Below are 416,329 nucleotides of genomic sequence, written 5' to 3' on the forward strand. Positions count from 1 at the left end.
GCTCTCCGGCGGGGTGCAGGCCTGTATCGGCGCCCGGCGTACCACCCCGCCCCCCCCCGCCCGCGGACTTACCGGAGACGGGGCCCCCCCCCACCCCGGGGGGGCGCCCCTTCTCCGTTATGCGGAGGACGGCGCTAGCGCATCTTGCCGCCGCGCGGCATCCGCATGCCCTTGGGCATCGGGCCCTTCGGCAGCGGCATGTTGCTCATGAGGTCGCCCATGGCGCGCAGCCGGTCGTTGGCGGCGGTCACCTGGGGGCCGGAGAGCACCCGCGGCAGCTTGAGCATGGTGGTGCGCACCTTCTTCAGCGGCACCTGGCCCTCGCCGTTGCCGACGATGATGTCGTGCACCGGGACGTCCACGACGATGCGGGCCATCCGCTTCTTCTCGGCCGCCAGCAGCGTCTTGAGCCGGTTCGGGTTGCCCTCGGCGACCAGCACGATGCCGGCCTTGCCGACCGCGCGGTGCACCACGTCCTGGTTGCGGTTCATCGCGACCGCCGGGGTGGTCGTCCAGCCGCGGCCCACGTTCTGCAGGACGGCGGCCGCCGCGCCGGGCTGGCCCTCCATCTGCCCGAAGGCCGCCCGCTCGGCGCGGCGCCCGAAGACGATCGCCATCGCGAGGAAGGCCAGCAGGAAGCCCAGGATGCCCAGGTAAACGGGATGCCCGATCAGGAAGCCGATCGCGAGGAGGACGCCGAAGACGACGAGTCCCACGCCCGCGACGACGAGACCGACCTTGGGATCGGCCTTTCGGGTCATCTTGTACGTCAGAGCGATCTGCTTCAGTCGCCCGGGGTTCGCAGCGGCGTCACCGCTGTCTGATGTTGCCTTCCTCGCCATGCTCTGAAGTTTACGTGGCCCGGGAAGTGTGGCCCGCCACGGCCTCCAGTACGTGCTGCGCCTCGACCCGGTCCTTGGCGCGGCGCCGGTCCTCCAGGACCGACGTCCAGGCGTTGCGCCGGGCGGTGCGCTGGCCGCCGCCCAGCAGCAGCGACTCGACGGCGCGCAGGGCGCCGGTGACCGACGGGAAGGGCTGGGCCCGGACCTCGGAGACATCGCGTGCGGAGCGCGCCGGGCGCGCCTGGTCTGCCGTGCGTACCTGCTGGGTCGCGGCCTGCATGTTCGGGGTCCTCCCTGGGAGCGGGTTCTGCGGGAGTGGGGGTCGTACGCGGCGTCCGCGCGCGGCGGTGTGCGCGGGGCGTACAAGCATCGTCACTGATTGGTGTTACCAGGACGTGACCGACGGGTCAAACGCCGGTGAAACCCGCGCGCCCCGCCCCGGGACGCGACACGGCCCGCGCACGCCCCTCACCTGCGGGGTGTGCACGGGCCGGGTCGTCAGGGCCGCCGGACCTGTGCGGCGATTCACACGGCGGTCTGGCTCCGCCGCTCCATCGCCTGCTGGAAGAGCCGGCCCGCGCGGTACGAGGAGCGGACCAGCGGGCCCGACATCACACCGGAGAAGCCGATCTCGTCGGCCTCCTCCTTCAGCTCCACGAACTCCTGCGGCTTGACCCACCGCTCCACCGGGTGGTGGCGCACCGAGGGCCGGAGGTACTGGGTGATGGTGATGAGCTCGCAGCCGGCGTCGTGCAGGTGCTGGAGCGCCTCGCTGACCTCCTCGCGGGTCTCGCCCATGCCGAGGATCAGGTTCGACTTGGTCACCAGACCGGCCTCACGGGCCTTGGTGATGACCTCCAGCGAACGCTCGTAACGGAAACCGGGGCGGATGCGCTTGAAGATCCGCGGCACGGTCTCGACGTTGTGCGCCAGCACCTCGGGGCGGGCGGAGAAGACCTCGGCCAGATGCTCGGGCACCGCGTTGAAGTCGGGGATCAGCAGCTCGACCTTGGTGTGGCCGCCCTCGCGCTCCGCGGTCATCCCGTGGATCTGCCGCACGGTCTCCGCGTACAGCCAGGCGCCGCCGTCCTCCAGGTCGTCGCGGGCGACGCCGGTGATGGTGGCGTAGTTCAGGTCCATCGCGACGACCGACTCGCCCACGCGGCGCGGCTCGTCCCGGTCCAGCGCCTGCGGCTTGCCGGTGTCGATCTGGCAGAAGTCGCAGCGCCGGGTGCACTGGTCACCGCCGATGAGGAAGGTCGCCTCGCGGTCCTCCCAGCACTCGAAGATGTTCGGACAGCCCGCCTCCTGGCAGACCGTGTGCAGTCCCTCGCTCTTGACGAGTTTCTGGAGCTGGTTGTACTCGGGGCCCATCTTCGCCCGGGTCTTGATCCACTCGGGCTTGCGCTCGATGGGGGTCTGGCTGTTCCGGACCTCCAGGCGCAGCATCTTGCGTCCGTCGGGTGCGACTGCGGACACGGCTGGCTCCTACGGCTTCGATTCCTCGGCGAACACCAGGGTACGCCCGATAAAAGTGTGACCTTCTCGGCGATGGTCGTGACGCCTGGCCAACCTCTGGCCCAAGGGTTGCATTCCCGCGCGTACGGACCGCCCTGGACCGCCCTAGGCGGTCGCCACCGGCTCCGCGTCCCGCTCGATCTCCCGGGGCCTGAGCTCCGCGTTCTCCAGCACGTCCCGCAGGTGGCGTTCCACCACCGGCAGCACCTCGGCGATGGTCACCTCCCGGCCGACCTCCTCCGACAGCGACGTCACCCCGGCGTCCCGGATCCCGCACGGGACGATCCGGTCGAACCAGGTGTTGTCCGGGTTCACGTTCAGCGAGAAGCCGTGCATCGTGACGCCCTTGGCCACCCGGATGCCGATGGCCGCCAGCTTGCGGTCCTCGCGGCGCTGGCCGGCGTTGGACGGGGCGTACTCGGGGCCGTTCAGCCGCGCGTCGAACTCGTCGTCGTGCAGGCGCGGGTCGAAGTCCAGCGACAGGCCGCCCAGCGAGGGGCGCTCCTCCACCGGGTCGCCCAGCACCCAGACGCCGCTGCGGCCCTCGATCCGGGTGGTCTCCAGGCCGAAGTCCGCCGCCGTGCGGATCAGCGCCTCCTCGAGGCGCCGTACGTGCGCGACCACGTCCACCGGACGCGGCAGCTTCATGATCGGGTAGCCGACGAGCTGGCCGGGACCGTGCCACGTGATCTTGCCGCCGCGGTCCACGTCGATCACCGGCGTGCCGTCCAGGGGGCGCTCGCTGTCCTCGGTGCGCCGCCCGGCCGTGTACACCGGCGGGTGCTCCAGCAGCAGACAGGTGTCCGGGACCTCGTCCGCGAAGCGGGCGGCGTGGACCTCGCGCTGCATGTCCCAGGCCCGCTGGTACTCGACGGCGTCCGCGCCGAAGCCCACCCGGACGAATCGCAGCTCACTCACGGCAACGCCTCCCTAGAACCATGCGCCAGAACCTTGCAGCGTGCACTCATCGCGCCCCACGGCCACTGTACGGCGGCGCGGACGATCACCGACCGGCAGGTGCGGCCTGGCACACACCCGGCACCGGCCGTCAGCGCCGCCCCCAATCCTCACACGATCGGATGAATGTGGGGCGAAGACGGCGGTACGGACGTCCGGGGCAGTTAAATTCGCGCCGTTCCAAGGGGGTCTGCACCCCGGCCCAGAAGGCAAGGCAGGAGACCGCACAGCTGATGACGGATCGCCCCCCGCAGCGCACCCCCAACCGCCAGCTCGCCGCCCTCATCGCCGAAGCCGGGTTCTCCAACGCCGGCCTCGCCAGACGCGTCGACCAGCTCGGCCTCGAACACGGCCTCGACCTGCGGTACGACAAAACGTCCGTGACCCGCTGGCTGCGCGGCCAGCAACCGCGCGGCACCACTCCGGCACTGATCGCCGAGGTCTTCACCCGACGCCTGGGCAGACGGCTGTCCGCCCAGGACCTCGGCCTGGACGCCTGCGCCCCGGTCTACGCCGGACTCGAATTCGCCGCCACGCCCGAGGAGGCCGTCGACATCGTCAGCGGGCTCTGGCGCAAGGACTCCGGCAGCCACGCCGAACTCCGCAAGATCGCCTTCACCCCGGCCGGACTCGTCGTCCCCAGCCGCGACTGGCTGATCGGCCGCGCCGACGAACGCGTGGGCCGGGGCGACCCCCACCACCCGGCCGAGCCCCGCGTCCCCGCCCAGGGCCGCGCCCCCGCCGCCCCGCCCGTCTCCGTACCCCGGCAGCGCACCACCGACCGCGGCCCCGGCCAGCGCGTCACCGGCGGCGACATCGCCGCCCTCCGCTCCGTGGGCGAACTGTTCCGCACCCTCGACCACGCCTACGGCGGCGGGCACGCCCGGCAGGCCCTCGTCCGGTACCTGGAACACGAGGCCGAGCCGATGCTGCGCGGTGTGTACGGCGAGACCGTCGGCCGCCGGCTCTTCGGCGCGGCCGCCGACCTGACCCGGCTGGCCGGCTGGACCTCGTACGACATCGCGGCCCACGGCCTCGCCCAGCGGTACTTCGTCCAGGCCCTGCGGCTCGCCCAGGCCGCCGGCGACCGCGCCTACGGCGCCTACGTCCTCATCACCATGAGCCGCCAGGCCGTCTACCTCGGCCACGGCCGCGAGGCCGTCCAACTCGCCCGGGTCGCCCAGCAGGGCGTCGGCTCCTCCGCGCCGCCCGTCGTCCAGGCGATGCTCCACTCCGTCGAGGCCCGCGGGCACGCCGTCCTCGGCGAGGTCCGGGCCGCGACCTCCTCCCTCGTCCGGGCCGAGCGGGCGCTGGACGCCGCCCGGCCCGGCGACGACGTGCCCCACTGGGCGCGGTTCTTCGACGAGGCCCAGCTCGCGGACGACTTCGGCCACTGCCACCGGGACCTCCAGCAGTACCGGGCCGCCGCCCAGCACGCGGAACGCTCACTCCAACTGCGCGCGCCCGGCTTCGCGCGCAGCCGCCTCTTCTGCCGGGTCGTCCTCGCCACCGCCCGCCTCGGCCTCGGCGAACTCGACCAGGCGTGCGCCCTCGGCGCGGAGGCCGCCCAGCAGGCGTCCGAGATGCGCTCGGCCCGCGCCGCGGAGTACGTCCGCGAGTTCGAACGTCGACTGGAGCCCTACCGGGACGCGACCGCGGTGCGGAACTATCGGGACCGGGTCGGCGCCATCGGCTAGCCGGCCCCCGGAGACACGGCGGACACGGCGGACGCGTGCCCCGGGGCCCGCGAGCCCGGCGGCATCCGAAGGGAGACGTCCTAGGCCGCCACCCGCAGCGGAGGCGCCTCGTAGGAGGACGGGACGCCCAGGTCCCGGAGGACCGCGTCGGCGGCGCGGCGGCCCGACCGGTAGGCGCCCTGCACGGTGCTCGTGTCCCGGTGGTCACCGCACACGTACAGCCCGCCCAGCAGCCGCACCGGCCGCCGCGGGTCGTGCGGGGGCAGCATCGCCGGGACGGCCTCCGGATCGTGGTGCACGGCCAGCAGCTCCCAGTCGTCGGTGCCCGTCCCGTACAGCGCCGCCAGATGCCTCCGGACCCGCTGGTCGAGCCGGTCCGGCGGGCTGCCCAGCACCGTCGAGCTGACCAGGACGCGGCCGTACGGCGCCCGCGACGGGTCGACCTCGCTCATCACCGCCGAGTGCGACACCGGACCCGCGCGGTCGGCGTCCAGCACCAGGGCCGCGTCCGGCAGCGGGGCCGCCGGCGCGGTGTGGTGCACCACGGTCACCTGGTGGAAGTCCGGCACGCGCAGCCCCGGCAGCAGCTCGCCCGCCGCCCGGGCGCCGGTGGCCACCACCAGGCAGCGGCAACTCAGCTCGCCGTGCTCCGCGGTGACGACCCGGCTGATGGACGCGTCCTTCACATGGACGCCGGTCTTCACCGTGCCGGGCGGCAGCGTCGCCGCCAGCAGCTCGGGCAGCGCGGCGGCGCCCCCCGCCGGAACGCACAGCCGGCCGCGCGCGAAGTCCCGCAGTGCCAGGTCGGCGCAGCGGCTGGAGGTGGTCAGGTCCGGGTCGCTCAGCAGCGCCGACAGCAGCGGGCGGACGAATCCGCTGACGGTACGGGCCGGCAGGCCGCGGCCCGCGAGCCCGTCCAGCGCCGGGCGCTCGGGGCGGGCCAGCAGCCGGGCGTCCTCCGTCGCGGCCAGCCGGGCCAGCGCGGCCCCCAGCCGGGCCTGGTCCAGCGGGCGCGGCGCGCTCGCCAGCGCCCGCGCCCGGGCCCACCGGGCACTCCTGCCGACCTCGCCGGTGCGGTGCAGCCGGCCCTCGCTGTGCACCAGGACGCCCGGCTGGAAGAGCCGCAGGTCAGCACCGCCCAGACCGGGGTACGAGGTGCTGAACAACTGCCCGGTCCGGTCGAGCCGGAACCCGTCGATGTGCTCGGTGGCCATGCGGCCGCCGATGCGGGAAGCGGCTTCCAGGACGCTGACGGTCACTCCCGCACTGGTCAGTTGATGAGCCGCGGCGAGTCCCGCGATTCCGGCTCCTACGATGATGACGTCCGCGTGGCGTGCGCGCTCAAACACGTGTCCCTCCCCGGGGTGGCGGTTCGGTGCGTGGGGGGCTCATGCCCTTAACAGGGCCGTGGAATACCCGAGTTCGGGCTCCGAGCGTATGAGCGGGCCGAGACCCCGGTCACACGCGCGCGCGGGGGGTCACCGAAGCAACGGGGGTCGCACGCGGCCGGAATCCTCCGGGCGGCCGAGCCCGGAACCACGGGAGCGGTGGGCGGGCTCTTGGACCACCGGTCGGGCTCGCGCCGCTGGGTGGGGTCGGGTGCCTGGGCCGGCGCGCGTCCCCAGGGCGGCCGAGCCCGGACGGACAACCCCTGCGCCGACCCCACGGCAACCACGTCCGGGCGGGCGACCCGCGGGGCAGGCCGCGGGGCCGGGCCGCCGCCGCGGACCTACGCGGCGGCGATCGCCGTGTCGATCGTCGGGAAGGCGAAGCGGAAGCCCGACTCCAGCAGCCGGGCCGGGAGGACGCGCTGGCTGCCGAGCACGTCGGACGCGAAGTCGCCCAGCGCGACCCGCAGCGCCGGGGCCGGCACGTGCAGGAACGCGGGACGGCGCAGTACGCGGCCCATCGCGGCGGTGACCTCCCGGTTCGTGACCGGGTCCGGGGCGGTGAGGTTCACCGGGCCGGACAGGGACTCGGTGTCCAGGATGTGCCGCAGCGCGGCCACCTCGTCGTGCAGGGAGATGAAGCTCCAGTACTGCTCGCCCCTGCCCAGGCGGCCGCCCAGCCCCGCCCGGAACAGCGGGAACAGCCGCCCCCACGCGCCGCCCTCGCGCGCCACCACCAGCCCGGTGCGGGCGTACGCGACACGGACGCCCGCCTCCTCCGCGGCGGCCGCGGCGCCCTCCCACTCCACGCACACGGACGGCAGGAAACCGTCCCCCGGGGGAGCCGTCTCGTCCACCGCCCGGGACCCGGTGTCGCCGTAGTAGCCGAGAGCCGTGCCGCACAGCAGGACCTTCGGCGGGGTGTCGAGCGAGGCGAGGGCCTCCGCGACGGCCGCGGTGCCGAGCACCCGGCTGTCGCGGATCTCCTTCTTGTACGCCTCGCTCCAGCGGCGCTCGCCGACGCCCGCGCCCGCGAGGTGCACGACGGCGTCGCAGCCGACGAGCCCGGCCGCGTCCACGTACTGCCGCCGGGGGTCCCACTCGACCTCGTCACCGGCCCGCGCGGGGCGCCGCACCAGTCTGACCACGTCGTACCCGTCGGTCCGCAGCGAGCGGACGAGGGCCGACCCGATGAGACCGGTGGAGCCGGTGACCGCGATACGAGCGATACCGATACGTTTCATGCGCCCATCCTGCCGCGTGGCACAGTGTCGGGCATGAGCACCCCGCACATACGCCTGGCACGGCCCGGGGACGACGACGCCCTCGGGCGGCTCGACCGTGAGACCTGGTCGCCGCTGCACGCGGTACAGCCGCCGCCGCAGCCGCCGTACGACCCGTTCTTCGACTCCTCGCACCGGCCGGAGGACTTCCTGGTCGCCGAGGCCGAGGACGGCCGCCCCGCCGGATACATCCGGCTCGTGCCGCCCACGCGGCTGGCCTGCAACCGGCACGTGCGCCAGATCCAGGGCCTCGCCGTCGCCGAGTGGGCGCGCGGCCGTGGGGTGGCACGCGCCCTGCTGCGTGCCGCGTGCGACGAGGCCGTCCGCCAGGGCGCCACCCGCATCACCCTGCGCGTCCTCGGCCACAACAAGCCCGCCCGCACGCTGTACGCCTCGGAGGGGTTCGTCGTGGAGGGTGTCCTGCCGGGCGAGTTCTTCCTGGACGGGCGGTACGTCGACGACGTCCTGATGGGCCGCAGCCTCTGAAGCACCCGCGGCACCCGGGCCGCCCCGGGCACCCGGGTGCCCGGGTCACACGCCGAACCGGTCCCAGAGCCGGGGAAAGCGCTCCTCCAGCGCCGCGTCGTCGTCGAAGTCGAACGGCGTGCCCTCAGGCTCCGGGGCCTGCGGCGGGATGCCCAGGTCCGGCGCGACCGCGCCCGTGAGCTGCTCGTACGCCTCGTCCGCCGCGTACCCCAGCTCCTCGCCGTCCCCGTCGATCTCCTCGTCGAAGTCCTCCAGCAGCTCCGCCAGCGTGTCGGGCTCGTGCACCGCCCCCTCGAACACCTCGCGGCCCTGGCCGATCAGCCAGCAGCGGAAGTAGTCGAACGCGTCGTCGCTCGCCCCGCCCAGCAGGACGGCCGCCGCGCCCCACAGGTCCCAGGTGTACGCGCGGTTGTAGCGCGCCTCGAAGTGCCGGGCGAAGTCCAGCACGGAGTCGGGATCGAGCTGGAGCAACCGCTCGACGAGCAGCTCCGCGTGGTCCTCGGGGTCGCCCTCGGCGGCCTGGCGGGTGGTGTCGATGATCTCCCAGAACTCCGTCTCGTCCATCACGGGACAAGCATCCTGGGTCGGAGGACGCAGTGCACGCGGAGCGGCCGAAAAGAAACCGGACAGAGGATGTCGCGTATCACCGGCAGGATGGTCGTATGACGAACGACAACACTTCTGCCGCGCCCCTCGCCGGCACCACCGCCCTCGTCGCCGGCGCCACCCGGGGCGCCGGCCGCGCCATCGCCGTCGAGCTCGGCGCCGCCGGAGCCACCGTGTACGTCACCGGCCGCACCACCCGGACCGGCGTCAGCGAGGTGGGCCGGCCGGCCGAGACCATCGAGCAGACCGCCGAGCTCGTCACCGCGGCGGGCGGGGAGGGCATCGCCGTACCGGTCGACCACCTCGAGCCGGCGCAGGTCCGGGAACTCGTCGACCGGATCGACCGGGAACGCGGACGGCTCGACGTCCTGGTCAACAGCCTCTGGGGCGGCGACCACCTGATCCCCTGGGGCAAGAAGATGTGGGAGACCGACCTCGACCAGGGCCTGCGGATGCTGGAGCTGGGCGTCCGCAGCCACGTCATCACCAGTAGCTGCGCCCTCCCGCTGCTCGTGCGGAACCCGGGCGGACTGGTGGTGGAGATGACGGACGGGACGGCCGAGTACAACACCCGCTTCCGGGAGAACTTCTACTTCGACCTCGCGAAGAACGCCCCGCTGCGCATGGCCTTCTGCCTCGGCGAGGACCTGAAGGCGGTGGGCGGCACGGCGGTCGCCCTCACCCCCGGCTACCTCCGCTCCGAGATCATGCTCGACATCTACGGCGTGACGGAGGAGAACTGGCGGGACGCGACGGAGAAGGAGCCGCACTTCGCCGTCGCCGAATCACCCGCGTACGTCGGCCGGGCCGTCGCCGCGCTCGCCACCGACCCCGACCGGCACCGGTGGAACGGCCGGTCGCTCTCCAGCGGGCAGCTCGCCCGGGAGTACGGCTTCACCGACACCGACGGATCGCGCCCGGACGCCTGGGGGTACTTCATCGACGTGGTGCACGGCGGGAAGGACGCCTCCGCGGAGGACTACCGGTAGAGGGCCGCCATCCGGTCCGCCGCCCCGGCGAACAGCGCCCGCAGCGAGGCGGGCTCCAGCACCTCCGCCTCCGGCCCCAGCCGCAGTAGCTGGCCGTACGCTACCTCCTCCGACTCCACCGGCAGGGTCACCGTCACCCGGCCCTCCGCGTCCGGCGGGCCGGCCGCCTCCAGCGCCTCGCGGGCGGCGGCCCGGTCCGCCACGTACGGCAGGCCCCGCACCCCGGCCTCCGTCAGCCGCACCACCGCCTCCGTCCGCAGGATCGAGCGGGCGAACTGGGCGGCCCGCTCCTCCCAGAACCCCGGCAGGTCGAAGTCCTCGTCCCGGGTGAACCGCTCGTCCCCCGGCGTCACCGCCGTGAAACGGTCCACCCGGTAGACCCGGAAGGACGCCCCGGCGCGGGCGCAGAGGTACCAGACGCCCGCCTTGAGCACGAGCCCGTACGGCGCCAGCTCCCGCTCCACCTCGCCGTCGTCCCGGCGCCGGTAGCGCACCGAGACCGTACGGTCGTCCCACACGGCCTCCGCCAGCACCGGCAGCAGCTCCGGCGTCTCCGGCTCCTGGTACCAGCCCGGCGCGTCCAGGTGGAACCGCTGCGCCGCCGAGGAGGGCGCGTCCCGCAGCGACGGCAGCAGCGCGGCCGACACCTTCAGCCGGGCCGCCGACGCCGCGTCCTCCAGCCCCATCCCGCGCAGCGCGCCCGGCACCCCGGACAGGAACAGCGCCTCCGCCTCGCTGCGCGCCAGCCCCGTCAGCCGCGTCCGGTAGCCGCCGATCAGCCGGTAGCCGCCAGCCCTGCCCCGGTCGGCGTACACCGGCACACCGGCCTCCGACAGGGCGAGCGCGTCCCGGGTGATCGTGCGCTCGGAGACCTCCAGCTCCCGCGCCAGCTCGGCGGCCGTCATCGAGGGGCGGGACTGGAGCAGGAGCACCATCTTGATCAGGCGGGCAGCGCGCATGGCCCCATCATGCAAGAGGCCCCCGCCGTAGCGGGGGCCCCTGGAAGCACGGCTCCTACAGGCCGTAGCGCTCGCGGGCGTCCTTCACCTGGGAGACCGGGACCTCCCCGCGCTTGGCGAGCTGCGCCAGCGCGGCCACCACGATCGACTCGGCGTCCACGCCGAAGTGGCGGCGGGCCGCCTCCCGGGTGTCCGACAGGCCGAAGCCGTCCGCGCCGAGCGAGCTGTAGTCCTGCTCGACCCACTGCGCGATCTGGTCCGGCACCTGGCGCATGTAGTCGCTGACCGCCAGCACCGGGCCCTGGGCGTCGGCCAGCGCCTGGCGTACGTACGGCACCCGCTCCTCGCCGCGCAGCAGCGCCGCGTCGGCCTCCAGCGCGTCGCGCCGCAGCTCGGTCCACGAGGTCGCCGACCATACGTCGGCGGTCACGCCCCAGTCGGCGGCCAGCATCTCCTGGGCCTTCAGCGCCCAGTGGATCGCCGTGCCGGAGGACAGCAGCTGGAGGCGCGGGGCGTCGGCCGTGACCGGCGTGCCCTCCTTGAAGCGGTACAAGCCCTTGAGGATGCCCTCGTCCACGCCCTCGGGCTTGGCCGGCTGCGGCATCGGCTCGTTGTAGACGGTCAGGTAGTAGAAGACGTTCGGGTCCTCGCCGGGGGCCGTCTCGCCGTACATCCGGCGCAGGCCGTCCTTGACGATCACCGCGACCTCGTACGCGAACGCCGGGTCGTACGTCAGCGCCGCCGGGTTGGTCGCCGCGATGACGGGGGAGTGACCGTCGGCGTGCTGGAGGCCCTCACCGGTCAGCGTGGTGCGGCCGGCGGTGGCGCCGACGAGGAAGCCGCGGCCGAGCTGGTCGCCGAGCTGCCACATCTGGTCGGCCGTGCGCTGCCAGCCGAACATCGAGTAGAAGATGTAGAACGGGATCATCTGCTCGCCGTGCGTGGAGTACGCGGTGGCGGCGGCGATGAAGTCGGCCATCGAGCCGGCCTCGGTGATGCCCTCGTTGAGGATCTGGCCGTCCTTGGCCTCGCGGTAGTACATGAGCTGGTCGCGGTCGACCGGCTCGTAGGTCTGGCCCTTCGGCGAGTAGATGCCGAGCGACGGGAACAGCGACTCCATGCCGAAGGTGCGGGCCTCGTCCGGGACGATCGGCACCCAGCGCCTACCGGTCTGCTTGTCGCGGATCAGGTCCTTCATCAGGCGGACGAAGGCCATGGTCGTGGCGACCGACTGCTGGCCGGAGCCCTTGTCGAAGGCGGTGAAGGTCTTGTCGGCCGGCGCCGGCAGCGGCTCCAGGGCGTGCATGCGGCGCGCCGGGGCGGGGCCGCCGAGGGCGGCGCGGCGCTCCTGGAGGTAGCGCACCTCGGGGGAGCCGGCGCCGGGGTGGCCGTAGGGCACCTGGCCGTCGGCGAAGGCGGAGTCCGGGATCGGCAGGCCCAGCAGGTCCCGCATGTCCTTGAACTCGTCCACCGAGAGCTTCTTCATCTGGTGGTTGGCGTTCTTGGACTCGAAGCCCTTGCCGAGGGTGAAGCCCTTCACCGTCTGGGCGAGGATCACCGTCGGGGCGCCCTTGTGCTCCAGGGCGGCCTTGTACGCTGCGAAGACCTTGCGGGGCTCGTGGCCGCCGCGGGAGTACTGGAAGCACTCGATGATCTTGTCGTCGGACAGCAGCTTCGCCATCTCGACGAGGGCGGGGTCCTTGCCGAAGAAGTCCTCGCGGATGTAGGCGGCGTCGCGGGTCTGGTACGTCTGGATCTGCGCGTCCGGCACCTCGCGCAGCCGGCGGACCAGCGCGCCCGTGGTGTCGAGCTGGAACAGCTCGTCCCAGGCGTTGCCCCACAGCGACTTCACGACGTTCCAGCCGGCGCCGCGGAACTGGGCCTCCAGCTCCTGCACGATCTTGAAGTTGGCGCGGACCGGGCCGTCCAGCCGCTGGAGGTTGCAGTTGATGACGAAGGTGAGGTTGTCGAGCTCCTCACGGGCGGCGAGCGCGAGGGCCGCCGTCGACTCGGGCTCGTCCATCTCGCCGTCGCCGAGGAACGCCCAGACGTGGGAGTTCGAGACGTCCTTGATGTTGCGGTTGGTCAGGTAGCGGTTGAACCGCGCCTGGTAGATCGCCGACAGCGGGCCGAGGCCCATGGACACCGTCGGGAACTCCCACAGCCAGGGCAGGCGCCGCGGGTGCGGGTAGGAGGGCAGGCCGTTGCCGCCGGACTCCTGGCGGAAGTTGTCCAGGTGCTGGGCGTTCAGGCGTCCGTCGAGGAAGGCGCGGGCGTAGATGCCGGGCGAGGCGTGGCCCTGGATGTAGAGCTGGTCGCCGGAGCCGTCCTGCTCCTTGCCCCGGAAGAAGTGGTTGAAGCCCGTCTCGTAGAGCCAGGCGGCGGAGGCGAAGGTGGCGATGTGGCCGCCGACGCCGTACTTGGAACCCCGGGAGACCATGGCGGCCGCGTTCCAGCGGTTCCAGGCCGTGATCCGCGCCTCCATCGCCTCGTCGCCGTCGAAGCCGTAGCCGGCCTCGGCGGCGGTGGGGATGGTGTTGACGTAGTCGGTTTCGAGCAGCTTGGGCAGCGCGAGACCGGCGCCCTCGGCGCGCTCCAGGGTGCGCCGCATCAGGTACGCGGCGCGGTGCGGCCCGGCAGCCTGGGCGACGGCGTCGAGGGACGCCTGCCACTCGGCGGTCTCCTCGGGGTCGCGGTCCGGCAGCTGGTCGAGCTCGCTCGGCTGGATGCGGGTGGGGTCGGTCATAGTCGCCGCCTTCCGGAGTCGAAGGGGTGGGGAGCCCTTGGTCTTGGCAGGACAGGGCGAGGGGACCTCTGTTGAAGTCCGCGGACGACTGTACGACCGTGATCGATGATCGATCAAAGCGTTCGGGGAAAAATGTTCGCCCCAGGCCCAAAGTCGGCATTCGGTGCCACGAAAATGGGCACCCGGTGCCTTGTTTTCGCAGGTTTTCGCAGGTGGGAGCAGCGGATGAGCGCGCGTTCCGACCGATGAGCGGGGGGCCTGCTCAGGCGCGCGGGGCGCAGCCGAGGACGTGCTCCTTCACCAGGACGCCGATCGCGGGGTCCCGGCGGCGGAAGGCCTGGACGAGCTCCTCGTGCTCCTCCGCGTACGACTTCTGTACGGTGCCGAGCCAGCGGATCGACAGGGCCGTGAAGACCTCGATGCCCAGCCCCTCCCAGGTGTGCAGCAGCACCCCGTTGTGGGCGGCCCGCACCAGCTCCCGGTGGAAGCCCACCGTGTGGCGCACCTGGGCCGTGCCGTCGGCCCGCGCGTCCGCCTCGTAGAGGGCCGCCACATGGGGCTCCAGGGCCGAGCAGTCCTCGCCCAGCCGGTCGGCCGCCAGTTCCGCGGCGATCTGCTCCAGACCGGCCCGCACCGGGTAGCTCTCCTCCAGGTCGGCCGCGGTGAGGTTGCGCACCCGCACGCCCTTGTTGGGCGCCGACTCGATGAGCCGGAGGCTCTCCAGCTCGCGCAGGGCCTCCCGCACGGGCGTCTGGCTGACCGCCAGCTCGGTCGCGATCCGCCGCTCCACGATCCGCTCGCCCGGCTTCCAGCGGCCGCTGACGATGCCCTCCACGATGTGCTCGCGGATCTGCTCGCGCAGCGAGTGGACGACGGGCGGGGTCATGGGTGCTCCTTCGCTGCTGCGGCGGTCGCTGGCCATTATTCCGCCCGGTCAGCCCGTACGGCGGCCCCGGGCGGGAGACACCGGTCACGCCCCGGTGCCGTGGACACGACAGCGGCGCCCCCGGCCCGAAGGAACTCCGGACCGGGGGCGCCGCCGTCGTACGCCCTGCTGCTGGGGACTACAGGCCGAGGTCGACCTCGAACTCGCCCGCCTCCAGGATCGCCTTGACGGCCGTCAGGTAACGGGCCGCGTCGGCGCCGTCCACCAGACGGTGGTCGTAGGAGAGCGACAGGTACGTCATGTCGCGGACCGCGATGGTCTCGCCCAGGTCCGGGTGGTTGATGACCACCGGGCGCTTGACGGTGGCACCGATGCCCAGGATGGCGACCTGGTTCGGCGGCACGATGACCGTGTCGAACAGCGCGCCGCGCGAGCCGGTGTTGCTGATCGTGAAGGTGGCGCCGGACATGTCGTCCGGGGTGAGGCCGCCGCCACGGGCCTTGCCGGCCAGCTCCGCGGTCTTCTTGGCGATGCCGGCGATGTTCAGGTCGCCCGCGCCCTTGATGACCGGGGTCATCAGGCCCTTCTCGGCGTCCACGGCGATGCCGATGTTCTCCGAGTCGAAGTACGTGATCGTGCCCTCGTCCTCGTTGATCCGGGCGTTGATGACCGGGTGGGCCTTCAGCGCCTGGGCCGCCGCCTTCACGAAGAACGGCATCGGGGACAGCTTGACGCCCTCACGGGCGGCGAACGCGTCCTTCGCGCGGTTGCGCAGCTTCATCAGCTTGGTGATGTCGACCTCGAGGACCGAGGTCAGCTGGGCCTGCGAGTGCAGCGCCTTCATCATGTTCTCGCCGATGACCTTGCGCATCCGGGTCATCTTGACCGTCTGGCCGCGCAGCGGGGACGTCTCCAGGGCCGGGGCCTTGGCGGCGGCCGGGGCGGCCGCGGCGGGAGCCGGGGCAGCGGCGGCGGCCTTCGCGGCCTCGGCGGCGGCGACGACGTCCTGCTTGCGGATACGGCCGCCGACGCCGGTGCCCTTGACGGACGCCAGGTCGACACCGTTCTCGGCCGCGAGCTTGCGGACCAGCGGCGTCACGTACGCGCCGTCCTCCGCCGGCTGTGCGGCGGCGGGGGCGGGGGTGACGGGAGCGGCCGGAGCGGCGGCCGGAGCCGGGGCGGCCGGAGCCGGGGCCTGGGCGGCGGGCGCGGGCTGCGCCGGAGCCGGGGCGGGCGCCGGAGCGGCGGGGGCGGCCGGAGCCGGAGCCGCGGCCGGAGCCGGGGCCTCGGCTGGAGCCGGGGCCTGGGCGGCGGGAGCCGGGGCGGCCGGGGCCTGGGCGGCGGCCGGAGCCGCACCCGGAGCGCCGATGACGGCCAGCTTGGCGCCGACCTCGGCGGTCTCGTCCTCGCCGACCACGATCTCCAGCAGCACTCCGGAAGCCGGGGCCGGGATCTCGGTGTCGACCTTGTCCGTGGAGACCTCGAGCAGCGGCTCGTCCTCCGTGACCTCCTCGCCGACCTCCTTCAGCCAGCGGGTGACGGTGCCCTCGGTGACCGACTCGCCCAGCGCGGGCAGCACGACGTCGGTGCCCTCGGCCGAACCACCGCCGGCGGCGGCCTCGGCGGTCGGGGCGGGGGCGGGAGCCTCGGCCTCGGTGGACGGGGCGGCCTGCGGGGCCGGGGCCTCCTGCGCCGGAGCCTCCTGCGCCGGGGCCGGAGCGGCCTCGGCGGCGGGGGCGGCCTCGGCGGCCGGGGCACCCGAGCCGTCGTCGATGACGGCCAGCTCGGCGCCGACCTCGACGGTCTCGTCCTCGGCCACCTTGATGGAGGCCAGGACACCGGAGGCCGGAGCGGGGATCTCGGTGTCGACCTTGTCGGTCGACACCTCCAGCAGCGGCTCGTCGGCCTCGACGCGCTCGCCCTCGGCCTTCAGCCAGCGGGTGACAGTGCCCTCGGTGACGCTCTCGCCGAGCGCCGGCAGGGTTACGGAAACCGACATGGTTTCGGTTGCTCCTAACGAATTGCGGAAAGTGGTCGTCGCGCCCGGACTGAAGGCGTCAGTCGTGGGAGTGGAGGGGCTTGCCGGCCAGCGCCAGGTGGGCCTCGCCGAGCGCCTCGTTCTGCGTCGGGTGGGCGTGGATGAGCTGCGCGACCTCGGCCGGCAGCGCCTCCCAGTTGTAGATCAGCTGCGCTTCGCCGACCTGCTCGCCCATGCGGTCACCGACCATGTGGACGCCGACCACGGCACCGTCCTTGACCTGCACCAGCTTGATCTCGCCGGCGGTCTTGAGGATCTTGCTCTTGCCGTTGCCCGCGAGGTTGTACTTCAGGGCGACGACCTTGTCCGCGCCGTAGATCTCCTTGGCCTTCGCCTCGGTGATGCCCACGGAGGCGACCTCGGGGTGGCAGTACGTCACCCGCGGCACGCCGTCGTAGTCGATCGGAACGGTCTTCAGACCGGCCAGACGCTCCGCCACCAGGATGCCCTCGGCGAAGCCGACGTGCGCGAGCTGGAGCGTCGGGACCAGGTCGCCCACGGCCGAGACGGTCGGCACGTTGGTGCGCATGTACTCGTCGACCAGGACGTAGCCGCGGTCCATCGCGACGCCCTGCTCCTCGTACCCCAGACCGGCCGAGACCGGGCCGCGGCCGATGGCGACGAGCAGCACCTCGGCCTCGAAGGTCTTGCCGTCCGCCAGGGTGACCTTGACGCCGTTGTCGGTGTACTCGGCGCTCTGGAAGAACGTACCGAGGTTGAACTTGATGCCGCGCTTGCGGAAGGCACGCTCGAGGAGCTTCGAGCTGTTCTCGTCCTCGACCGGCACGAGGTGCTTCAGGCCCTCGATGATCGTGACGTCGGTGCCGAAGGACTTCCACGCCGAGGCGAACTCGACGCCGATGACGCCGCCGCCCAGGATGATCGCGGACTCCGGGACCCGGTCCAGCGTCAGCGCGTGGTCCGAGGAGATGATGCGGTTGCCGTCGATCTCCAGACCCGGGAGCGACTTCGGCACGGAACCGGTGGCGAGGAGGACGTGCCGGCCCTCGACCCGCCGGCCGTTCACGTCGACGGAGGTCGGGGAGGACAGCCGGCCCTCACCCTCGATGTACGTCACCTTGCGGGAGGCGACGAGACCCTGGAGGCCCTTGTACAGGCCGGCGATCACGTCGTCCTTGTACTTGTGGACGGCCTTGATGTCGATGCCCTCGAAGGAGGCCAGGACACCGAACTGGTCCGCCTCACGGGCCTGGTCCGCGATCTCACCGGCGTGGAGCAGCGCCTTGGTGGGAATGCAGCCGTTGTGCAGGCAGGTGCCGCCGAGCTTGTTCTTCTCGATCAGTGCGACGTCCAGGCCCAGCTGCGCACCCCGCAGGGCCGCGGCGTACCCGCCACTGCCACCGCCGAGGATCACTAGGTCGAAAACGGTGCTGGCGTCGTTCGCCACGTCACGTCCTCCATGCATGTGCGCCGGTCGCCGGTCGTCCACGACCGGGCGGCGGCTGGTGTTCGGCCGCTGTTTCTTCGGCCCTGTGGTGGGGGCCCTGTCCTGCCGAGAACCCATCTTCGCACTTGTTGCCGGAGACCGGGACGCGGGGCTGTTCTTTCCGGGGCTCGGTTCGGCTCCGGGGCGCTCCAGCGTGTGCCGACGGTCGATCGTGCTCGACCCCTCGTTCCTCGGGGCCTCCGCGCGTTCTCCCTTTCGGCACCCGCCGCGCCCCTTCGCCTCACTCGCCCCCTCATCCGGCTCGGTACGGCTCCGGGGCGCTCAAGCGTGCGCCGACGGTCGATCGTGCTCGACCCCTCGTTCCTCGGGGCCTCCGCGCGTTCTCCCTCTCGGCACCCGCCGCGCCCCTTCGCCTCACTCGCCGGGGGGCGGCGGCCCCGGGCGGGGGTCCGCCCGGGGCCGCTGGTCACGCGGGTGTCAGCCGAGGTCGCCCGCGGCGGTGCGCTCCGCGAGCTTCACCAGGGTGCGGACCGCCGAGCCCGTACCGCCCTTCGGGGTGTAGCCGAAGGGGCCGCCCTCGTTGAAGGCGGGGCCGGCGATGTCCAGGTGGGCCCAGGTGATGCCCTCGCCGACGAACTCCTTGAGGAACAGGCCGGCCACCAGGCCGCCGCCCATCCGCTCGCCCATGTTGGCGATGTCGGCGGTGGGGGAGTCCATGCCCTTGCGCAGGTCGGCCGGGAGCGGCATCGGCCAGGACGCCTCGCCGACCTCCTCCGCGATCTCGTGGATCGCGGTACGGAAGGCGTCGTCGTTCGCCATGATGCCGAACGTGCGGTTGCCCAGCGCCAGCACCATCGCGCCGGTCAGGGTCGCCACGTCGACGATCGCGTCCGGGTTCTCCTCCGAGGCGCGGGTCAGGGCGTCCGCCAGGACCAGGCGGCCCTCGGCGTCGGTGTTCAGGACCTCGACGGTCTTGCCGCTGTACATGCGCAGCACGTCACCGGGCCGGACCGCGGAACCGGACGGCATGTTCTCGGCGAGCGCCAGCCAGCCGGTGACGTTCACCTCCAGGCCCAGACGGGCAGCGGTGACGACGGCGGCGAACACCGCGGCCGCGCCGCTCATGTCGCACTTCATCGTCTCGTTGTGGCCGGCCGGCTTCAGCGAGATGCCGCCCGAGTCGTAGGTGATCCCCTTGCCGACCAGGGCGAGCGTCTTGTCCGCCTTGGGGTGCGTGTACGCCAGCTTCACCAGGCGCGGGCCGTTCTCCGAGCCCTGGCCGACGCCCAGGATGCCGCCGTACCCGCCCTTGACGAGAGCCTTCTCGTCCAGGACCTGCACCTTGATGCCGTGCTCCTTGCCGGCCGCGGTGGCGATGGCGGCGAAGGACTCGGGGTACAGATCGTTCGGCGGGGTGTTGACCAGGTCACGGGCGCGGTTGATCTCCTCGGCCAGCGCGACGGCGCGCTCGACCCCGGCCTTGTACGCCTTGTCGCGCGGCTTGGCGCCCAGCAGGACCACCTCGGCGAGCGGGCCCTTGGCGTCCTTGCCCCGCTCCTGGTAGGCCGTGAACGCGTACGCGCCCAGCAGCGCGCCCTCCGCGATCGCCTCCGCGTCCTCGACGGCCTCGACCGGCAGGGCGAACGCGGCCTTCTTCGTGCCGGCCAGCGCGCGGGCGGCGGAACCGGCGGCACGGCGCAGCGCCTCGGCGTCGTACGTCTCGTCCTTCTCCGGAGCCGCGCCGAGCCCCACCACCAGGACGACCGGGGCCTTCAGCCCGGACGGCGAGGGGAGCTTGGTCACCTCGCCCTCGGAGCCCGAGGCGCCGAGGGTCTCCAGGACGGTGGCGAGCTTCCCGTCGAACGCCTTGTCCACGGCCTCGGCGCCCGGAGCGGCAACGAGCCCCTTGCCGCCCTTCGGGCTCTTGGCGACGCCGACGACGAGAACATCGGCGCGCAGGGTCGCCGCGCCGGCGGTGCTGAGAGTGAGAGCAGTCACGGTGGTGAAATCTCGCTTCCGTTGAGTTCTGAGGCGGTCGAGGGATGGGACGACCGGGTCCTGCCGCATCGTAAGTCCCGCCCGGAGAGACCGTGAACGAGCCTACGCGTGCTGTCCGGTTTCCCTCACGGCGACGGCAATTCACTCATCCGTGGCGTCTCTCCGACGTTTGCCGCGTCAACCGCTGAGAGCTGCGTCACACTCCCTGCAATCGTGCAAGGGAGCAACGTACCCCTTTGCATCATCTCCACAGATCCTCCCGGCGCCCGCGCGCCCGGAGGACCTCACGAGGGGGGAACACATATGCATACTTTCCGACGCCGTGGCGCGAGAGCGGCGGGCTCGCTGCCGGCCGCGACGCTGCTGGTCACCGCGCTGCTCGCGACGGCCGTCCCGGCCGGGACCGCGTCCGCGGCCGAACCGGCGCCGCGCATCGACCTGACGGTGCTCGTGGTGGACGACGGCGGCGGCGCCGTGGGGGCGATCACTTCCGAACTCAAGGGTTCCGGGGTCCCGTACCGCACCGTCCGCCTCTCCGACTCCGCCCGCCCCGTCATCGACGCGGCGTTCCTGGCCGACACGGTCGACGGCCGGCCCCGCGCCAAGTACCAGGGCGTCGTCCTGCCCGACGAGGCGCCGACCGGCCTGTCGGAGGCCGAACGGACCGCCCTCGGCGCGTACGAGCAGAAGTTCGACGTGCCCCAGGTCGACGCCTACACCTGGTCCCACCCCGGCGTCGGCCTCGACTACACCAGCGAGGGCGGCCGCTCCGGCGTCCTCGACGGCGTCCGCACCGACGTGACCGCCGCCGGCAAGGCCGGCCCGTTCCGGTACCTCGACGGACCGCTCGCCTTCGAGGACAACGCCCCGGACGTCGCCGAGAGTTACGGGTACGCCGGCCGGCCCCGCGAGGGCTACACCAGCTACCTCGACGTCCCCACCGACGACGGCGGGCGGGCCAGCCTCATCGGCCAGTACGCCCACGACGGCCGGCGCGAACTGGTCGTCACCTTCGCCTACAACCAGCACCAGCGGCAGTTCCGCGCCCTGGCCCGCGGCATCGTGGAGTGGCTGACCGGAGGCGTCCACCTCGGCCGGAACCGCAACTACCTGTCCGTCCACATCGACGACGTCTTCGCCCCCGACGCCCGCTGGGACACCGCCCGCAACTGCACCCCCGGCGACTTCGACTGCGTCGGCGGCGACGGCGAGGGCACCACGCCCATCCGGATGACCGCGGCCGACGCCCAGTACGCCGCCCAGTGGCAGCGCTCCTCCGGCTTCACCCTCGACATGGTCTTCAACGCCGGAGCCGGCGAGGAGTGGAAGACCGAGAACGGCGGCACCGACCCGCTCGCCGCCCAGCTCGTCGCCGACCGCGCCCAGTACCGCTGGGTCAACCACACCTACACGCACCCCTTCCTCGGCTGCGTCCAGGACACCTCCACCGTCCCCTGGACCTGCGCCAAGGACGCGTACGGCAACACCCGGTACATGAGCCGGGCCGAGATCGCCGCCCAGATCCGCGACAACCACACCTGGGCCGTCAACCGCGGCATCGCCCTCGACCGCACCGAACTCGTCACCGGCGAGCACTCCGGCCTCAAGACGCTGCCGCAGCAGCCCGCCGACAACCCCAACCTGGCCGGCGCCCTCGCCGACACCGGCGTCAAGTGGATCGCCAGCGACAACTCCCGCGAGCCCCAGCAGCGTCCCGTCGGCGCCGCGAAGACCGTCCCGCGCCACCCGATGAACGTGTACTACAACGTCGGCACCGCCGCCGAGATGGCCGACGAGTACAACTGGATCTACGCCTCCAGGGAGGACGGCGGCAGCGGCGTCTGCGAGACCAACCCCGCCTCCACCTGCCTCGACGAGCCGCTCGACGTGACCACCGGGTACGCCTCGTACATCGTCCCGCAGGAGGCCCGCATCGCGCTGGGCCACGTCATCGCCAACGACCCCCGCCCGCACTACGTGCACCAGTCCAACCTCGCCGAGGACCGCATCCTCTACCCGGTCCTGGACCGGATCCTCACCGACTACCGCGCCCTGTTCGCCGACAACACCCCGATCGTCAACCCCCGCCACCGCGACGCCGGTACGGAACTCTCCCGCCGCGCGGCCTGGGACCAGGCCCTCGCGGCCGGGAAGGTCACCGCGTACCGCATCGGGAACACCGTCACCGTCAAGGCCCCGGCCGGAGTGACCGCCCCCGTCACCGCCCCCGAGGGAACCCGCAAGAACCTGTTCCTCGGCACGGCGGCGTTCGGCACCCCCTACGCCGGCGCCCGGTCGGCCTGGACCGCGCCCGAGGCGCTCCAGTCCGCGGTCACCCTCACGCTGCCGACCGCCTGACGCCCGACGCCAGTACCACTTCACATCCGGGGGGATCACCGATGCCGCGCAGCGGCCGCCATGTCACCATGCTCACCGAAGGCACCTACCCGCACGTCCACGGGGGCGTCAGCACCTGGTGCGACCAGCTCGTCCGGGGCATGCCCGAGGTCGACTTCCACGTCCTGGCCCTGACCGGCAGCGGCCGCGAGCCGGTCACCTGGGAGCTGCCGGCCAACCTCTACCGCCACACCTCGTTCCCGCTGTGGGGCCCGGCCCAGGGGCGCGGCCGGCCCCTGATCGGCCGGGACCGGCGCCGCTTCACCGACACCTGGGAACGCTTCCTGCTGTCGGTGCTCGACCCGTCGGCCGGCTGCGACTTCGCCGAAGGCCTGTACGCCCTGGCCGCGCTGGCCCGGCGCGGCAGGCTCTCGGCGGCCCTCCGGTCCGAGTCCGTCCTCCGCTCGCTGATGTGGATCTGGACGATGCCGCACCTCAAGACCGCGGCCGCCCGCCCCACCGTCCACGACGCCCTGACCGCCACCGACCTCCTCGAACACGCGCTGCGCCCGCTCGCCGCCCGCGTCCCCGACGACAGCGTCGCCCACGCCGTCTCCAGCGGCCTGGCCACCCTCCCCGCGCTCGCCGCCCAGCACTTCGACGGCGTGCCCTTCCTCCTCACCGAGCACGGCATCTACCTGCGCGAGCGCTACCTCGGCTACCGCAGTGCCGCCCAGCGCTGGCCCGTCAAGGCGCTGATGCTCGGCTTCTACCGGGAACTCAACACCCTCGGCTACCGCAAGGCCGACCTCATCACCCCCTGCAACCAGTACAACCGCCGCTGGGAGGAGCGGGGCGGCGCCCCCAGCGACCGCATCCGCACCGTCTACAACGGCGTCGACCCGCACGCCTTCCCCCTCGCCGGACCCGAACCGGACGTCCCCACCCTGAGCTGGTGCGGCCGTGTCGACCCCATCAAGGACCTGGAGACGCTCATCAGGGCGTACGCCATCGCCCGCGCCGAACTCCCGGAGCTGCGGCTGCGGTTGTTCGGCCCCGTCCCGGCCGGCAACGAGGACTACCGGACGCGGCTGGAGAAGCTCGCCGCCGAACGGGGCGTCACCGACGGCATCACCTACGAGGGCCGCGTCGACGACGTGGCGAGCGCCTACGCGGCGGGCAGCCTGGTGATGCTCTCCTCCATCAGCGAGGGGTTCCCCTTCTCGCTCATCGAAGCCATGTCCTGCGGCCGGGCCACCGTCTCCACCGACGTGGGCGGGGTACGGGAAGCGGTCGGCGACACCGGGCTGGTCGTCCCGCCCCGCGAGCCCGCGGTGATGGCCGAGGCCGTCCTCACCCTGCTGCGCGACGACGCGCGCCGCGCGGAACTGGGGCGGCGGGCCCGGCAGCGGGTCGTCGACCAGTTCACCCTCCGCCGCTCCGTCGACGGCTTCCGCCGCATCTACCGGGAACTGGCCGGGCACCCCGAGCCACGGCCGGCGGCCGACGACACCCGCGACTGGACCCTCCAGCTCCGCATCACCGACCCCTGGCGCGACCTCGGCGCCGAGGACGACCTCCTGACCGAGGAGGCGGCCTGATGAGCGGTTCCCTGTGGCTGAAGCCGGAGTCCGCCGGACTGGACACCCTGCCCGCCGTGCCCCGGCCCCGGCCCCGGCCGAGCTGGGCGGCCGCCGACCCCGTCGACGAGCTCACCACCCGGCTGGAGGACGTGATAGCGGCCGCCGTCCACCCCGACGAGATAGCGGCCGTTCTCGAATCCGACGGGATGTCCGACGACCACATACGCCTCACCTACGGCCGGGAGGACTCCTTCGCCCTCGCCGAGGACCTCTACGCGCGCGTGGAGCGGCGGTACCCCGAGCCGGAAGGACCACCCGCCGACCCCTGGCACACCGGCCTCGGCGGCTGCCTCCTGCGCGGCCTGGTCTTCGCCCTCCCCGGCCTGGCCTATGTGCTCGGCGCCCCGCTCCTGGCCGGCCCCACCGGGGTCCACGGCCTGCCCACCGGCACCGTCCCGCTGCTCGCCGGGGCGGTCACCGGCTGGGTGTGGAACCAGGCCCTGTCCCACCGCGCCCACTCCTGGCTCGGCCTCGGCGACCGCCGGGCCGCCATGCGCACCCTGCTCCTCGGCGCCCCGGCCGGCGCCCTCCTCGGGGCCCTGGTGGCCTTCGCGGCGGCGGCCGGACCGGGGGAGTGGGGCGGCGCCGCCTTCGCCGCCGGCCAGGCGGTGTACCTGGCCGCCGCGACCGTCCTGCTGGTGCTGGACGGGGAGAAGGCCCTGCTGGGCGCGCTGGCCCCGCTGATCGCCGGCACGCCCGCCGCCTACTGGCTCGGCCTCCCGGGCCCGGCCCGGGCGGCCCTGCTCGGCACCTCCCTGGCCCTGGCGGTCGCCCTCGCCGGACGTGCCCTGCTCCCAGGGCCGGCGCCCACGGGGGAGCGGGGCCCGCGGTCGCCGGAGCGGGAGCCGGGGCCGGCCCGGGACCCGGGGCGGGAGCGGCGCGGGGTGGCCGGGCCGCGGCTCGCCGCCTCCGTGCCGTACGGCCTGTTCGGGCTGGGCACCGGCGGGCTCGTCCTGTACGCCGCGATCGGTGACGTGCTGGGCGGGGGCGCGGCGGCGGGCGTGGCCGCGCCCACCGCCGTGGCGCTCACCCTGTCCATGGGGCCCGCCGAATGGCTGCTGCACCGGTTCCGCAGCGAGAGCCTCGCCGGGCTGCGGGCCTCCACCAGCACCGGCGCCTTCCGCCGGGCCACGGCCACCACGCTGGCGCTGTGCCTCACCGTCTACCTGGCGGTGCTGCTGGCCCTCGCCGTGACCGGCTCCCTGCTGTGGCCGGGCGCCCCCGACATCGGCGGCATCCGGCTCGCCTCGCTGCTGCTGATCGGTACGGTGCTGTGGGCCGCCCTGCTGCTCCAGTCGTTCGGGGCGGTGCTCAGCGCCTCGGTGGTCTGCGGGGCGGCGACCGCCGCGCAGACGGTGGCACTGGCGACCGGCACGGGGGACCCGGACCTGATCGGCGCGGGAGTCGCCGGGGTGGCCGCCGTGGTACTGGCCGTCCTGGGGGCCGTCCTGCTGGGGCGGGCGACCGCACACCGCACGTAGAAACAGAAGGAAACGCACGTGGACCTGCTGGTGCCCTACTACGAGCATCCCGCCGTACGCCCCGCGGAGTGGGACGCCCTGATCGCCGCCGCCCCGCTGCTGTACGGCGTGGTGCTCAACCCGGCGAGCGGCGCCGGCACGGCGCCCGACCCGGCGTTCGTCACGGTCGCGGACCGGCTGAGGGCGGCCGGCGTGTGCGTCCTCGGCTACACCGACACCGACTACGGCCGCCGGCCGCACGCCGACGTCCTCACCGACCTGGTCCGCCACCGCGACTGGTACGGCGCCGACGGCGCCTTCCTCGACCAGGTGCCCACCGACCCCGGGGCCGTCCCGCACTACCGGCGCCTGGGCGTGGCCGCCCGCGCGGCGGGCGCCGCCACCGTCGTCCTCAACCACGGCGCCCAGCCCCACCCCTCGTACGCCGAACTGGCCGACCTGCTCGTCACGTTCGAGGGCCCGTGGGACACCTACCGGGAGCTGGACCTGCCGGTGGCGGAGCACTTCTGCCACCTGGTGTACGCGGCCCCGGCGAGTGCACGCCTCTCCACCCGGGTGAAGTGCGCGGTCCCCGGCTCCGGGGCACATCCGTGGGGAACGCTCCCCCACGCCCTGGAGTGCCCGTGAAACGCCGCGTACCGCTCCTCATCGCCGCCCTGCTGCTGACGGCCGGCTGCACCTCCACCTCCGACGACGAGCCCGGCCCGCCGCGCGCCGGGCGCTGGCGGCCCACGCCCGGCCAGCCCTGGCAGTGGCAGCTCAGCGGACGCCTGGACATGTCGGTGGACGTGCCGGTGTACGACATCGACGGCTTCGACCACCCGGAGTCCACCGTCGCCGACCTGCACCGGCGCGGCCGCAAGGTGATCTGCTACCTGTCGACCGGCGCGTGGGAGGACTGGCGTCCCGACGCCGGGAAGTTCCCCCGGGCGGTGCTCGGGAAGGGCAACGGCTGGGAGGGCGAGAGATGGCTCGACATCCGCGCCACCGACGTCCTCGAACCGCTGATGGCCGACCGCCTGGACATGTGCCGGGACAAGGGCTTCGACGCGGTCGAGCCCGACAACATGGACGGCTACGCCAACCGCACCGGCTTCCCCCTCACGGCCGCCGACCAGCTCCGCTACAACCGCCTCGTCGCCCGCCTCGCGCACGACCGCGGCCTCGCGGTGGGCCTGAAGAACGACCTGGACCAGATCCCCCAGCTCCTGGACGACTTCGACTTCGCGGTCAACGAGCAGTGCGCCGAGCACGACGAGTGCCCGGCGCTCAGCCCGTTCATCGAGGCGGACAAGGCCGTGTTCCACGTGGAGTACGAGCTTCCGACGCACGCGTTCTGCCCGGAGGCCGAGCGGCTGCGGCTGAGCTCGATGCTGAAACGGTACGACCTGGGCGCCTGGCGGAAACCCTGCTGACGGCCCTAGGCCGTGTCCCTAGGCGGGGCTGACGTTCTCCGCCTGCGGACCCTTGGGCCCCTGGGTCACGTCGAACTGGACCTTCTGGCCCTCCTGGAGCTCACGGTACCCGGAGGCGTTGATCGCCGAGTAGTGGACGAACACATCGGGTCCGCCGCCGTCCTGCTCGATGAAACCGAAGCCCTTCTCGGGGTTGAACCACTTCACGGTGCCGGTAGACATGCTGATCGATCTCCTTCGTTCCTTCTTCCGCCGTCTACCGGGCTTCGAGGTACTTCAAACGCCGGTTCAGCCGAATGCGCCGAAGGTCAGGACGACCAGCGTCGCCGTGGCCGCGGTTTCCTCCACCGCGCCGAAGACATCACCGGTCACCCCGCCGAAGCGGCGCACGCAGCGGCCCAGCAGCCATTGGGCCGCCGCCAGGGCCCCCGCCGCCGCCACGACATGACGCAGCGCCCCGTACGGGCCGTCCAGCGCCGCGCCCGCCCCGGCCGCCGCGGCCAGGACCAGCAGGGCCACGGCCAGTGCGGCGCGCGCCGGGACGGTGCCCGCCACGACCGCGCCCAGCCCCTCGGGCCGGGCCGCCGGGACGCCGGCGCGGGAGGCGAGGGTGAGCGCCAGGCGGGCGACCGTGCCGGCGACGACCGCGCCCGCCGTGCCCTGCGCCCAGCCCCGGTCCGCGTACAGCTCGTGGAGCGCGGCGACCTGGGCGAGGAGCACGAACAGCAGGGTGATGACCCCGAACGGCCCGATGTCCGACTGCTTCATGATCCGCAGCGCGTCCTCGGCTGGCTTGCCGCTGCCCAGCCCGTCCGCGGTGTCGGCCAGCCCGTCCAGGTGCAGGCCCCGGGTCAGGACGGCGGGCACGGCGGCACACGCCACCGCGGCGAGCAGCGGCCCCCCGCCGGCCAGCCCGGTCAGGCCCCCGGCCGCCGCTGCCGCGGCGCCCACCACCAGTCCGGCGAACGGGGCCCACAGCATCCCGGCGCGGGCGGCCTCCCGGTCCCAGCGGGTCACCCGGACGGGCAGCACGGTGAGGGTGCCGAAGGCGAAACGTATGCCGTCGACGCTCGTACGGCCGCGGCTACGGGTGCGGGAAGTGGTCACCGCGCGCAGGGTAGTCGGTAGGACGCCGGAATCTGGAGCGGGTGGCATGGGGCACTGGTTCTACCGCAACATCGTCGAGCCGGGGAAGCTCCCGCTGCTGGTCGCCCTGGCGTCCTTCGTGCTGACCTTCCTGATCACCCGGACCGTCACCCGGCTGATCCGGGCGGGGAAGGGCCCCTTCCGCAACGTCCGGCCCGGCGGGCTGCACATCCACCACGTGGTGCCCGGCATCGTGCTCACCCTGATCGGTGGTTTCGGCGTGGTCGCGGTGGGGCGGCACGAGGCCGGGGCCATCGTCTTCGCGGTGCTCCTGGGGATGGGCGCGGGACTCGTCCTCGACGAGTTCGCGCTGATCCTCCACCTCGACGACGTCTACTGGACCGAGCAGGGCCGCCAGAGCGTGGAGGTCGTGGTCCTCACCACGGCGCTGCTCCTGCTGGTCCTCGCCGGCTTCTCGCCGTTCGGCGTCGACGAGGTCAGCCCGCAGGAGCGGCAGGGCCGGGGCAGTTTCATCCTCACCCTCGTCCTGAACTTCCTGTTCGTGCTCATCGCCCTGTTCAAGGGCAAGTTCAGGATGGCGATCCTCGGCCTGTTCCTGTCGCCGGTCGCCGTCTTCGGGGCACTGCGCCTGGCCCGGCCCGGCTCCCTGTGGGCCCGCCGTTTCTACCGCAACCGGCCCAGGGCCCGGGCGAAGGCGGGGCTGCGGGCCTTCCACCACGACCGGCGCTGGGACAGCGCCAGGCGCCGGTTCCAGGACCTGATCGCGGGCGCCCCCGACCGCGTACTGCCCTCGCGCCGCCAGCCGGACGCCGTCCCCCCGCCGTCCGGCGCCTCGGTGGACGTCCCCCCGTCGTCCGGCGCATCGGTGAAGGACCCTCCGCCGGACGGCCACCGGTCCGGCGACCGCCCGGCGGCCGGCGGTCCACCGGCCGACGACCCGCCGCCGGAACCCCCCGCCGGGGGCCCGCCCCCGCCCGGCCGGCGCTGACGCCACGACCCCACCGCGCAGACCACCAGCACCGCCGCGATCGCCGCCAGGTGCTCCTTGCCCGCCAGGTTGCACTTGACCAGCACCTCGACCACCATCGCCGCGATCACCGCACCGCCCGTCACCCAGGCCCGGTGACGCCAGCACAGGAACACCGCGAGCCCCACGACCGCCGCCGAGGGACCGGTGTCCACGACCCGTGCGTCCTCGGCGGGCAGCCCCAGCGGGCTGTCCGGGCCGAGCGCGATGCCCAGCCGGGCGTACATGGTCCCGGCCAGTGTCGCCGCGTACGCGATCAGCAGCGTCCGCCGCCGGCCCAGACACGTCTCGGCCAGCCCGAACACCACCAGCACCTGCGCCAGCGCGCCCCACACCGGCAGGTCGAGCGCCGGGACGAACAGCGACAGGGGGGTGCGCAGCAGCGCCGGCAGCAGCGGGTCCTCGGCCCGTACGGAACCTATTCGCTGGACGAACCCGTACCCCCAGGACTGGTTCTGCACGATCTGGAAGACGGCCGTCAGGCACACCGCCCCCAGCGTCATGGCGACCGCCCGCCACGACCGGGTCACCAGGGCCGTGCGCACGGCCGCGTACAGCGGCCCCCACTCGCGGCGGGCGAACCGTCTCAACGCCGTCGGCCTTCCAGGTGCCGGTGCATCCACTTGGGCAGGCCGGGAGCCTCCAGGAACCCCTCCGCGCGGCCTGCGGCCAGCCCGATGCGCAGCAGGTCGGAACTCTTCTCGAAGAGCATGAATCGCGGCTCCCAGATCGGTCGGTACTTGGCGTTGGCGCGGTACAGCGACTCGATCTGCCACCAGCGGGAGAAGAAGCTCAGCAGGGAGCGCCACAGTCGCAGCACGGGGCCCGCCCCGAGCTTCGCACCACGTTCGAAGACCGACCTGAACATCGCGAAGTTGAGCGAGACCTGCGTGATCCCGATCTCTCCGGCGCGCTGGAGGAGTTCGATGACCATGAACTCCACCAGGCCGTTCTCGGCGTTCCGGTCCCGCCGCATGAGGTCCAGCGACAGGCCCCGGGGCCCCCACGGCACGAAGGACAGCAGGGCGCGGGCCACGCCGTCGGCGTCGGAGCACTCCAGCATCACGCAGCGCCCGTCGGCCGGGTCGCCCAGCCGCCCCAGCGCCATCGAGAAGCCCCGCTCGGTGGCGCCGTCGCGCCAGTCGTCGGCCAGCTCCAGCAGGGCGGCCATCTCCGCGGGCGGGATGTCCTCGTGGCGGCGGATCCGCACCTGGTACCCGGCCCGCCGTACCCGGTTGTACGCCTGCCGGACGGTCCGCATCGCCCGCCCGTCCAGGGTGAACTCGGCCGTCTCCACGATCGCCTCGTCGCCCAGTTCCAGGGCGTCCAGGCCGTGCCGGGCGTAGACGGTGCCCGCCTCCTCGCCGGCACCCATCACGGCCGGGATCCAGCCGTGCTCCCGCGCCTCGGCCAGCCACGGTCCGATCGCCCCCGGCCAGGCCTCCGGGTCGCCGATGGGGTCGCCGGAGGCGAGCGAGACGCCGCTGACGACGCGGTAGGCGACGGCCGCCTTGCGGCTGGGCGACCACATCACGCTCTTCTCGCGGCGGAGCGCGAAGTAGCCGAGGGAGTCGCGCTCCCCGTGCCGTTCCAGCAGCGCCCGCAGGTCCGCCTCGTCCCCTTCGTCCAGCGGGTCGACGGCCCGGCGGGAGCGGAAGGCGGCGTACAGCACCGAGACCAGCAGCAGCGTGGACAGGATGTTGATGACGATGTCGACCCAGCCGGGCGTCACGATGTCGGGGGCGGTGTCGGTGGCGAGGGTGACCGAGCGCAGGACGCCGTAGCGCCACCGTTCGAGGAAGGTCGAGGCGGTGGTGTCGGTCGTGGTGACGAGCAGGGCGGCGAGCAGCGAGGTGACGAGCAGTCCGCCCACGGCCACCACCGTGGCCAGCCACGGATTGGAGCGGTCGCCCTTGGCGTAGAACTCGCGGCGGCCCAGCACCAGCGCCAGCACGAACGCGGCGGTCAGGACCAGGGAGACCCAGTTCTGCCCGTGCCCGCGGATCTCGGGGAACGCCATGGCGACGGCGAAGAGCAGCAGGAACAGGCCGCTGAGGACCAGGTTGAGGATCCACGCGGCGCGCTTGCGCCGGCGCATGGTGATCGCCAGGAAGAGCGTGAAGGCGCCGGAGGCGAAGCCGGCGGTCAGCAGGTACGGGGTGAAGTAGTCGTCCGAGTTGTGGCGCCGCAGGTCCTGGCCGAAGGAGACCCAGACGGCGCCGAGGAGGTTGACGAACGTGACGGCCCGCAGGTACCAGACGGCGAAGGCTGCGGAGCGCCGTGAGCGGGCGGTGCCGCCGGGTGCCGCGGCGGGGTGATCGGTGGACGCGGACAACCGGACCTCTCCCATGAAACGCGATCATATGGGGCATCGCATGACATGGCGGGCCACCGGTGCGGCCGCCCCCGCCGGGCCGGTGGGGGCGGCCGCACCGGGGTGCGCCTCAGTTCTCGCGCGGCAGATCCCGCTCCGGCAGATCCGCCGCGCCCTCCGCGCCCGCCGCGCCCGCCGCGTCCTCCGCGTCCTCCGCGTGGTCCTTTTCCGCCCGGTCCTTCTCGGGCAGCTCGGCCGCGAAGGCCGCCGCCGCCCGTACGAGGGGAAGTGCCAGCAATGCCCCGGTTCCTTCCCCTACGGTGACGCCATGGTCGAGCAGCGGGTTGAGCGCCATCCGGTCCAGCGCCTTCGACTGAGCCGGCTCCCCGCTCACCTGGCCCGCCAGCCACCAGTCCGGCGCCCGGAACGCCGCACGCTGCGCCACCAGCGCGCACGCCGCCGACACCACACCGTCCAGGATCACCGGCATCCGCCGCACCGCGCTCTGCAACAGGAACCCGGTCGTCGCCGCCAGGTCCGCCCCGCCGACCGCCGCCAGCAGCTCCAACTGGTCGCCCAGCACCGGCCGGGCGCGGCGCAGCGCGTCACGGATCGCCGCGCACTTGCGCATCCACGCCAGGTCGTCGATCCCCGCACCGCCCCGCCCCGTCACCACCGAGGCGTCCGTGCCGCACAGGGCGGCGATCAGCGTGGAGGCGGGGGTCGTGCCGCCCACGCTGAGGTCGCCGAGCACGACCAGATCGGTGCCCGAGTCGGCCTCCTCGTCGGCGATCGCCATCCCGAGCCGTACGGCCCGCTCGGCCTCCTCGGGGGTCAGGGCGTCCTCGACGTCGATGCGGCCGCTGCCGCGCCGCACCCGGTGCCGCACCACATCGGCGGGCAGCAGCTCCGGGTCGCAGTCCAGCCCGGCGTCCACGACGCGCACCGGCACGCCCGTGCACCGTGCCAGCACGGCCACCGGGCTCGCCCCGTCCAGCACGGCGCGCACCAGCTCGTACGTGCTTCCCGCGGGCCGGCCGGACACGTCCAGCCCGGCCACCCCGTGGTCACCGGCGAACAGCACCACGCGCGGCCGCTCCACGGGCCGCACCGGCACCGCCCCCTGCGCGGCCGACAGCCACTCGCCCAGCTCGTCGAGACGCCCGAGCGCCCCGGGCGGTACGACGAGACGCTCCCGGCGTTCCTCGGCGTCACGCCGCGTACCGCTGTCGGGGCGCTCGATCAGATCGGAGAAGTCGTCGAGATTCAGCCTGCTCATTCGCTGAACAGTACCGGTCACCCCCGCAGCACGAGGGCCTGCCCGGAGACCACCAGCAGCACGTGCTCGCACTCGTCGGCGAACGCCGCGTTCAGCCGCCCCAGCTCGTCCCGGAACCGCCTGCTGCCCGCGTCGGCGGGCACGATGCCGGCGCCCACTTCGTTCGTCACCGCGACCACCGTGCGGGGCGTGCCGCGCACCGCCGCGACCAGCTCCGCCACCCGCTCGCGCACCTCCCGCTCCCCGGTCGCGGCCCAGACGCCGTCGTCCCACGCCCCGGCCCGGTCCATCGCGTCGGTCAGCCACAGCGCCAGGCAGTCGATCAGCAGCGGCGGTCCGTCCTCGCGCAGCAGCGGGGCCAGTTCGCACGTCTCCTCCGTACGCCACGACCCCGGCCGCCGGTCCCGGTGGGCGGTCACCCGGGCCGCCCACTCGGTGTCGCCCTCCCGCTTGCCGCTCGTCGCCACGTACACCACGTCGGGAAACGCCTCCAGGCGCCGCTCGGCCTCCAGCGACTTGCCCGACCGGGCCCCGCCCGTGACCAGCGTGCGCCGGGGGACGTCGGGCACCTCGTGGTACTCGCCCACGACCAGCGTCGTCCCGTCCGGCACCGCCCGTGCCCCGGCCGCGGCCAGGCGCCGGTCCAGCTCGCCGCCGGACGGCACGTCGTGGTCCAGATGCGCCGCCACCACGTCGGTCGCCGGCCCCACGCCCCCGGCGGCCCGCAGCCGGGCCGGCCCGTCCGGCCGGGCGACCACGTCGGCGACCACCAGGTCGTACGGCCGCGCCGCCTCGGCGAACCCGGCCGGGGCGCCCCCGGGCGGCAGGTACAGCAGCCGCAGCCCCTCGGGCGACGTCACCTCGTACCCCGTACCGGGGGAGTCCATCGGCACGGCCCGCACCCGGTGCCCGCTGATCAGCGTCAGCTCCCGCCCGTCCGGCACCCGCCCCGCCGCGGGCAGCCCGGGCGGCAGCTCCAGCGCGGGCCCGTCGTGCGGGTGGGTGAGCAGCACCTGGCGTACGGCGGTCAGCGAATGCCCCGCCCGGGCGGCGGCCAGCGCCGCACCGGGCGTCAGGTCGAGCAGCAGCGCCCCGTCCACGAGCAGCGCCGTGGCGGCACGCGCCCGGCTGCCGCGGGCGGTGGCGCAGGCCGCGCAGGGGCAGTCGGGGCGGGGCAGGCCGTCGGGGGCGCCGGTACCGAGCAGTGTCACTTCCACGGGACGATCCTCCCGCGTCCCCGCGCGGGGTGCGCGCCCGGCTACGCTGCGGGCAGGAAACCGATCATCTGGAGGTCCACATGGCATGGACGTGGCGGTTCGAGGGGCCCGACGGCGCGGAGGTCCGGCCGGCGGTCGAGCCGGAGGAGTTTACCACGCAGGGCGACGCGGAGTCCTGGATCGGCGAGACCTGGAAGGACCTCCTGGACGGCGGCGCCGAACAGGTCACGCTCTTCGAGGACGGCACGGAGATCTACCGCATGAGCCTCCGCGCCGCGGCCGAGTCCTGACCACTGCCTGAAAGGGCGGGCCGCCCTCCGGGGCGCCCGCCCCCGGGCCCGCGCGGCGGCCCGGCGCCGCACCCGACGCGCCGGGCCCGCGCCGGGTGTCAGATCTCGCCCAGGGTGACCCGGGCCGTGGCCGGGCGGCCGCCGCGGGTGTAGGTCACCGTCACCTCGTCGCCCGGTTCCGCCGAGGCCAGGGCCTCCAGCAGGGACGTCATCGTGGTGATGGGAGTGCTGTTCAGCCGGGTGATGATGTCGCCCGCCCGGAGGCCCGCGTCCGCCGCCGCCCCGCCCCGCGACACCTCGACGATCGCGACGCCGCCCGGCCGGTAGTCGTCGGTCAGGACGGTACGGCCGGTGATGTTCAGGGCCGCCCGGCCCGAGTCCGTGACCCGCCCGGTCTTCACGATCTGGTCGACGACCGTCCGCACCATGGACGCGGGGATCGCGAACCCGATACCCGGCGCCGCGCTGCCACCGAGCTGCGGGTCGGCCGCTGCGAGCGTCGGGATGCCGATCACTTCGCTGTCCAGGTTGACCAGCGCGCCACCGCTGTTGCCCGGATTGATCGCGGCGGACGTCTGCACCATGTTGCCGATCGTCGCGCCCGTACCGCCGGCCGACCGGCTCTCGCTGACGGTCCGTCCGGTGGCCGAGACGATGCCCTGGGTGACGCTGCCGGACAGGCCCAGCGGCGAGCCCATGGCCAGGACGATCTGGCCGACCTCCACCTTCGACGAGTCGCCGAACGCCGCCGGCTTCAGCCCCGCGGGGCGCCGGGCCAGTTTGATGACGGCCAGGTCCTGCTCCGGGTAGCTGGACACCAGCTCGGCGGTCATGGGCTCCTCACCCGTCGCCACGGTGACCTTGAACGTCCGCTCCCCGCCGACGACGTGGGCGTTGGTGACGATGTGGCCCTGCTCGTCGTAGACGACGCCGGAGCCGAGGCTGTCCCGCGCCTCGATCTGCACGACCGACGGGAGGACGTTCCTGATCGCGTCGCGGTAGTCGTCCTCCAGCTCGGCCGCCCTGCCGGCCGTCCTCCCGGCGGCCCGCCCCGCCGCCGGCACCGCGGGTGCCGCCGCACGGGCCGTCGCCCCCGCGCCCGGCGACGACGGGCCGGCCGAGCAACCGCCCACCAGGGCGGCCGCGCACACCGCGGACGTCAGGGGCGCGAGCACACGAAGGGCATCCATGTCCGGAATATCCCTTTCGCCCCGGCGGCACGGCGCCCGCTGCGCACCCGTCCAGGGGGTCCCTCGGGTCACCCCCCGGCGGTCGCCCCCGGCACCCGGTCCGTCAGCCCCGCACCCCGCACAGGTGCAGCAGCGCCGCCACCCGGCGGTACGGATCGGTGCGGCCCGCGCGGTCCTCGGCGGCCAGCAGCCGCTCCAGCTCCTCCGCGGCGGGGAGCCCCTCCTCGTTGGGCACGTTGTCGGTGAAGACCCGCACCCCGTACCAGGCCTGGAGCGGCGCCGCGATCCCGGCGAGCGTCGCCGTCAGCGTCTCCAGCCGGTCGGCCCGCACCGGCAGCCCGAGCCGGTTGACGTAGGCGTCCGACTCGAACGCCGCCAGCGTGCCCGGCCAGTCCCCGGCCAGCCCCGGCCGCATGGCCAGCGCGTCCGCGTTCCGTACGAGCAGCGACAGCAGACCGCCGGGCGCCAGCATCCGGGCGAGCCCCGCCAGCATGGCGTCGGGCTCCTCCACGTACATCAGCACACCGTGGCACAGCACCACGTCGAAGCTGCCCGGCAGGAAGTGCACACCGGTCTCCCGGCCGTCCCCCTCGATCAGCCGGACCCGCTCCCGGATGCCCGCCGGCTCCGACGCCAGCGCCTCCCGGGCGGCCTTCAGCATCTCCGGGTCGGACTCCAGGCCGGTGAGGGTGTGCCCGGCCCGGGCCAGGCGCAGCGCCTGGGTGCCCTGGCCCATGCCGACGTCGAGTATCCGCAGCCGCTGCCCCACCGGGTAGCGGGCGGCTATCTGCTCGTCGAGCTGGCGTGCGACGAGCTCCTGGCGGACCGTGTTGCGCAGTCCGCCGAGCCCGCCCAGCCACTCCGCCCCCGCGCCTCCGAAGCCGGAGACCAGGCTGGTCAGGGCCGCTCTCCGCGCTTGACCTGCGGCTTGGGCAGCCGCAGCCGGCGCAGTTGGAGCGTACGCATCAGGCCGTACGCCACGGCGCCGCGCTTGGGCTCGTCCGGGTAGCGCGCGTTGAGCTGCTTCTTCAGCCGGATGGAGATGCCGATCGAGTCGACCACGATCAGGGCGATCACGGCGAGCCACAGCAGCAGGGCGGTGTTCTTCACCTGCGTGTTCGGCAGGCTGGACAGCACCAGGATCACGACCGCCAGCGGCAGGAAGAACTCGGCGACACAGAAGCGCGAGTCCACGAAGTCGCGGACGAAGCGGCGGACCGGACCCTTGTCCCGGGCCGGCAGATATCGCTCGTCGCCGCTTGCCAGTGCCTGGCGCTGCTTGGCGAGGTCCGCGCGGCGCGCCTCGCGCTGCCGGCGCATGGCCTCCTTGCGGTCGGTCGGCACGGTCTGTGCACGGCGGCGCTGCGTCTGGGCCTCACTCCGCTTCGGGGTCGGGCGGCCCTTGGGGGCCTGGGGATCGCGGGGCTGCTTGGAGAGGTCCGCCGTCACCTGGTCGGTGGGGGCCTTCTCATCCTTCGAACGGCTACGGAACACAAAGCCCAAGGGTACGGGGTGCGCCGCATGGACCCCAGCCCGGCGGGGAACGATCCGGCAACGGCCTGCGTCCCCCGGAGAGGGATCCCTACTCCTTGCGCCGGAGCGAAGCCGCCCGCAGTCGTCCTTGGGGAGGAGCGCATCGGCGCCCGAACAGTGCGGTAATGGATGTGGGGCCCGTACTGTGGGTTCTGTTGGGTGCTGGAGCCGAAGTCCGTCAGAAGGGGGCGCGCGAAGCCCATGAGCGGTGTCATGAAGCGTATGGGGATGATCTTCCGCGCGAAGGCAAACAAGGCCCTTGACCGGGCCGAGGATCCGCGCGAGACCCTCGATTACTCGTACCAGAAGCAGCTCGAGCTGCTTCAGAAGGTACGCCGCGGCGTCGCCGACGTGGCGACCTCGCGCAAGCGCCTGGAGCTTCAGCTCAACCAGCTCCAGGGGCAGTCCGCCAAGCTGGAGGACCAGGGCCGCAAGGCGCTGGCGCTCGGCCGTGAGGACCTGGCGCGCGAGGCGCTGTCCCGCCGGGCCGCGCTCCAGCAGCAGGTCACGGACCTGGAGACGCAGCACCAGACCCTCCAGGGCGAGGAGGAGAAGCTGACGCTCGCCGCCCAGCGCCTCCAGGCCAAGGTCGACGCCTTCCGTACGAAGAAGGAGACCATCAAGGCCACGTACACCGCCGCCCAGGCGCAGACCCGGATCGCCGAGTCGTTCTCCGGCATCTCGGAGGAGATGAGCGACGTCGGCGTCGCCATCCAGCGCGCCGAGGACAAGACCGCGCAGCTCCAGGCGCGGGCCGGCGCGATCGACGAACTGCTCGCCTCGGGCGCGCTGGACGACCAGTCCGGCCTCCAGAAGGACGACCTCCAGGCCGAGCTGGACCGCCTGTCGGGCGGTACGGACGTCGAGCTGGAGCTCCAGCGCATGAAGGCCGAGCTGGCCGGCGGCACCACCCCGCAGCAGGCCATCGAGGGCGGTGCCGGCACCCCGCAGGACCAGGCCCGGCAGCAGTCGCAGTCCCCGACCCGGTTCGACAAGAGTTAAGGACGGCGCGTCATGATCGTCAGGATCATGGGGGAGGGCCAGGTGAGGCTGGCGGACAGCCACTTCGCCGAGCTCAACAAGCTGGACGACGAACTGCTCGGGGAGATGGAGGGCGGCGACGGCGAGGGCTTCCGCCGCACCCTCCACGCCCTGCTGGACACGGTGCGCCAACTCGGCGAGCCCTTGCCGGACGACGCGCTCGAACCCTCCGAACTGATCCTGCCGGCCCCGGACGCGACGCTCGAAGAGGTCCGCGCCATGCTCTCCGACGACGGCCTGATCCCCGGCTGACCCTCCGGCCCCCACCTGTGCCCCTCCCCGCCCGGCCGGGGAGGGGCACACGTGCGTCCCCCCCCTCGGGGCCCGCCCCCGCCGGGGGGTCATCACGGTCCCCGGCAGGACGTACCGTCTTCTTCCGTGACCACCCTCGAGAACCGGATCGTGCGCGGCCGGGCCTGGATGCGCGAGCACCCGCTGGCGTTCGACGGCGTCCTGGCGCTCGGCGCGCTGCTGTGCATGGTCGCCGGATCGTTCGTCGACCGGCACGGCGGGCCGCACGGCGGGCCCGACTTCGGCGGCCGTACGCCCGGCGCGGTCAGCGTGCTGCTGATGGTGACGGGCGCGGCGGCGCTGGTCCTCCGGCGCCGCAATCCGCTGGGCGTCCTGGTGTTCACCGGCGTGGTCACGCTCGTCGAGCACATCGCCCAGGACCCGCCCGCCCCCGTCGCCATGAGCGCCGTGGTCGCCCTCTACACCGTCGCGTCGCGCACCGACCGCCCCACCACCTGGCGCGTCGGGCTGCTGACGATGACCCTCCTGACGGGCGCCGCGATGCTGTTCGGCTCCGCGCCCTGGTACACCCAGGAGAACCTGGGCGTCTTCGCCTGGACCGGCATGGCCGCCGCCGCCGGTGACGCCGTCCGCAGCCGCCGCGCCTTCGTGGACGCCATCCGCGAGCGCGCCGACCGCGCCGAGCGCACCCGCGAGGAGGAGGCCCGCCGCCGGGTCGCCGAGGAACGCCTCCGCATCGCGCGGGACCTGCACGACGTCGTGGCCCACCACATCGCGCTGGTCAACGTGCAGGCGGGCGTCGCCGCCCACGTCATGGACAAGCGCCCCGACCAGGCCAAGGAGGCCCTCGCGCACGTGCGCGAGGCCAGCCGCTCCGCCCTCAACGAACTGCGCGCCACCGTCGGCCTGCTCCGCCAGAGCGGCGACCCCGAGGCGCCCACCGAACCCGCCCCCGGCCTCGGCGTCCTGGACGAGCTGCTGGACACCTTCCGCCACGCCGGCCTCCCGGTGGAGCTGGCCCGCACCGACCAGGGCCTCCCGCTCCCGGCGGCCGTCGACCTGGCCGCGTACCGCATCATCCAGGAGGCGCTGACCAACGTGCGCAAGCACGCCGGCCCGGGCGCCAGGGCCGAGGTGAGCGTCGTACGGGTCGGCCGGACCGTCGAGGTGACGGTCCTCGACGACGGCGCGCCCGGCGGGGCCCTACCCGGCGACGGCACCCCCGCCGACGGCGGCGGCCACGGCCTCCTCGGCATGCGCGAACGCGTCACCGCCCTCGGTGGCGCCCTCACCGCCGCCCCCCGCTACGGAGGCGGGTTCCGGGTCCAGGCGATACTGCCCGTCACGGCAGGGACAGGGGAGGCCACATGACCATCAGGGTGCTGCTCGCCGACGACCAGGCACTGCTCCGCAGCGCGTTCAAGGTCCTCGTGGACTCCGAGCCCGACATGGAGGTCGTGGGGGAGGCGGCGGACGGCGCGGAGGCCGTCGCGCTCGCCCGCTCGCGGCGGGCCGACGTCGTGCTGATGGACATCCGCATGCCCGGCACGGACGGTCTCGCCGCCACCCGCCTGATCAGCGCCGACCCGGACCTGGCCGGCGTCCGTGTGGTCATGCTGACCACCTTCGAGGTGGACGAGTACGTGGTGCAGTCGCTGCGCGCCGGGGCGTCCGGCTTCCTCGGCAAGGGCGCCGAGCCGGAGGAACTGCTGAACGCCATCCGCATCGCCGCCGCCGGGGAGGCGCTCCTGTCGCCCGTCGCCACCAAGGGCCTGATCGCCACGTTCCTGGCGCAGAGCGGCCACGCGGACGGCGCCGCGGGGGACGGACGGGCCTACTCCGAGCGGCTGGCCGCGCTGACCGTCCGCGAGCGGGAGGTCCTCGTCCTGGTCGCGGGCGGCCTGTCCAACGACGAGATCGCCGAGCGGCTGGAGGTCAGCCCGCTGACGATCAAGACGCACGTCAACCGGGCGATGGCCAAGCTCGGAGCCCGCGACCGCGCCCAGCTCGTCGTCACCGCCTACGAGTCAGGGTTGGTCCGCCCCAGGGTGGAGTGACCGCGTACCGCCGTGTACTCCGTTCGGTGTATGCGGGGCATAAGCAAACGGGACCTGGGGGCGACGGAACCCTCCCCTCCGTGGCTGATCGTATGAATACCCGCCGATCCGCCACAGAAGAGAGACCCCATGTCCTGGCTGTCCAGATTCAGCCTCGCGCAACGGGCCCTGATAGGGCTGATGTCGATCGTGGCGATCGTCTTCGGAGCGATCGCCATCCCCCAGCTCAAGCAACAGCTCCTGCCCTCCATCGAACTGCCGATGGTGTCGGTCCTCGCCCCCTATCAGGGCGCGTCCCCCGACGTGGTCGAGAAGCAGGTCGTCGAGCCGCTCGAAAGCTCCATCAAGGCGGTCGACGGCATCAAGGGCGTCACCTCCACCGCCAGCGAGGGCAACGCCCTCATCATGGCCACCTTCGACTACGGCGACGAGGGCACCAAGCAGCTCGTCGCCGACGTCCAGCAGGCCGTCAACCGGGCCGGCGCCCAGCTCCCCGACACCGTGGACCCGCAGGTGATCGCCGGCTCGACCGACGACATCCCGACCGTCGTCCTCGCCGTCACCTCGGGCAAGGACCAGCAGGCCCTGGCCGACCAGCTCGAGCGGACCGTCGTCCCGGCGCTGGAGGACATCGAAGGCGTCGGCCAGGTGTCGATCGAAGGCGTCCAGGACCTCCAGGTCTCCGTCACCCCGGACGACCGGAAGCTCGCGGCGGCCGGTCTGAACGCCATGACGCTGTCCGAGGCCCTCCAGGCGGGCGGCGCCACGGTACCGGCGGGCTCCTTCTCCGAAGCGGGCAAGAGCCGCACGGTCCAGGTCGGCGGCGGCTTCACCTCGCTGAAGCAGATCGAGAACCTGAGGATCAAGCCGGAGAAGGGCGACCCGGTACGCCTCGGCGACGTCGCCACCGTGAAGCAGGAGGAGTCCCGGCGGGTCTCCCTCACCCGGACCAACGGCAAGCCGAGCCTCGCGGTCATGGCCACCATGGACAAGGACGGCAGCGCCGTCGCCATCTCCGAGGCGGTCAAGGCCGAGCTGCCCGAGCTGCGCGAGGACCTGGGCGCCGGCGCCGAACTCACCGTCGTCTCCGACCAGGGCCCGGCGGTCTCCAAGTCGATCTCCGGCCTGACCACCGAGGGCGCGCTCGGCCTCCTCTTCGCCGTGATCGTCATCCTGGTCTTCCTCGCCTCCCTCCGCTCCACCCTGGTCACCGCGGTCTCCATCCCGCTGTCCGTGGTCCTCGCCCTGATCGTCCTGTGGACCCGTGACCTGTCGCTCAACATGCTCACCCTGGGCGCGCTGACCATCGCGATCGGCCGGGTCGTCGACGACTCGATCGTGGTCCTGGAGAACATCAAGCGGCACCTCGGCTACGGCGAGGAGCGGCAGACCGCCATCCTCACCGCGGTGCGCGAAGTGGCCGGCGCGGTCACCTCCTCCACCCTCACCACCGTCGCCGTCTTCCTCCCGATCGGCCTGGTCGGCGGCATGGTGGGCGAGCTGTTCGGCTCGTTCTCCCTCACCGTCACCGCGGCCCTGCTCGCCTCGCTGCTCGTCTCGCTGACCGTTGTGCCGGTCCTGTCGTACTGGTTCCTGCGCGCCCCCAAGGGGACGTCCACGGACCCGGACCGGGCGCGCCGCGAGGCCGAGGAGAAGGAGAACCGCAGCGTCCTCCAGCGCGTGTACGTCCCGGTGCTCCGCTTCGCCACCCGCCGCCGGGTCACCAGCGTGGTCCTCGCGCTCGTCATCCTCGTGGGCACCTTCGGCATGGCCCCGCTGCTGAAGACCAACTTCTTCGACCAGGGCGAGCAGGAGGTCCTGTCCATCAAGCAGGAGCTGCCCGCCGGCACCAGCCTGGAGGCGGCCGACGCGGCCGCGAAGAAGGTGGAGAAGGTTCTCGCGTCGACCGACGAGGTCAAGGACTACCAGGTCACCGTCGGCTCGTCCGGCTTCATGGCGGCCTTCGGCGGCGGTACGGGTGCCAACCAGGCCTCGTACCAGGTCACGCTCACGGACTCCGGCGCCTACGAGAAGGCCCGGGACCACATCGACGCCGAGCTGGGCAAGCTCGACGGCATCGGCGACACCACCATCGCGGCGGGCGACGGCTTCGGCAACCAGGACCTCAGCGTCGTGGTGAAGGCGGCGGACGAGGCCACCCTCAAGCGGGCCTCCGAGCAGGTCCGCGCGGAGGTCGCCGAGCTCAAGGACGTCACCGACGTCCAGAGCGACCTGTCGCAGTCCGTCCCGCGCATCTCGGTCAAGGCCAACGCCAAGGCCGCCCCGGCGGGCTTCACCGACGCCACCCTCGGCATGGCGGTCGCCCAGGCCGTACGCGGCACCCCGGCGGGCAAGGCGATCCTGAACGACACCGAGCGGGACGTCGTCGTCACCTCCGCCGCGCCCGCGACAACGCTGGCCCAGCTCCAGCGGCTGCCCCTCGGCCCGGTGAAGCTCGGCGACGTCGCCGACGTGAAGCTGGTGCCCGGCCCGGTCTCGATGACCCGCATCGACGGCGCCCGCGCCGCGACCATCACGGCCAAGCCCACCGGTGACAACACGGGCGCGGTCAGCGCCGACCTCCAGTCGAAGATCAACGCGCTCGACCTCCCGGAGGGGGCCACCGCCTCCATCGGCGGCGTCTCCGAGGACCAGGAAGAGGCCTTCGCCAACCTGGGCCTGGCGATGCTCGCGGCGATCGCGATCGTCTTCATGCTCCTGGTCGCGACCTTCAAGTCCCTGGTCCAGCCGCTGATCCTGCTGGTCTCCATCCCGTTCGCGGCCACCGGCGCGGTCGGCCTGCTGATCGCCACGGGCACGCCGATGGGCGTCCCGGCGATGATCGGCATGCTGATGCTCATCGGCATCGTGGTCACCAACGCGATCGTGCTGATCGACCTGATCAACCAGTACCGGGCCCAGGGGCTCGGGGTCGTCGAATCGGTCATCGAGGGCGGCCGCCACCGCCTCCGCCCGATCCTGATGACCGCCCTGGCGACGATCTTCGCCCTGCTCCCGATGGCGCTCGGCGTCACCGGCGAGGGCGGCTTCATCGCCAAGCCGCTGGCGGTCGTGGTGATCGGCGGTCTGGTGACCTCCACGCTGCTCACCCTGGTGCTGGTCCCGACGCTGTACGCGATGGTGGAGCTCCGCAAGGAACGCCGCCGCGCCAAGCGGGCCGCCAAGCGCGCGGCGAAGTCGGCCCCCTCCGAGGAGAGGACCCCGACCCCGGCCAACGCCTAAAAGGCCCGCCTTACAGGGCCGTCACGCGCCGAAGGGGCGCCCCCGCGACGACGCGGGGGCGCCCCTTCGGCACAGTGACGGCGACGGCCTACGGCAGCGCGAGCATCCGCTCCAGCGCCAGCTTGGCGAAGCTCTCCGTCTCCCGGTCGACCGTGATCCGGTTGACCAGGTTCCCCTCGGCCAGCGACTCCAGCGCCCACACCAGGTGCGGCAGGTCGATCCGGTTCATGGTCGAGCAGAAGCAGACCGTCTTGTCGAGGAAGACGATCTCCTTGCCCTCGTCGGCGAAACGGTTCGCCAGTCGCCGGACCAGGTTCAGTTCGGTGCCGATCGCCCACTTCGAGCCGGCCGGCGCCGCCTCCAGGGTGTTGATGATGTACTCGGTCGAGCCGACGTAGTCCGCCGCCGCCACGACCTCGTGCCGGCACTCGGGGTGCACGAGCACGTTCACCCCGGGGATCCGCTCCCGCACGTCGTTCACCGAGTCGAGCGAGAAGCGGCCGTGCACGGAGCAGTGGCCCCGCCACAGGATCATCCTGGCGTTCCGCAGTTCCTCCGCCGTCAGCCCGCCGTTCGGCTTGTGCGGGTTGTAGAGGACGCAGTCCTCCAGGGACATGCCCATGTCCCGGACGGCGGTGTTGCGCCCCAGGTGCTGGTCCGGCAGGAAGAGGACCTTCTCGCCCTGCTCGAAGGCCCAGTCCAGCGCCTTCTTGGCGTTGGAGGAGGTGCAGATCGTCCCGCCGTGCTTCCCGGTGAAGGCCTTGATGTCCGCCGAGGAGTTCATGTACGACACCGGGACGGTCACGTCCGCGACGCCCGCCTCCGTCAGCACGTCCCAGCACTCGGCGACCTGCTCGGCCGTCGCCATGTCGGCCATGGAACACCCGGCCGCCAGGTCGGGCAGCACGACCTTCTGGTCGTCCGTGGTGAGGATGTCGGCCGACTCGGCCATGAAGTGCACACCGCAGAAGACGATGTACTCCGCCTCCGGCCGCGCCGCCGCGTCGCGCGCGAGCTTGAAGGAGTCACCGGTGACGTCCGCGAACTGGATGACCTCGTCGCGCTGGTAGTGGTGCCCCAGGACGAAGACCTTGTCGCCCAGCTTCTCCTTGGCCGCGCGGGCGCGCTCGACCAGGTCGGGGTCGGAGGGGGAGGGGAGGTCACCGGGGCACTCGACTCCCCGCTCGCTCTTCGGGTCGGCCTCGCGGCCGAGCAGCAGCAGGGCGAGGGGCGACGGCTGGACGTCCAGGGGCTGGGCGGTGGTCACGTCACGCACCCTTTCTTTTCTGCGGAGAGCCTTTTCGTCTAAATGACGCTATCTATCATAACCGCTTCACGTCACTTTGACGATGGCCATAGTGTCGATGTGACACATCCCCCCTCCACAGGTCGGTGCTTGCCCGGAGCCCGGTGTGCGAGCATGAAGGGGAAAGACAAGCGCTGTGCCCGGAATGAATCCGCGGCCCCACCGGTTGCTACCGGTCGGCAAGCAGTCTCCGTACAACCCGGGAGAGAAGCAGATGTCCGTATCGGACGAGAAGACCACTGTCAGCGACGGCATCCTCCTGTCGGACGCCGCCGCGGCCAAGGTCAAGGCCCTGCTCGACCAGGAAGGCCGCGACGACCTGGCACTGCGCGTCGCCGTTCAGCCCGGTGGCTGCTCGGGCCTGCGTTACCAGCTCTTCTTCGACGAGCGCTCGCTCGACGGTGACGTCGTCAAGGACTTCAACGGCGTCAAGGTCGTCACCGACCGCATGAGCGCCCCCTACCTGGGCGGCGCCTCCATCGACTTCGTCGACACGATCGAGAAGCAGGGCTTCACCATCGACAACCCCAACGCCACCGGCTCCTGCGCCTGCGGCGACTCCTTCAGCTAAGAATTCCCGGCGCGAGCGCGAGGCGGGGGGGCCCCCCCCCCCCCCCGGCCCCCCCCCCCCCCCCGCCCCGCGCCCCCCCCCCCCCCCCCCCCCCCCCCCCCCCCCCCCCCCCCCACCCCCCCCCCCCCCGGCACCGGCCCCGCCGGCGACTCTTACAGCTAATATTGCCCGCCGCGCGCGCGCGGGGGCGCCCCCGCACCACCCCGGGGCCCCCCGCCTCCTGCCGTACGCCGGCTACCGCCGCGGCACCCGCTCGCCGCTCGCCGCGTCGACCACCTGCCGCTCACCCAGCGGCTGGTCGAGCGTCACCGTTCCGGTCAGCTCCTTGGCGATCAGGATGCAGACCCGCCCCGGCTCGACCGGCTTCTCGACCACCTTCAGCTTCACCTGGCTGCCGTTCTGCTCGGCCTTCACGGTGTACGTGCTGCACACCCCGCCCCAGAAGCGCGCGGTCAGGATCCGGCCGTCCATGCTGTACGACTCCACCTGCCGGGGCGCCTTCCCCGGCCCCGGGGTCCCGGGTGCCGCGGAGGGCTCCGGACGGGGCGTGAGCGGCGCCGGGGCGGGCGTGAGGTACTCGGGCGCCACGGCCGGGTAGGTGATCGTGAACGGCCGGGCCCCGCCCTTGGGCGCCACCTCGAACAGCCAGGACGGCACGAGCGCCGGGCGCCCCGCCGCGTAGTGCGCCGCGAGCCCGAAGACCGCCCGGGAGACCGTCACCGTGTCCTTCGCCGGCGGCACCCGGTCCGGGCCGCACGGGACGGCCGGCGCGGCCGGGTCCGCGCCCTTGGCCGCCGGGTCCGAGTCTTTCGCGGCCGGCCCGGACGGCGAGCCCGGGCCCTCCAGCGGCGCCGGGGTGGCGCACCCGCCGATGTCCCCGCCGGTGCCCACCCGGCCGTCACCGGCTCCGGAGTTCAGCCGCTCCAGCGCCGCCGCCGCGCCGATCACCGGGTACTCGTGGCTGCGGGCCGGCGCCTTCAGCCGCCCGCCGGCGCCGCTGACCGTGCCGTCCGGGGCGACCTGGACACCGGTGGACCAGCCGTACGTCGGAAGCCCGCCCACGACCGGGTCGGCGTTCACCACCCGCACCGAGCCCATCAGCTGCGTGGCGTCCAGCTCGGCGTCCCGCTGGCCCAGCGCCTCCAGCACCGGGCCGGCCGCCGCCTTGGCGGCCGCCTCGCTCACGGGCCGCCCGCCGGTGCCGCCCGGGGGCGTGCCCGTGGAACCGTCCGGGGTCGTGGCGCTCGTGGAGGGGCACTCCTTGCCCTTGACGCAGTCGTCCCCGGCCGGCGAGGTCCCGAACGTCCAGGTCCCCGGCGCCTGCCGGTCCACGTGCAGCACGGCACCCGAGCCGTCCTTGTCCGGGCCCACCTTCCACGCCGAACCGGCCGCCACGGGCGTCCCGGTCACCCCGAGGGCCTTGGCCAGCCGCGCCACCTCGTCGGCCCCGACGGTGCCCTCCGGCCGGTACACGTGGGCCGAACCGGGCCCCTTGGGCAGCGGGCCGGCGGCCCGGTAGACGACCCCGCTCGGGTCCGGCTCGCCCGGCGCGATCCCCGGCCCCGTGCCCGGTGGCGTCCCCGGCCCGGGACCGCTCTCGGTGTGACCGTCCAGGGCCAGCGGCGGCGGCCGCGTGCCCTCCGCCGCGGGGACGCCGTCGCTGCGGGCGTCACCCTCCGACGCGACCGTGGCGAAGTACGCGCCGCCGCCGCCGGCGATCAGCACGGCCGCCGCCACCGAGGCGACGGCCAGCGGCGAACGCCTCCGGCGAGGGGTGTCCTGTGTCGGCTCCGCGGCCGGCTCCGGCTCCGTACTGCTCACCGCAATGCTCCTTCGTACGCCCTGGCCCGTTGACGGGAGACACCCCTGGGACGGAACGGAGCGGCGGGCGGTTCCCTCGGTGCGCCCGGGCGGGGGAGCGCCCGGGCGGGCCCGCGGGTGCCGGGGGACGGCCGTGCCTCAGGCGCCGTACTCCGGAGTGGCGGCGATCAGCCGCGCCGAGGCGGGCGGGACGACCACCCCGTGGATGAGCGACGGCGACACGGGGGCGGGCGCCGGCACGGCCTCCGCCGGGTCCACCCAGTGCGGCACCATGCGCGCGCTGTCCCCGCGCAGCTCGGCGAGGCTCACATCGGACTCGTACTGCTCTCGCGGAACGCTGAAGTTGGACATGTACGCACCGTACGCACGCGAGAGCCGACCGAAAAAGACCTACTATCGGGTAGTTTCCGCGTGTGGGGGGTGCCGGCGACCCGGTAGCGTGAACCGTCAACTCCACCTTCCCGCAGGAGCGCCCAGCCGTGCGTATCGCAGTCACCGGCTCCATCGCCACCGACCACCTCATGACCTTCCCCGGCCGATTCGCCGACCAGCTGGTCGCCGACCAGCTCCACACGGTCTCCCTCTCCTTCCTGGTCGACAACCTCGACGTGCGCAGGGGAGGGGTGGCGGCCAACATCTGCTTCGGCATGGGGCAGCTCGGCACCCGCCCCATCCTGGTCGGGGCGGCGGGTTCCGACTTCGACGAGTACCGCGCCTGGCTCGACCGGCACGGCGTGGACACCGGCTCCGTGCGGATCTCCGAGGTGCTGCACACCGCGCGCTTCGTGTGCACCACGGACGCCGACCACAATCAGATCGGCTCCTTCTACACCGGCGCCATGAGCGAGGCCCGGCTGATCGAGCTGAAGGCCGTCGCCGACCGCGTCGGCGGCCTGGACCTGGTGTCGATCGGCGCGGACGACCCCGAGGCGATGCTCCGCCACACCGAGGAGTGCCGGACGCGGAACATCCCGTTCGCCGCCGACTTCTCGCAGCAGATCGCCCGCATGGACGGCGACGAGATCCGCACCCTCCTGGAGGGCGCGACCTACCTCTTCTCCAACGAGTACGAGAAGGGGCTGATCGAGTCCAAGACCGGCTGGACCGACGAGGAGATCCTCGCCCGGGTCGGCCACCGCGTCACCACCCTCGGCTCGCGGGGCGTCCGGATCGAGAGGACCGGCGAGCCGGTCATCGAGGTCGGCTGCCCCGACGAGGAGGCCAAGGTCGACCCGACCGGTGTCGGCGACGCCTTCCGGGCCGGCTTCCTGTCCGGCCTGTCCTGGGGCGTGGGCCTTCAGCGCGCCGCCCAGGTCGGCTGCATGCTGGCCACCCTGGTCATCGAGACGCTCGGCACCCAGGAGTACACCCTGAGCCGCGCCCACTTCATGGACCGCTTCACCAAGGCATACGGCCACGAGGCCGCCACCGAGGTCCAGGCCCACCTCCCGTAACCACGGCGGGACGCCCCCGCGCGGTGTCTCAGGACGTCCGGCGGACCACGTACGCCGTTCCGTGGTCCGCCGGCCGCTCGCCCACGTACTCCTGGCCGCGCATCCCGCACCACGCCGGGATGTCCAGACGGGCCGCCTCGTCGTCGGAGAGAACCGTCACGGTGCCGCCCACCGGGACGTCACCGAACACCTTGGCCAGCTCGATCACCGGGATCGGGCACCGCCGGCCGAGGGCGTCCACCACCAGGGACTCCTCGCCCCCGGCGGCGGACCGCGGGACGGGCGCGCCGAACCGTTCCCGGATCCCCGCCACCACGCCCGGCAGCACCTCCAGGAACCGCTCCACGTCCGCCTCCGCCGTACCGGACGGCAGGGACACCCGGACATTGCCCTCCGACAGCACGCCCATCGCCCGCAGGACGTGGCTGGGCGTCAGCGTCGAACTCGTGCACGACGAACCGGAGGAAACGGAGAAACCGGCCAGGTCCAGCTCGTGCAGCAGGGCCTCCCCGTCGACGTAGAGGCACGAGAAGGTCACGAGGTGGGGCAGGCGCCGCACCGGGTCGCCGACCACCTCCACGTCCGGCACCGACTCCGCCACCCGGGCCCGGATCCGGTCCACCAGCGCCCGCAGCCGCCCGGCCTCCGTGCCGGCCTCCGCGCGCACCGCCCGCAGCGAGGCCGCCGCCGCCACGATCCCGGGGATGTTCTCGAAGCCGGCCGACCGCCCCGACTCCCGCTCGTCGGCCGGGCCTTGGGGCGCGAACCGGACACCCTTGCGGACCACCAGCAGCCCCACCCCCGCCGGTCCGCCCCATTTGTGGGCACTCGCCGTGAGCAGGGACCAGTCGCCCGGCACCGGACCCCACGCCAGCGACTGGGCGGCGTCCACCAGCAGCGGGACCCCCGCCTCCCGGCACGCCGCCGCGACCTCGGCCACCGGCTGCTCGGTGCCGACCTCGTGGTTGGCCGACTGGAGGCAGGCGAGCGCCGTGTCGTCCCGCAGCGCGGCGGCGTACGCCTCCGGTGCCACCCGCCCGGCCCGGTCGACCGGCACCTCGGTCACGGTCCCGCCGTCCGCCTCGTGCGCGGCGGCCGCGTGCAGCACCGACGAGTGCTCCACCGCCGACACGGCCAGGTGCCGGCCCACCCGCCGGCGCCCCGCGAGCGCCCCGGCAACCCCGGAGTGCACCGCGCGCGTCCCCGAAGGGGTGAACACGAGCTCGTCGGGACGGCACCCCACCGCCTCGGCGGCCGCCTCCCGCGCCGCGTCCAGCAGCAGCCGGGCACGCCGTCCCTCCCGGTACAGCCGTGCGGGGTCGGCCCACCCCTCGTCCAGCGCGGCCTGGAGGGCCTGGCGGGCCACCGGGTGGAGGGGGGCGGAGGAAGCGGAATCGAAGTAGGACACACCGACACGCTAACTCCGGTGGGCCCGTACCCGGGTGCCGCCGGGGCCCGGCCCGCTCGCGACCTCAGGAAATGCCGCTCCGGACACCCCTTCGGGGTGCCCTGCGGCGCGTTGGGCACCCTCCCCGCGCGACCCCAAATAGCGTCCAGTAGGGTTTGGTCCGCATAAACATCCAAACCCCTGCCCGCGTCAGGGCCGGCGACCGACCAGCGTGACGGCCGCAGCCGACCGCGCGGGCGAGACTCTCGGGAAGGCGCTACGTGAGTCCCAACGGCTCCGACCGCTCGTCGCGGCGCCCGATGCGGCGGAAGCTGCCGCAGGTGCTGACTGCGGGCCTGATCCTGGCTACCGCCTCCGGTTGCTCGTACAACTGGGAGGACTTCCCCCGCCTTGGTATGCCCACCCCGGTGACGGAGGAGGCCCCGCGGATCCTCTCCCTCTGGCAGGGCTCGTGGGCGGCTGCGCTCGCCACGGGCGTGCTGGTCTGGGGCCTGATCCTGTGGAGCGTCATCTTCCACCGGCGCAGCCGCACCAAGGTCGAGGTTCCTCCGCAGACCCGGTACAACATGCCCATCGAGGCGCTGTACACGGTGACCCCGCTCATCATCGTCTCGGTGCTCTTCTACTTCACCGCGCGCGATGAGTCGAAGCTCCTGGCCCTCTCCAACAAGCCGGCCCACACCATCAGCGTGGTGGGCTACCAGTGGAGCTGGGGCTTCAACTACATCGAGAACGTCGACGGCAAGGCGGACACGGGAAGCAAGCCCGCCTCGCAACTCGCCGTCGTTCCTGACAAGTACCAGAAGCAGTTCCCCCAGGGGGCCGAAGGCGTCTACGACTACGGCATCCCCGGCACGCGGAACCCGCAGACCGGCAACCCGGGCCCGACCCTGTGGCTGCCGAAGGGTGAGAAGGTCCGGTTCATCCTGACCTCCCGTGATGTCATCCACTCGTTCTGGGTCGTCCCCTTCCTGTTCAAGCAGGACGTCTTCCCCGGCCACAACGTGAACGTGTTCGAGGTGACCGCGACGCAGGAGGGCACCTTCAAGGGCAAGTGTGCCGAGCTCTGCGGCGTCGACCACTCCCGGATGCTCTTCAACGTCAAGGTGGTCTCCCCGGAGCGCTACCAGCAGCACCTGAAGGAGCTGGCCGAGAAGGGGCAGACGGGTTACATCCCGGCGGGCATGGCGATCACCGACTCGGCCAGGAACTCGGAGAGCAACCAACTGTGAGCATCCTCAACGAACCTCAGGGTGCCGCCGAGGCAGCCGACGGCTCGCGTGAGCCGTACGAGAACGAGCTGCCCGTACGGCGCCGTCAGCCCGGTGGTGTGGTCGTGAAGTGGCTGACCACCACCGACCACAAGACGATCGGCACGCTGTATCTGGTCACGTCGTTCGCCTTCTTCTGCATCGGCGGTCTGCTGGCGCTCTTCATGCGCGCCGAGCTGGCCCGTCCGGGCACGCAGATCATGTCGAACGAGCAGTTCAACCAGGCGTTCACGATGCACGGCACGATCATGCTGCTGATGTTCGCGACGCCGCTGTTCGCCGGATTCGCGAACTGGATCATGCCGCTCCAGATCGGTGCGCCCGACGTGGCGTTCCCGCGGCTGAACATGTTCGCCTACTGGCTGTACCTCTTCGGCTCGCTGATCGCGGTGGCCGGCTTCCTCACCCCCCAGGGTGCGGCCGACTTCGGCTGGTTCGCCTACGCCCCGCTGTCGGACGCGGTCCGCTCGCCGGGTGTCGGCGCCGACATGTGGATCATGGGTCTGGCCTTCTCCGGCTTCGGCACGATCCTCGGCTCGGTCAACTTCATCACCACGATCATCTGCATGCGCGCGCCCGGCATGACGATGTTCCGCATGCCGATCTTCACCTGGAACGTGCTGCTGACCGGTGTCCTGGTCCTGCTCGCCTTCCCGGTGCTGGCCGCCGCGCTCTTCGCGCTGGAGGCCGACCGCAAGTTCGGCGCGCACGTCTTCGACGCGGCCAACGGTGGAGCGCTGCTGTGGCAGCACCTCTTCTGGTTCTTCGGCCACCCCGAGGTGTACATCATCGCGCTGCCGTTCTTCGGTATCGTGTCGGAGATCATCCCGGTCTTCAGCCGCAAGCCGATGTTCGGTTACATCGGCCTGGTGGCCGCGACGATCGCGATCGCCGGCCTGTCCGTGACGGTGTGGGCGCACCACATGTACGTCACCGGCGGTGTGCTGCTGCCGTTCTTCTCCTTCATGACCTTCCTGATCGCGGTACCGACCGGTGTGAAGTTCTTCAACTGGATCGGCACCATGTGGAAGGGCTCGTTGTCCTTCGAGACCCCGATGCTCTGGACGATCGGCTTCCTGGTCACCTTCACCTTCGGTGGTCTGACCGGTGTCATCCTGGCCTCGCCCCCGATGGACTTCCACGTCTCCGACTCGTACTTCGTCGTCGCGCACTTCCACTACGTCGTCTTCGGCACCGTGGTCTTCGCGATGTTCGCCGGCTTCCACTTCTGGTGGCCGAAGTTCACCGGAAAGATGCTGGACGAGCGCCTCGGCAAGATCACGTTCTGGACGCTGTTCATCGGCTTCCACGGCACCTTCCTGGTGCAGCACTGGCTCGGTGCCGAGGGCATGCCGCGTCGTTACGCGGACTACCTCGCCGCCGACGGCTTCACCCTGCTGAACACGATCTCCACGATCGCCTCGTTCCTGCTGGGCCTGTCGATCCTGCCGTTCCTCTACAACGTCTGGAAGACGGCCAAGTACGGCAAGAAGATCGAGGTCGACGACCCCTGGGGCTACGGCCGTTCGCTGGAGTGGGCGACCTCCTGTCCGCCGCCGCGGCACAACTTCCTCACGCTGCCGCGCATCCGTTCGGAATCCCCGGCGTTCGACCTGCACCACCCTGAGATCGCGGCCGTCGGCCAGCTCGAGAACCACGGGCAGAAGGACACCGCGCTGTTCGGTGGCAAGGAGGTCGGCAAGTGAAGATCCAGGGCAAGATGTTCATCTGGCTGAGCATCTTCATCCTCGCCATGGCGATCCTCTATGGCGTGTGGTCGAAGGAGCCGGCCGGTACGACGGCGCTCTTCCTGGCCTTCGGCCTGTCGATCATGATCGGCTACTACCTGGCCTTCACGGCCCGGCGAGTGGACGCCATGGCGCAGGACGACAAGGAGGCCGACGTCGCGGACGAGGCCGGTGAGGTCGGCTTCTTCTCGCCGCACAGCTGGCAGCCGCTCTCGCTGGCGATCGGTGGCGCCTTCGCCTTCCTGAGCATCGCTCTGGGCTGGTGGCTCCTGTACTTCGCCTTCCCGCTGATCCTGATCGGCCTGTGGGGCTGGGTCTTCGAGTACTACCGGGGCGAGAACCAGAACCAGTAGCGTTCCGCGCTTCGACAAGGGGCCCGGCCACCTCCGTACGGAGGTGGCCGGGCCCCTCGTTTGGAGTCATCCGGCGTGCCGCTGCGGGCATACCTTCCTACGGTGTGCTCATGAGCAACACGCCCCGCATGCGCATCGCCATAAGCTGCACCCTGCTGGTCGCCGTCACGGGCGCGAGCGCGACCGCGTGCGGCGGCCCGGACGGCCATCCCCTCTCGGCGAAGCCGTACGACGCGGCCCGCCAGGTCGCGTTCAACGCCCCGTCCGGCACCGCCAAGGCGTCCCTCGACAAGCCCCTCGAAGTCACCGCCAAGGGCAAGGACGGCCGCATCACCGACGTCACGGCCGTCGACGCCGCCGGCCACTACCTGGCCGGTGAGCTCTCCGCCGACGGCAGCCGCTGGCGCTCCACGGCCCCCCTGGTGGCCGGGACGCGGTACACCGTCCGGGTGGCCACGGAGGACACCAAGGGGGCTCCCGGCGCCCGTACGATGACGTTCGAGACCGCACCCGCCAAGAAGGTCCTCAACGTCGCATTCGGCCCGGAGACGGGCAAGTACGGCGTCGGCCAGCCCATCACGGCCGAGCTCAGCACCCCCGTCACCACCAAGGAGGGCCGGGCCGCCGTCGAGCGCTCCCTCAAGGTCCGCTCCACCCCCGCCGTCACGGGCGCCTGGCACTGGGTCGACGACAAGAAGCTGCACTACCGCCCGAAGGAGTACTGGCCCGTCGGCGCGTCCGTCACCGTCACGGGCAACCTCGCGGGCGTCCGGGTCACGCGCGACCTCTACGGCGGCTCCGCCAAGCCCCTGAACCTCAGCATCGGCGACCGCGTCGAGGCCATCACCGACGCGGCCAGCCACCACATGACGGTCAAGCGCAACGGAAAGGTGATCAACACCATTCCGGTGACCACCGGCAAGCCGGGCTTCTCCACCCGCAACGGCATCAAGGTCGTGCTCGGCAAGGAGTACTTCGTCCGCATGCGCAGCACCACCGTCGGCATCGCCGCGGGCAGCAGCGAGTCCTACGACCTGCCGGTCTACTACGCCACCCGGGTGACCTGGAGCGGCGAGTACGTCCACGCCGCCCCCTGGTCCGTCGGCTCACAGGGGTCCGCCAACGTCAGCCACGGCTGCACCGGCATGTCCATGAGCAACGCGGCTTGGTTCTACGAGAACGTCCGCCCCGGGGACCTCGTCCACGTCATCAACAGCGAGGGCAAGGAGATGGACCACTTCGGCAACGGCTTCGGCGACTGGAACCTGCCCTGGGACAAGTGGCAGGCCGGCAGCGCCGCCCAAGCCGAAGCCCCCCGCACGGAACGGATGCGCCTCCGGCCCACTTTTTAGGGCTCGGTTCGCCTCCGGGGCGCTCCGGCGTGCGCCGACGGTCGATCGTGCTCGGCTGCTCGTTCCTCGCAGCCTCCGCGCGTTCTCCCTTTCGGCACCCGCCGCGCCCCTTCGCCTCACTCGGCCCCTTTTCCGGGCTCGGTTCGCCTCCGGGGCGCTCAAGCGTGTGCCGACGGTCGATCGTGCTCGGCTGCTCGTTCCTCGCAGCCTCCGCGCGTTCTCCCTTTCGGCACCCGCCGCGCCCCTTCGCCTCACTCGCCCCGGAGGGGGGCCTTACGCCTCCACGGCGAGGCGGGTGCGGAGCAGGGCGGCCAGGGCGTCCGCGAACTCGACCGGGTCGACCGGGAGGGTCACCGCGGCGTCCGCGCGGCTCCAGGTGGCCAGCCAGGCGTCCTGGGGGCGGCCGATGAGCAGCAGGACGGGCGGGCACCGGAAGACCTCGTCCTTGATCTGGCGGCACACCCCCATGCCGCCCGCCGGCACCGCCTCGCCGTCCAGCACGCAGACGTCGACGCCGCCCCGGTCCAGCCGGTCCAGCACCGCCGGGAGTGTCGCGCACTCGATGAACTCCACCGGCGGAACGTCGGCCGCGGGCCGGCGCCCGGCCGCCAGCCGCACCTGCGCGCGGGTGTTGGCGTCGTCGCTGTAGACCAGGACGGTGGCGCTCGACTGCATGGTTCCTCCGAGTACGTCGGCGGCATGGGCGGGTACGGCAGGTACCGATGGGCCGGATGCTACTCCTCCCGCACCCCCCTCAACACCGGTTCGGACACCCCTTCGACGGCCCTTCCGCTGGGCCGTTCGGGCTGGACAGAGCGCATCAACACACCGAACGGCACCCCCCGGAGTGAGGGCGGGATAAGCGACCGACATAATGTCGGTCGTGGCGACAGCAACGACAGTAGAAACCGGGCACGCGCACCCGTCGGTCAATCGGCCGAACCTCACCAGCGTCGGAACCATCATCTGGCTGAGTTCCGAGCTGATGTTCTTCGCGGCCCTCTTCGCGATGTACTTCACCCTGCGATCGGTGACGGGTGCCGAGTTCTGGGCAGAGAAAGCCGATGCGCTGAACTTCCCGTTCTCGGCGACCAACACCACGATCCTGGTGCTCTCCTCGCTCACCTGCCAGCTCGGCGTCTTCGCCGCCGAGCGCGGTGACGTGAAGAAGCTCCGGGCGTGGTTCGTGATCACGTTCGTGATGGGTGCCATCTTCATCGGAGGCCAGGTCTTCGAGTACACCGAGCTGGTGAAGCACGAGGGCCTCTCGCTCTCGTCGGACCCGTACGGCTCCGTGTTCTACCTGACGACCGGCTTCCACGGCCTGCACGTGACGGGCGGTCTCATCGCCTTCCTGCTGGTCCTCGGCCGTACGTACGCGGCCAAGAGATTCACTCACGAGCAGGCAACCGCCGCCATCGTCGTGTCCTACTACTGGCACTTCGTCGATGTCGTCTGGATCGGCCTCTTCGCCACGATCTACATGATCAAGTAGTCGGGTCCGTACCGACCGGTACGCCCGACACATCCAGCAAGCATCGACGCAGAAGATCCTGACACCGGGGTAATCCGTGAAAAAGCTCTCCGCACGACGACGCCATCCGCTGGCGGCGGTCGTCGTCCTACTCCTCGCGCTGGCGGCCACTGGGGGGCTGTACGCCGCGTTCGCGCCCGCGGGCAAGGCGCAGGCAGACGAAACCGCCCAGTCCCTCGCCATCGAGGAGGGCAAGAAGCTCTACACCGTCGGCTGCGCCAGCTGCCACGGAACCGGCGGTCAGGGCACCACTGACGGCCCGAGCCTGGTGGGCGTCGGCTCCGCCGCCGTGGACTTCCAGGTCGGCACCGGCCGCATGCCGGCGCAGCAGCCCGGCGCCCAGGTGCCGAAGAAGAAGGTCATCTACTCGCAGGCCGAGATCGACCAGCTGGCCGCGTACGTCGCGTCCCTCGGCGCCGGTCCGATCAAGCCGACCGAGAAGCAGTACAGCCCGGAAGGCGCGAACATCGCCAAGGGTGGCGACCTGTTCCGCACCAACTGCGCCCAGTGCCACAACTTCACCGGCGAGGGCGGTGCCCTGACGCACGGCAAGTACGCCCCCAGCCTCGAAGGCGTGAGCGAGAAGCACATCTACGAGGCCATGCAGACCGGCCCGCAGAACATGCCGTCCTTCCCCGACACCACGATGCCGGAGAAGGAGAAGAAGGACATCATCGCGTACATCAAGACCGTGAACGGTGAGGAGACGCCGACCCCCGGCGGCTTCGCGCTGGGCGGTCTCGGCCCGGTCAGTGAGGGCCTGTTCGGATGGATCTTCGGTCTGGGTTCCCTGATCGCTGTCGCCGTCTGGGTCGCGGCCCACACCGCTAAGGCCAAGAAGTCATGAGTAGCCAAGAGATTTCAGAAGCAGAGAGCCTGCCGAACGCGCAGGACACCACGCACGGCACGGCGCTGGCGGAGAACCCGTTCGCCGACCCGGGGCTGCCGCCCCACAAGCCGCGCATCCAGGACATCGACGAGCGGGCCGCCAAGCGCTCCGAGCGCACGGTCGCCCTGCTGTTCACGCTGTCGATGCTGGCCACGATCGGCTTCATCGCCTCCTTCGTGATCTTCCCGGTCGACAAGATCGTCTACGTCTGGCCGCTGGGTCACGTCAGCGCGACGAACCTGTCGCTGGGTCTGACGCTGGGCCTCGCGCTCTTCTGCATCGGCGCGGGCGCGGTCCACTGGGCCCGCACCCTGATGTCCGACGAGGAGATGGCCGACGACCGGCACGCCATCGAGGCGACGCCGGAGGTCAAGGCCAAGGTCATGGCGGACTTCGCGGACGGTGCGCGGGAGTCCGCGATCGGCCGCCGCCCGCTGATCCGCAACACGATGCTCGGCGCGCTGGCCATGGTGCCGCTCTCCGGCGTGGTGCTGCTGCGCGAGCTGGGCCCGCTGCCCGAGAAGAAGCTCTTCCACACCGGGTGGTCCAAGGGCAAGCAGCTCATCAACATGAACACGAATGAGCCGCTGCGTCCCGAGGACGTCGCGGTGGGCTCGCTCACCTTCGCCAAGCCCGAGGGCCTGGAGGAGAGCGACCACGAGTTCAACAACAAGATCGCCAAGGATGCCCTGATGATCGTCCGGATCCAGCCGGAGGACATCAAGGACAAGCGCGAGCTGGAGTGGTCGCACGAGGGCATCGTCGCCTTCTCGAAGATCTGCACCCACGTGGGCTGCCCGATCTCCCTGTACGAGCAGCAGACCCACCACGTCCTCTGCCCGTGCCACCAGTCCACCTTCGACCTCTCCGACGGCGCCCGCGTCATCTTCGGCCCGGCCGGTCACCCGCTGCCGCAGCTGCGGATCGGCGTGAACGACGAGGGCTTCCTCGAAGCTCTCGGCGACTTCTCCGAGCCCGTCGGCCCTGCATTCTGGGAGCGCGGATGAGCACCACGACCGCAAGCGACGCCAAGCGCAAGGCGCCCGCCGGCGAGCGGGTCGCCGACTGGGCCGACGGCCGGCTGGGCATCTACGGCCTGGCCAAGGCCAACATGCGCAAGATCTTCCCGGACCACTGGTCCTTCATGCTGGGTGAGATCTGCCTCTACAGCTTCCTGATCATCATCCTCACGGGTGTGTATCTGACGCTGTTCTTCCACCCGAGCATGAACGAGATCGAGTACCACGGCTCGTACGTGCCGATGCAGGGCATCCGCATGACCGAGGCGTACGCCTCGACCCTGGACATCAGCTTCGACGTCCGCGGTGGTCTGCTCATCCGGCAGATTCACCACTGGGCCGCGGTGGTCTTCCTCGCGGGCATGTTCGTGCACATGATGCGCGTCTTCTTCACCGGCGCGTTCCGCAAGCCGCGTGAGATCAACTGGCTGTTCGGCTTCCTGCTGTTCGTCCTGGGCATGTTCACCGGTTTCACCGGCTACTCGCTCCCGGACGACCTGCTCTCCGGCACCGGTGTCCGCTTCACGCAGGGCGCGATCCTGTCCATGCCGATCGTCGGCACGTACATCTCGATGTTCCTGTTCGGCGGCGAGTTCCCCGGCCACGACATGGTGGCCCGGTTCTACTCGATCCACATCCTGCTGCTGCCGGGCATCATGCTCGGCCTCGTGGTGGCCCACCTGATCCTGGTCTTCTACCACAAGCACACGCAGTTCCCCGGCCCCGGCCGGACGAACAAGAACGTCGTCGGCATGCCGCTGCTGCCGGTGTACATGGCCAAGGCCGGAGGCTTCTTCTTCCTGGTCTTCGGCGTCATCGCGATGATCGCCGCCATGTTCACGATCAACCCGATCTGGGCCATGGGCCCGTACCGTCCGGACCAGGTGTCCACCGGCGCCCAGCCCGACTGGTACATGGGCTTCGCCGAGGGTCTGATCCGTGTCATGCCGGGCTGGGAGATCAACCTCTGGGGCCACACCCTGGTCCTGGGCGTGTTCATCCCGCTGATGCTCTTCGGCGTGATGCTCGCGGCGATCGCGGTCTACCCGTTCATCGAGTCGTGGATCACCGGCGACAAGCGGGAGCACCACCTGCTGGACCGGCCGCGCAACGCGCCCACCCGGACCGCTCTGGGTGTCGCCTGGGTCACCGGCTACATGGTCATGCTGCTGGGTGGTGGCAACGACATCTTCGCCACCCACTTCCACATGTCGCTGAACGCCATCACGTGGTTCGTCCGGATCGCCTTCTTCGTCGGCCCGGTCATCGCGTTCCTCGTCACCAAGCGGATCTGCCTCGGCCTCCAGCGCCGCGACAAGGACAAGGTGCTGCACGGACGCGAGTCCGGCATCATCAAGCGCCTGCCGCACGGTGAGTTCGTGGAGATCCACGAGCCGCTCAGCCAGGCCCAGCTCCACGCGCTCACCGCGCACGAGCAGTACACGCCCGCCGAGATCGGCCCCGAGGTCGACGAGAACGGCGTGGAGCGCAAGCTGTCCCGCGGGCAGAAGCTCCGCGCGAAGCTCAGCAAGGGCTACTACGGCGAGGGGAACCAGATCCCCAAGGCCACCGCCGAGGAGTACAAGGAGATCACCAGCGGCCACGGCCACCACTGATCACCCGACGTCCGTCGCCCGACCCTGAGGTCGCCACGCATCGAGCCCCGTCCAATCGCCGGACGGGGCTCTTTGCCGTCCCCCGGGATGGATAGGGTGGTGGTCGAGCCCCTACTCCCCGTACGGACGACACCAGGAGCGACCATGAGCGCTGTGAACCCCGCTGGAGGCACGAGCACGGCGGGTCGTTCCTGGCCCCAGGTGCTGGACTCCCTGCTGGAGGGCCACGACCAGAGCGCCGACGCCACGGCGTGGGCGATGGACCGCATCATGCGCGGCGAGGCCACCGACGCTCAGATCGCCGGCTTCGTGGTCGCGCTGCGGGCGAAGGGGGAGACCGTCGAGGAGATCTCCGGCCTCGTCCGCACCATGTACGCGCACGCCAACCTCATCGAGGTGCCCGGCCCGTCCGTCGACATCGTCGGCACCGGCGGCGACGGGGCGAAGACCGTCAACATCTCCACCATGTCCGCGATCGTCGTCGCCGGTACCGGTGCCAAGGTCGTCAAGCACGGCAACCGGGCCGCGTCCTCCGCCTCGGGCGCCTCCGACGTCCTGGAGAAGCTGGGCGTCAACCTGGACCTCTCACCCCGGCGGGTCGTCGAGGTCGCGGAGGAGGCCGGCATCACCTTCTGCTTCGCGGTGAAGTTCCACCCCGCCCTGCGGCACGTGGCGGCGGCCCGCAAGGAGCTGGGCATCCGCACCACCTTCAACTTCCTCGGCCCGCTCACCAACCCCGCCCGCGTCAAGGCCCAGGCCACCGGGGTCGCCGACGCCCGGATGGCCCCCATCATGGCCGGGGTGCTCGCCGCGCGCGGCTCCTCCGCCCTGGTCTTCCGCGGCGACGACGGTCTGGACGAGCTCACCACCACGGCCACCTCCAAGGTCTGGGTGGTGCGCAACGGCGCGGTGCGCGAGGAGGCCTTCGACCCGCGGGACGTGGGCATCGAGCTGGTGCCCGTGGCGGCCCTGCGCGGCGCGGATGCCTCGTACAACGCCGATGTGGCGCGCCGGCTGCTGGCCGGCGAGACCGGCCCGGTGCGGGACGCGGTGCTGCTCAACTCGGCGGCGGCCCTGGCCGCCCTGGAGCCGTCCGACGCCCCGCTGACCGAGCGGATCCGGGACGGCATCGCCCGGGCGGCCGAGGCCATCGACTCCGGCGCGGCCCGCGCGGCGCTCGACCGGTGGGTAGCGGCGACCAACGCGTAGCCCGCCTCCGCCGCGTGACACTGCCCAGGGCGGCGCCCGGTGGGCGCCGCCCGTCGTCGTCGGCGGGCCGGTGTCCCGGGATCCGGACACGGGTTGCGCGCGGGCGATCACGTTGTTTAACTTCTCGGCAGGTCATGAGTGACAGCGACTACGGCCCCGGCCCGCTGTCCGGCAACCCTCCGTCCGTGGCGGGGTGCCCCGGGTGAAGACCAGGCCGCAGGCGGCGAAGTCTGTGGCAAGCGCGGACCCCTGCACACCCTGGGGTCCTGGTCCTCAAGGGAGCAGTCTCGTGAGCAAGCGAATGCGATAGGGCGTCTCCGCCCCTTCTTCGGCATCCCCTTTCCCTCCGCCGCGCCGCACCCTCGTGCGTCGACGCGGTGGATTCGCCTGCCCCGTACGGGAGTTCGTCATGTCTGTCACCGCCGTTGCCGCCGACCGTTCGCTTTGTGCCCCGCTGCCCGTTCTGGGACGGGACGTCACCGTGCCGCTCGTCACCGGCGGCGAGGTCACCTACGCCGCGCTCGACTACGCCGCCAGCGCGCCGGCCCTCCAGCGGGTGTGGGACGACGTCGCCGCGTACGCCCCGTACTACGGCAGCGTGCACCGGGGCGCCGGTTACCTGTCGCAGCTCTCCACGGACCTCTTCGAGAACAGCCGTACCGCGGTGGCCGCGTTCCTCGACTGCCGCGCGGACGACCAGGTCGTCTTCACCCGGTCCACCACCGACTCGCTGAACCTGCTGGCCGCCGCGCTGCCCGCCGGCTGCGAGGTCTTCGTCTTCGAGACCGAGCACCACGCCTCCCTGCTGCCCTGGAGGGACGCCCGGGTCACCTTCCTCGACGCGCCCCGCACGCCCGGGCAGGCCGTCGAGACCCTGGAGCGGGCGCTCGCCGGCCGGGACCCGTACGGCCCCGCCCTGGTCTGCGTCACCGGTGCCTCCAACGTGACCGGCGAACTGTGGCCGGTACGCGAACTGGCCGCCGCCGCCCACGCCCACGGCGCCCGCATCGTCCTGGACGCCGCCCAGCTCGCCCCCCACCACCCGGTCTCGGTGCGGGACCTGGACGTCGACTGGGTGGCGTTCTCGGGGCACAAGCTGTACGCCCCGTTCGGGTCCGGCGTCCTCGCCGGGCGGGCCGACTGGCTGCGCGACGCCGAGCCGTACCTGGCCGGCGGCGGCGCGTCCCGCACGGTGTCACGGCGCGCCGACGGCGGGGTGGACGTCGAATGGCACACCACCGCCGCCCGCCACGAGGCCGGCTCGCCCAACGTCATCGGCGTGTACGCCATCGCCTCCGCATGCAAGGCGCTCACCGAGGCCGGGTTCGACGACCTGGTCGCCCGGGAGCGGTACCTGATCGGCAAGGTGCGCGCCGGGCTCGCCGAGGTGCCCGAGGTGAAGGTGCTGTCGCTGTTCGGCGACGAGGCCCCGCGGGTCGGCGTCATCTCGTTCGTCGTCGACGGCTGGAACAGTTCGCACTTCGCCGCCGCCCTGTCCGCCGAGTACGGCATCGGCGTCCGCGACGGCCTGTTCTGCGCCCACCCGCTGGTGCGCACCCTGCTGGGCGGCGACCCGCGGACCGTCGGCGAGTGCGGCGCGCCCGACGGCGGGGCCACCTCCCTCAACGCCATCCGGGTCAGCTTCGGGGCGGGGACGCCGGACGAGCACGTCGACCGTTTCGTCCGGGCGGTCAAGGAACTCGTCCGGGACGGGGCGCGCTGGAACTACCGCACGGAGGACGGCCGTTGCGTTCCCGCTCGCGGCCAGGGCGCCTGACACGGCCGCCCCGCGTCCCCGGCGCCCGCGCCCAGCGCGCCCGCCGGAGCGAGGACCGGCACGCCCGCCCCCCGGGCGCGGCGCGTCACCTCGCCCGGGACCCCGCCCCGCGCGGTCCGGGCGTCCAGGGGGCCCTCCCCGGTGGTTCCGGCCACCGGGCGGCCCGCTCGCGCGCCGGGCGTACGCCCGCGCGCCCCGCGGTGTCATCCGTACGGGTGATGGGCGGGCCGGCGCGGCCGACCCTCGGCGTGGCCGGGAGGGGACGCGATCTAGGTGTCCAGGCCGATCGCGAAGGCGGCCTCCAGGTCGTGCTGGGAGTACGTGCGGAACGCCACGTGCGTGTCCGTCGCCTCGACGCCCGGGATCTTGCTGATCCGGCCGGGGATGACGTCCGCCAGGTCGTCGTGCCGGGCCACGCGGACCATCGCGATCAGGTCGTACGTACCCGTGACGGAGAAGACCTCGCTGACGCTGTCCAGCGCCGCGATCGACTCGGCGATCTCGGGGATGCGGTCCACGCTGGTCTTGATGAGCACGATCGCGGTGATCACGTCTGTCCTTCTTCCTCGGTGGCCGCTGGGTGGGCCTTCACTCTAGCCCCCCGCCCGAAACGCACCCACGCGTACAGGAAGCCCAGGCAGAAGCCGACCACATGGGCCAGGTACGCCACCCCGGGGCCGCTGTCGGCGCCGTGGGCGGCCAGCCACTGGAGGACGAACCAGAAGATCAGCACGATCCAGGCGGGGAACCGCAGCGGCAGGAAGAAGAGGAACGGGAAGAGGCTGGTCACCCGCGCCCTGGGGAACAGGTGCAGGAACGCGCCGAGCACCCCGGAGATCGCCCCCGACGCCCCCACCAGCGTCTGGTCCGAGTCCGCGTGCGCCGCCGCGTACGCGAGGAGGGCGAGGCAGCCGGACCCGGCGTAGAAGAGGGCGAACTCCAGGTGACCCAGCCGTTCCTCGGTCATCGCCCCGAAGACGTAGAGGAAGAGCATGTTGCCCAGCAGGTGCAGCCAGCTTCCGCTGACGAACAGGGCCGTCAGCGGTGTGAGCAGCGCGTGCGCCGAGCCGTCGAGCAGCTCGGCCGGCACGATGCCCCACCTGCGGAAGTAGGAGCTCTGGGCGGCCAGCAGGGCGTCGCCCGTGCCGTACGAGGGGTTCAGTCCGGACACCGGGCTGACCAGGAAGACCAGGAAGCAGGCGCCGATCACGGCGTGCGTCACGAGTGGTCCGCGCCAAGCGATCATGGACAGATCATGACGTAAACGGAGGGAGCGGGACAGGGTGCCTCGCCGCACCACGGGGGTACCCGCAAGGCCGTAGGGTTACGGGACGCACACCCGCAGTTCGACGGCGCACCGCGGTTCCCGTACCCCGGCACCATGGAAGAGGACGGAACGATGACGACGGTTCCCCTGCCGACCGCGACGACCCGCTGGCGCTGCACGCTCTGCGGCAACCTGACGCGCTTCGACGTCACCCGGTCGTCCAAGGTCGTGGAGTACGTCCATCTGGACCTCGCGGGCGAGCCCACGGTGGAGGAGCGCGAGGTGGTCAGTGAGACCATCGAGTCGGTCCGCTGCCGTTGGTGCAACGCGGTGGACCGGATCGAGCTGGTGGACAGGCCCGGCGCGGCTTCCTGAGGACCGGGAGCGGCCGGAGGGCCACGACGGACGGGTAGTGGGGTGACGGATCGTGGAGCAGCCCGACAGCGGTGCTGAGCCGGCCGGTGCGGCCGGTGACGCCGCCGAGGCGCTCGACCGCCCGCTGCCCGAAGGGGTGCGGCGCCGGGTCGTCGCGCTCGTCTCGGACGCCTTCGGTGGCCTGACGGTCGCGGAACTGCCCGCGCAGCTACGCCAGTACGCCCGCTTCACCCCGTCCCGGCGGGCCAAGTTCGCGGGCAACGCCATGGCCGCGGCCCTGGAGGGCGACCCGCTGTTCCGGCAGCGGATCGGCGAGCGCCTCAAGGACGGGCAGCCCGAGCTGGCCCGCGCGGTCGAGTCCGGGGCGCCCCCGGCGGCCGCCGACCCGGTGGACGTCGCCGCCGCGGCGTACGTGCTGCGCCCCGCCGGCTGGGTCAAGCTGGTCGCCGCCGCCGGCGAGGAGGCCCAGCGGGCCGACGCCGAACGCGCCGACGAGGCGGGCCGGCGGGAGCTGGAACGGCTGCGCGCCGAACTGGCCGAGGCCCGCGCCCAGACCAGGACCGAGACCGAGCGGCTGCGCGCCGAGCTGGACGCGGCCCGCAAGGAAGCGGAATCGCTTCAGCGCAAGCTGCGCAGCGCCCAGAGCGACGTCAAGCGCGGCGAGGCCGCCCTGCGCCGGGGCCAGGCGGACATCGACGCCGTGCGCGCCGAGGCGGCCGCCCAGGTCTCCGCCGCCGAGAGCGAGACGCGCCGGCTCAAGGCCCGCCTGAGCGAGGCGGAGGCGGCCCTGGAGGCCAGCCGCCGGGCCGCCCGCGAAGGGCGCTCGGTGGAGGACATGCGGCTGCGGCTGCTGCTGGACACCGTCCTGGAGTCGGCCCAGGGGCTGCGCCGTGAACTGGCCCTGCCGCCCGTCTCGGTGCACCCGGCCGACACCGTCGACGCCGTGGAGCCCGGCCGGATGTCGCCCAAGGACATCGCGGCCCGCGCCCTGTCGGAAACCGACCCGGCGCTGCTGGACCAATTGCTGGCACTGCCGCAGGCGCACCTGGTCGTGGACGGCTACAACGTCACCAAGACCGGCTATCCGACCATGCCCCTGGAGAAGCAGCGGCTGCGGCTGCTCGGCGGCCTGTCGGCGCTGGCCGCCCGCACCGGCGCCGAGGTCACCTGTGTCTTCGACGGCGCGGAGCTGGCCGCTCCGGTGCTGCTGGCGCCGCCGCGCGGCGTGCGGGTGCTGTTCTCCAAGCCGGGCGTGACGGCGGACGAGCTGATCCGCCAGTTGGTGCGGGCGGAACCGCCCGGCCGGCCGGTCGTCGTGGTCTCCACCGACCGGGAGGTCGCCGACGGCGTCGCCAAGTCCGGTGCGCGCCCGGTGGCGTCCGCCCTGTTGCTGAAGCGGCTTTCGCGGCTTTCCTGACGACAGCGCCCCTTGTCGGGCATCGGAGCAATGCCCGGTTCCGGGAAACGTACCGTCAAGTCCCCATGACGCACCGTGGGTCGTGTGTAAAGAATGTGGCCCCCGGGCGAGATTTTTCGCATGAGGATTTGAACTGATCACAAGATGGTCACTAGGGTCTGGCCTCAAGCCTTCGCGCAGTTGATCACTCATCGGGAGTGGCAGCGGAGGAACCGCCTATTTCCGTGCGGTCCGGCCTGTTTCGCGGGGGACCGGACAGCACGCACGGAGCCGGGGCCCGACCCAGAAGCCCGGCAGGCGGCGCAGAGGAAGAAGGAGCTCGCCTCCGTGGCGTCCCACCGTCGTCCCAAGCAGCCGAGCCGCGCCCGGGTGACCGTGCTCACCGCGACCGCCGCCGCTGCCGTCGCCCTGTCCTCCCAAGCCGCTCAGGCAGACCCCAAGCCGAGCAAGAGCGAGGTCAAGGCACAGGTCGACAAGCTCCACCACGAGGCCGAGCAGGCCACCGAGCAGTACAACCTCGCCGACGAGCAGCGCGGCAAGCTCCAGAAGGAGGTCGACGCCCTCCAGGACAAGGTCGCGCGCGGCCAGCAGGAGCTCAACGAACTGCGCGACAGCCTCGGTTCGGTGGCCACCGCCCAGTACCGCTCCGGCGGGATGGACCCCTCCCTCCAGCTCCTGCTCTCCTCCGACCCGGACAGCTACCTGGAGAAGGCGTCCGCCGTCGACGCCATCAGCGCCAAGCAGGCCGAGACGCTGGAGACCATCCAGGCCAAGCAGCGCACCCTGGCGCAGGAGCGGGCCGAGGCGACCGCCAAGCTCGCCGGCCTGGAGGACGTCCGCAAGACCCTCGCCGAGAAGAAGAAGTCCTACCAGGGCAAGCTCGCCGAGGCGCAGAAACTCCTCAACACCCTGACCGCCGAAGAGCGGGAGAAGATGCAGGAGGAGGAGCAGCGCGCCAGCCGCGAGGCCGGCGACCGGGTGGAACTCGGCAACGAGGTCCCCGCCTCCCAGCGCGGCGCCGCCGCGCTCGCCGCCGCCGACACCCAGGTCGGCAAGCCCTACGTCTCCGGCGCCGAGGGCCCCAACTCGTACGACTGCTCGGGCCTGACGCAGTGGGCCTACCGCCAGGCCGGCGTAAGCATCTCGCGCACCACCTACACCCAGCACAACGACGGCGTGAAGATCGGCCGCAGCCAGCTCAAGCCGGGCGACCTCGTCTTCTTCAGCAACCTGTCGCACGTGGGCCTGTACGCGGGCAACGGCCAGGTGCTGCACGCCCCCTACCCGGGCGCCTTCGTCCGCTACGAAGCCATCGGGTACCTGGGCGACTTCCAGTTCGGCGTACGCATCTGACGCGCCCGGATCCCGCGCCCGATCGGGTGGTTCGCCGCCCGTCGCGCTGACGCTCCGCCCCGCCGGTGACCTTGTGGTCTCGGGCGGGGCGCCGTTGTTCGACGCCCGTACGGTCGCTGGCCGCCGGGTGACCACCCGGCTACTGTCTGGCGCGCAACAGCGTGCACGGCACCGCACGGCACGCGCACACCCCCACGTCAGCGGAAGGGAGCGCGGTACGTGGCGTCCCATCGCCGGTCCCCGTCATCCACGTCCCCGGGGTTCTCCCGGAGCGCGAAGGTCACCGTCCTGTCCGCCGCGGCGGCCACCGCCGCCGCGGCCTTCGGCGCCGCCCCCGCGAGCGCCGAACCGGGCACCGTGGAGGCCACCCGCGCCAGGGTCGACCGCCTCTATGAGCAGGCGGAACAGGCCACCGAGGGCTACAACAAGGCGGACGAGCGGGCCGACGCGCTCCGCGAGCAGGTCTCCCGGGTGCAGGACAGCGTCGCCCGCGGCCAGGAGCGGATCAACCGGATGCGCGGCGCGCTCGGCGCCGTGGCGGGCGCCCAGTACCGGTCGGGCGGCATGGACCCCGCGCTCGCCCTGCTGCTCTCCGAGGACCCCGACAGCTACCTCGACCGGGCCGCCGCCCTCGACCGGATCAGCGAACGGCAGGCGAGCGCCCTGACCGAACTCCGGCGCGCCCAGCGCCAACTGGCCCAGCGGCGTGCCGAGGCCGGCCGGATGCTCACCGAACTGGAACGCAGCCGCGCGGCCGTCGCCTTCCACAAGCGCACCGTCGAACGCAAACTCGCCGAGGCGCGGGCACTGCTCAACTCCCTGCCGTCCGAGGAGCGCGAGTCCCTCGACCGGGTCTCCCGTTCCGGCCGCGACGACCTTCCGCTCCCGGGCGGCGAGGCCGCGTCCGGCCGGGCTGCCGCCGCGGTCGCCGCCGCCCGCTCCGCCGTGGGCAAGCCGTACGTGTGGGGCGCCAACGGCCCCTCCGGCTTCGACTGCTCGGGCCTGATGCAGTGGTCGTACGCCCAGGCCGGCGTCGGCCTCCCCCGTACCTCCCAGGCCCAGCGCGACGCCGGCCGGCACGTCCCGCTCTCCGAGGCGCGCCCCGGCGACCTGGTGACCTACCGGGACGACGCCAGCCACGTCGGGATGTACATGGGCGACGGACAGGTGGTGCACGCCCCCTACCCGGGCGCGCCCGTGCGCTACGACCCGGTGGGCATGATGCCCGTCTCCGCCGTCACCCGGGTCTGACGACGGACCCGCGAGGAGCGGCCGCACCCCGTACGATCGGGCGGATGCGGGTCCGGAGACGAACGGCGGGAGCGGCGCTCGGCCTCTGCCTGCTCGCCGGCGGCTGCGCCGCCCCGGCGCCGGCGCCGCCCGACACACGGGTCTTCCAGTCGGCCGCCGACCGTCGGGCCGCCGCCGTCCGGGCCGGTCGGCTGGCCGGCGTGCCGCTGGCGTCCTGGACGTACCGGGTGACCGACGTGCGGCGCGACGGCGACGACCGGGCCACCGCCCGGGCCGAGCTGAGCTACCGCGTCGCCGGGTACGACAGCGGCCCGGTGACCGGCGAGCGGACCCTCGCCCTCGTCCGGCGGGACGGGCGCTGGGACGTGACGTCCGACCGGCCCGCCGAGGACGGCGGCCAGCAGCTCTGGGAGCAGGGCGACATCGACGTCGTCCGGGGACGGACGAGCCTGGTCCTCGGTGTCGGCCAGGACGCGGCGCGGCTGCGTTCCGTCGCGGCGGCCGCCGACCGGGCGGTGCCCGCCGTGTCGGACGCCTGGCCCGAGGGCTGGGCGCGGCGCGTGGTGGTGCTGGTGCCGGGCTCGCTGAAGGACATGGGCGCGCTGCTGGGCGAGCCGGCCGCCGGGTACCGGGGCATCGCCGCGGTGACCACCGGCCGGGCCGGCGGCGGGCCGGGCGCCCCGGCGGACCGGGTGATCGTCAACCCGGAGGCGTACCCAACGCTCGGCGAGTTCGGGCAGCGCTTCGTGCTCGCCCACGAGACCACCCACGTGGCCACCCGGACGCGGACCTCCGCGGCCACGCCGCTGTGGCTGTCCGAGGGGTTCGCCGACTGGGTGGCCTACCGCGGCACCTCCCGCGCCCCCGACCAGGCCGCCCCCGAGCTGCGCGACGCCGTCCGGGCGGGCTCCACCCCGGCCGCCCTGCCCACGGACGGCGACTTCTCCTTCGCCGCCGACAAGGCCGCCCTGGCGCGCGCGTACGAGGGCGGCTGGCTGGCCTGTGAGCTGATCGCCGAGCGGTGGGGCGAGGACAAGCTCCGCGCCTTCTACCGGGAGGCGGGCGCGCGGGGCCCGGAACACGCCCTGCACGAGGTGCTGGCGACCACCCCGCGGGAGTTCACCGCCCGCTGGCGGGGCTACCTGCGGGAGCGGCTGGGGTAGGCCACCGGGCCCGGGGCGCGCAGGCGGCCGCTCAGGGGCCGGGGGCTCAGGAGGCTCGGGTGGCTCAAGGAGCTCAGGGAGCTCAGGGGGCCCAGGGGCTCAGCGGGTGAGCATCCGCTGGGGGGCCCGGGCCGTCTGCGCGGGCACCGGGACGCGCTCCTCGCGCAGCCGCGGCTCCGTGACGGTCTGGCGCCACAGCTCACGGCACGCGATGAGGGTGGCGGCGACGAGGAGGCCGTTGCGCACTCCCAGCAGCACGATGCCCCACAGGTCGCTGTGCACCACGTGCGTGAACCAGATCGGGAACTCCAGCATCGTCACACCCGTCGCCACCAGCACCAGTTTCGCGGGACGGACCATCCGGCTGCCCCGGAAGACCAGGCACACCGCCGCCAGACCCACCAGCCAGATCATGTACTGGGGGCTGATCACCCGGCTCGTGGTGGTGAACAGCAGCACCGCCGCGAACGCCGCGTCGGCCGGCGTCGTCGTACCGAACGCGCGGGCCCGCACCCGCCACACCAGCAGCCAGCCGAACGCCGCCACGGTCAGCGCCAGCGCGGCGCTCGAGACCACCGGCACGTACGGGCCGAGGAACTCCACCGACCCGTAGTTCAGCAGCACCTGCCCCTCCCAGCCGAAATTCCGCGCCACGTGGAAGACCAGCGACCCCAGCGACTCCACCTCCGTGCCACGGTCCCGCTGGAAGGTGAGGAACGCCAGCGCGCCCGGCATCGCCGCGACGCACGCCAGCAGCACCACGGCCCCCGTGACCGCGGCCGCCGTCCAGGACCGCACGGTGGCGCGGCCGCGCCGGGTGCCCGCCAGCAGCAGCGCCGGCCACACCTTCAGCAGCGCGCCGAACCCGGCCAGCGCGCCCAGCAGGCGCGGGTGCCGGCCCCCCGCCAGCAGCGCGGCGACCGCGACGGCGGTGACCATCAGGTCGTAGCGCGCGTACGCGGTCGGGCCCAGCAGCGGTACGCCCGCGACCCACACCCAGGCGCCCGACACGCTCTTGCCCGGGCGCCGTCCCGCGTACAGCAGCAGGCCGAAGACCAGCGCGTCGCACGCGAAGGCGAGGAGGAAGAAGGCGGAGGCGTAGTCCAGGAACGGCAGCAGACCGGGGGAGAGGATCGCCAGCGCCGCGGCCGGGGGGTACTGCCAGGTGACGTCGTCGAGCGGGTACGTGCCGGTGCGCAGCACCTCGAACCAGCCCTGGTAGATCACCGAGACGTCACTGGTGACGTCCGGACCGGGCAGCACGAACACCTTGAAGACGCAGAGCAGCAGGAGAACCCTGGTCAAGAGCCATATGCCGATGACTGCGATCGGGAGCCTGGTGCCGCTGGGGCCCTTCATGCGAACCTCGTCCGGGTGGGTGGGCGGTCTGGGGATCGTGGTGCCGGGCGGGACTGTGCGGGAGCGGTGGAGCGGCGCCGTTCGGTACTGTCGGCATGCGATGCACAAGACCTTGATCGTAACCAACGACTTTCCGCCCAGACCCGGCGGGATTCAGGCGTTTCTGCACAACATGGCGCTCAGACTCGATCCGGAACGGATCGTGGTCTACGCCTCCACGTGGAAGCGCGGCCGGGAAGGCGCCGAGGCGACCGCCTTGTTCGACGCGGAACAGCCCTTCCGGGTTGTCCGGGACCGCACGACGATGCTGTTGCCCACACCCCGTGTGACCGCCCGGGCGACCGCGCTGCTGCGCGAGCACGGCTGCGAGTCGGTGTGGTTCGGGGCGGCCGCGCCCCTCGGGCTCATGGCACCCGCGCTGCGCCGGGCCGGCGCGCGGCGGATCGTGGCCACCACGCACGGGCACGAGGCCGGATGGGCCCAGCTTCCGGGTTCACGCCAACTGCTGCGGCGCATCGGCGAGGGCACGGACACGATCACGTACCTCGGCGAATACACCCGCTCCCGCATCGCGGCCGCGCTGACCCCGGAGGCGGCCGGGCGGATGGTCCAGCTCCCGCCGGGCGTCGACGAGAAGACGTTCCACCCGGGGTCGGGCGGTGACGCGGTACGGGAACGGCTGGGACTGGCCGGCCGGCCGGTCGTCGTCTGCGTCTCGCGACTGGTCCCCCGCAAGGGCCAGGACACGCTGATCAGGGCCATGCCCGCGGTGCTCACCCGGGTCCCGGACGCCGTCCTGCTGATCGTGGGGGGCGGCCCGTACGAGAACGACCTGCGGCGCCTCGCCGCGGGGACCGGCGTGGCCGGATCCGTGCGTTTCACCGGCGCGGTGCCGTGGGAGGAGCTCCCGGCGCACTACGGGGCCGGTGACGTGTTCGCCATGCCGTGCCGTACGCGGCGGGGCGGACTGGACGTCGAGGGCCTCGGCATCGTGTACCTGGAGGCCTCGGCGACGGGCCTGCCGGTCGTCGCGGGCGACTCCGGCGGCGCGCCGGACGCCGTCCTGGACGGCGAGACGGGCTGGGTCGTGCGCGGCTCGTCCCCGGCCGAGTCGGCCGACCGGATCGTGACGCTCCTCCAGGACCCGGAACTGCGCCGCCGCATGGGCGAGCGGGGGCGGGCGTGGGTCGAGGAGAAGTGGCGCTGGGACCTCCTCGCGGAACACCTGAAGCGCCTCCTCTGACCCCCGGAGCCCCGCCCTTACCCGTCGTGGGCACGCGCCGGGGCGGTGCGTTCACCGGTGCGCCCAGGGCGTGGAGGCACCGGCCCGGCTCAGGGCCCGTGATGCGGGCACCCCGCGGCTCCCGCGGGTCCAGGGACCGGGCCGGTGCCGTCGCCGACGCTCAGGCGCGGTAGATCGCCTCGATCTCGTCCGCGAAGTCCTTGGCCACCACATTGCGCTTCAGCTTCAGCGACGGCGTGATGTGACCGGCCTCCTCCGTGAACTGGGAGGTGAGGATGCGGAATTTCCGCACCGATTCCGCCTTGGAGACCGCCGCGTTCCCGTCGTCCACCGCCCGCTGCACCTCCGCCAGCAGCTCCGGGTCCTCGCGCAGCGACGCCGCCGTGGAACCGGCCGGCTTGCCGTGCTCGGCGGCCCAGCGGCCCAGGAACTCCTCGTCGATGGTGACCAGCGCGCCCACGAACGGGCGGCCGTCGCCCACCACCATGCACTCCGCGACCAGCGCGTTGGCGCGGATGCGGTCCTCGATCACCGCCGGGGCGACGTTCTTGCCGCCCGCGGTGACCAGGATCTCCTTCTTCCGGCCCGTGATGGCCAGGTAGCCGTCCTCGTCCAGGGTGCCGATGTCGCCGGTGTGGAACCAGCCGTCGGCCAGCGCCTCGGCGGACGCAGACTCGTTCCCCCAGTAGCCCGAGAAGACGTGCTCGCCGTGGACCAGGACCTCGCCGTCGTCGGCGATCCGCAGCACCGAGCCCGGCAGCGGCTGCCCCACGGTGCCGATCTTCGGACGGTCGTACGGGTTGAACGCGGTCGCCGCGCACGTCTCCGTCAGGCCGTAGCCCTCCAGGACGGTCAGCCCGATGCCCCGGTAGAAGTGGCCCAGGCGCTCGCCCAGCGGGGCACCGCCCGAGATGGCCGCCTCGCAGCGCCCGCCCAGGACCGCGCGCAGCTTGCCGTACACCAGCTTGTCGAAGACGAAGTGCTTGACCTTCAGGCCCAGCGAGGGTCCCTCGGGGGTGGCGGTGGCGCGGCTGTAGTCGATGGCCGTCTGCGCCGCCTTGTCGAAGATCTTGCCCTTGCCCTCCGCCTGGGCCTTGGCCCGCGCGGAGTTGTAGACCTTCTCGAAGACGCGCGGCACACCCAGGATCAGGGTCGGCTTGAAGGCGGCGAGCTCGGCGGTGAGTTCCTTGATGTCCGGTACGCAGCCCAGGCGGATCGGCGCCAGGACGGACCCGACCTCGACCAGCCGCCCGAAGACGTGCGCGGCGGGCAGGAACAGCAGCGCCGAGCACTCCCCGGTGCGGAACAGCGGCTTGAGTCGCTCGACGACGTTGCCGCACTCGGCGAAGAAGTTCCGGTGCGTCAGCACACAGCCCTTGGGGCGGCCCGTGGTGCCCGAGGTGTAGACGATCGTCGCGATGTCGTCGGCCTTGGCGGTCGAGGTCGCCTCGTCGACGGCCTCGTCCGTCACACCGGCCCCGGCGGCGGTCAGTTCGTCGATCGCGCCCTCGTCCAGGCGCCACACGTGCCGCAGCTCCGGCAGGGCGTCGCGTACGGACTCCACCGCCGCGGCGTGCGCAGCGGTCTCCACGACCACCGCGACCGCGCCGGAGTCGCCCAGGATCCACTGCACCTGCTCGGCGGAGCTGGTCTCGTACACCGGCACCGTCACCGCGCCGGCGCTCCAGATCGCGAAGTCCATCTGCACCCACTCGTAGCGGGTGCGGGAGATCAGGGCGACCCGGTCACCGGGGCGCACGCCCCGGGCGATCAGACCCTTGGCGGCGGCCCGGACCTCGGCCAGGAACTGGGTGGCGGTGACGTCCGTCCACGCACCGGCGACCTTGCGGCCCATCACGGCGACATCTGGGTGCTGAGCGGCATTGCGGCGGATGAGATCCGTCAGGTTGCCGTCCGTGGGGACCTCGTACAGGGCCGGAAGGCTGAACTCGCGCAAGACTGCTGCTCCTCATCGGGCGCCGGCGCCACGGCTCTGTGTGATGCACCGGTTGCGGTCCAAGATCGGGCACGTGCTCAGTGGGGGTGAGCACGACTGGACTGCCCGGACGTTACCCACCAGTACTCGGTTGGGGATAGGGGCGCTGGCCAGATGTTCGCTGCGTCACACGTATGTGGCGGTGCTTCGGGCACAGTAGTCCAGACCAGCGACGACGTGGAAACAACCGCAGGTCCGACGGCGCCTAGGGTGGGTGGTCATGCGAGGCATGAGGGTCAACGTGATCAGCGACGTGCACGGGAACGCCGAGGCCCTGGCCGCGGCCGGGGAGGGCGCCGACGCCCTGATATGCCTCGGTGACCTGGTGCTCTTCCTCGACTACCACGACCACTCACGGGGCATCTTCCCCGAGCTCTTCGGCGCGGAGAACGCCGGCCGCCTGGTGGAGCTGCGCACCGCCCGGCGCTTCGAGGAGGCCCGGGACTTCGGCCGCCGGCTGTGGGCGGACCTCGACGTGGACCGCGAGACCGCCATCGAGGCGGCGGTCCGCCGCCAGTACGCCGCGATGTTCGCCGCCTTCCCCACCCCCACCTACGCCACCTACGGCAACGTGGACGTCCCCACCCTGTGGCCCGAGTACGCGCGCCCCGGCACCACCGTGCTGGACGGACAGCGCCTGGAGCTGGGCGGGCTCGTCTTCGGCTTCGTGGGCGGCGGCCTGCGCACCCCGATGCGCACCCCGTACGAGATCTCCGACGAGGAGTACGCCGCCAAGGTCGAGGCCCTCGGCGAGGTCGACGTGCTGTGCACGCACATCCCGCCGGACGTGCCGGAGCTCACCTACGACACGGTCGCCCGCCGCTTCGAACGCGGCAGCCGCGCCCTGCTGGCCGCGATCCGGCGGACGAGGCCCCGCTACGCCCTGTTCGGCCACGTCCACCAGCCGCTGGCGCGGCGGATGCGGGTCGGGGCGACCGAGTGCGTGAACGTGGGACATTTCGCGGCGACCGGGAGGCCCTGGGCCCTGGAATGGTGAGTCACACCCACGCGATAGCCTTCACCCCACAGGGAATCGGTACCGCACTGGAGGAGCCACGGCGATGGCGGAACACACCAGCTCGAGCATTGAGATCGAGGCGGCACCGGCCGACGTCATGGGAGTGATCGCCGACTTCGCCCGCTACCCGGAGTGGACGGGCGAGGTGAAGGAGGCGGAGGTCCTGGAGAAGGACGCCGCCGGCCGCGCCGAGAAGGTCCGCCTGCTGCTGGACGCCGGCGCGATCAAGGACGACCACACCCTGGCGTACACCTGGACCGGCGACCACGAGGTGGGCTGGACGCTGGTCAAGTCCCAGATGCTCCGCGCCCTGGACGGCTCCTACCGCCTCCGGCCGCTGGAGGGCGGGGCCCGCACCGAGGTGACGTACCAGCTCACCGTGGACGTCAAGATCCCCATGCTGGGCATGATCAAGCGCAAGGCCGAGAAGGTCATCATCGACCGGGCGCTCGCGGGCCTGAAGAAGCGCGTCGAGTCCACCGTCTGACGGCACCCCCGGGCCCGGGGGACGGACGGCCCGCCTCCGGGCAGTAGCGTGTCCGGGCATGCGCACCATCCTGGTCACCGGCCCCGGCGGCGCCGGGCGTACGACCGTCGCCGCCGCGACCGCCCTCGGCGCCGCCCGGCGCGGGCGGCGGGTCCTGCTCCTCACCACCGACCGGGCGCTGCCCGGTACCTGGTTCACCGGCGACGACCGCCCGGTCGTGCGCCACGTCGACTCCGGCGCCCACTTCCGCGCCGAGGTGCTCGCCTTCCAGGAGCGGGCCGCCCCCGCCCTCGCGCTGCTGGGCGCCGCGCCGCTCGCCGGCGAGGAGCTCACCGAGCTGCCCGGCAGCGACCGGTTCGCCCTGCTGCGGGCCCTCGGGGACGCCGCCGCCGGGGACTGGGACCTCGTGGTGGCCGACCTGCCGCCCCTCCCCGACGCCGTCGCCGTACTCGCCCTGCCCGAGCAACTGCGCCGCTACCTGCGCCGCCTCCTGCCGCGCGAACGCCAGGCGGCCCGCGCGCTGCGGCCCGTGCTCGCCCAGCTCGCGGGCGTCCCCATGCCGGCGGAGTGGCTGTACGAGACCGCCGCCCGCTGGGACACGGAACTGGCCGCCGTCCAGGCCATGACCGAGGCCCCGTCGACCACCGTCCGGCTGGTCGCCGAACCGGGCCCGGCCACCGCCGCCGCCCTCCGCACCGCCCGCGCCGGGCTGGCCCTGCACCGCCTCGCCGTGGAACCCGTGATCGCCAACCGGCTGCTGCCCACCACGTCCCCCGACCCCTGGCTCTCCGGCCTCGCCGCCCAGCAGCAGGCGCACCTCAAGGCGCTGGTCGAGGCCCTGGAAGAGGCCCCCGACGGGGCGCCGGACGGCACACCGGACCGGCCGCGCGAGCTGCCGCACCTCGGGCGCGACCCCCGCACCGACGACGACCTGGCCCTCCTGGAGCCGCCCACGGCGCCGACAGCCCCCGCGCCGGAATGGACCGTGGAGGACCGCCGCACGCCCGACGGCGTCCTGGTCTGGCGCATCCCGCTGCCAGGCGCCGCCAAACCCGACCTCGGCCTGGTGCGCCGCGGCGACGAACTGGTACTGACGGCCGGGCCGTTCCGCCGCGTCGTGCCCCTGCCGTCCGCGCTGCGCCGCTGCACCGTCTCCGGGGCCGCCCTCGACGGCGGCGTGCTGAGCGTCCGCTTCGCACCCGACCCGGATTTGTGGCCCCGTACGCGGTAACGTCGGGAGTACCACCCACGCTGCCGCAGGAGAACGCCATGAGCGATGCCACCCAGCATCCCGACGCCGACGCCTGGGCGAAGGCCTGCGCCGAGGACCTGGCGGCCGAGAAGGCCCGCCGTCGCGGCACCGAGGACCCGCCGCCCGGCAGCGCCGCCGAGGAGCTGCGCAAGCTCGTCGACGCGGTCGCCGACAAGGTCGCCTCGCTGCGCACCCCGCTGCTCGGCATGGGCGCCCAGGGCGCCGTGCAGCAGCTCGTCAGCCAGGCCAAGGCCGCCGTCGAGCCGGTCATCGAGCGCAACCCGCAGGTCTTCGACCATCTCGCGGCCGCCGGCAACGAACTGCTCGCCGCCTACCGCTCGGCCGTCGAGGGCCAGGAGCGCCGCTGGACCCGCGGACCGGACACCCCCGGGCCGCCCACCCCCGGGCCGCCCACCCGCGGGTCCGACACCCCTTCCGCGGACGGGAGGAAGGACGACGGCGGTCCTGATCCCACCGAGCACATCGACCTCGACTGACACCGGGTACGGTGGGCCGTAGCGGGGCTCGACCGAAAACTGAGGGACACATGGGACTCACCATCGGCGTCGACATCGGCGGCACGAAGATCGCGGCCGGAGTGGTCGACGAAGAGGGCACGATCCTCGACACCCACAAGGTGCCCACCCCGCCGACCGCCGAAGGCATCGTCGACGCGATCTGCGCGGCAGTCTCCGAGGCCGGCAGGGGCCACGACATCGAGGCGGTCGGCATCGGCGCCGCCGGGTACGTCGACGACAAGCGCGCCACGGTCCTCTTCGCGCCGAACATCCAGTGGCGGCACGAGCCGCTGAAGGACAAGGTCGAACAGCGCGTCGGCCTCCCGGTGGTCGTGGAGAACGACGCCAACGCCGCGGCCTGGGGCGAGTACAAGTTCGGTGCGGGCAAGGGCCACGAGGACGTCATCTGCATCACGCTGGGCACCGGCCTCGGCGGCGGCATCATCATCGGCAACAAGCTGCGGCGCGGCCGCTTCGGCGTGGCCGCCGAGTTCGGCCACATCCGGGTCGTCCCCGACGGCCTGCTGTGCGGGTGCGGCAGCCAGGGCTGCTGGGAGCAGTACGCCTCCGGGCGCGCCCTCGTGCGGTACGCCAGGCAGCGCGCCAACGCCACCCCGGAGAACGCCACGATCCTGCTGGGCCTCGGGGACGGCACCCCCGCCGGCATCGAGGGCAAGCACATCTCCGAGGCCGCCCGCCAGGGCTGCCCCGTCGCCGTCGACTCCTTCCGCGAGCTGGCCCGCTGGGCCGGGGCGGGCCTCGCCGACCTGGCCTCCCTGTTCGACCCGTCGGCGTTCATCGTCGGCGGCGGCGTCTCGGACGAGGGCGAGCTGGTCCTCGGCCCGATCCGCAAGTCGTTCCGGCGCTGGCTGATCGGCGGCCAGTGGCGGCCGCACGCCCAGGTCCTCGCCGCCCAGCTCGGCGGCAAGGCCGGTCTCGTCGGCGCCGCCGACCTGGCCCGCCAGGGCTGAGCCGCCCCGCCCGTCCGCCGGTGCCCGCCGCGTCCTCGCCCGGATGCGGCGGGCACCGTCATATCGTGCTCGTATGCCGATCACCGAGCTGCCCAACTCGCGCACCGAGCCGGACGGTTCCGCCGTGGTGCGGGTGCTCAGCTACAACGTCCGCTCGCTGCGCGACGACGAGGACGCGCTCGCGCGCGTGATCCGGGCCTGTGCGCCGGACCTGGTCTTCGTCCAGGAGGCGCCCCGCTTCTTCCGCTGGCGCAAGCACGCCGCCCGGCTGGCAGCGAAGAGCGAGCTGCTGGTGCTGAGCGGCGGCGGCACCGCGGCCGGACCGCTGCTGCTGTGCTCGCTGCGGGCCACCGTGGAGCGCACCGAGGACGTCCTGCTGCCGCTCACCCCCGGGCTCCACCGGCGGGGCCTGGCGACCGCGGTCGTACGCGTCGGGGGCGCCAGGCTCGGCGTGCTGAGCTGCCACCTGAGCCTGGAGGCCGGGGAGCGGTACGACCAGGCCGGGATGCTCCTGGACCGGCTGGCCGCCCTCGACGTCCCGCACGCCGTCGCGGCCGGCGACATCAACGACGAGCCCGACGGGCGTGCCTTCCGGCGGCTGGCGGCCGAGCTCCAGGACTGCCGGACCGTCCGGCCCTGGGGCGGCGAGCACACCTGGAACCCCGCCGATCCGCACAAGCGGATCGACGCGGTCTTCGCCACCAAGGGCATCGAGGTGCTGGGCTGCGGCGTGCCGCGCCCCGAGGACCTGCCGGGCCTGGACGCCGCCGACCTCGGGGCCGCCACCGACCACCTGCCGGTCCTCGCCGCCCTCCGCGTCCCCGCCGGACCCTAGGGGTGTCCCGCCGAGCGGTCAGACCACCGCCCCGCGGCCCGGGTCGTCGCCCTCCTCGTCGTCGCCGGTGCGCATCCGGGCCACCAGGGTGGCGAAACCGCCCAGGAAGCCGCCGATGCACAGTGTGGTGAGCCACCAGGTCATGTCCCAGCCGAGTATCACCGCCAGCAGCATCAGCACCGGGCCGCCGATGACCCCGAGCCAGGCGAACTTGGCGGTGGCGTCGGCCTCCGGCAGCGGGGGCGGCTCCGGGGGCACGAAGTGGCCCTCGTCGGAGTCGTCGAGGTCACCGGCCCTGGCCTCGGCCACCTCGTAGTCGCGCGGCCCGCCCGGCCCGACGCCCGGGGCGAACACGACGGAGCTGCCGAGCGGCTTGTCCGGCTTGCCGGACTCCGCCGACGGCCCCTCCGGGAGCTCGTTGACGTCGTCCTCCGGCAGCGCCAGGTCCTCGATCGGCTTGAACGGCTTGGCGCCGGGCGGGTCCGCCGGCTCCTCGCCGTACCCGGCGACGATCGCCGCCCAGGCGGCCTCCTCGTCGAACGGCTGCTCGTCCCGCTTGTCGGAGTCGTGCTGCTCAGCCACCGGTCGTGCTCCCTCCCCGGGCCTCCGGCATGGGGGACCCCGTCGTACCCGCTGTCGGAGCGAGCCGGCCGACGAACGCGTGACTCTCCTCGAAGATCCGCTCCGCGTCGTGGTCCAACGTCGCGACGTGGTAGCTCTGTTCCAGCAGGATCTCCGTGACGTCCGTGGAGGAGATCCGGCCGAGGATCCGCGCCGAGTCGGCGGGCGGTACGACATGGTCCTGGGGGCTGTGCAGCAGCAGCACCGGCTGGGTGACCTGCGGGAGCTCCCGGTCCACCAGCCGGAAGAACCGGCGCACCGAATGCGCGGCGTGCAGCGGCACCCGGTCGTAGCCCAGCTCCTTGACGCCCTCCTTGGCGATGTCACTGGCGATGCCGGGCTGCGACGGCACCAGGTGGCGCACGACCGGCAGCGCGTGGGCCGCCAGCCCGTGCACCTTGTTCGCCGGGTTCACCAGCACGATGCCCGCCACCGCGTCGCCGTGCTTGGCGGCGAGCCGCAGCGTCAGCGCGCCGCCCATGGACAGGCCGAAGACGAAGACGCGCCGGCACCGCTCCAGCAGGGCGCGCAGCTCTCGGTCCACCTCCGCGTACCAGTCCTGCCAGCCGGTGACCTGCATGTCCTGCCAGCGCGTGCCGTGCCCGGGCAGCAGCGGGAGCGACACGGTCAGGCCGCGCTCGGCCAGGTATTCGGCCCAGGGGCGCAGCGACTGCGGCGAACCGGTGAAGCCGTGACAGAGCAGCACGCCGACCTCTCCGCCTTCGTGGCGGTACGGCTCGGCTCCAGGGAGGACCGGCACCGGGGTCTCCTGTTCGGGGGTTCGATGGGTCTCGGGAAGGTGTACTTCACCGTACGCGACCGGGCTGACACCGACCAGATCCGTCGCCGTCCCCGCGTGACCGCGGGCGGGAGCGGGGGCGCCACTCGGGTTAAGGTCTGACCGACGGAACACAGGAGGCATTCGAGTTGATCTACGGCGCAATGAAGTTCTCCATCGGAGGGTCGCTGAAGCTCGCCTTCCGGCCCTGGGTGGAGGGCCTGGAGAACATTCCCGCCGAGGGGCCGGCGATCCTCGCGAGCAACCACCTCTCCTTCTCCGACTCCTTCTTCCTGCCGGCGGTCCTGGACCGCAAGGTGACCTTCATCGCCAAGGCCGAGTACTTCACCTCGCCCGGCCTGAAGGGCAAGCTCACCGCCGCGTTCTTCAAGGGCGTGGGCCAGCTCCCGGTGGACCGCTCGGGCGCGCGCGGCGCGGGAGAGGCCGCGATCAGGAGCGGGATCGAGGTCATCGAGCGCGGTGAGCTCTTCGGCATCTACCCGGAGGGCACCCGGTCGCCGGACGGCCGGCTCTACCGGGGCAAGCCGGGCGGCCTCGCGCGCGTGGCGCTGGCCACCGGCGCGCCGGTGATCCCCGTCGCCATGATCGACACCGAGAAGATCCAGCCGCCCGGGAAGGTCGTCCCCAAGCTGATGCGCCCGGGGATCCGGATCGGCAAGCCCCTGGACTTCAGCCGCTACCAGGGCATGGACGGCGACCGCTTCATCCTCCGCTCGGTCACCGACGAGGTGATGTACGAGATCATGAAGCTCTCCGGCCAGGAGTACGTCGACATCTACGCCACGGCGGCCAAGCGCCGGATCGCCGACGCGGAGAAGGCCGCCAAGGAAGCGGCCAGGGAGGCCGCCAAGGAGGCCTCCAAGGAAGCGGCGAAGGCCGGGGAACAGCCGGACGCGCGGGCGTAGCCGGCACGTACGGCGTCGTCCGTCCGGGGGTGGGGGAGTTGGCCAAGCGCGAGCGCGTCGTCCGTATGTCCGTGGAGCAGCCGCTGTGGCGGGCGCTGACCGCGTACCGCGTCCTCACCATGGGGTACGCGGTGCTCCTGTTCGTCTTCACCCGCGACACGTTCGAGCGGCCCTGGGTCGCCGTCGCGTTCCTCGCCGTGATGTCCGTCTGGACCCTCGCCACCCTGCCCAAGGTGGCCGGGGCCGCCGGCTGCACCAAGCGCTTCCTGGTCGCCGACCTCACCGTGGCGCTCACCGGCATCCTGCTGACCCCGCTCGCCGACGCGGACGCCCAGTCGTTCGACGGGCCGACGCTGCCGAGCATCTGGACGGCGGGTTCCGTCCTCGCGTACGCCATCAAGGGCGGCTGGCGCTGGGCCGCGTTCGCCTCGTCCCTGGTCGCGGTCGCCAACATCGTCGAGCGGGGCGACCCCAGCCGGGACACCCTGCACAACGTGCTGCTGGTGTGGGTCGCCTCCATAGCGATCGGTTACGTGGTCGAGGTGGCCCGTGCCTCCGAACGCACCCTCGCGCGGGCCCTGGAGATCGAGGCCGCCACCCGCGAGCGCGAGCGGCTGGCCCGCGACATCCACGACTCCGTCCTCCAGGTGCTGGCCATGGTCCAGCGCCGGGGCACCGCCCTGGGCGGCGAGGCCGCCGAACTGGGCCGGATGGCGGGGGAGCAGGAGGTCGCGCTGCGCACCCTGGTCGCGGGCGGGCTGACCCGCACCTCCCACGTCTCGGAGGACGAGTCGCTGGGCGCCGTGGTCCGCGAGGTCGACGAACCGGACGACGGCCCGGCCGACCTGCGCGGGCTGCTCGCCCCGCACGCGTGCGGCCGGATCACGTTCTCCGAACCGGGCGCTCCGGTGCTGCTGGCGCCCGCGGCGGCGAAGGAGCTGGCCGCCGCCGTCGGTGCCGCCCTGGACAACGTCCGGAGGCACGCGGGCGAGGACGCCAGGGCCTGGATCCTGGTGGAGGACTGGCCGGACGAGGTCGTCGTGACGGTCCGGGACGACGGGCCGGGTATCCCGGAGGGGCGTCTCGCGCAGGCGGAGGGCGAGGGCCGGCTCGGGGTCGCCCAGTCCATCCGGGGCAGGCTCCGGGACCTGGGCGGCACGGCGGAGCTGGTATCGGTGCCCGGACAGGGCACGGAAGTCGAACTGAAGGTCCCGAGGGTTCCACGGGGGAAGGCGGACACATGAGCGAGCGGCAGATCAAGGTGATGGTGGTCGACGACCACCCGATGTGGCGGGACGCGGTCGCCCGCGACCTGGCGGAGGCCGGGTTCGACGTGGTCGCCACCGCCGGCGACGGCGAGCAGGCCGTACGCCGGGCCCGGGCCACCGGCCCCGACGTGCTCGTCCTCGACCTGAACCTGCCGGCCAAGCCCGGCGTGCAGGTCTGCAAGGAGCTGGTCGGCGCCGACCCGGCCCTGCGGGTGCTGGTGCTGTCCGCGAGCGGCGAGCACGCCGACGTCCTGGAAGCGGTGAAGTCCGGCGCGACCGGGTACCTCCTGAAGTCGGCCAGTACGGAGGAACTGCTCGACGCGGTGCGCCGGACGGCGGCCGGCGACCCGGTCTTCACGCCCGGCCTGGCCGGCCTGGTCCTCGGCGAGTACCGCCGCCTGGCCTCCGAGCCGCTGCCCACCGCCGGCCCGGACGACCCCAAGGCCCCGCGGCTCACCGACCGCGAGACGGAGGTGCTCCGGCTGGTCGCCAAGGGCCTGAGCTACAAGCAGATCGCCGAGCGCCTGGTGATCTCGCACCGCACCGTCCAGAACCACGTGCAGAACACCCTCGGCAAGCTCCAGCTCCACAACCGCGTCGAGCTGGTGCGCTACGCCATAGAACGCGGCCTGGACGACGCCTAGGGCGTGTGTCGAAAGTCCCGTCTGGCCGGGAACGCCCGGCACGCCCGCTCGCCGCGTTGTCGGTCGTCGGCGCAGCCCGCTGCGCTCTCTCCCCCTGCGCCTGGCGGCGCGGGAGGTGCCCCCACCCTCCGCCTTGCGATCGCACGCACCGGACGCCCCCGGCCCCGCCCTCCGGGCGGACGACGCTACTTTCGAAACACGTCCTAGCGGCCGCCGTTGCACGGCCCGCGGGCCTTCCGGCTCCGGCCCCGGGGAAGCCCCCGGGACCGGGGCCTGCCGTAGGGCCGGGACCCGCCGCCGGGCCGGGACGGCCGCCGGGACGGGACGGGCGGCTCGCGGTACCGCGAGGCCGGGCCGGCCGGGGTCCCGGCGGGCCGGTGGGCGCGGCGCGCCGGGGGAGGGGGCCGGGGCGGGGGTAGGGTCGCGCTCGTCCCCCAGCCGTCTCCCTTGGAGAACCCGTGGACATCCTCGCCTTCGGCGTCCAGGCCGACGAGAAGCCGCTCCTCGAAGAGGCCGCCGCCGGACGCCACCGCGTCCGCTGCCTGGACGTGTTCCTCACCGGGGACACCGCCCCCCTCGCCGCCGGCCACGAGGCGATCTCCACCAGTGTGAACGCGGACCTCGACGCCCGCGTGCTGCGCACCCTCGCCGCTGGCGGGACCAGGATGATCGCCCAGCGTTCCACCGGCTTCAACAACATCGACCTGCCCGTCGCCCGGGAGCTCGGCCTCACCGTGGCCCGGGTGTCCTCGTACTCGCCCTACTCCGTCGCGGAGTTCGCGTGGACGCTGGCGATGGCCGTCAACCGCCGGGTCGTCCGGGCCTCGAACCGGACCCGGGACTTCGACTTCCGCCTCGACGGGCTGCTCGGCCGGGACATGCGGGGCCGTACGGCCGGTGTCCTGGGCACCGGCAGGATCGGCGAGGCCTTCACCCGGATCGCCCACGGCTTCGGCATGCGCCTGCTGGGCTGGGACATCGCCCGCAACCCCGCCTGCGAGGAACTGGGCATGACGTACGTCGAGAAGGAGGAGCTGTTCGCCCGGGCCGACCTCGTCAGCCTGCACGTCCCGCTCCTCCCCGCGACACGGCACCTCGTCGACGCCGCCGCGCTGGCGTCCATGAAGGACGACGCCGTCCTGGTGAACTCCAGCCGCGGTGGCCTGGTCGACACCCAGGCCCTCGTCGGCGAACTGCGCGCGGGCCGCTTCACCGGCGTCGGCCTGGACGTGTACGAGGCGGAGGCCGGCCTGTTCTACCTCGACAAGTCCCTCGGGGTGGTCGACGACGACACGCTCGCCCGGCTGATGACCTTCCCCAACGTCCTGGTCACCTCCCACCAGGCGTACTACACCCTGGAGGCGGTGACCCAGATCATCGAGACCACGCTGCGCAACGTCACCGACTACGAGGAGGGCCGCCACAGCGAGAATGTCCTCGTGCCGGGGCCCGACGACCTCACCCGGGGCTGACCGCCAGGGCCCGCACCAGGTCCCGGACGATCGACGCCCCGCGCAGCGTCAGCACCGACTCGGGATGGAACTGCACCCCCGCGAAGCCCGGCCCGCGCAGCGCGTGCACCTCGCCGGTCGCCGCGTCACGGCTCACCTCGACGCCCCGCGCGGCCAGCCGGCCAGCCGCCCCGTCGTCGCACCGGGCGGTGAAGCTGTTGTAGAACCCGACCGTCTCCTCCGTACCGAACAGGTCGATCCGCACCTGCGCGCCCTGGAGGGGCACCGCCTTGCGCACGATCGGCAGGCCCAGCTCGGCGGCGATCAGCTCGTGCCCGAGGCACACGCCCAGCAGCCCGTGGCGGTGGCCGCGCACCAGCTCGGCGGTCAGTGCCCGCAGCGCACGCATCTTCGGATCGGCCGCGTCACCGGGGTCACCGGGGCCGGGCCCCAGCACCACCGGCCCCTCGTGGGAGAGCACCGCTTCGCGCAGCCCCGGCTCGTCGAAGCGGCGGACCGTGACCGCCAGGCCCGAGGAGCGGAGCAGATGGGCGAGCATCGCGGTGAAGGTGTCCTCGCCGTCGACCACCAGGGCGTGGCCGGCCCGCTGCGCCACCGGCTCGCCCATCCGCAGCCAGAACGGCGCCAGATCCGCCCGGCGGGCGTCCAGGGCGGCCCGTACCCGGGGGTCGCCGGCGAGCCTGGGCCGTACGGACTCCTCGCGCGGCCGCCCGGGGCGTACCCCCAGCGCCGCCAGCACGCCCGCCGCCTTGGCGTGCGTCTCGGCGACCTCCCCCGCCGGGTCCGAGTGCCGCACCAGCGTCGCGCCGACCGGGACGCGCAGCTCGCCGTCGGCCGCGATGTCGGCGGTACGGATCAGGATCGGCGAGTCCAGGGTCTGGGCCCCGCCCGGGTCCGTGCCCAGGAGCGCCAGCGCGCCCGCGTAGTAGCCGCGGCCGCCGGTCTCGTGCCGCTCGATGACCCGGCAGGCGTTCTGCACCGGCGAACCGGTGACGGTCGCGGCGAACATCGTCTCGCGCAGCACCTCGCGGACGTCGAGCGAGGAGCGGCCCCGCAGCTCGTACTCGGTGTGCGCCAGGTGCGCCATCTCCCTCAGCCGGGGCCCGACCACCACCCCGCCCATGTCGCCGACCGTGCACATCATCTTCAGTTCCTCGTCCACGACCATGGAGAGCTCGTCGGTCTCCTTGCGGTCGGCGAGGAAGTCCAGCAGGCCCTCGGGCGTCGGTCCGCCGGCCGGGTAGCGGTAGGTGCCGCTGATCGGGTTCATCACGACCGTGCCGCCCGACATCCGGACGTGCACCTCCGGGCTCGCGCCCACCAGGGTGCGCTCCCCGGTGTGGACGACGAAGGTCCAGTACGCCCCGCGCTCACCCGCCAGCAGCCGCCGGAACAGCGCCAGCGCGTCCCGCCGCCCGAACCCCGGGATCCGCCCCCGGTAGGTGCGGCGGACGACGAAGTTCGCCCCCTCGCCGCGCCCGATCTCCTCGTCGACGACCCGGCGCACGACCTCGGCGTACTCCTCGTCGGACACGTCGAAGGCGCCCTCCCCGACGGTCACGTCGTGTGCCGGGAGCCGGGCGAGCGCCGTGGCGAGCGGCAGTTCGTACGCCTCGTCGGCGACCAGCACCGACAGCGGCGTGCCGTCGTCGCGGACGTCGAAGCCCCGCTCCCGCAGTTGCCGGAACGGCACGAGGGCCAGGGCCGGGCGGTCCCCGACGGGGAGGTCGGCCAGGCGGTCGGCCTCGTGCACGGCGCCGATCAGCACCTCGACGGTGTCGTGGTCGCGGCCGGGGGTGCGGCGGCGCAGCAGGGCGAAGGGCGGGCAGGAGTCGTCGAGCAGCCGGGAGAGGTCCAGGGGGTCCACGGGGGGTTCCTTCCGGTCGGACGGATCGGGAGAGGATCCGGATGGGGAGGAACGGCCCGTGAAACGGGAGAAGGCCGCCCCTCGGGCGGCCTTCGCGTGTGTTTCGGTGTACGCGCAGTCAGTGGGCCGCCGGATGAGCGGTCCACCACCAGGTGCGGGTCGAGTGCGCGAACATGGGCGGCACCCTACCCCACGGAACGGTGAAAACCTCAAGATTGATTGTCTCATCAGGTGAGCGACCAGATGGACGTAGGGGAAGACCCCGTAAGGTTGGGCAGGTGACCGTGAACGCTAAGCCCACCGCGACCGGTGGCAACACCTGGCGAGACCTTCCCGCGGCGCAGCAGCCCGAGTACCCCGATGCCGAGGCTCTGCGCGATGTGATCGCGGACCTCGAGTCGTATCCGCCGCTCGTCTTCGCGGGCGAGTGCGACCAGCTGCGCGCCCGGATGGGAGCCGTCGCCAGGGGCGAGGCGTTCCTGCTCCAGGGCGGCGACTGCGCCGAGGCCTTCGACGGCGTGTCGGCCGACCACATCCGCAACAAGCTCAAGACCCTGCTCCAGATGGGCGCCGTGCTGACGTACGCCGCGTCCGTCCCCGTCGTGAAGGTGGGGCGGATCGCGGGCCAGTACTCCAAGCCGCGCTCCAAGCCGACCGAGACCCGCGACGGGGTGACGCTGCCGACGTACCGCGGCGACTCGGTGAACGGCTTCGCCTTCACCGAGGAGGCGCGGATCCCGGACCCGGAGCGGCTCAAGCGCATGTACCAGGCGTCGGCCTCGACGCTGAACCTGGTGCGCGCCTTCACCACCGGCGGTTACGCCGACCTGCGCCAGGTGCACGCCTGGAACCAGGACTTTGTGAAGTCGTCGCCGTCGGGGCAGCGCTACGAGCAGCTGGCGCGGGAGATCGACAACGCGCTGAACTTCATGAAGGCCTGTGGCACCGACCCGGCGGAGTTCCGCACGGTCGAGTTCTTCGCCTCGCACGAGGCGCTGCTGCTGGACTACGAGTCGGCCCTGACCCGGGTCGACTCCCGGACCGGGCAGCTGTACGACACCTCGGGCCACATGGTGTGGATCGGTGAGCGCACCCGCCAGCTTGACGGGGCGCACATCGAGTTCGCGTCGAAGATCCGCAACCCGATCGGGATCAAGCTCGGCCCGACCACCTCGGTCGACGAGGCGCTGACGTACATCGACCGCCTGGACCCCGACCGCGAGCCGGGCCGGCTGACCTTCATCGTCCGCATGGGCGCCGACAAGGTGCGCGACAAGCTGCCCGAGCTGGTCGAGAAGGTCACCGCGTCCGGTGCCACCGTGGCCTGGGTGACCGACCCGATGCACGGCAACACCTTCGAGGCGGCCTCCGGCCACAAGACGCGCCGTTTCGACGACGTGCTCGACGAGGTCAAGGGCTTCTTCGAGGTCCACAAGGAGCTGGGGACGCACCCGGGCGGCATCCACGTGGAGCTGACCGGTGACGACGTCACCGAGTGCGTGGGCGGCGGCGACGAGATCTTCGTCGACGACCTGCACCAGCGCTACGAGACGGCCTGCGACCCGCGGCTCAACCGCAGCCAGTCGCTGGACCTGGCGTTCCTGGTGGCGGAGATGTACCGCGACCAGTGACCGGGGCCGGCGGCCGTACCGGTCGTTGATCTTGGCTTGAAAGTGCCTTGACGTGCCAGGGGCGCGGATCCATGTGATCCGCGCCCCATCGGCGTTTCCCGGGCTTTTGCGCGCCGGGGGCGACGGGTAAGGTTAGGTTAGCCTCACCGATCAAGGCGGGGTCCCCCGTTTGTCGATCCCGTCGATCCCCGCAGGGAGGTGAACCGCGTGTACGTCTGCTCGTGCTTCGGTGTCACCGAGAAGCAGGTCAAGGAACACGCGGACGCCGGCGCCTGCACGCCCCGCCAGATAGCGTCGGCCTGCAAGGCCGGCACCGACTGCGGATCATGTGTACGCCGCATCCAGGCCATTCTTGGCCGCGGGAACTGCCCCCGGCGCGAGCTGGTCGACCAGGGCGAACCGGCCCTGCTGGCCGCCGAGGCCGTCGCCGCCGCGGGGGCCGCGGACGGCGTGCCGCTTCGCGAAGCCGCCTGAGACGTACCGCGGCTCAGCTGTCCGGCTGCTCGATGAGCTGGGCGATGTAGAGCGCCTCACCGAGCTTGTCGACCAGTTCGAGCTGCGTGTCGAGGTAGTCGATGTGGTGCTCCTCGTCCGCCAGGATCGACTCGAAGATGTTCGCGGACGTGATGTCCCCCTTGTTGCGCATGACCTCGATGCCGCGCCGCAGCCGGTCGATCGCCTCGACCTCGACCTGCCGGTCCGCCTGGAACATCTCCGTGACCGTCTGGCCGATGCGGACGTGGAAGAGCCGCTGGTAGTTCGGCAGGCCGTCGAGGAAGAGGATCCGGTCGGTCAGGACCTCGGCGTGCTTCATCTCGTCGAACGACTCCGCACGGGTGTATTTCGCGAGCTTCGTCCACCCGAAGTTCTCCTGCATCTTCGCGTGCAGGAAGTACTGGTTGATCGCCGTCAGCTCGGCGGTGAGCTGCTCGTTGAGGAACTCGATGACCTCGGGGTCGCCCTGCATCGCAGAGGCTCCTTCCGCGCGTGTGTACGGGGCAGATGCCGCGCATCCTCGCACCGCTGGAGAGGGGCGTCCAGTAAGTGCACGCTTAGTAGGAGTTGCCCGAATGTGCCTCGTCCCTGGTCATGACCACCCCTCCCGGTCTGTCACCATTGAGGCATGGGTCAGCCAGGGAGCGGGGAAAACCGGGCAGCGGAGGGGTCCGAGCTTCCGCCGGGACAGCGGCTCCAGCGCGGTTGGCCGGTCACCCACTACGGGCCGGTCCCCAAGTTCAGGCCCGAACGCTGGGAGTTCAGGGTCTTCGGCGCCACGGAGGGCGGCGACAAGCACTGCTGGACCCACGAGGAGTTCTCGGCGCTGCCGTTCTCGACCGTCGTCGCGGACCTGCACTGCGTGACGAAGTACAGCATGCTCGGGGCCGAATGGGGTGGGGTCCCCGCCCGTACGGTCCTGGAGCTGGCCCCGCCGGCCGCCGGCGTCACCCATGTGATGGTGTGGGCGGAGTACGGGTTCAGCGCCAATATGCGGCTCTCCGACTTCGCGTCGGACCGCACGATCTTCGCCACGCACAAGGACGGTGAGCTGCTCACCGCCGAGCACGGCTTCCCGCTGAGGCTCGTCGTGCCGCACCTCTACGCGTGGAAGGGGCCCAAGTGGGTCCGGGGCGTGGAGTACATGACCGCCGACCGCCGCGGCTTCTGGGAGGAGCGCGGCTACCACAACATCGGCGACCCGTGGCGGGAGCAGCGGTACTCCTACCAGGAGGAGCCGGGGGACGGCCCGGAGCTCTGACGCCCGCCGGATACCCCTCAGTGGTATTGGTGCACCACGGCGTGGCCCTTGCCGCGGCCGATCATCCACCGGTTGACGGGTGTGGTGACGACGAACGCGGCGAGGAGGGAGACGGCCAGGGCGCCCCAGAAGAACGCGTCCGTGAGGTGCGTGTCCATGGCGCCGGGCCACAGGACGAGGACGCTGTTGTCGATCAGCTCCATGACGGCGATGGACAGCGTGTCGGCCGCCAGGGCCACCCGGAAGGCGGTCCGGAAGTCGACGCCGGCCCGGAGGATGCCGCGCAGGGTGAGGGCGTAGCCGAAGAAGAACGCCAGGGCGATGGCGAGCACCATCGTCGGCAGGGAGCCCCAGCCCAGGGCCGTGCCGATCACCATGCCCAGGACCTCGCCGATGGCGCAGCCGGTGAGGCAGTGGAGGGTCGCCTGGGCGGCCGTGGACCAGCTGACCTTGCCGGTGGCGCCGTGGTGCTCATGATGCCCGTGGTGGTTCTGGTGTCCGCGGTGTTCCTGGTGTTCCTGGTGTTCCTGGTGTTCGTGCTGTGGTGCGTGGTGCTGTGGGGTGTCGTGCCGGTGGTGCCGGCCGTGCTCGTCGTGCTGTGCCTGTTCGCCGTGCGGGGTGTGACGTTCGTGCCGCATGAGAGCCCCCAAGGTCAGGTGGCGGTGACGGTTCCTGCCGATAGCAGAAACCGTATACCCCCCAGGGGTATTCCTCAACTATTCCGGAGCTTCTTCAGCCGCTCGATGTCGGCCGCGTGTCCTTCCTTGCCGCCGGGGGTCTCGATCACCAGCGGGACGCCGTCGGTCGCCGGGTGACGCATCAGCTCACGGAACGGGTCCTCGCCGATGTGACCGGCGCCGATGTTGACGTGCCGGTCCTTGTGGGCGCCCACGACGTCCTTGGAGTCGTTGGCGTGGATCAGCTTCAGCCGCCCCTCGCCGACCGTGTCGACCAGCAGGTCCAGGGTCTGCCGGACGCCGTGCTCGCCGGTCAGGTCGTGGCCGGCCGCGAAGACGTGGCAGGTGTCCAGGCAGACGCCCAGCATGGGGTGGGCGTCGAGCGCCTCGAAGTACGGGCCGAAGTCCCAGGTGCGGGAGCAGAGCGAGGCACCCTGCCCGGCCGTCGACTCCAGCAGCAGGAACGGGTCGTCGTCGTGTGTCAGCTCGTCCAGCAGCGGCAGCAGGTGCGTCCGCACCTGGGCCAGCGCCTCCTCCCGGGGGCGGCCGCCGGTCGCCGAACCGGTGTGGACGACCACGCCGAGGGCGCCGATGTCCCGGGCGCGCCGCAGCGAGTGCCGCAGGGACGCCACGGAGAACTCGACGGTCGCCTCGGTGTGGGAGCCGAAGTTGATCAGGTAGGGCGCGTGGACGTACGCGGGGATGCCGGTGAGGGCGCACTCCTCGCGGAACAGTTCGTCCTGGGCCGGGTTCCCGGTGGGCGTGGCCCAGCCGCGCGGATTGGCCACGAAGACCTGCACCGCCTCCGCGCCGATCTCGCGCGCGTACCCGAGGCCGGTCTTCGCGAGGCCGCCGGCCACGGGGACGTGACTGCCGACCGGATTGCGGGTGCCCTCCGGCCGGACGGGGCCGGGGCCTTGGCCGATCATGTGTTTCTAGATTCCCTTGGTCGTGATGGTGATGGTGCTGCCCTCGGGCGCCCGGTCGCCGCCGGCCACGGACTGGCTGTCCACGGTGTCGCCGAGGAACGGGAAGCTCTTCTCGACCTTCACCTCGAAGCCGGCGCGCTCCAGTTCCCGGGTGGCGTCGTCGACGTTCTTGCCGGTGACGTCGGGCACGTCGGCCAGGCGGGGGCCCTTGGAGACGGTGAGCACGACCGTGTCGCCCTTGGCGGCCTCGCTGCCGCCCGAGAGGGACTGGGCGGCCACGCTCCCCGCCTCCTGCCTGGAGTGCACGCGCGCCGCGGCGACCTTCACGGTGAGCCCGGCCTCCTCCAGCGTACGGGTGGCGTCGCCGACGGTGTCGCCCGTGACGTCCGGTACGTCGACGGGGGCGCCCTTGCTGACGACCAGGGCGACCGCGGAGTCGGGGTTGCGCCCGGTGCCCGCCTTCGGGTCGGTGCGGATCACGCTGCCCTGCTCGAACTCCTCGCTGAACGCCCGGGTGACCTTGCCCGGGGCGAGCCCCGCCCTGGTCAGCTCCCGCTTGGCCTCGGCCAGCGGCAGCCCCTTGAGGTTCGGGACCTTCACGATCTCCGGGCCGCGCGAGACGGTGAGGGTCACCGAGCCGTTGCCCCGGACGCGCTCGCCGGGGGCGGGGTCGGCGGCCATCACGGTGCCCCGCTCGTAGGCGCTGCTGTAGTCCCGCTCGACGGCCTCGACCTCCAGCCCGGCGTCGGCGAGCCGCTTCTCCGCCTCGGCCTGGCTCTGGCCGAGCAGGGTGGGGACGCGGGTGAACTGGCCGGAGTTGATGTACCAGACGCCTCCGCCGACGGCGAGGACGAGCAGGACGGCGACGAGGGCGGCGACCAGTCCGCGGCGGGTGTCGAGGACGGTGCCCCGGACGCCGCGCCGGGGAACCGGCTCCGGCGCGGGGCCCGGCCGCGGCGGCATGGTGAGCCGGCTGGTGCGCCGGACGCCGTCGTCGTCGCCGGGCGTGGGGCGGGCGATCACGCTGGTGGGGTCCTCGGAGCCGCCGCCGGCGCGCTCGGCGCCCTCCGCGGCCGGGCCCGCCTGGGGCGGTACGAGGTCGAGCTGCTCGTCGCCGAGCGCCGCCCGCGCCTCGCGGGCCAGGGCCAGGAGCGCCACCGCGTCGTGCGGGCGGACGTCGGGGTTGCGGGCGGTGGCGCTCGCCACCAGGTCGTCCAGGTCGGCCGCGAGGCCGGGGACGGCGGCGGAGGGCGGCGGGACGTCCGCGTTGAGGTGCTGGTAGAGGATCTGGGCGGGTGTGTCGCCCGCGTGCGGCTTGGCGCCGGTCAGCATCTCGTAGAGGACGACCCCGCAGGCGTACACGTCGGCGCGGGTGTCGGCGGTGCCGTGCTCGATCTGCTCGGGCGCCAGGTAGGACACGGTGCCCAGCACGGACCCGGTGGTGCTGGTGGCCGCGCCGACCGCCCGGACGAGCCCGAAGTCGGCGACCTTGACCCGGCCGTCGTCCCCTATCAGGACGTTCTCCGGCTTCATGTCCCGGTGGACGAACCCGGCCAGGTGCGCGGCCCCCAGCGCGGCGAGCACCGGCTCCAGGATGTCGAGCGCCGCCCGGGGCTGGAGCGCCCCGCGCTCGCGCAGCAGGTCGCGGAGGGTGCACCCGGCGACGTACTCCATGGCCAGGTAGACGTACGCCCCTTCGGCGCCCTGGTCGAACACCCCGACCACATTGGGGTGCGACAGCCGTGCCACGGACTTGGCCTCGCGGATGAACCGCTCCACGAACGTCGCGTCGGTGGCGAGGGCGGGGTGCATCACCTTCAGGGCGAGCACCCGGTCGAGCCGGGTGTCCAGGGCCCGGTAGACGGTGGCCATGCCACCGACGGCGATGCGCGCGTCGACCCGGTAGCGGCCGTCGAGCAGCTGGCCGACGAGGGGGTCGTGCAGGGTCGTATCCACCCGCCCGAGTCTACGAGCCCGTACCGACACCCCGGCCGCCCCGTACCCGCCCCGGCCTGGACTGCAGCCGAGCTGTGACACCGGCGGCCCCCGGCGCCCGCCCCCCCCGGAGCGGGCGCCCGCGGTGACGGCCCCGCGCCGGGGCGGGGCCGTCAGAACGCGGGCCGCTCCGGGTCCAGGGCGGCGCGGCCCTCCACCGGGGAGGAGGCCTCCGCGAAGTGCCGGCGCGGGATCCGCCCCGCCCGATACGCGAGCCGGCCCGCCTCCACCGCGTGCCGCATGGCCTCCGCCATCAGGACCGGCTCCTGGGCACGGGTCACGGCGGACGCCAGCATCACGGCCGCGCAGCCCAGTTCCATCGCCAGCGCCGCGTCGGACGCCGTACCGGCCCCCGCGTCCAGGATCACCGGCACGCGCGCGTGCTCCACGATGAGCTGGAAGTTGTGCGGGTTGCGGATGCCCAGCCCCGAGCCGATGGGCGAGCCCAGCGGCATGACGGCCGCGCAGCCGACGTCCTCCAGCTTGCGGGCGAGCACGGGGTCGTCGTTGGTGTACGGCAGGACGGTGAAGCCGTCGTCGACCAGCGTCTCCGCGGCGTCGAGCAACTCGACCGGGTCGGGCAGCAGCGTCCGCTCGTCCGCGACCACCTCCAGCTTGATCCACTCGGTGCCGAGGGCCTCCCGCGCGAGGCGGGCCGTGAGCACGGCCTCGCCCGCGGTGAAGCAGCCCGCCGTGTTGGGCAGGACGCGGATCCCGAGGCGGCCGAGGACCGACAGCACGGAGCCATGCACGGTCGGGTCGAGGCGGCGCATGGCCACGGTGGTCAGCTCCGTGCCGCTGGCGGCCAGGGAGCGTTCCAGCACGTCGAGGCTGGGCGCCCCGCCCGTACCCATGATCAGCCGGGAGTCGAACGTGGTCCCGGCGATGGTCAGACGGTCGTCGGCCATGGCTCAGCCCCCCTGGACCGCGGTGAGGACCTCGACCCGGTCGCCCTCGCCGAGCAGCGTCCCGGTCCACTGGCTGCGCGGGACCACCATCTCGTTGACGGCGGCCGCGACCCCGGAGGGCGCCGAGGTGAGGGTGGCGACCAGGGCGTCGAGGGTGGTGGGGCCGGCGAGCCGTCGGGCCTCGCCGTTGACGGAGACGTTCATGACACTCCTGCTGGAGAGAGGGACGGGGACGGGGCGGGGGAGGCGGACCGGAAGCGCGCGGGGGTGAACGCCCGGGCCTCCTCCGGGAGCTCCCCGGTGGTCAGCGCGGCGGCCATCACGTCCCCGGTGACGGGGGTCAGCAGCACCCCGTTGCGGTAGTGCCCGGTCGCCAGATGCAGCCCGGGCAGGGCGGTGGGGCCGAGCAGGGGCGCGTTGTCGGGAGAACCGGGGCGCAGCCCCGCGCGGGTCTCGGTCAGGGGCAGCTCGGTGATGCCGGGCACCAGCTCGTGGGCGTCGCGCAGCAGCTCGTACACCCCGCCCGCGGTGACCGTGGTGTCCCAGCCGAGCTCCTCGCTGGTGGCGCCGACGACCAGTTCGCCGTTCTCGCGCGGCACCAGGTACACCTGGCTGCCGCGTACGACCGCACGGACCGTGCGGCTCAGGAAGGGCGCGTAGGCGCGGGGCACGGACAGCCGCAGCACCTGCCCCTTGACCGGCCGTACCGGCGGCAGCACCTCCTCCGGTACGCCGCCGAACCGGCCGCTCAGGCTCCCGGCCGCCAGCACCACCTGCCCGGCGGCCAGTTCCGTGCCGTCCTCCAGGAGAACGCCGGCCGCCCGCTCCCGGGTCACCACGAGGCGCTCCGCCCGGGCGCGGTGGACCGCCACCCCGGACCGCTCGCAGGCGGCGACCAGGGCGGCCGCCAGCCGCCGGGGGTCCACCTGGTGGTCGCCGTCCACCCGCAGTCCGCCGCGCACGCCGGGCGCCAGCATGGGCTCCAGGCGCCGGCACTCGCGGCCTGTCAGCCACTCCGAGTCCAGGCCCGAGCGCTGCTGCAAGGCGTGCAGTTCCTTCAGGTGGGCGCGGTCGTCGGCGTCCAGGGCGACGGCGAGCGTGCCGCAGGAGCGGTAGCCCACGTCCGTCCCGCCGGCCGCCTCCTGGAGCTCGGCGACGAAGTCCGGGTAGCGGCGCGCCGACTCCAGGTTGAGCCCGAGGAGGGTCTCCTCCCCGTAGTGCAGTTCGGTGACCGCGGCGAGCATGCCGGCCGCGACCTGCGCCGCCCCGCCGCCCGGCGCGGGGTCGACGACGGTGACGCGCGGACCCCGCTGCGCGGTCCGCCAGGCCGTGACCAGGCCGATGATGCCGCCCCCGACGACGAGGACGTCCGAGGTCGTACGTGGACCCGTGGTACGTGGATGCATGGGCGTCCAGCCCCTCCCTTCGCCGGCATGACCCGGATCAGGTTCGTACGGTCGGAGGCCGTCCCAGCCTCCCTCTCAGCCCGGTGCGTCCGGGCTCCCGCGAGTGCTCTACGGTGGCCAGACTAACCCCAGCCGGCAACCCGCAGTAAGGGAGCTTCACCGTGGCGCGGTCGCTCGACGGACTCGTCCTCTCACCGGTGGCGGACCAGGCTCCCGGTCAGGTCGGCACGGCGACCCGGTTCACGTACCACGAGGAGGACGGCCGCGTCTGGGCCGAGTACGCGGGCGGTGACGTGGTGCGCGGGCACCTGGTGGGAACCCGGACGGGAGATCGTCTCGACTTTCGGTACGTCCAGCTGAAGCGCGACGGGCGGACGGCGTCGGGGCACTGCCTGTCCACGGTCGTGGAACTGGCGGACGGGCGCGTTCGGCTGGAGGAGACCTGGGCATGGGAGTCCCAGGAGGGCGCCGGCACCAGTGTGGTGGAGGAGCTCCCTTCCTGACGAATCGTCAGATGCATAAGGTGGGCGGGTGAACGAGCGGATGCGAGCAGAGCGGCGCGTGGTCGTCGTGGGTGCCGGAATGGCGGGGGTGCAGACGGCCGTGGCGCTGCGCGAGCAGGGCTTCACCGGCCCCGTGCAGCTGATCGGGGCCGAACCGCACCAGCCGTACGACCGGCCCCCGTTGTCCAAGGCGGTCCTCCTGGGCACGGCGGAGGGCTCCGCTTTCGACGTGGACTTCGAGGCGCTCGGCATCGGGCTGCGCCTGGGCGTCGAGGTGACCGCCCTGCGCCCCGGCGCCCATGAGGTCGACACCGCCTCCGGACCCGTCCCGTACGACGTCCTGGTCATCGCCACCGGCGCCGTGCCCCTCGCCCTGCCCGGCGCCGAGGGCGTGCGCGGGGTCCACCTGCTGCGCACCCTGGACGACGCCGAGCGGCTGCGTCCGGTCCTGGCGGAGAAGCACGACGTGGTGGTCGTCGGCGCCGGCTGGATCGGCGCCGAGTTCACCACGGCCGCCCGGGAGGCCGGCTGCGCGGTCACCGTCGTCGAGGCCGCCGACCGGCCGCTCGCCGGGACGCTGCCCGCCGAGGTCGCCGCACCGATGGCCGCCTGGTACGAGGAGAGCGGCGCCGCGCTCCTGACGCACGCGCGCGTGGGGCACGTCGAACCCGGCGAGGTCGCCCTGGAGGACGGCCGGCTGCTGCCCGCCGGGGCGGTGGTCGTCGGCATCGGAGCCCGGCCCGCCACCGGCTGGCTGGCCGGCTCCGGCGTCGCCCTCGGCCCGGAGGGCGCGATCGTCGCGGACGACCACCTCCGGACGTCCGCTCCCGACGTGTACGCCGTGGGCGACTGCGCCTCCTTCCCGTCCGCCCGCTACGGCGAGCGGCTGGTGGTGCACCACTGGGACAACGCCCTCCAGGGCCCGCGCGCGGTGGCCGCCGCCATCGTCGGGGACGCGCCGCGGCCGTACGACCCGGTGCCGTACTTCTGGTCCGAGCAGTTCGGGCGGTTCGTCCAGTACGCGGGCCACCACGGGACCGCCGACACGATGGTGTGGCGGGGCGACCCGGCCGGCGCCGCCTGGTCGGTGGTGTGGCTGCGCGAGGGCGCCCTGGTGGCGCTGCTGGCCGTCGGCCGGCCCCGGGACCTGGCGCAGGGGCGCAAGCTCATCGAGGCGGGCACCGTGCTGGACCCCGCGCTCGCCGCGGACCCGGCCGTCCCGCTGAAGTCGGCCGCCCGGGGGTAGCGCGGGCCGGTCCGGCGTAGCCCGGCTACCGGCTGTCAGCGCGGGATGGCACGCTAGTCCCGTGACCGAGATTGACGCAAAGATCGATGCTCTCGTCCCCGCCTGGCTCCACCTGCCCGACATCGCGGAACTCCTCGACGTCGAGGTGACGCGCGTGCGGCAGCTGGTCAAGGAGGGCCAGCTGATCGCCGTGCGCCGGGGTGAGAACCGGACGCTCCAGGTGCCTGCCGCCTTCATCAAGGACGGCAAGGTCGTGAAGGGTCTCGCCGGGACCCTGACCCTCCTGAAGGACGACGGCTTCACCGACGAAGAGATGCTGGAGTGGCTCTTCACTCCCGACCCGACCCTGCCGGGCACGCCCGCGCAGGCGCTCAGCGAGAATCGCGGCACGGAGGTGAAGCGCCGCGCCCAGGCGCTCGCCGTCTGACGTCCAGGCAGGGCCCGGCGGGCAGGCCGGGCGGAACACCGACACCAGGCGGTGTCCGGGCCGGGGGAGCCCTCCCGGCCCGGACACCGCCGCACCCACGGGGGGAACACCTCATGTCCACCGCACGCGCCGCACTGGCCGACGCCCGGCTCTACCTCTGCACGGACGCCCGCAAGCGGCAGGGCGACCTGCCCGAGTTCCTGGACGCGGTGCTCGCCTCCGGCGTGGACGTCGTGCAGCTGCGCGACAAGGGCATGGAGGCCGGTGAGGAGCTGGAGCACCTCGCGCTGTTCGCCGACGCCTGCCGCCGGCACGGCACCCTGCTCGCGGTGAACGACCGGGCCGACGTGGCCCACGCCGCCGGCTCAGCCGTGCTGCACCTGGGTCAGGGCGACCTGCCCGTCCCGGCCGCCCGCGCCATCCTGGGCGAGGACGTCCTGATCGGCCGTTCCACGCACGCGGAGGCCGAGGTGGACGCGGCGGTCGCCGAGCCGGGCGTGGACTACTTCTGCACCGGCCCCTGCTGGCCCACCCCCACCAAGCCGGGGCGGTACGCGCCCGGGCTGGACCTCGTGCGGTACGCCGCGTCGCTGGACCAGGACCGCCCCTGGTTCGCCATCGGCGGCATCGACGCGGACAACCTGGACCAGGTGCTGGACGCCGGAGCCCGCCGGATCGTCGTCGTCCGGGCGATCACCGAGGCGGACGACCCCGCCACGGCCACCGCGGCCCTGGCGAAGCGGATCCGGGAACGCTCCGCCTAGGAACCGCCGTCGCCGGCCCAGGGTGTCCACGACTGTCCAAGGGGTGGACAACAGCCCGGCAAAAGCAGACAAATCCCCCTGCTCCGGTTGGGTGACGCCCGACCCGTGGCTAACCTGCCCGTATGGCCCTTGGCACACCTTCCACCAGGACGGACCGCGCACGGACGGTGCGCGATCTGCTCGCGACCGGCACGACGTACTCCTTCGAGTTCTGGGCGCCCAAAACCGAGAAGGGCGAGCGGAACCTCTGGAACGCGCTGCGCCGGGTCGAAGCGGTGGCCCCCAGCTTCGTCTCCGTCACCTACGGGGCCGGCGGGTCCACGAGGGCCGGGACGGTCAAGGCCACACAGGAGATCGCCGCCGACACCACGCTCACCCCGGTCGCGCACCTCACCGCCGTCAACCACACGATCGCCGAACTGCGGAACATGATCGGCCAGTACGCCGACGCCGACATCCGCAACATCCTCGCCGTCCGGGGCGACCCGCCCGGCGACCCGATGGGCGAGTGGGTCCCCAACCCCCGGGGCGTGCGGTACGCCGCCGATCTGGTCCGGCTGATCAAGGAGTCCGGCGACTTCTGCGTCGGCGTCGCCGCCTTCCCCGAGATGCACCCCCGCTCCACCGACTGGGAGACCGACATCCGGCACTTCGTGGACAAGTGCCGGGCGGGCGCGGACTACGCGATCACCCAGATGTTCTTCCAGCCGGAGGACTACCTGCGGCTGCGCGACCGGGTCACGGCCAGGGGCTGCGAGACGCCGATCATCCCCGAGATCATGCCCGTCACCAGCGTCAAGCAGATCGAACGGTTCGCCCAGCTCAGCAACGCCCACTTCCCGGCCGACCTGAAAGAGCGGATCCTCGCCGTCAAGGACGATCCGGCCGCTGTACGCTCCATTGGCATCGAGTACGCGACGGAGTTCTGCGCGCGGCTGCTCTCCGAGGGCGTCCCCGGATTGCACTTCATCACGCTGAACAACTCCACGGCGACGCTCGAGATCTACGAGAATCTCGGACTGCACGAGCAGTCCTGACCGGCCGTACCCGCCACCTCCCGGGGCGGGAGGCCGCATGAGAGGGGCGGGCATGGGCTGGACGGTCCTCTACATCGCGTTCGGCATCGTCGCGTTGTGGCTGCTCGGTGAGGTGCTCCTGCAGTACAAGGCCCGGCTGCGCTGGCGGCTGCTCGCCTTCGCGGGCTTCCTGGGCGTGGTCCTCGGCGTGCTGCTGCCGTCCGTCCCCGTGATCGCGGCGGGCGCGATCGCCTTCGCGATCGGCCAGACCTGCGTCACGCTCTCCTTCCGGCGCGGCTTCTCCACCGGCTGGGCGATCGGCGGCCGCCCCGGCGCCAGCCGCCGTCGCAAGGCCGGGGCCGCCGCCCCCGCCGGGCCGACCCTGGAGGTCTCCGGCCTCGCCTACGACGACGAGCGGGAGCCGGCGGCCGCCGAGTCCACGGCCGTCTACGCCCCCGAGCCGCTGCCCGACGAGACCGGGCAGTACGGCGTCTACAGCGAGCCCTACGGCGAGCCCGCCCCCGCCCCCCAGCCCGCCCAGGCGGCCGCCTACGACGGCGGTTTCGGCGGCTACGCCCCCACCGGCTACGACCAGCAGGGCACCTACGCCACGACCGCCACGTACGACTACGGCACCGGCGAGCAGAGCTACGCCGCCTACTCCGACCCGTACGTCGGCACCGCGCCCTACGACATCGGCTACGGCGCACAGCCGCAGTACACCGCCGACCCCTACACGAGCCAGTACGGCAGGGAGACCCCGCCCGGCGGTGTGTGGGTGCCGCAGCAGCGCGACGGGGAGGACCAGCCCCCGCAGCAGTCGCCGTACGGCTACGACCCCGGCCAGGGCGACCCCTACCGCTACTGACCGGCGCTCGCCTCCGGCCGGCCCGGCGCACGGCCGGGGCCGCGGTGGCCCCGGGCCGCCGCTACCGGGAGCCGCGGAAGTCCGCGCCCTCGACGACCAGCCCCGCCACCAGCGCGCCCGACATCCCGGCGTGCGCCAGCCCGCCGCCCGGATGCGCCCAGCCTCCCGCGAAGTACAGCCCGCCGACGGGCCCCGGGTTCGCGGCGGGCAGCAGCGCGCCCCGCGCACCCGCCAGCGCCGGCCCCGGCACCTGGTACACGCCCGTCTCCCGGAACGTGTCCGCCGGGGTGCGCACCACCCGCCACAGCAGCCGCTCCCGCAGGCCGGGCACGGCAGCGGCGGCGGCCTCGACCATCCGGTCGGCGAACGCCTCCACGGCGGCCGCCACCGCGGGCTCCCCGCCCGCCGCCCCGCCCGTGCCCCACAAGTTGTCCGACGCCCACGCCCCGCCCGCCGCGACCGTCGCGGTCACGGTCACCGCCTCGTGGTCCGCGTCCGGGCGCAGCAGCTCGTCGTCCGGGCGCAGCACCGTCACGGTCGGGCGCTCGCACAGCCGCCCCCGCGCGAGCGCGTCCAGCTCGTCCTCCCGGTCCGCCGAGTGCACCACGGTCCGGTGGACGGCGTCCGCCTCCCGCGCCCCCCGCAGCGCCAGGCACACCGTGACCCGGCCGGTCGGCACACCCCGCTGGTGGCGCGGCCACTCGTCGGTGCTCTCCCACTCCAGGACCTGGTCGCGGTACAGCCCGGGCAGCGGGGCGCCCGCCACGACGTGGTCCGCCCGGACCGGCTCCCGGCCGGCCGGGAGCACGCCGACGGCCCGGCCGTCCTCCACCAGGACCCCGGTCACCTCGGTGCCGAGGACGAACTCCACCCCGCGCTGCCGGCACCGCTCGTACACCGCGTCCGCCAGCGCGCGCATGCCGCCCGCCACGTACCAGGTCCCGAAGGTCTGCTCCATGTAGGGCAGCACGGCGGCGGCGGCCGGAGCGGTCACCGGGTCGAAGCCGTACGCCAGGGCGTGGCTCTCCAGCAGGGCGGCCAGCCGCGCGTCGCGCAGCTCCCGCCGGCCCACCTCGGCCAGGGTGGCCGCGGAACGGCGCAGCAGACCGGTCCTGACCGCCGGGTACGGGTCGCGGCCGAACGGTGCCACGTCGGCCGGCAAGGGCTCCTCCAGCAGCGGCCTCCGGGACCGGTCCCAGGCGTCGCGCGCCCGGTTCAGGAACTCGCCCCAGCGCGCCCCCGCCCCCGCGCCGAGCGCCGCGTCCAGCGCCGAGACGATTCCGGCCCGGGAGGCGTTCGGCAGCGACACGGCCGTACCGTCGGCGAAGACGTGCCGGCTCGCCGGGTCGACCTGCGCCATGCGGACGCACCGCTCCAGCGGCTCCTTGCCGGTCTTGACGAACAGGTCCCGGTACACGGCGGGCAGGTGCAGCAGCCCGGGGCCGGTGTCGAAGGCGAAACCCTCGCGCTCCAGCCGGCCGACCGCCCCGCCGTACGTCGCCGACCGCTCGTACACCGCCACCCGGTGGCCCGCGACCGCCAGCCGGGCCGCCGCCGCCATGGCGCCCATCCCCGCGCCGATCACCACAATCCGTGCCATGGGACGGACCCTATCCGGCCCCCCGTCCGGCCCCGCCGACAGCCCGGCCGGCCGGGCCCACGCGCGCGTGGGCAGGAACACGGGCCTCTGAGTACCCGTACCTAGCCGTCGAGATGAGTAGGTACGCGGATGGGGCCGGCCCCGCCCGGACGGAAGAGTGGGGACCACGGAAGGGGCGCGGGGCCGGCACCGCCGACACGGGGCGGCGGAAACGGCACCGCGCACCTGCCGGAACGGGGGTGCGTGACGGAGAGCCCGGAGACCGACGGGGGGACACGGGGGTCGGGGCTCTCCCCGGGGGAACGCACGGGGGACACGGGGGATGACGCCGGTCCGGTGAGGCTCGGGGGGATCGAGCCTCACCGGACCGGCTTCTTCCGTTCCCCGTGCGGGCCCGCGAGCCGCACCGTCCCGCGCGCGCCTCTCGCGGTTCATAAGGGCCTCAGCGGCCGCTGACGCGCCCGTGCAGGAGCCGGGACAGGGCCGAGTGGACGTCGTCGATGGAGCGCTCCCGCTGGAACGCCTGCCAGTCGAGCGCCGCCACCAGCACCATCCCGACCAGCGCGGCCGCCGTCAGCGGGATGTCGATCTCGTCGCTCAGCTCGCCGCCCTCGACCCCCTCCCGCAGCACCGTCTCGACCACGGCGACCGCCTCCTGACGCACCACCAGCAGCGTCGACTGCCAGGCGCGGTTGGTGCGCCACAACTCGGCCACGTACAGCTGGGTGAAGGCCGGGTAGCGGTCGATGAAGACCAGACCCGCGCGGATCATGGCGTCCAGCGCCTCCACCCGGGTGCCGCCCCGCGCCGCCGTCTCGTCGGCGGCGTCCCGCAGGGAGGCGGTCAGCAGCCCGACGCCGTGCCGCAGCAGTTCCTCGAAGAGCTCGGTCTTGCTCTTGAAGTTGTAGTAGACCGTGCCCTTGGCCACCCCGGCGCGCTCCGCGATCTCGTCCACCGTCGTCGCCGAGAAGCCCTGCTCGGCGATGAGGGTCACAGCGGCCTCGTAGAGCTTGGTGCGGGTGGCCTGCCGTCTGCTGCTCTGGGTGTCCATGGCGTCGATTCTCACAGGCTCAGCTCCGGGTGCAGGCGATCGAGGGTCCACACCTGCTTGCGGCGCGCGGAGAGGGCCGTCAGGGCGACCGCTCCGAGGGTGAACGCGGCCAGGACCGCGCACGCCTGCCAGACCGGCCCGAGCCCGCCACCGGTGATGAGCCGGCGCAGCGCCTCGACGACGTACGTCATCGGCAGGAAGGGGTGGATCGTGTTGAAGAAACCGGGGCTGGTCTGCACGGGGTACGTGCCGCCCGCCGAGGTCAGCTGGAGCATCAGCAGGGCCAGGACGAGGATCCGCCCGGCGGCGCCGAAGCGGGCGTTCAGCCACTGGATGATCGCGGCGAAGCAGCAGGTGACCAACAGCAGGAACCCGACCGTGCCGGCCGGCCGCGCCATCTGGAGGCCCAGCCCCGGCGCCCAGTGCAGGACGGACATCAGGGCGCCCACCTGGAGCACGCCGAGGGCGGCCACCGGCAGCCAGCCGGCCAGCGCGATGCGCCACGCGGAGGCCCCCGCGGCGAGGGCGCGGCGGTTGAGCGGCTGGATCAGCATGTACGCCACCATGGCGCCCACCCAGAGGGAGAGCGGGATGAAGTACGGGGCGAACCCGGTGCCGTAGTTGGGCGCCTTGTGCAGCGACTTGGAGGCGAGCTGGACCGGGTCGGCCATCACCTCGGTGCGGCGGTCGCGGGCCTGCTTGTCGTAGTCCGGGATCTTCCCGACGCCGTCGTTGAGGCCGGTGGCCAGCTCGGAGGAGCCGTCGGCGAGCTTGTACAGACCGCTGTTGAGGTCGCCGGCGCCCTTCTTGAGCCTGCCGACCCCGGTGTCGAGCTCGGCGATGCCGCCCTTGGCGCCGGTCAGGCCGGTGTGCAGGGTGTCCGCTCCGGTGGCGACCCGGTGGGCGCCGGCGTTCAGCTCGTTGATCTTGCGGACGGCGTCGGCGAGGTCCTCGTCGAGGTGCGGTGCCCGCTCGGCGAGGGCGTCGGCCCTGGCCTGGAGGTCCTTGAGCTGTGTGTCCAGCTTCTTCAGGTTGCCGTTGCCGTCCTTGGCCAGCTCATGGAGGTCGTCGGCGATGACGGCCACGTCGGCGGACGCGACCTTCGCCTTCTCCACCTTCGGGCAGAGCTTGGGGTCGGGCAGCGGGTTGTCCTCGCACTCCTCCTTGTGGAAGGCGGCGAGCCCGTCGGCGGCCGCATGGGCGCCCGTCCGCAGCCCGGGGCCCTTCTTCACGATGAGGTCCAGGCTGTTGCGCATGCCCTGGGAGAGGTCCGAGACCAGCCGCGCGGAGTCGCCGATCTTCTTGCCGTTGTCCCTGAGGTACGGGCGTACGTCGGCGGCCACGCCGTTGACCTTGTCGGCGAGCGTCTGGGTGCCGTTCGCGACCTGCCGGGCGCCCGTCTCCAGGTCGGCCGCGCCGCCGTCCAGCTTCTTCAGGCCGCCGGCCAGCTTGCCGCTGCCCTTCTTGGCGTCGGTGAGGCCGTCGGAGAGGTCCTTGGACCCCTTCTTGGCCCGCGCCGCCCCGCTCTTGAGCTCGTCGGCCCCCTTGGCCGCCTTCTCGGTGGCGTCGTGGAGGTCGGAGAAGTTGATGAAGATCTTGTCCAGGAAGGACCGGGACGACTTCGTCGACGCGGCGGTGCGGACCTCGGCGAACACCGTCTTCGAGATCTGCCCGACGATGTAGTTGTTGGCGTCGTTCGTCCGCACCTGGAGGGCGCCCGTCTCGGGCGCGTCCCCGGAGCTCGACGCGATGCGCCGGCTGAGGTCCCGCGGCATGGTCAGGGACAGGTAGTACGTCCCGTTCTCCACGCCTTCGCGGGCCTCGGCGTCGCTCACCTCGTGCCACTCGAAGACCTTGCTCTCCCGCAGGTTCTTCGCGAGGTCGTCGCCCGCGTTCAGCTTCTTGCCGTCCGCGGTGGCGCCCCGGTCCTCGTTGACGAGCGCCACGGGCAGCTTCTCCAGCCTGCCGTACGGGTCCCAGAACGACCACAGGTACAGCGCGCCGTACAGCAGCGGCAGCAGCAGGATCGCGACGAGCGCGGCCCGCGGCAGCTTCCCCCTGCCGAACCGCTTCAGCTCAAGCGCGGCCAGTTTCGGCGAGCGCATCGGCCGCCCCCTCCTCGGTGGTGCGGATGGTGATCGTGTTCCCGGGTGCCTCGCTGCACACGGCCAGCACCGTCGTACCGGCGCCGGCTATGGACCGCAGCAGGGACCAGGCCTCGGCCCGGTCGGCGTCGGAGAGTTTCAGATCGGCGTCGTCCACGGCCAGCAGCCGGGGTTCGCCGATCAGCGCCAGGGCGATGGACAGGCGAAGGACCTCCAGCCGGTCCAGGTCCCGCACGGAGGTGCGTCCCCCCTTCGGCAGCGAGGCCGGGTCCAGTCTGGCGGCCTCCAGGGCCTTCTGGACGCGCGCCCGGGAGGCGGCGGCGCGTTCGGCGCGCGGCCGCAGCAGGGCGAGCGGCGAGCCGTCGAACCGGCGCTGCAACAGGGCGCGCTCGCGCAGGTGCTCGTCGACGGTCAGGGCCGGGTCGAGATCGCTGACGCCGGCCACCGGGCCGAGCGCGCTGATCCGCCGGACGGCCGCCATCTTCCGCGGCAGGGGGTGCCCGCCGACCTCCGCGTGCCCCTCGGTGGCGCGCATCCGCCCGGTGAGGGCCAGCAGCAGGCAGGTCCGGCCGGAGCCGGACGGCCCCTCGATCGTCACCAGCGAGCCGGGCGCGGCGTCCACGCCCACACCGCGGAACGTCCAGCCGCGCGGGCCCTTGAGCCCGAACCCCTTCGCCACCACGGCGGCGCCCGCGGCGACCGGGCCGCCGGTGCGGTCGCCCTCGCCGGTGTGCGGCGGATCCGTGTCCCCGCCCGTGTCCGTACCGGCGGCGGCATCGGTGGTCACGTCGGTGGCCACGTCCTCGTCGCTGTCCGCGTCGGTGTCGGTGTCCGCGTCCTCGGCGCCGTCCTCGGCGCCGTCCTCGGCTGCGGCGGCCGGCCGGGCGGAGGCGGTGCCGCTCTCGTCCCGGGCGTCCCGCTCGTCCGCCCCGTCCCGCGTGTTCGCCCCGTCCCGTGCGTCCGCCCCGTCCCGGGTGTCCGTTCCGCCGTCCCGCTCGTCCGGGGTTTCCAGGTCGTCGTCCTGGCTGTCCACGAGCCCCCATTTCTTTGAACTGACCGGTCAGTGCAAAAACCTACTCCGAACCTTCGATCGAAGCAAAGTGCCTGGTCGGGGCCGACTGTCAGTGCCGCCCCGCACGATGGGCACATACGGCCACCGCGCCGTCACACGACGACTGGAGGTTCGTCATGGCCGGTACCCACACGGCGGCGAGCGACATCCACCCCGTGCAGCGTCGCGCCGCCGCGCCGCCCGCCGCTCTCGACCTGCTCGGCCAGGCCCGCGCGGGCCTGGAGGAGGCGCGTACCCTCGAAACCCCCAACGAGCGGTACGCCCTCGCCCACCTCGCCGCCCTCCGCACGGCGGCGGCCGTGCTCGCCGTTCACGGCCGCCCCGAGGCCACCCCGCGCAAGCGCCGCCAGATCCGCAGCGCCTGGGAGGTGCTCCCTGAAGTGGCGCCCGAGCTGACCGAGTGGAGCGCCCTGTTCGCCGCCGGCGCCGCCCGCCGGGCCCGCGCCGAGGCCGGCATACGGGGCGCGGCGAGCAACCGCGACGCCGACGACCTCGTCCGGGACGTGACCATGTTCCTGGGCCTGGTGGAGCGGCTGCTGGTGCCCCGGCCGCCGCTGCCGCGGCCCCGGTCCCGGCGGTCGGGCACGGACCGTACGAACTGAGTGCCGGGGCACCGCTCGTGAGGCCATAGGGTGGGAAGCGTTCGTAACCGTCACCGAGGAGTCAACTGCCGTGTCGGACCCGCAGCGCCCCCGCGCCTCCCTTCGTACCGCCGTGGTGTGGGACGTTCTCGAGGACGCCCTCGACCGCCGGGTCAAGGCGGCCGGCAAGGACAGCCTGGACGTCCTCGACACCGGCGGCGGCAGCGGGAACTTCGCCGTCCCCGTCGCGCTGCTGGGCCACCGGGTCACCGTCGTCGACCCCAGCCCCAACGCGCTCTTCGCGCTGGAGCGCCGCGCCGCCGAGGCGGGCGTCGCCGACCGGGTGCGGGGCGTCCAGGGCGACATCCACGGCCTGTTCGACGTCGTCGAGCGCGGCGGTTACGACGCGGTGCTCTGCCACGGCGTCCTGGAGTACGTGGACGACCCCGCCGAGGGCGTGCGCAACGCCGCCGAGGCCCTGCGGCCCTCCGGCGCGCTCAGCCTGCTCGCGGCCGGACTGGGCGGCGCCGTCCTCGCCAGGGCGCTCGCCGGGCACTTCACCGAAGCCCGCCGCGCCCTGACCGACCCGGCGGGCCGCTGGGGCGAGGGCGACCCCGTCCCGCGGCGCTTCACCGCCGAGCAACTGACCGAGGCCGTCGAGGCGGCCGGTGTGGAGGTCGGCGCCGTGCACGGCGTGCGGGTCTTCGCCGACCTCGTCCCCGGCGTCCTGGTCGACACCGAGCCCGGCGCCCTCGACGCGCTGCTCAAGCTGGAGGCCGCCGCCGCCGAGCTCCCCGCGTTCCGGTCGGTCGCCACCCAACTGCACGTGCTGGGCGAAAAGCGGGGCTGATCCGACCAGCGGGCTGATCAGCGGCGCAGCCGCAGATGGAGTACGCCACAGGCCGCCCGCTCGCAGCCGGATCCCCGTATGATCGAGGGACACCATCCGGCATGACGGATCGGAGGACGGGGAATCAACGCCTCACCACCCGAACCGGCATGGCGGTCCGATCGGTGAAAGGCACAGGGCGGGTTTCACGGGGGCGAATCCCTGCCTATCCTGAAAGGGCCGCATACCGGTCGCCCCCAGCGACCGACGACGAGGAGGACTCCGTGCCGCTCTCGGAGCACGAGCAGCGAATGCTCGAGCAGATGGAGCGAGCGCTGTACGCCGAAGATCCCAAGTTCGCGACAGCGCTCGAGGGAAGCGGGCTGCGTACGCACACCCGGCGACGGGTGTACCAGGCGGTCGCAGGCTTCCTGGTGGGTATCGCGCTCCTCATGGCCGGAATGGTCGCCCAGCAGATCTGGATCAGCGTGGTGGGGTTCCTCGTCATGCTCGGCTGTGCGGTCCTCGCGGTCACCGGTTGGCGCAAGGCGCCGAAACCGGGTGAGCAGCAGCAGACCGACGGAGGCACGGCCCACGGCCGGCACCCCCGGCAGCGCCGCTCGATGATGAACAAGATCGAGGAGCGGTGGCAGCGCCGCCGCGACGAGCAGGGCCACTGAGCGCCACGGCATGAGACATGGTGAGGGGCGACCGCCGACGGCGGTCGCCCCTCACCCATGTCCACCCACCCGCCGCCCAGTGATACGAGCGGGTACCCCCGTCCCTGCCGGGGCGCGCGCCGCTCGGCCGTCGGATGCGGCTGGTCCGCCCCGGCACATCCTGGACGCGGCCCCGTTCGATCCGCCCCGGCGCTCAGGCCCGCCCGCGTGACGAGGCCCCGGCCGGGTGGCCGGGGCCTCGTCACGCGGTGGGGCGCCGGGAGGGGCACCCCGGCCGCCGGGTCAGCCGCCCTGGCGGGAGGGGCGGCGGAGCAGGGAGGCGACGCGGGCCACCAGGCGGTGGCGCCGGCCGGCCCACCGGCCGGTGAGCGCCGCCCAGCGGTCCGACACCGCCCACACCACCCGGACGGTCGAGCGGGGGAGCAGCAGCGCGCGCAGCCGGCCGACCCGGCCGGATCCGGCGGCCAGACCCGCACGGATCCGGGCCGCGTCCTCGGCCAGTCCCGCCACGTGGCCCGGCCGGGGGGCGTAGAGCACCTGCTCCACCGCGCCGGCCACCCGGTGGACCGCCTCGGCCGGGGGACCGTCCAGCTCGCCCAGCAGGACGATCCGCTCGGCCGTCTTGCGCGGCGTCCGGGAGTCGTCCGGCGCAATGCCGTGGTCCCACGCCGTGTCCAGGACCTCCTCCCAGGCCGCCAGGGTCCGGGCGGCCACGTCCTCCGGGCCGCGCCCGGCCCGGCCGAGGCGCCGGGCCCGTACCCGCGACCGCCACAGCATCGGCAGCAGGGGCAGCAGTACGACCGCCACCACTCCCGCGGCGACCAGCAGGATCGTGCCCAGCGGCGGCCCCGAGTCGGCCGCGGCGACGGCGCCGGGGTCCTGCACGTCCCCGCACTCGCCCAGGCGCCGCGCCTGCGGCGGGCAGCTCTCCTGGGCGGACGGCTGCGTCGACGGCACCGCGGCGGCGCTCTCCTCCGGCTGCGCCGGTGTGCTCGGCCGTCCCGTCGGCGCCTCCGGCCGCGTGTACTCGGGCGTCGTGCCGCGCGTCGGGGTGGGCTCGAAACGGGTCCAGCCCACGCCCTCGAAGTACAGCTCGGGCCATGCGTGCGCGTCACGGATGCCGACCGACATGTAGCCGCCCGACTGCGGCGCACCGGGGGTGAAGCCGACCGCGACCCGCGCCGGAATGCCCAGCGTCCGGGCCATCGCCGCCATCGAGAAGGAGAAGTGGATGCAGAACCCCTCCTTGTTCTTGAGGAACTGCGAGATCGCGGCCGCTCCCGTGCCCGACGACACCGTGGTGTCGTAACGGAAGCCGCCCTCCACCGCGAACCAGTCCTGGAGCTTGACGGCCCGCTCGTAGTCGGTCGCCGCGCCCCTGGTCACCCGGGCCGCGGTCGACCGCACGTCCGGCGGCAGCGACCCGGGCACCTCGGTGTACTCGCGTTCGAGGTCGGCCGACGGCTGCGGGGCGTTGGCCAACTGCTCCCGGGTCGGCTCCACGACCAGGCTGCGCACCGTGTACTGCGCGCCCTTCGTGGTCTGGTCGCCGTCGCCGACGAGCGTGCGTCCCACCGGCTCGAAGCGCCAGCGCCCGTCGACCTCGACCCGGGACGCGGGGAACGGCATGGGCAGCCACCGCTGTTCGTAGGTGCCGGCGGCCGACACACTGGTCGTGATCTCCGCCGCGTTGACACTGCCGCTCAGCCCGGCCGGCTGCGGCAGCCGCTCGGGGACGTCGACGATCGGGCGCTCGGAGAGCTTCCAGGACGCGCCGTCGAAGTCGTCCAGCGACGTCAGACGCAGATACAGCCCGGACGTGTCCTCGGCGTTGGTGCGGTAGCGCAGCACCTCGCGGTCCTCGGGCTGCGTCAGGTTGTCCTGGAGCGCCACCAGCGGGTTGACCGCGTTGATCACCCCGCCGCCCTTGCCGCCCGCCGCGCCGGTGCCGTCCAGCAGTCCGCCGCCGAGGGCCGGCAGCGCGGCCGGCACGGCCAGCGCGATGCCCAGGGCGACCACGCCGATGCGCCGCCCGGTCCGCACCGGGGCCAGCGGCCCGCCCGCCCGCCCGGCCGGGCCACGTCCGCCCGGGGCCGCGCCGCCGAAGACCCGGCCCCACTGGGAGAGCCGGTCGCGGCCCTCGGCCAGCAGGAGCAGCAGGTAGCCGGAGGCGGCCAGCAGGAACCACAGCCAGCTCGCGCCGCCACCGGACAGGCCGGCCGCGACCGAGTACAGCGCGAGCAGCGGCAGCCCCGCCGGAGCGGCGCTGCGGAATGTCACCGCCAGGGCGTCGACGGCCAGCCCGATCACCAGCACGCCGCCGACCAGCATCAGCCGGATGCCGTCGGTGGCGGGCGCCGGGGTGGCGTACTGCCCGACGTCCTCCGCGCCCGAGGTCAGCAGCAACCCGAACCGCTGGATCGCGTCCGGTCCGGGCAGGAACCAGGCCAGTGCCTGGTCCCGGGCGAAGAGGACGGTCAGCGCCACCAGGCCCACCAGGGCCTGGACCGCGACCGTGAGCGCGCGTGCCGACGACCAGCGCCGCACCAGCGCGCCCGCCCCGCTCTGGAGCGCCACCAGCACCGCGGCCTGGATGATCCACGTGGCCGGATCGACCAGCGGCAGCAGCGCCCCGGCCGCCATCAGCGTGGCGGCGAAGGCGCACAGCGCCAGCCTCCCGCGACCGCTCATGACCAACCCCCCGATACCCCGGACATTCCGCTCGTTCCCCTGCTCGCCGCGCCCGGTCCGGAGGGCGCCCCGCCCGTCCGCCGCCACAACTCGGCCAGCGACGCCCCGGGCGGTACGGCCACCGCCGTCCAGCCCGCGTCCCGCAGCCGCCGCACACTGTCCTCCACCGCGCCGGCCACCGCGCCGCCGGTCAGCCACGTACCGCTGTCCAGGACGAAGGCGACCGCCGCGCCGCTGCGCTGCCGCATCCGGGCGGCCACCGCCGCCTGCTCCTCGTCGAGGTCGCCGATGAACGCGACCAGCAGTCCCTCGTTCCCGGAGCGCAGCAGGTCCAGGGCGCGCGAGAGCCCGGCCCCGTCGGAGTGGTCGACGACCGCGAGGGTGTCCAGCATCAGGCCCGCCGCGTCCGCCGAGTCCTGTGCCGCACCGGTGAACCCGTCACCGTCGCCGGGCAGCGGACTGCCCTCGTCGGTCAGCAGCCGGACGGAGTAGCCCTGCTCCAGCATGTGCACCAGCACCGAGGCCGCGCCGGACACCGCCCACTCGAAGGCGGAGTCCGGCCCGAAGCCCTGGTAGGCCACCTCGCGGGTGTCCAGCAGCACCGTGCACCGGGCGCGCTGCGGCTGCTCCTCGCGGCGCACCATCAGTTCGCCGTACCGAGCGGTGGACCGCCAGTGCACCCGCCGCAGGTCGTCGCCGTAGCGGTACTCGCGCGGGATCACGTCGTCCTCGCCGGCCAGGGCCAGCGAACGCGGCCGCCCCTCGCCGTATCCCGAGGCCTCGCCCGGCAGCCGGCCGGGCGGCAGCGGCTCGGTGCGCGGTATGACCGTGAGCATGTCGTAGGCGCTGAACGAGCGGGTCAGCTCGCACATCCCGAACGGGTCGCTCAGCCGTAGCTGGAGCGGCCCGAGCGGATAGCGGCCGCGCAGGTCCGAGCGGACCCGGTAGGACACCTCGCGGCGCCCGCCCGCCTCCACCCGGTCCAGCACGAACCGGGGCCGCGGCCCCAGCACGTACGGCACGTGGTCCTGGAGCATCAGCAGGCCCGTGGGCAGCCGCGAGATGTTCTCCATCCGCAGGTGGACGCGCGCCTCGGCGCCGGCCGGTACCCGCTGCGGCGCCAGCCGCCGGCTGCCGGCCACCTGGTAGCGGGTGCGGTAGAGCACCAGCACGCAGACCAGCGGCAGGACGGCCAGCAGCAACCCGACGCGCAGCAGGTCCCCCTGTCCCAGTACGTAGGCGCACACCGCCGCCGCGACGCCGGCCGCCAGGAAGGACCGGCCGCGGGTCGTCAGCCCCCCGAGGGCGGCCCGCACCCCGCCCCTGTTCTCGCCGTCCCGGCCGGCGGGCCCCCCGGCCGCCATCACAGCCGCCGTACGCCGGGCTGCTGCTGGCCGTAGAGCGGGGCGCCGGCCGCCGGGCCGCCGGGCATCTGACCGCCCTGCATCGGGCCGCCGGGCACCCGGCCACCGGACAGCGGCGAGCCGTGCGGCGCGGCCGCCGGCGGAGCCGCCGTGGGTACCGGCGTGCGCTGGATGATGTCCCGCACGACCTGCTCGGAGGTACGCCGGTTCAGCTGCGCCTGGGCCGTGGGCAGCAGCCGGTGGGCCAGCACGGGGACGGCCAGTGCCTGGACGTCGTCGGGCAGGGCGTAGTCGCGGCCGCTCAGCGCGGCGGACGCCTTCGCGGCCCGCAGCAGGTGCAGCGTGGCGCGCGGCGAGGCGCCGAGCCGCAGGTCCGGGTGGGTGCGGGTGGCCGCGACGAGCTCCACCGCGTACCGCCGGACCGCCTCGGCCACGTGGACCGTGCGCACCGCGTCGATCAGCTTCACGATGTCGTGGGCGTGCGCCACCGGCTGGAGGTCGTCCAGCGGCGACACCCCGCCGTGCACGTCCAGCATCTGGAGCTCGGCCTCGGCGCTGGGGTAGCCGATCGAGACGCGGGCCATGAAGCGGTCCCGCTGGGCCTCGGGGAGCGGGTAGGTGCCCTCCATCTCGACCGGGTTCTGCGTGGCGACCACCATGAAGGGGCTGGGCAGCTCGTAGCTGTGCCCGTCCATGGTGACCTGGCGCTCCTCCATCGACTCCAGCAGCGCCGACTGGGTCTTGGGCGAGGCGCGGTTGATCTCGTCGCCGATCACGATCTGCGCGAAGATCGCGCCCGGCTTGAACTCGAACTCACGCCGCTGCTGGTCGTAGACCGACACACCGGTGATGTCCGACGGCAGCAGGTCGGGCGTGAACTGGATGCGCCGCACGGAGCAGTCGATCGACCGTGCCAGCGCCTTGGCCAGCATGGTCTTGCCGACGCCGGGGACATCCTCGATCAGGAGGTGTCCCTCGGCGAGCAGCACGGTCAGCGAAAGCCGTACGACCTCAGGCTTGCCCTCGATCACACCCTCCACCGACCTGCGGACGCGTTCCGCCGTGGTGGTCAGATCTGTGAGGCTCGCTCGATCGTCATAGGTCGTCACACGGCCCTCCTCGGCCCGTTCCATGGGCCGTGCGCGACTGACGGCACGGTCCACCCTTGAAACACGGACACCGTCTCCGAACCATTCAGGAGCGGTGTCACCCCCGCATTCTTGTTGCCGTTACCCGTACGTGTCACTCGGCTGTGGACAACCGCGCGCGATATGTCGGAGATGGCGTGTTCCGGGAGGGTGTCCCGTGCCGGGAAACCTCAGGAAGAGGGGTCGATCTCGCGCAGGAGACCCGTCTTCACGTCGAAGACGAAGCCCCGCACGTCGTCGGTGTGCACCAGGAACGGCGACGTCCGCACACGCTGCATGGACTGCCGTACGTCCTGGTCGACGTCGCGGAAGGCCTCCACCGCCCAGGCCGGCCGCTGGCCGACCTCCTGCTCCAGCTCGTGGCGGAATTCCTCCGTGAGCGACTCCAGGCCGCAGCCCGTGTGGTGCACCAGCACGACACTGCGGGTGCCCAGCGCGCGCTGGCTGATGGTGAGCGAGCGGATCACGTCGTCGGTGACGACACCGCCGGCGTTGCGGATCGTGTGGCAGTCACCCAGTTCCAGACCGAGCGCCGCGTGCAGGTCGAGCCGGGCGTCCATGCAGGCGACGACCGCGACGTGCAGCACGGGGCGGGCGTCCATGCCCGGGTCGGTGAAGCCGGCGGCGTACTGCCGGTTGGCCTCGACGAGACGGTCCGTGACCGTGCCGCCGTCGGTTATGGGGCTCGGCGAGGGGTGCGCGGATGCTGAAGTCGTCATGGCTCAAACGTTAATGGTCACGCCCCGCCGCGGCTCGCTGTGAGAGGGGACAAAGAACTCCAACGTGCCTTGTTGTGAGGTAACCCACAGGGGTGAGGGCGGGCCACTGTCCGGGTGAGTCGTCCGTGATCGCGCCCCGTGCGCCGCCGCCCCGCGCGACGCGCTGCCCGGTTGATTGACCGCGCGGGGCAGTGGACTAAAGTGACGCGAAGTTCACGGAGACATTGAGCGAATCCCAGCGAATCCGCAGTTTCTCCCCCCGCGTGTGCGGCGGCAGGTACGGCTCGGCCCTCTCCCGCTCGCCGGTCGGCCGACGCTTTTCCGGCGCCGGCGGGCCTCCCCGGACGGGAGGGATCCGGCAGTACGTCCACCGCGCCGAATCTGAGAGGGCGCATGAGCGAGACCCGACACGTCCCGGTGATGCTCCAGCGGTGCCTGGACATGCTGGCACCCGCACTGGGGCAGCCGGGTGCGGTGGTCGTCGACTGCACCCTGGGCCTCGGAGGCCACAGCGAGGCGCTGCTGACCCGCTTCCCCGAGGCGCGGCTGATCGCCCTCGACCGGGACAAAGAGGCCCTGCGGCTCTCCGGTGAGCGGCTCGCCCGCTTCGGCGACCGCGCCACCCTGGTCCACGCCGTCTACGACGAGCTCCCCGAGGTCCTGGACCGGCTGGGCGTCCCGGAGGTCCAGGGCGTCCTGTTCGACCTCGGCGTCTCGTCCATGCAGCTCGACGAGGCCGACCGGGGCTTCGCCTACGCGCAGGACGCTCCGCTCGACATGCGCATGGACCAGACGACCGGCATCAGCGCGGCGGAGGTCCTCAACACCTACCCGCCCGGCGAGCTGGTCCGCATCCTGCGCCAGTACGGCGAGGAGAAGCAGGCCAAGCGGATCGTGGCGGCGATCGTACGGGAGCGGGAGAAGGAACCCTTCTCCAACAGCGCCCGGCTCGTCGAGCTGATCCGCGACGCCCTCCCGCAGGCCGCCAAGCGGACCGGCGGCAACCCGGCCAAGCGGACCTTCCAGGCCCTGCGCATCGAGGTCAACGGCGAGCTGACCGTCCTGGAGCGGGCCGTCCCGGCCGCGGTGAAGGCCCTCGCGGTGGGCGGCCGGATCGCCGTCCTGTCGTACCACTCGCTGGAGGACCGGCTGGTGAAGCAGGTCTTCGCGGCCGGCGCCACCAGCACCGCCCCGCCGGGGCTGCCCGTCGTGCCGGAGCGCTACCAGCCGAAGCTCAAGCTCCTGACCCGCGGTGCCGAACTCCCCACCGAGGAGGAAGTCGCCGAGAACCGCCGCGCCGCCCCCGCCAGGCTCCGGGGCGCCGAGCGGATCAGGCGGGACGAGCTGTGAGCGGCCGGCCCGGCCGGAAGGACGGGCGCGGGCACGGCGGCGGCGTGGACCACGGACGGGACAGCGGGGCGAACCGGGAGGACAGGTGACCAAGGCGGGACCGCTGAAGGGACGGGCGGCGCGGCTCGCGCGGCTCATGCCGTCCGGGCCCAGCACCGCGGCCCGCACCCCCTTCGTCCTGCTGGTCGTCCTGCTCCTCGGCGGCGGCCTGATCACCCTCCTGCTCCTCAACTCCTCCCTCAACGAGGGATCCTTCCGGCTCAGCGAGCTGAAGAAGAGGACCACCGAACTCACCGACGAGGAGCAGGAGCTCCAGCGGGACGTGGACGGCCGGTCCGCCCCCGACGCGCTGGAGCGCCGGGCCCGTGAACTCGGCATGGTGCCCGGCGGCAGCCCCGCCTTCCTGGGCCCCGACGGCACGGTCCGCGGCGTACCCGGCGAGGCGACGGCCGAGCCCGCCCCGCCCACCGCACCGACGACGTCCGGCAGGTGACGCAGTGCCCCCCACCCAGCCCCCCCGCCGCCGCGTGCCCGCCCCGGCCCGCCCGGAACGCTCCGCCCGCCCGGACCGGCCCGCCCGCCCGGCCGTCCGCCGGCCGCGACCCTCGCCACGCCCGCCCGCCCGGGCCCGCACCATCCGGCTCGGCAGCCCCCGGCCCCGGCTGAGGCTGGTCAGCCTGGGCCTGACGCTGGTCATGCTGGCGTTCGTCGTGCGCCTCCTCCAGGTCCAGGCCGTCGACGCCAGCGCGTACGCCGCCAAGGCCGAGAAGAACCGGTACCAGGAGTTCACGCTGTCCGCCGAGCGCGGCGAGATCACCGACCGCGCCGGGATCGCTCTGGCCACCAGCGTCGACGCGTACGACATCACCGCCGACCCGAAGATGTTCACGCCCGAGGAGAGCAAGGCCCCCGACGCCCCGGAGCAGGCCGCCGCCCTCCTCGCGCCGATCCTCGGCAAGGACCCCGCCGAACTGGTCGCCAAGCTCAAGGCGCCCAAGTCCCGCTACGCCCTGCTGGCCCGCCGCCAGACCCCCCAGGTCTGGAAGCAGATCAAGGACCTGAAGAACGTCTTCGCCGAGAAGGCCCGCGCCGGCAAGGCGGGCGGCGGCACCGGCGTCAGCATCCTGGCCGGCATCTTCAACGAGCCCAGCACCAAACGCGTGTACCCCAACGGCACCCTCGCCGCCGGGATACTGGGGTACGTCAACGCCGACGGGCGCGGCGGCGGCGGCCTGGAGTCCATGCTCGACGAGGAACTGGCCGGCAAGGACGGCAAGATCAAGTACGCCCAGTCCGGCGGCCGCCGGGTGCCCACCGTCGGCGCCCGCGAGACCCCCGCCGTCCCCGGCTCCGACATCGAGCTCACCATCGACCGGGACATCCAGTGGGCCGCCCAGCAGGCCATCACCCGGCAGGTCGAGGAGTCCAAGGCGGACCGCGGCTACGTGATGGTGCAGGACGCCCGGACCGGCGAGGTGCTCGCCATGGCCAACGCCCCCGGCTTCGACCCCAACGACCTGAGCCAGGCCAACTCCGCCGCCATGGGCAACGCCGCCCTCCAGGACGCCTACGAACCCGGCTCCACCGCCAAGGTCATCTCCATGGCCGCCGTCCTGGAGGAGGGCGCCGCCACGCCCTCCACCCACGTGGTCGTCCCCAACCGCCTCCACCGCGGCGACCGGCTGTTCAAGGACGACATCGACCACCCCACCTGGTACCTGACGCTCAACGGCGTCCTGGCCAAGTCCAGCAACATCGGCACCATCCTGGCCACCGGCCAGCTCGGCCCCACCCAGGCCCAGGCCAACCGGGTCCTGCACTCCTACCTGCGCAAGTTCGGCCTCGGCAGCCCCACCGGCCTCGGCTACCCGGGCGAGACCTCCGGCATCCTCGCCAAGCCCCAGGACTGGTCCACCTCGCAGCAGTACACGATCCCCTTCGGCCAGGGCCTGTCCCTCAACGCCATGCAGGCGACGTCCGTCTACTCCACGATCGCCAACGGCGGCGTACGCGTCGAGCCCACCCTCGTACGCGGCACCAAGGGGCCGGACGGCCGCTTCACCCCCGCCCCCGCCCCCCGGCAGACCCGGGTCGTCAGCGAGAAGACCGCCAAGACCCTCGCCGCCATGCTGGAGTCGGTCGTCGACGACGAGGAGGGCACCGGGACCAAGGCCGCCATCCCCGGCTACCGGGTCGCCGGCAAGACGGGTACCGCCAACCGCGTCGACCCCCAACTCGGCCGCTACAAGGGCTACACCGCCTCCTTCGCGGGGTTCGCCCCCGCCGACGACCCCCGGATCACCGTCTACTGCGCCATCCAGAACCCCACCAGCGGCAGCTACTTCGGCGGCCAGATCTGCGGACCCATCTACAAGAAGGTCATGGAGTTCGCCCTCAAGACCCTGCAAGTCGCACCCACCGGCAAACAACCACCCCGGATGCCGGTCACGTTCAAACCCGGCGAGTGAGCCGGCGGGAGCAACCAGTGACAACCACCACCCCCGACCCCGGGAACCGTTCCGGCGGCCACGCGCCCCAGGCGCCCTCATTTAGCCCGATCACGGGTGCGCCCGGTACGCTCACCGCCGTGCCACACGCTGATCAGTCCCGAACCACCCCGACGGACGCCCCCGCGAACCGCCCCGGGGCGCCCCGGCCGGTCCAGGTCCGCCCCACACCCCTGGGCGAACTCGCGGCCCGGCTGGACACGCCCGTGCAGGGCGACGCGGAGGTGACCGGCATCACCCACGACTCCCGGGCCGTACGCCCCGGCGACGTGTACGCGGCCCTGCCCGGCTCCCGCCTCCACGGCGCCGACTTCGCCGGCCAGGCCGCCGACCTCGGAGCCGTCGCGATCCTCACCGACCCGACGGGCGCCGACCGCGCCGCCGCGACCGGCCTGCCGGTCCTGGTCACCGAGGACCCGCGCGGCCGGATGGGCGAGCTCGCCGCCGAGATCTACGGCCGCCCCGGCGGCGACCTGCTCCAGATCGGCATCACCGGCACCTCCGGCAAGACCACCACGGCCTACCTCGTCGAAGGCGGCCTCAAGGCGGCCGGCCGCAGCACCGGACTCATCGGCACCGTGGAGATGCGCATCGGCGGCGAACGCATCAAGTCCGAACGGACCACCCCGGAGGCCACCGACCTCCAGGCGCTGTTCGCGGTGATGCGCGAGCGCGGCGTCGAAGCCGTCGCCATGGAGGTCTCCAGCCACGCGCTGGTGCTCGGCCGGGTCGACGGCTGCGTCTTCGACGTCGCCGTCTTCAACAACCTCAGCCCGGAGCACATGGAGTTCCACTCCGGCATGGAGGACTACTTCCAGGCCAAGGCGCAGCTCTTCACCCCGCGCCGCAGCCGCCTGGGCGTGGTCAACTACGACGACGAGTACGGACGCAGGCTGGTCAAGGAGGCCTCCGTCCCGGTCGTCACCTTCTCCGCCGAGGGCCACCCCGACGCCGACTGGCACGCCGAGGACGTCGAGATCGGCGCCATTGGGAGCACGTTCACCATCGTCGGCCCCGAGGGCGAGCGCATCAGCGCCGAGGCCCCGCTGGCCGGCCCCTTCAACGTCGCCAACGCCCTCGCCGCCGTGGTCACCCTCGCCGCGGCCGGGATCGACCCCCAGACCGCCGCCGACGGCGTCGCCGCCGTCCCCGGCGTCCCCGGCCGCCTGGAGCGCGTCGACGCGGGCCAGCCCTACCTCGCCGTCGTCGACTACGCCCACAAGACGGACGCCGTGGAATCGGTCCTGCGCTCGCTGCGCAAGGTCACCGAGGGCAAGCTGCACGTCGTCCTCGGCTGCGGCGGCGACCGGGACGTCACCAAGCGCGGCCCCATGGGCGCCGCCGTGGCACGCCTCGCCGACACCGCCGTCCTCACCTCCGACAACCCCCGCTCCGAGGACCCCCTCGCGATCCTCGCCGCCATGCTCGCCGGCGCCGCGTCGGTGCCCGTCCACGAACGCGGCGAGGTCGCCGTCTTCGAGGACCGGGCCGCCGCGATCGCCGCCGCCGTGGCACGCGCCCGGCCCGGCGACACCGTGCTGGTCGCCGGCAAGGGCCACGAGCAGGGCCAGGACATCGCCGGAGTGGTCCGCCCCTTCGACGACCGCTTGGTCCTCCGCGAAGCAATCCAGAACAGTCAGGGATGAAGTAGTGATCGCCCTCTCCCTCGCCGAGATCGCCGAAATCGTCGGCGGGCAGTCGTCCGACATACCGGATCCGGCCGTGCGGGTCACCGGCCCCGTCGTCATCGACTCCCGCCAGGTCGAGCCCGGCTCGCTCTTCGCCGCCTTCGCCGGTGAGAACGTCGACGGCCACGACTACGCACTGCGCGCCATGGACGCGGGCGCGGCGGCCGTACTGGCCACCCGCCCCGTCGGGGTGCCCGCCATCGTCGTGGACGACGTGCGCACGGCCCTCGGAGCCCTCGCCCGCCACGTCGTCGGGCGCCTCGGCACCCGCGTCGTCGCGCTCACCGGCTCCGCCGGCAAGACCAGCACCAAGGACCTGATCGCCCAGGTGCTCCAGCGCAAGGGCCCCACCGTCTGGACGCCCGGCTCCCTCAACAACGAGATCGGCCTGCCCCTCACCGCGCTGCGCGCGGAGAAGGACACCGAGCACCTCGTCCTGGAGATGGGAGCGCGCGGAATCGGCCACATCCGCTACCTCACCGAGCTGACCCCGCCGTCCATCGGCCTCGTCCTGAACGTGGGCAGCGCCCACATCGGCGAGTTCGGCGGCCGCGAGCAGATCGCCCAGGCCAAGGGCGAGCTGGTGGAGGCGCTGCCCTCCGCCGAGGACGGCGGCATCGCCGTGCTGAACGCCGACGACCCCCTCGTCCGGGCCATGGAAAGCCGCACCCACGCGCGCGTGACGCTGTTCGGCGAGGCCGACGACGCGACCGTACGGGCCGAGAACGTCCGGCTCACAGAGACCGGACAGCCCGCATTCAGGCTTCACACACCCACCGGGTGCAGTGACGTGACCTTGCGCCTGTACGGTGAGCACCACGTGTCGAACGCGCTCGCCGCGGCCGCCGTCGCCCATGAGCTGGGCATGTCCGTCGACGAGATCGCCACCGCGCTCTCCGAGGCGGGCACCCTCTCCCGCTGGCGCATGGAGGTCACCGAGCGTCCGGACGGTGTGACGATCGTCAACGACGCCTACAACGCGAACCCGGAGTCCATGCGAGCCGCCCTGCGCGCGCTCGCGGCCATGGGCAAGGCAGCACAGGCCAAGGGGGGCCGTACGTGGGCGGTGCTCGGTCAGATGGCCGAGCTGGGGGACGAGGCGCTCGCCGAGCACGACGCGGTCGGACGGCTCGCCGTCCGGCTCAACGTCAGCAAGCTCGTCGCAGTCGGGGGCAGGGAAGCGTCCTGGCTGCAACTGGGCGCATATAACGAGGGTTCGTGGGGTGAGGAGTCGGTGCACGTGTCCGACGCACGGGCGGCGATCGACCTGTTGCGCAGTGAGCTGCGCCCGGGAGACGTCGTGCTGGTGAAGGCATCAAGGTCGGTCGGGCTCGAGCGGATCGCCCAGGCACTGCTCGAGAACACCACCGAGGGCGAGGTCACCGGCCGATGAGGCAGATCCTCTTCGCGGGAGCCATCGGGCTCTTCCTGACCCTGATCGGTACGCCGCTGCTGATCAAGCTCCTGGCCCGCAAGGGATACGGGCAGTTCATCCGGGACGACGGCCCGCGCACGCACGGCAGCAAGAAGGGCACGCCCACCATGGGCGGCATCTCCTTCATCCTGGCCACGCTCATCGCGTACGCGCTCGCCAAGGTCATCACGGGGGAGGACCCGACCTACTCGGGCGTCCTGGTGCTGTTCCTGATGGCGGGCATGGGCCTCGTCGGCTTCCTCGACGACTACATCAAGATCGTCAAGCAGCGGTCGCTCGGTCTGCGGGCCAAGGCGAAGATGGCCGGCCAGCTGATCGTCGGCATCGCCTTCGCCGTCCTGGCGCTCCAGTTCGCCGACAGCCGCGGCCAGACGCCGGCCTCCACCAAGCTCTCCTTCATCACGGACTTCGGCTGGGCCATCGGCCCGGTGCTGTTCGTGGTCTGGGCGCTGTTCATGATCCTGGCCATGTCCAACGGCGTGAACCTGACGGACGGCCTGGACGGCCTCGCGACCGGCGCCTCGGTGATGGTCTTCGGCGCGTACACCTTCATCGGGCTGTGGCAGTTCCAGGAGTCGTGCGCCAACGCCGAGACCCTGACCAACCCCAACGCCTGCTTCGAGGTGCGTGACCCGCTCGACCTCGCCGTCGTCGCCTCCGCCCTCATGGGCGCCTGCTTCGGCTTCCTGTGGTGGAACACCTCTCCCGCCAAGATCTTCATGGGTGACACCGGTTCGCTCGCCCTCGGCGGCGCGCTCGCGGGCCTGGCGATCTGCTCCCGCACGGAGCTGCTGCTGGCCCTCCTGGGCGGCCTGTTCGTCCTCATCACCATGTCCGTCGTCATCCAGGTCGGCTCCTTCAAGATGACCGGCAAGCGGGTCTTCCGGATGGCGCCGCTCCAGCACCACTTCGAACTCAAGGGCTGGTCCGAAGTCCTGGTGGTGGTCCGTTTCTGGATCATCCAGGGCATGTGCGTCATCGTGGGACTGGGCCTCTTCTACGCGGGATGGGCAGCCGACAAGTGAGTACCTCCTGGCAGGGCAAGAACGTCACCGTCGCCGGCATGGGCGTGAGCGGCATCCCCGCCGCCCGTGTCCTCGCCGGCCTGGGAGCGCGCGTCACGGTCGTCAACGACGGCGACGACGAGCGTTCCCGCACGCAGGCGGCGGAGCTGGAGGCGGAGGGCATCACCGTCCGCCTCGGCGACGGGGCCACCCTGCCGGAGGGCACCGAACTGGTCGTCACCACGCCCGGCTGGCAGCCGGACAAGCCGCTGTTCGCCGCGGCCGCCGAGGCGGGCGTGGAGGTCTGGGGCGACGTCGAGCTGGCGTGGCGGCTGCGGGGCCCCGGCGCCGCCCCCTGGCTCGCGGTCACCGGTACCAACGGCAAGACCACGACCGTGCGGATGCTCGCCGCCATCCTGGAGGCGGCGGGCCTCAGGACCGCCGCCGTCGGCAACATCGGCGTCTCCCTGCTGGACGCGGTGCTCGGCGAGGAGGAGTACGACGTTCTCGCCGTCGAGCTGTCCAGCTACCAGCTCCACTGGGCGCCCTCCGTCCGCGCCCACTCGGCCGCCGTCCTGAACCTGGCCCCCGACCACCTCGACTGGCACGGCTCCATGCAGGCGTACGCCGCCGACAAGGGCCGCGTCTACGGGGGCAACCAGGTGGCGTGCGTCTACAACGTCGCCGACAAGGCCACCGAGGACCTGGTGCGCGAGGCCGACGTGGAGGAGGGCTGCCGCGCCATCGGCTTCACCCTCGGCACGCCCGGCCCCTCCCAGGTCGGCGTCGTCGACGACCTCCTGGTGGACCGGGCCTTCGTCGAGAACCGGCAGAAGCAGGCCCAGGAGCTCGCCCAGGTCTCCGACATCGACCCGCCGGCCCCGCACAACATCGCCAACGCGCTCGCCGCCGCCGCGCTCGCGCGGGCCTTCGGCGTCCCGGCCACCGCCGTACGCGACGGACTGCGGGCCTTCCGGCCCGACCCGCACCGTATCGAGCTGGTCGAGGAGATCGAGGGCGTCCGGTACGTCGACGACTCCAAGGCCACCAACACGCACGCCGCGGAGGCGTCGCTGGCCGCCTACGACCCGATCGTCTGGATCGCCGGGGGCCTCGCCAAGGGCGCGACCTTCGACGAGCTGGTGGCCACGGCGGCGAAGCGGCTGCGCGGCGTCGTGCTCATGGGCGCCGACCGGGCCCTGATCCGGGAAGCCCTCGCGCGACACGCCCCGGAGGTACCGGTCGTCGACCTCGACCGGACCGACACTGGGGCGATGCCGGCGGCGGTCCGGGAGGCGGCACGGCTCGCCCGGCCCGGGGACACGGTCCTGCTCGCCCCGGCCTGCGCCTCGATGGACATGTTCGTCAACTACAACAAGCGGGGCGAGGCGTTCGCGGACGCGGTCCGCGCACTCGCCGCCGAGCGCGCCTGACAGCCACCAGGTCCGGCCGCGCCGGGCACGACTGGAGGGGACAGCGACCATGCCGGCCGACCACGCCGCCGCGTACGCACCGCACCGCGCCGGTCTCGCCCTGCGCGGCCGGACCGCCGGACTGCGACGGCCCCCCGCCGCCCGCAAGGCGGCCGGGCGCGTCCGCAGGGGCCCCGTACCCCGCCCGCCGCGGGGGAGCGGGGCGCGCGGGCTCTACGAACGGGCACGGAGGGCCTGGGACCGCCCTCTGACCGCGTACTACGTGATCCTGGGCGCCAGCCTGCTGATCACCGTCCTGGGCCTCGTGATGGTCTACTCCGCGTCCCAGATCAAGGCGCTGGAGCTGTCGCTCTCCGACACCTACTTCTTCCGCAAGCAGTTCCTGGCCGCCGCCATCGGCACCGGGCTGCTGCTGTTCGCCTCCAGGGTCCCGGCCAAACTGCACCGGGCCCTCGCCTACCCGCTGCTCGTCGGGACCGTCTTCCTGATGGTGCTGGTCCAGATCCCCGGCATAGGGCACGCGGTCAACGGCAACCAGAACTGGATCTACCTGGGCGGCCCCTTCCAGCTCCAGCCCAGCGAGTTCGGCAAGCTGGCGCTCATCCTGTGGGGCGCGGACCTGCTCGCCCGCAAGCAGGACAAACGGCTGCTGACCCAGTGGAAGCACCTGCTGGTGCCGCTCGTCCCGGTCGCCTTCCTGCTGCTCGGCCTGATCATGCTGGGCGGGGACATGGGGACGGCGATCATCCTCACCGCGATCCTCTTCGGCCTGCTGTGGCTGGCCGGCGCCCCCACCCGGTTGTTCGCCGGGGTCCTGGCGGTCGCCGCCGCGATCGGCGTGATGCTGATCCGGACCAGTGAGAACCGGATGGCGCGGCTCGCCTGCATCGGCGCCACCGAACCCGGCCCGGGGGACTCGTGCTGGCAGGCCGTGCACGGGATCTATGCTCTGGCGTCGGGCGGATGGTTCGGTTCCGGGCTGGGGGCGAGTGTGGAAAAATGGGGCCAACTCCCCGAACCTCACACCGACTTCATCTTCGCCATCACCGGGGAGGAACTGGGGCTGGCGGGGACGCTGTCGGTGCTCGCCCTGTTCGCGGCTCTAGGCTATGCGGGTATCCGCGTGGCCGGACGCACGGAGGACCCCTTCGTGAGGTATGCCGCGGGAGGCGTGACCACCTGGATCACGGCGCAGGCCGTGGTCAACATCGGTGCGGTGCTCGGCCTGCTGCCGATCGCCGGTGTCCCGCTCCCGCTGTTCTCCTACGGGGGTTCCGCCCTGCTGCCGACCATGTTCGCCGTCGGTCTGCTCATCGCCTTCGCGCGAGAGGAGCCCGCGGCGAAGGCGGCCCTGGCCATGCGACAGCCTGGCCCGGGCACATGGGCCGGGGTGAGTTGGAAGTCGATGCGACGGCGCGTCAAGAAGCGTCCGTCCGGAGAGCGGTGAATTTCGGTGCATGTCGTACTCGCCGGTGGGGGGACCGCCGGCCACATCGAGCCCGCGCTCGCCCTCGCGGACGCCCTGCGCAGGCAGGACCCGACCGTGGGGATCACGGCCCTCGGTACGGAACGGGGACTCGAGACCCGTCTCGTACCCGAGCGGGGCTACGAGCTGGCGCTCATCCCCGCCGTCCCGCTGCCGCGCAAGCCCACTCCCGAGCTGATCACCGTCCCGGGGCGGCTGCGCGGCACCATCAAGGCCGCCGAGCAGATCCTGGAGCGCACCAAGGCCGACTGCGTCGTCGGCTTCGGCGGTTACGTGGCCCTGCCCGGCTACCTGGCCGCCAAGCGGCTCGGCGTGCCGATCGTGGTCCACGAGGCCAACGCCCGGCCCGGCCTGGCCAACAAGATCGGGTCCCGGTACGCGGCCGGGGTCGCCGTCGCCACGCCCGACAGCAAGCTCCGCAACGCCCGCTACATCGGCATCCCGCTGCGGCACACCATCGCCACCCTGGACCGCGCCCGGGTCCGCCCGGAGGCGCGCGCCGCGTTCGGTCTGGACCCCAACCTGCCGACGCTGCTGGTCTCCGGCGGCTCGCAGGGCGCCCGCCGCCTCAACGAGGTCGTCCAGCAGGTCGCCCCGGTCCTCCAGCGCTCCGGCATCCAGATCCTGCACGCGGTGGGCCCGAAGAACGAACTGCCGCACGTGGACAACATGCCCGGGATGCCGCCCTACATCCCGGTACCGTACGTGGACCGGATGGACCTCGCGTACGCCGCGGCCGACATGATGCTGTGCCGCGCGGGCGCGATGACCGTCGCCGAGCTCTCCGCCGTCGGGCTGCCCGCCGCGTACGTACCGCTGCCGATCGGCAACGGCGAACAGCGGCTCAACGCCCAGCCGGTGGTCAAGGCGGGCGGCGGTCTGCTGGTCGACGACGCCGAGCTGACGCCCGAGTGGGTCCAGGGCAACGTGCTCCCGGTGCTCTCCGACCCGCACCGGCTGTACGAGATGTCCCGCGCCGCCGCCGAGTTCGGCCGCCGGGACGCCGACGACCTGCTCGTCGGCATGGTCTACGAGGCGATCGCGGCACGCCACCGGGCGTGAGAAGGCAGGGAGCATGGCCGGGCCGACGACGACCACCGAGCGCGGCGCTCCGGGCCCCCGGGGGACCGGGGGCGGGAAGCCCAGGGGCGCGAAGCCCAAGGGGTCGTCCCCGGCCCGGCCGTCGCTCCGGTGGCGGCGAGGGCCGGGCGGCGGCCGGACGCCGTCGTCCGGCCGCCGGGCCCTGCTCCTGCTCCTGGCCGCCGTGGCCCTGCTGGTGGGCGGGCTGTGGCTCTTCTACGGCTCCGCGTGGCTGCGGGTCGGGGAGGTCACCACGTCCGGGACGCGGGTGCTGACGCCCGCCCAGGTCGAGGCGGCCGCCGCGGTCCCGGTCGGGGCGCCGCTGGTGTCGGTCGACACGGACGCGATCGAGCACCGGCTGCGGCGCGCCCTGCCCCGTATCGACTCGGTGGACGCGGTGCGTTCCTGGCCGCACGGCATCGTCCTGAACGTCGTCGAGCGCACCCCCGTACTCCTGGTGGAAAAGGGCGGAAAGTTCACGGAAGTGGACGCCAAGGGTGTGCGTTTCGCCACGGTCGACGCGGCGAGGGCCCCCAAGGGCGTGCCCCTGCTGGAGCTGGTGGTGGCCCGGTCCCCGAGCCTGCGCCGTTTCGACGCGGGCCGGCTGACCGTCGAGGCGGTCGGCGTGGCGGGCGACCTGCCGGCACCGGTGGCCCGGGACGCCAAGGTCCTCCGGGTCCGTTCGTACGACTCGATCACCCTGGAGTTGAGGGGCGGCCGGACCGTGGTGTGGGGCAGCGGTGAGGACGGCGAGGCGAAAGCGCGTGCGCTCGTCGCACTGATGAAGGCGGCTCCCAAAGCGGGGCACTTCGACGTGAGTGCCCCGACCGCCCCGGCGGCGTCGCGGAGTTGACGCACATACGCCCTGGCCAGCACCCTGGTTGGTCAGCGCTATGGGTGATCACATAGGGTGAAAAGAAAAACGGGAGGTTCGGCGTGTTCGTTGAACGTGCGCCACTTGTCGACTTAGTGTCCTGTTCGGAAGAGTCCAGCGAACAGAGACACTGGTAACCCTAAACTTCAACGTTAGGGTTTGGGTCGGCGTTTCGGACCGTCCCATCGGCATCCGTCGTCACGGCGCGGGACCACCGCGAAGTGGCGACACGTAACTCGAGGCGAGAGGCCTTCGACGTGGCAGCACCGCAGAACTACCTCGCAGTCATCAAGGTCATCGGTGTCGGCGGCGGTGGTGTCAATGCCATCAACCGAATGATCGAGGTCGGTCTCAAGGGCGTCGAGTTCATCGCCATCAACACGGACGCGCAAGCACTGTTGATGAGCGACGCCGACGTCAAGCTCGACGTCGGCCGGGAACTCACCCGCGGCCTCGGGGCCGGAGCCAACCCGGCAGTCGGTCGCAAGGCGGCAGAGGACCACCGCGAGGAGATCGAGGAGGTCCTCAAGGGGGCCGACATGGTCTTCGTCACCGCCGGCGAAGGTGGCGGCACCGGCACCGGCGGCGCACCCGTCGTCGCCAACATCGCGCGCTCGCTCGGCGCCCTGACGATCGGTGTGGTCACCCGCCCGTTCACCTTCGAGGGCCGGCGCCGCGCCAACCAGGCGGAGGACGGCATCGCCGAGCTCCGCGAAGAGGTCGACACCCTCATCGTCATCCCGAACGACCGGCTGCTGTCCATCTCGGACCGCCAGGTCAGCGTGCTGGACGCGTTCAAGTCCGCCGACCAGGTGCTGCTCTCCGGTGTCCAGGGCATCACCGACCTCATCACCACCCCGGGTCTCATCAACCTCGACTTCGCCGACGTCAAGTCGGTCATGTCCGAGGCGGGTTCGGCCCTGATGGGCATCGGCTCGGCCCGCGGCGACGACCGCGCGGTGGCCGCGGCCGAGATGGCCATCTCCTCGCCGCTGCTGGAGGCGTCCATCGACGGCGCCCGGGGCGTGCTGCTCTCCATCTCCGGCGGATCGGACCTCGGTCTCTTCGAGATCAACGAGGCCGCCCAGCTGGTGAGCGAGGCCGCCCACCCGGAGGCGAACATCATCTTCGGCGCGGTCATCGACGACGCGCTCGGCGACGAGGTGCGGGTCACGGTCATCGCGGCCGGCTTCGACGGCGGCCAGCCGCCGGCCCGGCGCGACAACATCCTCAGCGCGGGGTCGAGCAAGCGCGAGGAGCCCGCGCCGCCGGCCCGGACCACCGAGGCCCCGCGTCCGGTCGGCGGACTCGGCACCGTCCCGGTCCGCGAGGAGTCCCCGGCTCCGGCCGCCGAGCCCGCCCCGGCCGTGAACGACAGCTCCCTGTCGGTCACGCCTCCGGCGGTCCCGCCGGCCCGCCCGTACCCGGACACCTCGGCCGAAGAGCTGGACGTCCCGGACTTCCTGAAGTGACCGTGTGACGTGATAGGGCAGCACGACTCAGTGAGCGGCGCGCACTTCGCCTTCACCGACCGGTGGGGCGGGGTGAGCGCCGTTCCGTACGAAGAGCTCAACCTCGGCGGAGCGGTCGGCGACGACCCCGGTTCCGTCACCGCCAACCGGCGGCTCGCCGCCGAGTCGCTGGGACTCGATCCCCGGCGGGTCGTGTGGATGAACCAGGTGCACGGCCGGGAGGTCGCCGTGGTCGACGGGCCGTGGGCGCCGGGCGAGACAGTACCGGCGGTGGACGGCGTCGTCACCGCCCGGCGCGGTCTCGCGCTCGCCGTGCTGACCGCCGACTGCACGCCGGTCCTGCTGGCCGACCCGGTCGCGGGCGTGGTGGGCGCGGCGCACGCCGGCCGTCCCGGCATGGTCGCCGGCGTCGTGCCGGCCACCGTCCGGGCCATGATCGCGCTCGGTGCCGAGGCGTCCCGGATCACCGCCCGTACCGGCCCGGCCGTGTGCGGGCGCTGCTACGAAGTCCCCGCGGCCATGCGGGACGAGGTGGCCGCCGCCGTACCCCAGGCGCACGCGGAGACGAGTTGGGGCACTCCGGCCGTGGACGTGACCGCCGGGGTGCACGCCCAGCTCGACGCGCTGGGGGTGCGCGACCGGCGCGCGTCGGACGTCTGCACGCGGGAGTCGCGCGACCACTTCTCGTACCGCCGCGACCGCACGACCGGGCGGCTCGCCGGATATGTCTGGTTGGACGGATAGCAGATGACGGACCGCAAGGCTCAGCTCGCCGGGAACCTGGCACGGGTGGAGGAACGGATCTCCGCCGCGTGCGCCGCCGCCGGGCGACAGCGCGAGGAGGTGACCCTGATCGTGGTCACCAAGACCTACCCCGCGAGCGACGTCCGGCTGCTCCACGAGCTGGGGGTCCGTCATGTCGCCGAGAACCGGGACCAGGACGCGGCGCCCAAGGCCGCCGACTGTGCCGACCTCGATCTGACGTGGCACTTCGTCGGCCAGCTCCAGACCAATAAGGTCCGTTCTGTGGCGAGTTATGCACATGAGGTGCAGTCGGTCGACCGTCCGAAGCTCGTCACCGCGCTCTCGGTCGCCGCGGAGCGCGCCGGGCGCGAGCTGGGGTGCATGATCCAGGTCGCCCTCGACGCCGGGTCCGGCGAGCGGGGCGACCGCGGAGGCGTCGGGCCGGAGGGCGTCGAGGAGTTGGCCGCCGCCGTGGCCGGGGCGCCGGGGCTGCGGCTGGACGGCCTCATGACCGTCGCGCCGCTGGCCGGGCCGTACGCGGGACGCCAACGGGCCGCGTTCGACCGGCTGATGGAATTGGCATCCCGTGTGCGCGCGTCCCATCCTGCTGCGAACATGGTGTCAGCAGGGATGAGTGCGGACCTCGAGGACGCGGTGGCGGCCGGAGCGACACATGTGCGCATCGGTACGGCGGTACTCGGAGACCGACCCCGGCTCGGGTAACGTCGCGAAGCAAGTCGGACCACAGCAGAAAATATGGTCATTTCCGCCGAACAGCGGACAGGCCTCGTGGATCGCGGGCACTTGGTGACGCTGTGCCCACTAATGGTGAGGGCGATCCACCACAGAGCGGAGGACTCAGAGAATGGCCGGCGCGATGCGCAAGATGGCGGTCTACCTCGGCCTCGTGGAGGACGATGGGTACGACGGCCGGGGTTTCGACCCCGATGACGACTTCGAACCCGAACTGGAGCCGGAGCCCGAGCGCGACCGACGGCGCCACCAGCCCCCGCACCAGCCCCCGCACCAGGCGGAGCGCGAGGAGCCGGTGCGCGTCGTCCCCCAGCCGCCCGTGCAGCGCGACCCCGTTCCGCTTCCCGCTGAAAGTGGACGACCGGCGCGAATCGCCCCCGTGGCATCCATCACACCTGAACGCCCGAGCCTGGAGAAGAACGCACCGGTGATCATGCCCAAGGTCGTGTCCGAGCGGGAGCCCTACCGCATCACCACGCTGCACCCGCGGACGTACAACGAGGCCCGTACCATCGGGGAACACTTCCGCGAGGGCACGCCTGTGATCATGAACCTCACCGAGATGGACGACACGGACGCGAAGCGACTTGTCGACTTTGCCGCCGGTCTCGTCTTCGGGCTGCATGGCAGCATTGAGCGAGTGACGCAGAAGGTGTTCCTGTTGTCGCCTGCTAACGTCGATGTCACGGCGGAGGACAAGGCCCGCATCGCAGAGGGCGGATTCTTCAACCAGAGCTGAGAGCACGACACCGGGAACGGCCGGCCGGGAGGCCGGTGGACATGGGATCAGGGGAGAGGGAAGCGCGGGATGGGCGTCGCACTACAAGTGATCTACATCGCTCTGATGTGCTTCCTTGTCGTCCTGATCTTCCGGCTGGTCATGGACTACGTCTTCCAGTTCGCTCGTTCATGGCAACCCGGGAAGGCGATGGTGGTCGTACTGGAGGCCACCTACACTGTCACCGATCCACCACTGAAGCTTCTGCGGCGGTTCATCCCGCCGCTGCGTCTCGGGGGCGTGGCACTCGACCTGTCCTTCTTCGTTCTGATGATCATCGTCTACATCCTGATCTCCATCGTGAACAGCTTCATGATGAGGGTGTAGCGATAACGGTCCTGCCGACTGCCGACGACTACGTAGAGGTGAAGGAAAGATGCCGCTGACCCCCGAGGACGTGCGGAACAAGCAGTTCACGACCGTCCGCCTCCGAGAAGGCTATGACGAGGACGAGGTCGATGCCTTCCTCGACGAGGTCGAAGCCGAACTGACGCGTCTGCTCCGCGAGAACGAGGACCTGCGCGCCAAGCTCGCCGCCGCCACCCGCGCGGCCGCGCAGAACCAGCAGCAGCAGGGCATGCGCAAGCCTCCGGAGCAGCAGGACCAGCGCCCCGTGGGTCCCGGCGCTCCCGTGCCCGCCGGGATATCGGGTCCGCCGGTCCAGCAGCAGCCCCCGCAGATGGGTCCCCCCCAGCTGCCCGGTGGTGCTCCTCAGCTGCCGGCCGGTCCCAGCCACGGCGGCCCGCAGGGCCAGCACGGCCCGGGCCCCATGCAGGGCGGCCCCATGGGTGGCCCGATGGGCGGTCCCATGGGTGGCCCCATGGGCGGTCACGGTCCGCAGATGCCCCAGCCCGGCCAGGGCCCCGGCGGCGACAGCGCGGCCCGGGTGCTCTCCCTCGCCCAGCAGACGGCCGACCAGGCGATCGCGGAGGCCCGCTCCGAGGCCAACAAGATCGTCGGTGAGGCCCGCTCGCGCGCCGAGGGCCTGGAGCGCGACGCCCGCGCCAAGGCGGACGCCCTGGAGCGGGACGCCCAGGAGAAGCACCGCGTCGCCATGGGCTCGCTGGAGTCGGCCCGCGCCACGCTGGAGCGCAAGGTCGAGGACCTGCGGGGCTTCGAGCGCGAGTACCGCACGCGGCTGAAGTCGTACCTGGAGAGCCAGCTCCGTCAGCTGGAGACCCAGGCCGACGACTCGCTGGCCCCGCCGCGGACGCCGTCCGCCCCGTCGCTGCCGCCGTCCCCGTCGATGGCGTCCGCCGGTGCGAGCGCCCCGTCGTACGGCGGCAACCAGACCATGGGCGGCGGCCCGTCGATGGGCGGTGGCCCGTCCTACGGCGGCCAGCAGCAGATGTCGCCCGCGATGACGCAGCCGATGGCACCGGTGCGGCCGCAGGCGCCGCAGCCGATGCAGCAGGCTCCATCGCCGATGCGTGGCTTCCTCATCGACGAGGACGACAACTGACGGGCGGGCGCCGCGCGCCGCGCGCGTAGCCGTCGGTAGGCAGGAGGGCCGGGGCCCGGGACGTACACCGTCCTGGGCCCCGGCCCTTTGCGCTGTCCGGTCGCGCCCCCGCGCCCCGGGCGCCCCGGTGCGGCGCACCGCCCCGGGGGAACGGGAAAGGGCGCCGCCCTGGTTCCGTTGTGCCCACCCGTTCCGCCCCGGCGGAACGACTGCCCACAACGGGGCGGGGCGGGAGCGAGGGAGGAAGGGCCCGGCCGGGGCCGGGCCCTTCGGGTGGTCAGGCCTTGCGGAGGCGGAACGTGAGGGACAGACCCTCGTCGGTGAACGGTTCGCCGTACGTCGCGTCCGCGTCGGTGGACGCGAAGTCCGTGGCCAGGACCTCGTCCGCGATCAGCTCGGCGTGGTCCGCGAGGGCCGAGACGACCTCGGGGTCGGTCGACTCCCAGCGCAGGGCGATACGGTCCGCGACGTCCAGGCCGCTGTTCTTGCGGGCCTCCTGGATCAGGCGGATCGCGTCCCGGGCCAGGCCCGCCCGGCGCAGCTCCGGGGTGATCTCCAGGTCCAGGGCGACCGTCGCGCCCGCGTCGGAGGCGACCGACCAGCCTTCCCGGGGCGTCTCCGTGATGATCACCTCGTCGGGGGCCAGGGTGATCGTCTCCCCGTTGACCTCCAGCGTCGCCTCGCCGTTGCGGAGGGCGAGGGAGAGCGCGGCGGCGTCGGCGGCGGCGACCGCCTTGGCCACGTCCTGGACACCCTTGCCGAAGCGCTTGCCGAGGGCACGGAAGTTCGCCTTGGCGGTGGTGTCGACGAGCGAGCCGCCCACCTCCGAGAGGGAGGCCAGCGAGCTGACGTTCAGCTCCTCCGTGATCTGGGCGTGCAGCTCCGGCGACAGGGCCTCGAAGCCCGTCGCGGCGACCAGGGCGCGGGAGAGGGGCTGACGGGTCTTGACGCCCGACTCCGCGCGCGTGGCGCGGCCCAGCTCGACCAGACGCCGCACCAGGGCCATCTGGGCGGAGAGGGCCGGGTCGATGGCGGAGAGGTCCGCCTCCGGCCAGGTGGAGAGATGGACGGACTCGGGCGCGTCCGGGGTCACCGGGACGACCAGGTCCTGCCAGACACGCTCGGTGATGAACGGGGTGAGCGGGGCCATGAGGCGGGTGACCGTCTCGATGACCTCGTGCAGCGTCCGGAGGGCCGCCTTGTCGCCCTGCCAGAAGCGGCGCCGGGACCGGCGCACGTACCAGTTGGAGAGGTCGTCGACGAACGCGGACAGCAGCTTGCCGGCCCGCTGGGTGTCGTACGCCTCCAGGGCCTGGGTGACCTGGTCGGTCAGGGCGTGCAGCTCGGAGAGCAGCCAGCGGTCCAGGACCGGGCGGTCGGCGGGGGCGGGGTCGGCGGCGGAGGGCGCCCAGTTCGAGGTGCGGGCGTACAGCGCCTGGAAGGCCACCGTGTTCCAGTAGGTGAGAAGCGTCTTGCGGACGACCTCCTGGATGGTGCCGTGGCCCACGCGCCGCGCCGCCCACGGGGAGCCGCCGGCCGCCATGAACCAGCGCACCGCGTCGGCGCCGTGCTGGTCCATGAGCGGGATGGGCTGGAGGATGTTGCCCAGGTGCTTGGACATCTTCCGGCCGTCCTCGGCGAGGATGTGCCCGAGGCAGACGACGTTCTCGTACGAGGACTTGTCGAAGACCAGGGTGCCGACGGCCATCAGCGTGTAGAACCAGCCGCGCGTCTGGTCGATGGCCTCGGAGATGAACTGCGCCGGGTAGCGCTTCTCGAAGAGGTCCTTGTTCTTGTACGGGTAGCCGTACTGCGCGAACGGCATCGAGCCCGAGTCGTACCAGGCGTCGATGACCTCGGGGACACGGGTGGCCGTCTCCCGGCAGGTGGGGCACGGGAAGGTGACGTCGTCGATGTACGGGCGGTGCGGGTCCAGGGACGACTGGTCGGTGCCGGTGAGCCCGGACAGCTCGTCGAGCGAGCCGACGCAGGTGAGGTGGTTCTCCTCGCAGCGCCAGATCGGCAGCGGGGTGCCCCAGTAGCGGTTGCGGGAGAGCGCCCAGTCGATGTTGTTGTTGAGCCAGTCGCCGAAGCGGCCGTGCTTGACGGAGTCCGGGAACCAGTTGGTGTTCTCGTTCTCCTCCAGGAGCCGGTCCTTCACGGCGGTCGTACGGATGTACCAGGACGGCTGCGCGTAGTACAGCAGCGCCGTGTGGCAGCGCCAGCAGTGCGGGTAGCTGTGCTCGTACGCGATGTGCTTGAAGAGCCGTCCCCGGGCCTGGAGGTCGGCCGTGAGGGCCTCGTCGGCCTTCTTGAAGAACTGGCCGCCGACCAGCGGAACGTCCTCCTCGAAGGTGCCGTCGGCCCGGACGGGGTTCACCACGGGCAGGCCGTACGAGCGGCAGACCTTGAGGTCGTCCTCACCGAAGGCGGGGGACTGGTGGACCAGACCGGTGCCGTCCTCGGTGGTGACGTAGTCCGCGTTGACGACGTAGTGGGCGGGCGCCGGGAACTCGATCAGCTCGAAGGGGCGCTCGTAGGTCCAGCGCTCCATCTCGGCACCCGTGAAGGTCCGGCCGGTGGCCTCCCAGCCCTCGCCGAGGGCCTTGGCGAGGAGCGGCTCGGCGACGACCAGCTTCTCGGTGCCGTTCGTGGCCACGACGTAGGTGACCTCGGGGTGGGCGGCGACGGCCGTGTTGGACACCAGGGTCCAGGGGGTCGTCGTCCAGACGAGGAGGGCGGCCTCCCCGGCGAGGGGGCCGGAGGTCAGCGGGAAGCGGACGAACACGGAGGGGTCGACGACCGTCTCGTAGCCCTGGGCCAGCTCGTGGTCGGACAGGCCGGTGCCGCAGCGGGGGCACCAGGGGGCGACGCGGTGGTCCTGGACCAGCAGGCCCTTGTCGAAGATCTCCTTGAGGGACCACCACACCGACTGGACGTACTCCGGGTCCATGGTGCGGTACGCGTCGTCCAGGTCGACCCAGTAGCCCATGCGGGTCGTCAGCTCGGCGAACGCGTCGGTGTGGCGGGTCACGGACTCGCGGCACTTGGCGTTGAACTCGGCGATGCCGTACGCCTCGATGTCCTTCTTGCCGGAGAAGCCGAGCTCCTTCTCCACGGCCAGCTCGACCGGCAGGCCGTGGCAGTCCCAGCCGGCCTTGCGGGCGACGTGGTAGCCGCGCATGGTGCGGAAGCGGGGGAAGACGTCCTTGAAGACGCGGGCCTCGATGTGGTGGGCGCCCGGCATGCCGTTGGCGGTGGGCGGGCCCTCGTAGAAGACCCACTCGGGGCGGCCCTCGGACTGCTCAAGGGACTTCTGGAAGACCTTGGCCTCGCGCCAGAAATCGAGCACGGCGTGCTCGAGCGCGGGCAGGTCGACCTGGGCGGGTACCTGGCGGTACTGCGACATCGAATCCTCCGGCGGACTGTTCCTCGTTCCGTCGGAGGGACGAGAGCGCCTGCGCTGCGCGGCTCCCGCGGTACCACCCTCCTTGGCCCCGGGCGCCTCGTGGGCGCCCTGAGCCCCCTCATTGGGGTCGCGATGCCGGGTCTACTGACCGCGCGGTCTCCCGCGGGCGTTCTTCCGGCGGCTCCGGGGTGATGCTTCACATCGGGCTCGCCCCCGGGCTCTCACCGTCCCCGGGTCGCTCATGGCTGCGTACGACGCTACTCGTCCCCATCCAAGCCTTTCGCTGCGCCCAGTGTAAGGGCCCGACCGGCGAGCGGCCGACCCCTTTCCCGGCGGGTGGGCTAGTGACCCGAATGGCCACACGCGGTGCGACCGGCTCGGGGGCGGGTGCGGAGGCGGATTACCGGGCGGGGAGCTGGGCACAACGGATGCAGGCCGTCCTGGCCGCGGGTACGGGGCGTCCGTACCGGCGGCGTGCCCCGTTGCCGCGGCGCTCCGGTCGATTTATCGTCCCAGCACGATTCGCGAGCAAGATCACAATATGTGAAGGGGCCGCGAGATGGTGGCGAAGAAGACCGCCGAGAAGAAGACGGCGTCCGGCAGATCCGCCGCCACGGGCGCGGCGGCCAAGGACACGACGGGGAAGAAGAGCACGGCGTCGGCGACGGCCGCGGGGCGGGCCGCGCCCGCCCGGGCCCGCAAGACGGTCACGAAGAAGGCCGTGGGCGGTGCGGCAACGAGCAGCACCGCGCGGGGCGGCACCGCTGCCGCTGCCGCGAAGCGGGCGGACCGGTCCGCGAAGCGCGCCGAGACGGCGGAGGCCGCGGCGCCGACCCCGCCGGGGCGCACCGCCTCCGACCGGGCCGCGCCGGCGGCCAGGAAGACCGCCGCCCGGGCCACGGCCCAGAAGGCCGCCTCCAGGGCGGGCCGTGCCGCTCCCGGGACCCCCGCCCCGGACGGCGGCACCCCGGAGGCGCCCGCCCGGAGGGCCGCTGCCGCTGCCCGGAGCACCTCCGCGCCCACCCGTAAGGCGACCGGGGAGGCCGGCAAGGAGCCAGCCGGCAAGAAGGAGGCGTCTGGCCGCGGCCGCGCGGGGAAGAAGACCGCTGCCGACGAGGCGGGCGGCGCCGGTACGCCCGCCGGAACGGCGACGGGCGGGGCGACCGCCGGCGGGGCGACCGCCAAGGGAGCGACCACCGCCAAGAAGACGGCCGGCAGGGCGCCCGCCAAGGAAACGACCGCCAAGGAGGCGACCGTCAAGCAGGCCACCGCCGGTAGGGCGTCCGCCAGGACAGCGACCCCAGGCAAGGCGACCGCCAAGGATGCGGCTGCCGACAGGGCGAGCGCCGGAGCAGCGACCTCCGGCGAGACCACCGCCAAGAAGACGGCCGCCAAGAAGTCGACCACCACCAGGAAGACGACCGCCAGTAAGGCAGCCGCCAAGGCAGCCGCCCACGAAGCGACCTCCGAAGCAGCGACCGCCGGCACGACGACCGCCAGGAACACCACCACCAAGAAGACGGCCGCCGACAACACCATCGCCAAGGACACCACCGGCAAGAGCACCACCGCCAGGAAGACCACCGGCAAGAACACGACCGCCAGGAGCACCACCGCCGGCAAGACCGCCAAGAAGGCCACCGCCCGGGAGGCGGGCTCCGCGGAGGTGGCGGAGGGTGGGGCGGGGGCCCTCGGCGGGGTCCGGGCGGGGAACGAACGCGTGGCCGGCAAGGCCGCGGGAAAGGCCGCAGCCGCGGCCGAGGGGGCGGCCGAGGCCGCGGAGAAGACAGGAGCCAGGAAAGTGGCAGCGAAGAAGACCGCGGATGTGACCACGGCGCCGGCCGCCTCGGCCGTACCGACCGCCAGGGGCGTCGCCGAGACGGCGCCCGAGGACCTCGCCGTACGGCCGGGGGAGGAGCCCTGGAGCCCCGAGGAGGTCGCGGAGGCGCGGGCCGAGCTGGAGAGCGAGGCGGTCCGCCTCCAGGCGGAGATCACCGCCTCCGAGGAGGCCCTGTCCGGGCTGATGCGGGACTCCGGGGACGGCGCCGGGCACGACGAGGCCGACACCGGGACCAAGAACATCACGCGCGAGCACGAGATGGCGCTCGCCGCGAACGCCCGGGCCACGCTGGAGCAGACCCAGCACGCCCTCCAGCGGCTCGACACGGGGACGTACGGCCTGTGCGAGGTGTGCGGCAAGCCCATCGGCAAGGCGCGGATGCAGGCCTTCCCGCGCGCCACCCTGTGCGTGGAGGACAAGCAGAAGCAGGAACGGAGGGGCTGAGGGAGCCGCGTCCGCACGTGTGTGCCGTACCCTCGTGCTCAGTCAGGCACCTAGGTTGAGGGACTCACGTGGCAGAGGCGGAGCGCACCATCGGTACGCCGGATCTTGACGACGAGGCTGCGGCGCCCGCCGAGCAGCCCAGGGGCAGGCGCCGCGTCATGGCGCTGTTCGGCGTGGCCCTGGTGGCCTACCTGCTGGACCTCGGCAGCAAGATGCTCGTCGTGGCCAAGCTGGAGCACCACGAGCCGATCCAGGTCGTGGGAGACCTGCTGAAGTTCGTGGCGGTGCGCAACCCTGGCGCGGCGTTCGGCATGGGCGAGGCGTTCACCGTGATCTTCACCTGCATCGCGGCGACGGTCATCGTGGTGATCATCCGCCTGGCGCGCAAGCTCTACAGCCTGCCCTGGGCGATCGCGCTGGGGCTGCTGCTCGGCGGTGCGCTCGGCAACCTCACCGACCGGATCTTCCGGTCGCCCGGCGTCTTCGAGGGCGCGGTCGTCGACTTCATCGCGCCCGCGCACTTCGCCGTGTTCAACCTGGCGGACTCGGCGATCGTGTGTGGCGGGTTCCTCATTGTGATCCTGTCGTTCCGGGGGCTGGACCCGGACGGGACCGTCCACAAGGACTGACAAGGCATACTCGACGGGTGAGCACGATTCCCGAGATCCGTACGCTGCCCGTTCCCGATGGCCTCGAAGGCGAGCGCGTCGACGCCGCCATCGCCCGTATGTTCGGGTTCTCCCGGACCAAGGCGGCCGAGCTGGCCGCGGCCGGGAAGGTGCTCGTCGACGGCGCCGCCGTCGGCAAGTCCGAGCGGGTGACCGGCGGCGCGTGGCTGGAGGTCGAGATGCCGGGGGCCCCGGCCCCGGTGCAGATCGTCGCCGAGCCCGTCGAGGGCATGGAGATCGTGCACGACGACGACGACATCGTCGTGATCGCGAAGCCGGTCGGCGTGGCCGCGCACCCGAGCCCGGGCTGGACCGGGACGACCGTGATCGGCGGTCTGGCGGCGGCCGGGTACCGGATCTCCACGTCCGGCGCGGCCGAGCGGCAGGGCATCGTGCACCGCCTGGACGTCGGTACGTCCGGGCTCATGGTGGTGGCCAAGTCGGAGCGCGCGTACACGCTGCTCAAGGCGCAGTTCCGCGACCGTACGGTCGACAAGCGGTACCACGCGCTCGTGCAGGGGCACCCCGACCCGCTGAGCGGGACGATCGACGCGCCGATCGGGCGCCACCCGAACCACGACTACAAGTGGGCGGTCACCGCCGAGGGCAAGCCCTCGGTGACCCACTACGACCTGATCGAGGCGTACCGCGCGGCCTCCCTGCTGGACATCAAGCTGGAGACCGGCCGCACCCACCAGATCCGCGTGCACATGTCGGCCCACCGCCACCCGTGCGTCGGCGACCTGACCTACGGCGCCGACCCGACGATGGCCAAGCGCCTCGGCCTGACCCGCCAGTGGCTGCACGCGGTGCGCCTGGGCTTCGAGCACCCGTCCGACGGCCGCTGGGTCGAGTTCGCGAGCACCTACCCCGACGACCTCCAGCACGCCCTGGACCGGATCGCCGCGGAGAGCGCGTGAGCGGATTCGTCGTCCGGGAGGCCGTGAGCGCGGCCGACCGGGAGGCCGGTTTCGCGGTGCGCCGCGCGGTCTTCGTCGTCGAGCAGGGCGTTCCCGAGGACATCGAGTACGACGCGTACGACGCGACCGCCGTCCACGTACTGGCCGTCCGCCGCGCCGACGGGGCGGCCCTGGGGACCGGCCGGCTGCTGCACGGGGCGGATGCGGCCGGCAAGACCGGCGGCGCCGAGGGCGTGGGCTCGCTGGGCCGGCTCGCGGTGGCCGCGGCCGCGCGGGGCCTGGGGGTCGGCGTGGCCCTGGTGCGGGCCGTCGAGGAGGCGGCACGCGCGCGTGGGCTGACGGCGGTGGACCTCCACGCCCAGACGCACGCGCTCGGCTTCTACGAGCGCCTCGGGTACGAGGCGTACGGCGAGGAGTTCCAGGACGCCGGGATACCGCACCTCGCGATGCGACGGGTCCTGTGACGCCCGTGGCAGGGTTGAACTCCTGATCATCGTGGAGTGAACGGCCGGAGGGCGCACCATGGACCAACTGGCGCTGCTGCTCGTGCTGCTGCTGGGGGCGGTGCTGTCCGTACCCCTCGGCGAGCGGCTGGGGCTGCCCGCCCCGGTGCTGATGACGCTGGCGGGCATCGTGCTGGCGCTGCTGCCCTTCGTGCCGAACGTGGAGGTCCCGCCGGAGTTCATCCTCCCGCTGGTGCTCCCGCCCCTGCTGTACGCGACCGTGCAGCGGACGTCGTGGCGCCAGTTCGCCGCGAACCGGCGGCCCATCTTCCTGCTCGCGGTGGCGCTGGTGTTCGTCACCACGGCCGCCGTCGCCGCCGTGGCGAGCGCCGTCGTCCCGGGGCTGCCGCTGGCGGCCGCGGTCGCGCTGGGCGCGCTCGTCGCACCGCCCGATCCGGTCGCCGCGACCGCCGTGGCCGGCTCCCTGGGGCTGCCGCGGCGGCTCGTGTCCATCCTGGAGGGCGAGGGACTGTTCAACGACGTCACGGCGATCGTGCTCTACCACGTGGCGATCGGCGCCGCCGTCGGCGGAACGTTCTCCTGGGGGGAGGCCGCGGGCGAGCTGGTGCTGTCCGCCGTCGTCGCCGTACTGGTCGGGCTGGCGCTGGGCTGGCTCTCCAACAAGCTGATGGGCCTGCTCGGCGACGCCACCCTCCAGACGGGGCTCACCCTGCTGGTGCCCTTCGTCTCCTACGTGCTCGCCGAGGAACTGCACGGCTCCGGTGTCCTCGCCGTCCTCGTCACCGCCCTCTTCCTGGCCGAGCACGCCACGGACGCCGACGACGTGATGGGCCGGATCGCGGGCCGCACCTTCTGGGAGATCGTCGACACCCTCGTCACCGGCGTCGCCTTCGGGCTGATCGGCCTGGAGCTGCACAACGTCTTCGGCACGGCCGACGGGCGGGAGCTGCGGATGCTGGGCTGGGGCGCCGCCGTCGTCGTGTGCGTCGTCGGCGTACGGCTGCTGTGGCTGCTGCCGGCGACCTGGCTGGCCAAGCGGCTGCACACCCGCCGGGACTACGACGAGGAGATCCCCATGAGCTGGCGGGAGACCGTCGTCATGTGGTGGTCGGGCATGCGGGGCGTGGCGTCGGTCGCGCTGGCGCTCGCCATCCCGTTGCACACCGAGGACGGGGCGCCGTTCCCCGGCCGGGACGAGATCGTCTTCATCGCCTTCTGCGTCATCATGGCGACCCTGGTCTTCCAGGGACTCACCCTGCCGTGGCTGGTCAGGAAGCTGGGCGTACGCGCCGACACGGACGCGGAACGGGACCTGGAGCGCAGGCTCGCCGTGCGGGCCGCGGGGGCGGCGAAACGGCGCCTCAAGGAGATCGAGGAGGTCGAGGACCTGCCGGAGGACCTCCAGGAGCGGCTCCAGCGCATCGCGTTCGACGTGGGGGCGCGGATCAGCCCCGACCTGGTCGATGAGGAGCGGCGGTCCGCGTCCGCCCGCCGGGTGGAGCGGTTCCGGGCGATGCAGCGCATCCAGCGGGAGCTGATGTCGGCCGCGCGCCACGAGGTGCTGGCCGCCCGCAGCGAGCCCGGCGCCGACCCGGAGGTCGTGGACCGGGTGCTGCGCCACCTGGACGTCCGCAGCCTGCGCTGACCCCGCGCGCCGAGCGACGAGGGCTCAGCCGCGGCCGATGCGGGGGGCGCCCGCCGGGGCGTCGCCGTTCGGGACGTACTCGTCCGCGTTGTTGCTGTGCACCTCCGCCTGGCGGGGCGGGCGGTCCGCCGCCTTGCCGAGCGCGGGCCACTGGCCGTCCGGCGGCAGTGTCGCGGGGGCGGTGGTGATGCGCGGGAGCGCGTACCGGTGCTCGTCGAGCAGCCAGGCGATCATCTGCTCCCGTACGACACAGCGCACGGTCCAGACGTCGTCCGCGTCCTTCGCCGTGACCACGGCCCGCACCTGGATGGTGCTCGGTGTGGTGTCGGTCACGGCCAGGGACCAGTCGCGGCCGTCCCAGGCGGGGCAGTCCGCGAGGATGCTCTTCAGCTTGTCGCGCATCAGGGCCACCGGGGCCGCGTGGTCCAGGTGGAAGAAGACCGTGCCGGTCATCTGGGCCCCGCCGCGCGACCAGTTCTCGAACGGCTTGCTGGTGAAGTACGACACCGGCATCGTGATCCGCCGCTCGTCCCAGGTGCGTACGGCCAGGAACGTCAGCGTGACCTCCTCCACCACGCCCCACTCGCCGTCCACCACGACGGTGTCGCCGATCCGCACCATGTCGCCGAAGGCGATCTGGAAGCCGGCGAAGAGGTTGCCGAGCGTGGACTGCGCGGCGACACCGGCGACGATGCCGATGATGCCCGCCGAGGCCAGCATCGAGGTGCCGATGGTCCGGAAGTCGGGGAACGTCAGCAGCATCGCGGCGGCGGCGACCACACCGACGACCGCCGTGACGATCCGCATGATCAGCGTGACCTGCGTACGGACCCGGCGGACCCGGGCCGCGTCACGGGTGGAGGAGGCGTAGCGGGCGTAGCTGGACTCCACTATGGCCGCGGCGATCCGGATCACCAGCCAGGCGCTCGCCCCGATCAGCACCAGGCTCAGTACCTGCCCTATCCCGGCCTCGTGGTCCTCGATGAGCCGCCAGCGGGTCTGGGCGTACGCACCGCGCAGCAGCGCGGTGAGCAGGACGACCTGCAAAGGCAGCCGGCAGCGGCGCAGCAGCCCCCACAGCGGGGTCTCGTGGTGCCGGGCATCGGCTCGGCGCAGCGTGATGTCGACGAGGTAGCCGACCACCAGCGTGAGCGCGACCGAGCCACCGACGACGGTCAACGGGCGCAGTGCGTTCTCCATGGGCTCCGAATCCAACTGGCAGGATGGCCGGATGAACATCATGCTCTTCCACTCGGCCTACGGTCCGCGCCCGGCCGTGCACGCCGCAGCCGACCGGCTGCGTGCCGCCGGGCACCACGTGCACGTGCCCGACCTCTATGACGGTCAAACGGCCGCCACCCTGGAGGACGGCATCGCGCTGAAGGACGGGATCGGCAAGGAAGAGCTGCTCAGGCGGGCCGTCATGGCCGCGGCTCCGTACTCGGAGCAAGGGCTCGTGTACGCCGGGTTCTCGCTGGGGGCGTCCGTCGCCCAGACCCTGGCGCTCGGCGACGAGAGGGCGCGGGGGCTGCTGCTCCTGCACGGCACGTCCGACATCGCGCCGAACGCCTCGGTGGACGAGCTGCCCGTGCAACTGCACGTGGCCGATCCGGATCCGTTCGAGCCGCACGACTGGCTGAACGCCTGGTACCTGGGGATGCGGCGGGCCGGTGCGGACGTCGAGGTCCACCGTCACCCGGGCGCCGGACACCTGTACACCGACCCGGACCTGCCGGACTACGACGAGGAGGCCGCCGAGCGGACCTGGGCCGTCGCGCTGTCCTTCCTGGAGGGCCTGTAGGCGCCGGTCCCGGCCCGGTGCTCCGTACGCGCACGGGCATGGGCATGGGCACGGGCAGGGGCACGGGCATAGGCACGCGCACGCACACGGGCGCGGGCACGGTGCCGCGCGTACGCCGCACCGTGCCCGTGCCACTCCTGCCGGGTCGTCAGCCGGCGCGGTACGCGGTCCAGTGCTCCTTCATGCGCTGCACCTGGCCGCCGGTGAACTGGTACATGCAGGCGTCGTAGGTGTAGTCCATGAAGTTGTGGATCGGGTCGGTGCCCGCCTTGCTGGCGCAGGTGTCGCGCCCGGTCGGGCACTGGTAGGCCGCGCTCTTCTCGGCGGGGGTGTCGGTGACGTAGTCGCCGTTGCCGTTACAGCCGCCCTGGAAGGTGTGGTAGAGCCCCATCCAGTGGCCGACCTCGTGCGTGCCGGTGTCGCCCTCGGCGTAGTTGGCCGCCGTGCCGCCCGGGAGGGAGGCGTCGAGCACGACCACGCCGTCCATGCTGGGGTTCGACCGGTACGAGGACGGGAAGGTCGCCCAGCCGAGAAGGCCGCCGCCGAGGTTGGCCGTGTAGAAGTTGAGCGCACCGGCACCGCCCTTGCGGAGGGCGGACTTCATGGCCTTCTCCTCGGCCGAGCCGGAGCTGAGGTTGTACCAGGCGGCGTTGTCGGTGTAGTCGGTGCCGGCCAGCGAGAACTGGAAGCCCGAGTCGGTGTTGCCGGTGCCCTGGCCGCCGTAGGCGGCGTTGAGGACGGCGAGCTGCCCGCTGATGTCGGCGGCGTCGAGCTTGCCGGTCTCGCCGTCGTGGATGACGTGGAAGTAGACCGGGATGGTCGTGGCGGCCGCGACGCTCATGCGGCTGCCGTTCGCCCGCGCCGCCTCCAGTCTCTTCCGCAGGTCCGCGTCCATGGCCTTGGCCTTGGCGTCGGTCACCTCGTTGGGCTCGTGCGCGTGGGCGGCGCTCCCGGGCTTGATCTCGCGCGCGGCCGCTCCCGCGCCGGCCTTGCCGTCGGCGCACTCGTCGGTGACGGCGGCGGTGGGCGACGAGGCGGCGGCGACGCCCGTCGGGGCGGAGAGCGGGAACAGCGCCAGGGATCCGGCCATGGCCGCCGTGGCCAAAGCACGACGGTGCAGACGCGGAGATATCCGGGCAAGAGCACGCATGGTGACTCCTCGGGGGGGTTGTGGAGAGGGACTTCCTCGCCACCGCCGGGGAGATTACGTGGCCATGTCAGATCTTGATGAGCATTGAACAAGCCCAATCAATCGTTGAGTAATTGACGACATCCGGGAGAAATCCTTCGGCCCGTTCCAGGCTGTGAGACGCGCATGTAACGGAACACGACATCAAGGCGGGCGGTGTGTCCGGATTCGATCTACCGGAACACGCCGCCCGCCATGGCTGGGTGATCTTCTGTTAACAGGAGCAGGATTGGCTGAAAATCGCCCCTGAGGGAGCGTCAGCGCACCGGGGCGTACACCCGCTCGACCTTCTGCGTTCCACTGGCCGTCCGGTAGGAGCGGATCCAGGCCGACGAGGCGTCCGGCCTCCTCTTGTCGGACACGGTGTAGTAGTCCATCTGCGAGCGCTCCGCGGTCACGTCCAGGACGCCGTACCCGTGGTTGTCCATGTCGACCCACTTCACATGCCGGTTGGCCCCCCGGATCGCCGTCGCGGCGACCAGCGAGACGGTGCCGGGGGCGACGTGGAGGAGGTCGTCCAGGTTGTCGGACGTCACCGACGTCACGACGAACTCGGTCGCCGCCGACCGGGACGCCGGGTAGGTGGCCGCCGTCACCGGGACGTCATTGGCCCACGCCATGTGGATGTCGCCGGTCAGGAACACGGTGTTGGTGATGGACCGGTCCGTCAGGTGCGCGAGCAGCTCCCGGCGGTCGTCCGTGTAGCCGTCCCACTGGTCCACGTTGATGGCCAGGCCGCCCTTGGGCAGGCCCAGCAGCTCCGTGACCGGCCCCAGCAGGTGGGACGGCAGGGAGCCGAAGGCGACCGGCGAGATCATCACCGAGGTGCCGACCAGCTTCCAGGCCGCGTCGGAGGACGCCAGCCCCGCCTTGAGCCAGTCCAGTTGGGCGCGCCCGGTGATGGTGCGGTCCGGGTCGTCGACCCGGCCGCTGCCCGTCGACGCCTGCTGGGACCGGAACGAGCGGAGGTCCAGCAGGTGCAGGTCGGCCAGCCTGCCGAAGCGCAGCCGGCGGTAGACCGTGCCCTCGGTGGAGGCCCGGACCGGCATCCACTCGAAGTACGCCTGCTTCGCGGCCGCCGCCCGGGCGGCCCAGTCGCCCTCCGCGCCCGGCGTGTGGTTGTCCGCGCCGCCGGACCAGGTGTCGTCGGCGAACTCGTGGTCGTCCCAGATGGCGATCACCGGGTGCGCGGCGTGCAGCGCCTGGAGGTCGCCGTCCGTCTTGTAGGTGGCGTGCCGGAGGCGGTAGTCGGCGAGGGTGACGATCTCGTGCCTCGGCTCGTGCTGCCGCACCACGTAGTCGGGCTTGGGATAGCCGCCCGTCTCGTACTCGTATATGTAGTCACCCAGGTGCAGGACCGCGTCCAGGTCGGTCCGGGCCGCGAGGTGGCGGTACGCGGAGAAGTGGCCGGCCTCCCAGTTGGCGCAGGAGACCACGCCGAAGCGGACCCCGGCCGTCGGGGCGTCGGCGGCCGGGGTGGTGCGGGTGCGGCCCACCGGGGAGACGGCCGTCGAGGCGTCCGTACCGGCGCTGAAGCGGAAGTGGTAAACGGTCTCCTGGCGCAGGCCCCGCACGTCCACCTTCACGGTGTGGTCGGACGCGGCCGTCGCCGTGACGGCGCCCCGCGCCACGATCCGGGTGAAGGCCCTGTCCTCGGCGACCTCCCATCTCACCTCGGTGTCCGGGCCCTTGCCGGACCCCGGCACGGCCTCCGGGGACGGGGTCACCCGCGTCCACAGCAGGACACCGTCGGGCAGCGGGTCACCGGAGGCGACGCCGTGGAGGAAGGCGGGGATCCTGGCCTCCGCCGCGGCGGACGTGGCGGCGCCCAGGACGGGAGCGGCGACAGCGGTGGCGGCAGCGGCCTTGACGACCGTGCGGCGGCTGGGGGCAGAAAGGTTTCGACTGGTCACGGCCGATCAGATTACTGATCGGTAGAGCACTCGGGCGGGTGAACTGCCCTCTGTTCACCCGCCCTTGGCCGAAAGCCACGCCCCGCTCACCGCGTGGCCTCCTCCGCTACCCCTTGAGGGCCTTGTCGACCGCGGTGGTGAACTCGGCGGCGGTCATCGGGGCGTTCTCGCCGCCCGCTTCCGTGACCGGCTTGCCGTCCATCTTCAGCGTGGGCGTGGCCGACACGCCGCTCTTGTCGAAGGCCTCGGACATCTTCATCGCCCAGGCGTCGAAGGTGCCCTCCTCGACGTTCTTCCGGAAGGCGGCGTTGCCCTTCAGGGCCGGGACCGTGTCGGCGACCTCCAGCAGGTAGGAGTCCTTGGCGAACGCGTCCTTGCTCTCCTCGGGGTGGTACTTCGCCGAGTAGAGCGCCGCCTTGTAGTCGAGGAACGCCTCCGGGCCGACGTCGAGGGCGGCGCCCAGCGCGGACAGGGCGTTCTTGGAGCCCTCGCCCCGGTCGCTGTTGTCGATGAACGTCGCACCGACGTACCTGAGCTTGTACTTCCCGGCGGCGACGTCCTTCTCGACCGTCTCGCCGACCTGCTGCTCGAACGTGGCGCAGACCGGGCAGCGGGAGTCCTCGTAGAGCTCCAGCGTCTTCCTGGCGGCGGGCTTGCCGATCACGACGGTGGTGCCGTCGGCGCCCGAGGTGTTCTTCGGCGCGGTGACGCCCTTGGCGTCCTTCGCCGCGTCCCAGTGCGAGGGCTCGTTCGCCCGCATCACGGCGTAGCCGATGCCGCCGGCGACCGCGAGGACGGCGACGACCGAGACGGCGACGGTGATCTGCCGGCGGACCTTGTCCTTCTTGGCCTGGCGCTCGCGCTCCTGGCGGAGCCGTTCGCGGGCCGCCGCCTTGTTGGCCTGGCTGTTGCGTGCACTCATGGTGGTCTTCTCCGTGGATCCGTACGAAAGGGGGGACTGCCGTGCCCGGGCGGCGGACAGCCGCCCCGGTGGTCACGCGGCCAGGGCCGCCCGGCACGGCGGTCCGCGCCGTCCCACGGAGTGCACGAGGAGACGGGTGCGCGACCGGCGCGGCCGGCTCGCGGGCCGCGGACCCCGCCGTACGGTCCGGCCGGCCGCGGCGACCACGGCGACCGCGAGCAGCAGGGGCCGGAAGGCGAACGCCGCCACCGACCGCACCAGCCCGGCCAGCGCGTCCTCGCCGCGCCGCAGCCACGCCGAGGCGATCAGCCCGACCGTGACGTGCGCGGCCAGCAGCAGCCACGGCAGCGCCGGGTCGGGGGAGCGGAGCAGCGCCATCGCGCCGCTCTCCGGGCCGGCGACCCCCGGCAGCGGCATGCCCACCGGGCCCCCGCACAGCACGTCGACGCCCACCGACCGCAGGGACCCCGCCACGGGGCCGCCGGCCGGGCCGTAACAGACGTGCTGACCGGTGGTGAAGATCGTGTCCGCGGCCAGCTCCAGCGGCACCAGGAGCCCGGCGATGCTCCAGAACCCCCGCTGCGCGCCCGCCAGCGCATACGCGACGCCGAAGACCCCGGCCGCCACGCCGGCGACGGTCGCCACCGGCAGCGCGACGCCGGACAGCAGCACGTGGGAAGCCACGGACAGCGTCACGACCAGTGCCGTGAAGAACGCCGCCCGCAGCCACCTGAGCCGGGTCCCGGATATGCCGTCCATCGTCCGAGAGTCTGCCACGCCCGCCCGTAAGCGGTCCCTAAAGGATCCGGCCTGCGCCCGTGCCCTGGAGGCCGGGGATCCGGCCGTTGCGGAACAGGTCGACGAAGATCTGGTGGTCGGCGCGGGCCCGGGCGCCGTAGCCGTGCGCGAAGTCCACCAGCAGCTCCCCGAAGCCTTCCTCGTCCGCCGCGATCGCCGCGTCGATGGCCCGCTCGGTGGAGAACGGCACCAGGGAGTGCCCGCTCTCGTCGTCCGCCGCCGCGTGCATGGTGGCCGTCGCCCGGCCGAGGTCGGCGACCGTCGCGGCGATCTCCTCCGGGTCGTCGATGTCCGACCAGTCCAGGTCCACCGCGTACGGCGAGACCTCCGCCACGAGCTGTCCGGAGCCGTCCAGCTCCGTCCAGCCCAGCCACGGGTCGGCGTGGTCCTGGAGGGCGCGCTGCGAGATCACCGTGCGGTGCCCCTCGTGCTGGAAGTAGCCGCGCACCGCCGGGTCGGTCACATGACGGGAGACCGCCGGGGTCTGCGCCTGCTTCATGTAGATCACGACGTCGTTCTCCAGGGCGTCGCTGTTGCCCTCCAGGAGGATGTTGTACGACGGCAGCCCGGCCGACCCGATGCCGATGCCGCGCCGCCCCACCACGTCCTTCACGCGGTACGAGTCGGGGCGGGCCAGGCTCGCCTCCGGAAGCGTCTCCAGGTACCCGTCGAACGCGGCCAGGACCTTGTAGCGGGTCGCGGCGTCCAGTTCGATCGCCCCGCCGCCGGCCGAGAAGCGGCGCTCGAAGTCCCGGATCTCCGTCATGGAGTCCAGCAGCCCGAAGCGGGTCAGCGAGCGGGCGACGCGCAGCGCGTCCAGCAGCGGTCCCTCGGCGCTGTCAAGGGTGAAGGGCGGGACGTCGTCGTCCTTGGCGCCCGTGGCCAGGGAGCGGATCCGCTCCCGGTAGGCGGCGGCGAAGATCCGCACCAGCTCGGTGATCTGCTCGTCGCTGAGCGCCTTGGCGTAGCCGATCAGCGCCAGGGAGGCCGACAGCCGCTTGAGGTCCCAGGTGAAGGGCCCGACGTACGCCTCGTCGAAGTCGTTGACGTTGAAGACCAGCCGGCCGTGGGCGTCCATGTACGTGCCGAAGTTCTCCGCGTGCAGGTCGCCGTGGATCCACACGCGGGCGGTCCGCTCGTCCAGATAGGGCCCGCCGTGCCGCTCCTCGCCGAGGTCGGCGTAGAAGAGGCAGGCCGTGCCCCGGTAGAAGGCGAAGGCCGACCCCGCCATCTTCCGGAACTTGACCCGGAAGGCGGCCGGGTCGGCGGCCAGGAGCTCGCCGAAGGCGGTACCGAAGACGGAGAGGATCTGCTCACCGCGCTCCTCGGCGGTGGGCTGGGGGACCGACATCGCGGGGTGCCTCCTGGTGCTCACGTGCGGATGCGCGCGTGACCGCGCGCATGACAAAGGGGACAGGCCCTCCGTCCCCTCCAACGCGTGACCGTACTCCCGAGTGCCCGGTCGGTGTCAGTGGGGCGACGTAGACTTCCGAGCTGTCCCCATCCCCCGCCCCCCGGAGGCAGCAACCGTGTCGAAGCCGCCGTTCACGCACCTTCACGTGCACACCCAGTACTCGCTGCTGGACGGTGCCGCGCGGCTCAAGGACATGTTCAACGCCTGCAACGAGATGGGCATGACGCACATCGCCATGTCCGACCACGGCAACCTCCACGGGGCGTACGACTTCTTCCACACGGCGAAGAAGTCCGGGGTCACCCCGATCATCGGCATCGAGGCGTACGTCGCCCCCGAGTCGCGCCGCAACAAGCGCAAGATCCAGTGGGGCCAGCCGCACCAGAAGCGGGACGACGTCTCCGGTTCGGGTGGTTACACCCACAAGACGATCTGGGCGGCGAGCGCCACCGGCCTGCACAACCTGTTCCGGCTTTCCTCCGACGCGTACAAGGAGGGCTGGCTCCAGAAGTGGCCGCGCATGGACAAGGAGACCATCGCCCAGTGGTCCGAGGGGCTCATCGCCTCCACCGGCTGCCCCTCCGGCGAGCTCCAGACCAGGCTGCGCCTCGGCCAGTTCGACGAGGCCCTGAAGTCGGCCTCCGAGTACCAGGACATCTTCGGCAAGGACCGCTACTTCCTGGAGCTGATGGACCACGGCATCGAGATCGAGCGCCGGGTCCGCGACGGCCTGCTGGAGATCGGCAAGAAGCTCGGCATCCCGCCCCTGGTCACCAACGACTCGCACTACACCTACGCGCACGAGGCCTCCGCCCATGACGCGCTGCTGTGCATCCAGACCGGCAAGAACCTCTCCGACCCCGACCGCTTCAAGTTCGACGGCACCGGCTACTACCTCAAGTCCACGGACGAGATGTACGCCATCGACTCCTCGGACGCCTGGCAGCAGGGCTGCGCCAACACGCTCCTGGTGGCCGAGCAGATCGACACCGCCGGCATGTTCGAGAAGCGCGACCTCATGCCGAAGTTCGACATCCCCGAGGGGCACACCGAGGTCAGCTGGTTCAAGGAGGAGGTCCAGCGCGGCATGCACCGCCGCTTCCCCGGCGGCATCCCCGAGGACCGGCAGCAGCAGGTCGAGTACGAGATGGACGTCATCATCCAGATGGGGTTCCCGGGGTACTTCCTCGTCGTCGCCGACTTCATCATGTGGGCCAAGAACCAGGGCATCGCGGTCGGCCCCGGCCGTGGCTCCGCGGCCGGCTCGATCGTGGCGTACGCGCTGGGCATCACCGACCTCGACCCCATCCCGCACGGTCTGATCTTCGAGCGCTTCCTCAACCCCGAGCGTGTCTCCATGCCCGACGTCGACATCGACTTCGACGAGCGCAGGCGCGTCGAGGTGATCAGGTACGTGACCGAGAAGTACGGCGAGGACAAGGTCGCCATGATCGGTACGTACGGCACCATCAAGGCCAAGAACGCGATCAAGGACTCCGCGCGCGTGCTGGGCTACCCGTACGCGATGGGCGACCGCATCACCAAGGCGATGCCCGCCGACGTCCTCGGCAAGGGCATCCCGCTCTCCGGCATCACCGACCCCTCCCACCCCCGGTACTCCGAGGCCGGCGAGGTCCGCGGGATGTACGAGAACGAACCGGACGTGAAGAAGGTCATCGACACCGCGCGCGGTGTGGAGGGCCTGGTCCGGCAGATGGGCGTGCACGCCGCCGGCGTGATCATGTCCAGCGAGCCGATCGTCGACCACGTCCCCGTCTGGGTCAGGCACACCGACGGCGTGACCATCACGCAGTGGGACTACCCGAGCTGCGAGTCGCTCGGCCTGCTGAAGATGGACTTCCTGGGCCTCCGCAACCTGACGATCATGGACGACGCCGTCAAGATGGTGAAGGCCAACAAGGGGATCGACATCGATCTCCTGAGCCTGCCGCTCGACGACCCGACGACCTTCGAGCTCCTCCAGCGCGGCGACACCCTCGGCGTCTTCCAGTTCGACGGCGGCCCCATGCGGTCCCTGCTGCGGCTGATGAAGCCCGACAACTTCGAGGACATCTCCGCCGTCTCGGCCCTGTACCGGCCGGGCCCGATGGGCATGAACTCGCACACGAACTACGCGCTGCGCAAGAACGGCCAGCAGGAGATCACCCCGATCCACCCGGAGCTGGAGGAGCCCCTCAGGGAGGTCCTCGGCGTCACCTACGGCCTGATCGTCTACCAGGAGCAGGTGCAGAAGGCCGCCCAGATCATCGCCGGGTACTCGCTCGGCGAGGCCGACATCCTCCGCCGCGTCATGGGCAAGAAGAAGCCCGAGGAGCTGGCCAAGAACTTCGTCCTCTTCCAGGAGGGCGCGAAGAAGAAGGGCTACAGCGACGAGGCGATCCAGGCGCTGTGGGACGTGCTGGTGCCCTTCGCCGGCTACGCCTTCAACAAGGCGCACTCCGCCGCGTACGGACTGGTCTCCTACTGGACGGCGTACCTCAAGGCCAACCACCCCGCCGAGTACATGGCGGCGCTGCTGACCTCGGTCAAGGACGACAAGGACAAGTCGGCCGTCTACCTGAACGAGTGCCGCCGCATGGGCATCAAGGTGCTCCCGCCCAACGTCAACGAGTCGGAGTCGAACTTCGCCGCCCAGGGCGACGACGTCATCCTCTTCGGCCTGTCCGCCGTGCGGAACGTCGGCACGAACGTCGTCGAGTCGATCATCCGGTGCCGCAAGGCCAAGGGGAAGTACAGCTCCTTCCCCGACTTCCTGGACAAGGTCGAGGCGGTCGTCTGCAACAAGCGCACCATCGAGTCGCTCATCAAGGCCGGTGCCTTCGACGAGATGGGCCACACCCGCAAGGGCCTGGTCGCCCACCACGAGCCGATGATCGACAACGTGGTCGCGGTCAAGCGCAAGGAGGCCGAGGGGCAGTTCGACCTCTTCGGCGGCATGGGCGAGGAGACCAGCGACGAGCCCGGCTTCGGGCTGGACGTGGAGTTCTCCGACATCGAGTGGGAGAAGTCCTACCTCCTCGCGCAGGAACGCGAGATGCTCGGCCTGTACGTCTCCGACCACCCGCTCTTCGGCATCGAGCACGTCCTGTCGGACAAGACCGACGCGGCGATCTCCCAGCTCACCGGTGGCGAGCACGCGGACGGCGCGGTCGTCACCATCGGCGGCATCATCTCCGGCCTCCAGCGCAAGATGACCAAGCAGGGCAACGCCTGGGCCATCGCGACCGTCGAGGACCTCGCCGGCTCCATCGAGTGCATGTTCTTCCCGGCGACCTATCAGCTCGTGTCCACCCAGCTCGTCGAGGACACCGTCGTCTTCGTCAAGGGCCGTCTCGACAAGCGCGAGGACGTGCCCCGGCTGGTCGCCATGGAGCTGATGGTCCCCGACCTCTCCTCGGCCGGCACCAACGCCCCCGTCGTGCTCACCATCCCCACGGTGAAGGTCACCCCGCCGATGGTCAGCCGCCTCGGGGAGATCCTCAGCCACCACAAGGGCAACACCGAGGTGCGGATCAAGCTCCAGGGCCCGCGCTCGACCACCGTCCTCCGGCTCGACCGGCACCGCGTCCAGCCCGACCCCGCCCTGTTCGGCGACCTGAAGGTGCTGCTCGGCCCGTCCTGCCTGGCCGGCTGACCGCCGCCCGGCCCTGCCCGGCCGGCCGCCGCCCGGTCCTGCCCGGCCGGCCGAGCGCCGCGGCCCGTCCGCGCGGAAGGGGCGCGCCCGTCGTCACGGGTGCGCCCCTTCCGGCGTGCGCGGCTCGGTCGCGGCCTCAGTTGTGGCCGAACCTCTTCTGCCGGCCCTTGCCGGCCACGTCCGCCGGCGTGACCTGGGCGAGCCGGTGCTCCGCCTGGGCCTCCATCGACGAGCTCTTCGCCTGCTGCGTGCCACGCTCCGCGGGCGACGCCTTCTGACTGCGGTCCGACTTCTTGTTCTTGGCCATGGTGGTGCCTCCGTGGGGTGTAGGGGCCAGGGCCGCTGCCAGACTCACATATGCACATAAAAGGCGCATTTTGGATCATTGCGGACGGTAGTCGGCCGCCGTCGCCGGGGCTCGGCGCGATCCGCCACGCCGATGATCCAGTTCCGGCCGTTAACCCCCCGGCAGTCGGGCAGACTCGAAGGAAACCCGAAGCAACTCCCGATCCCGAGGTTCCCGAAAGAGGGTGGAACACGTGGACCGCTGCGTCGTTCTGGTGGACGCCGGCTACCTGCTGGGAGCCGCCGCCAGCCTTCTCGCCGGAGAACCGGCCCGCTCCCGGATCACCGTCGACCACGCCGCCCTCATCCAGGGCCTGCGCGAACGCGCGGAGGCCGACACGCAGCAGCCCCTGCTCCGGATCTACTGGTTCGACGGTGCCCCCGACCGCGTACCCCAGCCGGAACACCGCCGGCTGCGCGTCATGCCCCGCGTCACCGTCCGCCTGGGCGCCCTGACCCGCAGCGACGGCCGCTGGGCGCAGAAGGGCGTCGACGCCGCCATGCACGCCGAACTCACCGAGCTGGCACGCAACCGCGCCTGCTCCGACATCGTGCTGGTCACCGGCGACGGCGACCTGCTGCCCGGCCTGATGTCCGCCAAGGAACACGGCGTCGCCGTCCACCTCTGGGCCGTCCAGGCCGCCGACGGCGACTACAACCAGTCCGAGGACCTGGTCGCCGAGGCCGACGAACGCCGGGTGCTCGACCGCGAATGGATCATCCGGGCCGTACGGGCCAAGGAGCTCACCGGCCCCTGCTCGCCGCCCCCCGTCCCGCGCCCCGAGATCGCCGCGATCCTCTCCGCCCCGCTGCCCGAGTCGGCGCTCGCCGCCTCCGCCGAACGCGCCGCCGAAGCCGCGGCCGCCGCCGGGGTCAACGGCTCCGCCCCGTCCGTCAACGGCACGCCCGCCGGCAACGGCACGTCCGTCAACGGCCGGACCGTCCACGGCGCGCCGCACCCCGACGGGCGGACCGGCGCCGACCGGACCGGCGCGCCCGGCGCGCCCGGAGCGGGCGGCGCCACCAAGGGCGGCGTCCCCACCCCCAAGGACCTGGCCGCCCTGCACGCCCCCGGGAACCAGACCCCGGGGACCGCCGGCGCGGCCGCACCGCCCGCGAACGCCACCCTCCGCTGGTCCTCCGACCGGGGCTGGGTCGACCGCCCGGGCGGCCCGGTCGGCGAACCGCCCGAGACCGCCTCGCTGCCCACCCTCGCCCAGCTCACCAGCGCCGAGCAGCGGTGGGCCGACCGCGAGGAGGACATCACCACGGTCGGCGGCGACCCCTTCGAGGTGGGCCAGGTCTTCGCCCGGCGCTGGATGGAACGGCTCCCCGACCCGGCCCATGTGCAGAAGCTGTCCACCATGTACCCGCGCATCCCGCACCGCATCGACGGCGAACTGCTGCGGTACGCGGCACGCTTCGGCCTGCTCGCCCACAAGGACGACCAGATCGACGAGCACGACCGGTACGCGATCCGGGCCGGGTTCTGGCGCGAGATCGACGTACGGGCGGCGGCCGAGCACGCCCCCGTGGGCGAATAGGGCAGGGCGACCCTTTAGGCTCATCCCTCGTGAGTACGGTGTGCGTGGTGCGGGAGCTGGTCAAGACGTACCCCGCCACGCGCGGCGGGCGCGGACGGCCCGCGACCCCCGAGGTGCGCGCCACCGACGGGGTGTCCCTGGACGTGCGCGGCGGTGAGGTCTTCGGCCTGCTCGGACCCAACGGCGCCGGCAAGTCCACCCTCGTCCGCCAGCTCACCGGCCTGATGCGCCCCGACTCGGGCACTGTCGAGATGCTCGGCCACGACCTCGTGCGCCACCCCGACCGCGCCGCGCGCCTGATCGGCTACCTCGGGCAGGAGTCCACCGCGCTCGACGAGCTGACCGTCGCGCTCGCCGCCGAGACCACCGGGCGGCTGCGCGGCCTTACCGCCCGGGCCGCCCGGGCCGAGCGGGACGCCGTCCTGGACGAGCTGGGCCTGACCGGGCTGGCCGGGCGGCCGCTGAAGAAGCTGTCCGGCGGGCAGCGCCGGCTCGCCTGTTTCGCGACCGCCCTGGTCGGGGAGCGGCCGGTTCTCGTCCTCGACGAGCCGACCACCGGCATGGACCCCGTCGCACGGCGCGCCGTGTGGGCCGCGGTCGACCGGCGGCGCGAGCGGCACGGCACCACCGTGCTGCTGGTCACCCACAACGTCATCGAGGCCGAGACCGTACTGGACCGGGTGGCCGTGCTGGAGCGTGGCCGGGTCATCGCCTGCGACACCCCGGCCGGCCTCAAGGAACGGGTGGCCGGCGAGGTACGGGTGGAGCTGGTGTGGCGCGAGCGTGCCCCGCTGGAGGTGCCCGAGGTGGCGGCGCTGCGCGGCTCGGCCCAGGAGTCGGGGCGCACCTGGGTGCTGCGGCTGGCGCCGGACGAGGCCCGGGCGGCGGTCGCGGCCGTGACGGGCGGCGCGGCGTTCGCGGCACTGGACGACTTCACGCTGGCGACGCCGAGCCTGGAGGACGTGTACCTCGCGCTGGGCGGCGAGACGAAGGGCCTGGTCAAGGCGTGAAGGGGTCGAGGCGTGAAGGGGTCACGGCATGAACGGCCGGGGCCACGGCAGGAAGGGCCCGGTCACGGCCGGCACGGCCGGAGCGAAGCCCGCGGGCCCGCTCACGGCGTGGCCGGCCGGGAGGCAGGCATGCGGGTCCGGTATCGGCGTGGAAGGCCCGGTCAAGGCGTGAACAGGAGCATCCGTTGAGCATCATGCCCGCACAGGCCGTGCCGTCCGGCGCGGTGGCCGCCGCACCGGCCGGCGCATCCGCCCCGGGCGACGCGGCGCCGCTCGCGCCCCGGGCGCGGCTGCTGCCGGCGCTCGCCGCCGTGTACGGGGCCCAGCTCTCGCGGGCCCGGGTGGCCCGTATCCCGCTGCTGTTCGTGGCGACCTTCCAGTCCGTCGGGATCATGGTGCTGATGCGCGGGGTCGTGGACGGGGGAGCGGAGGCGCGGGCGGTCGTCGCCGGGTCGTCCGTCCTGGTCGTCGCCTTCGTGGCGCTGAACCTGCTCGCCCAGTACTTCGGCCAGCTACGGGCGAGCGGCGGCCTCGACCACTACGCCACGCTGCCCGTGCCGCCCGCGGCGGTGGTGCTGGGCGCGGCCGGTGCGTACGCCTCCTTCACGGTCCCCGGCACGGTGGTGACGGCCGTCACCGGTTCGGTGCTGTTCCAGCTTCCGCTGACCCACCTGTGGATCCTGGCGGCGGTCGTCCCGCTCTCGGGGGCCGCCCTCGCCGGGCTCGGCGCGGCGCTCGGGCTGCTCGCGCCGCGCCAGGAACTGGCCACCCTGCTCGGCCAGCTCGGCATGTCGGCCGCCCTGCTGCTGGGGGTGCTCCCGGCCGGGCGGCTGCCCGAGCCCATCGCGTGGGCGCGCGACCTGCTGCCGTCGACGTACGGGGTGGAGGCGCTCGCGCGGACGTTCGACGCCCGGCCGGACTGGGCGGTCGTCGGGCTGGACCTGGCGGTGTGCGCGGGGGTCGGCGTCGTGTCGCTGGCCGTCGCGACGTGGGCGTACCGGCGGGCGGCGGTCCGGTGAGGCACCGCACCGGGCGGCCTGGCACGATGGCAGGGTGACCGCACCGCTGACTCCGCCCCACCGGCCGTCCCCGCAGGACCCCTCCTGGCCGCCGCCGTACCCCGCCGCCCCCAAGGACACGGACGACGTGCCGGACGCGGCCACGGAGGTGCGCCAGGGCCTGGTCGTCCTGCTGGTGGTCACCCTCGCCGGGATCGCCCTGGGGCTGCTGTGGCTGTGGCTGGCGCCGCGGATCCCGCTGATCTCGGACGGCAAGGCCGTGTTCCTCCGGGAGACCGAGGGCGAGGGCGCGGTCGGCGCGGACGGGACGTTCACCCTGCTGGCGCTCGGTCTCGGGGCGCTCAGCGCGGCGGTCGTCTTCTGGTTCCACCGGCACGGCGGCATCGCGGTGGTGGTCGGGCTCGCCGTGGGCGGGCTGCTGGCGTCGCTGCTCGGCTGGGGCCTCGGCACCCTGCTCGGCCCGGCGCACGACGTGGCGGAGCACGCCCGGGCGGTCGGCGCGGGCGTCACGTTCGACGCGCCGCTGGAGCTCAAGGCGCACGGGGCGGTGCTGGCGTGGCCGGTGGCCGCGATGCTCGTGCACCTCGCGCTGACGGCCCTCTTCGGCCCCCGCGACCCGGAGCCCGACTGGGACCTGCCCCCGCAGCCCTGACACCGCGGCCCCGCCTTCTGATCCGGAAGGTCCGGCGGACACCCGGTCCGGCGGACACCGCATCCGGGACACCCGGTCCGGCGGACGCCGCGTCCGGGACACCGAGCCCCGGGCGCGAGGGGCGTTACGCGCGGCCGATCGGTGCCACCACCGCGCCGGTGAGCGCGGCCAGGTCGGCGGGCGCCAGCTCGACCTCCAGGCCGCGGCGCCCCGCCGAGACGCAGATCGTGGCGTGCTCCGACGCCGACGCGTCCAGCACGGTACGCAGGCGCTTGCGCTGGCCCAGCGGGGAGATGCCGCCCCGGACGTACCCCGTGGTGCGCTCCGCCGCCGCCGGGTCGGCCATGGTGGCGCGCTTGCCGCCCACCGCGGCCGCCAGGGCCTTCAGATCGAGCTGGCCGGCGACCGGGACGACCGCCACGGTCAGCTCGCCGTCCACGTCCGCGACCAGGGTCTTGAACACCCGGTCCGGGGAGACGCCGAGGGCCTCGGCCGCCTCCTCGCCGTACGAGGGCGCGGCGGGGTCGTGGTCGTAGGCGTGGGTCGTGAAGGGCGTGCCCGCGGCCGTGAGGGCCACCGTCGCCGGGGTGCCGCCGGACTGCTTCTTTGACTTCTTCGCCACGTCGGTCGTCGTCTCCCGGTTCAGTTGGGGCTCGTCGGTGCCCGGGTCAGCTCCACCGCCGGCAGCGACGGCAGGTGCCGCAGCACCGCCGTCTCCGCACGCAGCAGGTGCAGTTCCTCCCGCAGCCGCGTCGCCGTGTCCGGCGCCTGGAGGAGCCGCTGCTTGGCCGGGGTGTCGAGCACCGCGGCCGCGGCCACCAGATACGAGACGACCGACGGCTCATCCGGCAGTTCCTGACCGGTCGCCACCGACCGCTCCCGGGCTCCGGCCAGCCGCTTCTGGTAGGCGCGGAACGCCCGCAGGACGCCCTCGGCGAGCGCGCCCGCCCCGTCGCCCTGCTCCTCCTCCAGCTCTTCGAGCTCGGCGGTCAGGTACGGCCCGGTCGCGTCGACCGACAGCAGCTTCACCCGGGTCGTGCCGGTCGCCAGCACTTCGAAGCTGCCGTTCTCCCGTTCCCGGATCGTCGCCGCGTCGGCGATGCAGCCGACCCGGTGGAACGCCTGGATCGGGTCGGGTCCGAAGCCCGCGGCGGGGCCCTTCTCCGGCAGCGCGGTCTGGTCGGGCATCCCGGGCGCGCTGGGCGCGACCTCACGCCCGTCGCGGATCGCCACGACGGCGAAGCGGCGCGGCTCCGACTCGTCGGTCTTCAGCAGCTCGCGCATCATGGCGCGATAACGCTCCTCGAAAACGTTCAGGGGCAGCACGAGGCCCGGGAACAGCACCGCGTTCAGCGGAAAGAGTGGCAGGCGAGCGGTGGTCACAGCGGTCAAGCGTAATGGCCGCCCGAAAGGCCGCGTCCGGCCCGTCCCCGCGAGGGCGCGGCCGGGACCGTCGCGCGGCGCGCCTCGTCGCGCGTCTCGAGGAACCGGCCCAGCGGATCGTCGCTCACCGACGACCACGGGAAGGACGTCGCGTACGGGCCGATCAGCCGGAACTGCTCCAGCGCCGCCGCCCACCGACCCCGCCCCGCCAGCACGTAGACCAGCACGTTGCGCACCTCGGCCGGCCACGGGTCGCCCGGCGCGTACCGCCCGGACAGCTCGACCGCCAGGTCCGCCGCCCGGTCGATCCGCTCCGCCGGCACGCCGCCGTCGTCCCCGGCGACCAGTTGCGCGAACGCCGCCCGCACCGGCAACGCCCGGGTCAGCGAGCCCGGCAGCGCGTCGGCCGCGGCCTGCTCGGCGAAGTCCAGGCACTCGCGGTGCGCGCCACGCCGCTGGGCGGACAGGTACTTCAGCGCGGCCACATGGCACCCGTAGTGGTGCGAGGCCCGGCGCACGGCCTGCTCCCACAGGGACTCGAAGGCGGCGTGCCCGGCCCGGGTCCCGCGCGCGTGGTCCAGCGCCAGGCGCCACGGCACCGGGTCGCGCGGCGCCGCCCCGGCCGCCGCGTCGATCAGCGGTCCGAGCTCACCCAGCCGCTCGGCGCGCGCCGGGGACGCCCACGCCCGGCGCACCGCCACCTCCGCCTCGACCAGCAGCGCGTCCGGGTCGCCGGGTGTGCTCGCCAGCCACCCCGTCAGCCACTCGTCCCGGCAGTGCGCGAAGGCGGCCAGCCGGGTGACGTACCGGTCCCGGCTCTCCCACTCGGCGGCGCCGCGCGTGGTGGCCAGCAGCTTCGCGGCCGGTTCGTGATCCCCCAGCGCGGCGGCGACCAGCGCCGGGGCGAGCCGGTCGTCCGGCGCGTCCAGCAGCACCGCGTGGTCCGGCGGCAGTCCGTCCGGGAGCAGCGCGGTGTGCCCCGCGGCGGTCCGGGAGTGTTCCCCGGGAGGGCACAGCGCGCGGGCGGTGCTGAACAGGGCACGGAGCAAGGACATGGTGCGGACCATTGAAAACCGCAGGTCGGGGCCGCGCCAGAGGGGCTGCTGTGAAGCTTTGGTAGGGGCGGAATGGTTGCACGGACGAATGGCAAGAGAACGTAAAGAAAGCGGTGTACGGGTGTGTCAACTGCGCCTGAGGAGACGGGAAGCACCGGCCGCGACGGTCGTGGCGAGGATCCAGCCGAGCAGGATCAGCACGGCCGACGCCCACTGCCACATGCCGTCCAGCCGCCAGTACCCGTCCTGGCCGAGATCGATCACCGGCAGCAGCAGGTCCAGGGCGTACAGGGCCGCGTTCCAGTTCGGGTGCTCACCCGGTTTGAGGGCCGGCGGATCGGACCGGGAGAAGGCGAACGTCCCCGCGGCCCACAGCACCGCCATCCACAGCGCCGCCCGGCCCGGCCGGTAGCCGTAGGCCACCGTCCAGTCCTGGAGGAAGCCCCACATCTTGGCGGCCAGCGGCAGGGTCTCGCGCCGCCGCCGCTGCTTGGCCAGCAGCACCTCCCGGGCGTCGGCGTCCTCGCCGCTGTTGCGCAGCACCGTCGCCAGCCGCTCGTACGGCTCCGGGGCGAACTCGGGGGTCGCCGCCGCCACCCACTCCAGGCGGCGGGCGAGCGGGAAGTGCCCGTACGGCACCAGGTTCTCGTACACGAACCCGCCCATCGCCAGGCCCCCGGGGCCGGGCCAGCTCGTGGACAGGTCGATCAGCGTCACCACCTTCGCGCCGTTCAGCACCACCCGGCCCTCCTCCGGGCGCTCCCCGTTGAAACGCAGCTCCGGGGTGACGATCCGGCGCAGCGACAGCTCCTCCCGCCGCTCCGACGACAGCAGGAACCGCGCGTGGTGGAAGTCGACCGCGTCCCCGAACCGGCCGTCGTCCAGCCGCACCCCGCCCCGGCACTCGAACGGCTGGATGCGGGTGCCGCGCATCGGCGTGTTGAAGTTGGCCAGCCCCCCGGGCGGTGTGGCGCCCGCCGCGTTCCCCGTCCGGTCGCTGACCCAGGCGTACGTCATGTACAGCGTCCGCTCCACGGTGAGCTGCGGGGCGTTCAGCGCCCGCCGGCCCTCGGCGCCCCGCAGCCGGCTGCCGCGCAGGCTCAGCGACACGCCGACCTTGGCCCCGCGCAGCGAGAACTCGCCGTGCGTCTCGATCAGCTCCGCCGTCAGGTCCTGCGCCACCGACATCCCGTCGGCCACGATCGCCCGGCCGCGCCGGTCCGGGCCCACGTCGATCTGGCTGATCAGCAGATCCGTGCCGATCTGGGCGTCGGTGAGCCGCATCCCCCGGTCCACCCGGCAGCGGGGGAGGTGCAGGTCCCCCTCGGTGTGCAGCCGCGCCGCCTCCAGCCGCGGTATCGCGCACTTGACCATGCGCAGCGTGGTGAACCGCGACTCGGGCAGCACCACCTCGTTCTCGAACCGGCAGCCGTGCAGCTCCACGTACGGAGCGATGGTGCCGCCGGCCAGATCGAGCGTGCCGGTGATCTGCACCCCGCGCAGCTTCAGCGCCGACACCCGCCCGGCCAGCGCCGGCGGCCCGTCCAGCAGCAGCAGCGCCACCTTGTCCGCCCGCACGCTCCGCTCGGGCGGCCAGACGCGCGGCGCGAACGGGTCGTCCAGCAAGCCGTTGCCGGTGCTCAGGTCATAGGTGGCGCCGATCCGGAACGCCTGCCACATCCCCACCTCGGACGGGGTGAGATCGGCCGGCACATCGTCGTCGTGCGGCTCGGTCACTGCCGCCCCCTCCGCTTCCCCTGTTTCGTACGGTTGTTCTTCCCGCTGTGTGACGGACCGAACGCTAACGGTCAGGTGTGACAACAAGACGCCACTGCGACGTGTATCAGCCAGTGATACGGACGCTCGGCCGCGCGATGCCGTCTGCGAGAATTGACCTGTGATCTCACGAATCGATCTGCGCGGCGACGCCCTCCCGAAGGGCGGCGCGCTGCGCGACCTGCTGCCCCGTGCCGAGTTCGACGTGGAAGCCGCCCTGGAGAAGGTGCGGCCCATCTGCGAGGCCGTGCACCATCGCGGGGACGCGGCGCTGATCGACTACGCGGAGAAGTTCGACGGGGTCGTCCTCGACCGGGTGCGGGTTCCGGCCGCCGCGCTCACGCGCGCGCTGGAGGAGCTCGACCCGAAGGTCCGCGCCGCCCTGGAGGAGTCGATCCGGCGGGCCAGGATCGTCCACCGCGAGCAGCGCCGCACCGCGCACACCACCCAGGTGGTGCCCGGCGGCACGGTGACCGAGAAGTGGGTCCCCGTCGAGCGGGTCGGGCTGTACGCGCCCGGCGGCCGCTCCGTCTACCCGTCGTCCGTGATCATGAACGCCGTACCGGCGCAGGAGGCGGGCGTCGAGTCGATCGCCCTCGCCTCCCCGCCGCAGAAGGAGCACGGCGGCCTCCCGCACCCCACCATCCTCGCCGCCTGCGCCCTCCTCGGCGTCGACGAGGTGTACGCGGCCGGAGGCGCCCAGGCCGTCGCCATGTTCGCGTACGGCACCGAGTCCTGCGCCCCCGCCAACATGGTCACCGGCCCCGGCAACATCTGGGTCGCCGCCGCCAAGCGGTACTTCACCGGCCGGATCGGCATCGACACCGAGGCCGGCCCCACGGAGATCGCCGTCCTCGCCGACGACACCGCCGACCCCGCGCACATCGCGGCCGACCTGATCAGCCAGGCCGAGCACGACCCGCTCGCGGCCGCCGTCCTGGTCACCGACTCGCCCGACCTCGCCCGGGCCGTCGAGAAGGAACTGGAGCCGCAGGTCGCCGCCACCCGGCACGTCGAGGACCGGATCGTGCCCGCCCTGCGCGGCAAGCAGTCCGCGATCGTGCTGGTCGACGGCCTGGAGGAGGGCCTGCGGGTCGTCGACGCCTACGGCGCCGAACACCTGGAGATCCAGACCGCCGACGCCGCTGCCGTGGCCCAGCGGGTGCGGAACGCGGGCGCCGTCTTCGTCGGGCCCTGGGCGCCGGTCTCGCTCGGCGACTACTGCGCCGGCTCCAACCACGTCCTGCCGACCGGCGGCTGCGCCTGCCACTCCTCCGGCCTGTCCGTGCAGTCGTTCCTGCGCGGCATCCACATCGTGGACTACACCCGCGACGCGCTCGCCGAGGTGGCCCACCACGTGGTGACCCTCGCCGAGGCGGAGGACCTGCCGGCGCACGGCGCGGCGATCAAGGCCCGGTTCGGGTGGAAGGTGCCGCAGCGGTGACCGGCGGGACCCTCGGCATCGACGACCTGCCCATCCGCGACGAGCTGCGCGGCAAGTCCCCCTACGGCGCGCCGCAGCTCGACGTGCCCGTACGCCTCAACACCAACGAGAACCCGTACCCGCTGCCGGAGCCGCTCGTCGAGCGGATCGCCGAGCGCGTCCGGGAGGCGGCCCGCGGCCTCAACCGCTACCCCGACCGGGACGCCGTCGAACTCCGCACCCGGCTGGCCGCCTACCTCACCCGGACCACCGGGTACGAGGTAGGTCTCGCCCACGTGTGGGCCGCCAACGGCTCCAACGAGGTCCTCCAGCAGCTCCTCCAGACCTTCGCCGGACCCGGCCGCCTCGCGATCGGCTTCGAGCCCTCGTACTCGATGCACGGCCTGATCTCGCGCGGCACCGGCACCGGCTGGATCTCCGGGCCGCGCAACGACGACTTCACCATCGACGTCGACGCGGCGAAGGACGCCATCGCCAGGCACCGGCCCGACGTCGTCTTCATCACCTCCCCCAACAACCCCACCGGCACCGCCGTCGACGCGGAGACCGTGCTGGCGCTGTACGAGGCGGCCCAGGCGGCCAAGCCGTCCGTGGTGGTCGTGGACGAGGCGTACGTGGAGTTCAGCCACCGCCCCTCGCTGCTGTCCCTGATCGAGGGCCGCCCTCACCTCGTGGTCTCCCGCACCATGTCCAAGGCCTTCGGCGCCGCCGGACTGCGTCTGGGCTACCTGGCGGCGCACCCCGCGGTGGTCGACGCCGTCCAGCTCGTACGCCTGCCCTACCACCTGTCGGCCGTCACCCAGGCCACCGCGCTCGCCGCCCTGGAGCACACCGATACGCTGCTGGGGTACGTCGAGCAGCTCAAGACCGAGCGGGACCGGCTGGTCGCCGAGCTGCGCGCCACCGGCTACGAGGTGACCGAGTCCGACGCCAACTTCGTGCAGTTCGGACGCTTCACCGGCGAGGGCGGCGCCCACGCCGTGTGGCAGCGGATCCTCGACCACGGCGTCCTGGTCCGCGACAACGGCGTACCGGGCTGGCTGCGGGTGACCGCCGGCACCCCCGAAGAGAACGACGCGTTCCTGGATGCGGTTCGCGCACTGAAGAAGGAGCAGAGCTCATGAGCCGCGTAGGACGGGTCGAGCGCACCACCAAGGAGACGTCCGTCGTCGTCGAGATAGACCTCGACGGCACCGGCAAGGTCGACGTGTCGACCGGCGTCGGCTTCTACGACCACATGCTGGACCAGCTCGGCCGCCACGGCCTGTTCGACCTCACGGTCAAGACCGACGGCGACCTGCACATCGACTCCCACCACACCATCGAGGACACCGCCCTCGCGCTCGGCGCCGCCTTCAAGCAGGCGCTCGGCGACAAGGTGGGCATCTACCGGTTCGGCAACTGCACCGTGCCGCTGGACGAGTCCCTCGCCCAGGTCACCGTCGACCTCTCCGGCCGCCCCTACCTGGTGCACACCGAGCCGGAGAACATGGCGCCGATGATCGGCTCCTACGACACGACGATGACCCGGCACATCCTGGAGTCGTTCGTCGCCCAGGCCCAGATCGCGCTGCACGTCCACGTCCCGTACGGGCGCAACGCCCACCACATCGTGGAGTGCCAGTTCAAGGCGCTCGCCCGCGCCCTCCGGTACGCCTCGGAGCGCGACCCGCGCGCGGCCGGCATCCTGCCCTCCACGAAGGGCGCGCTGTGACGGGTCTGTCGACCATCCTGATCGTCGTGGGCCTCTTCCTGGCGGGAGGCGTGTACTCCTTCAGCAAGCAGAAGATGCCCCGGGGCGTCATCGTCCTGCTGGCCGTCGCCTCGCTGATGTGCCTGGTGGCGGGCGTCCTGCGGCTCCAGGGAATCTGGGAATGAGTGGCATGAGCACTGCGAAGAAGGTCGTCGTCCTCGACTACGGGTTCGGCAACGTCCGCTCCGCCGAGCGGGCCCTCGCCCACGTCGGCGCCGACGTCGAGATCACCCGCGACTACGACCGGGCCATGAACGCCGACGGGCTCCTCGTCCCCGGCGTCGGCGCGTTCGCCGCCTGCATGGCCGGGCTCAAGGAGGCCCGCGGCGACTGGATCGTCGAGCGCCGCCTGTCCGGCGGCCGCCCCGTCATGGGCATCTGCGTCGGCATGCAGATCCTCTTCGAGCGCGGCATCGAGCACGGCGTGGAGACCGAGGGCCTGGACGAGTGGCCCGGCACGGTCGGCCCGCTGAAGGCCCCCGTCGTCCCCCACATGGGCTGGAACACCGTCGACGCCCCGGAGGACAGCGAGCTGTTCGCCGGCCTCGGCACCGACGCCCGGTTCTACTTCGTGCACTCCTACGCGGTGCACGACTGGAGCCTGGAGGTCACCAACCCCGCCATGCGCGCGCCCAAGGTCACCTGGTCCACGCACGGGGAGCGGTTCGTGGCCGCGGTCGAGAACGGGGCGCTGTGGGCGACCCAGTTCCACCCCGAGAAGTCCGGCGACGCCGGCGCCCAGCTACTGACCAACTGGCTCAACACCTTCTGACCCGCCCAAAGGATCTAGGAACCGAGGACCCGCTGAGATGAGCAAGCTCGAACTCCTCCCCGCCGTCGACGTCCGGGACGGCCAGGCCGTACGGCTCGTCCACGGCGAGTCCGGCACGGAGACCTCCTACGGCTCCCCGCTGGAGGCCGCCCTCGCCTGGCAGCGCGCGGGCGCCGAGTGGCTGCATCTCGTCGACCTCGACGCCGCTTTCGGCACCGGTGACAACCGCGAGCTGATCGCCGAGGTCGCGAAGGCCATGGACATCAAGGTCGAGCTGTCCGGCGGCATCCGGGACGACGCGTCCCTCGCCGCCGCGCTGGCCACCGGCTGCACCCGCGTCAACCTGGGCACGGCCGCCCTGGAGACCCCCGAGTGGGTCGCCAAGGTCATCGCCGAGCACGGCGACAAGATCGCCGTCGGCCTGGACGTCCGCGGCACCACGCTGCGCGGCCGCGGCTGGACCCGCGACGGCGGCGACCTGTACGAGACGCTGGCCCGCCTCGACTCCGAGGGCTGCGCCCGCTACGTGGTCACCGACATCGCCAAGGACGGCACGCTCCAGGGCCCCAACCTGGAGCTGCTGCGCAACGTCTGCGCCGCCACCGACAAGCCGGTCGTCGCCTCCGGCGGCGTCTCGTCGCTGGACGACCTGCGCGCCCTGGCGGAGCTGGTCCCGCTCGGCGTCGAGGGCGCCATCGTCGGCAAGGCGCTGTACGCCGAGGCGTTCACCCTGGAGGAAGCGCTCGCGGCGGTGGCCGGATGACCGACTCCGTACGCCGGGTGGTGACCGGCGCCCCCTGGGAGGAGCAGTTCGGCTATGCGCGGGCCGTGGAGCTGCCCAGCGGCCTGGTCCTGGTCTCCGGCTGCACCTCCGTCATCGACGGCCAGATCGCCGGCGGCGGCCCCTACGAGCAGGCGGTCAACTCCTTCAAGGTCGCCTTCGCCGCGCTGGAGCGACTGGGCCTCGGCCCCACCGACGTCGTCCGCACCCGGATGTACCTCACCCACGCCCGGGACGTGGAGGAGGTCGGCCGCGCCCACAAGGAGCTGTTCGACGCCGTCCGACCCGCCGCGTCGATGATCATCGTCTCCGGCTTCGTCGACCCCAGCCTGGTCGTCGAGGTCGAGGTCGAGGCGTACCGGACCGGCACCACCCAGGGAGGCACTCCCTCATGACCCTCGCGGTACGCGTCATCCCCTGCCTCGACGTGGACAACGGCCGGGTCGTCAAGGGCGTCAACTTCCAGAACCTCCGCGACGCGGGCGACCCCGTCGAGATGGCCAAGCTGTACGACGCCGAGGGCGCCGACGAGCTGACCTTCCTCGACATCACCGCCTCGTCCGGGAACCGGGAGACCACCTACGACGTGGTGCGCCGCACCGCCGAGCAGGTCTTCATCCCGCTGACCGTCGGCGGCGGCGTGCGCAGCGCCGAGGACGTCGACCGGCTGCTGCGCGCCGGCGCGGACAAGGTCGGCGTCAACACGGCGGCGATCGCCCGCCCGGACCTGATCAAGGAGATCGCCGAGCGGTTCGGCCGCCAGGTGCTCGTGCTGTCCGTCGACGCCCGCCGCACCCCGGAGGGCACCTTCGAGGTCACCACCCACGGCGGCCGCCGCGGCACCGGCCTCGACGCCGTCGAATGGGCCCACCGGGCCGCCGAGCTGGGCGCCGGCGAGATCCTGCTCAACTCGATGGACGCGGACGGCACCAAGGACGGCTACGACACCGAGATGATCGCCGCCGTGCGCGAGCACGTCTCGGTTCCGGTGATCGCCTCCGGCGGCGCCGGCGCGCTCGCCCACTTCCCGCCCGCCATCGACGCGGGCGCGGACGCGGTGCTGGCCGCGTCGGTCTTCCACTTCGGCGACCTGCGGATCTCCGAGGTGAAGGCCACCCTGCGCGACGCGGGCCACCCGGTCCGCTGACGCCCGCGGGGCAGGGGCTCAGCCGAGCGGCTGGGTGAGCTGCACGAGGTTGCCGACGGTGTCGTCCAGCACGGCCGTCAGCACCGGCCCCTGCTCCGTGGGCGGCTGGGTGAACCGCACGCCCAGCCCGCTCAGCCGCTCGTACTCGGCCGCCAGGTCGTCCACCCCGAGGACGATGCACGGCAGCCCGGCGTCCCGCAGCCCCCGGCGGTACCGCTCCGCCAGCGGGCTGTCCCCGGGCTCCAGCAGCAGCTCCACGTCCTGACCGGGCGCGGACACCGTGATGAAGCGCGCCCCGCCCAGATCGAGATCCGTACGGGTCGCGAAACCGAGGACGTCCCGGTAGAAGACATGGGCCCGGTCCTCGTCGTCGACGTACACGCTGGTCATGGCGATCCGGATCATCGTGAACCTCCTGCCCGCCCGCGCGGGGCCGCTTACGGGCGCCACCGCGCACGAGCCGCGTACGTCCGATGATGCACGCCCCCGCGGGCGCCCGCCGCCGCACGCCGCCGACGACGACCCGGGGCCGGCCCGCCCGGGGAGCGCCCACCGCGCGGCGGGCGCCCCGTACCGGACCGGCCGGGCCCTAGATGCCCAGCTGCTTCGTCCCGTGCAGCCGCTCCACGGCGTCCTTCTCGCCGGCCACCTCGACGTCCGCCGCGTCCTGGCGGCCGAACACGAACATCGTCAGCTCGCCCGGCTCACCCGTCACCGTCACCACCGGGGTGCCCCGGTGGCCCACCACCGTCCGGCCGTCCGGCCGGCGCAGGACCAGCCCCACCGGCACCTTCCGGCACAGCATCCGCGCGGCCTTCTCCAGCCGCACCCACAGGGCCTCCGCGAAGACCGGGTCCAGGGCGCGCGGCGTCCAGTCCCGCTGCGCCCGCCGCACGTCCTCGGCGTGCACGTAGAACTCCACCGTGTTGGCACCCTCGTCCACCTGCTTGATCGCGTACGGCGACAACCGCGGCGGCCCCGTACGGATCAGGTGGACCAGCTCCTCGTACGGCTTGGCGGCGTACTCCGCCTGCACCTGCTCCAGGCGCCCCCGCAGCGGACCGAGCAGTATCCCCGCCGCCGCGTCCGGGCGGCGCTCGCGCACCACCACATGGGCCGCCAGGTCACGGGTCTTCCACCCCTCGCACAGGGTCAGGGCATCGGGGCCCGCCGCCTCCAAGAGGTCGGCGAGCAGGAGTCGTTCACGCTTGGCATGGGTCGACATAGGGGCCAGGGTACGACCGCGCGGGGCGGTCCGCCCAGTGGACGCACCACCGGGAACCCCTCTCCGTCACGGCACAATGGCGGCATGACCAGCAACCTTGACCCGGCCATCGCCGCCCGTCTCAAGCGCAGCCCCGACGGGCTGGTCCCGGCCATCGCCCAGCAGTACGACACCGGAGAGGTGCTCATGCTCGGCTGGATGGACGACGAGGCCCTGCACCGCACCCTCACCACCGGCCGCTGCACCTACTGGTCCCGCAGCCGCCACGAGTACTGGGTCAAGGGCGACACCTCCGGCCACGTCCAGCACGTCAAGTCCGTCGCCCTCGACTGCGACGCCGACACCGTCCTGGTCAAGGTCGACCAGGTCGGGGCCGCCTGCCACACCGGCGCCCGCACCTGCTTCGACGCCGACGTGCTGCCCCTGGGACAGGCAATTCCCACCGAGTAGGGTCAGACGCCATGGATCTCGAGACCTTCCGCAAGCTCGCGGCGGACCGCCGCGTCATCCCCGTCAGCCGCCGCCTCCTGGTGGACGGCGAGACCCCGGTCGGCCTCTACCGCAAGCTCGCCGCCGAGCGGCCCGGCACCTTCCTCCTGGAGTCCGCCGAGAACGGCCGCTCGTGGTCCCGCTACTCCTTCATCGGCGTCCGCAGCGCCGCCACCCTCACCGCCCGCGACGGACAGGCCCACTGGCTGGGCGTCCCGCCCGTCGGCGTCCCGGTGGACGGCGACCCCCTGAAGGCGCTGCGCGCCACCGTGGAGGCCCTCCACACCCCGCGCGACCTGGCCTCCGGGATGCCGCCCTTCACCGGCGGCATGGTCGGGTACCTCGGCTACGACATCGTGCGCCGCCTGGAGCGCATCGGCGACCACGGCCGCGACGACCTCGACCTGCCCGAGCTGACCATGCTGCTCACCTCGGACCTGGCCGTGCTGGACCACTGGGACGGCACGGTGGTGCTCATCGCCAACGCCATCAACCACAACGACCTCGACACCGGGGTCGAGGAGGCCTACGCCGACGCCGTCGCCCGGCTCGACGCCATGGAGGCCGACCTGGCCGAACCGGTCCGCACCCGGCCCGTCGCCCTGCCCCCCTCCGAGCTCCCGCCGCACACCGCGCTGTGGGGCGGCAAGGCCTACCAGGACGCCGTCGAGGACATCAAGGAACGCATCAGGGCCGGCGAGGCCTTCCAGGTGGTGCCCTCCCAGCGCTTCGAGACGCCCTGCACGGCCGGCGCCCTGGACGTCTACCGGGTCCTGCGGGCCACCAACCCGTCCCCGTACATGTACCTCTTCCGTTTCGACGGCTTCGACGTCGTCGGCTCCAGCCCCGAGGCCCTGGTCAAGGTGGAGGACGGGCACGCGATGGTCCACCCCATCGCCGGCACCCGGCCGCGCGGCGCCACGCCCCAGGAGGACCAGGCGTACGCCGACGAGCTGATCGCCGACCCCAAGGAGCGGGCCGAGCACCTGATGCTGGTCGACCTGGGCCGCAACGACCTGGGCCGCGTCTGCGAACCCGGCTCCGTCGAGGTCGTCGACTTCATGTCCATCGAGCGGTACTCGCACGTGATGCACATCGTCTCGACCGTCACCGGCCGCGTCGCCGAGGGCCGCACCGCCTTCGACGTGCTCACCGCCTGCTTCCCCGCCGGGACCCTGTCCGGCGCGCCCAAGCCGCGCGCCATGCAGATCATCGACGAACTCGAACCCACCCGGCGCGGGCTGTACGGCGGCTGCGTCGGCTACCTCGACTTCGCGGGCGACTCCGACACCGCCATCGCCATCCGCACCGCGCTGCTGCGCGACGGCACGGCGTACGTCCAGGCCGGCGCCGGGGTCGTGGCCGACTCCGACCCGGTCGCCGAGGACACCGAGTGCCGCAACAAGGCCGCCGCCGTGCTCCGCGCCGTACACACCGCCAACCGGATGAACGGCGCATGACGGCATGAGGGATAGTGGACGGGTGAGTGCCGCATCCGTACCCCAGCCCCGTGCCACCCGCGCGGACGGGACGGCGGCCGCTTCGGGCGGCCGCCGCAGTCTCGCCGCCGCCCTGTCCCTCGGCGCCGCGGGCGCGGCCGTCGTGCTGCTCGCGTCCGGCCAGACCTGGGCCGAGGGCACGGTCACGGTCGGCGGCGGCTCCGTGCCGCTCGACGCGACGGGCGGAGACGTCACCGGCGTCCCGACCGCGCTCGCCATAGTGGGCCTGGCCGCCCTCGTCGCCGTCTTCGCGGTACGCCGCGCCGGCCGGTCCCTCGTGTCGCTGCTGCTCACCCTCAGCGGCGCCGGGGCCGCCACCGCCGCCTACCTGGGCGCCTCCGACGGGGCGGCGCTGGACGAGAAGGCCGCCTCGACGACCGGGGACGCCGCGGCCCGGGTCGAGGCCCTCACCCACACCCCCTGGCCCTGGGTCACCGTCGTGGGGGCGCTGCTGATCCTCGCCGCCGGGCTCCTCGCCCTCCGCCACGGGCGGGGCTGGCCCGCGATGTCCGGCCGGTACGAGCGCGACGGCGGCCCCCGCCCGGGGAGGACCGCCGGCGCGGCCCGCCCCGGCGACCCCGACCGGCCCGAGGACCTGTGGAAGGCCCTCGACCGCGGCGAGGACCCGACCGACCCGCGAGGGTGACCCCGGATCACCTCGTACGCGCGCGTGCGGGACAATGTCGCTGAGCGTCCGCACCCCGGCGGGGCCTTAAGAGAGCAACATCAACGAGGAGCAATTCATGGCCAGCGACCATGGACACACCCCGGCCGCCTGGACCGGTGTCATCATCTCCTTCATCGGCTTCTGCGTCGCCGGTGTCTTCATGGTGGCGGCCAACCCGTTCGGCTTCTGGGCGGGCATCGGCCTCATCCTGCTCGGCGGTGTCGTCGGCGGTGCGATGAAGCTGGCCGGTCTCGGCCAGAAGGAGTCGCCCGACCTCGTCCGGGCGCGCGAGGCGGCCGCCCGCAAGGACCGCACCCCGGAGACGGCCCGCGCGGACGTCACCGCCTGACCCGTCCGGGCGCGACACGAGAAGGCGCGGTCCGGCACCAGCCGGGCTGCGCCTTTCCGCATGACCGGCGACAATCACCCGGTGGACCCCGATCCGACCCGCAGCCCCGCCCCGCCGTCCGCGCTCCCGCACCCCGGGGCGCCCCCGCTCGCCGGGCCCGCGCTCCCCGGGCCCGCGCGTCCCGGGCTCCGGAGCGGCCCGCCGCGTTCCGGCCCGTACCCGCCGCCCCCTCCGCGCCCGCTCGCGCGGCGGCTCGCGGCACCCCTGGGCACCCTCGCGGCGGCCGCCGCGGCGTTCGCGTACGTCGGCGCGGTGGACCCCAACGAGCCCGGGCACTACCCCGTCTGCCCGCTGTTCCGCTTCACCGGGCTGCTCTGCGCCGGCTGCGGCGGCCTGCGCAGCGCGCACGCCTTCGTCCACGGGGACCTGGTCACCGCCCTGGGCGCCAACGCGTTCGCCGTGGCCGGCTACCTGCTCTTCGCGGTGGCGATGGCGTACTGGCTGGCCAGGGCCGCCAGGGGGCTGCCCGTACGCCTCACCCTGGCCCCCGTGTGGTGGTGGTCCGCCGGGGCTCTGCTCGTGGTGTTCTCGGTCGTCCGGAACCTTCCGTTCGGATCGGCTCTCGCCCCCTGAAACAGCAGGTCACAGCGGAGCGGTCGGCCGGATGAGGACTCTGGGCCCCGGTGCGGATACCATCAAGGTGACTGATCCTGATCCAACACCGCCGCCGTGGAAGGGGGCCTCTCGCGTGAGTGTGCTCGACGAGATCATCGAAGGCGTGCGCGCCGACCTCGCAGAGCGACAGGCGCGGGTCTCTCTCGACGAGCTCAAGGAGCGGGCGGCCAAGGCGCCCGCCGCCAAGGACGGCGCCGCCGCCCTGCGCGGCGACGGCGTGAAGGTCATCTGCGAGGTGAAGCGCTCCAGCCCGTCCAAGGGCGCGCTCGCCGCGATCGCGGACCCCGCCGGGCTCGCCGCCGACTACGAGGCGGGCGGTGCCTCCGTCATCTCCGTGCTCACCGAGCAGCGGCGCTTCGGCGGCTCCCTGGCCGACCTCGAAGCGGTGCGCGCCAAGGTCGACATCCCGGTCCTGCGCAAGGACTTCATCGTCACGGCCTACCAGCTCTGGGAGGCCAGGGCGTACGGGGCCGACCTCGCCCTGCTGATCGTCGCCGCCCTGGAGCAGCCCGCCCTGGAGTCGCTGATCGAGCGGGCCGAGTCCATCGGTCTCACCCCGCTGGTCGAGGTGCACGACGAGGACGAGGTCGAGCGGGCCGTCGACGCGGGCGCCCGGGTCATCGGCGTCAACGCGCGCAACCTGAAGACCCTCAAGGTCGACCGCTCCACCTTCGAGCGCGTCGGCCCCGAGATCCCCTCCCGCATCGTCAAGGTCGCCGAGTCCGGCATCCGCGGACCGCACGACCTGATCGCCTACGCCAACGCGGGCGCGGACGCCGTCCTGGTGGGCGAGTCCCTGGTCACCGGACGCGACCCCAAGTCCGCGGTCGCCGACCTGGTCGCCGCCGGCGCCCACCCGGCCCTCCGGCACGGACGGGGCTGAACCTCCCCATGACCGCCGCCGCCCGCACCGTCGCCGCCGCGACGCCGCACCGGACGCCCTCGCGCCCGGTGCGGACGTCCCGCGCGTGCGCGGACGCCGGCGCGGCACCCGGCGCGGCGCCGGGGCGGATCCCGGCCCGCACCCCGTCCTCCATGACCCTCGCCCGTCCCGGTACGGGCGCCACGCGCGCGTACCTGGCCGTCCCGGCGGCGGACGCCACGGCGGCCCGCGACCCGTACGCCCGGCTCGCCCGGGGCTGCCGCCCGCGCGGCTGCCGGGCCCCCGCGCGGCGCGTGCACGGACGCCGCGTCCGCTACGTCATCGGCGACGAACCCGGCCAGGTCAACGGCATGCGATGGCGCGCGCGCACCGCGCGCCCCCACCACCGCTGACCCACCGCCCGCTCCGGCGCACGGACGGGCGGGCAGTGGTCGTTCGGTAGCGCCGGCGCACACCGTGACCACCGTCAAGCCAGACGTCCGGGGACGACGCCGTCCCCGCAGAGGAGCATGTCGCATGCCCAGCGAGTTCTTCATTCCCGACCCCGAGGGCCAGGTCCCGAGCGCCGAGGGCTACTTCGGCGCCTACGGCGGCAAGTTCATCCCCGAGGCCCTCGTCGCCGCCGTCGACGAGGTCGCCGTCGAGTACGACAAGGCCAAGAACGACCCCGCGTTCGCGGCCGAACTCGACGACCTGCTGGTCAACTACACCGGCCGTCCGAGCGCCCTCACCGAGGTGCCGCGGTTCGCCGAGCACGCCGGCGGCGCGCGGGTCTTCCTCAAGCGCGAGGACCTGAACCACACCGGCTCGCACAAGATCAACAACGTGCTGGGCCAGGCGCTGCTCACCAAGCGCATGGGCAAGACCCGGGTCATCGCCGAGACCGGCGCCGGCCAGCACGGGGTGGCCACCGCCACCGCCTGCGCCCTGTTCGGCCTCGAATGCACCATCTACATGGGCGAGATCGACACCCAGCGCCAGGCGCTGAACGTCGCCCGGATGCGCATGCTCGGCGCCGAGGTCATCCCGGTCAAGTCCGGCAGCCGCACCCTGAAGGACGCCATCAACGAGGCGTTCCGCGACTGGGTCGCCAACGTCGACCGCACGCACTACCTCTTCGGCACGGTCGCCGGCCCCCACCCCTTCCCCGCCATGGTCCGCGACTTCCACCGCGTCATCGGCGTCGAGGCCCGCCGCCAGATCCTGGAGCGGGCCGGCCGGCTGCCCGACGCCGCCGTCGCCTGCGTGGGGGGCGGCTCCAACGCCATCGGCCTTTTCCACGCGTTCATCCACGACACCGGCGTCCGCCTGGTGGGCTGCGAGCCCGCCGGGCACGGCGTCGAGACCGGCGAGCACGCGGCCACGCTCACCGCCGGTGAGCCCGGCATCCTGCACGGCTCCCGCTCGTACGTCCTCCAGGACGACGAGGGCCAGATCACCGAGCCCTACTCGATCTCCGCCGGCCTCGACTACCCCGGCATCGGCCCGGAGCACTCGTACCTCAAGGACAGCGGACGCGGCGAGTACCGCGCGGTGACCGACGACGCGGCCATGCGGGCCCTGCGCCTGCTGTCCCGCACGGAGGGCATCATCCCGGCCATCGAGTCGGCCCACGCCCTGGCCGGCGCCCTGGAACTGGGCCGGGAGCTCGGCGAGGACGGCCTCATCGTGGTCAACCTCTCCGGCCGCGGCGACAAGGACATGGACACCGCCGCGCGCTACTTCGGGCTGTACGGCACCGACGCCGCCCCGGTCGAGGCCGACGCCTCCGCCGACGACGGCGCCGCCGAGATCCAGACGGACACCGAGATCCAGGGGGGCACCAAGTGAGCGGGAACATCCGGCTTCTCCAGGACACCCTGGAGCGGACCGCGGCCGAGGACCGGGCCGCGCTGATCGCCTACCTCCCGGCCGGCTTCCCCACCGTCGACGGCGGCATCGAGGCCGTGAAGGCCGCCCTCGACGGCGGCGCCGACGTCGTCGAGGTGGGGCTGCCGCACAGCGACCCGGTCCTCGACGGCCCGGTCATCCAGACCGCCGACGACATCGCGCTGCGCGGCGGGGTCAGGATCGCCGACGTCATGCGCACGGTCCGCGAGGCCCACGAGGCCACCGGCAAGCCGGTCCTCGTCATGACGTACTGGAACCCCATCGACCGGTACGGCGTCGAGCGCTTCACCGCCGAACTCGCCGAGGCGGGCGGCGCCGGCTGCATCCTGCCGGACCTGCCGGTCCAGGAGTCCGCCGTCTGGCGCGAGCACGCCGACAAGCACGGCCTCGCCACCGTCTTCGTCGTCGCGCCGAGCAGCCAGGACGCGCGCCTGGCCACCATCACCGCCGCCGGCTCCGGCTTCGTGTACGCCGCGTCCCTCATGGGCGTCACCGGCACCCGGGAGTCCGTCGGCGAGCAGGCGGCCGACCTGGTGCGCCGCACCCGCGCCACCTGTGACCTGCCGGTCTGCGTCGGCCTCGGCGTCTCCGACGCCGCCCAGGCCGCCGAGGTCGCCTCCTTCGCCGACGGCGTCATCGTGGGCTCCGCCTTCGTCAAGCGCATGCTCGACGCCGACGACCACGCGGCCGGCATCGCCGCCGTAAAGGAACTGGCGGGCGAACTGGCCCGGGGCGTGCGGCGCTCCCGGCCCGCCTCGTAACTCGTACGGGTGGAAGTGGACCGGGGAGGCGCGCGGGCGCCTCCCCGGTTCGTTGCTGTGGGCGTGAGCGAGAAGAACAGTGCAGGGAAGCGGAGCGCCCGAGAACGGCTCCAGGAGGAACGCGACCGGCAGAAGGCGCGCGACCGGCGCAGGCGCACGCTGATCGTCTCGGCCGCCGTCGTCGGCGTGCTCGGGCTGGCCGCCGTCGCCGGGCTCATCGCCGCCAACACCGGCGACAAGAGCGACAGCTCCGGCTCCGGCACCGTCGCCGCCCCGACCGGCGCGGCCGGCGAGGACCGGCTGGCGATCCCGGCCGGCGCCACCGACGCCCCCTCCACGCTCACGATCTGGGAGGACTTCCGCTGCCCGGCCTGCGCCCAGTTCGAGAACGCCGTCCGGGACACCATGCACGAGCTGACCGACTCCGGTCAGATCAAGGTCGAGTACCACCTCGCCACGATCATCGACGGCAACATGGGCGGCAGCGGCTCGCTCAACGCGGCCAACGCCGCGGCCTGCGCCCAGGACGCCGGCGCCTTCGTGCCGTACCACGACGCGCTCTACCAGAACCAGCCCCCGGAGCAGGACGACGCCTTCGCCAAGGACGCCAAGCTCTTCGAACTGGCGGCCAAGGTGCCCGGTCTGGACACCCCCGCCTTCCGCTCCTGCGTCACCGAGGGCACCCACGACAGCTGGGTGACCAAGTCCAACGAGGCCTTCCGCGACGGGGACTTCCGCGGTACGCCGACCGTCCTGCTCAACGGAGAATCGATCTTCCCCACCAAGGGCAAGGAGCAGATCTCCATCGAGAACCTGAAGAAGTGGGTCGCCGAGGCGAACAAGGGCAAGAAGCCGGGCACGGCCTTCCCGTCCCCGGCCGGTTCCGCGCCCGCCCCCGCCTCGCCCCCGGAGCCCACGTCCCCCTCGGCGGGCTGAACGGCCGCGGCACCCGCCGCCATCACGCACCGCGGTCGCCCGCCGCCGTCACGCACCGCGGTCGCCCGCCACTGTCACGCACTGCGGTCGCCCGCCACTGTCACGCACCGCGGTCGCGCGCTGCCGTCACGCACCGCTGTTATGCACTCTTTGCCGGGCGGGTTGCCCCCGCTCCCGCCCGGCAAGGTAGCGTCGGTCCTGCCATGGACCTTGCCTACATTCCCAGCCCGTCGACCGGTGTGCTCCATCTCGGACCGGTCCCGCTGCGCGGCTACGCCTTCTGCATCATCATCGGTGTCTTCGTCGCCGTCTGGTACGGCAACAAGCGCTGGCTCGCCCGGGGCGGCAAAGCCGGCACCGTGGCCGACATCGCCGTGTGGGCGGTGCCCTTCGGTCTGGTCGGCGGCCGGCTGTACCACGTCATCACCGACTACCAGCTGTACTTCAGCGAGGGTGAGGACTGGGTCGACGCCTTCAAGATCTGGGAGGGCGGCCTGGGCATCTGGGGCGCGATCGCCCTCGGCGCGGTGGGCGCCTGGATCGGCTGCCGGCGCCGTGGCATCCCGCTGCCGGCGTACGCGGACGCCATCGCCCCCGGCATCGCACTCGCCCAGGCGATCGGGCGCTGGGGCAACTGGTTCAACCAGGAGCTGTACGGCCGGTCCACCGACCTGCCGTGGGCGCTGCGGATCAGCGAGGGCGCCAACCGCGAGGCCGGGCTCTACCACCCGACCTTCCTGTACGAGTCGCTCTGGTGCGTCGGCGTCGCCCTGCTGGTGGTCTGGGCGGACCGCCGGTTCACCCTCGGCCACGGCCGGGCGTTCGCGCTGTACGTGGCCGCCTACTGCGCGGGACGCGGCTGGATCGAGTACATGCGCGTCGACGAGGCGCACCACGTGCTGGGCCTCCGGCTGAACGTGTGGACCGCGATCGTGGTCTTCCTGCTGGCCGTGACGTACATCGTCGTCTCGTCGCGGACGCGGCCGGGGCGCGAGGAGGTCGTGGAGCCGGCGGCGCTCGCGGACGTGGCGAAGGCGGACGCCGCCGAGGCGGCCAGGGCGGACGCGAAGGGGACGGACGCGAAGAGGACGGGCCCGGCCGGGACCGGTCCGGCGACGGCGGACGCGGCGGGGACGGACACCGCCGCGGCGCCCGGGAAGACCGGCCGTGGCGCCGGCGCGAAGCCGGAGTCGGCGGACAAGGGCTGACACGAGCGTGGCGCGAAGCGGCCGCCGGGACCAGGGTCCCGGCGGCCGCTTCGTCATGCGCGGTGGGCCGAGGCCAGGGACAGGGTGCGGCGGGCGGCCGCGACGACCGCCGCGTCGACGAACCGGCCGTCCGGCAGCGCCAGCGCGCCCGCGCCGGTGGCGGCCGCCTCGACGATCTCCTCCGCCGCCGTGACCTCCTCGGGCGTCGGCAGGTAGGCCCGCTCGATGACCGGGAGCTGGCGGGGGTGGATCGCCGCGCGGCCCAGGAACCCCAGGGCCCGGCCGTGCGCGCAGGACGCGGCGAGGCCGTCGAGGTCCAGGACGTCCGGGTGGACGGACTGCACGGGCGGAGGGAGCCCCGCGGCGCGGGCGGCCACCACCACCCGGCTGCGTGACCAGTCCAGGCCGCCGTCCTCGCGCAGGCCGAGGTCGGCGCGGAGGTCCGCCTCGCCGAGGGCGATGCCGCGGACGGCCGGATGGGCGGTGGCGAGGGCGTGGGCGTGCTCGACGGCCAGGGCGGATTCGAGCAGCGCGTGCAGCGGGACGCCGGGGGCGAGGGCGGCGACCCGGTGGATGTCAGTGCCGTGTGTCACCTTGGGAACACGCAGAGCGGCGAGGCCGGGCAGCGGGGCCAGGGTCGTGATCGCCGTGGTGTCGTGCGCGCTGGGGAGGCGGACGTGGACCGGTACGGGGTGGGGCGAGGAGAGCAGTTCGGCGGTGGCCGCGAGGGCGTGGGCCTTGCGGTCGGGGGGCACCGCGTCCTCCAGGTCGACGATCACGACGTCGGCGCCGGAGGCGAGCGCCTTGCGCACCACGTCGGGACGGTCGCCGGGGGCGTACAGCCAGGTGAGGGGCTGGGACCGGAGCGGTGGCGCGGGCCGGGGCGGGGGAGCGGTGGGCGGTGGCGTCACAGCGCGCCCTCGGAGCGCAGGGCGGTGATCTCACCGGCGTCGAGCCCGAGTTCGGTGAGCACCGCTTCCGTGTCGGCGCCGTGCGGGCGGCCGGCCCAGCGGATGGCGCCGGGGGTCTCGGAGAGGCGGAAGAGGACGTTCTGCATACGGAGGGGGCCGAGTTCGGGGTCGGGCACCGTGGTGACCGTGTCCAGCGCCCGGTACTGGGGGTCGGCCATGACGTCACGGATGTCGTGGACGGGGGCGATCGCCGCCTCCGCCTTCTCGAACGCGGCCATGGCCTCGTCCCGGGTGTGCCGGGCGATCCAGCCGCCGACCGCCTCGTCGAGGACGTCCGCGTGCTGGGCGCGGGTGGTGCCCTCGGCGAACCAGGGCTCGGCGACCAGGTCGGGCCGGCCCACCAGCCGCATCACGCGCTCGGCGACGGACTGGGCGGAGGTGGAGACGGCCAGCCAGGCCCCGTCGGCGGTGCGGTAGGTGTTGCGGGGGGCGTTGTTGCGGGAGCGGTTGCCGGTGCGGGGCTGGACGTAGCCGAGCTGGTCGTACCAGAGGGGTTGCGGGCCGAGGACCATGAGGATCGGCTCGATGATCGCCATGTCGACGACCTGGCCGCGTCCGGTGGCGGCCCGGGCGTGGAGGGCGGTCGTCACGGCGTAGGCGGTGGCGAGGGCGGCGATGGAGTCGGCGAGGCCGAAGGGAGGGAGCGTGGGCGGGCCGTCGGGTTCGCCGGTGACGGCGGCGAAGCCGCTCATGGCCTCGGCGAGCGTGCCGAACCCGGGGCGGCGGGCGTAGGGGCCGTACTGGCCGAAGCCGGTGACGCGGGCGAGGACCAGCCGGTCGTTGGCGGCGGAGAGTTCGGGCCAGCCCAGGCCCCACTTCTCCAGGGTGCCGGGGCGGAAGTTCTCGATCACGACGTCGGCGGTGGCGGCGAGCCGGAGCAGGGTGTCGCGGCCGCCGGGGGTGGACAGGTCGAGGGTGATGGCCCGCTTGTTGCGGCCGAGCACCTTCCACCACAGCCCCACGCCGTTCTTGGCCGGGCCGTGGCCGCGGGACGGGTCGGGCTTGCGGGGGTGCTCGACCTTGATGACCTCGGCGCCGAAGTCGCCGAGCAGGGTCGCCGCCAGCGGCCCGGCGAAGAGGGTGGCGAGGTCGAGGACACGCAGTCCCTGGAGGGCGGGGGTCGTGGAAGCGGTGGTGGTCATACGGCGTCGATCTCCGTGCGGTACGGCATCGAGGACGAGGCGCCCGGGCGCTGGACGGACAGGGCGGCGGCCGAGGACGCCCAGGCCAGGGCGTCCGGTACGGGTTTGCCCTCGGCGAGTGCGACGGCCAGCGTGCCGACGAAGGTGTCACCGGCGGCGGTGGTGTCGACGGCCCGGACCCGGGGGGCGGGGACGGTGACAGGGGCGGTGCCGCGGGCCGCGTGGAGGCTGCCGGCCGAGCCGAGGGTGATGACCACCTCGGGGACGTGCCGCAGCAGGTCCTCGGCGGCGGCGCGCGGGTCGGCCAGGCCGGTGAGGGCCGCCGCCTCGTGCTCGTTGGGGACCAGCAGGTCCGTGGCGGCGAGCAGGGCGGGGGGCAGCGGCTGGGCGGGAGCGGGGGTGAGGATCGTACGGACGCCGTGGCGGCGGGCGGCCTCGGCGCCGGCGACGACGGCGGAGAGGGGGAGTTCCAGTTGGAGGAGCAGGGCCTGGGCGGTGGCGATGAGGGTGTCGTCGCCGGGCGAGAGGGAGGTGACGGTGCCGTTGGCGCCGGGGATGACGACGATGGCGTTGCCACCCTCGTCGTCCACGACGATGTGGGCGGTGCCGGAGGGGCCCTCGACCGTGCGGAGCAGGTCGGTGTCCACCCCGGAGCTCTCCAGCCCGGCCCGGAGACGGGTGCCGAACTCGTCGGAGCCGACGGCGCCGATCATCGACACCTCGGCTCCGGCGCGGGCGGCGGCGACGGCCTGGTTGGCGCCCTTGCCGCCGGGGATCGTGCGGAACTCCCGGCCGGTGACGGTCTCGCCGAGCTTGGGGGCGCGGCTCACATAGGCGACGAGGTCCATGTTGGTGCTGCCGAGCACCGCGATGTGGGTCATGAGTGGTGTGCCTCCTGGTGCGTGAGTCGGGCCAGTGTGTCGAAGCCGATGCCGTCGAAGGGGTGGACGGAGGTGGCGAGCCGGTTCTTGAGGGGGGAGGTCCAGCGGTCGGGGATCCGGTCGGGGGCGCCGGCCAGGAGACCGGCGACGGAGCCTGCGGTGGCACCGTTGGAGTCGGTGTCCCAGCCGCCTGAGACGGCACGGCAGACGGAGCGGGTGAAGTCGCCGTCGGCGTGGGTGAGCGCGGCGGCGAGGAGGGCGGCGTTCGGAACGGCGTGTACCCAGTGGTAGGAGCCGTAGGCGGCGTGCAGCCGGTCGACGACGGCGTCGAAGTCACCGTGGGCGCGGGCCGTCCCGATGCCGAAGCGGACCGCGCGGGCCAGCCGTGAGTCGGGCGGGACGACGGTCAGCCCGGTGGCGAGCGCCCGGTGGACGTCGGCGGTGCCGGAGGCGGCGGTGGCGATGACGGCCGCGGTGAACATGGCCCCGTACACCCCGTTCGCGGTGTGGGTGAGGGTGGCGTCCCGGTGGGCCTGTTCGGCTGCGGCCGCGGGGTCGCCCGGGTGGGTCCAGCCGTGGACGTCCGCGCGGATCCAGGCGCCGATCCACTCGCGGAAGGGGTTGCGGTGGACGGCGGTGAGCGGGGGTTCGAGGCCGGAGAGGAGGTTGCGGTAGGCGACGCGTTCGGCGGTGAAGGTCCGGCCGGCGGGCAGTTCGTCCAGCCAGAGGCGGGCGACGTCGGCGGTGCTGAAGGTGGGGCCGTACCGCTGGAGGAGCAGCAGGTTGAGCAAGGCGTAGTTGAGGTCGTCGTCCTCGGGCATCCCGTCGATGTTCTCGGCGAGCGAGGTGGCGGCGGAGCGGCGGTTCCACGGGTGGGCGGCGGCGAGCGCCGGGGGCAGCCCCCTGGCGGTGAACCACGAGGTGATCGGCCAGTTCCCGGTGGCCCGGGCCAGGGCCCGGATCGCGGGGAGCGGCAGCTTCTCCACGGGCTTGCCGAGCAGGCACCCGGCGGCCCGCCCCAGCCACGCGGCGTGCAGCCGGGCGCCCAGCCCCGGCGCCACGGCGAGGGGTGCGGGCGGACGGGCGGTTGCCTGTGGGGCGTCCGGGGCGGCGGGGGGCGGGCCGGGTGGTGGGGTGCCCGGGGCGGCGGGGGGCGGCGGCCAGTGGGGGCAGAGCCGCCGGATGTGGGGGAGGGGGGTCGGCTCGGCGGCGGCCAAGGGGGCCGGGAGGGCGGCCAGTTCGTCCAGCAGGTGCTCGGCCAGGGCCCGCAGGTGCGGGGGCGCCGGGCCGGCGGAGGCACCCGCCGCCACCGGGGCGGGGGCGCCCCCGGCGGCACGCCAGCGGGCCCCGACGGCCGAGGCGTCCCGGCCGTCCTCGCCGGCCTGGCGCAGCTCGTGACCGATCAGGTCCTCGGGCTGCACCCAGGTGAGGCGCACGTTCACCGGGGTGCCCCGGCGGCGGGCGACAGGGCGGCGAAGGCACGCTCGTGGGCGCGGCGGCGGGCCGTGTCGCGCGCGAACACCTCGTGGGCGACGTCCGCCAGCACCGCCGCCGGGGCGTGGAGGTCGAGGCGGCTGGCCTCGGCGACCTGCTTCGCCCAGACCGCGGGGACCGCAGCCTCCCCGTGCAGGGCGCCCGCGACGGCGCCCGCCATGGTGGCGATCGAGTCGCAGTCACGGCCGTAGTTGACGGCGCCCAGCACCGTACGGCGGTAGTCGCCCTCGCCGACCAGCAGCATGCCGAGGGCGATCGGCAGCTCCTCGATGGAGTGCAGCCGCGACGGGCGGCGCGCGCCGAGGGAGGGGGCGCGGTAGTCGGGGCCGACGGTGTCGAAGGGGGCGACCGCCGCACGGAGGGGGCGGAGCGCGGACTCGAAGTCGGTGTGCCGGCCGGCCACGTCGGCCACCGCCTCGATCGCCGAGCGGGTGCCGTCCTTGGCGAGCTCCAGCGCCGTGCCGACCACGGAGGACGGGGTCGCGCCGGGGAGGCAGGCCGCGGCGACCGCCGCCGCGAACACGCCCGCCGCCTCACGCCCGTACGAGGACTGGTGGGCGCCGGCGACGTCGAGGGCCTCGGCGTACGCGGCGGCCGGGTTGGCCGCGTTGACCAGGCCGACCGGAGCCATGTACATGGCCGCGCCGCAGTTGACGATGTTTCCGGTGCCCGCCTCGCGCGGGTCGACGTGGCCGTAGTGGATGCGGGCCACCAGCCACTTCTCGGCGAGGAAGACCCGCTGGAGGGGCAGGGCCTCGGCTTCCAGCTCGGGGATCCAGCGGGGCGTGGCGATGAGGTCCGGGACGAGGTGGTCCGCCACGGCGTACGCGTCCAGATGGTCGCGGACCGCGTCGTACACCCGGACCAGCGCGTGGGTCATGAGGGTGTCGTCGGTGACGTGCCCGTCACCCTTGTGGTACGGGGCGATGGGGCGGGCGGTGCGCCAGTCGTCACCGTCCCAGGGACCGACGATGCCGGTGACGCGGCCGCCGTGGCGTTCGGCGATGCGGTCCGGGGGGTAGCCCTCGACCGCGCCGCCGAGGGCGTCACCGACGGCTGCTCCGACGAGGCTGCCGGTGATCCGGTCCTCCAGTGTGGGTTTCGGCGTCATGTCGGAATTGTCCACCCGGGGTGGCGAGTTCCGTGTGCGCGAGCTGTTCGGCGAGTTCCACCAGATCGGTACCCCTCAGCCGGGGCAGCGCGCAGCCCGCGAGGGTCCGGCAGGCGTCGCGCCAGGTGGCGGGCACGCCGGCGCCGCCGCTGAGCGCGCCGGTCAGGGCCCCGGCGAGGGCGGGGGCGGAGTCGGCGACCCGCGACAGGCAGGCGGCGGCCGGTACCGCCTCGGTCACCCTGCCCCGGGCGGCGACGGCCAGGGCAAGGGCGACCGGGACGGTCTCGGCGGCGGCGATGCCGTAGCTGTAGACATGGTCGACGATCTGGTGCTCCAGGAGCGGGACCAGTGCGAAGGCGCTGTCGGCGGCGCGCGCGAGCCGGGTGGCGTGCCGGGCGTTGCGGCCGATCTCGGTGCCGGGCGGGAGCTGGTCGAGCGCGGCGTCCACGGCGTCGCCGGCGGGGGCGCCGCCGAGGGCCGCGGCGACGGCGGCGGCCATGGCCCGGGCGCCGTGGACGCCGTCGCCGTCCTGGGTGTAGCGGGCGTCGAACTCGGCGAGTTCGGCGGCGGCGCGGGGCTCGCCGGGGTGGGCGACGGCGAGGACGGCGGCGCGGACGCAGGCGGCGTCGTCGAAGTAGTGCGGGTTGTCGTGGCCGGTCGCGGGCGGCCGAAGGCCGGTGGCCAGGTTGCCCAGTCCGGCGCGTACGGAGATCCGGGCGCGCAGCGGCAGGACGGCGGACTCCACCTCGGGGGCGCGGTCGGCGGCGGCGGCGATCTCGGCGGCGAGGGAGTTCCAGGCGAGGTCCACGGCGGCGCACAGGCGGCGGGCGGGCGGGAGGGAGCGGAAGAGTCCCCCGGCGGCGGTCAGCAGGGTCTCGGCGGTGAAGACCGCCCATTCGGCGTCGTCCGAGGGGCCGAGGCGCAGCGGCTCGGGGGGCTGGTTGAGGGCGATCGGGACCGGGAGGGTGGTGGTGGCGTTCTGCTCGGCGAACGTGTCGAGCTCACGGGTGAGGCGGCGGGTCCACTCCGGCATGCGGGCGGCGCGGTGCCGGGCGGCGGGCCACCCCGCGGCATCCCCGGAGGCGAGGCCGAGCAGGAGGCCCTCGACGCGACGCGGCCCGTCCGCCGGGGAGATGCGGGCCGCGCCCCTCGTACCGGCGAGGTCGGTACGCCGTCCCTTACGGGCGGCGGGGTCGTGGTGCGGGGCGCCGGGGGTGGCACCTGGTGTGGCGCCCGGGGCGGTGGTGACGGGTGCGGTCGCCGGCGGCGGGGCGGGCGCGGGGGCGGGGGCGGGGGCCTCCGGGTCCGCCGGCCCCGGCCCGGGGGGCGCGGCCCGCCCGGCCGGAGGGGCGTGCGGGGGCGTGGGCGGCATCAGGGGGCCTCCGTCTCGTCGTACGGGGTGAGCAGCTCCGCGACGTCCAGCACGTGGTAGCCGCGCATCGAGGGCAGGCAACTGCCGCGTACGGGACCGATGGCGGCCGCCCAGTCCGGCGGGATCGCCGTCGCGCCGGACATCGCGCCCGCCAGGGCGCCCGCCACGGCGGCGGTGGTGTCGGCGTCGCGGCCCATGTTGACGGCCGTGAGGACCGAGGTGCGGAAGTCGCCGCGCGCCGCCGCGAACGCCCCGAAGGCGAGGCCGACCGCCTCCGGCGCGAGGTCCGTCCACGGGTAGCCGCCGATGACCACCGCCGAGCGGACGGCCCGTTCCCGTACGAGCGGGTCGGGCTGGACGCGCTGGGCCGCGACCACCGCGCGGCGCATCGAGCGGGCCGTCCACGAGTCCATCGGCACCACCGACAGGGCGGCGGCGATGACCGAGGCCGGCCCGGCGCCCGACATCGCCGCCGCCACGCCCGCCGCGACGGCCTGGCCCCCGTAGATGCCCTCGCCGTCGTGGCTCACCGTGCCGTCGATCGCCACCAGCCGCGCCGCCTCCGCCGGGCGCCCCGCCGCGAAGACCCCGAAGGGAGCCGCGCGCATGGCCAGACCGTCGCTCCAGGCGTGCCGGTGCTGGGCCGAGATGGGGGCTGCCAGGCCGCGCCGGAGGTTCTCCAGCGTGCCGCGCTCGCTGAAGCCGGCACCCCGGAACGGGCCCTCGTCGAGGTCGGCGATCCAGCGGTGCCAGGCCTGCTCGACGTGGTGGACGGTCAGCGCGGAGCCGTGCCGGGCGAGCAGGAGCCCGGAGAAGATCGCGTACTCGGTGTCGTCCGTGCCGGCCGGGTCGTCGCTGACGAACCCCTCGATCCGGCCCCAGCGGCGCCGGATCTCGGAGGGGCGCATGTTCTCGGCGGGAGCGCCGAGCGCGTCCCCGACCGCCAGCCCCAGCAGGGCGCCCCGCGCGCGGTCGAGCAGCGCCTCCACGGCGGTGGGGGAGGCGGGATCGCGGATGACCGGCTCCATCGGCGTGGCCCTTCCGTGCGCACCGATCCGAATCCTGGATACGTGCCACGGGCGGGGGGCGGGCTGTCGGCCCGGGACGTGCTGTCACCCGCGTGCCGCAGCCGCCCACCGGACCTGCCCGCCGGACCCGGCCGTCGGCCGCCGCGCGCGTGTCCCACCGGCCGCCGCGCGCGTGTCCCACCGGCCACCGCGCGCGGGCCCGCCGCTTGCCGTGCGCGCCGCCCCCGCGACCGGCCGTGCGCGCGCCCCCGCGACCGCCGCGCGCGTGCCCCGGCGACCGGGCCGCGCGCGTGCCCCCCGCGACCGGGCCGCATGCCGTGGTAAGTAAAGCCTGCCTTGCTGGCGGGCCCCTTACATCGCGCGTATTTTCGAGAGTGTTGGGGGAGCGGGGTCACCCGGACCCGCTGCTGTACGCAAGGCGTAAGGGGAGAGCTGTGTCCATCATCGAGACCGAGGCGACGCTTCACGAGGCGCACCGCGACAACCACACCCACCGCGATGTGAACGGTGGCTGGCTCCGTCCCGCCGTCTTCGGGGCGATGGACGGTCTCGTGTCGAACCTGGCGCTGATGACCGGTGTGGCGGGTGGCGCGGTGTCCCAGCAGACCCTCGTCATCACGGGTCTGGCGGGCCTCGCGGCCGGCGCGTTCTCCATGGCCGCCGGCGAGTACACCTCCGTGGCCTCGCAGCGCGAGCTCGTCCAGGCCGAACTGGACGTCGAGCGCGCCCAGTTGCGCAAGCACCCGGTGGACGAGATGGAGGAGCTGGCGGCGCTGTACGTGGCGCGCGGCGTCGAGCCGGCGCTCGCCCGCGAGGTGGCCATGCAGCTCTCCAGGGACCCGGAGCAGGCGCTGGAGATCCACGCCCGCGAGGAGCTGGGCATCGACCCGGACGACCTGCCCTCGCCGGCCGTCGCCGCCGTCTCGTCCTTCGGTTCGTTCGCGCTCGGCGCGCTGCTGCCCGTCCTGCCGTACCTGCTCGGCGCCACCGCGCTGTGGCCGGCGGTCCTGCTGGCGCTGCTCGGCCTGTTCGCGTGCGGCGCTCTGGTGGCCCGGGTCACCGCCCGTAGCTGGTGGTACAGCGGTCTGCGTCAGCTCGCCCTCGGTGGTGCGGCGGCGGCCGTCACGTACGGCCTGGGCGCCTTGTTCGGCGCGGCGGTCTGACCCGGGGCCGGCCCCGGCCGGCGCCGCTGCCCCCGGCCCCCGGTCGCTGCCCCCGGTCCCGTGCCGCCCCCGGCCGGCGCCCCGACCCGCGCCCCGCCGCCCGCCCCGGGGCGTTCCGGCAGGTCAGCCCCCTCGACAGGCGAGCGAGGGGGCTTCGCCGTACCGTTGCCGTACGTTGGCGAGAACGCCATGAGCGCTGTGACGAACGTCCAATAGCCCGATCCACCCCTCTGATGAGACACTATGCAACGCGGCACATAAGTAGCCGTAACACGGCGGTTTCGAGTCCCCCGACACGGGGCATGAGCCGTTAACCCGTGGGCAACGAAGCCCGCGCACCCCCCAGGACGCCGGAAGTCGATCTCTCGACGGTCCGTCCGCTCATCAGGCTTGTAAGACCTCCACCGCCATCAGCGGTGTCCGCATGCTGGAACGAGCTTTCCGCTTTCCGAGAAGCACTCCATCATGTAACCTGCACGAAATTTTGCGGAGGGCCAACGTCGTCCCTCTGGCGCTCATATGCCACGACGACGACGGGAGAGCCGATGCGTTCCGACGCCTGGTCGCCCATGGACGGTCGCCCCGCCCCGCAGGGTATGTACGACCCCCGCAACGAGCACGACGCCTGCGGTGTCGGCTTCGTTGCCACCCTCACCGGTGTCGCCAGCCACGCGCTGGTGGAGCAGGCGCTGACCGTTCTGCGCAACCTGGAGCACCGGGGCGCCACCGGCTCCGAGCCCGACTCCGGCGACGGCGCGGGCATCCTGTTCCAGGTGCCGGACGCGTTCCTCCGCGAGGTCACCGACTTCGCACTCCCGGCGGCCGGCGAGTACGCCGTCGGCATCGCCTTCCTCCCCGCGGACGACTCCGCACAGGCCGTCTCGCGCATCGAGACGATCGCCGCCGAGGAGGACCTCACCGTCCTCGGCTGGCGCGAGGTCCCCGTCGCCCCCGAGCTGCTGGGCGCCACCGCCCGCTCCACCATGCCCGCCTTCCGGCAGCTCTTCGTGAGCGACGGCGGTACGAGCACGGGCATCGACCTGGACCGCAAGGCGTTCGTGCTGCGCAAGCGCGCCGAGCGCGAGGCCGGGGTCTACTTCCCCTCGCTCTCCGCCCGCACCATCGTCTACAAGGGCATGCTCACCACCGGGCAGCTCGAGCCGTTCTTCCCGGACCTGTCGGACCGCCGCTGCGCCACCGCCGTGGCGCTCGTCCACTCCCGGTTCTCCACCAACACCTTCCCGAGCTGGCCGCTGGCCCACCCGTACCGCTTCGTCGCCCACAACGGCGAGATCAACACGGTCAAGGGCAACCGCAACTGGATGCGGGCCCGCGAGTCGCAGCTCGTCTCCGACCTCTTCGGGGCCGAGAAGCTGGACCGGATCTTCCCGGTCTGCACGCCGGACGCGTCCGACTCCGCCTCCTTCGACGAGGTGCTGGAGCTGCTCCACCTCGGCGGCCGTTCGCTGCCGCACAGCGTTCTGATGATGGTCCCCGAGGCGTGGGAAAACCACGACTCCATGGACCCGGCCCGGCGCGCCTTCTACCAGTACCACTCCACGATGATGGAGCCCTGGGACGGCCCGGCCTGTGTCACCTTCACCGACGGCGTCCAGGTCGGCGCCGTTCTCGACCGCAACGGCCTGCGCCCCGGCCGCTACTGGGTCACCGACGAGGGCCTCGTCGTGCTGTCCTCCGAGGTCGGCGTCCTGGACATCGACCCCGCCAAGGTCGTCCGCAAGGGCCGCCTCCAGCCCGGCAAGATGTTCCTCGTCGACACCGCCGAGCACCGCATCATCGAGGACGACGAGATCAAGGCCGCCCTCGCCGCCGAGCACCCGTACCAGGAGTGGCTGGAGAGCGGGATCATCGAGCTCGAGGACCTCCCCGAGCGCGAGCACATCGTCCACACCCACGCCTCGGTCACCCGCCGCCAGCAGACCTTCGGCTACACCGAGGAAGAACTCCGCGTCATCCTCGCGCCGATGGCCCGCACCGGCGGCGAGCCCCTCGGCTCCATGGGTACGGACTCGCCGATCGCCGCGCTCTCCGAGCGCCCGCGCCTGCTGTTCGACTACTTCACCCAGCTCTTCGCGCAGGTCACCAACCCGCCGCTGGACGCCATCCGCGAGGAGCTCGTCACCTCGCTGCACTCCTCGCTCGGTCCCCAGGGCAACCTGCTGGAGCCGACCGCCGCGTCCTGCCGCAGCGTCACCCTGCCGTTCCCGGTGATCGACAACGACGAGCTGGCCAAGCTCATCCACATCAACGCCGACGGCGACATGCCCGGCATGACGGCCGCCACGCTCTCCGGCCTCTACCGGGTCTCCGGCGGCGGCGACGCCCTGGCCGCCCGCATCGAGGAGATCTGCGCCGAGGCCGACGCCGCCATCGAGGGCGGCGCCCGGCTGATCGTGCTCTCCGACCGGCACTCCGACGCCGAGCACGCGCCGATCCCGTCGCTGCTGCTCACCTCGGCCGTCCACCACCACCTCATCCGCACCAAGCAGCGCACCCAGGTGGGCCTGCTGGTCGAGGCCGGTGACGTCCGCGAGGTCCACCACGTCGCGCTGCTGATCGGCTACGGCGCTGCCGCCGTCAACCCGTACCTCGCCATGGAGTCCGTCGAGGACCTGGTCCGCGCCGGCACCTTCGTCGAGGGCCTGGAGCCCGAGCAGGCCATCCGCAACCTGATCTACGCCCTCGGCAAGGGCGTCCTGAAGGTCATGTCCAAGATGGGCATCTCGACCGTCGCCTCCTACCGGGGCGCGCAGGTCTTCGAGGCCGTCGGCCTCGACGAGGCCTTCGTCGAGAAGTACTTCCACGGCACCGCCACCAAGATCGGCGGCGCCGGCCTGGACGTCGTCGCCAAGGAGGTCGCCGCCCGCCACGCCAAGGCGTACCCCGCCTCCGGCGTCCCCTCCGCGCACCGCGCGCTGGAGATCGGCGGCGAGTACCAGTGGCGCCGCGAGGGCGAACCGCACCTGTTCGACCCGGAGACGGTCTTCCGCCTCCAGCACGCCACCCGCTCCGGCCGGTACGACATCTTCAAGAAGTACACGGACCGGGTGAACGAGCAGTCCGAGCGGCTGATGACGCTCCGCGGCCTGTTCGGCTTCACGTCCGACCGCCCCTCGATCCCCATCGACGAGGTCGAGCCGGTGTCCGAGATCGTCAAGCGCTTCTCCACCGGCGCCATGTCGTACGGCTCCATCTCCCAGGAGGCGCACGAGACCCTCGCCATCGCCATGAACCAGCTCGGCGGTAAGTCCAACACCGGTGAGGGCGGCGAGGACCCGGACCGCCTGTACGACCCGGCGCGGCGCTCGTCCATCAAGCAGGTCGCCTCCGGCCGCTTCGGCGTGACGAGCGAGTACCTGGTCAACGCGGACGACATCCAGATCAAGATGGCCCAGGGCGCCAAGCCCGGCGAGGGCGGCCAGCTCCCCGGCCACAAGGTCTACCCGTGGGTCGCCAGGACCCGGCACTCCACCCCGGGCGTCGGCCTGATCTCCCCGCCGCCGCACCACGACATCTACTCCATCGAGGACCTCGCCCAGCTCATCCACGACCTGAAGAACGCCAACCCGGCCGCCCGCATCCACGTGAAGCTGGTCTCCGAGGTCGGCGTCGGGACCGTGGCCGCGGGTGTGTCCAAGGCCCACGCGGACGTCGTGCTCATCTCCGGCCACGACGGCGGTACGGGCGCCTCCCCGCTCACCTCGCTCAAGCACGCGGGCGGCCCCTGGGAGCTCGGCCTCGCCGAGACCCAGCAGACCCTGCTGCTCAACGGCCTGCGCGACCGGATCGTCGTCCAGACCGACGGCCAGCTCAAGACCGGCCGCGACGTCGTCATCGCCGCGCTGCTCGGCGCCGAGGAGTTCGGTTTCGCGACCGCGCCGCTCGTCGTCTCCGGCTGCGTCATGATGCGCGTCTGCCACCTCGACACCTGCCCGGTCGGCATCGCCACCCAGAACCCGGTGCTGCGCGACCGGTTCTCCGGCAAGGCCGAGTACATCGTCAACTTCTTCCGGTTCATCGCGGAGGAGGTCCGCGAGCTCCTCGCCGAGCTGGGCTTCCGCACGCTGGAGGAGGCCGTCGGCCACGCCGAGCTGCTCGACACCAGCCGCGCCGTCCGGCACTGGAAGGCCCAGGGCCTCGACCTGGAGCCGCTGTTCTACGTGCCCGAGCTGCCCGAGGGCGCGGTGCGCCACGCGCTGATCGAGCAGGACCACGGCCTGGAGAAGGCGCTCGACAACCAGCTCATCGAGCTGGCCGCCGAAGCGCTCGGCGCCGCCTCCGCAGAGGAGGCCCGGCCGGTCCGCGCCCAGGTCGCGATCCGCAACATCAACCGCACCGTCGGCACCATGCTCGGCCACGAGGTGACGAAGAAGTTCGGCGGCGCGGGCCTGCCCGACGACACCATCGACATCACCTTCACCGGCTCGGCCGGCCAGTCCTTCGGCGCCTTCGTGCCGCGCGGCATCACGCTGCGCCTGGAGGGCGACGCCAACGACTACGTCGGCAAGGGTCTGTCCGGCGGCCGGGTGATCGTCCGCCCCGACCGGGGCGCCGACCACCTCGCCGAGTACTCCACCATCGCGGGCAACACCATCGCGTACGGCGCGACCGGCGGCGAGGTCTTCCTCCGCGGCCGCACCGGCGAGCGCTTCTGCGTCCGCAACTCCGGCGCGCTGGTGGTCTCCGAGGGCGTGGGCGACCACGGCTGCGAGTACATGACCGGCGGTCACGCGGTGGTGCTCGGCGAGACGGGCCGCAACTTCGCGGCCGGCATGTCGGGCGGTGTCGCGTACGTCATCGACCTCGACCGGGACAACGTCAACTCCGGCAACCTCGGCGCGATCGAGGCCCTGGACGAGACGGACCAGGCGTGGCTGCACGACGTCGTGCGCCGCCACCACGAGGAGACGGGCTCGACCGTAGCCGAGAAGCTCCTTGCCGACTGGTCCGCGGCCGTGGACCGCTTCAGCAAGATCATCCCGACCACGTACAAGGCAGTGCTCGCCGCCAAGGACGCCGCTGAGCTCGCCGGTCTCTCCGAGCAGGAGACCACCGAGAAGATGATGGAGGCGGCGACCCATGGCTGACCCCAAGGGCTTCCTGACCACCGGGCGCGAGGTCGCCAAGACCCGCCCCGTGGCCGAGCGCGTCAAGGACTGGAACGAGGTCTACGTCCCCGGCTCCCTGCTGCCGATCATCAGCAAGCAGGCCGGCCGGTGCATGGACTGCGGCATCCCGTTCTGCCACAACGGCTGTCCGCTGGGGAACCTGATCCCCGAGTGGAACGACTACGCCTACCGCGAGGACTGGTCCGCCGCCTCCGAGCGGCTGCACGCCACCAACAACTTCCCGGAGTTCACCGGGCGGCTGTGCCCGGCGCCCTGCGAGGCGGCGTGCGTGCTGGGCATCAACCAGCCCGCCGTCACCATCAAGAACGTCGAGGTCTCGATCATCGACAAGGCGTGGGACTCCGGTGACGTCACCCCGCAGCCGCCCGAGCGGCTGTCCGGCAAGACCGTCGCCGTCATCGGCTCCGGCCCGGCCGGCCTCGCCGCCGCGCAGCAGCTCACCCGGGCCGGCCACACGGTCGCCGTGTACGAGCGGGCCGACCGCATCGGCGGTCTGCTCCGGTACGGCATCCCCGAGTTCAAGATGGAGAAGGTGCACATCAACCGGCGCATCGAGCAGATGCGCGCGGAGGGCACCAAGTTCCGCACCGAGGTCGAGATCGGTGTCGACATCGACGCCGCGAAGCTGCGGCGCCGGTACGACGCGGTCGTCATCGCCGCGGGTGCCACCGTTTCGCGCGACCTGCCGGTCCCGGGCCGGGAGCTCAAGGGCATCCACTTCGCGATGGAGTACCTGCCGCTCGCCAACAAGGTGCAGGAGGGCGACTTCGTGGCGCCCCCCATCACCGCCGAGGGCAAGCACGTGGTGGTCATCGGCGGCGGCGACACCGGCGCGGACTGCGTGGGCACCGCCCACCGCCAGGGCGCGGCCTCCGTCACGCAGCTCGAGATCATGCCGCGGCCGGGCGAGGAGCGGAACGCGAACCAGCCGTGGCCGACCTTCCCGATGCTCTACAAGGTCACCTCGGCGCACGAGGAGGGCGGCGAGCGGGTCTACTCCGTCTCCACCACCCACTTCGAGGGCGACGAGGACGGCAACGTCCAGTTCCTCCACCTGATCGAGGTCGAGTTCAAGGACGGCAAGCTGGAGCAGAAGCCCGGCACCGAGCGGCGGATCCCGGCCCAGCTCGTCACCCTCGCCATGGGCTTCACCGGCACCGACCGGTCCAACGGCCTGGTCCAGCAGTTCGGCCTGGAGCTCGACGAGCGCGGCAACATCGCCCGCGACGCCGACTTCGCCACCAACGTCGACGGCGTCTTCGTCGCCGGTGACGCCGGCCGCGGCCAGTCGCTCATCGTCTGGGCCATCGCCGAGGGCCGCTCCGCGGCACGCGGCGTGGACCGCTACCTGACCGGCGCGAGCGAGCTCCCCGCCCCGATCCGCCCCACGGACCGCGCGCTCACCGTCTGACGCTCACCGTCCGACGCCCACCGGCCGGGGGGGCCCCCCCCCCGCGGGGGGGGCGCCCCCCCCCCCGCCCCGGGCGGCGGGCGGGGGGGGGGGAGTGGGGGGGTCGCGCGCGCGCCCCCCCCCCCGACCCCCCCCCGGCCCCGCGCGCCCCCCCCGGCCCGCCCCCCGCCCCCCCCCCCCCGCCCGGCCCCCCCCCCCGCGGGGGGGCGGCACGCCCCCGGCCCGGCACGGGACGGCGGCCGGAGGGGGTAGAGTCGGCGTATCACCGGCCGCGCCCCCCTCACCGGGCGCGGGCCCCCAGAGACGTCCCGTACAACGGCGTGCGGAACACAGCAGCGCCTGCCGTGTCCCCGACCGGACCGTGGCAGGCGCTGCGCCCTTGTGCGCCGCGTGCGCCCTGTCGGGCGGCGCCCCGCGTCTCCTACGATCGCCTACGGATCGGGGGAGGGGGAGCGCCCACGTACGCGCTCGGCGCGGGCGAGTTCCCCACCACCGTGGTGACACCCGGCCGGACCGCCGCCACCCTCGTCCTCGGACGGTCCCTGCCCGGCGGCCGGGACCCGTCCCCCGGCCCGCTCGACGGGCCACCCCGCCGCACCGTCCGCCGGACGTACGGCACCGAGGCGACCATGCGGGCCGTACGCACGGCCCTGGGGAGGACCCATGCGGAACGCCGCGCCTGACACCGGCCGACGCCCCCCGTTCGCCGCCGAACGCCGGGTGGCCGTCGCCGCGGCCGAGGCGACCGGACGCCTGCTGCGCGGCCACTTCGCCGACGCCCGGACGCTACGGACCAAAGGCACGCACGGCGACGTGGTGACCGACCTGGACCTGGCCGCCGAGGAGCTGATCCTCACCCGGCTGCGGCACCACTTCCCGCACGACCGGATCCTCTCCGAGGAAGCGGGGCTCCTCGACAACGGCAACGGCCGCACCTGGCTGGTCGACCCGCTGGACGGCCGCAACAACGTGGCGATCGGCCTCCCGGCGTACGTCGTCGGCATCGGGCTGTGCGTCGGGGACATCCCCGTCGTGGGCGTCGTCCACGAACCCGTCACCAACCGGACCTGGCACGCCGTCACCGGCCAGGGCGCCCACGACGACGACGGGCTCCGGCTGCGGGGGCCGCGCAGCACCCTCCCGGGACCGGGACCCGTGCTCGCCTGGACCCAGGGCCACGCCGTGGACCGCGCCGACCGCACGGCGACCGCGCTGCGCGGCGGCCTGGAACGGCGCTGCCGGCGCGTCCTGCAACTGTGGGCGCCGCTGCTGGGCTGGAGCCTGCTGGCCCGCGGCACCATCGACGGGTTCGTCGGCTACCGCGCCGAGGGCGTCGACCTGCCCCCGGGCGCGCTGCTCGCCGCCGAGGCCGGCGCGGAACTGCGCACCCTGCGGGGCGCCCCCTTCCGGCCCCGGTTCAACGGCCCCGACAGCGGGCGCAGCTTCGTCGCCGCCCGCGCGGAGACCCTGACGTACGTCCTCGAAACGGTCGCCGCCGCGCTGCGGGGCACCCCGCCGTCATGACGTCGCCGCCAGCGCCACCGTCGCCGCCACCGTCGCCGGCGAGTTCTGGCACGTGGTGGGCATGTGCCGGTTCCCGCCGGGGGAGTTGGACGCGTTCCTCCCGGGGGTGCGCCGGCTCCCGCTGGGCGAGGAGCTGTGACGCGGTCGCATAGTCTCCTCGTATGCCGGTCAGCTTGCACAAGGTCCAGGAGACCGCCCCCGCCCTGGTCAGCCTCTACCGAAGCGCGGGCGTCTCGCTGCGCAAGCACGGACTGGACGGTGAGCGGGCGGCGGTGTACCTGGTCGTCGACTACTCCGGATCGATGAAGCCGTACTACGCGGACGGCAGTGTCCAGGCCCTGGCCGACCGGGTGCTGGGCCTGTCGGCGAACCTCGACGACGACGGGCGCGTCCCGGTGGTCTTCTTCTCCACCGACGTCGACGCCGAGACCGAGATCGCGCTCGACGACCACCGGGGCCGGATCGACCGGATCGTGGCGGGTCTCGGCCACATGGGGAAGACCAGCTACCACCTGGCCATGGACGCGGTCATCGACCACTACCTGGACAGCGGCGCCACCGCCCCGGCGCTGGTCGTCTTCCAGACGGACGGCGGCCCGATCAACAAGCTCGCCGCCGAGCGCTACCTCTGCAAGGCCGCCGAGCTGCCGCTCTTCTGGCAGTTCATCGGCTTCGGCGACCCGGGCAGCCGCCAGTTCGAGTTCCTCCGCAAGCTCGACGAGCTGGCCGTGCCCGCCAGGCGCCGGGTCGACAACGCGGGCTTCTTCCACGCGGGCACCGACCCGCGCCGCGTCCCGGACGCCGAGCTGTACGACCGGCTGGTCGCCGAGTTCCCCGCCTGGCTCGCCGCCGCCCGCGCCCAGGGCATCGTGCGGTGACGGGCGTACGGGTGCTGCGGGCGGCCGGCCGGACGGCCGTGCCGTGGAAGAACGGGGGCGGCGTCACCCGGGAGGTCGCCGCCCTCCCGGAGAACGCCGGGACCGAGGGCTTCACGTGGCGGGTCAGCCTCGCGGACGTCGCCGCCGACGGGTCGTTCTCGACCTTTCCCGGTACGGACCGGATCCTCACGGTCGTGGCCGGTGCCGGCATGGACCTCGACGCCGGCGGCCGGCCCCTGCGCGCGGAGCGGTACCGTCCGGTGCCCTTCCCCGGTGACGTCCCGACCGGCGGGCGGCTCCTGGCGGGGCCCGTGGTCAACCTGAACGTGATGCACCGGCGCGGGGCGGTCGCGGCGGCCGTCGCGGTGGTACGGGGCGCTCTGCCCGTCGCGGTCCCGCCGGACACCACGGTGCTCGTGGTGGCCCTGGACGGTCCGGCGGAGGTGGCGGGCGTCCGGCTGGGACGGTACGACGCGGCGCGGCTGGACGCGCCCGCTCCCCTCCTGCGTACGCAGGGGTACGCGGCGGTCGTCACGCTCGGCCGGACGGGCTGAGCCGGCCGTGTGATTGTGCCCGGCCCCTCGTGAACGGCCGGGCCCGGCGGGTAGGGCTGCCCTCGGGGCCGGCCCACCGCACAGGAGACACGCACATGTACCGTCCGATCTTCGTCGCCGCCACCACGACCGCGCTCACGCTCGCGGCCGCCGGACCGGGCTGGGCGTCCACGTCCAGTGGCGACATCACCACGAGCTGGGGAGACCGCACCCGGATCCAGGTGACGTGGCTGGACCGCGACTCGTTCCGGGACGCCACCCTCGCGGTCGCCGACCAGACGTGCGACGACCGCTCCCTCTACGCCACCCTCACCATCCGCACCGGCTCCGGCACCACCCTCGCCTCGGACGCCCGGCACAACACCCGCGGCTGCGGCACGACCGCCGACTTCCGCGGCATCCGGGCGACGGACCCCAGCGGCATCAAGAGCGTCACCCTCACCGTGTGCCGTGAGCACCCCGGGACCGCCGACCAGTGCGAGACCCGGTACACCGGCTTCAACCCGTACAACCCGTCCACCCTCTGACCTCACCCCGCCCCGCCGTGCCCCGCACCGGCACGGCGGGGAAGGGCTGTGACGGGGACGGCGGTCCATGGCGCGCCCTGTTGCGGACGGGTCCCCGGGATGGTGTGCTACGGTTGTTCACGTTGCAGTTTTGGTACCCATGAACTTTATGTGCGCCTGACGGGAATGTTCCTCAGGCGCATTATTGTTTTACCGGCTTTCTCCGGATGGGGCCCCGACACCATCAGGAGATAATTATGGCCACCGGTACCGTGAAGTGGTTCAACTCGGAAAAGGGCTTCGGCTTCATCGAGCAGGACGGCGGCGGCGCCGACGTCTTCGCCCACTACTCCAACATCGCCACCTCGGGCTTCCGTGAGCTCCAGGAAGGCCAGAAGGTGACCTTCGACGTCACGCAGGGCCAGAAGGGCCCCCAGGCGGAGAACATCCTCCCCGCCTGATCACCGGATACGCAGCACCGGTATCTCGCAGCCGGGACCCGCACCGAGCAGTCGCAGGTGCGGGTCCCGGCTTGTGCTGTGCTCAGGCCCAAGGAAGGCAATGTATGACGACGACTCGACCCGAACGCCCCGCCCGTAAGCGTCCCGCGCGGTCCGCGAACGTGAATGCCGCCCGCTCCGGCAACGGCAAGGCACCCGCCCGCGGCGCCGGCAACCGCGCCCCCGTCGCGCCCCCGCGCGAATTCACCCTGCCGGAGACGGCCACCCCCGCGCTGCCCCCGGCCGCGGCCTTCGACGACCTCGACATGCCGGCCGCCCTCCTGAAGACGCTCACCGCCCAGGGCGTCACCGAGCCGTTCCCGATCCAGGCCGCGACCCTGCCGAACTCCCTCGCCGGCCGCGACATCCTGGGCCGCGGCCGCACCGGCTCCGGCAAGACCCTCGCCTTCGGCCTCGCTCTGCTCGCCCGCACCGCCGGCCGCCGCGCCGAGCCCAAGGCCCCGCTCGGCATGGTCCTGGTCCCCACGCGTGAGCTGGCGCAGCAGGTGACCGACGCCCTCACCCCGTACGCGACCTCCGTGCAGCTCCGGATCGCCACTGTCGTCGGCGGCATGTCGATCAGCCGGCAGTCGGGCGCGCTGCGCCGCGGCGCCGAGATCCTGGTCGCCACCCCCGGCCGCCTCAAGGACCTGATCGAGCGCGGCGACTGCCGCCTCGACCAGGTGTCGGTCACCGTCCTCGACGAGGCCGACCAGATGGCCGACATGGGCTTCCTGCCGCAGGTCACCGCCCTGCTGAAGCAGGTCGAGCCGGACGGCCAGCGGATGCTGTTCTCGGCCACCCTGGACAAGAACATCGACCGGCTGGTGCGGATGTTCCTCACCGACCCCGTCGTCCACTCGGTCGACCCCTCGGCGGGCGCGGTCTCCACCATGGAGCACCACCTGCTGTACGTCGCCGACGAGACCGACAAGAAGGCCGTCACCACCCGCATCGCGGCCCGGGACGGCCGGGTGATCCTCTTCCTGGACACCAAGCGTGCGGTGGACCGGCTGGTCAAGCGGCTCCTCGCCAGCGGTGTGCGCGCGGCGGGCCTGCACGGCGGCCGTTCGCAGCCGCAGCGCAACCGGACCCTGGACCAGTTCAAGAACGGCCAGGTCACCGCGCTCGTGGCGACCAATGTGGCGGCCCGTGGCATCCACGTCGACGACCTCGACCTCGTCGTGAACGTCGACCCGCCCACCGACCACAAGGACTACCTGCACCGCGGTGGCCGTACCGCCCGCGCGGGCGAGTCCGGCAGCGTCGTCACCCTCGTCCTGCCCGAGCAGAAGCGCGACATGAGCCGGCTGATGTCCCACGCGGGCATCACGCCGCGGGCCGCCCGCGTGAAGTCGTCGGACGAGGAACTGGCCCGCCTCACCGGTGCCCGGGAGCCGTCCGGAATACCGGTCACCATCGAGGTCCCGCAGCCGGCCCGGCCCGCCGCGCAGCCCTCCGACAAGCCCGGCCGACGCCGCCGCCCCCGCCGCAGCGGCCAGGGCACCGGCACCGGCACGGCGACCGCCGGTGCGGCGAGCACGCAGGCGGGGGCCTCCCGCCGGCGCCGCACCGCCTCGGGCTCCGGCACGGGCGCCGGCACCGGTCGCCCCGCCGCGCGCGGCGGTCGCCGCAGCGCCGCCTGACGGACAGCCCTCCACACTCCGGCCCGCCCCCGCCGGCCCCGCCCCGCCCCTCCCGGTCCGCCGGGACGGGCCCGGGCACCGGCCGGGGGCGGGCCGGAGTCGTACCACCGGACGGGAGAGCGGGAGGGCTGAGGGAGGGGGGAAACGTTCACCATCTCGCCCCCTACGTGTCCAAGGCGTCAACGTCCGGGGAATTCCCGCCACTTGGCGTTGACGTGCACACATCTACACGCGTCATCATCGGCGTATGCGAATCCCCCCACGCCTCACCCTGCTCGGCGGCGCCGCGGCGCTGCTGTCCTCCCTCGTCGCCGGACCGGCCACGGCCGCTCCCGCACCGGCCACCGCCCCCGCCTCCGCGCCCGTCGCCACGGCCGTGGGCGACATCTGCTACTCCGCGCTGCCCTCCCAGGCGCACGACACCCTTCGCCTCATCGAGGGCGGCGGCCCCTACCCGTACCCCCAGGACGGCACCGTCTTCCAGAACCGCGAACGCGTCCTGCCCAGCCGGACCAGCGGCTACTACCACGAGTACACCGTCGTCACCCCCGGCTCCGACACGCGGGGCGCGCGCCGCATCGTCACCGGCGACGCCGGGCGGGAGGACTACTACACCGCCGACCACTACGAGTCCTTCGACCTCGTCGACCACGGTTGCTGACCGGGCCGTTCCCATGGCGACCGTGTACGTGATCGAGGGCCGCCGGATCACCGGACCGGCCGGCTTCTGGCGGGCCGTCGGCGAAGCGGTCAACGGCCCCGGCGGCTACTTCGGCCGCAACCTCGACGCGTTCGCGGACTGTCTGAGCGGCGGCTTCGGCACCCCCGAGGACGGCGACTTCGTCTTCGAGTGGCGCGACCACGAGGCCGCCCGCCGCACGCTCGGGCGGGCCCTCTTCGCCGAGCTGGTGGAGATCATGGAGGAGAGGGCCCCGGGGGCGCTCCGGCTCCGCTGAGACCGGGCACGGCGGGAGCCGCGCGGTCGTCAGGTGTCGCACTCCAGCACGGTCCGGCACAGCCCGCAGCGCGCCCGCACCCTTCCCCGCACGGGGATCCGGATGCGCTGCTGACAGGTGGGGCACGGGAACGACACCCGCAGCCCGGTGCCCCGCCCGTCGCTGTCGCCGTCGCCGCTGCCGCTGCCGCCACCGTCGAAGGCGTACGAGACGCCGGTGACCGCCCCCGGGTGGTCCTGGGCGTGACGCCGGTCCCTGGCGTAGCGGCGGCGGCCCGCGCGGCCCGCCGCCGTCAGCGGAGGCCGGCGCCCGTCGTCCAGCGCCACCGCGCGGCCGCCGGTGTACGCGACGTACGCCTGCGGGCTGGTGAACCACGGCGACGGGTCCTCCCCGAAGGCCAGGGCCCGCTTGGCCAGCACGTACCCGAACTCCTCCGGGGTGAGGTAGCCCAGCTTCTGGCTCGACACCCCGTCCTCGCGGTACGCGTCCAGCAGCAGCCAGCCGGCGCCCAGGTACGTGGTGGCGGTGTCGGTCAGGATCTCGTTGTCCCGCGTGCCGGGGAAACTCAGGCCGAGCCGGTGCAGCAGCACATGGGTGATCTCATGGGCGAGGGCCGCGCCGATGTCCCGGCGGTGTGTGCGGAACCGGTCGTTGAGCTCGATGAAGTACTCGGGTCCCGACGCCAGTTCGACGCTCGCCGCGTGCGTCATCTCCCGGAAGCTGACGATCACCCGGGCGTCCGGCAGCCGCAGTTGCTGCACCAGCGCGTGGGCCACCCGCTGGGCGCCCAGGTGGAGGTCGTCGTCGTCGGCGAAGCACACGTCGGCGGGGGCGACGCTGCCGGCGTACGCGTACAGCCCCTCCTGGGTGAGCCGCCGGTACAGGGCGGTGATCGCCGCCCGCACGGTGTCGAGGTGCGGGTAGCCGTGCACGACCTCGCTGCCGTTCGCCACGTCCCTACCCCCATGTGCGACGTCGACCCTCCTCCACTGTAAGCGCCCGTCCGGGCCGGGTGCCCGCCCCGGACGGGTGGTCCGGCGACCGTCGGCGGGGCCGGCCGCGGGCCGCCGGGAGGGCGGGTGATGGCCGAAAACGCGGCCTTGTGGTCCCTCCGGCAGGCTCCGGATAATCCGGATCACGCCTTGACGGGCCCATGTCATAGAGCTGCCCGGGACATGGTCCCCGTCGTGCGCGCACGTTCTCAACCCCCCACGAAAGGCAGACAGTTGAACATCCTTCGCACCCTCAAGAGATGCGCCGCCGCCGGCGCCGTCGTCCTCGCCGCCGTCAGCCTCCAGCCCTCCTCCGCCTCCGCCGCCCCCCAGCCGGTCGTCGGCGGGACACAGGCCGCGCAGGGCGAATTCCCGTGGATGGTCAGGCTCTCCATGGGCTGCGGCGGCTCCCTGCTCACCCCGCAGATCGTGCTGACCGCCGCCCACTGCGTCAGCGGCTCCGGCAACAACACCGGCATCACCGCCACCGCCGGTGTCGTCGACCTCCAGAGCTCCAGCGCCATCAAGGTCCGCTCCACCAAGGTCCTCCAGGCGCCCGGCTACAACGGCAAGGGCAAGGACTGGGCCCTCATCAAGCTCGCCCAGCCGATCAACCAGCCCACCCTCAACATCGCCACCACCACCACGTACAACACCGGCACCTTCACCGTCGCCGGCTGGGGCGCCACCCGCGAGGGCGGCGCCCAGCAGCGCTACCTGCGCAAGGCCACCGTGCCGTTCGTCTCGGACGCCACCTGCAAGCAGTCGTACGGCACCGACCTCGTCCCCAGCGAGGAGATATGCGCCGGATACCCGCAGGGCGGCGTCGACACCTGCCAGGGCGACTCCGGCGGCCCCATGTTCCGGCGTGACAGCGCCGGAGCCTGGATCCAGGTCGGCATCGTGAGCTGGGGCCAGGGCTGCGCCCGCCCCGACTACCCCGGCGTGTACACCGAGGTGTCCACCTTCGCCTCCGCCATCAAGTCCGCGGCGGCGACACTCTAGGACCGGCCCCGGGGGGCGGGCCCGGCGGGGCCCGCCCCCTCCAGCGCGCGCAGGCCCGCCCGGAGCCGCCCGCGCCCGTGCGCCCACCGGCACCCCGTCCGCTACACCAGCCGTACGGACGTCCCGGCGCCCTCCAGCTCCAGCACCCACACCTCGTTCGCCCCCTCCCGCACCACGGGACCCGGCACGAACAGCGACTCCTGCGGCCCCACCGCCCAGTAACGCCCCAGGCAGAACCCGTTCAGCCACACGAACCCCCGCGTCCAGCCGGGCAGTTCCAGCGCCGCGTCCCCCGCGCCGGCCACCTCCACCACCCCCCGGTACAGTCCCGGCGCGCCCGGCCCCGCACCGCCCCCCGCCACCGGCGTGAACGGCACCTTCGCCACCCCGCCCGCCGTGAAGGCGTCCACCCGCAGCCCCCGCGCCCACACCCCGTGCAGGTACTGGCGCTCGTGCAGCACCCCGCCCGTGACGCCCTTGGCCTCCCCGAGCCGCGGCCCGTAACCGACCCGCCCCAGCGACTCCACCCACAGGTCCACCACCGCCGGCCCCGCCACCGGCTCCGGCAGCACCGCGTCCTCCGCCGCCAGGACCCCCGCCCGCACACCGTCCACGTACACCACCGCCCGGTCCCGCAGCCCCGACACCGACAACGGGTACGGCCGCCTCGGCCCCGGCACCTCCACCCGGTAGCGGACCACGCCCCGGTCCACCCCCAGCTCCTCGAAGGACGGCGGCACCGGCCCGTACCGCTCCTCGTCGCCCAGCACCTCCAGCACCGTCTCCGGCGGCGCCCACTCGCCCAGCACCGCCCCCACCGGCCCCGCCAGCCGCACCGGCGGTGCCGGAACCGGCGGCAGCGGGCCCTCCGCGTACCGCTCCAGCACCGCCCGGAACGCCCAGAACTTCGCCGTCGGCAACCCCGCCTCGTCGACCGGCGCCCCGTAGTCGTACGACGTCACCGTCGCCCGCAGCGCCCCGTCGTGCAGGGGCCCGGCCCGGTTCGCCCCCGCCCACCCGCCGAAGCTGGTGCCCCCGTGCGCCATGTAGACATTGACCGACGCCCCGCTCTCCAGCACCTCCGCCAGCGCCGCGGCCGCCTCCTCCGCCTCCCGCCCGGCGCCCTCCGCACCCCAGTGGTCGAACCAGCCGCACCAGAACTCCATGCACATCAACGGCCCGCGCGGCCGGTGCCGGCGCAGCACCCCGAACGCCTCCCGCGCCCCCGAACCGAAGTTCACCGCGGCCGTCACGCCCGGCAGGGACCCGCCCGTCAGCATGTGGTCCTCCGGCCCGTCCGACGTGCACAACGGCACGGCCACCCCGCACGCCTCCAGCAGGTCCGCCAGACGGCGCAGATGGCCCCGGTCCGAGCCGTAACTCCCGTACTCGTTCTCCACCTGCACCATGACCACCGGACCGCCCCGGTCCACCTGGCGCGCCACCACCTGCGGCAGCAGGGTGCGGAACCAGCGGCCGACGTGCCGCAGGTACTCGGCGTCCCCCGTCCGCACCCGCCGCCCCACCCGCCCGGTCAGCCAGTGCGGCAGCCCCCCGTTGTCCCACTCGGCGCACACGTACGGGCCCGGCCGCACGATCACCCACAACCCCGCCTCCCGCGCCGCGTCCAGGAACCGCCCCGGCGCGCCCACGTCCCGGTACCGGCCCGGCTCCGGCTCGTGCAGATTCCAGGGGACGTACGTCTCCACGCAGTTCAGGCCCATCGCCCGCAGCATCGCCAGCCGGTGGCCCCACTGCTCCTCGTGCACCCGGAAGTAGTGCATCGCCCCCGACAGCAGCCGCACCGGCCTGCCGTCCAGCAGGAAGTCCCGCTCACCCACCGTGAACACCGCCATGTTCCCCCGCCTCCCGGTCGGCCACCGCGCCCCACTGTCGCCCCCTGGCGGCCGGCCGGTCCATGGACAAAGATCAGCACTGGTTGGACGCGACGACCTCCGGGAGGACGCGGGATGTACCACACCTGGATGCGCTTCTTCACCCCCGGCCCGCTCCACCGGCGGCTCGGACTCGTCTGCCTCGGCGTCGGCCTCCAGCACGGCACCCTGCCCACCGTCGGCCCCCGCACCCTCGACCACCACGTCGCCGTCGTCATCGGCGCGGGCGCCGGCTGGTACCGGCACCCCGACGGCCGGCGCACCACCGTCACCGCACCGGCCCTGCTCTGGCTCACCCCCGGCGTACCCCACCACTACGCCCCCGACCCCGCCACCGGCTGGGACGAGGGCTTCGTCGACTTCACCGGACCGGTCACCTCCACCTACACCGAACTCGGCTACATAGAACCCGGCCGCCCGGTCGTCCCCCTCACCGACGCCGGCCCCGCCCGCTCCGTCATCCGCCGGGTCGCCCGCGCCGCCCGGCGCGGCAACCCGCTCCTGGAGGTCGAGACCTCCGCCGCCGTCCACGAACTGCTCGTCACCCTGCGCCGGGCCCGCGCCGACACCAACGCCGACGGCGACCCCGTCCTGGAGGCCCTCGCCCGCGACGCCTTCCAGCCCCTGTCGGTCGCCGAACACGCCGCCCGGCACGGCATGACCCCCGCCGAACTGCGCACCGCGGTGCGCCGGAGCGCCGGGTGCAGCCCCAAGGACTTCCTGCTCGGCATCCGGCTCGGACGGGCCAAGGAGCTCCTCACCGGCACCGAGCTGCCCGTCGCCGCCGTCGCGCGCCGCGTCGGCTACGACGACCCCGCGTACTTCTCCCGCCTCTTCACCCGCCGTGTCGGCACCGCCCCCGTCCGCTTCCGGGAGCAGCAGGGGCGCACCGTACCGGGCGGCTGGAGCACCCGGATCCCGGATGCCGAACACCCTCCGACGATCGTCACCGGACACGTCTAAGCTCGCTGCCCATGAGCACCAGCGAGACCGACGACTCCGTACGCGCCGAGCTGAACCGGCTGCGCGAAAGCATCGACAACATCGACGCGGCGGTCGTCCACATGCTGGCCGAGCGCTTCAAGTGCACCCAGCAGGTCGGCCACCTCAAGGCCCGCCACCACCTGCCCCCGGCCGACCCGGCCCGCGAGGCCCGCCAGATCGCCCGGCTGCGGCAGCTCGCGGAGAGCGCCAACCTCGACCCGGCGTTCGCCGAGAAGCTGCTGAACTTCATCATCGCCGAGGTCATCCGCCACCACGAGACGATCGCGGGCGGCTCACGGACCGCCTGAGAAGGCCCTCCGCTCAGCCCTGAGATGAACACCCGTGCCCCGCCCCCACCCCATCGGGCAGCATGGCCCCATGCCCGTACTGACGCGCGACGAAGCGCAGACCCGAGCCCAGCTCCTCGACGTCCACCGGTACACGGTCGACCTCGACCTGACCACCGGTGCGGGGACCCCCGCGGCGGAGCGCGGGGAAGAGACCTTCGACTCCACCACCGTCATCCACTTCACCGCCCGCACCGCCGGGACCACCTTCGTCGAGCTCAAGCCGGCCACCCTCCGCTCCGTCACCCTCGACGGCGACCCCCTCGACCCCGAGAGCCTCACCGACAACCGGCTCCCCCTCACCCTCACCGAGGGCGAGCACACCCTCCGCATCGACGCCGCCATGCGCTACTCCCGCACCGGCGAGGGCATGCACCGCTTCACCGACCCCAGCGACGGCGAGACGTACGTCTACACCCAGATGTTCATGGAGGACGTCCAGCGCGTCTTCGCCGCCTTCGACCAGCCCGACCTCAAGGCCGTCTTCGAGGTCGCCGTCACCGCCCCCCACGGCTGGACCGTCCTCGCCAACGGCATCACCACCCACCAGGGCGACGGCCGCTGGCAGGCCGCCCCCACCCCGCCGATCTCCACCTACCTCGTCGCCGTCGCCGCCGGCCCCTGGCACTCCGTCCGCACCCGGCACGCCGGACTGCCCTTCGGCATCCACTGCCGCCGCTCCCTCGCCCCCCACCTCGACGCCGACGCCGACGAGATCCTCGAGGTCACCCGGCAGTGCTTCGACCGGTACCACGAGAAGTTCGACGAGCCGTACCCCTTCGACTCGTACGACCAGGCCTTCGTCCCCGAGTTCAACTCCGGCGCCATGGAGAACCCCGGCCTCGTCACCTTCCGCGACGAGTTCGTCTACCGCTCCGCCGTCACCGTCACCGAACGCCAGACCCGCGCCATGGTCATCGCCCACGAGATGGCCCACATGTGGTTCGGCGACCTCGTCACCCTCAAGTGGTGGGACGACATCTGGCTGAACGAGTCCTTCGCCGAGTACATGGGCTACCAGATCATCAACGAGGCCACCAGCCGCTACCCCGACACCTGGATCGACTTCGGGATCGCCCGCAAGGCCTGGGGGTACGACGCCGACCAGCGCCCCTCCACCCACCCCGTCGCCCCGGACCCCGACGCCGTCCCCGACACCGCCTCCGCGATGCTCAACTTCGACGGCATCTCCTACGCCAAGGGCGCCTCCGCGCTGCGCCAGCTCGTCGCCTGGATGGGGGAGAAGGAGTTCCTCGCCGGCATCAACGCCCACTTCGCCCGGCACCGGTTCGGCAACGCCACCCTCGCCGACTTCATCGACAACCTCGCCTCCGCGACCGAGCGCGACGTCCGCGGATGGGCCGGGCAGTGGCTGCGCACCACCGGCGTCGACACCCTCACCCCGCGGTACGACCAGGGCGCCGGCACCCTCACGGTCACCCGCACCGGCAGCCGCCCCCACCGCGTCGCCGCCGGCGTCTACGACCGGGACTTCGCCGACGGCAGGCGCCTCGTCCTCCGCGACCGCCTGGAACTCGACGTCCCCCAGGACACCCCGGCGAACCTCCCCGGCCCCCGCCCGGCACTGATCGTCCTCAACCACGGCGACCACACCTACGCCAAGATCCGCCTCGACGAGCACTCCCTGGAATGCGCCCTGCGCGCCCTCTCCGGCATCCCCGACCCCCTCACCCGGGCCGTCGTGTGGAACTCCCTGCGCGACATGGTCCGCGACGGCGAGCTCGAACCCCTCGCCTACCTGGAGACCGCCCGCGCCCACCTGCCGGAGGAGAAGGACCTCGCGATCGTCCAGGGCGTCCTCGGCTTCGCCGCCGCCCACATCGCCGACCGGTACCTCCCCGCCGACGCCCGCCCCGGCGCGCTCGCCCTGCTCACCGACCTCACCCGCGACCTCATCCGCCGCACCGAGGACGGCAAGGACCCGGGCCTGCGCCTCACCGCCGTACGCCACTACATCGACGCCACCGACCGGCACGGCACCCTCCACGGCTGGCTCGACGAGGGCGGCGTCCCCGGCGGCCCCGAACTCGACCCCGAGCTGCGCTGGCGCATCCTGGGCCGGCTCGCCGTCCTCGGCGCCACCGACGAGGCCGCCATCGCCGCCGAACTCGACCGCGACGCCAGCGCCACCGGCGAGGAGGGCGCCGCGCGCTGCCGTGCCGCCCTGCCCACCCCCGAGGCGAAGGCGGCCGCCTGGGAGCGGATGTTCACCTCCGACACCCTGTCCAACTACCTGTTCACCGCGACCGCCCAGGGCTTCTGGCAGCCGGAGCAGGCCGACCTCGTGCGCGAGTACGTGCCCCGCTTCTACCCGGACGCCACCGCGCTCGCCGACCGCCGGGGCCCCGCGATCGCCGACGCGGCCGGCCGGTACGCCTTCCCCGCCCACGCCGTCGACGCCGCGCACCTCCGCCTCGCCGAACAGCACCTGGCGTCCGACGCCCTCCTCCCGGCGCTCCGCCGCAAGCTCGTCGACCAGATCGACGACCTCCGCCGCGCCCTCGCGGTGCGCAAGGCCTGACCCGGCCCCCCGCCCGGGCCACCCGGCCCGGGCGGGCCACCCCGCCCGCCCCGGAACCGCCCCGGCCCGCCCCCGGCGCCCACTCCGGGCGGCCACCCGCGGGCACCGGAGGCCCCGGAAACACCCGGCCGTGGCTCATAGCACGTCCCGCCTGTCCACAACCCCCGTGTCCCCCTTTCGGGTTGAGATCGCCCCGCAGCGCAACCACGTCCCACCGGGCCGCGTCACGCTGGCAGCATGAGCAGCAGTCCGTGGAGCACCCCGTCGAGCACCCCGTGCGGCACGCCACCCCTCGCCGGAGGCCCCGGTGGCGCCGACGCGCTCCGGCCACTCCTGCGCACCGTGCTCGACGCCCTCCGGGACGGCGCCGCCACCCGTGACGGGCCGCTCCCCGCCGGCGGACCGGAGGCCGTCACCGCCCACCTCCGCACCCTGCTCGGGGACGTTCTGCCCGCCACCGGCACCGGCGCCGAGGAAGCCCTCCGCACCCTGGTCACCGCCCTCGCCCACGGCGCCGCGGACCCCGCCCACCCGCTCTGCGCCGCCCACCTCCACACCCCGCCCCTCGCCCTGGCGGCCGCCGCCGACCTCGCCGCCTCCGCGCTCAACCCCTCCCTCGACTCCTGGGACCAGGCCCCCGCCGCCGCCACGCTCGAACGACTCGTCACCCGCACCCTCGCCGCCCAGACCCACCCCGCCGGACCCGCCCCCGACGCCCTCGTCACCACCGGCGGCACCGAGTCCAACCACCTCGCGCTCCTCCTCGCCCGCGAACACCACGGCCCCACCCTGCAAACGGTCTGCGGCGCCAACGCCCACCACTCCGTCCACCGCGCCGCCTGGCTCCTCGGCCTCCCCGAACCCGTCACCGTCCCGGCCCCCGGCGGCACCATCGACCTCACCGCCCTCGGCGCCGTCCTCACCGGCCTCCGCGGCCCCCTCCTCGTCACCGCCACCGCCGGTACCACCGACACCGGGGCCATCGACCCCCTCCCCGAGATCGCCGACCTCTGCGACACCCACGGCGCCACCCTCCACATCGACGCCGCCTACGGCGGGCCCCTGCTGTTCAGCACGACCCACCGCCACCTCCTCACCGGCCTCGACCGCGCCCGCACCGTCACCCTCGACCTGCACAAACTGGGCTGGCAACCGGTCGCCGCCGGCCTCCTCGCCGTACCCGACACCGCACACCTCGCCCCCCTCGGCCACACCGCCCCCTACCTCAACGCCGAAGACGACACCGACGCCGGCCTGCCCGACCTCCTCGGCCGCTCCCCGCGCACCAGCCGCCGCCCCGACATCCTCAAGATCGCCGTCACCTTCCGCGCCCTCGGCCGCACCGGCCTCGGCCGGCTCGTCGACCGCGTCCACACCGCCGCCCAGCACCTCGCCGACCTCGTCGACAAGAGCCCCCACCTCGACCTCTACGAACGCCCCACCCTCACCACCGTGCTCTTCCGCCCCACCGGAGCGACCGACCACGCCGTCGCCACCGCCCGCCGCGACCTCCTCACCCACGGCCACGCCGTCCTCGGCCGCGCCCACGCCGACGGCCGCCTCTGGCTCAAAGCCACCCTCCTCAACCCCCACACCACCCCCGAAGACCTCGACACACTCCTCGCACTCGTGGAAGGCAGCACCACCCGATGACCGGCAGCACACCCCAGCACGACCACGACCAGCCCCACGACCTGGTGGGCATCGGCATCGGCCCGTTCAACCTCTCCCTCGCCGCCCTCGCCCACGGCGTACCCGGCGGCCTCGCCACCGCCTTCTACGAACAGCGCCCCGCCTTCCACTGGCACCCCGGCCAGCTCATCGAAGGCACCACCCTCCAAGTCCCCTTCCTCGCCGACCTCGTCACCCTCGCCGACCCCACCAGCCCCTGGACCTTCCTCAACTACCTCCGCACCCGCGACCGCCTCTACCCGTTCTACTTCGCCGAGCGGTTCCACACCCACCGCACCGAGTACGACGCCTACTGCCGCTGGGTCAGCGACAACCTCCCCGGCCTCCACTTCGCCCACCAGGTCGACGCCGTCCGCTGGAACGCCGAACGCGACGTCTACGAGATCGACCACACCCGGCTCGGCCCCGACGGCGAAGCCCTCGCCCTCGGCCGCACCCACGCCCGCCACATCGCCCTCGGCGTCGGCACCGAACCGTACGTCCCCGACCCGCTGCGCCCCCTCGCCGAACAGGCCTCCGTCCCCGTCATCCACTCCGCCGACTACCTCCACCACCGCGAACGACTGCTCGCCGCCGAGCACATCACCGTCATCGGCTCCGGCCAGTCCGGCGCCGAGATCTTCCTCGACCTCCTCCGCACCCGCCCCACCGGAGCCGAGAAGATCCACTGGCTCACCCGCACCGAGGCCTTCGCCCCCATGGAGTACTCCAAACTCGGCCTCGAACACTTCACCCCGGACTACACCCGCTACTTCCACGCCCTCCCCGAACAGGTACGCGGCGACCTCGTCCCCCGCCAATGGCAACTCCACAAGGCCATCGACGCCGAGACCATCGCCGCCATCCACGACGAGCTCTACCGCCGCAGCCTCCACTGCGACTGGCCCGACGCCGTCCTCACCCCCGGCGTCCGCGTCCGCACCGCCGGCCGCCTCGCCACCACCAAGGTGGAACTCCACCTCGAACACCTCCAGCAGGGCACCCGCTCCCGCCTCACCACCGACGCCGTCGTCCTCGCCACCGGCTACCGCGAACGCCCCCTCAGCCGCATCCTCGCCGCCCTCGACCCCTACCTGCGCCGCGACTCCCAGGACCGCCCCCGCGTCGACGCCCACCACCGGCTCGTCCTCGACCCCTCCGTCACCGGGTCCCTCTACGTCCAGAACGCCGAGACCCACACGCACGGCGTCGGCGCCCCCGACCTCGGCCTCGCCGCCTGGCGCAGCGCCACCATCCTCAACCACCTCACCGGCAAGGAGCCCTACCCCCTCCCGCGCCGCACCGCCTTCACCACCTTCGGCCTCGAACGCCAGGAGGCGCCCGGCATTCCCCGCCAGACGCCTCCGCTCAACAGCCGCCAGACCCCCCAGGGCCTGCGCTCCTAGGTCGTGTCCGCAAAGTCTCGCCTGGCCCACGGTGTCCTGCACGCGCGCTCGCGGCGTTGTCGTCGGTCGCCATGACTCCGCCATGACCCCCCCTCCGCCTTGCGATCGCACGCACCGGACACCGCGGCCCCCGCCCTCCGGGCGGACGCCGATACTTTCCGGACACTCCCTAGAACACCGGCACACCGTCCCGGGTCAGCTTCCAGTCCACCGACGCGAACCGGCCCGGGTCGACCGTCCCCTGCGCCTTCACCCACTGGATGATGGTGTTCCGGATCTCCTCCGAGTTCGCCCACACCTGCTTCGCCCCCGCGACATGCGGGAACGCCCCACCACCCGAAGCCCGGTAGTTGTTCACCGCCAGCACGAACCGCGCCGCGGGATCCAGCGGCTTCCCCTCGAACGACAGGTTCACGATCCGCGACCCCGCCGGCTTCGCCACATCGATCTCGTACGACAGCCCGTACACCGCGTCATAGTTGTAATCCGGCGTCCCGCCCGCGTTCGTCAGCTTCGCCGTGTCCACCGGAGCGCCCGCCGGCGTCTGCACGTAGTACCGCGCCGAGAACTCCAGGTAGTCCTTGAGCTGCGCCCCCGTCAGCAGCCGCGCCTCCAGCGTGTTCTCGAACGGGTACAACCCCGCCGCGTCCTTGATCGTCACCTCCCCGGCCGGGATCCGCGCCGTACGGGAGAAGCACGACGCCTGCGACAGCACCGGCAGCGACGCGTACTCGCCACCCGCCAGCGCCCCCCGCACCGTCTCCGCCTGCACATGGTTGATCAGATCGATGATCGGCTCGTCCTTCCACGGCGCGTCCGCCGTGGACATCGCCGCCGTCGACGTACCGATCACCTGGTTGACGTACGCCACCACCTTCTCGTGCTCGTCGCCCAGCAGCTTGACGATCTCCGGGTCCTCCTCGACCGTGTTCGAGTTCAGCACCTGCGCGCCGACCCGCTCCACCGTCCAGCGCCCCTTCGACCACACCAGGTCGAAGTCGAACAGCGTCAGCCGCTGCCCCCACTTCAGCGGCTCGGACAGCACGACGTCCTTGCCGGTCTCCTTGTTGGTCACCCGGTACTCGGGGATCTCCGTGTGCGCGTGACCCACCAGGATCGCGTCGATCCCCGGCACCTGCTCCGCCACCAGCGCCGCCGCGTTCTCGACGTACGGGAGCTGGTCCCCGTACGACGACGTCCCGCTCGACCCCGAATGCGCCGACACGACCACCACGTCCGCGCCCATCGACCGGAGCTTCGGCACCCACTTCGCCGCCTGCTCCTCCAGCCCCGGGAACACCATCTTCCCGCTCACATTGGCCTTGTCCCAGATCGCGATCCCCGGGTTCGTCAGCCCCAGCACCGCCACCCGCACATCCCGCCCGCACGGCGTGCGCAGCCGGTGCATGCTGTACGCCGGGAACGCCGGCCGCAACGTCTTCGCGTCCAGCGCGTTCGCACCCAGCAGCGGGAAGTCGCACTGCTCCTGGAACTTCCGCAGCACCGGTATGCCGTAGTTGAACTCGTGGTTCCCGAGCGCCGCCGCGTCGTACCCGATCGCGTTCATCGCCTGCGCCATCGGGTGCACCGGGCCGCGCCGGGCCGTGATCGGGTCGACCTTGGCGTAGTAGTACGAGAGCTGCGTGCCCTGGATCGTGTCACCCGCGTCGATCAGCAGCGTGTTCCGGCGTCCCTTCTCCTTCCGGACCCGCTCCACCAGCGTCGAGATCTTCGCCAGGCCGACGTCGTTGTGCGCCTTGTCGTCGAACTCCTTGTCCGTGAAGTAGTCCCAGTTGAAGACGTTGCCGTGCAGGTCCGTCGTCCCCATGACCGTGAAGGAGTACCGCTTCGCCCGGGGCGCCGCCGCCGCCGGTGCCGCCCCCACCGCCCCGGTGATCGCCGCACCGGCACCCGCCACGGCCGAAGTGCCCAGGAAAGTCCTACGATTCAGCGGCATGTGATCTCCTTCGTTCTGTGCATGACGCGCGCATGACGCGCGTAGATTCTGGCGCAGACCCGCCCCCCGCAACACCCCCCACAGGTTTCGATCCGATGACCGGCTACGGAAGAGTGGAACCCCCGAGCGAAGGAGCCGACCGGCGATGACCCCGACCACCGACCAGCCCGCCGACCTCCCCTACGGCACCCCCCGAACCCCCCGTGTCGCCGTCCGCGGCGAAGCCCACCTCGAAGTCGACCCCGAGATCGCCCGCATCGGCATCACCGTCACCGCCCGGGGCACCGACCGCCGCACCGCCCTCGACGACCTCACCCGCCGCAACACCACCGTCCTGGACCTCATCAAGACCTACGGCGACACCGTCGAGAACCTCCAGACCGGAACGTTCTCCATCACCCCCCAACTCACCCGCCACGGCCGCACCGAACGCGTCCGCGCCTACCACGGCACCGTCCACATCACCGCCGAACTCACCGACTTCACCGCCCTCGGCGAACTCACCACCCGCCTCGCCGACCTCGAACTCACCCAGGTCGACGGCCCCTGGTGGGCCCTGCGCCCCGACTCACCCGCCCACACCCTGGCCCGCCGCCAAGCCGTCCGCGAAGCCGTCCAGCGCGCCCGCGAATACGCCGACGCCCTCGGCACCCACCTCGCCGCCCTCGTCGAACTCGCCGACATCGGCACCGACGACACCACCCCCTTCTTCCCGCCCGCCCCCCGCGGAGCCGTCCGCTCCTTCGCCGGCACCGCCGCCCCCGAACAGGACGCCGCGCCCCTCGACCTCGAACCCCAGCGCCAGACCGTCACGGCACGGGTCGACGCCCGCTTCACCATGCACCCGCCCCAGCTCTGACACCCCCGGCTCCGCTCATCGGAGCAGCGCCCCGCACACATTCAACACTTGTCAAGAGGGCTTCATCGAAAGGTCGTTGAGTAGTCACGCAGGACCAAATCCCTACCGACCGGTAAGCCGTAGGGTCGACCCATGCGCCGAGCCAAAATCGTCTGCACCCTGGGCCCAGCCACCGACACATACGACCAGATCAAGACCCTGGTCGAAGCCGGAATGGACGTCGCCCGCTTCAACCTCAGCCACGGCGGCTACGCCGACCACGAGGAGCGCTACCAGCACGTACGCAAAGCCTCCGACGAAACCGGCCGCAGCGTCGGCATCCTCGCCGACCTTCAAGGCCCGAAGATCCGCCTCGGACGCTTCCGCGAAGGCCCCGTACTCCTTGAACGCGGCGACCACTTCACCATCACCGTCGAACCCGGCGTCCAGGGCGACCGCCACACCTGCGGCACCACCTACGCAGGCCTCGCCGCCGACGTCACCCCCGGCGAACGCATCCTCGTCGACGACGGCCGCGTCACCCTCGAAGTCACCTCGGTCGACGGCCCCCGCGTCCACACCACCGTCGTCGAGGGCGGCATGGTCTCCGACAACAAGGGCCTCAACCTCCCCGGCGTCGCCGTCTCCGTCCCCGCCCTCTCCGACAAGGACGTCGAAGACCTCCGCTGGGCACTGCGCACCGGCGCCGACATCATCGCCCTCTCCTTCGTACGCAGCGGACGCGACATCGAGGACGTCCACCGCGTCATGGACGAGGAAGGCCGCCGCGTACCCGTCATCGCCAAGATCGAGAAGCCGCAGGCCGTCGACAACATCGACGACATCGTCGCCGCCTTCGACGGCATCATGGTCGCCCGCGGCGACCTCGGCGTCGAAATGCCCCTCGAACAGGTCCCCATCGTCCAGAAGCGGGCCATCAAACTCGCCAAGCGCAACGCCAAGCCGGTCATCGTCGCCACCCAGATGCTCGACTCGATGATCGACAACTCCCGCCCCACCCGCGCCGAGGCCAGCGACGTCGCCAACGCCGTCATCGACGGCACCGACGCCGTCATGCTCTCCGGCGAGACCAGCGTCGGCCGCTACCCCGTGGAGACCGTGCGCACCATGAGCCGCATCGTCGAAGCGGCCGAGGAGGACGTCCTCGCCAAGGGCCTGCCACCCCTCACCGAACGCAACAAGCCCCGCACCCAGGGCGGCGCCGTCGCCCGCGCCGCCGCCGAAATGGGCGACTTCCTCGGCGCCAAGTACCTCGTCGCCTTCACCCAGTCCGGCGACACCGTCCGCCGCCTCTCCCGCTACCGCTCCCCGATCCCGCTCCTGGCCTTCACCCCCGACCCGGCCACCCGCTCCCAGCTCAACCTCACCTGGGGCGTCGAGACCTTCCTCGGGCCGCATGTCGAGTCCACGGACGCCATGGTCGCCCAGGTGGACGAACACCTCCTGGAGATCGGCCGCTGCCGCAAGGGCGACGTCGTGATCATCACCGCCGGCTCCCCGCCGGGCGTCTCCGGCTCCACCAACCTCGTGCGCGTCCACCACATCGGCGAACCCCTGGCGTGACCGCGTAACCCCCTCAGTACTTCGGCCCGACGTGCGCGTCCATCAACCCCACGGACGCGCGTCGGGCGACCGAGATGTTGTACGGGTCCCCGCCCCGCGCGCAGAGCGTCCACCGGACCCCGAGCATGTCCAGGGTGTCGGTGTACAGCCGCCGGATGTCGTCCGACACGTTGGTGAAGAAGTACCGCGGATACTCGTACCGCTTCCGCTCCCCGCCCACGAGGCGGGTGGTCCAGTTGGCGATCCGGCACCCGTCGGAATGGATGAGCCCCCGGACGAACTCCCAGGGGTGCTCGTCGACGATCTCCTGCTGCCACTCTTCGAGGACGATGCGGCGCTCGTGCTTCTTGCCGGGGCCGTGCTGGGGGAAGAGGCACTCGAGGTGTTTCGAGTAGACCTTGACGTTGCGACATCCGGTGCGGCGCACTCGGCACACCGCATTGCCGGGGAACACGGCGCGCATGGCCTCCTCGCAGGCGTCCATCACCCCGGGCCAGCCTTCTGTGCAGGTGATCATGAGGTTCGGCACGCGGTGCGCGGAGTAGTGGCTGATGTGCCCGTCCCCGAGATACAGGCCCAGAAGATACGAGTAGGCGGCTCGGTCGAGGTTCCGGCCGTCGCACCGGGGGCATTCCGGATCGTGCCTACCTGGGCACTCCCCGCGCTTGGACCGGTCGACGTGGAGCCAGTACGCGACCGTCCCGGGGGGCACGTCGAGGAGCCGGGCAACGTCCGCGTTCCGCGCGCCGCCACGAAGGAGAGTGAGGGCCTTCTGTCGCACAGCTGTGCCGTGGAAGTTCATACGGCAACTGTGAGTGAGTGATCGCTACGGCGAGCAGCAAAAAGCGGATGTTCACGAGAAGGTGAGCATCCGCTTCATGGGTGGTGCCGGGTATGGGATTCGAACCCACACGTCCTTACGGACAGAGGTGTTTGAGACCTCCGCGTCAGCCAGTTGCGCCAACCCGGCCACAAGACTGTGAGCAGCATACCGTGTGCGTGTCCCCTCCCCTCAATAGGTAGGCTCATGGGGAGCTGTACCTGCCTTGGAACGAGGAGCCAAAGTGACCGCCCCCGAGTCGCCCCAGCCCGACGCCACCGACGACGACACGTCGCACGTCCCGCCGATGACGACCCGTGTCGTCATCGCCGAGGACGAGGCCCTCATCCGCCTCGACCTCAAAGAGATGCTCGAGGAAGAGGGCTACTCGGTGGTCGGCGAGGCCGGTGACGGTGAGCGTGCCGTCGAGCTGGCCCGGGAGCACCGGCCCGACCTGGTGATCCTGGACGTGAAGATGCCCGTCCTGGACGGGATCTCGGCCGCCGAGAGGATCGCGGGCGAGTCCATCGCGCCCGTGCTGATGCTGACCGCGTTCTCGCAGCGGGACCTGGTCGAGCGGGCGCGGGACGCCGGGGCCATGGCGTATCTGGTGAAGCCGTTCAGCAAGAGCGACGTGGTGCCGGCCATCGAGATGGCGGTGTCGCGGTTCGCGGAGCTGAAGGCGCTGGAGAAGGAGGTCGCGGACCTCTCGCAGCGGCTGGAGACGCGGAAGCTGGTGGACCGGGCGAAGAGCATCCTCCAGACGCAGTACGGGCTGTCGGAGCCGGCGGCGTTCCGGTGGATCCAGAAGACGTCGATGGACCGGCGGATGTCGATGCAGCAGGTGGCGGAGGCGGTCATCGAGGACGCCGAGGAGAAGAAGGCCGCGAAGGGGCAGTAGCGCATAGACGCGTATGCACGAGGAGGGCCCACCCGTCACCGGGTGGGCCCTCTTCGTGTGCGTCCGTCGGTCCGGTCAGTCCTCGCCGAGGTAGGCCTTGCGGACGGACTCGTCGTGCAGGAGGTCCCGTCCGGAGCCGGAGAGGACGATCTTGCCGATCTCCATCACGTGGGCCTGGTCGGCGAGCGAGAGCGCGGCCTGGGCGTTCTGCTCGACGAGCAGGATGGTGGTGCCCTGGGCCTTGAGCTCGGCGATGGTGGCCATGATCTTCTGCATCATGATCGGGGAGAGGCCCATGGAGGGCTCGTCGAGCATGAGCAGCTTGGGCTGGGACATCAGGGCGCGTCCCATGGCGAGCATCTGCTGCTCACCGCCCGAGAGGGTGCCGGCGGCCTGCTTGCGGCGTTCCCCGAGGATGGGGAAGAGGTCGTAGGCGCGCTGGATGTCCTTCTCGATGCCCGTCCGGTCGCTGCGGAGGAAGGCGCCGAGGCGGAGGTTGTCCTCGATCGTCATGCGGGGGAAGATGTGCCGCCCCTCGGGGGAGTGGGCCAGCCCGAAGGAGACGATCTTGTGGGCGGGGTACTTCCGCAGCGGCTTGCCGTCGAACTTGACCTGGCCACCGACCGGCTTGAGCAGCCCGGAGAGGGTGCGCAGGGTGGTGGTCTTGCCGGCGCCGTTGGTGCCGATGAGGGTGACGACTTCGCCTGCGTCGACGGTGAAGGAGATGCCCTTGACGGCTTCGATCTTGCCGTAGGCGACGCGCAGGTCCTCGACTTCGAGCAGGGCGGTCATGAGTCGTTCTCCTTGCCGGAACCCGAGGCGCCCGAGGCTTCGGCGGCGGTGGTCGGGGCGGTGGTGCGGTCGGTGTCGCCGTCGCCGTCGGTGTCGCCGGGGGTGGCGGTGGCGTCCGGGGCGTCGGCGTCCGGGGCGGTGTCCGAGGCGTCGGTCTCGGCGTCGGCCTCGTCGGCGTCGGTCTCGGCGTCCGTCTCGGCGTCGGCCTCGGCCTCTTCGGCGTCGGCGTCGGCGTCCGAAGCGGCTTCCGGTTCGGCTGCCGGTTCGGCTGCCGGTTCGGCGTCCTCGTCGGCGTCCGTCCCGTCGTCGGCGGCCTGCTCGGCGGCCTGCTCGGCGGCGGCGACCTCGGCCGCCTCCGCTTCGCCGGGTTCGCCCTCGAAGGGCTCGCCGAGGTAGGCGGCGATGACGCGCTCGTCGCGCTGGACGGTGGGGCCGTCGCCCTCGATGAGCTTCTCGCCCTGGACGAGCACGGCGACGCGGTCGCAGAGGTTCATGATGAACCGCATGTCGTGCTCGATGACGAGGACGGCGATGCCCATGTCCCGGATGGCGAAGACCAGTTCCTCGGTGGCGCGGGTCTCCTGCGGGTTCATGCCGGCGGTGGGCTCGTCGAGGAGCAGCAGGCCGGGCTCGCTGGCGAGTGCGCGGGCGATTTCGAGCTTGCGCTGCTCGCCGTAGGGGAGGTTGCGTGCGAGGTGGTCGGCCTTGGCGCCGAGGCCGACGAACTCGAGGAGTTCGGTGGCGCGGGCGCGGGAGGCGGCTTCGGCCTTGTGGAAGCCGGGGCCGCGGAGGAGGGCGGACCAGAGGCCTTCCTTGGTGCGGGTGTGACGGCCGACGAGGACGTTCTCCAGCACGGTCATGTTGCTGAAGAGCCGGATGTTCTGGAACGTCCGGGCGATGCCGGCCGCGGTCACCTTGAAGGACTTCGGGGGCAGGACCTGGCCCTTGTACCGGACTTCTCCCTCGGTGGGGATGTAGAGGCCGGTGAGGCAGTTGAAGAAGGTGGTCTTGCCGGCACCGTTGGGGCCGATGAGGCCGACGATCTCACCGCTCTTGACGGTGAGGTCGACCGAGCGGACGGCGGTGAGGCCGCCGAAGCGCATGGTGACACCGCGGGCGTCGAGGACGGTCTCGCCGGCTGCCGGGGCCTTGGCCGTGGTGGCCGTCGTGGTGGTGGTCATGTTCAGGCACCTGCCTTGGTGAGGGTGGCGGGCGCTTCCTCGTTCTCGTGGAATTCGAGCTGACGGCGGCGGTTGGGGATCATTCCCTCGGGGCGGAAGCGCATCAGCAGGACGAGCGCGACGCCGAAGGCGAAGAGCTGGTAGTCGCCGAGGAACTGCAGCTTGTTGGGGATGAGGAAGAGCAGCGCGCCGCCGACGAGCGGTCCGCTGATGGTGCCCATGCCGCCGAGGACGACGGCGGCCAGCAGGAAGGCCGAGTTGGGCGGGACCACGTGGGCGAACTGGTACTGCTCGGGGGTGACGGTGTAGGTGACGTGGGCCTGGACGGCGCCGGCGAGGCCGGCCAGGGTGGCGCCGAGGGCGAAGGCGACGAGCTTGACGCGGAAGCCGTTGATGCCCATGGCGAGCGCGGCGGTCTCGTCCTCGCGGATGGCGATCCAGGCGCGGCCGATGCGCGATTCGGAGCTGCGGCGGAAGACCACGACCACGATCAGCGTGACCAGCAGCATCAGGAAGAAGTAGTTCGCGAACCGGCCGATGGTGAAGCCGCCGATGCTGTGCACGGCACCGAAGTCGAAGCCGAACATGTTGAGGTTCGGGATCGAGGAGATGCCGTTGGAGCCGTTGGTGACGTCGGGGCCGGAGGTGCCGTCGAGGTTGAGGACGGTGATGCGGAAGATCTCACCGAAGCCGAGGGTGACGATGGCGAGGTAGTCGCCGCGCAGCCGGAGCGTCGGGGCGCCGATGAGGACGCCGAAGATCATGGAGACCGTCGCGCCGACGAGGATGGCCGCCCAGAAGGGGAGGTGCACGTCGTAGGGCGAGGAGGGGGAGCCGGAGACCATGGCCGCGGCGTAGGCGCCGACGCCGAGGAAGGCGACGTAACCGAGGTCGAGGAGGCCGGCGAGGCCGACGACGATGTTCAGGCCGAGGGCGACGGTGGCGAAGATGAGGATGTTGACGCCGATGGTGGCGTACTGGTCGTCGCTCTGGGTGAAGGGGAAGGCCGCGGCGGCGACGAAGGCGCCGATCATGGCCACGTTGCGGTGCCGTGCGGTGAGCGCGGAGACGCGGGCGATCAGGCCGGCCTTGTTGAGGGCGGCGAAGCCGAAGGCGGCGGTGATCAGGAAGCCGAGGAAGAGTTCGTCGTACTCGGTGCCGATGCCGTAGGTGAAGACGGTGAGGCCGAGGGCGAGTACGGCGGTGATGATCAGGATCTCGACGTAGCCGGGGAGCTTGCGGGCCGGGGTGACCGGCCCGGTGGCGAGGGCGGCCTTGATGGTGGCCCACTGGTTGCCGGCGCGGTGCTTGAGCTGGTCCCAGCCGGTGTCCTCCGGGTCGGCGGGCAGTAGCTGCGGCCGGTCGAAGGGGAGGGCCAGGGCGCCGACGAGGGCGGCGAGCGTGGCGAGGGCCGCGACGAAGCCGCCGGGTTCGAGGTTGATCAGGCCGCCGAGCTGGACGCTGATGGCGATGACCGTGTACCAGGCGGTGGCGAAGGCGGCCAGGGCGGCCAGCTTGATGGCCGAGTCGGCGCCGGCGGGGACGAGCCAGCGGGTGCCCTTGATCCCGTAGGAGGCGAGTCCGAAGAGGGCGGTCAGGGCGCCGCCGATGAGGACGAGCCACTGGAGGCCGCCGGGGTAGCCGTAGACCGTGAGGTCTCCGGGGAAGGCGGGGGTCCAGGTCCAGGCCAGGAACGCGGAGACGACGGTGAGCGCGCCGCCTGCGGTGGCGGTGGCCCGCGCGATGTGCGGGGGCAGGGCGATGAGCCCGGTGCGCTCGGCGGTCGTGGTGGTGTGCGGGGTGTCCGCGGTGGTGGTCTGTGTGGTCATGGTGGTGTCACGCCCTGTCCGCGACGCGCTCGCCCAGGAGGCCCTGGGGCCGGAAGAGGAGCACGAGGATGAGGAGTACGAACGCCCAGACGTCGGCCCAGGACTGGCCGCCGAGCTGCTGCATGCCGGGGATGTCGGCGATGAAGGCGGTGGCGAGGGTCTCGGCGAGGCCGAGGGCGAGGCCACCGATCATGGCGCCGTAGATGTTGCCGATGCCGCCGAGGACGGCCGCGGTGAACGCCTTGAGGCCGAGGATGAAGCCCATGCGGAAGTTGACCTCGCCGTACTTGAGGCCGTAGGCGACGGCTCCGATGGCGGCGAAGGCGGCTCCGAGGGCGAACGCGACCACGATGATGCGGTCGGTGTTGATGCCCATGAGCTTGGCGGTGTCGGGGTCCTGGGCGGTGGCCTGCATGCCGCGTCCGGTCCGGGTCTTCATGACGAAGTAGCCGAGGACCGCCATGGAGAGGGGGGCGGCCGTCAGGAGGAAGACGTCACCGGTCTGGATGGTGATGCTGCCGAGGTGGAAGGGGCCGCCGGGTATCTCCGGGAAGGTGAGGGAGGAGGTGGCTCCGGGGTACCAGGCCCACACGGCCTGCTGGAGGGCCAGCGAGATGCCGATGGCGGTGATGAGGGGGGCCAGGCGTGGCCCCCCGCGGAGGGGCCGGTAGGCGAATCGTTCGGTTCCGACCGCGATGGTGACGGCGACGATGATCGCGCCGATGATCATGAGTGGCAGGGCGAGCCACATGGTGGTGCCGCCGGGGAGTATCAGCCAGACCGTGAGTGCGCCGAAGCCACCGGTCATGAAGATCTCGCCGTGGGCGAAGTTGATGAGCTGGACGATGCCGTAGACCATCGTGTAGCCAATGGCGACCAGCCCGTACATCGATCCGAGTAGCAGGCCGTTGACCAGCTGTTGCGGCAGTTCGTTCACCGCAGGTCCTCCGAAGTCTTTCGCCGGATGTGACACCGCGCGGGGCGCTTTGTGCAGCGTCCCGCGCGGCCAGGGATGTGATGCGGAGTCGTGATCAGCCGGTGTAGGTGCCGGACTTCACGGGCTTCCAGGCGCCGCCCTCGTAGCGGTAGACGGTGAGCTGCTTGTTGGTCGCGTCACCGAACTCGTCGAAGGAGACCTTGCCGGTGACACCCTCGAAGGAGACGCCCTTCATGGCCTCGAGGACCTTGGTGCGGGCGTCGGAGGGCAGCTTGCCGCCGTTGTCGTCGACGACCTTCTTGACGGCCTCGATGATCGACCAGGCGGAGTCGTAGGAGTAGCCGCCGTAGGCCTCGAAGGCCTCCTTGTAGCCGGCCTTCTTGTAGTTGTCGACGAACTCCTTGGCCGAGGGGAGGGTCTCGACCGGCGCGCCGACGGAGGTGGCGAGGTCGCCCGCGCCCTCCTTGCCGGACAGCTTGATGAACTCGGCGCTGTAGATGCCGTCGCCGCCGACGAGCGGGATCTTGGCGCCGGAGGCCTTGATCTGCTTGCTCAGCGGGCCGGCGGCCGGGTACTCGCCGCCGTAGTAGACGACGTCGGCCCCCGAGTTCTTGATCTTGGTGACGACCGCGGAGAAGTCCTTGGTGTCGGGGTTGACGTGGTCCTCGCCGGCGACGGTGCCGCCCAGCTTGGTGAACTCGGCCTTGAAGGTGGCGGCCAGACCGGCGCCGTAGGTCTTCTTGTCGTCGACCAGGAAGACCTTCTTCTTCTTGGCGTCCTTGAAGAGGTACTGCGCCGCGAAGGGGCCCTGGATGGCGTCCGTGGTCGCGGTGCGGAAGTAGGAGGCGTAGGGCCGCTTCTTCGTGCCGCCGTTCCAGTCCTGGCCCTGGGTGAGGGCCGGGTTGGTGTTGGCGGGGGAGACCTGGACGAGCTTGGCGTCGTCGAAGACCTTCTGCATGGACTCGGCCACGGAGGAGTTCAGCGGGCCGACCACGCCGAGGACGTTCTTGTCGGCGACCAGCTTGGTGGCGTTCTGCTGGCCCGAGGAGGGCTGTGCCTGGTCGTCGAGCGCCTCGATCTTGAAGGTGACGCCGTCGACGTACTTCTTCTCGTTCGCCTGCTTGGCGGCGAGGTCCACCGAGTTCTTGATACCGAGGCCCAGGGCGGAGAGGTCGCCGGTCAGCGGCGCGTCCACGCCGATGACGACGGTGGTGCCGCCACCTCCGGCGGAGTCCCCACCCTTGTCGTCGCGCGAGCCACAGGCGGTGAGGGACAGTGCTCCGGTCGTGAGCACTGCGGTGAGTATGAGCAACGAACGCTGTCGCACGAAGGGGTCCTTTCCCTGGCGCGGTCTCCTCGGGTCGAGGAGCCGTGTCGAGCGCCGGGCCGTACATGGAGTGGTACAGCCGTGCAGTTGACGCGCCCGGCGGCGCGGTGACTGGCCGTGACTCTAGGCGCAGCCGGGGCGGCTCGGGGAGCGCCATCGGCAGGATGTGACTCTCTTGTTATGCCGTGGCCAAACGTTTGTATGCGTGGCGCCTACACGCGTCGGCGATGATCCGGCGTTCCTCTCACATGTCGAGAACGCCCAGTTCCGCTAAGGGGCTTGGGTCGATCTTGGTGCTTACGGGCGGCTCGGTCGCCGACGCTCCGCGAGGGGGGTGGGCACGCCCTCCGGGGCGCCCGGAGCCCCTCCCGAAGCATGATCATCCACCCTGCCGTATGTTACGCAGAGTGACGAACGGCCCGGGGGTCTCCGGGTCACTGCCAGGGGTGGCCGGTGGGTCCGCCGCTCCGGTAGCGCTCCTCGCACCGCCGCTCCGTCGCCTCGCGCACGACCCTCTCGGCGCCCGCCGCGCCGGTGCGTCCGAGCTCCTCGCGGGCCTCCGCGACGACCGCCTTGAGGATCTCGTTCTGACCGCCGGAGAGACCCTTCTGCATGAAGTCCCCCTTCGCGCGCCCGGCCAGCTCTTCACGTGCCCAGTGTCCGATGAGGGAGACACAGAGTCCGATAGGTGAAGTGGTGTACGGCGCGGGTGAGTTGGGGCGGGCGTCGGTTCGCGGCCCCGAGGCGCAGCCGGCGAGCAGGGCGGCGCACAAGAGCAGCGTGAGCGGCCGTGCGTGGCGTCGGTCGCGGCGTGGTGCACCGGGCGTCATGGGGAAGACGGTACGGCTCGGCCGGGCCTCCGGCCAGGGGTGGGAAAGGTCAACTGTGCGTGAGCATCGGGGGGTTGGGCGGTTCCGGTGGGAGGGGTGGGTGGAGCGTGGAGTATGTGTGCGGTTCCGGTGGCCGCCGCGCGGGTCCCTGATGCCGGTGGCGGTCGGTTTGTCGCGATCGGCCGGATTGCTCGGGCCGGCCGCGGTGGCGTCTCCGGTGTGCGGGGCGGCGGTGCCGGACCGGTTCCGGTGGGGGTGATGGAGGCGGTCGCCGTGGGCGGGCCACCGGTCCGGTGGCCGGGCGCCGGGGCGGCGGCGGCCGCGCGGCGGGGCTTCCGGCGGGTGCCGGCCGACGGCGGGCGGGCCGGGGAACGGCGACGGACAGCGACGGAGGCGGCGGGCGCCGCAGTGGGCCGCCGCGGGTCCCGCGGCCTGCGGAAACCCCCCTCCGGGGAGGTCGGCGAGGGGCCGGTCCGGGGGTCCTCGCGGGCCCTCCGCACGTGAGGTCGGGCAGCCGGCGAAGGGGCTGGGAGGTAAGGGGCTCCGGGGGCCTGCGGGTCTGTTCCCCCGGGTGGGATCAATGCCCGGTGCGGCCCGATCCGCCTGATGACGCCGATTTGAAGAGTGTCCAAGGGGTGGACACTTTCCGGCGTCCGCGCGGCGGATCGGCGACGTTCACGCCGGCCGATGACGCCCGCGCGGAGTCCGGACCCGCGGGTGGGCGCACCTGCCGGAGGGGACCGGGCGGGGTGGACGGGCGCGCGGGCGGCACGCCGAGGGCCGACCGGGGGTGCTCCGCCGGTCGGCCCTGGGTGCGAGTGGCGCGGGGGTCAGCCCGTGGTGCCGGGGGCGGCCGCCCCCGGGACGTTGTCCGCGTCCTTGGGGGAGACGTCGCGCAGCAGGCAGGTCAGGCGGGCGGTGCAGACCCGCTTGTCCTGCTCGTCGGTGATGACGATCTCGTACGTGGCGGTGGAGCGCCCGCGGTGGACGGGGGTGGCCACGCCGGTCACCAGCCCGCTGCGGACACCGCGGTGGTGCGTGCAGTTCAGGTCGACGCCCACGGCGATCTTGGAGACGCCGCCGTGCAGCATGGAGCCGATCGAGCCGAGGGTCTCGGCCAGCACGGCGGAGGCGCCGCCGTGCAGCAGCCCGTACGGCTGGGTGTTGCCCTCGACCGGCATGGTGCCGACGACCCGGTCGGCGGACGCCTCGCGGATCTGGACGCCCATGCGGTTGCCGAGGTGCCCCGCGGAGAAGAGGGCGGGCAGGTCGACACCGAGCGAGGCGTACTCGTCGATGACCTCCTGCGGGAACTTCACCTGTGTCTGCTCGCCCATGGGGCCCGGCTCCGATCGTCGTGCGGTCATGTCCCTGGTCCGTTGCCGCCTAAGCAAACGCTCAGGCGGAGGGTGATTGTTCCAGACGGACGACGACGGACTTGCTGGCGGGGGTGTTGCTGACGTCGGCGGTCGAGTCCAGCGGTACGAGGACGTTGGTCTCCGGGTAGTAGGCCGCCGCGCAGCCGCGGGCCGTGGGGTAGTGGACGACCCGGAATCCGGGCGCCCGGCGCTCCACCCCGTCCCGCCACTCGCTGACCAGGTCGGCGTACGCCCCGTCGGCCAGGCCCAGCGCGAGGGCGTCCTCGGGGTGGACCAGGACGACCCGGCGGCCGCCCTTGATGCCCCGGTAGCGGTCGTCCAGGCCGTAGATCGTGGTGTTGTACTGGTCGTGCGAGCGCAGCGTCTGGAGCAGCAGCCGGCCCTCGGGGACCCGGGGGTACTCCACGGGCGCGGCCGTGAAGTTCGCCTTGCCGGTCTTCGTGGGGAAGCGGCGCTCGTCGCGCGGGGCGTGCGGCAGGGCGAAGCCGCCGGGGTTCGCCGCGAGCCTGGCGTTGAAGTCCTCGAAGCCGGGCACCACGCGCGCGATGCGGTCCCGGATCGTGGCGTAGTCCCGTTCGAACTCCTCCCACGGCGTGGCCGACGCCGCTCCCAGCACCGCCCGCGCCATGCGCGCCACGATCGCCGGCTCGGACAGCAGGTGCGGGCTCGCCGGGGGCAGGTTGCCCCGGGAGGCGTGCACCAGGCCCATCGAGTCCTCGACGGTGACGAACTGCCTGCCGCTCTTCTGTACGTCCTTGTCGGTGCGCCCCAGGGTGGGCAGGATCAGCGCGCGCGTGCCGGTGACCGCGTGCGACCGGTTCAGCTTGGTCGACACGTGCACCGTGAGCCGGGCGCGCCGCATGGCGGCCTCGGTGACCTCGGTGTCGGGCGTCGCGCCGACGAAGTTGCCGCCCATGGCGAAGAAGACCTTCGCCTCGCCGTCGCGCAGCGCCTGGATGGCGCGGACGACGTCGAAGCCGTGGTGCCGGGGGGAGGTGATGCCGAATTCCTTGTCGAGCGCGTCCAGGAAGCCGGCCGAAGGGCGCTCGAAGATGCCCATCGTGCGGTCGCCCTGCACGTTGGAGTGGCCGCGCACCGGGCAGACCCCGGCACCGGGGCGGCCGATGTTGCCGCGCAGCAGCAGGAAGTTGACCACCTCGCGGATGGTGGGCACGGAGTGCTTGTGCTGGGTGAGGCCCATCGCCCAGCAGACGATGGTGCGCCGCGAGGCCAGCACCATGCGCAGGGCGGTCTCGATCTCGGCGCGCTCCAGTCCCGTGGCGGCGAGGGTCTCGTCCCAGTCGGCGGCCCGGGCCGCGGCGGCGAACTCCTCGTACCCATGGGTGTGCTCGTGGACGAACTCCTCGTCGACCGCGCCGTCCGTCTCCAGGACCAGCTTGTTGAGGAGCCGGAAGAGCGCCTGGTCGCCGCCGATGCGGATCTGGAGGAACAGGTCGGTGAGCGCGGCGCCCTTGATCATGCCCTGCGGGGTCTGCGGGTTCTTGAACCGCTCCAGACCGGCCTCGGGCAGCGGGTTCACCGAGATGATCCGGGCGCCGGAGGCCTTGGCCTTCTCCAGGGCGGACAGCATCCGGGGGTGGTTGGTGCCCGGGTTCTGCCCGGCCACGATGATCAGGTCCGCGCGGTGCAGGTCCTCCAGCGAGACGCTGCCCTTGCCGATGCCGATCGTCTCCGTGAGCGCCGAGCCGGACGACTCGTGGCACATGTTGGAGCAGTCGGGAAGGTTGTTGGTGCCGAACTCGCGGGCGAAGAGCTGGAGCAGGAACGCGGCCTCGTTGCTGGTGCGGCCCGAGGTGTAGAAGAGGGCCTCGTCGGGGGAGGCGAGCGCCGTCAGCTCCTCGGCGATGATCTCGAAGGCCCGCTCCCAGCTCACCGGCTCGTACCGGTCGGCGCCCTCGGCGGCGTACACGGGGTGGGTGATGCGGCCCTGCTGGCCGAGCCAGTACCCGCTGCGGGTGGCGAGGTCCGCGAGGGGGTGGGCGGCGAAGAAGTCCGGTGTGACGCGGCGCAGCGTCGCCTCCTCGGCGACGGCCTTCGCCCCGTTCTCGCAGAATTCCGCGACGTGCCGCTTGTCGCCCTCGGGCCAGGCGCAGCCGGGGCAGTCGAAGCCGTCCTTCTGGTTGACCTTGAGGAGCGTCCGCGCGGTGCGGGCCACGCCCATCTGCGCCTGGGACATGCGGAGCGTGTGCCCGATCGCCGGGAGGCCCGCGGCGGCGTGCTGCGGCGGCGTGACCCGCGGCGCGTCCTGGACCGGGTCCCCTGCGGGCGGCTTGCTGGCCATCGCGCTCTCCCTCGAGCGGTCGTGTCCGACGGACGTCTTCGGTGTACGTCTCCGATCCTGTCACGTGGCACCGACAGCGGCGGACTCAAGGCTCGCTCGGTCGGGATTGTCAGTGCGCCGTGGCAGGATCGTCCCCGTGGTAGAGACAGCATCGAAGAAGACCGACGACAACCGTCCGCGCCTGCTCCTCATGGACGGGCACTCCCTGGCGTACCGGGCGTTCTTCGCGCTGCCCGCGGAGAACTTCACCACCGCGAGCGGCCAGACGACCAACGCCATCTACGGCTTCGCGTCGATGCTGGCGAACACGCTGCGTGACGAGTCGCCCACGCACTTCGCCGTGGCGTTCGACGTGTCCCGCAAGACCTGGCGCTCGGCGGACTTCCCCGAGTACAAGGCGAACCGCTCCAAGACCCCCGACGAGTTCAAGGGGCAGGTGGAGCTGATCGGCGAGCTGCTGGACACGATGAACGCGGACCGGTTCGCGGTCGACGGCTTCGAGGCGGACGACGTCATCGCCACCCTGGCCACCCAGGCCGAGGCGGCGGGCTTCGAGGTGCTGATCGTCACCGGCGACCGTGACTCCTTCCAGCTCGTGTCCGACCACATCACGGTGCTGTACCCCACCAAGGGCGTCTCCGAGCTGACCCGCTTCACCCCGGAGAAGGTGCAGGAGAAGTACGGGCTGACCCCGTCGCAGTACCCGGACTTCGCCGCCCTGCGCGGCGACCCGTCGGACAACCTGCCGGGCATCCCCGGTGTGGGCGAGAAGACGGCCACGAAGTGGATCAATCAGTTCGGTTCGTTCGCCGAGCTCGTGGAGCGCGCCGACGAGGTCAAGGGCAAGGTCGGACAGGCGCTGCGCGACCACCTGGAGTCGGTCAAGCTGAACCGGCACCTGACGGAGCTGGTCCGTGACGTGGAGCTGCCCAAGGGGGTCGCGGACCTGGAGCGCCGGCCGTACGACAGGACGGCGCTGAAGGGCTTCCTGGAGGTCCTGGAGATCCGCAACCCGAGCCTCCGGGACCGGCTCCTGGCGGTCGACCCGGGCGCGGCGGAGGAAGAGGCCCCCGCCCCGGCCGCCGGTGTCGAGCTGGACGGCTCGGTGCTGGGCGCCGGCGAGGTGGCGGCCTGGCTGGAGGAGCACGGCCGGCAGCCCCTCGGTGTGGCCACCGTCGCCACCTGGGCGCTGGGCGTGGGCAATGTCGCCGAGGTGGCGCTGGCCGCCGCCGACGGCAAGGCGGCCTGGTTCGACACCACCCAGCTCGACGAGTCCGACGAGAAGGCGTTCGCCGGCTGGCTCGCCGACCCGGCCCGGCCGAAGGTCGTGCACAGCGCCAAGGAGGCGCTGCGGGTCCTCCCCGAGCACGGCTGGCACCTCGAGGGCATCACCATGGACACCGCCCTCGCCGCCTACCTGGTCAAGCCGGGCCGCCGGTCCTTCGCGCTGGACGCCCTGTCCGTCGAGTACCTGCACCGCGAGCTCGCCCCGGCGGCCGCGGACGGCCAGCTCGCCTTCGGCGCCGACGAACAAGCCGAGGCCGACGCCCTGATGGCCCAGGCCCGCGCGGTCCTGGACCTGGGGGAGGCGTTCGGCGAGAAGCTGGCGGAGGTCGGTGCGACCGGCCTGCTCCACGACGTGGAGCTGCCCACCTCCCTGCTGCTCGCCCGCATGGAGCGGCACGGCATCTCCGCCGACCGCGCCCATCTGGAGGCCATGGAGCAGCAGTTCGCGGGCGCCGTCCAGCAGGCGGTCAAGGAGGCGCACGCCTCCGTCGGGCACGAGTTCAACCTCGGCTCGCCCAAGCAGCTCCAGGAAGTCCTCTTCGGCGAGCTGAACCTGCCCAAGACGAAGAAGACGAAGACCGGTTACACCACGGACGCCGACGCGCTGGCGTGGCTGGCCGCCCAGACCGAGCACGAACTGCCGGTCATCATGCTGCGCCACCGTGAGCAGGCCCGGCTGCGCTCCACGGTCGAAGGCCTGATCAAGACGATCGCGGCGGACGGCCGCATCCACACCACCTTCAGCCAGACGGTCGCCGCGACGGGCCGCCTGTCGTCCACGGACCCCAACCTCCAGAACGTCCCGGTCCGCACCGACGAGGGCCGCGCCATCCGGCACGGCTTCGTCGTCGGCGAGGGCTTCGAGTCCCTGATGACGGCCGACTACAGCCAGATCGAGCTGCGGGTCATGGCCCACCTGTCGGAGGACGAGGGCCTGATCGAGGCGTTCACCTCCGGCGAGGACCTGCACACCACCGTCGCTTCGCAGGTCTTCGGGGTGGAGCGGTCCGCCGTCGACGCCGAGATGCGCCGCAAGATCAAGGCCATGTCGTACGGCCTGGCCTACGGCCTGTCCGCCTTCGGCCTGTCCCAGCAGCTCAACATCGAGGCGGGCGAGGCGCGCGCCCTGATGGACACGTACTTCGAGCGGTTCGGCGGTGTGCGGGACTACCTGCGCCGGGTCGTCGACGAGGCGCGCGCCACCGGGTACACGGAGACGATGCTCGGCCGCCGCCGGTACCTGCCGGACCTCAACAGCGACAACCGCCAGCGCCGTGAGTCGGCCGAGCGGATGGCGCTCAACGCCCCGATCCAGGGCACGGCCGCCGACATCGTGAAGGTCGCGATGCTCAACGTCGACCGGGCGCTGCGGGAGGCGGGCCTCACCACCCGGATGCTGCTCCAGGTGCACGACGAAATCGTGCTGGAGGTGGCCCCCGGCGAGCGTGAGCGGGTCGAGGAGCTCGTCCGCCGCGAGATGTCCTCGGCGGTCGAACTGCGGGCGCCGCTGGACGTCTCGGTGGGCGTGGGCCCGGACTGGGACTCCGCCGCGCACTGAGCGGACGCGCGCCCGCCGGTGGCCCCGGTCGCACCCGGGGCCACCGGCGGCGCGCCATGCCGCTGCCGAGGGGCCGGTGCCCAGGGGCACGCGACCGAACGACGCGGCGGACGGGCGCCCGGCCCGCGGGGGGCTCACCCCTCGCGACGCAGCCGCATCCCCGCGCCGTACAGCAGCAGGCCTCCCGCCAGCCCCGCGCCCGCGCCGAAGCAGGCCGTGGGGATGATGTCGAGCGGGGTGTCGATCCGGCCCCAGTACGCGTACCACCGGGCGCACCGGTGCACGATCCCCGCCGTCACGCACGCCCCCAGCAGCACCCCCGCCAGCAGCCGCCCCCGCCGGTCCAGCACCGGCACCGACGCCGGAGCCCGCACCGCCGCCTCCGGCGGGACCCGCCGCAGCGCCCCGGCCACGAACCACACCAGCACCACCAGGGCGACGGCCGAACCGCCGTACTGCGCGTACAGGTACAGCGGGAAACCGGCCACCACCTCGCCGAGCGCCGGCAGCACCCTCGTCCCCCAGCGGTCGGCGTGCGTGAACAGGTCCCACACCACGTGCGTCGCCGCCCCGATGACGGCCGACGCGTAGAAGCGGGCCGCCAGCCCCAGCGGCGGCCGCCCGCGCCAGGACTCGCCCCGCACCAGCGCGTGCACCCTGCCCTGCCACCGCGCCGGCACCAGCGCCAGCAGCGGCTCACGCACCATCAGCCACACCGCCACCAGCGCGGCGGCGATCAGGGCGTCGACGGTCAGGATCCCCACCAGGCTGTGCGTGACGTCCCCGAAGAGCATCGCGCCCGGGACGGCGGTGTCGGCGAAATAGGTCATGTCGGGCGCGAACGACCCCATGACGAGCGCCGACGCGACGAGCGGCCCCCGTGCGGTGCCGGACCTCCGTATCCCCGGCAGTACCGCCGCGGCATGGCTGAGCGTGAAAGGCATGACCGTCCCGTCCCCCGTTGTACGTAGCTCGGATCAACGGCGCCCAGTATGCGTGACGTTCGCCCACCGGATTCCGGGCGACCCGGAGGTGACGAAAGCGTGAAAACCGGTCAGGAGGCGGTGTCCGGCGGGGCCGAGTTGACGTAGGGTCGCCTGAGTCACCGCGCTGGGGAGCGCGAAGGGCCACCGGGGAGGGACCACACGTATGGCAGGGCACATCGGCCGTCGACTGCGCAAGGGAGCCACCAGCACCGCGGTGGCGGCGGCCGCGGTGGCGGCGCTCTCCGCATCACAGGCACCCGGGGTCACGACCGCCGCGGCCGGCGGCGACGGCCAGCCGCTGACCGACGCCACGCTCCCGTCCTCCGACGGCTCGGCGACCGGCAACTCCCCGTACTACACGGACCTGCCGCCGCTGCACACCCCGGCGAAGCCCGGCGCGCCCACCACACCGGTCGTCACGGGCCCCGCCGAGGCGGGCATACCCGCGACCGTGCTCGCCGCCTACAAGCAGGCCGAGCAGCACCTCAAGACCACCGACTCCGGCTGCAACCTCCCCTGGCAGCTCCTCGCCGGCATCGGCAAGGTGGAGTCCGGCCAGGCACGCGGCGGCCGGGTCGACGCCAACGGCACGACCTTCTCGCCCATCCTCGGACCGGTCCTCAACGGCGTCGGATTCGCCGACATCTCCGACACCGACCGCGGTGCCTACGACGGGGACGCGAAGCACGACCGCGCGGTCGGCCCCATGCAGTTCATCCCCTCCACCTGGGCCACCTGGGGCCAGGACGCCAACGGTGACGGCCGCAAGGACCCGAACAACATCTACGACGCCGCCCGGGCGGCCGGCATGTACCTGTGCGCGAACGACCGCGACCTGTCGCTCAGGGCCGACCTGGACAAGGCGATCCTCAGCTACAACCGCTCGACGGAGTACCTGCGCACGGTGCTGTCCTGGTTCGAGTACTACAAGAACAACAGCCACCAGGTGCCGGACGGCACGGGCGTCCTGCCGATCGACCGCAGCGACGACGGCTCCGGCGCGATCACCACGCCGCGGCCGACCCCCTCGCCGCTCGTTCCGGTCACGCCCACCACCCCCGCGCCCACCCCGGGCCCGACCACCGGCGGCGGCACGGCCACCCCCAAGCCGACGCCGACCCCGACGCCCACGCCGACCCCGCCGGCGAAGCCGACGCCCACCCCCACCCCGACGCCCACGCCGACCCCCACCCCGACGCCCGCCGCCACCGTCGCGCGCCTCAAGGCCGCGGCCACCGCGCCGCTGACCGCCACGGCGGGCACCCGGTTCGCGGAGCGCCCCGCCGTCACGGCGCTGGACGTGTCGGGCAAGCCGGTGGCCCGGGTCGGCGTGCGCTTCGCCCTGGTCGGCGACACCGACTCCCGCTTCCCGGACGGGGCCACCGCGGTCACCGTCCTCACCGGCGCCGACGGCACCGCCACCGCGCCCGCGCTCCAGGCGGGGGAGCGGACCGGCGAGTTCACCGTCCGGGCCACCGTGGTGGGCCGCACGCTCGCCCCCGCCGACCGCACCGTGACCGTCACCGCCCGCCAGGCCGACGCCCTGACCCGGACGGACGGCAAGACGCTGACGGCCGCGCCCGGGACGGAGTTCGCGGACCAGGTCCAGGTGAAGGCGACGTACAAGGGCGCGGCCGCCTCCGGGGTCGCGCTGACCGCCACCATGGTCACGAGCGCGGACGACGCCACCACCGCGGACAAGGGCCCCTTCTTCAAGGACGCGCAAGGGAACCCGGTCCGCAGCCTGGACGGCCTGACCACCGCCGCGGACGGCACGCTCACGCTGCCGAAGATCCACGCGGACGCCGGGACCGGCACCTTCCTGCTCCGCCTCACCACCACCGGCGGAGCGACCCTGACCGTCGAACTCACGGTGGCCTGACCGGCTCCCGCGTCACGACACCGGGGCACACCACCCGGCGCGCCACCCCGCACGACCCCGCACCGCCCCGCCCCATACGGCGGGGCGGTGCCGTGTGTGCTCACCGCCCCGCCGGTGAACTGACGGAGGATCAGGCGAGGGGGCCGATCCATGCGCGCCACGCGACGCCGGCCGGGACGTCGTCGTCCGGAACGCCCTCTCCCACGTCGTCGGCCCCGACGGCACCATGGCGTCCCGGATCCCCGGGCGCCGGGCGCCGGGCGCCGCCGCGCCGCCGCGCCGCCGTCAGCGGCGCGCGTTCGTCCGGCGGGTCGGCTCGGCCACCGACGGATCCTCCGGCCACGGGTGCCTCGGGTACCGGCCGCGCAGCTCCGCGCGGACCGCGCGGTATCCGTCGCGCCAGAAGGACGCCAGGTCCGCCGTGACGGCGGCGGGCCGCCCGGCCGGGGACAACAGGTGCACCAGCACCGGAACACCCGCCACGGACGGCGTTTCCGCGAGGCCGAACATCTCCTGGAGCTTGACCGCCAGCACCGGCTGCTCACCTCCGTACTCGACCCGGATCCGTGAGCCGCTCGGCACCTCGATCCGCTCCGGCGCCAGCTCCTCCAGCCGGGCCGCCTCCCCGGTGGCCCAGGGCAGCAGCCGCCGCAGGGCCTGCCCCGCGTCGATCCGGCCCAGGTCGGCCCGGCGCCGGGCCCGCGACAGCTCGGGCTCCAGCCACTCCTCCGTACGCTCCAGCAGCGCGGCGTCCGTCACGTCGGGCCACGGCGCGCCCAGCACCCGGTGCAGGAACGCCAGCCGCTGCCGCAGCTCGCCCGACTCGCGGGACCAGCGCAGCAGCCCCAGCCCCTCGCTCCGCAGCCCCTGGAGCAGCGCGTCCCGGACGAGCCCCGCGTCCGGGTCCTTCAGCGGCCGTACGGCGAGGTCGACGGCGCCCAGCCGCTCCACCGACCGGGCGACCACGTCCCCCTCCTCCCAGTGGACCTCCTCGCCCGACGTGAGCAGGTGCCGGGCCGCCTCCCGGGCGGTGTCCTCGTCCACCACGGCGGCCAGCCGGACGCGCGCGGAGGCGGCGTGCGCCGGGCGGTCCGCGACCGCGACCGCGAGCCACTCCGAGCCGCGCAACCGGGACCCCGGGGCGAGCGCCGCCCCCGTGCCGGACGCCATCAGGTACGCCCCCTCGCCCTTGGCCCGCGCGACCCGCTCGGGAAAGGCCAGCGCCGCCACCAGACCGGCCGCCGCGTCGTCACTCCAGCCGCGCCCACCGACCGGCCCCGCGCCCCCGACCGGCCCCGCGCCCCCGACCGGCCCCGCGCCTCCGCGCGGCTCCGCGCCACCGGGCGCCTCGCGGGCGTCCACCTGGCGGGCCAGCCGCCGCGCCTCCTGGCGCCAGCGGGAGCCGTACGCGTCTCCACCGCCACGCGCCGCCCGCCACGCGCCCGCCAGGTCGTCGCCGTACTCCCGCGGCGGCTCCTCGCTCAGCAGGGCCACGACCTCCGCCGCGCGCCGCGCGCCGATCACCGGCGCGCCGTCCAGCAGCGCGCGGGCCAGCCGCGGGTGCAGTCCCAGCCGGGCCATCGTCACGCCCCGGTCCGTCACCCGGCCCGCCCCGTCGACCGCGCCGATCGCCGCCAGCACCGACCGGGCGGCCGCCATCGCGCCCGGCGGCGGCGCGTCCAGCAGGGCCAGGCCCGACGCGTCGGGCTCGCCCCAGGCGGCCGCCCGGAGCGCGAACCCGGCCAGGTCGGCCACCTGGATCTCGGGCGCCGGGAACCGCGGCAGGCGCCCGTCCTCCGCCTCCGCCCAGCACCGGAGGACCACGCCCGGCCCCTCGCGCCCGGCACGGCCCGCGCGCTGGCGGCCGGCCGCCCTGGACGCCCGTACCGTCGTCAGCGACCCCAGGCCCCGCGCGTGGTCCACCCGCGGCTCACGCGCCAGCCCGGAGTCCACCACCACCCGCACCCCGGGAACCGTCAGGGACGACTCGGCGACCGACGTGGCCAGCACCACCCGCCGCCCCCGCCCCGGGGAGAGCACCGCGTCCTGCACGGCGGCCGGCGCCCGCCCGTGCACCTGGAGCACCTCCGCCCCCACGGACGACAACAGGCCCGCCACGCGCGCGATCTCCCCGACACCGGGCAGGAAGCACAGGACGTCGCCCTCGTGTTCCGCCAGCGCCCGCCGCACCACCGACGCCACGTGCGCCAGCAGCGCCGGGTCCACGAACGTCCCGTGCGGCGGCCGCACCGGCCCGGCCGGCGGGGACCACACCACCTCCACGGGATGGGACGTCCCCGCCGCCTCCACCACCGGAGCCCCGCCCAGCAGCCGGGCCCAGCCCTCCGCGTCGGTCGTCGCGGACGCGGCCACCAGCCGCAGCTCGGGCCGCAGGGCCGCCCGTACGTCCAGCAGGAAGGCGGCGGCCGTGTCCGCGTCCAGGTGCCGCTCGTGGCACTCGTCCAGGATCACCACGTCCACCCCGGCCTGCTCCGGGTCGCGCTGGAGCCGCTGGAGCAGCACCCCCGTCGTCACCACCTCGACGACGGTCTCCCGGGACACCACCCGCTCGCCGCGCACCGTGAAGCCCACCCGGCCGCCCACCTGCTCGCCCAGCAGCCACGCCATCCGCCGGGCCGCCGCCCGCGCCGCGATCCGCCGGGGCTCGGCGACCACGACACGCGCGCCGCCCGCCGCGAGTTCCAGCGGCACCAGGGTGGTCTTGCCCGTCCCGGGCGGGGCGCACAGCACCGCCGACCCGTGCGCGTCCAGCGCCCGCTCCAGGGCGGGCAGGGCGGTACGTACGGGAAGGTCCCGGGCCTCGTCCCGCAGGCGCATCAGACCCGCTCGCAGACGAAGATCGCCGTCCCCGGGATCAGGTTCCCGCGCAGCGGGGACCAACCGCCCCACTCCTGGCCGTTCCACGCGGGCCACTCCGGCTCGACGAGGTCCACGAGGCGGAACCCGCCCGCGACCACGTCCCGCACCCGGTCCCCGAGGGTGCGGTGGTGCTCGACGTACACGGCCCGCCCCTCCTCGTCCTGCTCCACATAAGGGGTGCGGTCGAAGTAGGACGCGGAGACGGACAGGCCCTCCGGACCCGGCTCGTCGGGGAAGGCCCACCGGATGGGGTGGGTCACCGAGAACACCCACCGGCCGCCCGGCCGCAGCACCCTCCGCACCTCCCGGAACACCCGCACCGGATCGGCCACGAAGGGCACCGCCCCGTACGCCGAGCACGCCAGGTCGAAGGAGCCGTCCGCGAACGGCAGCGCGGTGGCATCGGCCTCCACCAGGGGCACATCCCGCCCGATCCGCAGTGCGTGCTGGAGCTGCCGGTGGGACAGGTCCAGGGCCACCGGACGGGCTCCCCGGGCGGCCAGCCAGCGCGAACACTGGGCGGCACCCGCGCCGATCTCCAGGACGTCCCGCCCGGACACGTCCCCCAGGAGGCCCGCCTCGGCCTCGTCCAGCCCCTCCGGTCCCCACACGAACCGGTCGTCCCCCAGGAACGCCCCGTGCTCGCTCTGGTACTCGTCCGCGTTCCGGTCCCACCAGCCGCGGCTCGCCCGGCTGCTCTCCGCCTCATCGGCGTGGCGCCGCGTGGCTTCAGGCTCGTACTCTTGGATCATCCCGCCCGCCGTTGTAGGTTGCGCACGGCTCCCGGCGAAGCGGCAGCCGCGGCCACGATGGCCTTGGGAAACTTTAAATGTGCCGGGTATGCGACGTTCTGCCCCGGGTGTGCGCCTTCGCGCATTGACCCTGTCCGGACGTCCCCGTATGCTAAAGGTTGCGCTGCGGGCCTGCGCGCCTCAGACGGAGCAGGTCGCGCTCGCATCTGTTGTATGTCCCCTCGGTTGTCGAGGCGCCTCCCCTGGCGGGGATGGGCGCTTCCTTGGCTGTCCGGCTTCTTCAGCTGCGATACGGGCTCTCGGCGTAGCAGTACCTACGACTTTCTGTCCGTACCGGAGCCCTTTCCCACATGACGAGCAGCACCGAGACCACCGCCACCACCCCGCAGGTTGCGGTCAACGACATCGGTAACGAGGAAGCCTTCCTCGCCGCGATCGACGAGACGATCAAGTACTTCAACGACGGCGACATCGTCGACGGCGTCATCGTGAAGGTCGACCGGGACGAGGTCCTGCTCGACATCGGTTACAAGACCGAAGGTGTCATCCCGAGCCGCGAGCTCTCGATCAAGCACGACGTCGACCCGAACGAGGTCGTCAAGGTCGGCGACGAGATCGAGGCCCTTGTTCTCCAGAAGGAGGACAAGGAAGGCCGCCTGATCCTCTCGAAGAAGCGCGCCCAGTACGAGCGTGCCTGGGGCACCATCGAGAAGATCAAGGAAGAGGACGGCATCGTCACCGGCACCGTCATCGAGGTCGTCAAGGGTGGTCTCATCCTCGACATCGGCCTCCGTGGCTTCCTGCCGGCCTCCCTCGTCGAGATGCGTCGTGTCCGCGACCTCCAGCCCTACGTGGGCAAGGAGCTCGAGGCGAAGATCATCGAGCTGGACAAGAACCGCAACAACGTGGTCCTGTCCCGCCGCGCCTGGCTCGAGCAGACCCAGTCCGAGGTGCGCCAGACGTTCCTCACGACCCTGCAGAAGGGTCAGGTCCGCTCCGGCGTCGTCTCCTCGATCGTCAACTTCGGTGCGTTCGTCGACCTGGGCGGCGTCGACGGTCTGGTCCACGTCTCCGAGCTGTCCTGGAAGCACATCGACCACCCGTCCGAGGTTGTCGAGGTCGGCCAGGAAGTCACCGTCGAGGTCCTCGACGTGGACATGGACCGCGAGCGTGTCTCCCTGTCGCTGAAGGCGACGCAGGAGGACCCGTGGCAGCAGTTCGCCCGTACGCACCAGATCGGTCAGGTCGTCCCGGGTAAGGTCACCAAGCTGGTTCCGTTCGGTGCGTTCGTCCGCGTGGACGAGGGCATCGAGGGTCTGGTCCACATCTCCGAGCTGGCCGAGCGCCACGTGGAGATCCCGGAGCAGGTCGTCCAGGTCAACGACGAGATCTTCGTCAAGGTCATCGACATCGACCTCGAGCGCCGCCGCATCAGCCTCTCGCTGAAGCAGGCCAACGAGTCCTTCGGTTCCGACCCGGCCTCGGTCGAGTTCGACCCGACCCTGTACGGCATGGCCGCGTCGTACGACGACCAGGGCAACTACATCTACCCCGAGGGCTTCGACCCCGAGACCAACGACTGGCTCGAGGGCTACGAGACCCAGCGCGAGGCGTGGGAGACCCAGTACGCCGAGGCGCAGCAGCGCTTCGAGCAGCACCAGGCCCAGGTCATCAAGTCCCGCGAGGCCGACGAGGCCGCCGCTGCCGAGGGTGGCGCCGCCGCCGCCGCGGCCGGTGCCCCGGCGGGCGTCTCGGGTGGTTCGTACTCCTCGGAGTCGGACGACAACTCCGGCGCCCTGGCGTCGGACGAGGCCCTGGCTGCCCTCCGCGAGAAGCTGGCCGGCGGCCAGAGCTGACCTCCCGGCTCCTCGCCGAACGGTGAGCGGTAAGTAGCACGACCGAGGCCCGTCCCCATCGGGGGGCGGGCCTCGGTCGTGCGCGCGAAAGGCCCGCCTGCCTCGAAGCGTTCGGGCCATCCCGGTCCGGCGGGGCAGACCGGACAGCGACCCCCGGGAATGCCCGTAGGGCCGGTGACGTTCTTCCTACGAACACGAGGAGGAGCGGTAATCGTGCTTGATCCCCAGGATTTGTACGCATGGGAGCCGAAGGGCCTGGCCGTCGTCGACATGGCGCTGGCGCAGGAGTCGGCCGGCCTGGTCATGCTCTACCACTTCGGCGGCTACATCGACGCGGGTGAGACCGGCGACCAGATCGTCGAGAACCTGCTGGAGACGCTGCCCCACCAGGTCGTGGCCCGCTTCGACCACGACCGGCTCGTGGACTACCGGGCGCGCCGTCCGCTGCTCACCTTCAAGCGCGACCGCTGGGCCGGGTACGAGACCCCCGCCATCGAGGTCCGGCTCGTCCAGGACGCCACCGGGGCGCCCTTCCTGCTGCTGTCCGGGCCGGAGCCCGACGTGGAGTGGGAGCGGTTCGCCGTGGCCGTACGGCAGATCGTCGAGCGGCTCGGGGTGCGGCTTTCGGTCAACTTCCACGGCATCCCCATGGGCGTGCCCCACACCCGTCCCGTCGGTCTGACCCCGCACGGCAACCGCACCGACCTGATGCCCGGGCACCACAGCCCGTTCGACGAGGCGCAGGTGCCCGGCAGTGCCGAGGCGCTGGTCGAATACCGGCTCATGGAGGCCGGGCACGACGTCCTCGGGGTCGCCGCCCACGTTCCGCACTACGTGGCCCGGTCCGCCTACCCGGACGCGGCACTGACCGCCGTGGAGGCCATCACGGCCGCGACCGGTCTCGTCCTGCCCGGCATCGCGCACGCGCTGCGCACGCAGGCCCACCGCACCCAGACCGAGATCGAGCGCCAGATCGGCGAGGGCGACGAGGAACTGGTCGCGCTCGTGCAGGGGCTGGAGCACCAGTACGACGCGATGGCCGGCGCCGAGACGCGCGGCAACCTGGTCGCCGAACCGGTGGAGCTGCCCTCGGCCGACGAGCTCGGCCGCGAGTTCGAGCGGTTCCTCGCCGAGCGGGAGGGCGACCTCTGACACCCGGGGGCGACCTCTGACACCCGGGGGCGACCTCCGGCACCGTGGGGCGACCTCCGGCACCCGTCCGGCATGATCGGCGAGACACCCCCTAGGCTTCCGCTCATGCTGAAGGTTGGGTTGACCGGCGGAATCGGCGCCGGAAAGAGCGAGGTTTCGCGGCTGCTCTCCTCGTACGGAGCGGTGGTCGTCGACGCCGACAGGATCGCCCGCGAGGTCGTCGAGCCCGGAACCCCCGGGCTCGCGGCCGTCGTGGAGGCGTTCGGACCGGACATCCTCACCGACGGGGGCACCCTCGACCGCCCCCGGCTCGGCTCCATCGTCTTCTCCGACGCCGAGCGGCTGGCCACGCTGAACCGCATCGTCCACCCCCTCGTGGGGGCCCGCTCCGCCGAGCTGGAGGCCGCCGCCGGCCCGGACGCGGTGGTCGTGCACGACGTCCCGCTGCTCACGGAGAACGGCCTGGCGCCGCTGTACGACCTCGTCGTGGTCGTCGACGCCTCTCCGGCGACCCAGCTCGACCGGCTGGTCCGGCAGCGCGGCATGACCGAGGCCGAGGCCCGCGCCCGGATGGCCGCCCAGGCCACCCGCGAGCAGCGGCGCGCCGTCGCGGACCTGGTGATCGACAACGACGGGCCGCTGGAGGCCCTGGAGCCCCAGGTACGCGAGGTGTGGGAGCACCTGACGGAGCGGGCCGCCGCCCAGGGGCCGGCCGGCCGGGACGGGTGAGCACCCGCCGCGGCGGCCGCGGGGCCTGACGGGGCCCGCCGACGGGGACCCGCGACCGGGGCCCGCCGACGGGGACCCGCGACCGGGGCCCGCCGACGGGGCCGCTGAAGCAGGACCCGCGGGCCCGGAGGAATACCGCCGGCGCCGCGCACGTTGAACCGCCGGAGCGAGGGAAGGATGACAGCGTGCCCGAGACCAACCCGGAGACCCACGTCATCGACTACCGCGCGGCGGAGCGGCTGCTCGCCGCCCGGGACCCACGCGGTGCGGTCAAGCTGCTGGACTCCGTGATCGCCGCCCATCCGGAGAACACCGCCGCCCGGCTGCTGCGGGCCCGCGCCTTCTTCGCGGCCGCCCAGCTCCGACCCGCCGAGCTGGAGTTCGAGCTGGTGCTGGAGCGCGAGCCGGACAACGCCTTCGCGCACTTCGCGCTGGCCCGCACCTTCCAGCGCTCCGGCCGGCCCGAGCAGGCCAAGCGCCACTTCCGCCTCGCCGCCGCCCTGGACCCCAAGCCGGAGTACCTGGAGGCGGCACGCTTCCCGGTCGACTTCCCCGCGGACGTCCCCACCGAGGAGTGACCACGCCGCCGCGCGCCCGCCCCGGCAGGCCGGCGTCGGGTGCCCACCCCGTATGCCCGCCCCGGCGGGCCGCGCGACCGACGGGCTAGCGGCCGTCCGGGCGCCGGTCGCCGGGGTCGTACGGGGGCACGTCGCGGCCCGGCTGGTAGTGCGGGCCCTGGCGGATGTGGCGCAGGACGACCACCAGGTCGACCACCACGACCACGGCCAGCACCCCGCAGGCGGCCGCCCACCCGGGCCGGCCGGCCAGCGCGAAGGCCGCCGTTCCCGCACCCGCCCAGATCAGGCCCCACACACCCAGCCAGAAGCGGATCCGGAGGGGGCTGCGCGCGGTCCTCGGTTCACTGCCTGTACGCATGGCGATCACCCTCCGACCGCCGGGTACCCGCCCGGTGACCGTTCGATCCGAGCCATCCCGCCGCCGGACGGGAACGGGCCCGTGCCGCCGGCCGTTCCGGGCATATGAGCGGACGGATGCGCGAGGGACACCAGGGCACCGGCCCGGGGGCGATCACCCCGGACGGCTGTGCCGTCGATCTGTACGAGAGGCTCGCCCCGGGCGCCGAGCCGGACGTCGTCGCCGCCGCGGTGCCGGCGGGGGCGACCCTGCTGGAGCTCGGCAGCGGGGCGGGCCGCATCACCCGGCCGCTGGTCGAACGCGGCCTCCGGGTCACCGCGGTGGACGAGTCGGCCGAGATGCTGGAGCGGGTCCGCAACCGGGTCCCCGGCATCAGGACCGTACAGAGCCCGATCGAGATCCTGGACCTGGAGGAGCGGTTCGACGCCGTCCTCCTGGGCTCCTTCCTGGTGCACACCGGTGACCGGCGGGTGCGCGACGGGCTGCTCGCGGCCTGCCGGCGGCACGTGGCGGACGACGGGTGCGTCCTGGTCCAGCGCGAGGGCCCGGACTGGCACACCCGCGTACCGCGCGAGCGGGTCGACCCGGCCGGCTGCACCGTGCGGATCGCCTCGGCCGAACCGGTCGGGGACGGGGTCGACCGGGTGGTGGCCGAGTACGTCTTCCCCGACGCCCGCTGGACCCAGACGTTCCTGTCCCGGCCGTTGTCCGTGGCGGAGTTCGAGGACAGCCTGCGCGCGGCCGGCCTCGCGGTGGAGACCTACCTGACCGACGACGGCACCTGGGCGCGGGCACGGCCCGTCCTCGGAGGCTCGGCGGCCTGACGACCGGCGCCCCGTCGATCCGGCACGGCCCGACGATCGGCGGCCCGACGGCCGATGACTTTCCGGCGTTCCCCCGGTCCATCCTCTGACACGATTTCACCACCCCCAGAGGGAGACCCACATGAGCGCCACCACCGCCCGGACCACCACCGCGGCCTCCGCGCCGACCCGACGGGCCGACATCGGCGTGCGCGTGCTCCAGATCGTCCTCGCCCTGTTCTTCGCGGTCCCCAGCGCCGCGCCGAAGCTGGTCGGACACGCCTCGGCCGCGGAGTCCTTCGACACCATCGGGTTCGGCGACTGGTTCATGTACCTGGTCGGCGCCCTGGAACTGGCCGGGGCCGTCGGGCTGGTGGTCCCCCTCCTGTCCGGGGTGGCGGCACTCGCGCTCATCGGCCTCATGGCGGGCGCGCTCGTCACCCAACTCGTGTTCCTGGACGGGCGGTACTGGTTCACCCCGGTGGTCTTCGCCGCATTGCTGGCCGTCGTCGCCCGGACCCGTCGCCACCATAACGCCGAACTCCTGGCCCTGGCCCGCCGCCGGACGTGAACCCTGGGGGACCTTTACGCGGGGCCCGGCGGCACGGTACGAGAGAGGCACCACGACGAAGGGACCCCGATGCGACCGGTGTGCATGACCAGGCAGGGCTCCGTACGCGGCACCATCTCCTCCGACGGGATCGCCTCCTTCCTGGGCATTCCGTACGCGGCCCCGCCCTTCGGCCCGCTGCGCTTCGGGCCACCGGCTCCCCCGCGCGCGTGGACCGGGACACGGGACGCCACCGCCCACGGCCCCACCCCGCCCAAGGCGCCCTACGCCCCGCCGTTCGACACGCTCATACCGGAGACGACGATCCCGGGCGAGGACTGCCTCAACCTGAACGTATGGACCCCGTCCCCCGGACCCGGTGCCCGGCTGCCGGTCATGGTGTGGCTGCACGGCGGGGCCTTCACCAACGGATCGGCGGCGTCCTCGGCGTACGACGGCAGCGCCTTCGCGCGGGACGGCGTCGTCTTCGTCTCCCTCAACTACCGCCTGGGAGCCGAGGGGTTCCTGCACCTGGACGGCGTCCCGGACAACCGGGGGCTCCTCGACCAGACGGCCGCCCTGGAATGGGTCCGCGACAACATCGCCTCCTTCGGCGGCGACCCGGACCGGGTGACCCTCTTCGGCGAGTCCGCCGGGGCGATGAGCATCGGCGTCCTCCTGGGCGACGCCCGGGCCCGCGGCCTGTTCCACCGGGCGATACTCCAGAGCGGGGCGGCACACCACTTCCTCCGCCCCGCGTCGGCCCGCCGGATCACCGCCCGGCTGGCCGCGAAACTGGACGTCGCGCCGACGCCCGGCGCCTTCGCCGCCGTACCGCTCGACCGGCTCCTGCCGGCCCAGGCCGAGCTGCGGGCCGAGATCGGCGCACGCCCCGACCCCGCCATGTGGGGCGAGGCGGCGCTCAACGCCATGCCCTTCGAGCCGGTGACCGACGGCCCGGTCCTGCCCGGGCCCGACTGCGGCGTCGACCTGCTGGTCGGCAGCAACCGCGAGGAGTACCGGCTCTTTCTCGTCCCCACCCAGCGCCTGCACCTGCTGTCGGAGGACAGACTCCGCGCCGCCGCCGAGGCGTACGGCCTGGACCCGGACAAGGCCCTGCCCGTCTACCGGGACGCGAGGCCCGGTGCCTCGCCGGGGGAGCTCTTCGACGCGATGGTGACGGACTGGTTCTTCCGGATCCCCGCCGTCCGGCTGGCCGAGTCGGTGCCGGGCTCGTACGTCTACGAGTTCGCCCGGCGGTCCTCCGCCTTCGGCGGGCGGCTGGGGGCCTGCCATGCGGGGGAGCTGGCGTACGTCTTCGACCGGCTCGGCGACCCGGTGTACGCGCCGCTGACCGGCGAGGACCCGTCGCAGCCGGTGGCGGACGCGATGCACGGGGCCTGGGTGGCGTTCGCGACGACCGGTGACCCGGGCTGGCCTGCGTACGACCCGCGGAAGCGGACGACGAGGGTCTTCGACGACGCCGCACCCGGCACGGTGGACGACCCGCGCGGTGCCGAGCGGGCGCTGTGGGAGAGCGTGCGCTGACCGGGCTCGGCCCGATTGTCAGACCCCCGCCGTAAGGTCGTAGATCCACGACACGACCAGCGTGAGGGGAGGTGACCGGCCATGGAGCAGCGGCCGCCGCTGCACGCCTTCGCCGCCGTCTTCCTCCCCGCCGCGCTGCCCCGCGAGGGGCGGGTGGCCTTCTGGTCCCCCGACGGCCGCCCGCTGCCCCCGCCGCCGGCGTCTTCGGCGCGCCCCGGGCCGCCGGCCGGACCGTCGGCGCCGCCCGCCGGACCGTGGGCCGGCGCCCCGGGCGGGACGACCGCCGGCGCGTACCCGGCGACCGGCGCGTACCCGCCCACCGGCGCGGCGACCGGCGCGGCGGCCGGGGCCGCTGCCGAGGCGGGGACCGCCGGTCCGGGCACGCTCACCGTGGTGCGGGCGCACGGGACGGGGGTGCGGAGCCGCACGGTCCCGGCGGTGGTCCTGCCCGTCGCGGACGCCCTGCCCGTGCTGGTCGCCGCACGGCACGACCCCGCCGCGCACCCCGCGGCCGCCTGCTGGGGCGCCGCCGCCCTGCACGCCCTGCACCTCGCCGGGCGGGGCCGCCTCCTGCCCGGCCTCGCGGCGGGGGACCTGGACGCCTGGCGGGCCGGCCCGCTGGACGCCGACGACATCGCCCACCTCCGCGCCGTCGCGGCCGCGATGCCGTACGAGGCCCACGCGGTGCCCCTCCCCGGGCTCAGCCCCCTCCGGCTCCCGGAGCCCGAGGCCCTGGTCCGGGCGTTCCTGGACGCCGTCGCCGACACCCTGCCCCGCACACCGGCCGCCGCGTACGCCGCGGGGGCGCCGTTCGCGGCGCGCGGCCCGCAGCACCTGCCCCACGCGCGCGCGTGGGCCGCCGAGGCGGCCGCCGGCATGGACGCCGGGGTCCGCGTCTCGCTGCGCCTCGACCTGTCCGGGTACGAACTGTTCGACACCCTCCGGGAGGGCGGCGAGGAGCGGCAGGCCGCCGCCGCGGTGCTCCAGGTGCACAGCCTCGCCGACCCCACCCTCGTCCTGGACGCGGCGGCACTGTGGGCCGGGGAGAGCGCCGAGCACTTCGGGCCGCGCGCCCGGATCGACGCCGTCCTGGCGCTGCGCCGCGCGGCACGCGTGTGGAGCCCGCTGGCCCGCCTGCTGGAGCGGGACGTCCCCGACGTCCTGTCGCTCACCGAGGACGAGCTGTACGAACTCCTCGGCCCGGCCGCCGCCCGGCTCGGCGCGGCCGGTGTGACCGTCCACTGGCCCCGGGAACTGGCCAGGTCGCTCACCGCCGCCGCGGTCGTCCGCCCCGCGCCCGGCTCGGCCACGGACGGCACGGCCTTCTTCGACAGCCAGGAACTGCTCCGGTTCAACTGGCAGCTCGCGCTGGACGGCGACCCGCTGACCGAGCGCGAGATGGACGCCCTCGCCGAGGCGCACCGCCCCGTCGTGCGGCTGCGGGACCAGTGGGTGGTCGTCGACCCCTCACTCGTACGCAAGGCGCGCAAGCGGGAGCTGGGCCTGCTGGGACCGGCCGACGCGCTGTCCGTGGCGCTCACCGGCACCGCCGAGGTGGACGGCGAGACGGTCGAGGCCGTCCCCGTCGGCGCCCTCGCCGCCCTGCGGGACCGGCTCGTCGCGGGCCCCGGCACCGTCGGCCCGCCGCCCGGCCTGGACGCCACCTTGCGCGACTACCAACTGCGCGGGCTGGCCTGGCTCGACCTGATGACGTCCCTCGGCCTGGGCGGCTGCCTCGCCGACGACATGGGACTCGGCAAGACCGTCACGCTCATCGCCCTCCACCTGCGCCGCGCCCGCCGCGCCCCCACCCTCGTCGTCTGCCCGGCCTCCCTGCTCGGCAACTGGCAGCGCGAGATCGCCCGCTTCGCCCCCGGAGTCCCGGTCCGCCGCTTCCACGGCGCCGGCCGCACCCTGGAGGGCACCGACGGGGGCTTCGTGCTCACCACGTACGGCACGATGCGCACCAGCGCCGGAGAACTGGCCGGCCACGAGTGGGGGATGGTCGTCGCCGACGAGGCTCAGCACGTCAAGAACCCGTTCTCCGCGACCGCCAAGGCATTGCGCACCATCCCCGCGCCCGCGCGTGTGGCCCTCACCGGCACCCCCGTCGAGAACAACCTCTCCGAACTGTGGGCGCTGCTCGACTGGACCACCCCGGGGCTCCTGGGCCCGCTCAAGGCGTTCCGCTCCCGGCACGCCCGCGCGGTGGAGAACGCCGACCGGATCGAGGACGACGAGGCGGTCGAGCGCCTCGCCCGGCTCGTCCGCCCCTTCCTGCTGCGCCGCAAGAAGTCCGACCCCGGCATCGTCCCCGAGCTGCCGCCCAAGACGGAGTCCGACCACCCGGTGCCCCTCACCCGCGAGCAGGCGTCGCTCTACGAGGCGGTGGTGCGCGAGACGATGGCGCGCATCGAGGGCGCCGAGGGCATCGCCCGGCGCGGGCTCGTGATGAAGCTGCTGACGTCGCTGAAGCAGATCTGCAACCACCCCGCCCAGTACCTGAAGGAGGACCCCGCCCGGCTGGCCGGCCGCTCCGGGAAGCTGGCGCTCCTCGACGAACTCCTCGACACGATCCTGTCCGAGGAGGGCTCCGTGCTGGTCTTCACCCAGTACGTGACCATGGCCCGGCTGCTCACCGCCCACCTGACCGCCCGCGCCGTCCCCTCCCAACTGCTGCACGGCGGCACGCCGGTGGCGGAGCGGGAGCGGATGGTGGACCGGTTCCAGTCCGGCGAGGTCCCGGTGTTCGTCCTGTCGCTCAAGGCCGCCGGCACCGGCCTCAACCTCACCCGGGCCGGCCATGTCGTGCACTACGACCGCTGGTGGAACCCTGCCGTCGAGGAGCAGGCCACCGACCGGGCGTACCGCATCGGGCAGACCCAGCCCGTCCAGGTGCACCGGCTGATCGCCGAGGGGACCGTGGAGGACCGCATCGCGGAGATGCTGCTGGCCAAGCGGGCCCTGGCGGACGCCGTCCTGGGCTCGGGAGAGGCCGCCCTGACCGAGCTCACCGACCGGGAGCTGGCCGACCTCGTCTCCTTGAGGAGGCTGTCATGAGCCCCCACCACCCGGGCCCGCCCCCCGGCCCCGGCCCGTACCCGGCCCCCCGCCCCGGAGCCGGCCCCGGCCCGCGCCCCGGCCCCCGTACCGGCGGCGGCGCCCGGCGCGTCCCGCTGCACGACGACCGGCGCCGTACGTTCCCGCAGCTCGCCCCCGTGCGGGGCCCCGAGGGGACGTTCGCGGCCACCTGGTGGGGCAACGCCTGGGTCGAGGCCTTGGAGGACACCGCCCTGGACCCGGCGCGCCTGGCCCGCGGGCGGGCGTACGCCTCCACCGGGCACGTCGACGCGGTCACCGTCACCCCGGGCCGCGTCACCGCGTACGTCCACGGCAGCCGTCCCCGCCCGTACCGCACGGAGATCCGGCTGCGGGTCCTCGGCGACGACGACTGGGAGCGGTTCCTGGACGCCGCGGCCGCCCGCCCCGAGCACATCGCCGCCCTCCTCGACAAGGACGTGCCGCACGCGCTGGCCGCCGCCGTCGACCTGCTGCCCGGCCCCGGGGACCTGGTCCCCGACTGCTCCTGCCCCGACCACGGCTACCCGTGCAAGCACGCCGCCGCCCTCTGCTACCAGGCGGCCCGGCTGCTGGACGAGGACCCGTTCGTGCTCTTCCTGATGCGCGGCCGGGGCGAGCAGGAGATCCTCGCCGCGCTCAGCCACCGCAACGCCGCCCACGAGGCGGCCGAGGCGTCCGCCGCGCCCCCGCCCATGCCGACCGTGCCCGCCCGCGACGCCGTCGCCTCCCCGCCGGCCACGGCCCTGCCGCCCCCGCTGCCCGCGCCCGACCGGCCCGGCCGCCCGCCCCTCTACCCCGAGGACCCGGCCGCACCCGACCCGCTGGCCCTGGAGATGCTGGCCACCGAGGCGGCCGCCCGCGCCCACACGCTGCTGACCACCGGCCAGGACCCGGTCGCCGTCCTCACCCCCTGGCAGGACGCCGTCCGTCTCGCGGCCGCCCACCCGGGCTCCGGCCTGACCGCCTCCACCCGCGCCCTCTACCGCGACCTCGCCGCCGCCCTGGACCGCGCCCCCGCCGACCTGGCCCGCGCGGTCGCCGCCTGGCGCCAGGGCGGACCGGCCGGGCTGGCCGTACTGGAGGAGCCGTGGGACCCGCCCGCCGGCCCCTTCGACCGCGCCCGCCCGGCGCTGATCGCCGCCGACCTCCCGCAGTTCCGCCCCTGGCGCAACCGCCTCTCGTCCCGCTCGCTGCAACTGCGCTACGGCCGCGACGGCCTCTGGTACGGGTACGAGTCGGACCCCGACCGCGAGGACTGGTGGCCCCGGGGCACCCCCGACGCGGACCCGGTCGGCGCCCTCACCGACCTCCTGGAGCGCTGACCGCGGCGGCCGGGCGTCGTCCTCTCCCCGGCCCCGGCGACCGGGGGCCGGGGAGGACGACAGGTAAAGAGCCTGTGTGGGTTCGAATGAACCGCCACTCGATGGGGTGAATGGCGGATGCGTCATAACCCGCGTTGGCTGTAGGGCGTTAATTCCGGTGCGGGCGGGTGCCCGTGAAAGTCTCCGGAAGGCAGGAAGCCATGAGGCACACTCGCCGAAATGGTCTGGTCACACTGATGGCCACGGGCGGCGCGCTCGCCCTGGCGGCGGGATATGCGCACGCCGACTCCGACGCGGCCGGTGCCACGGCCGAATCGCCGGGGCTGATCTCCGGCAACGCCGTGCAACTGCCGGTGGACGTCCCGGTCAACGTCTGCGGGAACACCGTCAACGTGGTCGGGCTGCTCAACCCCGCGGCCGGCAACACGTGCAAGAACAAGGGCGGCGGCGGTCACCAGCACAAGGACCGTCCCGGCACCGCGCACGGCAACCACGGCGAGCACGGCGGCAAGGGCGGCGGCGGCAAGGGCGGCAGCGCCAACGGCGGTGGCGCCTCGGCGGACGGAGCCGCGGTGGGGTCCCCCGGCGTGATCTCCGGCAACGGGGTCCAGCTCCCCATCGACCTGCCGGTCAACGTCAGCGGTAACTCGGTCAGCCTGGTCGGCATCCTCAACCCCACCTTCGGCAACGCGTCCAGCAACGGCGGCAGCAAGCCGCCCGTCACGCCGCAGAAGCCGCCGAAGCACGACGAGCCGACCGCCCCGCTCCCCGAACACGACGAGCCCGCCGCCCCGGTGCCCGCCCCGGCCGACGAGGCCCCGGCGCCGCTGCCGCACACCAGCACGACCGCGCTGGCGCAGACCGGCGCGGGCGCCGGCCTGATCGGCATGGGCGTGCCCGCCCTGGGCCTCATGCTGGGCGGCGGCGTCCTCTACCGCCGCTTCCGCCCCGCGGCCGACCGCGTCTGAGCGACCGGCCGGAGGTCACCGCCGCCAGGCGGCCAGCACCGACTCGATGGCCGGTGCCACCCGGGTACGCGCCTGGCGGCGGGGGACACGGCTCATCAGCAGCGCGTCGTACTCCGTGTCGAGGTGCCGCACCGACGCCCGTACCGCGGCGGTGACCGCGCCCTCGTCCAGCGCCCGCCCCGCCGCCGTCCGGCCCACCCGGCCGCTCCCGCGCTCCCCGGCGTGGGCCGCGATCCCGGCCGCGCGCTCCGGCGGGCACCCCGGGAACAGACGCAGGATCTCGGCCGCCAGCGCGTCCCGGAACCGCACGTCATCGGCGGCCCGGCGCTCCGCGTCCCGGGCCCGGCGGCGCGCCCGCGCCTCGGCGTCGGCCAGGCACGCCGCCTCCGCCCGCGCCAGGGCGACCTCCTCCACCAGGACGCCCCGGCGTTCGTACCGCGTGCGCCGCCGGTCGTGGCGGACGACCACCGCCCACAGACCACTCGCCTCCCGGGCCCGCCGGGTCAGCGCCGCGTCACCGCGCGGCAGGTAGACCAGATGGCCCAGGTCCGCGCAGTCCAGGCAGAGCGGCGCGTTGAACTCCAGCACCATCCGGGCCAGCGGCCCGCCGCGGCACTCCGCGCAGTGGCGCCGCTTCAGCGGTTCGACCACCACCAGCGGGGCCACCGGGCCGGCCATCTCAGCGCACGCCCGGAGCCGCGGCCTCGACGCACGCGGTCGGCGCCCCGGCCTCGACGCGCACGGCCGGCGCTCCGGCCGCGCCCGCCGCGCGCCGGCGCGCCCGCCGGTACGTGATGCCGGGCCGGGTGCCGGTCACCGCTGTGAGCGTCGTCTCCATGGCTCCGCGCTCCTCACGTCGTCCCGTAAATCATTCGATCCGCACGCGCCCCCACTGATTCAATTCCCCCGTGGCAACGACAAGACTCAATCAGATCATCGCAGTTGAGAAGGGCGTCAAGGCCAAGGCGCAGCAGGACCTGGCCGCGGCGCACCACGGGCTGCAGAAGCCCGCGCTGCTCGCCGGCATCGCGCGTACGTACCAGCCGAAGGACGAGGAGGGGGAGCAGCTCCCGCCCGAGTCGACCCTCGTGCAGGTCAAGGCGGAAGACGTGCTGCGGGACACGGCGAAGACGCTGACGAGGCTGTTCGACGTCACCGCCACCAAGGACTGGGCCAACTGCACCGCGCGCGCGGACGTCACCGTGGACGGGCGGGTGCTGGTCGCCCAGGCTCCCGTCGCGTACCTCCTGTTCCTGGAGAAGCAACTGACGGACATCGCCGCCTTCGTCCGCAAGCTCCCGGTGCTGGACGCGGCCGAGTCGTGGAGCCAGGACCCGTCGACCGACGCGTGGAAGACCGAGCCGGTGCGGACCCTGCGGACGAAGAAGGTGCCGCGCAACCACGTCAAGGCCGAGGCGACCGACAAGCACCCGGCCCAGGTCGAGGTCTACTACGAGGACGTCCCGGTCGGGTACTGGACCACGGTCAAGTTCTCCGGCGCGCTGCCCGCGCGGCGCGTCAACCAACTGCTGGAGCGGGTGGACAAGCTCCAGCAGGCGGTGAAGTTCGCCCGTGAGGAGGCGAACGGCGCGGAGGTCACCGACCAGCGCGTCGGCGACGCCGTGTTCGGCTACCTCTTCGGCTAACCCGCACGGCACACCAGACTCCCCGGCCCCACGCACCGTGGGGCCGGGGCGCGCGAGGAGCGCGAAGCTGAAGCTGAAGCTTGTCGTGACGGAGCGGTTCCGGTAAGGAGCCGCCCTGAGACTCAGACTCTTGCTCCAGACTCAGCATGCGCCGCTCATCGCTGGTACGACCGGGCCCGGAACCCGGTGCGCCGAAATGCCGGTTCGACTCCGGCCCGCGCAGCTCGATGCGCGGTCGTCCAAAGGCAGGACGCGGCGACATGAGATTCATCCGGGTCCCACCGTGCCGGCGTGTGATGGGAGCGGCACGACAGGGCTCGGGGGCCGGCTACGCCCCCGGGCCCGCTCCTTTCTTCCCGCCTTTCCCGCCTCTTCCCGCCTCTTCCCGCCTTCCCGCCCTTTCCCGGCCGCTGCCGCGGTACGCCGCTACTGGCGGTAGCCGCTCAGGAAGCGGCCGATCCGGCTGATGGCCGCGTCGAGGTCGTCGGCGTGGGGGAGCGTGAGGATCCGGAAGTGGTCGGGGCGGGGCCAGTTGAAGCCGGTGCCCTGGACGACCTGGATCTTCTCCCGCAGCAGCAGGTCCAGCACGAACTTCTCGTCGTCGTGGATGCGGTGCACCTTCGGGTCCAGGCGCGGGAAGGCGTACAGCGCGCCCTTGGGCTTGACGCACGAGACGCCGGGGATGGCGTTCAGCTTCTCCCACGCCCTGTCGCGCTGTTCGTGCAGACGGCCGCCGGGGGCGGTCAGCTCGTGGATGGACTGCCGGCCGCCGAGGGCGGCCTGGATGGCGTACTGGGCGGGCGCGTTGGGGCACAGGCGCATGGAGGCGAGCATCGTGAGCCCCTCCAGGTAGTTGCGCGCGTGCTGCTTGGGACCGGTGACGACCAGCCAGCCGGAGCGGAATCCGGCGACGCGGTACGTCTTCGACAGGCCCGAGAAGGTCAGGACGACCAGGTCAGGGGCGAGCGAGGCGGCGGTGTGGTGCACGGCGCCGTCGTACAGGATCTGGTCGTAGATCTCGTCGGCGAACACCATCAACTGGTGGCGGCGGGCGAGGTCGAGGATGCCCTCGACGATCTCCCGGGGGTAGACCGCGCCGGTGGGGTTGTTGGGGTTGATGATCACGACGGCCTTGGTGCGGTCGGTGATCTTGGACGCCATGTCATCGAGGTCGGGGTACCAGTCGGCGGACTCGTCGCAGAGGTAGTGCACGGGCCGGCCGCCGGACAGGGTGGTGACGGCGGTCCACAGCGGGAAATCGGGCGCCGGGATGAGGACTTCGTCGCCGTCCTCCAGGAGGGCCTGGACAGCCATGGTGACCAGCTCGGAGACGCCGTTGCCGAGGAAGACGTCGTCGACGTCCACATCGGGGAGGCCGAGGGCCTGGTAGCGCTGGGCGACGGCACGTCGGGCGGAGAGGATGCCGCGGGAGTCGGTGTAGCCATGGGCCCGGGGCAGCATCCGGATCATGTCCTGCACTATCTCCTCGGGCGCCTCGAAACCGAAGAGGGCCGGGTTGCCGGTGTTCAGGCGCAGCACGCTGTGACCCGCCTCCTCCAGGGCGTTGGCGTGTTCGATCACCGGGCCGCGGATCTCGTAGCAGACCTCGCTGAGCTTGCTCGACTGCCGGAACTCCATGCGCGACGACCTCCCTGAAACGGTGTTGCTTGGTTTTACCAAGTGCGAGCTTGGAAAGTCCAACAAGTTGTCTAGACTGCCTCGCATGCCACGACGACGTCGTTACGACCAGTACTGCGCCGCCGCCCGCGCCCTCGATGCCGTCGGTGACCGCTGGACGCTGCTGATCGTCCGCGAACTGCTCGCGGGTCCGCGCCGCTACACCGATCTGCACGCCGATCTGCCCGGCGTCAGCACGGACATGCTCGCCTCGCGGCTCAAGGACATGGAGCGGGACGGCCTGGTGACCCGCCGCCGGCTCCCGCCGCCCACCTCGGCGTACGTCTACGAACTCACCGGGCGGGGCCGGGACCTGATGCCCGTGCTGCGTGCCCTGGCGGCGTGGGGCGCGCCGGCCCTGGACGGGCCCCGCCCCACCGACGCGGTGCGGGCGCACTGGTTCGCCGTCCCGCTGCTGGACGCCCTGGAGGCGGCGGGCACGGGGCCGGTGATGGAGGTCCGCCTCGACGAGGGCACGTTCCACGCGCGGCTGGACGGCGCCGGTGGCACGGCCTCGTACGGCGAGGGTCCGTACGCCGGGGAACCGGACGTCCGCCTGGTCACGGACGCGGCGACGTGCGTGGACGTCGCGCGCGGGGAACTGTCCGTCGCGCAGGGCGTGGCGGCGGGGCGCATCGTGGTCGAGACGGGCGCCGTCGACGCGCCCGCGTGACGCGCCGTGCCCACGCGCCGGTGCCCATCGCCGGCGCTCACCCGCCCGCGCTCACCCGGCCGTGCTCACGCGCCCGCGTGCGCACGGGCGCGTGGGGCGTGGGCGCGTGGACGCGTGGGGCACGGGGCCGTCAGTGGGCGAGCGTCTCTCCGTACGCCCCGAACCCCGCGATCACCCGGCCGTCGCGGAAGGTCAGCACCTCGTACACACGGCCACCGATCTGGTTCCGGTAGTCGATCACCACCGCGTCGACGCCCACCCGTACGTCCAGCACCTCGAAGCGCAGGTCCGGGATGCGGCGCAGGCCCTCGGTCCAGTACTCCCGCAGCGCCTCCTTGCCGCGGACGGTGCCGGACGGGTCGCCGGTGAACCGGCTGACCATGGGGGAGGAGAAGGTCACGTCGTCGTGGTAGTGGGCCAGGATGCGGTCGATGTCATGGGAGTTCCAGTCGTCCTGCCACCGGACGGCGAACTCCCGTGCGTATGCGAGGTCCATGGAGCGGATGGTACGTGCGTCATGCACGCGGTGTGGCGGGTTCGGCCCGCCGCAGTGCCGCCGCCAGCCGGTCCCGCGCGGCGGTCTGGGCGGCGATCCGGGCGTCCAGCACCGCGAGCCGCTCCCGGGCGATGCCCAGACCCCGCTCCGAGGGCGGCGCCCCGGCCACGTCCCCGTCCAGACAGGCGCTGAACGCGGCCACGTCCTCCAACGTCAGCCCGGCATCGAGGAGATGCCGGATGTTGCGCACCCGGACGACCGCGCCCTCGTCGTACTCCCGGTACCCGTTGGACGCGCGGGCCGAGGTGATCAGACCCTGCTGCTCGTAGTGGCGGAGGGCGCGGGCCGTCGTGTCCGTCGCCCGTGCCAGTTCCCCGATGCGCATGTCGCTCCCTCCCGGGAGCATGGGTACCACGGCAGTCCGCCCGGCCGGTACGCGGTTCACGCCACGACCGCGCCCCCGTCCACGGGCAGGACGACGCCGGTCACGAAGGAGGCCCCGGGCGACGCGAGCCGTTCGACGGCCCAGGCGACCTCCTCGGGGCGCCCGACGCGGCCCAGCGGGGTGTGCGCCCGCTGCCACCGGCGCAGGGCGGCCAGGTCCTCGGGGGACAGCCCGGAGTGCTCGCCCATCGGGGTCTCGACCGCGCCGGGCGCCACGGCGACGACCCGGACACCGCGCGGCGCGAGCTCCACGGCCCAGCTCCGGGTGAGGACTTCGAGCGCCGCCTTGGTCCCCGCGTACACGGCGTTGCCCGGCCAGGCGCGCTGTCCGACCGAGGTCGTGATGTTCACGATCACGCCGCTCGCCGCCTCCAGGGCGGGCAGCGCGGCCTGCGCGAGGAGGACCGGTGCCACGAGGTTGGTGGCGAGCTGGGGCGCCATCGAGGCGCGGGTGTGGGTGCCGAGGCGGCCACTGCCCACGACGGCCGCGTTGTTGACCAGGACGTCGAGACGGCCGTGGAGGTCGAGCGCGGCGGCGACCACGCGCTCGGCCGCGCCGTCCTCGGTGACGTCGGCGGCCAGCGGCCGGATGAGGTCCCGGTGGCCCCGCGCGGTCTCGGCGAGGGGCTCGGGGCGGCGGCCGACGGCCAGTACGTGGGCGCCGCGCGCGGCGAACCTCCTGGCGGTGGCGCGGCCGATACCCGTCCCGGCGCCGGTCACGACGACGACCCGGGTGGTGCCGTCCGTTCCCGTGCCCCCGCCGCCGTCCGGGGTGTCCGCCGCATGCGCATCGGGGTCTGTCGTGCCGGTGCTCGTCGTGCCGGTGTGCGTGGTGCCGGTGTGCGTGGTGCCGCTGTTCGTCATGGGGCCGATCCTCGAACCCTGCCGCCAGTGACAAGGTCAAGTCCCCCCCGGGGGGGGCGGGCCCCGGGGCCGGCTGGGGCAGCATGAGGGCGTGGAACTCGAACCGATCACCTGGGAACGCCTGGCCGGCACGCTCGCCGCGCACGTGGACGGGCTCGCTCCGGCGGACGGCGGCCCCTGGCTGAAGGTCGCCGTCGACGGCGCACCGGCCGCCCGCCCCGGGGAACCGGCCGCGCTGCTGGCGGAGGAGCTGCGGCTGCGCGGGCGGGCGGTGATGGTGGTGGGGACGGAGGGGTTCCTGCGGCCCGCGTCGCTGCGGTACGAGTACGGCAAGGAGGACCCGGACGCGTACTACGACGGCTGGGTCGACACCGGCGCCCTGTGGCGGGAGGTCTTCGGGCCACTGGAACCGGACGGCGACGGACGGGTGCTGCCCGACCTGTGGGACCCGGCCACCGACCGGGCGACCCGCAGCCCGTACCGGATGCTGGCCCCCGGCGGGGTCCTGGTCCTGCACGGGCCGTTCCTGCTCGGCCACTGGTTCCCCTTCGACCTGACGGTCCACCTGCGGCTGTCGCCCGGAGCCCTCGCCCGCCGCACCGAGCGGCGGTGGACGCTGCCGGCCTTCGCCCGGTACGAGGACGAGGTGACCCCCGCCGAGGCCGCCGACGTCGTCGTGCGCGCCGACGACCCCCGTCACCCCGCCTGGACCGGCCTGCCCTAGGTCGTGTCGGACACTCCCCAGGCGGGTTCCGGCGTTCCCGTCCCCGCGCGCGGCACACGTCCCGGCCGCCGGGCCCCGCCCCGCCCGGCCGCCTCACGCTTCCGGGCGGCCGCCCAGGAGCGTGACCGCCGTCGCACCGGCGCGACAGCCGGCCTCCGCGGCCGCCGCCGGGTCCGCTCCGGCCAGCCGGGCCGCCAGGAACGCGCCCGTGAACGCGTCGCCCGCGCCTGTGGAATCCACCGCCGCGGCCGCCGGAGCCGCCACCCGCGCCACGACCCGCCCGGACACGGCCACCAGGGCCCCCGCCGCGCCCAGGGTCATCGCCACCAGCGGGAAGCGGCGGCTCAGCGCGGCCGCCGCGTCCCCGGGGCCGGCCAGACCCGTCAGCAGCGCGGCCTCCTCGGCGTTGGGCAGGAGCAGGCCGGCACCCTCGACCGCGGCCAGGAACCGCTCCGCGCCCAGTCCCCTGACGAACCCGGCCGACGCCGGGTCCACGCTCACCGGCACGTCCCGCTCCCGCGCCGTCGCCAGGGCCAGCCGCGCCGTCTCGCGGCTGGCCCCGGCGAAGAACAGGTACCCGGACAGATGCAGGTGGGACACCCCGTCCAGCAGGGTTGGCGACCAGTCGCCAGCCGCGAGCCGGAGGGCCGCGCCGCTGTCCGTGAGGAACGTCCGCTCGGCCGCCGCGTCGACCAGCGCGACCACCGTCGCCGTCGGCGCGGCCGGGTCCCGTACCAGCAGCGGCCGTACCCCGGCACGCCGCAGCCACTCCTCGTGCCAGGCCGCCCGGTCGGTGCCCACCCGCGCCAGTATCCGCACGTCTGGGCAGCCCGAACGGGCCGCCCAGCACGCCACGTTGGCCCCCGCCCCGCCCGGCAGGGTCCGGATCTCCGCGGCCGTGTCGGTGGCCGGGGCGAGGGGCGTCAGGTGCCGGGCCACCACGTCGGTGACCACGTCCCCGACCACGAGCAGGGCGCCGCTCACAGGGCGGCCGCGACGCGCGCCGCCAGCCGCACGTTGCCGCGCACCGCCGCCAGGTTGGCCTCCAGCGACGCCCCGTCGGTGTGCCGTGTCAGGTACTCCAGCAGGAACGGCGTCACGGCCTGACCGGTGATCCCCCGCTCCCGGCACTCGTCCAGCGCCCGCGCGAGCACCCGGTCGTGCAGCCCCGGGTCGAGCTGCTCCTCCTCCGGCACCGGATTGGCGACGACCAGCGCCGCCTCCGGGCCGCCCAGTGCGTCCTGCGCCCGCATCACCGCGGCGACCTCCTCCGGGGACCGCACCGTCCAGTCGACCGGCTCGCCGGACGAGGCCAGGTAGAAGCCGGGGAAGCGGTCCGTGCCGTACCCGAGGACACCGACCCCCAGGGTCTCCAGCCGCTGGAGCGTCGCCGGCACGTCCAGGATGGACTTGACCCCCGCGCACACCACGGTGATCCGGGTCCGCGCCAGCAGCCGCAGGTCCGCCGACTCGTCCTGGGCGCGCGTCCACTCGCGGTGCACCCCGCCCAGCCCGCCGGTCGCGAAGACCCGGATACCGGCCCGCGCCGCCAGGAACGCCGTCGCCGACACCGTCGTCGCGCCGCTCGCCCCCACCGCCAGGGCGGGAGCGAGGTCGCGATGGCCCAGCTTCCGCACGCCGGGACCGGTCGCGACCCGCTTCAGTTGCTTCTCGTCCAGCCCCACGCGCGCCACACCGTCCAGCACCGCGATGGTCGCCGGCACGGCCCCGCCGGCCCGTACGAGCGCCTCCAGCTCCCCGGCCACGGCCAGGTTCCGCGGCCGGGGCAGGCCGTGCGCGATGATCGTCGACTCCAGGGCGACGACCGGCCTGCGTGCGGCCAGCGCCTCCCGTACCTCTTCCGACAGCGTCACTGTGGTCTCCGGCATGTCCCATCCCTGGCGCGGCGGCGGCTCGCGCAAACGTCCGGACGGTCACCTTCCCGTTGCGGCGCGCGGCCGCCCGGACCGCGTCGCGCGACCGGTGCCGAGGGCCCCGGCCGGTCGGGGGCCGCGTGGTGGCCCCCGCTACAGTCACCGGCCATGACGACCCTTGAGCGACCCTCCTTCGCCGTGCACATCCCCGACGCCGAGCTGGAACCCGAGCCGCTGGACCCCGCGCAGATCGTCTCCGGGGACCCGGTGGTGACCGGCAAGGTGCTGTGGGAATCGGCCGACGGCACGCAGTTGCGCGGCATCTGGCAGATCACGCCCGGCGTGGTGACCGACACCGAGGCGAACGAACTGTTCGTGGTGGTCAGCGGGCGCGCCACCGTGGAGGTCGAGGGCGGCGACACCCTGGAGCTGGGACCGGGCGACGCGTGCGTGCTGCGCGAGGGCGACCGCACGACGTGGACGGTGCACGAGACGCTGCGCAAGGCGTACCACATCAGCCTCTGAGCCGGTCCCGTCCCGGGCCCGCCGTCCCAGGCCATTCGTCCCCGGCCTGCCCGTCCCCAGCCCGCCGGGTCCCGGGCCGCCGGTCGCGTCCGCGCGCGGTCAGGACCGCGCGTGCCGTACCGTCAGGGCGGCCAGCGGGAGCAGCAGCGCCGCGCCCACCGCGTTCAGCCAGCCGTACCCCGCCTGGGCGACGATCAGTCCGGCCCCCGCCCCGCCGATGCCCGCCGCCGTGTTCATGGTCAGGTCCGACAGGCCCTGCACGGCGGCCCGGGCGGACTGCGGGACGGAGTCGGTCAGCAGCGCGGACCCGGACACCAGCCCCGCGGACCACCCCAGCCCCAGCACGAACAGCCCCGCCGCGGTACGCCCGTGGCTCGCCCCCGCCGTACCGGCGAGGAACGCGGCCACGGCCAGCAGCCCCACCGCCAGCCCGATCACGGCCGGCCGGCCGAGCCGGTCCGACAGCCAGCCCATCACCGGCGAGAACGCGTACATCCCCGCGATGTGGCCGCTGATGACGAGCCCGATGAGCGTGATGCCCGCCCCGTGGTGGCTGAGCGCCACCGGGGTCATCGACATGATCGAGACCATCGCGGTGTGCGAGACCGCCACGGCGACCAGCGCCAGCCGGGCACGCGGCGACTCCCGTACGGCCCGCACGCCCGCCCGCAGCGACCGGCCCCCGGGGCCCGTGTCCTTCTCGCCGCCGGCGGCGAGCGCCCGCGCGGTCAGCAGCGGATCGGGCCGCAGCAGGGCCGCGACCACCGCCGCCGAGACCAGGAACACCCCGGCCGCCCAGAGGAACGGCCCGGCCGCCGCCGGTATGCCGAGACCCGCGACGCTCCGCCCGGCGGGCGCGGCGATGTTGGGTCCCAGCACCGCGCCGATGGTCGTCGCCCACACCACCGTGGAGATGGCCCGCCCGCGCCGCTCCGGCTCCGCCAGGTCCGCCGCCGCGAACCGCGCCTGGAGGTTGGCCGACGACCCGGCGCCGAACCCCGCCATGCCGGCCAGCAGCAGCGGGAAGTTCCCCGCGACGGCCGCCACGACCACCACGCCCGCGCCGACCGCCCCGATCAGGTAAGCCAGGACCAGCCCCGGCCGCCGCCCCCGCGAGGCCATCAGCGCGGCCAGCGGTACGGACAGCAGGGCCGTCCCGGCCACGGTGGCGGTCGGCGCCAGCCCGGACAGCGCCTCGGTCCCGCTCACCTCCTGCGCCAGGACGGAGGCCAGGGCGATCCCGGTCGCCACCCCCAGCCCGCCCAGGATCTGGCTGGCGATGAGGACCGCCGCGGTCCTCCGCCGCAAGGCGGGCAGGCCGGCCGCGGTGACGCCGGACGGCGCGCACACGGAACCGGCGCCGGAGGCCGGGGCCGTCACCGCTCCGGAGGGCTCGGGAACGTCGGGATCAGTAGTCACCGCGGCAGTTTGCCACCCCTTACAGGATCGGAACAGCGGCTTAGAACAGCGGTTGCGGAAGGATGCCTTCCAGGGCCAGCAGCTTCCGCTTGGTCTCCAGACCCCCGCCGAACCCGCCGATCCCCCCGTCGCTCTCCACCACGCGGTGGCACGGCACCACCAGCGGCAGCGGATTGGACCCCATCGCCGCGCCCACCGCCTGCGCCGCCCCCGGCTGCCCCACCCGGCCGGCCAGGTCCCCGTACCCGACGACCGAGCCGTACGGCACGCCGGACGCCAGCTCGCGCAGCACCTGCCGGTTGAAGCCGGCCGTCAGCGACCAGTCCAGCCGCACCCCGAACGTCTTCAGCCCGCCCGCGAAGTACGCCTCCAGCTCACGTATCGGCTCGGCCAGCCACCCCGTGGCCCGGTGCACCGGCTCGGCGCCGAGCCGCCCCGCCAGCCGCTCCAGCGCCCGCTCCCGCACCCGGTCGTCCGCGTGGAACACCACGCTCACCAGCCCCTCGCCCGTCGCGGCGAGCAACAGCGGGCCGATGTCGCTGTCCACGACGGCCCACTCCAGGAACTGCCCGTTGCTGTCCATGAAGGCCACCGTACGACCGCCCACTGACAACGCCGACAACGCCGGCAACGCCGACCGGCCCCGCCCCCCGCCGGACGGGCGCGGACGGAAGCCCTCCGGACGCCCGGCACCGGAGCCTCCGGCCGGCGAACCGACCCGCCGGTGTCCGATCGGTGACCCACGGGCCGTAGCCTCGCCCCCGTACCAGCGGGTACACATGGCACCACCGGTGCCGCGGCACGAGCGCGGGGCGCGCGGACGGCGGGGCACGAGGAACGAGAGGCGTACGGGCATGCAGGCCACGGTCGACGGTTTCAGCTACGGCTTCATCACGCCCGTGGCCGCCTTTCTCATGGCGTGCCTGGGCGGTGCCCTGGGCCTGCGCTGCATCGCCCGGTCCCTCCGCGAGCACGGCACCTTCTCGCCCGGCTGGCTCGCCCTGGGGGCCACCTCCATCGGCACGGGCATCTGGACCATGCACTTCATCGCGATGATGGGCTTCACGGTGCAGGAGGCACCGGTCGGCTACGACCCCGCCATCACCTTCGCCAGCCTCCCGGTGGCGGTGGTGACGTCCGGCATCGGGATCTTCATCGTCGGGTACCGGGGCGCCACCGTGATGGCCCTGGGCACCGGAGGCACCCTCATGGGCCTCGGCATCGCCACCATGCACTACCTCGGCATGGCCGGCATGCGCCTGCCGGGCCGGCTCCAGTACGACACCGCCACCGTCGCCCTCTCCGTCGTGATCGCGGTCGTGGCGGCGACCTCGGCGCTGTGGGCGGCCGTCGCGGTCCAGGGGCTGCTGCCCAGCCTCGCCGCCGGTCTGGGCATGGGCGTCGCGGTCACCGGCATGCACTACACCGGCATGGCCGCCGTCAGCGTGCACCTGCACGGCGAGGACCCCGCCCCCGGCTCCGACACCGCCTGGCTGCTGGGGCCCATGCTGCTCGGCCCGGTGGTGTTCCTGCTGCTCGCCGGGATCATGGTGGTCTTCGACCCGCTCCTGGTGGCGGGCGACCCCGGCCGGCGCGGGCCGATCCCGTCGCCCCGCCGTCCCGGGATCCCGGCCGCCTGGCAGGAGGGCCACGCCTACGGCGGGTCAGCCCTCCCGCCGCCGGTCCGCCGGACCCGCCGCCGGGCCCGCGCCGGCGACCGCTGACCGGCCGGAACACGGCCCGCGCCGCCGGCTCCGGGCCGCCGCCGGGAGGTCCGGCCGGCCCGCTCGCCCCCCGACTGTCAGTGCCGGGTCGTACGGTGGTTGCATGCGGCCCGTTTCCAAGATCGAACGCTCGGTGGCGCCCTTCGAGGTCGTCAGTCCCTACCAGCCCAGCGGCGACCAGCCCACGGCCATCGCCGACCTGGCCCGGCGCATCGACGCGGGGGAGAAGGACGTCGTCCTGCTCGGCGCGACCGGCACCGGCAAGTCGGCGACGACCGCCTGGATGATCGAGAAGCTCCAGCGCCCCACCCTCGTCATGGCGCCGAACAAGACGCTGGCCGCCCAGCTGGCCAACGAGTTCCGCGAACTCCTGCCCAACAACGCGGTCGAGTACTTCGTCTCGTACTACGACTACTACCAGCCCGAGGCGTACGTCCCGCAGTCGGACACCTACATCGAGAAGGACTCCTCGATCAACGAGGAGGTCGAGCGGCTGCGTCACTCGGCGACGAACTCGCTGCTGACCCGCCGGGACGTCGTCGTGGTCGCCTCCGTCTCCTGCATCTACGGCCTCGGCACGCCCCAGGAGTACGTCGACCGGATGGTCCCCCTGAAGGTCGGCGAGGAGATCGACCGGGACCTGCTGCTGCGCCGCTTCGTCGACATCCAGTACACCCGCAACGACCTGGCCTTCACCCGCGGGACGTTCCGGGTGCGCGGCGACACCATCGAGATCTTCCCGGTCTACGAGGAGCTCGCCGTCCGCATCGAGATGTTCGGCGACGAGATCGAGGCGCTGTCCACGCTCCACCCGCTCACCGGCGAGATCATCAGCGACGACCGCGAGCTGTACGTCTTCCCGGCCAGCCACTACGTGGCGGGGCCGGAGCGCATGGAGAAGGCGATCAACGGCATCGAGCGGGAGCTGGAGCTGCGCCTGGCCGAGCTGGAGAAGCAGGGCAAGCTGCTGGAGGCCCAGCGCCTGCGCATGCGCACCACGTACGACATCGAGATGATGCGCCAGATCGGCTCCTGCTCCGGCATCGAGAACTACTCGATGCACTTCGACGACCGCGAGCCGGGCTCCCCGCCCAACACCCTCCTCGACTACTTCCCCGAGGACTTCCTGCTGGTCATCGACGAGTCCCACGTCACGGTGCCCCAGATCGGCGCCATGTACGAGGGCGACGCCTCCCGCAAGCGCACCCTCGTCGACCACGGCTTCCGGCTGTCGTCCGCGCTCGACAACAGGCCGCTGAAGTGGGAGGAGTTCCAGGAGCGTATCGGCCAGACGGTCTACCTCTCGGCCACCCCGGGACAGTACGAGATGTCCCGCTCCGACGGCTTCGTCGAGCAGATCATCCGGCCCACCGGCCTGGTCGACCCCGAGGTCGTGGTCAAGCCCACCGAGGGCCAGATCGACGACCTGGTCCACGAGATCCGGCTGCGCACCGAGCGCGACGAGCGCGTGCTCGTCACCACCCTCACCAAGAAGATGGCCGAGGACCTCACCGACTACTTCCTGGAACTGGGCATCCAGGTCCGCTACCTGCACAGCGACGTCGACACCCTCCGCCGGATCGAGCTGCTGCGCGAACTGCGGGCCGGTGAGTACGACGTCCTGGTCGGCATCAACCTGCTCCGCGAGGGCCTCGACCTCCCCGAGGTCTCGCTCGTGGCCATCCTCGACGCGGACAAGCAGGGCTTCCTCCGTTCCGGCACGTCGCTGATCCAGACCATCGGCCGTGCGGCGCGCAACGTCTCCGGCCAGGTCCACATGTACGCGGACACCATCACCCCGGCCATGGCGAAGGCCATCGACGAGACCAACCGCCGCCGCGAGAAGCAGGTCGCGTACAACACGGCCCACGGCATCGACCCGCAGCCGCTGCGCAAGAAGATCAACGACATCGTCGCGACCATCGCGCGCGAGGAGGTCGACACCGAGCAGCTGCTCGGCACCGGCTACCGCCAGTCCAAGGACGGCAAGGGCGCCAAGGCCCCCGTTCCCTCGCTCGGTTCCGCGTCCGCGCAGGCCGGCGGCAGGGCGACCGGCAAGGCGGGCAAGGGCGGCACGGCGGCCGGCAAGGGCGCCCTGGTCAGCGACCGCCCGGCGGCCGAACTGGCCGGAATCATCGAGGAGATGACCGCGCGGATGCGCGCGGCCGCCGCCGAGCTCCAGTTCGAGGTGGCGGCGCGGTTGCGTGACGAGGTCGGCGAGCTGAAGAAGGAGCTGCGGCAGATGAAGGAGGCGGGCATCGCCTGACGCGGCGGGCCGGTGTGTTGCAACACCGCCACAAAAGCGGACCTGGCCTGATGCGGCCCCCCGGCCACTGCGTAGGGTGCTGGTCAACCGCACTCTTCCTATGGTCGCGGGGGTAGGCAATGAGAGGGGACAGCGCGTGACGGTCAACATGACCAAGGGCCAGGCCATCAGCCTGCAGAAGAGCGACGGGGGTACTCTCACCGCGGTGCGGATGGGGCTCGGCTGGCAGGCGGCTCCGCGCCGCGGTCTGTTCGGCTCGCGCACCCGGGAGATCGACCTCGACGCCTCGGCGGTGCTCTTCGCCGAGAAGCAGCCCGTGGACGTCGTCTTCTTCCGCCACCTGGTCAGCGACGACGGCTCGGTGCGCCACACCGGCGACAACCTGGTGGGCGGCGCGGGACAGGGCGGCGACGACGAGGCGATCCTCGTCGACCTCCAGCGGGTCCCCGTGCACATCGACCAGATCGTCTTCACGGTGAACTCCTTCACCGGCCAGACGTTCCAGGAGGTCCAGAACGCCTTCTGCCGCATCGTCGACGAGACGAACGGCCAGGAGCTCGCGCGCTACACCCTGGACGGCGGCGGCCAGTACACCGCGCAGATCATGGCCAAGGTGCACCGAGCCGGGACCGGCTGGCAGATGACCGCCCTGGGCAACCCGGCCAACGGCCGTACGTTCCAGGACCTGATGCCGTCGATCCTGCCGCACCTGTAGGACGCACCGCACCGACCACCCGCAGCTCCCGGAGGCCAGGCCGCCGGGAGCTGCGTTTCACCGAGGCACCGAGGCACCGAGGGGACACAGGGATGACGGCCGAGCTGGTCCGGGGGCAGAACCACCCCCTGCCCGACAGCCGACTCGAGATCCGGGTGACGGCCGGCGCGCCGGTCGTCGCGGGCGCCACGCTCGCCGACGCCGCGGGCACGGCGACCGGCCCCGAGTGGGTCGCCCACCCCGGCTCGCCCGCGCTGCCGGGCCTGGAGGTGTCGCGGCAGGCGGCCGCCGGGCACCGGCTCGCCGTGGACCTCGACGCCCTGCCCGGGGCGGCCCACCGGGTGACGGTGTTCCTCGCGCTGCCCGACGGTGCCGGCGGCCCGGACCGGTTCGGTGCCATGGCGGCCCCGTTCGCCGCGGTGGTGGCCCTCGACGGCACCGAGATCGCGACGTACACCCTCACCGGGCTGGACACCGAGTCCGCGGTCGTCGCCCTGGAGCTGTACCGCCGTCAGGGCGCCTGGAAGGTACGGGCCGTGGGGCAGGGGTACGCGGGCGGGCTCACCGCGCTCCTCGCCGACCAGGGCCTCGACCGTGCCGCCGACGTCGCCGCCACCGTCCACGCGGCGGTCGCGGACGGCATCACCCGGTCGGTCGCCGCGCCCCCGCCCCGCGCCGCCGGGGGCGACCGCGCCAGGCACGGCGCCTCACTGACGGCGTCCGGCGCACCCGCCGGCCCCGGCGAGCCGGTCCCCGCCGACCTCGCCCCCGACACCACCCAGGTCACCCCCGCCGCCGGGCCCGCCCCGGCGGCCCCGCCCCACGGGCCGGCCCCGGCCACCCCGACCGGCCCCGCGACCCCGGCCGGGCCCGCCACCGGCGGCCCGATCAGCTACGCGCACCCGCGCCGCGGCTCGACCACGCCCCCGCCGCCGCCCCCGGCCCAGCAGCCCGCGCAGCAGGGCGGGCCCGCCCGGCCGGTCGCCGGTGACGCCAGCGGCTGGTCCATGGACGAGCGCCTGTACAACCAGGTCTGGGGCATGTTCGAGGACCTGGCCCGCACCACCGCCGCGTACCGCAGCGCCGTCGACTTCGCCGAGTCCCGCATGGACCAGGAGCTCGACCGGGTCCTGTCCGACCCGCGCAGCCGGATCGGCACCGCCGGTGACGCGGCCCGCGCGGCGGCCCGCGCCAGGTGCGACGAGCTGACCGCCCGGGCCCGGGAGGCGCTCGACCGGGACCTCGCCCAGCTCACCGCCGAGTCCGAGGTCGTCGAGCCCGCCCTTCCGGTCGCCTACGCGGGCTGGGACAACCCGGTCTGGCACGGCTACCGGGTGCCCGCCGAGGCCCCGATGGCGCTGCGCCTGGGCGACCTCCACCTCCCCGAGCGTCCCGAGCTGCGCATCCCCATGCTGATGCGGCTGCCGCTGGAGCGCGGTCTGTGGGTGGACAGCGGCCGCTCCGGCTCCGAGGCCGCCGCCGCGCTGGACGACGGTGAGCTGCGCCGGCTGGCGGTGGACACCGCGGTCCTGCACGCCGCGCGGCTGCTCGCGGTCCACCCGGCCGGCGCGTACGCGGTCCACGTCATCGACCCGGCGGGTGCGGCGGCCGCCTCGCTCGCCCCGCTGACCGCGTCCGGGGCCCTGGCGGCACCGCCCGCGGCCGGTGCCGCGGGAGTGGCCTCCGTCCTCGGCGCGCTCACCCAGCGGGTGGAGCTGCTCCGGATGGCCGTGAGCGGGGGAGCGACCGACGCCCTCCCGCCCGGCCTGGACACGGCCGACCAGCTACTGATCGTCAACGACTTCCCGCACGGCTTCGACGACCGGACCGTCACCCAGCTCCGCTACCTGGCCGACGAGGGCCCGGCGGTCGGCGTCCATCTGCTGCTGGTGGCCGACCGGGAGGACGCCCGGGCCTACGGGCCGGTCCTCGACCCGCTGTGGAAGTCGCTGCTGCGCCTGACGCCCGTTCCGGACGACCACCTCGCCGATCCGTGGGTCGGCCACGCCTGGACGTACGAGCCGCCCCGGCTGCCGGCCGGCAGCGGGATCCTCGGTCAGGTCCTCTCCCAGGCGGTCGACGCCCGTACCAACTGGCGCCGCTGACCTGCTCTTTTGAAAGTTCTTTTACTGTTCCCTTTACCTCCCTTTGGTCTTTGGGGTAACGTTCTTGGTGCGGAGGGGAGTACTCCCGTACGCGGCGTACCCGTCAATACGGACGGTCGGACATGAGACCGGTCCCGGGGCGCCGGCCCGCGGCACGACCGGTCATCGGGACCGGGCCGCCCCGGGTGGAAGAGACCTCCGGCAGCGACGACGCTGATCCATAGCCGTACGACGCCGGAGGCGCAGTGGACGTTTCGATGAGCCTGTGGGCGGCGACCATTCTCGGTCTCACCGCCCTGATCGCGGTCGACTTCTTCATCGGGCGCAAGCCCCATGACGTGTCGGTCAAGGAAGCCGGCATCTGGACGGTCGTCTGGATCGTCCTCGCCGCCCTGTTCGGCCTGGGCCTCCTGGTCTTCGGCGAGAGCCGGGCCTCCGGCGAGTTCTTCGCCGGCTACATCACCGAGAAGTCGCTCAGTGTCGACAACCTGTTCGTCTTCGTCCTGATCATGGCGAAGTTCGCGGTGCCGACCCACCTCCAGCAGCGGGTGCTGCTGATCGGTGTGCTGATCGCCCTGGTGCTGCGCGCGATATTCATCGCCGCCGGTGCCGCGATCATCGCCAGCTTCTCCTGGGTGTTCTACATCTTCGGCGCGTTCCTGATCTACACGGCCTGGAAGCTGATCCAGGAAGCGCGTGCCGACGAGGAGGACGAGGAGTTCGAGGAGAACCGGCTCCTGAAGTCCATCGAGAACCGCTTCGGGGTCGCCGACAGGTACCACGGCACCAAGCTGTTCATCCGCAACAACGGCAAGCGCGTCCTGACCCCGCTGATGGTCGTCATGCTCGCCATCGGCACCACGGACGTCCTGTTCGCGCTGGACTCCATCCCCGCGATCTTCGGCCTGACCCAGGACCCGTACATCGTGTTCACCGCCAACGCCTTCGCCCTGATGGGTCTGCGGCAGCTGTACTTCCTCATCGGCGGACTGCTGAAGAAGCTGGTCCACCTGAGCTACGGCCTGTCGGTGATCCTCGGCTTCATCGGCGTGAAGCTGGTGCTGCACGCCCTGCACGAGTCCGAGGTGCACGTGCCGGAGATCTCGATCCCCGTCTCCCTCGCGGTCATCTGCGGCGTCCTGGTCATCACCACGATCACCAGCCTGATCGCCTCCAGGAAGCAGGCGGAGCGCGAGGCCGCCGAGGCCGCCGAAGGGGCCGGGAAGGCCCCCAAGGACAGCGTCGAGGCCTGAGCCCGGCCGGCGGGCCGCACCGCCGGAGACACGGCACCGGCCGGGGCCGCCCGCATTGCGGGCCGCCCCGGCCGGTGTTTGCTTTGACGGTGAGCGCCCCGACCCCCGGGGCACGGCGCACCGCGGAGAACGGCATGAAGTTCGCGCAGATCATCGACTTCGAAACCGAACGCATCGACGACTTGGACGCCCTGATGGAGCAGCGGCGGGCCGACATGACCGGCCGGCCCGGCGGACCGACCTCCCGCCTCCTGCTGCGGGACCGGGACAATCCCAACCGCTACCTGTCGGTCATCCACTTCGACTCGTACGAAGAGGCCATGCGCAACAGCGAGGACCCCGCGACCACGGAGATGGCCGGACAGATCGCCGCCCTGTGCACCCGGCCGCCGTCCTTCACGGACTGCGACCTGCTGGCCCAGGAGGACCTGCGCTGAGACCGCCGGGGTCTCAGGCGGCCGCCGACTCCAGGGCGGGATCCGCCACCCGTCCGGGCAGCGTCTCCGGCAGCAGGGCGAAGCAGCCGAGACTGAGCAGGGCGATCACGGTCAGGTAGGCCGCGACGCCCCAGGGCGGCCCCGAACCGCCCGCCGAGGCCGTCGCCACGATCGGGGTGAGGGCGCCGCCCAGGACACCCGCCAGGTTGTAGCCGACGGCCGCCCCCGTGCAGCGCACCCGCGGCGGGTACAGCTCCGGCAGATAGGCGGCCACCACGGCGAACATCGTGATGAACGCCAGCAGGGCCCCGGTGAACCCCAGGAACATCAGTACGGGCCGTGCGGTGTGCAGCAGGCCCACCATCGGGAACATCCACAGGGCGGCGGCCGTGCAGCCGGCCAGGCACATCGGCCGCCGCCCCACCCGGTCGCCCAGCATCGCGGCGAACGGGGTCAGCACGCCCTTCACCGCCACCGCCGCCATGATGCACACCAGCATCCGCGTACGGCTCACGCCGAGCCGCTCGGTGCCGTACGCCAGCGCCCAGGTGGACACCGCGTAGAAGATCGCGTATCCGACCGCCAGCGCGCCGGCTGTCAGCAGCACCAGCCGCCAGTGGTCGCGCGCCACCTCCACCAGCGGGGCGCTCGCCCGCCCGCCGGTTTCGGCCATCTCCCGGAACTGCGGCGTCTCGGCCAGGGACGTCCGCAGCAGCAGCCCGCCGGCCGCCAGCAGCCCGGCCGCCCAGAACGGCACGCGCCACCCCCACGCGCGGAACTGGGCGTCGCTCAGCCCCGCCGACAGCGCGAGCATCACGCCGTTCGCCAGCAGGAACCCGACCGCCGGACCCACCTGCGGGAAGCTCGCCCAGAGCGCGCGCCGCCGCGCGGGCGCGTGCTCCGCCGTCAGCAGCACCGCCCCGCCCCACTCGCCGCCGAGCCCCAGGCCCTGGAGGAACCGCAGCACCAGCAGGAGCACCGGAGCGGTCACCCCGAGGGTCGCGTACGAGGGCACGCACCCCACGGCGACGGTGGCCGCCCCGGTCAGGACCAGCGACGCGAACATCACCGGCCGCCGCCCGTACCGGTCCCCGATGTGACCGAACAGCGCGGAACCGAGCGGGCGCGAGAGGAACCCCACCGCGAACGTGCCGAAGGCGGCCAGTGTGCCGGCGACCGGCGAGAAGGTCGGGAAGAACAGGGGGCCCAGGACCAGCGCGGCCGCGGTCCCGTAGACGAAGAAGTCGTAGAACTCGACGGCCGTGCCGGCGAGGGAGGCGGCGGCGAGCCGCACCATGGAGGGCGGCCCGGGCGGTGCGGGGGAGGACGGACGCGGACCGTGACTGTGGCGCATGTCGCGCCAACCACCCGTGGCGCCCCCGGGTTACGGGGGCGCTCGGGAGCCGCCGGAGCGACTACCAGCCGCGCTCGCGCCACTCCGGGAGCTTCGGGCGCTCCTGACCCAGGGTGGTGTCCTTGCCGTGCCCGGGGTAGACCCAGGTCTCGTCCGGCAGCACGTCGAACAGCTTGGTCTCGACGTCCAGGATCAGGCTGGCGAAGGCGTCCGCGTCCTGGCGGGTGTTGCCGACGCCGCCGGGGAAGAGGCAGTCCCCGGTGAAGACGTGCGGATGGCCGTGCGGGTCGTCGTAGACGAGCACGATCGAGCCGGGGGTGTGCCCCACCATCCGGCGGGCGGTGAGCTCCACCCGCCCCACCCGCACCGTGTCCCCGTCGTCGACGGGGACGTCCGTGGTCACCTCGATGCCCTCGGCGTCGTACCGTCCCGCGAGGGTGCGGGCGCCGGTCGCCGCCACGACCTCGGCCAGCGCGTCCCAGTGGTCGCGGTGGCGGTGGGTGGTGACGACGGACGCGATGCCGTCGTCACCGATCAGCCGGAGCAGCGTCCGGGGCTCGCTCGCCGCGTCGATGAGCAGCTGCTCGCCGGTCGCCCGGCAGCGCAGCAGGTACGCGTTGTTGTCCATCGGGCCGACCGCGACCTTGGAGATCATCAGGTCCGTCAGCTCGTGCACATCGGCGGGCCCGCCCACCTTCACCGCTCCGCTGTACGTCATGGAGCCAGCCTATAGCGGGGGCAGTACGGGAAGGGGGCCTCCCGTGACCTCCAGGGCCGCGCCGTCACGGCGTCCGGCGAGCCACCCGAGGAGGTCGGGCGCCGGGCCGGAGACGGTCACCGCGGGGCCCTCGTCGCCGCCCGTGCGCCACTCCGACCCGGCCGCCAGCAGCCGGGTCGGAGGTACCGTGGGATGGCCGGCGAAGCGGTCGGCCAGGAACGCGATCTCCCGCTCGGTGAACTCCTCCGGCAGGTCCTCCAGCTCGTAGCCGGCGTCCAGGTCCACGTGGTGCAGCTCCACCTCGACGAGGCGGCGGAAGGGCAACCTCGCGGCCCGGTCGGTCACCCCGTTGCGCAGCTCCACCACCCGGTCCCAGTCGGCCGGCGCCTCGCCCGCCGCCCGGAACCGCGCGGCGCTCTCGCGGACGTCGTCGAGCTGGACGGCGAGCGGGCGGGTGGCGTCCCGCTCGATGTCGGCGTCGCGCGCCTCGGCGCTGACGTACATGGGACGCCCCTGGAGGACGTTCACCAGGGCGTCGGCGTTGCGGGCGAGGTGGGCCAGGACGTGCCCCCGGGTCCAGCCGGGGAGCCGGGACGGCGCGGCGAGGGCGGCGTCGTCGAGCTTGGCGGCGGCGGTGAGCAGTCGGTCGGTCGCCTCGCGCACGGAGGCCAGGTCATGCACATGGTCGATCATGCTGCTGACCCTAGCGCCGCCACACGATCGGGTGAAGGTGGTTGCTCATGGCCGGAAATCGAATGCGCGTGCTATACGCTCGGTGGAGGCATCCTTGAAAGCCAGACATCCATTTGGCGGCCCCCCGTAGGCTTGAACAGTCTGGGACGGGGGCTGTGCCCCCGCTTCTCTCAAGAAAGGTGCGGACCGGCGTGGCCGACCGTCTCATCGTCCGTGGCGCGCGCGAGCACAATCTGAAGAACGTCTCGCTCGACCTCCCGCGTGACTCCCTCATCGTCTTCACCGGGCTCTCGGGGTCGGGCAAGTCCTCCCTCGCGTTCGACACGATCTTCGCCGAGGGGCAGCGCCGCTACGTCGAGTCGCTCTCCTCCTACGCCCGGCAGTTCCTCGGCCAGATGGACAAGCCGGACGTCGACTTCATCGAGGGCCTCTCCCCGGCCGTCTCGATCGACCAGAAGTCCACCTCGCGCAACCCGCGCTCCACGGTCGGCACCATCACCGAGGTCTACGACTACCTGCGCCTGCTCTTCGCGCGCATCGGCAAGCCGCACTGCCCCGAGTGCCACCGGCCCATCTCGCGCCAGTCGCCGCAGGCCATCGTCGACAAGGTGCTGGAGCTGCCCGAGGGCAGCCGCTTCCAGGTCCTGTCGCCGCTGGTGCGCGAGCGCAAGGGCGAGTTCGTCGACCTCTTCGCCGACCTCCAGACCAAGGGCTACAGCCGGGCCAGGGTGGACGGGCAGACCGTCCAGCTCGCCGAGCCGCCCACCCTGAAGAAGCAGGAGAAGCACACGATCGAGGTGGTCGTCGACCGCCTCACGGTCAAGGACAGCGCCAAGCGGCGGCTGACCGACTCCGTCGAGACCGCGCTGGGCCTGTCGGGCGGCATGGTCGTGCTCGACTTCGTCGACCTCCCCGAGGACGACCCCGAGCGCGAGCGGATGTACTCGGAGCACCTGTACTGCCCGTACGACGACCTGTCCTTCGAGGAGCTGGAGCCCCGCTCCTTCTCCTTCAACTCGCCCTTCGGCGCCTGCCCCGACTGCACCGGCATCGGCACGCGCATGGAGGTCGACCCCGAGCTGGTCGTCCCCGACGAGGAGCGCTCCCTCGACGAGGGCGCGATCCACCCCTGGTCGCACGGCCACACCAAGGAGTACTTCGGCCGGCTGATCGGCGGCCTCTCCCAGGCCCTCGGCTTCCGCACCGACATCCCCTGGGCCGGGCTGCCCGCGCGCGCGAAGAAGGCGCTGCTGTACGGGCACAAGACCCAGGTCGAGGTCCGCTACCGCAACCGGTACGGCCGGGAGCGGGCGTACACCACCCCCGCCTTCGAGGGCGCCGTCTCCTTCGTCAAGCGGCGGCACAGCGAGGCCGAGAGCGACTCCAGCCGCGAGCGCTTCGAGGGCTACATGCGCGAGGTGCCCTGCCCCACCTGCGAGGGCACCCGCCTCAAGCCGATCGTCCTCGCGGTCACGGTCATGGAGAAGTCCATCGCGGAGGTCTCCGCGATGTCCATCAGCGAGTGCGCCGACTTCCTCGGCCGGATGAAGCTGAACGCCCGCGACAAGAAGATCGCCGAGCGGGTGCTCAAGGAGGTCAACGAGCGGCTGCGCTTCCTGGTCGACGTCGGCCTGGACTACCTGTCGCTGAACCGCGCGGCCGGCACGCTCTCCGGCGGCGAGGCCCAGCGCATCCGGCTCGCCACCCAGATCGGCTCCGGCCTCGTCGGCGTGCTGTACGTCCTGGACGAGCCGTCCATCGGCCTGCACCAGCGCGACAACCACCGGCTGATCGAGACCCTGGTGCGCCTCCGCGACATGGGCAACACGCTCATCGTCGTCGAGCACGACGAGGACACCATCAAGGTGGCCGACTGGGTCGTCGACATCGGCCCCGGCGCGGGTGAGCACGGCGGCAAGGTCGTGCACTCCGGCCCCCTGAAGCAGCTTCTGGCCAACAAGGAGTCGATGACCGGGCAGTACCTGGCCGGGAAGCGGTCCATCCCGCTCCCCGACGTCCGCCGCCCGGTGGACCGGGCACGGCGGCTGACCGTGCACGGCGCCCGGGAGAACAACCTCCGTGACATCGACGTGTCGTTCCCGCTGGGCGTGCTGACGGCCGTCACCGGCGTCTCGGGCTCCGGCAAGTCGACCCTGGTCAACGACATCCTGTACACCCACCTGGCGCGCGAGCTCAACGGCGCCAAGTCCGTCCCCGGGCGGCACACGCGGGTGGACGGCGACGACCTGGTCGACAAGGTCGTCCACGTCGACCAGTCGCCCATCGGGCGCACCCCGCGCTCCAACCCGGCGACGTACACCGGTGTCTTCGACCATGTCCGCAAGCTCTTCGCCGAGACCATGGAGGCGAAGGTCCGGGGCTACCTGCCGGGCCGGTTCTCCTTCAACGTCAAGGGCGGTCGCTGCGAGAACTGCGCCGGTGACGGCACCATCAAGATCGAGATGAACTTCCTGCCGGACGTGTACGTCCCGTGCGAGGTCTGCCACGGAGCGCGCTACAACCGGGAGACCCTGGACGTCCACTACAAGGGCAAGTCCATCGCCGAGGTGCTGGACATGCCGATCGAGGAGGCCCTGGAGTTCTTCGAGGCCGTCCCGACGATCGCCCGCCACCTGCGCACCCTCACCGAGGTCGGTCTCGGGTACGTCCGGCTCGGCCAGCCCGCGCCGACCCTCTCCGGTGGTGAGGCGCAGCGCGTCAAGCTGGCGTCGGAGCTCCAGAAGCGGTCGACGGGGCGCACGGTGTACGTCCTGGACGAGCCGACCACGGGTCTGCACTTCGAGGACATCTCGAAGCTGATCACCGTGCTCTCCAACCTGGTCGACAAGGGCAACTCGGTGATCGTCATCGAGCACAACCTGGACGTCATCAAGACGGCCGACTGGGTCGTGGACATGGGCCCCGAGGGCGGCAGCGGCGGTGGCCTGGTCGTCGCCGAGGGCACGCCCGAGCAGGTCGCGAGCGTCCCGGCCAGCCACACCGGCAAGTTCCTCCGGGACATCCTCGGCGCGGACCGCATCAGCGACGCGGCCGCGGCGGTGCCGGCGGCGCGGAAGCGGGCGGCCGCGAAGAAGACCGTCGCCTCGGCGGACGGCGTGACCCGCCGGACCGCCACGGCGAAGGCGGCCGGGACGACCAGGGCGAAGAAGCCGGCCACCCGGTCCGCCACGTCCTGACCCGCCCCGCCGGGCGCGGACCCGCGCCCGGCGGCCTCCGCGCCCGGCAACGGGCCAGTCAGGGCGACGGGGCGAGGCGGGCCGCCAGGGCGGGGATCGAGTCGGTGAACCAGACGTGGGAGCCCCGGTTCGCCTCGCGGACGAAGTCGCGCAGCGGCGTGCTGCCGGCCACGTGGTGCGAGACGTCCCCGACGACCACCAGCCGCAGGCCGTAGTCGGTGAACTTCTGGACCACCTCGCCGGCCACGCCCGTGCGCAGCGAGAAGAAGTCCGCACCGAGCCGCTCCACCGGCACCACCACCAGTGCCGCCTCGCGGCCCAGCGCGTCCCCGACCAGGTCCAGGGCGGCCTGGCGGCCGGCCAGCGCGGGCCCGCCGGGAGAGCAGACCAGCGCGGGCACGCCGTGCAGCGGCAGCACCGTGTCGGACGTCACCAGCTCGGCGGCGTACGGCGGCTCCGCGCCCGGGCGGGAGCAGGTGACCGCCGCCGCCCGGGCCGCGAACGACAGCAGGTCCGTCCAGGCCCCGGCGTCCAGGGCGGACAGCGGGCGGGACCCCAGCCCGTGCAGCAGCGCCGCGTTCACCGTGTCGCCCGCCCCGATGGTGTCGGCGACCGCCACCGGCACCGCGGGCACCGACACGGTCAGCTCCTCCGTGAACACCGTCAGCCCCTCAGCGCCCCGGGTGAGCACCACCGCCTCCGGCCCCGCGGCCAGCCACTCGCCGGGTGAACCGCCCAGCCACCGCGCGTCCTCCTCGGACAGCTTCAGCAGCGACACGTACGGCAGCCACCCCGTGAACCGCGCCCGGTGGGCCTCCGCGTCCGGGAGCAGACCGGGCCGGACGTTCGGGTCCAGCAGCGTCAGCACCCCGCGCCCCGCCTCCCGCCGCAGCAGCGCCTCGTAGGCGCTCGCGCCCGGCTCCAGGGCCAGCGAGCAGGTACCGAAGGCCATCGCCCGTACCGCGTCCGGAAGCCGCCCGGGCAGTTCGAAGAGCCGGTCGGCCGTCCCCTCGGCGTGGAACGAGTACCCCGCCGAACCGTCCGCGCCGACCGAGGCCACCGCCAGCGTCGTGGGCTCGGCACCCCGCTGGACGAGGCCCGTGGCGACCCCCGCCGCCCGCAGCCCCGCCAGCAGCGCCTCCCCGAACGCGTCCGTGGACACCCGGGAGCAGAACGCGGCCTCGGCGCCGAGCCGGCCCAGCGCCACCGCCGTGTTGTAGGGGCCACCGCCCCGGCGCGGGACCAGCGCCGACAGCGGCTCGGCCCCGGTGGGGACGAGGTCGATCAGGGACTCTCCGGCGGCAACGATCACGAGGCCGAACGTAACCCATCGGCCCCGCACGGGACAGCCCCCGCAGCGCCCCCCGAACCCCGCCGCAGGCCCACCGATCTACCCCGGTATCGTCGGTTCCGTCACCGCACCCCCAGCCCACCGTGGAGCCCCCATGCCCGGCCAGCCGCCCGCCCGCCGTTCCGTGCTGAAAGGCGCAGCCCTCGCCGGGGCCGCCGGGCTCGGCGCCGCCGCCTGCTCCACCGAGTCCAAGCTCGGCCACGCCCGGACCCCCACGCCGACCGCCCCGGTCGACCTGGGCGCGGCGGACGCGGTCCCGGTCGGGGGCGCGAAGCTGTACCGCGAGGAGCGCCTCGTGGTGAGCTGCCCCGCCAAGGGCCAGTACAAGGCGTTCAGCGCCCAGTGCACCCACGCGGGCTGCGTCTTCGACAAGGTCGAGGGCACCGAGGGCAACTGCCCCTGCCACGGCAGCCGCTTCGACGTCACCACCGGCAAGCCGCTCCGGGGCCCCGCGACCGCCGCCCTGCCCGAGGTCCCGGTCAAGGTCACCGGCGGCAAGCTGGTCGCCGGCCCCGACGCGTAGTCCGGGTCAGTCCCAGTCCCAGTCGATCCCCAGGATCCCCGGCCGGACCGCCTGCTCCACGAAGTGCACCGTGCGGTGCCGCCCGCTCAGCGTCAGGTCGCCGCGGGCCCCGCGCGGCGCCCCCGCCGACGTCTGCGCGAAGCGGCGGCACCGCACGGGCAGGGCGTCCTCGTGGAACCGGACCTGGAGCACGTACTGCCCGCCCGCGAAGCTGAAGCCCCGCACGTACTCGCCGCTCACCCCGCCCGTACCGTCCTCGAAGCCGTACCCGAAGAGGTACGTCTCCCCCGCCCGCAGCCGTGCGTCGAACAGCAGCTCGGCCACCACGACCCCGGTTTCCCCGTGCCGCCGCACCCGCCCCGTGCGGCAGTTCTCGCCCGCCCGCACCACCACCCGCTCCGGGTCGCAGCCGGGGTCGCCGTGGTGGATGGCCAGGTAGCGGTCGACGCCGTCCCGGTGCGCCCGCACCACCTGCTGGGAGTCCCGGCCGAGCAGCTCCCGCCCGGCGCCGATCCGCACCCGCTCCTGGTGCCCCACCGTGTGCAGCCCGCCGTCCGCCGGGGCCTCCAGCTCCGCGATCAGCCGCTCCACCGCGCCCGACGCCTCCAGCAGCGAGCGGTACGTACGGCCCGCCGGCCTGGTCACCGCGGGCCGCGGGCCCGCTCCCGTCCCCGTTCCCGTACCGGCGCCCGGGTCGTCCGCGCCCGGATCGCCGAGCAGCCGTATCAGGGACTCACCGGGCAGCCGGAGCAGCTCCTCCAGGGCCCGGACCGCCTTCAGGGACTCCGGCCGCTGCGGGCGGCGGGCGCCCTGCTGCCAGTAGCACAGGCTGGTCACCCCGACCTTGATGCCCCGGTGGGCGAGATGGTGCTGGACCCGCTGGAGCGGCAGCCCGCGCACCGCCAGCGCCGCGCGCAGCGCCAGGTGGAACGGGCCGGTGTGGAGGATCCGCGCGAGATCGGTCTCGGTGTGCGGGGTGCGTGCCATGGGAGTCCTCGGTGAACGTTCACGACGGGGCGGTACGACTCCGGGCCGGTGGCGACGGGCGGGGCTGGTGGGGGAGGGGATCCGTTCACTCGTCAACCAGTGGCGTTCACAGCGCGGTGTCACCACGCATTGAAGCGTGTTGACCTGCGCCCGACAACGCTCGATGCTCCCAGCAGCGTCCGGACGCGATCCTCCCTCCCCACATCCCCAGCCGGAGGAACGCGATGCGCACACCCGTCAACCCCCCGGGCAGAGCCCGGCAGTTCGTCCTCGCGGTGCTCCTCGCCGCCACCACCGTCCTCGTCCTCCCGGTGACCGCCGCCACCGCCGAGGACCGTTCCGCCACGGCGCTCGCCGCCAAGCGCCTGGACATCACCATGCAGGCACAGGCCAAGACCAACTGGTGCTGGGCCGCGGGCGGCAACACCATCGCCACCTGGTTCGGCCGCTCCTACACCCAGAACCAGTTCTGCAACGCCGCCTTCGACCGGCAGCAGGGCTACGACTGCCCCAACTGGCAGGCCACCCTCGGCAACGTCCGGACCGGGCTGCGCTGGGCCGGCATCAAGCCCGGCTCGTACGTCGACGGCTGGCTGCGCTACTCCACCGTCCAGACCGAGATCAACGCCGGTCGCCCCGTCGAGACCCGCATCCAGTGGGCCGGCGGCGGAGGACACATGCACGTGGTGTACGGCTACGACGACGCCAACGGCTGGGTCCACTGGGGCGATCCCTGGCCCTCCAGCGACCGGTACAACTGGGCGTCGCACGCCTGGTACGTCGACAACAGCGGCTTCTCCTGGACCCACTCGCTCTACCGGATAGGGGCGTGAGACCGATGACCCCACGTCGTCTCGTGGCGGTGACCGCCCTGACGCCGGCGCTGCTGCTCCTCGGCGTCCCGGCGGCCGGCGCCGCCGACACCCCGGGGGCGGCGGTCACCGCCCCCGCCACCCTCGACACGCTCTCCCGCTTCTTCGCCCGCGACGGAGCCGTGACCCGGTCCGCCGCCCGGCCCCGAGTCGAGGGCCGTACCGTCCCGGTGCGGTTCCTCTCACCGGACTTCGTCGCGGGCAAGGCGGGGGCGCCGGTCGCGCGCGTCGAGTTCCACGCCGCCGCCGCGGTCTCCTCCGACGGGCGGCGGGCGTCCGTGTGGACCGCCCGCCGGGGCGCCGGGGGCTGGCAGGTGGTGAACATCGCGACCGGCGACGACGAGACCCGGTACGCGGCGGAGGGCGCCCGCCGGGCCCCGGGCGGAACGGTGTTCCGGGAGCCGCAGATCGACGCCTGGTACGTCCACGCCGGCGGCAGGGTGCTCCCCCTGGACGAGGACGCGGTACGCGCGGTGGGAGCCGGCGGGACCACGCTCGCCGCCTACCGGGACCGGGTCGCGGCGGCGTACCGCGACAAGCTCCCCGGCTCGGCGTACGCGCGCCGGGGCGGTGCCGGCGGGTACGGAGGGCCCGCCGGACCCGCCGGACCCGAAGCCGTGGCACCGGACACCACGGCCACCGGTCCCGGGGCGGACGGCCCGCGTGCGGACGGCCCCGGTACGGCCGGCGCCCGGGCCGCCGCGGTGCCGGGCGCCGCGGCGCCGGCCGCCGCCTCCCGCCCGACCGGAACCGGAACCGGGACCGACGGGGCCGCCGTGGCCCCCGTCGCCGGGGCCGCCGCCCTGGTCCTCGTCCTGGCCGGGGTCCTCGGCGGGGCCTTCCGGCGCCGCCGCCGCTGATTCCCGGGGCGGTACGGGCCCGGCCCCCACCGGCCCGGCACCGCCCCGGAACCCCGTACCCCGACGACCCCACCCCGTACCGGACCCACCACCCCCTCCTCCCACCGTCTCCCCTCCGCTTCCGCGACCCACCCCCCACCCCGGCGCGGGGCGCCTCCGGTCCCACCCGGCGGCGCCCCGCGGCCATGGCGGCGACACCTCTCGGACGCCCGTGGTGTCAGCGGACGCCAGTAGGGTGTGAGGCATGGCAGACCCCTCCAGCTACCGCCCCAAGCCGGGACAGATCCCCGACTCGCCGGGGGTCTACAAATTCCGTGACGAACACCGCCGGGTGATCTACGTCGGGAAGGCGAAGTCCCTGCGCCAGCGGCTCGCCAGCTACTTCCAGGACCTGGCCGGCCTCCACCCGCGCACGCGCACCATGGTCACCACGGCCGCCTCCGTCGAGTGGACCGTCGTCTCCACCGAGGTCGAGGCGCTCCAGCTCGAGTACTCCTGGATCAAGGAGTTCGACCCGCGGTTCAACGTCAAGTACCGCGACGACAAGAGCTACCCGTACCTGGCCGTCACCCTCAACGAGGACTTCCCGCGCGTCCAGGTCATGCGCGGCCAGAAGAAGAAGGGCGTCCGGTACTTCGGCCCGTACAGCCACGCCTGGGCCATCCGCGACACCGTCGACCTGCTGCTGCGCGTCTTCCCCGTGCGGACGTGCTCGGCCGGTGTGTTCAAGAACGCCGAGCGCACCGGCCGCCCCTGCCTCCTCGGCTACATCGGCAAGTGCTCGGCGCCGTGCGTCGGCCGGGTCGACCCCGAGGAACACCGGGAACTGGCCGAGGAGTTCTGCGACTTCATGGCCGGCCGTACGGGCACCTACATCCGCCGCCTGGAGAAGGACATGACGGTGGCGGCCGAGGACATGGAGTACGAGAAGGCGGCCCGGCTGCGCGACGACATAGAGGCGCTCCGGCGGGCCATGGAGAAGAGCGCGGTCGTCCTCGCCGACGCCACCGACGCCGACCTGATCGCCGTCGCCGAGGACGAGCTGGAAGCGGCCGTGCAGATCTTCCACGTCCGCGGCGGCCGGGTGCGCGGCCAGCGCGGCTGGGTCACCGACAAGGTCGAAGCCGTCGACACCGCCGGCCTGGTCGAGCACGCGCTCCAGCAGCTCTACGGCGAGGAGAGCGGCGACGCGGTACCCAAGGAGGTCCTCGTCCCGGCCCTCCCCGAGGACCTGGACGCCGTGACGCAGTGGCTCAGCGGCCGCCGCGGCTCGCAGGTGTCCCTGCGCATCCCGCAGCGTGGTGACAAGAAGGCGCTGATGGAGACCGTCGGGCGCAATGCCCAGCAGGCCCTCGTGCTGCACAAGACCAAGCGTGCCAGCGACCTGACCACCCGCTCGCGCGCCCTGGAGGAGATCGCCGAGGCGCTGGACCTGGAGTCGGCCCCGCTGCGCATCGAGTGCTTCGACATCTCCCACCTCCAGGGCGAGGACGTCGTCGCTTCCATGGTCGTCTTCGAGGACGGCCTGCCCCGCAAGAGCGAGTACCGCCGCTTCCAGATCAAGGGCTTCGAGGGCCAGGACGACGTCCGCTCGATGCACGAGGTGATCACCCGCCGCTTCCGGCGGTACCTCGCCGAGAAGGAGCGGACCGGCGAGTGGGCCCTGGAGGAGACCGACGGCGAGGTCCCGGCCCAGGCCCCGGAGGACGACGGCCGGCCGAAGAAGTTCGCCTACCCGCCGCAGCTCGTCGTGGTCGACGGCGGGCAGCCGCAGGTCGCCGCGGCCCGGCGGGCCCTGGACGAGCTCGGCATCGACGACATCGCCGTGTGCGGCCTGGCCAAGCGCCTGGAGGAGGTGTGGCTGCCGGGCGACGACGACCCCGTCGTCCTGCCCCGCTCCAGCGAGGGGCTCTACCTCCTCCAGCGGGTCCGTGACACGGCCCACGACTTCGCCATCCGTTACCAGCGCACCAAACGCCACAAGCGGATACGGACCAGTCCCCTGGACGCGGTCCCGGGCCTCGGGGACGCCCGCAAGCAGACACTGATCAAGCACTTCGGCTCGGTGAAGCGGCTGCGGCAGGCGACAATCGAGCAGATCTGCGAGGTGCCGGGGTTCGGCCGGAAGACCGCCGAAGCCGTGGCCGTGGCCCTCGCCCAGGCGGCTCCGGCCGCCCCTGCCGTGAACACGGCCACAGGAGAGATCATGGATGAGGACGACGGGGGAACGGGACATGTCTGAGCACGACCCCACGGCGGCACCAGAGCCGACAGCACGAGAAGACGGAGCAGCACACGTGAGTACGGGCACGACGATCGAGGCCGGAGAGGCCGCCGAGGCGGCCATCCCCGAGCTGGTGATCATCTCCGGCATGTCCGGCGCCGGGCGCAGCACCGCGGCCAAGTGCCTGGAGGACCTCGGCTGGTTCGTCGTCGACAACCTGCCGCCCGCGCTGATCCCCACCATGGTGGAGCTCGGCGCCCGCTCCCAGGGCAACGTGGCGCGCATCGCCGTCGTCGTCGACGTGCGCGGCCGCCAGTTCTTCGAGAGCCTCCGCGAGTCGCTCGCGGTCCTCGACGCCAAGCAGGTCACCCGCCGGATCGTCTTCCTGGAGTCGTCCGACGAGGCCCTGGTCCGCCGCTTCGAGTCGGTGCGCCGCCCGCACCCCCTCCAGGGCGACGGCCGGATCGTCGACGGCATCGCCGCCGAGCGCGACCTGCTGCGCGAGCTGCGCGGCGACGCCGACCTGGTGATCGACACCTCCAGCCTCAACGTCCACGAGCTGCGCGCCAAGATGGACGCCCAGTTCGCCGGCGACGAGGAGCCGGAGCTGCGGGCCACGGTGATGTCGTTCGGGTACAAGTACGGCCTGCCCGTCGACGCCGACCTCGTCGTGGACTGCCGCTTCCTGCCCAACCCGCACTGGGTACCGGAGCTGCGCCCGTTCACCGGCCTCAACGAGGAGGTGTCGGGGTACGTCTTCAACCAGCCGGGCGCCAAGGAGTTCCTCGACCGGTACACCGAACTGCTCGAGCTGGTCTCCGCCGGCTACCGCCGCGAGGGCAAGCGGTACGTGACGATCGCCGTCGGCTGCACGGGCGGCAAGCACCGCTCCGTCGCCATGTCCGAGAAGCTCGCCGCCCGGCTCGCCTCGGAAGGGGTCGAGACCGTCGTCGTCCACCGGGACATGGGGCGCGAGTGAAGCAGTACCGCCGGCGTACGAGGCCCCTGACCGCCCGTACGCTCCGCAGACGCGGCGCCCAGCCCAAGGTCGTGGCCCTCGGCGGTGGCATGGGCCTGTCGGCGTCCCTCGCCGCGCTGCGCCGTATCACCGGTGACCTGACCGCCGTGGTCACGGTCGCCGACGACGGCGGTTCCAGCGGCCGGCTCCGTGAGGAGCTGGGCGTGCTGCCGCCCGGTGACCTGCGCAAGGCCCTGGCGGCCCTGTGCGGTGACGACGACTGGGGCCAGACGTGGTCCCGTGTCATCCAGCACCGGTTCCAGTCCAAGGGCGACCTGCACGAGCACGCCGTCGGCAACCTGCTGATCGTCGCCCTGTGGGAACAGCTCGGCGACCACGTCCAGGCGCTGGACCTGGTCGGCCGGCTGCTCGGCGCGCACGGCCGGGTGCTGCCCATGTCGGCCGTGCCGCTGGAGCTCCAGGCGCTGGTCAAGGGCCACGACCCGGAGCGCCCGGAGGACGTGGACACCGTCCGCGGCCAGGCCACCGTGGCGCTGACGCCCGGCGAGGTGCAGTCGGTGCACCTGGTGCCGAACGACCCGCCCGCCGTGCCGGAGGCGGTCGAGGCCGTGCTCGACGCGGACTGGGTGGTGCTGGGCCCCGGCTCCTGGTTCTCCTCGGTGATCCCGCACCTGCTGGTGCCGGAGCTGCTGGAGGCGCTCGTCGAGACCAAGGCGCGCCGGGTGTTGTCGCTGAACCTCGCTCCCCAGCCCGGAGAAACCGAGGGCTTCTCTCCGCAGCGTCATTTGGAGGTTTTGGGACGACACGCCCCTAAACTCGCCCTGGACGTGGTGCTGGCCGACGAGGCCGCCGTGCCCGACCGCGAGTCCCTCGCAGACGCCGCCAAGCGGCTCGGTGCCGCGGTCGAGCTGGCCCCGGTGGCGAGGAATGACGGCTCGCCGAAGCACGACCCGGAGCTGTTGGCCGCCGCGTACGACCGTATTTTTCGGATGCATGGAAGGATCGGCCCATGGCGATGACGGCAGCGGTGAAGGACGAGATCTCCCGGCTCCCCGTCACCCGGACCTGCTGCAGAAAGGCGGAGGTCTCGTCGATCCTGCGGTTCGCCGGCGGGCTGCACCTGGTCAGCGGGCGGATCGTGATCGAGGCGGAGCTGGACACCGCGATGGCGGCGCGCCGTCTGAAGCGGGACATCGCGGAGATCTTCGGGCACGGTTCCGAGCTGATCGTGATGGCTCCGGGCGGGCTGCGGCGCGGCTCGCGGTTCGTGGTGCGCGTGGTGGCGGGCGGTGACCAGCTCGCCCGCCAGACCGGGCTGGTGGACGGCCGGGGGCGCCCGATCCGGGGCCTGCCGCCGCAGGTCGTCTCCGGGGCGACCTGTGACGCGGAGGCCGCCTGGCGCGGTGCCTTCCTGGCGCACGGCTCGCTGACCGAGCCCGGCCGTTCCTCGTCCCTGGAGGTCACCTGCCCGGGACCGGAGGCCGCGCTGGCGCTGGTGGGTGCCGCGCGGCGGCTGTCCATCGCCGCGAAGGCCCGTGAGGTGCGGGGCGTGGACCGCGTGGTGGTCCGGGACGGTGACGCGATCGGCGCGCTGCTGACCCGGCTCGGTGCGCACGAGTCGGTGCTGGCCTGGGAGGAGCGGCGGATGCGCCGCGAGGTCCGTGCCACCGCCAACCGGCTGGCCAACTTCGACGACGCCAACCTGCGCCGGTCGGCCCGTGCCGCGGTGGCGGCCGGTGCCCGGGTGCAGCGCGCCCTGGAGATCCTCGGCGAGGAGGTGCCCGAGCACCTGGCGGCGGCCGGCCGGCTGCGCATGGAGCACAAGCAGGCCTCCCTGGAGGAGCTCGGCGCCCTGGCCGACCCGCCGCTGACCAAGGACGCGGTCGCCGGCCGCATCCGCCGGCTGCTGGCCATGGCCGACAAGCGGGCCCAGGACCTGGGCATCCCCGGCACGGAGTCCAACCTCACGGAGGAGATGGCCGACGGTCTCGTCGGCTGACGGCCCGGTGCGCGCCGCCGCCCCACCCGGAGCGGCGGCGGCCGTCGGCCGTGGCCCCCGAGGCGGTATTGACATGATCATGAAGTGTCATGAGCCTGGCGCCTGTCCACTTCCGTGGCAGACAACTGCAAGGGGGGCACATGAGACGTAGGGCGCGAGCGATCCTCGCCGCGGCTTCACTGCTGGTGACCGGACTGGTGGCGGGACCCGCCGCCGGGGCCGAGGGACCGGACGGCCCGGACGACGGCAGGGGCGACGGCCTCTCCGTATGGCACGCCAGGGTGACCAAGGAGCAGGTCCCGCTCCTCCTCGACGCCGGGGCCGACGGCCACGAGCTGAGCGAGCAGGTGCCCGACAAGGGCACCGCCACCGTCGAGCTGTACCTGACCGGCCGGCAGGCCGAGACGCTGCGCGACAAGGGCGTCGGCGTCACCGAGCACGACCTCACCGCGACCGCCGAGAAGCGCGTTGCGGCCGCCGGCGACGGCGTGTTCCGGCCGTACTCCGGCAAGGGGGGACTCAAGGAGGAACTCCTGACGACCGCCCGGGCCAACCCGGCGCTCACCAAGGTCGTCAGCATCGGCAGGACCGTCCGGGGCCAGGAGATCCTCGCCCTCAAGGTCACCAAGGGAGCCAAGAGGTACGAGGACGGGTCCAAGCCCGCCACCCTGTACCTCTCCAACCAGCACGCCCGTGAGTGGATCACCCCCGAGATGAACCGGAGGCTGCTCCACCACTACCTCGCCGGCTACGGCAAGGACCCGCGCATCACCAGGATCGTCGACACCACCGAGCTGTGGTTCGTGCTCTCGGCCAACCCCGACGGCTACGACCACACCCATGCCGACCCCGCCAACCGCCAGTGGCGCAAGAACCTCCGCGACAACAACGGCGACGGGAGCATCACCCCCGGCGACGGCGTCGACCTCAACCGCAACTTCTCCTACAAGTGGGGCTACGACGACGAGGGTTCGTCACCCGACCCCGCCGACGAGACCTACCGCGGCACCGGCCCCATGTCCGAACCCGAGACCAAGGCCATCGACGCCTTCCAGAAGCGGATCGGGTTCCGGTACGGCATCAACTACCACTCCGCCGCCCAGCTCCTCCTCTACGGCGTCGGCTGGCAGGTCGCCACCGACACCCCCGACGACGTGCCCCTCAGGGCCCTGGCCGGCACCCCCGCCAAGTCCGCGGTCCCCGGCTACCGTCCGCAGGTCTCCTCCGAGCTCTACACCACCAACGGCGAGGCCGACGGACACGCCGCGAACGTCAACGGGATGCAGATGTTCACCCCGGAGATGTCCACCTGTGCCACCGCTTCCCGGATCGACCCGGACGACGCCTGGGAACCGGCCGACTGCGCGTCCGTCTTCACCTTCCCCGACGACGAGAAACTGATCCAGCAGGAGTTCGCCAAGAACATCCCGTTCGCCCTGGCCGTCGCCGAGTCCGCCACCCGCCCCGACGACCCGGTCTCGCCGGCCGGCACCGACGCCCCCGCCCTCGTCCCCGACACCTTCACCACCTCCTACGCCTACGACGGCGCCGACCAGGAGGTCGCCGTCACCGCCCGCAAGTCGCTGCGCGACAAGGAACTCAAGTACCGCGTCAACGGCGGCCGCACCCACGACCAGCGGCTGGAGGCCTGGGACGGCGGCGAGACCTACGGCGGCGAGGACAACCTCTACTACGACGAGTACCGCGCCGAGGTCCAGGACGGCGAACCCGGCGACACCGTCGAGGTGTGGTTCACCGGCCGCACCCGCGCCGGCAAGCGCGTCTCGTCCACCCCGTTCACCTACACCATCGCCGAGCGGCCCCGCGCCGACGTCCTGGTGCTCGCCGACGAGGGCGGCACCACCGCCGCACGGCACACCGCCGCGTACACCGCGGCCCTGAAGGCGGCCGGCCACAAGGCCGTCGTCTGGGACGTCGCCACCCAGGGCACCCCGCACGACCTCGGCGTGCTCGGCCACTTCTCCGCGGTCGTCTGGTACACCGGCGCCGAACGGCCCTCCGGGCCCGTCATGCTCGCCGTGCGCGACTACCTCAACGAGGGCGGCAAGCTGGTCAACGCCGGTGAGCAGTCCGGCGGACTCGTCGACATCGGCCGCGCCGACTCCAACGACTTCGCCCAGTACTACCTCGGCGCCTACCGCCGCGCCGGCATGGCCTCGCCCGGTTCCTTCCGGGGTGTGGGCAGCTTCGCCGGCACGGAGGCCGCCCTCGGCGACGCCCCGGGCAACCCGCTCGACAGCGCCGGCGCCTTCACCGTCACCTCCGACACCCTCGACCCCCGGCGGTTCCCGCAGTTCCGCAGCACCGCCGCGGGCGACTACCCCGGCGTACGCACCCCCTTCGAGCCGTACGAGGGCGACACCTTCGCCGCCGCCCGGCACGCCGACAACGCCTGGATGCGGCTCACCCGGACCGTCGACCTGACCGGCACCGCCGCCGCCGCGCGGCCGGCGCTCCGGTTCAGGCTCAGCCACGACGTCGAGCCCGGCTACGACAACGTGGTCGTCGAGGCGCACACCGTCGGCCAGGACGACTGGACGACCCTGCCCGACACCGGGGGCCACTCCTCCAGCGAGGTCCCGACCGACTGCGCCGAGGGCTTCTACCTCGCCCAGCATCCCTTCCTCTCCCACTACCTCACCGCCGGCGAGGGCGGCTGCACCGCCGCCGGCACCACCGGCGCCTGGCACGCCTTCAGCGGCACCTCGGGCGGCTGGCAGCCGGTGTCCGTCGACCTGAGCGCGTACGCCGGCAAGCGGGTGGAGCTGTCCGTCTCGTACATCTCCGACTCCGGCACCGGGGAGACCGGCGTCTTCGTCGACGACACCGCGCTGGTCGTCGACGGAGCCACCCGGGACGCCGAGGGCTTCGAGACCTCGTTCGGCGCCTGGACCACCACCGGCCCGCCGGCCGGCAGCCCGGGCAACGCCACCGACTGGGCCCGGTCGCCCGCGCTCTTCCGCTCCCGGGCGGCCGTCACCACCCGCGACACCGTGCTGCTCGGGTTCGGACTGGAGCACGTCACCGACCCGGCGCTGCGTGCGCGGCTGCTGGGCCGGGCGCTGTCGGCACTGGCGCGCTGACGAGCGCGTTCCCGCACCGAAGAGCGCTCCGGGCTGACGCTCGGTAGCCGGGTGAACGCCCCGGTGGACCGTACTGTCCAGTAGGACGGGGACCGCGGTCCACCGGGCGCGTCCGGGTGCGCTAGATGTCACTCCGCCGCCTGGAGGGAGGTAGGGTCGTAAGCGGTCGGGGACATCCCTAATAGAAACTCGCCGGGCGTCGAAACCCGGCGTACCTAACGAGGAGATCGGTTCGTGACGATCCGCGTAGGCATCAACGGCTTTGGCCGCATCGGTCGTAACTACTTCCGCGCGCTGCTGGAGCAGGGTGCAGACATCGAGATCGTGGCTGTCAACGACCTGGGTGACACTGCGACCACGGCCCACCTGCTGAAGTACGACACCATCCTGGGCCGCCTCAAGGCCGAGGTGACCCACACCGCCGACACGATCACCGTCGACGGCCACACCATCAAGGTGCTCTCCGAGCGCAACCCGGCCGACATCCCCTGGGGCGAGCTGGGCGTCGACATCGTCATCGAGTCGACCGGCATCTTCACCAAGAAGGCCGACGCCGAGAAGCACATCGCCGGCGGCGCCAAGAAGGTCCTCATCTCGGCTCCGGCCAGCGGCGAGGACATCACCATCGTGATGGGCGTCAACCAGGACAAGTACGACGCGGCCAACCACCACGTCATCTCCAACGCCTCCTGCACCACCAACTGCGTGGCGCCGATGGCCAAGGTCCTCGACGAGAACTTCGGCATCGTCAAGGGCATGATGACGACGGTCCACGCCTACACCAACGACCAGCGCATCCTGGACTTCCCGCACAAGGACCTCCGCCGCGCCCGCGCCGCCGCGGAGAACATCATCCCGACCTCGACGGGCGCCGCCAAGGCCACCGCCCTGGTCCTCCCGCAGCTGAAGGGCAAGCTGGACGGCATCGCCATGCGCGTCCCGGTCCCCACCGGCTCGGTCACCGACCTGGTCCTGGAGCTCGACCGCGAGGTCACCAAGGACGAGATCAACACCGCCTTCCAGAAGGCGGCCGAGGGTCAGCTCAAGGGCATCCTCGAGTACACCGAGGACCCGATCGTCTCCTCGGACATCGTCAACTGGCCGGCCTCCTGCACCTTCGACTCCCAGCTCACCATGGTGCAGGGCAAGCAGGTCAAGGTCGTCGGCTGGTACGACAACGAGTGGGGTTACTCCAACCGTCTCGTGGATCTCACCGTCTTCGTCGGCGGCCAGCTCTAAGACACTGGGTACCAGGGCAGGCACTTCGATGTGAGCGCAGGGCCCGGGCAGCGCAACGCCGCGCTGTACGGGCCCTGACGCTTGCGCCGATCTTCCAAGGAGTACGGAGTAACAGGACAGATGAAGACGATCGACGAGCTTCTTCGCCAAGGGGTCGAGGGCAAGCGGGTGTTCGTCCGCGCCGACCTCAATGTGCCGCAGGACGGCACCACCATCACCGACGACGGCCGCATCCGCGCCGTCCTGCCGACCGTCAAGGCACTGACCGAGGCCGGCGCCAAGGTCGTCGTGGCCTCGCACCTCGGCCGCCCCAAGGGCGCGCCGGACCCCGCCTTCACGCTCCGGTTCGCCGCCTCCCGGCTCGGTGAACTGCTCGGCCGCCCGGTCGCCTTCGCGGGCGACACCATCGGCTCCGAGGCCCACTCCGCCGTCGCCGGCCTGGGCGACGGTGAGGTCGCCGTCCTGGAGAACCTCCGCTTCAACCCGGGCGAGACGTCCAAGGACGACGCCGAGCGCGCCGAGTTCGCCGCCCGCCTCGCCGCCCTCGCCGACGTGTACGTCGGTGACGGCTTCGGCGCCGTGCACCGGGGCCACGCCTCCGTGTACGACCTGCCGCGCCTGCTGCCCGCCTACGCCGGCTACCTGATCGCCACCGAGGTCGGCGTCCTGAAGAAGCTCACCGACGACGTCCGGCGCCCCTACGTCGTCGTCCTGGGCGGCGCCAAGGTCTCCGACAAGCTCGGCGTCATCGACCACCTGCTGGAGAAGGCCGACCGCATCCTCATCGGCGGCGGCATGGCGTACACCTTCCTCAAGGCCAAGGGCCACGAGGTCGGCATCTCGCTCCTCCAGGAGGACCAGGTCCCGGCCTGCCTGGACTACCTGGCCCGGGCCGAGAAGAAGGGCGTGGAGTTCGTGCTCCCCGTCGACGTGCTGGTCTCGGCCGAGTTCCCGGACCTGAAGACCAAGGCCCCGGCCCACCCCACCCTGGTCGCCTCGAGCGCCATCCCGGCCGACCAGGAGGGTCTGGACATCGGTCCCGAGACCCGCAAGCTGTACGCATCGAAGCTCGCCGACGCGGCCACCGTCTTCTGGAACGGCCCCATGGGCGTCTTCGAGCACCCCGACTACGCCGAGGGCACCAAGGCCGTCGCCCAGGCGCTCGTCGACTCCCCGGCCTTCACGGTCGTCGGCGGTGGCGACTCCGCCGCGGCCGTCCGGACCCTGGGCTTCGACGAGAACGCATTCGGCCACATCTCGACCGGCGGCGGCGCGAGCCTCGAGTACCTCGAAGGCAAGACGCTTCCCGGCCTCGCCGCACTGGAGGACTGACCCTCAATGACCGCCCGTACCCCGCTGATGGCGGGCAACTGGAAGATGAACCTCAACCACCTCGAGGCCATCGCCCACGTCCAGAAGCTCGCCTTCGCCCTGAACGACAAGGACTACGAGGCCGTCGAGGTCGCCGTCCTCGCGCCCTTCACCGACCTGCGCTCCGTGCAGACCCTGGTCGACGGCGACAAGCTGAAGATCAAGTACGGCGCCCAGGACGTCTCGGCGCACGACTCCGGCGCGTACACCGGTGAGATCTCCGGTGTGATGCTGTCCAAGCTGAAGTGCGCCTACGTGGCCGTCGGCCACTCCGAGCGCCGGCAGTACCACGGCGAGAGCGACGAGCTCTGCAACGCCAAGGTGAAGGCGGCCTTCCGCCACGGCCTGGTGCCGATCCTCTGCGTCGGCGAGGGCCTGGACGTCCGCAAGGCCGGCAACCAGGTCGCCCACACGCTCGCGCAGCTCGACGGCGGTCTGAAGGACGTCCCGGCCGAGGAGGCCGAGACGATCGTGATCGCCTACGAGCCGGTGTGGGCCATCGGCACCGGCGAGGTCGCCACCCCCGAGGACGCGCAGGAGGTCTGCGGGGCCATCCGCGGGCGGCTCGCCGAGCTGTACTCCAAGGAGCTGGCCGACAAGGTCCGCATCCAGTACGGCGGCTCCGTGAAGGCCTCGAACGTGGCCGCGATCATGGCGCAGCCCGACGTCGACGGCGCCCTGGTGGGCGGCGCGGCGCTGGACGCCGACGAGTTCGTCAAGATCGTCCGATTCCGCGACCAGTGAGTGTGGTCCCCCTGCCGGTGAGTATGCGGTAGGGCGGAATCGTCGTACCCTTGCGGGGGCCGAGGCTCTTTCCACGGAGCCTGGGCCCCCGTCGTCGGTGGAAGTCCGATGGTCCGTGTCATCCGAGAATTGCCAGGAAGTAGGGTCCAGCCGTGGTTATGGGGTTCTCGATCGCCCTCATCGTCTTCAGCGCGCTGCTGATGCTGCTGGTGCTGATGCACAAGGGGAAGGGCGGCGGCCTCTCCGACATGTTCGGTGGCGGCATGCAGTCGTCCGTCGGCGGCTCGTCGGTCGCCGAGCGCAACCTGGACCGCATCACCGTGGTCGTCGGTCTGCTGTGGTTCGCGTGCATTGTCGTACTTGCTCTCCTGATCAAACTGGACAACTGACGTCTCGGTTCCACGTCCGGTGCGGGGTGTAACTCCAATCACTGGACGCGCGTTGGGCCTTACGTAGACTGGGGCATCTTCGAGCACCATCACGCAGGGAGTTACAACCGTGGCAAGTGGCAACGCGATCCGGGGAAGCCGGGTCGGCGCGGGGCCGATGGGGGAGGCCGAGCGGGGCGAGTCCGCACCGCGGCTCCGCATCTCCTTCTGGTGCTCGAACGGGCACGAGACGCAGCCGAGCTTCGCGAGTGACGCGCAGGTCCCCGACACCTGGGACTGCCCGCGGTGCGGGTTCCCGGCAGGCCAGGACCGGGACAACCCCCCGGACCCGCCGCGCACCGAACCGTACAAGACGCACCTCGCGTACGTACGGGAGCGGCGCAGCGACGCGGACGGCGAGGCGATCCTGGCCGAGGCGCTGGCCAAACTCCGAGGCGAGATCTAGAGCGGTCGAGGGCCCTGTAGGTGGATTCCACCGGCAGGGCCCGACGTGTTCCCGCCGTCCTTTCCGTCCTTTCCGTCGTTCCGTCGTTTCCCGGCCGTTCCGCCACCGGCTCCGCCCGGCGTTGTCAGTGGCGCCCCCTACCGTCATGGGTGAACGGATCATCCGGCGTACGGGGGGCGGCAGTGGCGACGACGGGGACGACGAGGACGACGAGGGATGTCCGGCGGGTACCGGCGTGGCGGGGCGGCTTCGGACGGCTGTGGACGGCCGCGGTGGTGTCCAAGGCCGGGGACTCGTTGCGTACGGCGGCCATGCCGCTGCTCGCCGTCTCACTGACCCGCGAGCCGCTGCTGATCGCCGCGGTGACCGCGTGCGGCCATCTGCCGTGGCTGCTGTTCGGGCTGGTGGGCGGGGCCGTCGCCGACCGGGTCGACCAGCGGGGCGCCATGTGGGCCGTCGACCTCGTCCGGGGCGGGCTGATGGCGGCCTTCGCCGTCGTGGTCGCCCTGGGGCACGCCTCCGTCGCCCTGCTCCTCGCCCTCGCCTTCGCGCTCACCACGCTCCAGACGCTCTTCGACAACGCGGCCACGTCGCTGCTGCCGTCCCTGGTGCCCGCCGAGTCCCTCGCGGGCGCCAACGCCCGGCTCCTGACCGGCCAACAGATCGTGGGCGGCCTCCTGGTGGCCCCGCTGGTGCCCGTGCTGCTGCTCGCGGGCGACGCCGTGCCGTACGCGGCGGACGCGGCCTCGTACGTGGTGGCCGCCCTGCTGGTGGCCTCGCTGCGGGTGCCGGCGCCAAAGCGGCCGCCCCGCCGGGACGGCTCCACCCTGCGCGCCGAGATGGCCGAGGGGCTGCGGGTCCTGTGGCGGGACCGGACGCAGCGCCGGCTGTGCGTGGCGACGACGCTGGCCAACCTGGGCGTGGGCGCCCTGGTCGCCACCCTGGTGCTGCACATGACCGGCTGGCTCGGCGCGGGTGACGGCGGGTACGCGGCCGCCCTCACGGCCTACGGCGTGGGCAGCGTGGCGGGCGGCGCGGTGGCCGGCCGGATCGCCGACCGGACCGGCCGGATACGGGCGGTGTTCCTCGCCGGTGTCGTCCAGACCGGGGCGCTGGGTGTCCTGGGGTCGGTGCGGGAGCTGTGGGTGGCGCTGGTGGCCCTGGCGGTCTTCGGCCTCATGGGCATGGTGTGGAACGTCAACCAGGTGACGCTGATGCAGGAGCGCAGCCCGGCGGAGATGCTCGGCCGGATCAGCGCCGCGTTCCGCACCCTGGCCATCGGCGGCGCCCCGCTCGGCGCCCTGCTGGGCGGCGCGGCAGCGGCGGCGTGGGGCGGGGGCGGTCCCGCCCTGCTGGCGGCCGCGCTGTTCGCGGTCGCCGTCGCCTCGTTGGGGCGGCAGATCAATTAGGTTGGAGGGGCAGCGGGGCAAGCAGGCAGGTACGAGAAAGTGGGCTGATGTCCGAGATGAACGCAGAAGGTCGCACGAGGCTCAACCGGATGCCCGAGTGGACCGCCCTCGGCAAGCACCGGGAGCAGCTGGGACACACACAGCTGCGCGAACTGTTCGCCGCCGACCCGGCGCGCGGCACCGCGTACACGCTGCGGGTCGGCGACCTGTATCTGGACTACTCCAAGCACCTGGTGACCGACGAGACGCTGCGACTGCTGCGCGAACTCGCCGCCGCCACCGGGGTGGCGGAGCTGCGGGACGCCATGTTCCGCGGAGACAAGATCAATACCACCGAGAACCGGGCCGTCCTCCACACGGCGCTGCGCGCCCCGCGCGACGCCGTGATCGAGGTCGACGGCGAGAACGTGGTGCCGAGTGTCCACGCGGTGCTCGACAAGATGGCCGCGTTCTCCGAGCGGGTCCGCTCCGGCGAGTGGACCGGCCACACCGGCAAGCCCATCAAGAACGTCGTCAACATCGGTATCGGCGGCTCCGACCTGGGCCCGGCGATGGCGTACGAGGCGCTGCGCTCCTACACCCGGCGGGACCTGACGGTCCGTTTCGTCTCCAACGTGGACGGCGCCGACCTCCACGAGGCGGTCCGGGACCTGGACGCGGCCGAGACGCTCTTCATCATCGCGTCGAAGACGTTCACCACCATCGAGACCATCACCAACGCCACCTCCGCCCGCGACTGGCTCCTCACCGAGCTGAGGGCGGGTCAGGACGCGGTGGCCAAACACTTCGTGGCCCTGTCGACCAATGCCGAGAAGGTCCAGGACTTCGGCATCGACACGGCCAACATGTTCGAGTTCTGGGACTGGGTCGGCGGCCGCTACTCGTACGACTCCGCGATCGGCCTCTCCCTGATGATCGCCGTCGGACCGGACCGGTTCCGGGAGATGCTCGACGGCTTCCACCTGGTCGACGAGCACTTCCGCACCGCCCCGCCCGAGGAGAACGCACCGCTGCTGCTCGGCCTGCTGGGCGTCTGGTACGGCGCGTTCTTCGACGCCCAGTCGCACGCGGTCCTGCCCTACAGCCACTACCTGTCGAAGTTCACGGCCTACCTCCAGCAGCTCGACATGGAGTCCAACGGCAAGTCCGTGGACCGCGATGGCCGCCCGGTCGACTGGCAGACGGGCCCCGTCGTCTGGGGCACCCCCGGCACGAACGGGCAGCACGCCTACTACCAGCTCATCCACCAGGGCACCAAGGTGATCCCGGCCGACTTCATCGGCTTCGCCCAGCCGGTCGCCGACCTCCGGCCCGGCCTGGTCGCCCAGCACGACCTGCTGATGGCCAACTTCTTCGCCCAGACCCAGGCGCTCGCCTTCGGCAAGACGCCCGACGAGGTCCGGGCCGAGGGCGTGGCGGAGGAGCTGGTGCCGCACAAGACCTTCCGCGGCAACCACCCCACCACCACGATCCTCGCCGACGAGCTGACCCCGTCCGTGCTGGGCCAGCTCATCGCGCTCTACGAGCACAAGGTGTTCGTCCAGGGCGCCGTCTGGAACATCGACTCCTTCGACCAGTGGGGCGTCGAGCTCGGCAAGGTCCTCGCCAAGAGGATCGAGCCCGTGCTGACCGAGGGCGAGGGCGGTGAGCGGCTGGACAGCTCCACCGCCGCGCTGGCCGCGCGCTACCGGACCCTTCGCGGCCGGTGACCCGACGCCGCTGAGCCGGCGCGGACGACCGAAGGCCCGGTCCACCCATCAGGGTGAACCGGGCCTTCGCTATGAGGCGACCACCACGCGACCGCGGCGCGGCCGGGCCGCCCGCCGTCCGGGCAGCCGTCAGAGAGTGGCCTCCGGGAACAGGGCCAGCGGGAGCCGCGCGGCGGCCGCCTGATCCAGCAGCCACAGCGTCCGCGACCGGCCGTAGGCGCCGGCCGCCGGGGCCTGCACCTCGCCCGCGCCCGACAGCGAGATCGCCGCCGCCGTCGCCTTGTCCTCGCCCGCGGCCAGCAGCCACACCTCACGCGCCGCCCGGATCGCCGGCAGGGTCAGCGAGATCCGGGTGGCAGGCGGCTTCGGCGCGCCGTGCACGCCCACCACCATGCGCTCGGTCTCCCGCACCGCCGGGAGCTCCGGGAACAGCGAGGCGACGTGCGTGTCCGGGCCGACGCCCAGCATCAGCACGTCGAACGCCGGCACCGGGCCGTGGTCGTCGGGTCCCGCGGCCGCGGCCAGCTCCGCCGCGTACGCGGCGGCCGCGGCGTCCGCGTCCGTACGGTAAGCCCCGCCCGACACGGGCATGGTGTGCACCCGCGCCGGGTCCAGTGGGACGCTGTCGAGCAGCGCCTCACGGGCCTGCGTGTCATTGCGGTCCGGGTCGCCCTCCGGGAGGAACCGCTCGTCCCCCCACCACAGGTCGAGGCGCGACCAGTCGATCGCGTCCCGGGCGGGGGACGAACGCAGCGCCGCCAGCAGGCCGTTGCCGTTGCGGCCGCCCGTCAGGACCACGGAGGCGGTCCCGCGGGCGGCCTGGGCGTCCACGACCGCGGTGATCAGGCGGGCCGCCGCCGCCTGGGCCATCAGCTCCTTGTCCCGGTGGAGCACCAGCCGCGGTGCGCTCACTTGGCCGCCGCCTTCTTGGCAGGGGCCTTCTTCGCGGCGGGCTTGTCCCCGGAACCACCCGACGCGCCACCGGAGTCACCGGAGCCGTCCGCGGCACCGTCGGGAGCGGCGTCCGAGGCGTTCGCCGCGGTGGAGCCCTTCGCACCCCCGGCCGCCGGCCGCTCGGGGTGACCCAGCCGGTCGACCCCGTACCGCAGCACCGAGGCGTAGGTGTCGTCGGGGTCGAGGCGCCGCAGCTCCTCCGCGATCAGCTCGGAGGTCTCCCGGCGCTTGAGCGCCACCGCGCGGTCCGGCTGGCCCTCGATGCACAGGGTGGCGAGCGAGGCGTCCGGCCGGTGCAGCACGATGGGACCACAGGTGGTCTCCATCCGCACCGCCGTCAGGCCCGGCCCCGACGAGGCCAAGCGCTTCACCGGGATCTTCAGCCGGTCCGCCAGCCACATGGCCAGCAGTTCCACGCTCGGGTTGAACTCCTCGCCCTCGACCTCGGCGGACGTGACCTCGCAGGTCACCTGGTCCAGGGCCGCCGCCAGCATCGAACGCCACGGCGTGATGCGGGTCCAGGACAGGTCCGTGTCGCCCGGGGTGTAGGCCGCCGCCCGCGCCGCGAGCTCCCGCACCGGGTGCTCGGAGGCGTACGAGTCGGTGACGCGCCGCTGCCCGAGGGCGCCCAGCGGGTCGTTGGCCGGATCGGCCGGCGCGGCCACCGGCCACCAGACCACCACGGGGGCGTCCGGCAGCAGCAGCGGCAGGACCACCGACTGGGCGTGGTCGATGACCTCGCCGTACAGCCGCAGCACCACCGTCTCGCCGGTGGAGGCGTCCGCGCCCAGCCGCACCTCGGCGTCCAGGCGCGCGTTCGCCCGGTCGCGCGGCGAACGCGACGGGCGCTTGATGACCACCAGGGTCCGCGAGGGGTGCTCGCGGGACGCCTCGTTGGCCGCCTTCAGCGCGTCATAGGCGTTCTCCTCGTCCGTGACGATGACGAGGGTGAGCACCATGCCTATGGCAGGTGTACCGATGGCGCGCCGCCCCAGTACCAGCGCCTTGTTGATCTTGCTGGATGTGGTGTCCGTCAGGTCGGTCTTCATGGCCGGCGCCAGCTCCGTCCGTCTCGTGCGAGCATCTCGTCCGCCTCGGCCGGACCCCAGGTCCCGGACTCGTACTGCGCGGGCTTGCCGTGGCGGTCCCAGTACTGCTCGATCGGGTCGAGGATCTTCCAGGACAGCTCGACCTCCTCCGTGCGCGGGAAGAGGTTGGCGTCACCGAGCAGGACGTCGAGGATCAGCCGCTCGTACGCCTCGGGGCTGGACTCCGTGAAGGACTCGCCGTACGCGAAGTCCATCGAGACGTCCCGGACCTCCATCGACGTGCCCGGCACCTTCGAGCCGAACCGCAGCGTCACGCCCTCGTCCGGCTGGACGCGGATGACCAGGGCGTTCTGGCCCAGCTCCTCCGTCGCCGTGTGGTCGAAGGGGGAGTGCGGGGCGCGCTGGAAGACGACCGCGATCTCGGTGACCCGGCGGCCGAGCCGCTTGCCGGTACGCAGGTAGAAGGGGACGCCCGCCCAGCGGCGGTTGTCGATCTCCAGCTTCACCGCGGCGTAGGTGTCGGTCTTCGACTGCGGGTCGATCCCGTCCTCCTCCAGGTAGCCGACGGCCCTCGCGCCGCCCTGCCACCCGGCCGCGTACTGCGCGCGCACGGTGGACTTGCCGAGGTCCTTCGGCAGCTTCACCGCGCCCAGCACCTTGGTCTTCTCGGCCGCGAGCGCGTCCGCGTCGAAGGAGGCGGGCTCCTCCATCGCGGTCAGCGCCAGTAGCTGGAGGAGGTGGTTCTGGATGACGTCACGCGCGGCGCCGATGCCGTCGTAGTACCCGGCGCGGCCGCCGATGCCGATGTCCTCGGCCATGGTGATCTGCACGTGGTCGACGTACGACCGGTTCCAGATCGGCTCGAAGAGGGTGTTGGCGAACCGCAGCGCCAGGATGTTCTGGACGGTCTCCTTGCCCAGGTAGTGGTCGATGCGGAAGACCTGGTCGGGCGAGAAGACCTCGTGGACGATCCCGTTGAGCTCCTTGGCGGAGGCCAGGTCGTGCCCGAACGGCTTCTCGATGACCGCGCGGCGCCAGGAGTCGTCCTTCTCGTCGGCCAACCCGTGCTTCTTGAGCTGCTGGACGACGACCGGGAAGAACTTGGGCGGTACGGAGAGGTAGAACGCGAAGTTCCCGCCGGTGCCCTGCGCCTGGTCCAGCTCCTCCATCGTCTTCTTCAGGGTCTCGAACGCCTCGTCGTCGTCGAAGTTGCCCTGGACGAAGCGCATCCCCTGGCTGAGCTGCTGCCACACCTCCTCACGGAAGGGCGTGCGGGCGTGCTGCTTGACGGCCTGGTACACCTCGTCCGCGAAGTCCTCGTCCTGCCACTCGCGACGGGCGAACCCGATCAGCGAGAAGCCCGGCGGGAGCAGGCCCCGGTTGGCGAGGTCGTACACGGCAGGCATCAGCTTTTTCCGGGACAAATCGCCCGTGACGCCGAAGATCACCAGGCCCGACGGCCCCGCGATGCGCGGGAGCCGTCGGTCTGCGGCGTCACGGAGCGGATTCGCTCCATGAACTGCGTTCAAGGTTTACGCCTCCGAAGGGGCGAGGCGCTTGAGCTCCGCCTCGGTCGACTTGAGCAGGTCGTTCCAGGACGCCTCGAACTTGTCGACGCCCTCGTCCTCCAGCAGCTGCACGACCTCGTCGTAGCTGATGCCGAGCTTCTCGAGGGCCGCGAGGTCGGCGCGCGCCTGGTCGTACGTACCGGCGATGGTGTTCCCGGTGATCGAACCGTGGTCGGCCGTGGCCTCCAGGGTGGCCTCGGGCATGGTGTTCACCGTGCCCGGCGCGACCAGGTCGTCGACGTACAGCGTGTCCTTGTACGCCGGGTCCTTGACGCCCGTGGACGCCCACAGCGGACGCTGCTTGTTGGCCTGCGCCTTGTCCAGGGCCGCCCAGCGGTCGGAGGAGAACACCTCCTCGTACGCCTCGTAGGCCAGTCGCGCGTTGGCGAGGGCGGCCTTGCCGCGCAGCGCCGAGGCCTCGTCGGTGCCGATGCCGTCCAGCCGCTTGTCGATCTCGGTGTCCACGCGGGACACGAAGAACGAGGCCACCGAGTGGATCTTCGACAGGTCCAGGCCGCGCTCCTTGGCCTTCTCCAGGCCGATGAGGTAGGCCTCCATCACCCGGCGGTAGCGCTCCAGCGAGAAGATCAGCGTGACGTTGACGCTGATGCCCAGGCCGATGACCTCCGCGATGGCCGGCAGACCGGCCTCGGTGGCGGGGATCTTGATCAGCGTGTTCGGCCGGTCGACCAGCCACGCCAGCTGCTTGGCCTCCGCGACCGTCGCCCGGGTGTTGTGCGCCAGGCGCGGGTCCACCTCGATCGACACCCGGCCGTCCTGGCCCTGCGTGGCGTCGAAGACCGGGCGCAGGATGTCGGCGGCGTCCCGCACGTCCGCGGTCGTGATCATGCGGATGGCTTCCTCGACCGTCACCTCGCGGGCGGCGAGGTCCGTGAGCTGCTGGTCGTACCCGTCACCCTGCGAGATCGCCTTCTGGAAGATCGACGGGTTGGTGGTCACGCCCACCACGTGCTGCTGGTCGATCAGCTCGGCGAGGTTCCCGGACGTGATCCGCTTGCGGGACAGGTCGTCCAGCCAGATCGCGACGCCTTCGTCGGAGAGGCGCTTGAGTGCGTCTGTCATGAGAATTGCATCTCCTACTAGTTCGTGTACCGGCGTCAGCGCGCTGCGGCTTCGATGGATTCCCTGGCCGCGGCGGCGACCGCCTCGGCGGTGAAGCCGAACTCCCGGAAGAGCACCTTGCCGTCGGCCGAAGCACCGAAGTGCTCCAGCGACACGACGCGACCCGCGTCACCGACGAACCGGTGCCAGGTCAGACCGATCCCGGCCTCGACCGCGACGCGCGCCTTCACCGACGGCGGCAGCACGGCATCCCGGTACCCCTGGTCCTGCTCCTCGAACCACTCGACGGACGGCATCGACACCACCCGGGTCGGAATGCCGGCGGCCTGGAGCTGCTCGCGGGCCTGGACGGCCAGGTGCACCTCGGAGCCGGTGCCGATCAGCACCACCTGCGGCTCGCCGCCGTCCGCGTCGAACAGCACGTAGCCACCGCGGGCCGCGTCGTCGTTCCACTCGTACGTCGGCACGCCCTGACGCGTCAGCGCGAGGCCGTGCGGAGCGCCCTTGCCGAACTCCTTGGTCCAGCGGCGCAGGATCTCGCGCCAGGCGATCGCCGTCTCGTTGGCGTCGGCCGGGCGGACGACGTTCAGGCCCGGGATGGCGCGCAGCGAGGCCAGGTGCTCGACCGGCTGGTGCGTCGGGCCGTCCTCGCCGAGACCGATGGAGTCGTGGGTCCACACGTACGTCACCGGCAGGTGCATCAGCGCCGAGAGGCGGACGGCGTTGCGCATGTAGTCGGAGAACACCAGGAAGGTGCCACCGAAGATCCGGGTGTTGCCGTGCAGCGCGATGCCGTTCATCTCCGCGGCCATGGCGTGCTCGCGGATACCGAAGTGGATGGTCCGGCCGTACGGGTCGGCCTCCGGCAGCGGGTTGCCCTCGGGGAGGAACGACGACGTCTTGTCGATCGTCGTGTTGTTCGAGCCGGCCAGGTCGGCGGAACCGCCCCACAGCTCGGGGATGACCGCGCCCAGCGCCTGGAGCACCTTGCCGGAGGCGGCGCGGGTGGCGACGCCCTTGCCCGTCTCGAAGACCGGGAGCTTCTCCTCCCAGCCCGTGGGCAGCTCGCCCGCGGCGATGCGGTCGAACTCGGCGGCGCGCTCCGGGTTGGCGGTGCGCCACTCCTGGAACTGCTTCTCCCACTTCGCGCGGGCCTCGCGGCCGCGGTCGAGGGCCCGGCGGGTGTGGCCGATAACCTCGTCCGAAACCTCGAAGGACTTCTCGGGGTCGAAGCCCAGGACGCGCTTGGTGGCCGCGACCTCCTCGTCGCCGAGCGCCGAGCCGTGGGCGGCCTCGGTGTTCTGCGCGTTCGGGGCGGGCCACGCGATGATCGAGCGCATCGCGATGAACGACGGGCGCGAGGTCTCCGCCTTGGCGGCCTGGAGGGCACGGAAAAGGGCCTCGGGGTCGAGGTCGCCGTTCTCCTTGGGCTCCACGCGCTGGACGTGCCAGCCGTAGGCCTCGTACCGCTTCATCGTGTCCTCGGAGACGGCCGTCTCCGTGTCGCCCTCGATCGAGATGTGGTTGTCGTCCCACAGCAGGATCAGGTTGCCGAGCTTCTGGTGCCCGGCCGTGGAGGACGCCTCGGAGGAGATGCCCTCCTGGAGGCAGCCGTCACCGGCGATGCAATAGACGAAGTGGTCGAACGGCGAGGTGCCGGGAGCGGCCTCCGGGTCGAACAGGCCGCGCTCGTAGCGGGCGGCCATGGCCATGCCCACGGCGTTGGCGACACCCTGGCCCAGCGGGCCGGTCGTCGTCTCGACGCCCACCGTGTGGCCGTACTCCGGGTGGCCCGGGGTCTTCGAGCCCCAGGTGCGGAAGGCCTTCAGGTCGTCCAGCTCCAGGCCGAAGCCGGCCAGGTAGAGCTGGGTGTACAGCGTCAGGGACGAGTGTCCGGCGGACAGCACGAAACGGTCGCGCCCGGTCCAGTCGGCGTCCGCCGGGTCGTGCCGCATCACCTTCTGGAAGAGGGTGTACGCGGCCGGGGCCAGGCTCATGGCCGTACCGGGATGGCCGTTGCCGACCTTCTGTACGGCATCGGCGGCCAGGATGCGGGCGGTGTCGACGGCCCGCTGGTCCAACTCGGTCCACTCGAGGTCTGTGGTGGTCGGCTTGGTGCTCACCCTGGGTCAGGGCTCCTCTCCACATGTCGAATGCCGGTGACGTAGATCCCACCGGCCGTTGTCGAGCCTACCCCCGTGAGAACGTCCATTTTTTCGAGTCATTCCAGACTGCCGGGGTCGGCCGGGATCCGCCTCCTGACTGGGCCCTACGGCTTTTGGCAAGTGAATACGGAGCCGCTCATCCGATCGCTCATCCGAGCGTGGAAACCACCCTTTGCGGTGCCCTCTCCAACACGGCCCACCCCCGCGGAGAGCGAGGTATGGGCAACGTCTAGAGTGGCGTGGTACGCGCGAGTCTTTACCCGGTCTTCACGGCCCCGAGGGCCCTCATGCCCGGAGCGACTCGCTGGGATGTCTCTGTCAGGGGTGTGCGTGACGGCCGTCGAATCCCGTCCGGCGGGTGTGCTCGGGACGAGCACGGGGAAGCGGCCATTCGGGGCCCGCGTCAAGGCCTTCGTGGCGCTGACCAAGCCGCGGATCATCGAGCTGCTGCTCATCACCACGGTTCCCGTGATGTTCCTGGCCGAGCAGGGCGTGCCCGACCTGTGGCTGGTGCTCGCCACCTGCCTGGGCGGCTACCTCTCGGCCGGCGGCGCCAACGCGCTGAACATGTACATCGACCGCGACATCGACGCCCTCATGGACCGGACGTCGCAGCGGCCACTGGTCACCGGCATGGTCTCGCCGCGCGAGGGGCTGGTCTTCGGCCTCACCCTCGCCGTCGTCTCCACGCTCTGGTTCGGGCTGCTCGTCAACTGGCTGTCCGCCTGGCTGTCGCTGGGCGCGCTGCTGTTCTACGTCGTCGTCTACACGATGATCCTCAAGCGGCGCACCGCGCAGAACATCGTGTGGGGCGGCATCGCCGGCTGCATGCCGGTCCTGATCGGCTGGTCGTCGGTCACGAACACGGTGTCCTGGGCCGCCGTCGTCCTCTTCCTCGTCATCTTCTTCTGGACGCCGCCGCACTACTGGCCGCTGTCGATGAAGGTGAAGGAGGACTACGCGCGCGTGGGCGTGCCCATGCTGCCCGTCATCGCCTCCAACAGGGTGGTCGCCCGCCAGATCGTCCTCTACAGCTGGGTGATGGTCGCCGTCTCGCTGCTGCTGACGCCGCTGGGCTACACCGGCTGGTTCTACACGACGGTGGCCCTGGCCACCGGCGGCTGGTGGCTGTGGGAGGCGCACGCGCTCCAGAGCCGTGCCAAGGCCGGCGAGACCGGCGGCAAGCTCAAGGAGATGCGGCTGTTCCACTGGTCCATCACCTATGTGTCGCTGCTGTTCGTGGCGGTCGCCGTGGACCCCTTCCTGCGCTAGGTCGTGTCCGGAAAGTCCCGCCTGGCCCGCGGTGTCCTGCACGCGCGCTCCCTAGGGGATCTCTCGTCGATCAGCCCGGCATGATCGGCCGGGCACCCCCTGGGGCCGGCTCTGGCGAGTTCCCCTACTGGTGGGTAGCATCCTGTTCATGGCAGACACCAAGCAGGGCGACACCACCCAGGCGGAGGCCAAGGCCGACCGCAAGGCCACGCGGCTCGCCAAGCGGATCCGGACGTTCTCCCAGGAGCACGGCGGCGCCGAGGGCCAGCTCGCGTACATCGGGCAGATGGGCACCCGCATCGTGCTCGTCGGCGAGGACGGCGGCTGGGGCGACCTCGTGGCCCCCACCCACGAAGTCGCCAGGAGCGCGGCCGAGAAGGCGGGCCTCACCCTCCACGAGTCCTTCGACGGCGACCTCGCCGCCAAGGTCCGCACGGGTCGCTACGAGTGGAGCCGCATGGCCGGCATCCAGGTCGGCGGACCCTCGAACGACTGAGGCAACACCTTGGGCGGGGCTCACCCGTTAGGACCTGTGACGGTTCAGCCATCGCAGGGAGCCCCCGCATGATCGACACCCCGACGCTGGTGGACCAGTACTGCCACGGGGTGCTCCGTACGGAGCTGGGCCTGGGCACCTTCGAGACCCTGCTCGGCCGGTCCGCCGGGCCCCCCGCGGCCGGCACGACCTTCTTCGACACGCAGACCGGCTTCGCCGTACGGCGCTGGTGCCCGCCCCTGCTCGGCCTCGAACCGCACTGCCCGCCGGCCCACTACCTGGCCCGCCGCCGTGAACTCGGGGCCCTGGAAGCCGGCCGCCGGCTGCTGCGCGCCACCGGCATCTCCACCTACCTCGTGGAGACCGGCCTGTCCGGCGACCTCACCGGACCGGTCGAGCTCGCCGCCGCCGGCGACGCCCGGGCCCACGAGATCGTCCGCCTGGAACCGCTCGCCGAGCAGGTCGCCGACACCTCCGGCAGCGTGGACGCGCTGCTCGCCAACCTCGCCGAGGCCGTGCACGGAGCCGCCGTCACCGCCGTCGCGTTCACCTCCGCGACCGCCGTGCGCCACGGGCTCGCCCTCGCGCCCGCGCCCCCGGGCCCCGGCGAGGTGCGGGGCGCCGCCGGGCGCTGGCTGGCCCGCCGCCGGGTCGGCGGGACGCTCACCGACCCCGTACTGCTGCGCCACCTGCTGTGGATCGCCGTCGCCTCGGGGCGGCCCCTGCAACTGCGCCTCGGCCACCACGACCCCATGACGCTCGGCGACTTCGCCGAGGCCACCGCCGGGCTCGGCACCGACCTGGTGCTGCTGCACGGCTATCCGTACCACCGGCAGGCCGCGCACCTGACGGGCGTGTTCCCGCACGTGTACGCCGACCTGGGGCCCGCGCTCGCGCGGACCGGGGCGCGGGCGGCGGCCGTCCTGGCGGAGACCCTGGAGCTCGCGCCGTTCGGCAAGCTGCTGTTCTCCAGTGGTGCGCGGGGGCTGCCCGAACTGCACGTGGTGGGCGCGCGGGTGTTCCGCGAGGCCCTCGGCCGGGTGCTGGCCGACTTCGTCCACGAGGGCTCGTGGTCCCGCCGGGACGCCCAGCGGGTCGCCGAGATGATCGCGGCGGGGAACGCCCGGCGGGTCTACCGGCTGGCCTAGGGCAGGCTCGCTCGGGGCCGGCCGGGCCGGGCTGGGGCGGGCCGGGGCCCGTCCGTCCAGCGCCCGCCCGCCGCCGGGTCAGGCCGCCGGGCTCAGCGCCGCGTCCGCCTGCTGGGCCGGGATGCCCGCGCCCGGGTCCGCCGGCGGCCGCTCGCGGAGGCTCAGGGCGAGCCGCAGCACGGCGATCCACATCAGGGACGAGCCCAGCATGTGCAGGGCCACCAGGACCTCCGGCACCCCGGTGAAGTACTGCACGTACCCGATCCCGCCCTGCGCCAGCAGCACCAGCAGCAGGTCACGGGCGCGCGCCCGGGTGTCGTCCGGGGCGTCCACCACGCGCAGGACGAAGAACACCGCCAGTGCCAGGGCGCACACCACCCATGCGAAGACGGCGTGGACATGGGCCATCGTGGCGAAGTCGAACGGCATGCGCGGGACGTCGCTGCTGTCCCCCGCGTGCTTGCCGGAGCCCGTCACCGTCGTCCCCGCGGCGACCAGCAGGCCCGCCACGACCACCAGCGTCCAGCCCAGCTTGCGCACCGGGCCCGGGACCCGCGGCCGGGGCGCGCCGTCGCCCTCGCCGGCGCGCACCCAGGTGAGCGTGGCGAGGGTGAGCAGGGCGTTCGCGGCGAGGAAGTGCCCGGCGACGCTCCACGGGTTGAGGCCCGTCCACACCGTGATGCCGCCGATCACCGCGTTGCTCATCACGGCCCAGAACTGGGCCCAGCCGAGCCGGGTCAGCCCGCGCCGCCGCGGCTTGGCGGCGCGCGCGGCGACGATCGCCCAGCCGACGGCCGCCGACAGGACGTACGTCAGCATCCGGTTGCCGAACTCGATCGCGCCGTGGATGCCCTGCTCGGGCGTGGCGAACAGACTGTCGTCCGTGCACTTGGGCCAGGTGTCGCAGCCGAGACCGGAACCGGTCAGCCGGACGGCACCACCCGTGACGACGATGACGACGCTCATCACGACGGCGGAGAGCGCGGCGCGCCGGACCGTCTTGGGGGAGGGTGTCCAGCGCTGGGCGATATAGGCGAGGGGGGTCAACACGCCCCCTATCGTAGGCGCCCGCTTGTGCATGGATTCACGAGGGGCCCGTACAGCCCGCCGAGCCTGCTCCAGGGGCCCGTACGGCCGCCGCCGTGGCTCCAGGGGCCCGTACGGTCCGCCGCGCCTACTCCCAGCGGAAGAAGCGGGCCGCCGCGCCCAGCCCGAGCACCGCCCAGACCGCCAGGATCCCGGCCGGCCCCCAGGGCAGGGGCGCCCCGCCCGCCAGGACGTCCCGCAGACCGTCCGACAGGGCGGAGATCGGCAGCAGCTCCAGCACCGTCCGGGCCGCGTCCGGGAACCTCTCCAGCGGCACGATCACCCCGCCGCCCACCAGCAGCAGCAGGAACACCAGGTTGGCGGCGGCCAGGGTCGCCTCGGCCCGCAGGGTCCCGGCCATCAGCAGCCCGAGTCCCGAGAAGGCCGCCGTGCCGAGCAGCAGGAGCAGCGCCACCGCGAGGGGGTTGCCCCGCGGCGACCAGCCCAGCGCCAGGGCGATCACGGTCAGCAGCGCGACCTGGAGCACCTCGGTGACGAGCACCGAGGCGGTCTTGGCCGTCATCAGCGCCCAGCGGGGGAGCGGTGACGCGCCCAGGCGCTTGAGCACCCCGTACCGCCGCTCGAAGCCCGTGGCGATGGCCTGCCCGGTGAACGCCGTCGACATCACGGCCAGCGCGAGGACACCGGGCGCCAGGAAGTCCACCGGCTCGCCACCGCCCGTGTCGACGATGTCGACCGTCGAGAACAACACCAGCAGCAGCGAGGGGATGATCACGGTGAGCAGTAGCTGCTCGCCGTTGCGCAGCAGCATCTTCGTCTCGAAGACGGCCTGGGCGGCGATCATCCGTCCGACCGGTGCCGCACCCGGCTCGGGCGTGTAGGTCCCGGCGCTCATGAACGCAGCTCCTTGCCGGTCAGTTCGAGGAAGACGTCTTCGAGGGTGTGGCGCTCGACCGCGATCCCGTCGGGCATCACCCCGTGCTGGGCGCACCAGCTCGTGACCGTGGCGAGCAGCTGGGGGTCGACGGTGCCGCTGATGCGGTACGCGCCCGGCGTCAGCTCGGCGGCCGCGGTGCCGTCCGGGAGGGCCTTCAGCAGCGAGCCGAGGTCGAGACCGGGGCGGCCGGTGAAGCGGAGGGTGTTCTCCGCGCCGCCCCGGCAGAGTTCCTCGGGGCTGCCCTGGGCGGCGACCCGGCCCGCGTCGATGATCGCGACGTCGTCGGCGAGCTCCTCGGCCTCGTCCATGTAGTGCGTGGTCAGGACGGTGGTGACACCGTCGGCACGCAGTTCGCGGACCAGCTCCCAGGTGGAGCGGCGGGCCTGCGGGTCGAGCCCGGCGGTCGGCTCGTCGAGGAAGACCAGCTCGGGGCGGCCGACGACGGCCATCGCCAGCGCCAGGCGCTGCTGCTGGCCGCCGGACAGCCGCCGGTAGGTCGTCCGGCCGCAGGAGCCGAGGCCCAGGCGCTCGATCAGTGCGTCCACGTCGAGCGGGCGGGCGTGCAGCCTGGCCATGTGGCGGAGCATCTCGTCGGCGCGGGCGCCGGAGTAGACGCCGCCGGACTGGAGCATCACGCCGATGCGGGGCCGCAGCCGGGCGGCGTCGGCGACCGGGTCGAGGCCCAGCACCCGGACGGTGCCGGCGTCGGGGCGGCGGTAGCCCTCGCAGGTCTCGACGGTGGTGGTCTTGCCGGCCCCGTTCGGCCCCAGGACGGCGGTGACGGTGCCCGCCCGGACGTCGAGGTCGAGGCCGTCCACCGCGGTCTTGGTCCCGTACCGCTTGACCAGGCCCCGGACCTGGACGACGGACTCGTTTCGCATGGGCGGAAGTCTAGAGAGCTGCTCGGGACCACCCGTCCGGCGGGTGGACCCCGGGACGGGCGGGACTCGGGCGCGGGCCGGGCGGAGTCCCTCGCCCGGTCTCCCGCCCGGGGGCCCGACGCCGCCGCGGCCGGGCAAAACGGGCAGGTCAGACCGGGGGTGCGGGGCCCGAAGCGGTCGGCTCCCTGCCCGTTTCCCCAGGTCAGGTTAGGTTTCCCTTAGTGATGCACGGCACCGTCCACCCCTCAGGACGTCGCTTGTCAGGTTCTGAGGAATTACGCAACAATGGCGTTGTGAAAAACGTCGGTGAGGCTCCCGCGGCTCCAGCGGAGGAACTCGCGACCGGGGAGCGCTCCACGCGCAACCGGGTCGCGCGGTCCATCCTGGATCACGGCCCGTCCACCGTGGCCGAGCTCGCCAAGCGGCTCGGCCTCACTCAGGCCGCCGTCCGCCGCCATCTCGACGCCCTGGTCGCCGACGACGTCGTCGCCCCGCGCGAGCAGCGCGTCTACGGGGCCCGCACCCGTGGCCGCCCGGCCAAGGTGTTCGCCCTGACGGACTGCGGCCGGGACGCCTTCGACCAGTCGTACGACACGCTCGCCGTCGACGCCCTGCGCTGGATCGAGCGGTCGGCCGGCGGCGGTGCCGCCGGGGAAGCCGCCGTCGCCGCGTTCGCCCGGGACCGCATGGAGAACCAGGCGGAGGCGTACCGCGAGGCCGTCGAGGCCGCGGCGCCCGAGGAGCGGGCCGAGGCACTCGCCAGGGCCCTGAGCGCGGACGGGTACGCTGCCACGGCGCGCAACGCGCCGGTCGGACAGCAGCTCTGCCAGCACCACTGCCCGGTCGCCCACGTCGCCGAGCGGTACCCGCAGCTATGCGAGGCTGAGACGGAATTCTTCAGCCGCCTGCTCGGCACCCATGTGCAGCGACTGGCCACCATCGCCCACGGCGACGGGGTCTGCACGACGTACATCCCGCACACCACACCCACAGCATCCGCAAGCACGGCCGGGAGGAACCCCGCATGACCACCGAGATCAGCCACCCCGAGCTCGAGGGCCTGGGTCGGTACGAGTACGGCTGGGCCGACTCGGACGCGGCCGGTGCCGCCGCCAAGCGCGGTCTCTCCGAGGACGTCGTCCGCGACATCTCCGCGAAGAAGAACGAGCCGGAGTGGATGCTGAAGCTGCGGCTGAAGGGTCTGCGCCTCTTCGACAAGAAGCCCATGCCGAACTGGGGCTCCGACCTGTCGGGCATCGACTTCGACAACATCAAGTACTTCGTCCGCTCCACCGAGAAGCAGGCCGGTTCCTGGGAGGACCTGCCCGAGGACATCAAGAACACGTACGACAAGCTCGGCATCCCCGAGGCGGAGAAGCAGCGCCTCGTCGCCGGTGTCGCGGCCCAGTACGAGTCCGAGGTCGTCTACCACCAGATCCGCGAGGACCTGGAGGAGCAGGGCGTCATCTTCCTGGACACCGACACCGCGCTCAAGGAGCACCCGGAGCTCTTCCAGGAGTACTTCGGCACGGTCATCCCGGTCGGCGACAACAAGTTCGCGTCGCTGAACACCGCGGTGTGGTCCGGCGGCTCGTTCATCTACGTCCCCAAGGGCGTGCACGTCGAGATCCCGCTCCAGGCCTACTTCCGCATCAACACCGAGAACATGGGCCAGTTCGAGCGGACGCTGATCATCGTCGACGAGGACGCCTACGTCCACTACGTCGAGGGCTGCACCGCCCCCATCTACTCCTCGGACTCGCTGCACAGCGCCGTCGTCGAGATCATCGTCAAGAAGGGCGGCCGCTGCCGCTACACGACGATCCAGAACTGGTCGAACAACGTCTACAACCTGGTCACCAAGCGCGCCGTGGCCTACGAGGGCGCGACCATGGAGTGGGTCGACGGCAACATCGGCTCCAAGGTGACGATGAAGTACCCGGCCGTCTACCTGATGGGCGAGCACGCCAAGGGCGAGACCCTGTCCATCGCCTTCGCGGGCGAGGGCCAGCACCAGGACGCCGGCGCCAAGATGGTCCACATGGCCCCGAACACCTCCTCCAACATCGTCTCCAAGTCGGTGGCGCGAGGCGGCGGCCGCACCTCCTACCGCGGTCTCATCGAGATCGGCGAGGGTGCCCCGGGCTCCAAGTCGAACGTCCTGTGCGACGCGCTGCTCGTCGACACGATCTCCCGCTCCGACACGTACCCGTACGTCGACGTCCGCGAGGACGACGTGTCCATGGGCCACGAGGCGACCGTCTCCAAGGTCTCCGAGGACCAGCTCTTCTACCTCATGAGCCGCGGTCTGTCGGAGGACGAGGCCATGGCGATGATCGTGCGCGGCTTCGTCGAGCCGATCGCCAAGGAGCTGCCCATGGAGTACGCGCTCGAGCTCAACCGGCTGATCGAGCTCCAGATGGAAGGCGCGGTGGGCTGACCCGCCCCGCCCCTGTCGATCACGTCCCCCGGCTCACCCGGTGTGAGCCCCGTGAGCCGCCCGCAGGGCGACCGGCCGACGGCCGGAGCCGCCCCGCGGGCAGCGAACGCACCGAACGCAGAAAGCGAGCAGACCGACAGCCATGGCTGAGGCCCAGAACATCCCGGTGGGCTCCACCACCGCCGGCTCCATCGCGGTGGCCGCCGAGTCCACCGTCGCGACCCGCATGAGCGCGCCCCCCTCCTTCGACGTCGCGGACTTCCCCGTCCCGCACGGCCGTGAGGAGGAGTGGCGGTTCACGCCGCTGGAGCGGCTCCGCGGGCTGCACGACGGCACCGCGGTCGCCACCGGCGACGGCGTGCGCGTCGAGGTGGAGGCGCCCGAGGGCGTCACCGTCGAGACCGTCGGCCGCGACGACGAGCGGCTCGGCAAGGCCGGCACCCCGGTGGACCGGGTAGCCGCCCAGGCGTACTCCGCCTTCGAGAAGGCCTCGGTCGTCACCGTCCCCAAGGAGACCGTGCTCACCGAGCCGGTCCGGATCTCCGTGCACGGCCAGGGCGGCACCGCCTTCGGCCACCAGGTGATCGAGCTCGGCGCGTTCGCCGAGGCCGTCGTGGTCATCGACCACACCGGTGACGCGGTCCTCGCCGCCAACGTCGACTTCGTGCTCGGTGACGGCGCCAAGCTGACCGTCGTCTCCATCCAGGACTGGGACGAGAAGGCCGTCCATGTCGCCCAGCACAACGCGCTGGTCGGCCGGGACGCCTCCTTCAAGTCGGTCGTCGTCACCTTCGGCGGTGACGTCGTGCGTCTGCACCCGCGCGTGAAGTACGCCGGCACCGGCGGCGGGGCCGAGCTCTTCGGCCTGTACTTCACGGAGAAGGGCCAGCACCAGGAGCACCGCCTCCTCGTCGACCACAACACCCCGCACTGCACGTCGAACGTCGCCTACAAGGGCGCGCTCCAGGGCGAGAACGCCCACGCGGTGTGGATCGGTGACGTCCTCATCCAGGCCGCGGCCGAGGGCACCGACACGTACGAGATGAACCGCAACCTCGTCCTGACGGACGGCGCCCGCGTCGACTCCGTGCCGAACCTGGAGATCGAGACCGGCGAGATCGCCGGCGCCGGCCACGCCTCGGCCACCGGCCGCTTCGACGACGAACAGCTCTTCTACCTCATGGCCCGTGGCATCCCGGAGACCGAGGCCCGCCGCCTCGTCGTTCGCGGCTTCTTCGCCGAGCTGGTCCAGCAGATCGGTCTGCCGGACGTCGAGGAGCGGCTGATCGCCAAGATCGAGGCCGAGCTGGAGGCGTCCCTCTGATGCCCTTCGTCCGAGCCTGCGGGCTGAGCGAGCTGGAGGAGGACACCCCGAAGCGGGTGGAACTCGACGGCACGCCCATCTCCGTCGTCCAGACCGAGGGCGAGGTGTTCGCGATCCACGACATCTGCTCGCACGCGAACGTCTCGCTGTCGGAGGGCGAGGTCGAGGACTGCCAGATCGAGTGCTGGCTGCACGGGTCGGCCTTCGACCTCCGCACCGGCAAGCCGTCCGGCCTTCCCGCGACGCGCCCCGTCCCCGTATACCCCGTCAAGATCGAAGGGGACGATGTGCTCGTCTCCGTCACCCAGGAGTCCTGAGTCACCCATGGCTACGCTTGAAATCCGCGACCTGCACGTCTCCGTCGAGGCCGACAACGCCACGAAGGAGATCCTCAAGGGCGTCGACCTGACCGTGAAGCAGGGCGAGACCCACGCCATCATGGGCCCCAACGGCTCCGGCAAGTCGACGCTCGCGTACTCCCTCGCGGGTCACCCCAAGTACACGATCACCGGCGGCACCGTCACCCTCGACGGCGAGGACGTCCTGGAGATGTCCGTCGACGAGCGCGCCCGCGCCGGCCTGTTCCTCGCCATGCAGTACCCGGTCGAGGTCCCCGGCGTCTCGGTGAGCAACTTCCTGCGCACCTCCGCCACCGCCGTCCGCGGCGAGGCCCCCAAGCTCCGCACCTGGGTGAAGGAGGTCAAGGAGGCCATGCAGCGCCTCAACATGGACCCCGCCTTCGCCGAGCGCAACGTCAACGAGGGCTTCTCCGGCGGTGAGAAGAAGCGGCACGAGATCCTCCAGCTCGAGCTCCTCAAGCCGAAGGTCGCGATCCTCGACGAGACCGACTCCGGCCTGGACGTCGACGCGCTGCGCATCGTCTCCGAGGGCGTCAACCGCGTCCGCGAGACCGGCGAGGTCGGCACCCTGCTGATCACGCACTACACGCGGATCCTGCGGTACATCAAGCCGGACCACGTCCATGTCTTCGCCGGCGGCAAGATCGTCGAGTCCGGTGGCCCCGAGCTCGCCGACAAGCTGGAGGCCGAGGGCTACGAGTCCTACACGAAGGGTGGCGCATCCGCGTGACACAGCTGCCGGGCCTCCTCGACACCGAGGCGCTCCGCAAGGACTTCCCCATCCTCGACCGGGTGCTCCACGACGGCAAGAAGCTCGTGTACCTGGACAACGCGGCGACCTCCCAGACGCCGCGCCAGGTCATCGACGTGCTCAGTGAGTACTACGAACAGCACAACGCCAATGTGCACCGCGGCGTGCACGTGCTGGCCGAGGAGGCCACGGCGCTGTACGAGGGGGCGCGCGACAAGGTCGCCGCCTTCATCAACGCGCCGAGCCGCAACGAGGTGATCTTCACCAAGAACGCCTCGGAGTCGCTCAACCTGGTCGCCAACATGCTCGGATGGGCCGACGAGCCCTACCGGGTCGACCACGAGACCGAGATCGTCATCACGGAGATGGAGCACCACTCCAACATCGTTCCGTGGCAGCTGCTGTCGCAGCGCACCGGCGCGAAGCTGAAGTGGTTCGGCCTGACCGACGACGGCCGCCTCGACCTGTCGAACATCGACCAGGTCATCACCGAGAAGACGAAGATCGTCTCCTTCGTGCTGGTCTCCAACATCCTCGGCACCCTCAACCCGGTCGAGGCGATAGTGCGACGCGCCCAGGAGGTCGGCGCGCTGGTGCTGATCGACGCCTCGCAGGCCGCCCCGCACATGGTGCTGGACGTCCAGGCCCTCCAGGCCGACTTCGTCGCCTTCACCGGCCACAAGATGTGCGGCCCGACCGGCATCGGCGTCCTGTGGGGCCGCCAGGAACTGCTGGAGGACCTCCCGCCGTTCCTCGGCGGCGGCGAGATGATCGAGACCGTGTCGATGAACTCGTCGACCTACGCCCCCGCGCCGCACAAGTTCGAGGCGGGCACGCCCCCGGTCGCCCAGGCCGTCGGCCTCGGCGCCGCCGTGGACTACCTCACCTCCATCGGCATGGACAACATCGCGCGCCATGAGCACGCGATCACCGAGTACGCGGTCCGCCGCCTCCAGGAGGTCCCGGACCTGCGGATCATCGGCCCGGTGACGGCCGAGGACCGCGGCGCGGCGATCTCCTTCGTCCTCGGGGACATCCACCCGCACGACGTGGGCCAGGTCCTGGACGAGCAGGGCATCGCCGTCCGGGTCGGCCACCACTGCGCGCGGCCGGTCTGCCTCCGGTACGGAATTCCTGCGACCACGCGGGCGTCGTTCTATCTGTACTCCACGCCGGCCGAGGTCGACGCCTTGGTCGAGGGCCTGGAGCACGTCCGGAACTTCTTCGGCTAGGAGCGGGTGTGAAGCTGGATTCGATGTACCAGGACGTCATCCTGGACCACTACAAGCATCCGCACGGGCGGGGCTTGCGGGACGGCGACGCCGAGGTGCACCACGTCAACCCGACGTGCGGCGACGAGATCACGCTGCGCGTGAAGTACGACGGATCGCGGATCGCGGACGTGTCGTACGAGGGCCAGGGCTGCTCGATCAGCCAGGCGTCGGCCTCCGTCCTGAACGAACTCCTCGTCGGCAAGGAGCTCGCCGAGGCGCAGCGGATCCAGGCCACCTTCCTGGAGCTGATGCAGTCCAAGGGCAGGATCGAGCCCGACGACGCGATGGAGGAGGTGCTGGAGGACGCGGTCGCGTTCGCCGGCGTCTCCAAGTACCCGGCCCGGGTGAAGTGCGCCCTGCTGAGCTGGATGGCCTGGAAGGACGCGACCGCCCAGGCGATGGGTGACGGCGCGGAGAGGAAGACGGCATGAGCGAGAACCAGACGGCCCAGATGAAGCCCGCGTCCGAGGAGGAGGTCCGCGAGGCGCTGTACGACGTCGTCGACCCCGAGCTGGGCATCGACGTCGTCAACCTCGGCCTCATCTACGGCATCCACATCGACGACTCCAACATCGCGACCCTGGACATGACGCTGACGTCGGCGGCCTGCCCGCTGACCGACGTGATCGAGGACCAGGCGAAGGCCGCGACGGACGGCATCGTCAACGAGCTGAAGATCAACTGGGTCTGGATGCCGCCGTGGGGCCCGGACAAGATCACGGACGACGGCCGCGAGCAGCTCCGCGCGCTCGGCTTCAACGTCTGAGACCACCGGTACCGTCCGGCTGCGACGGCCATGCCCTCCCCCTGCTCGAAGAGCTTGGGCGGAGGGCATGGCCGTCTCTCCGTACGTCTCCCCGTACCCGATCGGGGAGCGGCCGGCCGGCGGACGCACCGGCGTCGAGCCGGCCTACGAACTCCCCCCTCGCCGCCCCGGAACGCCGGGCCGGCCGCTCGCGTGAACCCTGACCCCGCCTGCGGGGAACAGCGGGTGTGACCACACCCGCCGCAGACGGAGACCCCGTGACCGGACCGCCGGACGCCCACCACGACGACGCCCATGACGACTCGGCCGTCGTGACACGCTCCCTCGACCGCCCCGAGGCCTTCGCCGAGCTGTACCACCGGTACGCCGCCGACATCCACCGGTACGCCGCCCGGCGGCTGGGCGACGCGGCCGCCGACGACATCACGGCCGACACGTTCCTCGCCGCGTTCCGCGGCCGCGCCCGCTACGACCCGGCCCGCGCCAACGCCCGCCCCTGGCTCTACGGCATCGCCGCCAACCTGATCGGCAAACAGCGCCGCACCGAGGTCCGCGCCCTGAACGCGCTGGCCCGCACCGGGCACGACCCGGTCGCCGAGTCCTGGGTCGACCACGCCGACGACCGGGTCACCGCCCAGGCCGCCCACGGGCCCCTGGCCGGCGCCCTCGCGTCCCTGTCGGGCGGCGACCGGCACGTGCTGCTGCTGGTCGCCTGGGCGGACCTCACGTACCAGGAGGTCGCCGAGGCCCTCTCCATCCCGGTCGGCACGGTCCGCTCCCGGCTCAACCGGGCGCGCAAGAAGGTCCGGTCCGCCCTCGGCGACAGCGACCCCACCCTCGTACACGACTTCACCACGGAGGTCACCCATGGATGAGATGCGGACGCTCCAGGACTTCCGCGCGGACGCCCCCACGCCCGACCGGGCCCGCCTCGCCCCGGGCCACGCCCGCCTCCTCGACGAGGCCGCCCGCCCCCGGCGGCGCCTTTGGGGCGGGTGGCGGCTCGCGGTGGCGGGCGCCGCGGCGGCGGTCACCGCGGTGGCGACGCTCGCCACGCTGCTCCCGGCCGGTCACGAGCCGCCGGCGCCGGCGGCGCCGGCGGCCAAGCCGCGGGCGGACCAGTGGATCTACCGCAAGACCGAGTGGCGGATGGTGAACTGCGAGGCCGGGGGAAGCGGCGGCCGGGGCATGGAGATGCTCGGCTTCAACCTCTACTTCACGCAGGGAAGGCCCTGTGACCTGGGCAGCCTGCGGTCCCGCACCGACGAGGACTGGACCCGGTACGACGGATTCGACGAGCGGATGGGCGCCGAGACGCCTCCTCCGCAGACCCGCACGGGCGCCACGTACGGAGGGACGGGCAATGGTGACACCCTCACTCCCCGGCAGGCGGACGCCTTGGTGGAGGACCTGCCGGACGACACCGACGGCACCCTCCGCCTGATCCGCAAGCGGTCCATCCCCAGCCGGGTGTCCAGCGCGTGGCGTCTGACCCAGGCGCAGCGCGACTTCGAGGAGATCGCGGAAGTGCTGGCGGTGACGCCCAGCATGCCGGAGGAGAAGGGGAAGCTGCTGATCCGGACCGCCGGAGAGCTACCGGGCGCGAAGCTGACGTCCACGGTCGTGCCGGACGGGAGGGAGACCCTCATGGCGCTGGGAGTCGAAGGCAACTACCGCGACTACTCCTACGAGCGGAACACCTTCGAGGTGCTGTTCGATCCCCGGACCCAGGCATTCCGGGGATTCCGGCTCGTGGCCGGGATCGGCTACTACGTCGGCGGCAAGAAGTCCGGTGGCCCCTTCGTGACCAAGGGCACCGTGCTGGCCACCGCCATGCGCGTCACGACCGAGGTCGTCGACGCGCCCGGCACGCGTCCCTGAACCGCCGCTCCGGTCGCCGCCCCGGCACGGGGGTGCGGGGCGGCGACCGGGAGGTGAGACCGGTTGGCCCGGGCGGCGGGCGGCCGGTTAGGTTTCTGGCATGACTTCTGCACCCCGTACCACCGGCGCCGTCGCCGCCGGCCTTGCCACCATCGCCGGCGACGGCACCGTTCTCGACACCTGGTTCCCGGCTCCCGAGCTCGTCGACGGGCCCGGGCCCGCGGGGACCGAGCGGCTCACCTCCGACCAGGCCGTCGACCTCCTCGGCGAGGGCGCCGCCAAGGCCCTCGGCGTCGACGCCCGCCGCGGCGTCGAGGTCGTCGCCGTGCGCACCGTCATCGCCTCGCTCGACGACAAGCCGCTCGACGCCCACGACGCCTACCTGCGCCTGCACCTGCTCAGCCACCGGCTCGTCAAGCCGCACGGGCAGAACCTGGACGGGATCTTCGGGCTGCTCGCCAACGTCGCCTGGACCTCCCTCGGTCCCGTCGCCGTCGACGACGTGGAGAAGGTCAGGCTCAACGCCCGCGCCGAGGGCCTGCACCTCCAGGTGACCAGCGTCGACAAGTTCCCCCGCATGACGGACTACGTCGCCCCCAAGGGCGTCCGCATCGCCGACGCCGACCGCGTGCGGCTCGGCGCGCACCTCGCCGCCGGGACCACCGTGATGCACGAGGGCTTCGTGAACTTCAACGCCGGCACGCTCGGCACCTCGATGGTCGAGGGCCGCATCTCCGCGGGCGTCGTCATCGGCGACGGCTCCGACATCGGCGGCGGCGCCTCCACCATGGGCACCCTCTCCGGCGGCGGCAACGTCATCATCTCCGTCGGTGAGCGCTGCCTGATCGGCGCCGAGGCGGGCGTCGGCATCGCCCTGGGCGACGAGTGCGTCGTCGAGGCGGGCCTCTACATCACCGCCGGTACGCGCGTCACGATGCCCGACGGGCAGATCGTCAAGGCCCGCGAGCTGTCCGGCGCCTCCCACATCCTCTTCCGCCGCAACTCGGTCACCGGCACCGTCGAGGCCCGGCCGAACAACGCGGTGTGGGGCGGCCTGAACGACATCCTCCACAGCCACAACTGATTCGTGTGATCGTGCGTGACCTTTCCGCCGACCGGGTGGATAAGCAGGTCGTACACGGTCACACCCATCGGCAAGGCGAGGGACGGCTCATATGACAACCCGCAGACTCATCGTTCCGGTCGTGCTCGCGCTGGCGGCGCTGGTGCCGTCCGGCGTCGCCCACGCCGACGAGTCCGGCCGCGCCTCGGGCACCGGCCACCACCTCACGCTGGTGTCGATCGGCCAGATCGACGACCCCATGGAGGACGTGCTGGAGCACGTCGCCGTCCTCGGCCACAACGAGGTCGTCGGCTCCTGAGCGGTTCCCCGCCCCGTTTCCTCGTACGCCGCCCGCAGCCCGTCGACCGCCTCCCGGTCGGCGGGCTGCGGGCGGTTCACGGACCGGGCCCGCGTCCAGCACCGACCGTACAGGTCTGCTTAGAGGTCATCACCTTCGAGGGTAAGGGTTGCTGAAGCATCGGTCGGTTCCGGGACGGTACGACGGGGTACCCGGACCTTCCCGTACGAGATGGGAGGCGATCCGCGTGGCCGGAGAACCGTCGGTCGGCGAGCTGGTGAAGCAGGCGTCTGAGCAGCTCTCCGACCTGGTGAAGACCGAGATGCGCACCGCGCAGGCCGAAATGATGCAGAAGGGGAAACGAGCGGGCAAGGGTGGCGGGATGCTGGGGGCCGCCGCGGCCGTCGGCTACGTCGGGCTCATCGGCGTGTGGGCCACCGTGGCCGCCGCGCTGGCCGTCGTGCTCGATGTCTGGCTCGCGGTGCTCATCGCGACCGTCCTGTTCCTGGCGATCGCCGGGGTGCTCGCCGTGCTGGGCCGCGGCCAGCTGAAACGGGCGGTGCCGCCCAAGCCGGAGCGAGCGATCGACGGTGTGCGTTCGGACGTCCACGAGATCAAGGAGAGGGTCCACCGATGACACGGGACACGCACCACACCCCGGGCCCTGACGAACTCCGCCTCCAGGCGGCACGCAAGCGGCAGGAACTGGGCGAGACCATCGACCAGCTGATGGCCAAGACGGACGTGAAGGCGCGCGCCGCGCACCTGGTGCACGAGAAGACCCCGGAGCCGGTCCGGGAGAACTCGCGCACGATCCTCGCCGCGGTCGCCGCGGTGGTGGTCGCGGGCGTGGTGCTGTGGCAGCTTCGGCGCACTGGAAAGTGGGGATGAGGACGGGAATGGCGAAACAGAAGAAGAAGCGCAAGCAGAAGCTGCTCTACCGGCCGGTGGGCATCCTCCTCGGCATGGCCAGTGGTGCCGTGGCCAGCTCACTGTTCTCCCGTGCGTGGGCGGCCGTCGGCGACGGCGACGCCCCGGACGCGATGGACGAGGAACGCCGGTGGAAGGAGATCCTGCTGGCCGCCGCCCTGGAAGGGGCGATCTTCGCGGTGGTCAAGGCGGCGGTGGACCGCGGCGGCGCGGTCGGCGTCCGCCGGCTGACCGGCACCTGGCCGGGCTGACACCCGGCCGACGGCACGCGCCCGCGCTGAGCCTCAGCGCGGGCGCGTGACCGGAGCGGGCCCGGACGCCCGGCGGCCCCTACGGGCGGAAGCGCAGCACCTGCGGGTCGTGGTCGCTGTCCTGGTCGGCGAACTCGGCGTTGATGTGCACGCTGTCGTACTCGAAGCGCCGGATCGAGGGGCTGGTCAGGATCTGGTCCAGCACCTGGCTGTTGCCCTGGTACACGTACGAGTAGCGCTCGCTGCGCGGCAGCGAGGTGACCGCCGCGTGCAGCGCGCCCCCGTCCGTCAGGGCCTTCGTCGTCCCGGAGAACTCGAAGTCGTTGATGTCGCCGAGGACGACGACGTCGGCGGTGCGCTGCACCTCCAGGAGGTCCTTGACGAAGGTGTTCACGGCCTGGGCCTGCTGGAGGCGCTTGACCTCGGAGGAACGGTTCGGCGGCTGGTGGTGCGAGACGATCGATTCGTCACCGCCCTTGGAACCGAAGTGGTTCGCGATGACGAAGACCGTGCGGCCCCGGAAGGTGAACTCGCCCGCCAGCGGCTTGCGGCTGTTGTCCCACGCGGTGTTGGCCGGGTCGATCCGGCCGGGGGAGTGGGTCAGGGCCGCCCGGCCCTTCTCCCGTACGACACCGGTCGCCGTGGTCGCGTCGCCGCCCGCGCGGTCGGTGAACGACACGCGCTCGGGGTTGAAGAGGAACACCTGGCGGATGTTGCCGCCCGGCTCGCCGCCGTCCTTGTTGTTCACCGGGTCGACGGACCGCCACGCGTACGCGGGGCCGCCGGCCGCGACGATCGCGTCCGTGAACTTCTTCAGCGTCTCGTCGGCGGCGACCGTGCCGTCGTTCTTGGCGCCGTTGTTGTCCTGGATCTCCTCCAGGGCCACGACGTCCGGCGAGGACAGGTTCTCCACCACGGCCTTGGCCAGGGCGTCGAACTTCTCCTGCGGGTCGGTCGGGTCGAGGTTCTCGACGTTGTACGTGGCCACCGCCAGCTCACCGCGGTGCTGCCGCTCGGTCCGCTCACGCTCCAGGCCCCGGTCGGCCGGGGTGCCCAGGGTGCGGGCGGTGAGGGTGTAGCCGCCGAACTGGTTGAAGTCCAGCGGGCCTTCGGTGGTGCCGGTCAGCCAGTCGCCCACGTTCGCCTTGGGGAACGGCCGCTCGGCGACCGGGGTGAGCGACTGGACCTGGAGGCGGCCGGTGTTCTGCGAGGTGTACGAACCGTAGACCGTGCCGCCGCGGCGGTTGTCGTTCTCGTGCGGCTTGACCGTCACCCACAGCTCGTTGTACGGGTCGGTCGCGCCGACGACCCGCGAGGAGCCGATGCGGACGTTCGTGCCCTCCAGGGACTCGAAGTAGTCCAGGGCGTAACGGCCCGGCTGGAGCGTCAGGCCGTTGATCGAGCCGCCTGCCGCCGGGTCGCCCTCGGGGGTGTACGCGGAGGGTACGGAACGAGTCGTCAGGACAGTGGGCGCGGGCAGCGCGTTGCCGGAGGAGACGACCGTGACGGTGGGCTTGGTGATCTGGGTGAGCGACTGGTTCCCCGACGACGTGCCGCCGGGGACGTACTCGGTGACCGTGCCGGAGACGGTGACCGCGTCGCCGACGGCGACGGTCGGGGCGGAGCCGGTGTAGACGAACACGCCCTCGCTGGTGGCCGGGTCCTCATCGGCCCGCGGGTCCTGGATCCAGAAACCGCGCGAACCGTACGTACGGACGCCGATGACGATGCCGGACACCCCACTGACCTGCTGCCCGGCGAGCGGGGATATGCGGGTGGTGCCCTGGATGTCGTGGACGCGCACCGCGTCGGCCGTGCCGGCGGCGGTGGCCGAACCCGTGGCGAGCAGGCCCGCGGCCAGGGCGGCGGCGACCACGGCCGAGACGGCGACGGGGCGCGGCGAGGTCGACGGGGTTCTCCGCGCGGCTCTCGGCAGGGAGGAAGGCATCACAAGGCTCCGATGGGTTCGTGGGAGGTACTGAGCGGTAGCTCTACGCGCGTCAATCTCTGGTCTGGGGCCGGTACTTGTCAAGGGTTCGCGGGTGGACGGGCCTTGACCGGTACATGAACTGCCGGGCGGGGGGCCGAATACGTCTACGCTGGGGGCCGCCCGACCCCCCACGTACGTGCCGAGGAGAAACCGCTGATGTCGTCGGATCGCCCCACCCTGCCGCCGGTGCGGCTGCCCTCGGACGCGGAACTGGCCCGGGACGCGCTCGGCGCCCCGCTGCTGGCCCGGGCCGTCCGGCTCGCCCGCTGGGCCGGTCCCGACACCCGGGTGGGCCCCGGCGGCGAACTCGTCGAGGAGCAGCTCCCGGCCGCCGCCGAGGCGCTCGGGCTGGGTCCCGACGACGACGGCGCCGCCTACGCCAGCGAGGCGTGGCGGGTCGCCGTCGACACCGGACTCGTGGTGGCCGACGACCCCCAGGAGGACGAAGAGGGCGGCGAGGGCGGGGCCGTCGAGGCGGGCGGACAGCTCGCGCTCGTCACCGGCGGGGCGCCCCAGGACGTCCTGGCGCTGTGGCTGGACGCCCTGGACACCGCGTTCGCCGACGCCACCGCGCCGCTGCTCGACGACCTCGCCGACGCGCTCGGCGAGGACGGCGACCTCGACCTCGACGCACTGGACTGGGACCCGCAGCACGAGGCGGAGTTCCTCGACGGCGTCCTCGCCAACCTGTACCTCCTGACCGTCGCCGAGGGCGGCTCCGGGGACGCGCCGGTGCCGCTGCCGGCGCTCGCCGCGTCGATGATCGTCCCCGACGACATGGGCGAACCCACCGACGACGTGCTGGAGCAGGTGTCGGACGCCATGATGCGGCTGGACGACCAGTTCCGGGTGCTGGAGCCCGTCGGGCTCGTCGAGTACCAGCCCGTCGACGAGGCGCTGATGGCCGAGGAGGGCGAGGAGCCCGCCTCCATGGGCGACGACGAGGACGTGACACGGTACGGCATGGTGCGGCTGACCCCGCTCGGGCTGTACGGCGTCCGCGCCCGGATGCTCGAGGCGGGCGTGGACGCCCCCGCGGTCGGCGACCTCGCCGACAAGGGCGCGGACGTGCTGCTCGACGGGGTGGCCCACTACCCGCAGGCCGCGGCGCGGGCCGAGACGCAGGCGTGGCTGGCCCGTCGCGAGGCGCTCCCGGCGGCGCGCGAGCTGCTCGCGGCGGCCCGGGGCGCGGACGCCGGCTCGCCCCTGCGGCGGCTCCACTGCCAGCAGGCGCTGACCCTCGTGGGCGCCGGGGCGGAACCGGCGGTCCGCGAGGTTCTCGACGACCCCGAACTCGGCGGCCTCGCCCGGGTCTGGCTGGCGGAGCGGGGCGCGGCGGACGTGCCCGCGCCGCCGGAGTCCATGGTCTTCTGGCTGGCCATCGACACGATCGCGGCGCAACTGGACGCGGTGGGCGGCGGGGACCTGGAGGAGCTGCGGGAGCTTGTCGAGGGCCTGACGAGCCGGCACAGCGGGTTCTTCGACGCCGTGTGGCGGGTGGAGCACCCGGCCACGGCGGACGTGCTGGAGGCGATGGGGCGGCTGCACGGGGACAAGGCGGCGGCGAAGGACGCCCGCAAGGCCGCGTTCAAGGCCCGCTCCCGGCCCGGCGCCTGACGCCCGGCGCGGGGTGGGGCCGTGGCCCCGCCCCGTACCGGTGGTTGCCCCGTCCCGCCCGCACGTGGGCGCACCGGGAAGCGCGCCGCCCCGGGGGGACCGGGAGAGGGTGCCGCCCGGGTTCCGTTGTGCCCACCCTCCCCCAAGCTCTCGGCTTCGCTCGAGCAGGGGGGACCCCCATCGCCCTGCGGAACGACTGCCCACAACGGGGCAGCCGGAGCGCGGGGTGGGGCGAGGCACCGGCGGAACGACTGCCCACAACGGCGGGGCGAGGCGCCGGCGCGGTGCGGTCAGGTGCGGAGGTGGGAGGCGCCGTTGACGTCGAGGACCGTGCCGGAGGACCACTCCGCCGCGGGCGAGGCGAGCCACAGCACCGCCGCCGCGATCTCCTCGGGCGTGCCGACCCGTCCGAAGGGGCTCTGCGCCCGGATGGCGTCGCCCTCGGGGCCGGCCAGCCGGGGGCCGACGCGTTCCGTGGCGAAGAACCCGGGCGCGACCGACGCGACGGCGATGCCGTACGGGGCGAGGGAGACCGCCAGGGACTGGCCCAGGGCGTGGACGGCCGCCTTGGTCGCGCCGTAGGCGGGGTGGTCCGGCTCGCCCCGGAACGCGCCGCGCGAACCGATGTTGACGATCCGTCCGCCCGTGCCCTGGTCCATCATGCGGCGCCCGGCCAGGTGGCTCAGGTTCGCGGTGGCCAGCAGGTTGACGGCGACGTGCCGTTGCCAGACCGTCACCCACTCCTCGTACGGCGTCTCGGGGAGCGGGTGACGGGTGTTGACGGCCGCGTTGTTGACGAGGACGTCCAGGCCGCCGAGCGCCGAGGCGGCGGCGTCGGCGACCCGCGCCGCCTCCGGGGGGTCCGCGAGGTCGCCGCCGACCAGGGCGTGGCCCGTGCCCGGGAGGGCGCCGAGCGTGGCGCGGGCCTCGTCGGCGCGCGAGCCGTAGTGCACGGCGACCCGGTCGCCGTTCTCCGCGAAGGCACGGGCGACCGCGCGGCCGAGGCCCCGGGAGGCGCCGGTGACGAGGACGCGACGGCCGGTGGCGGGGAGGGACATGGGGCGAACGCCTTTCGGGGGTGCCGGGGGCCGGGCGTGGGCCGCCGCCCGTCCGGTGAGGCCGGCCGGACCGGGGCCCGCCCGGGTCGGGAGGGGGGTGGTCCTACAGGGCCTGCGCCGCCGGCTTGACCATGCCGCGCACGGTCCGCGACTTCACGAACTCGCCCATCGCCGTCATCTCCCACTCGCCGGAGAACTGCTTGATGAGCTTGGCCATCATCACGCCGGTCTGCGGCTCGGCGGTGGTCAGGTCGAAGCGGACCAGTTCCTCGCCGGTCGCCGCGTCCATCAGCCGGCAGTACGCCTTGGCGACCTCGGTGAACTTCTGGCCGGAGAAGGAGTTGACGGTGAACACCAGGCCGGTGGCGTCCGCGGGCAGCCTGCCCAGGTCGACGACGATCACCTCGTCGTCGCCGGCCCCCTCGCCGGTGAGGTTGTCGCCGGAGTGCTTGACGGCGCCGTTCAGGATGGTCAGCTTGCCGAAGTAGCAGCTGTCCAGATGGTTGCGCTGGGGCCCGTACGCGATGACGGAGGCGTCCAGGTCGATGTCCTTGCCCCGGAAGGCGGGCTCCCAGCCGAGGCCCATCTTGACCTGGGAGAGCAGGGGGCGGCCGCCCTTGACCAGGGACACGGTCTGGTTCTTCTGGAGGTTGACCCGGCCCTTGTCCAGGTTGATCTTCCCGGTGGACGCGGCGGGGGGAGCCGGGGGAGCGGGCGGCGCGGCGGCGGGCGCGGGTGCCACCGGGGCGGGGGTCACGGGGGCGGCGGGAGCCGGGGCGGGGGCGGGCGCGGCCTGTGCGGGCTCCTCGTCGACCGAGACGCCGAAGTCGGTGGCGATGCCGGCCAGCCCGTCGGCGTAGCCCTGGCCCACGGCGCGGGCCTTCCAGGCGCCGTTGCGGAGGTAGACCTCGACCACGACCAGCGCCGTCTCCGTGCCCAGCCGCGGCGGGGTGAAGGTGGCGAGGACGGTGCCGTCGTCCGCGCCGCGGATCGTGGCGGTGGGTTCGACGCCCTGGAACGTCTGCCCGGCGGCGTCCGGGCTGGCGGTGACGACGATCTTCTCGATGCCGGGCGGGACGGCGGCGGTGTCCACGATGATCGCATCGGGCGCCGTGCCGCCGCCGGACCGGTACGTCACACCGGGGCCGGACGGCTGGTTGTAGAAGATGAAGTCGTCGTCGGAGCGCACCTTGCCGTCGGCGGTGAGCAGCAGGCCCGATACGTCGAGCCGCACGGGCGCGGCGACGTCCACCACCACGCGGGTGACGGGAAGCGGGATGTTCGAGCCGGGGGTCATAGCTGTCATGCCGGGGTAACGAGCGGGGCGGCTTTGCCGTTCCCTTACCTTGGGCCACTCCGGTTACGGCCCTGTCCGCGCGGGGCCGAGCGGGCGCCCGGACATCACCCGCGCGGGCGCCCGGACATCAGTAGGGCCAGCGGGGCGGCCGCGTACAGAAGTGGCCGCCGAGGTGGGCGTGGTCGGGGTTGGCGTCGTCCAGCTCGCCCTGCTCCGCGATCAGCCCGGGGGCGTACTGCTCGGAGTCGTCCTGCGGTTCGTAGCCCAGGGCGCGGGCGGAGGAGAGGTCCCACCACAGACGGGTGTTGGCGGACGAGCCGTGGACCACGGTGTGCCGGACGTCCTCGGCGGTGAGGGCGGCGTGGAAGAGGCGGGCGCAGTCGCCGGGGCTCAGCCAGACCGACAGCATCCGCACCGAGGTGGGTTCCATGCAACAGGCACCGATCCGTACGGAGACGGTCTCGACGCCGTGGAGGTCCCAGTAGAGCTGGGCCAGGTCCTCGCCGAAGCATTTGGACAGCCCGTAGTACGTGTCGGGGCGGCGGGGGGTGTCGACCGGGATCAGCGGGTCGCCCTCGCGGGGGCGCGGGGTGAACCCGACGGCGTGGTTGCTGGACGCGAACAGGATGCGGCCCACGCCCTCGGCGCGGGCGGCCTCGTAGAGGTTGTACGTGCCCTCGATGTTGGCGCGCAGCAGCTTGTCGAAGGACGCCTCCAGGGAGATGCCCGCCAGGTGCACGATCGCGTCGACGCCCCGTACGGCCTCGCGCAGGGCCTCCTTGTCGGCGAGGTCGGCGGCGACCGCGCCGGGTTCGCCCTCGATGGGGGTGGCGTCGAAGAGGCGCAGCTCGTAGCCGTACGCCGGCAGCAGCCCCCGCATCAGGGTGCCGAGGCCGCCGGCGCCTCCGGTGAGCAGGAGCGTGCGGGGAGCGGGCATGGGCGGGCCTCCTGGGGGGCGGCCGTGCGAACGGGCCGAGGGGTTCCGGTCCGGCTCCTGTCCGTGTGCGCCACGCGCACGCGGGGACCGAACACCGTCAAGTGTGGCGGCAACGACGCGGCCTCGCCCCTGAGTTGCGGTTTTCCGTCCGTCGCCGCCGGGCCCGGGCCGGTGGGGACCGTCCCGCGTCCGCCGGGGAGGTTGACAGCTCCGGTGGGGCCTGGCTTGATGAACACGACACGACTTGGGAGCGCTCCCACACTTCCCTCGTCAGAAGGGCACACAGTGGGACCGTCACGAACAGCGAGCAGGCTCCGCCGCGTCCGGGCGCTGGTCGCCGCGGTGCTGACCGCCGTCTTACTGGCAGCCGGCACCCCGGCCGCCACCTCCGCCCCGGCCACCACCTTTGGGGCGGCCGCCCCGGGCGACGACTGGCTGCACACCCGGGGCAACCGGATCGTCGACGCCAACGGCGACGAGGTGCGGCTCACCGGCACCAACTGGTTCGGCTTCAACGCCTCCGAGCGGGTCTTCCACGGCCTGTGGTCCGGCAACATCACCCGGATCACCGCGTCCATGGCCGCCCGGGGCATCAACATCGTCCGCGTACCGATCTCGACGCAACTGCTGCTGGAGTGGAGGGACGGCCGGGCGACCGTCCCGAACGTCAACGCGCAGGCCAACCCGGAGATCGCCGGGAAGACCTCACTGGAGGTCTTCGACTTCTGGCTCGCCCTGTGCAAGCGGTACGGCATCAAGGTCATGCTCGACGTGCACAGCGCCGAGGCCGACAACTCCGGCCACGTGCACCCGGTCTGGTGGAAGGGCGCCCTCACGCCCGAGCACTTCTACACCGCCTGGGAATGGGTGACCGCCCGCTACCGGAACGACGACACCATCGTCGCGATGGACGTCAAGAACGAGCCGCACGGCAGGGCCAACGAGACACCGCGCGCCAAGTGGGACGGCTCCGGCGACCAGGACGACTTCCGGCACGCCTGTGAGACCGCCGGCCGCCGCATCCTCGCCGTCAACCCACGGGTGCTGGTGCTGTGCGAGGGCACCGAGGTGTACCCCAGGGCGGGCGCGGGCTGGACGTCCACCGACCCCGCCGACTACCACTCCACCTGGTGGGGCGGCAATCTGCGCGGCGTCCGCGACCACCCCGTCGACCTCGGCGCCCAGCTCGTCTACTCGCCGCACGACTACGGGCCGCTGGTCTTCGCCCAGCCCTGGTTCACCGGGGACTGGAACCGCACGACCCTCGAACGGGACGTCTGGGACCCCAACTGGCTCTACCTGCACAAGGAGAACAAGGCCCCGCTCCTCATCGGTGAATGGGGCGGCTTCCTCGACGGCGGCCCCAACGAGAAGTGGATGACCGCGCTGCGCGACCTCATCACCGAGCACCGCCTCCACCACACCTTCTGGTGCCTCAACCCCAACTCCGGTGACACCGGCGGCCTGCTGCTCGACGACTGGGCGACCTGGGACGAGCGGAAGTACGCCCTGCTGAAACCCGCCCTGTGGCAGCACGGCGGCCGGTTCGTCGGCCTCGACCACGAGGTCCCGCTGGGCGGCGCCGGAAGCACCACGGGCATCAGCGTGCGCCAGGTGTACGGAGGTCCCGGCGGCCCGGCGGACACCACCGCGCCCACCGCCCCGACCGGCCTGACCAGCACGGCGAGGACCGCCACCAGCGTCTCGCTGTCCTGGACGGCGGCGACCGACGACGTGGCGGTGACCGGCTACGACGTGTACCGGGGCGCGGTCCGGGTGAACACGGCGCCGGTGACCGCCACCACGTACACCGACACCGGGCTCGCCCCCGCGACCCCCTACCGCTGGTCGGTGCGCGCCCGGGACGCGGCGGGCAATGTGTCGGCGCCCTCGCCCGTGCTGGACGTGACGACGACCGGACCGGGCGACGGCCCGCCGGGCGCGGTGAAGGTCCGCTACCGGAACAACGACGGGTCGGCGACGGACAACGCCGTCCGGCCCGGGCTCCAGGTGGTCAACACCGGTGCCTCCGCGCTCGACCTGGGCACCGTGTCCGCGCGGTACTACTTCACCCGTGACGGCGGGTCGCCCTCGGTCAACGCCTGGTGCGACTACGCGGCGGTGGGCTGCGACCGGGTACGGCTGCGGGTCGTGCCCCTCGTCCCGCCGGCCGCGGGGGCGGACGCCTACCTGGAGGTGGCGTTCACCGGCGGCTCCCTGGCGGCCGGGCGGGACACCGGTGACATCCAGCTCCGGATGAGCAAGGCCGACTGGTCCGCCTTCGACGAGACCGACGACCACAGCCGTTCGGCACCGGCCGCGTACGCCGACGCCCCGGCCGTCCCCGCGTACACCGGCACCGCCCTCGTCTGGGGCGCACCACCGGCCGGCTCCTGACGGCCCCCTCCCGCGGGGCCGTCACCCGGCGCGCGGGCGCTCGTACCGCAGCGCCAGCCCCGTCACCACCGCCCCCAGGCCCTCCCACAGGCCCACGCCCAGGAACCCGGCCGGGGCGCGGCCGGAGACGACCGCCAGCGTGAACACCGCACAGGTGAGGAGGCGGAAGGGAACCGTCCAGCGGAAGAACGCCTTCCAGTCGGACAGCGCCGCCAGCACGTAGTAGACGCCCATGTTGACCGCCGCCATCGAGGAGGCGGTCAGGAACAGCAGCGTGTGGTCCCCGTCCGCGCGCCGGGCGTCCGGTACGGGCCCGAAGCCCATGACCGTCAGCAGCGCGTCCGGGGCGATCAGGCCCACCGCGCCCAGGGCGGCGGCCAGCAGTCCGAAGACCGCCATCGTCCAGCCGGACGGGGAACGGGGGAGCAGACGGGGCGGCGGTCGCACGGATGGTCCTCCTACGCACAGGGGTACGGGAAGGACCTGCATACCGTGCGGCCGCCGGCCCCCGCGCGCCCGGGTCCGTCCGGGCACCGGCTACCGCAGCGCCGCCGCCATCATCTTCCGGGCCACCGGCGCGGCCAGCCCGTTGCCGCTGACCTCCGCCCGCCGGGCCGCGGAGTCCTCGATCAGCACCGCGACCGCGACCTCCTCGCCGGTGTCCGCGTCCCTGGCGTACGAGGTGAACCAGGCGTACGGCTTCCCGCTGTTGTCGACACCGCGCTGCGCCGTGCCCGTCCTGCCGCCGACCTCCGCGCCCTGTCCATGCCGGAGGGGTAGACGCTCGGGTAGGTGCGCACCGGCACGTCCTGCTCGGCGTCGTCGAAGCCGAACTTCTCCGCCAGGGAAACGTTCATCTACGGGAGCCGGCCGCGGTGATGAACCCCGATTCGTACGCCGCGATCACCGCCTGCGTACGGTCCCGCGCCCCCGTCTTGGCCAGCACCGCCGCCACATGCGTCTTCACCGTCGCCGGGCCGACCCCCATCCGCCGGGCGATCTCCGCGTTGGTCAGGCCCGTCGTCATCAGCCGCAGCACCTCCGCCTCCCGCTCGGTCAGCCGCGCCACCCAGGGCGGGGCGGACGCCGGGCGGCGGCGCGCGTACTCGGCCGCCAGGCCCCGCAGGGCCGCCGGGTACAGCAGCGAGTCGCTGCGGGCGACCAGCCGGACCGCGGCCACGAGGTCCTCCGCCGCCGACCGCTTCAGCAGGAACCCCGCGGCCCCGGCGCGCAGCGCGTCGTACACGTAGCTGTCGTTCTCGAACGTCGTCACCACCACGATCCGGGGGTGCGGCTCGGGCAGGGAGGCCAGGATCCGCTCGGTGGCGCGGATCCCGTCGGTCCCGGGCATCCGCACGTCCATCAGGACGACGTCCGGCCGCAGCTCGCGCACCACGGACACCGCCTCGGCGCCGGTCGACGCCTCGCCGGCCACCTCCAGGTCCGGCTCGGCGTCCAGGATGACCCGCAGGGCGGTACGCACCATCCGCTCGTCGTCCGCCAGGACGATCCGGATCACCGGACGGCCTCCCTCAGCGGCAGACGCGCGGCCAGCCGCCATACGCCGTCCACCGGGCGGGCCTCGGCGGTGCCGCCCAGCAGGCGGGCCCGTTCGCCGATGCCCCGCAGACCGCGGCCGCCGCCGGGGCGGGCCACCGGGGGCCGGGCGGGCAGGGGGTTCTCCACGGTGATCTCCAACTCGTCCTCGTACCGCTCGATGGTCACCGACACCGGCTCGGCGCCCGCGTGCCGGGCCGCGTTGGTCAGCCCCTCCTGGACGATCCGGTACGCCTCGCGGGACACCGCCTCCGGTACGCCGGCCACGTCACCGCCCCTGACGGTCAGCGACGCATGCCGGCCGGCCGCCGACAGCAAGGTGTCCAGCGCCTCCAGGCCCGGCCGCCCCGGCAGCTCCCCGTCGTCCTCGCCCTGCCGCAACAGGCCCAGCACCGCGTCCAGTTCACCGACCGTGCGGCGCGTCGTCTCCTCGATGGCCGCCAGTGCCTCCCGTACGAACGCCGGGTCGCTGTCGAGCACCGTGCGTGCCGCGCCCGCCTGGAGCGTGACCGCGCTCAGCGCGTGCCCCACCGAGTCGTGCAGCTCCCGGGCGAGGCGATTGCGTACGGCCAGTTCGGCGGCGCGCCGCTCCGCCGCCGCCAGCCGGTCCGAGGGCGTCGGCCCCAGCAGCGGCGGCGCCTGCCGGGCCAGCAGCGCCCCGGCCCCGGCGGACGCCGCCGCGAGGGCGACCAGCATCGCGAGCCCCGCGGGCACCCCGCCGTACACCAGCCACCGCTGGTCCAGCGCCCAGAACCGCCCGAACGCCGACTCCCGCAGCCCGCCAGAGAACGGCAGCGCCATCACCGTCACCGCGAACGGCGGCAGCGCCAGCGACGCCCCGCTGACCAGCCCGCCGAGCCCCACGTGCAGCGTGAACCAGCCGGCCGTGCGCACCCGCGCCTCCCGGGAATGCGCCGGCCCGTCCGCGAACTGCTCCGCCGGAACCCCGCACAGCGTCCGCGCCACCGCCACCGACATGGGCCGGGCCAGCGGGAACAGCGCCGTCACGGCGGCGAGCGGCAGGGCCGACCCGTACGCTCCGAACTGCACCGCGAGGGAGCCGGAGAACAGCCCGCCCGCCCCCACGAGAGGCGCGACGACGAGCGTGCCCAGCAGCCAGTACGGCATCAACAGCGCGCCGCCCACGACCAGATGGACCCACCGCAGTCGCGCGCGCCGCCCCAGCAGCGCCCTGCCCAGTGCTCTCACGCCGTGCGCCGCCGCAGCAGGACGGCCACGCAGGCGCCCAGCAGCATCCCCGTGATCATTTCGCCAGCGTAGGCCAGCTCCATGGCCACCGTGGGCTCCTTGGCGGGATCGCTCTGCGGCATCACGGCGGTGAGCAGCAGCCAGCCACCCCAGCAGCCCACCCCGCCCGAGCCGGTCCAGGCGAGCGCCAGCGGCGCCTTCAGGGGCAGTGCATGCCCCAGGCGGAACACCAGCATCAGCACACCCGACACCGCGGCGGCCACGAAAAGCAGACGTACGCCCTCCAGGACCTGGAAGTCGCTGCCGCGTTCCGCGATCCGCCTCGCCGGCAACCCACGGGTCGAGCCGGCGAGCCACAGGACGTGCAGCGCCGACGGCACCAGCAGGAGCACCGAGGCCGCCACGGCGGTCACCCGGACGACGGGCGGGAACAGCGACGGGGACAACTCACCGACCCTGCCCCGCCACACCCGGCTCCAGCGGTCCCGGGCGTACAGCACGAACAGCGCGCCGAGCGTGAGTCCCTGAACGATGAACCCGCTGTAGACGAGGGTGAAGACCCATTCGTCGAGGAACGGCTCCTTGGGGCCGCCGGTGTCCTGTCCGGCCGCCAACTGGGCGGGGAAGCCCACCATGATCGGCCCGAGCAGCCCGGTCGCCGCCCACATCGGGAAGGCCGACAGCCACGCCTTCACGCGCAGACCCCAGCGCTGGGTGAACAGCAGCGCGAGGACGACCACGGCCGCGTCCATCAGCACGGTCACCAGATTGACCGCCGCCATCAGGCCCGTGTCCCTCAGCAGCACGCTGCCGTCCGGAATACCGACACGGCTGCCGGCCACCCACGCGATCTTGAGCGAGACGTAGGGGACGCACGAGGTGATGGCGAGGGCACGCAGCACCCGGCGCGCCGGGCCGGGCCGGGTCGTGCCGGTGAGGGCGGACGAGGTCGTTGTCATGCCCCCTACGCTCCCGCCCGCGCCACGTCCCGCGCCTCATGCCCGGCGGTGAACCCTCTCCGCCGCGCGGCGGAGGACGGTCAGCCGCCCAGGAGGACGACCACCGCGCTGGTGCCCTCGCCCCGCGCGGGCGCGAAGCCCCGGTCGTGGCAGGCGACGGTGGAGCCGCGCACCTCCCGGAGGACGGCGTCCGTCACAGCCGCCGGGTGGCCAGCGTCAGCCGGTCACGGGCGTCGAACAGGGCGTGCTTGACCAGTTGCTCGTGCGCCGGGGTGAGCCGGGCGACCGGGACCGAGCAGCTGATGGCGTCCCGCGCCGGGGTGCGGTAGGGGATGGCGATGCCGAAGCAGCGCAGGCCCAGGGTGTTCTCCTCGCGGTCCACGGCGTACCCCTGCTCGCGGACGGAGTGCAGCTCCTCGATGAGCCGCTCCCGGTCGGTGGTGGTGTGCTCGGTCAGCGCCGGCAGCGTCTCCGGCAGCATCGCGCGGACCCGTTCGTCGCTGTACGTGGCCAGCAGCGCCTTGCCCAGCGCGGTGGAGTGGGCGGGCAGCCGGCGTCCGACGCGGGTGAAGGGGCGGAGATGGTGCTGCGACTGGCGGATGGCGAGGTGGACGACGTCGGTGCCGTCGAGCCGGGCCAGGTGGATCGTCTCGGCGGTGTCGTCGGACAGCCGGTCGAGGGTGGGGCGGGCCGCGGCGACGACCTCGTCACCGTCGATGTACGACGTGCCCACCAGCAGGGCGCGCACGCCGATGCCGTAGCGGGTGCCCGTGGCGTCCGTCTCGACCCAGCCGAGCTCCACCAGGGTGCGCAGCAGCATGTAGAGGCTCGACTTGGGGTAGCCCACGGCCTCCTGGACGGCGGCCAGGGAGTGCATGCCGGGGCTGCCGGCGAGGTGTTCGAGGAGTTCCACCGTGCGGACGGCGGACTTGACCTGCGCCCCGCCGGATTCAGCTGCCATTCGACTCGCCCCTCTTGTGACCCACCGCGCCCGTCAATAGAGTCCCATTCATCATCAGGAACGCTGTTCAGAATACCGAACAACCTCGGTGGACTGGAAGGACGTAGCGGTGTCAGCAGCAGAAGTGTGGAGTGTCGACCCCCGAACCGGGAAGCGGCGTGAAGCGGTCGCCGTCGAAGCCACGGCCGAGGACGTCGACCGCGCCGTACGCGCGGCGCACGCGGCCCGCGGCGGGCTCGCCGACCGCGCGGTGCGCGCCGCGTTCCTGCGCACCGCCGCCGACGTCCTCGGCGGCGCCGAGGACCGGCTGGTCACGGTGGCCGACGCCGAGACCGCCCTCGGCCGCGCCCGGCTCACCGGCGAACTGGCCCGCACCTGCTACCAGTTGCGGGCCTTCGCGGACATCGTCGACGAGGGCGCCTTCCTCGACGTGATCATCGACCACCCGGACGCCACGGCCACCCCGCCCGTCCCGGACCTCCGCCGCCACAAGGTGCCGCTCGGCGTCGTCGCCGTCTACTCCGCCTCCAACTTCCCCTTCGCCTTCTCGGTGCCCGGCGGCGACACCGCCAGCGCGCTCGCCGCCGGCTGCCCCGTCGTCGTCAAGGCCCACCCCGACCACCCGGCCACCTCGGAGCTGGCCGCCGCCCTCCTCGGCCGGGCCGCCGCGCTGGCCGGCGTCCCGCAGGCCGTCGTCGGCCTGGTGCACGGCTTCGACGCGGGCGTCGCGCTGGTCCGCCACCCGCTGGTCGCGGCCGCCGGGTTCACCGGCTCGGTGCGCGGCGGGCGGGCGCTCTTCGACGCCGCGGCCGCCCGCCCCGTACCCATCCCCTTCCACGGCGAACTCGGCTCCCTCAACCCCGTCGTGATCACCGAGGAGGCCGCCGCCGAGCGCGCCGAGCAGATCGGGACCGGGCTGGCCGGGTCGATGACGCTCGGGGTGGGCCAGTTCTGCGTCAAGCCCGGCCTGGTGCTGGCGCCCACCGGCGCGGGCGGCGACGAACTGGTCGCCTCCCTGGCCGGCGCGGTCAAGGGCGTGGGCGAGGGCGTGCTCCTCGACCACCGCATGCGGGACAACTTCGTCGAGGGCGTCGCCGAACGCGCCGCGCTCCCGGACGTCGAGGCCCCCGTCACCCCCGGCGCCGGTGACGAGCACACCGTCAGCCCCGGGTTCCTGACCGTGCCCGCCGCCAAGCTGGCCACCGAGGGCACCCACGACCTGCTGCTGGAGGAGTGCTTCGGCCCCGTCACCGTCGTCGCCCGGTACGACGGCGACGACGAGGTCACCGCCGTGCTGTCCCGCCTGCCCGGCAACCTCACGGCCACTCTGCACCTCTCGTCGCGGGAGGCGGCCGGCGAGGGACGGGGCGCCGAACTCCTCGCCGCGCTCACCCCGCTCGCCGGCCGGGTGCTCGTCAACGGCTGGCCCACCGGCGTCGCCGTCGCCCCCGCCCAGCACCACGGCGGCCCCTACCCGGCCACCACCTCCACCTCCACCTCCGTCGGCGGCACCGCCGTCGAACGCTGGCTGCGCCCCGTCACCTACCAGTCGACCCCCGAGCCGCTCCTCCCGCCCGAGCTGCGCGACGACAACCCGCTCGGCCTGCCGCGCCGCGTGGACGGACGGATGGAGCACCCGTCCCGCGCCTGAGCGCCCGCGCCCGGCCGCCGCGCGAACGACGCCGCCCCGCTCCGCCCGGTCGCCCAACGGTGCGCCGGCGCCCGGCGCGAGCGGAACCGGAACCGGAACCGGAAGCGGACCGGGGTCACCGCCGGAACCGGCGCCGGCGGCCGGTCGTCCTTCCCCGCATGATCCGATACGCCACCCCCCAGGACCTCGACACCATCACCGCCCTCCACCGGGAGGCCCGCGCCACGTACTACCGCGGCCACATCCCGGACGCCGACTTCGAGGGCCCCGCCGAACTCGCCCGCGGCCGGGCCGGCTGGGCCGCGGCCATCGACCGCGGCGACGCCGTGCTGTGCGCCGAGCGGGCGGGGGAGGTGGTGGGCGTCGCGGCCTTCCGGCCCGTCGACGGCGTGCTGACCCTGACCCAGTTCCACGTGGCCCCCGCGCACTGGCGCCGGGGCATCGGCACCCGGCTGCACACCGCCTGCGTCGAGGCCTGGCGCGCGGCCGGCGCCACCACGGCCCGCCTGGAGGTCTTCGAGCACAACCGGCGCGCCCAGGCCTTCTACGCCCGTCACGGCTGGTACCCGGACCCGGACGCACCCAGGTCCGGCGACCACCTGGTGCTGCGGTTCGCCGTCGCCTCTCCGAAGGACCGGGACCGCGATCACGGCGTAACGTGACGAAGAGGAGCAAACCGGCCCATGGAGGGATCATGGCAGTCCCGGACCCCACGGCCTTCCCGGCCGGCGAACGGCCCCCCGACCCGGCCCGCCGGGAAGCCTTCGCCGAGCTGATGGTCGACGTCTTCAACAAGGGCGCACTGGCCCTGCTCACCAGCGTCGGCCACCAGACCGGCCTCTTCGACACCATGAGCACCCTGCCGCCCGCCACGAGCGCCGAGATCGCCGGGGCGGCGGCCCTCGACGAGCGGTACGTCCGCGAATGGCTCGGCGGCATGGTGCTGGGCGGCATCGTGGAGTACGAGCCGGACGGTGCCACCTACGCGCTGCCGCCCGAGCACGCCGCCTCGCTCACCACCGCCGCCGGACCCGACAACCTGGCCGGGATGATGCCCTACGTCGCCCTGATGGGAGAGGTCGAACAGGGCGTCGTCAGGTCCTTCCGGGAGGGCGGCGGCGTCCCGTACACGGCGTACCCCCGCTTCCAGGCGCTCCAGGCCCAGGAGACGGCCAGGGTGTACGACGCCGCCCTGGTCGACGCGATCGTCCCGCTGGTCCCCGGTCTCACCGAGCGGCTGCACGACGGCATCGACGTCCTGGACGTCGGCACCGGCCAGGGACGCGCCCCGCTCGTCCTGGCCCGCGCCTTCCCGCGCAGCCGCTTCCACGGCCTCGACCGCTCCGAGGACGGCATCGCCACCGCCCGCCGCGAGGCCGAACGGCTCTCCCTGGACAACCTGCGCTACACGGTCGGCGACTCCACGGAGATCACCGGGCGGTACGACCTCGTCACCGCCTTCGACGTCATCCACGACCTGGCCCGGCCGCAGGAGACCCTCGACGCCGTCGCCGCGTCCCTCCGCGACGGCGGCACCTTCCTGATGGGCGACATCGCCGCCTCCAGCAACCTGGAGGAGAACCTCGGCCACCCCTTCGGCCCCGCGCTCTACGGCTTCTCGGTCTTCTACTGCATGACCACCTCGCTGAGCACCGGAGGCGCCGGGCTCGGCACGGTCTGGGGCGAACAGACCGCCCGGCGCATGCTGGCGGCCGCGGGCTTCACCGACGTACAGGTCCGCTCGATCGAGGGCGACCCGCTGAACGTCTACTACGTGGCGACGACCGCCTAGTGCCCCCCGCGGGGCTTCACGCACCCGCCCTCCATGTACGGCCCGTGTGCCTCCACCCTCACGGGCGGGCCCGTGAACCCGGTGACGCACGGGCCGGCCCCCGGCACCATCAGGCTGAAGGCGAGGGCCGGGCCCGAGCCGTACACCTCGGTGCCGTCCGCCGGGTAGCCCAGCTTGCTCAGCGCCGCCCGCAGACCGCCCTCGTCGCGCACCCCCGCCAGGGCCCCGGCGATCCGGTCGGCATGGGCCCGCCCCCGGCACTCGGCGTCGGCCTTCATCGGGAGCTGCTGCTGGAACGCGTGGTTCTCGGCGTACTTCGCCCGCTCCGGGTCGTACGGCTCCCCCGCGGGGAGCGGACCGGTGGGGGCAGCGGCGGACGGGCCGGGGCGGACGTCCGCACACCGGTCGGCGACGCCCGGGAACCTCCGGTCGTGCTCGGTGAGGCCGGCCTTCCGCCGAGCCGCGTAGTCCGGGTCCGGGGAGCCGGAGGGACCGGCCGGCACCACCCGTTCCGTGCCGCAGCCGGTCACCAGCACCAGCGCGGCGAGGGCGGCGGGCAGCAGGGGACGTCTCACTGTGTACTCCATTTCCGATGCGGCACGGCGGGCCGCAGCATCGTCCCGCACCACAGCGGCGATCGTCGTGAGTACCCGTACTCAGAGAGCGAGGCACCACCTGGGAAGGAGCCGCCGGGTCACCCACGAGCTGCGGGAATGTACCGGCCCGGCCGGCGGTTGAGGGGCTGAGCGGAGGAGGCCTCCGCACCGCCCGGCCCCACGACCTGGAGAGAACGGACACATGCGCGTCGAGATCTGGAGCGACATCGCCTGCCCCTGGTGCTACATCGGGAAGGCGCGCTTCGAGCAGGGCCTCGCGGCCTTCGCCCACCGGGACGAGGTCGAGGTGGTGCACCGCTCCTTCGAGCTCGACCCGGGACGGGCCAAGGGCGACACCGCGCCGGTCCTCGACATGCTGGCCCGGAAGTACGGCCGGACGCGCGAGGAGGCGCGGGCGATGGAGGAGCACGTCGCCGCCAACGCGCGCTCCGAGGGGCTGGAGTACCGCACCGAGGGGCGGGACCACGGCAGCACCTTCGACATCCACCGGCTGCTGCACCTCGCCAAGGCGCGCGGCCGGCAGGACGCCCTCCTGGACCTCGCCTACCGGGCGAACTTCGCCGAGGAGCGGTCCGTCTTCGACCCCGAGGTGCTGGTGGCGCTGGGCGTCGAGGCCGGGCTCGCGGAGGACGAGGTGCGGGCCGTGCTGGCCGACGAGGACGCCTACTCCGAGGACGTACGCGCCGACGAGCGCGAGGCGGCCGAACTGGGCGCCACCGGTGTGCCCTTCTTCGTCCTGGACCGCCGCTACGGCGTGTCCGGCGGCCGGCCCGCCGAGGTCTTCACCCAGGCCCTGGAACAGGCCTGGCAGGGCCGGGCCGTCCAGTCGGCCGGCGCGGCGGCGCCGGCCTGCGACGCGGACGGCACCTGCGCGGTGTGAGGTCCGCGTCAGCGGCGCGTGATTGACCGGGCGCGACGCGCGGCCGAGGGTAGGGGGATGGAAACTCCTCTCGGCGGCGGCGAGTTCGCGCCCGCGCAGACGTACCTGAACACCTCCCGCTGCGGGCTGCTGCCCCGCCGGACCGTGGCCGCCGTGACGGCGCTGGCGGAGGCGCTCGCCGCCGGGACGGCCGGCGGGTCCGGCAGCTTCGGCGCCGTCGACGGGGCGCGGCGCGCGTTCGCGCGGCTGGTGGGGACCGGCGAGGGCCGGGTCGCCGTGGGCAGCTCGGTCGCCGTCCACGTCGGCCTGATCGCCAACTCGCTGCCGGCCGGCGCGGAGGTGCTGTTCGTGGAGGGCGACTTCGGTTCGCTGATCACGCCGTTCACGGTACGGGGGGACCTCAAGGCACGGTTCGTGCCGCTGGAGGACCTGGCCGGCGCGGTACGGCCCGGCACGGCGCTCGTCGCCTTCTCGTCCGTCCAGTCGGCCGACGGCCGCGTCGCCGACATGGCGGCGGTACGGGAGGCGGCGGCGGCCCACGGGGCCCGCACGCTGCTCGACGCGACCCAGTCGGCCGGGTGGCTGCCGCTGGACGCGGGGGCGTACGACTACACCGTGACCGGGGCGTTCAAGTTCCTGATGTGCCCGCGCGGGGTGTCGTTCCTCACGGTCACCGAGGAGGCCCAGGAGTCCCTGGTCCCGATCCACGCCGGCTGGTTCGCGGCCGAGGACCTCGACGACCCGTACGGCCCCGCCGTCCGGCTCGCCGGCTCCGCACGTCGTTTCGACGAGCCGCCCGCCTTCCTGCCCTACCACGGCGCCGAGCAGTCGCTGGCGCTGCTGGAGGAGATCGGCGTCGACGCCGCGCACGCCCACGCCACGGCGCTCGCCGCGCGCTTCCGGGACGGTCTGGTCCGCCTCGGCCACCACCCGGTGCCCGGCGACTCGGCCGTCGTCGCCGTCCCGGGCCTGGGCACCCGCCACGCCGAGCTGGCGGCGGCGGGCGTCGTCGTCTCGGCCCGGGCGGGCAACCTCCGCGCCGCCTTCCACCTCTACAACTCGGCCGCCGACGTGGACCGGGCCCTGGACGTCCTGTCCTGACCCCGCCCGGCACGGCGAGGGGCGGGACCCCACCCGGGTCCCGCCCCTCCGCCCGTACGCCCGGCGCGTCACCGCCCGGGCAGGTGCCCGCGACCGGCGTCACCGCCCGGATGTGTCACCGCACCGGGGTGAAGTCCCTCGCGCCGATGAACTCCGGGCGCCGGATCGGGGCCGCGAACGGCTCCACCGCCGTGTTCTCCACGCTGTTGAACACGATGAAGACGTTGCTGCGCGGGTAGGGCGTGATGTTGTCGCCCGAGCCGTGCATGGCGTTGCAGTCGAACCAGGTCGCCGAGCCCGCCCGGCCGGTGAAGAGCCGGATGCCGTGGGCGTCCGCGAGCTCGGTCAGCGCCTTGTCCGAGGGCGTGCCCGCGTCCTGCATCTGGAGCGACTTCTTGTAGTTGTCCTTCGGCGTCTCACCGGCGCAGCCGAGGAACGTCCGGTGCGACCCCGGCATGATCATCAGGCCGCCGTTGGTGTCGAGGTTCTCGGTCAGCGCGATCGACACGGACACCGTGCGCATCCGCGGCAGCCCGTCCTCCGCGTGCCAGGTCTCGAAGTCCGAGTGCCAGTAGAAGCCCGACGCGCCGAAGCCCGGCTTCACGTTGATCCGCGACTGGTGGACGTACACGTCCGAGCCGAGGATCTCGCGGGCCCGGCCCACCACGCGCTCGTCGCGCACCAGCTCGGCGAAGACGTCGCTGATGCGGTGGACCTCGAAGACCGACCGCACGTCCTGCGACTTCGGCTCGATGATCGAGCGCTCGTCCGCCCGGACGGCCGGGTCGCCGACCAGCCGGTCCAGCTCGGCGCGGTACACGGCGACCTCGTCGTCCGTGATGAGCTGGTCGACGGCGAGGAAGCCGTCCCGCTCGAACGACTCCAGCTCCGGGGTGAGCGGACCCCAGACGACCGGGTCCTGCCGGGGCGTGACGACCTCGGACGCGCCTCGGGTCGGGTACAGGTCCTTCAGGGTCGTGGTCATCGTCATGGTTCAGCCCTCCTCGGTGAGCAGCGGGTAGACACCGTTCTCGTCGTGGTCCTCCCGCCCGGTGACAGGGGGGTTGAACACGCACACGCACCGGAAGTCGGTCTTGGGGCGCAGGGTGTGGCGCTCGTGGCCGTCGAGCAGGTACATGGTGCCCGGCTCGATCCAGTGCGTCTCGCCCGTCTCGTCGTCGGTCAGTTCCGCCTCGCCCTCGACGCACAGCACGGCCTCGATGTGGTTGGCGTACCACATGGACGTCTCGGTCCCGGCGTACAGCACGGTCTCGTGGAGCGAGAAGCCGACCTTCTCCTTGGCGAGCACGATGCGCTTGGACTCCCAGGTGCCGGAGGCCGCCTTGACATGGCGCTCGGTGTTCTCGATGTCCTTGAACGATCGGACGATCACGGTGGTGCAACTTCCTTTCGTACGGGTGGGGTTCAGGCGGTCTCGCGGACCGCGCGGGCCAGCGTCCGCAGCCCCTCGTCCAGCTCGTCGGGCGTGATCGTCAGCGGCGGGAGCAGCTTGACGACCTCGCTCCGCGGGCCGGAGGTCTCCACCAGCAGCCCGAGCTCGAAGGCGCGGGCGCAGACGGCGGCGGCGCGGGACTTGTCGGTGAACTCCATGCCCCACACCAGGCCACGGCCCCGGAAGTGGGCGCCGTAGGCGGAGTTCTCGTCGCAGATGGCCAGCAGCGCCTGCTCGACCTGCTCGCCGCGTGCGATGGTCTGCTTCTCCATCTGGCCGTCGGCCCAGTAGGTGTCCAGCGCGGCGGTGGCGGTGACGAACGCCGGGTTGTTGCCGCGGAAGGTGCCGTTGTGCTCACCCGGGCCCCACACGTCGAGCTCCGGCATGAACAGGCACAGCGACATCGGCAGCCCGTACCCGCTGATGGACTTCGACAGGGTCACGATGTCCGGGGTGATGCCCGCCTCCTCGAACGAGAAGAAGGCGCCGGTGCGGCCGCAGCCCATCTGGATGTCGTCGACGATCAGCAGCATGTCCTGGCGGTCGCACAGCTCGCGCAGCGCGCGCAGCCACTCGGGCCGGGCGACGTTGATGCCGCCCTCGCCCTGTACGGTCTCCACGATCACGGCGGCCGGCTTGTTGAGGCCGGAACCCTGGTCCTCCAGAAGCCGCTCGAACCACAGGAAGTCCGGCACCCGGCCGTCGAGGTAGTTGTCGAACGGCATCGGCGTGCCGTGCACCAGCGGGATGCCCGCCCCGGCGCGCTTGAAGGCGTTGCCGGTGACGGCGAGCGAGCCGAGGGACATGCCGTGGAAGGCGTTGGTGAACGACACGATCGACTCGCGCCCCTTCACCTTCCGGGCCAGCTTCAGCGCGGCCTCGACGGCGTTGGTGCCGGTCGGGCCGGGGAACATCACCTTGTACGGCAGGTCGCGCGGACGCAGGATCACGTTCTGGAACGACTCCAGGAACGCGCGCTTCGCGGTCGTCGCCATGTCCAGGCCGTGGGTGATGCCGTCCCGCTCGAGGTAGTCGAGCAGCGCGCGTTTCAGCACCGGGTTGTTGTGGCCGTAGTTGAGCGAGCCGGCGCCGGCGAAGAAGTCGAGGTAGGTGTGGCCGTCCTCGTCGGTGAGGCGTGCGCCCTGCGCGCGGTCGAACACGGCGGGCCAGCCGCGGCAGTAGCTGCGCACCTCCGACTCGAGGGTCTCGAAGACACTCAGGGCGGGCGGGGTGATGGTCACGGCGGTTCGTCTCCTCGGTGGGGGTGTCTCAGACGTTTATGGCGGCTTTTCCGGCGGCGTACGGCCGCGGTGCGGCGGTGCGGCGGTGTTCCGGCGACGGGTCCGGGCGGGTGGTCCGGGCGGGTGGTCGGGCGGGGGCCGCGGGCGGGCGGCCGGGTTCCCGGCCGCCCCGGGCCCCGGGGCGTCAGGCGATCGGGCCGATGCGGTACAGCACCTCGGGCTCGTGCGTCCCCTCGGGGAACAGCGCCCCGTCGAAGAGGACCTCGCGCGTCACGGACGCGCCCCGGCGCTCCGCGTACGAGGTGAAGAGCCGGTCGGAGGCGGTGTTGTCCGGGGTGATGGTGGTCTCCACGGTGTCGACGCCCTGCCCGGCCACGCGCGCGGTCAGCGCGTCCAGCAGCACACCGGCCAGCCCGCGGCCCCGGTGCGCCCGGTCGACCGCGACCTGCCAGACGACGAGCGTCCGCGGCCGCTGCGGCCTGATGTACCCCGTGACGAAGGCGATCGGCTCCCCGTCGGCGTCGCGCGCCACGAGGGACGTGGCGGCGAAGTCACGGCACCACAGCAGATAGCTGTACGAGGAGTTGAGGTCCAGGACCTCGGAGTCGCGGGCGATGCGCCATATCGCGGCTCCGTCCTCCACTCCGGGAGTGTCTATACCGATGGCCGGTGCGGCCGGTCGGTGGAATTCGTTTCGGGCACCTGCAAGGTCTGCTTGTGCGGCGGTCATGCGGATTGAACTTACCCAGCAATTCCTGAAATTGCATCGGGGTGAGGGGTTGGGTGAGCGTCCGGCCTGTGTTATCGCGCGGGCGCGAGTCCATGGGTGAGCTGCCCGCCGATCGCCGCGTTTTGCCCGGATATACACGGTCAAAACGGGCTCCATGTGGAGTCGATCACACCAGGACAGGTGGCTTGACGGGTGCCCGAATGGCCCGTGGGGTCCTTATGAAATCCTTGTGTTTAGCCTCGGGGATACGGGGCAGGAGAGTCCGGGAAGACACCCTCCATAAAACCCTCGCCGTATTCGAGTATTCAACGCCGGTTCTGTATTTCTGTCACGTGGACGTCATATCGTTCCCGCACGGCCGGGAGCCTCTCCGGGGCGGCCTCGCCGCGCGCGATCCGCCCGGGCGCCCGCAAGTACCCGAACCGCTCCACCCCCGGGCGTGATCACCGCCGGCAGGTCCGCCCCCGACGGCGGCTCCACCGTCTCCGCCACGCTCTCCCGCACCACCGTGTGAGTCATTCCGGCCTCCTCGCCCGTACCTGTGTTTCGACGCCGGGTCCGCGCCGGAAACACGTACATGCCGGGAAGAACGGGCGACCAGGAAGCGGTTGACGGGGACAGTGATCATCAACGGTGATGAGTGGGGGCAGGAGTGGAGCTGCGTCAGCTGGAGTACTTCGTCGCGGTCGCCGAGGAGCTGGGCTTCGGCCGGGCGGCGGAGCGGCTGCACATCGTCCAGGCCGAGGTGAGCCGGGAGATCGCCCGGCTGGAACGGGAACTGGGGCTGCGGCTGTTCGACCGCTCCACCCGGCACCTACGGCTCACCGCAGCCGGCGAGCGGCTGCTGCCCGAGGCCCGCGCCGCGCTGGCCGCGGCCGCCCGGGTCCGCGACACCGCCACGGGGATCACCGCCGGCACCGAGGGCCTGGTGCGGCTCGGCACCACCCGGGCGTTCGCCGACCGCGTCTACCGCGCCCTCGACACCCTGGCGGCCCGCCGCCCGGGGCTGCGCGTCCGGCTGGAGCGGGCGCCCCAGGAGGCCCGCCTCGCGGCCGTACGCTCCGGTACGTTCGACGCCGCCCTCGTACGCACCGTGCGGCGCGCCGACGGCGTGGTCCTGCACCCGCTGTGGGCCGACCCGCTGATCGCCGCCCTGCCCGCCTCCCACGCGGCGGCGCTCGGCCTCGCCGACGACGAGCCGCCGAGTCTGGACCGGCTGGCGCGGCTGCCGCTGCGGCTCGCCCCGCGCGCCGCCAACCCGGCCTTCCACGACCTGGTGACGGCCGCGCTCCCGGACTGGACGCCGGGCCCTCCGTTCACCACCCTCCAGGACACGCTCACGGAGCTGGCCGCCCACCCCGAGCCGTCCTGGACCGTGTTCTACCCGGTCGGGCCGCTGCCGCCGACCGGCCGGATCGCCTTCCGCGCCCTGCCCGGCCTCACGGTCCCGGTCTCGCTGGCCGTACCGGCCGGGCAGCCGCTCGCCCCGCCGGTGCGGGCCCTGCTCGACGCGCTCGCCGCCACGGCCCCGGCCCCGGCGCCCCGGACGACGCCCGTACGCCCGGTCGCGGCCCCGTCCCGGCCCGGCCCCTCGCCGGTGCGCGTGGCCGCCGCACCGTCTGCCGCCGGGGCCACCGGCCTGCCGGGCACCCCGTCCGGCGCGGTCGCCCCGGCGGAGGCGGTCACGCCCGCGTGAGCCGCGCCTGCCGGGGCGGGCCGGCGGCGGGGCCGCCCGGGGGCACGACCCGGGTCATGACCGGGTCACGCCCAGGCTTCGGTGACCGCCCGGCGGGCGCCGTCCAGGTCCACCGGGCCGCCGGCCGTCCGGGCCAGGGCGGCCCCCAGCGCCACCACCGAGGACTCCACCACGCCCCGGTCGGCGTCGGCCCCGTAGTGGTTGACCCGGACCATCTCCTTGGCGAGCGCCCCGCCGCCCGCCGCCAGGGGCAGGGACGGGTCGGCGGCCAGGGCGGCGGCCACCAGCTCCGCGGCGTCCACCCCGGGCGGGGTGCGCAGCGTCGTGGCGACCGGGGCGGCCTCCCTCGCCTCGTGCACGTACGGCTCCAGGCCGGTGCCGAGCGCGAGCACACCCGCGCGGGTGGCCGCGGCGGCCGACGCGTGGCGGGACATCACCCGGTCCAGGCCCTCCGCCTCGACGCGCTCCAGGCAGGCCTCCAGCGCCAGCATCTCCAGCTTCGCGGGAGCGTGCAGCAGCGTCCTGCGGCCGCCGTCGATCCAGCGCTCCTTCCAGTCCAGCAGGGACAGGTACGAGCGGCGCGGAGCCGCCGGGTTGGCCGCGAACCGCTCCCAGGCGCGCGGGCTGACCGACACCGCCGACACACCGGCCGGGCCGCCCAGCGCCTTCTGCGCGCCGATGATGCACATGTCCACGCCCCAGGCGTCCGGCAGCACCGGCTCGGCACCGATCGAGGCCACCGCGTCCAGGTAGAACAGCGCGCCGTGCGCCCGCACGACCTCACCGATCTCCGCCACCGGGTTGGTGTTGCCGGTCGCCGCCTCGGCGTGCACCAGGGACACGAAGTCGATCTCCGGGTTCCGCTCCAGCGCCCCGGCGATCCGCTCGGCGGTCACCGCCGTGTGGAACGGCACCTCCAGGTCCACCACCGTCGCGCCGCAGTCGCGCAGCCAGTCGCCGAAGGTCTGTCCGTACGGCCCGGTCACCACGTTCAGCGCGGTCGAACCGGGCCGCGCGCCGCTGCGGATGCAGCCCTCCAGCGGCAGCAGCGCCTCGCCCTGGGTGATCACCACGTCCTGCTCGGTGTCCAGCAGCGCGGCCACCCGCCGTTCGATGGCCGCGAAGCGGTCGGCGGTCAGCGGGGCCGGATCGAGGAGGGGGTGCGTCACGGGGGTCCTCACGGGGGCGCTCACGGGGGTCTCTTCTCTTCACGTACGGACTGCTTCGCCGAGGGTACTTGCGCCCTCGTAGAGTGCGGGACATGAGCGTGGTGCTGCATGTGACGGGGCGGGTGCTGGCCGGCCCGGAGGACGTACGGGACGAACTGTGGGTGGTCGACGGGCGGATCACCTACGACCGCCCGTCCGGCGCCGGTGACGTCAGGACGGTACGGGGGTGGGCGCTGCCCGGTCTGGTGGACGCGCACTGCCACGTGGGGCTCGACGCCCACGGCGCGGTGGACGCGGCCACCAGCGAGAAGCAGGCGCTCACCGACCGGGACGCGGGCACACTGCTGATCCGGGACGCCGGGTCACCGGCCGACACGCGCTGGATCGACGACCGCGACGACCTGCCGAAGATCATCCGTGCCGGGCGGCACATCGCCCGGACCCGCCGCTACATCCGCAACTACGCCCACGAGATCGAGCCCGCCGACCTCGTCGCGTACGTCGGCCGGGAGGCCCGGCGCGGTGACGGCTGGGTCAAGCTCGTCGGCGACTGGCTCGACCGGGGCACCGGCGACCTCGGCGCGTGCTGGCCGCGCGCCGAGGTCGAGGCGGCCATCGCCGAGGCGCACCGGCTGGGCGCGCGTGTCACCGCCCACTGCTTCGCCGAGGAGTCGCTGCGGGACCTCGTGGAGGCCGGGATCGACTGCGTGGAACACGCCACGGGCCTGACCGAGGACACCATCCCGCTGTTCGCCGAGCGCGGGGTCGCGATCGTGCCGACGCTGGTCAACATCGCCACGTTCCCGCGGCTCGCGGCCGGCGGGGAGACCAAGTTCCCGCGCTGGGCGGACCACATGCGGCGGCTGCACGAGCGCCGGTACGACACCGTGCGCTCCGCCTTCGACGCGGGCATCCCCGTCTTCGTCGGCACCGACGCGGGCGGCTCCCTGGCGCACGGCCTGGTCGCCGCGGAGGTCGCCGAGCTCGTCACGGCCGGCATCCCGCCCCTCCAGGCCCTGTCGGCCACCTCCTGGGGGGCCAGGGCCTGGCTGGGCCGGCCCGGCCTGGACGAGGGCGCGCCGGCCGACCTGGTCGTCTACGACGAGGACCCGCGCGCCGACGTCCGCGTCCTGGCGGCGCCGCGCCGGGTGGTCCTCAACGGCCGCGTCGTGGGATGACCCACGGGCGGCCGCGCCGCCCCGGGGCGCTGCCCACGGCCGTACCGCCCCGGGGCGGCGCACCGGGACCGGCGGCCGCACCACCGTGCCGCGCCCGGCGGGTCAGTCCGTGGGGTGCCGGCGGGTGAGGAAGGCGAGCCGGGCGCGCTTCTCCGCGAGATGCACCTCCGGCAGCACGATCTCCGGCAGCACCACCTCCGGCCCCAGGACGAAACCGCCGCGGGCGAGCAGCGCGACGGCCTTGTCGTTGGCCGCGTCGGGCTCCGCCACGATCCGCTCCTTCCCGGTCAGCGCGAACGCCGTCAGCGCGGTCAGGAGGTGCGCGGAGAAGCCCCGTTCGGGGGTCCGCGCCGGTGCCAGCAGGAGGTGGACGCCGATGTCGCCGGGCCGCACCTCGTAGCACTCGCCGACCCGGTCGGCCTCCGGCTCGTACGTCTGGAAGAGCGCGACGGGTGTGGTGTCGCGGTACACCAGGAACGCGTGGTGCGTGGTGAGCGAGTCCAGGTGCGCGTAGATCTCCCGTACGTCCTCGACGGTCGTCTCCCGCATGCCCCAGAACCGGGCCCGCTCCTCGGCGACCCAGCCGTGGATCAGCCCGGCGTCGCGCTCCGGGTCGACGCGGACGAGACGGACGGTGCCGAAGCCCTCGACCTCCTGTTCGTACACGGGCAGGGGCTCAGTGGTCGTCATGCCGCTCCTCGGTGAGCTGGTTCCAGTCGGTGATGACGGGTGCGAGTTCGCCCCGCAGCCACAGGGGCAGTTGGTCGTGCCGGTGCGGGTCGCCGGGGATCCCGGAGGCGCCGAGGGGCACCACCCAGAGGCTGTCCTCGCGCCGGGCCAGGTCCCACACGTAGCGGGCGGCCGGGCCACGGGCGCTGAGGTCGGTGACGCCCGGGACGCTGGAGGTGGACAGGACGCAGTCGTGGTCGCCGTCCAGTCCCGGCCATGTGTCGGTGCCGTCGGGCAGTGCCGCCCAGGGCGCGAGGCGGTGCGTGGCGCCCCAGGGCTCCGCCGGGGGCGCCGCGGCGACCTCCTCCAGGGCGCCGCGGACCGCCGCCAGCCGGTCGGCCTCCGGTACCGGCCCGCCGGTCAGCAGCGTCTCCAGGGCGTACGCGACGCGCGGCACCAGGGCCAGCCAGGGCTGGAAGAGCGCCGGGTACGCGGGCGGTTCGGCCAGCACGGCCAGGCGCGGGTGCCGGGCGAGGCGGCGTACGACCGCCCCGCGCACGGCCGCGAACAGCGCCGCGTCCAGGCTGTCGGCCGTCATGCGCCGGTTCCAGCACAGCAGCCGGTCGCGCACCTCCCGCTCGGCGGGGGCCAGGTCGGGCAGGGCCGCGATGAGCGTGAGCAGCGGACGGGCCGACGCGAGGTGGGTGTCGGTGTGGACCGCCGCCATGTCCGGGGCGGTCCAGTCCCGCGAGGCGTCCAGCAGCCGGGCGATGCGGTCCGCGCGGTGCGGCGGGGCGAACTCGACGCCCAGCGGGGCGGCGATGCCGCGGGCGTTCGCCATCACCGCCACGCCGTCGACCGGTTCGCGGGGCATCGGGTCGTGGGCGCCGCGCCACTCGTGGCCGGGTTCCCAGGCCGGGACGACGCGCAGCCGGTTGGCCTGGTGGCGCAGCGGCACGTGCCCGGCGACCCGGTGGAGGGTGCCGCCGCGCGTGTCGGCGGCCTGGACGACGTTGACGGGCTCCACCCAGGGGTCGAACGCCCGGTCCACGTCGGCGACGGTGCGGGCGCCGAGCAGCGCGGGCAGGGCGTCGAAGCCCAGCCGGCCGGTGACGCGCGGCGGGTGGCGCAGGCTGACGACGCCCTCGGGGCCGTCGATGACCACGGGGCCGCGCTCGGTCTCGACGACCTCCACCACGACCGCGTCGGCGCCCTTCACCTCGACGGTCTCGGTGTGGACGTGGGCGGGCGCCCAGCCGTCCGGCCCCAGGGCCTCCACCCCGCCGCCGTCGGTGCGCCGCAGCCGTTCCCGGTAGAGGTCCTGGTAGTCGGCCATGGCGTTGGTGATCGCCCAGGCGACCGTGCCGGTGTGGCCGAAGTGGGCCAGGCCCGGCACGCCGGGGACGGCGAGCCCGACGACGTCGAACTCCGGGCAGGCCAGCCGGATCTGCTGGTAGACGCCGGGTGCCTCGATGAACCGGTGGGGGTCGCCCGCGATGAGCGCCGCCCCGGTGGCGGTGCGGTCGCCGGTCACCAGCCAGCCGTTGCTGCCGGAGGTGCCGGGGGCGTCGGTGGCGAAGAGATCGGCGTACTCCTCGCCGAGCCGCCGGGCGACGTGCTCGCGCCACAGCTTGGTGGGGAACCCGGCGAACAGGATGTGCGTCGACAGCCACACGGCGAGCGGGGTCCACGGTTCCCACCGCCCGGGCGCCAGGCCGGTGGCGGCGAACTCGGGGGAGCGGCGGGCGCCCGCCGCGAGTCCGGCGTTGACCCCGTCCACATAGGCGCACACCCAGGTACGGGTCGGGTCGTCGAGCGCCTCGAAGCAGCGACGGGCGGTGTCGGCCAGCCGGGCGCGGCGGACGAACACGTCCCATTCGACGGCCTCGGGGCCGAGGAAGGCGGCGGTCGTGCCCTGCGTGCGGTGGCGCTCGACCTCGAGCTGCCAGGCCCGGTCCAGGGCGGTGGTACGGCCCTGGGCGTGGCTGAGTTCGTGCGCGTCGGCGGCGCGGAGATGCGGGATGCCCCAGGTGTCCCGGTAGACCTCGATGCTCACTTCTGTCCCGATCTCTTTAGGTTAGGCTGGCCTAACTTAAGCCACGGTCCGGCCAGAAGCAATCCGGAGTCATGTTGACGTCCCGTGACGATCGGGCCGCGCCTGTCGTTGAACGCTTTTCCCCTCATCGTGTGCCGGTGGGGAGACCGGCGAACTGGTGTGGCGAAAGATTCGAATATGGGAACGGAAACCCCCCTTTGGGGTGAACTCACGGCAGGCTTCCGCCCGTTCACTCTCCGTGCGTAAGGATTCCGGTGTCCCACGTCGGCGCCGCTCGTGTGTTCCCCATGGGTGGACGTCGCGACGCCATGTCTCCTCTGGGGGTTCCACCACCGTGAACGGCACCACCTTGCGCCTGCCCGCCCGCCGCGCCGCCGCGACGGCGGCCGCCCTGACGCTCACCGCCGGCCCCGTCCTGCTCGCCGCGCCCCCGGCGCACGCCACCGGGGGTGCGGCCGGCCGGGCGAGCGCGGTCGTCCTGCGCACCGACCTGGACGTGTCGCTGCTGAACGGGGCGGTCGACGTCCCGCTCACGGCCTCGCTCAACGACGTCCGGGCGCCCGCGAGCGCGGGGAGGACCGTGCTCACCGTCACCCTCGACGGCGTCGAGCAGGGCAGGCCGGTCCGGGTCCTCACGGCCGACGCCGCCACCGCCCGCGCCACGGCCGACGACCGCCGCGCGGAGGGGAGCACCCGGCTCGCCCACGCGAAGCTGCACGTCCCCGGGCTGCCGCTGCTGTCGCTGATCGAGGTCGAGGAAGTGACCTCCCGCGCGCTCTGCGCGGCCGGGAAGCGGCCCGTCGCCGAGGCGAACGTCCTCGGCCGCGTCACCGTCCTGGGCAAGCGCGTCACGCTCACCACCGGAAGCCCGGCCAAGGTCGGCGTCCAGGGCGTCGGCGAGGTGACCGTCCGCCTGTCCGAGACCCGGACCACCTCCCGCACCGCCGCCGCCACCGCCCTCACCCTCACGGTGTCGGTCAACCCGCTGAAGGCCAACGTCGCCGACGTCACCGGCGAGCTGACGCTCGCCGAGGCCACCTGTGAAGCACCGACGGCACCGGCGAAACCGGCGGCACCGGCGGCACCGCCCGGAGCCGCGCCCGGACCCGCCCGGCCCGGCGAGCCCGCCGGCGTACGGGCCCAGTCGGCCACGGACCCGGTCGAGTCCGGCCTCGCCGAGACCGGGGGCGGTTCCCTGACCCCCTATCTGGCGGGCGGCTCCCTGGTCCTCCTCGCCGCCGGCGCCGGCGTCACGGCCCTCACGCGCCGCGCCCGCGCCGCCCGCGAACGCGCCTGACCCGGCGTGCGCGGTGCCTCCCGGCAGGCACCGCGCACCGTTCCCGGCATTCTTGCGACAGTGCCGGGAAAAGCACAGACTGGATTCATGGGACGCCCGCCCCTGAAAAAGAGAAAGGGGCTTCCATGGATAAGCAGTTGCAGATTCACCTTTCCGAGGCAGGGGCCGATCCCGAACGGGTGGAAAGGCTGACCGGCTATCTGCGCCAGGAACTCCTCCAGCTTGACGTCAAGAATGTAGAGACCCTCCCCGCCGGTGAAGTCCCGCCCGGAGCGCGGGCCGTCGGCGTCATGGAGATCGGAGCCCTCCTGGTCACCCTCGGACAGTCCGTCACCGCCATCAAGCAGGTCGCCTCCGTACTCCACGGCTGGTGGGCCCGGTTCCAGGAGGCCCGCCCGTCACTCAGCCTGACCATGGACGGCGACGTACTCGAAATCTCCGAAGCCACACCGGAACAGGCCGCGCAGGCTCTGGAGGCATTCATCCGCCGGCATTCCACCGTCGACGCCTGACGCCGGGGCACACCATGGACGACGATTCCCGCCACGCCCTGATCATCGCCAATGACGACTACCAGGAGGGCGGTCTCCAGAAATTGACGTCCCCCGCCGCCGATGCCGAAGCGCTCGCGGAGGTCCTGGGAGATCCCCGCATCGGCGGCTTCGACGTCCAGGTGGTGCGCAACGAGCCGTCACACATCATCCGCATGCGCATCGAGGACTTCTTCGCCGAACGCGCGCCCGGTGACACGCTGTTGCTCCATCTGTCCTGCCACGGGCTCAAGAGCGAATCCGGGCAGTTGTACTTCGCCGCCACCGACACCCGGCCCAAACGCCTCAAAGCCACCGGGATCCCGGCGGACTTCGTGGAGACCTGCATGGCGGACACGCGGGCCCGCGGCACCGTCCTCTTCCTCGACTGCTGCTACGGCGGGGCCTTCTCACCCGGCTCGGTCGCGCGGGCGGCCGGTGACGCGCACGTGCTGGAGAACTTCACCGGCGAGCGGCTCGGCGGCGGCGGACGCGGATGGGCGGTGGTCACCGCCTCCAACTCCATGGAGTACGCCTTCGAGGGCGCCCGCCTGGCCGACGGGGGCGCCCCCAAGCCCTCCGTCTTCACCGGCGCGCTGGTGTCGGGGCTCGCCACCGGGGAGGCGGACCGCAACGAGGACGGGAAGGTCTCCCTCAACGAGCTGTACGACTACGTGTACGAGCGCGTCCGCCGCGAGAACAGGAACCAGACGCCGAGCTGCAAGTCCGACCTCCAGGGCGACCTGTATCTCGCGCACAGCGAACGGCGCAAGATCGTCCCGGCCCCCCTCCCGCCGCGGCTGCGGGCCGCACTGGCCAGTGAGGACGACTTCTCCCGGCTCGGCGCCGTCACCGAGCTGCGCTCCCGGATGGACCACACCGACGTGGCCATCGCCATGGCGGCCCACGAGGCCCTCAAGGAGGTCGCCCGCAACGACCTCCAGTCCGTCGCCGAGGAGGCGGCCCGGGCACTGGGGGAGGTGCGGATCTCTCCCGAGCCCACGGTGCTGCGCCTCAGCCCGGTGTACCGGCACGCGGTCCCGTCCACGGGGCACGTCCGCCTGCTCGGCCCGCCGCTCGCCCGGAGTTGCACACCGCGCGCCCAGGACGACCGGCTGCACGTGACGCCGGTCGCGGACGGCCTGGCCGTCACCGTCGACACCTCCACCCCCGGACCGCTGCGGGCCGACATCGTGCTCAAGGGGCCGGTGGGAGAGGCGGTCGTCCACGTCGAGGCGGAGGTACGGGAAGCAGCGCCCGGACCCGCCGGAGCCACCACGGTGACCGGCGAGGTCCCGAGGAAGCCGAACCGGCCCCCCGGGACACCCGGCGGGCCCGCCGGCACCACCGGCCCCTCTGGCGCCACGGATCCCACCGCCGACGCGGACCCCACGCGCGACCCCGGTCGCCCGGGCCGCACCGGCACCCCCGATCCCACCAGCGGTCCCGACCCGACCCGCGACCCGGACCACAGCGGCCACACGGACCGCACCGACCCGACCAGGGACACGGACCCCACCAGGAACACCGGCCCCACCGACCCGACCAGAAACACCGGCCACACCGACCCTTCCAGGAACACGGGCCACACCGGCCACCGCCGCGACGAGGAGCGTCACCCCCAGCCCCGCCCGCAGGGGCTCAAGGCGTTCCGCGCACCGGCGCTCGCCGTCGCCGCGCTGGGCCTGGCGATCGCCGCCCTGGCCATCGGCATCAAGGCGGCCGTGGAGGCGGCGCGCCTGGCCCAGACGGGGGAGACCTGGGTCGACATCCGCGACCACCTCGCCCAGGAGTCGCTCCGCGACCTGGTGATCTGCCTGGTCATGGCGCTCGTCTCGCTCATCCTCGTCGGGCTGGCCCGCTACGACCTCCGCGCCTCGCCCTCGCTGTACGGCAAGCAGTCCACGGCCGTCACGAGCCTGCTCGACTGGTCCGCGAAGGTCCTCGCCCTCCCGCTGTTCGTCCTGTCGGTCCTCGGCGTCATCGGCATCATGATCGCCGCCAACGTGGGGTGAGGAACCCGGGCGCCGACCACGTCCGCGCCCGGCCCCCGCCCGCCCCCGTCGTACGCACGCCTCACCGCCCGTGCGCGTGCCCCGCCATCACCAGCGCCTGGTCCAGCGCCTGGAGGAATCGATTCGTCGTCGCCCGGTCCCGGACCGCCAGCCGCAGCCACCGCGGGCCCAGCCCCGGGAACGTGTCGCCCCGCCGGGCCGCGAAGCCCAGCGACCGCAGCCGCTCCCGCACCACGTCCGCGCCCTCCATGCGGACCAGCACGAACGGCCCCTCCGCCGCCGTCACCGCCCGCACCTCCTCGAACTCGGCCAGCCCTGCCAGCAGATGGGCCCGCTCCACGGCGATCCGGCGCGCCGCGTGCTCCGCCTCCGCGAGCGCCGCCCGCGACATGCACGCCTCCGCCGCCGCGAGCGCCGGGGTGGACACCGGCCACAGCGGCTGGGCCCGCTCCAGCGCCGCCACCGTCTCCGGCGCGGCCAGCACGTAGCCGATCCGCAGCCCGGCCAGGCCCCAGGTCTTGGTGAGGCTGCGCAGCACCACCAGCCCCGGCACGTCCGTCCGGCCCGCCAGCGCCTCCCGCTCACCGGGCACCGCGTCCATGAAGGCCTCGTCCACCACCAGCGTCCGCCCCGGCCGGGCCAGCCGGGCGAGCAGCTCCGCGGGGTGCAGCACCGACGTCGGGTTCGTCGGATTGCCGACCACCACCAGGTCGGCGTCCTCCGGGACCGCCCCCGGATCCAGCCGGAACCCGTCCTCCTCCCGCAGCAGCACCCGCCGCACCTCGTGCCCCGCGTCCCGCAGCGCCGCCTCCGGCTCCGTGAACTGCGGGTGCACCACCACCGGCCGCCGCGCCGGCAGTGCCCGGGCCAGCAGCACGAACGCCTCCGCCGCCCCGGCCGTCAGCAGCACCCGCTCGGCCGGCAGGTCGTGCCGCGCGGCGACGGCGGCCCGGGCCGCCCGCCCGTCCGGGTAGGCGGCGAGCCCGGTCAGCGAGGCGGCGATCCGCTCCCGCAGCCAGTCGGGCGGGGTGTTCGTCCGGACGTTGACCGCGAGGTCGATCAGCTTCTCGTCCCGGACCTCCGCGTCACCGTGGTGCCGCAGGTCGTGAGTGTCGGTGTGCGTATACATGGCCGCCATGGTGTGGGTGAAGTGGGGGGTGGGGGAGGAGAGGCCGACGGCCTCCCCGTAGCGCTCCATGACCAGGGTCTAACACTCCGGTGTCTCCCCGGCGATGTACCCGTGACCCACATTCAACAACCGCCTGCGTGCCACCGCACACGTCACCCGCCCCTTCCCCGACTTCCGTTTCGGCACGAGCAGTTCGCCCCCGCCCGCGAGCGCCGCCGCCTCCGCCACCGACGGTGTGCCCGCCGCCGCCCGTACCGCGTCCGACGGATGGGGTACGGCGACCAGCGCCAACTCGGCCGCCGGATAGGTCCGCAGGGGCACGCCCAGCCGGGCCGCGGCCTCGACGATCCCCGCCTCGTCCGCCTTGGAGCCGACGGTCGCCAGCTCCCCGACGACCGAGACGTCCAGCGCGGCCTCCCGCAGCGCCTCCGTGACCAGCGCGAGCACCGCGTCGGCGGACACCCCCCGCCCGGACCCCACGCCGACCACCACCGTCATCGCGCGCAGTGCTCCACGAACCGCCGCGCCGTCCCGGGCGCGCCCGCCCAGTGCGTGTGCACGTAACTGGCGTGCACACCGCCCCGGACGAAGCCCTCCATGCGGCGCGCCGGCTGCCGCAGCCCCCACGCGGGCGCCTCGCCCGCGCCCGGCTCGATCACCGTGCGGTGGAACTCGTGCCCCCGCATCCGCGTCCCGGCCGCCGCCAGCGGGCTGTCGCCCACGGCCACCGCGTCCCGGTAGCCGAGGGTCAGCCGCTGCGACATCCGGGCGTCCGCGTCCAGGACGCCGCACATCGGCTGCCCGTCCAGCGACCGCGCCAGGTACAGCAGCCCGGCGCACTCCGCGGCCACCGGCGCCCCTGAGGCCGCCAGTTCCGCGACGGCCTTCCGCAGCCGGGCGTTGGCCGACAGCTCGGCCCCGTACACCTCCGGGAACCCGCCGCCGATCACCAGCCCGCGGGTGCCCTCGGGCAGCTCCTCGTCCCGCAGCGGGTCGAAGGGCACGACCTCCGCGCCCGCCGCCGTCAGCAGCTCCGCGTGCTCGGCGTACGAGAAGGTGAACGCGGCCCCGCCGGCGACCGCCACGACCGGCCGCCCGGCGACCGGCTCCAGGGCCGGCTCCCAGGGCGCGTCCGGCAGCGGCGGCGCCGACCGCGCCAGCGCCAGCAGGGCGTCCAGGTCGCATCCCGCCCGCACCTGCTCCGCCTGCGCCGCGACCGCCTCCACGGCCGCCGCCTGCCGCTCGGCGACCGGCACCAGGCCCAGGTGCCGAGACGGCGTCGACACGGCCGGCGCCCGGCGCAGCACGCCCAGCACCGGCACGCCCGACTCGCCCAGTGCCTCGCGCAGCAGGTGCTCGTGCCGGTCGGTGGCCACCTTGTTGAGGATCACCCCGCCGATCCGCACCTCCGGGTCCCATGACGCGAACCCGTGCACCAGTGCCGCCACCGACCGGGACTGCGAGGAGGCGTCCACCACCAGCACCACCGGTGCCTTCAGCAGCTTGGCCACCTGCGCGGTGGACGCCAGCTCGCCCTGGTCGGCGGCACCGTCGTACAGACCCATCACGCCCTCGACGACCGCCAGGTCGCAGCCGCGCGAGCCGTGCGCGAACAGCGGCGCGACCAGGCCCGTGCCGCACATGTAGGCGTCGAGGTTGCGGCCCGGGCGGCCGGTGGCGAGCGCGTGGTAGCCCGGGTCGATGTAGTCGGGTCCCACCTTGTGCGGGGACACCGCGAGACCACGGCCCGCGAACGCGGCCATCAGGCCGGTCGCGACCGTGGTCTTGCCCGCGCCCGACGAGGGCGCGGCGATGACGAGACGTGCTACCACTCGATGCCCCGCTGGCCCTTCTGACCCGCGTCCATCGGGTGCTTGACCTTCGACATGTCGGTGACCAGGTCGGCGAACTCGCACAGCTCGGCGGGCGCGTTGCGGCCGGTGATCACCACATGCTGCCGGCCGGGCCGGTTCCGCAGCACCTCGACGACCTCGGCGGTGTCGATCCAGCCCCAGTGCAGCAGGTACGCGAACTCGTCGAGGACGTAGAAGGTGTACTTCTCCTCGGCCAGGTCCCGCTTGACCTGCTCCCAGCCCTCGCGCGCCTTGTCCTCGTGCGACTGCTCGCCCTCGGCCGGCTCGCGCTGGATCCAGGACCAGCCCTCGCCCATCTTGTGCCAGGCGACGGTCCCGCCCTTGCCGGTCTCGCCGAGCGCCTTGAGGGCGTTCTCCTCGCCGACCTTCCACTTGGCGGACTTGACGAACTGGAAGACCCCGATCGGCCAGCCCTGGTTCCAGGCGCGCAGCGCCATGCCGAAGGCGGCGGTCGACTTCCCCTTGCCGACGCCCGTGTGCACCATCACCAGCGCGCGGTTGCGGCGCTGGCGGGTGGTGAGTCCGTCGTCCGGTACGACGGTCGGCTGTCCCTGCGGCATTAAGCGGCCCTCCCGGTAGTTGCTCTGACATCCCTGACGAGACCCGCGATGGCGTCCGCCCGCAGCTCGTCGAGTGTGACGGCGGTGCCGCCGAGGTGACCGGCCAGTTCGGCGGCCATGCCCAGCCGTACCGGCCCGGTCTCGCAGTCCACGACCACGGACGCGGTGCCCTCCGCAGCGTGCAGGCCCGCCGCCCGGGCGGCCAGCGCCACCGGCTCGGGCCCGCCGGTCGCCCGGCCGTCCGTGACGACCACCAGCAGCGGGCGGCGCGCCGGATCGCGCAGCCGCTCCACCCGCAGCACGTCGTGCGCCTTCAGCAGCCCGGCCGCGAGCGGGGTGCGCCCCCCGGTCGGCAGCAGTTCCAGGCGGGCGGCCGCCGCGTCGACCGACGACGTGGGCGGCAGCGCCAGCTCGGCGGACGAGCCGCGGAAGGTCACCAGCCCCACCTTGTCGCGCCGCTGGTAGGCGTCCAGCAGCAGCGACAGCACGGCGCCCTTGACCGCGCCCATCCGCTGCCGGGCCGCCATCGAACCGGAGGCGTCCACCGCGAACAGCACCAGGTTCCCCTCGCGCCCCTCGCGCGTCGCCTGCCGCAGGTCGTCGCGGCGTACCACCAGCCCGGGGCCCGAGCGGCCGCGCGCCCGCTGGTGCGGGGCGGCCGCCTGCACGGTCGCCGCCAGGTGCAGCTTCGTCAGCGTCCCCCGCGGGCGGCGCGCCCCGGTCGTCCTGCCGTGCTCGGTACGCGCCCGGGACCGCCGTCCCGCGGCACCTTCGCCCAGGCCCGGCACGCTCAGCATCTTCGTACGGAACGGCTCGGCGGCCCGGACCGGAGCCTGCTCGCCGCCGCCGGCGCCCGGCGCGGGCGCGGGCTCGGGGGTCTCGGCGGGCGCTTCGGCGGGGGCCTCGGGGGCCGAGCCCTCGGGCTCCCCGGCCTGCGGGGGCACCCCGCCACCTCCGCCACCTCCGCCGGGGCCGCCACCGGGGCCCTCCGGGCCGGGGTCCGGGTCGGGGTCGTCGTCCCCGCCGAACTCCTCCAGCGTCTCGTCCAGCTTGTCCTCGTCCAGCCCCGGCGCGTCGAACGGATTGCGCCTGCGCCGGTGGGGCAGAGCCAGCAGCGCCGCCTGCCGCACGTCGTCGGACGTGACGTCGGTACGCCCCGCCCACGCGGCCAGCGCGGTCGCCGTCCGGGCCATCACGATGTCCGCGCGCATGCCGTCCACCTCGAACGCCGCGCACGTGGCGGCGATCTGGCGCAGCGCCGCGTCCCCGAGCGTCACCCCGGGCAGCAGCGTCCGCGCGGCCACGATCCGGTCCCGCAGCGCGGCCTCCTCCTCGGCCCAGCGCGACGCAAAGGCCGCCGGGTCGTCCTCGTACGCCAGTCGCCGGCGCACCACCTCGACCCGCTGGTCCGGCTCCCGCGAGGCGGCCACCTCCACGGTCAGCCCGAACCGGTCCAGGAGCTGCGGCCGCAGCTCGCCCTCCTCCGGGTTCATCGTCCCGACCAGCAGGAAGCGCGCCGCGTGCCGTACCGAGACGCCTTCGCGCTCCACGTACGAGGCGCCCATGGCGGCCGCGTCGAGGAGCAGGTCGACCAGGTGGTCGTGGAGGAGGTTCACCTCGTCCACGTACAGCACGCCCCGGTGCGCGTCCGCCAGCAGGCCCGGCTCGAACGCCTTCACGCCGTCGGCCAGCGCCCGCTCGATGTCCAGCGCGCCCACCAGCCGGTCCTCGGAGGCGCCGACCGGCAGCTCGACCGTCCGCGCCGGGCGGCTCACCGCCTCCGCCCCGGTGTGCGGCCCGTCCGGGCAGCCCGGGTCGGGGGAGCCGGGCGCGCACGAGAAGCGGCAGCCGGCGATCACGTCCACGTCCGGCATCAGGGCGGCGAGGGCGCGGACGGCCGTCGACTTGGCGGTGCCCTTCTCCCCGCGCACGAGGACGCCGCCGACGGCCGGGGACACCGCGTTCAGCAGCAGCCCGAGCCGCAGGTCGTCCTGGCCGACGATCGCGGTGAAGGGGTAGTGGGGTGCAGCGCTCATGAAGGTGCTCCGGGTGCGATGAAGGGAAGTCCTGTGGGCGGGCCCTGCTCGATCAGTTTCCAGAGCGCGTCCGTGTCCGCGTGTTCCTCGATCAGGTCGCCGAGCCGGTCGAGCTGCTCCTCGCGCAGCGCCCCGAACGACGTGTCGGGGGCCGGTACGAAGCGTCTGCCGGCCGCGCGGGCCACCTCCGTGAGGAACGCCCGGCGGAAGCCGTCGCTCTCCAGCGAGCCGTGCCAGTGGGTGCCCCACACGGCCCCGACCCGGCAGCCGTCCAGGAACGGCTCGCCGCCGCGCACGTCCGCGACGCCGTGGTGGATCTCGTACCCCTCGACCCGCTCGCCGAGGGCCTCCCCGACCGGCCGGGCGAGGGTCTTGTCCACCGCGAACCGCACGCTCACCGGCAGCAGGCCCAGTCCCTCGACCTCACCGGCCCGGGACTCGACGTCGTCCTCGATGCGCTCGCCCAGCGCCTGGAAGCCGCCGCAGACGCCGAGCACCGGACGGCCCTCGGCGGCGCGGCGCGCGATGGCGTCCGCGAGGCCCCGCTCGCGCAGCCACGCCAGCGCCTTCACCGTCCCGCGCGTACCGGGCACCACGACGAGGTCGGCGTCGGCGAGCTCCTCCGGCCGGTCCACGAACCGCACCACCACACCCGGCTCGGCGGCCAGCGCGTCCACGTCGGTGAAGTTCGACATCAGCGGTACGGCGCAGACGGCGACCCGCAGCACGTCCTCGCCGACCGGCGGCGCCACCACCGACTCGCGCACCGCGCCCCGGAGGGACACCCGCAGCCCGTCCTCCTCGTCGATGCCGAGCCCGTGCGCGTACGGCAGGACACCGAAGGTCCGGCGCCCCGTCAGGCCCAGCAGCATGTCCAGGCCGGGCTCCAGCAGCGTCACGTCCCCCCGGAACTTGTTGACCAGGTAGCCCGCGACCAGCTCCTGGTCCTCGGGCGCCAGCAGCGCCGTCGTGCCGAAGAACTGCGCGAAGACCCCGCCCCGGTCGATGTCGCCGACCACGACGACGGGGAAGCGGGCCGCCCGCGCGATGCCCATGTTGACGATGTCGTTGCGCCGCAGGTTGATCTCGGCGGGGCTGCCCGCGCCCTCGCAGATCACGGCGTCGTAGGCGCTCCGCAGCTCCTGGAGGCACTCCACGACCGTGCCGAGCAGCGCCTGCTGCCGGCCGCCGTGGTAGCCGCGGGCGCTCAGCTCGCCGACCGGCCTGCCCATCAGCACGACCTGGCTGGAGCGGTCGCTGCCCGGCTTGAGCAGCACCGGGTTCATCAGCGCGGTCGGCTCGACCCGTGCGGCCTGGGCCTGCATGGCCTGGGCGCGCCCGATCTCCGCGCCCTCGCGCGTGACGAACGAGTTGAGGGACATGTTCTGCCCCTTGAACGGCGCGACCTTCACGCCCTGCCGTACCAGCCAGCGGCAGATGCCGGCCGTGACGACGCTCTTGCCCGCGTCGGACGTGGTGCCCGCGACGAGCAGCCCCCCACCCTTGCTCATGTACGCCTCCGCTTGATCGCCCCGTACGCCAGTCGCCCGCCCGCGCACACCGCGAGGGTCAGGGCGCTCACCCGGCGCGACAACCGCACCGCCCGCTCGATGTCCGCCACCTCCACGGCCCGGCCCGCCCCGTTCAGCACCGGCCGGTGCTCGACGCGGCCCCCGTACGAGAGCGTCCCGCCGAGCCGTACGCCCAGCGCGCCCGCGAACGACGCCTCGACGGGGCCCGCGTTCGGGCTCGGGTGCTTCGCCGCGTCCGCCCGCCACGCCCGTACCGCACCGCGCGGATCCCCGCCGGCGGCCACGGCCAGGGCGGCCGTGAGGCGGGCGCCGGGCCAGCCGGCCACGTCGTCCAGCCGGGCGGACGCCCAGCCGAAGCGGCGGTACCTGGGGGACTTGTGGCCGACCATCGCGTCCAGGGTGTTCGCCGCCCGGAACGCGACCAGGCCGGGTACGCCGCCGATCGCGCCCCACACCAGGGCGCCGACCACGGCGTCCGAGGTGTTCTCGGCGACCGACTCGACGACCGCGCGGGCGATGCCGGGGCCGTCCAGGGCCTGCGGGTCGCGCCCGCACAGGTGCGGCAGCCGCTCCCGGGCGACGTCCAGGTCGCCGGCGGCCAGGGCGCCGCCGATGGCCCGGGCCTCCCGGCCCAGCGACGTACCGCCGACGACGGACCACACGGAGGCGGCGGTCAGGCCCACGGACAGGGCGCGCCGGTCCCGTACCGCACGGGCCGCGAGCGCGGCCGCCGCCGCGGCGCCACCGGCGCACACCGCCGTGTGCAGCGCGCCCCACCCGCGGTGGTCGCGCCACAGCGCGCCCTCCACGGCGTGCGCGGCGCGCCCGAAGGCGGCCACGGGGTGCCCGCGGCGGGGATCGGCGAGGATCAGGTCGGCGGCGAACCCGGCGGCGGCGCCGTACGCGAAGACGCGATCACCGCGCATGGGTTCTCGATGTGCTGGACGCTTCCGGGGCAGCGCGAAGGCAGCCGGGCATGGCGATGTCCTCACTCAGGGTCCGCGCCCTGGCTCGACGTGACCGGCGACGAGAGTTCCTGACTCATCCGCCCGTCGGGGGCGGACTCACAGTGGCGGGACCGCGCCGGATTCGCACCGGCTTCCTCTCCTGCCGCCGTAATGGCCCCGGCAGTCCACCACGCCCCGCGAACGCCCGTCAACTCGCCGTTGACCTGCGACGGGAGGTTGTGCCGAGGCACACACCGGCGCGCGGCAGAACGACGGCGCCCCCGGAACGGTTCGTCGTTCCGGGGGCGCCGAGGGCCGTTCCCGATCAGGTGACGATCAGGAAGATCCCGTAGGCCACGGCCGCCGCGCAGAGCGCGAAGGCGGCGTAGGCGCCCGTACGGGCCAGGGTGGCGGAGCCGCCGCCCGCCGCCGCCCGCTCCTGCTTGGAGAGGCCGACGATGCCGAGGGTGAACAGGCCCACCAGTGCGACGGTGGCCAGGAGGCTGACCCCGAAGACGGAGCCGAGAGCTGCCCAGTCGATCTTCATGCTGTTCTTTCCTTACACCGTGGCGGCGGGAGCCGGGGTGGCGGCCTCGCCGGCCGGGGCCGGGATGGTGGCCTTGAGGTCGTCGGAGCCGGCCGCGAGGGTGCCGGCCGGCGGCGGGGTGACGGCCGCGATGGCGGTGGTGACGACGCCCGCGGGCTCGTCCTCGCCCTCGGCGTCCACCTCGTTGACGTTGGTGTGGTCGACGACCTGGCGGCGGGAGACGAACCAGATCGCGGTGCACGAGGCGATCAGGAAGGCCGCCACGGCGGCGACTCCCCAGTCGCCCTGCTGGGTAACGAACTCCGAGCCGGCGGCGACGAGGCCGGCGGCCGGCAGGGTCAGGCCCCAGGCGACGAACATCCGGGTGGCCGTGGACCAGCGGACCACGCCGCCCTTGCGGCCGAGGCCCGCGCCCATGACGGCGCCGGAGCAGGAGTGCGTGGTGGAGAGCGAGAAGCCCAGGTTGGAGGAGGCGAGGATGACGGCCGCCGCGCTGGTCTGGGCGGCGAAGCCCTGCTGCGGCTGGAGGTCGGTCAGGCCCTTGCCCATGGTGCGGATGATGCGCCAGCCGCCCAGGTAGGTGCCGAGCGCGATGGCCGTACCGGCGGAGACGATGACCCAGACCGGCGGGTTCGAGCCGGGCACGAGGACGCCTCCGGCGACCAGGGCCAGGGTGATGATGCCCATCGTCTTCTGGGCGTCGTTGGTGCCGTGGGCGAGGGAGACCAGTCCGGCGGAGGCGATCTGGCCGGCGCGGTAGCCCTTGCGGCCGGTCTTCTCGTCGATGCCGCGGCCGGCCTTGTAGGTCAGGCGGGCGGCGAGCATCGCGGCGATGCCGGCGACGAGGGGTGCGGCGACGGCCGGGATCAGGACCTTGGTGACGACGACGCCGCCGTTGACGCCGCTGACGCCGACCGAGGCGATGGTGGCGCCGATCAGACCGCCCATGAGGGCGTGGGAGGAGCTGGAGGGCAGGCCGACCAGCCAGGTCAGGAGGTTCCACAGGATCGCGCCGACGAGCGCCGCGAAGATCACTTCGGGTTTGATGCCTTCTTCGTTGACGAGCCCGCTGGAGATCGTCTTGGCGACCTCGACCGAGAGGAAGGCACCGACCAGGTTCAGCACGGCGGACATGGCCACCGCCGTCTTGGGCTTCATGGCACCGGTCGAGATGGTGGTGGCCATCGCGTTGGCGGTGTCGTGGAAACCGTTCGTGAAATCGAACACTAGAGCTGTCACGACCACAATGGCGAGCAGCAGCGTGATGTGTTCCATTTACCCAGGCAATCGTTCGACGTCAGTGGTCAGGCGAACGTAAGCAACCTGAGTGAACGGAAGGTGAACTGGGCCGGGCGTCATGGTGACCCCATGCGGACGGACCCCGTTCCGCTTCCCTTCCGCCCCACCGGTCCCAGGGGTCCCCGCCCCCTCCCCGGGCCCCCGGAGGAGATCCTCCTCACGCGCCCCGCCCGCGCCCCCCGCCGTACCGCCCCGAGGGCCGCCTCCCAGGGGCGCCCCGCCCGAGGAGAGGGGGCGGCTGGCAGGATCGGGACATGACACAGGACACGATCGCGCGGACCTGGGACACACTGGTCGCCACCGCCCGCCGCACGGTGGCGGAAGGGCTGGTCGTCGGCACCTCCGGAAACGTTTCCGCACGGGTGGGCGACGACCTCGTCCTCGTCACCCCCAGCGGCGTCCCCTACGACCGGCTCACCCCGGACGACGCCGTCGCCGTCGACCTCGACGGCACCCGGATACGCGGTCGGCTCGCCCCCACCAGCGAGCTGCCCATGCACCTGGAGATCTACCGCCGCACCACCGCCCGCGCCGTCGTCCACACCCACGCCGTCCACGCCACCGCCGTCTCCACCCTCGTCACCGAGCTCCCGCTGATCCACTACATGGCCGCGGCCCTCGGCGGCCCCGTCCGGGTCGCCCCCTACGCCCTGTACGGAACGGAGGAGCTGGCCGACGCCATGCTGCGCGCCCTCGACGGCCGCACCGGCTGCCTGCTGCGCAACCACGGCACCGTCACCTACGGCGACTCCCTGGACCAGGCCTACGACCGCACCGCCCAACTGGAGTGGATGTGCCGCGTCTGGCTCACCGCGAGCTCCGTCCCCGGACACGCCCCCAGCCTCCTGTCGGCCGCCGAACTGCACGAGGTCGCGGAGAAGTTCCGGGGCTACGGCCGGCCCCGCTGACCAGGCCGGCCGCCCGACACTCCGGCGGACCCCGCCCACTGGCATCCGCCCCCGCCCGTGCGGACACTGGAACGGTGCGCCCGGCTACAGCGACGGCAGCGGCCGTCACCACCCTGATCGGTGCCGGCGCGGCCGCGGTCGCGGCCGGCCGGTACGCCAGCAGTGCCGCGCTCAGCGTGCCGCCCGGCCTGCCCCTGCCCGGCGAGCCCCGCCTCACGGTGCACGCCACCGCCGCCGGGCAGGTCACCCTGACCCGCTGCCTCGCCTCCCGGCGCCCCGGCTTCTACGGCCTCGCCGCTCCCGGCGTCCACGCGGTCGTCGGCCCCGTCCTGGACGACGTGCCGCACTCCGCCGACACCGTCGTCCGCCGCCTCGAACGGGTCACCGGCGGCCGGCTGGAGGCCGGCGGCCGCGTCCGCCTCACCCCCCAGCTCCACACCGGCGACCCCGCCGCCGCGCTCGGCCTGGAGTACCAGGACGTGGAGGTCCCCGGCGAACTGGGCGCCCTGCCCGCCTGGTTCGTCCCCGCCGCCCGCTCCACCTGGGTCATCACCGTCCACGGCATCGGCACCACCCGCGAGCACCCCATGAACCTCATGGGCTTCTTCCACCGCATGCGCCTCCCGGTGCTCGACCTCGCCTACCGGGGCGACCCCGGAGCGCCCCGCCCCGCCGGCGGCCTCGGCCACCTCGGCGACTCCGAGTGGCGCGATCTCGACGCCGCGATCCGCCACGCCGTGCGGTACGGGGCCGAGCGCGTGGTCCTCCACGGCTGGTCCACCGGCGCCGCCATGGCCCTGCACGCCGCCGCCAACTGCGGCCTGCGCGACCGCGTCAGCGGCCTCGTCCTCGACTCCCCGGTCCTCGACTGGGAAGCCACCCTGCGCGCGCTCGCCACCGCCCGCCGCGTCCCCGCCCCGCTGCTCCCGCTCGCCGTCCGCGCCGCCCAGGGCAGCACCGGCGTGCACGGCGACCGGCTCGCCGAAGCGGCCGACCCGGACGGGCTCCGCGTCCCCACCCTCGTCTTCCACGGCCCCGACGACCACCTCGCCCCCTGGCAGGCCTCCCGCGAGCTCGCCTCCCGCCGCGCCGACCTGGTCACCCTCCACACCGTCCGCGACGCCCCCCACGCCGCCATGTGGAACGCCGACCCCGACCGTTACGAGGAAGCCATGCGCCGCTTCCTGACCTCCCTCGTCTGACGTCCCTCCCGGCCCCGCGCAGGGGCCACGAACCCGGCGAATCGGATTCCGTTTGGGCTTTCGGGGCGTCAGCGGGAAGACTGCTCCCGTGACGTCTCGAAAGCCTGATGAGCAACTGGCGCGCAATTCCAGACTCCGACTCGTCCGTCCGCGGCCCCTGACCACGGCCCGACGGGCCGTGACGACCCGGCGTACCCGGCCGGTGCCGAGGCCGCCGGAGGGGACACCGCCGCCGGCCGAGCTGGCCCGACAGGCGAGAACGGTGCTCGCCGACGCCGTGCGCATCGCCCGCTGGGCCGCCGTCGAGCGGGACCGCGACCACGACCGCGACGCCACCACCGCCACGCAACGGGCGGCCGCCGCCCTCGGACTGACCGCCGCTCAGGTACGCGCCGGCTGGGACCGCGCCCGGCTCGCCGGACTCGTCGAGCTCCATGGCGACACCGCCCGCCCCGGCTGGCGGCTGCGCGCCTGGGACCGGGACGACTCCGCCGTCCTGCGCGGCTGGGTCGCGCTGTTCGACGCCTGGTCGCTCGTCCACCCCGCGCCCGGGGACGTCGCCCCCGCCGCCGTCGCCGAGGTCGTGGAGGCCGTCCCCCAGGTTCTCTCCCTCCTCCAGCTCTCCGCCGGCCCCGTGCTCGTCCCGGCCCTGCTCGACCTGCTGGGGCAGCGCGTCGCCGAACTCCGCGAGGAGCGCTGCGAGGTCCAGGGCGGCCCCCTGCCCCAGCCCCTGCCCGGGCCGGACTCCCTCGCCCGTCTTCTCGACTGGGCCCTGGAGGGCCTCGCCGCCGTCGGCGCCCTGACCCTCGGCGACGGCCAGGCCACCCTCACCCCCCTCGGCAACTGGGCGGTGTGGGTGAAGCTGGAGCAGATCTGCGTCGCCGCGCAGAGCCCCGCCGGCCACATCGAGCAGTCCGCCGAGGACATGCTGCGCGGCTGCGCCCGCCTCACCCCGGGCCCGGCCCGCGCGGAGTACCGCGCCTGGCTCGCCGCCCGCCCGGTCGGCAGCGCCGTCACCGAGCTGCTCGACGCCGCCCGCGGCGAGGACTCCCTGCTGCGCGGCCTCGCCTTCGAAGCCCTCCGGGTCGTCGGCGCCCCCGCCGAGGCGGAGGTCAGGGCCGCCGCCGACGAGGTCTGCCTGCGCCCCTACGCGCTGCTGTGGCTCGCCGAGTACGAGGGCGCCGACCCCGACGACGCCCCCGACGTCCTCACCCGCGAGGAGGCCACCTGGCTCTGGGTGGACACCGCGGCGGCCGTCGCCGACCACGGCGAGAGCGCCCTCCTCGTCCGCCACCTCGAATCCGCCGTCCAGGGCACGGTGCCCGCCCTGCTCGACGAGGTCCGGGCGGTGGGCCACCCCCGCACCGTCCAGGTCCTGGTCGCCCTGGCCGCGGCACACCCCGACCCCGCCCTCGCCAAGGCGATGCGCCGCGCGGCCTTCCAGGTCCACACCGGCGGAGCCTGACCCGGGGGCTACTCCGCCGCGCCGGGGGCGTACGTCCCGAAACTCCAGACGTTGCCCTCGGCGTCCCGCGCCATGTAGTCCCGCGAGCCGTACTCCTGGTCCGTGGGCGGCATCAGGATCTCCACCCCGTGCTCCACCGCGCGGGCGTGGTGCGCGTCCACGTCCTCCACCACCACGTACACCCCCACCGGCCCACCGCCCTCCATCGCCTTGGCGAAGACGCCGTCCCCACCCTTGCTGCCCAGCATCACCATGCCGTTCCCCTGGGCCAGCTCGGAGTGGACGACGCGGCCGTCCTCGCCCTCGTACACACTCACCTCGGTGAACCCGAAGGCCTCCTTCAGCGTTCTGATCGCTGCCTTCGCGTCCTCGTACAGGATCGTCGGATAGATGCTCGGTACGTGGGCCATGCTGATCACTCTCCGACCTTGCGACTGTGATCCGGATCTCAGCCCACCCAGTCTGGCACCCGGCGCCGACAACGCCCCGCCGAGCGCCCCCGCCTCACCGGAAGGTGTTGCGCCCATGCCCCACACCCGCCACCCGGTGCGGCACGGACGGAGGTGTCCGGCCTGAACGGGCGGCCTCGCGGGGCCGAAAAGCAGTTGCACACGCCCGTTAGACTGGCCCCCATGGCCATTCTCCCCGTGCATTAGACCGGCGTCGAAGCCACCGCACCCGCCGTCCTTCCGCCGTCTTCCACACCGCCCTGGAGTCTGTCCGTGATCACCGCTTCCGGCATCGAGCTGCGCGCCGGCGCCCGCGTCCTCATCGAGTCCGCTTCCTTCCGCATCGCCAAGGGCGACCGCATCGGTCTGGTCGGCCGCAACGGCGCCGGCAAGACCACGCTCACCAAGTGCCTCGCCGGCGAGGGCGTCCCGGCCGGCGGCACGATCACCCGCTCCGGCGAGGTCGGCTACCTCCCGCAGGACCCCCGCACCGGCGACCTCGACGTCTTGGCCCGCGACCGCGTCCTCTCCGCCCGCGGCCTCGACCTCCTGCTCCGCAAGATGCGGCAGAACGAGGAGCGCATCGCGGGCGGCACCGGCGCCACCCGCGAGAAGGCGCTGCGCCAGTACGAGCGCCAGGAGACCGAGTTCCTGACCAAGGGCGGGTACGCGGCCGAGGCCGAGGCCGCCACGATCGCCGCCGCCCTCGGCCTGCCCGACCGGGTCCTCGGCCAGCCGCTGCACACCCTCTCCGGCGGCCAGCGCCGCCGCGTCGAGCTCGCCCGGATCCTCTTCTCGGACGCCGACACCCTGCTGCTCGACGAGCCGACCAACCACCTGGACGCCGACTCCATCGTCTGGCTGCGCGACTACCTCAAGACGTATCGCGGCGGCTTCATCGTCATCTCCCACGACGTCGACCTGGTCGAGACCGTCGTCAACAAGGTGTTCTACCTGGACGCCAACCGGTCGACCATCGACGTCTACAACATGGGCTGGAAGCTCTACCAGCAGCAGCGCGAGGCCGACGAGAAGCGTCGCAAGCGCGAGCGCGCCAACGCCGAGAAGAAGGCCGCCGCCCTCAACTCGCAGGCCGACAAGATGCGCGCCAAGGCCACCAAGACCGTCGCCGCGCAGAACATGGCCCGCCGTGCCGAGCGGCTGCTGTCGGGCCTGGAGGAGGTCCGCGCCTCCGACAAGGTCGCCAAGCTCCGCTTCCCGGAGCCGGCGCCCTGCGGCAAGACCCCGCTCACCGCGGAGGGGCTGTCCAAGTCGTACGGATCGCTGGAGATCTTCACCGACGTGGACCTCGCCATCGACAAGGGGTCACGGGTCGTGATCCTCGGACTGAACGGCGCCGGCAAGACGACCCTGCTGCGGCTGCTCGCGGGGGTGGAGACGCCGGACACCGGCCAGGTCACGCCCGGTCACGGTCTCAAGCTCGGCTACTACGCCCAGGAGCACGAGACCCTCGACCCCGACCGCACGGTCCTGGAGAACATGCGGTCGGCCGCCCCGGACCTCGACCTCGTCGAGGTGCGCAAGACGCTGGGCTCGTTCCTCTTCTCCGGTGACGACGTCGACAAGCCGGCGGGCGTCCTCTCCGGTGGTGAGAAGACCCGGCTGGCGCTGGCCACCCTCGTGGTCTCCTCGGCGAACGTGCTGCTCCTGGACGAGCCGACGAACAACCTCGACCCGGCCAGCCGTGAGGAGATCCTGGGCGCCCTGCGTACGTACAAGGGCGCGGTCGTCCTCGTCACGCACGACGAGGGCGCGGTCGACGCCCTCCAGCCGGAGCGGATCATCCTGCTGCCGGACGGCGTCGAGGACCTGTGGGGCGCGGACTACGCGGACCTCGTGGCCCTGGCGTGATCACCGCCTGACGGGCCGGACCACCGGCCCGGCACCACCCGGATCGTCCCGGCATGGATCATTCGGCTTACGCGTGATCCGTCATCTGAGTGAGGACGTCTCGTACTCCGGCGTGGCGCCGGGCGGATCCCCCGCCCCGGCCGCGCACCGGCCGCCCTCTCCGCCCACCCCTGTGACCTGCTGCTTTTCCGGTGGGCATGGTTCCGGTACCGGCGCACGGCCCGGGCGGCGCGCCGGTGAAGGCGAAACCTTGCGGCACGGACCTTGTCGAATGGCTGGCCAGGAGGCGCCCGAGGGGTGATCATGAGAAGACCAGAGCGCACTTCCCATGAGGAGGCACGGGTGGCCGAGACTCTGAAGAAGGGCAGCCGGGTGACCGGCGCCGCGCGCGACAAGCTCGCGGCAGACCTGAAGAAGAAGTACGATTCCGGTGCGAGCATCCGGGCATTGGCCGAGGAGACGGGCCGATCCTACGGATTCGTCCATCGGATGCTGAGCGAATCCGGAGTCACGCTGCGTGGACGTGGCGGAGCGACGCGGGGCAAGAAGGCCGCTTCGGCCTGACGGCCCCAGTGACCTGACAACCCGAGCGCGGCTCGTCCGGCCCCACCGGTTACGGCAGGGCCACCCGGTCGATCGCAGTGTCGGCCGGGTGGTTACTGTGCAGTCACTTACATGGCTGCACAGCCGCACCGGACCCGGAGGCGCCCCATGACCTCGCTCGACCCAGTCCTCGACAAGGACGGCGTACGGCTCACCGTCGACGACGCCGTTGCCACGGTGACCCTGACCAACCCGGCCAAGCGCAACGCCCAGTCCCCCGCTCTGTGGCGGGCGTTGACGGAGGCCGGACGGTCGCTGCCGGGCAGCGTGCGGGTCGTGGTGCTGCGCGGTGAGGGCAAGTCCTTCTCCGCCGGGCTCGACCGGCAGGCGTTCACGCCGGAGGGCTTCGACGGCGAGCCGTCGTTCCTCGATCTGGCGCGCGGCTCCGACGCCGAGCTCGACGGGGTCATCGCCGAGTACCAGGAGGCGTTCACCTGGTGGCGCCGTAACGACATCGTGTCGATCGCGGCCGTTCAGGGGCACGCGATCGGGGCGGGCTTCCAGCTCGCCCTGGCGTGCGACCTGCGCGTCGTGGCCGACGACGTCCAGTTCGCCATGCGCGAGACCAGCCTGGGCCTCGTCCCCGACCTGACCGGTACGCATCCGCTCGTCGGGGCGGTCGGCTACGCCCGTGCGCTGGAGATCTGCGCCACCGGCCGGTTCGTCCACGCCGACGAGGCCGAGCGGATCGGGCTGGCCAACCTCGTGGTGCCCGCCGCCGACCTCGACGGCGCGGTGAGCGACCTCACGGGCGCGCTGCTGGCGGCCCCGCGTGACGCGGTCGTCGAGACCAAGGCGCTGCTGCGCGGCGCGGGCGGACGCACGTACGAGGAGCAGCGCACGGCCGAGCGCGCCGCCCAGGCGCGCCGTCTCCGCGATCTGGCGGGTCTCTCCGACTGACCGTTACGACGTACGGCCCGCGCCGGCCCCGGTGACCACGACGGTCACCGGGAGCGTTCCGCCCACGGCCCCGCGTACCGCCCGTGCCACGTCCAGCACGCGGTGGTCCGGGGCCGTCGCCAGTTCGACCCGGACGTGGTCGGCGGCCCGGTGGACCGAGGGCCCCAGGACCGTCGTCAGCCGCGCCACGCCCGGTACCGCCGCCGCCAGGACGGCCAGCGGATCGGGCTGGGCATCGCCGCCGGGCACCTCACCGGCCCGCGGCGCGTCGGGCGGGGGAGCGGCCGCCGGCGGTTCGGGCGGGGCGTCCAGCAGTGCCGTCACCCGCAGGTCCACCTCCGCCACGGTCAGCCCGAGCCGGTCCCGTGCCGCCGCCGACAGCGCGGCGCGCAGCCGTTCGGCGAGGTCCGGGAGCGGGACGCCGTACCCGGCGGCGAAGTCCACGTCGACCCGCAGCGGGCCGTGCGGCACCGAACCGGGCGGGGCCGGGTGCGTCGGGGCGCTCGCCGCGTCCGCCGGGCCGGTGTCCGCCGGGGCGATCCGCAACCGGCCCGGGTCCACCCCCCGTACGCTCCGCGCCGCGTCGCGCAGGACCGCGTCCGCGGCGGGCTCCGCGATCCACGCGCCGTCCGCCGCGTCACCCAGGGGAATCAGCCGGCCCAGGCCGATCCGGCTCCGCACCGCCGCCATCCATCCATCAGCCGTCGTCATTCCTCCAGCCTGCCGCATCCCAGGCGCGAGATCCGGAAACCACCCTTAATGTGAGCGAAGGAGTCCAAATCCTCCCGAAGGGAAGCGGTGATGACTGACGCGTCGCAGTCAGCCCAATCAGCCCAGTCCGACCAGGCGGCGAGGGCCGCGCGGATCAGGGAACCGGCGGCCGAGGAAGCCCGGAGGACGTCCATGGCCAAGCGAAGCGGCAGCGGCGGTGACCCGGCGTCCCGTGGCCATACCACCATCGCGGACGGGGTCGTCGAGAAGATCGCCGGACTGGCCGTGCGGGACGTCGCCGGCGTCCACGCGATGGGCAGCGGAGTCTCCCGCACCTTCGGCGCGATGCGCGACCGGGTGCCCGGCGGCCGCCCCAGCGTCAGCCGCGGGGTGAAGGCCGAGGTCGGGGAGGTCCAGACGGCACTCGACCTGGAGATCGTCATCGAGTACGGCTTCCCCATCCACGACGTCGCCCGGGCGGTGCGCACGGACGTGATCTCGGCGGTCGAGCGGATGACCGGTCTCGAAGTCGTCGAGGTCAACATCGCCGTCAGCGACGTGAAGCTGCCGGAGGACGAGGAAGACGAGCCGGAGTCCCGGCTCCAGTAGGCAGCCAGGTGAGGAGCGCACGATGAACATGGCGATGGTCGGCCTATTGGCCGGAATGGCGCTCGGTTTCGCCGGATACTTCGGCGGCTTCGGGGCGTTTCTGCTGGTGGCCGCGTTGGGAGCGGTCGGCTTCGTGACCGGGCGGTTCCTCGACGGGGACCTCGAACCCGGTGACCTCTTCCGGAGCCGTGACCGTTACGACCGGCGGCGGTGACGCGGTGACGGGGGCCCTGGCGGCGGAACGCGGATCGGTCACCATCGCCGACCGCGTGGTGGCCAAGATCGCGGCGCGTGCGGCGCGCGAGGCGCTCGCGGGCGCGGCGGAGGACGAGGGCGGCGGCGGTCGCGGCGGTCTGCCCGGCACGGGAGGCGGCCGGCCGCCGCACGCGACGGTGGTCGTGCACCGGGATACCGCGCGCGTCCGCATCAGCCTGGAGCTCGGCTACCCGTCCGACATCGGCGCCCGCTGCGGCGCCGTACGCCGCCATGTGACCCGGCGCGTGGAGACGCTGGCCGGCCTCGCGGTACCCGAGGTCGCGGTCCAGGTGGAACGGCTGCACTCCTCGTACACCCGCGACCACGACAAGGGACGGGGGAGGGTCCGATGAGCACGATCGCGTCCCACGCTCCCGAGCCCGAGCCCGAGCCGGAGTCGCAGCCGGCGCGGGAGCCCGGGCAGGGGACGGTCCCGGTGCCGGAGGACGCCCCGCCGGGGCGCGCGCACCGCTTCTGGTCCGTGCGGCGCGTCCCGGCAGCCCTGCTGGCGCTGCTGGTGCTCGCCGTCGCCGGACTGCTGCTGTACGACGTCGCGTCCGTGCAGGCGGGGCGGCCCGGCATGCGCTGGCGCCGGGTCCTCGCCGACGACCTGGCCGCCCGGCAGCTCGACGACGTGGCGGTGCTCGCCGGCTCGGCGGTCGCGATCGCGCTGGGCCTCTGGCTGCTGGCGCTCGCCTGCACGCCCGGCCTGCGCGCGCTCCTGCCCATGCGGCGCGGTGCCGATCTGCGCGCCGGGCTGCGGCGGGAAGCGGTCGAGACGGTGCTGCGCGACCGGGCGATGGCGGTGTCGGGCGTGCAGTCCGCGCGGGTACGGGCCCGGCGGCGCAAGGCCGTGGTACGGGCCGTGTCCCACTTCCGCGAGCTCGGCGACGTACGGACCGACCTGGACGGCGCGCTGCGGGCCGCGGTCGACGAGCTGGGCCTGGCCCGGCCGCCGCACCTCGCGGTGCACGTGGCGCGACCGCCGCGGAAAGGGTGAGGACATGCTGAGGACCGTCAACCGGGTGCTGCTGGGTCTGGCCGGGGCCGCGCTGCTGTGCGTGGGCGGGGCGATGCTCGTGGCCGGCCTGGACCTGGGCGTGCCGTCGTGGTGGCCGTGGCGGGGCCCCGACGCCGTGGTGCTCACCGAGTCGGTGCGCACGCGGTGGGCGTGGGGGGTCGTCGTCGCGGTGCTGGCGGCGGTGGTGCTGCTGGCGCTGTGGTGGCTGCTGGCCCAGCTTCGGCGGCCCCGGCTCGCGGAGGTGCTGGTCGACAGCCGGGACGGGGAAGGCGTAGTGCTGCGGGGCCGGGCGCTGGAGGGTGCCGTGGCGGCGGAGGCGGAGGGGCTGGACGGCGTGTCGGGCGCCCGTGTCCGGCTGGCCGGCCGCCGTACGGCACCGTCCGCGCGAGTGTCGCTGCTGCTGGAGCCCCACGCGTCCCCGGCGGCGGCCCTGGCACGCCTCCGGGACGGCGCGCTGCGCCACGCCCGCGAGTCGGCGGGCCTCCCGCACCTCCCCGCGGAGGCCCACCTCCGGGCCGCCAAACACCCCGCACGCCGCGTCACCTGACGGCCCGCGGCCCGGAGGTGGGCGTCCGTCCGGCGCCCGGCACCGCCGCCGGGCGCACCGCCCCGCGGGGCGGCCGGAAGCCGTGCCGGGCGGTCAGAAGCCGTGCCGGGCGCCGCCGTCGACGGGGAGCATGACGCCCGTGAGGTACGAGGCGGCCGGCGAGAGCAGAAACGCCGCGGTGTTGCCGAACTCCTCCGGGGTGCCGTAGCGGCGCAGCGGGATCCGGGACTCGTTGGCGGCGCGGGCGGCGGCCTCGTCGCCGGACAGCGCGTCCAGTTCGCGGACCCGGTCGGTGTCGATACGGCTCGGGAGCAGGCCCACGACCCTGATGCCGCGCGGGCCCAGCTCGTCCGCGAGCGACTTGGCGAAGCCCGCCAGGCCCGGCCGCAGCCCGTTGGAGATGGTCAGCCCCGGGATCGGCTCGTGCACCGAGCCGGACAGGACGAACCCGATGACCCCGCCCTCGGGGAGCGCGGCCGCCGCCGCCCGGGCCATCCGTACCGCGCCCAGGAACACCGAGTCGAACGCCGTCCGCCACTGGTCGTCCGTGCTGTCCGCCGCCCACCCCGGGGGCGGGCCGCCCACGCTGATGAGCACGCCGTCGAAGCGCCCGAAGTGCGTCCGGGCGGCGCCGATCAGACGGTCGGGGGCGGACGGGTCGGCGTTGTCCACCGCGACCCCGACCGCGCCGTCACCCAGCGCGGCGGCGGCCCCGGCCACCGCCTTCTCGTCGCGCGAGGACACGACGACCTTCGCGCCCTCCGCCACCAGGGCCCGCGCCGAGGCGTTGCCCAGTCCGCGGGAGGCGCCGGTCACGACGTACACACGGTCCTTCAGTCCAAGATCCATGGGCCTATCCTGCCGCCTCCTCCCGCGCCAGGGCGAGGGCCGTCCCCACCAGGCCGATGTGACTGAACGCCTGGGGGAAGTTGCCGAGCTGCCGCCGCGCGGCGGCGTCGTACTCCTCGGCCAGCAGCCCCACGTCGTTGCGCAGCGCCAGCAGCCGCTCGAACAGCTCCTTCGCCTCCTTCGTCCGGCCCGTCATGCGCAGGGCGTCCGCCATCCAGAACGAGCAGACGAGGAAGGTCCCCTCGTCGCCGGGCAGCCCGTCGACCGGCACGCCCTCGGTGCTGTACCGGCGGATCAGCCCGTTGTGGTTGAGCTCGGCCCACACCGCGTCCACCGTGCCGACCACCCGCGGGTCGTCGGGCGGCAGGAAGCCGACCCGGGGGATGAGCAGGGTCGCCGCGTCCAGCTCCCGGGAGCCGTACGACTGGGTGAAGGTGTTCCGCTCCGGGTCGTACCCCTTCTCGCACACCTCCCGGTGCACCTCGTCCCGCATCGCCCGCCACCGGTCCGCCTCGCCGCGGAGCGACGGGTCCCGCTCCAGGGTGCGCACCGCCCGGTCGGCGGCCACCCACGCCATCACCTTGGAGTGCACGAAGTGGCGGCGCGGTCCGCGCACCTCCCACAGCCCCTCGTCGGGCTGCCGCCAGGTCGACTCCAGGAAGCCCAGCAGGCTGAGCTGGAGGTTCCAGGCGTGCGACTGGGACGCGAGCCCCGCCTCGCGGGCCAGGTACAGCGCGTCGATGACCTCCCCGTACACATCGAGCTGCAACTGGCGCACCGCGGCGTTGCCGGTCCGCACCGGCGCCGATCCGGCGTACCCGCGCAGCCATGGCAGCTCGGTCTCCGGCAGCCGGCGCTCGCCCGAGATGCCGTACATGATCTGGAGGTCCGCCGGGTCGCCGGCCACCGCCCGCAGCAGCCAGTCGCGCCAGGCCGCCGCCTCGTCCAGGTAGCCGGCGGACAGCAGCGCCCCGAGCGTGAGGGTGGCGTCGCGCAGCCAGCAGTAGCGGTAGTCCCAGTTCCGCACACCCCCGATGTCCTCCGGCAGCGAGGTCGTCGGCGCGGCGACGATCCCGCCCGTCGGGGCGTGCGTCAGCGCCTTGAGCGTGATCAGCGAGCGCATCACGGCATCGCGGTGGGGCCCGTCGTAGGTGCACTGGGCGGCCCAGGACTCCCAGTCCTCCAGCGTGTGCTCCAGCGACTCGTACGGGTCGATCAGCGGCGGCCGGGGGTGGTGCGAGGGGTGCCAGGTCAGGACGAACGCCACCTTCTCGCCCGCGCCCACCGTGAACGAGGAGCGGGTGCTGAACTGCTGACCCCACGTCTTGACCTCGGGCTCGCTGCGGAGCCATATCGCGTCGGGGCCGGCGACGGCCACCCGGTGCCCGTCGGTCCGGCGCACCCACGGCACGATGTGGCCGTAGTCGAAGCGCAGCCGCAGCACCGAGGCCATCTCCACCGTGCCGCTGACGCCTTCCACGATGCGTACGACATCGGGGGCCTGGTCGCGCTGCGGCATGAAGTCCAGCACCTTCACCGTGCCGGTGCGGGTCTCCCAGAGGGACTCCAGGACCAGCGAGTCACCGATGTACCGGCGCCGTGTGCAGGCCTGGGCGTCTTTGGGGGCGATCCGCCAGTGGCCGTTGTCCTCGTCGCCCAGCAGCGCGGCGAAGCAGGCCGCCGAGTCGAACCGTGGCAGGCAGAGCCAGTCGATCGAACCGTTCCTGCCCACGAGTGCGGACGTTTGCAGATCCCCGATGAGGGCGTAGTCCTCGATGCGTTGCGTCACGCTCTGGCGTGTTCCCGCCACGGTGTACCGCTAAGCAAGCGCGTACGTCACTCCCGGTGCCGCGCCGGCGCGGCACCCGGGTCAGGCCGGGGCGTGCTCGGCCGGTTCGGGGGCGGCCGGGGGTGCCGGGTCGGACGCCGCCGCCTCGCGGTCGCGCTTCTCACGGCGTACCAGCACCACCCAGCCGACCGGAACGCCCGCGGCGAAGAGCCACCACTGCACCGCGTACGCCATGTGCGGGCCGATGGAGTCGTGGTCGGGCTCCGGGATGAGCTCCGGGGTGTCCCCGGCCGGGACCGGCGCGGTCTGCTCCAGGTAGCCGCCCAGCACCTGGCGGCCGAGGCTCTTGGCCTGCTGCCCGCTGTTGATCAGCATGACCTGGCGGGGCGGCAGCCCGCTGAGGTCCTTGATGCCGCTGGCGCCGGTCGTCTCGTCGGCCTTGAGCCGGCCGGTGACGGTGACCTCGCCCCTGGGGGCGGGCGGTACCTCGGGGAAGGACATCTGGTCGGCGGCGGCGGGGATCCAGCCCCGGTTGACCAGGACGGCGCGGCCGTCGGCGAGGATCAGGGGAGTGAGCACCAGGACGCCGATCCGTTCGTCGGCGTTGGTCCGGCGGCGTACGACGACCTCGTGGGCGGTGTCGAAGGTGCCGGTGGCGGTGACCCGGCGCCAGTAGTCGGGGCGGGGCACGGTGTGGCCGGGGGAGGTGAGGTCCGTCACGGGGACGGGCGCCGCCTCGAGGTTGTCCGCGATCAGCCCGTTCTGCGCCACCCGGTGCTCGTGCCGGTGGAACTGCCAGAAGCCCAGCTCGACCATCACGGGGATGAGAACGAGGGCGATGAGGGTGAGGATCACCCACTGCCGGGACAACAGGAAGCGGTACACGGCTTCGACCGTACCTGCTCGTGTCCGGCCGCCGGAGAGCGGGTCCGGCCGCCGGGTCCGTGCCTGCCTGGTCCCCCGGGTCCGGCCGCCGTCCGGGTCGGGGCCGCCACCGGGGGGCCTGGGCGGCGCCCGGTGACGGCCCCGCCGGGTGCCGTCGGGTCACACCTTGTCGACGATGCCCACCTGACCCTTCTCCGCGCGGGCGCAGTGCGCCCCGCAGAACCACTGGCCGTCGGCCTCGACGCCCTGGCCGATGATCTGGACCCGGCAGTGCTCGCAGATGGGCGCCATGCGGTGGATGGCGCAGGCGAAGCAGTCGAAGACGTGCACCGCGCCTTGCGCGTGCACCTCGAAGGACATGCCGTAATCGTTTCCGCAGACCTCACAACGTGCCATGCGCCACAGGGTGCGGTCCGGCGCTCCGCGAGGAGCGGCGAAACGCCCGGCGGTCACCCGTCTGCCTACTCGTCTGCCGGGGCCACGTCACGGAGCAACTGGGTGAACGCCGCCTCGTCGACGATCGGCGTGCCGAACGCCGTGGCCTTGACCGTCTTGGAGGTGGCGGCGTCCGGGTCGTTGGTGACGAGCAGGCTGGTCAGCCGGGAGACGCTGCTCGCCACGTGCAGGCCCGCCTCGACCGCCCGGTCCTCCAGCAGCTCCCGGTCGATGGAGGTGTCACCCGAGAACGCCACCCGCATGCCCTGCTTGAGCGGCTTGTCCGCTTCGTACCGCCCGGGGTTGGGGTACGGGCAGGCGGGCCGCTTGCGGGACGGCCGCCAGCCGTTCCCGTGGTACGAGGTCTGCCGGGGCACTCCCGGGGCGGCCGGCGAGGACGCCCACTCGGTGAGCGGACGGCATTCCAGCAGCGGCAGCCGCACGCCCCGCTCCGCCGCCGCGTGCAGGCTCGGACGGAACGCCTCGGCCAGGACGCGGGCGTCGTCCAGCGCGTTGTGCGCGCGCCGCTGCACCACACCGAAGTGCGTGGCCAGCGACTCCAGCTTGAAGTTGGCCAGCGGCAGGCCCAGCTCCTTGGAGAGCGCGATGGTGCACAGCCGCTGCCGCACCGGCGCGGTCCGCTCCGCCCGTGCGTACTCGCGGGCGATCATCGACCAGTCGAACATCGCGTTGTGCGCGACGAGGACCCGGCCGTCGAGCCGCTCGGAGAACTCCGCCGCGATCTCCGGGAAGAGCGGCGCCCCCTCCAGTACGTCGCTCGTCAGGCCGTGGATCCACACCGGTCCCGGATCGCGCTCGGGGTTGACCAGCGTGTACCAGTGGTCCTCCACGTTTCCCTGCGCGTCGAGCCGGTAGACGGCAGCGGACACTATCCGGTCGTCGCGGGCGAGGCCGGTGGTCTCCACGTCGACGACCGCGTACCCCTGGGTCGGGTAGGCGGTCGGCCACGGTGCTGCTGTCGTACGGTCGTCGAGCATGGTCACTGAGAATAGAGGCCGCCACTGACAATGGCGCCGCCGGGTTTGCCCCGAGGGGTCGTCCTGTTGACGCCGGGTGCCCCTGGAGCCGTTCCGCGCGAGCGGGTTGACGCCGCCGCGGCATGTCCCATTCGTACGGATACGTTCCGCCTCGACGTGGTGCGGAGTCCGGCGCGGCGGGCCGGCCGGGTGCCAACCCGCCTGTCACGGGCCCTCGTTCGTGGCTCCCGGGGCGACCGGGCCGTCGACGCGGCCGGCCGCACCACCCCCCTCAGGGTGGACCTCACGGCCTGCCCGTCGGTCCGTCGGCCCCGCGCCGAGGGCGGTGGAGTCCCGAACTCGCCGGACCGACCCGCCTCCTGGCGGCCCCGGTGTCAGGCCGTGGCCCACCGGGCGGGGTCCGTGCCCCAGAGGCCCGAGGGGCGGGCCCAGTTCGCCGGGGCGCCCTCGTACGCGATCGGCGGCAGCGCGTGGCGGAGCCGGCCCATGGGGCTGTCCGTCTCGGTCGTCCAGCGCTCCGGATCGTGACCCGTGCTCCCCGCGGGCGGCCCGCCCGCCGCCGGGCCCGCGTCCCCGGCCAGGCCGTGCACCAGCCAGTGCGCGGTCTGCGTCAGGGCCAGCCGGGCGAGCCACGTCCCGCCGCCGTCCGGGCCGAGCCGCCCGGTGAGCGCCCGCAGCACGGCGGCGGCCAGCAGGTAACCGGTGCCGTGGTCCAGGGCCTGCGCGGGCAGCGCGCCCGGCTCGTCGGCGGAGCCCTCCAGCACGGCGATGCCCGTCGCCGCCTGGACCAGGCTGTCGAAGCCGCGCCGCTCCCGCCACGGCCCGTACCGGCCCCAGGCCGACAACTGCGCCACCACCAGTCCGGGGCGGCGCTCGGCGAGGGCCTCGGGGGAGAGCCCGAACCGGTCCAGCGCGCCCGGCCGGTAGCCGGTCACCACGACGTCGGCGCCGGCCAGCAGGTCCTCGAAGACGCGGTGGTCCGCGCCGCGCCCGAGGTCCAGCGTCGTCGACCGCTTCCCCATCCCGGTGTCGTTGTGGGCGTCCTGGCTCTCCGGGAGCCCCGGCGCGTCGATCCGCAGGACGTCCGCGCCCAGCAGCGCCAGCGTCCGCGTGGCGACCGGCCCGGCCAGCACCCGCGTCAGGTCCAGCACCCGCACCCCGGCGCAGGGGAGCCGCGGCGTACCCGGCGTCCGGCTCCACGCGCGCGTGCCCCCCGCCCGGGTGGGGGCCGGCGCCTGCGCCCCGCCGATCCGCTCCAGCGTCAGCAGCGGCCGGCCCGCGACCAGGGCGCCCTGCTCGTGCGCCGCCCACCGCCGTACGTCCCGGGCGGCGACGGCCAGGCCGCCCGCCGCGTACACGGTGTCCTCCACGTCCGTGGCGCGGCGCCCGGCCACCGCCTCGGCGACCGCGTCCACCCCGGCGTCCCCGGGCAGGCCGAGCGCGACGAGCAACCGCTCCCGGTGGTGCGGGTAGTTGGCGTGCGTGCGCACCCAGCCGTCGGCCGCCCGCCAGAACCGCGACAGCGGCGCGAACGTCGCCGCCGCCCGGCCGTCGACCCTGACCAGCCGGTCGCTGAGGAACGCCGTGGCGACCGCTCCGTCGTCGACCCGTACCCGGGGCACCGGACCCCCGGTGCGCGCCGCGGCGAGCTCGGCGGCCGCCAGGGAGCAGACCGCGACGATCGCCCGCGCCAGCTCGCGTACCGGCAGCCGCGCGGGGAGGCCGTCGGTGGGCCCGCCGTAGGAGACCCGTTCCAGAAGGGCCGGATCGGCACCCAGTGCCGCCCATGCCTGGGACGTACCCGGAGAAACATCGCTGCTCATGGCAGCACTATGGCACTCAGTGCCACTTCGCGGAAGATCCCGGACACGACCGGGCCCGGACACGACCGGGACCCGAGCCCGACCCGGACCCGCACATGACCGGGGCCCGAACCCGAACACGACCCGCACACGACCGGGGCCCACGGCACGACCGGGCCCCGGGCACGGTGGCACGCACCGCACCCGGGGCCCGGGGCCGCTCACGGCTCCGCCGCGTCAGCGGCGCACCGCGTCCAGCGCGTCGGTCAGGCCCGCGCCGTAGAAGCCGTTGCCGCGCTTGCCGCCCTCGCACACCGCGTCGACCGTGCCGTCACCGTTGATGTCGTACGGGTCGGTGCACGCCATGGGGTCGGCCTGCTTGTACAGCAGGGCCTTCACCTCGGCGGGCGAGGCGTGCGGGCGCGTCGACCGGATCAGCGCGGCCACACCGGCCACGTGCGGCGACGCCATCGACGTACCGGCCTTGTAGCCGTACTTGCCGCCCGGCAGCGTCGACAGGATCAGCCCGTTGGTGGCCGGAGCCTCCGGCGGCTGGTACGCCGTCGAGTCACCGCCCGGGGCGGCGATGTCCACCACGCCCAGGCCGTAGTTGGAGTACGAGGACTTCAGGTCCTTGGCGCCCGTGGCGGAGACCGTCACCACACCGTCCAGCATGGTCGGGACGTCCGGGCACACCTCGGGGTCGACGACCCGCTCCACCGGCGTGGTGTCGTTGGGGCTGGTCTTGTCGGTGACCTCGTCCGCCGCCAGGTCCGTACGGGAGTTGCCCGCCGCGGCGACGTTGACCGCGCCCTTGCGCTCCGCGTACCGCGTGGCCCGCTGGAGCGCCTCGACCAGGGCGCCCTGGTCGAGGTCGTTCTTGCACGTGTACAGCCACGGGTCGACGTAGTAGCTGTTGTTCGTCACCTCGACGCCGTGCTCGGCCGCCCAGACGAAACCGCAGACCACGGACTCGGTGTAGAAGAACCCGTCGGGGTTGGACACCTTGATGCCGGAGACCTTCACGCCCGGCGCGACACCGGTGACGCCGACCCCGTTCTTCGCGGCGGCGATGGTGCCCGCCACGTGCGTGCCGTGGTCGCTCTCCGTCGGGCCCGGCCGCCAGGAGCCGTCGGTGGTGTCCGGCGCGCCCGTCACGCAGTTCGCGGACGCCGCGCGGTCGAAGTTGGGGGCCAGGTCCGGGTGGGTGTCGTCGACACCGGTGTCCAGGACGGCGACGGTGACCCGCTTGCTGCCGAGGGACTTCTCATGGGCCTTGTCCGCCTTGATGGCCGGCAGGTCCCACTGGAGGGGCTCGAAGGGGTCCTGGTCATCGCTCGCCCGGTCGGCCGCCGAACGGGCCTCCGCGGCGGACAGGGGCTGCTCCGCACCGATGTCCGTGGTGCTCTGGGCGGCCAGGGGAGCGGTCCTGGTGGCCCCCGCCGACTTCACGCCCCGCACCCCGCGGATCGTGGCGGCGAACTCCGGGTTCTGCGAGTGGACGACGATGACGCCGATCTGGTCATAGGCGATCACCACGGTGCCGCCCGCCGCGGCTATCGCCTTCTTCACCGCCTTGACGGTGGAGTGACCACCCGTCACGTTCACGACGTACGACATCTTCGCACCGGTCGTCGCGGCGGCGGTGACACCGCCGGCGCCCGGCGCCCCCTCCAGCGGGGCGGCCGAGGCCCCGGCGACCGGAACCAGACCGAGTGAGGCCGTGAGCGCCAGGCCGGCGGGCAGCGTGAGTATTCGCCCGCGTCCGGATCGCAGATGAGCCATGGGTTCTCCACATCATCCGTGAGATCCGCCCGCACACCGGTTGTGTGTGGGCGGGTACATGACGAGCGAAGCTATCGCCGATCATCCCGGCCCATCAATGACTTCGGGGAAGAAAAACGCCGCAGGTGAACCGCGTCGCCACGGCTTCCGTGCCGTTGACAGGGGAGAGCACGAGCGAGTACCGGCCCCCACCGTGAGGTTCTTGTCCATGCCCAGCGCACCCGCGTCACGAGGAGATTCCGTGGTTACCGATGCACCGCCGCCCGACGGCGGTACGGACACCAGTCCCGCCCAGCCCACGACGGAGGCGTTCGTCGAGGTGCAGGAGAGTGCCGAATTCGGCGAGCTGCGCCGCGCCCACCGCTCCTTCGCCTTCCCCCTGACCGTCGCCTTCATCGCCTGGTACCTGCTGTACGTGCTGCTGTCCAACTACGCGGGCGGCTTCATGGGCACCAGGCTGTTCGGCAACGTCAACGTCGCGCTGGTCCTCGGCCTCGGCCAGTTCCTGACCACCTTCCTCATCGCCTGGTTCTACTCCCGGCACGCCGCCGGGACGCTCGACCCCAAGGCCGAGGCCATCAAGTCCCGTATGGAGGCCGACGCATGAGCAGCACCGCCACCACCCTGCTGGCAGCCGCGTCCGACGCCTCGGAGCACCGGCCGCTGATCATCACGCTCTTCGGCGCCTTCGTCGTCGCCACGCTCGCCATCACCGTCTGGGCCGGCCGCCAGACCCGCAGCGCCTCCGACTTCTACGCCGGCGGCCGCCAGTTCACCGGCTTCCAGAACGGTCTGGCCATCTCCGGCGACTACATGTCCGCCGCGTCGTTCCTCGGCATCGCCGGCGCCATCGCCCTCTTCGGGTACGACGGCTTCCTCTACTCCATCGGCTTCCTGGTCGCCTGGCTGGTCGCCCTGCTGCTGGTCGCCGAACCCCTGCGCAACTCCGGCCGCTACACGATGGGCGACGTCCTCGCGTACCGGATGCGCCAGCGCCCCGTCCGCACCGCCGCCGGCACCTCCACCATCGTCGTCTCGATCTTCTACCTGCTGGCCCAGATGGCCGGCGCGGGCGTCCTGGTGTCCCTGCTGCTGGGCATCACCTCGGACGGCGGCAAGATCGCCATCGTCGCGCTGGTCGGCATCCTGATGATCGTGTACGTGACCATCGGCGGGATGAAGGGCACCACCTGGGTGCAGATGGTCAAGGCGGTCCTGCTGATCGCGGGGACCCTGCTCATCACCTTCCTGATCCTGCTGAAGTTCGGCTTCAACCTGTCCGACCTGCTCGGGGCCGCCGCCTCGAACAGCGGCAAGGGCGCCGCCTTCCTCGAACCGGGCCTCAAGTACGGCGCCAGCGGCACCTCGAAGTTGGACTTCATCTCCCTGGGCATCGCGCTGGTGCTCGGCACCGCGGGCCTGCCGCACATCCTGATCCGCTTCTACACCGTGCCCACGGCCAAGGCCGCCCGCAAGAGCGTCAACTGGGCCATCGGCATCATCGGAGCCTTCTACCTGATGACCATCGTGCTCGGCTTCGGCGCCGCCGCCCTGCTGGAGCCCGGCGACATCATCGCCTCCAACAAGGCGGGCAACACGGCCGCCCCGCTGGCCGCCATGGAGGTCGGCGGCGGCGGTGACTCGGCGGGCGGCGCGATCCTCCTCGCCGTGATCTCCGCGGTCGCCTTCGCCACCATCCTCGCCGTGGTCGCCGGGCTCACCCTCGCCTCGTCGTCGTCCTTCGCGCACGACATCTACGCCAATGTGATCCGCCGCGGGCAGGCCACCGAGAAGGAGGAGGTACGCGCCGCCCGCTGGGCGACCGTCCTCATCGGTGTCGTCTCCATCGCCCTCGGCGCGCTCGCCCGTGACCTGAACGTCGCCGGCCTGGTCGCCCTGGCCTTCGCGGTCGCGGCGTCCGCCAACCTGCCGACCATCCTCTACAGCCTGTTCTGGAAGAGGTTCACCACCCAGGGCGCCCTCTGGTCCATCTACGGCGGCCTGCTCGCCTCCGTGACGCTCGTGCTGTTCTCGCCGGTCGTCTCCGGCAAGCCCAGCTCGATGTTCCCGGACGCCGACTTCGCCTGGTTCCCGCTGGAGAACCCGGGCCTGGTCTCCATCCCGCTGGGCTTCCTGCTCGGCTGGCTGGGCTCCCTGCTCTCCAAGGAGGAGCCGGACCGGGGCAAGTACGCGGAACTGGAGGTCAAGTCCCTCACCGGTGTCGGTGCGCACTGATCCGCACACCCTGTGCGACCGTACGCGGCCGCGCCGTGGGGATCGTCGTAGATCCCTACGACGCGGCCGTGCCTCTCCTGTGGACAACGGCCCGTGTCGTCGCCGGTGGGGTCACGTAGGCTCCTTGGTATACGGAACCTGGTAACCGGGGGAGGGCGCCCACAGTGCTCATCGACACATACGGCCGCGTGGCCACCGACCTGCGCGTCTCGCTCACCGACCGGTGCAACCTGCGGTGCACGTACTGCATGCCCGAAGAGGGCCTCCAGTGGCTGGCCAAGCCGGATCTGCTCACCGATGACGAGATCGTCCGCCTGATAGGCATCGCCGTCACCGCGCTCGGCATCACCGAGGTCCGCTTCACCGGCGGCGAGCCCCTCCTGCGTCCCGGCCTGGTCGGCATCGTCGAGCGCTGCGCCGCCCTCGAACCCCGCCCCAGGATGTCCCTGACGACCAACGGCATCGGCCTCAAGCGCACCGCGACCGCCCTGAAGGCCGCCGGACTGGACCGGGTCAACGTCTCCCTCGACACCCTGCGGCCCGACGTCTTCAAGACCCTGACCCGCCGCGACCGCCACAAGGACGTCCTGGAGGGCCTCCAGGCCGCCCGGGACGCCGGACTGACCCCGGTCAAGGTCAACTCGGTCCTCATGCCGGGCCTCAACGACGACGAGGCCCCCGACCTCCTCGCCTGGGCCGTGGAGAACGACTACGAGCTGCGCTTCATCGAGCAGATGCCGCTGGACGCCCAGCACGGCTGGAAGCGCGACGGCATGATCACCGCCGGGGACATCCTGGAGTCGCTGCGCACGCGCTTCACCCTCGACCCGGAGCCCGACGAGGCACGCGGCTCGGCGCCCGCCGAGCGCTGGATCGTCGACGGCGGACCCCACCGGGTGGGCGTCATCGCCTCCGTCACCCGCCCCTTCTGCCGGGCCTGCGACCGCACCCGGCTCACGGCCGACGGCCAGGTGCGCACCTGCCTGTTCGCCCAGGAGGAGACCGACCTCAGGGCCGCCCTCCGCTCGGACGCGCCGGACGAGGAGATCGCCCGGCTGTGGCGGTTGGCCATGTGGGGGAAGAAGGCGGGCTCCGGTCTGGACGACCCGTCCTTCCTCCAGCCGGACCGCCCGATGTCGGCGATCGGCGGCTGACCGGCCACCCGCACCGGCCGGCAGGCCGCACCGGCCGGCCACCTGCACCGGCCACCCCGCACCCGCCGGCCGCACCGGCCGCGGGATCGCGGGCCCGGTCACCCCTCGGCCGGGCGGGACTCCCACTCGGCCAGCGTGACGACGTCCTTCAGGAAGCCCCGTACATCCAGGAACCGGGACAGGTGCTCGCGGTGGTCCTCACAGGCGAGCCAGGTCTTGCGGCGCTCCGGGGTGTGCAGCTTCGGGTTGTTCCACGCCAGCACCCACACCGCCGCCGTACGGCAACCTTTGGCGGAACAGACAGGGGTGGTCTCGTCGCTCACAACACGTCCAAACGAAGGCCCGAACTACCCGGACAAAGGCGACGCCGGGCAGCCACGGGGGGAGCTGCCCGGCGTCGGTCCGTCGCTCCGACGGGGGATGCGGAGCGCCTACGAAGTATGTCACGGGGACCGGGTTCGAGTGCACTGAAACCACATGATTGATCTGAGCTTTTCTTGAGCTTTGCAGACCGGAGGCGGCTCAGCCCTGCTCGAACTCCCGGTCCCGCCGGGGCTTTCCGCCGCCCGGCCGGTCCTCCGTGCCGGGTTGCGCGACCGGTTCCGCGGCGGGTTCCGCCGCCGGGTCCGCGTGGGCCCGCGTCCCCTCCTCGTCCGCCGGGCGTCCCGGCGTCAGCATCGGGTTCCCGGTCGCCGGCGGCACGAAGGCGCGCGGCTGCGGGGGCGCGGTCTCCCGGCCCGCGTTGGCGATCACCACCGCCACGTACGGCAGCACCGCCCCCAGGACCAGGGCCACGATCGCCACGTGCCGCTCGACGTTCCACAGCGACGCGGCCGCGATCACCGCCACCGTCCGCACCGACATCGAGATCACATAGCGCCGCTGCCTGCCGCGCACGTCGTCGGCCAGTCCCTGACGGGCGCCGGTGATCCGGAAGACCTCGTCGCTCCCACGCTTCCGCATCACGTTCCACCACCCGGCATCGCGCCGGACGCTCCCCGGTCCGGCCTGCTTCCACGGTACGCCCGCCCTCCGCCGCGTACGAGACCGGGGGCGCCCCCCACCAGCCCGGACGCCACCGTACGGCGCACGTACGGGGCCCTCCGACATGCGCCGTACGCCGAGCGGGCCGAGACTTGTCGGGACTGCTCACGTCGATCCACCGAGGAGGCAGCCATGGGCTGGTTGTGGGCGATTGTCGTCGGTTTCGTGCTGGGTCTGCTGGCCAAGGCGATCCTGCCGGGCAAGCAGCACAGCCCGCTGTGGCTGACGACCATCTTCGGCATCATCGGCGGCATCGCCGGCAACGCCCTCGCCAGGGCGTTCGGCATCGAGGCGACCCCGGGCATCGACTGGGGCAGGCACGCACTCCAGGTCGTGGCGGCCGTCGTCCTCGTCGGACTCGGCGACATGATCTACATGTCGATGCACCGCAACAGGCAACGCGCCTGACCGACGTACGACGCGAGGCGGCGCCCCGGGATGCTCCGCACACCCCGGGGCGCCGCCCCATGACCACGCGGGCCCGGCCCCCTCACGCCTCGCGGCGTGGGCCCGGCCCGACCGCCGGCCTCACGACGACCGGCGGCCGCCGGCCGACGACGGCCCTACGGCCGACCGCGACCGCTCAGCCGGCCGCGACCTCGATCGCCGCGAGGTTCTTCTTGCCGCGCCGCAGCACCAGCCAGCGCCCGTGCAGCAGCTCGTCCGCGGACACCTCGGCGTCCTCGGCGGTCACCTTGACGTTGTTCACGTACGCGCCGCCCTCCTTGACCGTGCGGCGGGCCGCCGACTTGCTCGGCGCCAGGCCGACCTCGGCGAACAGGTCCACCACCGGGCCGGGCGCGGGGACCCTGGCGTGCGGCAGCTCCGCGAGCGCCGCGGCGAGCGTCGCCTCGTCCAGCTCCGCCAGGTCACCCTGACCGAACAGTGCCTTCGAGGCGGCGACGACCGCGGCGCACTGCTCGGCGCCGTGCACCAGCGTCGTCAGCTCCTCGGCGAGCGCACGCTGGGCGGCACGCGCCTGCGGCCGCTCCTCGGTGAGCTTCTCCAGCTCCTCGATCTCCTCGCGGGACTTGAAGCTGAAGATCCGCAGGAACTTCGACACGTCCCGGTCGTCCGCGTTCAGCCAGAACTGGTAGAACGCGTACGGCGTGGTCCGCTCGGCGTCCAGCCAGACGGTGCCCGACTCGGTCTTGCCGAACTTGGTGCCGTCCGCCTTCGTGATCAGCGGCGTCGCCAGGGCGTGCACCGCCGCGTCCGGCTCGACCCGGTGGATCAGGTCGGTGCCCGCGGTGAGGTTGCCCCACTGGTCGCTGCCGCCGGTCTGCAGGACGCAGCCGTGGCGCCGGTACAGCTCCAGGAAGTCCATGCCCTGGAGGATCTGGTAGCTGAACTCGGTGTAGCTGATGCCCGCGTCCGAGTTCAGCCGCCGGGCGACCGCCTCCTTCGCGATCATCTTGTTGACGCGGAAGTACTTGCCGACGTCCCGCAGGAAGTCGATCGCCGACAGCCCCGACGTCCAGTCCAGGTTGTTCACCATGGTCGCGGCGTACGGTCCCTCGAAGTCGAGGAACCGCTCGATCTGCGCCCGCAGGCGCTCCACCCAGCCCGCGACGACCTCCGGCGCGTTCAGCGTGCGCTCCGCGTTGGGCTTGGGGTCGCCGATCAGGCCCGTGGCCCCGCCCACCAGGCCCAGCGGACGGTTGCCCGCCTGCTGGATCCGGCGCATGGTGAGGATCTGGACCAGATTGCCCAGGTGCAGGCTGGGGGCCGTCGGGTCGAAGCCGCAATAGAACGTGACGGGACCGTCCGCGAACGCCTTGCGCAATGCGTCCTCGTCAGTGGAAAGGGCGATCAGCCCCCGCCACTGCAGTTCGTCGACGATGTCCGTCACGGTGCCGTCTCTCCTTGAGCGAAATGGGATCGAACAGGTGCGGTGTTCCCCGCCAGTCTATGGGCGTCACACGCCCTGGCTGACCGAACTCATGTTGAAGTCGGGCACCCGCACCGGTGGCATCGCGGCCCGGGTGAACCAGTCGCTCCACTCGCGCGGCAGCGTCCGCTCCGTCCGGCCGGCCTCCGTGGCCCGCGACAGCAGGTCCACCGGCGACTCGTTGAAGCGGAAGTTGTTCACCTCGCCGACGACCTCGCCGTTCTCCACCAGGTACACGCCGTCCCGGGTCAGCCCGGTCAGCAGCAGCGTCGCCGGGTCCACCTCGCGGATGTACCAGAGGCAGGTCAGCAGCAGCCCGCGCCCGGTGGAGGCGACCATCTCCTCCAGCGACCGCTCGCCCCCGCCGTCCAGGACGAGGTTGCCGGCCGCCGGGCTGACGGGCAGCCCGGTGAGCCCCGCGCTGTGCCGGGTGGTGACGAGGTGCTCCAGCCGGCCGTCCCGCACCCAGTCGGTCGGTGACAGCGGCAGCCCGTTGTCGAACACCGACGAGTCGTCGCCCGACGCGTGCGCGATCACGAACGGCGCCGACTCCAGGCCCGGCTCGTTCGGGTCGCTGCGCAGCGTCAGCGGCAGCGGGGACAGCGCCTCGCCGATCCGCGTGCCGCCGCCCGGCTTGGCGAACACCGTGCGGCCCTCCGCCGCGTCCCGGGCGGCCGACGACCAGAGCTGGTAGATCAGCAGGTCCGCCACGGCCGTGGGCGGCAGCAGCGTCTCGTACCGCCCCGCGGGCAGCTCCACGCGGCGCTCCGCCCAGCCCAGGCGCCGCGCCAGCTCGGCGTCCAGGGCGATCGGGTCGACGTCCTTGAAGTCCCGCGTCGAGTGCCCCGTCCACGCCGAGCGCGTCCGGTCCGGCGACTTGGCGTTGAGTTCCAGCGTCCCGGACGGTTGGTCGTGCCGCAGCCGCAGCCCCGTCGAGGTGCCCAGGTACGTCGAGGTCAGCTCGTGGTTGGCGAACCCGTACAGTTCCCGGCCGCCCGCGCGGGCCCGGGCGAACGCCTCGCCCAGGGCGGGCGCGAAGTCGGCGAACACCGCCGACGAGGTCTCGGCGGGCGCGTCCGTGAAGTCCGGCGACGCCTCCCGGCCCGGCACCAGCGGCTGGGCGTCCTCGGCCGGCCCGGCGCCCCGCGCGGCGGCCTCGGCCGCCCGTACCAGCGGCTCCAGCTCCTCGGCGGTGACCGCCGACCGGGACACCACGCCGGACGCGGTGCCCTCCGCCCCGTCGACCGTGGCGATCACGGTGAGCGTCCGGCCCCGGGTGACGCCGTTGGTGGTCAGCGCGTTGCCGGCCCACCGCAGGTTGGCGGACGAGTGCTCGTCCGCGATAACGACGCACCCGTCGGCGCGGGACAGCTCCAGCGCCCGCTCGACGATCTCGTACGGCTTCACTACGGGGCTCATCGGCCACCCTCCTGCGCGGTGTTGAGAATGTTCACGCCCCGGAACAGGGCCGAGGGGCAGCCGTGCGAGACCGCCGCGACCTGGCCCGGCTGGGCCTTGCCGCAGTTGAAGGCGCCGCCCAGGACGTACGTCTGGGGGCCGCCGACCTTCTCCATCGAGCCCCAGAAGTCCGTCGTCGTCGCCTGGTACGCGACGTCGCGGAGCTGACCGGCCAGCCGCCCGTTCTCGATCCGGAAGAACCGCTGGCCCGTGAACTGGAAGTTGTACCGCTGCATGTCGATCGACCACGAGCGGTCGCCGACCACGTAGATCCCGCGCTCGACCCCGCCGATCAGGTCCTCCGTCGCCAGCCCGCCCGGATCCGGCTGAAGCGACACGTTCGCCATGCGCTGCACCGGCACGTGCCCCGGCGAGTCCGCGTAGGCGCAGCCGTTGGACCGGCCCAGCCCCGTCAGCTTCGCGATCCGCCGGTCGAGCTGGTAGCCGACCAGCGTGCCGTCCTTCACCAGGTCCCAGCTCTGCGCCTCGACGCCCTCGTCGTCGTACCCGATGGTCGCCAGCCCGTGCTCGGCGGTCCGGTCACCGGTCACGTTCATGATCGGCGAGCCGTACGCCAGCTTCCCGAGCTGGTCGAAGGTGGCGAAGGACGTCCCCGCGTACGCCGCCTCGTAGCCCAGCGCCCGGTCCAGCTCGGTGGCGTGCCCGATCGACTCGTGGATGGTCAGCCACAGGTTCGACGGGTCGACCACCAGGTCGTACCTTCCCGCCTCGACGCTCGGCGCCCGCATCTTCTCGGCGAGCAGTGCCGGGATCTCCTCCAGCTCGGCGTCCCAGTCCCAGCCGGTGCCGGTCAGGTACTCCCAGCCGCGCCCGACCGGCGGCGCGATCGTCCGCATCGAGTCGAACTCGCCCGTCGTCCCGTCCACCGCGACCGCCGTGAGCTGCGGGTGCAGCCGCACCCGCTGCTGCGTGGTCACCGTCCCCGCCGTGTCCGCGTAGAACTTGTTCTCGTGCACGGTCATCAGCGAGGCGTCCACGTGCGCCACCCCGTCCGCCCGCAGCAGCCGGGCGCTCCACTCCGCCAGCAGCCCGCTCTTCTCGGCGTCCGGCACGGTGAAGGGGTCGATCTCGTACGACGAGACCCACGTCCGGTCCGCGTGCACCGGCTCGTCCGCGAGCTCCACGTGCTCGGACGACCCCGCCGCCGCGATCACCTGCGCCGACAGCTTCGCCATGGCCACCGCCTGGGAGGCCACCCTGGCGGCCGCGTCCATGGACAGGTCGACCCCGGAGGCGAACCCCCAGGCCCCGCCGTGCACGACCCGCACCGCGTAGCCGAGGTCGGTGGTGTCCGACGAACCGGCGGGCTTGGCGTCCCGCAGCCGCCACGAGGCGCTGCGCACCCGCTCGAAACGGAAGTCGGCGTGCGCGGCGCCGAGCGCCCTGGCCCGCGCGAGCGCCGCGTCGGCGAGCGCCCGCAGCGGCAGCGCCGTGAAGGCTTCGTCGATGGAATGAGGCACGAATGTCTCCTGTCGTATGCGACCGGTCGCCCTGATCATGTCGCGCCGCACGGTTCCCTGCCCAGCACTTTGCGTAGGGCCCCCGGCCGCTTTCTGTAGGGACCCGACAGTGACGCCCCTGCGCCACTGTCAGGGGTCGATTCTCCGTAGCGGGGGCGGGACCGATAGGTTTCCGGGGTACCACACCGCTACGGAAAGGGTGATCCGTTGAGCCGCTCGGTTCTCGTCACCGGAGGTAACCGGGGCATCGGCCTCGCCATCGCCCGCGCTTTCGCCGACTCCGGCGACAAGGTCGCGATCACGTACCGCTCCGGCGACCCGGCAGAGCTCGCCGAGGAGGGCTTCCTGGCCGTCCGGTGCGACATCACCGACGCCGAGCAGGTGGAGCAGGCCTACAAGGAGATCGAGGAGAAGCACGGTCCCGTGGAGGTGCTGGTGGCCAACGCCGGCGTCACCAAGGACCAGTTGCTGATGCGGATGTCGGAGGAGGACTTCACTGCCGTCCTCGACACCAACCTCACCGGCACCTTCCGCGTCGTCAAGCGTGCCAACCGTGGCATGCTGCGCGCCAAGAAGGGCCGTGTCGTGCTGATCTCCTCCGTGGTCGGCCTGCTGGGCTCCGCGGGCCAGGCGAACTACGCCGCGTCCAAGGCCGGACTGGTCGGCTTCGCCCGCTCCCTCGCCCGCGAGCTGGGCTCGCGCAACATCACCTTCAACGTCGTCGCACCCGGCTTCGTCGACACCGACATGACCAAGGTGCTGACCGACGAGCAGCGCGCGAACATCGTGTCGCAGGTGCCGCTCGGCCGCTACGCGCAGCCCGACGAGATCGCCGCCGCGGTCCGGTTCCTCGCGTCCGACGACGCCTCGTACATCACTGGAGCCGTCATCCCCGTTGACGGCGGATTGGGCATGGGTCACTGAGTCACATGAGCGGAATTCTCGAGGGCAAGCGCGTCCTGATCACCGGTGTGCTGATGGAGTCCTCCATCGCCTTCCACACCGCCAAGGTGGCCCAGGAGCAGGGCGCCGAGGTCATCCTGACGGCCTTCCCCCGGCCCACGCTGACCGAGCGCATCGCCAGGAAGCTCCCCAAGCCCGCCAAGGTCATCGAGCTGGACGTCACCAACGACGAGCACCTGGCCCGCGTCGAGGACGTGGTGCGCGAGGAGCTCGGCGGCCTCGACGGCGTCGTCCACTCCATCGGCTTCGCCCCGCAGGACGCGCTCGGCGGCAACTTCCTCAACACGCCGTTCGAGTCGGTGGCCACCGCGATGCACGTCTCGGCGTTCTCGCTGAAGTCGCTGACCATGGCCTGCCTGCCGCTGATGCAGAACGGCGGCTCGGTCGTGGGCCTGACCTTCGACGCGCAGTTCGCCTGGCCGCAGTACGACTGGATGGGCCCGGCCAAGGCCGCCCTGGAGGCCACCAGCCGCTACCTGGCCCGTGACCTCGGCAAGCAGAACGTGCGCTGCAACCTGATCTCGGCGGGCCCGATCGGCTCCATGGCCGCCAAGTCCATCCCGGGCTTCGGCGAGCTGGCGAAGGTGTGGGACGAGCGCTCCCCGCTGGCCTGGGACATGGCCGACCCGGAGCCCGCCGGCCGCGGCGTCGTCGCGCTGCTGTCGGACTTCTTCCCCAAGACCACCGGCGAGATCGTCCACGTCGACGGCGGCGTGCACATCATGGGCGCCTGAGCCCTCCCGCGCCCGAAGGCCGCGCACCGCTCCGGGGGAGCGGTGCGCGGCCTTCGCTTTTCCCCACAGGGCGGCTTCTCTCGCACGTCCGTACGCTCCGAAGCGCCTTCGAGTCGAAGAGTCACCGAAAACCCGGCAAACTGGTGGGAAACGGACAGGCATGATCCGTGGCTCGGGGAGACGGGGAGGAGGTGTGACCGTGGTGAGCGAAGCCGTGGTGACGAAGACCGGGGTGGCGGGGGCCCCGGTGAGGACCCGGGCGGCGAGGCCCCCGGCGAGGCACCTGACAGGGCGCGGGACGGCCGGGGTACCGGTGGCGGACGGCGACGGGCCGCCCGCGAGGACCGTTCCGCCGGCGGGGCGCAGCCGCGCCGGCGCCCTGGCGGCCACCGCGGCCCTGCTGTCGGGCGTCGCCCTCGGGGCCCAGGCCCACGCGGCCGGGCAGGAGGTGTACGTGGCGTCCTGCCGTACGTCGGTCGAGGGCTCCCGCGTCACCGCGTACTGCCACAACCCCTATCCCGGTACGGACCGTGTCCAGTTGCACGTCGAGTGCGCCCGCTGGTGGGACATCGACTCCGACAGTCGTCCCGTGGACGTCGGCCCCACGGTCTACGCCGAGCTGACCCAGCGCTGCTGGAAGGAGGTCGGTGACGCCTGGATCAGCCACCGGCCGGTGAACGATCGGGCGACGCCCGGATCAGCGACCGGCCGGTGAGCGATCACCGCCGAGGCACATGAACGGGTAGCCGGCCGCCTCAGAGGCCGCCGCGTCGGCGTCGCCGGCCCGGATCGCCTCGACCAGCCGGGCGTGGTCCATGTGGTTCTCCGGCCGCAGGTCCTGGCCCACGTCGTCGCGCAGCCAGTCCCGCAGCAGATGGCCCAGGTCGGCGTACAGCTCGGACATGACGTCGTTGTGCGAGGCGGCGACCACCGCCAGGTGGAACGTCGCGTCGGCCGCCACGAACAGCTCCGCGTCACCCGCCTCCCACGCCTCCTCGCGCCGGGCCAGCAGGGTGTCGAGCTGCCGCATGTCCCGGTCGGTGCGACGCGCGGCCGCCAGCCGGGCGGCCGACGACTCCAGCGTGGAGCGCAGCTCGGCGATGTGCCGGGGGTCGGCGCCCGCGAACCGGCGGTGCATCACCCCGGCCAGCTCGCTGGTCGCCACGACGTAGGTCCCGGAGCCCTGGCGGATGTCCAGCAGGCCGTTGTGGGCCAGTGCCCGCACCGCCTCCCGGACCGTGTTGCGGGCCACGCCAAGCTGCTGGACCAGCTCCGGCTCGGTGGGGATCCGGGAGCCGACCGGCCACTCGCCCGAGGTGATCTGGTTCCGCAGTTGGGCGATCACCTGGTCGGACAGCGCGGACCGGCGGGGAGAGCTGAGCGCCATGGTGCTCCTTGGCTCCGGCGGGATGGGACGGGCAGGGGGCCTGGGCGGGCCCTTCCCAGGTTCTCAGAAGGACCGCATCCGGACCCTCAGGAGACCGGGTCTCATGAGGCCCGGCAGAGGATTGGACAGTCAATCATCCCATGATTCTATGATGGGGTCATGCCCGACGAGCCGCAGACCCGGACCCAGAGCCGGACGCAGACCCCCACCCGTACGGACAGCCACGCCCCGGCGGCACCTGCCGACGGCGCCGGAACCGCCCCCGCCGCGACCGCCCCGCAGCAGCAGGGGACGGTCTGGCTGGCCCGGTTCCTGGTCGTCGGGCTGGTCCTCGCCGCCCTCAACCTCCGCCCCGCCATCACCAGCCTCGGCGCCCTCCTGGAAGAGGTGCGCACCGGACTGCACATGAGCGGCGGAGTCGCCGGCGTCCTCACCTCCGTACCGCCGCTCTGCTTCGCCGTCTTCGGCATCACCGCTCCCCGCCTCGCGCGCCGCTTCGGCCCCGGAGCCGTCGTGTTCGCCGGCATGGCCGCCATCACGGCCGGCCTGGTGATCCGCCCCTTCACCGGCGGCACCGCCGCCTTCCTGGCCGCCAGCGCCCTGGCCCTGATGGGCATCGCCGTCAGCAACGTCCTGATGCCGGTGATCGTCAAGCGGTACTTCCCCGACCGCGTCGGCACCATGACGGGCCTGTACTCCATGGCCCTCGCCCTCGGCACCTCGCTCGCCGCCGCCGCGACCGTGCCCGTCACGGACGCGCTCGGCGGGAGCTGGCGCGCCGGGCTGGCCGTGTGGGCGGTCCTCGGCGCCCTCGCCGTGGTGGCCTGGCTCCCGCTCGTACGCCACCGCGGCGGCGACGCCGCCCCGGCCGGCACGGGGGAGCGCGCCGGTACGGGCCCGGCCGGAGCCGGCCGGCGGGAGGCACCCGCACCCGCCTTCCGCATCACCCGCAGCCGCACCGCCTGGGCGCTGGGCTGTTTCTTCGGCCTCCAGGCCACGGGCGCCTACATCACCATGGGCTGGATGCCCCAGATCTTCCGCGACGCCGGGGTGTCCGCCGGCACCGCCGGGGTGCTGCTCGCGGTGACCATGGTGATGGGCGTGCCGCTCGCCTTCGTCATCCCCCGGCTCGCCACCCGCATGAAGAACCAGGGCCCCATCGTCGTCGTCCTCGGCCTGTGCGGACTGAGCGGGTACGCCGGTCTCCACTTCGCCCCGGCCGCGGGGGCGTGGGCCTGGGCGCTGCTGCTCGGCGTCTCCAACTGCGCCTTCCCGCTCGCCCTCACCATGATCGGCATGCGGTCCCGGACGGGCGGGGGTGTCGTGCGCCTCTCGGCCTTCGCGCAGAGCGTCGGCTACCTGATCTCCATCCCCGGGCCCACGCTGGTCGGCGCCCTCTACGAGCACAGCGGCGGCTGGGGCACCCCGCTGGTCCTGATGATGGGGCTGATGGTGCCGCAGATGGCCGTGGGGATCATCGCCGGACGGGACCGGACGATCGAGGACGAAGCCTGAGGTGCGAGACTGGGCCCATGCAGCCCGTACTCGACCCGAACCCCCCGAACGGCCAGAAGAAGCTCCTGCTCGTGCTCGGCGCGATGCTGGCGATCGGTGTGGTCATCGGCATCATCGCCACGCTCGCCTCTCCGTGACCGGTGACCGGTGACCGGTGACCGGTCACCGCCGGGGCGGGGGTGGGGCTGGCCCCACCATCCCCTAGGGGGCCAGGGTCAGGGTCGAGTGGGTGGCTTGCCGGATGGGCCCGACAGCCCATGATCCGTAACGTGGAAGCCACTTCGACCACCACCTCGGCACCACGGACCCACGGACCCACGGAGGCTGCCATGCCGGCCCGTACGCAGCAGCGGCGGACGCCCGCCATCCCCGTCGGCCGGGCCTCCTCCGGCGGCGCCGACACCCGGCTGCCCTGGTGGTCCCTCGCCCTCCCCGTGCTCGCCTTCGCCGTGCTCTTCGGGCTCCTCACCGGGAGCGGTGAGGCACACGCGGCGGGCGGTGACCCGGCGGTCGCCCGGATCCTGGAGCAGATCCAGCACACGCTCGCGCGCTAGGCGGTGTCCTGGCGATCAGGCCGCGGCGAGGCGCGGTGCCAGGCGAGACTTCGCGGACACGATCTAGGGGCGAGCTGGTCAACACCCAGCGCCCGGCGGCGTGTTTCATGCGAAGCTGGTGAGCATGAGCGTCGATACACCCCGCAGGATCGTGCTACTCCGGCATGCGAAGGCCGACTGGCCCCAGGTGTCCGACCACGAGCGGCCGCTCGCGGAGCGAGGCCGCAAGGACGCCCCCGTGGCCGGCCGCCGGCTCGCCGAGACCGGAATCGCCTTCGACCTGGCCCTGTGCTCCACCGCGGTCAGGACCCGCGAGACCTGGAAGCTGGCGGTCCAGGAGCTGCCACAGCGCCCCAAAACCGTCTACGAGGAGCGGCTCTACGAAGCCTCACCCGGGGAGATCATCGCGCTGCTCAACGAGACCCCGGAGGACGTGAACGACCTCGTGGTCATCGGGCACAACCCGGGGATGCACGCCGTCGCCGACGCCCTCGCCGGCTCGGCCGACGGGGACACCCTGGCCCGGATGAACCAGGGCGCCTTCCCCGCCTCCGCCTTCGCCGTCGTCGGCTTCAGCGGCTCCTGGAAGTCCGTGGAGCACGGCGTGGGCAAGCTGCTGAGCTACTGGGCGCCCCACGACTAGGCCGTACCTCCGCGCGTACACGACGGAGGCCCGGACACCGAGCGGTGTCCGGGCCCTTCACCGACCCCGGGATCCTGGCCCGGGCCCGGGGCTAGTCCTGGTCGGCGTCCGCCGCCTCGACCTCTTCCCGGGTGATGCCCAGCAGGTACAGCACCGTGTCCAGGAAGGGCACGTTGACCGCGGTGTGGGCGGCCTCCCGCACCACCGGCTTGGCGTTGAAGGCCACGCCCAGGCCGGCCGTGTTCAGCATGTCCAGGTCGTTGGCCCCGTCACCGATCGCGACCGTCTGCGCGAGCGGTACGCCGGCCTCGGCGGCGAACCGGCGCAGCAGCCGCGCCTTCCCGGCCCGGTCGACTATCTCGCCGGTCACCCGGCCGGTCAGCTTGCCGTCGACGATCTCCAGCGTGTTGGCCGACGCGAAGTCCAGACCCAGCCGGACCTTCAGGTCGTCGGTGACCTGGGTGAACCCTCCCGACACCACACCGACCTGGTAGCCGAGCCGCTTCAGCGTACGGATCAGCGTGCGCGCCCCCGACGTCAGCCGGACCTCGGACCGCACCTTGTCCACCACGGACTCGTCCAGCCCCTCGAGCAGCGCCACGCGCGCGTGCAGGGACTGCTCGAAGTCGAGCTCACCGCGCATCGCCCGGGCCGTCACCTCGGCGACCTGCTCCTCGCAGCCCGCGTGCGCCGCGAACAGCTCGATCACCTCGTCCTGGATCAGCGTCGAGTCCACGTCCATGACGACCAGCCGCTGCGCCCTGCGGTGCAGGCCCGCCGACACCACCGCCACGTCCACGCCGATCTCGTGCGCCTGGGGTGCCAGCGCGGTGCGCAAGGCGCTCGTCTCCGTACCCGACACGGCGAACTCCACGGCCGTCACCGGGTACTTCGCCAGCCGGAAGACGCGGTCGATGTTGCCGCCCGTGCCGGTGATCGTGGCCGCTATGGCCGCCGTGCTCTCGGCCGTCAGCGGATGGCCCAGCACGGTGACGTGCGAGCGTCCGGAGCCGCGCGGCCGGTTGTCACCCGTACCGGAGATGATCTCCGCCTGGAGCTTCAGGGAGTCGGCCCAGCTGTGCACGGTGGCCCGCAGCTCCCCCTCGGTGCTCGCGGTCGGCTCCGTGACGAGCGCGCACAGGACGATGCGGCCACGGGTCACCACCTGTTCGATGTCGACCACGTCGACGGAGAAGGCGGCCAGGGTGTCGAACAGCCCGGCGGTGATCCCGGGGCGGTCCTTCCCGAAGATCTTGACGAGGAGAGTGGGAACGTCAGAGGTCTGCGATGCGCTCATGGTCCTCCCACCGTATCGGCCCCCGCGCGGTCGGGCGCGCCCCGTCCCGACCACCGGACACCCACCCGCCCCGCCGCGCCCCCGGCCCGCCCCCCGCGTCAGCCGCCGGGCCACCCAGGCTCCCGCGCTCCCGGCCCCGGCGGCCCGGGCGGCCCGGGAACCCCGGCTCCCGCGCTCCCGGCCCCGGCCACTCCGGCGCCTCCGGCAGCCCCGGCGGCCCCGTCCGCCCCCACGCCCACGGGCATCACGCCGACGGCCGCCCCCACCGTCACCGCGCTCGCCACCCCCGCCCCCCGACACCTCGGCGACCGGTGTCACCGAGCCACCCGTCCCGAGCACCACCACGGCCCCGTCGGCGCCGTGTCCGCGCCCAGCGGGCGCAGTGCGAGCGCCGCGCCGCCCGCCATGGCCGCCACCGCCCAGCCCGCGGCGGCGACCGAGGCCAGGATCACACCACCCCACCGGACACCCCCACCGTCGCCGCCCCCGTACACAGGACCCCGGAAGTACTCGCCATCCGTGCCGAGTTGCCCCGTTCACGTATGATCCGTACGCAGTCATGGGCTCTTGCCACCCTCGGGACGTATTTCTCCGCAGTCAACGGCACGGAGGAGCAGAGCGCCGGGGCGCCTGCGCGCTGTCTTCACACCGCCCGACTTTCGATTCCGGCTCCGGGCCTGAAATAGTTCCCCCCGATGTTCGCCATCCCTAGGCTCCCTGCACGGGGGGAACTCGGGGGACAAGTAGTGGGGCATGGAGTGCCGGAACTCGTACTGGAATTGAACGGAAGGACCTGGACTCTCGATCCGTCCAGGTCGTACACCCTCGGACGTGATCCGCAGGGCGACCTGGTGATCGACGACGCCAGGGTCTCGTGGCGGCATGCCACGGTGAGCTGGAACGGCCGTGGTTGGGTCATCGAGGACCACGGCTCCACCAACGGCACGTACGTGCAGGGCCAGCGGATCCACCAGATGGAGATCGGCCCCGGCTCCGCCGTGCACCTCGGCAACGCGACCGACGGTCCCCGGGTGAGCCTGACCGACGCTGCGGCGGCGGGCGGGGCGGGCGCGGCGGGAGCGGGCGCGTACGGCGCCCAGGCCGTCACGCCCCAGCCCCAAGCCCAGGCGCATGCCCAGGCCCCGCAGGCCGCCGCGCACCAGGCGCCGCAGCAGCAGGCCTGGCAGCAGCAGGCCCCGGCCGCCCCGCAGCAGCAGCCCCAGCAGGGCTGGCCCCAGCAGCCGCACCAGGCTCAGGCCCAGCCCCAGGCGCAGCCGCACGTCCCGCACCAGCAGTCCGGCCCGGCCGGTCACCACGGCGGCCCCGCCGGTCCCGCGGAGCCGTACCCGCGGGGCGTCCCGGGCCAGGGCGGCGGCAGCGCCCCCGCGGTCCCGCCGGTCCACGGCGAGCGCAGCCCGACCACCTTCCACCAGTTCGCGCTGGGCCGCGTCATGCGCATCGGTCGTGCGCTGGAGAACGAGCTGGTGGTCTCCGACCTCCAGGTCTCGCGCCACCACGCCGAGTTCCACGCCACGCCCGACGGCCGCTTCGAGATCCGCGACCTCGGCTCGCACAACGGCACGTACGTCAACGGCCAGCCGCTCGCCAAGTCCGGCTCCGCCCTCATCGGCCCGAACGACATCGTCGGCGTCGGTCACTCGACGTTCCGGCTCGTCGGCGACCGGCTCGAGGAGTTCGTCGACACCGGTGAGGTCTCCTTCTCGGCCCGCCACCTGACCGTCACGGTCGACGGCGGCAAGCAGATCCTGAAGGACGTCTCCTTCGGCGTCCCCGAGAAGTCGCTCGTCGCGGTCATCGGCCCGTCCGGCTCCGGCAAGTCGACGCTGCTCAAGGCGCTCACCGGCTACCGCCCGGCCAACCAGGGCGATGTCCTCTACGACAACCGGAACCTGTACAAGCAGTTCGCCGAGCTCCGCCAGCGCATCGGTCTGGTCCCGCAGGACGACATCCTGCACAAGGAGCTGACCGTCCGCACCGCGCTCAAGTACGCCGCGAAGCTCCGCTTCCCCGCGGACACCACCGCGCAGGAGCGCGAGGCGCGGATCGACGAGGTCCTGCGCGAGCTGAAGCTCGACATCCACAAGACCAAGAAGATCACCGCCCTCTCCGGCGGCCAGCGCAAGCGCGTCTCGGTGGCCCTGGAGCTGCTGACCAAGCCGTCGCTGATCTTCCTGGACGAGCCCACCTCGGGCCTCGACCCGGGCATGGACCGCGACGTCATGCAGCTCCTGCGCGGCCTGGCCGACGACGGCCGCACGGTCCTGGTCGTCACCCACTCCGTCGCCGAGCTCGCGCTCTGCGACAAGCTGCTGGTCATGGCGCCCGGTGGTTCCGTGGCGTACTTCGGCCCGCCGGAGGAGGCGCTCAACTTCTTCGGCTACGAGACGTGGGCCGACGTCTTCTCCGCCTTCGAGAACTACCGCGACTACGACTGGGCGGGCCGCTGGAAGGGCTCGCAGCACTACCAGATGTACGCGGCCGACCTCGACGCCGTCGCCCCGCAGTCCGTGGAGATGCCCCCGGCCCAGGCGATGCGCCCGCCCAAGCCGCAGGGCTGGGGCGCCCAGTTGCTGACCCTGATCCGCCGCTACCTCTCGGTCATCGCCTCCGACAAGGGCTTCATGGCCCTGATGGTGATCCTGCCGGCCGTCCTCGGCGTGGTCTCCACGCTGATCAGCTCGAACTACGGCCTCCGGCCCAGCCCGCGCGGCCCGAACGGCAGCGCCGCCACGATCCTGCTGATCCTGGCGGTGGGTGCCTGCTTCGCCGGCGCCGCCAACTCCGTACGAGAACTGATCAAGGAACGGGTCATCTACGAACGGGAACGGGCGACCGGCCTGTCACGTTCGGCGTACCTGATGTCGAAGGTGATCGTCCTCGGTCTGATCACCATCCTCCAGGGCGCGATCATCGGTGGCATCGGCTTCGGCATGCGGGACGTGCCGGACGAGGGCCTGATCTTCGGCTCCTCCCTGGTACGGCTGGAACTGAGCCTGCCGATCATGGCGCTCGGCTTCACCTCGATGATGTTCGGCCTGATCATCTCCTCGCTGGTGAAGACCGCCGAGAAGACCATGCCGCTGCTGGTGATGTTCGCGATCATCCAGGTCGTCTTCACCGGATGCCTGTTCACCCTGCACGGCCAGGTCGGCGTCAACGAGTTCTCCTACCTGATGCCGTCCCGCTGGGCGGTCGCCGCCGCCGGAACGACCGTCGAGCTCAACCGCCTGTTCCCCAACCAGGACGACCCCACCGACACGGACCCGCTGTGGGACAGCGAGGTGGGCCAGTGGATGGTCGACATGGGCGCGCTCCTGGCGCTCGGCGCCCTCTGCGGCGTGATCGTGGCGCGGCTGCTGCGCCGCCACGAGCCGGAGGTCATGCGCAAGTAGCGCACGGGGGCGGGCCCGAGGGGCACGCACACGCGCCGGAGGGCGGCACCCACGTGGGGTGCCGCCCTCCGGCGCGTGCGGACGACGGGTGCCGGCCGGCTCAGTAGGCGCTGTTCACGTTGTCCATGGAGCCGTAGCGGTCGGCCGCGTAGTTGCAGGCGGCGACGATGTTGGCGACCGGGTCGTACTGGTCGAACTTGGTGCCCGGCACGTGGTAGGTCTTGAAGGTCGGGTAGATGACCTGCAGCAGACCCTTCGAGGGGATGCCGTTGATGGCGTTGATGTCCCAGTTGTTGATCGCCCGGGGGTTACCGCTGGACTCCCGCATGATGTTGCGGTGGATGCCCTCGTAGGTACCCGGGATGTTGTGCTTCTTCATGATGTGCAGCGCCTCGCGGATCCAGCCGTCGAGGTTGTTGGCGAAGACCGGCTTGCGGGCGGCGGCGCGGCTCGCGGCGGCCTTGGCGGCGGCGCGCTTCTTCGCGGCGGCCTCGGCCTTCGCCTTCGCGGCGGCCTGCGCCTTGGCCTTCGCGGCGGCGGCGGCCTGGGCCTTCGCCTTCGCGGCGGCGGCGTCGGCCTTCGCCTTGAGCTCGATGGTCGTCTGCTGCTCGGTGATGCCGAGGTGCAGCGGCTTGGTCTGCGTGTTCATGAACGCGACCGGAGCAGCGGCGGCGGCAACGGCCTGCGGCTCCGTCTCGGCGGCGGCGTCGTTGCCCGGAACGACGGAGAACGCGAGCGCGGCGGCGCTCAGCGTGGCTACGCCGGCGAGGGAAAGCTTGTGGTTCTTCTTGAGACGGCTGAAGCCGGGGCGGGTGCTGAACGCGGACATGCAGTCGTACCTCTTCGAATCGCGGGACGTCGCAAGGCCAGGGCGGCGCTTCGCCTGCTCGGCGGGCGACGGATGCAATTCTTAGCGGCAGCAAAATCCTGGGGCAAAGGTGTGACGTACGAAGGCGCGTAGTGGATCAGCGGGTGCCGCGGAGCGCCCCAGGACCCTCCCGACACCCGCTGGGCCAGCGCTGATCTGACCTTTATGGCACCCACTAACCACTTTCGTAAGTGACCTGGGTCCTATGTGCGGGCTCACATCGAGCACGTGACGGTCTCACCTGCTGTTGCACAAGCGATGCTCTCCGTGCACCCCCTCCTGGGGGAGGATGAGGTGGACGTCGCCGAACTCGTGCCACAGGTACCGGCGCCGAAGCGCCTCGGCGTACGCACGGCCCAGCGCCTCCCTGCCCGCCACCGCCTCCAGCATCAGCAGGTGCGACGCCTCCGGCTCGTGCAGTCCGGTCAGCAGCCCGTCCACGGCCCGCACCCCGCGCCGGGGCGTGACCACCAGGTCCGTCCAGCCCTCCGCCGCCCGCACCACACCGTCCGCACCGGTCGCCGACTCCAGGGCTCGCACCGCCGTCGTCCCCACCGCCACGATCCGGCCGCCGCCCGCCCGCGCCGCCCCCACCAGCCACGCCGTGGCCGCCGGCACCTCGAACCGCTCCGGGTAGGGAGGCTCGTGCGCCTCCGCCGACGCCACCCCCGTGTGCAGCCTCACCGGCGCGAACTGCACGCCCCTGCTCACCAGCTCCGCCACCGTCCCCGCGGTGAAGGGCCGCGCCGCGCTCGGCATCTCCGCCGACCCCGCCCCGTCCCGGGACGGCCGCGCGAAGACCGTCTGGTACGCCGACAGCGGCTGGTCCCGCTCCGTGTAGCCGTACCGGATGGGACGCCCGTACCCGGCCAGCAGCCCGGGCACACCCACCGACACCGACGCCCACCACAGCCGGCCCGCCACCGGCCCGGCCGACGCCACCAGCGGCTCCTCCAGCACCAGGTGCGCGCCACCGGGCAGCCGCACCACCCCGCCCGCCGGCCCGCCCGGCCGCGGCCGCGTACTGCCCCGCCCGTCCGGGTCCCGCAGCTCCACCGACCAGCGCCCGTCGTCCCCCCGCGTCGAGAAGTGCACCACCACGGCGTCCCCGCCCAGCCGCCCGGTCACCGCCGCCGCCAGCGTCGGCGACGTGTTCACCACCAGCACGTCCCCCGCCCGCAGCAGCGCCGGCAGCTCCCGGAACGCGTGGTGCGACACGGCCGGCCCCCGCGACACCATCAGCCGTACGTCGTCCCGCCCCGCGCCCCGCTCCTCGGCCGGCACCCGGGCGGACAGCTCCTCCGGCACCCGCAGCGCCTCCAGCACGCTCATGCCTCCACCCCCACCAGCGCGGGAGCCACGTACCGCCCGCTCGCCGGCCGCTGCGCCAGCAGCCGCAGGAAACCCGGCACGACCGACTCCGGCCCCGGCCTGCCCGAGTCGTCGTCCAGGGGGACGGCGGCCCGGTACAGGTCCGTCCGCATGTCACCCGGGTCCACCGCCCACACCCGCAGCCCCGGCTCCTCGACCGCCAGGACCGCCGCCAGGTGGTCCAGCGCCGCCTTCGACGCCCCGTAACCGCCCCACGTCTCGTACGCCTCCACCGCCGCGTCCGAGCTCACCGTGATCACCGACCCCGCCGCACTCGCCCGCAACAGCCCGAGCGCCTCCCGCACCAGCCCCAGCGCGGCCACCACATTGGTCTCCAGCGCCGCCCGCAACCCCTCCGGGGACAGCGCGTCCAGCCGCACGAGCGGCTCCGCGCCCAGCGCGCTGGCATTGCTCACCAGCAGGTCCAGCCCGCCCAGCTCCCGCGCCGCCGCCACCAGGGCCGCCCGGTGCCACCCGTCCGTGACGTCCCCCGCCAGCGCCACCACCCGCGTCCCGTGCGCCCGCACCTCCCTCGCCGTCTCCTCCAGCACGGGGCCGGTCCTGGCGTCCAGCACCAGGTCCCAGCCCTGACGGGCGAGCGCGACGGCCAGCGCCCGCCCCAGTCCCTTCGACGCACCCGTGATGATCGCGACAGCCATGACACCCATCCCCTTTGTGAACCGTGACGACGTTGAACAAGCCGGTAGGAGCCGCACCGGACCGGGGCCCCTGCCGGGACGACCCGGACCGGCCGACGCCCCCAGCCTGGAACCCCGCCCCCGGCCACCGCCTCGGCCGCCGGCCCCCACCCCTCCGGGGACTTCGACCTAGGACCTCCGCCCCACCCACCGCCGTCCCCGGTCCGATACGGACCGTCACACCACGCCGGTAACGTGAACGCATGACCGATCGACCGCCCCGCTCCGGCCTCGCCGCCGTCAGCACCGCCCTGCTCGCCATGAGCAGACACCTGGAGGTGCGCGACGTCCTCAAGACGATCGTCGCCTCCGCCCGCGAGCTGCTCGACGCGGAGTACGCGGCCCTCGGCGTCCCGGACGACCACGGAGGCTTCGCCCAGTTCGTCGTGGACGGCGTCAGCGAGGAGCAGTGGAAGGCCATCGGCCCCCTGCCGCGCCAGCACGGCATCCTCGCGGCGATGCTCCACGAGGCGAAGCCCGAGCGGCTGGCCGACGTCCGCAAGGACCCCCGCTTCGAGGGCTGGCCCGCCGCCCACCCCGACATGTCCGACTTCCTGGGCCTGCCCGTCCGGGACGGCGACGAGACGATCGCCGCCCTGTTCCTCGCCAACAAGCGCTGCCCCCGGGGGCCCGCCCCCGAAGGCCGCTGCGGCTTCACCGAGGACGACGAGGAACTGCTCGGCATCCTCGCCCAGCACGCCGCGATAGCCCTCACCAACGCCCGGCTGTACGAGCGGAGCCGCGAGCTCACCATCGCCGAGGAGCGCTCGCGCCTCGCCCACGAGCTGCACGACGCGGTCAGCCAGAAGCTGTTCTCCCTCCGCCTCACCGCTCAGGCCGCCGCCGCGCTGGTGGACCGCGACCCCGGCCGCGCGAAGGGCGAGCTCCAGCAGGTCGCCGTACTCGCCGCCGAGGCCGCCGACGAGCTGCGCGCCGCCGTCGTCGAACTGCGCCCCGCCGCGCTCGACGAGGACGGCCTGGTCCACACCCTCCGCGCCCAGATACAGGTCCTGGACCGCGCCCACGGCGCGCACGTCACCTTCGACAGCTCCGGGGTACGGGCCCTGCCCGCCGCCCAGGAGGAGGCGGTCCTCCGGGTCGCCCAGGAAGCCCTGCACAACGCCCTCCGCCACTCCGGGGCCGACCGGGTCGCCGTGTCCCTCGTACGCCGCGGCCAGGGCGCCCTGCTCAGCGTCACCGACGACGGCAAGGGCTTCGAGCCCCGCTCGGTCCGCCGGGCCGGCCGCCACCTCGGCCTGGTCTCCATGCGGGACCGCGCGAGCGGCGTCGGCGGCAGGCTCACCGTCCAGTCCCGGCCCGGTGAGGGCACCACGATCGAGATGGAGGTCCCCGGTGGCTGACAAGACGATCCGCGTCCTGCTGGTCGACGACCACCAGGTGGTCCGGCGCGGGCTGCGCACCTTCCTGGAGGTCCAGGACGACATCGAGGTCGTGGGGGAGGCCGCCGACGGCACGGAGGGCGTGGCCCGTGCCGAGGAGCTCCGCCCGGACGTCGTCCTGATGGACGTCAAGATGCCCGGCATGGACGGCATCGAGGCGCTCCGCAAGCTCCGCGAGCTGGCCAACCCGGCCAAGGTCCTGATCGTCACCAGCTTCACCGAGCAGCGCACGGTGATCCCCGCGCTCCGGGCCGGGGCCTCCGGCTACGTCTACAAGGACGTCGACCCGGACGCGCTGGCCGGCGCCATCCGCTCCGTGCACGCCGGGCACGTACTGCTCCAGCCGGAAGCGGCCGTGGCGCTCCTCTCCCAGGAGGAGACCAACGGCGGCACGGGCCGCGGCACCACCCTGACCGAGCGGGAGCGCGAGGTCCTCGGCCTGATCGCCGACGGCCGCTCCAACCGCGAGATCGCGCGGGCACTGGTCCTCTCCGAGAAGACCGTCAAGACGCACGTCTCGAACATCCTGATGAAGCTGGACCTCGCCGACCGCACCCAGGCCGCGCTCTGGGCGGTCCGCCACGGCCTGACCGGCTGAGTCAAGGGGAGGCCCGGCACCGGTCCGAGATTCATACTGTCGGGTGTATGTCACCCACTCGGCGCAACCCGGGCGCCGCGTGGCCGTTCTCCATGGCGTGCCGCGGTGACCGCCGCGGCGGTAGTCGACGGAGGATGGACGAAGTGAAGAACCTGAAGAAGGCCGCAGCCGTCACCATGGTCGCCGGCGGCCTCGTCGCCGCCGCCGCGGGCGCCGCGTCCGCCAGCAGCGGTGCCCACGCGGACGGCGCGGCCATCGGCTCCCCCGGCGTCGCCTCCGGCAACCTGGTCCAGGTCCCGGTCCACGTCCCGGTGAACGTCTCGGGCAACAGCGTCAATGTGATCGGCCTGCTCAACCCGGCCTTCGGCAACACCGCCGTCAACCACTGACGCCCCGGCCCCCAGCCCCACCTGGGGGCCGCCCCTCAGCCAGGGCCCCACGGCCCTCGGCCCGCACGGTGCGGGGCGGTGGGTCGGCCGATAGCCAGGCCCCGGCCGTCGGCCGAGGCAGCCCCCGCCCCACCCGGGGCGCTGCCCCTCCCCGGCGACGCCACGAGCCGTGACTCGCCCGGGCCCTCGGCTCCGGCCCACGCCCGCCGGACGAGGCCGCCACGCCTCTCGGAGCCCAGCCGAAGCCGGCCTGGGGCCCGACCGCCGGCGAATGCCCGCCCGACAGAAGCCGACCAGCCGAAGGCCCCGTCCCGCCCGCCCGGCGGCCCAGCCAGGCGAAGCGGCAGTCTTAAACCCCCGCCACCGGCCGCCCGGCCCCACCCCCGAGGTCCCGCCCCCAGGCCCCGCCTCAGCCCCGCTCGCGCTCCTCCACCCAGGCGTTGAACGCGGCCACCTGCGCCCGCCGGGCCACCCGCTCCACCGGCCGCAGGGCCTCGGCGCGGGCGGCCATCTCCGACGCGCTCACCGCCCCGCCGTGCGCACCCCCCGTCCCGTACGCGGGGGAGTGGGCGAGCGACACCAGCAACCCCACCCGCTGCGCCAGCTCCAGGACCCGCACCGCGCGCGGCGGGTACCCCGGCGCCAGCACCTCACGACCCGCCTCCGCCCGCGCCCGGTACGCGTCCAGCGCCGCCTCCGCCACCGGGCCCGACGCCGCCACGTTCAGCCGCGTCAGCACCACCGTCGCGTCGCGCAGCGCCTCCGCCAGCTCCCGCTCCGCCTCCCCGAGCGACGGCACGTCCGCCGGCGGGGCCTCCCGGACCGGAAGGCAGTGCCACACCACCTCCACGTGCACGTCGTCCACGGGTCCCGCCTCGTACACCTCGGGTACGAGGCCGAAAGCCGCCCCGTACCCGACGACCGCCTCCTCGGCCTCCAGCGCCCGCGCGTTGAAAGCCGGCGGCCCGCTCAGCCCCAGCGGGTGCCCCGGCGCCGGGAGCGCCACCCGCCACCCCTTCACCCCGAGCGTCCGCAGCCGCCCGAGCGCCAGCGTCAGACCGACCGGCCTCTCCTCGCCCGGCAGCCCCTCCACCCGGTGCACGGCATCGTCCCCGACAATCGCGAGCACGGCCTCATCCGGCGACACCATCCCGGCCAGCAGGGCGTTCCCCCATGCGGCCAACCGTCCTGAACGTGGTTCCGAAAGCATCCCCCCACCCTAGGCACTGCCGACCGGCCACTGTCCGGAACCGGCCCTAAGGACCGACCCCCGTCACCGGTGGCGTAGGTTTTCCCCTGGAGCTTCGCCCGCCGGCGCAAGCGACGACGAGACTCGACCGCATAGGGGAGACAACGCGCTCATGAGCGATGTACTGGAGCTGGTGGACGTATCCGTGGTCCGCGACGGACGCGCTCTGGTGGACGACGTCTCCTGGTCGGTCAAGGAGGGCGAGCGCTGGGTCATCCTCGGCCCCAACGGCGCCGGCAAGACCACCCTCCTCAACCTCGCGTCCAGCTACCTCTTCCCGAGCTCCGGAACCGCCCGCATCCTGGGGGACCTGCTCGGCAAGGTGGACGTCTTCGAGCTGCGCCCCCGCATCGGCATGGCCGGCATCGCGATGGCCGACAAGCTGCCCAAGCGGCAGACCGTCCTCGAGACCGTGCTCACCGCCGCGTACGGCATGACCGCCACCTGGCGCGAGGACTACGACGCCATCGACGAGGACCGCGCCCGCGCCTTCCTCGACCGCCTCGGCATGACGGAGTTCCTCGACCGCCGGTTCGGCACCCTCTCCGAGGGCGAACGCAAGCGCACCCTCATCGCCCGCGCGATGATGACCGACCCCGAGCTGCTGCTCCTCGACGAGCCCGCCGCCGGCCTCGACCTCGGTGGCCGCGAGGACCTCGTCCGCCGCCTCGGACGCCTCGCCCGCGACCCGTACGCCCCGTCCATGGTCATGGTCACCCACCACGTCGAGGAGATCCCCCCGGGCTTCACCCACGTGCTGATGATCCGTCAGGGCAAGGTCCTCGCCGCCGGCCCGATCGAGATGGAGCTGACCAGCCGCAACCTCTCGCACTGCTTCGGCCTGCCCCTCGTCGTCGAACGCGTCGGCGACCGCTACACCGCCCAGGGCCTGCCCCTCTCCTGACCCCGCGGGCCTCCGCGGCCCCCAAGGCCCCCCGACCGGCCGCGGACCCCCCAACGGCAGCGCCACGGCCCCCTGGTGGCCTCGGAGCAACCCCGGCGCCCCACCGCGCCCTGTCCGCGACCCGACGCACGGTCCTACCATGACCAGGTGGACATCGACGCATGGGTCTGGTGGCTGATCGGCGCGGTGGGACTCGGCATCCCGCTCGTCCTGACGGCGATGCCGGAATTCGGAATGCTGTCCGTCGGAGCGGTCGCCGGCGCCCTCACCGCGGGCCTCGGCTTCGGCATGGTCGCCCAAGTGGTGGTCTTCGCCGCCGTCTCCGTCGCCCTCATCGCGGTGGTACGCCCCATCGCCGCCCGTCACCGCGACGGACGGCCACAACTGGCCACCAACATCGATGCGCTGAGAGGCCGCCGGGCCGTCGTGCTCGAACGCGTCGACGGCAGCGGCGGCCGCATCAAACTCGCCGGCGAGATCTGGTCCGCCCGCACCCTCGACGGCGACCAGGCCTTCGAACCGGGACAGCAGGTCGACGTGGTCGAGATCGACGGGGCCACCGCCGTGGTGATGTGATGGGCGGTCAGACATGACGGCCACGCGCCGCAACCCGGTCAACTCCCGCGGAACGGCGCACGCGACGGCCCGCCGTCTGCGAAACTCGATCATCGAACCACACCGGCAACGAACCGGCAGACAACCGGCAGCGAAGGGCACGGGGAACACACGATGCCATCAGTCATCATCGTCCTGGTCATCCTGGTGGTGCTCGTCTTCATCGCCCTGATCAAGACGATCCAGGTCATCCCGCAGGCCAGCGCCGCCATCGTCGAGCGCTTCGGCCGCTACACCCGCACCCTCAACGCGGGACTGAACATCGTCGTCCCGTTCATCGACTCGATCCGCAACCGGATCGACCTGCGCGAACAGGTCGTCCCCTTCCCGCCCCAACCGGTGATCACCCAGGACAACCTGGTCGTGAACATCGACACCGTCATCTACTACCAGGTGACCGACGCCCGCGCCGCGACCTACGAGGTCGCCAGCTACATCCAGGCGATCGAGCAGCTCACCGTCACCACCCTCCGCAACATCATCGGCGGCATGGACCTGGAGCGGACCCTCACCTCCCGCGAGGAGATCAACGCGGCCCTCCGCGGCGTCCTCGACGAAGCCACCGGCAAGTGGGGCATCCGCGTCAACCGCGTCGAGCTCAAGGCCATCGAGCCGCCCACCTCCATCCAGGACTCGATGGAGAAGCAGATGCGCGCCGACCGCGACAAGCGCGCCGCGATCCTCACCGCCGAGGGCATCCGGCAGTCGCAGATCCTCACCGCCGAGGGCGAGAAGCAGTCCGCCATCCTCCGCGCCGAGGGTGAGGCCAAGGCCGCCGCCCTCCGTGCCGAGGGCGAGGCCCAGGCCGTCCGTACGGTCTTCGAAGCCATCCACGCCGGTGACCCCGACCAGAAGCTCCTCTCCTACCAGTACCTCCAGATGCTCCCGAAGATCGCCGAAGGCGACGCCAACAAGCTCTGGATCGTCCCCAGCGAGATCGGCGACGCCCTCAAGGGCCTCTCCGGCGCCTTCGGCAACCTCGGCAACGGCACCCCCGGCTTCAACACCGGCGGCACCGGCACCGGCAAGGAACGCCCCCCGGCACAGCGACGCGAAGAGCCCCCCGTCGACTGACCCGCCCCACCCTTCGTGCATGATCAGTGCACCAAGCACGGATCCGCCGAGCACCGATCCTGTACGAAGGGCACAGCGTGACGATCTGGGAGATGCTCGCCGTCCTCGCCGCGGGCGTCGGCGCCGGCACGATCAACACCATCGTCGGATCGGGAACGCTGATCACGTTCCCGGTCCTGGTCGCCACCGGCCTCCCGCCGGTCACCGCCACCGTCTCCAACGCCCTCGGCCTGATCCCCGGCTCCATCAGCGGGGCCATCGGCTACCGCGCCGAACTCACCGGACAGCGCCGCCGCATCCTGCGCCTCGGTGCCGCCGCCGCGACCGGAGGACTCTGCGGAGCCGTACTGCTCCTCCTCCTGCCCGCCACCGCCTTCGAGACCATCGTCCCGGTCCTGGTCGCGCTCGCCCTGCTGCTGGTCATCCTGCAACCCCGCATCTCCAAGGCCGTCCAGCGCCGCCGCGACCGGGAAGGCACCCCCGGCAACCCCGACGGCGGCCCGCTCCTCGTCACCGGCCTCCTCCTCGCCAGCGTCTACGGCGGCTACTTCACCGCCGCGCAGGGGATCATCTACCTCTCCCTGATGGGCATGCTGCTCGACGACAGCCTCCAGCGCCTCAACGCGACCAAGAACATCCTCGCGGCCGTCGTCAACACCATCGCCGCGCTCTTCTTCCTCTTCGCCGCCCGCTTCGACTGGACGGCGGTCCTGCTCATCGCCGTGGGCTCCACCATCGGCGGCCAGATCGGCGCCAAGGTCGGCCGCCGGCTCCCGCCCACCGCGCTGCGCGCGGTGATCATCGCCGTGGGTATCCTCGCGATCATCCAACTCACCGTCAGGAGATGACCCCATGGCACTGGAGATGCGAGGCACCTGCGAGCGGTGCGGAACACCGCTGTCCACCACCGGCACCGCGTACATCTGCAGCTACGAGTGCACCTTCTGCCAGGCCTGTACGACGGCGATGACGCACGCCTGCCCGAACTGCGGCGGGAACCTCGTCCGCCGCCCCGTACGCGAAGAGCCCGCCCCCTCCTGACGGACGGGACGGGCTCCCCTCACACCCCGCGGCTCACGCGGCCGCCGAGGACAGCCACTCGGGCAGCTCCGCCCGGTCGCGCACCCCGAGCGCCAGCAGCATCGCGTCCGCCGGCGACGGGACGAACGGCTGGTGCAGCAGCGGCATCCCCGCCTGCTCCGGCGTCCGGTCCGCTTTGCGGTGATTGTCCTCCGCGCAGGACGCCACCGTGTTCAGCCAGTTGTCCCCGCCACCCTGCGCCCGCGGCACCACGTGGTCCACGGTCGTCGCGCGTCTCCCGCAGTACGCGCACCGGTGCTGGTCCCGCACCAGCACACCCCGCCTCGACCACGGGGCCTGTCTTCGGAACGGCACCCGGACGTACCTGCACAACCTGATCACCCGCGGCACCGGCAGTTCGAGGGCGGCCGCCCGCATGCGCAGACGAGGATGCTCCTGCTCGACGACGGCCTTGTCCTGGAGCACCAGGACCACCGCACGGTTCAGCGTCACCGTCGACAGCGGCTCGAAGCTCGCGTTGAGCACCAGCGTGTCCCGCATCCTGCCCACCTCCCGTGTGCCGGCCCCGCCCTCATGGCGGGCCTGGGGCTGGGGACCAACTCTGGCCGGGCGCGCCGGGTTGGACAACGCAATATCCGTGCGCAACGAAAGATGCCCGCTCCTGATCTCTCCAAGACCAGGAGCGGGCAAACAAAAAGCGAACGGTCAGCTTTCCGCCGGCTCGGCGTAGTGACCGACCAACTGCGCCCGCGCCAGCGTGTGGAAACGCAGGTTGAACCCGACCACGGCGGGCGAGGCGTCCGCGTCCGGCCCGAGCTTCTCGGTGTCCACCGCGTACACGGTGAACACGTAACGGTGGTCCTCCCCGGCCGGCGGCGCCGCCCCGCCGAAGTCCCTCGTCCCGTAGTCGTTGCGGACGTGCACCGCCCCCTCGGGCAGCCCCTCGAACTTCCCGCCGCCCGCGCCCGCCGGCAGCTCGGTGACCGTCGCCGGGAGGTCGAACAGCACCCAGTGCCAGAACCCGCTCCCGGTCGGCGCGTCCGGGTCGAAGCACGTCACCGCGAAGCTCTTGGTCTCCGCCGGGAACCCTTCCCACCGCAGGTGCGGCGAGGTGTTCCCCTTCGCCTGGACCTGTGCGTCCGCCAGTACGGCCCCCTCCGCGACGTCGTCGCTCACCACGGTGAACGACGGCACCCGCGGATGGAAGTCGTGGGGAAGCGGTGCCCTCTTCTCGCCCTGGGTCACGCCAGAACCTCCGTTTCGCTGTTGTTCCTATCGGCTCCGCCGAGCCTAGGTCGGGTCCGCGAAGTCTCGTCCGGTCCGCCCTCCGGGCGGACGCCGATACTTTCCGGACACTCCCTAGAGCCAGTTGCGGCGCCCACCGACGTCGGCGAGCCACTGGTTGAGGTACGCAGCCCAGTCCGTGTTCCGGAAGTCGTGCAGCCCCACCGTGAACGCCCGGTACGAGTCGCTGCCCTCGCTGAACAGCCCCGGCTTCTTGTCCATCTCCAGAACGACGTCCATCTCGCGCTCGTCCGCGACGAACGTCAGCTCGACCTGGTTCAGCCCCCGGTACTGCTGCGGCGGCAGGAACTCGATCTCCTGGTAGAACGGCAGCTTCTGCCGCGTCCCGCGGATGTGCCCGCGCTCCATGTCCGCGCTCTTGAAGCGGAAGCCGAGCTGGATGAAGGCGTCCAGGATGGCCTGCTGGGCCGGCAGCGGGTGCACGTTGATCGCGTCCAGGTCACTGGAGTCCACGGCCCGCGCGATCTCCAGTTCCGTGGAGACCCCGATGTCCATCCCGCGAAGCTGCTGACCGGCGATGGTGGTCACCGGCGTCTCCCAGGGGATCTCCAGCCCGAACGGCACCACGTGCACCGCCCCGGCCCGCACCTCGAAGGCCCCGCCGAGCCGCACCTTGGTGAATTCGACGTCCTGCTTGTACTCCTGGTCACCGCCCTCGACCTCGACGCGGGCCTGGAGACCGACCGACAGCCCCTCGATCCGCTGGTCGACCGAACCGCCCTGGATGCGCACCTCTCCCTGGACGACACCACCGGGCACGACGTTCGCCTCGGTGAGCACCGTCTCCACCGAGGCGCCGCCCGCACCCAGGCTCGCGAGCAGCTTCTTGAACCCCATGTTCACTCCTTATCCGGATCCTGACCCCTACATACGCGCATACGCCCAGGGACCGCGGCCGGTTCCCAGTACGCTCGTACGACATGATCGAGAGCTCCGACCGTACGCCGCTGCCCCGGGACTTCTTCGACCGCCCCGTACTGGAGGTCGCCCCCGACCTCCTCGGCCGCACCTTGGTACGCACGACGGACGACGGCCCCATCGAGCTCCGCCTCACCGAGGTGGAGGCCTACGCGGGCGAGGCCGACCCAGGCTCCCACGCCTTCCGCGGCCGCACCGCCCGCAACGCCGTCATGTTCGGCCCGCCCGGTCACGCGTACGTCTACTTCACCTACGGCATGTGGCACTGCCTGAACCTGGTCTGCGGTCCCGAAGGCTCCGCGAGCGGTGTCCTGCTCCGCGCCGGCGAGATCCAGGTCGGCCAGGAGCTCGCCCGCAAACGCCGGCTGTCCGCCCGGTACGACAAGGAACTGGCCAAGGGCCCCGCCCGGCTCGCCACCGCCCTCGACGTCGACCGCACCCTGGACGGCACTGACGCCTGCGCCGGCCCGGACTCGGCCCTCACCGTCCTGACCGGTGACCCCGTCCCGTCCGACCAGGTCCGCAACGGCCCCCGCACCGGTGTCGGCGGCGACGGTGCCACCCACCCCTGGCGCTTCTGGATCGAGGGCGACCCCACCGTCAGCCCCTACCGGGCCCACGCGCCCCGCCGGAAGAGGACTTGACTCGAGGGACGGAAGCGCCTAATGTCTACCGAGCTGCAAGAGCTGGGCCTGCCGTTCCAGGCACCCCAGGGGCAGCCATCCACCACCTAAGATCGAACTCCCACAATGGGTCTGATTTTCGGCATGTCCGGAATGAAATCCAGCGGCCCGATTATGAGCCGTCAGGGAAATGGTCTAAAGTGGTGGAGCGCCGAAAGGCAAAGGCCCTCCAACGGCCACCGGAAACAGAATCCGAACCGGAAACGGAACGGAAAACGGATCTGGTAAGGTTGGAAACACGAAATACCGAAGGGAAGCGCCCGGAGGAAAGCCCGAGAGGGTGAGTACGAAGGAAGCGTCCGTTCCTTGAGAACTCAACAGCGTGC

The 416,329-nt window shown here is 73.0% G+C and carries 379 protein-coding genes, 2 tRNA genes, 4 pseudogenes and 3 riboswitches; of the genes and pseudogenes, 223 read left to right on the top strand and 162 right to left on the bottom strand.

Annotated elements, in window-relative coordinates:
• Positions 1-134 precede the first annotated feature (134 nt).
• The 4 genes from ACF068_RS22530 to lipB all read right to left on the bottom strand — a co-directional run bounded on the left by ACF068_RS22530 (position 135) and on the right by lipB (position 3,278).
• Positions 135-842, bottom strand: a complete 708-nt coding sequence (locus tag ACF068_RS22530) for a DUF4191 domain-containing protein (RefSeq protein ID WP_392276068.1) — start codon at positions 840-842, stop codon at positions 135-137.
• A 10-nt stretch (positions 843-852) separates the two neighbouring features.
• The gene (locus ACF068_RS22535; RefSeq protein ID WP_392276069.1) at positions 853-1,122 is read right to left on the bottom strand and encodes a hypothetical protein; all 270 of its coding nucleotides are present in this window, start codon (positions 1,120-1,122) and stop codon (positions 853-855) included.
• Between the two features lie 245 nt (positions 1,123-1,367).
• Positions 1,368-2,321, bottom strand: a complete 954-nt coding sequence (gene lipA, locus ACF068_RS22540) for a lipoyl synthase (protein WP_392276070.1) — start codon at positions 2,319-2,321, stop codon at positions 1,368-1,370.
• A gap of 144 nt (positions 2,322-2,465) precedes the next feature.
• Positions 2,466-3,278: a lipoyl(octanoyl) transferase LipB gene (gene lipB, locus ACF068_RS22545; protein WP_392276071.1), complete on the bottom strand. Its 813-nt coding sequence runs from the start codon at positions 3,276-3,278 to the stop codon at positions 2,466-2,468.
• 272 nt (positions 3,279-3,550) lie between these two features.
• Between lipB and ACF068_RS22550 the strand changes: the two genes are divergently transcribed.
• Positions 3,551-5,014, top strand: coding sequence for a regulator (locus ACF068_RS22550; protein ID WP_392276072.1), 1,464 nt, complete (start codon positions 3,551-3,553; stop codon positions 5,012-5,014).
• A gap of 80 nt (positions 5,015-5,094) precedes the next feature.
• Here ACF068_RS22550 and ACF068_RS22555 read toward each other — a convergent pair whose 3' ends face one another.
• Positions 5,095-6,363 carry an FAD-dependent oxidoreductase gene (locus tag ACF068_RS22555; protein WP_392276073.1) on the bottom strand — a complete coding sequence of 423 codons (1,269 nt, stop codon included), beginning with the start codon at positions 6,361-6,363 and terminating at the stop codon, positions 5,095-5,097.
• A gap of 380 nt (positions 6,364-6,743) precedes the next feature.
• Entirely contained in the window at positions 6,744-7,646 is a 903-nt protein-coding gene (locus tag ACF068_RS22560; RefSeq protein WP_392276074.1) for a TIGR01777 family oxidoreductase, read from the bottom strand.
• A gap of 33 nt (positions 7,647-7,679) precedes the next feature.
• Between ACF068_RS22560 and ACF068_RS22565 the strand changes: the two genes are divergently transcribed.
• Positions 7,680-8,171 carry a GNAT family N-acetyltransferase gene (locus ACF068_RS22565; RefSeq protein ID WP_392276075.1) on the top strand — a complete coding sequence of 164 codons (492 nt, stop codon included), beginning with the start codon at positions 7,680-7,682 and terminating at the stop codon, positions 8,169-8,171.
• A 45-nt stretch (positions 8,172-8,216) separates the two neighbouring features.
• Here ACF068_RS22565 and ACF068_RS22570 read toward each other — a convergent pair whose 3' ends face one another.
• On the bottom strand, positions 8,217-8,735 hold the full coding sequence (locus tag ACF068_RS22570; RefSeq protein WP_392276412.1) for a DUF4240 domain-containing protein: 519 nt from the start codon (positions 8,733-8,735) through the stop codon (positions 8,217-8,219).
• Positions 8,736-8,833: 98 nt separating this feature from the next.
• Between ACF068_RS22570 and ACF068_RS22575 the strand changes: the two genes are divergently transcribed.
• Positions 8,834-9,766 (top strand): SDR family oxidoreductase, encoded by a 933-nt coding sequence (locus ACF068_RS22575; RefSeq protein ID WP_392276076.1) that lies wholly within the window; start codon positions 8,834-8,836, stop codon positions 9,764-9,766.
• Here the strand turns inward: ACF068_RS22575 and ACF068_RS22580 are convergent.
• The 6 genes from ACF068_RS22580 to ACF068_RS22605 form a co-directional block, all read right to left on the bottom strand.
• Complete coding sequence (locus tag ACF068_RS22580; RefSeq protein ID WP_392276077.1) at positions 9,757-10,725, bottom strand: helix-turn-helix transcriptional regulator; 969 nt, start codon at positions 10,723-10,725, stop codon at positions 9,757-9,759. The genes ACF068_RS22575 and ACF068_RS22580 overlap by 10 nt on opposite strands.
• Positions 10,726-10,780: 55 nt before the next feature.
• The gene (gene aceE / locus ACF068_RS22585) at positions 10,781-13,471 is read right to left on the bottom strand and encodes a pyruvate dehydrogenase (acetyl-transferring), homodimeric type (RefSeq protein WP_392276078.1); all 2,691 of its coding nucleotides are present in this window, start codon (positions 13,469-13,471) and stop codon (positions 10,781-10,783) included.
• A 262-nt stretch (positions 13,472-13,733) separates the two neighbouring features.
• Positions 13,734-14,357 (bottom strand): GntR family transcriptional regulator, encoded by a 624-nt coding sequence (locus ACF068_RS22590; protein WP_392276079.1) that lies wholly within the window; start codon positions 14,355-14,357, stop codon positions 13,734-13,736.
• Positions 14,358-14,535: 178 nt separating this feature from the next.
• Positions 14,536-16,356 (bottom strand): 2-oxoglutarate dehydrogenase, E2 component, dihydrolipoamide succinyltransferase, encoded by a 1,821-nt coding sequence (gene sucB / locus ACF068_RS22595; RefSeq protein ID WP_392276080.1) that lies wholly within the window; start codon positions 16,354-16,356, stop codon positions 14,536-14,538.
• Between the two features lie 58 nt (positions 16,357-16,414).
• Positions 16,415-17,803, bottom strand: a complete 1,389-nt coding sequence (gene lpdA / locus ACF068_RS22600) for a dihydrolipoyl dehydrogenase (protein ID WP_392276081.1) — start codon at positions 17,801-17,803, stop codon at positions 16,415-16,417.
• A 477-nt stretch (positions 17,804-18,280) separates the two neighbouring features.
• Positions 18,281-19,801 carry a leucyl aminopeptidase gene (locus ACF068_RS22605; protein WP_392276082.1) on the bottom strand — a complete coding sequence of 507 codons (1,521 nt, stop codon included), beginning with the start codon at positions 19,799-19,801 and terminating at the stop codon, positions 18,281-18,283.
• Between the two features lie 303 nt (positions 19,802-20,104).
• On the opposite strand from ACF068_RS22605, the gene ACF068_RS22610 reads away from it, so the two are divergent.
• The 5 genes from ACF068_RS22610 to ACF068_RS22630 are packed head-to-tail and all read left to right on the top strand — an operon-like array spanning position 20,105 to position 26,677.
• Positions 20,105-22,159, top strand: coding sequence for a hypothetical protein (locus ACF068_RS22610; protein WP_392276083.1), 2,055 nt, complete (start codon positions 20,105-20,107; stop codon positions 22,157-22,159).
• 41 nt (positions 22,160-22,200) lie between these two features.
• Positions 22,201-23,739 carry a GT4 family glycosyltransferase PelF gene (pelF, locus tag ACF068_RS22615; RefSeq protein WP_392276084.1) on the top strand — a complete coding sequence of 513 codons (1,539 nt, stop codon included), beginning with the start codon at positions 22,201-22,203 and terminating at the stop codon, positions 23,737-23,739.
• On the top strand, positions 23,739-25,262 hold the full coding sequence (locus ACF068_RS22620) for a hypothetical protein (RefSeq protein WP_392276085.1): 1,524 nt from the start codon (positions 23,739-23,741) through the stop codon (positions 25,260-25,262). The genes pelF and ACF068_RS22620 overlap by 1 nt, the downstream gene beginning before the upstream one ends.
• 18 nt (positions 25,263-25,280) lie before the next feature.
• A complete protein-coding gene (locus tag ACF068_RS22625) occupies positions 25,281-25,889 on the top strand; it encodes a spherulation-specific family 4 protein (protein ID WP_392276086.1) in 609 nt (202 codons plus the stop codon).
• Positions 25,886-26,677, top strand: coding sequence for an endo alpha-1,4 polygalactosaminidase (locus tag ACF068_RS22630; RefSeq protein ID WP_392276087.1), 792 nt, complete (start codon positions 25,886-25,888; stop codon positions 26,675-26,677). Before ACF068_RS22625 ends, ACF068_RS22630 begins: the two co-directional genes overlap by 4 nt.
• 18 nt (positions 26,678-26,695) lie before the next feature.
• On the opposite strand, the gene ACF068_RS22635 is transcribed toward ACF068_RS22630, so the two are convergent.
• The gene (locus ACF068_RS22635) at positions 26,696-26,899 is read right to left on the bottom strand and encodes a cold-shock protein (RefSeq protein WP_392276088.1); all 204 of its coding nucleotides are present in this window, start codon (positions 26,897-26,899) and stop codon (positions 26,696-26,698) included.
• 66 nt (positions 26,900-26,965) lie between these two features.
• Entirely contained in the window at positions 26,966-27,793 is an 828-nt protein-coding gene (locus ACF068_RS22640) for an adenosylcobinamide-GDP ribazoletransferase (protein WP_392276413.1), read from the bottom strand.
• 37 nt (positions 27,794-27,830) lie between these two features.
• On the opposite strand from ACF068_RS22640, the pseudogene ACF068_RS22645 reads away from it, so the two are divergent.
• Positions 27,831-28,574: pseudogene (locus ACF068_RS22645) on the top strand (hypothetical protein); the annotation flags it as partial.
• A gap of 128 nt (positions 28,575-28,702) precedes the next feature.
• On the opposite strand, the pseudogene ACF068_RS22650 reads toward ACF068_RS22645, so the two are convergent.
• The 4 genes and pseudogenes from ACF068_RS22650 to ACF068_RS22665 form a co-directional block, all read right to left on the bottom strand.
• Positions 28,703-29,314 (bottom strand): annotated as a pseudogene (locus ACF068_RS22650) (hypothetical protein); the annotation flags it as partial.
• A gap of 83 nt (positions 29,315-29,397) precedes the next feature.
• The gene (locus ACF068_RS22655) at positions 29,398-31,161 is read right to left on the bottom strand and encodes a phosphatidylglycerol lysyltransferase domain-containing protein (protein ID WP_392276089.1); all 1,764 of its coding nucleotides are present in this window, start codon (positions 31,159-31,161) and stop codon (positions 29,398-29,400) included.
• A gap of 94 nt (positions 31,162-31,255) precedes the next feature.
• A complete protein-coding gene (gene cobT, locus ACF068_RS22660) occupies positions 31,256-32,404 on the bottom strand; it encodes a nicotinate-nucleotide--dimethylbenzimidazole phosphoribosyltransferase (protein ID WP_392276090.1) in 1,149 nt (382 codons plus the stop codon).
• A gap of 17 nt (positions 32,405-32,421) precedes the next feature.
• Positions 32,422-33,621, bottom strand: coding sequence for a bifunctional adenosylcobinamide kinase/adenosylcobinamide-phosphate guanylyltransferase (locus ACF068_RS22665; protein ID WP_392276091.1), 1,200 nt, complete (start codon positions 33,619-33,621; stop codon positions 32,422-32,424).
• An 80-nt stretch (positions 33,622-33,701) separates the two neighbouring features.
• Here ACF068_RS22665 and ACF068_RS22670 point away from each other — a divergent pair, with 80 nt between their 5' ends.
• Positions 33,702-33,911 (top strand): hypothetical protein, encoded by a 210-nt coding sequence (locus tag ACF068_RS22670; protein WP_392276092.1) that lies wholly within the window; start codon positions 33,702-33,704, stop codon positions 33,909-33,911.
• A gap of 98 nt (positions 33,912-34,009) precedes the next feature.
• Here ACF068_RS22670 and ACF068_RS22675 read toward each other — a convergent pair whose 3' ends face one another.
• From ACF068_RS22675 to ACF068_RS22685, 3 genes are all read right to left on the bottom strand, one after another.
• Positions 34,010-35,101 carry a S1C family serine protease gene (locus ACF068_RS22675; RefSeq protein WP_392276093.1) on the bottom strand — a complete coding sequence of 364 codons (1,092 nt, stop codon included), beginning with the start codon at positions 35,099-35,101 and terminating at the stop codon, positions 34,010-34,012.
• Between the two features lie 103 nt (positions 35,102-35,204).
• Positions 35,205-35,957 carry a class I SAM-dependent methyltransferase gene (locus ACF068_RS22680; RefSeq protein WP_392276414.1) on the bottom strand — a complete coding sequence of 251 codons (753 nt, stop codon included), beginning with the start codon at positions 35,955-35,957 and terminating at the stop codon, positions 35,205-35,207.
• Between the two features lie 41 nt (positions 35,958-35,998).
• The gene (locus tag ACF068_RS22685) at positions 35,999-36,595 is read right to left on the bottom strand and encodes a DUF3043 domain-containing protein (protein WP_392276094.1); all 597 of its coding nucleotides are present in this window, start codon (positions 36,593-36,595) and stop codon (positions 35,999-36,001) included.
• A 240-nt stretch (positions 36,596-36,835) separates the two neighbouring features.
• Here ACF068_RS22685 and ACF068_RS22690 point away from each other — a divergent pair, with 240 nt between their 5' ends.
• The 5 genes from ACF068_RS22690 to ACF068_RS22710 all read left to right on the top strand — a co-directional run bounded on the left by ACF068_RS22690 (position 36,836) and on the right by ACF068_RS22710 (position 43,227).
• Positions 36,836-37,636, top strand: a complete 801-nt coding sequence (locus ACF068_RS22690) for a PspA/IM30 family protein (RefSeq protein ID WP_392276095.1) — start codon at positions 36,836-36,838, stop codon at positions 37,634-37,636.
• A 12-nt stretch (positions 37,637-37,648) separates the two neighbouring features.
• Positions 37,649-37,927: a hypothetical protein gene (locus tag ACF068_RS22695; protein ID WP_392276096.1), complete on the top strand. Its 279-nt coding sequence runs from the start codon at positions 37,649-37,651 to the stop codon at positions 37,925-37,927.
• A 168-nt stretch (positions 37,928-38,095) separates the two neighbouring features.
• Complete coding sequence (locus ACF068_RS22700; RefSeq protein WP_392276415.1) at positions 38,096-39,298, top strand: sensor histidine kinase; 1,203 nt, start codon at positions 38,096-38,098, stop codon at positions 39,296-39,298.
• A complete protein-coding gene (locus tag ACF068_RS22705; RefSeq protein ID WP_392276097.1) occupies positions 39,295-39,984 on the top strand; it encodes a response regulator in 690 nt (229 codons plus the stop codon). The genes ACF068_RS22700 and ACF068_RS22705 overlap by 4 nt, the downstream gene beginning before the upstream one ends.
• A gap of 129 nt (positions 39,985-40,113) precedes the next feature.
• On the top strand, positions 40,114-43,227 hold the full coding sequence (locus ACF068_RS22710) for an efflux RND transporter permease subunit (RefSeq protein WP_392276098.1): 3,114 nt from the start codon (positions 40,114-40,116) through the stop codon (positions 43,225-43,227).
• Between the two features lie 88 nt (positions 43,228-43,315).
• Here the strand turns inward: ACF068_RS22710 and nadA are convergent, their stop codons facing one another.
• On the bottom strand, positions 43,316-44,503 hold the full coding sequence (nadA, locus tag ACF068_RS22715) for a quinolinate synthase NadA (RefSeq protein WP_392276099.1): 1,188 nt from the start codon (positions 44,501-44,503) through the stop codon (positions 43,316-43,318).
• 244 nt (positions 44,504-44,747) lie between these two features.
• On the opposite strand from nadA, the gene erpA reads away from it, so the two are divergent.
• Positions 44,748-45,104 carry an iron-sulfur cluster insertion protein ErpA gene (gene erpA / locus ACF068_RS22720; RefSeq protein ID WP_064071056.1) on the top strand — a complete coding sequence of 119 codons (357 nt, stop codon included), beginning with the start codon at positions 44,748-44,750 and terminating at the stop codon, positions 45,102-45,104.
• Between the two features lie 234 nt (positions 45,105-45,338).
• On the opposite strand, the gene ACF068_RS22725 is transcribed toward erpA, so the two are convergent.
• Together ACF068_RS22725 and ACF068_RS22730 are read right to left on the bottom strand one after the other, a co-directional pair.
• On the bottom strand, positions 45,339-46,925 hold the full coding sequence (locus ACF068_RS22725) for a hypothetical protein (protein WP_392276100.1): 1,587 nt from the start codon (positions 46,923-46,925) through the stop codon (positions 45,339-45,341).
• A gap of 138 nt (positions 46,926-47,063) precedes the next feature.
• Positions 47,064-47,276, bottom strand: coding sequence for a hypothetical protein (locus ACF068_RS22730; RefSeq protein WP_392276101.1), 213 nt, complete (start codon positions 47,274-47,276; stop codon positions 47,064-47,066).
• 128 nt (positions 47,277-47,404) lie between these two features.
• Here ACF068_RS22730 and ACF068_RS22735 point away from each other — a divergent pair, with 128 nt between their 5' ends.
• Complete coding sequence (locus tag ACF068_RS22735; RefSeq protein ID WP_392276102.1) at positions 47,405-48,379, top strand: carbohydrate kinase family protein; 975 nt, start codon at positions 47,405-47,407, stop codon at positions 48,377-48,379.
• A gap of 28 nt (positions 48,380-48,407) precedes the next feature.
• Here ACF068_RS22735 and ACF068_RS22740 read toward each other — a convergent pair whose 3' ends face one another.
• Positions 48,408-49,787 (bottom strand): cysteine desulfurase/sulfurtransferase TusA family protein, encoded by a 1,380-nt coding sequence (locus ACF068_RS22740; protein WP_392276103.1) that lies wholly within the window; start codon positions 49,785-49,787, stop codon positions 48,408-48,410.
• A gap of 260 nt (positions 49,788-50,047) precedes the next feature.
• Here ACF068_RS22740 and ACF068_RS22745 point away from each other — a divergent pair, with 260 nt between their 5' ends.
• The 4 genes from ACF068_RS22745 (at position 50,048) to ACF068_RS22760 (ending at position 54,511) form a co-directional block, all read left to right on the top strand.
• The gene (locus ACF068_RS22745) at positions 50,048-51,019 is read left to right on the top strand and encodes a cytochrome c oxidase subunit II (RefSeq protein ID WP_392276104.1); all 972 of its coding nucleotides are present in this window, start codon (positions 50,048-50,050) and stop codon (positions 51,017-51,019) included.
• On the top strand, positions 51,016-52,764 hold the full coding sequence (gene ctaD / locus ACF068_RS22750) for a cytochrome c oxidase subunit I (protein WP_392276105.1): 1,749 nt from the start codon (positions 51,016-51,018) through the stop codon (positions 52,762-52,764). The genes ACF068_RS22745 and ctaD overlap by 4 nt, the downstream gene beginning before the upstream one ends.
• Positions 52,761-53,159: a cytochrome c oxidase subunit 4 gene (locus ACF068_RS22755; RefSeq protein ID WP_392276106.1), complete on the top strand. Its 399-nt coding sequence runs from the start codon at positions 52,761-52,763 to the stop codon at positions 53,157-53,159. The genes ctaD and ACF068_RS22755 overlap by 4 nt, the downstream gene beginning before the upstream one ends.
• A 110-nt stretch (positions 53,160-53,269) precedes the next feature.
• Positions 53,270-54,511: an Ig-like domain-containing protein gene (locus tag ACF068_RS22760; protein ID WP_392276107.1), complete on the top strand. Its 1,242-nt coding sequence runs from the start codon at positions 53,270-53,272 to the stop codon at positions 54,509-54,511.
• Positions 54,512-54,784: 273 nt separating this feature from the next.
• On the opposite strand, the gene ACF068_RS22765 is transcribed toward ACF068_RS22760, so the two are convergent.
• On the bottom strand, positions 54,785-55,186 hold the full coding sequence (locus ACF068_RS22765) for a hypothetical protein (RefSeq protein WP_392276108.1): 402 nt from the start codon (positions 55,184-55,186) through the stop codon (positions 54,785-54,787).
• Between the two features lie 199 nt (positions 55,187-55,385).
• Here ACF068_RS22765 and ACF068_RS22770 point away from each other — a divergent pair, with 199 nt between their 5' ends.
• From ACF068_RS22770 to ACF068_RS22795, 6 genes are all read left to right on the top strand, one after another.
• Entirely contained in the window at positions 55,386-56,006 is a 621-nt protein-coding gene (locus ACF068_RS22770) for a heme-copper oxidase subunit III (RefSeq protein ID WP_392276109.1), read from the top strand.
• A gap of 76 nt (positions 56,007-56,082) precedes the next feature.
• Positions 56,083-56,892, top strand: coding sequence for a c-type cytochrome (locus ACF068_RS22775; RefSeq protein WP_392276110.1), 810 nt, complete (start codon positions 56,083-56,085; stop codon positions 56,890-56,892).
• Positions 56,889-57,941, top strand: a complete 1,053-nt coding sequence (locus ACF068_RS22780; RefSeq protein ID WP_392276111.1) for a Rieske 2Fe-2S domain-containing protein — start codon at positions 56,889-56,891, stop codon at positions 57,939-57,941. Before ACF068_RS22775 ends, ACF068_RS22780 begins: the two co-directional genes overlap by 4 nt.
• On the top strand, positions 57,938-59,569 hold the full coding sequence (locus ACF068_RS22785) for a cytochrome bc complex cytochrome b subunit (protein ID WP_392276112.1): 1,632 nt from the start codon (positions 57,938-57,940) through the stop codon (positions 59,567-59,569). The genes ACF068_RS22780 and ACF068_RS22785 overlap by 4 nt, the downstream gene beginning before the upstream one ends.
• 144 nt (positions 59,570-59,713) lie before the next feature.
• Positions 59,714-60,778, top strand: a complete 1,065-nt coding sequence (gene trpD / locus ACF068_RS22790; protein WP_392276113.1) for an anthranilate phosphoribosyltransferase — start codon at positions 59,714-59,716, stop codon at positions 60,776-60,778.
• A gap of 130 nt (positions 60,779-60,908) precedes the next feature.
• A riboswitch (SAM riboswitch) is annotated at positions 60,909-61,026 on the top strand.
• A gap of 161 nt (positions 61,027-61,187) precedes the next feature.
• Complete coding sequence (locus ACF068_RS22795) at positions 61,188-62,555, top strand: aminotransferase class V-fold PLP-dependent enzyme (protein WP_392276114.1); 1,368 nt, start codon at positions 61,188-61,190, stop codon at positions 62,553-62,555.
• Here ACF068_RS22795 and ACF068_RS22800 read toward each other — a convergent pair.
• From ACF068_RS22800 to ACF068_RS22810, 3 genes are all read right to left on the bottom strand, one after another.
• Positions 62,504-62,710: a glycerate kinase gene (locus tag ACF068_RS22800; RefSeq protein ID WP_392276115.1), complete on the bottom strand. Its 207-nt coding sequence runs from the start codon at positions 62,708-62,710 to the stop codon at positions 62,504-62,506. The genes ACF068_RS22795 and ACF068_RS22800 overlap by 52 nt on opposite strands.
• Positions 62,711-62,824: 114 nt before the next feature.
• Positions 62,825-63,106 (bottom strand): Lrp/AsnC family transcriptional regulator, encoded by a 282-nt coding sequence (locus tag ACF068_RS22805; RefSeq protein ID WP_392276116.1) that lies wholly within the window; start codon positions 63,104-63,106, stop codon positions 62,825-62,827.
• A complete protein-coding gene (locus ACF068_RS22810; RefSeq protein ID WP_392276117.1) occupies positions 63,103-63,801 on the bottom strand; it encodes a rhomboid family intramembrane serine protease in 699 nt (232 codons plus the stop codon). The genes ACF068_RS22805 and ACF068_RS22810 overlap by 4 nt, the downstream gene beginning before the upstream one ends.
• A 153-nt stretch (positions 63,802-63,954) precedes the next feature.
• Here ACF068_RS22810 and ACF068_RS22815 point away from each other — a divergent pair, with 153 nt between their 5' ends.
• The 5 genes from ACF068_RS22815 to ACF068_RS22835 all read left to right on the top strand — a co-directional run bounded on the left by ACF068_RS22815 (position 63,955) and on the right by ACF068_RS22835 (position 69,381).
• Positions 63,955-64,197 (top strand): hypothetical protein, encoded by a 243-nt coding sequence (locus ACF068_RS22815; protein ID WP_392276118.1) that lies wholly within the window; start codon positions 63,955-63,957, stop codon positions 64,195-64,197.
• 52 nt (positions 64,198-64,249) lie between these two features.
• Positions 64,250-65,614, top strand: coding sequence for an NYN domain-containing protein (locus ACF068_RS22820; protein WP_392276119.1), 1,365 nt, complete (start codon positions 64,250-64,252; stop codon positions 65,612-65,614).
• A 327-nt stretch (positions 65,615-65,941) separates the two neighbouring features.
• Positions 65,942-66,967 (top strand): NlpC/P60 family protein, encoded by a 1,026-nt coding sequence (locus ACF068_RS22825; RefSeq protein WP_392276120.1) that lies wholly within the window; start codon positions 65,942-65,944, stop codon positions 66,965-66,967.
• Positions 66,968-67,186: 219 nt separating this feature from the next.
• Positions 67,187-68,218, top strand: coding sequence for an NlpC/P60 family protein (locus ACF068_RS22830; RefSeq protein ID WP_392276121.1), 1,032 nt, complete (start codon positions 67,187-67,189; stop codon positions 68,216-68,218).
• Positions 68,219-68,262: 44 nt separating this feature from the next.
• Positions 68,263-69,381 (top strand): hypothetical protein, encoded by a 1,119-nt coding sequence (locus ACF068_RS22835; protein WP_392276122.1) that lies wholly within the window; start codon positions 68,263-68,265, stop codon positions 69,379-69,381.
• Positions 69,382-69,480: 99 nt separating this feature from the next.
• Here the strand turns inward: ACF068_RS22835 and ACF068_RS22840 are convergent, their stop codons facing one another.
• Positions 69,481-70,740: a glycosyltransferase 87 family protein gene (locus ACF068_RS22840; RefSeq protein WP_392276123.1), complete on the bottom strand. Its 1,260-nt coding sequence runs from the start codon at positions 70,738-70,740 to the stop codon at positions 69,481-69,483.
• A gap of 100 nt (positions 70,741-70,840) precedes the next feature.
• Between ACF068_RS22840 and ACF068_RS22845 the strand changes: the two genes are divergently transcribed.
• Positions 70,841-71,983, top strand: coding sequence for a glycosyltransferase family 4 protein (locus ACF068_RS22845; RefSeq protein ID WP_392276124.1), 1,143 nt, complete (start codon positions 70,841-70,843; stop codon positions 71,981-71,983).
• Positions 71,984-72,143: 160 nt separating this feature from the next.
• Here the strand turns inward: ACF068_RS22845 and ACF068_RS22850 are convergent, their stop codons facing one another.
• A complete protein-coding gene (locus ACF068_RS22850) occupies positions 72,144-73,940 on the bottom strand; it encodes an AMP-dependent synthetase/ligase (protein WP_392276125.1) in 1,797 nt (598 codons plus the stop codon).
• A gap of 268 nt (positions 73,941-74,208) precedes the next feature.
• On the opposite strand from ACF068_RS22850, the gene ACF068_RS22855 reads away from it, so the two are divergent.
• The 6 genes from ACF068_RS22855 to ACF068_RS22880 all read left to right on the top strand — a co-directional run bounded on the left by ACF068_RS22855 (position 74,209) and on the right by ACF068_RS22880 (position 79,060).
• Positions 74,209-74,976 carry a metallophosphoesterase gene (locus ACF068_RS22855; RefSeq protein ID WP_392276416.1) on the top strand — a complete coding sequence of 256 codons (768 nt, stop codon included), beginning with the start codon at positions 74,209-74,211 and terminating at the stop codon, positions 74,974-74,976.
• A 64-nt stretch (positions 74,977-75,040) separates the two neighbouring features.
• Positions 75,041-75,484: an SRPBCC family protein gene (locus ACF068_RS22860; RefSeq protein WP_392276126.1), complete on the top strand. Its 444-nt coding sequence runs from the start codon at positions 75,041-75,043 to the stop codon at positions 75,482-75,484.
• 58 nt (positions 75,485-75,542) lie between these two features.
• Positions 75,543-76,715, top strand: coding sequence for an ArsA-related P-loop ATPase (locus ACF068_RS22865; RefSeq protein WP_392276127.1), 1,173 nt, complete (start codon positions 75,543-75,545; stop codon positions 76,713-76,715).
• A gap of 38 nt (positions 76,716-76,753) precedes the next feature.
• Positions 76,754-77,233 (top strand): DUF5304 domain-containing protein, encoded by a 480-nt coding sequence (locus tag ACF068_RS22870; RefSeq protein WP_392276128.1) that lies wholly within the window; start codon positions 76,754-76,756, stop codon positions 77,231-77,233.
• 50 nt (positions 77,234-77,283) lie between these two features.
• Positions 77,284-78,225 (top strand): ROK family glucokinase, encoded by a 942-nt coding sequence (locus ACF068_RS22875; RefSeq protein WP_392276129.1) that lies wholly within the window; start codon positions 77,284-77,286, stop codon positions 78,223-78,225.
• 73 nt (positions 78,226-78,298) lie between these two features.
• Positions 78,299-79,060 (top strand): endonuclease/exonuclease/phosphatase family protein, encoded by a 762-nt coding sequence (locus tag ACF068_RS22880; RefSeq protein WP_392276130.1) that lies wholly within the window; start codon positions 78,299-78,301, stop codon positions 79,058-79,060.
• A gap of 18 nt (positions 79,061-79,078) precedes the next feature.
• Here ACF068_RS22880 and ACF068_RS22885 read toward each other — a convergent pair whose 3' ends face one another.
• Both ACF068_RS22885 and ACF068_RS22890 read right to left on the bottom strand, forming a co-directional pair.
• Positions 79,079-79,642, bottom strand: a complete 564-nt coding sequence (locus tag ACF068_RS22885) for a hypothetical protein (protein ID WP_392276131.1) — start codon at positions 79,640-79,642, stop codon at positions 79,079-79,081.
• Complete coding sequence (locus ACF068_RS22890; protein WP_392276132.1) at positions 79,635-80,441, bottom strand: alpha/beta hydrolase; 807 nt, start codon at positions 80,439-80,441, stop codon at positions 79,635-79,637. The genes ACF068_RS22885 and ACF068_RS22890 overlap by 8 nt, the downstream gene beginning before the upstream one ends.
• Positions 80,442-80,623: 182 nt before the next feature.
• Between ACF068_RS22890 and ACF068_RS22895 the strand changes: the two genes are divergently transcribed.
• From ACF068_RS22895 to ACF068_RS22910, 4 genes are all read left to right on the top strand, one after another.
• Positions 80,624-81,385 carry a lysophospholipid acyltransferase family protein gene (locus ACF068_RS22895; RefSeq protein ID WP_392276417.1) on the top strand — a complete coding sequence of 254 codons (762 nt, stop codon included), beginning with the start codon at positions 80,624-80,626 and terminating at the stop codon, positions 81,383-81,385.
• A gap of 38 nt (positions 81,386-81,423) precedes the next feature.
• Positions 81,424-82,629: a MacS family sensor histidine kinase gene (macS, locus tag ACF068_RS22900; RefSeq protein ID WP_392276133.1), complete on the top strand. Its 1,206-nt coding sequence runs from the start codon at positions 81,424-81,426 to the stop codon at positions 82,627-82,629.
• A complete protein-coding gene (locus ACF068_RS22905; RefSeq protein ID WP_392276134.1) occupies positions 82,626-83,297 on the top strand; it encodes a response regulator in 672 nt (223 codons plus the stop codon). The genes macS and ACF068_RS22905 overlap by 4 nt, the downstream gene beginning before the upstream one ends.
• A gap of 458 nt (positions 83,298-83,755) precedes the next feature.
• Positions 83,756-84,769: a 2-hydroxyacid dehydrogenase gene (locus ACF068_RS22910; RefSeq protein WP_392276135.1), complete on the top strand. Its 1,014-nt coding sequence runs from the start codon at positions 83,756-83,758 to the stop codon at positions 84,767-84,769.
• Here ACF068_RS22910 and ACF068_RS22915 read toward each other — a convergent pair.
• Positions 84,756-86,627: an anthranilate synthase family protein gene (locus tag ACF068_RS22915; RefSeq protein ID WP_392276418.1), complete on the bottom strand. Its 1,872-nt coding sequence runs from the start codon at positions 86,625-86,627 to the stop codon at positions 84,756-84,758. The genes ACF068_RS22910 and ACF068_RS22915 overlap by 14 nt on opposite strands.
• Before the next feature lie 127 nt (positions 86,628-86,754).
• Complete coding sequence (locus ACF068_RS22920; RefSeq protein ID WP_078493144.1) at positions 86,755-86,811, bottom strand: trp operon leader peptide; 57 nt, start codon at positions 86,809-86,811, stop codon at positions 86,755-86,757.
• Between the two features lie 103 nt (positions 86,812-86,914).
• Between ACF068_RS22920 and ACF068_RS22925 the strand changes: the two genes are divergently transcribed.
• A complete protein-coding gene (locus ACF068_RS22925) occupies positions 86,915-88,267 on the top strand; it encodes a class II 3-deoxy-7-phosphoheptulonate synthase (RefSeq protein WP_392276136.1) in 1,353 nt (450 codons plus the stop codon).
• A 198-nt stretch (positions 88,268-88,465) separates the two neighbouring features.
• Positions 88,466-88,741, top strand: coding sequence for a bacterioferritin-associated ferredoxin (locus ACF068_RS22930; protein WP_392276137.1), 276 nt, complete (start codon positions 88,466-88,468; stop codon positions 88,739-88,741).
• A 13-nt stretch (positions 88,742-88,754) separates the two neighbouring features.
• Here ACF068_RS22930 and bfr read toward each other — a convergent pair whose 3' ends face one another.
• Positions 88,755-89,234, bottom strand: a complete 480-nt coding sequence (bfr, locus tag ACF068_RS22935; protein WP_392276138.1) for a bacterioferritin — start codon at positions 89,232-89,234, stop codon at positions 88,755-88,757.
• Between the two features lie 156 nt (positions 89,235-89,390).
• Between bfr and ACF068_RS22940 the strand changes: the two genes are divergently transcribed.
• Entirely contained in the window at positions 89,391-90,023 is a 633-nt protein-coding gene (locus ACF068_RS22940; protein ID WP_392276139.1) for a sulfite oxidase-like oxidoreductase, read from the top strand.
• 17 nt (positions 90,024-90,040) lie between these two features.
• Here ACF068_RS22940 and ACF068_RS22945 read toward each other — a convergent pair whose 3' ends face one another.
• From ACF068_RS22945 to thiO, 6 genes are all read right to left on the bottom strand, one after another.
• Positions 90,041-90,661: a DUF4396 domain-containing protein gene (locus ACF068_RS22945; RefSeq protein WP_392276140.1), complete on the bottom strand. Its 621-nt coding sequence runs from the start codon at positions 90,659-90,661 to the stop codon at positions 90,041-90,043.
• Positions 90,662-90,735: 74 nt separating this feature from the next.
• Positions 90,736-91,629, bottom strand: coding sequence for a deoxyribonuclease IV (locus ACF068_RS22950; protein WP_392276141.1), 894 nt, complete (start codon positions 91,627-91,629; stop codon positions 90,736-90,738).
• Between the two features lie 6 nt (positions 91,630-91,635).
• The gene (gene pknB, locus ACF068_RS22955) at positions 91,636-93,585 is read right to left on the bottom strand and encodes a Stk1 family PASTA domain-containing Ser/Thr kinase (RefSeq protein ID WP_392276142.1); all 1,950 of its coding nucleotides are present in this window, start codon (positions 93,583-93,585) and stop codon (positions 91,636-91,638) included.
• Between the two features lie 152 nt (positions 93,586-93,737).
• Positions 93,738-94,532, bottom strand: a complete 795-nt coding sequence (locus ACF068_RS22960; RefSeq protein WP_392276143.1) for a thiazole synthase — start codon at positions 94,530-94,532, stop codon at positions 93,738-93,740.
• 3 nt (positions 94,533-94,535) lie between these two features.
• Positions 94,536-94,736, bottom strand: coding sequence for a sulfur carrier protein ThiS (gene thiS / locus ACF068_RS22965; protein ID WP_392276144.1), 201 nt, complete (start codon positions 94,734-94,736; stop codon positions 94,536-94,538).
• Entirely contained in the window at positions 94,733-95,938 is a 1,206-nt protein-coding gene (gene thiO / locus ACF068_RS22970; RefSeq protein ID WP_392276145.1) for a glycine oxidase ThiO, read from the bottom strand. Before thiO ends, thiS begins: the two co-directional genes overlap by 4 nt.
• A riboswitch (TPP riboswitch) is annotated at positions 95,936-96,049 on the bottom strand. Its footprint overlaps the gene before it by 3 nt.
• 50 nt (positions 96,050-96,099) lie before the next feature.
• On the opposite strand from thiO, the gene ACF068_RS22975 reads away from it, so the two are divergent.
• The 6 genes from ACF068_RS22975 (at position 96,100) to ACF068_RS23000 (ending at position 100,762) form a co-directional block, all read left to right on the top strand.
• On the top strand, positions 96,100-96,441 hold the full coding sequence (locus ACF068_RS22975; RefSeq protein ID WP_392276146.1) for a hypothetical protein: 342 nt from the start codon (positions 96,100-96,102) through the stop codon (positions 96,439-96,441).
• Between the two features lie 40 nt (positions 96,442-96,481).
• Positions 96,482-97,687 carry an NAD(P)/FAD-dependent oxidoreductase gene (locus ACF068_RS22980; RefSeq protein WP_392276419.1) on the top strand — a complete coding sequence of 402 codons (1,206 nt, stop codon included), beginning with the start codon at positions 96,482-96,484 and terminating at the stop codon, positions 97,685-97,687.
• A 61-nt stretch (positions 97,688-97,748) separates the two neighbouring features.
• A complete protein-coding gene (locus ACF068_RS22985; RefSeq protein ID WP_392276147.1) occupies positions 97,749-98,114 on the top strand; it encodes an Rv2175c family DNA-binding protein in 366 nt (121 codons plus the stop codon).
• A gap of 113 nt (positions 98,115-98,227) precedes the next feature.
• Positions 98,228-98,878, top strand: coding sequence for a thiamine phosphate synthase (gene thiE / locus ACF068_RS22990; protein ID WP_392276148.1), 651 nt, complete (start codon positions 98,228-98,230; stop codon positions 98,876-98,878).
• A gap of 122 nt (positions 98,879-99,000) precedes the next feature.
• On the top strand, positions 99,001-99,915 hold the full coding sequence (gene metF / locus ACF068_RS22995) for a methylenetetrahydrofolate reductase [NAD(P)H] (protein ID WP_392276149.1): 915 nt from the start codon (positions 99,001-99,003) through the stop codon (positions 99,913-99,915).
• A gap of 52 nt (positions 99,916-99,967) precedes the next feature.
• Positions 99,968-100,762, top strand: coding sequence for a hypothetical protein (locus tag ACF068_RS23000; protein ID WP_392276150.1), 795 nt, complete (start codon positions 99,968-99,970; stop codon positions 100,760-100,762).
• 61 nt (positions 100,763-100,823) lie between these two features.
• Here the strand turns inward: ACF068_RS23000 and ACF068_RS23005 are convergent, their stop codons facing one another.
• The 4 genes from ACF068_RS23005 to ACF068_RS23020 all read right to left on the bottom strand — a co-directional run bounded on the left by ACF068_RS23005 (position 100,824) and on the right by ACF068_RS23020 (position 106,551).
• Positions 100,824-102,362, bottom strand: a complete 1,539-nt coding sequence (locus ACF068_RS23005; protein WP_392276151.1) for a phytoene desaturase family protein — start codon at positions 102,360-102,362, stop codon at positions 100,824-100,826.
• Positions 102,363-102,804: 442 nt separating this feature from the next.
• Positions 102,805-103,413, bottom strand: coding sequence for a TetR/AcrR family transcriptional regulator (locus ACF068_RS23010; protein ID WP_392276152.1), 609 nt, complete (start codon positions 103,411-103,413; stop codon positions 102,805-102,807).
• 11 nt (positions 103,414-103,424) lie between these two features.
• The gene (locus ACF068_RS23015; protein ID WP_392276153.1) at positions 103,425-105,518 is read right to left on the bottom strand and encodes a YhgE/Pip family protein; all 2,094 of its coding nucleotides are present in this window, start codon (positions 105,516-105,518) and stop codon (positions 103,425-103,427) included.
• The gene (locus ACF068_RS23020) at positions 105,490-106,551 is read right to left on the bottom strand and encodes an ATP-binding cassette domain-containing protein (protein ID WP_392276154.1); all 1,062 of its coding nucleotides are present in this window, start codon (positions 106,549-106,551) and stop codon (positions 105,490-105,492) included. Before ACF068_RS23020 ends, ACF068_RS23015 begins: the two co-directional genes overlap by 29 nt.
• Positions 106,552-106,706: 155 nt before the next feature.
• Between ACF068_RS23020 and ACF068_RS23025 the strand changes: the two genes are divergently transcribed.
• The 3 genes from ACF068_RS23025 to ACF068_RS23035 all read left to right on the top strand — a co-directional run bounded on the left by ACF068_RS23025 (position 106,707) and on the right by ACF068_RS23035 (position 108,680).
• Positions 106,707-107,192 carry an SAV_6107 family HEPN domain-containing protein gene (locus ACF068_RS23025; RefSeq protein WP_392276155.1) on the top strand — a complete coding sequence of 162 codons (486 nt, stop codon included), beginning with the start codon at positions 106,707-106,709 and terminating at the stop codon, positions 107,190-107,192.
• A gap of 70 nt (positions 107,193-107,262) precedes the next feature.
• Positions 107,263-108,021: a methyltransferase gene (locus ACF068_RS23030; protein WP_392276156.1), complete on the top strand. Its 759-nt coding sequence runs from the start codon at positions 107,263-107,265 to the stop codon at positions 108,019-108,021.
• A 263-nt stretch (positions 108,022-108,284) separates the two neighbouring features.
• Positions 108,285-108,680, top strand: a complete 396-nt coding sequence (locus tag ACF068_RS23035) for a DUF3040 domain-containing protein (RefSeq protein WP_392276157.1) — start codon at positions 108,285-108,287, stop codon at positions 108,678-108,680.
• Positions 108,681-108,962: 282 nt separating this feature from the next.
• Here the strand turns inward: ACF068_RS23035 and ACF068_RS23040 are convergent, their stop codons facing one another.
• The 4 genes from ACF068_RS23040 to ACF068_RS23055 form a co-directional block, all read right to left on the bottom strand.
• A complete protein-coding gene (locus ACF068_RS23040) occupies positions 108,963-111,371 on the bottom strand; it encodes a DUF3488 and DUF4129 domain-containing transglutaminase family protein (RefSeq protein ID WP_392276158.1) in 2,409 nt (802 codons plus the stop codon).
• Complete coding sequence (locus tag ACF068_RS23045; protein WP_392276159.1) at positions 111,368-112,735, bottom strand: DUF58 domain-containing protein; 1,368 nt, start codon at positions 112,733-112,735, stop codon at positions 111,368-111,370. Before ACF068_RS23045 ends, ACF068_RS23040 begins: the two co-directional genes overlap by 4 nt.
• On the bottom strand, positions 112,735-113,844 hold the full coding sequence (locus ACF068_RS23050) for an AAA family ATPase (protein ID WP_392276160.1): 1,110 nt from the start codon (positions 113,842-113,844) through the stop codon (positions 112,735-112,737). Before ACF068_RS23050 ends, ACF068_RS23045 begins: the two co-directional genes overlap by 1 nt.
• A gap of 209 nt (positions 113,845-114,053) precedes the next feature.
• The gene (locus ACF068_RS23055; protein WP_392276161.1) at positions 114,054-114,602 is read right to left on the bottom strand and encodes a beta-class carbonic anhydrase; all 549 of its coding nucleotides are present in this window, start codon (positions 114,600-114,602) and stop codon (positions 114,054-114,056) included.
• A gap of 393 nt (positions 114,603-114,995) precedes the next feature.
• On the opposite strand from ACF068_RS23055, the gene rsmH reads away from it, so the two are divergent.
• The 16 genes from rsmH to ACF068_RS23135 all read left to right on the top strand — a co-directional run bounded on the left by rsmH (position 114,996) and on the right by ACF068_RS23135 (position 132,668).
• Positions 114,996-115,952 carry a 16S rRNA (cytosine(1402)-N(4))-methyltransferase RsmH gene (gene rsmH / locus ACF068_RS23060; protein ID WP_392276162.1) on the top strand — a complete coding sequence of 319 codons (957 nt, stop codon included), beginning with the start codon at positions 114,996-114,998 and terminating at the stop codon, positions 115,950-115,952.
• An 85-nt stretch (positions 115,953-116,037) separates the two neighbouring features.
• Positions 116,038-116,445, top strand: coding sequence for a septum formation initiator family protein (locus tag ACF068_RS23065; protein WP_392276163.1), 408 nt, complete (start codon positions 116,038-116,040; stop codon positions 116,443-116,445).
• Between the two features lie 4 nt (positions 116,446-116,449).
• Positions 116,450-118,420 carry a peptidoglycan D,D-transpeptidase FtsI family protein gene (locus ACF068_RS23070; protein ID WP_392276164.1) on the top strand — a complete coding sequence of 657 codons (1,971 nt, stop codon included), beginning with the start codon at positions 116,450-116,452 and terminating at the stop codon, positions 118,418-118,420.
• A gap of 17 nt (positions 118,421-118,437) precedes the next feature.
• Positions 118,438-120,105, top strand: a complete 1,668-nt coding sequence (locus ACF068_RS23075) for a UDP-N-acetylmuramoyl-L-alanyl-D-glutamate--2,6-diaminopimelate ligase (protein WP_392276165.1) — start codon at positions 118,438-118,440, stop codon at positions 120,103-120,105.
• Between the two features lie 4 nt (positions 120,106-120,109).
• Positions 120,110-121,540 carry a UDP-N-acetylmuramoyl-tripeptide--D-alanyl-D-alanine ligase gene (murF, locus tag ACF068_RS23080; protein WP_392276166.1) on the top strand — a complete coding sequence of 477 codons (1,431 nt, stop codon included), beginning with the start codon at positions 120,110-120,112 and terminating at the stop codon, positions 121,538-121,540.
• Positions 121,537-122,607, top strand: a complete 1,071-nt coding sequence (mraY, locus tag ACF068_RS23085; RefSeq protein ID WP_392276167.1) for a phospho-N-acetylmuramoyl-pentapeptide-transferase — start codon at positions 121,537-121,539, stop codon at positions 122,605-122,607. The genes murF and mraY overlap by 4 nt, the downstream gene beginning before the upstream one ends.
• Positions 122,589-124,019, top strand: coding sequence for a UDP-N-acetylmuramoyl-L-alanine--D-glutamate ligase (gene murD / locus ACF068_RS23090; RefSeq protein ID WP_392276168.1), 1,431 nt, complete (start codon positions 122,589-122,591; stop codon positions 124,017-124,019). The genes mraY and murD overlap by 19 nt, the downstream gene beginning before the upstream one ends.
• Before the next feature lie 49 nt (positions 124,020-124,068).
• On the top strand, positions 124,069-125,466 hold the full coding sequence (ftsW, locus tag ACF068_RS23095; protein ID WP_392276169.1) for a putative lipid II flippase FtsW: 1,398 nt from the start codon (positions 124,069-124,071) through the stop codon (positions 125,464-125,466).
• 6 nt (positions 125,467-125,472) lie between these two features.
• Positions 125,473-126,567, top strand: coding sequence for an undecaprenyldiphospho-muramoylpentapeptide beta-N-acetylglucosaminyltransferase (gene murG / locus ACF068_RS23100; protein ID WP_392276170.1), 1,095 nt, complete (start codon positions 125,473-125,475; stop codon positions 126,565-126,567).
• Positions 126,568-126,580: 13 nt separating this feature from the next.
• Complete coding sequence (locus ACF068_RS23105) at positions 126,581-127,438, top strand: cell division protein FtsQ/DivIB (RefSeq protein ID WP_392276171.1); 858 nt, start codon at positions 126,581-126,583, stop codon at positions 127,436-127,438.
• 278 nt (positions 127,439-127,716) lie between these two features.
• Complete coding sequence (ftsZ, locus tag ACF068_RS23110) at positions 127,717-128,931, top strand: cell division protein FtsZ (RefSeq protein WP_392276172.1); 1,215 nt, start codon at positions 127,717-127,719, stop codon at positions 128,929-128,931.
• Positions 128,932-128,940: 9 nt separating this feature from the next.
• On the top strand, positions 128,941-129,675 hold the full coding sequence (gene pgeF / locus ACF068_RS23115; protein ID WP_392276173.1) for a peptidoglycan editing factor PgeF: 735 nt from the start codon (positions 128,941-128,943) through the stop codon (positions 129,673-129,675).
• A gap of 3 nt (positions 129,676-129,678) precedes the next feature.
• A complete protein-coding gene (locus ACF068_RS23120; protein WP_392276174.1) occupies positions 129,679-130,398 on the top strand; it encodes a YggS family pyridoxal phosphate-dependent enzyme in 720 nt (239 codons plus the stop codon).
• A gap of 142 nt (positions 130,399-130,540) precedes the next feature.
• Positions 130,541-131,167 carry a cell division protein SepF gene (locus ACF068_RS23125; RefSeq protein WP_392276175.1) on the top strand — a complete coding sequence of 209 codons (627 nt, stop codon included), beginning with the start codon at positions 130,541-130,543 and terminating at the stop codon, positions 131,165-131,167.
• A gap of 69 nt (positions 131,168-131,236) precedes the next feature.
• A complete protein-coding gene (locus ACF068_RS23130; protein ID WP_392276176.1) occupies positions 131,237-131,533 on the top strand; it encodes a YggT family protein in 297 nt (98 codons plus the stop codon).
• A 49-nt stretch (positions 131,534-131,582) separates the two neighbouring features.
• Positions 131,583-132,668, top strand: a complete 1,086-nt coding sequence (locus ACF068_RS23135; RefSeq protein WP_392276177.1) for a DivIVA domain-containing protein — start codon at positions 131,583-131,585, stop codon at positions 132,666-132,668.
• 277 nt (positions 132,669-132,945) lie between these two features.
• Here ACF068_RS23135 and ileS read toward each other — a convergent pair whose 3' ends face one another.
• The gene (ileS, locus tag ACF068_RS23140; protein ID WP_392276178.1) at positions 132,946-136,077 is read right to left on the bottom strand and encodes an isoleucine--tRNA ligase; all 3,132 of its coding nucleotides are present in this window, start codon (positions 136,075-136,077) and stop codon (positions 132,946-132,948) included.
• A 559-nt stretch (positions 136,078-136,636) separates the two neighbouring features.
• Here ileS and ACF068_RS23145 point away from each other — a divergent pair.
• The 5 genes from ACF068_RS23145 to ACF068_RS23165 all read left to right on the top strand — a co-directional run bounded on the left by ACF068_RS23145 (position 136,637) and on the right by ACF068_RS23165 (position 142,058).
• Positions 136,637-138,361, top strand: a complete 1,725-nt coding sequence (locus ACF068_RS23145; RefSeq protein ID WP_392276179.1) for a TraR/DksA family transcriptional regulator — start codon at positions 136,637-136,639, stop codon at positions 138,359-138,361.
• A 68-nt stretch (positions 138,362-138,429) separates the two neighbouring features.
• On the top strand, positions 138,430-138,990 hold the full coding sequence (gene lspA / locus ACF068_RS23150) for a signal peptidase II (protein ID WP_392276180.1): 561 nt from the start codon (positions 138,430-138,432) through the stop codon (positions 138,988-138,990).
• A gap of 17 nt (positions 138,991-139,007) precedes the next feature.
• Positions 139,008-139,949, top strand: coding sequence for an RluA family pseudouridine synthase (locus tag ACF068_RS23155; RefSeq protein ID WP_392276181.1), 942 nt, complete (start codon positions 139,008-139,010; stop codon positions 139,947-139,949).
• Positions 139,946-140,413 (top strand): GNAT family N-acetyltransferase, encoded by a 468-nt coding sequence (locus tag ACF068_RS23160; RefSeq protein ID WP_392276182.1) that lies wholly within the window; start codon positions 139,946-139,948, stop codon positions 140,411-140,413. Before ACF068_RS23155 ends, ACF068_RS23160 begins: the two co-directional genes overlap by 4 nt.
• Before the next feature lie 58 nt (positions 140,414-140,471).
• Positions 140,472-142,058: a Na+/H+ antiporter gene (locus tag ACF068_RS23165; protein WP_392276183.1), complete on the top strand. Its 1,587-nt coding sequence runs from the start codon at positions 140,472-140,474 to the stop codon at positions 142,056-142,058.
• A gap of 24 nt (positions 142,059-142,082) precedes the next feature.
• Here the strand turns inward: ACF068_RS23165 and ACF068_RS23170 are convergent, their stop codons facing one another.
• The gene (locus ACF068_RS23170; RefSeq protein WP_392276184.1) at positions 142,083-143,258 is read right to left on the bottom strand and encodes a mechanosensitive ion channel family protein; all 1,176 of its coding nucleotides are present in this window, start codon (positions 143,256-143,258) and stop codon (positions 142,083-142,085) included.
• 31 nt (positions 143,259-143,289) lie between these two features.
• Here ACF068_RS23170 and ACF068_RS23175 point away from each other — a divergent pair, with 31 nt between their 5' ends.
• On the top strand, positions 143,290-143,859 hold the full coding sequence (locus ACF068_RS23175; RefSeq protein WP_392276185.1) for a dienelactone hydrolase family protein: 570 nt from the start codon (positions 143,290-143,292) through the stop codon (positions 143,857-143,859).
• Between the two features lie 148 nt (positions 143,860-144,007).
• On the opposite strand, the gene ACF068_RS23180 is transcribed toward ACF068_RS23175, so the two are convergent.
• From ACF068_RS23180 to ACF068_RS23200, 5 genes are all read right to left on the bottom strand, one after another.
• A complete protein-coding gene (locus ACF068_RS23180; protein ID WP_392276186.1) occupies positions 144,008-145,009 on the bottom strand; it encodes a zinc metalloprotease in 1,002 nt (333 codons plus the stop codon).
• 296 nt (positions 145,010-145,305) lie between these two features.
• Complete coding sequence (locus tag ACF068_RS23185) at positions 145,306-146,961, bottom strand: alkaline phosphatase D family protein (protein WP_392276187.1); 1,656 nt, start codon at positions 146,959-146,961, stop codon at positions 145,306-145,308.
• Positions 146,962-147,067: 106 nt separating this feature from the next.
• Complete coding sequence (locus tag ACF068_RS23190) at positions 147,068-147,883, bottom strand: DsbA family protein (protein WP_392276188.1); 816 nt, start codon at positions 147,881-147,883, stop codon at positions 147,068-147,070.
• 72 nt (positions 147,884-147,955) lie between these two features.
• Positions 147,956-148,642: a hypothetical protein gene (locus ACF068_RS23195; protein WP_392276189.1), complete on the bottom strand. Its 687-nt coding sequence runs from the start codon at positions 148,640-148,642 to the stop codon at positions 147,956-147,958.
• A gap of 37 nt (positions 148,643-148,679) precedes the next feature.
• Entirely contained in the window at positions 148,680-150,032 is a 1,353-nt protein-coding gene (locus tag ACF068_RS23200; protein WP_392276190.1) for a DUF2252 domain-containing protein, read from the bottom strand.
• 178 nt (positions 150,033-150,210) lie between these two features.
• On the opposite strand from ACF068_RS23200, the gene dnaE reads away from it, so the two are divergent.
• Complete coding sequence (gene dnaE, locus ACF068_RS23205) at positions 150,211-153,750, top strand: DNA polymerase III subunit alpha (RefSeq protein WP_392276191.1); 3,540 nt, start codon at positions 150,211-150,213, stop codon at positions 153,748-153,750.
• Positions 153,751-153,886: 136 nt separating this feature from the next.
• Here the strand turns inward: dnaE and ACF068_RS23210 are convergent, their stop codons facing one another.
• A complete protein-coding gene (locus ACF068_RS23210) occupies positions 153,887-154,057 on the bottom strand; it encodes a hypothetical protein (RefSeq protein ID WP_392276192.1) in 171 nt (56 codons plus the stop codon).
• Between the two features lie 223 nt (positions 154,058-154,280).
• Between ACF068_RS23210 and ACF068_RS23215 the strand changes: the two genes are divergently transcribed.
• The 4 genes from ACF068_RS23215 (at position 154,281) to ACF068_RS23230 (ending at position 158,320) form a co-directional block, all read left to right on the top strand.
• Positions 154,281-155,639 (top strand): NYN domain-containing protein, encoded by a 1,359-nt coding sequence (locus ACF068_RS23215; protein ID WP_392276193.1) that lies wholly within the window; start codon positions 154,281-154,283, stop codon positions 155,637-155,639.
• Between the two features lie 38 nt (positions 155,640-155,677).
• A complete protein-coding gene (locus ACF068_RS23220; protein WP_392276420.1) occupies positions 155,678-156,649 on the top strand; it encodes an ABC transporter ATP-binding protein in 972 nt (323 codons plus the stop codon).
• 194 nt (positions 156,650-156,843) lie between these two features.
• Positions 156,844-157,668 (top strand): ABC transporter permease, encoded by an 825-nt coding sequence (locus ACF068_RS23225; RefSeq protein ID WP_392276421.1) that lies wholly within the window; start codon positions 156,844-156,846, stop codon positions 157,666-157,668.
• Positions 157,669-157,702: 34 nt separating this feature from the next.
• Positions 157,703-158,320: a DUF2567 domain-containing protein gene (locus tag ACF068_RS23230; RefSeq protein ID WP_392276194.1), complete on the top strand. Its 618-nt coding sequence runs from the start codon at positions 157,703-157,705 to the stop codon at positions 158,318-158,320.
• 124 nt (positions 158,321-158,444) lie between these two features.
• On the opposite strand, the gene ybaK is transcribed toward ACF068_RS23230, so the two are convergent.
• The 4 genes from ybaK to ACF068_RS23250 form a co-directional block, all read right to left on the bottom strand.
• A complete protein-coding gene (ybaK, locus tag ACF068_RS23235) occupies positions 158,445-158,942 on the bottom strand; it encodes a Cys-tRNA(Pro) deacylase (protein ID WP_392276195.1) in 498 nt (165 codons plus the stop codon).
• Between the two features lie 20 nt (positions 158,943-158,962).
• Positions 158,963-159,703: an LON peptidase substrate-binding domain-containing protein gene (locus ACF068_RS23240; RefSeq protein WP_392276196.1), complete on the bottom strand. Its 741-nt coding sequence runs from the start codon at positions 159,701-159,703 to the stop codon at positions 158,963-158,965.
• Between the two features lie 5 nt (positions 159,704-159,708).
• Positions 159,709-160,770 carry a hypothetical protein gene (locus ACF068_RS23245; protein WP_392276197.1) on the bottom strand — a complete coding sequence of 354 codons (1,062 nt, stop codon included), beginning with the start codon at positions 160,768-160,770 and terminating at the stop codon, positions 159,709-159,711.
• Between the two features lie 114 nt (positions 160,771-160,884).
• Positions 160,885-162,495 (bottom strand): oxidoreductase, encoded by a 1,611-nt coding sequence (locus tag ACF068_RS23250; RefSeq protein ID WP_392276198.1) that lies wholly within the window; start codon positions 162,493-162,495, stop codon positions 160,885-160,887.
• Positions 162,496-162,655: 160 nt separating this feature from the next.
• Here ACF068_RS23250 and hisD point away from each other — a divergent pair, with 160 nt between their 5' ends.
• From hisD to hisF, 8 genes are read left to right on the top strand one after another with little or no spacing between them, the layout of a single operon-like run.
• A complete protein-coding gene (gene hisD / locus ACF068_RS23255) occupies positions 162,656-163,978 on the top strand; it encodes a histidinol dehydrogenase (protein ID WP_392276199.1) in 1,323 nt (440 codons plus the stop codon).
• On the top strand, positions 163,975-165,102 hold the full coding sequence (locus ACF068_RS23260) for a histidinol-phosphate transaminase (RefSeq protein ID WP_392276200.1): 1,128 nt from the start codon (positions 163,975-163,977) through the stop codon (positions 165,100-165,102). The genes hisD and ACF068_RS23260 overlap by 4 nt, the downstream gene beginning before the upstream one ends.
• Complete coding sequence (gene hisB / locus ACF068_RS23265) at positions 165,099-165,692, top strand: imidazoleglycerol-phosphate dehydratase HisB (RefSeq protein WP_030492957.1); 594 nt, start codon at positions 165,099-165,101, stop codon at positions 165,690-165,692. The genes ACF068_RS23260 and hisB overlap by 4 nt, the downstream gene beginning before the upstream one ends.
• Positions 165,689-165,856, top strand: a complete 168-nt coding sequence (locus ACF068_RS23270; RefSeq protein ID WP_392276201.1) for a hypothetical protein — start codon at positions 165,689-165,691, stop codon at positions 165,854-165,856. Before hisB ends, ACF068_RS23270 begins: the two co-directional genes overlap by 4 nt.
• Positions 165,857-165,861: 5 nt before the next feature.
• On the top strand, positions 165,862-166,503 hold the full coding sequence (gene hisH, locus ACF068_RS23275; RefSeq protein WP_392276202.1) for an imidazole glycerol phosphate synthase subunit HisH: 642 nt from the start codon (positions 165,862-165,864) through the stop codon (positions 166,501-166,503).
• A gap of 37 nt (positions 166,504-166,540) precedes the next feature.
• Positions 166,541-167,266 carry a bifunctional 1-(5-phosphoribosyl)-5-((5-phosphoribosylamino)methylideneamino)imidazole-4-carboxamide isomerase/phosphoribosylanthranilate isomerase PriA gene (gene priA, locus ACF068_RS23280; RefSeq protein WP_392276203.1) on the top strand — a complete coding sequence of 242 codons (726 nt, stop codon included), beginning with the start codon at positions 166,541-166,543 and terminating at the stop codon, positions 167,264-167,266.
• Positions 167,263-167,679: a RidA family protein gene (locus ACF068_RS23285; RefSeq protein WP_392276204.1), complete on the top strand. Its 417-nt coding sequence runs from the start codon at positions 167,263-167,265 to the stop codon at positions 167,677-167,679. Before priA ends, ACF068_RS23285 begins: the two co-directional genes overlap by 4 nt.
• Positions 167,676-168,431 carry an imidazole glycerol phosphate synthase subunit HisF gene (gene hisF, locus ACF068_RS23290; RefSeq protein WP_392276205.1) on the top strand — a complete coding sequence of 252 codons (756 nt, stop codon included), beginning with the start codon at positions 167,676-167,678 and terminating at the stop codon, positions 168,429-168,431. The genes ACF068_RS23285 and hisF overlap by 4 nt, the downstream gene beginning before the upstream one ends.
• An 18-nt stretch (positions 168,432-168,449) precedes the next feature.
• Here hisF and ACF068_RS23295 read toward each other — a convergent pair whose 3' ends face one another.
• Positions 168,450-168,836 carry a VOC family protein gene (locus ACF068_RS23295; protein WP_392276206.1) on the bottom strand — a complete coding sequence of 129 codons (387 nt, stop codon included), beginning with the start codon at positions 168,834-168,836 and terminating at the stop codon, positions 168,450-168,452.
• 184 nt (positions 168,837-169,020) lie between these two features.
• Positions 169,021-169,656 carry a TIGR03085 family metal-binding protein gene (locus ACF068_RS23300; RefSeq protein WP_392276207.1) on the bottom strand — a complete coding sequence of 212 codons (636 nt, stop codon included), beginning with the start codon at positions 169,654-169,656 and terminating at the stop codon, positions 169,021-169,023.
• Positions 169,657-169,740: 84 nt separating this feature from the next.
• Here ACF068_RS23300 and hisI point away from each other — a divergent pair, with 84 nt between their 5' ends.
• From hisI to lgt, 11 genes are all read left to right on the top strand, one after another.
• On the top strand, positions 169,741-170,106 hold the full coding sequence (gene hisI / locus ACF068_RS23305) for a phosphoribosyl-AMP cyclohydrolase (protein ID WP_392276208.1): 366 nt from the start codon (positions 169,741-169,743) through the stop codon (positions 170,104-170,106).
• An 11-nt stretch (positions 170,107-170,117) separates the two neighbouring features.
• The gene (locus tag ACF068_RS23310; protein ID WP_392276209.1) at positions 170,118-171,605 is read left to right on the top strand and encodes an anthranilate synthase component I; all 1,488 of its coding nucleotides are present in this window, start codon (positions 170,118-170,120) and stop codon (positions 171,603-171,605) included.
• Between the two features lie 4 nt (positions 171,606-171,609).
• Entirely contained in the window at positions 171,610-172,290 is a 681-nt protein-coding gene (locus ACF068_RS23315) for a TIGR02234 family membrane protein (RefSeq protein WP_392276210.1), read from the top strand.
• Positions 172,291-172,387: 97 nt separating this feature from the next.
• Positions 172,388-172,660, top strand: a complete 273-nt coding sequence (locus ACF068_RS23320; protein ID WP_392276211.1) for an HGxxPAAW family protein — start codon at positions 172,388-172,390, stop codon at positions 172,658-172,660.
• Between the two features lie 60 nt (positions 172,661-172,720).
• Complete coding sequence (locus ACF068_RS23325; protein ID WP_392276212.1) at positions 172,721-173,293, top strand: DUF2752 domain-containing protein; 573 nt, start codon at positions 172,721-172,723, stop codon at positions 173,291-173,293.
• Positions 173,294-173,408: 115 nt separating this feature from the next.
• Positions 173,409-174,218, top strand: a complete 810-nt coding sequence (gene trpC, locus ACF068_RS23330; RefSeq protein WP_392276213.1) for an indole-3-glycerol phosphate synthase TrpC — start codon at positions 173,409-173,411, stop codon at positions 174,216-174,218.
• 152 nt (positions 174,219-174,370) lie between these two features.
• Positions 174,371-174,610 (top strand): tryptophan biosynthesis modulator TrpM, encoded by a 240-nt coding sequence (trpM, locus tag ACF068_RS23335; RefSeq protein WP_392276422.1) that lies wholly within the window; start codon positions 174,371-174,373, stop codon positions 174,608-174,610.
• A 124-nt stretch (positions 174,611-174,734) separates the two neighbouring features.
• Positions 174,735-176,048 (top strand): tryptophan synthase subunit beta, encoded by a 1,314-nt coding sequence (gene trpB / locus ACF068_RS23340; RefSeq protein ID WP_392276214.1) that lies wholly within the window; start codon positions 174,735-174,737, stop codon positions 176,046-176,048.
• Positions 176,045-176,869 (top strand): tryptophan synthase subunit alpha, encoded by an 825-nt coding sequence (gene trpA / locus ACF068_RS23345; RefSeq protein ID WP_392276215.1) that lies wholly within the window; start codon positions 176,045-176,047, stop codon positions 176,867-176,869. The genes trpB and trpA overlap by 4 nt, the downstream gene beginning before the upstream one ends.
• A 63-nt stretch (positions 176,870-176,932) precedes the next feature.
• Positions 176,933-177,805 (top strand): DsbA family protein, encoded by an 873-nt coding sequence (locus ACF068_RS23350; protein WP_392276216.1) that lies wholly within the window; start codon positions 176,933-176,935, stop codon positions 177,803-177,805.
• Positions 177,806-178,008: 203 nt separating this feature from the next.
• Positions 178,009-179,013, top strand: coding sequence for a prolipoprotein diacylglyceryl transferase (gene lgt / locus ACF068_RS23355; protein WP_392276217.1), 1,005 nt, complete (start codon positions 178,009-178,011; stop codon positions 179,011-179,013).
• A 53-nt stretch (positions 179,014-179,066) separates the two neighbouring features.
• Here lgt and ACF068_RS23360 read toward each other — a convergent pair whose 3' ends face one another.
• From ACF068_RS23360 to ACF068_RS23390, 7 genes are read right to left on the bottom strand one after another with little or no spacing between them, the layout of a single operon-like run.
• Positions 179,067-179,924 carry an HpcH/HpaI aldolase/citrate lyase family protein gene (locus tag ACF068_RS23360; RefSeq protein ID WP_392276218.1) on the bottom strand — a complete coding sequence of 286 codons (858 nt, stop codon included), beginning with the start codon at positions 179,922-179,924 and terminating at the stop codon, positions 179,067-179,069.
• Positions 179,921-181,126, bottom strand: a complete 1,206-nt coding sequence (locus ACF068_RS23365; RefSeq protein WP_392276219.1) for a CaiB/BaiF CoA transferase family protein — start codon at positions 181,124-181,126, stop codon at positions 179,921-179,923. The genes ACF068_RS23360 and ACF068_RS23365 overlap by 4 nt, the downstream gene beginning before the upstream one ends.
• Complete coding sequence (gene rbsK, locus ACF068_RS23370; protein WP_392276220.1) at positions 181,123-182,007, bottom strand: ribokinase; 885 nt, start codon at positions 182,005-182,007, stop codon at positions 181,123-181,125. The genes ACF068_RS23365 and rbsK overlap by 4 nt, the downstream gene beginning before the upstream one ends.
• Complete coding sequence (locus ACF068_RS23375; protein ID WP_392276221.1) at positions 182,004-183,449, bottom strand: ADP-ribosylglycohydrolase family protein; 1,446 nt, start codon at positions 183,447-183,449, stop codon at positions 182,004-182,006. Before ACF068_RS23375 ends, rbsK begins: the two co-directional genes overlap by 4 nt.
• The gene (locus ACF068_RS23380) at positions 183,446-184,612 is read right to left on the bottom strand and encodes an ADP-ribosylglycohydrolase family protein (protein WP_392276222.1); all 1,167 of its coding nucleotides are present in this window, start codon (positions 184,610-184,612) and stop codon (positions 183,446-183,448) included. The genes ACF068_RS23375 and ACF068_RS23380 overlap by 4 nt, the downstream gene beginning before the upstream one ends.
• Complete coding sequence (locus tag ACF068_RS23385; protein WP_392276223.1) at positions 184,548-185,984, bottom strand: ADP-ribosylglycohydrolase family protein; 1,437 nt, start codon at positions 185,982-185,984, stop codon at positions 184,548-184,550. Before ACF068_RS23385 ends, ACF068_RS23380 begins: the two co-directional genes overlap by 65 nt.
• Positions 185,984-187,012 (bottom strand): ADP-ribosylglycohydrolase family protein, encoded by a 1,029-nt coding sequence (locus ACF068_RS23390; protein ID WP_392276224.1) that lies wholly within the window; start codon positions 187,010-187,012, stop codon positions 185,984-185,986. Before ACF068_RS23390 ends, ACF068_RS23385 begins: the two co-directional genes overlap by 1 nt.
• A gap of 434 nt (positions 187,013-187,446) precedes the next feature.
• Here ACF068_RS23390 and ACF068_RS23395 point away from each other — a divergent pair, with 434 nt between their 5' ends.
• The 12 genes from ACF068_RS23395 to ACF068_RS23450 all read left to right on the top strand — a co-directional run bounded on the left by ACF068_RS23395 (position 187,447) and on the right by ACF068_RS23450 (position 201,300).
• Positions 187,447-188,175 (top strand): VIT1/CCC1 transporter family protein, encoded by a 729-nt coding sequence (locus ACF068_RS23395; protein ID WP_392276225.1) that lies wholly within the window; start codon positions 187,447-187,449, stop codon positions 188,173-188,175.
• A 545-nt stretch (positions 188,176-188,720) separates the two neighbouring features.
• Positions 188,721-193,283: a glutamate synthase large subunit gene (gene gltB, locus ACF068_RS23400; protein WP_392276226.1), complete on the top strand. Its 4,563-nt coding sequence runs from the start codon at positions 188,721-188,723 to the stop codon at positions 193,281-193,283.
• A complete protein-coding gene (locus ACF068_RS23405; RefSeq protein ID WP_392276227.1) occupies positions 193,276-194,736 on the top strand; it encodes a glutamate synthase subunit beta in 1,461 nt (486 codons plus the stop codon). Before gltB ends, ACF068_RS23405 begins: the two co-directional genes overlap by 8 nt.
• 494 nt (positions 194,737-195,230) lie before the next feature.
• On the top strand, positions 195,231-195,419 hold the full coding sequence (locus ACF068_RS23410; protein ID WP_392276228.1) for a hypothetical protein: 189 nt from the start codon (positions 195,231-195,233) through the stop codon (positions 195,417-195,419).
• Positions 195,400-196,260: an inositol monophosphatase family protein gene (locus ACF068_RS23415; RefSeq protein WP_392276229.1), complete on the top strand. Its 861-nt coding sequence runs from the start codon at positions 195,400-195,402 to the stop codon at positions 196,258-196,260. The genes ACF068_RS23410 and ACF068_RS23415 overlap by 20 nt, the downstream gene beginning before the upstream one ends.
• Before the next feature lie 161 nt (positions 196,261-196,421).
• Entirely contained in the window at positions 196,422-197,138 is a 717-nt protein-coding gene (locus tag ACF068_RS23420; RefSeq protein WP_392276230.1) for a VWA domain-containing protein, read from the top strand.
• Positions 197,135-197,692: a HutD family protein gene (locus ACF068_RS23425; RefSeq protein WP_392276231.1), complete on the top strand. Its 558-nt coding sequence runs from the start codon at positions 197,135-197,137 to the stop codon at positions 197,690-197,692. The genes ACF068_RS23420 and ACF068_RS23425 overlap by 4 nt, the downstream gene beginning before the upstream one ends.
• Before the next feature lie 95 nt (positions 197,693-197,787).
• Positions 197,788-198,219 carry a hypothetical protein gene (locus ACF068_RS23430; RefSeq protein ID WP_392276232.1) on the top strand — a complete coding sequence of 144 codons (432 nt, stop codon included), beginning with the start codon at positions 197,788-197,790 and terminating at the stop codon, positions 198,217-198,219.
• Positions 198,220-198,455: 236 nt separating this feature from the next.
• A complete protein-coding gene (locus tag ACF068_RS23435; RefSeq protein WP_005318814.1) occupies positions 198,456-198,659 on the top strand; it encodes a cold-shock protein in 204 nt (67 codons plus the stop codon).
• Positions 198,660-198,763: 104 nt separating this feature from the next.
• Positions 198,764-200,344: a DEAD/DEAH box helicase gene (locus ACF068_RS23440; RefSeq protein ID WP_392276233.1), complete on the top strand. Its 1,581-nt coding sequence runs from the start codon at positions 198,764-198,766 to the stop codon at positions 200,342-200,344.
• 247 nt (positions 200,345-200,591) lie between these two features.
• Complete coding sequence (locus tag ACF068_RS23445) at positions 200,592-201,005, top strand: ribonuclease domain-containing protein (protein WP_392276234.1); 414 nt, start codon at positions 200,592-200,594, stop codon at positions 201,003-201,005.
• A gap of 13 nt (positions 201,006-201,018) precedes the next feature.
• Positions 201,019-201,300: a barstar family protein gene (locus ACF068_RS23450; protein WP_392276235.1), complete on the top strand. Its 282-nt coding sequence runs from the start codon at positions 201,019-201,021 to the stop codon at positions 201,298-201,300.
• A gap of 29 nt (positions 201,301-201,329) precedes the next feature.
• On the opposite strand, the gene ACF068_RS23455 is transcribed toward ACF068_RS23450, so the two are convergent.
• The gene (locus tag ACF068_RS23455; protein WP_392276236.1) at positions 201,330-202,253 is read right to left on the bottom strand and encodes a hypothetical protein; all 924 of its coding nucleotides are present in this window, start codon (positions 202,251-202,253) and stop codon (positions 201,330-201,332) included.
• A gap of 222 nt (positions 202,254-202,475) precedes the next feature.
• On the opposite strand from ACF068_RS23455, the gene ACF068_RS23460 reads away from it, so the two are divergent.
• Positions 202,476-203,297 carry a S1 family peptidase gene (locus tag ACF068_RS23460; RefSeq protein ID WP_392276237.1) on the top strand — a complete coding sequence of 274 codons (822 nt, stop codon included), beginning with the start codon at positions 202,476-202,478 and terminating at the stop codon, positions 203,295-203,297.
• 101 nt (positions 203,298-203,398) lie between these two features.
• On the opposite strand, the gene ACF068_RS23465 is transcribed toward ACF068_RS23460, so the two are convergent.
• Positions 203,399-205,153 carry a beta-galactosidase family protein gene (locus tag ACF068_RS23465; RefSeq protein ID WP_392276238.1) on the bottom strand — a complete coding sequence of 585 codons (1,755 nt, stop codon included), beginning with the start codon at positions 205,151-205,153 and terminating at the stop codon, positions 203,399-203,401.
• Between the two features lie 114 nt (positions 205,154-205,267).
• Here ACF068_RS23465 and ACF068_RS23470 point away from each other — a divergent pair, with 114 nt between their 5' ends.
• The 5 genes from ACF068_RS23470 (at position 205,268) to ACF068_RS23490 (ending at position 212,142) form a co-directional block, all read left to right on the top strand.
• Positions 205,268-206,155, top strand: a complete 888-nt coding sequence (locus ACF068_RS23470; RefSeq protein ID WP_392276239.1) for a helix-turn-helix domain-containing protein — start codon at positions 205,268-205,270, stop codon at positions 206,153-206,155.
• 11 nt (positions 206,156-206,166) lie between these two features.
• Positions 206,167-206,484, top strand: coding sequence for a chorismate mutase (locus ACF068_RS23475; RefSeq protein WP_392276240.1), 318 nt, complete (start codon positions 206,167-206,169; stop codon positions 206,482-206,484).
• 70 nt (positions 206,485-206,554) lie between these two features.
• Positions 206,555-209,065 (top strand): aminopeptidase N, encoded by a 2,511-nt coding sequence (gene pepN / locus ACF068_RS23480; protein ID WP_392276241.1) that lies wholly within the window; start codon positions 206,555-206,557, stop codon positions 209,063-209,065.
• A 237-nt stretch (positions 209,066-209,302) separates the two neighbouring features.
• Positions 209,303-210,718 carry a pyridoxal phosphate-dependent decarboxylase family protein gene (locus tag ACF068_RS23485; protein ID WP_392276242.1) on the top strand — a complete coding sequence of 472 codons (1,416 nt, stop codon included), beginning with the start codon at positions 209,303-209,305 and terminating at the stop codon, positions 210,716-210,718.
• The gene (locus tag ACF068_RS23490; protein ID WP_392276243.1) at positions 210,715-212,142 is read left to right on the top strand and encodes a lysine N(6)-hydroxylase/L-ornithine N(5)-oxygenase family protein; all 1,428 of its coding nucleotides are present in this window, start codon (positions 210,715-210,717) and stop codon (positions 212,140-212,142) included. The genes ACF068_RS23485 and ACF068_RS23490 overlap by 4 nt, the downstream gene beginning before the upstream one ends.
• A gap of 169 nt (positions 212,143-212,311) precedes the next feature.
• Here the strand turns inward: ACF068_RS23490 and ACF068_RS23495 are convergent, their stop codons facing one another.
• Positions 212,312-214,099: a bifunctional metallophosphatase/5'-nucleotidase gene (locus ACF068_RS23495; RefSeq protein ID WP_392276244.1), complete on the bottom strand. Its 1,788-nt coding sequence runs from the start codon at positions 214,097-214,099 to the stop codon at positions 212,312-212,314.
• A gap of 145 nt (positions 214,100-214,244) precedes the next feature.
• Between ACF068_RS23495 and ACF068_RS23500 the strand changes: the two genes are divergently transcribed.
• Together ACF068_RS23500 and pyk are read left to right on the top strand one after the other, a co-directional pair.
• Positions 214,245-214,958: an SIMPL domain-containing protein gene (locus tag ACF068_RS23500; protein ID WP_392276245.1), complete on the top strand. Its 714-nt coding sequence runs from the start codon at positions 214,245-214,247 to the stop codon at positions 214,956-214,958.
• Between the two features lie 132 nt (positions 214,959-215,090).
• Positions 215,091-216,521 carry a pyruvate kinase gene (pyk, locus tag ACF068_RS23505; protein ID WP_392276246.1) on the top strand — a complete coding sequence of 477 codons (1,431 nt, stop codon included), beginning with the start codon at positions 215,091-215,093 and terminating at the stop codon, positions 216,519-216,521.
• Positions 216,522-216,534: 13 nt separating this feature from the next.
• On the opposite strand, the gene ACF068_RS23510 is transcribed toward pyk, so the two are convergent.
• Together ACF068_RS23510 and ACF068_RS23515 are read right to left on the bottom strand one after the other, a co-directional pair.
• Positions 216,535-217,323 carry a helix-turn-helix domain-containing protein gene (locus ACF068_RS23510; RefSeq protein WP_392276247.1) on the bottom strand — a complete coding sequence of 263 codons (789 nt, stop codon included), beginning with the start codon at positions 217,321-217,323 and terminating at the stop codon, positions 216,535-216,537.
• Between the two features lie 81 nt (positions 217,324-217,404).
• A tRNA-Leu gene (locus tag ACF068_RS23515) sits at positions 217,405-217,491 on the bottom strand.
• A 94-nt stretch (positions 217,492-217,585) separates the two neighbouring features.
• Here ACF068_RS23515 and ACF068_RS23520 point away from each other — a divergent pair.
• The gene (locus tag ACF068_RS23520) at positions 217,586-218,242 is read left to right on the top strand and encodes an ANTAR domain-containing response regulator (protein ID WP_392276248.1); all 657 of its coding nucleotides are present in this window, start codon (positions 217,586-217,588) and stop codon (positions 218,240-218,242) included.
• Positions 218,243-218,317: 75 nt separating this feature from the next.
• Here ACF068_RS23520 and ACF068_RS23525 read toward each other — a convergent pair whose 3' ends face one another.
• The 8 genes from ACF068_RS23525 to ACF068_RS23560 all read right to left on the bottom strand — a co-directional run bounded on the left by ACF068_RS23525 (position 218,318) and on the right by ACF068_RS23560 (position 228,819).
• Positions 218,318-219,034 carry an ABC transporter ATP-binding protein gene (locus ACF068_RS23525; protein WP_064073040.1) on the bottom strand — a complete coding sequence of 239 codons (717 nt, stop codon included), beginning with the start codon at positions 219,032-219,034 and terminating at the stop codon, positions 218,318-218,320.
• Entirely contained in the window at positions 219,031-220,215 is a 1,185-nt protein-coding gene (locus tag ACF068_RS23530; protein WP_392276249.1) for an ABC transporter ATP-binding protein, read from the bottom strand. Before ACF068_RS23530 ends, ACF068_RS23525 begins: the two co-directional genes overlap by 4 nt.
• A 2-nt stretch (positions 220,216-220,217) precedes the next feature.
• Positions 220,218-222,044, bottom strand: coding sequence for a branched-chain amino acid ABC transporter permease (locus ACF068_RS23535; protein ID WP_392276250.1), 1,827 nt, complete (start codon positions 222,042-222,044; stop codon positions 220,218-220,220).
• Between the two features lie 7 nt (positions 222,045-222,051).
• On the bottom strand, positions 222,052-222,981 hold the full coding sequence (locus tag ACF068_RS23540; protein WP_336318498.1) for a branched-chain amino acid ABC transporter permease: 930 nt from the start codon (positions 222,979-222,981) through the stop codon (positions 222,052-222,054).
• Between the two features lie 94 nt (positions 222,982-223,075).
• Complete coding sequence (locus ACF068_RS23545; protein ID WP_392276251.1) at positions 223,076-224,308, bottom strand: branched-chain amino acid ABC transporter substrate-binding protein; 1,233 nt, start codon at positions 224,306-224,308, stop codon at positions 223,076-223,078.
• A gap of 434 nt (positions 224,309-224,742) precedes the next feature.
• On the bottom strand, positions 224,743-224,922 hold the full coding sequence (locus tag ACF068_RS23550) for a hypothetical protein (RefSeq protein ID WP_392276252.1): 180 nt from the start codon (positions 224,920-224,922) through the stop codon (positions 224,743-224,745).
• 1,046 nt (positions 224,923-225,968) lie between these two features.
• The gene (locus ACF068_RS23555; RefSeq protein ID WP_392276423.1) at positions 225,969-226,475 is read right to left on the bottom strand and encodes a PaaI family thioesterase; all 507 of its coding nucleotides are present in this window, start codon (positions 226,473-226,475) and stop codon (positions 225,969-225,971) included.
• Positions 226,476-226,536: 61 nt separating this feature from the next.
• Positions 226,537-228,819 (bottom strand): FdhF/YdeP family oxidoreductase, encoded by a 2,283-nt coding sequence (locus tag ACF068_RS23560; RefSeq protein WP_392276253.1) that lies wholly within the window; start codon positions 228,817-228,819, stop codon positions 226,537-226,539.
• A gap of 190 nt (positions 228,820-229,009) precedes the next feature.
• On the opposite strand from ACF068_RS23560, the gene polA reads away from it, so the two are divergent.
• Positions 229,010-231,664, top strand: a complete 2,655-nt coding sequence (polA, locus tag ACF068_RS23565) for a DNA polymerase I (RefSeq protein WP_392276424.1) — start codon at positions 229,010-229,012, stop codon at positions 231,662-231,664.
• Between the two features lie 134 nt (positions 231,665-231,798).
• Here the strand turns inward: polA and ACF068_RS23570 are convergent, their stop codons facing one another.
• The gene (locus tag ACF068_RS23570; RefSeq protein WP_392276254.1) at positions 231,799-232,608 is read right to left on the bottom strand and encodes a DUF4184 family protein; all 810 of its coding nucleotides are present in this window, start codon (positions 232,606-232,608) and stop codon (positions 231,799-231,801) included.
• A gap of 205 nt (positions 232,609-232,813) precedes the next feature.
• Here ACF068_RS23570 and ACF068_RS23575 point away from each other — a divergent pair, with 205 nt between their 5' ends.
• The gene (locus ACF068_RS23575; protein WP_392276255.1) at positions 232,814-234,532 is read left to right on the top strand and encodes a lytic transglycosylase domain-containing protein; all 1,719 of its coding nucleotides are present in this window, start codon (positions 232,814-232,816) and stop codon (positions 234,530-234,532) included.
• 285 nt (positions 234,533-234,817) lie between these two features.
• On the opposite strand, the gene hrpB is transcribed toward ACF068_RS23575, so the two are convergent.
• Both hrpB and ACF068_RS23585 read right to left on the bottom strand, forming a co-directional pair.
• Complete coding sequence (gene hrpB, locus ACF068_RS23580) at positions 234,818-237,370, bottom strand: ATP-dependent helicase HrpB (protein WP_392276256.1); 2,553 nt, start codon at positions 237,368-237,370, stop codon at positions 234,818-234,820.
• Positions 237,370-238,164, bottom strand: a complete 795-nt coding sequence (locus ACF068_RS23585; protein ID WP_392276257.1) for a class I SAM-dependent methyltransferase — start codon at positions 238,162-238,164, stop codon at positions 237,370-237,372. Before ACF068_RS23585 ends, hrpB begins: the two co-directional genes overlap by 1 nt.
• A gap of 350 nt (positions 238,165-238,514) precedes the next feature.
• Between ACF068_RS23585 and rpsA the strand changes: the two genes are divergently transcribed.
• From rpsA to ACF068_RS23605, 4 genes are all read left to right on the top strand, one after another.
• Positions 238,515-240,020, top strand: coding sequence for a 30S ribosomal protein S1 (rpsA, locus tag ACF068_RS23590; protein WP_064073049.1), 1,506 nt, complete (start codon positions 238,515-238,517; stop codon positions 240,018-240,020).
• A 159-nt stretch (positions 240,021-240,179) separates the two neighbouring features.
• Positions 240,180-241,172 (top strand): PAC2 family protein, encoded by a 993-nt coding sequence (locus ACF068_RS23595; protein WP_392276258.1) that lies wholly within the window; start codon positions 240,180-240,182, stop codon positions 241,170-241,172.
• A gap of 105 nt (positions 241,173-241,277) precedes the next feature.
• Complete coding sequence (coaE, locus tag ACF068_RS23600; protein ID WP_392276259.1) at positions 241,278-241,901, top strand: dephospho-CoA kinase; 624 nt, start codon at positions 241,278-241,280, stop codon at positions 241,899-241,901.
• A gap of 185 nt (positions 241,902-242,086) precedes the next feature.
• Entirely contained in the window at positions 242,087-242,479 is a 393-nt protein-coding gene (locus ACF068_RS23605; RefSeq protein ID WP_392276260.1) for a tetratricopeptide repeat protein, read from the top strand.
• A gap of 85 nt (positions 242,480-242,564) precedes the next feature.
• On the opposite strand, the gene ACF068_RS23610 is transcribed toward ACF068_RS23605, so the two are convergent.
• Complete coding sequence (locus ACF068_RS23610; RefSeq protein ID WP_392276261.1) at positions 242,565-242,837, bottom strand: DUF6343 family protein; 273 nt, start codon at positions 242,835-242,837, stop codon at positions 242,565-242,567.
• A gap of 116 nt (positions 242,838-242,953) precedes the next feature.
• Between ACF068_RS23610 and ACF068_RS23615 the strand changes: the two genes are divergently transcribed.
• The 6 genes from ACF068_RS23615 to ACF068_RS23640 all read left to right on the top strand — a co-directional run bounded on the left by ACF068_RS23615 (position 242,954) and on the right by ACF068_RS23640 (position 251,109).
• Complete coding sequence (locus ACF068_RS23615; RefSeq protein ID WP_392276262.1) at positions 242,954-243,661, top strand: class I SAM-dependent methyltransferase; 708 nt, start codon at positions 242,954-242,956, stop codon at positions 243,659-243,661.
• A gap of 121 nt (positions 243,662-243,782) precedes the next feature.
• On the top strand, positions 243,783-244,211 hold the full coding sequence (locus tag ACF068_RS23620) for a DoxX family protein (RefSeq protein ID WP_392276263.1): 429 nt from the start codon (positions 243,783-243,785) through the stop codon (positions 244,209-244,211).
• An 84-nt stretch (positions 244,212-244,295) separates the two neighbouring features.
• Complete coding sequence (locus tag ACF068_RS23625; protein ID WP_392276264.1) at positions 244,296-245,738, top strand: carboxylesterase/lipase family protein; 1,443 nt, start codon at positions 244,296-244,298, stop codon at positions 245,736-245,738.
• Between the two features lie 81 nt (positions 245,739-245,819).
• Positions 245,820-248,798, top strand: a complete 2,979-nt coding sequence (locus ACF068_RS23630; RefSeq protein ID WP_392276265.1) for a DEAD/DEAH box helicase — start codon at positions 245,820-245,822, stop codon at positions 248,796-248,798.
• The gene (locus tag ACF068_RS23635) at positions 248,795-250,141 is read left to right on the top strand and encodes an SWIM zinc finger family protein (protein ID WP_392276266.1); all 1,347 of its coding nucleotides are present in this window, start codon (positions 248,795-248,797) and stop codon (positions 250,139-250,141) included. Before ACF068_RS23630 ends, ACF068_RS23635 begins: the two co-directional genes overlap by 4 nt.
• Before the next feature lie 200 nt (positions 250,142-250,341).
• Positions 250,342-251,109, top strand: a complete 768-nt coding sequence (locus ACF068_RS23640) for a chaplin (RefSeq protein ID WP_392276267.1) — start codon at positions 250,342-250,344, stop codon at positions 251,107-251,109.
• 15 nt (positions 251,110-251,124) lie between these two features.
• Here the strand turns inward: ACF068_RS23640 and ACF068_RS23645 are convergent, their stop codons facing one another.
• Both ACF068_RS23645 and ACF068_RS23650 read right to left on the bottom strand, forming a co-directional pair.
• Positions 251,125-251,787, bottom strand: a complete 663-nt coding sequence (locus tag ACF068_RS23645; RefSeq protein ID WP_392276268.1) for a DUF2293 domain-containing protein — start codon at positions 251,785-251,787, stop codon at positions 251,125-251,127.
• Between the two features lies 1 nt (position 251,788).
• On the bottom strand, positions 251,789-251,947 hold the full coding sequence (locus ACF068_RS23650) for a hypothetical protein (RefSeq protein ID WP_392276269.1): 159 nt from the start codon (positions 251,945-251,947) through the stop codon (positions 251,789-251,791).
• Between the two features lie 70 nt (positions 251,948-252,017).
• On the opposite strand from ACF068_RS23650, the gene ACF068_RS23655 reads away from it, so the two are divergent.
• Both ACF068_RS23655 and ACF068_RS23660 read left to right on the top strand, forming a co-directional pair.
• Positions 252,018-252,755 carry a hypothetical protein gene (locus tag ACF068_RS23655; protein ID WP_392276270.1) on the top strand — a complete coding sequence of 246 codons (738 nt, stop codon included), beginning with the start codon at positions 252,018-252,020 and terminating at the stop codon, positions 252,753-252,755.
• A 147-nt stretch (positions 252,756-252,902) separates the two neighbouring features.
• Positions 252,903-252,978: transfer RNA gene (locus ACF068_RS23660), tRNA-Pro, on the top strand.
• Positions 252,979-253,181: 203 nt separating this feature from the next.
• Here ACF068_RS23660 and ACF068_RS23665 read toward each other — a convergent pair.
• Positions 253,182-254,393 (bottom strand): pyridoxal phosphate-dependent aminotransferase, encoded by a 1,212-nt coding sequence (locus ACF068_RS23665; RefSeq protein ID WP_392276271.1) that lies wholly within the window; start codon positions 254,391-254,393, stop codon positions 253,182-253,184.
• A gap of 85 nt (positions 254,394-254,478) precedes the next feature.
• Between ACF068_RS23665 and ACF068_RS23670 the strand changes: the two genes are divergently transcribed.
• On the top strand, positions 254,479-255,105 hold the full coding sequence (locus tag ACF068_RS23670; RefSeq protein WP_392276272.1) for a winged helix-turn-helix transcriptional regulator: 627 nt from the start codon (positions 254,479-254,481) through the stop codon (positions 255,103-255,105).
• 130 nt (positions 255,106-255,235) lie between these two features.
• Here the strand turns inward: ACF068_RS23670 and ACF068_RS23675 are convergent, their stop codons facing one another.
• The 3 genes from ACF068_RS23675 to ACF068_RS23685 are packed head-to-tail and all read right to left on the bottom strand — an operon-like array spanning position 255,236 to position 256,909.
• Complete coding sequence (locus tag ACF068_RS23675) at positions 255,236-255,601, bottom strand: nuclear transport factor 2 family protein (RefSeq protein ID WP_392276273.1); 366 nt, start codon at positions 255,599-255,601, stop codon at positions 255,236-255,238.
• Positions 255,602-255,620: 19 nt separating this feature from the next.
• On the bottom strand, positions 255,621-255,986 hold the full coding sequence (locus tag ACF068_RS23680; RefSeq protein ID WP_392276274.1) for a MerR family transcriptional regulator: 366 nt from the start codon (positions 255,984-255,986) through the stop codon (positions 255,621-255,623).
• 56 nt (positions 255,987-256,042) lie between these two features.
• Complete coding sequence (locus ACF068_RS23685) at positions 256,043-256,909, bottom strand: SDR family NAD(P)-dependent oxidoreductase (RefSeq protein ID WP_392276275.1); 867 nt, start codon at positions 256,907-256,909, stop codon at positions 256,043-256,045.
• Positions 256,910-257,000: 91 nt separating this feature from the next.
• Here ACF068_RS23685 and ACF068_RS23690 point away from each other — a divergent pair, with 91 nt between their 5' ends.
• The gene (locus ACF068_RS23690) at positions 257,001-257,633 is read left to right on the top strand and encodes a uridine kinase (protein WP_392276276.1); all 633 of its coding nucleotides are present in this window, start codon (positions 257,001-257,003) and stop codon (positions 257,631-257,633) included.
• A 93-nt stretch (positions 257,634-257,726) separates the two neighbouring features.
• On the opposite strand, the gene ACF068_RS23695 is transcribed toward ACF068_RS23690, so the two are convergent.
• Both ACF068_RS23695 and ACF068_RS23700 read right to left on the bottom strand, forming a co-directional pair.
• A complete protein-coding gene (locus ACF068_RS23695) occupies positions 257,727-258,617 on the bottom strand; it encodes a carbohydrate kinase family protein (protein ID WP_392276277.1) in 891 nt (296 codons plus the stop codon).
• Positions 258,614-259,522: a pseudouridine-5'-phosphate glycosidase gene (locus ACF068_RS23700; RefSeq protein ID WP_392276278.1), complete on the bottom strand. Its 909-nt coding sequence runs from the start codon at positions 259,520-259,522 to the stop codon at positions 258,614-258,616. The genes ACF068_RS23695 and ACF068_RS23700 overlap by 4 nt, the downstream gene beginning before the upstream one ends.
• 153 nt (positions 259,523-259,675) lie before the next feature.
• On the opposite strand from ACF068_RS23700, the gene ACF068_RS23705 reads away from it, so the two are divergent.
• Positions 259,676-260,032: a cupin domain-containing protein gene (locus tag ACF068_RS23705; protein WP_392276279.1), complete on the top strand. Its 357-nt coding sequence runs from the start codon at positions 259,676-259,678 to the stop codon at positions 260,030-260,032.
• A 99-nt stretch (positions 260,033-260,131) separates the two neighbouring features.
• Here the strand turns inward: ACF068_RS23705 and ACF068_RS23710 are convergent, their stop codons facing one another.
• The gene (locus tag ACF068_RS23710) at positions 260,132-261,382 is read right to left on the bottom strand and encodes an MFS transporter (protein ID WP_392276425.1); all 1,251 of its coding nucleotides are present in this window, start codon (positions 261,380-261,382) and stop codon (positions 260,132-260,134) included.
• Between the two features lie 109 nt (positions 261,383-261,491).
• Positions 261,492-262,034 (bottom strand): methylated-DNA--[protein]-cysteine S-methyltransferase, encoded by a 543-nt coding sequence (locus tag ACF068_RS23715; protein WP_392276280.1) that lies wholly within the window; start codon positions 262,032-262,034, stop codon positions 261,492-261,494.
• Positions 262,035-262,305: 271 nt separating this feature from the next.
• Here ACF068_RS23715 and ACF068_RS23720 point away from each other — a divergent pair, with 271 nt between their 5' ends.
• The 6 genes from ACF068_RS23720 to ACF068_RS23745 all read left to right on the top strand — a co-directional run bounded on the left by ACF068_RS23720 (position 262,306) and on the right by ACF068_RS23745 (position 269,951).
• Entirely contained in the window at positions 262,306-263,175 is an 870-nt protein-coding gene (locus tag ACF068_RS23720; RefSeq protein ID WP_392276281.1) for an MHYT domain-containing protein, read from the top strand.
• Positions 263,176-263,278: 103 nt separating this feature from the next.
• The gene (uvrB, locus tag ACF068_RS23725) at positions 263,279-265,441 is read left to right on the top strand and encodes an excinuclease ABC subunit UvrB (RefSeq protein WP_392276282.1); all 2,163 of its coding nucleotides are present in this window, start codon (positions 263,279-263,281) and stop codon (positions 265,439-265,441) included.
• A 136-nt stretch (positions 265,442-265,577) separates the two neighbouring features.
• A complete protein-coding gene (locus ACF068_RS23730; protein ID WP_392276283.1) occupies positions 265,578-266,156 on the top strand; it encodes a TerD family protein in 579 nt (192 codons plus the stop codon).
• A gap of 92 nt (positions 266,157-266,248) precedes the next feature.
• Positions 266,249-268,261, top strand: a complete 2,013-nt coding sequence (locus tag ACF068_RS23735; RefSeq protein ID WP_392276284.1) for a TerD family protein — start codon at positions 266,249-266,251, stop codon at positions 268,259-268,261.
• 245 nt (positions 268,262-268,506) lie between these two features.
• Entirely contained in the window at positions 268,507-269,514 is a 1,008-nt protein-coding gene (locus ACF068_RS23740) for a TerC/Alx family metal homeostasis membrane protein (RefSeq protein WP_392276285.1), read from the top strand.
• 89 nt (positions 269,515-269,603) lie between these two features.
• Positions 269,604-269,951, top strand: coding sequence for a hypothetical protein (locus tag ACF068_RS23745; protein WP_392276286.1), 348 nt, complete (start codon positions 269,604-269,606; stop codon positions 269,949-269,951).
• A gap of 13 nt (positions 269,952-269,964) precedes the next feature.
• Here the strand turns inward: ACF068_RS23745 and ACF068_RS23750 are convergent, their stop codons facing one another.
• From ACF068_RS23750 to ACF068_RS23760, 3 genes are all read right to left on the bottom strand, one after another.
• Positions 269,965-271,248, bottom strand: a complete 1,284-nt coding sequence (locus tag ACF068_RS23750; protein ID WP_392276426.1) for an MFS transporter — start codon at positions 271,246-271,248, stop codon at positions 269,965-269,967.
• Positions 271,249-271,366: 118 nt separating this feature from the next.
• Positions 271,367-272,023 carry an MBL fold metallo-hydrolase gene (locus ACF068_RS23755; RefSeq protein ID WP_392276287.1) on the bottom strand — a complete coding sequence of 219 codons (657 nt, stop codon included), beginning with the start codon at positions 272,021-272,023 and terminating at the stop codon, positions 271,367-271,369.
• A gap of 9 nt (positions 272,024-272,032) precedes the next feature.
• Entirely contained in the window at positions 272,033-272,716 is a 684-nt protein-coding gene (locus ACF068_RS23760) for a maleylpyruvate isomerase family mycothiol-dependent enzyme (protein ID WP_392276288.1), read from the bottom strand.
• A 191-nt stretch (positions 272,717-272,907) separates the two neighbouring features.
• Between ACF068_RS23760 and uvrA the strand changes: the two genes are divergently transcribed.
• Entirely contained in the window at positions 272,908-275,913 is a 3,006-nt protein-coding gene (uvrA, locus tag ACF068_RS23765) for an excinuclease ABC subunit UvrA (RefSeq protein WP_392276289.1), read from the top strand.
• A 58-nt stretch (positions 275,914-275,971) separates the two neighbouring features.
• Here the strand turns inward: uvrA and ACF068_RS23770 are convergent, their stop codons facing one another.
• A complete protein-coding gene (locus tag ACF068_RS23770; protein WP_392276290.1) occupies positions 275,972-277,225 on the bottom strand; it encodes a PfkB family carbohydrate kinase in 1,254 nt (417 codons plus the stop codon).
• Positions 277,226-277,358: 133 nt separating this feature from the next.
• Here ACF068_RS23770 and ACF068_RS23775 point away from each other — a divergent pair, with 133 nt between their 5' ends.
• Positions 277,359-277,787 carry a Rieske (2Fe-2S) protein gene (locus tag ACF068_RS23775; protein WP_392276291.1) on the top strand — a complete coding sequence of 143 codons (429 nt, stop codon included), beginning with the start codon at positions 277,359-277,361 and terminating at the stop codon, positions 277,785-277,787.
• Between the two features lie 6 nt (positions 277,788-277,793).
• Here ACF068_RS23775 and ACF068_RS23780 read toward each other — a convergent pair whose 3' ends face one another.
• Positions 277,794-278,774 (bottom strand): hypothetical protein, encoded by a 981-nt coding sequence (locus ACF068_RS23780; protein WP_392276292.1) that lies wholly within the window; start codon positions 278,772-278,774, stop codon positions 277,794-277,796.
• 224 nt (positions 278,775-278,998) lie between these two features.
• On the opposite strand from ACF068_RS23780, the gene ACF068_RS23785 reads away from it, so the two are divergent.
• The 14 genes from ACF068_RS23785 to pgi all read left to right on the top strand — a co-directional run bounded on the left by ACF068_RS23785 (position 278,999) and on the right by pgi (position 296,118).
• Positions 278,999-279,607: a papain-like cysteine protease family protein gene (locus tag ACF068_RS23785; RefSeq protein WP_392276293.1), complete on the top strand. Its 609-nt coding sequence runs from the start codon at positions 278,999-279,001 to the stop codon at positions 279,605-279,607.
• Positions 279,608-279,612: 5 nt separating this feature from the next.
• Positions 279,613-280,506, top strand: coding sequence for a hypothetical protein (locus ACF068_RS23790; protein ID WP_392276294.1), 894 nt, complete (start codon positions 279,613-279,615; stop codon positions 280,504-280,506).
• Between the two features lie 244 nt (positions 280,507-280,750).
• Positions 280,751-282,748: an excinuclease ABC subunit UvrC gene (uvrC, locus tag ACF068_RS23795; protein ID WP_392276295.1), complete on the top strand. Its 1,998-nt coding sequence runs from the start codon at positions 280,751-280,753 to the stop codon at positions 282,746-282,748.
• A complete protein-coding gene (rapZ, locus tag ACF068_RS23800) occupies positions 282,741-283,709 on the top strand; it encodes an RNase adapter RapZ (protein ID WP_392276296.1) in 969 nt (322 codons plus the stop codon). Before uvrC ends, rapZ begins: the two co-directional genes overlap by 8 nt.
• Entirely contained in the window at positions 283,706-284,728 is a 1,023-nt protein-coding gene (gene yvcK, locus ACF068_RS23805) for a uridine diphosphate-N-acetylglucosamine-binding protein YvcK (protein WP_392276297.1), read from the top strand. Before rapZ ends, yvcK begins: the two co-directional genes overlap by 4 nt.
• Positions 284,719-285,708: a DNA-binding protein WhiA gene (gene whiA / locus ACF068_RS23810; RefSeq protein ID WP_064073084.1), complete on the top strand. Its 990-nt coding sequence runs from the start codon at positions 284,719-284,721 to the stop codon at positions 285,706-285,708. The genes yvcK and whiA overlap by 10 nt, the downstream gene beginning before the upstream one ends.
• A gap of 140 nt (positions 285,709-285,848) precedes the next feature.
• Entirely contained in the window at positions 285,849-288,812 is a 2,964-nt protein-coding gene (locus tag ACF068_RS23815; RefSeq protein ID WP_392276298.1) for a M14 family zinc carboxypeptidase, read from the top strand.
• A gap of 234 nt (positions 288,813-289,046) precedes the next feature.
• Positions 289,047-290,051, top strand: a complete 1,005-nt coding sequence (gene gap / locus ACF068_RS23820) for a type I glyceraldehyde-3-phosphate dehydrogenase (protein ID WP_392276299.1) — start codon at positions 289,047-289,049, stop codon at positions 290,049-290,051.
• Positions 290,052-290,171: 120 nt separating this feature from the next.
• A complete protein-coding gene (locus tag ACF068_RS23825) occupies positions 290,172-291,383 on the top strand; it encodes a phosphoglycerate kinase (protein ID WP_392276300.1) in 1,212 nt (403 codons plus the stop codon).
• 6 nt (positions 291,384-291,389) lie between these two features.
• Complete coding sequence (tpiA, locus tag ACF068_RS23830; RefSeq protein ID WP_392276301.1) at positions 291,390-292,166, top strand: triose-phosphate isomerase; 777 nt, start codon at positions 291,390-291,392, stop codon at positions 292,164-292,166.
• Between the two features lie 158 nt (positions 292,167-292,324).
• The gene (gene secG, locus ACF068_RS23835) at positions 292,325-292,555 is read left to right on the top strand and encodes a preprotein translocase subunit SecG (protein WP_064073089.1); all 231 of its coding nucleotides are present in this window, start codon (positions 292,325-292,327) and stop codon (positions 292,553-292,555) included.
• Between the two features lie 109 nt (positions 292,556-292,664).
• Positions 292,665-293,000, top strand: a complete 336-nt coding sequence (locus ACF068_RS23840) for an RNA polymerase-binding protein RbpA (RefSeq protein WP_003957010.1) — start codon at positions 292,665-292,667, stop codon at positions 292,998-293,000.
• A 182-nt stretch (positions 293,001-293,182) separates the two neighbouring features.
• Positions 293,183-294,409: an MFS transporter gene (locus ACF068_RS23845; RefSeq protein ID WP_392276427.1), complete on the top strand. Its 1,227-nt coding sequence runs from the start codon at positions 293,183-293,185 to the stop codon at positions 294,407-294,409.
• 56 nt (positions 294,410-294,465) lie between these two features.
• Positions 294,466-296,118, top strand: a complete 1,653-nt coding sequence (pgi, locus tag ACF068_RS23850; protein WP_392276302.1) for a glucose-6-phosphate isomerase — start codon at positions 294,466-294,468, stop codon at positions 296,116-296,118.
• A 129-nt stretch (positions 296,119-296,247) separates the two neighbouring features.
• Here the strand turns inward: pgi and pgl are convergent, their stop codons facing one another.
• From pgl to tkt, 5 genes are read right to left on the bottom strand one after another with little or no spacing between them, the layout of a single operon-like run.
• Positions 296,248-297,030 carry a 6-phosphogluconolactonase gene (gene pgl, locus ACF068_RS23855; RefSeq protein WP_392276303.1) on the bottom strand — a complete coding sequence of 261 codons (783 nt, stop codon included), beginning with the start codon at positions 297,028-297,030 and terminating at the stop codon, positions 296,248-296,250.
• On the bottom strand, positions 297,027-298,121 hold the full coding sequence (opcA, locus tag ACF068_RS23860) for a glucose-6-phosphate dehydrogenase assembly protein OpcA (protein WP_392276304.1): 1,095 nt from the start codon (positions 298,119-298,121) through the stop codon (positions 297,027-297,029). Before opcA ends, pgl begins: the two co-directional genes overlap by 4 nt.
• Positions 298,118-299,650: a glucose-6-phosphate dehydrogenase gene (gene zwf, locus ACF068_RS23865; RefSeq protein ID WP_392276305.1), complete on the bottom strand. Its 1,533-nt coding sequence runs from the start codon at positions 299,648-299,650 to the stop codon at positions 298,118-298,120. Before zwf ends, opcA begins: the two co-directional genes overlap by 4 nt.
• A 3-nt stretch (positions 299,651-299,653) precedes the next feature.
• Positions 299,654-300,772 carry a transaldolase gene (tal, locus tag ACF068_RS23870; protein ID WP_392276306.1) on the bottom strand — a complete coding sequence of 373 codons (1,119 nt, stop codon included), beginning with the start codon at positions 300,770-300,772 and terminating at the stop codon, positions 299,654-299,656.
• Between the two features lie 35 nt (positions 300,773-300,807).
• Positions 300,808-302,895: a transketolase gene (gene tkt, locus ACF068_RS23875; RefSeq protein ID WP_392276307.1), complete on the bottom strand. Its 2,088-nt coding sequence runs from the start codon at positions 302,893-302,895 to the stop codon at positions 300,808-300,810.
• Positions 302,896-303,267: 372 nt separating this feature from the next.
• Here tkt and ACF068_RS23880 point away from each other — a divergent pair, with 372 nt between their 5' ends.
• From ACF068_RS23880 to ACF068_RS23890, 3 genes are all read left to right on the top strand, one after another.
• Entirely contained in the window at positions 303,268-304,209 is a 942-nt protein-coding gene (locus tag ACF068_RS23880; RefSeq protein WP_392276308.1) for a heme o synthase, read from the top strand.
• 148 nt (positions 304,210-304,357) lie between these two features.
• The gene (locus ACF068_RS23885) at positions 304,358-304,705 is read left to right on the top strand and encodes a hypothetical protein (RefSeq protein WP_392276309.1); all 348 of its coding nucleotides are present in this window, start codon (positions 304,358-304,360) and stop codon (positions 304,703-304,705) included.
• Between the two features lie 68 nt (positions 304,706-304,773).
• Positions 304,774-305,853, top strand: coding sequence for an amidohydrolase (locus tag ACF068_RS23890; protein WP_392276310.1), 1,080 nt, complete (start codon positions 304,774-304,776; stop codon positions 305,851-305,853).
• 78 nt (positions 305,854-305,931) lie between these two features.
• On the opposite strand, the gene ACF068_RS23895 is transcribed toward ACF068_RS23890, so the two are convergent.
• The 3 genes from ACF068_RS23895 to ACF068_RS23905 all read right to left on the bottom strand — a co-directional run bounded on the left by ACF068_RS23895 (position 305,932) and on the right by ACF068_RS23905 (position 308,718).
• Complete coding sequence (locus tag ACF068_RS23895; RefSeq protein ID WP_392276311.1) at positions 305,932-306,933, bottom strand: heme A synthase; 1,002 nt, start codon at positions 306,931-306,933, stop codon at positions 305,932-305,934.
• 94 nt (positions 306,934-307,027) lie between these two features.
• Positions 307,028-307,795, bottom strand: coding sequence for an ABC transporter permease (locus tag ACF068_RS23900; protein WP_392276312.1), 768 nt, complete (start codon positions 307,793-307,795; stop codon positions 307,028-307,030).
• On the bottom strand, positions 307,792-308,718 hold the full coding sequence (locus ACF068_RS23905; RefSeq protein ID WP_392276313.1) for an ABC transporter ATP-binding protein: 927 nt from the start codon (positions 308,716-308,718) through the stop codon (positions 307,792-307,794). The genes ACF068_RS23900 and ACF068_RS23905 overlap by 4 nt, the downstream gene beginning before the upstream one ends.
• A gap of 293 nt (positions 308,719-309,011) precedes the next feature.
• Between ACF068_RS23905 and ACF068_RS23910 the strand changes: the two genes are divergently transcribed.
• The 15 genes from ACF068_RS23910 (at position 309,012) to ACF068_RS23980 (ending at position 320,055) form a co-directional block, all read left to right on the top strand.
• Positions 309,012-309,746, top strand: coding sequence for a helix-turn-helix transcriptional regulator (locus tag ACF068_RS23910; RefSeq protein WP_392276314.1), 735 nt, complete (start codon positions 309,012-309,014; stop codon positions 309,744-309,746).
• Positions 309,743-311,158, top strand: coding sequence for a Fe-S cluster assembly protein SufB (gene sufB / locus ACF068_RS23915; RefSeq protein WP_392276315.1), 1,416 nt, complete (start codon positions 309,743-309,745; stop codon positions 311,156-311,158). The genes ACF068_RS23910 and sufB overlap by 4 nt, the downstream gene beginning before the upstream one ends.
• 142 nt (positions 311,159-311,300) lie before the next feature.
• Positions 311,301-312,482 (top strand): Fe-S cluster assembly protein SufD, encoded by a 1,182-nt coding sequence (sufD, locus tag ACF068_RS23920; protein ID WP_392276316.1) that lies wholly within the window; start codon positions 311,301-311,303, stop codon positions 312,480-312,482.
• On the top strand, positions 312,482-312,799 hold the full coding sequence (locus tag ACF068_RS23925; RefSeq protein ID WP_126883593.1) for a non-heme iron oxygenase ferredoxin subunit: 318 nt from the start codon (positions 312,482-312,484) through the stop codon (positions 312,797-312,799). The genes sufD and ACF068_RS23925 overlap by 1 nt, the downstream gene beginning before the upstream one ends.
• Before the next feature lie 7 nt (positions 312,800-312,806).
• Positions 312,807-313,571 (top strand): Fe-S cluster assembly ATPase SufC, encoded by a 765-nt coding sequence (gene sufC / locus ACF068_RS23930; protein ID WP_392276317.1) that lies wholly within the window; start codon positions 312,807-312,809, stop codon positions 313,569-313,571.
• Positions 313,568-314,824 (top strand): cysteine desulfurase, encoded by a 1,257-nt coding sequence (locus ACF068_RS23935; RefSeq protein ID WP_392276318.1) that lies wholly within the window; start codon positions 313,568-313,570, stop codon positions 314,822-314,824. Before sufC ends, ACF068_RS23935 begins: the two co-directional genes overlap by 4 nt.
• Before the next feature lie 8 nt (positions 314,825-314,832).
• Positions 314,833-315,297 carry a Fe-S cluster assembly sulfur transfer protein SufU gene (gene sufU, locus ACF068_RS23940; RefSeq protein WP_392276319.1) on the top strand — a complete coding sequence of 155 codons (465 nt, stop codon included), beginning with the start codon at positions 314,833-314,835 and terminating at the stop codon, positions 315,295-315,297.
• Complete coding sequence (locus ACF068_RS23945) at positions 315,294-315,632, top strand: metal-sulfur cluster assembly factor (RefSeq protein WP_344364780.1); 339 nt, start codon at positions 315,294-315,296, stop codon at positions 315,630-315,632. Before sufU ends, ACF068_RS23945 begins: the two co-directional genes overlap by 4 nt.
• A 257-nt stretch (positions 315,633-315,889) precedes the next feature.
• Positions 315,890-316,507, top strand: coding sequence for an RNA polymerase sigma factor (locus ACF068_RS23950; protein ID WP_392276320.1), 618 nt, complete (start codon positions 315,890-315,892; stop codon positions 316,505-316,507).
• Positions 316,500-317,513, top strand: a complete 1,014-nt coding sequence (locus ACF068_RS23955) for a hypothetical protein (RefSeq protein ID WP_392276321.1) — start codon at positions 316,500-316,502, stop codon at positions 317,511-317,513. Before ACF068_RS23950 ends, ACF068_RS23955 begins: the two co-directional genes overlap by 8 nt.
• 100 nt (positions 317,514-317,613) lie before the next feature.
• Positions 317,614-318,597, top strand: a complete 984-nt coding sequence (dapD, locus tag ACF068_RS23960) for a 2,3,4,5-tetrahydropyridine-2,6-dicarboxylate N-succinyltransferase (RefSeq protein WP_392276322.1) — start codon at positions 317,614-317,616, stop codon at positions 318,595-318,597.
• 91 nt (positions 318,598-318,688) lie between these two features.
• Positions 318,689-318,895, top strand: a complete 207-nt coding sequence (locus ACF068_RS23965) for a hypothetical protein (protein ID WP_392276323.1) — start codon at positions 318,689-318,691, stop codon at positions 318,893-318,895.
• Positions 318,896-319,121: 226 nt separating this feature from the next.
• Positions 319,122-319,511 carry a phage holin family protein gene (locus tag ACF068_RS23970; protein ID WP_392276324.1) on the top strand — a complete coding sequence of 130 codons (390 nt, stop codon included), beginning with the start codon at positions 319,122-319,124 and terminating at the stop codon, positions 319,509-319,511.
• On the top strand, positions 319,508-319,765 hold the full coding sequence (locus ACF068_RS23975; RefSeq protein WP_392276325.1) for a DUF3618 domain-containing protein: 258 nt from the start codon (positions 319,508-319,510) through the stop codon (positions 319,763-319,765). Before ACF068_RS23970 ends, ACF068_RS23975 begins: the two co-directional genes overlap by 4 nt.
• 8 nt (positions 319,766-319,773) lie before the next feature.
• Positions 319,774-320,055 carry a DUF4235 domain-containing protein gene (locus ACF068_RS23980; protein ID WP_392276326.1) on the top strand — a complete coding sequence of 94 codons (282 nt, stop codon included), beginning with the start codon at positions 319,774-319,776 and terminating at the stop codon, positions 320,053-320,055.
• A gap of 79 nt (positions 320,056-320,134) precedes the next feature.
• Here the strand turns inward: ACF068_RS23980 and ACF068_RS23985 are convergent, their stop codons facing one another.
• Positions 320,135-322,003: an endonuclease/exonuclease/phosphatase family protein gene (locus ACF068_RS23985; RefSeq protein WP_392276327.1), complete on the bottom strand. Its 1,869-nt coding sequence runs from the start codon at positions 322,001-322,003 to the stop codon at positions 320,135-320,137.
• A 198-nt stretch (positions 322,004-322,201) separates the two neighbouring features.
• Between ACF068_RS23985 and ACF068_RS23990 the strand changes: the two genes are divergently transcribed.
• Positions 322,202-323,662, top strand: a complete 1,461-nt coding sequence (locus tag ACF068_RS23990; RefSeq protein WP_392276328.1) for a hypothetical protein — start codon at positions 322,202-322,204, stop codon at positions 323,660-323,662.
• 290 nt (positions 323,663-323,952) lie between these two features.
• Here ACF068_RS23990 and ACF068_RS23995 read toward each other — a convergent pair whose 3' ends face one another.
• From ACF068_RS23995 to ACF068_RS24005, 3 genes are all read right to left on the bottom strand, one after another.
• A complete protein-coding gene (locus tag ACF068_RS23995; RefSeq protein ID WP_392276329.1) occupies positions 323,953-324,720 on the bottom strand; it encodes an SDR family NAD(P)-dependent oxidoreductase in 768 nt (255 codons plus the stop codon).
• A 103-nt stretch (positions 324,721-324,823) separates the two neighbouring features.
• Positions 324,824-326,026: a TerD family protein gene (locus ACF068_RS24000; RefSeq protein WP_392276330.1), complete on the bottom strand. Its 1,203-nt coding sequence runs from the start codon at positions 326,024-326,026 to the stop codon at positions 324,824-324,826.
• 118 nt (positions 326,027-326,144) lie between these two features.
• Complete coding sequence (locus ACF068_RS24005) at positions 326,145-326,954, bottom strand: NAD-dependent epimerase/dehydratase family protein (protein ID WP_392276331.1); 810 nt, start codon at positions 326,952-326,954, stop codon at positions 326,145-326,147.
• Positions 326,955-327,239: 285 nt separating this feature from the next.
• On the opposite strand from ACF068_RS24005, the gene ACF068_RS24010 reads away from it, so the two are divergent.
• On the top strand, positions 327,240-329,351 hold the full coding sequence (locus tag ACF068_RS24010) for a cellulase family glycosylhydrolase (protein ID WP_392276332.1): 2,112 nt from the start codon (positions 327,240-327,242) through the stop codon (positions 329,349-329,351).
• 21 nt (positions 329,352-329,372) lie between these two features.
• Here ACF068_RS24010 and ACF068_RS24015 read toward each other — a convergent pair whose 3' ends face one another.
• The 6 genes and pseudogenes from ACF068_RS24015 to ACF068_RS24040 all read right to left on the bottom strand — a co-directional run bounded on the left by ACF068_RS24015 (position 329,373) and on the right by ACF068_RS24040 (position 334,037).
• Positions 329,373-329,750 carry a hypothetical protein gene (locus ACF068_RS24015; RefSeq protein WP_392276428.1) on the bottom strand — a complete coding sequence of 126 codons (378 nt, stop codon included), beginning with the start codon at positions 329,748-329,750 and terminating at the stop codon, positions 329,373-329,375.
• Between the two features lie 138 nt (positions 329,751-329,888).
• Positions 329,889-330,110 (bottom strand): annotated as a pseudogene (locus ACF068_RS24020) (penicillin-binding transpeptidase domain-containing protein); the annotation flags it as partial.
• 94 nt (positions 330,111-330,204) lie between these two features.
• On the bottom strand, positions 330,205-330,912 hold the full coding sequence (locus tag ACF068_RS24025; RefSeq protein ID WP_392276333.1) for a response regulator: 708 nt from the start codon (positions 330,910-330,912) through the stop codon (positions 330,205-330,207).
• A complete protein-coding gene (locus tag ACF068_RS24030) occupies positions 330,867-332,117 on the bottom strand; it encodes a sensor histidine kinase (RefSeq protein ID WP_392276334.1) in 1,251 nt (416 codons plus the stop codon). The genes ACF068_RS24025 and ACF068_RS24030 overlap by 46 nt, the downstream gene beginning before the upstream one ends.
• The gene (locus ACF068_RS24035; RefSeq protein WP_392276335.1) at positions 332,114-333,076 is read right to left on the bottom strand and encodes a hypothetical protein; all 963 of its coding nucleotides are present in this window, start codon (positions 333,074-333,076) and stop codon (positions 332,114-332,116) included. Before ACF068_RS24035 ends, ACF068_RS24030 begins: the two co-directional genes overlap by 4 nt.
• A 193-nt stretch (positions 333,077-333,269) precedes the next feature.
• Positions 333,270-334,037, bottom strand: a complete 768-nt coding sequence (locus tag ACF068_RS24040; RefSeq protein ID WP_392276336.1) for an IclR family transcriptional regulator — start codon at positions 334,035-334,037, stop codon at positions 333,270-333,272.
• Positions 334,038-334,146: 109 nt separating this feature from the next.
• Here ACF068_RS24040 and ACF068_RS24045 point away from each other — a divergent pair, with 109 nt between their 5' ends.
• The 3 genes from ACF068_RS24045 to ACF068_RS24055 all read left to right on the top strand — a co-directional run bounded on the left by ACF068_RS24045 (position 334,147) and on the right by ACF068_RS24055 (position 337,480).
• Positions 334,147-335,688, top strand: a complete 1,542-nt coding sequence (locus ACF068_RS24045; RefSeq protein WP_392276337.1) for an aldehyde dehydrogenase (NADP(+)) — start codon at positions 334,147-334,149, stop codon at positions 335,686-335,688.
• A 158-nt stretch (positions 335,689-335,846) separates the two neighbouring features.
• A complete protein-coding gene (locus ACF068_RS24050; protein ID WP_392276338.1) occupies positions 335,847-336,350 on the top strand; it encodes a GNAT family N-acetyltransferase in 504 nt (167 codons plus the stop codon).
• Positions 336,351-336,382: 32 nt separating this feature from the next.
• Positions 336,383-337,480, top strand: a complete 1,098-nt coding sequence (locus tag ACF068_RS24055; protein WP_392276339.1) for a class I SAM-dependent methyltransferase — start codon at positions 336,383-336,385, stop codon at positions 337,478-337,480.
• On the opposite strand, the gene ACF068_RS24060 is transcribed toward ACF068_RS24055, so the two are convergent.
• Positions 337,477-338,055 (bottom strand): hypothetical protein, encoded by a 579-nt coding sequence (locus ACF068_RS24060; RefSeq protein WP_392276340.1) that lies wholly within the window; start codon positions 338,053-338,055, stop codon positions 337,477-337,479. The two genes, ACF068_RS24055 and ACF068_RS24060, sit on opposite strands and share 4 nt — an antisense overlap.
• Positions 338,056-338,278: 223 nt before the next feature.
• Between ACF068_RS24060 and ACF068_RS24065 the strand changes: the two genes are divergently transcribed.
• Positions 338,279-338,977: a DsbA family oxidoreductase gene (locus ACF068_RS24065; protein ID WP_392276341.1), complete on the top strand. Its 699-nt coding sequence runs from the start codon at positions 338,279-338,281 to the stop codon at positions 338,975-338,977.
• A gap of 57 nt (positions 338,978-339,034) precedes the next feature.
• Positions 339,035-340,078 (top strand): aminotransferase class V-fold PLP-dependent enzyme, encoded by a 1,044-nt coding sequence (locus ACF068_RS24070; RefSeq protein ID WP_392276342.1) that lies wholly within the window; start codon positions 339,035-339,037, stop codon positions 340,076-340,078.
• Positions 340,079-340,193: 115 nt separating this feature from the next.
• Here the strand turns inward: ACF068_RS24070 and thpD are convergent, their stop codons facing one another.
• The 4 genes from thpD to ectA form a co-directional block, all read right to left on the bottom strand.
• A complete protein-coding gene (gene thpD, locus ACF068_RS24075) occupies positions 340,194-341,069 on the bottom strand; it encodes an ectoine hydroxylase (RefSeq protein ID WP_392276343.1) in 876 nt (291 codons plus the stop codon).
• A 3-nt stretch (positions 341,070-341,072) separates the two neighbouring features.
• The gene (locus ACF068_RS24080; RefSeq protein ID WP_392276344.1) at positions 341,073-341,471 is read right to left on the bottom strand and encodes an ectoine synthase; all 399 of its coding nucleotides are present in this window, start codon (positions 341,469-341,471) and stop codon (positions 341,073-341,075) included.
• A 32-nt stretch (positions 341,472-341,503) separates the two neighbouring features.
• A complete protein-coding gene (gene ectB, locus ACF068_RS24085; RefSeq protein WP_392276345.1) occupies positions 341,504-342,772 on the bottom strand; it encodes a diaminobutyrate--2-oxoglutarate transaminase in 1,269 nt (422 codons plus the stop codon).
• A gap of 184 nt (positions 342,773-342,956) precedes the next feature.
• Entirely contained in the window at positions 342,957-343,502 is a 546-nt protein-coding gene (gene ectA / locus ACF068_RS24090) for a diaminobutyrate acetyltransferase (protein ID WP_392276346.1), read from the bottom strand.
• A gap of 652 nt (positions 343,503-344,154) precedes the next feature.
• Between ectA and ACF068_RS24095 the strand changes: the two genes are divergently transcribed.
• Positions 344,155-345,198: a LysR family transcriptional regulator gene (locus ACF068_RS24095; protein WP_392276347.1), complete on the top strand. Its 1,044-nt coding sequence runs from the start codon at positions 344,155-344,157 to the stop codon at positions 345,196-345,198.
• Between the two features lie 65 nt (positions 345,199-345,263).
• On the opposite strand, the gene ACF068_RS24100 is transcribed toward ACF068_RS24095, so the two are convergent.
• Positions 345,264-346,367 carry a pyridoxal-phosphate-dependent aminotransferase family protein gene (locus ACF068_RS24100; RefSeq protein WP_392276429.1) on the bottom strand — a complete coding sequence of 368 codons (1,104 nt, stop codon included), beginning with the start codon at positions 346,365-346,367 and terminating at the stop codon, positions 345,264-345,266.
• A 92-nt stretch (positions 346,368-346,459) separates the two neighbouring features.
• On the opposite strand from ACF068_RS24100, the gene ACF068_RS24105 reads away from it, so the two are divergent.
• A complete protein-coding gene (locus ACF068_RS24105; RefSeq protein WP_392276348.1) occupies positions 346,460-347,545 on the top strand; it encodes an amidohydrolase family protein in 1,086 nt (361 codons plus the stop codon).
• 102 nt (positions 347,546-347,647) lie between these two features.
• On the opposite strand, the gene ACF068_RS24110 is transcribed toward ACF068_RS24105, so the two are convergent.
• Positions 347,648-348,235: a GNAT family N-acetyltransferase gene (locus ACF068_RS24110; RefSeq protein ID WP_392276349.1), complete on the bottom strand. Its 588-nt coding sequence runs from the start codon at positions 348,233-348,235 to the stop codon at positions 347,648-347,650.
• Entirely contained in the window at positions 348,222-350,270 is a 2,049-nt protein-coding gene (locus ACF068_RS24115; protein ID WP_392276350.1) for a penicillin acylase family protein, read from the bottom strand. Before ACF068_RS24115 ends, ACF068_RS24110 begins: the two co-directional genes overlap by 14 nt.
• 334 nt (positions 350,271-350,604) lie before the next feature.
• Here ACF068_RS24115 and ACF068_RS24120 point away from each other — a divergent pair, with 334 nt between their 5' ends.
• From ACF068_RS24120 to ACF068_RS24130, 3 genes are all read left to right on the top strand, one after another.
• Complete coding sequence (locus ACF068_RS24120; RefSeq protein ID WP_392276351.1) at positions 350,605-351,567, top strand: SCO1860 family LAETG-anchored protein; 963 nt, start codon at positions 350,605-350,607, stop codon at positions 351,565-351,567.
• 125 nt (positions 351,568-351,692) lie between these two features.
• Complete coding sequence (locus ACF068_RS24125) at positions 351,693-352,079, top strand: hypothetical protein (RefSeq protein ID WP_392276352.1); 387 nt, start codon at positions 351,693-351,695, stop codon at positions 352,077-352,079.
• A gap of 14 nt (positions 352,080-352,093) precedes the next feature.
• A complete protein-coding gene (locus ACF068_RS24130) occupies positions 352,094-354,112 on the top strand; it encodes a caspase family protein (protein ID WP_392276353.1) in 2,019 nt (672 codons plus the stop codon).
• A 61-nt stretch (positions 354,113-354,173) separates the two neighbouring features.
• Here ACF068_RS24130 and cobC read toward each other — a convergent pair whose 3' ends face one another.
• The 9 genes and pseudogenes from cobC to ACF068_RS24175 form a co-directional block, all read right to left on the bottom strand.
• Positions 354,174-355,241, bottom strand: coding sequence for an Rv2231c family pyridoxal phosphate-dependent protein CobC (cobC, locus tag ACF068_RS24135; protein WP_392276430.1), 1,068 nt, complete (start codon positions 355,239-355,241; stop codon positions 354,174-354,176).
• A 108-nt stretch (positions 355,242-355,349) separates the two neighbouring features.
• A pseudogene (locus ACF068_RS24140) lies at positions 355,350-355,739 on the bottom strand (cobalamin biosynthesis protein); the annotation flags it as partial.
• Positions 355,736-357,073, bottom strand: coding sequence for a cobyrinate a,c-diamide synthase (locus ACF068_RS24145; protein ID WP_392276354.1), 1,338 nt, complete (start codon positions 357,071-357,073; stop codon positions 355,736-355,738). The pseudogene ACF068_RS24140 and the gene ACF068_RS24145, both read right to left, overlap by 4 nt.
• Entirely contained in the window at positions 357,067-357,675 is a 609-nt protein-coding gene (gene cobO, locus ACF068_RS24150) for a cob(I)yrinic acid a,c-diamide adenosyltransferase (protein ID WP_392276355.1), read from the bottom strand. Before cobO ends, ACF068_RS24145 begins: the two co-directional genes overlap by 7 nt.
• Positions 357,675-359,711, bottom strand: coding sequence for a putative cobaltochelatase (locus ACF068_RS24155; RefSeq protein WP_392276356.1), 2,037 nt, complete (start codon positions 359,709-359,711; stop codon positions 357,675-357,677). Before ACF068_RS24155 ends, cobO begins: the two co-directional genes overlap by 1 nt.
• The gene (locus ACF068_RS24160) at positions 359,708-361,222 is read right to left on the bottom strand and encodes a cobyric acid synthase (protein ID WP_392276357.1); all 1,515 of its coding nucleotides are present in this window, start codon (positions 361,220-361,222) and stop codon (positions 359,708-359,710) included. Before ACF068_RS24160 ends, ACF068_RS24155 begins: the two co-directional genes overlap by 4 nt.
• On the bottom strand, positions 361,219-362,169 hold the full coding sequence (locus ACF068_RS24165; RefSeq protein ID WP_392276358.1) for a cobalamin biosynthesis protein: 951 nt from the start codon (positions 362,167-362,169) through the stop codon (positions 361,219-361,221). Before ACF068_RS24165 ends, ACF068_RS24160 begins: the two co-directional genes overlap by 4 nt.
• A gap of 104 nt (positions 362,170-362,273) precedes the next feature.
• Positions 362,274-362,349, bottom strand: a riboswitch (cobalamin riboswitch).
• A gap of 166 nt (positions 362,350-362,515) precedes the next feature.
• Complete coding sequence (locus ACF068_RS24170) at positions 362,516-362,737, bottom strand: hypothetical protein (RefSeq protein WP_392276359.1); 222 nt, start codon at positions 362,735-362,737, stop codon at positions 362,516-362,518.
• Positions 362,738-362,749: 12 nt separating this feature from the next.
• A complete protein-coding gene (locus ACF068_RS24175; protein WP_392276360.1) occupies positions 362,750-364,012 on the bottom strand; it encodes an anion permease in 1,263 nt (420 codons plus the stop codon).
• Positions 364,013-364,290: 278 nt separating this feature from the next.
• Between ACF068_RS24175 and ACF068_RS24180 the strand changes: the two genes are divergently transcribed.
• From ACF068_RS24180 to ACF068_RS24190, 3 genes are all read left to right on the top strand, one after another.
• Positions 364,291-364,944 carry a class II aldolase/adducin family protein gene (locus ACF068_RS24180; protein WP_392276361.1) on the top strand — a complete coding sequence of 218 codons (654 nt, stop codon included), beginning with the start codon at positions 364,291-364,293 and terminating at the stop codon, positions 364,942-364,944.
• Between the two features lie 74 nt (positions 364,945-365,018).
• The gene (locus ACF068_RS24185; RefSeq protein WP_392276362.1) at positions 365,019-366,146 is read left to right on the top strand and encodes an alpha/beta hydrolase; all 1,128 of its coding nucleotides are present in this window, start codon (positions 365,019-365,021) and stop codon (positions 366,144-366,146) included.
• Between the two features lie 178 nt (positions 366,147-366,324).
• On the top strand, positions 366,325-367,611 hold the full coding sequence (locus ACF068_RS24190; protein ID WP_392276363.1) for a hypothetical protein: 1,287 nt from the start codon (positions 366,325-366,327) through the stop codon (positions 367,609-367,611).
• Positions 367,612-367,619: 8 nt separating this feature from the next.
• Here the strand turns inward: ACF068_RS24190 and ACF068_RS24195 are convergent, their stop codons facing one another.
• Complete coding sequence (locus ACF068_RS24195) at positions 367,620-368,021, bottom strand: VOC family protein (RefSeq protein ID WP_392276364.1); 402 nt, start codon at positions 368,019-368,021, stop codon at positions 367,620-367,622.
• A 312-nt stretch (positions 368,022-368,333) separates the two neighbouring features.
• On the opposite strand from ACF068_RS24195, the gene ACF068_RS24200 reads away from it, so the two are divergent.
• From ACF068_RS24200 to ACF068_RS24210, 3 genes are all read left to right on the top strand, one after another.
• Entirely contained in the window at positions 368,334-369,932 is a 1,599-nt protein-coding gene (locus ACF068_RS24200) for an ABC-F family ATP-binding cassette domain-containing protein (RefSeq protein WP_392276365.1), read from the top strand.
• A gap of 342 nt (positions 369,933-370,274) precedes the next feature.
• The gene (locus ACF068_RS24205; RefSeq protein ID WP_006123601.1) at positions 370,275-370,496 is read left to right on the top strand and encodes a helix-turn-helix domain-containing protein; all 222 of its coding nucleotides are present in this window, start codon (positions 370,275-370,277) and stop codon (positions 370,494-370,496) included.
• 147 nt (positions 370,497-370,643) lie between these two features.
• Entirely contained in the window at positions 370,644-371,435 is a 792-nt protein-coding gene (locus ACF068_RS24210; RefSeq protein WP_392276366.1) for an enoyl-CoA hydratase/isomerase family protein, read from the top strand.
• Positions 371,436-371,438: 3 nt separating this feature from the next.
• Here the strand turns inward: ACF068_RS24210 and ACF068_RS24215 are convergent, their stop codons facing one another.
• A complete protein-coding gene (locus ACF068_RS24215; RefSeq protein ID WP_392276367.1) occupies positions 371,439-372,146 on the bottom strand; it encodes a hypothetical protein in 708 nt (235 codons plus the stop codon).
• 192 nt (positions 372,147-372,338) lie between these two features.
• On the opposite strand from ACF068_RS24215, the gene ACF068_RS24220 reads away from it, so the two are divergent.
• From ACF068_RS24220 to amaP, 5 genes are read left to right on the top strand one after another with little or no spacing between them, the layout of a single operon-like run.
• Positions 372,339-372,755: an Asp23/Gls24 family envelope stress response protein gene (locus ACF068_RS24220; protein ID WP_392276368.1), complete on the top strand. Its 417-nt coding sequence runs from the start codon at positions 372,339-372,341 to the stop codon at positions 372,753-372,755.
• Positions 372,756-372,777: 22 nt separating this feature from the next.
• A complete protein-coding gene (locus ACF068_RS24225) occupies positions 372,778-372,969 on the top strand; it encodes a hypothetical protein (RefSeq protein WP_392276369.1) in 192 nt (63 codons plus the stop codon).
• Positions 372,944-373,363 (top strand): Asp23/Gls24 family envelope stress response protein, encoded by a 420-nt coding sequence (locus ACF068_RS24230; protein WP_392276370.1) that lies wholly within the window; start codon positions 372,944-372,946, stop codon positions 373,361-373,363. The genes ACF068_RS24225 and ACF068_RS24230 overlap by 26 nt, the downstream gene beginning before the upstream one ends.
• The gene (locus ACF068_RS24235; RefSeq protein ID WP_392276371.1) at positions 373,360-374,010 is read left to right on the top strand and encodes a DUF6286 domain-containing protein; all 651 of its coding nucleotides are present in this window, start codon (positions 373,360-373,362) and stop codon (positions 374,008-374,010) included. The genes ACF068_RS24230 and ACF068_RS24235 overlap by 4 nt, the downstream gene beginning before the upstream one ends.
• A 4-nt stretch (positions 374,011-374,014) precedes the next feature.
• Positions 374,015-374,578 (top strand): alkaline shock response membrane anchor protein AmaP, encoded by a 564-nt coding sequence (gene amaP, locus ACF068_RS24240; RefSeq protein WP_392276372.1) that lies wholly within the window; start codon positions 374,015-374,017, stop codon positions 374,576-374,578.
• 93 nt (positions 374,579-374,671) lie between these two features.
• On the opposite strand, the gene ACF068_RS24245 is transcribed toward amaP, so the two are convergent.
• From ACF068_RS24245 to ACF068_RS24275, 7 genes are all read right to left on the bottom strand, one after another.
• Positions 374,672-375,427, bottom strand: coding sequence for an SDR family oxidoreductase (locus ACF068_RS24245; RefSeq protein ID WP_392276373.1), 756 nt, complete (start codon positions 375,425-375,427; stop codon positions 374,672-374,674).
• A 4-nt stretch (positions 375,428-375,431) separates the two neighbouring features.
• A complete protein-coding gene (locus ACF068_RS24250; protein ID WP_392276374.1) occupies positions 375,432-377,216 on the bottom strand; it encodes a glycoside hydrolase family 15 protein in 1,785 nt (594 codons plus the stop codon).
• An 81-nt stretch (positions 377,217-377,297) separates the two neighbouring features.
• Positions 377,298-378,101: an SURF1 family protein gene (locus tag ACF068_RS24255; RefSeq protein WP_392276375.1), complete on the bottom strand. Its 804-nt coding sequence runs from the start codon at positions 378,099-378,101 to the stop codon at positions 377,298-377,300.
• 159 nt (positions 378,102-378,260) lie between these two features.
• Positions 378,261-378,497: a hypothetical protein gene (locus ACF068_RS24260; RefSeq protein ID WP_064071372.1), complete on the bottom strand. Its 237-nt coding sequence runs from the start codon at positions 378,495-378,497 to the stop codon at positions 378,261-378,263.
• 65 nt (positions 378,498-378,562) lie between these two features.
• Positions 378,563-379,540: a DEDDh family exonuclease gene (locus ACF068_RS24265; RefSeq protein WP_392276376.1), complete on the bottom strand. Its 978-nt coding sequence runs from the start codon at positions 379,538-379,540 to the stop codon at positions 378,563-378,565.
• A 368-nt stretch (positions 379,541-379,908) separates the two neighbouring features.
• Positions 379,909-381,357, bottom strand: a complete 1,449-nt coding sequence (locus ACF068_RS24270) for a CoA transferase (RefSeq protein ID WP_392276377.1) — start codon at positions 381,355-381,357, stop codon at positions 379,909-379,911.
• 216 nt (positions 381,358-381,573) lie between these two features.
• Positions 381,574-383,121, bottom strand: coding sequence for a S8 family serine peptidase (locus ACF068_RS24275; protein ID WP_392276378.1), 1,548 nt, complete (start codon positions 383,119-383,121; stop codon positions 381,574-381,576).
• A 241-nt stretch (positions 383,122-383,362) separates the two neighbouring features.
• Between ACF068_RS24275 and ACF068_RS24280 the strand changes: the two genes are divergently transcribed.
• The 3 genes from ACF068_RS24280 (at position 383,363) to moaA (ending at position 386,510) form a co-directional block, all read left to right on the top strand.
• The gene (locus tag ACF068_RS24280) at positions 383,363-383,728 is read left to right on the top strand and encodes a DUF485 domain-containing protein (RefSeq protein WP_392276379.1); all 366 of its coding nucleotides are present in this window, start codon (positions 383,363-383,365) and stop codon (positions 383,726-383,728) included.
• Positions 383,725-385,356, top strand: coding sequence for a cation acetate symporter (locus ACF068_RS24285; RefSeq protein ID WP_392276380.1), 1,632 nt, complete (start codon positions 383,725-383,727; stop codon positions 385,354-385,356). Before ACF068_RS24280 ends, ACF068_RS24285 begins: the two co-directional genes overlap by 4 nt.
• A gap of 164 nt (positions 385,357-385,520) precedes the next feature.
• The gene (gene moaA, locus ACF068_RS24290; protein WP_392276381.1) at positions 385,521-386,510 is read left to right on the top strand and encodes a GTP 3',8-cyclase MoaA; all 990 of its coding nucleotides are present in this window, start codon (positions 385,521-385,523) and stop codon (positions 386,508-386,510) included.
• A gap of 98 nt (positions 386,511-386,608) precedes the next feature.
• Here the strand turns inward: moaA and ACF068_RS24295 are convergent, their stop codons facing one another.
• A complete protein-coding gene (locus ACF068_RS24295) occupies positions 386,609-386,833 on the bottom strand; it encodes a hypothetical protein (protein WP_392276382.1) in 225 nt (74 codons plus the stop codon).
• A 199-nt stretch (positions 386,834-387,032) separates the two neighbouring features.
• A complete protein-coding gene (locus tag ACF068_RS24300; protein ID WP_392276383.1) occupies positions 387,033-387,473 on the bottom strand; it encodes a DUF3099 domain-containing protein in 441 nt (146 codons plus the stop codon).
• A gap of 213 nt (positions 387,474-387,686) precedes the next feature.
• On the opposite strand from ACF068_RS24300, the gene ACF068_RS24305 reads away from it, so the two are divergent.
• Positions 387,687-387,962 carry a GlsB/YeaQ/YmgE family stress response membrane protein gene (locus ACF068_RS24305; RefSeq protein WP_392276384.1) on the top strand — a complete coding sequence of 92 codons (276 nt, stop codon included), beginning with the start codon at positions 387,687-387,689 and terminating at the stop codon, positions 387,960-387,962.
• A gap of 175 nt (positions 387,963-388,137) precedes the next feature.
• Here ACF068_RS24305 and tyrS read toward each other — a convergent pair whose 3' ends face one another.
• From tyrS to ACF068_RS24320, 3 genes are all read right to left on the bottom strand, one after another.
• Positions 388,138-389,406: a tyrosine--tRNA ligase gene (gene tyrS / locus ACF068_RS24310; protein ID WP_392276385.1), complete on the bottom strand. Its 1,269-nt coding sequence runs from the start codon at positions 389,404-389,406 to the stop codon at positions 388,138-388,140.
• A gap of 66 nt (positions 389,407-389,472) precedes the next feature.
• Positions 389,473-390,864, bottom strand: coding sequence for a metallopeptidase TldD-related protein (locus ACF068_RS24315; protein WP_392276386.1), 1,392 nt, complete (start codon positions 390,862-390,864; stop codon positions 389,473-389,475).
• A complete protein-coding gene (locus ACF068_RS24320; protein ID WP_392276387.1) occupies positions 390,861-392,384 on the bottom strand; it encodes a TldD/PmbA family protein in 1,524 nt (507 codons plus the stop codon). Before ACF068_RS24320 ends, ACF068_RS24315 begins: the two co-directional genes overlap by 4 nt.
• A gap of 207 nt (positions 392,385-392,591) precedes the next feature.
• On the opposite strand from ACF068_RS24320, the gene fabG reads away from it, so the two are divergent.
• The 3 genes from fabG (at position 392,592) to ACF068_RS24335 (ending at position 394,796) form a co-directional block, all read left to right on the top strand.
• Entirely contained in the window at positions 392,592-393,308 is a 717-nt protein-coding gene (fabG, locus tag ACF068_RS24325) for a 3-oxoacyl-[acyl-carrier-protein] reductase (protein ID WP_392276388.1), read from the top strand.
• Positions 393,309-393,313: 5 nt separating this feature from the next.
• The gene (gene fabI, locus ACF068_RS24330; RefSeq protein WP_392276389.1) at positions 393,314-394,081 is read left to right on the top strand and encodes an enoyl-ACP reductase FabI; all 768 of its coding nucleotides are present in this window, start codon (positions 393,314-393,316) and stop codon (positions 394,079-394,081) included.
• Between the two features lie 313 nt (positions 394,082-394,394).
• Complete coding sequence (locus ACF068_RS24335) at positions 394,395-394,796, top strand: hypothetical protein (protein ID WP_392276431.1); 402 nt, start codon at positions 394,395-394,397, stop codon at positions 394,794-394,796.
• On the opposite strand, the gene ACF068_RS24340 is transcribed toward ACF068_RS24335, so the two are convergent.
• Complete coding sequence (locus tag ACF068_RS24340) at positions 394,779-395,468, bottom strand: FadR/GntR family transcriptional regulator (RefSeq protein ID WP_392276390.1); 690 nt, start codon at positions 395,466-395,468, stop codon at positions 394,779-394,781. The genes ACF068_RS24335 and ACF068_RS24340 overlap by 18 nt on opposite strands.
• A 159-nt stretch (positions 395,469-395,627) precedes the next feature.
• On the opposite strand from ACF068_RS24340, the gene ACF068_RS24345 reads away from it, so the two are divergent.
• The 4 genes from ACF068_RS24345 to ACF068_RS24360 all read left to right on the top strand — a co-directional run bounded on the left by ACF068_RS24345 (position 395,628) and on the right by ACF068_RS24360 (position 398,180).
• A complete protein-coding gene (locus ACF068_RS24345; RefSeq protein ID WP_392276391.1) occupies positions 395,628-396,983 on the top strand; it encodes a CynX/NimT family MFS transporter in 1,356 nt (451 codons plus the stop codon).
• A gap of 17 nt (positions 396,984-397,000) precedes the next feature.
• Entirely contained in the window at positions 397,001-397,120 is a 120-nt protein-coding gene (locus ACF068_RS24350) for an SGM_5486 family transporter-associated protein (protein ID WP_392276392.1), read from the top strand.
• A gap of 192 nt (positions 397,121-397,312) precedes the next feature.
• Positions 397,313-397,537 (top strand): hypothetical protein, encoded by a 225-nt coding sequence (locus ACF068_RS24355; RefSeq protein WP_392276393.1) that lies wholly within the window; start codon positions 397,313-397,315, stop codon positions 397,535-397,537.
• A 124-nt stretch (positions 397,538-397,661) separates the two neighbouring features.
• Positions 397,662-398,180 carry a SixA phosphatase family protein gene (locus ACF068_RS24360; protein WP_392276394.1) on the top strand — a complete coding sequence of 173 codons (519 nt, stop codon included), beginning with the start codon at positions 397,662-397,664 and terminating at the stop codon, positions 398,178-398,180.
• A gap of 91 nt (positions 398,181-398,271) precedes the next feature.
• Here ACF068_RS24360 and serB read toward each other — a convergent pair whose 3' ends face one another.
• Positions 398,272-399,477 carry a phosphoserine phosphatase SerB gene (serB, locus tag ACF068_RS24365; RefSeq protein ID WP_392276395.1) on the bottom strand — a complete coding sequence of 402 codons (1,206 nt, stop codon included), beginning with the start codon at positions 399,475-399,477 and terminating at the stop codon, positions 398,272-398,274.
• 758 nt (positions 399,478-400,235) lie between these two features.
• Here serB and ACF068_RS24370 point away from each other — a divergent pair.
• Positions 400,236-402,890: an FHA domain-containing protein gene (locus ACF068_RS24370; protein WP_392276396.1), complete on the top strand. Its 2,655-nt coding sequence runs from the start codon at positions 400,236-400,238 to the stop codon at positions 402,888-402,890.
• A 100-nt stretch (positions 402,891-402,990) separates the two neighbouring features.
• Here the strand turns inward: ACF068_RS24370 and ACF068_RS24375 are convergent, their stop codons facing one another.
• The 3 genes from ACF068_RS24375 to ACF068_RS24385 form a co-directional block, all read right to left on the bottom strand.
• Complete coding sequence (locus ACF068_RS24375) at positions 402,991-403,719, bottom strand: transglycosylase SLT domain-containing protein (protein WP_392276397.1); 729 nt, start codon at positions 403,717-403,719, stop codon at positions 402,991-402,993.
• A 276-nt stretch (positions 403,720-403,995) separates the two neighbouring features.
• A complete protein-coding gene (locus ACF068_RS24380; RefSeq protein ID WP_392276398.1) occupies positions 403,996-405,090 on the bottom strand; it encodes an S-adenosylmethionine:tRNA ribosyltransferase-isomerase in 1,095 nt (364 codons plus the stop codon).
• Positions 405,087-405,788 (bottom strand): SDR family NAD(P)-dependent oxidoreductase, encoded by a 702-nt coding sequence (locus ACF068_RS24385; RefSeq protein ID WP_392276399.1) that lies wholly within the window; start codon positions 405,786-405,788, stop codon positions 405,087-405,089. The genes ACF068_RS24380 and ACF068_RS24385 overlap by 4 nt, the downstream gene beginning before the upstream one ends.
• Positions 405,789-406,030: 242 nt before the next feature.
• Between ACF068_RS24385 and ACF068_RS24390 the strand changes: the two genes are divergently transcribed.
• The 3 genes from ACF068_RS24390 (at position 406,031) to ACF068_RS24400 (ending at position 408,214) form a co-directional block, all read left to right on the top strand.
• Positions 406,031-407,188 carry a GAF domain-containing sensor histidine kinase gene (locus ACF068_RS24390; protein ID WP_392276400.1) on the top strand — a complete coding sequence of 386 codons (1,158 nt, stop codon included), beginning with the start codon at positions 406,031-406,033 and terminating at the stop codon, positions 407,186-407,188.
• On the top strand, positions 407,181-407,825 hold the full coding sequence (locus ACF068_RS24395; protein ID WP_392276401.1) for a response regulator: 645 nt from the start codon (positions 407,181-407,183) through the stop codon (positions 407,823-407,825). The genes ACF068_RS24390 and ACF068_RS24395 overlap by 8 nt, the downstream gene beginning before the upstream one ends.
• 143 nt (positions 407,826-407,968) lie before the next feature.
• Positions 407,969-408,214, top strand: coding sequence for a chaplin (locus tag ACF068_RS24400; RefSeq protein WP_064072640.1), 246 nt, complete (start codon positions 407,969-407,971; stop codon positions 408,212-408,214).
• 409 nt (positions 408,215-408,623) lie between these two features.
• On the opposite strand, the gene ACF068_RS24405 is transcribed toward ACF068_RS24400, so the two are convergent.
• Positions 408,624-409,424 carry a hypothetical protein gene (locus ACF068_RS24405; protein WP_392276402.1) on the bottom strand — a complete coding sequence of 267 codons (801 nt, stop codon included), beginning with the start codon at positions 409,422-409,424 and terminating at the stop codon, positions 408,624-408,626.
• A gap of 151 nt (positions 409,425-409,575) precedes the next feature.
• Between ACF068_RS24405 and ACF068_RS24410 the strand changes: the two genes are divergently transcribed.
• From ACF068_RS24410 to ACF068_RS24430, 5 genes are all read left to right on the top strand, one after another.
• Positions 409,576-410,367: an ABC transporter ATP-binding protein gene (locus ACF068_RS24410; protein WP_392276403.1), complete on the top strand. Its 792-nt coding sequence runs from the start codon at positions 409,576-409,578 to the stop codon at positions 410,365-410,367.
• 147 nt (positions 410,368-410,514) lie between these two features.
• On the top strand, positions 410,515-410,943 hold the full coding sequence (locus ACF068_RS24415) for an NfeD family protein (protein WP_392276404.1): 429 nt from the start codon (positions 410,515-410,517) through the stop codon (positions 410,941-410,943).
• Positions 410,944-411,096: 153 nt separating this feature from the next.
• Positions 411,097-412,056 (top strand): SPFH domain-containing protein, encoded by a 960-nt coding sequence (locus tag ACF068_RS24420; RefSeq protein WP_392276405.1) that lies wholly within the window; start codon positions 411,097-411,099, stop codon positions 412,054-412,056.
• Between the two features lie 77 nt (positions 412,057-412,133).
• Entirely contained in the window at positions 412,134-412,904 is a 771-nt protein-coding gene (locus ACF068_RS24425) for a sulfite exporter TauE/SafE family protein (protein ID WP_392276406.1), read from the top strand.
• A 4-nt stretch (positions 412,905-412,908) separates the two neighbouring features.
• Complete coding sequence (locus tag ACF068_RS24430; protein WP_392276407.1) at positions 412,909-413,097, top strand: DUF1272 domain-containing protein; 189 nt, start codon at positions 412,909-412,911, stop codon at positions 413,095-413,097.
• A gap of 33 nt (positions 413,098-413,130) precedes the next feature.
• Here the strand turns inward: ACF068_RS24430 and ACF068_RS24435 are convergent, their stop codons facing one another.
• The 3 genes from ACF068_RS24435 to ACF068_RS24445 all read right to left on the bottom strand — a co-directional run bounded on the left by ACF068_RS24435 (position 413,131) and on the right by ACF068_RS24445 (position 415,239).
• Positions 413,131-413,637 (bottom strand): HNH endonuclease, encoded by a 507-nt coding sequence (locus ACF068_RS24435; RefSeq protein ID WP_392276408.1) that lies wholly within the window; start codon positions 413,635-413,637, stop codon positions 413,131-413,133.
• Positions 413,638-413,802: 165 nt separating this feature from the next.
• The gene (locus tag ACF068_RS24440; protein ID WP_392276409.1) at positions 413,803-414,342 is read right to left on the bottom strand and encodes a YbhB/YbcL family Raf kinase inhibitor-like protein; all 540 of its coding nucleotides are present in this window, start codon (positions 414,340-414,342) and stop codon (positions 413,803-413,805) included.
• Positions 414,343-414,456: 114 nt separating this feature from the next.
• Positions 414,457-415,239: a sporulation protein gene (locus ACF068_RS24445; protein WP_392276410.1), complete on the bottom strand. Its 783-nt coding sequence runs from the start codon at positions 415,237-415,239 to the stop codon at positions 414,457-414,459.
• An 83-nt stretch (positions 415,240-415,322) separates the two neighbouring features.
• Here ACF068_RS24445 and ACF068_RS24450 point away from each other — a divergent pair, with 83 nt between their 5' ends.
• Positions 415,323-415,964, top strand: coding sequence for a DNA-3-methyladenine glycosylase (locus ACF068_RS24450; protein ID WP_392276411.1), 642 nt, complete (start codon positions 415,323-415,325; stop codon positions 415,962-415,964).
• Positions 415,965-416,329: the final 365 nt, after the last annotated feature.

Origin of the sequence: Streptomyces sp. NPDC016309, from assembly GCF_043077235.1 — a bacterium.
Lineage (GTDB): Bacteria > Actinomycetota > Actinomycetes > Streptomycetales > Streptomycetaceae > Streptomyces.

What these genes read in the sequence shown, in the direction of transcription:
- ACF068_RS23190 (WP_392276188.1), bottom strand. Translation starts at nt 147,883, where the DNA reads ATGAGTGCACGCAACAGCCAGGCCAACAAGGCGGCGGCCCGCGAACGG.
- ACF068_RS23825 (WP_392276300.1), top strand. Translation starts at nt 290,172, where the DNA reads ATGAAGACGATCGACGAGCTTCTTCGCCAAGGGGTCGAGGGCAAGCGG.
- ACF068_RS24040 (WP_392276336.1), bottom strand. Translation starts at nt 334,037, where the DNA reads ATGGCAGCTGAATCCGGCGGGGCGCAGGTCAAGTCCGCCGTCCGCACG.
- ACF068_RS24445 (WP_392276410.1), bottom strand. Translation starts at nt 415,239, where the DNA reads ATGGGGTTCAAGAAGCTGCTCGCGAGCCTGGGTGCGGGCGGCGCCTCG.
- ACF068_RS23615 (WP_392276262.1), top strand. Translation starts at nt 242,954, where the DNA reads ATGCGCGAGGGACACCAGGGCACCGGCCCGGGGGCGATCACCCCGGAC.
- ACF068_RS23675 (WP_392276273.1), bottom strand. Translation starts at nt 255,601, where the DNA reads ATGGACCTCGCATACGCACGGGAGTTCGCCGTCCGGTGGCAGGACGAC.
- serB (WP_392276395.1), bottom strand. Translation starts at nt 399,477, where the DNA reads ATGAGCGCATCGCAGACCTCTGACGTTCCCACTCTCCTCGTCAAGATC.
- ACF068_RS24375 (WP_392276397.1), bottom strand. Translation starts at nt 403,719, where the DNA reads ATGTCCGCGTTCAGCACCCGCCCCGGCTTCAGCCGTCTCAAGAAGAAC.
- ACF068_RS23885 (WP_392276309.1), top strand. Translation starts at nt 304,358, where the DNA reads ATGGCAGACACCAAGCAGGGCGACACCACCCAGGCGGAGGCCAAGGCC.
- ACF068_RS24345 (WP_392276391.1), top strand. Translation starts at nt 395,628, where the DNA reads ATGCCCGACGAGCCGCAGACCCGGACCCAGAGCCGGACGCAGACCCCC.
- trpM (WP_392276422.1), top strand. Translation starts at nt 174,371, where the DNA reads ATGACCCTCGCCCGTCCCGGTACGGGCGCCACGCGCGCGTACCTGGCC.
- ACF068_RS24340 (WP_392276390.1), bottom strand. Translation starts at nt 395,468, where the DNA reads ATGGCGCTCAGCTCTCCCCGCCGGTCCGCGCTGTCCGACCAGGTGATC.
- rapZ (WP_392276296.1), top strand. Translation starts at nt 282,741, where the DNA reads ATGTCTGAGCACGACCCCACGGCGGCACCAGAGCCGACAGCACGAGAA.
- ACF068_RS23785 (WP_392276293.1), top strand. Translation starts at nt 278,999, where the DNA reads ATGCGCACACCCGTCAACCCCCCGGGCAGAGCCCGGCAGTTCGTCCTC.
- ACF068_RS22865 (WP_392276127.1), top strand. Translation starts at nt 75,543, where the DNA reads ATGCGCACCATCCTGGTCACCGGCCCCGGCGGCGCCGGGCGTACGACC.
- ACF068_RS23285 (WP_392276204.1), top strand. Translation starts at nt 167,263, where the DNA reads ATGACCGACTCCGTACGCCGGGTGGTGACCGGCGCCCCCTGGGAGGAG.
- ACF068_RS23495 (WP_392276244.1), bottom strand. Translation starts at nt 214,099, where the DNA reads ATGCCGCTGAATCGTAGGACTTTCCTGGGCACTTCGGCCGTGGCGGGT.
- ACF068_RS22730 (WP_392276101.1), bottom strand. Translation starts at nt 47,276, where the DNA reads ATGTCCAACTTCAGCGTTCCGCGAGAGCAGTACGAGTCCGATGTGAGC.
- ACF068_RS22780 (WP_392276111.1), top strand. Translation starts at nt 56,889, where the DNA reads ATGAGTAGCCAAGAGATTTCAGAAGCAGAGAGCCTGCCGAACGCGCAG.
- ACF068_RS23180 (WP_392276186.1), bottom strand. Translation starts at nt 145,009, where the DNA reads ATGCGTGCTCTTGCCCGGATATCTCCGCGTCTGCACCGTCGTGCTTTG.
- ACF068_RS24050 (WP_392276338.1), top strand. Translation starts at nt 335,847, where the DNA reads ATGATCCGATACGCCACCCCCCAGGACCTCGACACCATCACCGCCCTC.
- ACF068_RS23200 (WP_392276190.1), bottom strand. Translation starts at nt 150,032, where the DNA reads ATGTCGGTCCCCCAGCCCACCGCCGAGGAGCGCGGTGAGCAGATCCTC.
- ACF068_RS24160 (WP_392276357.1), bottom strand. Translation starts at nt 361,222, where the DNA reads ATGAGCAAGGGTGGGGGGCTGCTCGTCGCGGGCACCACGTCCGACGCG.
- opcA (WP_392276304.1), bottom strand. Translation starts at nt 298,121, where the DNA reads ATGAAGACCGACCTGACGGACACCACATCCAGCAAGATCAACAAGGCG.
- ACF068_RS23980 (WP_392276326.1), top strand. Translation starts at nt 319,774, where the DNA reads ATGGCGAAACAGAAGAAGAAGCGCAAGCAGAAGCTGCTCTACCGGCCG.
- ACF068_RS22895 (WP_392276417.1), top strand. Translation starts at nt 80,624, where the DNA reads ATGAAGTTCTCCATCGGAGGGTCGCTGAAGCTCGCCTTCCGGCCCTGG.
- ACF068_RS22570 (WP_392276412.1), bottom strand. Translation starts at nt 8,735, where the DNA reads ATGGACGAGACGGAGTTCTGGGAGATCATCGACACCACCCGCCAGGCC.
- ACF068_RS23680 (WP_392276274.1), bottom strand. Translation starts at nt 255,986, where the DNA reads ATGCGCATCGGGGAACTGGCACGGGCGACGGACACGACGGCCCGCGCC.
- ACF068_RS24210 (WP_392276366.1), top strand. Translation starts at nt 370,644, where the DNA reads ATGACCTCGCTCGACCCAGTCCTCGACAAGGACGGCGTACGGCTCACC.
- ACF068_RS23665 (WP_392276271.1), bottom strand. Translation starts at nt 254,393, where the DNA reads ATGGAGTTCCGGCAGTCGAGCAAGCTCAGCGAGGTCTGCTACGAGATC.
- ftsW (WP_392276169.1), top strand. Translation starts at nt 124,069, where the DNA reads ATGCCGGCCGACCACGCCGCCGCGTACGCACCGCACCGCGCCGGTCTC.
- ACF068_RS23195 (WP_392276189.1), bottom strand. Translation starts at nt 148,642, where the DNA reads ATGGACGGCATATCCGGGACCCGGCTCAGGTGGCTGCGGGCGGCGTTC.
- thpD (WP_392276343.1), bottom strand. Translation starts at nt 341,069, where the DNA reads ATGACGATGACCACGACCCTGAAGGACCTGTACCCGACCCGAGGCGCG.
- pgi (WP_392276302.1), top strand. Translation starts at nt 294,466, where the DNA reads ATGAACGCAGAAGGTCGCACGAGGCTCAACCGGATGCCCGAGTGGACC.
- ACF068_RS23445 (WP_392276234.1), top strand. Translation starts at nt 200,592, where the DNA reads ATGCGAATCCCCCCACGCCTCACCCTGCTCGGCGGCGCCGCGGCGCTG.
- ACF068_RS22765 (WP_392276108.1), bottom strand. Translation starts at nt 55,186, where the DNA reads ATGCAGTCGAGCGCCACCGTCCTGGTCTACAGCGACGACGCCAACACC.
- trpB (WP_392276214.1), top strand. Translation starts at nt 174,735, where the DNA reads ATGCCCAGCGAGTTCTTCATTCCCGACCCCGAGGGCCAGGTCCCGAGC.
- ACF068_RS23905 (WP_392276313.1), bottom strand. Translation starts at nt 308,718, where the DNA reads ATGCGAAACGAGTCCGTCGTCCAGGTCCGGGGCCTGGTCAAGCGGTAC.
- ACF068_RS23450 (WP_392276235.1), top strand. Translation starts at nt 201,019, where the DNA reads ATGGCGACCGTGTACGTGATCGAGGGCCGCCGGATCACCGGACCGGCC.
- lgt (WP_392276217.1), top strand. Translation starts at nt 178,009, where the DNA reads ATGGACCTTGCCTACATTCCCAGCCCGTCGACCGGTGTGCTCCATCTC.
- ACF068_RS23295 (WP_392276206.1), bottom strand. Translation starts at nt 168,836, where the DNA reads ATGATCCGGATCGCCATGACCAGCGTGTACGTCGACGACGAGGACCGG.
- ACF068_RS23490 (WP_392276243.1), top strand. Translation starts at nt 210,715, where the DNA reads ATGACCGGCAGCACACCCCAGCACGACCACGACCAGCCCCACGACCTG.
- ACF068_RS22770 (WP_392276109.1), top strand. Translation starts at nt 55,386, where the DNA reads ATGTCGGTCGTGGCGACAGCAACGACAGTAGAAACCGGGCACGCGCAC.
- thiO (WP_392276145.1), bottom strand. Translation starts at nt 95,938, where the DNA reads ATGCATCCACGTACCACGGGTCCACGTACGACCTCGGACGTCCTCGTC.
- ACF068_RS23385 (WP_392276223.1), bottom strand. Translation starts at nt 185,984, where the DNA reads ATGCCGCCCACGCCCCCGCACGCCCCTCCGGCCGGGCGGGCCGCGCCC.
- ACF068_RS23735 (WP_392276284.1), top strand. Translation starts at nt 266,249, where the DNA reads ATGACGGCCGAGCTGGTCCGGGGGCAGAACCACCCCCTGCCCGACAGC.
- ACF068_RS23325 (WP_392276212.1), top strand. Translation starts at nt 172,721, where the DNA reads ATGACCGGCGACAATCACCCGGTGGACCCCGATCCGACCCGCAGCCCC.
- ACF068_RS24175 (WP_392276360.1), bottom strand. Translation starts at nt 364,012, where the DNA reads ATGGAACACATCACGCTGCTGCTCGCCATTGTGGTCGTGACAGCTCTA.
- ACF068_RS23815 (WP_392276298.1), top strand. Translation starts at nt 285,849, where the DNA reads ATGAGACGTAGGGCGCGAGCGATCCTCGCCGCGGCTTCACTGCTGGTG.
- ACF068_RS23715 (WP_392276280.1), bottom strand. Translation starts at nt 262,034, where the DNA reads ATGGACAGCAACGGGCAGTTCCTGGAGTGGGCCGTCGTGGACAGCGAC.
- bfr (WP_392276138.1), bottom strand. Translation starts at nt 89,234, where the DNA reads ATGCAGGGCGACCCCGAGGTCATCGAGTTCCTCAACGAGCAGCTCACC.
- ACF068_RS23560 (WP_392276253.1), bottom strand. Translation starts at nt 228,819, where the DNA reads ATGGCCAGCAAGCCGCCCGCAGGGGACCCGGTCCAGGACGCGCCGCGG.
- ACF068_RS23945 (WP_344364780.1), top strand. Translation starts at nt 315,294, where the DNA reads ATGAGCGAGAACCAGACGGCCCAGATGAAGCCCGCGTCCGAGGAGGAG.
- ACF068_RS23040 (WP_392276158.1), bottom strand. Translation starts at nt 111,371, where the DNA reads ATGAGCGGTCGCGGGAGGCTGGCGCTGTGCGCCTTCGCCGCCACGCTG.
- ACF068_RS23175 (WP_392276185.1), top strand. Translation starts at nt 143,290, where the DNA reads ATGAACATCATGCTCTTCCACTCGGCCTACGGTCCGCGCCCGGCCGTG.
- ACF068_RS22945 (WP_392276140.1), bottom strand. Translation starts at nt 90,661, where the DNA reads ATGCGGCACGAACGTCACACCCCGCACGGCGAACAGGCACAGCACGAC.
- pepN (WP_392276241.1), top strand. Translation starts at nt 206,555, where the DNA reads ATGCCCGTACTGACGCGCGACGAAGCGCAGACCCGAGCCCAGCTCCTC.
- ACF068_RS23430 (WP_392276232.1), top strand. Translation starts at nt 197,788, where the DNA reads ATGTACCGTCCGATCTTCGTCGCCGCCACCACGACCGCGCTCACGCTC.
- ACF068_RS24215 (WP_392276367.1), bottom strand. Translation starts at nt 372,146, where the DNA reads ATGACGACGGCTGATGGATGGATGGCGGCGGTGCGGAGCCGGATCGGC.
- ACF068_RS23165 (WP_392276183.1), top strand. Translation starts at nt 140,472, where the DNA reads ATGGACCAACTGGCGCTGCTGCTCGTGCTGCTGCTGGGGGCGGTGCTG.
- ACF068_RS22950 (WP_392276141.1), bottom strand. Translation starts at nt 91,629, where the DNA reads ATGATCGGCCAAGGCCCCGGCCCCGTCCGGCCGGAGGGCACCCGCAAT.
- murD (WP_392276168.1), top strand. Translation starts at nt 122,589, where the DNA reads ATGGGCAGCCGACAAGTGAGTACCTCCTGGCAGGGCAAGAACGTCACC.
- ACF068_RS23640 (WP_392276267.1), top strand. Translation starts at nt 250,342, where the DNA reads ATGAGGCACACTCGCCGAAATGGTCTGGTCACACTGATGGCCACGGGC.
- ACF068_RS23775 (WP_392276291.1), top strand. Translation starts at nt 277,359, where the DNA reads ATGCCCGGCCAGCCGCCCGCCCGCCGTTCCGTGCTGAAAGGCGCAGCC.
- ACF068_RS23925 (WP_126883593.1), top strand. Translation starts at nt 312,482, where the DNA reads ATGCCCTTCGTCCGAGCCTGCGGGCTGAGCGAGCTGGAGGAGGACACC.
- pelF (WP_392276084.1), top strand. Translation starts at nt 22,201, where the DNA reads ATGCCGCGCAGCGGCCGCCATGTCACCATGCTCACCGAAGGCACCTAC.
- ACF068_RS24270 (WP_392276377.1), bottom strand. Translation starts at nt 381,357, where the DNA reads ATGAGCAGCGATGTTTCTCCGGGTACGTCCCAGGCATGGGCGGCACTG.
- ACF068_RS23015 (WP_392276153.1), bottom strand. Translation starts at nt 105,518, where the DNA reads ATGCGCTCGCCGAAACTGGCCGCGCTTGAGCTGAAGCGGTTCGGCAGG.
- ACF068_RS24450 (WP_392276411.1), top strand. Translation starts at nt 415,323, where the DNA reads ATGATCGAGAGCTCCGACCGTACGCCGCTGCCCCGGGACTTCTTCGAC.
- gltB (WP_392276226.1), top strand. Translation starts at nt 188,721, where the DNA reads ATGCGTTCCGACGCCTGGTCGCCCATGGACGGTCGCCCCGCCCCGCAG.
- ACF068_RS24305 (WP_392276384.1), top strand. Translation starts at nt 387,687, where the DNA reads ATGGGCTGGTTGTGGGCGATTGTCGTCGGTTTCGTGCTGGGTCTGCTG.
- ACF068_RS22535 (WP_392276069.1), bottom strand. Translation starts at nt 1,122, where the DNA reads ATGCAGGCCGCGACCCAGCAGGTACGCACGGCAGACCAGGCGCGCCCG.
- ACF068_RS23570 (WP_392276254.1), bottom strand. Translation starts at nt 232,608, where the DNA reads ATGCCTTTCACGCTCAGCCATGCCGCGGCGGTACTGCCGGGGATACGG.
- ACF068_RS23000 (WP_392276150.1), top strand. Translation starts at nt 99,968, where the DNA reads ATGGGCTGGACGGTCCTCTACATCGCGTTCGGCATCGTCGCGTTGTGG.
- ACF068_RS24220 (WP_392276368.1), top strand. Translation starts at nt 372,339, where the DNA reads ATGGCCAAGCGAAGCGGCAGCGGCGGTGACCCGGCGTCCCGTGGCCAT.
- uvrB (WP_392276282.1), top strand. Translation starts at nt 263,279, where the DNA reads ATGCGGCCCGTTTCCAAGATCGAACGCTCGGTGGCGCCCTTCGAGGTC.
- ACF068_RS23525 (WP_064073040.1), bottom strand. Translation starts at nt 219,034, where the DNA reads ATGACCGCCCTGCTCGAAGTCGAGGACCTGCGCGTCGCCTACGGCAAG.
- ACF068_RS22815 (WP_392276118.1), top strand. Translation starts at nt 63,955, where the DNA reads ATGACGACGGTTCCCCTGCCGACCGCGACGACCCGCTGGCGCTGCACG.
- trpD (WP_392276113.1), top strand. Translation starts at nt 59,714, where the DNA reads ATGAGCGCTGTGAACCCCGCTGGAGGCACGAGCACGGCGGGTCGTTCC.
- ACF068_RS23045 (WP_392276159.1), bottom strand. Translation starts at nt 112,735, where the DNA reads ATGGCGGCCGGGGGGCCCGCCGGCCGGGACGGCGAGAACAGGGGCGGG.
- ACF068_RS24410 (WP_392276403.1), top strand. Translation starts at nt 409,576, where the DNA reads ATGAGCGATGTACTGGAGCTGGTGGACGTATCCGTGGTCCGCGACGGA.
- ACF068_RS22530 (WP_392276068.1), bottom strand. Translation starts at nt 842, where the DNA reads ATGGCGAGGAAGGCAACATCAGACAGCGGTGACGCCGCTGCGAACCCC.
- ACF068_RS24035 (WP_392276335.1), bottom strand. Translation starts at nt 333,076, where the DNA reads ATGACAACGACCTCGTCCGCCCTCACCGGCACGACCCGGCCCGGCCCG.
- ACF068_RS23685 (WP_392276275.1), bottom strand. Translation starts at nt 256,909, where the DNA reads ATGACGAACAGCGGCACCACGCACACCGGCACCACGCACACCGGCACG.
- ACF068_RS24380 (WP_392276398.1), bottom strand. Translation starts at nt 405,090, where the DNA reads ATGAGCGTGCTGGAGGCGCTGCGGGTGCCGGAGGAGCTGTCCGCCCGG.
- dapD (WP_392276322.1), top strand. Translation starts at nt 317,614, where the DNA reads ATGACTTCTGCACCCCGTACCACCGGCGCCGTCGCCGCCGGCCTTGCC.
- ACF068_RS22670 (WP_392276092.1), top strand. Translation starts at nt 33,702, where the DNA reads ATGGCATGGACGTGGCGGTTCGAGGGGCCCGACGGCGCGGAGGTCCGG.
- ACF068_RS22835 (WP_392276122.1), top strand. Translation starts at nt 68,263, where the DNA reads ATGCGGGTCCGGAGACGAACGGCGGGAGCGGCGCTCGGCCTCTGCCTG.
- sufD (WP_392276316.1), top strand. Translation starts at nt 311,301, where the DNA reads ATGGCTGAGGCCCAGAACATCCCGGTGGGCTCCACCACCGCCGGCTCC.
- ACF068_RS24300 (WP_392276383.1), bottom strand. Translation starts at nt 387,473, where the DNA reads ATGCGGAAGCGTGGGAGCGACGAGGTCTTCCGGATCACCGGCGCCCGT.
- ACF068_RS24130 (WP_392276353.1), top strand. Translation starts at nt 352,094, where the DNA reads ATGGACGACGATTCCCGCCACGCCCTGATCATCGCCAATGACGACTAC.
- ACF068_RS23145 (WP_392276179.1), top strand. Translation starts at nt 136,637, where the DNA reads ATGGTGGCGAAGAAGACCGCCGAGAAGAAGACGGCGTCCGGCAGATCC.
- ACF068_RS24350 (WP_392276392.1), top strand. Translation starts at nt 397,001, where the DNA reads ATGCAGCCCGTACTCGACCCGAACCCCCCGAACGGCCAGAAGAAGCTC.
- ACF068_RS24285 (WP_392276380.1), top strand. Translation starts at nt 383,725, where the DNA reads ATGAGCAGCACCGCCACCACCCTGCTGGCAGCCGCGTCCGACGCCTCG.
- ACF068_RS22580 (WP_392276077.1), bottom strand. Translation starts at nt 10,725, where the DNA reads ATGCGCGCTGCCCGCCTGATCAAGATGGTGCTCCTGCTCCAGTCCCGC.
- ACF068_RS23470 (WP_392276239.1), top strand. Translation starts at nt 205,268, where the DNA reads ATGTACCACACCTGGATGCGCTTCTTCACCCCCGGCCCGCTCCACCGG.
- ACF068_RS24005 (WP_392276331.1), bottom strand. Translation starts at nt 326,954, where the DNA reads ATGCCCGCTCCCCGCACGCTCCTGCTCACCGGAGGCGCCGGCGGCCTC.
- sufC (WP_392276317.1), top strand. Translation starts at nt 312,807, where the DNA reads ATGGCTACGCTTGAAATCCGCGACCTGCACGTCTCCGTCGAGGCCGAC.
- ACF068_RS24430 (WP_392276407.1), top strand. Translation starts at nt 412,909, where the DNA reads ATGGCACTGGAGATGCGAGGCACCTGCGAGCGGTGCGGAACACCGCTG.
- ACF068_RS24055 (WP_392276339.1), top strand. Translation starts at nt 336,383, where the DNA reads ATGGCAGTCCCGGACCCCACGGCCTTCCCGGCCGGCGAACGGCCCCCC.
- ACF068_RS23975 (WP_392276325.1), top strand. Translation starts at nt 319,508, where the DNA reads ATGACACGGGACACGCACCACACCCCGGGCCCTGACGAACTCCGCCTC.
- ACF068_RS24110 (WP_392276349.1), bottom strand. Translation starts at nt 348,235, where the DNA reads ATGACGACCACTGAGCCCCTGCCCGTGTACGAACAGGAGGTCGAGGGC.
- ACF068_RS23005 (WP_392276151.1), bottom strand. Translation starts at nt 102,362, where the DNA reads ATGGCACGGATTGTGGTGATCGGCGCGGGGATGGGCGCCATGGCGGCG.
- ACF068_RS23500 (WP_392276245.1), top strand. Translation starts at nt 214,245, where the DNA reads ATGACCCCGACCACCGACCAGCCCGCCGACCTCCCCTACGGCACCCCC.
- hisB (WP_030492957.1), top strand. Translation starts at nt 165,099, where the DNA reads ATGAGCCGCGTAGGACGGGTCGAGCGCACCACCAAGGAGACGTCCGTC.
- ACF068_RS23990 (WP_392276328.1), top strand. Translation starts at nt 322,202, where the DNA reads ATGTCGTCGGATCGCCCCACCCTGCCGCCGGTGCGGCTGCCCTCGGAC.
- ACF068_RS23900 (WP_392276312.1), bottom strand. Translation starts at nt 307,795, where the DNA reads ATGAGCGCCGGGACCTACACGCCCGAGCCGGGTGCGGCACCGGTCGGA.
- ACF068_RS23645 (WP_392276268.1), bottom strand. Translation starts at nt 251,787, where the DNA reads ATGGCCGGCCCGGTGGCCCCGCTGGTGGTGGTCGAACCGCTGAAGCGG.
- ileS (WP_392276178.1), bottom strand. Translation starts at nt 136,077, where the DNA reads ATGTCGCAGTACCGCCAGGTACCCGCCCAGGTCGACCTGCCCGCGCTC.
- ACF068_RS22860 (WP_392276126.1), top strand. Translation starts at nt 75,041, where the DNA reads ATGGCGGAACACACCAGCTCGAGCATTGAGATCGAGGCGGCACCGGCC.
- ACF068_RS23120 (WP_392276174.1), top strand. Translation starts at nt 129,679, where the DNA reads ATGACGGACCGCAAGGCTCAGCTCGCCGGGAACCTGGCACGGGTGGAG.
- ACF068_RS23170 (WP_392276184.1), bottom strand. Translation starts at nt 143,258, where the DNA reads ATGGAGAACGCACTGCGCCCGTTGACCGTCGTCGGTGGCTCGGTCGCG.
- ACF068_RS23465 (WP_392276238.1), bottom strand. Translation starts at nt 205,153, where the DNA reads ATGGCGGTGTTCACGGTGGGTGAGCGGGACTTCCTGCTGGACGGCAGG.
- ACF068_RS22940 (WP_392276139.1), top strand. Translation starts at nt 89,391, where the DNA reads ATGGGTCAGCCAGGGAGCGGGGAAAACCGGGCAGCGGAGGGGTCCGAG.
- cobO (WP_392276355.1), bottom strand. Translation starts at nt 357,675, where the DNA reads ATGCCGCAGGGACAGCCGACCGTCGTACCGGACGACGGACTCACCACC.
- ACF068_RS23245 (WP_392276197.1), bottom strand. Translation starts at nt 160,770, where the DNA reads ATGGTCCGCACCATGTCCTTGCTCCGTGCCCTGTTCAGCACCGCCCGC.
- ACF068_RS22695 (WP_392276096.1), top strand. Translation starts at nt 37,649, where the DNA reads ATGATCGTCAGGATCATGGGGGAGGGCCAGGTGAGGCTGGCGGACAGC.
- ACF068_RS22560 (WP_392276074.1), bottom strand. Translation starts at nt 7,646, where the DNA reads ATGAAACGTATCGGTATCGCTCGTATCGCGGTCACCGGCTCCACCGGT.
- ACF068_RS22980 (WP_392276419.1), top strand. Translation starts at nt 96,482, where the DNA reads ATGCGAGCAGAGCGGCGCGTGGTCGTCGTGGGTGCCGGAATGGCGGGG.
- ACF068_RS22705 (WP_392276097.1), top strand. Translation starts at nt 39,295, where the DNA reads ATGACCATCAGGGTGCTGCTCGCCGACGACCAGGCACTGCTCCGCAGC.
- ACF068_RS24155 (WP_392276356.1), bottom strand. Translation starts at nt 359,711, where the DNA reads ATGAGCGCTGCACCCCACTACCCCTTCACCGCGATCGTCGGCCAGGAC.
- ACF068_RS23575 (WP_392276255.1), top strand. Translation starts at nt 232,814, where the DNA reads ATGGCAGGGCACATCGGCCGTCGACTGCGCAAGGGAGCCACCAGCACC.
- ACF068_RS22590 (WP_392276079.1), bottom strand. Translation starts at nt 14,357, where the DNA reads ATGACCCCGCCCGTCGTCCACTCGCTGCGCGAGCAGATCCGCGAGCAC.
- ACF068_RS22550 (WP_392276072.1), top strand. Translation starts at nt 3,551, where the DNA reads ATGACGGATCGCCCCCCGCAGCGCACCCCCAACCGCCAGCTCGCCGCC.
- ACF068_RS22880 (WP_392276130.1), top strand. Translation starts at nt 78,299, where the DNA reads ATGCCGATCACCGAGCTGCCCAACTCGCGCACCGAGCCGGACGGTTCC.
- ACF068_RS23510 (WP_392276247.1), bottom strand. Translation starts at nt 217,323, where the DNA reads ATGAACTTCCACGGCACAGCTGTGCGACAGAAGGCCCTCACTCTCCTT.
- ACF068_RS22855 (WP_392276416.1), top strand. Translation starts at nt 74,209, where the DNA reads ATGAGGGTCAACGTGATCAGCGACGTGCACGGGAACGCCGAGGCCCTG.
- ACF068_RS22840 (WP_392276123.1), bottom strand. Translation starts at nt 70,740, where the DNA reads ATGAAGGGCCCCAGCGGCACCAGGCTCCCGATCGCAGTCATCGGCATA.
- ACF068_RS23300 (WP_392276207.1), bottom strand. Translation starts at nt 169,656, where the DNA reads ATGTCGACCCATGCCAAGCGTGAACGACTCCTGCTCGCCGACCTCTTG.
- hisH (WP_392276202.1), top strand. Translation starts at nt 165,862, where the DNA reads ATGAGCACTGCGAAGAAGGTCGTCGTCCTCGACTACGGGTTCGGCAAC.
- ACF068_RS23550 (WP_392276252.1), bottom strand. Translation starts at nt 224,922, where the DNA reads ATGCAGAAGGGTCTCTCCGGCGGTCAGAACGAGATCCTCAAGGCGGTC.
- ACF068_RS24165 (WP_392276358.1), bottom strand. Translation starts at nt 362,169, where the DNA reads ATGCGCGGTGATCGCGTCTTCGCGTACGGCGCCGCCGCCGGGTTCGCC.
- ACF068_RS23010 (WP_392276152.1), bottom strand. Translation starts at nt 103,413, where the DNA reads ATGGACACCCAGAGCAGCAGACGGCAGGCCACCCGCACCAAGCTCTAC.
- ACF068_RS24195 (WP_392276364.1), bottom strand. Translation starts at nt 368,021, where the DNA reads ATGGCCCACGTACCGAGCATCTATCCGACGATCCTGTACGAGGACGCG.
- ACF068_RS24180 (WP_392276361.1), top strand. Translation starts at nt 364,291, where the DNA reads ATGACACAGGACACGATCGCGCGGACCTGGGACACACTGGTCGCCACC.
- cobT (WP_392276090.1), bottom strand. Translation starts at nt 32,404, where the DNA reads ATGAGCAGGCTGAATCTCGACGACTTCTCCGATCTGATCGAGCGCCCC.
- ACF068_RS23790 (WP_392276294.1), top strand. Translation starts at nt 279,613, where the DNA reads ATGACCCCACGTCGTCTCGTGGCGGTGACCGCCCTGACGCCGGCGCTG.
- thiS (WP_392276144.1), bottom strand. Translation starts at nt 94,736, where the DNA reads ATGAACGTCTCCGTCAACGGCGAGGCCCGACGGCTCGCCGGCCCCACC.
- ACF068_RS22845 (WP_392276124.1), top strand. Translation starts at nt 70,841, where the DNA reads ATGCACAAGACCTTGATCGTAACCAACGACTTTCCGCCCAGACCCGGC.
- ACF068_RS24170 (WP_392276359.1), bottom strand. Translation starts at nt 362,737, where the DNA reads ATGAAGATCGACTGGGCAGCTCTCGGCTCCGTCTTCGGGGTCAGCCTC.
- ACF068_RS23650 (WP_392276269.1), bottom strand. Translation starts at nt 251,947, where the DNA reads ATGGAGACGACGCTCACAGCGGTGACCGGCACCCGGCCCGGCATCACG.
- pyk (WP_392276246.1), top strand. Translation starts at nt 215,091, where the DNA reads ATGCGCCGAGCCAAAATCGTCTGCACCCTGGGCCCAGCCACCGACACA.
- ACF068_RS23720 (WP_392276281.1), top strand. Translation starts at nt 262,306, where the DNA reads ATGCAGGCCACGGTCGACGGTTTCAGCTACGGCTTCATCACGCCCGTG.
- ACF068_RS23755 (WP_392276287.1), bottom strand. Translation starts at nt 272,023, where the DNA reads ATGACGTACAGCGGAGCGGTGAAGGTGGGCGGGCCCGCCGATGTGCAC.
- ACF068_RS23780 (WP_392276292.1), bottom strand. Translation starts at nt 278,774, where the DNA reads ATGGCACGCACCCCGCACACCGAGACCGATCTCGCGCGGATCCTCCAC.
- ACF068_RS23135 (WP_392276177.1), top strand. Translation starts at nt 131,583, where the DNA reads ATGCCGCTGACCCCCGAGGACGTGCGGAACAAGCAGTTCACGACCGTC.
- ACF068_RS22610 (WP_392276083.1), top strand. Translation starts at nt 20,105, where the DNA reads ATGCATACTTTCCGACGCCGTGGCGCGAGAGCGGCGGGCTCGCTGCCG.
- tpiA (WP_392276301.1), top strand. Translation starts at nt 291,390, where the DNA reads ATGACCGCCCGTACCCCGCTGATGGCGGGCAACTGGAAGATGAACCTC.
- ACF068_RS24275 (WP_392276378.1), bottom strand. Translation starts at nt 383,121, where the DNA reads ATGGCTCATCTGCGATCCGGACGCGGGCGAATACTCACGCTGCCCGCC.
- ACF068_RS23895 (WP_392276311.1), bottom strand. Translation starts at nt 306,933, where the DNA reads ATGCACAAGCGGGCGCCTACGATAGGGGGCGTGTTGACCCCCCTCGCC.
- hisI (WP_392276208.1), top strand. Translation starts at nt 169,741, where the DNA reads ATGACCAGCAACCTTGACCCGGCCATCGCCGCCCGTCTCAAGCGCAGC.
- sucB (WP_392276080.1), bottom strand. Translation starts at nt 16,356, where the DNA reads ATGTCGGTTTCCGTAACCCTGCCGGCGCTCGGCGAGAGCGTCACCGAG.
- amaP (WP_392276372.1), top strand. Translation starts at nt 374,015, where the DNA reads ATGCTGAGGACCGTCAACCGGGTGCTGCTGGGTCTGGCCGGGGCCGCG.
- ACF068_RS23420 (WP_392276230.1), top strand. Translation starts at nt 196,422, where the DNA reads ATGCCGGTCAGCTTGCACAAGGTCCAGGAGACCGCCCCCGCCCTGGTC.
- ACF068_RS23530 (WP_392276249.1), bottom strand. Translation starts at nt 220,215, where the DNA reads ATGACCACCACCACGACGGCCACCACGGCCAAGGCCCCGGCAGCCGGC.
- ACF068_RS23365 (WP_392276219.1), bottom strand. Translation starts at nt 181,126, where the DNA reads ATGACCACCACCGCTTCCACGACCCCCGCCCTCCAGGGACTGCGTGTC.
- ACF068_RS22655 (WP_392276089.1), bottom strand. Translation starts at nt 31,161, where the DNA reads ATGGGAGAGGTCCGGTTGTCCGCGTCCACCGATCACCCCGCCGCGGCA.
- ACF068_RS24360 (WP_392276394.1), top strand. Translation starts at nt 397,662, where the DNA reads ATGAGCGTCGATACACCCCGCAGGATCGTGCTACTCCGGCATGCGAAG.
- rbsK (WP_392276220.1), bottom strand. Translation starts at nt 182,007, where the DNA reads ATGACCCACATCGCGGTGCTCGGCAGCACCAACATGGACCTCGTCGCC.
- ACF068_RS22905 (WP_392276134.1), top strand. Translation starts at nt 82,626, where the DNA reads ATGAGCGAGCGGCAGATCAAGGTGATGGTGGTCGACGACCACCCGATG.
- ACF068_RS23130 (WP_392276176.1), top strand. Translation starts at nt 131,237, where the DNA reads ATGGGCGTCGCACTACAAGTGATCTACATCGCTCTGATGTGCTTCCTT.
- hisF (WP_392276205.1), top strand. Translation starts at nt 167,676, where the DNA reads ATGACCCTCGCGGTACGCGTCATCCCCTGCCTCGACGTGGACAACGGC.
- ACF068_RS24105 (WP_392276348.1), top strand. Translation starts at nt 346,460, where the DNA reads ATGAGCGTGGTGCTGCATGTGACGGGGCGGGTGCTGGCCGGCCCGGAG.
- ACF068_RS23630 (WP_392276265.1), top strand. Translation starts at nt 245,820, where the DNA reads ATGGAGCAGCGGCCGCCGCTGCACGCCTTCGCCGCCGTCTTCCTCCCC.
- sufB (WP_392276315.1), top strand. Translation starts at nt 309,743, where the DNA reads ATGACCACCGAGATCAGCCACCCCGAGCTCGAGGGCCTGGGTCGGTAC.
- ACF068_RS23585 (WP_392276257.1), bottom strand. Translation starts at nt 238,164, where the DNA reads ATGATCCAAGAGTACGAGCCTGAAGCCACGCGGCGCCACGCCGATGAG.
- erpA (WP_064071056.1), top strand. Translation starts at nt 44,748, where the DNA reads ATGTCCGTATCGGACGAGAAGACCACTGTCAGCGACGGCATCCTCCTG.
- uvrC (WP_392276295.1), top strand. Translation starts at nt 280,751, where the DNA reads ATGGCAGACCCCTCCAGCTACCGCCCCAAGCCGGGACAGATCCCCGAC.
- ACF068_RS24070 (WP_392276342.1), top strand. Translation starts at nt 339,035, where the DNA reads ATGGAAACTCCTCTCGGCGGCGGCGAGTTCGCGCCCGCGCAGACGTAC.
- ACF068_RS24000 (WP_392276330.1), bottom strand. Translation starts at nt 326,026, where the DNA reads ATGACAGCTATGACCCCCGGCTCGAACATCCCGCTTCCCGTCACCCGC.
- priA (WP_392276203.1), top strand. Translation starts at nt 166,541, where the DNA reads ATGAGCAAGCTCGAACTCCTCCCCGCCGTCGACGTCCGGGACGGCCAG.
- ACF068_RS23750 (WP_392276426.1), bottom strand. Translation starts at nt 271,248, where the DNA reads ATGGTGCGGCTCGCCGCCGCCTCCCTCGCCGGCACGGCCGTCGAGTTC.
- ACF068_RS23985 (WP_392276327.1), bottom strand. Translation starts at nt 322,003, where the DNA reads ATGCCTTCCTCCCTGCCGAGAGCCGCGCGGAGAACCCCGTCGACCTCG.
- ACF068_RS23485 (WP_392276242.1), top strand. Translation starts at nt 209,303, where the DNA reads ATGAGCAGCAGTCCGTGGAGCACCCCGTCGAGCACCCCGTGCGGCACG.
- ACF068_RS22795 (WP_392276114.1), top strand. Translation starts at nt 61,188, where the DNA reads ATGTCTGTCACCGCCGTTGCCGCCGACCGTTCGCTTTGTGCCCCGCTG.
- ACF068_RS23475 (WP_392276240.1), top strand. Translation starts at nt 206,167, where the DNA reads ATGAGCACCAGCGAGACCGACGACTCCGTACGCGCCGAGCTGAACCGG.
- ACF068_RS24405 (WP_392276402.1), bottom strand. Translation starts at nt 409,424, where the DNA reads ATGCTTTCGGAACCACGTTCAGGACGGTTGGCCGCATGGGGGAACGCC.
- ACF068_RS23225 (WP_392276421.1), top strand. Translation starts at nt 156,844, where the DNA reads ATGCCCGCACAGGCCGTGCCGTCCGGCGCGGTGGCCGCCGCACCGGCC.
- ACF068_RS23435 (WP_005318814.1), top strand. Translation starts at nt 198,456, where the DNA reads ATGGCCACCGGTACCGTGAAGTGGTTCAACTCGGAAAAGGGCTTCGGC.
- ACF068_RS22710 (WP_392276098.1), top strand. Translation starts at nt 40,114, where the DNA reads ATGTCCTGGCTGTCCAGATTCAGCCTCGCGCAACGGGCCCTGATAGGG.
- ACF068_RS22635 (WP_392276088.1), bottom strand. Translation starts at nt 26,899, where the DNA reads ATGTCTACCGGCACCGTGAAGTGGTTCAACCCCGAGAAGGGCTTCGGT.
- ACF068_RS23965 (WP_392276323.1), top strand. Translation starts at nt 318,689, where the DNA reads ATGACAACCCGCAGACTCATCGTTCCGGTCGTGCTCGCGCTGGCGGCG.
- ACF068_RS23700 (WP_392276278.1), bottom strand. Translation starts at nt 259,522, where the DNA reads ATGCCGGAGACCACAGTGACGCTGTCGGAAGAGGTACGGGAGGCGCTG.
- ACF068_RS24260 (WP_064071372.1), bottom strand. Translation starts at nt 378,497, where the DNA reads ATGGCACGTTGTGAGGTCTGCGGAAACGATTACGGCATGTCCTTCGAG.
- coaE (WP_392276259.1), top strand. Translation starts at nt 241,278, where the DNA reads ATGCTGAAGGTTGGGTTGACCGGCGGAATCGGCGCCGGAAAGAGCGAG.
- ACF068_RS23890 (WP_392276310.1), top strand. Translation starts at nt 304,774, where the DNA reads ATGATCGACACCCCGACGCTGGTGGACCAGTACTGCCACGGGGTGCTC.
- ACF068_RS22690 (WP_392276095.1), top strand. Translation starts at nt 36,836, where the DNA reads ATGAGCGGTGTCATGAAGCGTATGGGGATGATCTTCCGCGCGAAGGCA.
- ACF068_RS23125 (WP_392276175.1), top strand. Translation starts at nt 130,541, where the DNA reads ATGGCCGGCGCGATGCGCAAGATGGCGGTCTACCTCGGCCTCGTGGAG.
- rpsA (WP_064073049.1), top strand. Translation starts at nt 238,515, where the DNA reads ATGACGAGCAGCACCGAGACCACCGCCACCACCCCGCAGGTTGCGGTC.
- ACF068_RS22700 (WP_392276415.1), top strand. Translation starts at nt 38,096, where the DNA reads ATGCGCGAGCACCCGCTGGCGTTCGACGGCGTCCTGGCGCTCGGCGCG.
- ACF068_RS23390 (WP_392276224.1), bottom strand. Translation starts at nt 187,012, where the DNA reads ATGGAGCCGGTCATCCGCGATCCCGCCTCCCCCACCGCCGTGGAGGCG.
- thiE (WP_392276148.1), top strand. Translation starts at nt 98,228, where the DNA reads ATGTCCACCGCACGCGCCGCACTGGCCGACGCCCGGCTCTACCTCTGC.
- metF (WP_392276149.1), top strand. Translation starts at nt 99,001, where the DNA reads ATGGCCCTTGGCACACCTTCCACCAGGACGGACCGCGCACGGACGGTG.
- ACF068_RS23380 (WP_392276222.1), bottom strand. Translation starts at nt 184,612, where the DNA reads ATGACGCCGAAACCCACACTGGAGGACCGGATCACCGGCAGCCTCGTC.
- fabI (WP_392276389.1), top strand. Translation starts at nt 393,314, where the DNA reads ATGAGCGGAATTCTCGAGGGCAAGCGCGTCCTGATCACCGGTGTGCTG.
- ACF068_RS24065 (WP_392276341.1), top strand. Translation starts at nt 338,279, where the DNA reads ATGCGCGTCGAGATCTGGAGCGACATCGCCTGCCCCTGGTGCTACATC.
- ACF068_RS23595 (WP_392276258.1), top strand. Translation starts at nt 240,180, where the DNA reads ATGCCCGTAGGGCCGGTGACGTTCTTCCTACGAACACGAGGAGGAGCG.
- ACF068_RS23555 (WP_392276423.1), bottom strand. Translation starts at nt 226,475, where the DNA reads ATGGGCGAGCAGACACAGGTGAAGTTCCCGCAGGAGGTCATCGACGAG.
- secG (WP_064073089.1), top strand. Translation starts at nt 292,325, where the DNA reads ATGGGGTTCTCGATCGCCCTCATCGTCTTCAGCGCGCTGCTGATGCTG.
- ACF068_RS22575 (WP_392276076.1), top strand. Translation starts at nt 8,834, where the DNA reads ATGACGAACGACAACACTTCTGCCGCGCCCCTCGCCGGCACCACCGCC.
- ACF068_RS24385 (WP_392276399.1), bottom strand. Translation starts at nt 405,788, where the DNA reads ATGGCTGTCGCGATCATCACGGGTGCGTCGAAGGGACTGGGGCGGGCG.
- aceE (WP_392276078.1), bottom strand. Translation starts at nt 13,471, where the DNA reads ATGACCGACCCCACCCGCATCCAGCCGAGCGAGCTCGACCAGCTGCCG.
- ACF068_RS24025 (WP_392276333.1), bottom strand. Translation starts at nt 330,912, where the DNA reads ATGGCGGCTGGCCGCGCGTCTGCCGCTGAGGGAGGCCGTCCGGTGATC.
- tal (WP_392276306.1), bottom strand. Translation starts at nt 300,772, where the DNA reads ATGACAGACGCACTCAAGCGCCTCTCCGACGAAGGCGTCGCGATCTGG.
- ACF068_RS23625 (WP_392276264.1), top strand. Translation starts at nt 244,296, where the DNA reads ATGACCAGGCAGGGCTCCGTACGCGGCACCATCTCCTCCGACGGGATC.
- ACF068_RS23635 (WP_392276266.1), top strand. Translation starts at nt 248,795, where the DNA reads ATGAGCCCCCACCACCCGGGCCCGCCCCCCGGCCCCGGCCCGTACCCG.
- ACF068_RS23415 (WP_392276229.1), top strand. Translation starts at nt 195,400, where the DNA reads ATGCGGAACGCCGCGCCTGACACCGGCCGACGCCCCCCGTTCGCCGCC.
- ACF068_RS23460 (WP_392276237.1), top strand. Translation starts at nt 202,476, where the DNA reads ATGGTCCCCGTCGTGCGCGCACGTTCTCAACCCCCCACGAAAGGCAGA.
- ACF068_RS23995 (WP_392276329.1), bottom strand. Translation starts at nt 324,720, where the DNA reads ATGTCCCTCCCCGCCACCGGCCGTCGCGTCCTCGTCACCGGCGCCTCC.
- ACF068_RS23670 (WP_392276272.1), top strand. Translation starts at nt 254,479, where the DNA reads ATGCCACGACGACGTCGTTACGACCAGTACTGCGCCGCCGCCCGCGCC.
- ACF068_RS23620 (WP_392276263.1), top strand. Translation starts at nt 243,783, where the DNA reads ATGAGCGCCACCACCGCCCGGACCACCACCGCGGCCTCCGCGCCGACC.
- ACF068_RS22620 (WP_392276085.1), top strand. Translation starts at nt 23,739, where the DNA reads ATGAGCGGTTCCCTGTGGCTGAAGCCGGAGTCCGCCGGACTGGACACC.
- ACF068_RS24420 (WP_392276405.1), top strand. Translation starts at nt 411,097, where the DNA reads ATGCCATCAGTCATCATCGTCCTGGTCATCCTGGTGGTGCTCGTCTTC.
- ACF068_RS23535 (WP_392276250.1), bottom strand. Translation starts at nt 222,044, where the DNA reads ATGACCACACAGACCACCACCGCGGACACCCCGCACACCACCACGACC.
- ACF068_RS23105 (WP_392276171.1), top strand. Translation starts at nt 126,581, where the DNA reads ATGGCCGGGCCGACGACGACCACCGAGCGCGGCGCTCCGGGCCCCCGG.
- ACF068_RS22875 (WP_392276129.1), top strand. Translation starts at nt 77,284, where the DNA reads ATGGGACTCACCATCGGCGTCGACATCGGCGGCACGAAGATCGCGGCC.
- ACF068_RS22810 (WP_392276117.1), bottom strand. Translation starts at nt 63,801, where the DNA reads ATGATCGCTTGGCGCGGACCACTCGTGACGCACGCCGTGATCGGCGCC.
- ACF068_RS24390 (WP_392276400.1), top strand. Translation starts at nt 406,031, where the DNA reads ATGACCGATCGACCGCCCCGCTCCGGCCTCGCCGCCGTCAGCACCGCC.
- ACF068_RS23310 (WP_392276209.1), top strand. Translation starts at nt 170,118, where the DNA reads ATGGATCTCGAGACCTTCCGCAAGCTCGCGGCGGACCGCCGCGTCATC.
- ACF068_RS23440 (WP_392276233.1), top strand. Translation starts at nt 198,764, where the DNA reads ATGACGACGACTCGACCCGAACGCCCCGCCCGTAAGCGTCCCGCGCGG.
- ACF068_RS23315 (WP_392276210.1), top strand. Translation starts at nt 171,610, where the DNA reads ATGAGGGATAGTGGACGGGTGAGTGCCGCATCCGTACCCCAGCCCCGT.
- ACF068_RS23025 (WP_392276155.1), top strand. Translation starts at nt 106,707, where the DNA reads ATGGCCGGTACCCACACGGCGGCGAGCGACATCCACCCCGTGCAGCGT.
- ACF068_RS24225 (WP_392276369.1), top strand. Translation starts at nt 372,778, where the DNA reads ATGAACATGGCGATGGTCGGCCTATTGGCCGGAATGGCGCTCGGTTTC.
- whiA (WP_064073084.1), top strand. Translation starts at nt 284,719, where the DNA reads ATGGCGATGACGGCAGCGGTGAAGGACGAGATCTCCCGGCTCCCCGTC.
- ACF068_RS23055 (WP_392276161.1), bottom strand. Translation starts at nt 114,602, where the DNA reads ATGACGACTTCAGCATCCGCGCACCCCTCGCCGAGCCCCATAACCGAC.
- ACF068_RS22675 (WP_392276093.1), bottom strand. Translation starts at nt 35,101, where the DNA reads ATGGATGCCCTTCGTGTGCTCGCGCCCCTGACGTCCGCGGTGTGCGCG.
- ectA (WP_392276346.1), bottom strand. Translation starts at nt 343,502, where the DNA reads ATGACCGCCGCACAAGCAGACCTTGCAGGTGCCCGAAACGAATTCCAC.
- polA (WP_392276424.1), top strand. Translation starts at nt 229,010, where the DNA reads ATGGACGGGCACTCCCTGGCGTACCGGGCGTTCTTCGCGCTGCCCGCG.
- ACF068_RS24355 (WP_392276393.1), top strand. Translation starts at nt 397,313, where the DNA reads ATGCCGGCCCGTACGCAGCAGCGGCGGACGCCCGCCATCCCCGTCGGC.
- ACF068_RS23320 (WP_392276211.1), top strand. Translation starts at nt 172,388, where the DNA reads ATGGCCAGCGACCATGGACACACCCCGGCCGCCTGGACCGGTGTCATC.
- ACF068_RS24125 (WP_392276352.1), top strand. Translation starts at nt 351,693, where the DNA reads ATGGATAAGCAGTTGCAGATTCACCTTTCCGAGGCAGGGGCCGATCCC.
- mraY (WP_392276167.1), top strand. Translation starts at nt 121,537, where the DNA reads ATGAGGCAGATCCTCTTCGCGGGAGCCATCGGGCTCTTCCTGACCCTG.
- ACF068_RS22960 (WP_392276143.1), bottom strand. Translation starts at nt 94,532, where the DNA reads ATGGCCGACGACCGTCTGACCATCGCCGGGACCACGTTCGACTCCCGG.
- ACF068_RS23405 (WP_392276227.1), top strand. Translation starts at nt 193,276, where the DNA reads ATGGCTGACCCCAAGGGCTTCCTGACCACCGGGCGCGAGGTCGCCAAG.
- ACF068_RS24435 (WP_392276408.1), bottom strand. Translation starts at nt 413,637, where the DNA reads ATGCGGGACACGCTGGTGCTCAACGCGAGCTTCGAGCCGCTGTCGACG.
- ACF068_RS23955 (WP_392276321.1), top strand. Translation starts at nt 316,500, where the DNA reads ATGGATGAGATGCGGACGCTCCAGGACTTCCGCGCGGACGCCCCCACG.
- hrpB (WP_392276256.1), bottom strand. Translation starts at nt 237,370, where the DNA reads ATGCGCCTGCGGGACGAGGCCCGGGACCTTCCCGTACGTACCGCCCTG.
- ACF068_RS22760 (WP_392276107.1), top strand. Translation starts at nt 53,270, where the DNA reads ATGAGCAACACGCCCCGCATGCGCATCGCCATAAGCTGCACCCTGCTG.
- ACF068_RS24235 (WP_392276371.1), top strand. Translation starts at nt 373,360, where the DNA reads ATGAGCACGATCGCGTCCCACGCTCCCGAGCCCGAGCCCGAGCCGGAG.
- ACF068_RS24015 (WP_392276428.1), bottom strand. Translation starts at nt 329,750, where the DNA reads ATGGCGGTCTTCGGACTGCTGGCCGCCGCCCTGGGCGCGGTGGGCCTG.
- ACF068_RS23760 (WP_392276288.1), bottom strand. Translation starts at nt 272,716, where the DNA reads ATGATCGACCATGTGCATGACCTGGCCTCCGTGCGCGAGGCGACCGAC.
- ACF068_RS23705 (WP_392276279.1), top strand. Translation starts at nt 259,676, where the DNA reads ATGACGACCCTTGAGCGACCCTCCTTCGCCGTGCACATCCCCGACGCC.
- ACF068_RS24315 (WP_392276386.1), bottom strand. Translation starts at nt 390,864, where the DNA reads ATGAGCCCCGTAGTGAAGCCGTACGAGATCGTCGAGCGGGCGCTGGAG.
- rsmH (WP_392276162.1), top strand. Translation starts at nt 114,996, where the DNA reads ATGAGCGAGACCCGACACGTCCCGGTGATGCTCCAGCGGTGCCTGGAC.
- ACF068_RS24245 (WP_392276373.1), bottom strand. Translation starts at nt 375,427, where the DNA reads ATGGATCTTGGACTGAAGGACCGTGTGTACGTCGTGACCGGCGCCTCC.
- ACF068_RS22870 (WP_392276128.1), top strand. Translation starts at nt 76,754, where the DNA reads ATGAGCGATGCCACCCAGCATCCCGACGCCGACGCCTGGGCGAAGGCC.
- ACF068_RS23210 (WP_392276192.1), bottom strand. Translation starts at nt 154,057, where the DNA reads ATGGCCAAGAACAAGAAGTCGGACCGCAGTCAGAAGGCGTCGCCCGCG.
- ACF068_RS22565 (WP_392276075.1), top strand. Translation starts at nt 7,680, where the DNA reads ATGAGCACCCCGCACATACGCCTGGCACGGCCCGGGGACGACGACGCC.
- cobC (WP_392276430.1), bottom strand. Translation starts at nt 355,241, where the DNA reads ATGTATACGCACACCGACACTCACGACCTGCGGCACCACGGTGACGCG.
- ACF068_RS23610 (WP_392276261.1), bottom strand. Translation starts at nt 242,837, where the DNA reads ATGCGTACAGGCAGTGAACCGAGGACCGCGCGCAGCCCCCTCCGGATC.
- ACF068_RS22785 (WP_392276112.1), top strand. Translation starts at nt 57,938, where the DNA reads ATGAGCACCACGACCGCAAGCGACGCCAAGCGCAAGGCGCCCGCCGGC.